This is a genomic window from Massilia sp. Masssp93 (genome assembly GCF_059491295.1).
Genome location: NZ_CP168502.1, coordinates 3,556,380 through 4,017,752 on the forward strand (window position 1 = coordinate 3,556,380; position 461,373 = coordinate 4,017,752).

377 protein-coding genes, 16 tRNA genes, 3 pseudogenes and 1 riboswitch (2 of these 397 running past the window's edge) are annotated in these 461,373 nt (G+C 67.7%); of the genes and pseudogenes, 156 read left to right on the forward strand and 240 right to left on the reverse strand.

Annotated elements, in window-relative coordinates; genetic code table 11:
- Window positions 1-222, reverse strand: the 5' end (the start) of a protein-coding gene (locus tag ACEN9Q_RS14340; RefSeq protein ID WP_056435737.1) for a CoA transferase subunit A. It extends 477 nt beyond the left edge of the window; only the first 222 of its 699 coding nucleotides appear in the window; its start codon is at window positions 220-222; its stop codon lies beyond the left edge, outside the window.
- A 146-nt stretch (window positions 223-368) separates the two neighbouring features.
- On the opposite strand from ACEN9Q_RS14340, the gene ACEN9Q_RS14345 reads away from it, so the two are divergent.
- Entirely contained in the window at window positions 369-932 is a 564-nt protein-coding gene (locus tag ACEN9Q_RS14345; RefSeq protein ID WP_056435740.1) for a PAS and helix-turn-helix domain-containing protein, read from the forward strand.
- A 30-nt stretch (window positions 933-962) separates the two neighbouring features.
- On the opposite strand, the gene ACEN9Q_RS14350 is transcribed toward ACEN9Q_RS14345, so the two are convergent.
- From ACEN9Q_RS14350 to ACEN9Q_RS14360, 3 genes are read right to left on the reverse strand one after another with little or no spacing between them, the layout of a single operon-like run.
- Entirely contained in the window at window positions 963-1,382 is a 420-nt protein-coding gene (locus ACEN9Q_RS14350; protein WP_495625050.1) for an acyl-CoA thioesterase, read from the reverse strand.
- 42 nt (window positions 1,383-1,424) lie between these two features.
- Window positions 1,425-2,195 carry an alpha/beta fold hydrolase gene (locus tag ACEN9Q_RS14355; protein WP_495625051.1) on the reverse strand — a complete coding sequence of 257 codons (771 nt, stop codon included), beginning with the start codon at window positions 2,193-2,195 and terminating at the stop codon, window positions 1,425-1,427.
- A gap of 18 nt (window positions 2,196-2,213) precedes the next feature.
- Window positions 2,214-2,990, reverse strand: a complete 777-nt coding sequence (locus ACEN9Q_RS14360; RefSeq protein ID WP_056135408.1) for an SDR family oxidoreductase — start codon at window positions 2,988-2,990, stop codon at window positions 2,214-2,216.
- Window positions 2,991-3,169: 179 nt separating this feature from the next.
- Here ACEN9Q_RS14360 and ACEN9Q_RS14365 point away from each other — a divergent pair, with 179 nt between their 5' ends.
- The 3 genes from ACEN9Q_RS14365 to ACEN9Q_RS14375 all read left to right on the forward strand — a co-directional run bounded on the left by ACEN9Q_RS14365 (window position 3,170) and on the right by ACEN9Q_RS14375 (window position 5,713).
- The gene (locus ACEN9Q_RS14365) at window positions 3,170-4,846 is read left to right on the forward strand and encodes an electron transfer flavoprotein-ubiquinone oxidoreductase (RefSeq protein ID WP_495625052.1); all 1,677 of its coding nucleotides are present in this window, start codon (window positions 3,170-3,172) and stop codon (window positions 4,844-4,846) included.
- 182 nt (window positions 4,847-5,028) lie between these two features.
- Complete coding sequence (locus tag ACEN9Q_RS14370; RefSeq protein ID WP_495625053.1) at window positions 5,029-5,370, forward strand: YciI family protein; 342 nt, start codon at window positions 5,029-5,031, stop codon at window positions 5,368-5,370.
- Window positions 5,371-5,446: 76 nt separating this feature from the next.
- Window positions 5,447-5,713 carry a hypothetical protein gene (locus tag ACEN9Q_RS14375; RefSeq protein WP_495625054.1) on the forward strand — a complete coding sequence of 89 codons (267 nt, stop codon included), beginning with the start codon at window positions 5,447-5,449 and terminating at the stop codon, window positions 5,711-5,713.
- Between the two features lie 102 nt (window positions 5,714-5,815).
- On the opposite strand, the gene ACEN9Q_RS14380 is transcribed toward ACEN9Q_RS14375, so the two are convergent.
- From ACEN9Q_RS14380 to ACEN9Q_RS14410, 7 genes are all read right to left on the reverse strand, one after another.
- A complete protein-coding gene (locus ACEN9Q_RS14380) occupies window positions 5,816-6,484 on the reverse strand; it encodes an amino acid ABC transporter permease (RefSeq protein ID WP_495625055.1) in 669 nt (222 codons plus the stop codon).
- A 7-nt stretch (window positions 6,485-6,491) separates the two neighbouring features.
- Window positions 6,492-7,304 (reverse strand): transporter substrate-binding domain-containing protein, encoded by an 813-nt coding sequence (locus tag ACEN9Q_RS14385; RefSeq protein WP_495625056.1) that lies wholly within the window; start codon window positions 7,302-7,304, stop codon window positions 6,492-6,494.
- Between the two features lie 83 nt (window positions 7,305-7,387).
- Window positions 7,388-7,819, reverse strand: a complete 432-nt coding sequence (locus tag ACEN9Q_RS14390) for a hypothetical protein (protein WP_495625057.1) — start codon at window positions 7,817-7,819, stop codon at window positions 7,388-7,390.
- A gap of 70 nt (window positions 7,820-7,889) precedes the next feature.
- Window positions 7,890-8,348: a metallophosphoesterase family protein gene (locus ACEN9Q_RS14395; protein WP_495625058.1), complete on the reverse strand. Its 459-nt coding sequence runs from the start codon at window positions 8,346-8,348 to the stop codon at window positions 7,890-7,892.
- A gap of 5 nt (window positions 8,349-8,353) precedes the next feature.
- The gene (locus ACEN9Q_RS14400) at window positions 8,354-8,629 is read right to left on the reverse strand and encodes a DUF378 domain-containing protein (RefSeq protein WP_495625059.1); all 276 of its coding nucleotides are present in this window, start codon (window positions 8,627-8,629) and stop codon (window positions 8,354-8,356) included.
- Between the two features lie 111 nt (window positions 8,630-8,740).
- Window positions 8,741-9,403 carry a YcbK family protein gene (locus tag ACEN9Q_RS14405; RefSeq protein WP_495625060.1) on the reverse strand — a complete coding sequence of 221 codons (663 nt, stop codon included), beginning with the start codon at window positions 9,401-9,403 and terminating at the stop codon, window positions 8,741-8,743.
- A 105-nt stretch (window positions 9,404-9,508) separates the two neighbouring features.
- Window positions 9,509-10,036, reverse strand: a complete 528-nt coding sequence (locus tag ACEN9Q_RS14410; RefSeq protein ID WP_056435772.1) for a GNAT family N-acetyltransferase — start codon at window positions 10,034-10,036, stop codon at window positions 9,509-9,511.
- A gap of 228 nt (window positions 10,037-10,264) precedes the next feature.
- On the opposite strand from ACEN9Q_RS14410, the gene ACEN9Q_RS14415 reads away from it, so the two are divergent.
- The 3 genes from ACEN9Q_RS14415 (at window position 10,265) to ACEN9Q_RS14425 (ending at window position 13,076) form a co-directional block, all read left to right on the forward strand.
- Window positions 10,265-11,281, forward strand: coding sequence for a sulfate ABC transporter substrate-binding protein (locus tag ACEN9Q_RS14415; RefSeq protein ID WP_056435775.1), 1,017 nt, complete (start codon window positions 10,265-10,267; stop codon window positions 11,279-11,281).
- A 236-nt stretch (window positions 11,282-11,517) separates the two neighbouring features.
- The gene (locus ACEN9Q_RS14420; RefSeq protein ID WP_056435778.1) at window positions 11,518-12,447 is read left to right on the forward strand and encodes a serine hydrolase; all 930 of its coding nucleotides are present in this window, start codon (window positions 11,518-11,520) and stop codon (window positions 12,445-12,447) included.
- A gap of 101 nt (window positions 12,448-12,548) precedes the next feature.
- Window positions 12,549-13,076 carry a DUF2939 domain-containing protein gene (locus tag ACEN9Q_RS14425; protein ID WP_495625061.1) on the forward strand — a complete coding sequence of 176 codons (528 nt, stop codon included), beginning with the start codon at window positions 12,549-12,551 and terminating at the stop codon, window positions 13,074-13,076.
- A 6-nt stretch (window positions 13,077-13,082) separates the two neighbouring features.
- On the opposite strand, the gene motA (ACEN9Q_RS14430) is transcribed toward ACEN9Q_RS14425, so the two are convergent.
- Window positions 13,083-13,943, reverse strand: coding sequence for a flagellar motor stator protein MotA (gene motA / locus ACEN9Q_RS14430; protein ID WP_495625062.1), 861 nt, complete (start codon window positions 13,941-13,943; stop codon window positions 13,083-13,085).
- A gap of 211 nt (window positions 13,944-14,154) precedes the next feature.
- Between motA (ACEN9Q_RS14430) and ACEN9Q_RS14435 the strand changes: the two genes are divergently transcribed.
- A complete protein-coding gene (locus ACEN9Q_RS14435; protein WP_056435797.1) occupies window positions 14,155-15,669 on the forward strand; it encodes an ATPase domain-containing protein in 1,515 nt (504 codons plus the stop codon).
- Entirely contained in the window at window positions 15,656-17,332 is a 1,677-nt protein-coding gene (locus ACEN9Q_RS14440) for an ATP-binding protein (RefSeq protein ID WP_495625063.1), read from the forward strand. Before ACEN9Q_RS14435 ends, ACEN9Q_RS14440 begins: the two co-directional genes overlap by 14 nt.
- On the opposite strand, the gene ACEN9Q_RS14445 is transcribed toward ACEN9Q_RS14440, so the two are convergent.
- The 5 genes from ACEN9Q_RS14445 to ACEN9Q_RS14465 all read right to left on the reverse strand — a co-directional run bounded on the left by ACEN9Q_RS14445 (window position 17,319) and on the right by ACEN9Q_RS14465 (window position 30,013).
- Complete coding sequence (locus tag ACEN9Q_RS14445; protein ID WP_495625064.1) at window positions 17,319-17,867, reverse strand: DUF488 domain-containing protein; 549 nt, start codon at window positions 17,865-17,867, stop codon at window positions 17,319-17,321. The two genes, ACEN9Q_RS14440 and ACEN9Q_RS14445, sit on opposite strands and share 14 nt — an antisense overlap.
- An 82-nt stretch (window positions 17,868-17,949) precedes the next feature.
- The gene (gene recD / locus ACEN9Q_RS14450) at window positions 17,950-19,920 is read right to left on the reverse strand and encodes an exodeoxyribonuclease V subunit alpha (RefSeq protein WP_495625065.1); all 1,971 of its coding nucleotides are present in this window, start codon (window positions 19,918-19,920) and stop codon (window positions 17,950-17,952) included.
- Window positions 19,910-23,542 carry an exodeoxyribonuclease V subunit beta gene (recB, locus tag ACEN9Q_RS14455; RefSeq protein ID WP_495625066.1) on the reverse strand — a complete coding sequence of 1,211 codons (3,633 nt, stop codon included), beginning with the start codon at window positions 23,540-23,542 and terminating at the stop codon, window positions 19,910-19,912. Before recB ends, recD begins: the two co-directional genes overlap by 11 nt.
- Window positions 23,539-26,940: an exodeoxyribonuclease V subunit gamma gene (recC, locus tag ACEN9Q_RS14460; RefSeq protein ID WP_495625067.1), complete on the reverse strand. Its 3,402-nt coding sequence runs from the start codon at window positions 26,938-26,940 to the stop codon at window positions 23,539-23,541. Before recC ends, recB begins: the two co-directional genes overlap by 4 nt.
- A gap of 70 nt (window positions 26,941-27,010) precedes the next feature.
- Window positions 27,011-30,013 (reverse strand): CHASE domain-containing protein, encoded by a 3,003-nt coding sequence (locus ACEN9Q_RS14465; RefSeq protein WP_495625068.1) that lies wholly within the window; start codon window positions 30,011-30,013, stop codon window positions 27,011-27,013.
- A gap of 110 nt (window positions 30,014-30,123) precedes the next feature.
- On the opposite strand from ACEN9Q_RS14465, the gene ACEN9Q_RS14470 reads away from it, so the two are divergent.
- Together ACEN9Q_RS14470 and ACEN9Q_RS14475 are read left to right on the forward strand one after the other, a co-directional pair.
- Window positions 30,124-32,163 (forward strand): prolyl oligopeptidase family serine peptidase, encoded by a 2,040-nt coding sequence (locus ACEN9Q_RS14470; RefSeq protein ID WP_495625069.1) that lies wholly within the window; start codon window positions 30,124-30,126, stop codon window positions 32,161-32,163.
- Window positions 32,164-32,328: 165 nt separating this feature from the next.
- The gene (locus ACEN9Q_RS14475; protein ID WP_056435822.1) at window positions 32,329-32,601 is read left to right on the forward strand and encodes a helix-turn-helix domain-containing protein; all 273 of its coding nucleotides are present in this window, start codon (window positions 32,329-32,331) and stop codon (window positions 32,599-32,601) included.
- On the opposite strand, the gene ACEN9Q_RS14480 is transcribed toward ACEN9Q_RS14475, so the two are convergent.
- Entirely contained in the window at window positions 32,576-33,307 is a 732-nt protein-coding gene (locus ACEN9Q_RS14480; RefSeq protein ID WP_082547690.1) for a helix-turn-helix transcriptional regulator, read from the reverse strand. The genes ACEN9Q_RS14475 and ACEN9Q_RS14480 overlap by 26 nt on opposite strands.
- A gap of 458 nt (window positions 33,308-33,765) precedes the next feature.
- Here ACEN9Q_RS14480 and ACEN9Q_RS14485 point away from each other — a divergent pair, with 458 nt between their 5' ends.
- Both ACEN9Q_RS14485 and ACEN9Q_RS14490 read left to right on the forward strand, forming a co-directional pair.
- Window positions 33,766-38,694, forward strand: a complete 4,929-nt coding sequence (locus tag ACEN9Q_RS14485; protein WP_495625070.1) for a response regulator — start codon at window positions 33,766-33,768, stop codon at window positions 38,692-38,694.
- Entirely contained in the window at window positions 38,694-39,557 is an 864-nt protein-coding gene (locus ACEN9Q_RS14490) for a CheR family methyltransferase (RefSeq protein WP_495625071.1), read from the forward strand. The genes ACEN9Q_RS14485 and ACEN9Q_RS14490 overlap by 1 nt, the downstream gene beginning before the upstream one ends.
- A gap of 637 nt (window positions 39,558-40,194) precedes the next feature.
- On the opposite strand, the gene ACEN9Q_RS14495 is transcribed toward ACEN9Q_RS14490, so the two are convergent.
- Window positions 40,195-40,818, reverse strand: a complete 624-nt coding sequence (locus ACEN9Q_RS14495; protein WP_495625072.1) for a glutathione S-transferase family protein — start codon at window positions 40,816-40,818, stop codon at window positions 40,195-40,197.
- 171 nt (window positions 40,819-40,989) lie between these two features.
- Between ACEN9Q_RS14495 and ACEN9Q_RS14500 the strand changes: the two genes are divergently transcribed.
- Window positions 40,990-43,677 carry a M1 family metallopeptidase gene (locus ACEN9Q_RS14500; protein ID WP_495625073.1) on the forward strand — a complete coding sequence of 896 codons (2,688 nt, stop codon included), beginning with the start codon at window positions 40,990-40,992 and terminating at the stop codon, window positions 43,675-43,677.
- A gap of 9 nt (window positions 43,678-43,686) precedes the next feature.
- Here the strand turns inward: ACEN9Q_RS14500 and glpD are convergent, their stop codons facing one another.
- Window positions 43,687-45,243 (reverse strand): glycerol-3-phosphate dehydrogenase, encoded by a 1,557-nt coding sequence (glpD, locus tag ACEN9Q_RS14505; protein WP_495625074.1) that lies wholly within the window; start codon window positions 45,241-45,243, stop codon window positions 43,687-43,689.
- A gap of 154 nt (window positions 45,244-45,397) precedes the next feature.
- On the opposite strand from glpD, the gene ACEN9Q_RS14510 reads away from it, so the two are divergent.
- Window positions 45,398-46,036 (forward strand): phosphohydrolase, encoded by a 639-nt coding sequence (locus ACEN9Q_RS14510; RefSeq protein WP_495625075.1) that lies wholly within the window; start codon window positions 45,398-45,400, stop codon window positions 46,034-46,036.
- A 62-nt stretch (window positions 46,037-46,098) separates the two neighbouring features.
- Window positions 46,099-46,857, forward strand: a complete 759-nt coding sequence (locus ACEN9Q_RS14515) for an SIR2 family NAD-dependent protein deacylase (RefSeq protein ID WP_495628953.1) — start codon at window positions 46,099-46,101, stop codon at window positions 46,855-46,857.
- 380 nt (window positions 46,858-47,237) lie between these two features.
- Here the strand turns inward: ACEN9Q_RS14515 and ACEN9Q_RS14520 are convergent, their stop codons facing one another.
- The gene (locus ACEN9Q_RS14520; protein WP_495625076.1) at window positions 47,238-49,358 is read right to left on the reverse strand and encodes an ATP-dependent helicase; all 2,121 of its coding nucleotides are present in this window, start codon (window positions 49,356-49,358) and stop codon (window positions 47,238-47,240) included.
- Between the two features lie 383 nt (window positions 49,359-49,741).
- A complete protein-coding gene (locus ACEN9Q_RS14525; protein WP_056435843.1) occupies window positions 49,742-49,960 on the reverse strand; it encodes a hypothetical protein in 219 nt (72 codons plus the stop codon).
- A 177-nt stretch (window positions 49,961-50,137) separates the two neighbouring features.
- Here ACEN9Q_RS14525 and ACEN9Q_RS14530 point away from each other — a divergent pair, with 177 nt between their 5' ends.
- From ACEN9Q_RS14530 to ACEN9Q_RS14570, 9 genes are all read left to right on the forward strand, one after another.
- Entirely contained in the window at window positions 50,138-50,314 is a 177-nt protein-coding gene (locus tag ACEN9Q_RS14530) for a hypothetical protein (RefSeq protein ID WP_200958253.1), read from the forward strand.
- Window positions 50,315-50,554: 240 nt separating this feature from the next.
- A complete protein-coding gene (locus ACEN9Q_RS14535) occupies window positions 50,555-51,079 on the forward strand; it encodes a chromate transporter (protein ID WP_495628954.1) in 525 nt (174 codons plus the stop codon).
- Window positions 51,076-51,717: a chromate transporter gene (locus ACEN9Q_RS14540; RefSeq protein WP_495625077.1), complete on the forward strand. Its 642-nt coding sequence runs from the start codon at window positions 51,076-51,078 to the stop codon at window positions 51,715-51,717. Before ACEN9Q_RS14535 ends, ACEN9Q_RS14540 begins: the two co-directional genes overlap by 4 nt.
- Before the next feature lie 74 nt (window positions 51,718-51,791).
- The gene (gene fghA / locus ACEN9Q_RS14545) at window positions 51,792-52,634 is read left to right on the forward strand and encodes an S-formylglutathione hydrolase (RefSeq protein WP_495625078.1); all 843 of its coding nucleotides are present in this window, start codon (window positions 51,792-51,794) and stop codon (window positions 52,632-52,634) included.
- Between the two features lie 257 nt (window positions 52,635-52,891).
- Entirely contained in the window at window positions 52,892-53,359 is a 468-nt protein-coding gene (locus tag ACEN9Q_RS14550; RefSeq protein ID WP_082547693.1) for an Hsp20/alpha crystallin family protein, read from the forward strand.
- A 102-nt stretch (window positions 53,360-53,461) separates the two neighbouring features.
- The gene (locus tag ACEN9Q_RS14555; RefSeq protein ID WP_495625079.1) at window positions 53,462-54,181 is read left to right on the forward strand and encodes a phosphoribosyltransferase; all 720 of its coding nucleotides are present in this window, start codon (window positions 53,462-53,464) and stop codon (window positions 54,179-54,181) included.
- Window positions 54,153-55,319 carry an SRPBCC family protein gene (locus ACEN9Q_RS14560; RefSeq protein ID WP_495625080.1) on the forward strand — a complete coding sequence of 389 codons (1,167 nt, stop codon included), beginning with the start codon at window positions 54,153-54,155 and terminating at the stop codon, window positions 55,317-55,319. Before ACEN9Q_RS14555 ends, ACEN9Q_RS14560 begins: the two co-directional genes overlap by 29 nt.
- A 7-nt stretch (window positions 55,320-55,326) precedes the next feature.
- Window positions 55,327-56,658 (forward strand): erythromycin esterase family protein, encoded by a 1,332-nt coding sequence (locus tag ACEN9Q_RS14565; RefSeq protein ID WP_056435862.1) that lies wholly within the window; start codon window positions 55,327-55,329, stop codon window positions 56,656-56,658.
- 180 nt (window positions 56,659-56,838) lie between these two features.
- The gene (locus tag ACEN9Q_RS14570; protein WP_056435865.1) at window positions 56,839-57,822 is read left to right on the forward strand and encodes a CsgG/HfaB family protein; all 984 of its coding nucleotides are present in this window, start codon (window positions 56,839-56,841) and stop codon (window positions 57,820-57,822) included.
- Window positions 57,823-57,831: 9 nt separating this feature from the next.
- Here the strand turns inward: ACEN9Q_RS14570 and ACEN9Q_RS14575 are convergent, their stop codons facing one another.
- Complete coding sequence (locus tag ACEN9Q_RS14575) at window positions 57,832-60,225, reverse strand: sensor domain-containing diguanylate cyclase (RefSeq protein WP_495625081.1); 2,394 nt, start codon at window positions 60,223-60,225, stop codon at window positions 57,832-57,834.
- 159 nt (window positions 60,226-60,384) lie between these two features.
- On the opposite strand from ACEN9Q_RS14575, the gene ACEN9Q_RS14580 reads away from it, so the two are divergent.
- From ACEN9Q_RS14580 to ACEN9Q_RS14590, 3 genes are read left to right on the forward strand one after another with little or no spacing between them, the layout of a single operon-like run.
- Entirely contained in the window at window positions 60,385-60,864 is a 480-nt protein-coding gene (locus tag ACEN9Q_RS14580) for a (2Fe-2S)-binding protein (RefSeq protein ID WP_495625082.1), read from the forward strand.
- Complete coding sequence (locus ACEN9Q_RS14585; RefSeq protein WP_495625083.1) at window positions 60,861-63,122, forward strand: xanthine dehydrogenase family protein molybdopterin-binding subunit; 2,262 nt, start codon at window positions 60,861-60,863, stop codon at window positions 63,120-63,122. The genes ACEN9Q_RS14580 and ACEN9Q_RS14585 overlap by 4 nt, the downstream gene beginning before the upstream one ends.
- Before the next feature lie 4 nt (window positions 63,123-63,126).
- Entirely contained in the window at window positions 63,127-64,629 is a 1,503-nt protein-coding gene (locus tag ACEN9Q_RS14590) for a tetratricopeptide repeat protein (protein ID WP_495625084.1), read from the forward strand.
- Between the two features lie 127 nt (window positions 64,630-64,756).
- Here ACEN9Q_RS14590 and ACEN9Q_RS14595 read toward each other — a convergent pair whose 3' ends face one another.
- Window positions 64,757-65,362, reverse strand: a complete 606-nt coding sequence (locus tag ACEN9Q_RS14595; RefSeq protein ID WP_495625085.1) for an isochorismatase family protein — start codon at window positions 65,360-65,362, stop codon at window positions 64,757-64,759.
- A 53-nt stretch (window positions 65,363-65,415) separates the two neighbouring features.
- Window positions 65,416-65,775 carry a hypothetical protein gene (locus ACEN9Q_RS14600; protein WP_157201704.1) on the reverse strand — a complete coding sequence of 120 codons (360 nt, stop codon included), beginning with the start codon at window positions 65,773-65,775 and terminating at the stop codon, window positions 65,416-65,418.
- A 228-nt stretch (window positions 65,776-66,003) separates the two neighbouring features.
- Here ACEN9Q_RS14600 and ACEN9Q_RS14605 point away from each other — a divergent pair, with 228 nt between their 5' ends.
- Both ACEN9Q_RS14605 and ACEN9Q_RS14610 read left to right on the forward strand, forming a co-directional pair.
- Entirely contained in the window at window positions 66,004-67,173 is a 1,170-nt protein-coding gene (locus tag ACEN9Q_RS14605) for a pyridoxal phosphate-dependent aminotransferase (protein ID WP_056435891.1), read from the forward strand.
- Between the two features lie 5 nt (window positions 67,174-67,178).
- Window positions 67,179-69,419 carry a hybrid sensor histidine kinase/response regulator gene (locus tag ACEN9Q_RS14610; RefSeq protein WP_495625086.1) on the forward strand — a complete coding sequence of 747 codons (2,241 nt, stop codon included), beginning with the start codon at window positions 67,179-67,181 and terminating at the stop codon, window positions 69,417-69,419.
- Between the two features lie 84 nt (window positions 69,420-69,503).
- Here ACEN9Q_RS14610 and ACEN9Q_RS14615 read toward each other — a convergent pair whose 3' ends face one another.
- Window positions 69,504-69,989 carry a DUF3016 domain-containing protein gene (locus ACEN9Q_RS14615; RefSeq protein WP_495625087.1) on the reverse strand — a complete coding sequence of 162 codons (486 nt, stop codon included), beginning with the start codon at window positions 69,987-69,989 and terminating at the stop codon, window positions 69,504-69,506.
- 120 nt (window positions 69,990-70,109) lie between these two features.
- Here ACEN9Q_RS14615 and ACEN9Q_RS14620 point away from each other — a divergent pair, with 120 nt between their 5' ends.
- Together ACEN9Q_RS14620 and ACEN9Q_RS14625 are read left to right on the forward strand one after the other, a co-directional pair.
- Window positions 70,110-71,750 (forward strand): Na+/H+ antiporter, encoded by a 1,641-nt coding sequence (locus ACEN9Q_RS14620; RefSeq protein WP_495625088.1) that lies wholly within the window; start codon window positions 70,110-70,112, stop codon window positions 71,748-71,750.
- A 191-nt stretch (window positions 71,751-71,941) separates the two neighbouring features.
- Window positions 71,942-74,098, forward strand: coding sequence for a PEP-CTERM sorting domain-containing protein (locus ACEN9Q_RS14625; protein WP_495625089.1), 2,157 nt, complete (start codon window positions 71,942-71,944; stop codon window positions 74,096-74,098).
- A gap of 4 nt (window positions 74,099-74,102) precedes the next feature.
- Here the strand turns inward: ACEN9Q_RS14625 and ACEN9Q_RS14630 are convergent, their stop codons facing one another.
- Window positions 74,103-74,417 carry a hypothetical protein gene (locus ACEN9Q_RS14630; protein WP_322399935.1) on the reverse strand — a complete coding sequence of 105 codons (315 nt, stop codon included), beginning with the start codon at window positions 74,415-74,417 and terminating at the stop codon, window positions 74,103-74,105.
- A gap of 103 nt (window positions 74,418-74,520) precedes the next feature.
- Here ACEN9Q_RS14630 and ACEN9Q_RS14635 point away from each other — a divergent pair, with 103 nt between their 5' ends.
- Window positions 74,521-75,648, forward strand: a complete 1,128-nt coding sequence (locus ACEN9Q_RS14635; protein ID WP_495625090.1) for a DNA topoisomerase IB — start codon at window positions 74,521-74,523, stop codon at window positions 75,646-75,648.
- Here the strand turns inward: ACEN9Q_RS14635 and ACEN9Q_RS14640 are convergent, their stop codons facing one another.
- Both ACEN9Q_RS14640 and ACEN9Q_RS14645 read right to left on the reverse strand, forming a co-directional pair.
- Window positions 75,649-76,554 carry a pyridoxamine 5'-phosphate oxidase family protein gene (locus tag ACEN9Q_RS14640; protein ID WP_495625091.1) on the reverse strand — a complete coding sequence of 302 codons (906 nt, stop codon included), beginning with the start codon at window positions 76,552-76,554 and terminating at the stop codon, window positions 75,649-75,651.
- A gap of 7 nt (window positions 76,555-76,561) precedes the next feature.
- The gene (locus ACEN9Q_RS14645; RefSeq protein ID WP_495625092.1) at window positions 76,562-77,167 is read right to left on the reverse strand and encodes a glutathione S-transferase family protein; all 606 of its coding nucleotides are present in this window, start codon (window positions 77,165-77,167) and stop codon (window positions 76,562-76,564) included.
- A 103-nt stretch (window positions 77,168-77,270) separates the two neighbouring features.
- Between ACEN9Q_RS14645 and ACEN9Q_RS14650 the strand changes: the two genes are divergently transcribed.
- Both ACEN9Q_RS14650 and ACEN9Q_RS14655 read left to right on the forward strand, forming a co-directional pair.
- A complete protein-coding gene (locus ACEN9Q_RS14650) occupies window positions 77,271-78,164 on the forward strand; it encodes a LysR family transcriptional regulator (RefSeq protein WP_495625093.1) in 894 nt (297 codons plus the stop codon).
- Window positions 78,165-78,208: 44 nt separating this feature from the next.
- Window positions 78,209-78,907, forward strand: a complete 699-nt coding sequence (locus tag ACEN9Q_RS14655; RefSeq protein ID WP_495625094.1) for an aspartate/glutamate racemase family protein — start codon at window positions 78,209-78,211, stop codon at window positions 78,905-78,907.
- Between the two features lie 43 nt (window positions 78,908-78,950).
- Here the strand turns inward: ACEN9Q_RS14655 and ACEN9Q_RS14660 are convergent, their stop codons facing one another.
- A complete protein-coding gene (locus tag ACEN9Q_RS14660; protein ID WP_495625095.1) occupies window positions 78,951-90,137 on the reverse strand; it encodes an Ig-like domain-containing protein in 11,187 nt (3,728 codons plus the stop codon).
- Between the two features lie 229 nt (window positions 90,138-90,366).
- On the opposite strand from ACEN9Q_RS14660, the gene ACEN9Q_RS14665 reads away from it, so the two are divergent.
- Genes ACEN9Q_RS14665 through ACEN9Q_RS14680 form a run of 4 tightly spaced genes read left to right on the forward strand, consistent with a single transcriptional unit; the run spans window position 90,367 to window position 92,386 of the window.
- Entirely contained in the window at window positions 90,367-90,840 is a 474-nt protein-coding gene (locus ACEN9Q_RS14665) for a phage tail protein (RefSeq protein WP_495625096.1), read from the forward strand.
- Window positions 90,841-90,851: 11 nt separating this feature from the next.
- Window positions 90,852-91,346 carry a phage tail protein gene (locus ACEN9Q_RS14670; protein ID WP_495625097.1) on the forward strand — a complete coding sequence of 165 codons (495 nt, stop codon included), beginning with the start codon at window positions 90,852-90,854 and terminating at the stop codon, window positions 91,344-91,346.
- Between the two features lie 9 nt (window positions 91,347-91,355).
- Complete coding sequence (locus ACEN9Q_RS14675; RefSeq protein WP_495625098.1) at window positions 91,356-91,895, forward strand: phage tail protein; 540 nt, start codon at window positions 91,356-91,358, stop codon at window positions 91,893-91,895.
- Window positions 91,895-92,386 carry a GNAT family N-acetyltransferase gene (locus ACEN9Q_RS14680; protein ID WP_495628955.1) on the forward strand — a complete coding sequence of 164 codons (492 nt, stop codon included), beginning with the start codon at window positions 91,895-91,897 and terminating at the stop codon, window positions 92,384-92,386. Before ACEN9Q_RS14675 ends, ACEN9Q_RS14680 begins: the two co-directional genes overlap by 1 nt.
- Before the next feature lie 12 nt (window positions 92,387-92,398).
- On the opposite strand, the gene ACEN9Q_RS14685 is transcribed toward ACEN9Q_RS14680, so the two are convergent.
- Window positions 92,399-93,787, reverse strand: coding sequence for an FAD-binding oxidoreductase (locus tag ACEN9Q_RS14685; protein WP_495628956.1), 1,389 nt, complete (start codon window positions 93,785-93,787; stop codon window positions 92,399-92,401).
- Window positions 93,788-93,945: 158 nt separating this feature from the next.
- On the opposite strand from ACEN9Q_RS14685, the gene ACEN9Q_RS14690 reads away from it, so the two are divergent.
- Window positions 93,946-96,180, forward strand: coding sequence for a hybrid sensor histidine kinase/response regulator (locus ACEN9Q_RS14690; RefSeq protein WP_495625099.1), 2,235 nt, complete (start codon window positions 93,946-93,948; stop codon window positions 96,178-96,180).
- A 10-nt stretch (window positions 96,181-96,190) separates the two neighbouring features.
- Here ACEN9Q_RS14690 and ACEN9Q_RS14695 read toward each other — a convergent pair whose 3' ends face one another.
- From ACEN9Q_RS14695 to ACEN9Q_RS14780, 18 genes are all read right to left on the reverse strand, one after another.
- Window positions 96,191-98,371, reverse strand: a complete 2,181-nt coding sequence (locus ACEN9Q_RS14695) for an EAL domain-containing protein (RefSeq protein ID WP_495625100.1) — start codon at window positions 98,369-98,371, stop codon at window positions 96,191-96,193.
- On the reverse strand, window positions 98,368-100,410 hold the full coding sequence (locus ACEN9Q_RS14700; protein WP_495625101.1) for a sensor histidine kinase, YfiR-like protein-associated: 2,043 nt from the start codon (window positions 100,408-100,410) through the stop codon (window positions 98,368-98,370). The genes ACEN9Q_RS14695 and ACEN9Q_RS14700 overlap by 4 nt, the downstream gene beginning before the upstream one ends.
- On the reverse strand, window positions 100,407-100,997 hold the full coding sequence (locus ACEN9Q_RS14705) for a TOL_0243 family YfiR-like periplasmic protein (protein WP_495625102.1): 591 nt from the start codon (window positions 100,995-100,997) through the stop codon (window positions 100,407-100,409). Before ACEN9Q_RS14705 ends, ACEN9Q_RS14700 begins: the two co-directional genes overlap by 4 nt.
- 21 nt (window positions 100,998-101,018) lie before the next feature.
- Window positions 101,019-102,911, reverse strand: a complete 1,893-nt coding sequence (locus ACEN9Q_RS14710; RefSeq protein ID WP_495625103.1) for a TOL_0244 family TonB-dependent receptor — start codon at window positions 102,909-102,911, stop codon at window positions 101,019-101,021.
- A 289-nt stretch (window positions 102,912-103,200) separates the two neighbouring features.
- Window positions 103,201-104,388 carry a nicotinate phosphoribosyltransferase gene (gene pncB / locus ACEN9Q_RS14715; protein WP_495625104.1) on the reverse strand — a complete coding sequence of 396 codons (1,188 nt, stop codon included), beginning with the start codon at window positions 104,386-104,388 and terminating at the stop codon, window positions 103,201-103,203.
- A 173-nt stretch (window positions 104,389-104,561) separates the two neighbouring features.
- Window positions 104,562-105,128: an SET domain-containing protein gene (locus tag ACEN9Q_RS14720; protein ID WP_056435940.1), complete on the reverse strand. Its 567-nt coding sequence runs from the start codon at window positions 105,126-105,128 to the stop codon at window positions 104,562-104,564.
- A gap of 263 nt (window positions 105,129-105,391) precedes the next feature.
- Window positions 105,392-107,062 carry an AMP-binding protein gene (locus ACEN9Q_RS14725; protein WP_495625105.1) on the reverse strand — a complete coding sequence of 557 codons (1,671 nt, stop codon included), beginning with the start codon at window positions 107,060-107,062 and terminating at the stop codon, window positions 105,392-105,394.
- Between the two features lie 93 nt (window positions 107,063-107,155).
- A complete protein-coding gene (locus ACEN9Q_RS14730; RefSeq protein WP_495625106.1) occupies window positions 107,156-108,841 on the reverse strand; it encodes a 4Fe-4S binding protein in 1,686 nt (561 codons plus the stop codon).
- 12 nt (window positions 108,842-108,853) lie between these two features.
- Window positions 108,854-109,369, reverse strand: a complete 516-nt coding sequence (locus ACEN9Q_RS14735; RefSeq protein ID WP_495625107.1) for a DUF3306 domain-containing protein — start codon at window positions 109,367-109,369, stop codon at window positions 108,854-108,856.
- A 7-nt stretch (window positions 109,370-109,376) separates the two neighbouring features.
- Entirely contained in the window at window positions 109,377-109,817 is a 441-nt protein-coding gene (locus ACEN9Q_RS14740) for a DUF3305 domain-containing protein (protein ID WP_056435962.1), read from the reverse strand.
- Window positions 109,814-110,284 carry a hypothetical protein gene (locus ACEN9Q_RS14745; protein ID WP_495625108.1) on the reverse strand — a complete coding sequence of 157 codons (471 nt, stop codon included), beginning with the start codon at window positions 110,282-110,284 and terminating at the stop codon, window positions 109,814-109,816. Before ACEN9Q_RS14745 ends, ACEN9Q_RS14740 begins: the two co-directional genes overlap by 4 nt.
- Window position 110,285: 1 nt before the next feature.
- Complete coding sequence (locus tag ACEN9Q_RS14750; RefSeq protein WP_495625109.1) at window positions 110,286-110,717, reverse strand: hypothetical protein; 432 nt, start codon at window positions 110,715-110,717, stop codon at window positions 110,286-110,288.
- Window positions 110,718-110,727: 10 nt separating this feature from the next.
- On the reverse strand, window positions 110,728-111,822 hold the full coding sequence (locus ACEN9Q_RS14755; RefSeq protein ID WP_495625110.1) for a formate dehydrogenase subunit gamma: 1,095 nt from the start codon (window positions 111,820-111,822) through the stop codon (window positions 110,728-110,730).
- A gap of 12 nt (window positions 111,823-111,834) precedes the next feature.
- Window positions 111,835-112,047, reverse strand: coding sequence for a hypothetical protein (locus ACEN9Q_RS14760; protein ID WP_056435973.1), 213 nt, complete (start codon window positions 112,045-112,047; stop codon window positions 111,835-111,837).
- Complete coding sequence (fdh3B, locus tag ACEN9Q_RS14765; protein ID WP_056435976.1) at window positions 112,044-112,724, reverse strand: formate dehydrogenase FDH3 subunit beta; 681 nt, start codon at window positions 112,722-112,724, stop codon at window positions 112,044-112,046. Before fdh3B ends, ACEN9Q_RS14760 begins: the two co-directional genes overlap by 4 nt.
- A gap of 295 nt (window positions 112,725-113,019) precedes the next feature.
- Window positions 113,020-115,839: a formate dehydrogenase subunit alpha gene (locus ACEN9Q_RS14770; protein ID WP_056435978.1), complete on the reverse strand. Its 2,820-nt coding sequence runs from the start codon at window positions 115,837-115,839 to the stop codon at window positions 113,020-113,022.
- A gap of 52 nt (window positions 115,840-115,891) precedes the next feature.
- Complete coding sequence (locus ACEN9Q_RS14775; protein WP_229412563.1) at window positions 115,892-116,116, reverse strand: formate dehydrogenase; 225 nt, start codon at window positions 116,114-116,116, stop codon at window positions 115,892-115,894.
- Window positions 116,113-116,739, reverse strand: coding sequence for a TorD/DmsD family molecular chaperone (locus tag ACEN9Q_RS14780; RefSeq protein WP_495625111.1), 627 nt, complete (start codon window positions 116,737-116,739; stop codon window positions 116,113-116,115). Before ACEN9Q_RS14780 ends, ACEN9Q_RS14775 begins: the two co-directional genes overlap by 4 nt.
- A gap of 262 nt (window positions 116,740-117,001) precedes the next feature.
- Here ACEN9Q_RS14780 and ACEN9Q_RS14785 point away from each other — a divergent pair, with 262 nt between their 5' ends.
- The 4 genes from ACEN9Q_RS14785 (at window position 117,002) to ACEN9Q_RS14800 (ending at window position 123,659) form a co-directional block, all read left to right on the forward strand.
- Window positions 117,002-117,400 (forward strand): TraR/DksA family transcriptional regulator, encoded by a 399-nt coding sequence (locus tag ACEN9Q_RS14785; RefSeq protein ID WP_495625112.1) that lies wholly within the window; start codon window positions 117,002-117,004, stop codon window positions 117,398-117,400.
- Window positions 117,401-117,751: 351 nt separating this feature from the next.
- Window positions 117,752-121,777: a Pls/PosA family non-ribosomal peptide synthetase gene (locus tag ACEN9Q_RS14790; protein WP_495625113.1), complete on the forward strand. Its 4,026-nt coding sequence runs from the start codon at window positions 117,752-117,754 to the stop codon at window positions 121,775-121,777.
- Complete coding sequence (locus ACEN9Q_RS14795; RefSeq protein ID WP_495625114.1) at window positions 121,777-122,367, forward strand: 4'-phosphopantetheinyl transferase superfamily protein; 591 nt, start codon at window positions 121,777-121,779, stop codon at window positions 122,365-122,367. Before ACEN9Q_RS14790 ends, ACEN9Q_RS14795 begins: the two co-directional genes overlap by 1 nt.
- Window positions 122,368-122,417: 50 nt before the next feature.
- Window positions 122,418-123,659, forward strand: coding sequence for a metal-dependent hydrolase (locus tag ACEN9Q_RS14800; protein ID WP_495625115.1), 1,242 nt, complete (start codon window positions 122,418-122,420; stop codon window positions 123,657-123,659).
- Between the two features lie 155 nt (window positions 123,660-123,814).
- Here the strand turns inward: ACEN9Q_RS14800 and ACEN9Q_RS14805 are convergent, their stop codons facing one another.
- A complete protein-coding gene (locus tag ACEN9Q_RS14805; protein ID WP_495625116.1) occupies window positions 123,815-125,458 on the reverse strand; it encodes a rhamnogalacturonidase in 1,644 nt (547 codons plus the stop codon).
- Window positions 125,459-125,545: 87 nt separating this feature from the next.
- A complete protein-coding gene (locus tag ACEN9Q_RS14810) occupies window positions 125,546-127,150 on the reverse strand; it encodes an alpha-L-fucosidase (protein ID WP_495625117.1) in 1,605 nt (534 codons plus the stop codon).
- Window positions 127,151-127,541: 391 nt separating this feature from the next.
- On the opposite strand from ACEN9Q_RS14810, the gene ACEN9Q_RS14815 reads away from it, so the two are divergent.
- The 5 genes from ACEN9Q_RS14815 (at window position 127,542) to ACEN9Q_RS14835 (ending at window position 136,497) form a co-directional block, all read left to right on the forward strand.
- Window positions 127,542-129,797 carry a TonB-dependent receptor gene (locus ACEN9Q_RS14815; protein WP_495625118.1) on the forward strand — a complete coding sequence of 752 codons (2,256 nt, stop codon included), beginning with the start codon at window positions 127,542-127,544 and terminating at the stop codon, window positions 129,795-129,797.
- A gap of 65 nt (window positions 129,798-129,862) precedes the next feature.
- Window positions 129,863-130,729 (forward strand): carotenoid biosynthesis protein, encoded by an 867-nt coding sequence (locus ACEN9Q_RS14820; RefSeq protein ID WP_495625119.1) that lies wholly within the window; start codon window positions 129,863-129,865, stop codon window positions 130,727-130,729.
- Window positions 130,726-132,096 carry an oxygenase MpaB family protein gene (locus tag ACEN9Q_RS14825; protein WP_495625120.1) on the forward strand — a complete coding sequence of 457 codons (1,371 nt, stop codon included), beginning with the start codon at window positions 130,726-130,728 and terminating at the stop codon, window positions 132,094-132,096. The genes ACEN9Q_RS14820 and ACEN9Q_RS14825 overlap by 4 nt, the downstream gene beginning before the upstream one ends.
- A gap of 4 nt (window positions 132,097-132,100) precedes the next feature.
- A complete protein-coding gene (locus tag ACEN9Q_RS14830; protein ID WP_495625121.1) occupies window positions 132,101-135,580 on the forward strand; it encodes a hybrid sensor histidine kinase/response regulator in 3,480 nt (1,159 codons plus the stop codon).
- Window positions 135,577-136,497: a diguanylate cyclase gene (locus ACEN9Q_RS14835; protein WP_056436014.1), complete on the forward strand. Its 921-nt coding sequence runs from the start codon at window positions 135,577-135,579 to the stop codon at window positions 136,495-136,497. The genes ACEN9Q_RS14830 and ACEN9Q_RS14835 overlap by 4 nt, the downstream gene beginning before the upstream one ends.
- Window positions 136,498-136,910: 413 nt before the next feature.
- Here ACEN9Q_RS14835 and ACEN9Q_RS14840 read toward each other — a convergent pair whose 3' ends face one another.
- From ACEN9Q_RS14840 to ACEN9Q_RS14860, 5 genes and pseudogenes are all read right to left on the reverse strand, one after another.
- A complete protein-coding gene (locus ACEN9Q_RS14840; RefSeq protein WP_495625122.1) occupies window positions 136,911-137,348 on the reverse strand; it encodes a DoxX family protein in 438 nt (145 codons plus the stop codon).
- 98 nt (window positions 137,349-137,446) lie between these two features.
- Window positions 137,447-137,656 (reverse strand): tautomerase family protein, encoded by a 210-nt coding sequence (locus ACEN9Q_RS14845; protein WP_056436019.1) that lies wholly within the window; start codon window positions 137,654-137,656, stop codon window positions 137,447-137,449.
- 25 nt (window positions 137,657-137,681) lie between these two features.
- On the reverse strand, window positions 137,682-138,434 hold the full coding sequence (locus tag ACEN9Q_RS14850; RefSeq protein WP_495625123.1) for an SDR family NAD(P)-dependent oxidoreductase: 753 nt from the start codon (window positions 138,432-138,434) through the stop codon (window positions 137,682-137,684).
- Between the two features lie 109 nt (window positions 138,435-138,543).
- A pseudogene (locus tag ACEN9Q_RS14855) lies at window positions 138,544-139,485 on the reverse strand (substrate binding domain-containing protein).
- An 18-nt stretch (window positions 139,486-139,503) separates the two neighbouring features.
- Complete coding sequence (locus tag ACEN9Q_RS14860; RefSeq protein WP_495625124.1) at window positions 139,504-139,890, reverse strand: hypothetical protein; 387 nt, start codon at window positions 139,888-139,890, stop codon at window positions 139,504-139,506.
- A gap of 109 nt (window positions 139,891-139,999) precedes the next feature.
- Here ACEN9Q_RS14860 and ACEN9Q_RS14865 point away from each other — a divergent pair, with 109 nt between their 5' ends.
- Window positions 140,000-141,580 carry an isocitrate lyase gene (locus ACEN9Q_RS14865; RefSeq protein WP_495625125.1) on the forward strand — a complete coding sequence of 527 codons (1,581 nt, stop codon included), beginning with the start codon at window positions 140,000-140,002 and terminating at the stop codon, window positions 141,578-141,580.
- A gap of 66 nt (window positions 141,581-141,646) precedes the next feature.
- Here the strand turns inward: ACEN9Q_RS14865 and ACEN9Q_RS14870 are convergent, their stop codons facing one another.
- The 3 genes from ACEN9Q_RS14870 to ACEN9Q_RS14880 all read right to left on the reverse strand — a co-directional run bounded on the left by ACEN9Q_RS14870 (window position 141,647) and on the right by ACEN9Q_RS14880 (window position 146,547).
- Entirely contained in the window at window positions 141,647-144,733 is a 3,087-nt protein-coding gene (locus ACEN9Q_RS14870; RefSeq protein WP_495625126.1) for an efflux RND transporter permease subunit, read from the reverse strand.
- Window positions 144,730-145,857, reverse strand: a complete 1,128-nt coding sequence (locus ACEN9Q_RS14875; protein WP_495625127.1) for an efflux RND transporter periplasmic adaptor subunit — start codon at window positions 145,855-145,857, stop codon at window positions 144,730-144,732. The genes ACEN9Q_RS14870 and ACEN9Q_RS14875 overlap by 4 nt, the downstream gene beginning before the upstream one ends.
- Window positions 145,858-145,929: 72 nt before the next feature.
- A complete protein-coding gene (locus ACEN9Q_RS14880; RefSeq protein ID WP_495625128.1) occupies window positions 145,930-146,547 on the reverse strand; it encodes a TetR/AcrR family transcriptional regulator in 618 nt (205 codons plus the stop codon).
- Between the two features lie 90 nt (window positions 146,548-146,637).
- Between ACEN9Q_RS14880 and ACEN9Q_RS14885 the strand changes: the two genes are divergently transcribed.
- Window positions 146,638-148,119, forward strand: a complete 1,482-nt coding sequence (locus tag ACEN9Q_RS14885; RefSeq protein WP_495625129.1) for an efflux transporter outer membrane subunit — start codon at window positions 146,638-146,640, stop codon at window positions 148,117-148,119.
- 12 nt (window positions 148,120-148,131) lie between these two features.
- On the opposite strand, the gene ACEN9Q_RS14890 is transcribed toward ACEN9Q_RS14885, so the two are convergent.
- Window positions 148,132-148,554 (reverse strand): DoxX family protein, encoded by a 423-nt coding sequence (locus ACEN9Q_RS14890; RefSeq protein WP_082547699.1) that lies wholly within the window; start codon window positions 148,552-148,554, stop codon window positions 148,132-148,134.
- A 261-nt stretch (window positions 148,555-148,815) separates the two neighbouring features.
- On the opposite strand from ACEN9Q_RS14890, the gene ACEN9Q_RS14895 reads away from it, so the two are divergent.
- Genes ACEN9Q_RS14895 through ACEN9Q_RS14905 form a run of 3 tightly spaced genes read left to right on the forward strand, consistent with a single transcriptional unit; the run spans window position 148,816 to window position 153,946 of the window.
- A complete protein-coding gene (locus ACEN9Q_RS14895; protein ID WP_495625130.1) occupies window positions 148,816-150,585 on the forward strand; it encodes an alpha-amylase family glycosyl hydrolase in 1,770 nt (589 codons plus the stop codon).
- Window positions 150,586-150,611: 26 nt separating this feature from the next.
- Window positions 150,612-151,568 carry a PfkB family carbohydrate kinase gene (locus ACEN9Q_RS14900; protein WP_495625131.1) on the forward strand — a complete coding sequence of 319 codons (957 nt, stop codon included), beginning with the start codon at window positions 150,612-150,614 and terminating at the stop codon, window positions 151,566-151,568.
- Window positions 151,569-151,582: 14 nt separating this feature from the next.
- Window positions 151,583-153,946, forward strand: coding sequence for an alpha-galactosidase (locus tag ACEN9Q_RS14905; RefSeq protein WP_495625132.1), 2,364 nt, complete (start codon window positions 151,583-151,585; stop codon window positions 153,944-153,946).
- 101 nt (window positions 153,947-154,047) lie between these two features.
- Here ACEN9Q_RS14905 and ACEN9Q_RS14910 read toward each other — a convergent pair whose 3' ends face one another.
- From ACEN9Q_RS14910 to ACEN9Q_RS14925, 4 genes are all read right to left on the reverse strand, one after another.
- The gene (locus tag ACEN9Q_RS14910; protein ID WP_495625133.1) at window positions 154,048-155,562 is read right to left on the reverse strand and encodes a tryptophan halogenase family protein; all 1,515 of its coding nucleotides are present in this window, start codon (window positions 155,560-155,562) and stop codon (window positions 154,048-154,050) included.
- The gene (locus tag ACEN9Q_RS14915; protein ID WP_495625134.1) at window positions 155,549-157,723 is read right to left on the reverse strand and encodes an alpha-galactosidase; all 2,175 of its coding nucleotides are present in this window, start codon (window positions 157,721-157,723) and stop codon (window positions 155,549-155,551) included. The genes ACEN9Q_RS14910 and ACEN9Q_RS14915 overlap by 14 nt, the downstream gene beginning before the upstream one ends.
- Window positions 157,724-157,872: 149 nt before the next feature.
- Complete coding sequence (locus tag ACEN9Q_RS14920; RefSeq protein ID WP_495625135.1) at window positions 157,873-160,449, reverse strand: TonB-dependent receptor domain-containing protein; 2,577 nt, start codon at window positions 160,447-160,449, stop codon at window positions 157,873-157,875.
- Window positions 160,450-160,467: 18 nt separating this feature from the next.
- Window positions 160,468-160,737 (reverse strand): hypothetical protein, encoded by a 270-nt coding sequence (locus ACEN9Q_RS14925; protein WP_495625136.1) that lies wholly within the window; start codon window positions 160,735-160,737, stop codon window positions 160,468-160,470.
- A 53-nt stretch (window positions 160,738-160,790) separates the two neighbouring features.
- On the opposite strand from ACEN9Q_RS14925, the gene ACEN9Q_RS14930 reads away from it, so the two are divergent.
- On the forward strand, window positions 160,791-162,218 hold the full coding sequence (locus tag ACEN9Q_RS14930; protein ID WP_495625137.1) for a glycoside hydrolase family 32 protein: 1,428 nt from the start codon (window positions 160,791-160,793) through the stop codon (window positions 162,216-162,218).
- Complete coding sequence (locus ACEN9Q_RS14935; protein WP_056436051.1) at window positions 162,215-163,570, forward strand: MFS transporter; 1,356 nt, start codon at window positions 162,215-162,217, stop codon at window positions 163,568-163,570. Before ACEN9Q_RS14930 ends, ACEN9Q_RS14935 begins: the two co-directional genes overlap by 4 nt.
- A gap of 7 nt (window positions 163,571-163,577) precedes the next feature.
- Here ACEN9Q_RS14935 and ACEN9Q_RS14940 read toward each other — a convergent pair whose 3' ends face one another.
- The 3 genes from ACEN9Q_RS14940 to ACEN9Q_RS14950 all read right to left on the reverse strand — a co-directional run bounded on the left by ACEN9Q_RS14940 (window position 163,578) and on the right by ACEN9Q_RS14950 (window position 167,436).
- Window positions 163,578-164,663 (reverse strand): LacI family DNA-binding transcriptional regulator, encoded by a 1,086-nt coding sequence (locus ACEN9Q_RS14940; RefSeq protein ID WP_495625138.1) that lies wholly within the window; start codon window positions 164,661-164,663, stop codon window positions 163,578-163,580.
- A gap of 69 nt (window positions 164,664-164,732) precedes the next feature.
- Window positions 164,733-166,085 (reverse strand): oligogalacturonate lyase family protein, encoded by a 1,353-nt coding sequence (locus ACEN9Q_RS14945; RefSeq protein WP_495625139.1) that lies wholly within the window; start codon window positions 166,083-166,085, stop codon window positions 164,733-164,735.
- A gap of 124 nt (window positions 166,086-166,209) precedes the next feature.
- Window positions 166,210-167,436, reverse strand: a complete 1,227-nt coding sequence (locus tag ACEN9Q_RS14950; protein WP_495625140.1) for a DUF4861 family protein — start codon at window positions 167,434-167,436, stop codon at window positions 166,210-166,212.
- Between the two features lie 482 nt (window positions 167,437-167,918).
- On the opposite strand from ACEN9Q_RS14950, the gene ACEN9Q_RS14955 reads away from it, so the two are divergent.
- The 6 genes from ACEN9Q_RS14955 (at window position 167,919) to ACEN9Q_RS14980 (ending at window position 175,715) form a co-directional block, all read left to right on the forward strand.
- Window positions 167,919-170,864: a TonB-dependent receptor gene (locus ACEN9Q_RS14955; RefSeq protein ID WP_495625141.1), complete on the forward strand. Its 2,946-nt coding sequence runs from the start codon at window positions 167,919-167,921 to the stop codon at window positions 170,862-170,864.
- A gap of 5 nt (window positions 170,865-170,869) precedes the next feature.
- A complete protein-coding gene (locus ACEN9Q_RS14960) occupies window positions 170,870-172,198 on the forward strand; it encodes a hypothetical protein (protein ID WP_495625142.1) in 1,329 nt (442 codons plus the stop codon).
- Window positions 172,199-172,217: 19 nt separating this feature from the next.
- The gene (locus ACEN9Q_RS14965; protein WP_495625143.1) at window positions 172,218-173,555 is read left to right on the forward strand and encodes a BNR repeat-containing protein; all 1,338 of its coding nucleotides are present in this window, start codon (window positions 172,218-172,220) and stop codon (window positions 173,553-173,555) included.
- A 192-nt stretch (window positions 173,556-173,747) separates the two neighbouring features.
- On the forward strand, window positions 173,748-174,356 hold the full coding sequence (locus tag ACEN9Q_RS14970) for a DUF2589 domain-containing protein (protein ID WP_495625144.1): 609 nt from the start codon (window positions 173,748-173,750) through the stop codon (window positions 174,354-174,356).
- Window positions 174,357-174,426: 70 nt separating this feature from the next.
- Entirely contained in the window at window positions 174,427-175,080 is a 654-nt protein-coding gene (locus ACEN9Q_RS14975; RefSeq protein WP_056436068.1) for a glycoside hydrolase family 19 protein, read from the forward strand.
- Window positions 175,081-175,109: 29 nt separating this feature from the next.
- Window positions 175,110-175,715, forward strand: coding sequence for a ribosome-inactivating family protein (locus tag ACEN9Q_RS14980; protein WP_495625145.1), 606 nt, complete (start codon window positions 175,110-175,112; stop codon window positions 175,713-175,715).
- Window positions 175,716-175,778: 63 nt separating this feature from the next.
- Here the strand turns inward: ACEN9Q_RS14980 and ACEN9Q_RS14985 are convergent, their stop codons facing one another.
- The 3 genes from ACEN9Q_RS14985 to ACEN9Q_RS14995 all read right to left on the reverse strand — a co-directional run bounded on the left by ACEN9Q_RS14985 (window position 175,779) and on the right by ACEN9Q_RS14995 (window position 179,357).
- Window positions 175,779-177,056, reverse strand: a complete 1,278-nt coding sequence (locus tag ACEN9Q_RS14985; RefSeq protein ID WP_056436074.1) for a hypothetical protein — start codon at window positions 177,054-177,056, stop codon at window positions 175,779-175,781.
- 107 nt (window positions 177,057-177,163) lie between these two features.
- Complete coding sequence (locus tag ACEN9Q_RS14990) at window positions 177,164-178,195, reverse strand: LacI family DNA-binding transcriptional regulator (protein WP_229412568.1); 1,032 nt, start codon at window positions 178,193-178,195, stop codon at window positions 177,164-177,166.
- Complete coding sequence (locus ACEN9Q_RS14995) at window positions 178,179-179,357, reverse strand: glycoside hydrolase family 43 protein (protein WP_495625146.1); 1,179 nt, start codon at window positions 179,355-179,357, stop codon at window positions 178,179-178,181. The genes ACEN9Q_RS14990 and ACEN9Q_RS14995 overlap by 17 nt, the downstream gene beginning before the upstream one ends.
- Before the next feature lie 417 nt (window positions 179,358-179,774).
- Here ACEN9Q_RS14995 and ACEN9Q_RS15000 point away from each other — a divergent pair, with 417 nt between their 5' ends.
- Genes ACEN9Q_RS15000 through ACEN9Q_RS15015 form a run of 4 tightly spaced genes read left to right on the forward strand, consistent with a single transcriptional unit; the run spans window position 179,775 to window position 183,922 of the window.
- Window positions 179,775-181,286: a DUF4331 domain-containing protein gene (locus tag ACEN9Q_RS15000; protein WP_495625147.1), complete on the forward strand. Its 1,512-nt coding sequence runs from the start codon at window positions 179,775-179,777 to the stop codon at window positions 181,284-181,286.
- Between the two features lie 19 nt (window positions 181,287-181,305).
- Complete coding sequence (locus tag ACEN9Q_RS15005) at window positions 181,306-181,563, forward strand: hypothetical protein (protein WP_495625148.1); 258 nt, start codon at window positions 181,306-181,308, stop codon at window positions 181,561-181,563.
- Window positions 181,560-182,786, forward strand: a complete 1,227-nt coding sequence (locus ACEN9Q_RS15010) for a hypothetical protein (protein WP_495625149.1) — start codon at window positions 181,560-181,562, stop codon at window positions 182,784-182,786. Before ACEN9Q_RS15005 ends, ACEN9Q_RS15010 begins: the two co-directional genes overlap by 4 nt.
- Window positions 182,783-183,922 (forward strand): HupE/UreJ family protein, encoded by a 1,140-nt coding sequence (locus ACEN9Q_RS15015; RefSeq protein ID WP_495625150.1) that lies wholly within the window; start codon window positions 182,783-182,785, stop codon window positions 183,920-183,922. Before ACEN9Q_RS15010 ends, ACEN9Q_RS15015 begins: the two co-directional genes overlap by 4 nt.
- Window positions 183,923-184,020: 98 nt before the next feature.
- On the opposite strand, the gene ACEN9Q_RS15020 is transcribed toward ACEN9Q_RS15015, so the two are convergent.
- Window positions 184,021-185,187: a mandelate racemase/muconate lactonizing enzyme family protein gene (locus ACEN9Q_RS15020; RefSeq protein WP_495625151.1), complete on the reverse strand. Its 1,167-nt coding sequence runs from the start codon at window positions 185,185-185,187 to the stop codon at window positions 184,021-184,023.
- A 102-nt stretch (window positions 185,188-185,289) separates the two neighbouring features.
- Between ACEN9Q_RS15020 and ACEN9Q_RS15025 the strand changes: the two genes are divergently transcribed.
- Window positions 185,290-186,255 (forward strand): LysR substrate-binding domain-containing protein, encoded by a 966-nt coding sequence (locus ACEN9Q_RS15025; RefSeq protein ID WP_495625152.1) that lies wholly within the window; start codon window positions 185,290-185,292, stop codon window positions 186,253-186,255.
- An 84-nt stretch (window positions 186,256-186,339) separates the two neighbouring features.
- On the opposite strand, the gene ACEN9Q_RS15030 is transcribed toward ACEN9Q_RS15025, so the two are convergent.
- The 16 genes and pseudogenes from ACEN9Q_RS15030 to lepA all read right to left on the reverse strand — a co-directional run bounded on the left by ACEN9Q_RS15030 (window position 186,340) and on the right by lepA (window position 196,849).
- A tRNA-Cys gene (locus ACEN9Q_RS15030) sits at window positions 186,340-186,413 on the reverse strand.
- A gap of 73 nt (window positions 186,414-186,486) precedes the next feature.
- Window positions 186,487-186,562: transfer RNA gene (locus tag ACEN9Q_RS15035), tRNA-Gly, on the reverse strand.
- A gap of 25 nt (window positions 186,563-186,587) precedes the next feature.
- Window positions 186,588-186,663: transfer RNA gene (locus ACEN9Q_RS15040), tRNA-Gly, on the reverse strand.
- Between the two features lie 32 nt (window positions 186,664-186,695).
- Window positions 186,696-186,771, reverse strand: a tRNA-Gly gene (locus tag ACEN9Q_RS15045).
- A 46-nt stretch (window positions 186,772-186,817) separates the two neighbouring features.
- A tRNA-Gly gene (locus ACEN9Q_RS15050) sits at window positions 186,818-186,893 on the reverse strand.
- Window positions 186,894-186,978: 85 nt separating this feature from the next.
- Window positions 186,979-187,054 (reverse strand) — tRNA-Gly (locus ACEN9Q_RS15055).
- 85 nt (window positions 187,055-187,139) lie between these two features.
- Window positions 187,140-187,724: a CDP-diacylglycerol--glycerol-3-phosphate 3-phosphatidyltransferase gene (gene pgsA / locus ACEN9Q_RS15060; protein ID WP_056436094.1), complete on the reverse strand. Its 585-nt coding sequence runs from the start codon at window positions 187,722-187,724 to the stop codon at window positions 187,140-187,142.
- A 124-nt stretch (window positions 187,725-187,848) separates the two neighbouring features.
- Window positions 187,849-189,717 carry an excinuclease ABC subunit UvrC gene (gene uvrC / locus ACEN9Q_RS15065; RefSeq protein ID WP_495628957.1) on the reverse strand — a complete coding sequence of 623 codons (1,869 nt, stop codon included), beginning with the start codon at window positions 189,715-189,717 and terminating at the stop codon, window positions 187,849-187,851.
- A gap of 143 nt (window positions 189,718-189,860) precedes the next feature.
- Window positions 189,861-190,271, reverse strand: coding sequence for a holo-ACP synthase (acpS, locus tag ACEN9Q_RS15070; RefSeq protein ID WP_056436894.1), 411 nt, complete (start codon window positions 190,269-190,271; stop codon window positions 189,861-189,863).
- A gap of 2 nt (window positions 190,272-190,273) precedes the next feature.
- Window positions 190,274-191,059, reverse strand: coding sequence for a pyridoxine 5'-phosphate synthase (gene pdxJ, locus ACEN9Q_RS15075; RefSeq protein ID WP_495625153.1), 786 nt, complete (start codon window positions 191,057-191,059; stop codon window positions 190,274-190,276).
- A 22-nt stretch (window positions 191,060-191,081) separates the two neighbouring features.
- A complete protein-coding gene (recO, locus tag ACEN9Q_RS15080) occupies window positions 191,082-191,879 on the reverse strand; it encodes a DNA repair protein RecO (RefSeq protein WP_495625154.1) in 798 nt (265 codons plus the stop codon).
- A 21-nt stretch (window positions 191,880-191,900) separates the two neighbouring features.
- Window positions 191,901-192,572 (reverse strand): annotated as a pseudogene (gene era / locus ACEN9Q_RS15085) (GTPase Era); the annotation flags it as partial.
- A gap of 350 nt (window positions 192,573-192,922) precedes the next feature.
- Window positions 192,923-193,633: a ribonuclease III family protein gene (locus tag ACEN9Q_RS15090; RefSeq protein ID WP_495625155.1), complete on the reverse strand. Its 711-nt coding sequence runs from the start codon at window positions 193,631-193,633 to the stop codon at window positions 192,923-192,925.
- 63 nt (window positions 193,634-193,696) lie between these two features.
- Window positions 193,697-194,104 carry a DUF4845 domain-containing protein gene (locus tag ACEN9Q_RS15095; RefSeq protein WP_056436106.1) on the reverse strand — a complete coding sequence of 136 codons (408 nt, stop codon included), beginning with the start codon at window positions 194,102-194,104 and terminating at the stop codon, window positions 193,697-193,699.
- A 19-nt stretch (window positions 194,105-194,123) separates the two neighbouring features.
- The gene (gene lepB / locus ACEN9Q_RS15100) at window positions 194,124-195,038 is read right to left on the reverse strand and encodes a signal peptidase I (protein ID WP_056436109.1); all 915 of its coding nucleotides are present in this window, start codon (window positions 195,036-195,038) and stop codon (window positions 194,124-194,126) included.
- Between the two features lie 17 nt (window positions 195,039-195,055).
- Complete coding sequence (gene lepA, locus ACEN9Q_RS15105) at window positions 195,056-196,849, reverse strand: translation elongation factor 4 (protein ID WP_495625156.1); 1,794 nt, start codon at window positions 196,847-196,849, stop codon at window positions 195,056-195,058.
- A gap of 410 nt (window positions 196,850-197,259) precedes the next feature.
- Between lepA and ACEN9Q_RS15110 the strand changes: the two genes are divergently transcribed.
- A complete protein-coding gene (locus ACEN9Q_RS15110) occupies window positions 197,260-198,231 on the forward strand; it encodes a hypothetical protein (protein WP_495625157.1) in 972 nt (323 codons plus the stop codon).
- A gap of 87 nt (window positions 198,232-198,318) precedes the next feature.
- Here ACEN9Q_RS15110 and ACEN9Q_RS15115 read toward each other — a convergent pair whose 3' ends face one another.
- From ACEN9Q_RS15115 to ACEN9Q_RS15185, 15 genes are all read right to left on the reverse strand, one after another.
- A complete protein-coding gene (locus tag ACEN9Q_RS15115; protein ID WP_495625158.1) occupies window positions 198,319-199,569 on the reverse strand; it encodes an ATP-grasp domain-containing protein in 1,251 nt (416 codons plus the stop codon).
- The gene (locus ACEN9Q_RS15120) at window positions 199,566-201,023 is read right to left on the reverse strand and encodes a pyridoxal phosphate-dependent decarboxylase family protein (protein ID WP_495625159.1); all 1,458 of its coding nucleotides are present in this window, start codon (window positions 201,021-201,023) and stop codon (window positions 199,566-199,568) included. Before ACEN9Q_RS15120 ends, ACEN9Q_RS15115 begins: the two co-directional genes overlap by 4 nt.
- Window positions 201,024-201,110: 87 nt before the next feature.
- On the reverse strand, window positions 201,111-201,386 hold the full coding sequence (locus tag ACEN9Q_RS15125) for a glutaredoxin family protein (RefSeq protein WP_495625160.1): 276 nt from the start codon (window positions 201,384-201,386) through the stop codon (window positions 201,111-201,113).
- Window positions 201,383-202,837 (reverse strand): DegQ family serine endoprotease, encoded by a 1,455-nt coding sequence (locus ACEN9Q_RS15130; protein ID WP_056436126.1) that lies wholly within the window; start codon window positions 202,835-202,837, stop codon window positions 201,383-201,385. Before ACEN9Q_RS15130 ends, ACEN9Q_RS15125 begins: the two co-directional genes overlap by 4 nt.
- A gap of 182 nt (window positions 202,838-203,019) precedes the next feature.
- Window positions 203,020-203,325, reverse strand: coding sequence for a sigma-E factor negative regulatory protein (locus ACEN9Q_RS15135; protein ID WP_495625161.1), 306 nt, complete (start codon window positions 203,323-203,325; stop codon window positions 203,020-203,022).
- Between the two features lie 112 nt (window positions 203,326-203,437).
- A complete protein-coding gene (rpoE, locus tag ACEN9Q_RS15140; protein ID WP_056436132.1) occupies window positions 203,438-204,040 on the reverse strand; it encodes an RNA polymerase sigma factor RpoE in 603 nt (200 codons plus the stop codon).
- A 98-nt stretch (window positions 204,041-204,138) separates the two neighbouring features.
- On the reverse strand, window positions 204,139-204,639 hold the full coding sequence (locus ACEN9Q_RS15145; RefSeq protein ID WP_495625162.1) for a hypothetical protein: 501 nt from the start codon (window positions 204,637-204,639) through the stop codon (window positions 204,139-204,141).
- 104 nt (window positions 204,640-204,743) lie between these two features.
- Window positions 204,744-205,988, reverse strand: a complete 1,245-nt coding sequence (gene fabF, locus ACEN9Q_RS15150) for a beta-ketoacyl-ACP synthase II (protein WP_056436137.1) — start codon at window positions 205,986-205,988, stop codon at window positions 204,744-204,746.
- Between the two features lie 25 nt (window positions 205,989-206,013).
- Window positions 206,014-206,253: an acyl carrier protein gene (acpP, locus tag ACEN9Q_RS15155; protein ID WP_036168404.1), complete on the reverse strand. Its 240-nt coding sequence runs from the start codon at window positions 206,251-206,253 to the stop codon at window positions 206,014-206,016.
- Window positions 206,254-206,431: 178 nt separating this feature from the next.
- A complete protein-coding gene (gene fabG, locus ACEN9Q_RS15160; protein WP_056436140.1) occupies window positions 206,432-207,169 on the reverse strand; it encodes a 3-oxoacyl-ACP reductase FabG in 738 nt (245 codons plus the stop codon).
- 36 nt (window positions 207,170-207,205) lie between these two features.
- Entirely contained in the window at window positions 207,206-208,141 is a 936-nt protein-coding gene (gene fabD / locus ACEN9Q_RS15165) for an ACP S-malonyltransferase (protein WP_495625163.1), read from the reverse strand.
- An 83-nt stretch (window positions 208,142-208,224) separates the two neighbouring features.
- On the reverse strand, window positions 208,225-209,205 hold the full coding sequence (locus ACEN9Q_RS15170) for a beta-ketoacyl-ACP synthase III (RefSeq protein ID WP_495625164.1): 981 nt from the start codon (window positions 209,203-209,205) through the stop codon (window positions 208,225-208,227).
- A gap of 2 nt (window positions 209,206-209,207) precedes the next feature.
- Window positions 209,208-210,248, reverse strand: a complete 1,041-nt coding sequence (gene plsX / locus ACEN9Q_RS15175) for a phosphate acyltransferase PlsX (RefSeq protein WP_056436149.1) — start codon at window positions 210,246-210,248, stop codon at window positions 209,208-209,210.
- A gap of 176 nt (window positions 210,249-210,424) precedes the next feature.
- Window positions 210,425-210,607 carry a 50S ribosomal protein L32 gene (rpmF, locus tag ACEN9Q_RS15180; protein WP_005666806.1) on the reverse strand — a complete coding sequence of 61 codons (183 nt, stop codon included), beginning with the start codon at window positions 210,605-210,607 and terminating at the stop codon, window positions 210,425-210,427.
- Window positions 210,608-210,817: 210 nt separating this feature from the next.
- Window positions 210,818-211,315 carry a YceD family protein gene (locus tag ACEN9Q_RS15185; protein ID WP_082547735.1) on the reverse strand — a complete coding sequence of 166 codons (498 nt, stop codon included), beginning with the start codon at window positions 211,313-211,315 and terminating at the stop codon, window positions 210,818-210,820.
- Window positions 211,316-211,421: 106 nt separating this feature from the next.
- On the opposite strand from ACEN9Q_RS15185, the gene ACEN9Q_RS15190 reads away from it, so the two are divergent.
- Window positions 211,422-212,045, forward strand: coding sequence for a Maf-like protein (locus ACEN9Q_RS15190; RefSeq protein WP_495625165.1), 624 nt, complete (start codon window positions 211,422-211,424; stop codon window positions 212,043-212,045).
- 5 nt (window positions 212,046-212,050) lie between these two features.
- A complete protein-coding gene (locus ACEN9Q_RS15195) occupies window positions 212,051-212,800 on the forward strand; it encodes an SAM-dependent methyltransferase (protein WP_495625166.1) in 750 nt (249 codons plus the stop codon).
- Window positions 212,801-212,803: 3 nt separating this feature from the next.
- Here ACEN9Q_RS15195 and ACEN9Q_RS15200 read toward each other — a convergent pair whose 3' ends face one another.
- The 3 genes from ACEN9Q_RS15200 to aceA all read right to left on the reverse strand — a co-directional run bounded on the left by ACEN9Q_RS15200 (window position 212,804) and on the right by aceA (window position 217,032).
- Window positions 212,804-214,078 carry an EAL and HDOD domain-containing protein gene (locus tag ACEN9Q_RS15200; protein WP_056436902.1) on the reverse strand — a complete coding sequence of 425 codons (1,275 nt, stop codon included), beginning with the start codon at window positions 214,076-214,078 and terminating at the stop codon, window positions 212,804-212,806.
- Window positions 214,079-214,241: 163 nt separating this feature from the next.
- Window positions 214,242-215,405 carry a 23S rRNA (adenine(2030)-N(6))-methyltransferase RlmJ gene (locus tag ACEN9Q_RS15205; RefSeq protein WP_495625167.1) on the reverse strand — a complete coding sequence of 388 codons (1,164 nt, stop codon included), beginning with the start codon at window positions 215,403-215,405 and terminating at the stop codon, window positions 214,242-214,244.
- A 328-nt stretch (window positions 215,406-215,733) separates the two neighbouring features.
- Window positions 215,734-217,032 (reverse strand): isocitrate lyase, encoded by a 1,299-nt coding sequence (aceA, locus tag ACEN9Q_RS15210; protein ID WP_056436161.1) that lies wholly within the window; start codon window positions 217,030-217,032, stop codon window positions 215,734-215,736.
- 529 nt (window positions 217,033-217,561) lie between these two features.
- On the opposite strand from aceA, the gene ACEN9Q_RS15215 reads away from it, so the two are divergent.
- Window positions 217,562-218,140 (forward strand): FxDxF family PEP-CTERM protein, encoded by a 579-nt coding sequence (locus ACEN9Q_RS15215; protein ID WP_495625168.1) that lies wholly within the window; start codon window positions 217,562-217,564, stop codon window positions 218,138-218,140.
- Window positions 218,141-218,217: 77 nt separating this feature from the next.
- On the opposite strand, the gene clpB is transcribed toward ACEN9Q_RS15215, so the two are convergent.
- On the reverse strand, window positions 218,218-220,830 hold the full coding sequence (clpB, locus tag ACEN9Q_RS15220) for an ATP-dependent chaperone ClpB (protein ID WP_056436166.1): 2,613 nt from the start codon (window positions 220,828-220,830) through the stop codon (window positions 218,218-218,220).
- A 127-nt stretch (window positions 220,831-220,957) separates the two neighbouring features.
- Here clpB and ACEN9Q_RS15225 point away from each other — a divergent pair, with 127 nt between their 5' ends.
- Window positions 220,958-222,283 (forward strand): voltage-gated chloride channel family protein, encoded by a 1,326-nt coding sequence (locus ACEN9Q_RS15225; protein WP_495625169.1) that lies wholly within the window; start codon window positions 220,958-220,960, stop codon window positions 222,281-222,283.
- A gap of 22 nt (window positions 222,284-222,305) precedes the next feature.
- Here the strand turns inward: ACEN9Q_RS15225 and yiaA are convergent, their stop codons facing one another.
- The 6 genes from yiaA to ACEN9Q_RS15255 all read right to left on the reverse strand — a co-directional run bounded on the left by yiaA (window position 222,306) and on the right by ACEN9Q_RS15255 (window position 228,551).
- Window positions 222,306-222,731, reverse strand: coding sequence for an inner membrane protein YiaA (yiaA, locus tag ACEN9Q_RS15230; RefSeq protein ID WP_056436168.1), 426 nt, complete (start codon window positions 222,729-222,731; stop codon window positions 222,306-222,308).
- Window positions 222,732-222,813: 82 nt separating this feature from the next.
- Entirely contained in the window at window positions 222,814-223,197 is a 384-nt protein-coding gene (gene crcB, locus ACEN9Q_RS15235) for a fluoride efflux transporter CrcB (RefSeq protein ID WP_229412571.1), read from the reverse strand.
- The gene (moaE, locus tag ACEN9Q_RS15240) at window positions 223,182-223,649 is read right to left on the reverse strand and encodes a molybdopterin synthase catalytic subunit MoaE (protein ID WP_495625170.1); all 468 of its coding nucleotides are present in this window, start codon (window positions 223,647-223,649) and stop codon (window positions 223,182-223,184) included. The genes crcB and moaE overlap by 16 nt, the downstream gene beginning before the upstream one ends.
- A 20-nt stretch (window positions 223,650-223,669) precedes the next feature.
- Window positions 223,670-226,333, reverse strand: a complete 2,664-nt coding sequence (locus ACEN9Q_RS15245) for a DUF349 domain-containing protein (RefSeq protein ID WP_495625171.1) — start codon at window positions 226,331-226,333, stop codon at window positions 223,670-223,672.
- Between the two features lie 105 nt (window positions 226,334-226,438).
- A complete protein-coding gene (locus ACEN9Q_RS15250; protein WP_495625172.1) occupies window positions 226,439-227,062 on the reverse strand; it encodes a hemerythrin domain-containing protein in 624 nt (207 codons plus the stop codon).
- 244 nt (window positions 227,063-227,306) lie between these two features.
- Window positions 227,307-228,551 carry a winged helix-turn-helix domain-containing protein gene (locus ACEN9Q_RS15255; protein WP_495625173.1) on the reverse strand — a complete coding sequence of 415 codons (1,245 nt, stop codon included), beginning with the start codon at window positions 228,549-228,551 and terminating at the stop codon, window positions 227,307-227,309.
- Between the two features lie 135 nt (window positions 228,552-228,686).
- On the opposite strand from ACEN9Q_RS15255, the gene ACEN9Q_RS15260 reads away from it, so the two are divergent.
- From ACEN9Q_RS15260 to ACEN9Q_RS15305, 10 genes are all read left to right on the forward strand, one after another.
- Window positions 228,687-229,955 carry an exonuclease SbcCD subunit D C-terminal domain-containing protein gene (locus tag ACEN9Q_RS15260; protein WP_495625174.1) on the forward strand — a complete coding sequence of 423 codons (1,269 nt, stop codon included), beginning with the start codon at window positions 228,687-228,689 and terminating at the stop codon, window positions 229,953-229,955.
- A complete protein-coding gene (locus tag ACEN9Q_RS15265; RefSeq protein WP_495625175.1) occupies window positions 229,952-233,854 on the forward strand; it encodes an AAA family ATPase in 3,903 nt (1,300 codons plus the stop codon). The genes ACEN9Q_RS15260 and ACEN9Q_RS15265 overlap by 4 nt, the downstream gene beginning before the upstream one ends.
- A gap of 38 nt (window positions 233,855-233,892) precedes the next feature.
- Window positions 233,893-234,105 carry a hypothetical protein gene (locus ACEN9Q_RS15270; protein ID WP_495625176.1) on the forward strand — a complete coding sequence of 71 codons (213 nt, stop codon included), beginning with the start codon at window positions 233,893-233,895 and terminating at the stop codon, window positions 234,103-234,105.
- An 11-nt stretch (window positions 234,106-234,116) separates the two neighbouring features.
- Window positions 234,117-235,274 carry a methyltransferase gene (locus tag ACEN9Q_RS15275; protein WP_495625177.1) on the forward strand — a complete coding sequence of 386 codons (1,158 nt, stop codon included), beginning with the start codon at window positions 234,117-234,119 and terminating at the stop codon, window positions 235,272-235,274.
- Window positions 235,275-235,458: 184 nt separating this feature from the next.
- A tRNA-Met gene (locus ACEN9Q_RS15280) sits at window positions 235,459-235,535 on the forward strand.
- 63 nt (window positions 235,536-235,598) lie between these two features.
- Entirely contained in the window at window positions 235,599-235,874 is a 276-nt protein-coding gene (locus ACEN9Q_RS15285; protein WP_056436190.1) for a hypothetical protein, read from the forward strand.
- Between the two features lie 62 nt (window positions 235,875-235,936).
- The gene (gene dbpA / locus ACEN9Q_RS15290) at window positions 235,937-237,349 is read left to right on the forward strand and encodes an ATP-dependent RNA helicase DbpA (protein ID WP_495625178.1); all 1,413 of its coding nucleotides are present in this window, start codon (window positions 235,937-235,939) and stop codon (window positions 237,347-237,349) included.
- 124 nt (window positions 237,350-237,473) lie between these two features.
- Complete coding sequence (locus ACEN9Q_RS15295) at window positions 237,474-238,703, forward strand: serine/threonine-protein kinase (RefSeq protein WP_495625179.1); 1,230 nt, start codon at window positions 237,474-237,476, stop codon at window positions 238,701-238,703.
- 14 nt (window positions 238,704-238,717) lie between these two features.
- Window positions 238,718-239,242, forward strand: coding sequence for a TssQ family T6SS-associated lipoprotein (locus ACEN9Q_RS15300; protein ID WP_056436199.1), 525 nt, complete (start codon window positions 238,718-238,720; stop codon window positions 239,240-239,242).
- Between the two features lie 28 nt (window positions 239,243-239,270).
- A complete protein-coding gene (locus ACEN9Q_RS15305; RefSeq protein WP_495625180.1) occupies window positions 239,271-240,695 on the forward strand; it encodes an MFS transporter in 1,425 nt (474 codons plus the stop codon).
- Here ACEN9Q_RS15305 and ACEN9Q_RS15310 read toward each other — a convergent pair.
- The 12 genes from ACEN9Q_RS15310 to gltX all read right to left on the reverse strand — a co-directional run bounded on the left by ACEN9Q_RS15310 (window position 240,679) and on the right by gltX (window position 246,685).
- Window positions 240,679-242,262 (reverse strand): amidase, encoded by a 1,584-nt coding sequence (locus tag ACEN9Q_RS15310; protein ID WP_495625181.1) that lies wholly within the window; start codon window positions 242,260-242,262, stop codon window positions 240,679-240,681. The two genes, ACEN9Q_RS15305 and ACEN9Q_RS15310, sit on opposite strands and share 17 nt — an antisense overlap.
- Before the next feature lie 102 nt (window positions 242,263-242,364).
- Window positions 242,365-242,940: an elongation factor P gene (locus tag ACEN9Q_RS15315; RefSeq protein ID WP_056436208.1), complete on the reverse strand. Its 576-nt coding sequence runs from the start codon at window positions 242,938-242,940 to the stop codon at window positions 242,365-242,367.
- Window positions 242,941-243,007: 67 nt separating this feature from the next.
- Complete coding sequence (gene earP, locus ACEN9Q_RS15320) at window positions 243,008-244,168, reverse strand: elongation factor P maturation arginine rhamnosyltransferase EarP (protein WP_495625182.1); 1,161 nt, start codon at window positions 244,166-244,168, stop codon at window positions 243,008-243,010.
- 71 nt (window positions 244,169-244,239) lie between these two features.
- Window positions 244,240-244,315, reverse strand: a tRNA-Glu gene (locus tag ACEN9Q_RS15325).
- Between the two features lie 33 nt (window positions 244,316-244,348).
- Window positions 244,349-244,424: transfer RNA gene (locus tag ACEN9Q_RS15330), tRNA-Glu, on the reverse strand.
- A gap of 60 nt (window positions 244,425-244,484) precedes the next feature.
- A tRNA-Glu gene (locus ACEN9Q_RS15335) sits at window positions 244,485-244,560 on the reverse strand.
- 24 nt (window positions 244,561-244,584) lie between these two features.
- Window positions 244,585-244,660 (reverse strand) — tRNA-Ala (locus ACEN9Q_RS15340).
- A gap of 134 nt (window positions 244,661-244,794) precedes the next feature.
- Window positions 244,795-244,870 (reverse strand) — tRNA-Glu (locus tag ACEN9Q_RS15345).
- A gap of 35 nt (window positions 244,871-244,905) precedes the next feature.
- Window positions 244,906-244,981 (reverse strand) — tRNA-Ala (locus tag ACEN9Q_RS15350).
- Window positions 244,982-245,052: 71 nt separating this feature from the next.
- A tRNA-Glu gene (locus ACEN9Q_RS15355) sits at window positions 245,053-245,128 on the reverse strand.
- Window positions 245,129-245,155: 27 nt separating this feature from the next.
- Window positions 245,156-245,231 (reverse strand) — tRNA-Ala (locus ACEN9Q_RS15360).
- A gap of 62 nt (window positions 245,232-245,293) precedes the next feature.
- Window positions 245,294-246,685 (reverse strand): glutamate--tRNA ligase, encoded by a 1,392-nt coding sequence (gltX, locus tag ACEN9Q_RS15365; RefSeq protein WP_495625183.1) that lies wholly within the window; start codon window positions 246,683-246,685, stop codon window positions 245,294-245,296.
- A 177-nt stretch (window positions 246,686-246,862) separates the two neighbouring features.
- On the opposite strand from gltX, the gene ACEN9Q_RS15370 reads away from it, so the two are divergent.
- Window positions 246,863-247,930, forward strand: coding sequence for a GGDEF domain-containing protein (locus ACEN9Q_RS15370; RefSeq protein WP_495625184.1), 1,068 nt, complete (start codon window positions 246,863-246,865; stop codon window positions 247,928-247,930).
- 126 nt (window positions 247,931-248,056) lie between these two features.
- Complete coding sequence (locus tag ACEN9Q_RS15375) at window positions 248,057-248,764, forward strand: 2'-5' RNA ligase family protein (RefSeq protein WP_495625185.1); 708 nt, start codon at window positions 248,057-248,059, stop codon at window positions 248,762-248,764.
- Here the strand turns inward: ACEN9Q_RS15375 and ACEN9Q_RS15380 are convergent.
- Window positions 248,744-249,775 carry an RNA methyltransferase gene (locus ACEN9Q_RS15380; protein WP_495625186.1) on the reverse strand — a complete coding sequence of 344 codons (1,032 nt, stop codon included), beginning with the start codon at window positions 249,773-249,775 and terminating at the stop codon, window positions 248,744-248,746. The genes ACEN9Q_RS15375 and ACEN9Q_RS15380 overlap by 21 nt on opposite strands.
- Window positions 249,776-249,884: 109 nt before the next feature.
- Complete coding sequence (gene apbC / locus ACEN9Q_RS15385; protein WP_056436226.1) at window positions 249,885-250,973, reverse strand: iron-sulfur cluster carrier protein ApbC; 1,089 nt, start codon at window positions 250,971-250,973, stop codon at window positions 249,885-249,887.
- A 145-nt stretch (window positions 250,974-251,118) separates the two neighbouring features.
- On the opposite strand from apbC, the gene metG reads away from it, so the two are divergent.
- From metG to ACEN9Q_RS15420, 7 genes are all read left to right on the forward strand, one after another.
- On the forward strand, window positions 251,119-253,266 hold the full coding sequence (gene metG / locus ACEN9Q_RS15390; protein WP_495625187.1) for a methionine--tRNA ligase: 2,148 nt from the start codon (window positions 251,119-251,121) through the stop codon (window positions 253,264-253,266).
- 316 nt (window positions 253,267-253,582) lie between these two features.
- Window positions 253,583-254,899, forward strand: coding sequence for an enoyl ACP reductase FabMG family protein (locus ACEN9Q_RS15395; RefSeq protein WP_056436232.1), 1,317 nt, complete (start codon window positions 253,583-253,585; stop codon window positions 254,897-254,899).
- 90 nt (window positions 254,900-254,989) lie between these two features.
- Window positions 254,990-255,187 carry a DUF3460 family protein gene (locus ACEN9Q_RS15400; protein ID WP_056436235.1) on the forward strand — a complete coding sequence of 66 codons (198 nt, stop codon included), beginning with the start codon at window positions 254,990-254,992 and terminating at the stop codon, window positions 255,185-255,187.
- Window positions 255,188-255,219: 32 nt separating this feature from the next.
- Entirely contained in the window at window positions 255,220-256,098 is an 879-nt protein-coding gene (locus ACEN9Q_RS15405; RefSeq protein WP_056436238.1) for a segregation and condensation protein A, read from the forward strand.
- A gap of 21 nt (window positions 256,099-256,119) precedes the next feature.
- Window positions 256,120-256,959 (forward strand): pantoate--beta-alanine ligase, encoded by an 840-nt coding sequence (panC, locus tag ACEN9Q_RS15410; protein WP_495625188.1) that lies wholly within the window; start codon window positions 256,120-256,122, stop codon window positions 256,957-256,959.
- 108 nt (window positions 256,960-257,067) lie between these two features.
- A complete protein-coding gene (locus ACEN9Q_RS15415) occupies window positions 257,068-257,823 on the forward strand; it encodes a PilZ domain-containing protein (protein ID WP_495625189.1) in 756 nt (251 codons plus the stop codon).
- A 125-nt stretch (window positions 257,824-257,948) separates the two neighbouring features.
- Entirely contained in the window at window positions 257,949-258,998 is a 1,050-nt protein-coding gene (locus tag ACEN9Q_RS15420) for a cellulase family glycosylhydrolase (RefSeq protein ID WP_495625190.1), read from the forward strand.
- Between the two features lie 52 nt (window positions 258,999-259,050).
- Here ACEN9Q_RS15420 and ACEN9Q_RS15425 read toward each other — a convergent pair whose 3' ends face one another.
- The 15 genes from ACEN9Q_RS15425 to flhD form a co-directional block, all read right to left on the reverse strand.
- Window positions 259,051-260,259, reverse strand: coding sequence for an EAL and HDOD domain-containing protein (locus ACEN9Q_RS15425; RefSeq protein ID WP_495625191.1), 1,209 nt, complete (start codon window positions 260,257-260,259; stop codon window positions 259,051-259,053).
- Window positions 260,260-260,317: 58 nt separating this feature from the next.
- On the reverse strand, window positions 260,318-260,947 hold the full coding sequence (gene cheZ, locus ACEN9Q_RS15430; protein ID WP_056436248.1) for a protein phosphatase CheZ: 630 nt from the start codon (window positions 260,945-260,947) through the stop codon (window positions 260,318-260,320).
- Entirely contained in the window at window positions 260,948-261,343 is a 396-nt protein-coding gene (cheY, locus tag ACEN9Q_RS15435) for a chemotaxis response regulator CheY (RefSeq protein ID WP_036230336.1), read from the reverse strand.
- Between the two features lie 166 nt (window positions 261,344-261,509).
- Window positions 261,510-262,598, reverse strand: coding sequence for a protein-glutamate methylesterase/protein-glutamine glutaminase (locus tag ACEN9Q_RS15440; RefSeq protein WP_495625192.1), 1,089 nt, complete (start codon window positions 262,596-262,598; stop codon window positions 261,510-261,512).
- Between the two features lie 15 nt (window positions 262,599-262,613).
- Window positions 262,614-263,213 carry a chemoreceptor glutamine deamidase CheD gene (gene cheD / locus ACEN9Q_RS15445; protein WP_056436255.1) on the reverse strand — a complete coding sequence of 200 codons (600 nt, stop codon included), beginning with the start codon at window positions 263,211-263,213 and terminating at the stop codon, window positions 262,614-262,616.
- A gap of 17 nt (window positions 263,214-263,230) precedes the next feature.
- Window positions 263,231-264,097 carry a CheR family methyltransferase gene (locus ACEN9Q_RS15450; protein ID WP_056436258.1) on the reverse strand — a complete coding sequence of 289 codons (867 nt, stop codon included), beginning with the start codon at window positions 264,095-264,097 and terminating at the stop codon, window positions 263,231-263,233.
- A 64-nt stretch (window positions 264,098-264,161) separates the two neighbouring features.
- On the reverse strand, window positions 264,162-264,659 hold the full coding sequence (locus ACEN9Q_RS15455) for a chemotaxis protein CheW (protein ID WP_056436261.1): 498 nt from the start codon (window positions 264,657-264,659) through the stop codon (window positions 264,162-264,164).
- Between the two features lie 40 nt (window positions 264,660-264,699).
- Window positions 264,700-266,862, reverse strand: a complete 2,163-nt coding sequence (gene cheA / locus ACEN9Q_RS15460; RefSeq protein ID WP_495625193.1) for a chemotaxis protein CheA — start codon at window positions 266,860-266,862, stop codon at window positions 264,700-264,702.
- Window positions 266,863-266,908: 46 nt separating this feature from the next.
- The gene (locus tag ACEN9Q_RS15465; RefSeq protein ID WP_036230353.1) at window positions 266,909-267,274 is read right to left on the reverse strand and encodes a response regulator; all 366 of its coding nucleotides are present in this window, start codon (window positions 267,272-267,274) and stop codon (window positions 266,909-266,911) included.
- 106 nt (window positions 267,275-267,380) lie between these two features.
- Window positions 267,381-267,932 carry a chemotaxis protein gene (locus tag ACEN9Q_RS15470; protein ID WP_495625194.1) on the reverse strand — a complete coding sequence of 184 codons (552 nt, stop codon included), beginning with the start codon at window positions 267,930-267,932 and terminating at the stop codon, window positions 267,381-267,383.
- Between the two features lie 25 nt (window positions 267,933-267,957).
- A complete protein-coding gene (motB, locus tag ACEN9Q_RS15475) occupies window positions 267,958-268,959 on the reverse strand; it encodes a flagellar motor protein MotB (protein ID WP_056436270.1) in 1,002 nt (333 codons plus the stop codon).
- A 36-nt stretch (window positions 268,960-268,995) separates the two neighbouring features.
- The gene (gene motA / locus ACEN9Q_RS15480) at window positions 268,996-269,856 is read right to left on the reverse strand and encodes a flagellar motor stator protein MotA (RefSeq protein WP_495625195.1); all 861 of its coding nucleotides are present in this window, start codon (window positions 269,854-269,856) and stop codon (window positions 268,996-268,998) included.
- A gap of 134 nt (window positions 269,857-269,990) precedes the next feature.
- A complete protein-coding gene (locus tag ACEN9Q_RS15485) occupies window positions 269,991-270,764 on the reverse strand; it encodes a class I SAM-dependent methyltransferase (protein ID WP_495625196.1) in 774 nt (257 codons plus the stop codon).
- 64 nt (window positions 270,765-270,828) lie between these two features.
- A complete protein-coding gene (gene flhC / locus ACEN9Q_RS15490; protein ID WP_056436279.1) occupies window positions 270,829-271,374 on the reverse strand; it encodes a flagellar transcriptional regulator FlhC in 546 nt (181 codons plus the stop codon).
- Window positions 271,375-271,426: 52 nt separating this feature from the next.
- Entirely contained in the window at window positions 271,427-271,744 is a 318-nt protein-coding gene (gene flhD, locus ACEN9Q_RS15495; RefSeq protein ID WP_056436282.1) for a flagellar transcriptional regulator FlhD, read from the reverse strand.
- A 676-nt stretch (window positions 271,745-272,420) separates the two neighbouring features.
- On the opposite strand from flhD, the gene kynU reads away from it, so the two are divergent.
- From kynU to ACEN9Q_RS15515, 4 genes are read left to right on the forward strand one after another with little or no spacing between them, the layout of a single operon-like run.
- A complete protein-coding gene (gene kynU, locus ACEN9Q_RS15500) occupies window positions 272,421-273,695 on the forward strand; it encodes a kynureninase (protein WP_495625197.1) in 1,275 nt (424 codons plus the stop codon).
- Window positions 273,696-273,704: 9 nt separating this feature from the next.
- Window positions 273,705-274,544 (forward strand): tryptophan 2,3-dioxygenase, encoded by an 840-nt coding sequence (kynA, locus tag ACEN9Q_RS15505; RefSeq protein ID WP_056436289.1) that lies wholly within the window; start codon window positions 273,705-273,707, stop codon window positions 274,542-274,544.
- 46 nt (window positions 274,545-274,590) lie between these two features.
- On the forward strand, window positions 274,591-275,136 hold the full coding sequence (locus ACEN9Q_RS15510; RefSeq protein ID WP_495625198.1) for an RBBP9/YdeN family alpha/beta hydrolase: 546 nt from the start codon (window positions 274,591-274,593) through the stop codon (window positions 275,134-275,136).
- 16 nt (window positions 275,137-275,152) lie between these two features.
- Complete coding sequence (locus ACEN9Q_RS15515) at window positions 275,153-276,262, forward strand: acyltransferase family protein (RefSeq protein WP_495625199.1); 1,110 nt, start codon at window positions 275,153-275,155, stop codon at window positions 276,260-276,262.
- Here the strand turns inward: ACEN9Q_RS15515 and ACEN9Q_RS15520 are convergent.
- The 4 genes from ACEN9Q_RS15520 to htpG all read right to left on the reverse strand — a co-directional run bounded on the left by ACEN9Q_RS15520 (window position 276,259) and on the right by htpG (window position 281,849).
- On the reverse strand, window positions 276,259-277,440 hold the full coding sequence (locus ACEN9Q_RS15520) for a hypothetical protein (protein WP_495625200.1): 1,182 nt from the start codon (window positions 277,438-277,440) through the stop codon (window positions 276,259-276,261). The genes ACEN9Q_RS15515 and ACEN9Q_RS15520 overlap by 4 nt on opposite strands.
- Before the next feature lie 13 nt (window positions 277,441-277,453).
- Window positions 277,454-278,146 carry a hypothetical protein gene (locus ACEN9Q_RS15525; protein ID WP_495625201.1) on the reverse strand — a complete coding sequence of 231 codons (693 nt, stop codon included), beginning with the start codon at window positions 278,144-278,146 and terminating at the stop codon, window positions 277,454-277,456.
- Complete coding sequence (locus ACEN9Q_RS15530) at window positions 278,143-279,687, reverse strand: hypothetical protein (protein ID WP_495625202.1); 1,545 nt, start codon at window positions 279,685-279,687, stop codon at window positions 278,143-278,145. The genes ACEN9Q_RS15525 and ACEN9Q_RS15530 overlap by 4 nt, the downstream gene beginning before the upstream one ends.
- Window positions 279,688-279,926: 239 nt before the next feature.
- The gene (gene htpG / locus ACEN9Q_RS15535; RefSeq protein WP_495625203.1) at window positions 279,927-281,849 is read right to left on the reverse strand and encodes a molecular chaperone HtpG; all 1,923 of its coding nucleotides are present in this window, start codon (window positions 281,847-281,849) and stop codon (window positions 279,927-279,929) included.
- A gap of 273 nt (window positions 281,850-282,122) precedes the next feature.
- On the opposite strand from htpG, the gene ACEN9Q_RS15540 reads away from it, so the two are divergent.
- The 5 genes from ACEN9Q_RS15540 to ACEN9Q_RS15560 are packed head-to-tail and all read left to right on the forward strand — an operon-like array spanning window position 282,123 to window position 285,884.
- Window positions 282,123-282,611, forward strand: a complete 489-nt coding sequence (locus ACEN9Q_RS15540; RefSeq protein ID WP_495625204.1) for a VOC family protein — start codon at window positions 282,123-282,125, stop codon at window positions 282,609-282,611.
- Window positions 282,608-283,033 carry a YciI family protein gene (locus ACEN9Q_RS15545; RefSeq protein WP_056436310.1) on the forward strand — a complete coding sequence of 142 codons (426 nt, stop codon included), beginning with the start codon at window positions 282,608-282,610 and terminating at the stop codon, window positions 283,031-283,033. The genes ACEN9Q_RS15540 and ACEN9Q_RS15545 overlap by 4 nt, the downstream gene beginning before the upstream one ends.
- 11 nt (window positions 283,034-283,044) lie before the next feature.
- Entirely contained in the window at window positions 283,045-283,926 is an 882-nt protein-coding gene (locus tag ACEN9Q_RS15550) for a YciI family protein (RefSeq protein ID WP_495625205.1), read from the forward strand.
- A gap of 25 nt (window positions 283,927-283,951) precedes the next feature.
- Entirely contained in the window at window positions 283,952-285,256 is a 1,305-nt protein-coding gene (locus tag ACEN9Q_RS15555) for an RNA polymerase sigma factor (protein WP_495625206.1), read from the forward strand.
- A 19-nt stretch (window positions 285,257-285,275) separates the two neighbouring features.
- Window positions 285,276-285,884, forward strand: a complete 609-nt coding sequence (locus ACEN9Q_RS15560) for a GyrI-like domain-containing protein (RefSeq protein WP_495625207.1) — start codon at window positions 285,276-285,278, stop codon at window positions 285,882-285,884.
- A 9-nt stretch (window positions 285,885-285,893) separates the two neighbouring features.
- Here the strand turns inward: ACEN9Q_RS15560 and aroQ are convergent, their stop codons facing one another.
- From aroQ to ACEN9Q_RS15575, 3 genes and pseudogenes are all read right to left on the reverse strand, one after another.
- On the reverse strand, window positions 285,894-286,352 hold the full coding sequence (gene aroQ / locus ACEN9Q_RS15565) for a gamma subclass chorismate mutase AroQ (protein ID WP_495628958.1): 459 nt from the start codon (window positions 286,350-286,352) through the stop codon (window positions 285,894-285,896).
- 12 nt (window positions 286,353-286,364) lie between these two features.
- Window positions 286,365-287,156, reverse strand: a pseudogene (locus ACEN9Q_RS15570) (transporter substrate-binding domain-containing protein); the annotation flags it as partial.
- Between the two features lie 103 nt (window positions 287,157-287,259).
- Complete coding sequence (locus ACEN9Q_RS15575; RefSeq protein ID WP_495625208.1) at window positions 287,260-288,693, reverse strand: aminotransferase-like domain-containing protein; 1,434 nt, start codon at window positions 288,691-288,693, stop codon at window positions 287,260-287,262.
- A 111-nt stretch (window positions 288,694-288,804) separates the two neighbouring features.
- On the opposite strand from ACEN9Q_RS15575, the gene ACEN9Q_RS15580 reads away from it, so the two are divergent.
- The 4 genes from ACEN9Q_RS15580 to ACEN9Q_RS15595 all read left to right on the forward strand — a co-directional run bounded on the left by ACEN9Q_RS15580 (window position 288,805) and on the right by ACEN9Q_RS15595 (window position 293,108).
- Entirely contained in the window at window positions 288,805-289,725 is a 921-nt protein-coding gene (locus ACEN9Q_RS15580; RefSeq protein WP_495625209.1) for a DMT family transporter, read from the forward strand.
- Between the two features lie 81 nt (window positions 289,726-289,806).
- Complete coding sequence (locus tag ACEN9Q_RS15585; RefSeq protein ID WP_056436327.1) at window positions 289,807-290,268, forward strand: RidA family protein; 462 nt, start codon at window positions 289,807-289,809, stop codon at window positions 290,266-290,268.
- A 127-nt stretch (window positions 290,269-290,395) separates the two neighbouring features.
- Entirely contained in the window at window positions 290,396-291,589 is a 1,194-nt protein-coding gene (locus ACEN9Q_RS15590; RefSeq protein WP_056436330.1) for an aminotransferase-like domain-containing protein, read from the forward strand.
- Window positions 291,590-291,776: 187 nt separating this feature from the next.
- On the forward strand, window positions 291,777-293,108 hold the full coding sequence (locus tag ACEN9Q_RS15595) for a diguanylate cyclase (protein ID WP_495625210.1): 1,332 nt from the start codon (window positions 291,777-291,779) through the stop codon (window positions 293,106-293,108).
- 219 nt (window positions 293,109-293,327) lie between these two features.
- On the opposite strand, the gene ACEN9Q_RS15600 is transcribed toward ACEN9Q_RS15595, so the two are convergent.
- From ACEN9Q_RS15600 to ACEN9Q_RS15615, 4 genes are all read right to left on the reverse strand, one after another.
- Window positions 293,328-294,494, reverse strand: a complete 1,167-nt coding sequence (locus ACEN9Q_RS15600; protein ID WP_495625211.1) for an IS4 family transposase — start codon at window positions 294,492-294,494, stop codon at window positions 293,328-293,330.
- 186 nt (window positions 294,495-294,680) lie between these two features.
- Window positions 294,681-296,243 carry an FGGY-family carbohydrate kinase gene (locus ACEN9Q_RS15605; RefSeq protein ID WP_495625212.1) on the reverse strand — a complete coding sequence of 521 codons (1,563 nt, stop codon included), beginning with the start codon at window positions 296,241-296,243 and terminating at the stop codon, window positions 294,681-294,683.
- On the reverse strand, window positions 296,233-297,819 hold the full coding sequence (locus ACEN9Q_RS15610) for a glycerol-3-phosphate dehydrogenase/oxidase (protein WP_495625213.1): 1,587 nt from the start codon (window positions 297,817-297,819) through the stop codon (window positions 296,233-296,235). The genes ACEN9Q_RS15605 and ACEN9Q_RS15610 overlap by 11 nt, the downstream gene beginning before the upstream one ends.
- Window positions 297,816-299,408: an FAD-binding oxidoreductase gene (locus ACEN9Q_RS15615; protein ID WP_495625214.1), complete on the reverse strand. Its 1,593-nt coding sequence runs from the start codon at window positions 299,406-299,408 to the stop codon at window positions 297,816-297,818. Before ACEN9Q_RS15615 ends, ACEN9Q_RS15610 begins: the two co-directional genes overlap by 4 nt.
- 105 nt (window positions 299,409-299,513) lie before the next feature.
- On the opposite strand from ACEN9Q_RS15615, the gene ACEN9Q_RS15620 reads away from it, so the two are divergent.
- Together ACEN9Q_RS15620 and ACEN9Q_RS15625 are read left to right on the forward strand one after the other, a co-directional pair.
- Window positions 299,514-300,539: an AraC family transcriptional regulator gene (locus ACEN9Q_RS15620; RefSeq protein ID WP_495625215.1), complete on the forward strand. Its 1,026-nt coding sequence runs from the start codon at window positions 299,514-299,516 to the stop codon at window positions 300,537-300,539.
- A gap of 132 nt (window positions 300,540-300,671) precedes the next feature.
- On the forward strand, window positions 300,672-302,933 hold the full coding sequence (locus tag ACEN9Q_RS15625; protein WP_495625216.1) for a glycoside hydrolase family 31 protein: 2,262 nt from the start codon (window positions 300,672-300,674) through the stop codon (window positions 302,931-302,933).
- Window positions 302,934-302,939: 6 nt separating this feature from the next.
- Here the strand turns inward: ACEN9Q_RS15625 and ACEN9Q_RS15630 are convergent, their stop codons facing one another.
- Complete coding sequence (locus ACEN9Q_RS15630) at window positions 302,940-303,695, reverse strand: YoaK family protein (RefSeq protein ID WP_495625217.1); 756 nt, start codon at window positions 303,693-303,695, stop codon at window positions 302,940-302,942.
- 132 nt (window positions 303,696-303,827) lie between these two features.
- On the opposite strand from ACEN9Q_RS15630, the gene dapC reads away from it, so the two are divergent.
- The 7 genes from dapC (at window position 303,828) to ACEN9Q_RS15665 (ending at window position 311,882) form a co-directional block, all read left to right on the forward strand.
- Window positions 303,828-305,051, forward strand: a complete 1,224-nt coding sequence (gene dapC, locus ACEN9Q_RS15635; protein WP_495625218.1) for a succinyldiaminopimelate transaminase — start codon at window positions 303,828-303,830, stop codon at window positions 305,049-305,051.
- Window positions 305,052-305,080: 29 nt separating this feature from the next.
- Complete coding sequence (gene dapD, locus ACEN9Q_RS15640; protein ID WP_495625219.1) at window positions 305,081-305,905, forward strand: 2,3,4,5-tetrahydropyridine-2,6-dicarboxylate N-succinyltransferase; 825 nt, start codon at window positions 305,081-305,083, stop codon at window positions 305,903-305,905.
- A 236-nt stretch (window positions 305,906-306,141) separates the two neighbouring features.
- Window positions 306,142-307,284, forward strand: a complete 1,143-nt coding sequence (locus ACEN9Q_RS15645) for a PilT/PilU family type 4a pilus ATPase (protein ID WP_056436360.1) — start codon at window positions 306,142-306,144, stop codon at window positions 307,282-307,284.
- A gap of 108 nt (window positions 307,285-307,392) precedes the next feature.
- Window positions 307,393-307,755 carry an ArsC family reductase gene (locus ACEN9Q_RS15650; RefSeq protein WP_056436363.1) on the forward strand — a complete coding sequence of 121 codons (363 nt, stop codon included), beginning with the start codon at window positions 307,393-307,395 and terminating at the stop codon, window positions 307,753-307,755.
- Window positions 307,752-308,903, forward strand: a complete 1,152-nt coding sequence (gene dapE / locus ACEN9Q_RS15655) for a succinyl-diaminopimelate desuccinylase (RefSeq protein ID WP_495625220.1) — start codon at window positions 307,752-307,754, stop codon at window positions 308,901-308,903. The genes ACEN9Q_RS15650 and dapE overlap by 4 nt, the downstream gene beginning before the upstream one ends.
- A 12-nt stretch (window positions 308,904-308,915) precedes the next feature.
- Window positions 308,916-309,803 (forward strand): 50S ribosomal protein L3 N(5)-glutamine methyltransferase, encoded by an 888-nt coding sequence (prmB, locus tag ACEN9Q_RS15660; protein ID WP_056436368.1) that lies wholly within the window; start codon window positions 308,916-308,918, stop codon window positions 309,801-309,803.
- A 111-nt stretch (window positions 309,804-309,914) separates the two neighbouring features.
- Entirely contained in the window at window positions 309,915-311,882 is a 1,968-nt protein-coding gene (locus ACEN9Q_RS15665; protein ID WP_495625221.1) for an ATP-binding cassette domain-containing protein, read from the forward strand.
- Here the strand turns inward: ACEN9Q_RS15665 and ACEN9Q_RS15670 are convergent, their stop codons facing one another.
- Entirely contained in the window at window positions 311,883-312,341 is a 459-nt protein-coding gene (locus tag ACEN9Q_RS15670; RefSeq protein ID WP_229412576.1) for a chemotaxis protein CheW, read from the reverse strand.
- A gap of 151 nt (window positions 312,342-312,492) precedes the next feature.
- On the opposite strand from ACEN9Q_RS15670, the gene ACEN9Q_RS15675 reads away from it, so the two are divergent.
- Window positions 312,493-313,593, forward strand: a complete 1,101-nt coding sequence (locus ACEN9Q_RS15675; RefSeq protein WP_495625222.1) for an HDOD domain-containing protein — start codon at window positions 312,493-312,495, stop codon at window positions 313,591-313,593.
- Between the two features lie 303 nt (window positions 313,594-313,896).
- Here the strand turns inward: ACEN9Q_RS15675 and ACEN9Q_RS15680 are convergent, their stop codons facing one another.
- The 3 genes from ACEN9Q_RS15680 to ACEN9Q_RS15690 form a co-directional block, all read right to left on the reverse strand.
- On the reverse strand, window positions 313,897-315,765 hold the full coding sequence (locus tag ACEN9Q_RS15680) for a M2 family metallopeptidase (protein ID WP_495628959.1): 1,869 nt from the start codon (window positions 315,763-315,765) through the stop codon (window positions 313,897-313,899).
- A 100-nt stretch (window positions 315,766-315,865) separates the two neighbouring features.
- Entirely contained in the window at window positions 315,866-317,776 is a 1,911-nt protein-coding gene (locus ACEN9Q_RS15685) for a flagellar assembly protein A (protein ID WP_495625223.1), read from the reverse strand.
- Between the two features lie 131 nt (window positions 317,777-317,907).
- Complete coding sequence (locus ACEN9Q_RS15690) at window positions 317,908-318,279, reverse strand: hypothetical protein (protein WP_495625224.1); 372 nt, start codon at window positions 318,277-318,279, stop codon at window positions 317,908-317,910.
- A gap of 215 nt (window positions 318,280-318,494) precedes the next feature.
- Here ACEN9Q_RS15690 and ompR point away from each other — a divergent pair, with 215 nt between their 5' ends.
- The 7 genes from ompR to ACEN9Q_RS15725 all read left to right on the forward strand — a co-directional run bounded on the left by ompR (window position 318,495) and on the right by ACEN9Q_RS15725 (window position 324,151).
- Window positions 318,495-319,259, forward strand: a complete 765-nt coding sequence (gene ompR, locus ACEN9Q_RS15695) for an osmolarity response regulator transcription factor OmpR (protein ID WP_495625225.1) — start codon at window positions 318,495-318,497, stop codon at window positions 319,257-319,259.
- Between the two features lie 50 nt (window positions 319,260-319,309).
- A complete protein-coding gene (locus ACEN9Q_RS15700) occupies window positions 319,310-320,635 on the forward strand; it encodes a sensor histidine kinase family protein (protein ID WP_056436390.1) in 1,326 nt (441 codons plus the stop codon).
- 108 nt (window positions 320,636-320,743) lie between these two features.
- A complete protein-coding gene (locus ACEN9Q_RS15705; RefSeq protein ID WP_056436393.1) occupies window positions 320,744-321,103 on the forward strand; it encodes a YXWGXW repeat-containing protein in 360 nt (119 codons plus the stop codon).
- A gap of 413 nt (window positions 321,104-321,516) precedes the next feature.
- Entirely contained in the window at window positions 321,517-322,263 is a 747-nt protein-coding gene (locus tag ACEN9Q_RS15710) for a helix-turn-helix transcriptional regulator (protein ID WP_495625226.1), read from the forward strand.
- A gap of 382 nt (window positions 322,264-322,645) precedes the next feature.
- The gene (locus ACEN9Q_RS15715) at window positions 322,646-323,251 is read left to right on the forward strand and encodes a PEP-CTERM sorting domain-containing protein (RefSeq protein WP_495625227.1); all 606 of its coding nucleotides are present in this window, start codon (window positions 322,646-322,648) and stop codon (window positions 323,249-323,251) included.
- Between the two features lie 192 nt (window positions 323,252-323,443).
- Entirely contained in the window at window positions 323,444-323,617 is a 174-nt protein-coding gene (locus ACEN9Q_RS15720) for a glycine zipper domain-containing protein (protein ID WP_200958255.1), read from the forward strand.
- A gap of 165 nt (window positions 323,618-323,782) precedes the next feature.
- Window positions 323,783-324,151 (forward strand): hypothetical protein, encoded by a 369-nt coding sequence (locus tag ACEN9Q_RS15725; RefSeq protein ID WP_495625228.1) that lies wholly within the window; start codon window positions 323,783-323,785, stop codon window positions 324,149-324,151.
- Between the two features lie 53 nt (window positions 324,152-324,204).
- Here ACEN9Q_RS15725 and ACEN9Q_RS15730 read toward each other — a convergent pair whose 3' ends face one another.
- Together ACEN9Q_RS15730 and ACEN9Q_RS15735 are read right to left on the reverse strand one after the other, a co-directional pair.
- A complete protein-coding gene (locus tag ACEN9Q_RS15730; RefSeq protein WP_056436405.1) occupies window positions 324,205-324,402 on the reverse strand; it encodes a hypothetical protein in 198 nt (65 codons plus the stop codon).
- A 96-nt stretch (window positions 324,403-324,498) separates the two neighbouring features.
- Window positions 324,499-324,834: a hypothetical protein gene (locus ACEN9Q_RS15735; protein ID WP_495625229.1), complete on the reverse strand. Its 336-nt coding sequence runs from the start codon at window positions 324,832-324,834 to the stop codon at window positions 324,499-324,501.
- Between the two features lie 179 nt (window positions 324,835-325,013).
- On the opposite strand from ACEN9Q_RS15735, the gene ACEN9Q_RS15740 reads away from it, so the two are divergent.
- The gene (locus ACEN9Q_RS15740) at window positions 325,014-325,973 is read left to right on the forward strand and encodes a DMT family transporter (RefSeq protein WP_495625230.1); all 960 of its coding nucleotides are present in this window, start codon (window positions 325,014-325,016) and stop codon (window positions 325,971-325,973) included.
- A 251-nt stretch (window positions 325,974-326,224) separates the two neighbouring features.
- Window positions 326,225-327,340, forward strand: coding sequence for a TraB/GumN family protein (locus ACEN9Q_RS15745; RefSeq protein WP_495625231.1), 1,116 nt, complete (start codon window positions 326,225-326,227; stop codon window positions 327,338-327,340).
- A 151-nt stretch (window positions 327,341-327,491) separates the two neighbouring features.
- On the opposite strand, the gene ACEN9Q_RS15750 is transcribed toward ACEN9Q_RS15745, so the two are convergent.
- From ACEN9Q_RS15750 to ACEN9Q_RS15760, 3 genes are read right to left on the reverse strand one after another with little or no spacing between them, the layout of a single operon-like run.
- The gene (locus tag ACEN9Q_RS15750) at window positions 327,492-328,595 is read right to left on the reverse strand and encodes a c-type cytochrome (RefSeq protein WP_495625232.1); all 1,104 of its coding nucleotides are present in this window, start codon (window positions 328,593-328,595) and stop codon (window positions 327,492-327,494) included.
- Window positions 328,592-330,364 (reverse strand): GMC family oxidoreductase, encoded by a 1,773-nt coding sequence (locus ACEN9Q_RS15755; protein WP_495625233.1) that lies wholly within the window; start codon window positions 330,362-330,364, stop codon window positions 328,592-328,594. Before ACEN9Q_RS15755 ends, ACEN9Q_RS15750 begins: the two co-directional genes overlap by 4 nt.
- On the reverse strand, window positions 330,364-331,167 hold the full coding sequence (locus ACEN9Q_RS15760) for a gluconate 2-dehydrogenase subunit 3 family protein (RefSeq protein WP_056436421.1): 804 nt from the start codon (window positions 331,165-331,167) through the stop codon (window positions 330,364-330,366). Before ACEN9Q_RS15760 ends, ACEN9Q_RS15755 begins: the two co-directional genes overlap by 1 nt.
- 176 nt (window positions 331,168-331,343) lie before the next feature.
- On the opposite strand from ACEN9Q_RS15760, the gene ACEN9Q_RS15765 reads away from it, so the two are divergent.
- Window positions 331,344-331,685 (forward strand): DUF4124 domain-containing protein, encoded by a 342-nt coding sequence (locus tag ACEN9Q_RS15765; protein ID WP_495625234.1) that lies wholly within the window; start codon window positions 331,344-331,346, stop codon window positions 331,683-331,685.
- Window positions 331,686-331,822: 137 nt separating this feature from the next.
- Here the strand turns inward: ACEN9Q_RS15765 and ACEN9Q_RS15770 are convergent, their stop codons facing one another.
- The 4 genes from ACEN9Q_RS15770 to ACEN9Q_RS15785 form a co-directional block, all read right to left on the reverse strand.
- The gene (locus ACEN9Q_RS15770; protein WP_495625235.1) at window positions 331,823-334,783 is read right to left on the reverse strand and encodes a putative bifunctional diguanylate cyclase/phosphodiesterase; all 2,961 of its coding nucleotides are present in this window, start codon (window positions 334,781-334,783) and stop codon (window positions 331,823-331,825) included.
- Between the two features lie 100 nt (window positions 334,784-334,883).
- Window positions 334,884-335,654: a hypothetical protein gene (locus ACEN9Q_RS15775; RefSeq protein WP_200958256.1), complete on the reverse strand. Its 771-nt coding sequence runs from the start codon at window positions 335,652-335,654 to the stop codon at window positions 334,884-334,886.
- A gap of 125 nt (window positions 335,655-335,779) precedes the next feature.
- Window positions 335,780-336,643: a PhzF family phenazine biosynthesis protein gene (locus ACEN9Q_RS15780; RefSeq protein WP_495625236.1), complete on the reverse strand. Its 864-nt coding sequence runs from the start codon at window positions 336,641-336,643 to the stop codon at window positions 335,780-335,782.
- A gap of 31 nt (window positions 336,644-336,674) precedes the next feature.
- A complete protein-coding gene (locus ACEN9Q_RS15785; protein WP_056436430.1) occupies window positions 336,675-337,571 on the reverse strand; it encodes a LysR family transcriptional regulator in 897 nt (298 codons plus the stop codon).
- A gap of 108 nt (window positions 337,572-337,679) precedes the next feature.
- Here ACEN9Q_RS15785 and ACEN9Q_RS15790 point away from each other — a divergent pair, with 108 nt between their 5' ends.
- Complete coding sequence (locus ACEN9Q_RS15790) at window positions 337,680-338,894, forward strand: MFS transporter (protein WP_495625237.1); 1,215 nt, start codon at window positions 337,680-337,682, stop codon at window positions 338,892-338,894.
- A gap of 29 nt (window positions 338,895-338,923) precedes the next feature.
- Window positions 338,924-339,727 (forward strand): 2,5-didehydrogluconate reductase DkgB, encoded by an 804-nt coding sequence (dkgB, locus tag ACEN9Q_RS15795; protein ID WP_495625238.1) that lies wholly within the window; start codon window positions 338,924-338,926, stop codon window positions 339,725-339,727.
- Window positions 339,728-339,748: 21 nt separating this feature from the next.
- On the opposite strand, the gene ACEN9Q_RS15800 is transcribed toward dkgB, so the two are convergent.
- The 4 genes from ACEN9Q_RS15800 to ACEN9Q_RS15815 all read right to left on the reverse strand — a co-directional run bounded on the left by ACEN9Q_RS15800 (window position 339,749) and on the right by ACEN9Q_RS15815 (window position 342,032).
- Complete coding sequence (locus ACEN9Q_RS15800) at window positions 339,749-340,462, reverse strand: glutathione S-transferase (protein WP_495625239.1); 714 nt, start codon at window positions 340,460-340,462, stop codon at window positions 339,749-339,751.
- Window positions 340,463-340,575: 113 nt separating this feature from the next.
- Window positions 340,576-341,031: a hypothetical protein gene (locus tag ACEN9Q_RS15805; RefSeq protein WP_495625240.1), complete on the reverse strand. Its 456-nt coding sequence runs from the start codon at window positions 341,029-341,031 to the stop codon at window positions 340,576-340,578.
- Window positions 341,028-341,498 (reverse strand): BPSL0067 family protein, encoded by a 471-nt coding sequence (locus ACEN9Q_RS15810; protein ID WP_495625241.1) that lies wholly within the window; start codon window positions 341,496-341,498, stop codon window positions 341,028-341,030. The genes ACEN9Q_RS15805 and ACEN9Q_RS15810 overlap by 4 nt, the downstream gene beginning before the upstream one ends.
- Window positions 341,499-341,540: 42 nt before the next feature.
- Window positions 341,541-342,032, reverse strand: a complete 492-nt coding sequence (locus tag ACEN9Q_RS15815; RefSeq protein WP_495625242.1) for an Hcp family type VI secretion system effector — start codon at window positions 342,030-342,032, stop codon at window positions 341,541-341,543.
- A 478-nt stretch (window positions 342,033-342,510) separates the two neighbouring features.
- On the opposite strand from ACEN9Q_RS15815, the gene ACEN9Q_RS15820 reads away from it, so the two are divergent.
- Entirely contained in the window at window positions 342,511-343,467 is a 957-nt protein-coding gene (locus ACEN9Q_RS15820; protein ID WP_082547711.1) for a DUF535 family protein, read from the forward strand.
- Window positions 343,468-343,517: 50 nt separating this feature from the next.
- Window positions 343,518-343,617: riboswitch (TPP riboswitch) on the forward strand.
- An 85-nt stretch (window positions 343,618-343,702) separates the two neighbouring features.
- Window positions 343,703-345,835, forward strand: a complete 2,133-nt coding sequence (locus ACEN9Q_RS15825) for a TonB-dependent siderophore receptor (protein ID WP_495625243.1) — start codon at window positions 343,703-343,705, stop codon at window positions 345,833-345,835.
- 207 nt (window positions 345,836-346,042) lie between these two features.
- On the opposite strand, the gene ACEN9Q_RS15830 is transcribed toward ACEN9Q_RS15825, so the two are convergent.
- Complete coding sequence (locus ACEN9Q_RS15830; protein ID WP_495628960.1) at window positions 346,043-346,591, reverse strand: AAA family ATPase; 549 nt, start codon at window positions 346,589-346,591, stop codon at window positions 346,043-346,045.
- Window positions 346,591-347,220, reverse strand: a complete 630-nt coding sequence (pnuC, locus tag ACEN9Q_RS15835; protein WP_495625244.1) for a nicotinamide riboside transporter PnuC — start codon at window positions 347,218-347,220, stop codon at window positions 346,591-346,593. Before pnuC ends, ACEN9Q_RS15830 begins: the two co-directional genes overlap by 1 nt.
- Before the next feature lie 196 nt (window positions 347,221-347,416).
- On the opposite strand from pnuC, the gene ACEN9Q_RS15840 reads away from it, so the two are divergent.
- Genes ACEN9Q_RS15840 through ACEN9Q_RS15865 form a run of 6 tightly spaced genes read left to right on the forward strand, consistent with a single transcriptional unit; the run spans window position 347,417 to window position 354,573 of the window.
- Window positions 347,417-348,664: an efflux RND transporter periplasmic adaptor subunit gene (locus tag ACEN9Q_RS15840; RefSeq protein ID WP_495625245.1), complete on the forward strand. Its 1,248-nt coding sequence runs from the start codon at window positions 347,417-347,419 to the stop codon at window positions 348,662-348,664.
- A gap of 27 nt (window positions 348,665-348,691) precedes the next feature.
- Window positions 348,692-349,375 (forward strand): ABC transporter ATP-binding protein, encoded by a 684-nt coding sequence (locus ACEN9Q_RS15845; protein ID WP_056436461.1) that lies wholly within the window; start codon window positions 348,692-348,694, stop codon window positions 349,373-349,375.
- The gene (locus ACEN9Q_RS15850; RefSeq protein WP_495625246.1) at window positions 349,365-350,606 is read left to right on the forward strand and encodes an ABC transporter permease; all 1,242 of its coding nucleotides are present in this window, start codon (window positions 349,365-349,367) and stop codon (window positions 350,604-350,606) included. The genes ACEN9Q_RS15845 and ACEN9Q_RS15850 overlap by 11 nt, the downstream gene beginning before the upstream one ends.
- Window positions 350,606-351,802: an ABC transporter permease gene (locus ACEN9Q_RS15855; protein WP_056436467.1), complete on the forward strand. Its 1,197-nt coding sequence runs from the start codon at window positions 350,606-350,608 to the stop codon at window positions 351,800-351,802. Before ACEN9Q_RS15850 ends, ACEN9Q_RS15855 begins: the two co-directional genes overlap by 1 nt.
- A 9-nt stretch (window positions 351,803-351,811) precedes the next feature.
- Window positions 351,812-353,206, forward strand: a complete 1,395-nt coding sequence (locus ACEN9Q_RS15860) for a sigma-54-dependent transcriptional regulator (protein ID WP_495625247.1) — start codon at window positions 351,812-351,814, stop codon at window positions 353,204-353,206.
- Window positions 353,203-354,573, forward strand: a complete 1,371-nt coding sequence (locus ACEN9Q_RS15865) for a sensor histidine kinase (protein WP_495625248.1) — start codon at window positions 353,203-353,205, stop codon at window positions 354,571-354,573. The genes ACEN9Q_RS15860 and ACEN9Q_RS15865 overlap by 4 nt, the downstream gene beginning before the upstream one ends.
- A 75-nt stretch (window positions 354,574-354,648) precedes the next feature.
- On the opposite strand, the gene ACEN9Q_RS15870 is transcribed toward ACEN9Q_RS15865, so the two are convergent.
- The 3 genes from ACEN9Q_RS15870 to ACEN9Q_RS15880 form a co-directional block, all read right to left on the reverse strand.
- On the reverse strand, window positions 354,649-356,787 hold the full coding sequence (locus ACEN9Q_RS15870; protein ID WP_056436474.1) for a S46 family peptidase: 2,139 nt from the start codon (window positions 356,785-356,787) through the stop codon (window positions 354,649-354,651).
- Window positions 356,788-356,935: 148 nt separating this feature from the next.
- A complete protein-coding gene (locus tag ACEN9Q_RS15875) occupies window positions 356,936-357,601 on the reverse strand; it encodes a PEP-CTERM sorting domain-containing protein (protein WP_495625249.1) in 666 nt (221 codons plus the stop codon).
- A gap of 11 nt (window positions 357,602-357,612) precedes the next feature.
- A complete protein-coding gene (locus tag ACEN9Q_RS15880) occupies window positions 357,613-359,346 on the reverse strand; it encodes a rhamnogalacturonan lyase B N-terminal domain-containing protein (RefSeq protein ID WP_495625250.1) in 1,734 nt (577 codons plus the stop codon).
- Between the two features lie 214 nt (window positions 359,347-359,560).
- On the opposite strand from ACEN9Q_RS15880, the gene ACEN9Q_RS15885 reads away from it, so the two are divergent.
- Window positions 359,561-360,547, forward strand: coding sequence for a bile acid:sodium symporter family protein (locus ACEN9Q_RS15885; RefSeq protein WP_495625251.1), 987 nt, complete (start codon window positions 359,561-359,563; stop codon window positions 360,545-360,547).
- A gap of 71 nt (window positions 360,548-360,618) precedes the next feature.
- Here the strand turns inward: ACEN9Q_RS15885 and ACEN9Q_RS15890 are convergent, their stop codons facing one another.
- From ACEN9Q_RS15890 to ACEN9Q_RS15940, 11 genes are all read right to left on the reverse strand, one after another.
- Window positions 360,619-361,008 (reverse strand): hypothetical protein, encoded by a 390-nt coding sequence (locus ACEN9Q_RS15890; RefSeq protein ID WP_495625252.1) that lies wholly within the window; start codon window positions 361,006-361,008, stop codon window positions 360,619-360,621.
- Window positions 361,009-361,013: 5 nt separating this feature from the next.
- Window positions 361,014-362,474 (reverse strand): efflux transporter outer membrane subunit, encoded by a 1,461-nt coding sequence (locus ACEN9Q_RS15895; protein WP_495625253.1) that lies wholly within the window; start codon window positions 362,472-362,474, stop codon window positions 361,014-361,016.
- Window positions 362,475-362,482: 8 nt separating this feature from the next.
- Window positions 362,483-365,710, reverse strand: coding sequence for an efflux RND transporter permease subunit (locus tag ACEN9Q_RS15900; protein ID WP_495625254.1), 3,228 nt, complete (start codon window positions 365,708-365,710; stop codon window positions 362,483-362,485).
- On the reverse strand, window positions 365,707-368,823 hold the full coding sequence (locus ACEN9Q_RS15905; protein ID WP_495625255.1) for an efflux RND transporter permease subunit: 3,117 nt from the start codon (window positions 368,821-368,823) through the stop codon (window positions 365,707-365,709). Before ACEN9Q_RS15905 ends, ACEN9Q_RS15900 begins: the two co-directional genes overlap by 4 nt.
- Before the next feature lie 142 nt (window positions 368,824-368,965).
- On the reverse strand, window positions 368,966-370,408 hold the full coding sequence (locus tag ACEN9Q_RS15910; RefSeq protein ID WP_495625256.1) for an efflux RND transporter periplasmic adaptor subunit: 1,443 nt from the start codon (window positions 370,406-370,408) through the stop codon (window positions 368,966-368,968).
- A gap of 310 nt (window positions 370,409-370,718) precedes the next feature.
- Entirely contained in the window at window positions 370,719-372,590 is a 1,872-nt protein-coding gene (gene sppA / locus ACEN9Q_RS15915; protein WP_495625257.1) for a signal peptide peptidase SppA, read from the reverse strand.
- Window positions 372,591-372,601: 11 nt separating this feature from the next.
- Entirely contained in the window at window positions 372,602-374,077 is a 1,476-nt protein-coding gene (locus ACEN9Q_RS15920) for a sodium:solute symporter (protein WP_495625258.1), read from the reverse strand.
- Window positions 374,078-374,135: 58 nt separating this feature from the next.
- Complete coding sequence (locus ACEN9Q_RS15925; protein ID WP_495625259.1) at window positions 374,136-374,564, reverse strand: hypothetical protein; 429 nt, start codon at window positions 374,562-374,564, stop codon at window positions 374,136-374,138.
- A gap of 289 nt (window positions 374,565-374,853) precedes the next feature.
- Window positions 374,854-375,459 (reverse strand): hypothetical protein, encoded by a 606-nt coding sequence (locus tag ACEN9Q_RS15930; protein ID WP_495625260.1) that lies wholly within the window; start codon window positions 375,457-375,459, stop codon window positions 374,854-374,856.
- The gene (locus tag ACEN9Q_RS15935; protein WP_495625261.1) at window positions 375,440-375,826 is read right to left on the reverse strand and encodes a CHAP domain-containing protein; all 387 of its coding nucleotides are present in this window, start codon (window positions 375,824-375,826) and stop codon (window positions 375,440-375,442) included. Before ACEN9Q_RS15935 ends, ACEN9Q_RS15930 begins: the two co-directional genes overlap by 20 nt.
- Before the next feature lie 8 nt (window positions 375,827-375,834).
- Window positions 375,835-376,329: an Hcp family type VI secretion system effector gene (locus tag ACEN9Q_RS15940; protein ID WP_495625262.1), complete on the reverse strand. Its 495-nt coding sequence runs from the start codon at window positions 376,327-376,329 to the stop codon at window positions 375,835-375,837.
- A 110-nt stretch (window positions 376,330-376,439) separates the two neighbouring features.
- Here ACEN9Q_RS15940 and ACEN9Q_RS15945 point away from each other — a divergent pair, with 110 nt between their 5' ends.
- Window positions 376,440-376,685 (forward strand): hypothetical protein, encoded by a 246-nt coding sequence (locus ACEN9Q_RS15945; protein ID WP_495625263.1) that lies wholly within the window; start codon window positions 376,440-376,442, stop codon window positions 376,683-376,685.
- A gap of 106 nt (window positions 376,686-376,791) precedes the next feature.
- Here the strand turns inward: ACEN9Q_RS15945 and ACEN9Q_RS15950 are convergent, their stop codons facing one another.
- Both ACEN9Q_RS15950 and ACEN9Q_RS15955 read right to left on the reverse strand, forming a co-directional pair.
- Window positions 376,792-378,321, reverse strand: a complete 1,530-nt coding sequence (locus ACEN9Q_RS15950) for an NYN domain-containing protein (protein WP_495625264.1) — start codon at window positions 378,319-378,321, stop codon at window positions 376,792-376,794.
- Between the two features lie 92 nt (window positions 378,322-378,413).
- Window positions 378,414-378,836: a DUF1810 domain-containing protein gene (locus ACEN9Q_RS15955; protein WP_056436517.1), complete on the reverse strand. Its 423-nt coding sequence runs from the start codon at window positions 378,834-378,836 to the stop codon at window positions 378,414-378,416.
- A 61-nt stretch (window positions 378,837-378,897) separates the two neighbouring features.
- Here ACEN9Q_RS15955 and ACEN9Q_RS15960 point away from each other — a divergent pair, with 61 nt between their 5' ends.
- The 3 genes from ACEN9Q_RS15960 (at window position 378,898) to ACEN9Q_RS15970 (ending at window position 380,379) form a co-directional block, all read left to right on the forward strand.
- Complete coding sequence (locus tag ACEN9Q_RS15960; RefSeq protein ID WP_056436519.1) at window positions 378,898-379,119, forward strand: DUF3820 family protein; 222 nt, start codon at window positions 378,898-378,900, stop codon at window positions 379,117-379,119.
- A 101-nt stretch (window positions 379,120-379,220) separates the two neighbouring features.
- Complete coding sequence (locus ACEN9Q_RS15965) at window positions 379,221-379,922, forward strand: pirin family protein (RefSeq protein WP_495625265.1); 702 nt, start codon at window positions 379,221-379,223, stop codon at window positions 379,920-379,922.
- Between the two features lie 76 nt (window positions 379,923-379,998).
- On the forward strand, window positions 379,999-380,379 hold the full coding sequence (locus ACEN9Q_RS15970; protein ID WP_495625266.1) for a response regulator transcription factor: 381 nt from the start codon (window positions 379,999-380,001) through the stop codon (window positions 380,377-380,379).
- 7 nt (window positions 380,380-380,386) lie between these two features.
- On the opposite strand, the gene ACEN9Q_RS15975 is transcribed toward ACEN9Q_RS15970, so the two are convergent.
- Window positions 380,387-382,447, reverse strand: coding sequence for a beta-galactosidase (locus ACEN9Q_RS15975; protein ID WP_495625267.1), 2,061 nt, complete (start codon window positions 382,445-382,447; stop codon window positions 380,387-380,389).
- Window positions 382,448-382,643: 196 nt separating this feature from the next.
- On the opposite strand from ACEN9Q_RS15975, the gene ACEN9Q_RS15980 reads away from it, so the two are divergent.
- Together ACEN9Q_RS15980 and ACEN9Q_RS15985 are read left to right on the forward strand one after the other, a co-directional pair.
- Window positions 382,644-384,272, forward strand: coding sequence for a family 43 glycosylhydrolase (locus ACEN9Q_RS15980; RefSeq protein ID WP_495625268.1), 1,629 nt, complete (start codon window positions 382,644-382,646; stop codon window positions 384,270-384,272).
- 69 nt (window positions 384,273-384,341) lie between these two features.
- Window positions 384,342-386,519 (forward strand): putative bifunctional diguanylate cyclase/phosphodiesterase, encoded by a 2,178-nt coding sequence (locus ACEN9Q_RS15985; protein ID WP_495625269.1) that lies wholly within the window; start codon window positions 384,342-384,344, stop codon window positions 386,517-386,519.
- Here the strand turns inward: ACEN9Q_RS15985 and ACEN9Q_RS15990 are convergent.
- Entirely contained in the window at window positions 386,492-388,777 is a 2,286-nt protein-coding gene (locus tag ACEN9Q_RS15990) for an ATP-binding protein (protein ID WP_495625270.1), read from the reverse strand. The two genes, ACEN9Q_RS15985 and ACEN9Q_RS15990, sit on opposite strands and share 28 nt — an antisense overlap.
- 246 nt (window positions 388,778-389,023) lie before the next feature.
- On the opposite strand from ACEN9Q_RS15990, the gene ribA reads away from it, so the two are divergent.
- The 4 genes from ribA to ACEN9Q_RS16010 all read left to right on the forward strand — a co-directional run bounded on the left by ribA (window position 389,024) and on the right by ACEN9Q_RS16010 (window position 392,844).
- Window positions 389,024-389,671, forward strand: a complete 648-nt coding sequence (ribA, locus tag ACEN9Q_RS15995) for a GTP cyclohydrolase II (RefSeq protein WP_056436540.1) — start codon at window positions 389,024-389,026, stop codon at window positions 389,669-389,671.
- Between the two features lie 60 nt (window positions 389,672-389,731).
- The gene (locus ACEN9Q_RS16000; protein WP_056436543.1) at window positions 389,732-391,162 is read left to right on the forward strand and encodes a S1 family peptidase; all 1,431 of its coding nucleotides are present in this window, start codon (window positions 389,732-389,734) and stop codon (window positions 391,160-391,162) included.
- Window positions 391,159-392,127 carry an FHA domain-containing protein gene (locus tag ACEN9Q_RS16005; protein ID WP_495625271.1) on the forward strand — a complete coding sequence of 323 codons (969 nt, stop codon included), beginning with the start codon at window positions 391,159-391,161 and terminating at the stop codon, window positions 392,125-392,127. The genes ACEN9Q_RS16000 and ACEN9Q_RS16005 overlap by 4 nt, the downstream gene beginning before the upstream one ends.
- Window positions 392,128-392,196: 69 nt before the next feature.
- Window positions 392,197-392,844: a dihydrofolate reductase family protein gene (locus ACEN9Q_RS16010; RefSeq protein ID WP_495625272.1), complete on the forward strand. Its 648-nt coding sequence runs from the start codon at window positions 392,197-392,199 to the stop codon at window positions 392,842-392,844.
- Between the two features lie 3 nt (window positions 392,845-392,847).
- On the opposite strand, the gene ACEN9Q_RS16015 is transcribed toward ACEN9Q_RS16010, so the two are convergent.
- A complete protein-coding gene (locus ACEN9Q_RS16015; protein ID WP_056436552.1) occupies window positions 392,848-393,159 on the reverse strand; it encodes a YciI family protein in 312 nt (103 codons plus the stop codon).
- A 90-nt stretch (window positions 393,160-393,249) separates the two neighbouring features.
- On the opposite strand from ACEN9Q_RS16015, the gene ACEN9Q_RS16020 reads away from it, so the two are divergent.
- Window positions 393,250-394,329: a sensor histidine kinase gene (locus ACEN9Q_RS16020; protein WP_495625273.1), complete on the forward strand. Its 1,080-nt coding sequence runs from the start codon at window positions 393,250-393,252 to the stop codon at window positions 394,327-394,329.
- Window positions 394,317-395,027, forward strand: coding sequence for a LytR/AlgR family response regulator transcription factor (locus ACEN9Q_RS16025; protein ID WP_495625274.1), 711 nt, complete (start codon window positions 394,317-394,319; stop codon window positions 395,025-395,027). The genes ACEN9Q_RS16020 and ACEN9Q_RS16025 overlap by 13 nt, the downstream gene beginning before the upstream one ends.
- 12 nt (window positions 395,028-395,039) lie before the next feature.
- Here ACEN9Q_RS16025 and ACEN9Q_RS16030 read toward each other — a convergent pair whose 3' ends face one another.
- Complete coding sequence (locus tag ACEN9Q_RS16030; protein ID WP_056436564.1) at window positions 395,040-396,647, reverse strand: S53 family peptidase; 1,608 nt, start codon at window positions 396,645-396,647, stop codon at window positions 395,040-395,042.
- A gap of 188 nt (window positions 396,648-396,835) precedes the next feature.
- On the opposite strand from ACEN9Q_RS16030, the gene ACEN9Q_RS16035 reads away from it, so the two are divergent.
- Window positions 396,836-397,945, forward strand: coding sequence for a Gfo/Idh/MocA family protein (locus ACEN9Q_RS16035; RefSeq protein ID WP_056436952.1), 1,110 nt, complete (start codon window positions 396,836-396,838; stop codon window positions 397,943-397,945).
- Window positions 397,946-397,951: 6 nt separating this feature from the next.
- On the opposite strand, the gene ACEN9Q_RS16040 is transcribed toward ACEN9Q_RS16035, so the two are convergent.
- The 3 genes from ACEN9Q_RS16040 to ACEN9Q_RS16050 all read right to left on the reverse strand — a co-directional run bounded on the left by ACEN9Q_RS16040 (window position 397,952) and on the right by ACEN9Q_RS16050 (window position 402,838).
- Window positions 397,952-398,887 (reverse strand): SMP-30/gluconolactonase/LRE family protein, encoded by a 936-nt coding sequence (locus tag ACEN9Q_RS16040; protein WP_495625275.1) that lies wholly within the window; start codon window positions 398,885-398,887, stop codon window positions 397,952-397,954.
- A gap of 63 nt (window positions 398,888-398,950) precedes the next feature.
- Window positions 398,951-401,101, reverse strand: coding sequence for a hypothetical protein (locus tag ACEN9Q_RS16045; protein WP_495625276.1), 2,151 nt, complete (start codon window positions 401,099-401,101; stop codon window positions 398,951-398,953).
- 300 nt (window positions 401,102-401,401) lie between these two features.
- The gene (locus tag ACEN9Q_RS16050; protein WP_495625277.1) at window positions 401,402-402,838 is read right to left on the reverse strand and encodes a DUF4214 domain-containing protein; all 1,437 of its coding nucleotides are present in this window, start codon (window positions 402,836-402,838) and stop codon (window positions 401,402-401,404) included.
- A gap of 267 nt (window positions 402,839-403,105) precedes the next feature.
- Between ACEN9Q_RS16050 and ACEN9Q_RS16055 the strand changes: the two genes are divergently transcribed.
- Window positions 403,106-404,335: an acyltransferase family protein gene (locus ACEN9Q_RS16055; protein WP_495625278.1), complete on the forward strand. Its 1,230-nt coding sequence runs from the start codon at window positions 403,106-403,108 to the stop codon at window positions 404,333-404,335.
- 21 nt (window positions 404,336-404,356) lie between these two features.
- Here ACEN9Q_RS16055 and ACEN9Q_RS16060 read toward each other — a convergent pair whose 3' ends face one another.
- Window positions 404,357-404,923, reverse strand: a complete 567-nt coding sequence (locus ACEN9Q_RS16060; RefSeq protein ID WP_056436577.1) for a phasin family protein — start codon at window positions 404,921-404,923, stop codon at window positions 404,357-404,359.
- A 226-nt stretch (window positions 404,924-405,149) separates the two neighbouring features.
- Between ACEN9Q_RS16060 and ACEN9Q_RS16065 the strand changes: the two genes are divergently transcribed.
- Together ACEN9Q_RS16065 and ACEN9Q_RS16070 are read left to right on the forward strand one after the other, a co-directional pair.
- Window positions 405,150-407,888: a TonB-dependent receptor gene (locus ACEN9Q_RS16065; RefSeq protein WP_495625279.1), complete on the forward strand. Its 2,739-nt coding sequence runs from the start codon at window positions 405,150-405,152 to the stop codon at window positions 407,886-407,888.
- A 14-nt stretch (window positions 407,889-407,902) separates the two neighbouring features.
- Window positions 407,903-411,907: a two-component regulator propeller domain-containing protein gene (locus tag ACEN9Q_RS16070; protein WP_495625280.1), complete on the forward strand. Its 4,005-nt coding sequence runs from the start codon at window positions 407,903-407,905 to the stop codon at window positions 411,905-411,907.
- A gap of 8 nt (window positions 411,908-411,915) precedes the next feature.
- Here the strand turns inward: ACEN9Q_RS16070 and ACEN9Q_RS16075 are convergent, their stop codons facing one another.
- The 29 genes from ACEN9Q_RS16075 to ACEN9Q_RS16215 all read right to left on the reverse strand — a co-directional run bounded on the left by ACEN9Q_RS16075 (window position 411,916) and on the right by ACEN9Q_RS16215 (window position 438,057).
- On the reverse strand, window positions 411,916-413,865 hold the full coding sequence (locus ACEN9Q_RS16075) for a putative bifunctional diguanylate cyclase/phosphodiesterase (protein ID WP_495625281.1): 1,950 nt from the start codon (window positions 413,863-413,865) through the stop codon (window positions 411,916-411,918).
- 90 nt (window positions 413,866-413,955) lie between these two features.
- The gene (locus ACEN9Q_RS16080; RefSeq protein ID WP_495625282.1) at window positions 413,956-414,849 is read right to left on the reverse strand and encodes an ion transporter; all 894 of its coding nucleotides are present in this window, start codon (window positions 414,847-414,849) and stop codon (window positions 413,956-413,958) included.
- A complete protein-coding gene (locus tag ACEN9Q_RS16085; protein WP_495625283.1) occupies window positions 414,846-415,289 on the reverse strand; it encodes a VOC family protein in 444 nt (147 codons plus the stop codon). The genes ACEN9Q_RS16080 and ACEN9Q_RS16085 overlap by 4 nt, the downstream gene beginning before the upstream one ends.
- Complete coding sequence (locus ACEN9Q_RS16090) at window positions 415,279-415,833, reverse strand: NADPH-dependent FMN reductase (RefSeq protein ID WP_056436595.1); 555 nt, start codon at window positions 415,831-415,833, stop codon at window positions 415,279-415,281. The genes ACEN9Q_RS16085 and ACEN9Q_RS16090 overlap by 11 nt, the downstream gene beginning before the upstream one ends.
- Before the next feature lie 79 nt (window positions 415,834-415,912).
- Window positions 415,913-416,221: a hypothetical protein gene (locus ACEN9Q_RS16095; RefSeq protein WP_056436599.1), complete on the reverse strand. Its 309-nt coding sequence runs from the start codon at window positions 416,219-416,221 to the stop codon at window positions 415,913-415,915.
- A 5-nt stretch (window positions 416,222-416,226) separates the two neighbouring features.
- Window positions 416,227-417,450, reverse strand: coding sequence for an MFS transporter (locus tag ACEN9Q_RS16100; protein ID WP_495625284.1), 1,224 nt, complete (start codon window positions 417,448-417,450; stop codon window positions 416,227-416,229).
- A 118-nt stretch (window positions 417,451-417,568) separates the two neighbouring features.
- A complete protein-coding gene (ispF, locus tag ACEN9Q_RS16105; RefSeq protein WP_056436605.1) occupies window positions 417,569-418,081 on the reverse strand; it encodes a 2-C-methyl-D-erythritol 2,4-cyclodiphosphate synthase in 513 nt (170 codons plus the stop codon).
- A 31-nt stretch (window positions 418,082-418,112) separates the two neighbouring features.
- Window positions 418,113-418,817, reverse strand: coding sequence for a 2-C-methyl-D-erythritol 4-phosphate cytidylyltransferase (gene ispD / locus ACEN9Q_RS16110; RefSeq protein WP_495625285.1), 705 nt, complete (start codon window positions 418,815-418,817; stop codon window positions 418,113-418,115).
- A gap of 326 nt (window positions 418,818-419,143) precedes the next feature.
- A complete protein-coding gene (locus ACEN9Q_RS16115) occupies window positions 419,144-419,701 on the reverse strand; it encodes an NUDIX domain-containing protein (protein ID WP_056436611.1) in 558 nt (185 codons plus the stop codon).
- 64 nt (window positions 419,702-419,765) lie between these two features.
- The gene (locus ACEN9Q_RS16120) at window positions 419,766-419,939 is read right to left on the reverse strand and encodes a hypothetical protein (protein WP_495625286.1); all 174 of its coding nucleotides are present in this window, start codon (window positions 419,937-419,939) and stop codon (window positions 419,766-419,768) included.
- 22 nt (window positions 419,940-419,961) lie between these two features.
- The gene (locus ACEN9Q_RS16125) at window positions 419,962-420,282 is read right to left on the reverse strand and encodes a DUF2818 family protein (RefSeq protein WP_495625287.1); all 321 of its coding nucleotides are present in this window, start codon (window positions 420,280-420,282) and stop codon (window positions 419,962-419,964) included.
- A 7-nt stretch (window positions 420,283-420,289) separates the two neighbouring features.
- Complete coding sequence (gene nuoN, locus ACEN9Q_RS16130; RefSeq protein ID WP_495625288.1) at window positions 420,290-421,816, reverse strand: NADH-quinone oxidoreductase subunit NuoN; 1,527 nt, start codon at window positions 421,814-421,816, stop codon at window positions 420,290-420,292.
- Between the two features lie 24 nt (window positions 421,817-421,840).
- The gene (locus tag ACEN9Q_RS16135) at window positions 421,841-423,367 is read right to left on the reverse strand and encodes an NADH-quinone oxidoreductase subunit M (RefSeq protein ID WP_056436620.1); all 1,527 of its coding nucleotides are present in this window, start codon (window positions 423,365-423,367) and stop codon (window positions 421,841-421,843) included.
- Between the two features lie 16 nt (window positions 423,368-423,383).
- Window positions 423,384-425,519 (reverse strand): NADH-quinone oxidoreductase subunit L, encoded by a 2,136-nt coding sequence (gene nuoL / locus ACEN9Q_RS16140; RefSeq protein ID WP_495625289.1) that lies wholly within the window; start codon window positions 425,517-425,519, stop codon window positions 423,384-423,386.
- A 45-nt stretch (window positions 425,520-425,564) separates the two neighbouring features.
- A complete protein-coding gene (gene nuoK / locus ACEN9Q_RS16145) occupies window positions 425,565-425,873 on the reverse strand; it encodes an NADH-quinone oxidoreductase subunit NuoK (RefSeq protein ID WP_029757428.1) in 309 nt (102 codons plus the stop codon).
- On the reverse strand, window positions 425,870-426,520 hold the full coding sequence (locus tag ACEN9Q_RS16150; RefSeq protein ID WP_056436626.1) for an NADH-quinone oxidoreductase subunit J: 651 nt from the start codon (window positions 426,518-426,520) through the stop codon (window positions 425,870-425,872). Before ACEN9Q_RS16150 ends, nuoK begins: the two co-directional genes overlap by 4 nt.
- Window positions 426,521-426,545: 25 nt before the next feature.
- Window positions 426,546-427,034, reverse strand: coding sequence for an NADH-quinone oxidoreductase subunit NuoI (nuoI, locus tag ACEN9Q_RS16155; protein WP_322399683.1), 489 nt, complete (start codon window positions 427,032-427,034; stop codon window positions 426,546-426,548).
- A 13-nt stretch (window positions 427,035-427,047) separates the two neighbouring features.
- Window positions 427,048-428,118 carry an NADH-quinone oxidoreductase subunit NuoH gene (gene nuoH / locus ACEN9Q_RS16160; RefSeq protein WP_425259807.1) on the reverse strand — a complete coding sequence of 357 codons (1,071 nt, stop codon included), beginning with the start codon at window positions 428,116-428,118 and terminating at the stop codon, window positions 427,048-427,050.
- A gap of 35 nt (window positions 428,119-428,153) precedes the next feature.
- On the reverse strand, window positions 428,154-430,484 hold the full coding sequence (gene nuoG / locus ACEN9Q_RS16165; RefSeq protein WP_495625290.1) for an NADH-quinone oxidoreductase subunit NuoG: 2,331 nt from the start codon (window positions 430,482-430,484) through the stop codon (window positions 428,154-428,156).
- Between the two features lie 21 nt (window positions 430,485-430,505).
- Complete coding sequence (gene nuoF, locus ACEN9Q_RS16170) at window positions 430,506-431,801, reverse strand: NADH-quinone oxidoreductase subunit NuoF (RefSeq protein WP_056436635.1); 1,296 nt, start codon at window positions 431,799-431,801, stop codon at window positions 430,506-430,508.
- Window positions 431,798-432,274: an NADH-quinone oxidoreductase subunit NuoE gene (gene nuoE / locus ACEN9Q_RS16175; protein ID WP_056436638.1), complete on the reverse strand. Its 477-nt coding sequence runs from the start codon at window positions 432,272-432,274 to the stop codon at window positions 431,798-431,800. The genes nuoF and nuoE overlap by 4 nt, the downstream gene beginning before the upstream one ends.
- Window positions 432,275-432,292: 18 nt before the next feature.
- Window positions 432,293-433,546 (reverse strand): NADH-quinone oxidoreductase subunit D, encoded by a 1,254-nt coding sequence (locus ACEN9Q_RS16180; protein WP_495625291.1) that lies wholly within the window; start codon window positions 433,544-433,546, stop codon window positions 432,293-432,295.
- Window positions 433,546-434,139 (reverse strand): NADH-quinone oxidoreductase subunit C, encoded by a 594-nt coding sequence (locus tag ACEN9Q_RS16185; RefSeq protein ID WP_056436644.1) that lies wholly within the window; start codon window positions 434,137-434,139, stop codon window positions 433,546-433,548. The genes ACEN9Q_RS16180 and ACEN9Q_RS16185 overlap by 1 nt, the downstream gene beginning before the upstream one ends.
- Window positions 434,140-434,157: 18 nt before the next feature.
- Complete coding sequence (locus ACEN9Q_RS16190; protein WP_036230641.1) at window positions 434,158-434,634, reverse strand: NuoB/complex I 20 kDa subunit family protein; 477 nt, start codon at window positions 434,632-434,634, stop codon at window positions 434,158-434,160.
- Between the two features lie 3 nt (window positions 434,635-434,637).
- Window positions 434,638-434,997: an NADH-quinone oxidoreductase subunit A gene (locus tag ACEN9Q_RS16195; RefSeq protein WP_056436645.1), complete on the reverse strand. Its 360-nt coding sequence runs from the start codon at window positions 434,995-434,997 to the stop codon at window positions 434,638-434,640.
- Window positions 434,998-435,293: 296 nt separating this feature from the next.
- Window positions 435,294-435,378, reverse strand: a tRNA-Leu gene (locus tag ACEN9Q_RS16200).
- 210 nt (window positions 435,379-435,588) lie between these two features.
- Window positions 435,589-436,035, reverse strand: coding sequence for a preprotein translocase subunit SecG (gene secG, locus ACEN9Q_RS16205; RefSeq protein WP_495625292.1), 447 nt, complete (start codon window positions 436,033-436,035; stop codon window positions 435,589-435,591).
- Window positions 436,036-436,221: 186 nt separating this feature from the next.
- Complete coding sequence (tpiA, locus tag ACEN9Q_RS16210; RefSeq protein WP_495625293.1) at window positions 436,222-436,968, reverse strand: triose-phosphate isomerase; 747 nt, start codon at window positions 436,966-436,968, stop codon at window positions 436,222-436,224.
- A gap of 102 nt (window positions 436,969-437,070) precedes the next feature.
- Entirely contained in the window at window positions 437,071-438,057 is a 987-nt protein-coding gene (locus ACEN9Q_RS16215; protein WP_495625294.1) for an NAD(P)H-quinone oxidoreductase, read from the reverse strand.
- 293 nt (window positions 438,058-438,350) lie between these two features.
- Between ACEN9Q_RS16215 and ACEN9Q_RS16220 the strand changes: the two genes are divergently transcribed.
- Window positions 438,351-438,881, forward strand: coding sequence for a hypothetical protein (locus tag ACEN9Q_RS16220; RefSeq protein ID WP_495625295.1), 531 nt, complete (start codon window positions 438,351-438,353; stop codon window positions 438,879-438,881).
- Window positions 438,882-439,036: 155 nt separating this feature from the next.
- Here the strand turns inward: ACEN9Q_RS16220 and ACEN9Q_RS16225 are convergent, their stop codons facing one another.
- The 3 genes from ACEN9Q_RS16225 to ACEN9Q_RS16235 form a co-directional block, all read right to left on the reverse strand.
- Complete coding sequence (locus ACEN9Q_RS16225; RefSeq protein ID WP_495625296.1) at window positions 439,037-439,363, reverse strand: KGG domain-containing protein; 327 nt, start codon at window positions 439,361-439,363, stop codon at window positions 439,037-439,039.
- 170 nt (window positions 439,364-439,533) lie between these two features.
- Complete coding sequence (locus ACEN9Q_RS16230; RefSeq protein WP_495625297.1) at window positions 439,534-440,148, reverse strand: tetratricopeptide repeat protein; 615 nt, start codon at window positions 440,146-440,148, stop codon at window positions 439,534-439,536.
- Between the two features lie 44 nt (window positions 440,149-440,192).
- The gene (locus ACEN9Q_RS16235; RefSeq protein WP_495625298.1) at window positions 440,193-440,954 is read right to left on the reverse strand and encodes a GIN domain-containing protein; all 762 of its coding nucleotides are present in this window, start codon (window positions 440,952-440,954) and stop codon (window positions 440,193-440,195) included.
- Between the two features lie 315 nt (window positions 440,955-441,269).
- On the opposite strand from ACEN9Q_RS16235, the gene ACEN9Q_RS16240 reads away from it, so the two are divergent.
- On the forward strand, window positions 441,270-441,458 hold the full coding sequence (locus ACEN9Q_RS16240) for an insulinase family protein (protein ID WP_056436665.1): 189 nt from the start codon (window positions 441,270-441,272) through the stop codon (window positions 441,456-441,458).
- 75 nt (window positions 441,459-441,533) lie between these two features.
- Here ACEN9Q_RS16240 and ACEN9Q_RS16245 read toward each other — a convergent pair whose 3' ends face one another.
- The 7 genes from ACEN9Q_RS16245 to ACEN9Q_RS16275 all read right to left on the reverse strand — a co-directional run bounded on the left by ACEN9Q_RS16245 (window position 441,534) and on the right by ACEN9Q_RS16275 (window position 447,836).
- Window positions 441,534-441,722: a hypothetical protein gene (locus tag ACEN9Q_RS16245; protein ID WP_056436957.1), complete on the reverse strand. Its 189-nt coding sequence runs from the start codon at window positions 441,720-441,722 to the stop codon at window positions 441,534-441,536.
- Window positions 441,723-441,883: 161 nt separating this feature from the next.
- Complete coding sequence (locus ACEN9Q_RS16250) at window positions 441,884-443,785, reverse strand: hybrid sensor histidine kinase/response regulator (RefSeq protein ID WP_495625299.1); 1,902 nt, start codon at window positions 443,783-443,785, stop codon at window positions 441,884-441,886.
- A gap of 10 nt (window positions 443,786-443,795) precedes the next feature.
- A complete protein-coding gene (locus ACEN9Q_RS16255; RefSeq protein WP_495625300.1) occupies window positions 443,796-445,121 on the reverse strand; it encodes an ATP-binding protein in 1,326 nt (441 codons plus the stop codon).
- A complete protein-coding gene (locus ACEN9Q_RS16260) occupies window positions 445,118-446,146 on the reverse strand; it encodes a SpoIIE family protein phosphatase (RefSeq protein WP_495625301.1) in 1,029 nt (342 codons plus the stop codon). The genes ACEN9Q_RS16255 and ACEN9Q_RS16260 overlap by 4 nt, the downstream gene beginning before the upstream one ends.
- The gene (locus ACEN9Q_RS16265; protein WP_082547715.1) at window positions 446,134-446,601 is read right to left on the reverse strand and encodes an anti-sigma regulatory factor; all 468 of its coding nucleotides are present in this window, start codon (window positions 446,599-446,601) and stop codon (window positions 446,134-446,136) included. The genes ACEN9Q_RS16260 and ACEN9Q_RS16265 overlap by 13 nt, the downstream gene beginning before the upstream one ends.
- On the reverse strand, window positions 446,601-446,957 hold the full coding sequence (locus ACEN9Q_RS16270; protein ID WP_036230674.1) for an STAS domain-containing protein: 357 nt from the start codon (window positions 446,955-446,957) through the stop codon (window positions 446,601-446,603). The genes ACEN9Q_RS16265 and ACEN9Q_RS16270 overlap by 1 nt, the downstream gene beginning before the upstream one ends.
- 9 nt (window positions 446,958-446,966) lie before the next feature.
- Entirely contained in the window at window positions 446,967-447,836 is an 870-nt protein-coding gene (locus ACEN9Q_RS16275; RefSeq protein ID WP_056436676.1) for an STAS domain-containing protein, read from the reverse strand.
- Between the two features lie 255 nt (window positions 447,837-448,091).
- On the opposite strand from ACEN9Q_RS16275, the gene ACEN9Q_RS16280 reads away from it, so the two are divergent.
- Entirely contained in the window at window positions 448,092-448,829 is a 738-nt protein-coding gene (locus ACEN9Q_RS16280) for a response regulator transcription factor (RefSeq protein ID WP_056436679.1), read from the forward strand.
- Window positions 448,830-448,844: 15 nt separating this feature from the next.
- Here ACEN9Q_RS16280 and ACEN9Q_RS16285 read toward each other — a convergent pair whose 3' ends face one another.
- The 4 genes from ACEN9Q_RS16285 to ACEN9Q_RS16300 all read right to left on the reverse strand — a co-directional run bounded on the left by ACEN9Q_RS16285 (window position 448,845) and on the right by ACEN9Q_RS16300 (window position 456,027).
- A complete protein-coding gene (locus ACEN9Q_RS16285; RefSeq protein WP_495625302.1) occupies window positions 448,845-449,378 on the reverse strand; it encodes an RNA polymerase sigma factor in 534 nt (177 codons plus the stop codon).
- A 107-nt stretch (window positions 449,379-449,485) separates the two neighbouring features.
- Window positions 449,486-449,944: a toxin co-regulated pilus biosynthesis Q family protein gene (locus tag ACEN9Q_RS16290; RefSeq protein WP_495625303.1), complete on the reverse strand. Its 459-nt coding sequence runs from the start codon at window positions 449,942-449,944 to the stop codon at window positions 449,486-449,488.
- Window positions 449,945-450,024: 80 nt separating this feature from the next.
- Window positions 450,025-454,179, reverse strand: a complete 4,155-nt coding sequence (locus ACEN9Q_RS16295; RefSeq protein WP_495625304.1) for a hypothetical protein — start codon at window positions 454,177-454,179, stop codon at window positions 450,025-450,027.
- Between the two features lie 51 nt (window positions 454,180-454,230).
- On the reverse strand, window positions 454,231-456,027 hold the full coding sequence (locus ACEN9Q_RS16300) for an amidohydrolase family protein (RefSeq protein ID WP_056436690.1): 1,797 nt from the start codon (window positions 456,025-456,027) through the stop codon (window positions 454,231-454,233).
- Between the two features lie 252 nt (window positions 456,028-456,279).
- On the opposite strand from ACEN9Q_RS16300, the gene ACEN9Q_RS16305 reads away from it, so the two are divergent.
- Window positions 456,280-459,468: a hypothetical protein gene (locus ACEN9Q_RS16305; RefSeq protein WP_495625305.1), complete on the forward strand. Its 3,189-nt coding sequence runs from the start codon at window positions 456,280-456,282 to the stop codon at window positions 459,466-459,468.
- Window positions 459,465-460,775, forward strand: a complete 1,311-nt coding sequence (locus tag ACEN9Q_RS16310) for a diguanylate cyclase (protein WP_056436696.1) — start codon at window positions 459,465-459,467, stop codon at window positions 460,773-460,775. Before ACEN9Q_RS16305 ends, ACEN9Q_RS16310 begins: the two co-directional genes overlap by 4 nt.
- Here the strand turns inward: ACEN9Q_RS16310 and ACEN9Q_RS16315 are convergent.
- A protein-coding gene (locus tag ACEN9Q_RS16315) for a type IV pilus twitching motility protein PilT (protein WP_056436699.1) crosses the window boundary here: on the reverse strand, window positions 460,772-461,373 show its 3' portion. It continues 493 nt past the right edge of the window; 602 of the gene's 1,095 nt are visible here — the last part of the coding sequence; its start codon lies off the right edge, out of view; its stop codon occupies window positions 460,772-460,774. The genes ACEN9Q_RS16310 and ACEN9Q_RS16315 overlap by 4 nt on opposite strands.

A 461,373-nucleotide genomic window follows, 5' to 3' on the forward strand; every position in this document is an offset into this window, starting at 1 on the left:
CATCTTCTTGATCTGGCGCGTCGTGAGCAGTTGGCCGAGACCGAAGTCGTCGACGCCGGCGTTGTTCGAGATCGCCGTCAGGTTCTTGACGCCGGAATCGCGCAGCGCGAGGATCAGCGCCTCAGGAATGCCGCACAGGCCGAAACCGCCCACGGCAATGGTCTGGCCGCTTGCGACGACCCCTTCCAGCGCGGCGCGCGCATCAGGATACACTTTGTTCATACCCGTCCCTTTGGTTATTGAGCTTCAAGCGTGGTTATGCTGCTCTACAGCAGAGTAGAATTCGAGAATAGAATACGCCCCTCCAAAGCACAATACCGTAGAAATACCGGCAAGCGTTTCCTGCGGGGACACTCGACTACCATCAAATGAACGCATCATACGCCATCGATTACGAGATGATTTTCCAGCACGCGCCGGTCGGCATGTGCATCTCGGTGAACCGCGTGATCCAGTCCTGCAACCACGCCCTCGCGGCGATGTTCGGCTATCCACGCACGCATCTGGACGGCCAGTCGTTCTCGGTACTCTACCCGACCATGGACGAGTTCCTGCGCACGGGCGACCGCATCATTCCGATCATGAACGCGAAGGGCCGCTACTCGGACGAGCGCATCATGCGGCGGGGCAATGGGGAATTGTTCTGGTGCCACGTGACGGGCCGCGCGCTCGACCCGGCCGAGCCGCTGGGCGCCGGCGTGTGGACGTTCGAGGACGTCAGCGAAAAGCGTCCCGTGACGGCCGAGCTGACCCCGCGCGAGCGCGAGATCGCGGCCCTGCTCGTCGAAGGCAAGACGAGCAAGGTGATCGCGCGCGAGACCGACCTGTCGCCGCGCACGGTGGAGATGCACCGCGCCAAGCTGATGCGCAAGTTCTCGGCGTCGACGTCGTCGGAACTCGTGCACAAGCTGGTGGGCATGTCACGAGAATGAACGGTGGGCGCGGGTGCCCGCCGGGCTCTGCTAGTCCGCGGGCAGCATCGCGCGCAACTGCGCCGGCAGCGGCACCGATTTCTCGGCCGCGAAATCGATCCACACGACCTTGCCCCCGCCCTCCGCCGCCACCACGTCGGCATTGCCGTGCTCGTCGACCATGCGGATCTCGTGCGTCACCTCGAAGCTGGACCGGCCGGCCGGACCGGCGAACGTCCGGATCTCGATCTCGCCCGGGTACTTCAGCTGCTTGATGAAGGTGCAGTAGGCGGTGACGAGCACCGGGCCTTCGTGCTGGACGTCGAGGCCGCCCGCCGCCTGTTCGAGGAAGGCGATGCGCCCGCTCTCCATGTACCGGAAATACACCGTGTTGTTCACGTGTCCGAATGCATCCATGTCGCCCCAGCGGATGGCCTGGCGCATGGCGTGAACTTGCTTCTTGTCGCTCATTATTGCGTCTGTGTCGTTGCCAAAAGGCGCAATGATACGGCGTCAGGCGCCGGAACGGCAGTCCCCGTCGTAGAGGATGCCCTCGACGATGCCGCAGAATGTCGCCGGGTCTTCCAGCATCATCATGTGCCCCGCCCTGGGCTGGACGCACACGCGGCGTGCCTGCGACAGCACCCAGTCGGGCACGTCCCAGCCGGCGGCCGACTGTTCGCCGCCGACGAGGTACAAAGGCGTGGCGCGCGCCAGCACGCGGCCGACGCAGCCCAGGTAGTCCGGCGCGCCCGTCGTGTCGAGCACGGACTGCGCCATCTTCTGCACCGTCGTGTACGGTTGATTGGCGAGGATCTCGCGCGCCCACGCGACGCGCTCGTCGCTCGCCTCGATGCCGCTCTGTTCCAGCCAGGCGGCCGGCGCCCCTTCCATCGCGCCATATTCGGCGGCCCAATCGGCGTCCGTCAGCGCGGCGATGCGGCCCGTCCAGAACGCATCCTTCAGCGTGAAGTTGCCCTCCACGCAGATCAGGCCGAGCACGCGATCGGGGACCATGTCCGCCAGCAGCATCGCAATGGCGCCGCCCACGCTGTGGCCCAGCACCCAAGCGGGGCCGCCGGCATCGTCGCGCAGGAAGCGCGCGAGCGTTGCCGCCTGATCGGGTAATGCGAGACCGGTGTCGTCGCTGCGGCGCCGGCCGTAGCCGGCCAGGTCGGGCGCGACGACGTCGACGCCGGGCAGGTAGCGCTGCGGCTCGAAATAGCTCAACGAGCCCAGCAGGCCGTGGACCAGCAGCAGCCGCGGCCGCGCATGCGCTGTCATCGCGCTGTCATCGCAACGTTATTGCGCCGTCATGCCGTCGTCGGCCGTGATGATGGCGCCGTTGATGAAATGGGCTTCCTCGGCCGCGAGCAGCAGCAGCAGGCCGTCGAGGTCTTCCGGCTTGCCGGTGCGGCGGCGCGGCAGCATCTCGATCAGCTTTTTCCCCTGCTCCGTGTCGAAATAATCCTCGTTCATCTCGGTGGCGATATAGCCCGGGCAGATGGCGTTCACGTTGATGCCGTAGCGGCCCCATTCGACGGCCATCGCCTTCGTCATCTGCACGACGCCGGCCTTGCTCATGCAGTACACGCCGATCTGCGGCAGCACGCGCAGCCCGGCGACGGACGCGATGTTGACGATGCGGTGCTGCTTCTTCGGGTCGCCCTTGGCGCGCTGGATCATGCGCTTGGCCGTCTGCTGGGCCATGAAGAAGGCGCCGCGCAGATTCGTGTCCATCACGTAGCCGTAGTCTTCCTCGCTGACGTCGAGCAGGCGCTGTGTCGTCGACACGCCGGAGTTGTTGACGAGGATGTCGATCGGCCCCGCTTCCGTCTCGGCGTGGGCGATCGCGGCCTTGATGCTGGCCAGGTCCGTCACGTCCAGCGCCACGACGTGGGCCGCGCCGCCGTCCGCCTCGATCTCGGCGCGCAACTCCTTCAGGCGTTCGATGCGGCGCGACGCCAGCACGACCTGGGCACCGGCACCGGCGAGGGCCTTGGCGAACCGCGCGCCCAGTCCGCTGGATGCGCCCGTGACCATCGCGATTTTTCCTTCGAAATTGACTTCAATCCCCACGTTACGCCCCCTGTCCCCGAACTAAATTCTGTTGCGAAGTCATAATGATTACACACTTCACCTATTTCACACCGATTAGATTGCCGCGTCTAATAGTTGCCCTACAATGGCGCTCGACGTTGCCAACGAGCGCAAAAAAGTGCACACTCGTGCTTAAATTTTTTTAACTACTATAAGACATGACTCAGCCCAACTCCCTCCTCGAAGAATACGGCCCCCGCGAAGCAATGGAATACGACGTGGTCATCGTCGGCGGCGGCCCGGCCGGGTTGTCCGCAGCGATCCGCCTGAAGCAGCTGGCTGCCGAAAAGGGCCAGGACGTGTCGGTCTGCGTGCTGGAAAAAGGCGGCGAACTGGGCGCGCACATCCTGTCGGGCGCCGTGATGGATCCGCGCGCGCTGGACGAGCTGTTCCCGAACTGGAAGGAGCTGGGCGCACCGCTGAACACGGCCGTCACGGAAGACCGCGTGCTGTTCCTCACCGAGACCAGGTCGTACGCGACGCCGTCGTTCATGGTGCCGAAAGCGCTGACGAACCACGGCAACTACGTGATCTCGCTGGCCAACGTCGTGCGCTGGCTGGGCCAGCAGGCGGAAGCGCTGGGCGTCGAGATCTTCCCGGGCTTCCCCGCCGCCGAGATCCTGTACAACGACGACGGCTCCGTGAAGGGCGTCGCGACCGGCAACATGGGCGTCAACCGCCACGGCCAGCCGACCGACGCATTCCAGCTGGGCATGGAACTGCATGCGAAATACACGCTGTTCGCGGAAGGCTCGCGCGGCCACCTCGGCAAGCAGCTGATGGCGAAATATGACCTGAACAAGGGCAAGGACCCGCAGACGTACGGCATCGGCATCAAGGAGCTGTGGGAAATCGATCCGGCCAAGCACCAGCCCGGCCTCGTGATCCACACGGCCGGCTGGCCGCTGGACAACGACACGTACGGCGGTTCGTTCCTGTACCACCTGGAAAACAACCAGGTCGCGGTCGGCTTCGTCGTCGGCCTGTCGTACCAGAACCCGTACCTGTCGCCGTACGAGGAATTCCAGCGTTATAAGACGCACCCGGCCATCCGCCACTTCTTCGAAGGCGGCAAGCGCATCTCGTACGGCGCGCGCGCGATCACGGCCGGCGGCCTGCAGTCGCTGCCGAAGACGGTGTTCCCGGGCGGCGCGCTGATCGGCTGCGACGCGGGCTTCCTCAACACGAGCCGCATCAAGGGCAGCCACGCGGCCATCAAGACGGGCATGCTGGCCGCCGACGCCGCCCATGCCGCGCTGGGCGCAGGCCGCCAGCACGACGAACTGGCGAGCTACCCGGCCGCGTTCGAACAGTCGTGGCTGCACGAGGAACTGCACGTCGCGCGCAATTTCAAGCCATGGATGAGCAAGGGCCTGATCACTGGCACCATCATGGTCGGCATCGACCAGATCGTGTTCAAGGGCAAGGCCCCGTGGACCCTGCACCACAAGCACGCGGACCACGAATGCCTGCGTCCGGCATCGGACTTCAAGCCCATCGCCTATCCGAAGCCGGACGGCAAGCTGACGTTCGACCGCCTGTCGTCCGTGTTCATCTCGAACACGAACCACGCGGAAGACCAGCCCGTGCACCTGACGCTGAAGAATCCGAATATCCCCGTCGAGGTCAACCTGGCCAAGTTCGCGGGTCCGGAACAGCGCTACTGCCCGGCCGGCGTGTACGAGTTCGTGAAGACGGACGAGGGCCGTGACCGCCTGCAGATCAACGCGCAGAACTGCGTGCACTGCAAGACGTGCGACATCAAGGACCCGACGCAGAACATCGTCTGGGTCACGCCGGAAGGCGGCGGCGGGCCGAACTACCCGAACATGTGATGATCAAAACGGCGGAGCAATCCGCCGTTTTCACAGGATTGCCGCCGGTCCCGATCCGCTCGCGGATCGAGATGCGATTGACGGCGGCATCCGATCGCCGCTTTGGGGCGAGAACTACCGTACACTGAACGCCCTGGCCCGGCCGGCAAAGGTTGCGGGGCCCCCATCTCGAGCATCGCATCATGACGAAATTTCTTATCTCCTTCCCCGCGAGTGCGATGGATGTGCCTGCCGAGGACATGCCGGCCGTCGGCGATGCGGCGCGTGCAGTGATCCGCGAGGCAAAGGCCGCCGGGGTCTATGTGTTTGGCGGCGGCATCAACGACGAAGTCGAACCGGTCATGGTTGCGGCGGACGGGCGCTGCACGACCGGGACCTACCGCCAGACCAGAGAGTTCGACGGGGGCTTTTGTGTGCTCGAGCTTCCGTCCCGGGCGGTTGCCGTTGAATGGGCGGCCAGGATCGCTGCGGCCTGCCGCTGTGCACAAGAACTCCGCGAGTTCTACTACGACCCTGAAAGCTGACCTGGCGCCGGCCCGTTATTCGATATGCGGTCCCGATGTTCCTTTTTAGTCCAGTTAAATAACACAAGAGCAGACAATGAAAAAGACCGACCTGGCCAAGAGCGATGCAAAGAAATTGATGAACCAGATGGGTGCGAAGGGCGCCGCCTTCGGCGCAACGGCCGCCGCCGCCGCGCCTGACCGGCGCCAGCAGCGTGAGCGTGACCGCGCGCTGGGACTGGTGCCGTTTGCCGTGAAGCTCAACGGCGACCTGGTGAAGCAATTGCAGGCGCTGAGCAAGGAGCGCGGCGTCGAGTTGGGCGAGTTGGTGGCGGAGTTGCTGCAAAAAGGCCTGGCCGTTTGAACGCATGAGGTAAGACTTCGCGAACGGCCGGCAGGACGTCCGGAACCCGCGCGTCCTCTGCCCCGCGCGTACCGTCTCATCGCCAACGCCTACACCGCCTTTTCAGCGATGCGCGCGGTTGAAATGGCGCTCGGCGCGGCGCTGCACGGCCTCGAAGAACAGGCTCAGCAGCCAGTACACGGCGGCCGCCGCCGCGTACAGCGGCAACGGCTTGAACGTCACCGAGATCAGTTCCTTGGTCACGAGCATCAGTTCGCTGACGGTAATGACGGACACGAGCGCCGTGTCCTTGATCAGGCTGATCAGCGTATTGCTCATCGCCGGCACGGCCATGCGCAGCGCCTGCGGCAGGATCACGAGGGCCAGCGTCTGCGGATAGGTCAGCCCGAGGCTGAAGCCGGCATTCCACTGCCCCTGTCCGACGCCGAGAATGGCCCCACGCAAGCTCTCGGACAGGTACGCGCCCGCATTCAGCGACAGCGCCAGGATGCCGGCCGTGACGGGCGTGAATTCGATGCCGATGCCTGGCAGGCCGTAATAGATGACGAACAACTGCACCAGCAGTGGCGTGCCGCGGAACGCGCTCACGTACAGCGCGGCCGGCCAGCGCAGGGGCGCCCAGGGCGCGACGCGCAGCACGGCCGTGGGAAAGCCCAGCACGAGTCCGCCCACCATCGATGCCAGCGCGAATGCGAGCGTGGTGCCGGCGCCCTTCGCCATCACGGGCGCCGCTTCGCGCAGCAGCTCGACGAGTTCGGTCAGCGCGGCCATGACGCCGTCATGGCGCGTGGGTAGCGTCGGTGCCGAACCACTTGACCGACACCTGCTTCAGGCTGCCGTCGGCACGTGCCTCGTCCAGGGCCTTGTCGATGGCCGCGTGGAATTTCGGATTACCCTTGCGGAAGGCGATGCCCATGCGCTCGACCTGGCCCACGCGCGCGCCGGCGCGGATCGGCAGCTGCGAGTTCTTCAGCAGGTATGCGACCATCAGGCTGTCGTTGAGGGCGGCGTCGATGCGGCCGAACGCGAGGTCCTGCAGGTTTTCCGGCGCGGCCGGATAACTCTTGACTTCGATGCCCGGCACGGCGCGGACCTGCTGCTCGAACACGCTGCCCTGCCCCACGCCGACCGTCCGTCCCTTGAGGTCAGCCAGGCTCTTGTACGCGGCGCCTTCGTTGCGCCGCACGATCAGCTGCGGCGTGGAATAGGTATAAGGCTGGGAGAAATCGAACGCCTGCAGGCGCCGCGGCGTGATGCCCACCTGGCTGACGATGACGTCGTACTTGCGGGCGCCGAGGCCCGCGAGGATCGCCGCCCATTCGGTCGTGACGAATTCCGGCTTCACGCCCAGGCGGGCGCAGACGAGTTTCGCGACGTCGACGTCGTAGCCGGCCAACTGGCCCGTCTTCCCATCCTTGAAATTGAATGGGGGATATGTGCCTTCCAGTGCGATGCGGAGCTGGCCGCGCGCCTTGACGGTGTCGAGCAGGTCGGCCGCGCGGGCCGACGCGGACACGGCCGCGAGACCCAGGGTCAGCGCCGCGGCGGACAGCAGCGCGCGCCGCGTGGTATTCGGGAATCCAGTGTGCATCGGCTCAGCTCTTCGTTCGGGACAGTGCTGATTTAACACCGAATCATGACTATGCGCAAAGGAAATATTGTCGTAAATATATGCTAAAAGTTTCTACGAGCGTGTTTGCCGAAATTGTGGCCCGTGACGATCAGCGAGTGCTCGACGAGCGTGGACAGGCCCAGCAGCAACTGCACGAGCTTGTCGTCCGGCAGCACCCAGATGGTGCCGGCGGGCTGTTCGGCGCCCGTCGCGGCCATGATGAGGGGCGCGATCCAGCCCGCGTCCGGCTCAACGTCGAGGATCACGGCATCCGCCGTCGTCTGCATATAGACGTCGCCGCCGGGCGCGAGGCGGAAACGCACGCCGACGCCTGTTTCCTGCGGTTTGACGAGCTCCTGCATGGTGCGGTTGTGCTCGTCGATCCACAGCTCGACGTCTTGCGGCGTCTCCAGCGGCGTCCACGGGACGGGGCGGAAACGGGGACGTTCGGCGCTGTCGGCCGCGCGGTCGTTGGTGTTCTGGTCAGACGTCATGGATGGGATCGATCAAGCTTGAGGACGGCGCGTATGCTACGGCATTTCCGGCGCCGCGGCCAGAACGCGCTTACGGGACGAGCGTCACGAGCCGCGCACGGACGGCGTCGCCGTCAATGAAGAGCTCGGCGGCCGCGATCGGCAGCGTGAAGCGGCGGCGCCCGGCGCTGCCCGGATTCACGTACAGCACGCCGTCCCGTTCGACGCATGCGGGCCGGTGCGAGTGGCCGGACACGACGATCCGCACGCCGGCCGCGCGCGGGTCGATGGCGAGCAGCTTGAGGTCGTGGATCGCATACAGCGCCACCGGCCCGAAGTCGACGCGGGCCGTCTCCGGGATCGCATGCGCCCACGGCGCCGTGTCGTTGTTGCCGCGCACTACCGTCAGCGGCGCGATGGCCGCCAGGCGCTCGAGGATCGCGGGACTGCCGATGTCGCCGCCGTGGATGATGTGGTCGGCCCCGTCGATGAAATCGAGCGCCTCGAGGCGCAGCAGGCCGTGCGTGTCGGAAATGAGGCCGACGCGCATGAGGCTCAATGCCTGTGGCGACCCATCTTGACCGCGGTATAGATCGAATACAGGGCCGCGAGGCCGACGATGACGTACACGACGCGGCTGGCCGGGCTGCCCGGACCGAACAGCGTGGCGACGACGTCGACGTCGAGCAGGCCGACCATCGCCCAGTTCAGGCCGCCGATAATCAGGAGCACCATCGCGGTGTAATCGAGCGCGGACAGCGCCGTCGCGCCCTCGCGCACGGCGGCGCGCCGTTCGGGCAGGTGCCGGCGTTCCATCGTGGGTGCATTCATGGTTGCCATCATGTCCTCCTTCGTGAAAAGGTTGGTGTGCTCACGATAGCAAAAACGCGGGAATGCGCGCGCCGCCTATCCGCCCGGGAATCCGGCGGCGCCAGAGCGTGCTCAGCCCTTCCAGGTACGGTTGAGGCCCGTGTCCGTATGAATCCAGCCGCCTTTCGGGCCGCCGCGGTAATAGAAACCGACGCCGCCCTTGCGGAAGCTCTTCACGAGCCCGCCCAGCACTTCCTCGGTGAGGCCGGCGATGCGGACGTCGGCCGCCTTGCCGGACATGTGCAGCGACTGGCGCGCGGCCGGCACGCCCTGCTCGATCAAGCGGTTGTTGGACGCGGGCGTGCGGTAGCCGGACAGGATCTCCAGCGGCCGGTCGAGGCCGTAACGCGCGACGAACGCCTGCGAGGCCCACAGCGTCTCGATCAGCTTCGGGTCGATGGCAATCGACGCCTTGCCGTTGACGTCGCGCAACAGATGGCACAATTCCTGGTAGGCCGAGTCGATCACCTCGCCATCCTTCCAGTACATGACGCTGGCGCGTTCGCCGCTGGCCGGACGGACCACGGACAGCGTACGCGGCTTGACCCAGAAGTCGATGTCGAGGAGCTGGGCATCGAACAGGTCCGGGGGCGGTTCCAGGTCCGTGCCGGGGGCGTCAAGCTGGTCGCGGCCGGACGCGGCGCGGGCCGCATGGGCGTCGATGGCCGGGACGGCGACGAGCCCCAGTGCGGTCAGGCGCAAGCCTTGGTGAAGAAAATCTCTGCGGGAAGCCATAACGAACTCATCATTGCAACCCGCCTACTATAGCGCAAGCGCACGCGGGAAAAAAGATGAGTTCACGTTATGTAATGTTAAACAACGATCGAAGCATGACGCAGCTCATTGGCTGCAATTGCAAAAACGCTTGCGCGCCGGCACCGTTTCGGCGTCGAGGTGCTTCCACAGGAAGTCACATTCGAGGCCATAGCAGGCCTTGTCCTTGCCCGCGTTGACATAGCCGAGGCGCTCGAAGAAGCCGCTGGCCGAGCCGGGGCTCTGCATGTACACCTTGCTGATGTTCCAGGCGCGCGCCTGCGCTTCCAGCGCGACCAGCAGCGCCCGCCCGACGCCGTTGCGCAACAGGTCCGGCCGGACATAGCACAGGGGCACCTTGCCGGCCTGGTTCAGCAATGCGAACCCGACCACGTCACGCGCACCGGCCGCGCCGCCCTCCGCCACAAGGGCGAAATTGCTGGACGACGACAGCCAGCCGAGCACGTTCTGGGTCGTCTTGTTGCCGAGCCATGCCTGCAATATCTCGGGACGGCCGCCGTGGTCGAGCACGCAGCCCTCCTCGATCGAACGGCGCAGCAGCTCGCAGACCGCCGGCGCGTCATCGGGTGTTGCGTGGCGAATTTCGATACCCATTGTTTTTCAGCATCAACCTGGAACGAACGATGATTCAGCGGACCGGAAGCCGGCCCGAACAGCAAAGGCCGGACTATAACCCAAACGCGATTTACCTGCTTTGCGCTGGCTCCAAACGTATGCATGCTTCATACGGCGTCTAAGCATATGATAAAAATGTACTTTTGTTTTGCTATTTTTTAACGGATCATCCATCACCCCAAGAGAGTCTTTACAAGGAAAAACAATATGGCGATCCCATCCGTTTCCTCGCTGCGCCGCGCATTGCTGGCGCTGGCACTCGGCAGTGCCGTGCTGCCGTTCACCGCCCAGGCCGCCGACGTCGAACTGCTGAACGTGTCGTACGACGTGGCACGCGAGTTGTACAAGGACATCAATCCCGCCTTCGTCGCCGAGTGGAAAAAGACGACCGGCGCAAACATCACGATCAAGCAATCGCACGGCGGCTCCAGCAAACAGGCGCGCGCCGTCGCCGACGGCCTGGAAGCGTCCGTCGTCACGATGAACCAGGCCAACGACATCGACATGCTGGCCGACCGCGGCCTCGTCGCGAAGGACTGGGCGAAGAAATTCCCGGACAATGCCGCGCCCTACTACTCGACCATGGTGTTCCTGGTCCGCAAGGGCAATCCCAAGGGCATCCACGACTGGGCCGACCTGGCCAAGCCGGGCGTGAAAGTCGTCATCCCGAATCCCAAGACCGCCGGCAACGGCCGCTATACCTACCTGGCCGCATGGGGCTCCGTGATCAAGAAGGGCGGCAACGAAGCGCAGGCGCGCGATCTCGTCGGCAAGATCTTCAGGAACGTGCCCGTGCTGGATGCCGGCGGCCGCGCCGCCACCACCACGTTCACGCAACGCCAGATCGGCGACGCGCTCGTCACGTTCGAGAACGAGGTGAACCTCGTCCGCGCCGAATTCGGCAACGACTTCGAAGTCGTGTACCCGTCGATCTCCGTGCTGGCCGAGTCGCCCGTGGCCGTCGTCGACAAGGTCGTCGACCGCAAGGGCATCCGCAAGGAGGCCACGGCCTACCTCAACTTCCTGTACTCGGAAACGGGCCAGGCCATCGGCGCGAAGCATTATCTGCGCGTGCGCAACGAAAAAGTCATGAAGCAGTTCGCCGCGAACTACAAGCCGATCAAGTTGTTCACCGTGGATGAGGTGTTCGGCGGATGGCGTGCCGCGCAGAAACGACATTTCGACGATGGTGGTGAATTCGACAAAATCTACCAGTCAAAATAAGACACATTAGAAAATTCCGTTCAAAAAGAAGGCCCTGCGGCAACGCGGGGCTTTTTTTTCTTGTAGAATCTTTCCGTTGGACTCGATATTTCACTAAGGGACATGGACATATGTCAATCTTTAGTGCTATCTTCCAACTTTATTTGTTGCTGTATAGCTAGACGCTATCTGCCAACCCGACGCTGATGTTCCGTCGCCGTCCGGCGCCCGACCATTAACCGTACAAGACACCATCCATGATCAAAAAATTTCTCGCTGCCGTAGTGATGACGATCTCCAGCGCAGCGGCCCTCGCCGTGCCGTTCGGATCGCAATCCGTGCTCGTCGTCGAAGACGACACCGGCAAAGTGCTGTTCGAAAAGAACGCCGGTACCGTCGCGCCGATCGCTTCGCTGACCAAGCTCATGACCGCCATGGTCGTGCTCGATGCCCACCAGGACATGAACGAGCCGATCGAGATCGAGAAGGAAGACGTCGACATGCTGAAGCACAGCTCGTCGCGCGTCCCCGTCGGCGCGACCATTCCGCGCCGCGACGTGCTGCAGCTGGCGCTGATGTCCTCGGACAACCGCGCCGCCGCCGCCCTGGCGCGCACCTACCCGGGCGGCATCGAGGCCTTCCACGGCGCGGTCAATCGCAAGATCGCGGCGCTGGGCATGACCCAGACGGTCCTCGAGGAGCCGACCGGCCTGAGCCCGCACAACCGTTCGACGGCCGCCGACCTCGTCAAGATGGCCACGGCCGCCTCGAACTATCCGGAAATCACCCGCATCACGACGTCGCCCAAGGACTTGATCAACATCAAGGGCCGTGAAGTCGAGTACCACAACACGAACCGCCTCGTCGGCGCGAAGGGCTGGGACATCGGCCTGTCGAAGACCGGCTACACGCAGGAAGCGGGCCGCTGCCTGATCATGCGCATCAAGGCCGCCGGCAAGAACGCGACCATGGTGCTGCTGAATGCGGGCGCCTCGTCCGTGCGCTTCCTGGATGCCCTGAACATCCGCCGTCACGTGCTGGGCGACGCCGGCCCCGTGTCGACGAGCGCCGAATCCCCGCGCGTGCGCGCTTCCGCCGGCGGCCCGCGCATCCGCGCGTCGGTCGGCGGCAGCACCCGCCACGGCCGCAGGCACGTGACGGTGACGCGGCATCGCCGGCATCACTGAGCCAGGCGGCTGACGGAGCATGCGAGGCCGGGACGGGCAACCGTTCCGGCCTCGTCGTTTGTGTCCGCTATCATGGCGCTTTTCCAGAAAGCAAAGATTTCATGATGAACCGCACCCGAGCCCTCGCCGCCGGCGCCCTCCTCGTCGTCCTCGCCACCAGCGCCGCCAGCCCGTGGTGGACGCTGCACCGCCTGCAGTCAGCCGTCGCCCGCCGCGATGCCGAGGCCGTGTCCGCGCAAGTCGACTTTCCCGCCCTGCGCGCCAGCGTGAAAGGCCAGTTGCTCGCCGCGATGGGCCGGGATGCCGGGGAGGTTAAGGACGCCAATCCGTTTGCCACGATCGGCTCGGCGTTCGCGCTGGCCCTCGTCAATCCCGTCATCGACGCGGTCGTGTCGCCGGCCGGCGTCGGCGCCATGGTCGAACATGGCCGGATCGAGATCGCGCAGCCGCAGCGGTCCCCGGAAGCCGCCGCCACCGAACCGGTGCGCGAGACGCCGCGCTATCGGCTGGCCTACCGCGGCTTGAATCGCTTTGCCGTCACCGCGCAGGACGGCGGCAGCTTCGTCTTCCGCCGCGCCGGCCTGTGGAGCTGGAAACTGGCCGGCATCGAGATGGCGCCGCGCCGCTGACGCCGGTCAGCGCGACTTCAGCTGCCGCACATGGCCTTCCAGCTGGGCGAAGGTCGGGCGCTCGGTGGCCGAGATGACCTTGCGGCCGAATTCCACGGCGATCGCGGGCGCATAGCCGTTCATCGACGCCAGCAGCGTCACCTTCACGCACTGCAGCGCCTTGGCGGCTTCCTGGTGGCGCCGGTGCAGCAGGCTCGCGAGCGGCGCGACGAGGCCGTACGACAACAGGATGCCGAGGAAGGTGCCGACGAGCGCGGCCGCGATCAGCGCGCCCAGCTCGGCCGGCGGACGGCCGATGGCGCCCATCGTGTGCACGACGCCCATCACGGCCGCCACGATGCCGAACGCGGGCATGCCGTCCGCCAGTTTGTGGATGGCCTGCACGGGAATGTCGGCGTCTTCCTGGTACGTCTCGATCTCGTTGTCCATCAGGTTTTCCAGCTGGTAGCCGTTCATCGTCCCGGATACCATCAGGCGCAGGTAGTCCGTGATGAATTCCAGCAGATGGTCGTCGAGCAGGATGGCGCGGTATTTCGTGAAGATCGCGCTTTCGTAGGGCGCGTCGATCTCGTTCTCGAGCGCCATCAACCCTTCGCGGCGGACCTTCGTCAACAGGTCGAACATGAGCGCCATCAACGACATGTACAGCTCGCGCGTGTAACGCGAGCCGTGGAACAGCATCGGCAGGCTCCGCCACGTGAGACCGATGGCCTTGCGGTCGTTGGCGATGACGAACGCGCCCAGCGCGCCGCCGAAGATCATCAGCAGTTCGTAAGGCTGGAACAACGCGGCCAGGTGTCCGTCCTGCAGCACGAAACCGCCGAACACGGCCAGCAGCACGATCACGAAACCCACGACAATCAGCATGATACCGCTCCGATAACTTTTTCCAGATCGCAACTTTAACATTGTTGCTGCGGGGAAAGCAAAGCCGGGCGCAAAAGTCGGGCCGAATCGTGTGCATTCCTTGTTCGCGCCGGCGGCCGGCGGGTTGGTCTTATAATCGAACTGTCGTGTCAATTGCGACCGTCATCGCGCCCGGCCGGGCGCGCTCTACCGCCTTTTTCGGATGTCCCGTATGCTTGAACCGTCGCCCACGCCCGCAACACCGCACAAGCCCGCCCGCCGCATATCGACCGGCATTTCCGGCCTGGACGATATCCTGGGCGGCGGCCTGACGGCCGAACGGGTGTACCTGGTCGAAGGAACGCCGGGCACCGGCAAGACGACGCTCGGCATGCAGTTCCTGCTCGACGGCGCCGCCAAGGGCGAAGCCGGGCTCTACATCACGTTGTCGGAAACGGCGGACGAGTTGCGGGCCGTCGCCGACAGCCATGGCTGGTCGCTCGACAAGCTCGCCATTTTCGAGCTCGCCAGCGACGAGGCGCTCGACCCGGACACGCAGCAGTCGATCTTGCATCCCGCCGAGATCGAACTCGGCGAGACGGCGCGGGGCGTCATGGAGCAGGTCGACAAGGTCAAGCCGGCGCGGGTCGTGTTCGACAGCCTGTCCGAAATGCGCCTGCTGGCCCAGAACCCCTTGCGTTATCGCCGCCAGATCTTGGCGCTCAAGCAATTCTTTGCGTCGCGCGCCTGTACCGTGCTCATGCTCGACGACAAGACGAGCCAGTCCGACCAGCACTTGCACAGCATCGCCCACGGCGTCGTCTGCCTGGAACAACTGGCCAAGGAATTCGGCAAGGAGCGGCGCCGCGTGAACGTGATGAAAATGCGCGGCATCGCCTTCCGCGGCGGCTACCACGACTACATCCTGGACACCGGCGGCATCCGCATATTTCCCAGGCTGATCGCGGCCGAGCACAGCGCGGAGTTCCGGCCGATCACGCGCTCGACGGGTTCGCGCGGGCTCGACACCCTGCTCGGCGGCGGCCTCGTGTCCGGCACCAATACGCTGTTCGTCGGGCCGTCCGGCGTCGGCAAGACGACGGTGGTCGTGCGCTGCATGCTGTCGGCCTTGAACCGCGGCGAGCGCGCGTCCTATTACCTGTTCGACGAGGGCCTGGGCACCTTCTTTGCCCGAGCCACCGCGCTCGGGCTGGACCTGCGGCCGCACCTGGCGACGGGGCTGCTGACCGTACGCCATATCGATCCGGCAGAGCTGGCGCCGGGCCAGTTCGCCCAGATGCTGCGCGATTCCGTCGAGATCGACGGCGCCGTCTTCATCGCCATCGACAGCCTGAATGCCTATCTGCAAGCCATGCCCGGCGAACAATTCCTGATTCTCCAGATGCATGAATTGCTCGCCTACCTCAACCAGAAAGGCGTCACCACCGCGCTGATCCTGGGCGAGCACGGCATCATCGGCGAGGTCGTCCGCGACGTCGATCTCAGCTACCTGAGCGACTCGACGATGCTGCTCCGCTACTTCGAGGCGGGCGGCAAGCTGCGCCGCGCGATTACCGTGTCCAAGAGCAGGACGACGAGCCACGCGCTGACGATCCACGAACTGTTGCTCGGCGCCGGCGGCATCGAAGTCGGCGCCGCGCTGGAAGGTTTCGAGGGCGTGCTGACGGGCCTTCCGACCTATCGCGGGGCGACCCCAATGATGGTCGCAATCGATGCCAACAGCTGACCGCCGCGAACAGCGTGTCCTCATTGTCGCCCCGCACGGACGCGACGCCGAAGTCATCGCGGGCGTCGTCGCGCGCGACGGCGTCGATTGCGCGATCGTCGCCAATGCCGACGACCTCGTCGATGCGGTCGGCCAGGGCGCGGCGGCGGCCATCGTCTCCGAAGAGGCGCTGTCGCCGCATGCGTTGACGCGCATCGCGGAATGGCTGGGCAAACAGGACGCCTGGTCGGATTTTCCGTTCGTCGTCCTGCTGGCCAAGCGCTTCGGCGCGGCGCCCGCGCAGTTGAAGACGACGCTGGCCGCGCTCGGGAACGTGATCCTGCTCGAACGCCCGCTGAGCGCGGACACCCTGGCCACGGCGGCGGGTTCGGCCCTGCGGGCGCGCCGGCGCCAGTACCAGGCGCGCGAGGTGCTGGCGCAGCGCGAAACCGTCGCCGACGAGCTGGCGTCGCTGAACGCGAACCTGGAAGCGCGCGTCGACGAGCGCACCTGGGCGCTGGCGCGCGCCAACGACCGGCTCACGGCGGAGATCATGGAGCGCGAGCGCGCGCAGCAGGCCATGGCGCAGGCGCAAAAGCTCGAGTTCCTCGGCCGCTTTACCGGCGGCATCGCGCATGACTTCAACAATCTGTTGAACGTCATCCAAGGCAATATGGAACTCATCAACATGTTTTCGCGCGAAGACTCGACGCGGGCACGCGCGAAGACGGCGCAAGCCGCGTGCCGGCGCGGCGCCAAGCTCACCAGCCAGCTCCTGTCGTTTGCGCGCAACCAGTTGCTCGACCTGCGGCCGCTGGCAGTCAGGACACTGTTCGAGAACGTCGAGGAACTCGCGAAACCGATCCTGGGCGCGGGCATCGAACTCACGGTCGCGGCCGGCGACGACGTCGACGCCGTGCTCGCGGACACGAGCCAGCTGGAGATGGCGTTGCTGAACCTGGTCATCAATGCGCGCGACGCGATGGCCGGCCACGGCCGCATCGACGTGCGCGCCGCGCGCGCGCAGCCGCCCGCCGGCGTGCTGCCGGCGGGCACTTATGTGTGCGTGACGGTGTCCGACAACGGCCCCGGCATGTCGCCGGAAATCGCTGCCAAGGTCTTCGAACCGTTCTTCACGACCAAGGGCGTCGGCAAAGGCACGGGACTGGGCCTGAGCCAGGTCTACGGCATGGCCCAGCAATCGCGCGGCGGCGCCTTCATCCACAGCGCCCCGGGGAAAGGCACGACCGTGGAGGTCTGGCTGCAGGCCGCCCACGGCGACGCCGCCGGCGACGGCGCGGCCGCCATCGACCGCCAGGGCCTGGCCGGTCTCAAGGTGCTCGTGGTCGAGGACGACGGCGACGTGCGCGCGGGCATCGTCGATGCGCTGCTGGCCCTCGGGTGCAACGTGTCGCAGGCAGGCGGCGGCACGCAAGGCCTCGCCGTGCTCGCGTCCGGCGAGCCGGGACTCCTGCTGACCGATTACCTGATGCCCGACATGACGGGCGTCGAACTCGCCGTCCGCGCGCGTCAACTGTTCCCGCGCCTGCCGGTGCTGGTGGCGACGGGCTATGCCGACATGGGCGCCATCGAAAACGCGATCGGCACCCATGCCGTGCTGCGCAAGCCGTTCCAGCTCGCGGAATTGAGCGCGGCCGTCGCCCGCGTGGTCAATCCAGGCTGAGCTGCCCCTGCGCGTCCGGCTCCGGCGGATACGTGATGCGCAGGCCCTCGACGTGGGCGAACGGCGTCAGCTTGTGGGGACGGCGCTGGCGCGCATCGATGATGTCGTCGACCGGCACGCCGCGCACCAGCAACGCGTCGGCCACGAGCGAACGGTGGCACCGCCACGGCACCGCTTCCGCGCACATCAGCACGCACGATGTGGCGCGGCCCAGTTCGATGACGGCATCGACGTTGGCCGCGAATTCCTCCGTCTGCATGTAGTCGGCGTAGCCGCGGAACGATTCGTTGCGCCAGCCGGCGTTCGGCGAATCCTTGTGCGGCCGGCGCAGGCCGCCGAGGCCTTTCATGTACCGGTATTCGATGCCGGCGGCGGCCAGCGAGGCCGCGAGCTGGTCCTGGCCGAACTGCGGATTGTGGCGCGATTTCGGCACCGTGCGGATGTCGAGCAGGCAGGCGATCCCGTTCTGGCGCAAGAGGCCGATGAAGTCGGCTATCGTACGGTTCGAATGGCCGATGGTGCAGACGGGTTCCATGCGCATCCCTCGCGGTCGTTGTGCCTCCATTTTCGCATGGACGCGCGGCGCACAGCGCACCGTCCGGCGCCGCACGCGGGGCCTACCGCTCCACCATCCCCCGCAGCCCGCTGGCCCGGTGCGTGCGCCGCGAAATCGCCTCGCCCAGCACGGCCGGCGCCGGCGTCGTCAGGGTGAATTGCCGGCTCGCGCGCGTGATGCCCGTGTAGACCAGTTCTCGTGCGAGCACGGCGCCGCCTTCTTTCGGCAAGGCCAGCACCGTGTGCGCGAATTCCGAGCCCTGGGATTTGTGGACCGTCATCGCGTATGCCGTCTCGACGTGGCGCAGCCGCGTCGCCAGCACGCTGCGCACGTTGTCGCCTTCCAGGAACCACACGCGCAGCGAGCCGGGACGGGCCGGGTCGGTCAGCGCGAGGCCGATGTCGCCGTTGAAGGTCTTCGTCGGGTAGTCGTTGCGCGTGACCATGACGGGGCGCCCGACGTACCAGTCGCCGCGCGCGATCAGGCCCGCGTGCGCGAGGCGCTGTTCGATGGCGTCGTTCAGGCCTCCGACGCCCCACTCGCCCTCGCGCACGGCGCACAGCACGCGGAAGGCTTCGAAGCGCTGCAGCACGGCGCGCACCCAGTCTTCGTGGCCGCCCTGGCCGTCGCTGCCGTCGCTGCCGGCGCGCAGCAGTTCCAGGTACGGACGGTAGCCGTCGACGGCCAGCTGGATCACGTGGTGCTGGTGGGCGTGGTCGATCCAGCGCAGCACGCCGGCCGCTTCCGGGGCGCGCAGCGCGGCGGCCGCGCCGTCGACGTCGCCCGCGTTGACGGCCAGCGCCAGCCTGCCGATCGGGCCGCCGAAGCGGCGGCTGTGGCGCAGCATCACGGTCTGCTGGGCGAGCGGGCCGCCCGCGCCCGCGTAGTGGTCCGGAATCGCCTCGCCGCTGGCCGCCCGCACGTAGTCGAGCGTGGCGGCGTCGTAGCGGCCGGCCTGCGCGTCGTGGCACAGGTCTCCAAGCACGGCGCCCGCTTCCACCGACGCCAGCTGGTCCTTGTCGCCCAGCAGGATCAGCGTGCTCCCTTCCGGCAGCGCATCCAGCAGCGACGCCATCATCTCCAGGTGCACCATCGACGCCTCGTCGACGATCAGCACGTCGACGTCGAGCGGATTGCCGCGGTGGTGGGCGAAGCTGCGCGTGTCCGGCCGCGCGCCCAGGAGGCTGTGCAGGGTGCGCGCGGCGCCCATCCTGCCTGTGAGTTCGCGCAGCGGCAGCGCGCCGCCCACGCGCTCGGCCAGTTCGCCCAGCGCCTTGTCGATGGCCTGCTTCAGGCGCGCCGCGGCCTTGCCGGTCGGCGCGGCGAGCGCGATGCGCTGGCGCGCGGCGTCCGGTGCCGTCGCGAACAACAGCGCCAGCAGGCGCGCTACCGTGTACGTCTTGCCGGTACCCGGTCCGCCCGTGATGACGGCGAACGAACCCCGCAGCGCGACGGCGCAGGCGATGCGCTGCCAGTCCGGCGATTCACCCGCGCGCTGGGCGCCGAACAGCGCCTCCAGCCACGTGCGCGCCTGGTCGATGTCGACGGCGCGGCGCTCCTGCGCACGCGCACGCACGCACGTGGCGACCAGCGTTTCGTCGCGCCAGTAACGGCGCAGGTACAGGCGGCTGTCGTCCAGCACGAGCGGCTGGTCGTAATCGAGGTCGCCCACGCGCCACACCTGCTCGCACGCGGCCAGTTGCGTCATCCATCCCTTGACGCCGCGCGGCAGCGGTTTCGCCGCGCGCGCCAGCGCCTTCCAGTCCTCGTCCGCCCAGCCGAGCAGCCCGGCCGGATCGGCCGCCAGGTCGTCCAGCAGCAGGCAGCTGTGGCCGCGCCCTTCCAGCTCGGACAGCACGAGGGCCGCGAGCTGCAGCGGGACCGAACGGGCGCATGCAGCCGTGCCCAGGGTGGCGACGAAGCGAGCGAACACGCCGGACAGGCGGCGCAGCTCGCCCGCCTCGGTCAGGCGTTCGACCTCGGTCCAGAACGCGGACGCGTCGACGTCGTTGGCGTTGGCATCAGGCTTCATGCGCGTCCTTTCCCAGCAGGCGATCGAGGCCGTCCAGCAGTTCCAGGTCGGGCTCGATCAAATAGCAGCCGTGCGTGGCCGGATTGCCGACCCCGCGCAGGAACAGGAATACGGCGCCGCCCAGGTGCTCGCGCGGCGAGTAATCGCTGCCCAGGCGCGCGCGCAGCAGGCGGTGCACGGCCAGCATGTAGATGGCGCCCTGGACATCGTAGCGGTGCGCCGCCATGCCGGCCGCCATCGCGGCCTGCGTGTACGACAGATCGCCCGGTCCGAGCGCGTTCGATTTGTAGTCGAGCACCCAATAGCGGCCATCGCATTCGAACACGAGGTCCGTGAAGCCCTTCAACATGCCGTGCAGCTGGCGCTCAGGCAGCGTCGGACGCGGCGTGTTCCCCAGCATGCGGCGGCGGCACAGGCGGTCGAGCGCGGCGACGTCCAGCTGGCGGCTGGGGAACCAGAATTCCATCTCGGCCAGCGGCGCATCGATGTCGGCCAGCGCGCAGCCGATGGGCGGCAGCGGCGTGACGGCGATCATGCGCAGCCAGGCCAGCGCATCGTCCAGGCGGTTGCCCCAGCCGGCGCGCTGGATGCGCTGCGCGAGGCGCGCGCGGAACTGTTCGTCGTCGACCTGGCCGAAGCCCTCGTGGGCCATCCATTCCAGTTGCTCGTGCAGGAAGTTGCCGGGGCCGGCGCCGCGCGGGAAGCGGTGCCACGGCGCGTCCTCGCTGTGCGTGACGGCCACGACGCCCGGGTCGTCCTCTTCCAGCAGGTTCTCTTCCTGCGGCCGCGTCGGCGGCGCCACCGTGTTTTTCGTCAGCGACGTGAACGAACCGACGGCCCAGTTGCGCTCGAAGCGCGCCTCGAAGCGCGGCGGGTCCACGAGTTCCGGCCGCACGTCGGCGCGGCGCAGCACCGTGCAGCCGTCCGGGCTTGCCAGCGCATGCAGCTCGATGCCGTCGGCGTCGCCGCGCAAGGCCTCCCAGCGCTCGCGCACGGCGCCGGCGGGCACCGGCGTCCCGCCGGTCAGCAGATAGCCCAGCGCGGATTCGTGCAGCTGGTTCTCGCCCTTCTTGCGCGCCGCCACGGCCGCGACGCCGAGCCACAGGAAATGGCGCGCCCGCGTCAGCGCCACGTACAACAGGCGCAGGTCCTCTTCCAGGCGCGCACGGTCGACGGCGGCCAGGGCCGCGTCGGACAGCGCGAGATCGATGCGGCGCTCGCCGTCGTCCTCCGCGTAGTCGAAGAAGGCGCGGTTGCGGCGGTCCGTCTTGCGCGCGGTGACGGCGAACGGCAGGTACACGAGCGGATACTCGAGGCCCTTCGACTTGTGCACGGTGACGACCTTGACCAGTTCCGCGTCGGACTCCAGCCGCAGCACGCGTTCGTCGCCGCCCTCGCCCATGCCCTCGGTCTGCTCGGCGAACCAGCGGATTAGCGCCTGTTCGCCATCCAGCTCCCGGCTCGCTTCCTGCAGCAGCTCGGCCAGGTGCAGCAGGTTCGTCAGGCGGCGCTCGCCGCCCGCCGCGCCGAGCAGCTTGGCGGGCAGGCCCAGTTCGTGGATGAAGCGGCGCAGCATCGCCAGCACGCCCTGGCGCTGCCACGCCTGGTGCAGGGTCTTCAACTGCTCGACGCGCGCTTCCCACGCCAGTTCGTCGCTCGCCAGTTGCGCCAGTTCGGCCAGCGGCAACGCGCACGTCGCGGTCGCGAATGCGGCGCGCGCGAGCGTGACGTCGAGCGGATTCGCCACGGCCTGCAGCCAGCGCAAGACGTCGCGCGCCTCGTCGCTTTCCACGACCGAGTCCTGGTCGGACAGGTAGACGCTGGCGACTTGCCGCTGCACGAGCGCGCGGCGGACCGCCGCCGCCTCGCGCCGGTCGCGCACGAGGATCGCGATATCGGCCGGCATCAGGCGCGCGAAGCGGCCGGCATCGTCTTCGAACCCGGCGCGCGGATCGTTCAGCAGGCGCACGATGTGCTCGGCGCAGTGCTGGGCGAAGAATTCGCGGTAGTCGTCCGCGCGCATGTCCTCGATCTCCGCGATACCGACGGCCAGCGCCTGGAACGGACCGTCCACGCCGACCAGGCGCTGCTTGCGTCCGGCCGCGTCGACGGCGTCGAACGGCAGCGGATTTTCCGCGCCCTTGCGGAAGCGGAACGCGCCGGCCGCATAGGTGCCTTCCGCGTGGACGAACAGCCGGTTCACGGCGCCCACGAGCTGGCGCGTCGAGCGGTAGTTCGTGCCGAGTTGATAGTGGCGGCCGTGCGTGGCCCGCCGCGCCGACAGATAGCTGTGGATGTCGGCGCCGCGGAAGCCGTAGATCGACTGTTTCGGGTCGCCGATGAGGAACAGGCCGCGTGCCGGGTCATTGTCGGCCACGCGGTACAGCAGGTCGAAGATGCGGTACTGGTCGGGCGACGTATCCTGGAATTCGTCGACCATCGCCACCGGATATTGGTCGAGGATGCGCCGGCGCAGCGCGTCGCCGTTGGCGCCCTCGAGCGCAGCCTTCAGGCGCGCCAGCATGTCGGCGAACCCGAACTGGCGGTTGCGGCGCTTGAGCTCCGCCATGCGCCGCGCGATGGCGCACGCGGCGTGGCGCAGCAGCGCATGGGCCACGGGCGCGACGGCATCCAGTCCTTCCTTCAACGTATCGGTGTGCCCGAAGCACTCGGGCACGGGCGCGCTGTAGTCCTTGCTGAACGCGTCCGCGATGCCGCCAGGCGTCAGCCGCTGCCACATGGCGTCGCTCAGCTGCGGATAGTGCGCTTGCGGGTCGACGGCCCAGCGGCGCAGCGCGTCGAAGGCTTTCGCCAGCGAGTCCGGGCGCATCTTGGTGCCGTTGAACGCCTTGGCATTCACGCCGCGCTGCGCGGCGATCCACGCTTCCATCGCATCGGCGCGCGCCTGCCAGCCGTCCTTCAGCCGCGCCAGCGCCTCGCGTTGCGTGCGTTCCGCATCGAGGATGACGTCGCCCAGCGGCCGCTCGCTGCCGCCGTCGAGGCGGCCGGCGCGCTGCACCAGTTCGCGCACGGACTGTTTCAGGGCTTCGACGTCGCTCCAGCACGATAACAGGCTACCCAATGCCGCACCGGACAGCGGGTACACGTGCTGGCGCCAGTAATCGTGCGCGGCATCCTCGAACAGCGCGCGCTCGTCGCTGACGAGTTCTTCGTCGAACAGGCTGCCGCTGTCGAACGCGTGCTCGCGCAGCATGCGCTGGCACCAGGCGTCGATGGTGAAGATGGCCGCTTCGTCCATCGTCTCGGCCGCCAGCACGAGGCGGTGCGCGGCCACGAGGCGGGACGCTTCATCGCCGTACGCGGCGGCCAGCGCCGCCAGGTAGGGATCGTCGGCTTCGGCCTCGCCGCGGAAGCACGCCGCCGCCTGCACGAGCCGTTCGCGCACGCGGTTCGACAGCTCGCGCGTGGCGGCGCGCGTAAAAGTCATCACGAGGATCTCGGGCGGCATCAACGGACGCGCGAAGCCGTCCTCGCCGCCGTGGCCCAGCACGAGGCGCAGGTACAGCGCGGCGATGGTCCACGTCTTGCCGGTGCCGGCGCTGGCCTCGATGAGGCGCGAGCCGTGCAGCGGGAAGCGCAAGGCGTCGAGCAGCTGGCTCATGGCTCGCCTCCGTCGAAGCGCGTGACCGTCACGCTGTCCTTCAGCCAGGCGACCAACGGTCCGTACAACGCCTCGGCCACGAGCGGCCAGCCGCCGGCGGCGCGCAGCAGCGCGAATTCGGGCCACAGGCGCGCGAGGCACGGATCGATCACTTCGCCGTCGATCTCGAAGCCGCCGTCGTACGTCTCGCGCGCGTCGCCGCCGGCGAAATGCGCGAGCGCCGTCTTGCACGCGACGGGCAACGGCCGGTCGAGGTTCGAGCGCCACAGCGTCACCAGCGTCTCCAGCTGCGCGAGCGCTTCGGCGCGGGCCAAAGGCGCCATCGCCAGGCTGGCGTCGCGCGCGACGAGCACGCCGCCCACCCGCTCGCCCATCGCGGCGGCGGCCAGCTGGCGCAGCCACGGGCCCATCAACTTGTCGCCGCGCGGCTCGCCCTTGCGGTCCAGGACTTTCGACGATATCTGCAGCAGCCATACGGTATCGTCGTCGTTGCTGCGCAGGCGGTCGATCCAGTCTTCGAGGCGCCAGCCGCCGACTTCCACGCTGACGACGAGCTTGGGCGCCGGGCGCGGATAGCGGCTGCCCAGCGCCAGCCAGGCACTGCGCACGGGGACGAGATCGTCGACGAGCTGCTGCTGCCACTGCCGGCCCACGAGGCCGATCGGCAGCACGCCTTCGCGCGCCAGCCGCGCCGCGCGCGATTCCAGCACCTGGCGCACCTCGTGCTGCGCTTCCGGCGTGCCGCTGTCGTCGAGCAGCGTGTCTTCCAGGAAGTAGCGGTCGAGCGCATCGAGCGAGAACGGTTCCTCGTCCTCGCCGACGACTTCCAGGTCGTTGAACGTCACGCCCAGGCGGCGCCGGAAGAAGAAGCGCGCCGGCTGGCGCAGGAAGCTCGCCAGTTCACCGAGCGTGAGACGGTAGTCCGCGTCCAGTTCGAACGGCGGCAAGGGATCGGCATCGAGCGCCGCGCCGGCGCCCACCGCGTCGGCCCCGTGCGCCGAACGCCATTCGCCCGCGTACGTGAGCAGGCCGCCGCGCTCGAAATAACGGCGCGAGAACGGCTGCAGCGCGTGCACGGTCGTGCGCTCGGCGAGGTCGAGGTTCCAGCCGGCGGCCAGGTAATCGCGCAGCTGCGACACGAGCACGGACGCCGGCTGCTCGGTGTTGTCGCGCACGTTGCGGCCGACCCAGCTGACGTACAGTTTTTCGCGCGCGGCCAGCACCGCTTCCAGCATCAGGTAGCGGTCGTCGTCGCGGCGCGAGCGGTCGCCGGGGCGGGCCAGGCCGGGCAGCGCCAGCAGGTCGAAGTCCGATTGATGGCCGCGGCGCGGGAAATCGCCGTCGTTCATGCCGAGCAGGCAGACGACGCGGAACGGCACGGCGCGCATCGGCATCAGCGTGCAGAACGTGACGCCGCCGGACACGAACTGGTGCGAGAGCGCCGGCTGGTCCAGCTGGCCGAGCCACGCCTCGCGCATCACGGCCAGCGACACGGGTTCGTCGAACAGCGCGTTCTCGCAGATCTCCAGCCAGCATTGCAGCCCTTCTTCCAGCTGCTGCAGCGTCAGGCGGTCTTCCTCGTTCGCCGCGCGGAAGAAGCGCGCCAGCAGCGCGCGCGCGCAACTGCCCCATTCCATCGGACGCAACGTGCGGTCGAGGTCCTCGCGCCACGCCAGCAGCGCTTCCACCAGCTCGGTCAGCGAGCCGGCCAGCGCGGCATCGAGCCCGCCCACTTCCGGATACGGTTCGATGTCGCGGAAGCTGGCCCCGTGGCCGGTCGCATAGCCGAGCAGCATGCGGCGCACGCCGAACAGCCAGGAATTCTGCTCGCCGGCGGACCCGAGGCCCAGCCCGGCGCGGTGGTGCTGGTCCAGGCCCCAGCGCACGCTGGCGCCCTCGATCCAGTGGCCGAGGATGGGCAGGTCCGCGTCAAGCAGGCCGAAGCGGCCCGCCAGCGCCGGCACGTCGAGCAGGTCGCGCACCTCGCTCTGGCGGCAGCGCTGCTGCGGCAGCCGCAGCAGCCATTCCAGCGCCACGAGCAGCGGATTCGTGCGCCGGTCCTTGACGTCGCCGATCTCGAACGGGATGTAGCGCGGGTCGCTGCGCTTGTGCTGGCCGAACACGGCGTGCACGGCCGCGGAGAACGTCTCGATGTCGGGCACCATCACGACGACGTCGCGCGGGCGCAGCGGATCGTCGCGCTCCTCGGCGAACCACGACAGCAGCTGGTCGTGCAGCACCTCCACTTCGCGCTGGGCGCTGTGGGTGATGTGGAATTCGATCGAGCGGTCGGCGGCCGGCGGCGGCGTGTGCGGATGCTCGGACAGCGGCAGCAGGTCGCGCACGGCCGCCTGCGCCTGGCCGAGCAGCGTATCGCCCGGCTCGTCCGAGAACAGGTCGATGCGCATATTGCCGAATTGCGCGCCCTCGCCGTTGTCGAATTCGTCGAGCATGCGCACGAAGTCGCGGCCTTGCCGTCCCCAGCTCGCGAGCAGCGGATGGCTGTGCGCATGCAGCTGTTCGACGGGGATGTCGGCCAGGTCGCTGCCGTTGCGGTGCTGCTGGCGCTTGTAGGCGGCGCGCAGGAGCTCGCGGCCTTCGATGATGTCGCCCCAGTAGAACTGGCAGGGGTTCGGCACCGCGAGCAGCACCTGCGTGTGGCGCGACAGCCCCGCCATCGCCTGGATCGTCTGGTACGGCAGGGTCGACATGCCGAACAGGATCACGCGGCGCGGCAGGCGCAGCACCGGTTCGCGGTCTTCCAGCACGGCGGCCATGAATTGCGCGTGGATCGTCGCGCGCCCGGACCAGCGCCGCTCGGGCGGCAGGCTCGCGTGGATCTCGCGCCAGAGCTGCGCCTGCCAGCACTGGTCGGGCATCAGCGGCACAGGTTCGCCGCCGGGACGGCGCAGCTGGTCGATGCCGTCGGCCCAGTCGGTGAGCCAGTCGGCGCGGTACACCTGGTACTGGTCGTACAGGTCGGCCAGGCGCTCGGCCAGTTGCAGGCGGCGCTCGGCGTCGCCATCGTTCAAGAAGTGGCGCAGCGGTTCGAAGGTGGCCTTGTCCAGCACCTCGGGTAGCAGGCGCATGAGGCGCCATGTCAGCGCGTCCTTGTCGAACGGCGAGCGGCGCGGCACGCGTTCCGGGCCCAGCATGCCGCGGTAGGCTTCCCACTGGAAGCGCGCCGGCAGCGCCACGCGCGTGGCCGCGCACACGCCCAGTTCTTCCGCCAGCGCGATCTTGAGCCACTCGGCCACGCCGTTGGACTGGACGAGCATGATTTCTTCCTCCAGCGGCCCGAGCGGATTGGCGCGCAGCCAGTCGAAGACGGCGGCGCGCAGCAATTCCATCTGGTTGCCGTGCAGGATGAGGAGGCCGGGGCGGATCGGGGATGGCATGGCGCGACGTGACGGGAAGACTCGCGCAGCATACTACTTCCGGCCCCCGGGCGGTAGAGCTGGCGAGTCGTTACGCCTGGTGATCCTGCTGGCGCGCGCCCAGTTCGGCGTGGATGTGGCGTTCCAGCCGCGCCAGCAAGCCGCGCAACCGGGCCGCCAGCGTGCGCGCCTGGCCCGGCGCGCCCGGCTCGAGCTGGCGTTCCAGCTCGGCGCACATGTCCCCGAAGCCGAGGGCGCCGACCGTCCGCGCCGCCTTTTTGAGAAGGTGCGCCACCGCGGCCGCCCGCGCCGGTTCGTGCGCCGCCAGCCCGCGCTCGATCTCCTGCGTGCCGTCGCGCGCGGCGTCCAGGAACAGGAATGCGTATTTGCGCATCTGGTCCGGCTGGCCGCCAAACGCGTCGGACAGCACGCCGACGTCGAGCAAGGCATCGGCCGCCCGGGGACCACCGTTGTCCGGCCGCCGCACGTTGCGGCCGAGCGCGCGGGCAACCGTCGCGATCAGCGTCTCGGGCGCGGCCGGCTTCGTCAGGAATTCGTCCATGCCGGCCGCGAGGCAGCGCGCCTGGTCGTCCGGGCCCGCGTTCGCCGTCATCGCGATCACCTTGAGGTCGGCGAGCGCCGGGTCGCGCCGGATGCGGCGCGTGGCATCGAGACCGTCCATCACCGGCATCCGCACGTCCATCAGCACGCAGTCGACGGGACGCTCCGCCAGCCGGTCCAGCGCGTCGGCGCCGTTGCCGGCGACGGTCACGTGCGCGCCGGCGTCTTCGAGCAGGTCGCGCGCCACCAGCTGGTTGAACGCATTGTCCTCGACGAGCAGGATCGCGATGCCGTCCAGCGCCCCGGGCCCCGCCGGTTGCGGCTCGGCGGCGGCATGCGCCACCGGCACCGGCTGCAGGCGCGCCGTGAACCAGAACGTGCTGCCCTGCCCCGGCGTGCTCGTCGCGCCGACCGTGCCTTGCAACAGCTCGACCAGCTGCCTGCCGATGACGAGGCCCAGGCCGGCGCCGTGGCGCCGCGGCGGCGCCGGGTCAGCCTCGTGGCTGGGCGCGAACAGCTGCGCCAGGTCGTCGTGCGCGATCCCGATGCCGTGGTCCTCGACCTCGAAGCGCACGAGCAGGTCGGCGCCCACCGTGCGCTCGACGCGGGCGCGCACGTGCACGGTGCCCTGTTCGGAAAACCGGATGGCGTTGCCGATCAAATTCAGCAGCACCTGTTCCAGCCGCAGCGGATCGCCGCGCAAGGGCCGCCGCAGCTCGGGCGCCACGTCGAATTCGAGCACGAGGCCGCGCGCCGCCGCCTGCGCGCCCAACTGGCCGGCAACATCGTGCGCGAGCGCGTCCAGCGTGAAGTCGAGCCGTTCCAGTTCCACCTTGCCGGCCTCGGTCCGGGGACGGTCGAGGACGCGGTTGAGGACGCCCAGCAGGTGCTGCGCCGCGTGGTGGATCTTGTCCAGGTAGTCGCGCTGCTTCGGCTCGTCCGCATGCTTGCGCGCCAGGTACGCCATGCCGAGGATGCTGTTCATCGGCGTGCGGATCTCGTGGCTCATGGTCGACAGGAAGTCGTTCCCGGCGCGGCCGGCCGCGTCGGCCCGGGCCTTCAGCGCGTGCAGCTCGGTGACGTCGGTCGATACGCACAGGACGGCATCGACGCCACCGTCGGCGTCGCCGTCGAAGCGCACCGGCACCTTCACGCTCCATAACTGGCGCACGACGCCGTCGGCGCCGGCGAACGGGTTCTGCACGGCGCGTTTCTCGCCCAGTTCGAAGACGGGACGGTCCAGCGCCCACAACGCGTCGGCCTGCGCGGGCGGCATCACATCGTGGTCGCGCCGGCCCACGACGTCCTGTGCCGCGCGGCCGCAGGCGGCCGCCATCTTCGCGTTGACGTAGCGGTAGCGGCGGTCGCGGTCCTTCAGGTAGACGTAGGCGTCGACGTTGTCCAGCACGAGACCGAGCAGCCGGCGCTGTTCCACCGCCGCCCGGCGCGACCGGGCCAGGTTGAGGAACAGCGCGTAGACCAGCAGCGTGGCGCCGAAGCCGCCCGCCCCCGCCAGCCACGGGACGATGCGCCCGAAGCCGCCGGCCAGGTCGGCGCGGCGGGCGACGAAGCGCGCTTTCCACAGATTGTCGTCGAAGCGCACGGGCAGCACGGTTTCCAGCAGGTCGGCGCCGGCCAGCGCCGGCGGCGCGCCGTCATACAACACGGCGTCCGCCCCGTTCACGCGCAGCGGTCCGGGCGCGCCGGCGTCGGCCGCCGCGGCATCGGCCGCCGCGTACAACTGCAGCGCGATGGCGCGGGCATCCACGCCCCGCATGGCGCCTTGCAGAGCGCCCTGCACGAAGACCGGGATGGAAAAGCCGATGCCGACCGAGCCCGCATAGGCCGCGCGCCGTCCTTCCACGTCGCGCGGCGCGGCGCCGCCGGCCGGGATGCGGTAGACGGGCACGCGCAGGCCGAGGGCCGGGTGGCGCACGGGGTGCTCCACGACGATGGGCTTGCCCGACGCCGCCATGCGGCCGCTGTCGCGCGCCCGGTCCATCGTCTGCGCGACGGCAGGCGCGCCGCCCGTGAGGTCGACGCCGAATTTTTCGGGCAGGTGCGGCTCCAGGTAGGACAGCACGGTATAGGACGGACGGTGCCCGGCCGGGCGGATCGCGAAGTCCGGATAGCCGGCCGGCGCGACGCCGCGGTCGGCGCGGACCGCAGCCACGAAGGCGTCGCGCGCGCCGTCGTCCACGTATTGCGCATAGTTGATCGACTCGATCGCCGGGTAGTGTCGTGCCACGCCGAGCGTCTCGACATAGCGGTGGAATTGCAGCCGCGAGACGGTGCCGCCGTTGGCCTGGAACAGGGCCGCCAGTCCGCGCACGACGTCCGCGTACTCGTGCACGGCGCCGTCCAGTTGCTGGCGCCCGGTGCGCGCGAGGTGGTCGAAGCGCGCCTGCGCGTCGACCGCGACCGCGCGGGCCGCGCCCAGGTACAGGCCGACACCGGCCAGCAGGGCGAGCGTCACGCCGCCCACCCACGGCGCGGCCGTCCTTCCCGTGTTGCGCATTGCGATGTCAGCCATGTCCACCGGTCCGATAAATGACAATGAGTATTGTCGTACGGCAATTTTTAGATGTTTGCTAGTATGTCCGAATCGGAACAAAATGGCGAGCTTAACAATAAGGAATGCGTATGCGCGAAACACATCATGACAATCCGGACCCCTGGCTGTGGCTGGAAGACGTCGATTCGGATCGCGCACTGGCCTGGGTGCGCGAACGCAACGGGGAAAGCGAACGCGAACTGACCGCCCTGCGCGGCTACACCGGCCTGCGCGCGCGCCTCAAGACGATCCTGGATTCGCGCGACCGCATTCCCTACGTCGGCCACCACGACGGCCGCTTCTATAATTTCTGGCGCGACGCCGACCACGAACGGGGCGTCTGGCGCCGCACGACGCTCGCCGAATACCGCAAGCCCCTGCCTGCCTGGGAAACGGTGCTGGACCTGGACGCGCTCGCGCGGGACGAGGCGGAGAACTGGGTCTGGGCGGGCGTGGCGTTCCTGGAACCGCACGGCACCCGCTGCCTCGTCTCGCTGTCGCGCGGCGGCGGCGACGCCCACGTCGTGCGCGAATTCGACGTGGCGGCGCGCGCCTTCGTCGCCGGCGGTTTCACGCTGCCGGAAGCGAAGACGAGCGCCGGCTGGATCGAGCAGGACCTGCTCTTCGTCGCGACCGACTTCGGCCCCGATTCGATGACGACGTCCGGCTATCCCCGCATCGTCAAGGCCTGGCGCCGCGGCACGCCGCTGGACGAGGCGACGCTCGTGTACGAAGCGCAGCCCGACGATCTGTCGGTCTCCGCCTGGCACGACCCGACGCCCGGCTACGCGCGCCAGTTCGTCCAGCGCCAGATCGATTTCTATACCAGCGACCTGTTCTTGCGCGATCCCGCCGACGGCCGGCTCGAACGCATCGACAAGCCGCAGGACGCCAATGCGTTCGCGCTGCGCGACCAGTTGATCGTCGAACTGCGCTCGGACTGGACGCTCGGCACAAACACGTGGCCGCAGGGCGCCCTGCTCGCCATCGGATTCGACCGCTTCATGGAAGGCAGCCGCGACTTCGATATCCTGTTCGAACCGTCGCCGACGACGTCGCTGGACGGCATCGCGGCCACGCGCACGGCGCTGTTCCTCACCATCCTCGACAACGTCAAGAACCGCATCGTCGAGTGGTGCCGCGCGGACGGGCGCTGGCAGCGCCGCGACGTGCAGGCCCCCGCCATGGGCGCGCTGCACGTGTCGGGCGTCGACGACTACGCGTCGGACCAGGTGTTCCTGACCGTCACCGACTTCCTCACGCCGAGCAGCCTGTATCTGATGGAAGCCGGCAGCGACGGGCTGGAGCCCCTGAAATCCATGCCGGCGTTCTTCGACGCGGCGCCGTATGCCGTCAGCCAGTTCGCGGCGCGCTCGCCCGACGGCACCGACGTCCCCTATTTCGTCGTGATGCGCAAGGACGCGCCGCTGGACGGCTCGAACCCCACGCTGTTGTACGGCTACGGCGGGTTCGAAGTGTCGCTGACGCCTTTCTACAGCGGCGTCACGGGTACGGCGTGGCTCGACCAGGGCGGCGCGTACGTGCTGGCGAACATCCGCGGCGGCGGCGAGTTCGGCCCGCGCTGGCACCAGGCCGCGCTCAAGGAAAACCGCCAGAAGGCATTCGACGACTTCCTGGCCGTCGCCGAAGACCTCGTCCGGCGCGGCGTCACGCGTCCGCGCCACCTCGGCATCATGGGCGGCAGCAACGGCGGGCTGCTGGTCGGCGCGGCGCTCACGCAACGGCCGGACCTGTTCGGGGCCGTCGCCTGCCAGGTGCCGCTGCTGGACATGCGCCGCTATCACGAATTGCTGGCCGGCGCCTCGTGGATCGGCGAGTACGGCGACCCCGACGAGCCGGACGAATGGGACTACATCGCGCGCTACTCGCCTTACCAGAACGTGGTCGCGGACAAACGCTATCCGCCCGTGCTGTTCACGACGTCCACGCGCGACGACCGCGTCCACCCCGGCCATGCGCGCAAGATGGCGGCGCGGATGCGGGAACAGGGCCATGCCGTGCTGTATTGGGAAAACATGGAGGGCGGCCATGCCGGCGCGGCCAACAACGAACAGACGGCGACCATGTGGGCCATGACGTATGCGTTCCTGTTGAGCCAGCTCAAGTAAACCGCAAGGATTGCCATGGCCGGTGGCGCATTTCGACAGTAACCACCGGTTATCGCACGACCGTTACCGAAAGATAGGATAGGGAACTAGCAGGGTTGCTAGGACGCTAAATGAATGTTGCATGGAATACTTGTTTCTCACACATCTTTCCATGGAGGAGCTGCGATGGCTAATGATTTCGTTACCGAAGCAAGCCTGCGTGAACCGTTGGCAGGCACCCTGGTGAAGCCGCCCGCTTCACTGTCGCCCTCCATCGGCGATCTGAAGAAATATCGGATCAGCAAACGCGAGAGTCAGGAAAAATTCTGGGGCCGTTTCGGCGTCACCCAGTCCAGCGGCAGCCGCTTCGAAACGGGTCTGGCCATACCGGCCCCGGTCGCCCTGCTGTTGAAGCTGTATGTCAACGGCAAGCTCAACGATGGTGATCTTCTGGGGTGATCAAACCCAAGGAAATTGCACGCACGACCGCCTGTTGCCGGGTGTTGACGTTGAACTTCTGCCGGATATTACCCATATGGAAGTTTACCGTCGCCTCGGAGCAGCCGGTGATTTTTGAAATCTCCCACGACGATTTGCCCACCATGACCCAGTTGAGCACTTCCAGCTCGCGCGGGGTCAGGCGCGGCGCCGCCTCCTGCGTCGGCGGCGGGCAGAAACGCACGCCCGACGCAAACGCATAATCCCGCACCAGCGCCAGATCCGGCAGCATGCTCGCCACGTCGCGCACGAACGCGCCGTCGGCCGCCGCGTCGACGGCAAAGCTCAGCAGGCCAAACTCCCCGTTCGGACCGTGGATGGGAAACGTCACGCCGGCCCGGATGCCATGGGTGCACGCTTCCTCGTACAAGGCGCGCTGGGCCGGGCTGCGGAAGAGCTCGGGCTGCCACACCAGCGGCAGCGTGGTGGCCATGCAATGGCTGACGACCGGATCGACATAGGCGAACCGCTCGGCGTCGTAGCGCTCCCGCCATTTCGTCGGATAATTGCTCTGAATAAATGCATTTTCGAGGCGCGCATGCCGCGAGCCGGACATGCCGAACAAGACCTTGTCGAATCCATACTGCCGGCCCAGGGCGAACAGCGCTTCGCCCCAACTGGACGCGGTGTCGGTATGTAACAACTCGTCCAAATCGACGGTCTTCATGGCTGCCTCGCGCTATTGATGTGGGATGTAACGACACCCGGTATGCTAGATGAGTTGTAACCAAAAAGCACGAAAAATTAGTCTTTTATTCATTATGGCAGAGCACTGGCTTTTGCTCAGTTGTCGTTCCGATACACGCCGAACGCGGCCCGCCATCGAATCGTGCGCCAGCCTCTACGCTTTTCGATTATCCTCGCGCGAATTGTCCGTTTAAAATTTCAAAAATGCAAGTTTTTCTATGGAATCCGTAACAATCTCGCCGAGCGGTCGCCGCCCATGCTTGACTTGACTGGACACCGGAGTATCTTTGCATTTTCTAGACATTTAACAATACGCGCTCGTCCAAAATCTTGTTCGCGATACCCATCCGGATTACAGCGGCCCCCGCGGCCGCGCGCTACCGGCGCCCGCCGGCGCCCTGCCCTTCCCTTCTTTCCCTACTCGAGGATCTTTAGTCAATGAATAATATGACCGACATGGCTGAACAGCTCGACGTCAAGCTGCTGCTGTCCACGCTGATGGCGCTGAAAAAGGGGGATTTCTCCGTGCGCATGCCGTCCGACTGGACCGGCGTGTCCGGCAAGATCGCCGATACCCTGAACGACATCATCGAGACCAAGGAAAAGATGGTCGAAGCGGTCACCGAGGTGTCGCGCGTCGTCGGCCGCGAGGGCCACCTGACGCAGCGCGCCTCCGTGCCGGGCGCGGCGGGCGGCTGGTCGACCATCATCAGCTCGGTCAATACGCTGATCGACGACCTCGTGCGCCCGACGACGGAAATGGCGCGCGTCATCGGCGCCGTCGCGAAGGGCGACCTGTCGCAGACGATGGCGCTGGAAGTCGACGGCCACCCGCTCAAGGGCCAGTACCTGCGCGCGGCGACCACCGCGAACACGATGGTGGAACAGCTGTCGTCGTTCTCGTCCGAGGTGACGCGCGTCGCGCGCGAGGTCGGTACGGAGGGCAAGCTGGGCGGCCAGGCGTATGTGCCGGGCGTCGCGGGCACGTGGAAGGACTTGACCGACTCCGTGAACTCGATGGCGGGTAACCTCACGTCGCAGGTGCGTAACATCGCGGAGGTGACCACCGCCGTGGCGAACGGCGACTTGTCGAAGAAGATCACGGTGGACGTGCGCGGCGAGATCCTGCAGCTGAAGGACACCATCAACGTGATGGTGGACCAGCTGCGTTCCTTCGCGTCCGAGGTGACGCGCGTGGCAAGGGAGGTCGGTACGGAAGGCAAGCTCGGGGGCCAGGCGTACGTGCCGGGCGTCGCGGGCACGTGGAAGGACTTGACCGACAACGTGAACTTCATGGCGTCCAACCTCACGGGCCAGGTGCGCAACATCGCGGCGGTGACGACCGCGGTGGCGAACGGCGACCTGTCGAAGAAGATCACGGTGGACGTGAAGGGCGAGATCCTCGAACTGAAGAACACCATCAACGTGATGGTGGACCAGCTGTCGTCGTTCGCATCGGAGGTGACGCGCGTCGCAAGGGAGGTCGGTACGGAAGGTAAGCTCGGCGGCCAGGCGGTGGTGAAAGGCGTCGCGGGCACATGGAAGGACTTGACCGACTCGGTGAACTCGATGGCGGGCAACCTCACGGGCCAGGTGCGCAACATCGCGGACGTGACGACCGCCGTCGCGAACGGCGACCTGTCGAAGAAGATCACGGTGGACGTGAAGGGCGAGATCCTCGAACTGAAGAACACGATCAACGTGATGGTGGACCAGTTGAACTCCTTCGCGTCCGAGGTGACCCGCGTGGCGCGGGAGGTCGGTACCGAAGGCAAGCTGGGTGGCCAGGCGAACGTGCCGGGCGTCGCCGGTACGTGGAAAGACCTGACGGACGGCGTGAACTCGATGGCGGGCAACCTGACGGCGCAGGTGCGTAACATCGCGGAGGTGACGACGGCCGTGGCGAACGGCGACCTGTCCAAGAAGATCACGGTGGACGTGAAGGGCGAGATTCTCGAACTGAAGAACACCATCAACGTGATGGTGGACCAGTTGTCCTCGTTCGCATCCGAGGTGACCCGCGTCGCGCGCGAGGTCGGCACGGAAGGCAAGCTGGGTGGCCAGGCGTACGTGCCGGGCGTTGGCGGTACGTGGAAGGACTTGACCGACAACGTGAACTTCATGGCGTCGAACCTGACGGGCCAGGTGCGTAACATCGCGGCGGTGACCACCGCCGTGGCGCGCGGCGACCTGTCGAAGAAGATCACGGTGGACGTGAAGGGCGAGATTCTCGAACTGAAGGACACCATCAACGTGATGGTCGACCAGCTGTCGTCGTTCGCATCGGAAGTGACGCGTGTGGCCCGCGAAGTGGGTACGGAAGGCAAGCTGGGCGGCCAGGCGAACGTGTCCGGCGTGGCCGGCACGTGGAAGGACTTGACGGAGAACGTCAACCAGCTCGCGGCGAACCTGACCAACCAGATGCGCGCGATCGGCGAAGTGGCGACGGCGGTGACGCGCGGCGACCTGTCCCGTTCCATCCAGGTGGAAGCGCGCGGCGAGGTGTCCTACCTGAAGGACAACATCAACGAGATGATCCGCAACCTGAAAGAGACGACGCAGAAGAACGCCCAGCAGGACTGGCTGAAGACCAACCTGGCGCGCTTCACGCGACTGTTGCAGGGCCAGCGCGACCTGCAGGCCGTGACGAAGCTGATCCTGTCCGAACTGGCGCCGCTGGTGTCGGCGCACCACGGCGTGTTCTACATGATGGATTCGCAGGAAGCCGACGCGCGCCTGCGCATGATCGCGTCGTACGGCTACCGCTCCAGCCGCAAGCTGCCGACGTCGTTCCTGCCGGGCGAAGGCCTCGTGGGCCAGTGCGCGCTGGAGAAGACCCGCATCTGGCTGACGGACGTCCCGCGCGACTACATCGTCGTGTCGTCCGGCCTCGGCTCGGCGCCGCCGACCAACATCGTCGTCCTGCCGATCCTGTTCGAACAGCAGGTGAAGGCCGTCATCGAGATCGCGTCGCTGGACCGCTTCACGGAAACGCACCTGTCGTTCCTCGACCAGCTGATGGAATCGATCGGCGTCGTGCTGAACACCATCGAGGCGAACAGCCGCACGGAATCGCTGCTGACCCAGTCGCAATCGCTGGCGCAGGAACTGCAGCAGACCAACCAGGAACTGGCGGAAAAGGCGCGCCTGCTGTCCGAGCAGAACATCGAGGTGGAGCGCAAGAACCGCGAGGTGGAACAGGCCAAGCTGGCGCTGGAAGAAAAGGCCACGCAGCTGGCGCTGTCGTCGAAATACAAGTCCGAGTTCCTGGCCAATATGTCGCACGAGCTGAGGACGCCGCTGAACTCCCTCCTGATCCTCGCGCAGCAGCTGTCCGATAACCCGGAGGGCAACCTGTCGTCCAAGCAGGTGGAATTCGCGAAGACGATCCACGGCTCCGGCTCCGACCTCCTGACGCTCATTAACGACATCCTCGACCTGTCGAAGATCGAGTCCGGCACCGTCACGCTGGACGTCTCGGAATACCGCTTCTCGAACCTGCGCAACTACGTCGACCGCACGTTCCGCCACATGGCCGAGGCGAAGCACCTGGGCTTCACGGTGGAGCTGGCGGACAACCTGCCGACCGCCGTGATGACCGACACGACGCGCCTGCAGCAGGTGCTGAAAAACCTGCTGTCGAACGCGTTCAAGTTCACCAGCCACGGCAACGTGTCGCTGATGATCAGCCTCGTGACGAGCGGCTGGACGGCCGACCACCCGCACCTCCTGCATGCGGACGCCGTGCTGGCGTTCTCGGTACGCGACACGGGCGTCGGCATCCCGTCCGACAAGCTGCAGCTGATCTTCGAGGCCTTCCAGCAGGCCGACGGTTCCACCGCCCGCAAATACGGCGGCACGGGCCTGGGCCTGTCGATCTCGCGCGAACTGGCGCGCTTGCTGGGCGGCGAAATCAGGGTAGAGTCGACAGTCAACATCGGCTCCACGTTCACGCTGTACCTGCCGTACAACCGCGCCGGCTTCATCAACTACGAGCAGACCCGCCAGCCGCAACCGGCGCGCCTGGCGCCGCCGCCGTCGCAATCGTCCGTCGTCCCTGCGCGCACCTTGCTGCTCGAGGCCGAGACGGATACCGATGCCGGCAATGCCGTCACGAGCCTTGCGCTGTCCGATCCGTCCGGCAGCCTCGTCGAATATGCGACCATGCTGGACGACCGCGGCCTGATCGTGCCGGGCGACCCGTCCGTGCTGATCGTCGAGGACGACGAGCGCTTCGCCAAGACCCTGCTCGAATTCGCCCGCGAAAAGAACTTCAAGGGCATCGTCACGCACCGCGGCGATTCCGCGCTGTCGCTGGCGCGCGACTACCTGCCGTCGGCGATCCTGCTCGACATCGACCTGCCCGACATCGACGGCTTCACGGTGCTCGACCGCCTGAAACGCGATCCGAGCACGCGCCACATCCCGGTGCACGTGATGTCGTCGCTGCGCGAGCGCGAGCGCGCGCTGCGCCAGGGCGCCATCTCGTACATCAACAAGCCCGTGAGCCGCGAGATGCTGCAGGAGGAATTCAAGCGCATCCAGAAATTCCTCATGGGCGGCAAGCGTTCGCTGCTCGTCGTCGAGGACGACATGGCGCAGCGCGAATCGATCGTGGGCCTGATCGGCGACTCCGACGTGCGCATCGTGACGGCGGAAGACGGCAAGGCCGCGCTGGACGCGCTGGCCCAGCAGCACTTCGACTGCATGGTGCTGGACCTGACGCTGCCCGACATCTCGGGCTTCGACCTGCTCGACCAGATCGGCAAGCAGCAGGCCTTGCGCGACCTGCCGATCGTGATCTACACGGCGCAGGAACTGTCGCGCAAGGAGGTCACGAAACTCAAGCGCTACGCCAAGACCATCGTCGTCAAGGACGCGCGCTCGCCCGAACGCCTGCTCGACGAGACGGCGCTGTTCCTGCACCGCTCGCAGGCCAGCCTGCCGGAGACGCAGCGCAAGATGCTGGAAGAGATCCACGCGCTCGATTCCGGCCTCGCGGGACGCAAGGTGCTGATCGTCGACGACGACCTGCGCAACATCTTCGCGCTGTCCTCGCTGCTGGAGCGCCAGCAGATGCAGGTGCTGTTCGCCGAGAACGGCCGCGACGGCATCGAGGTGCTGGAAAAGGACCCGAGCATCGAGATCGTCCTGATGGACATCATGATGCCGGAGATGGACGGCTACGACACGATGCGCGCCATCCGCCGTATCCCGAAGTTCAAGTCGCTGCCGATCATCACGCTGACCGCCAAGGCGATGAAGGGCGACCGCGACAAGTGCATCGCCGCCGGCGCGTCCGACTACATCACCAAGCCGGTCGACGTGGCCCAGCTGCTGTCGATGATGCGGGTGTGGTTGCATTGATGGCTGCGGTAATCGGCACATCGAATGCGTGGACCGGCCTGGCGGCCGGGCTGGCGATCGAGGAACTGGAAACGCAGCTGCTGCTGGAAGCCTTGTTCCAGCGCTTCGGCCACGATTTCCGCGCCTACGACCGCCACGTCCTGCGCATGTGGCTGGCGGACGCCATGCGCGCGCAGGGCGCCGCCACGCTGTCCGGCCTGCAGGAAAAGGTGCTGCACGATCCGGCCGCGTCGGCCGCACTGCTGCGCATGCTGTCGCCGCAGCCTGCCGCCCTGTTCGACGATCCGGACCACACGCAGCGCCTGCGCACCGTGCTGGCGCCGTCGCTGCGCGCCTCGCCCCTGCCCCGGGTGTGGATCGCGGAATGCGCGGGCGTGGGCGAAGCGTGGACGCTCGCCGTCGTGCTGGCGGAAGAAGGCGTGCTGGGCAAGCTGGACATCCACGCGACGCTCGCCAACGAGGATCTGGTGGCGCAGCACCAGGACGCATGGCTGCCCGTGGCCGACCTCGACGCCGCGCAGTCGCGTTACGCGGCCGGCGGCGGCCAGGCGGCGCTGCCGTCGTACTTCGACGTGCGCGACGGCCGCGCGCGCCTGCAGCCGCACCTGCGCCGGCGCATCACGTGGTCGCAGTACAGCCTCGTGACGGATGCCTCGTTCAATGAGTTCCAGGCGATCCTGTGCGGCAGCGCGCTGTCCGACTTCGGGCCCGTGCTGCGCCAGCGCGTGCTGCGGCTGTTCCACGACAGCCTGGCGCGCTTCGGCGTGCTGTGCCTGGACCGGCCGCTGTCCGTGTCGGATGCCTATGCGGGGACGTACCAGGCGATCGAGGGCGACCGGCCGTGGTACAAGCGGGTCGGATAAGCGCGATGTACGTCAGCGCATAACCGTCGCCCCCGCGCAGGCGGGGGCCCAATTTCGCACGCGCATCGGCAACACACTTCGCACGCGCATCGGCAACGCGTGCTACTTGGGTTCCCGCCAAGGCGGACGGCCAGTCCGGGAACGACGGTCAAAGGAACGTCGCGCGCTCGCGCGCTCCGCGAACGTTGGCTCAAAAACGTCGCCCCCGCGAAGGCGGGGGCCCAATTTCGCACGCGCATCGGCAACGCGTGCTACTTGGGTTCCTGCCAAGCGGACGGCCAGTCCGGGAACGGCGGTCAAAGGATCGTCGCGCGCTGGGGCGCTCCGTGAACGTTGGCTCAAAAACGTCGCCCCCGCGAAGGCGGGGGCCCAATTTCGCACGCATATCGGCAACACGTGCTACTTAGGTTCCCGCCTTCGCGGGAACGACGGTCAAAGGATCGTCGCGCGCTCGGGCGCTCGGGCGCTCGGGCGCTCGCACGCTCGCACGCTCCGCGAACGTTGGCTCAAAAACGTCGCCCCCGCGAAGGCGGGGGCCCAATTTCGCACGCGCATCGGCAACACACTTTGCACGCACACCGGCAACGCACGCAACCCGGGTTCTCTCCAAACCGGACTGCCAGTCCCGGAACGACGGTCAGTACACCTTCGCGCCCGGCCGCTCCGCAATCCGGTCGCGCCACCCCTGCAAATTCGCCAACCCCTCATCCGAGGGCCGGAACCGCATCAGCCCGCGCGCGAATTCCAGCGCGCAGAATGCCGTGATGTCGGCGATCGTGAAGCTGTCGCCGGCCACGTAGTCGCGGTCCGCCAGCACGCCGTCCAGCCAGCGCGCCGACTCGCGCACCCTGGCGCCCTGCGCGGCGCCGAAGTCGCCGAACTGCGGCTGCTCCAGCGCGGCCAGGCCGGGGTGCGTGTGGCGCACGCAGTTGGCGATGCGCAGGAACAGCTGCAGCTCGCAGCGGCGGTCCATCATCTCGATGAAGGCGCGTTCCTCGAAGCCCTCGCCCATCAGGTTCGGATGCGGGAACATCCCCTCCAGGTAAGTACAGATGGCGCGCGTCTCCGCCAGCGTGCGGCCGTCGTCCAGTTCCAGCACGGGCACCTGGGCCATCGGATTGAGGGCCATGAACGCCGCGCCGCGGTGCTCGCCCTTGCCCAGGTCGATCTGTATGGTGTGGATGCCGGCAATGCCCTTCTCGGCCATGAACATCAGGACGCGGCGCGGGTTCGGCGCCCGGCTGCTCGTGTACAGTTTCATGCGTCTGCTCCTCGTCTCGTCATGCGTCGCCGATCATACTCCACGCCGCGGCCCCTTCTGTCCACTTGTTCATTTGACAGGCCGCGCCGTTTGACCGTAGATTGCCAGACTGGCCGCGCGCACTACCCCAACCATCGCGCGCGTTCGACGTACATACTCGATAGGAATCCCATGCAACGCAGCCTGCTCTCCGCCGCCGTCATCCTCGCCCTGGCGGCCCTGCCCACCGTCCACGCCAGCGCCGCGCCTACCCGCGCCCACGCCGGCGCGGCGGCCACCGTCGACACCACGACGCAATTGCCGCGCAACGTCGTCCCCACCCACTACCAGATCTCGCTCACGCCCGATGCGGCCGCCGCGTCGTTCGGGGCCCGCGCCGTCGTCACGATCAACGTCACCAAGGCCACCGACAGCATCACGCTGAACGCGGCCGACCTGAAGTTCGCGCACGTGACGCTGGCGCCGGCCGCCGGCGGCGCCGCGCGCGATGCGACGGTGGCCGTCGACGCCGCCGCGCAGACCGCGACGTTCACCTTCGCGCAGCCCGTCGCGCCGGGCATGTACCACCTGGCGATGGATTACACGGGCGTGATCGGCACCCAGGCCGTGGGCCTGTTTTCGCTGGACTACCCGGGCGCCGACGGCAAGAAGCAGCGCGCGCTGTACACGCAGTTCGAGAACTCGGATGCGCGCCGCATGATCCCCTCGTGGGACGAGCCGGCGTACAAGGCGAGTTTCGCGCTGGACGTCGTCGTGCCGGCCGGCCAGATGGCCGTCAGCAACATGCCGGCGACGGCCACGGCGACGCTGCCGGACGGCCGCCGCCACATCAGCTTCGCGACGACGCCGAAGATGTCGACCTACCTGCTGTTCTTCGCCCTCGGCGACTTCGAACGGGCGGCCGCGAAGGTCGAGGGCACGGAGGTCGGCGTCGTCACCCGCCGCGGCGCGCTGCCGCAGGCGCGGTTCGCGCTCGACGCCCAGCAGTCGATCCTGCGCGAATACAACGATTACTTCGGCGTGCGCTACCCGCTGCCCAAGCTGGACAACGTGGCCGGCGCCGGCCGCAGCCAGTTCTTCGGCGCGATGGAAAACTGGGGCGCGATCTTCACGTTCGAATACGCGCTGCTGCTCGACCCGGCCATCGCGACCCAGCACGACCGCGAAGAGATCTTCGAGACCGCCGCGCATGAGATGGCGCACCAGTGGTTCGGCGACCTCGTGACGATGCGCTGGTGGGACGACCTGTGGCTGAACGAGGGCTTCGCCTCGTGGATGGAGAGCCGCACGACCGCCCGCCTGCATCCCGAATGGAACACCCACCTGGGCGCCGTCGCCACGCGCGAGCGCGCCATGCGCCGCGATTCCGTCGCCGGCACGCACCCGGTCGTGCAGCACGTGGAGACCGTCGAGCAGGCCAACCAGGCGTTCGACGAGATCACGTATTCGAAGGGCGAATCGGTGATCCGCATGCTCGAAGCCTATGTGGGCGAGAACGCCTGGAAGAGCGGCGTGCGCGCGTACATGAAGGCGCATGCGTACGGCAACACGGTGTCGGACGACCTGTGGAAGCAGATCGAGAAGGCGGCCGGCAAGCCCGTGACGGCCATCGCCCACGATTTCACCCTGCAGCCCGGCATCCCGCTGATCAAGGTGGGCGAGCCGGTGTGCCGCAACGGCGCGACGACCGTGGCGCTGACGCAGGCGGAATTCACGCGCGACCGGGCCGGCAAGGCGCCGCTCGCGTGGCGCGTGCCCGTCATCGCGCAGATCGCCGGCAACGCGAAGCAGGCGACGACGCTCGTCACCGGCGGCAAGGGCACGATCACCGTGCCGGGCTGCGGCGCCGTCATCGTCAACGCCGGCCAGACCGGCTACTACCGCACGCTGTACACCTCCGCCGACTTCGCGCAACTGGCGCAGCGGTTCGCGAGCCTGGCCCCGATCGACCAGATCGGCCTGCTGGCCGACAGCGGCGCGCTCGGCCTGGCGGGCCAGCAACCGGCGTCCGACGTGATGGACCTCGTGAAAGCGACGCCGGCCGGCGCCGATCCGGCCGTGTGGTCGCGCATCGGCGGCATGCTGGCCGACCTCCACACGCGCTACCGCGACCAGGCCGCCGGCGGCGACACCACGCGCATGCGGCGCTTCGACACCTTTGCGGTCGCGCGCCTGGCCCCGCTGATGGCGCAGGTCGGCTGGACGGCGCGGCCGGGCGAACCGTCGGCCGTGGCGAATCTGCGCGGCCAGCTGATCGTCGTGCTGGGCGACCTGGGCGACGCTACCATCATCGCCGAAGCGCGCCGCCGTTACGCCGCGCTGGCGACGAATGCCAACGCCGTGCCGGGACCGCTGCGCAAGACCGTCATGGGCGTCGTCGCCCAGCACGCCGACGCCGCCATGTGGGACCAGCTGCACGCGGCCGCCCGCAGCGAGACCAACCCGCTCGTGCGCGACCAGCGCTACACCTTGCTGGCCGCGGCGGACGACCGCGCGCTCGCCATGCGCGCCCTGCAACTCGCGCTCACGGACGAGCCGGGCCTGACGATCAGCGCGACGATGATCTCGGAAGTCGCACGGCGCTATCCGGACATGGCGTTCGACTTCGCCCTCGCCAACCTCGCCCGGATCAACGAGCGCGTGGACGCCAGCTCGCGCAGCCGCTACCTGGCGCGCCTCGCGATGGGCTCGTCGGATCCGGCGATGGTCGGCAAGCTGGAGGCCTATGCGCAGGCGAACCTGGCGCCGAGCTCGCGCGGCGACGTCGAGGCGGCCGTCGCCTCCATCAAGGACCGCATCCAGGTGAATGCGGCGCGCCTGCCGGAGATCGATGCGTGGCTGGCGAAGAACGCCGAATGACGCCAGGCTTCAGGGCACGGTGACCGTGCCGCGGCGTCGCGCGGCCAGCCACGCATCGAGGCGCCGGGCCGCACCCGGCGCCGCGTGCAGGCCGAGCTTCGTGCGCCGCCACAGGATGTCGTCGGCGTACGTGGCCCATTCCTGGCGCACGAGGTAGTCGGCCTCGACCTCGTACAGCCCGGTCACGATTTCCGCACCCAGGTCGGCGCGCGTGCGGCAATGGGCCAGCAGCGCGGACAGCCGCGTGCCGTAGCTGCGGGCATAACGCGTCAACAGGCCTTCCGGCAGCCAGGCGAATTGCTGGCGGCGCGTGCGCACCCACGCGTCGTATTCGAGCACCGCGCGCGCGATCGGCACCTTGCCGTACAAGTCGCCGCCCGGCAGGCAGGCGTGCGCGGTCCACGCTTCTACCCGCCGGCCGAGGACGGGGCCGATCCAGTCGACGGCCTGCTCGGCCAGTTTGCGGAACGTGGTGACCTTGCCGCCGAACACGGACAGCAGCGGCGCGCCGCCGGCCGTGTCCTGTTCGAACCGGTAGTCGCGGCTGGCCGACGAGGCGCAGCCGCCTTCGTCGCCGATCAGCGGCCGCACGCCCGCATAACTCCACACCACGTCGTCCGGTCCGATGCGGCGCTCGAAGCAGCGGTTCACGGCATCGCACAGATAGGCTGTCTCGGCGGGGCTGATCGCGACCCGGTCGAGGTCCTTCGCATCGTGGTCGACGTCGGTCGTGCCGACCAGCGTGAACGCGCCCTCGTACGGCAGCGCGAACACGATGCGGCCGTCGGGCTGCTGCAGCAGGTAGGCGTGGTCGCCGTCGAACAGGCGCGGCACGACGATGTGGCTGCCTTTCACGAGACGCATGGCCCGGGCCGGGCCCGCGCCGGCCGCCTGCAGGAAGCTGGCCGCCCACGGCCCGGCCGCGTTCACGAGGCAGCGCGCGTGCACGTGGACGTCGCCGCCCGGCCCCTGGAGGTCGGCCTCCCAGCGTTTTGTTTCGCGCCGCACCCGCACGCAGCGCGTGCGCGTGAGGATGGTGGCGCCGCGCTCGCGCGCGTCGAGCGCCGCCAGCACGACGAGGCGCGCGTCGTCGACCCAGGCGTCGGAATACGCGTACGCTTTCACGAACTGGCGCTGCAGCGTGGCCCCGGCCGGGCTCCCGTGCAGGGAGACGGTGCCGGACGGCGGCAGGAAATCGCGCGGCGCCAGGTGGTCGTAGAGAAACAGGCCGGCGCGGATCATCCAGCCCGGACGCTGCCCCGGCGCGCCGGCCGCCTGCGGCATCAGGAAACGCAGCGGGCGGATGATGTGCGGCGCGCTCTTGAGCAACACTTCGCGCTCGGCCAGCGCCTTGCGCACGAGCCCGAAGTGATACTGCTCGAGATAGCGCAGCCCGCCGTGGATCAGTTTGCTGGAAGCGGACGACGTGTGCTGCGCGAGGTCGTCCTTTTCGCACAGGACGACGCGCAGGCCGCGCCCGGCCGCGTCGCGCGCGATCCCGGCGCCGTTGATGCCGCCGCCCACGACGAGGACGTCGCAATCGATACGTTTGGCAAGTTCTCCCATGTCCACCACACTCCTGTTCGCCCGGACCCGCGTCCGGCCGCAGCCTACTATAATCCGCGAACGGGGCCCTGTGTTCGGCCACGTCAATCCGGCCGGGATCGGCCGGTGGGCCGTGTAGAATCGGACCATGACGACTGTTTCCCGAGATCCTTGAATGGCGCCCGATATGCGCGCCTGGGTACGCATGCCGTCCGGTAAACGGCTCGACCTGTTGAATCCGACCCCGTTCGACTGGGACGACAGCGACCTTGCCCTCGGCCTGGCCCGCACCTACCGCTGGGGCGGACATTCGGCCTGGCCGCTGCCGCTGTCCGTCGCCCAGCACTCGATCGCCGTCATGCTGTTGCGCCGCGCGGCGGCGCCGGCCCCGCTGGCCCCCGTCGTCGAACTGCGGGAACTGCTGCACGACGCCGAGGAAGGCCTGCTCGGCTTCGATGCCGTCTCGCCCATCAAACCCTTCCTCGGCGACGGTTTCCGCGCCCTCACCCGCCGGCTGGAACAGGCCGTCTTCCTGCGCTACCGCCTGCCCGCCTGGACGCCGGCCGAACACCAGTTGCACAAACGGGCCGACCGCCTGGCCGCCGCCAGCGAGGCCGTGCACGTGGCCGGCTGGTCGGAGCAGGAAGTGCGCACGACGCTCAAGATCCGCTCGCCCGTGCTGGAACGCGATCCGCTGGTCGACGCCTACGGCTGCCCGCCCTGGGAACCGTGGCCGCCGGGCCTGGCCGCGGAACGCTTCCTGGGCGAACTGGAACATCTGCAACGGCGGATCGACGAAGGCGACGCCGCGTGAATCCGGACCATGATGCCACCCTCGCCCGGGCGGCCGCGCTGCTGCGCGCCGCGGACGGGCTGATGATCGGCGCGGGCGCCGGCATCGGCGTCGATTCCGGCCTGCCCGATTTCCGCGGCGACCACGGCTTCTGGCGCGCCTATCCGCCGCTCGCCGCCGCCGGCATCCGCTTCGTCGAGATCGCGAATCCGCACAGCTTCGACACGCATCCCGCGCTGGCCTGGGGCTTCTACGGCCACCGGCTCGCCCTGTACCGGAACACGGTGCCGCACGCGGGCTTCGCGGTCCTGCGGGAGATCGGCGCGCGTTTGCCGCACGGCGCATTCGTCTTCACGAGCAACGTCGACGGCCAGTTCCAGCGCGCGGGCTTCGGCGACGGGGAGATCGTCGAATGCCACGGGTCCATTCATCACCTGCAATGCACGCGCCCGTGCGGCGACGCCATCTGGCCGGCCGGCGCCGTCGATCCCATCGTCGATCCGGCGTCCTGCCTGATGGCCCCGCCGCTGCCGCGCTGCCCCCGCTGCGGCGCGTTGGCGCGACCGAACATCCTGATGTTCGGCGACGGCCGCTGGCTGGACGCGCGCACGGAAGACCAGTACGCCCGCTTCGGGCGCTGGCGCGCGCGGGTGCGCAAGCCCGTCGTCATCGAACTGGGCGCCGGCACCGATGTGCCTTCCGTCAGGCGCATGTGCGAGGGACAGGGCGCGCCGCTGATCCGCATCAATCCGCGCGCGCCGCACGTCGCGCCGGGCCAGGGCGCCGGCATCGCGCTGGGCGCGCTGGAGGCCTTGCTCACCCTTCGTGCATTGCTGGACTGACGCACCCGCCGGGCAATATTTACCTGCGCAAACCGGCCCTGCGCGGCGCGAAAATACTCGACGACGTATCAACTCAATGACCTAAGATATTGATTCGACGGGATTAATTTTAATATCCACAAGAAATGTGGATAACTGTGTGGACAAGCGCCTCTTGACAAGCCGGAAGCGCAGTATTGGTGCGGGTTTCAACAAACTGCCCGTTGAACAGGCAAAAACGAATGCCCTTAAAATCAAGGACTTACAGTTGCTCGTGTTTTAAGCAGGAACTGGAAACGGGGCTAATTCCTACAAAACCGCCGTGGCGGGGATAACTTTGCCCCGCTGTTCCGCTTCTGTCCACTTTTCCTGTCATCTTGCCGTCATTTTCGCGCGGTGCGTCATTTCCAGGCATTGCGCGCGCGGTCGCGCACGAGCATCCGCACGCTGTCCGGCATCGGCTTACGGGTTTGCAACGTATCGGCATTCGTCCAGACACATTCCTCGAAATGCTTGAGCATGACGGGCGTCACGAAGCGCGTCCGCTGTGCGTACACGTGGCGGTCGCCCATCTGCGCCTGCTGCTTGATGAAGAAGCGGTTCGGGACGACGAGGTGCAGGTGTTCCTTGGCCCGCGTCATGGCGACATACAGCAGGCGGCGCTCTTCCTCGATGTCCTCGGCACTCCCCGTCGCCATGTCGGACGGAATGCAGCCGTCGACGACGTTCAGCACGTGCACGGCCTTCCACTCCTGGCCCTTGGCCGAGTGGATCGTCGACAGGATCAGGTAATCCTCGTCCAGCAGCGGCGGGCCGGCGCGGTCGCTCGTCGCTTCCGGCGGGTCGAGCGTCAGTTCGGTCAAGAAGTTTTCGCGTGAGCCATAGCCGGCGGCCAGTTGTACGAGCTGGTCGAGGTCGGCGGCACGGACGGGCGCGTCGTCGTGCAGGCGTTCGAGATGCGGCGCATACCAGTCGCGCACGAGTTCCACGTCCAGCGGCCAGCGCAGGCCGGTCGTGCGCAGGGTGCGGAACAGCGCCGTGAACTGGTCCCACTCGCCTTGCGCGCGCGCCGGCGCGGGAAACGCGTCGACGGCCGCGACGGGCTCGGCCGCCTGCGCCACCGCGTCCAGGAAACGGGCGGCCGTCGCGGGACCGATACCGGGAATCAGCTGGACGACCCGGAAGCCCGCCACGCGCCCCGCGGGATTCTGGGCGAAGCGCAGCATGGCGAGCACGTCCTTGATATGGGCCGCTTCCAGGAATTTGAGGCCGCCGAATTTGACGAACGGGACGTTGCGCCGCACCAGTTCCAGCTCCAGCGCCGCGCTGTGGCTGGCGGCGCGAAACAGCACGGCCTGCTGCGTGAGCTTGATGCCGGCCTCGCGCTGCTCCAGCACGCGGTTGCAGACCCAGCGCGCCTGCTCGGCCTCGTCCGGGATCAGCACCAGTTGCGGCTTGGCGGTCGCGACCTTGTCCGTCCACAGCGTCTTCGCGTGGCGCTCCAGCGCGGCGCCAATGACGGCATTCGACGCGTCGAGGATGGGCTGCGTGGACCGGTAGTTGCGGTCCAGCGTGATGATGCGGGCGGGCTGCGCGAACTGCTGCGGGAAATCGAGGATGTTGCGCACCGTCGCGCCGCGGAACGAATAAATCGACTGCGCATCGTCGCCGACGACCATCACGCCCCGTCCGTCCGGCTTCATGCCCTGCAGGATCGCGGCCTGCAGCCGGTTCGTGTCCTGGTATTCGTCGACGAGCACGTGATCGAACAGCGCGCCCAGTTCCGGCCCAAGCTCCGGGTCGGACGCCATCTCGGCCCAGAACAGCAGCAGGTCGTCGTAGTCGAGCACGTTCTGCTCCTGCTTGGCGTCGACGTAGGCGCCGAACAGGCGCTTGAGCTGCTCTTCCCATTCGCTGCACCATGGAAAGGTCGACTGCAGCACGTCGGCGAGCGGCTCGCGGCTGTTGACGACGCGCGAGTAGACCGCCAGGCACGTGCCCTTGAGCGGAAAACGCTTCTGGCCGGACGCGGCACCGAGGCCGACTTCTTGCCGCACGAGGCCCATCAGGTCTTCGGAATCCGCGCGGTCGTGGATCGTGAACGAGGCTTCCAGGCCGATCCGCCCGGCGTACTCGCGCAGCAGGCGCGCGCCGATGCCGTGGAAGGTGCCGGCCCACGGCAGGCTGCCCACGGCCGCCGACGACGTGCCCAGCACGCGCTGCAGCACGCCGGCCGCGCGCTGGCCCATCTCGCCGGCGGCGCGGCGCGAAAAGGTCAGCAGCAGGATGCGCTGCGGATCGCCGCCCGCCAGGATCAGCTTCGCGACCCGGTGCGCCAGCGTATTCGTCTTGCCCGAGCCGGCGCCCGCGACCACGAGCAGCGGCCGCACGGGGTCCACGCCCATGTCGTGCTCGACGGCAGCCAATTGCTCGGGGTTCAGACCGGCGAACGGATCGGCGGGCGCGGATGGCCTCGACATGGGGGTGGCGGCGGCGGGGATGGCGGTGGCGGCGTTGGACATGGCGGTTGAGCGTTGATGCTCAACTGTACATTTGTCCAGTATCTAAATGCAAGCGGGATGATGTCGATGTAGCAAAACCACGTCAATGTCGCCGGCAAAAAGAAAGCGGGCCGACGGCACGGCGACCGCGCCCGCTTGACTTGCCTGATTATCAAAGCTTGCTCAGATATCCACAAAATCTGTGTATAAGGTTGTGGAAAAACACCCTCTTGACATGTCAAAACCAAGCTGGAATGCGGGTTTCAACAATTTGCCCGTTGCGTGGGCAGAACTCAACCTTCGCAAAATCAATGGCTTACGAGGTCAAGCGGAACATAAATCGACACAATATGCAAGATGAAAAGAAAGAAAATATCGTGCATAAGTGTCCTGCGTCTCCTCCCTTACCTGCACCACGAACGCCTGCGGCCCGGCTCCGTCAGCACGCGTTCGATGACGTCGTTGCCGACGTTTTGCGAACGCATGTATTCCACGGCCGACATCGTATTGCTGCGCTGCTGGAGCGCAATACCCAGGTCGACGATGTCCGTCTGTTGGGCATCGCGCCGCTGATAGGGGACGGTCGCCTGACCGTCTTCGAGCTCGGGGGAGTCTTGGTTCATCGCAGTTCCTGACTTTGATGGATTGAAAGGGATTGCCGCCTAACGAGTATTTCCCACCTTTGGCCAAAGTCAAGTTTATTTTTAATCTTCATGGTATACCAACTGTCCCGCGCCGTGCGCCACCCGCTTGCCGCTGCGCCTAGAATGGCCCCGTCATCCAACCGTCACGAGGAATCCATGAGCGCCATGCCCGATCCCGACCTGAAACCCGGCGACGAAGCCGAACCCGGCACGCCCGGCGCAGGCGAAGACCTGTGCGAAACCTGCGGCGGCAGCGGCAAGCTGGCCGACGGCAAGACCTGTCCCGAATGCGAAGGGACGGGACGCGTGGTGCGGGGTATCGGCGGCGGCTGATGCCGTCCGCCATCGCGCCCGCCCGCGCGGCGCCCGTCCAGCATGGACAGACCCGGGCGCCGGCGCGATAATCGGGAGATGAACACGCTCCGCTCCAATAGTTCCAGTAGTTCCAATAGTTCCAATAGTTCCAATAGTTCCAATAGTTCCAATAGTTCCAATAGTTTCAATAGTCCCGATACCCCCAGTTCCGCCAGCGCCGCCCTGCCCGACCGCCCCCGTCCCCGCTCGCTCACCGACCTGTTCGTGTCCTTCACCCTGCTGGCCCTGCAGGGCTTCGGCGGCGTGCTGGCCATCGTCCAGCGCGAAGTCGTCGACCGCAAGGGCTGGCTGACCCAGGAGGAATTCATCGAAGACTGGGCCGTCGCCCAGATCATGCCCGGGCCGAACGTCGTCAACCTGTCCCTGATGATCGGCGGCCGCTATTTCGGCATCGCCGGCGCCCTGGCCGCGCTGGCCGGACTGCTGGCCGTGCCACTCGTGCTCGTTCTCGGGCTGGTGGTACTGCACGACCGCTTCGCCGCCAGCCCCGTCGTGGCGGGCGCGCTGCACGGCATGGCCGCCGTCTGTGCCGGCCTGATCGGCGCGGCGGGCCTGCGCCTGGTGAGCGCGCTGAAGAAGAGCCCGATGCCGCTGTCCTGGTGCGTGGCCATCAGCGCGGCCGGCTTCGTGCTCGTGGCGCTGCTGAAGTGTCCGCTCGCCTGGGTGCTGTTCGGCCTCGGCGGCCTGGGCTGTGTTCTCACCTACCGCCGCCTGAAAGCATGAGCGCGCCCCTGCACCTCACGCTGGCCTGGGCCGACTGGCTCAACCTGTTCGGCCATTTCCTCACCCTGTCGATGATGTCGGTCGGCGGAGCCATCTCGACGACGTCCGAGATGCACCGCTTCCTCGTCGAACAACACCATTGGCTGACCCAGGAACAGTTCAACCAGTCCATCGCGCTGGCGCAAGCCGCCCCCGGGCCGAACGTCCTGTTCGTCGCCCTGATGGGGTGGCACGTCGGCATGAACGCCGGCAGCACGGGCGCCGCCCTGTTCGGCGTCCTCGTGACGATGGTCGGCATCATGACGCCCTCCACGATCATCACGTACACGGCGGCCCGCTGGGGCCACCGCAACCGCGACCTGCGCGCCGTCCGCGCCTTCAAGCAGGGCATGGCGCCCATCGTCATCGCGCTGCTGCTGTCGACGGCCTGGATCATGGCCAGTTCCGCCAGCGCCGTGGCGCCACCCGCCGCGGCCAGCGGCGTCGAAGCCGTTGCGGGTGCCGCGCGCGAGCTCCTGGCGCACTGGCCCCTGTGGCTCACGGTCATCGTCAGCGGACTGGTCATCTGGCGCACGCGCATCCACCTGCTGTGGCTGCTGGCGGCGGGCGCCGTGCTGGGGGCCCTCGGCCTGATCTGAAGCGCATTGGCAACCCGGCCTCGGACCGGGCATACTTGCGTTTTTGATCATCCATACTTCCGACGGACCGAGCCATGCCCGAACTCCTCAGCGAACACATTTGTTTCGACGGCGTCCAGCGCTTCTACAAATACGATTCCGCCGCCATCGGATTGCCGATGCGTTTTTCCGTGTACCTCCCGCCCGGTGCGCACGGCAAGCGCCTGCCCGTGCTGTTCTACCTCGCCGGCCTGACCTGCACCGAAGAGACCTTCATGACCAAGGCCGGCGCCCAGCGCGTGGCCGCGCAGGAAGGCCTGATCCTGGTCGCGCCGGACACGAGCCCGCGCGGCGCCGGCGTGCCGGGCGAGACGGACAGCTGGGACTTCGGCGCCGGCGCCGGCTTCTACGTGGACGCCACGCGCGAACCGTGGTCCACCCACTACCGCATGTACAGCCACATCCTCGAACTGCGCGACCTGGTGCTGGCCGAACTGCCGGCCGATCCGGCGCGCGTGGGCATCTTCGGCCACTCGATGGGCGGCCACGGCGCCCTGATGCTGGCGCTGCGCAATCCCGCCCTGTTCCGGTCCGTGTCGGCCTTCGCGCCCATCGCCGCGCCGTCCTGCTGCCCGTGGGGCGAAAAGGCGTTCGGCGGCTACCTCGGCCCCGATCGCGACGCGTGGCGCGCCTACGATGCGACCGAGCTGATGGCGTGCGCCGACGCGCCTCCGTTCCCGAAAGGCATCCTGATCGACCAGGGCCTGGACGACAAATTCCTGGCCGAGCAGCTGTACCCGGACGCCTTCGCGCAAGCCTGCCGCGCCGTCGGCCAGCCCCTCGAACTGCGCCGCCATCCGGGCTACGACCACGGCTATTACTTCATCTCGACCTTCGTCGACGACCACCTGCGCTTCCACCGCCGCAACCTCGGCTGACGCCGCCCCGGTCCACGTCCCGTCGCGTCATGCGAAACGACGTGGGCCACACTGTCATGGACCCGGGCGGTTCCGTAAAATTCCCCGTTTTCCCGCGCGTGCTGGCCCGGATCAAACGTCCCGTCCGGCCACCCGCGCACGTATCGGGACGCCCCTTGCAAACCCGTTTCGCCCGCCCTATAAATGGGATTGGCGGCGTCCGGTGCGTCGCCGAACGCCATTCCTGAACGTCAGTCTTGTTAAAAGGGAGGTCCATCATGAACCTGATCAGAAGAGGCGCGACGCCGCTCTCCACCTACCGTCCCGGCGCCATGGAAGACCAGTTCGGACGCATGGTCGAGAACATGTTCCAGGATTTCTTCGCCCCGCTCGCCCAGGGCCGCTGGTCCGGCGACGACGTCGGCATGCCGCGCCTGGACGTCAGCGAGACGGAAAAAACCTTCGAGGTGCGGGCCGAGCTGCCGGGCGTCAAGAAGGACGACGTGCACGTCTCGATCGACGGCCAGCGCGTCACCATCGAGGGCGAGTGTCAGCAGGCAAACGAACAGCGCCAGGGCGAACAGGTGGTGTATTCTGAGCGCTCGACGCGCAAGTACCAGCGCAGCTTCACGCTGCCCGCCGAGGTCGACGATGCCAGTGCCCAGGCCCGCCTCGAGGACGGCGTGCTGGTGCTCTCGCTACCCAAGAAACAGGGCGGCACGGCGCGCCAGCTGACGATCCAGTAAGCCGCAGCGCGCGCGGCACGCGTACGTGGCCCGGCGGCCCGCTGGCCGCCCGTGGCCGCGCTCGCGCCGCCGCCACGCGGCGAACCTCAGGAACCGTGCATCATGGCCGACATCCGTCATTTCAAGGACCGCACCGAGGCGGGCCGCCTGCTGGCCAGGCGGCTCGGCGAGTACGCCCGGCGCCCGGATGCCGTCGTGCTGGCGCTGCCGCGCGGCGGCGTGCCGGTGGGGTTCGCGATCGCACAGCGGCTCGGGATCGCCCTCGACATCCTCATCGTCCGCAAGCTCGGCATGCCGGGCCACGAGGAATTCGCGATGGGCGCGGTGGGCAGCGGCGGCGTGCGCGTGCTCCAGTCCGGCGTGCCCGGCCTGATGGGCGTCAGCGCGCACGACGTCGACCTCGTGACGGCGCGCGAACTGGCCGAGCTGCAGCGGCGCGAGCGCGCCTACCGCGGCGGCCGGGCGCCGCTCGACCTCGCGGGGCGCAGCGCGATCCTCGTCGACGACGGCGTCGCGACGGGCTCCACGATGCTGGCCGCGATCGAAGTGGCGCGCAGGCTCGGGCCGCGCACGCTGGTGCTGGCGGTCCCCGTCGCGCCGCCCGACACGGCGGCCGCGCTCGCGGCGCGCGTCGACGATCTCGTCTGCCTGTCGACCCCGCCGCAATTCCGCTCGGTCGGCCAGTGGTACGACACGTTCGGCCAGACCAGCGACGAGGAAGTGCAGGATTTGCTGGCCACCGCCTGGCACGACGAGGCGATGGCCGGGGCCAGACCAACCGGAGGAGCGAATCATGAGACAAACGACCGACACAGGCTTTGAAATCGCGAAATGGCTGGGCGGCGCCGCCGCCGGCGCCCTGCTGATGTACATGCTCGACCCCGACCGCGGCGGCGCGCGGCGCGCCCAATCGGCCGCGGCGGTGCGCAACGCCGGGTCGCGCACGTCCAGTGCGCTGGGCAATGTGTGGCACGGCGCCGGCGCGCGCATCGGCGCTGCCGCCGACACCCTGCGCGACGGCGCGGCCGGCCTGGCGGACGATCTCCGGACGGACGGCGCGGCGTCCGCGACGGGCTCGGCGATCGAGCGCATGGGCCGCGCCGCCAGCGACGCGCTCGACGCCGGCCTCGACAAGGCGAAAGACGGCATGGACAAGGCCAGGAGTGCACTGAGCCGCGGCGGCCAAGGCATCGGGAACGGCCTCGACAAGGCCGGCGATGCGATCGAGGAATCGTATGGCGCGCGCAGCCTGCGCGCGCGCATGCGCGACGCCCTGCAGGCGGGACCGGACGGCGAATGGACGCCGGCCGCGCGCAATTCGGCCCTGGCCGGCGGCGGCCTGCTGGCGCTGTATGCCCTGACGCGGCGCTCGCCGCTGGGCCTGTTGCTCGGCCTGGCCGGCGCCGCGCTGCTGGCGCGGGGCGCCGCCAACCAGCCCCTGACGGGCATGCTGCGCGGGCGCGGCATGGGCCTGGACCAGACCATCGACTTCAGCAAGTCCATCGTCATCGACGCCGCGCCGGACGACGTGTACGACGTCTGGGCCAATTACGAGAACTTCCCGCACTTCATGTCCCACGTCGTCGAGGTGCGCGACCTCGGGCGCGGGCGCTCGCACTGGATCGTGCGCGGACCGGGCGGCAGCGAGTTCGAATGGAATTCCGTGCTCACCGAGCAGAGCCGGCCGCACCGCCTGGCCTGGCGCAGCGAGGCCGGCGCCGAGATCCCGCAAAGCGGCTCGATCCAGTTCGAACCGCAGCGCGGCGGCACGCTCGTCACCGTCCACATGTCGTACACGCCGCCGGCGGGCGTCCTCGGCCACGGCCTCGCGACGCTGCTCGGCTCCGATCCCAAGGCCCAGATGGACGACGACCTGGCGCGCATGAAGGCCTTCATCGAACGGGGCGCCGTGCCGCGCGACGCCGCGCGCACGCGCGCCGGCAGCCGCTGGCTGCACTGAGGCCGTCATGGCAACCCCGCATGCCGTTTCCGCGATCCGCGCCGCCGCCCGCCCGCTGACGGGCGGCAAACGCGATTACGACGCCCTGCTCGACCTCGTCGGCGACGCGCGCTTCGTCCTGCTGGGCGAAGCGACGCACGGCACGCACGAGTTTTACGAGGAACGCGCGCGCATCACCCGGCGCCTGATCGAGGACAAGGGCTTTCACGCCGTGGCGGTCGAGGCCGACTGGCCGGACGCCTACCGCGTCAACCGCTACGTGCGCGGCCGCGGCGCCGACCGCGACGCCAACGATGCGTTGTCCGGCTTCAAGCGGTTCCCGAACTGGATGTGGCGGAACACCGACGTCGCCGGCTTCGTCGAGTGGCTGCGCCACCACAATGCGCGCGCGGCGGGCCAGCAGGTCGGCTTCTACGGACTCGACCTGTACAGCATGTTCTCGTCGATCGAGGAAGTGCTGCGCTACCTCGACGAGGTCGACCCGAACGCGGCGCGCCAGGCCCGCGAACGCTATGCCTGCTTCGACCATTACCACGAGGACAGCCAGCACTACGGCTACACGGCGAGCCTCGACCTGTCCGCGTCGTGCGAGCAAGGCGTCCTCGAACAATTGAAGCAGCTGCAGCAACGCGCCGCCGACTATATGTACCGCGACGGCGACGAGGAAGCGTTCTTCTATGCCGAGCAGAACGCGCGGCTCGTCAAGAATGCCGAGGAATACTACCGGACCATGTTCCGGGGTCGTGTGTCGTCCTGGAACTTGCGCGACAGCCATATGGCAGAGACCCTGGACGCGCTGGCGCGCCACTTGTCGAAGGATGACGAACCGCCCAGCAAAATCATCGTCTGGGAACATAATTCCCACATCGGCGACGCGCGCGCGACGGAGATGGGCGAGATGGGCGAGTGGAACGTCGGCGAACTGGCGCGCAAGGAATATGACGGGCAGACGCGTCTGATCGGCTTTTCCACCTACGACGGCTTCGTTACGGCCGCATCCGAATGGGACGCGCCGGCCGAGCACAAGCGCGTCAGGCCGGGCATGCCGGGCAGCTACGAAGAGCTGCTGCACGCGACGGGCATCCCCCGCTTCCTGCTGCCGCTGCGCGACGGCGACGATCAAGTGCGCGACACGATGCTGGAACGCAAGCTGGAACGCGCCATCGGCGTCATCTACCTGCCGCGCACGGAACGCCACAGCCATTATTTTGCGGCCGAAATGGCGCGCCAGTTCGATGCCGTGATCCACATCGACCACACGACGGCAGTGCAGCCGCTCGATCCGGGTGGCGGCTGGCATTCGGACGAGCCGCCGGAGACTTATCCGACCGGTATCTAAGCCCCCCGGTCATGTATCGACAATTGTGTATCCCAGGCGCGTCAATGTGAAAATTGGCGAGAATGCAACGGCCTGCACAATTGTAAAATGAACAAATGTCTTGCGAGTGTTGCGCGCCGTCATGAGTCGGTCGCGCAACCGTGCAATCGTCAACAGTCATTTGTTCACTCATCGAGGGCTATGAAACCAATCCGGGTATCCATTCTTGCTGCCCTGCTCGCGGGCAGCGCCGGCCTGCACGCGCAGGAAACCAATTCCAACGTGGAACATTGCGACCGTCCGCTCGGCACACTCGCGGTGACCGAAGCCCAGAGCGAGAGCGCGCACGCGCTGCAGAGCTATGGACTGGGCTCGCCGGTTGCGCTGCTGCGCATCATGGTGCAGCAATCGAACTGCTTCCAGGTCGTCGAGCGCGGTGCCGCGATGGCCAACCTGCAGCAGGAGCGCGCACTGGCCGCGAATGGCGAGACGCTGGCCGGCAGCAATGTCGGCAAGGGCCAGTTGCAGGCGGCGGACTTCGTGATGACGCCGAACGTCCAATTCGCCGCCAACAACACGGGCGGCATCGGCGGCGCGATCTCGGACTACGGCGGACGGCTGCTCGGCGGGCTGGGCCGGATCGCGGGCGGCATCGCCGGCAACCTGAAGTTCAAGGAAGCGCAGACCAGCCTGCTGATCGCGGATGTCCGTTCCGGCATCCAGGTCGCGGCGGAAGAAGGCGTAGCGACGAAGACCGACTTCGGCATTTCCGGCTGGAGCTGGGGCGGCGGCGATTACTCGCGCCTGGGCGGCTATACGAATACGCCGGAAGGCAAGATGGTCGCGGCCAGCCTGCTCGACAACTACAACCGCATCGTGCTCAAGATCCGCAACGAGCCCAGCCTCGTGCGCACGGCCAGTGCGGCCGGCAAGGCGAATGCGCAGGCATCCACGCGCGAGGGCGTGCCGGTGTCGGCCGGCGCCAGCGTGTATGCGCGCCTCGCGACCGTCAAGGTGTACACGGAACCACGCGCCGGCAGCAAGGTGATGGGGACGCTGAAGCGCGCGGAAGAAGCGATCGCCACCGGCGAAGAACGCGACGGCTTCGTCAAGATCGACGGCGAAAACGTGTCGGGCGGCTGGGTCCAGCGCACGCTGGTGGCGACGCAGCCGGCACCGCGGTAAGCCAGCGTCTCAGCGGACCTGCGCGTCGGCCCGCGGCGCGGGGACGGCGGGCGCATCGCCCGCCGCCCGCACGACGCAGCGGTCGCGCCCGCCGTGCTTGGCCGCATACAGCGCGCCGTCGGCCCAGCCCAGCACCTGGTCCTGCGTGGGCAGCGGGCCATCCGTGCCGCGCACGAGCGCGATGCCGACGCTGGCCGTCACGGCCAGCTCGCCCGCCCCCGTCGCGAAGGGCCGCCGGATGGTGGCCACGATCTTGGCGCCGATCCGCTCGGCTTCGTCCAGGCCCTTGACGTCTTCCAGCAGCACGACGAATTCGTCGCCGGCCAGCCGGGCCGGCGTGTCGGTCACGCGCACGCAGGCGGCCAGGCGCTGGGCGAACTCCTTCAGGACCTCGTCGCCGACGCCGTGGCCCCAGGTGTCGTTGATGGTCTTGAAGTGGTCGATATCCATATAGGCCACGCCCAGCACCTGGCGCTGGCGGCGCACGCGCTCCAGGGCCAGGCCCAGCAGCTCGCCGAACAGGCGGCGGTTGGCGATGCCCGTCAGGCTGTCGAAGCGGGCCATCTGCACGAGCCGGCTTTCCGCCTCCTTCACGCGGGTCATGTCGTGCGCCAGCGCATACACGCCCGCGACGGCGACCGTCACCCGGCCCTGCGCCTGCACGTCCGGGACGAACGTCCATTCGAGGATGCGGTGCCGGCCCTGCGCCTGCAACGGCATCTCGAACGTGGCGCCGACGCCTTCGAACGCCTGCTTCAGGCGCGGACGCGCCGCGTCGTAGGCCGGCTTGCCGAGGACCTCGGCCAGGTGCATGCCGGGCAGGCGGACCGGTTCCAGCCCCAGCCAGGCCTGGAACGTCGCGTTGCCGAAGCCCATGCGGTGGTTGCGGTCGATGTAGCAGATCAGCACGGGCAGGTTGTCGGCGATCAGGCGCAGGCGCTGCTCGCTCGCGGCCTGGGCCAGCTCCGCTTCCTTGCGCTCGCTGATGTCCATCGCCATGACGGTGAAGCCGACGACGCGGCCCTCCTGGTCGACGTCCGGGATCGTGTCGATCATCTGGTGGCGCGACGCGTCGTCGCTGCGCACGTCCTCGATGTGGCCGCGCTCGCCGCACAGGGCCGCGCGGATCAGCGGTTCCAGGCGGGTGTAGCCGGCCTCGCCCAGCGCCTCGCGCACCGTGCGCCCGAGCGCCCAGTCCGGCGGCGTGCCGATCATGCGGTCGAAGCCGGCGTTGGTGAATTCGAAACGCTCGTCGCGGTCGACGTAGGCGATCACGGCCGGGACATTGTCGGCGATCGCGCGCATGCGGGCGCTGGCGCGCTCGCGCGCGTGCACGAGGTCGTGGAAGGCGCGGCCCAGTTCGCCGACCTCGTCATGCCGGGCGAGCGCCAGCACGTCGATGTCGACGCCCTCGTGGCGGACCGCGGCGACGTTGCGGCGCAGCGCGTCCAGCGGGCGCAGGCCGCGCCGCACGAGCCACCACGCCAGGATGCCCGCCACCAGCGCGAGCACCGCCGCGACGACGAGCACCGTGCGGCGCACGCGCGCCAGTGGCGCGAACGCCGCGGCCTCCGGGTTGCGCGCGCCGAGGATCCAGCCCGTCGTGGCCAGGCGCCGGTAGGTGACGATGGCGGGGCCTTCACGGTCGTCGCCGTACAGCCAGCCCTCGAACCCGTGCAGCGCGCGCGCCAGGCCGGGCTGGGTGCCGGGGCTCTCGTCCAGGCGCTCCGGCGCACGCGCCTTCGGGGGCGCGTCGATCAGCACGCCGTCGGCCGACATCAGGAACAGGTAGCCGCCGCCCGGCCGCAGGGCGTCGACCTGGCGCAAAAACCGCGCATGCTGCAGGTCGATGCGGCCGGCCAGCACGTACAGGATCTCGCCGTGGTCGTCGAACACGGGGGCCGTCACCACCACCACTTTCGCGCCGGACAGGCGGCTCTGGAACGGGTCGGAGACGATGCCGCGCCCGCGCAGCAGGGTTTCTTCGAAATACGGGCGGCCGGCCGCCGTCAGCGGCTGGGCGCTCGGCATGGTCGCGCCCGACGCGACCAGTTCGCCGTTGCGCGTGAAGGCGGCGATGTTGACGAAGTCCTCGCTGGCGTCGGCCGTGCGCTCGGCCAGCCAGGCCTGCAGGCGGCGCGGGTCGTGGCGGGCGTCCACCGGCAACGCGGCGGCCAGCGCGGCCATCTGGCGCAGGCGCGCTTCCAGCTGGTCGTCGAGGAAGGCGGCGGCGCCGGACAGCAGCGCATACTGCTGCCCGCCCAGGACCGCGCGCAGGTCGTGTTCGGCCACGTCCACGGCCAGCGGGCCTGCCAGCAGCGTGGCGCCCAGCACCAGCACGCCGACGGCGCCGGCCAGGCGGCTGCGCAGGGTGGTCGGAAAAGAGATGGGTCGTCGCATCATGGGTGAGTGCACCGCTACGCATCGGGCCGTACCAGTATGTCATACCGCTTGAATTTCTACTAATACGAAGCAAAACATCAATTCCCTTGCTCTTGACCGGGCGGATTGGTTTAGCATTGCACTTTAGGCCCGGCAACTTGATAACGATCCCGCGAGGACATGAGTAAATACACACTGCACGTCAACGGCAAGGCCCAGGCCGTCGACGTCGAGGCGGATACCCCGCTGCTGTGGGCGCTGCGCGATACCCTCGGTCTCGTCGGCACGAGATACGGCTGCGGCGTCGGCGCCTGCGGGGCCTGCACCGTGCACGTGGACGGCCAGCCGGCGCGCGCCTGTCAGTTGCCGGTGAGCAGCGTCGGCAAGCGCCGCATCACCACCATCGAAGGGCTGGACGCGCGCGCCATGCATCCGCTGCAGCAGGCCTGGACCGAACTGGACGTGCCGCAGTGCGGCTATTGCCAGGCCGGCCAGATCATGACGGCGTGCGCCCTGCTGAAACAGCATCCGCGTCCGACCGACGCCCAGATCGACGACGCGATGGCGGGCAACCTGTGCCGCTGCGCGACCTATGTGCGCATCCGTGCCGGCATCCACCGGGCGGCGGACATCGCCGGCGCCGGCAAGGGCAAGGCATGAGCCGGCCCGCCTCCCCCGCGCGCCGCCGCTTCCTCGGCCGCTCGGCCGGCGCCGGCGTGGCCCTGCTGCTCGGCGTGCAGGCCGACGGCGCCGTCGCCGCGCTGTCCGACGACGGCCAGGCCGGCGCCGCGGCCGGCGACTTCATGCCGAACGCCTTCATCCGCATCGGCACGGACGGGCGCGTCACGCTCGTCTCCAAGCAGCCGGAAATCGGCCAGGGCATCAAGACGTCGCTGCCGATGGTGCTGGCCGAGGAACTCGAGGTCGACTGGAAAGCGGTCCGCGTCGTGCAGGGCGACCTGAATCCGATCTACGGGTCGCAGGGCGCCGGCGGGTCGACGTCGACGCCGGCCAACTACGACAACTTCCACCGCCTGGGCGCCACCGCGCGCACGCTGCTGGTACGCGCGGCCGCGCAGACGTGGAACGTGGCGGAGGCCGAGTGCCGCGCGGAGAACGGGGCCGTCGTGCACGGCGCCAGCGGCCGCACGCTGGGGTACGGCGCGCTCGTGCGCACCGCGTCCGCCCTGCCCGTGCCGCTCGCAGCCGGCGTCGTGCTGAAGGATCCGGCCACGTACCGCCTGCTCGGCACGCGCGTGGGCGGCGTCGACAACGCGCTCGTCGTCAGCGGCCGGCCGCTGTTCGGCATCGATACGCGCCTGCCCGGCATGCTGTATGCGACGTACGTGAAATGCCCCGTGCCGGGCGGCCGTCCCGTCGACGCCAACCTCGCCGCCGTCAAGGCCATGCCCGGCGTGAAGGCGGCGTTCATCGTCGAGGGCACGGAAAACCTGAACGGGCTGCGGCCCGGCGTCGCCATCGTCGCCGACTCGACGTGGAACGCCTTCCGCGCCCGCAAAAAACTGCAGGTGACGTGGGACGAAGGCGAAGGCGCGCGCCACAGCTGGGCGGGTTTCGTCGCCCAGGCGCAGGCCGCCAGCGGCCAGCCCGGCGCCGCCGTGCTGCGCAAGGACGGCGACGTCGATGCCGCCCTCGCCGGCGCCGCGCGCACCGTCGAGGCGAACTACGTCTATCCGTTCATCTCGCACGCGAGCATGGAACCGCAGAACTGCACGGCGTGGTTCAAGCCGGCCGACGGCACGCTCGAGCTGTGGGCGCCGACTCAGAACCCGGGCGCGGGCCAGGCCCTCGCGGCCGCCACCTTCAACATCCCGAAGGACAAGATCACCCTCCACATCACGCGCAGCGGCGGCGGATTCGGGCGCCGGCTGTCGTCCGACTTCATCGTCGAGGCGGCGGCGATCGCGCAACGGGTCAAGGCGCCCGTCAAGCTGACGTGGATGCGCGAGGACGACCTGCAGCACGACCACTTCCGCGCCGGCGGCTTCCACTTCCTGCGCGGCGGCGTCGATGCGCAGGGCAAGGTCGTCGCCTGGCACGACCATTTCGTCACGTTCGCCAACCGCGTCGACAGGAAGGAAAGCGACGGCGGCACGGCCAGCGTGCTGCTTGCGGGCAGCGGCGCCAACCTGTCCGGCGACGAATTCCCCGGCCGCTGGCTCGCCAACTGCCTGATCGAACAGACGCCGCTCGAATGCCGCATCCCGATGGGACCGTGGCGCGCGCCGGGCAGCAATGTGTTCGCGTGGGTGTTCCACAGCTTCATCGACGAGCTGGCGCATGCGGCCGGACGCGATCCCGTAGCGTTCCGCCTCGACCTGCTGGGCGACAAGGACCTCGTGGCCGGCACCGGCGAACGCGGCGTGCCGTACAACGTGGGGCGCATGCGCGCCGTGCTGCAAGCCGTCGCGGAGAAATCCGGCTGGGGCCAGCGCACGTTCGCGCGCGGCCAGGGCGCCGGCGTCGCGTTCCACTTCAGCCACCGCGGCTACGTGGCCGAAGTGGCCGAGGTGACGGTGTCGAAGGAAGGCCGGCTGCGCGTGGACCGCGTCGTCGTGGTCGCCGACATCGGCGCACAGGTCGTCAACCTGTCCGGCGCCGAGAACCAGGTGCAGGGGGCCGTGATCGACGGCCTGTCGACACTGATGTATCCGGCGCTCGACATCGACAAGGGCCGCGTCGTGCAGAGCAACTTCCACGACTATCCGCTGCTGCGCATGCCGGACACGCCAACGAAGGTCGAGGCGCACTTCCTCAAGACGGCCTATCCCGTCACGGGCCTGGGCGAACCCGCGTTCCCGCCGCTCGCGCCGGCCGTCTGCAACGCGATCTTCGCCGCCACCGGCAAGCGCGTGCGCGAACTGCCGCTCGCGAAGGCGGACCTGTCCTGGAGCTGACGGCGTGACGACGGGCGACGTGTCCGACCTGCTGGGCCAGGCCGTCCGGCTGCACCAGCAGGGCCGGCTCGAGGACGCGCAGGCCTTGTACCGGCGCGTGCTGGCGGCGGCCCCTCGCCAGTTCGATGCGCTGCACCTGCTGGGCGTGATCGAGCGCCAGCGCGGCCAGCCAGCGCGCGCGGTCGAATTCATCCAGGAAGCGCTGCGCGCCGATCCGCACCAGGCGCGCGCCCACTGCAACCTGGGGGCCGCGCTGCAGGACCTCGGCCGCGTCGACGCGGCGCTGGCCAGCTACGAGGCCGCGCTGCGCATCGATCCGGGCTATGCGCTCGCGTGGGACAACCGCGGCAACACGCTGCGCCGGCTCGGCCGCCTGCCGGAAGCGCTGGACAGTTACGAGCGCGCCCTCGGCATCAGCCCGGCGATGGCGGATGCGTGGTGCCACCGGGCCATCGTGCTGCACGACCTGGGCCGCCACGCCGACGCGGCGGCGAGCGCCGAACAGGCGCGGGCGGCGCGGCCCGCGCACGCGGACGCCCTCGTCGCGCTCGGCCATGCGCTGCAGGCGCTGGACCACCACGCGGCCAGCGTCGAGGCCTACGACCGCGCGCTCGCGCTGGCCCCGCAGGCGGCGGAAACGTGGTGCGCGCGCGGCACGGCGTTGAAAAAATCAGGCGACCTCGCCGGCGCGCTGCACAGCTACGAGCGGGCGCTGGCCGCGCGTCCCGATTATGCGCTGGCCGAGCAGTACCGCGCGAACACGCTGCGCGCGCTGGGCCAGCGCGACGCGGCCGTCGACGCGTACCGCCGCGCCCTCGCGCTCGGTGCGAACGCGAACGAGGTCCGCTTCGCGCTGGCCGCGCTGGGCGAGGCCGACCAGCCGGACGCCGCGCCCGCCGATTACGTGAAAAGCCTGTTCGACCAGTATGCCGGACGGTTCGACCGCCACCTCGTCGACGTGCTCGCCTACCGCACGCCGGCGCTGCTGGAGGCGCTGCTGCGTCCGCGCCTGGCGGCGCCGCCGCTGGCATCGGTACTGGACCTCGGCTGCGGCACGGGCCTGTGCGCGCCGTTCCTGCGGCCGCTGGCGCGGCATCTCGCCGGGATCGACCTGTCGCAGCGCATGCTGGACAAGGCCGCGGACCTGGGCCTGTACGATGAACTGGCGTGCGCCGACATCGTCGACTGGCTCGCGGAGCGGCCCGCGTCGTGCGACCTCGCCGTCGCGGCCGACGTGCTGGTGTACATCGGGGACCTGGCGCCGCTGTTCGCGCGCGTGCGGCGCGTGCTGCGCGCGGGCGGGCTGTTCGCATTTTCCTGCGAGGCGCTGGACGGCGGCGGCGGTCGTGGTTATGCGCTCCAGCCCTCGAACCGGTTCGCGCATGCGCCGGATTACGTGCGGCGCACCGCGCGGGCGGCCGGGTTCGACGTCATTGCGACCGAAGCGGCGACGCTGCGCCGCGACCATGGACGCGACGTTCCCGGTTACCTGATCTTGCTGTCGTAGGGTGGGCACGCCGTGCCCACGCGTTCAGCGTCCGCCGGCACGGACACGACGTATCTTTACCCTCCGGCCGGCACGGACACGATATATCGCGCCTCGCGTATCACCGCGTGGGCACAGGGTGCCCACCCTACGCGACGGACAAGGCCACCATCCCGAACTCGCCGAGCCGCACCGGCACGGCGCCGCGCGCGACCATGCGGTCGCGCGCGCGGCTGCCGTCGCCCGGCCGCACGTCCACGGCGCGCATGGCTTCCGGCACGACCAGCGTCGTGAAATCCTCTTCGAGCGCATCCGTGACGGTGTTCAGCACGCAGTAGTCGGTGGCCAGGCCCACCACCGTGACGCGCTCCACGCCGCGCTCGCGCAATTGCGCGGCCAGGTCGGTGCCGCCGAACGCGGAATAGGCGTCGGCCGCCGCCGTGGCGGCCTTGGAGATGACGACGGCGTCGTCCGGCAGCGCGAGTTCGGCCGCGAATGCGGCCCCCGGCGTGTCCGCCACGCAGTGCGGTGGCCACGGTCCGCCCTGGGCCTGGAACGAGCAGTGGTCGCCCGGGTGCCAGTCGCGCGACGCGAAAATGGGCAGTTGCTGCGCGCGATACAGCTCGATCAGGTGGTTGATGGGCGCGACGACTTCGTGGCCGCCCGCCACCCCGAGCGCGCCGCCGGGCAGGAAATCGGCCTGCATGTCGATCACGAGCAAGGCGTCACGCTTGTCGAGGTGGATCGCACTCATGCTGTTCTCCAGATAAAGCGGGCGAGCCGCGATGCCCTATTGTCGCGCAAACTTCAGTGCCGCGTCTCCCGCGCGGCGATGGCGGCGGCGGCGGCCGGGTCGGGATCGTGCCCGCCGAGCCGGTCGAGGATGGCCGCGGCCCGTTCGGCCAGCGCGGCGTCGGCTGCGTTCACCGTGACCTGGCAGTCGCGCACGTCGTCCTGCGCGACGGGCGCGTAGGTGTGCGAATAGGCGGTCTTGCCCGTCACCGAGGGCGCGTCGCCGACCGTGAAATTGCCTTGGACAGGTCCGCTTTCGTCGACGCGGACGTCGATCGCGACATCGTCCGCCGCGATGCCGGCGGCCAGCAGCTCGATGCGCGCCGCCTCGGCGACGGTGACGTGCTTGAACGTGCGGATGATGGCTTGCTGCATGGTGTCCTCCTGCATGATATGCGCTTGCAATCACCGTACCAGAATCCCGTGGCGCACGGCGCCCGCCGCGACCGGCCCGGATGTCGTACCCTGTTCCAATCGTAGGTTCTCCCGCGCTATTTTCCACACGTGCGGCATGATTCCGCCAATTTAGTACAATCTGGCAACACCCCAGCCGTAGCACCGCGCTTCATGACTTTTCAATAACATCACTCCCAAGAGAATAAAATGAAAATTTCAGCCCGGATTGCTTCATCCCGCCCCCTCGCCACCACCGCCATGCACGGGCGCGTGGAAACGCTGCGCAGCGAGGGCCAGTCAGTGATCGATTTTTCGATTGCGATCTCGCACTTCCCGGCGCCCCGGCCGGTGCTGGACGCGGTGGCCGCGGCGATCGAGCGCCGCCGCATCATGCCGTACACGAGCGTGGTCGGCGCCCTCGACGTGCGCGTCAGCCTGGCGGACAAGTTGCGCAAGGAAAACGGCCTCGAGGTCCACACGGACGAGATCATCGTCACCAATGGCGCCAAGCAGGGGTTGTACGAAGCGCTGTATGCATTGAGCGACCCCGGCGACACCGTGCTCGTGTTCAAGCCGCACTGGCCGGCCTATGTTGCTACGTCACAACTGCTGGGCCTGCGCCCCATCCTCGTCGACCTCCCCGAGGAAATCACGCCCGCGCTGCTGGACGGGCTGGGCAAGCCCGACATCGTCATCATCAATAACCCGCACAATCCCACCGGCAAGGTGTACACTCGCCGGGAACTGGAACACCTTCGTGCATGGGTGGAGCGCATCGGGGCCCGGGTGATCGTGGATGAAAGCTACGAACACCTGATCTTCGACGGCGGACACACCAGCCTGGCGGCATTGTGCGACTGGCGGAAGATCGGCGTGGTGACGCTGTTTTCGGCCTCGCAAAGCTATGCCATGATGGGCTGGCGGGTCGGCTTTGCGCTGGCGCCCGCCGAAGTGGTCAACGCGATGCAGACGCTGCAAGGTCCGATCACGGCTGCCGCCCCCCATTTGTCGCAGGTCGCTCTCGAGGTCGCATTCGCGACCGGTGCGCCGCGCGCGATGATGGCGGATTACCGTGAACGGCGCGACCTGGTGGTGCGGCTGTTTGCCGAGGTCCCCTGGATCGTCATGCACGCGCCGGCCTCCGGTCCGTACCTGTGGGGAGACGTGCGCAGCCTGACGCTGGACACCGTCGGCTTTGCCGATGCGCTGCTGGAGGAACATAAAGTGGCCGTCATGCCGGGCGAGGCGCTGGGCGTGCCGGGCCATATCCGGCTCGGCTATATTTCCGACGACGTGGCGACATTGCGCGAAGGCATCCGCAGGATAATCGAATTTGGTGATGCGTTTGCTGCCCACAAGGCGGCAGATAGAAGATAGATAAGATGACATCTGGCTTGAGCCGCTTCCGGCTGAACAGCCTGCGCAGCCGGCTCATGTTGCTGGTTGCGCTGGCGATCACGCCGCTGGCGGTGATGACGATCCTGTCCGGGATCCGCGAACGCGAACATGCCATCAAGGCATCGGAAGAAAACCTGCGCCGCCTGACGGGCATGGCGGCCGCCAACGAAGCCCAGTCGATCGAGGGCGCGCGCCAGATCCTCGTGGACCTGGCCAGCGTCCCCGACCTGATGGGCGACACGGCCAAGTGCACGTCGCTGCTGTCCGACGTCCTCGACCGCAACGAGGGCTTCGTCAACTTCGGCCTCATCCAGCTGAACGGCGACGTCACCTGCAGCGCCGTGCCGCTGCTGCACCCCGTCAACCTGGGCGACCGCAGCCACTTCCGCCGCGCCATCTCGGAACGCCGCTTCATTGCCGGCGACTACGTGTTCGGGCGCGTCATCAAGAAGCACACGATCAACCTCACCTACCCCGTCATCGACCGCAGCGGCAAGGTGCTGGCCGTCGTGTTCGCGGCGATGGACCTCGAAGGCCTGGACACCTTCATCAACGACATCAACCTGCCGCCCGGCTCCGTGCTGGCGACGGCGGACGCGCGCGGCACCATCATCTCGCGCCGCCCCGATCCCGAACGCTTCTTCGGCACCAGGCTGTCGCCCGCCACGCTGGACGCGCTGAACACGGCCGGCCAGCGCGCCGTGACGATCCGCGGCGACGACGGCGTCGAGCGCCTGCACACCTTCGCCCGCGTGGGCGCGCCCGCGCTGACCGACTACACGGTCACGATCGGCATCCCCACCGAGACGATCCTCTCGGCCGCGCGCCATGACCAGATCATGTCCCTGCTCGGCCTCGCGGCGACCACGCTGCTCGCGATGCTGGCCGCGTGGCTCGTGGGCGACGTCCTGATCGTCCAGCGCGTGCGCAAGCTGATGGGCACCGCCGAGCGCATCGCCGCCGGCGACCTGGAAGCGCGCTCCGGCATCGCCTACGGCCACGAGGAGATCGGCAACCTGGCCCAGGCGCTGGACCGCATGGCCGCCGCGCTGCAGAAGAAGGAGACGGCCCGTTCGCTGGCCGAGCGCGAACTGCGCGCCGCCGACCAGCGCAAGGACGAATTCCTCGCCATGCTCGCGCACGAGCTCCGCAACCCGCTGGCGCCGATCAGCACGGGCGCCCACCTGCTCAAGCTCCTGCACTCGGACAATGCGCAGATCACGCAGACGTGTTCCATCATCGTGCGCCAGGTCGACCACATGACGAGTCTCGTCGACGACCTGCTGGACGTGTCGCGGGTCACGCGCGGCCTCGTCTCGCTGTCGACCCAGGTGCTGGATTTCAAGCGCGTCGTCGACGACGCGGCCGAGCAGATCCGCCCGCTGATCGCGGCGCGGCGCCACCGCGTCGTGATCGAACTGCCGCCCATGCCGGCCTACGTCAAGGGCGACCACAAGCGCCTCGTGCAGGTGTGCGCGAACCTGCTCAACAACGCGACCAAGTACACGCCCGAAGGCGGCACCATCCAGCTGCGCGTGGAAGCCGACGGCAACGACTACGTGCTGACGGTGGCCGACGACGGCATCGGCATGGAGCCGGCGCTCGTCGAGCGCGTGTTCGACCTGTTCACCCAGGCCGAGCGCACGCCGGACCGTTCGCAGGGCGGCCTCGGGCTCGGCCTGGCCCTCGTGAAAAGCCTCGTCGAGCTGCATGGCGGCGAAGTGAGGGCGTACAGTCCCGGCCTGGGCAAGGGGTCCACGTTCACCGTGCGCCTGCCCCGCTACACGCAGGACGTCGTGCTGGCGGCGGCGCCCATCGTCGGCGGACCGCATGGCGACGGCGCCGTACCGCTGCGCATCCTGCTCGTGGACGACAACGTGGACGCCGTGCACACGCTGCAGCTGTTCCTCCGTTCCGGCGGCCACCGCGTGGAAGTCGCGTATTCCGCCACGGACGCGCTGGAACTGGCGAAGTCGTTCGTGCCGGAAGTCTGCCTGCTCGACATCGGCCTGCCCGACTTCGACGGCAACGAACTGGCACGCCGCCTGCGCCTGCTGCCGCAGGCGGCCGGCGCCACCCTGATCGCGATGACCGGCTACGGCCGCCAGCAGGACCGCGACGCGTCGATGGCGGCCGGCTTCGACCACTACCTCGTCAAACCGGTGAATACGACGCAGCTGGCGGACATCCTGGCCGCCGCCGCGGAGGCGAACATCCGGCGCTAGGTGCGCGGGATGCCGGCGTCATGTGGGCACGGGGTGCCCACCCTACGGTTACGTAAATCGCGCAGGGTGGGCGGCCTCCGCACGTCACCGCCGCGGCGCCCCGAACGTCTTCTTCCACCATTCGTCGATCATCTGCATCTCGTACGGCCAGCGCGCGTCGCGGGGATACGTGTTGATGTGGTCCGCGTACCCCTTGTCGCTGAGCTGCGCGGTGCCGCTCGCGACGACCTTGCCGCCCTCGCTGAGCGTGTAGCGCAGGCGCATGGCCGGCCAGTCGGCGCCGCCGCGCATGATGCGCAGCTCGTCGCTGCCCAGGCCATTTGGCTGCTCGCGCCCGGCCAGGTCGATGTCGAGCACGTCGATGGCGAGGTCCTGCCCGGGCGGCAGAGCCGCGCCCAGCGTCTCGAAATGCTTCCTGAAATCGTCGAGCGCCTGCGTGCGCTGCCACGGCGCGCGCGGCAGGTCGGTGAAGCGTTCGGGCTGGACGTAGTGGACGGTGACGGCGGCCGATGCGGCGCCTGCGCCGGCCACGAGGCCCATGCCCAGCAATGCGGCGATGCGGATGTCCATGGTCGTTCTCCGGTCGGTTGATCCGACAACGATACCGGCAACTATACGCCGGTTCGCCGGCCTGCCGTGCCGCGCTCATCCGCCCCATCCCTTATCATCGGTCCTGACCGAGGAGATGATATGGAGACCGTCGAAGTCGTCCTGGCGATGCTCGTCGCCGTGATCGCCAGCGGCTACGTGGCGCGCGTGCTGCCCGTGGCCCTGCCCCTGCCGCTGATCCAGATCGTGCTGGGCGCCGTGATCGCGGGCGTCTTCGGCCACGGCGTCGCGCTCGACCCGGACATCTTCTTCCTCCTGTTCCTGCCCCCGCTGCTGTTCGTGGACGGCTGGCGCATCCCCAAGATCGGCCTGTTCCGCGACAAGGCCACGATCCTGGAGCTGGCCCTCGGCCTCGTCGTGTTCACCGTCGTCGGCGCCGGCTACCTGCTGCACTGGATGATCCCCGCGATGCCGCTCGCGGTGGCGTTCGCGCTGGCCGCCATCGTGGCGCCGACCGACCCCGTGGCCGTCGCGTCGATCACGGCGCGCGTGCCCATGCCGCCGCGCCTGCAGCACATCATCGAGGGCGAGAGCCTGCTCAACGATGCGAGTGGCCTCGTCTGCTTCCGCTTCGCCGTCGCCGCCGCCGTGACGGGGCACTTCTCGCTGGCGCGGGCGGGCCTGTCGTTCCTGTGGATCGCGCTGGCCGGCATCGCGGCCGGGGTGGCGATCACGTTCGCCATCACGCGCGCGCACGGCATCCTGCAGCGCCGCTTCGGCGAAGAGGACGGCGTGCCGGTGCTGATCAACCTCCTGACGCCGTTCGGCGCCTATCTCGTGGCCGAGCGCCTGAACGCGTCCGGCATCCTGGCGGCCGTCGCGGCCGGCGTCACGATGAGCTACCTGGAACTGTCGGGCGGCGCCACGCCCGGCACGCGCATCCGCCGCAACGTCATCTGGGACGCCCTGCAATTCACCCTGAACGGCACCATGTTCGTGCTGCTGGGCGAACAACTGCCGGACATCGCGCGCGGCGCCCTCCACCCGGACGGCGGCCAGCCGTTCGACCCGTGGTGGCTCGCCGGCCGCGCCCTCGCGTTCAGCCTGGGCCTCCTGCTGCTGCGCTTCGCGTGGGTGTGGATCTCGCTGCAGCTGACCCTCCTGAACCGGCGCCGCCTCGGCCGCCAGGCGTTTGCGCCGAAGCTGCGCGTGATGCTGGCGACGTCCGTGTCCGGCGTGCGCGGCGCGCTGACGATGGCCGGCGTGATGACCTTGCCGCTCGCCCTGCCGGACGGCGCCCCGTTCCCCGCGCGCCAGCTGGCGATCTTCCTCGCCGCCAGCGTGATCGTCGTCTCGCTGCTGGTCGCCGGTGCCGCGCTGCCCGCCCTGCTGCGCGGCCTCGGGATGCCGGACGAACCGGACGCGCCGTGCAGCGAGGACGACGCCCGCCGCGCGGCCACGCTGGCCGCCGTCGCCGCGCTGGAACAGGCGCAAAAGGCCGACGGCCGGACCGGCGCGGATGCCGCTCCCGCTGCGCGCGACCAGGCCGTCGGCCACGTGCTGCGGCTGTACCGGCACCGCCTGGACGCGGCCGGCGCGGCGGGCGGCAACGGCGATGCCCAGGCCCAGCTGCGCACGGAACGCGCCTACCGGCTGCTCGCGCTGAACGCCGAGCGCGACACCGTGCTGCGCCTCGCGCGCCGCATGGACATCTCGGACGAGACGGCGCGCAAGCTGCTGCGCCAGATCGACTTGCTGGAAGCGCGCTACCAGCTGGACTGAACCGCCCCGGCCTCGCTGCGACCCTGCCCGCATGGCGCACTGTCGACTGTCTTTACAACGCACATTCCCGATATTTGTAAGACGCTGATTACATTCAGTTATCCAACATGGTGTGAATCTTGCTCAATAATTAACCGCAGGACCGTACCAAGTCTTTGATTTCGCTCATACCAATAAATAGGGAGATCACTATGTTTGGGAAACTCAGTCTCAGCGTCAGATGGCTGGGCGCGCTCGTCGTGCTCTTGTTCTCGCAGTGGGCCGCGGCCGGCCCCATCGCAATCGGTTATATGTCGTTCGACGTCACCTCGGGCACCACGGCCCAGTTCGACATCGCCAACCTCACCGGTCCCAACGCGCTCGCCCCGGACTTCCCGGTCGCCACGCCGCTCGCTTTCAACGCACTGAACCTGCTCGTCACCTTCTCGGACGGCACCACCCACACGTTCGGCCTGTCCGACTTCACGCTCAGCGTGGACGGCATGTCGCTCGACGGTCCGACGGTCGCGATCGGCGGTACGACGCTGCCCGTGGCGGCGACGCTGTCGGGGCTGGTCGGTCCGACCTCGATCGATCCCGGCACCGGCACCATGATGGACATCGACGCCGCCTTCAGCCCCGTGATGCTCGGCGACATCCACGGTCCGGCGCTGGACGACGGCGCGCTCGGCGTCATCTACGTCCACGAACCGGGCACCGTGACCGTGCCGGAACCGTCGTCGGCCTGGCTCGTCCTGATCGGCGCCGCCGCGTTCGGCCTGCGCCGGCGCGCCCGCTCGGCCGCGCTGGTCGCCCTGCTCGCCGGCGCGGGCACCGCGTCGGCCGCGATTCCCGTCAAGCTCGCGGCCGCGTCGATTCCCAGCAGCGGCGTCGTCGGCGTGTCGTTCGTGAAGGTCACGGCGATGGGCCTGCCCGCCGTGGCGCCGGCCGGCGTGATGGTGACGATCGCCCCCACCTGTGCCGTCGGCGGCCCGGTGGCGGGCCAGGCGATCACGCCGGCGTCGTCCATCATTCCCGTGATCGGCAGCACGTCCCAGGTCCGCTTCCAGATCCCGGCCGCGCTCAACCAGGGCACGTATTACGTCTCGCTGTCCGGCGGCAGCGGCGCCGGGGCGTTCGCCAGCACCAACTGCTCCGTGCTGAACGTGACGACGTCGAACACGACGCTCAACTCGTGCCTGCCGACCAGCTCACTGGCCGTCGCGCTCGGCCCGACGGTCACCGCCTACGTGCCGAACGGCTGGTGGGGCGGCGGCGCGACCGGCATCCAGGTCGTACCGATCGAAGGCGCCGGCGCACCCACGTCGATTTCCACGGCCGGCATCGTGAATTCCTGCTCGTCCAACCCGAGCACCGGCCAGGCCGTGTGCACCGCCAACACGAACGACGTGTACCTGATCAACGGCCACACGCTGACCAATACCCTGCTCAGCAGCGCCACCGGCAACGCGTTCTTCTCCGGCGGCGGCTGCCGCAATTGCGGCGTGGCCGTGAACGGCCTGACGAACACCGCCTACATCACGGTGGGCCTGTCCGACAGCGCGTCCGGCTCCGGCATCCAGGCGCTGAACCTGGCCACCAACGCGTTCGGCACGCCGCTGCGCCTGCGCCACATCGTGTCCGAAAACATCTCGGTCGACGCCGGCCGCAACCTGCTGCTGACCCCGGGCGAGGACAACAGCTATGGCCTCGTGCGGCTCTCCAGCGCGGGCGACCTGCTGACGGAATTCGAGAACAGCACGATCGGCGGCGGCGGCGAATATGACTCGAGCGCATCGGACTGCACGACCGGCATCGCGCTCGCGTCGAACGAGTTCACGTCGAACGTGTCGATGGCCGACCTGAACCAGGCCAGCTTCATACCCGGTTCCGGCAGCGGGATCGGCAGCTGGACGTCGCCGCACAACGTCGTGACGCTCGACGGCTCCTTCGCGGCCGGCATCTCCGGCATCTCGGTGGCGCCGGGCGGCCAGCACATGGGGATCCTGACCGGCGAGTTCGGCGGCCAGAGCTTCGCCGTGTTCCAGCTGCCGGCCACGCCGGCCACCGGCGGCACGGTCCCGGCCCTCGTCGACTACGCGGTCGTCAACAACCTGCCGAACACGCCGGACGGCGCGTCCTTCACGGCCGGTTTCGACCCGCACACCATCACGGCCTACACGAGCCCCAACGACGGCCGCGCCTACGGCGTGATCGCCGACTGGGCGACCGGCACGCCGAGCTGGCTCGCCGTCATCGACCTCAAGAAGATCCAGGGCGCGCCCCGCATTGCGGGCACGCACACGGTCGATACGTCGGTGTACGACGTCCTTGCCAGCGGCGCCGTCCGCTACGTCGCCGTGCACTGACGGCTCAACGGGCAGCCTGGTCCCCCAGGCTGCTGCGCAGCCAGTCGCGCCCGCGCGCATCGAGCGCCTTGTCGATGACGTGGGCCGGCAGGCTGTACACCGTGGCCCACGTCGCGCGCCCGTCCGCGGCGTTCGACGGGAAACTCGTCGTCTCGATGGGCCAGTGATATTTACGCTTGAGGGCGCGGACGATGGCCGCCAGGGTCACGCGGCCGCGCAACGGTTCGGCGCCCGCCTGGTCGGCATTCGACAGCAGGACGGCGAGCACGATGCCGCGCGCGGTGCGCGGTCCGGGGAAGATGGGTGATTTGCCGGGCATGCCGCCATTGTAACGGGCGCGGCCTGCGTTAGTTCCCGAACGGTGCGCGCCGGGCGCCGGCGTAGACTGGCGCCAGCCCACCCTTGCGAACGACGAGCACCCGATGAAGAGCGAAGACCCCGCGCCGGCGAGTCCGGTGCCGAACACCGATCCGCCCGCCGCCGCGAAGGCCGCGGGCCTGCGCTACGTCCACGACGACCGTCCCGGCATCCGCCGCGAGGCGGCCGGCGACAGTGTCCGCTACCTCGACGCCGGCGGCGCGCCCGTCGACGACGACGCCACGCTCAAGCGCATCAAGTCGCTCGCTATTCCGACCGCGTGGACCGACGTCTGGATCTGCCCGCAGGCCAACGGCCACCTGCAGGCGACCGGCCGCGACGCGCGCGGCCGCAAGCAATACCGCTACCACCCCAAGTGGCGCGAAGTGCGCGACGAGGTGAAGTACGAGCGCATGATCAACTTCGGCAAGGCGCTGCCCAGGATCCGCAAGGAAGTCGACCGCGCCCTCGCCCTCCCCGGCCTGCCGCGCGACAAGGTGCTGGCGACGATCGTCTACCTGCTGGAAGCGACCATGATGCGCATCGGGAACGACGAATACGCCCGCGAGAACAAGTCCTACGGCCTGACGACGCTGCGCAACCGTCATGTGAAGATCGACGGCAGCGACGTCGAGTTCCGCTTCCGCGGCAAGAGCGGCGTGTACCACGACGTCAAGGTGCACGACCGGCGCCTGGCGCGCATCATCCAGCGCACGCGCGACCTGCCCGGCCAGGACCTGTTCCAGTACCTCGACGAGGCCGGCGAACGGCACACGGTCGGGTCGAGCGACGTCAACGACTACCTCCGCACGATCACGGGCGAGGATTACACCGCGAAGGATTTCCGCACGTGGTCCGGCACGGTGCTGGCGGCGATGGCGCTGCAGGAATTCGAAGCCGTCGATTCGGACGCCCAGGCCAAGAAGAACATCGTGCGCGCCATCGAGTCCGTCGCGCAGCGGCTCGGCAACACGCCGTCCGTCTGCCGCAAGTGCTACGTGCACCCGGCCGTGCTGGACGCCTACCTGGACGGCACGATGCTCGAAGGCTTGCGCGCCCGCGCCGAGGAAAGCCTCGTCGAAGACCTGCGCGAGCTCGAACCCGAGGAAGCGGCCGTGCTCGCGATGCTGGAGCGGCGCCTCGCGCAGGAGACGGCGCACGCCGACCTCGCGGTCAAGCGGCGCGCCGCCTGACTACGCGGCGCGCTCCGCCAGCCCGAACGCGCCCGGACGCAGCCAGCCGCGCACGATCCGGAAGCGCCACATGCGCTCCACCGGCGGCACGCGGTCCGGGTCCGCGGCCGTCCAATCGATGTCGACGATGCCCTGCAGCTGCAGCACGTCGCCCGTCGCCACGTCGGCCAGCACGATGGCCGCGCGCGGCTCCGCGACGAAGTTGCCCAGCGTGTTGAAGTAGCGGTTGCCCGCGTAGTCCGGCACGCACAGGACGTCGCCGTCCAGCCGCGCGAAGCCGGCCGGCCCGCCGCGGTGCGAGATGTCCAGGCCGGCCGCGGCGTCGGGCGCGTCCGCGCCGCTCGCGCTGGCCACGAACAGCGTCGTCGCCGCCGCCAGCAGCGCGCGCGCCCGCGCCGGCAGGTCGGCGCCGAACGCCGTCGCCGGTCCCGGCGTGCGCGCCACCGGCGCCAGGGAGCGCACGTGGATGTAGCGCGGGCAGTTGCCGAACGATTGCGCGACGTCGACGCCGAACCCGGTAGCGCCAACTTGCGCGAGGACGCCGTTCAGGCGGTTGCGCCGGCGCGTGCCGAGGTCGATGCCGAGCAAGCCGACCGCTGCACCGGTCGCCATGCCGTGGACGATGCGCGCGCGCACCGGGTCGTCGGCGGGCGGCAGCGCCGCGACGTCCAGGCGCGCCGGATCGGGCGAGCTGGCGAAGCCCGGCGGGCCTTGCACGACGGTCGCCAGCGGCCAGCCGTCGGCATCCGCGACGGCCACGCAGACGAACGGCAGCAGCGGGAAGAAGGTGCGGTGCTGGTCCGGCATGCGGTTGCGGATCGGCGCGTTGAACGGCTCGATGCCCGCCAGTTCCTGCGCCCGCAGCTCGCCCGCGTGGAACGGCATGGGAATGCGGTCTCCGTCCATGATCGCCTCACTCGGCGGGCATTGCGACGAAACCCGGTAGCGCCTGCACGCGGCCGATCCAGGCCCGCACGCGCGGATACGGATCGAGCGCGATGCCGCCTTCCGGCGCGTGGGCGACGTAGCTGTAGCAGGCGACGTCCGCGATGGTGGGCGTCGCCGCCGCCAGCCAGTCGCGCGCGGCCAGCTCGCCTTCCATCAGGCCCAGCACCCGCGCGGCCAGCGCCTGCGACAGCCCCGCCGGCACGCCGGTATCGTAGAACCGGGCGGAGACGCGCGCGGCGGCCGGCCCGAACATGATCTCGCCCGCCGCCTGCGACAGCCAGCGCTGCACGAGGGCCGCGCCGACGGGGTCTTCCGGCAGCCAGGCCGCGCCGGCCGGATAGCGCTTCGCGAGGTAGACGAGGATGGCGTTGCTGTCGGCCAGCACGACGTCGCCGTCCTGCAGCACGGGAATCTGGCCCAGCGGATTGAGCGCCCGGAACGCCGGCGCGCGGCGCACGTCGGCCGGGCTGTCGGCGAAGTCGTACGGCAGGTCGAGCAGGTGCAGGAACAGCATCACGCGGTGCGTGTGGCCGGACAGGCGGGTGCCGTGGAGGATGCGGGTCTGGGGCATGGTCGTCTCGTGGTGGGTGGGGATTGCTTGCATCGTAATGCGATTCCATTCACACCGGAATCCGGCATAATGGCAATTCAGCATTTCAGTTTCCGAAATAATCATGGACCGACTCGACGAGCTGCACGTGTTCATCGCCATCCTCGACGCGGGCAGCATGGCCGCCGCCGCGCGCAAGCTGGGGCGCTCGCCGGCCGCCGTCACGCGCATCCTCGCCCTGCTCGAAACCCGCGCCGGCGCGCGCCTGTTCGAGCGCAGCACGCGCCGCCTGACCCCGACGGAGACGGGCCTGCGCCTGGCGGAACAGGCGCGCCGCCTGCTGGCCGACTACGACGCCGCGCTTCAGCCGCCGGGCGCCGGCGCGCCGCGCGGCCTGCTGCGGCTCACGGCGCCGACCGTGTTCGGCCGCCGCCACGTGGCGCCCGTGGTCACGCGCTTTCTCGCGCTCCACCCGGACATCCAGGTCGACCTGGCGCTCTCGGACCGCAACGTCGACCTGATCGAGGAAGGCATCGACGCCGGCCTGCGCATCGGCGCCCTGTCCAACATGAGCCTCGTCGCGCGCCGGCTGGGCGAGGTGCGCCAGGTGACGGTCGCGAGCCCCGCCTACCTCGACCGGCGCGGCACGCCGCACGTGCCCGCCGACCTCGCGGGGCATGAGCTGATCATGTCGACGTCCGTGCGCACCATGGCCGAGTGGCGCTTCCGCGCGGACGGCCGCGAGCACGTCGTGCGCTACGGTCCGCGCCTGCGCATGAACGACGTCGAGGCCGTGCTGGCGGCCGCGCGCGACGGCTTCGGCATCGCCCGCGCGATGTCGTACCAGGTCGAGCCGGACCTGCGGGCCGGCCTGCTGCGCCGCCTGCTCGTCGACTACGAACCGGAACCGGCGCCCGTGCACCTCGTGCTGCCGAGCAGCCGCCACATGGCGCCGCGGCTGCGCGCGTTCGTCGATTTCGCGGTGGCGGAATTCGCGGCGCTGACGGTGATCCGCTGACATTCTGGCTATACTGGACGGCTCGACATCGACAGGAGGCGTGCATGACGCAGAAGATCATCGGTATGCTGGGCGGGATGAGCTGGGCCAGCTCGGCCGAATACTATCGCCTCATCAACGAGGGTGTGCGCGACCGCCTCGGCGGGCTGCATTCGGCGCGCTGCCTCATGTGGTCGTTCGACTTCGACGACATCGCGGTGCTGCAGCGCAGCGACCGCTGGGACGCCGCCGCCGCGCTGATGATCGAGGCGGCGCAGCGGCTGGAACGGGGCGGCGCCGACTTCCTCATCATCTGCACGAACACGATGCACAAGGCCTACGGGCAGCTGCAGGCCGCCGTCGATTTGCCGCTGCTGCACATCGCCGACCCGACGGCCGAACGCATCAAGGCGGCAGGCTTGAGGCGCGTCGGCCTGCTCGGCACCGCGTTCACGATGGAGCAGGCGTTCTACAAGGGACGGCTGGCGGACGAGCACGGCCTCGACGTGCTCGTGCCCGACGCCGAGGACCGCGCCACGGTCCACCGCATCATCTACGACGAGCTGGTAAAAGGCCGCATCGAGGCGGCGTCGCGCGCGGCCTGCCGCGGCGTGATCGAACGGCTCGTCGCCGCCGGCGCCGAGGCTGTCATCCTCGGCTGCACCGAACTCGTACTGCTCGTGACGCCGGCAGACAGCCCCGTGCCGCTGTTCGACACGACGGGCCTGCACGCGGCGGCGGCCGTCGACCTGGCGCTCATCTGACGCTCATCCGACGCTCACCCGGCCGGCGCATGCAGCGACGTCGTTACATCAGCCACAGCCCGTTCGCGTCGAACTGCGCATGCATCACGTCGTCCTGGCCGATCCAGGCGGCGATGAGTTGCGCGCGTGTGTGCTGGCCGAGGTAGTCCTGCCACGCTTGCTCGCCGCCGGCCGCGCTCGCATCCAGGCCTGAATTCGCATACAACGCCTGCACGAAGCCGGCATCGCTCATGCCTGCATAGTGCGCCTGGTACTCGGCCGTCGTGGTAAAGGCCTGCGCCAGCTGGGTTGCGTCCAGCTTCAGCGAGGTCCACCACTTCAGGCCTGCCCCGTCGGCCGCGCGGTCGAGCACCGCCTCGAACATCAGGCCGACCCGTTCGAGCTGCGCCGGATCCGTGTTCAGGAAGCTGACGTCGATGGTGCCGTCCTGGAACTGCGCGGCCTCGATGCCGGACATGGTGTCCACATCGCCGTTGGCCGTGTCGAGCACGTGCAGCGCGTTGTCCGCGCCGATCAGGATGTGGTACTGCGACCGGTTGCCGCTGTAGACCGCCGTGTCGGTGCCGTCGCCGCCCACCAGCAGGTCGTTGCCGGCGCCGCCGTTCAGGACGTCGTCGCCGCTGCCGCTGAACCATGCCGTGTCGTGCTGCACGCTGCCCTTGGCGATCGTGATGCCGTCGGCCGTCGTCGCGGCGGCCTTGTGCTCGTCGCTCAGCGCCACCGCGATCAGCACGTCGGCGCGGCTGGCCGCGGGCTTGCCGTCGCTGCCGGCCAGGCGGCCGGTCCAGTAATCGAGCGCCGCCTGTTCCGGGGCGCGTCCCAGCACGTGCTGATACATCCCGGTGACGAACGACGCGGCGTCGGTCTGGTCCAGCGCGGAACCGCCGAATTCGGCCGACGCCAGCACGTCGGCCGCGATGTCGTGCAGGCTGGCGCCGCTGGTGGCCCAGAACGACAGGCCGGCCAGGTCCGGCGCGCGGTCCAGCGCAGCGTACAGCAAGGCGATCCCTTGCACGTTCTGCGGCTCCGCCTGCAGGAAACGCAGGTCGGCCTGCGTGGCATCCAGTTCGGCGCCCTGCACGGTTTCGGTGCCGTTCGCCGTGAACACCGCGTTGTCGTGGATCGCGCTGATCGTGCCGTTGGCCGCGATGTGGAAGTTCCAGTCGCCGACCGTGCTGCGCCCGCCGTTGACCATGTCGTCGCCGGCGTCGCCCGCGACGGTGTCGTTGCCGATGCCGCCCGCGACCAGATCGTTGCCGTCGCCGCCATTGAGGCGGTCGTTGCCGCCCGCGCTGCCGACGAAGTCATTGCCGCCGCCGCCATTCAGCACGTCGTCGTCCGGACCGAGATAAATCGTCTGCGACGCGCCGTCGCCGACGACGTAGTTGCGTCCCAGGCCGCCGATCAGGCGCACATCGCCAACCACCGCCGCGAAATCGACGTTGTCCAGTTGGAGCGTGGTGCCGCTCGGGAGCGAGGTGCCGTCGATGACCAGCCCGACGACCGGCGCGTCCGCCCCGGCGCTGCCGGGCTGCGCGCCCGCAATCACGATCGGCTGGCCGTGCGCCGTGTCCGCGGCCACCAGCGGAACGATCGTCTGCGATTCCACGGTCGCGCCGCTGCCCAGGCTCGCGAGGAATTCCTGCGCGTGGCTGGTCAGGTCGGCCTGGCTGGTCGCGTCGTGCGCCGTGTTGTCCACGACGCGGCCCACGAGATCCGTGGTCGCGGCGCCGACGCCGAGCGGCGCGGCCGAACCGGTCGCCTGCAGGCTGGCGCCCGCCGGCAGGCTGGCAGTGAGGATCGGCGCGGCGCCGCCGGCCGGGTTGGCCGCGATCGGGATATCGGCCAGGCCGTGGTTGGGCGTCGACGGATCGTCCACGCGGCTGTCCATCACTTCGGAAATCGTGATGACCTGCTGCGCCGTGCCATCCGTGCCGGTGATGGCCTGCGTGATCACGGACGCGCCGTCGACACTGCCGACCGTCGCATGGCCGGGCACGACCACGAACTGCGCGCCGACCTTGCCCTGGCCGGTGTTGCCGGCCGCGTCATGCACGCCGCCCAGGTCGACCGTGATCGCGCCCGGTTCCGCGAACGTGGCACCCGCGTCCGCGGTCAGGGTCGCGGTCCAGGTGACGCCGCCGTCGGCCGACGACAGATTGGACAACGCGGCATGGGTGACCGCGACGTCCGCGCTGTCGAAACCGCTCACCGCTTCCGAGAACTTGATGGTGACCGCGGTGCGCGCGCCCGGCACGACGAGATGGTCCGCGATGGAGAGTCCGGCCGTCGGGCGGATCGTTTCGACGCTGTAGTTGGCCGACGTCGACACACCGTCGCCATGCTGGCCGCTTGCGCCGGTCACCCCGCTGTTGGCGAGCGTGATGACGTTGGTGGCGTCGTTGACGCCCGCGGTCGGGGTCAGGGTGGCCGCCCAGGTCTGCCCGCCGTCGCTGCTCGACAAGTCGGACAGCCGCCCGTTCTGGACGCCGAGATCGCCCAGCGTGAGGCCGCGCACCGGCTCGCTGAAGTGAATCGTCACCACGGCCTTTTCGCCGGCAGTCAGGCTCGTGTCGGACAGGGCGATGCTGGCGCCCAGGCCGCTGGTCACGACGCTGTAATCGGGCGAGCTGCTGGAACCGGCGCCGGCGTTGCCGGCCCGGTCCATCACGCCTGTGTTGTCCACGCTGATCACGTTCGAGGTCGAGACGGTGCCGTCCTTCGGCGTCACGGCCGCGGTCCAGGTACGGCCACCATCGGCCGTGGCCAGGTTCGACAGGGTCGCGTCGGATGCGTGCAGGTCTGACAGGTCGAAGCCGGTCACCGCCTCGCTGAACGTCACGGTGACGGTCGCGGTCTCGCCCCTGGTCAGCGTCGTGTCGTTGAGCGTGACAGCGGACGTCGGACCGGACTGGTCGAGCGTGAACCTGATGTCGCCGCTGGTTGCGCCGATGTTCCCCGCCGTGTCGATCTGGCGTGCGATCGCCGTGTAGCTTCGGTCGCCGCTGACCACGAATTTGTCGCCGCTGCCGTCCTGCCAGTGCGCGCCGCCGTCCAGGCTGTACTGCCACGCCGCGCCGCTGGTCAGGTTCAGGACCTTGACGGTGCCGTCGTTGACCACGCTGCCGCTGCTGCCTCCGTGCGCCAGCGCCAGCGCCGGCGTGCCGGGCGCGGTGCGGTCGATGGTGACGGCCAGCGGACCGGACACCGTGCCGGCGTTGCCCGCGGCGTCCGTGGCATACGCGGCGACGCCGGCCTGGCCGTCGGGCAGCGCGCCGACCGCGATCGACCAGTTCCCGCCGGTTGCGGTACCGGTTCCCAGCACGGCGCCGGTGCCGCTGTCGATCAGCGTGACGGTGGCGCCATCCTCCGCGGTGCCGGTGAAGGTCAGGGTCTGGGCATTGGTGACATGGTCCGAGCTGGAGACGCCGCTGTCGTTGCCCGCATCGAGCACCGGCGCGGACGGCGCCGCGGGCGCGAGCGTGTCGAACACCAGGCTCGTGGTCGTCCCCGCATGGCCCGCGTTGCCGGCGGCGTCGGTATAGGTGCCGGCGGCGATGGCGATGCTGGCCGTACCGCCGTTGGTGGCGGCGTCCGGCGTGAAGACCGCGGTGCGGGTCGTGCCCGTGCCCGAGATGGCGCCCAGGGTGCCGCCGCTGACGGCGACATCGGCGCTGCCGAACGTGCTGCCCGGGTCTTCGCTGAACGTGAACGTGACGTTCGCGGTCTGGCCGGCCTTCAGCGCGGCCGTGTCGCTGCCGATCGTGACCGTCGGCGCGAGCGTGTCGACGGCGATGAGCGTGGGATGATCGTTCTCGGGCCCCGTCGTGGTACCCGAGCCGGGGTTGCCGGCGGCGTCCGTGTACGGGAAAAATCTGACGTCGATGATGGCCGTTTCCGCGTTGACGTCGGCCTGCGGCGTGAACACGGCGGTGCGCGTGAGTCCCGTTCCCGAAATCGCGGACAGCGTGCCGCCGCCGACGGTCACATCGCCGGCCGTGCCATCCCAGCTGAAGGTCGTTCCCGGATCTTCGCTGAAAGTGAAGGTGACGGTTGCCGTCTCGCCGGCGTGAAGCGCGGTCTTGTCGCTCGTGATCGTCATCGTCGGCGCGGTCGTGTCGACCACGAAGGAGATCGGGGCGGACAGGGGGGATTCGTTTCCGGCGGCATCGGTCACCTTGACCGTGACGGTGTGGGCCCCTTCCGTGAACGGGTGGCCGACCACCCAATTACCGTCAAAAGTTACCGGCGCCGTGCCGAGCACGGTGACGCCGTCCGCGTCGAACATTGTCACGGTCGAAGCGCCCTCGGTGGTGCCTTCCAGTTGCACCGCCGAAGAGCCGACCAGGTGATCGCTTGATGAGAAGCCCATATTGTCGATCAGGGCGGGCACCGGCCTGGCGGGGGCCAGGGTGTCGGCCCTGAACGTGACGCTGTTTGCGAGGCCATAGTTGCCGGCGGCGTCCGTATAGGGGGAAGCCATCACGTCCGCGACAAAGTTGTCGGCATTGGCGTCCGGCGTAAACACCGCGGTGCGGGTCAGCCCCGTTCCCGTGACCGCCGACACCGTGCCGCCGGTGACGAACAAACTGCCGCTCGTGCCATCCCAGGCAAAGCTCGTACCCGGATCTTCGCTGAACGTAAAGGTGAGCTGCGCCGTTTCGCCGACCTTGAGCGCGGTCTTATCGCTGGTAATCGCCACCGTCGGGTGCAGCGTATCGAAGTGGATGGCCGGTGTGATGCCGGCGCCGCCGGCGTTGCCGGCGGCATCGGTGTAGGCGCCGGCGGCGACCGTGATGCCGGCCGTGCCGGCGTTCGTGTCGGCGCTCGGCGTGAACACGGCGGTGCGCGTGTTGCCGGTGCCCGAGATCGCCGAGAGCGTGCCGCCGCTGACGGCAACGTCGCCGCTCGTGCCGTCCCAGCTGAACGTGCTGCCCGGATCCTCGCTGAACGTGAAGGTGATGTTCGCGGCCTGGCTGTCGTACAGCGCGGCCTTGTCGCTGCTGATCGTCAGGGATGGAGCCAGCGTGTCGAAGACCACGCCAGGCGTCGTGCCCGCGTGGCCCGCGTTGCCGGCGGCGTCGGTATAGGTGCCGGCGGCGATGGTGATGCTGGCCGTGCCGCCATTGGTGTTCGCATCCGGCGTGAAGGTGGCGGTGCGCGTCGTGCCCGTGCCCGATATCGCGCCCAGGATGCCGCCGCTGACCGCGACATCGCCGCTGGTGAACGTGCTGCCCGGGTCTTCGCTGAACGTGAACGTGACGTTCGCGGTCTGGCCGATCTTCAGTGCGGCCATGTCGCTGCCGATCGTCACGGTCGGCGCCAGCGTATCGAAGTGGATGGTCGGCGTCGTTCCGGCCTCGCCACCGTTGCCGGCGGCGTCGGTGTAGGCGCCGCTTGCGACCGTGATGCCGGCCGTGCCGGCGTTGATACCGGTGCTCGGCGTGAACACGGCGGTGCGCGTGTTGCCGGTGCCGGAAATCGCCGACAGCGTGCCGCCGCTGACGTTCACGTCGCCGCTGGTGCCGTCCCAGCCGAACGTGCTGCCCGGGTCTTCGCTGAACGTGAACGTGACCGTCGCGGTCTGGCCCGCCGTGAGCGCGGCCTTGTTGCTGCTGATCGTGAGCGTCGGTGCCGTCTGGTCGATCGAGACCGTCAGCGGGGCCGAGGCGGCGCCCGTGTTCCCGGCGGCGTCGGTTGCGATGGCCGTGAGCGCATGATTGCCTTCCGCGAGCGTACTGGAGACGATCGACCAGGCGCCCCCGCTGTCCGCCGTGCCGGTGCCGACCAGCGTCGCGCCGTCGTACAGCTTGACCGTGGCACCGGCTTCGGCCTGGCCGGACAGCGTAGGCGTGCCGTACCTGGTCAGGTTGTCAGCATGCGAGACGCCGCTGTCGCTGCCGGCATCGAGTACCGGCGCGGACGGCGCCGCGGGCGCCAGCGTGTCGAAGACCACGCCAGGCGTCGTGCCCGCGTGGCCCGCGTTGCCGGCGGCGTCGGTATAGGTGCCGGCGGCGATGGTGATGCTGGCCGTGCCGCCGTTGGTGTTCGCATCCGGCGTGAAGATCGCGGTGCGCGTCGTGCCCGTGCCCGATATCGCGCCCAGGGTGCCGCCGCTGACCGCGACATCGCCGCTGGTGAACGTGCTGCCCGGGTCTTCGCTGAACGTGAACGTGACGTTCGCGGTCTGGCCGATCTTCAGTGCGGCCATGTCGCTGCCGATCGTCACGGTCGGCGCCAGCGTATCGAAGTGGATGGTCGGCGTCGTTCCGGCCTCGCCACCGTTGCCGGCGGCGTCGGTGTAGGCGCCGCTTGCGACCGTGATGCCGGCCGTGCCGGCGTCGGTGCCGGCGCTCGGCGTGAACACGGCGGTGCGCGTGTTGCCGGTGCCGGAAATCGCCGACAGCGTGCCGCCGCTGACGGTGACGTCGCCGCTGGTGCCGTCCCAGCCGAACGTGCTGCCCGGGTCTTCGCTGAACGTGAACGTGACCGTCGCGGTCTGGCCCGCCGTGAGCGCGGCCTTGTCGCTGCTGATCGTGAGCGTCGGTGCCGTCTGGTCGATCGAGATCGTCAGCGGCACCGAGGCGGCGCCCGTGTTCCCGGCGGCGTCGGTTGCGATGGCCGTGAGCGCATGATTGCCTTCCGCGAGCGTACTGGAGACGATCGACCAGGCGCCCCCGCTGTCCGCCGTGCCGGTGCCGACCAGCGTCGCGCCGTCGTACAGCTTGACCGTGGCACCGGCTTCGGCCTGGCCGGACAGCGTAGGCGTGCCGTACCTGGTCAGGTTGTCAGCATGCGAGACGCCGCTGTCGCTGGCCGTATCGAGCACCGGCGCGGACGGCGCCGCGGGCGCCAGCGTGTCGAAGGCCACGCCAGGCGTCGTGCCCGCGTGGCCCGCGTTGCCGGCGGCGTCGGTATAGGTGCCGGCGGCGATGGTGATGCTGGCCGTGCCGCCGTTGGTGTTCGCATCCGGCGTGAAGATCGCGGTGCGCGTCGTGCCCGTGCCCGATATCGCGCCCAGGGTGCCGCCGCTGACCGCGACATCGCCGCTGGTGAACGTGCTGCCCGGGTCTTCGCTGAACGTGAAGGTGACGTTCGCGGTCTGGCCGATCTTCAGTGCGGCCATGTCACTGCCGATCGTTACGGTCGGCGCCAGCGTATCGAAGTGGATGGTCGGCGTCGTTCCGGCCTCGCCACCGTTGCCCGCGGCGTTGGTGTAGCTGCCGCTTGCGACCGTGATGCTGGCCGTGCCGGCGTTGATGCCGGCGCTCGGCGTGAACACGGCGGTGCGCGTGTTGCCGGTGCCGGAAATCGCCGACAGCGTGCCGCCGCTGACGGTGACGTCGCCGCTGGTGCCGTCCCAGCTGAACGTGCTGCCCGGGTCTTCGCTGAAAATGAACGTAATGGCCGCGGTCTCGCCGGCCTTGAGAACGGGCGTGTCGCTGATGATCAACATCGACGGCGCGACCGTGTCGAACGCGATGTCGACGCTGGCTGCATTGTCGCCCGTATTGCCCGCGGCGTCGTGGTATTGGCTCGGGTCGACCGCGATCGTGGCCGTGCCGGTGGTATTCGCGTCGGGCGTGAACACCGCGCTGCGCGTGACCCCGGTGCCGGACAGACTGTTCAGCGTGCCGCCGCTGACGGTGACGCTGCCGAGGGTGAAGTCGACACCCGGATCTTCGCTGAACGTGAACGTGACGGTCGCGGCCTCGCCGGCCTTGAGCGTCGCGTGGTCGCTGCTGACGGCGAGGGTCGGCGCCAGCGTGTCGAAGACCAGGCTCGGCGTCGTTCCGGCCGCGCCGGTGTTGCCGGCGGCATCGGCATAACTGTCGTGGGTGACCGTGATGCTGGCGGTGCCGCCGTTGGTATTCGCGGCCGGCGTGAAGACGGCGGTGCGGGTCGTACCGGTGCCGGACAGGGACGACAGCGTACCGCCGCCGACCGTCACGTCGCCCAGGGTGAACGTCGCCCCGGGGTCTTCGCTGAAGGCAAAGGTGATGGTCGCGGTCTGGCCGGCGGTGAGCGCGGCATGGTCGCTGGTGATCGTCACCGCCGGCGCGAGCGTATCGAATCCGATGCTGGTCGAGGCGGCGCCGGCGCCGTTGTTGCCGGCGGCATCGGTGTAGGCGCTGGCCGCGACCGAAATCACGGCGGTGGAGGCGTCGGTGTGGGCCGTCGGCGTGAACACGGCGGTGCGCGTGGTCCCGGTGCCCGTGATCGCACTCAACGTGCCGCCGCTGACGACGATGCCGCCGCCGGTGAAGGTCGAGCCGGGATCCTCGCTGAACGTGAACGTGATCGTGGACGTTTCGCCGACCTTGAGCGCGCCGCTGTCGCTGACGATGGACAGGGTCGGCCGGGTCGTGTCGACGGTCAGGCCGAACTGGCCGGACGCCGGGCCGACGTTGTTGGCGGCGTCGGTGGCGACGGCCACGATGGTATGGGCACCCTCCGCCAGCGTCGTGGACGTGATCGACCAGTTCCCGGCACCGTCGGCGCTGCCGCTCCCGATGTGGGTCGCGCCGTCGTACAGGTCGACGGTCGCCCCGGCTTCCGCGGTGCCCTTCAGGACCGGCGTCGCGAACTTCGTCACGTCATGGCCCGACCCGGTGCCGGTGTCGCTGGCGGGCGCCAGCGCGGGCGCGGACGGCGCGGCCGGCGGCGTGGTGTCGAGCGCTATCGTCGTCGAGGCGCTGCCCCCATTGGCATTGCCCGCGGCGTCGGAATAAGTGCCGGCACCGACCGTGATGGTGGCGCTGCCGCCGCTGCCCGCAGTGAAGACGGCCGTTCGCGTCGTGCCGGTGCCCGAGATCGCCGACAGCGTGCCGCCGCTGACGCTCACGTCGCCGCTGCTGCCGTCCCAGCTGAAGGTTGCACCCGGATCTTCGCTGAACGTGAAGGTGACGGTGGCGGTCTGGCCGATGGCCAGCGCCGAGTGGTCGCTGCTGATGGTGAGCGCCGGCGCCTTGGTGTCGAAGCTGATGGCTGGGGTCGAGCCCGCGCCGCCGCTGTTCCCGGCCGCGTCGGTATAGGCCGCGGCCGCGATGGAGATGCTGGCCGTGCCGCCGTCCGTATTCGCGGTCGGCGTGAAGACGGCGGTGCGCGTGGTGCCGGAACCCGAAATGGCCGACAGCGTCCCCCCGCTCACCGCGACGTCGCCGCTGCTGCCGTTCCAGCTGAAGGTCGAACCCGGGTCTTCGCTGAACGTGAAGGTGACGGTGGCGGTCTGGCCGGCGGTCAGCGCCGAGTGGTCGCTGGTGATGGTGACCGTCGGCGCCTGGGTATCGAAGACCAGGCTGGGCGTCGTCCCGGCACCGCCGTTGTTGCCGGCGGCATCGGTGTAGGCGCCGGCGGCGACGGTGATGCTGGCGGTGCCGCCATTCGTGTTCGCGGTCGGCGTGAAGACGGCGGTGCGGGTGGTGCCGGACCCCGAAATGGCCGACAGCGTCCCCCCGCTCACGACCACGTCGCCGCTGCTGCCGTTCCAGCTGAAGGTCGAACCCGGGTCTTCGCTGAACGTGAAGGTGACGGTGGCGGTCTGGCCGATGGCCAGCGCCGAGTGATCGCTGGTGATGGCGACCGTGGGCGCCCTGGTATCGAAGACCAGGCTGGGCGTGGTCCCGGCGCCGCCATTGTTGCCGGCGGCATCGGTGTAGGCGCCGGCGGCGACGGTGATGCTGGCGGTACCGCCATTCGTGTTCGCGGTCGGCGTGAAGACGGCGGTGCGCGTGGTGCCGGCACCCGAAATGGCCGACAGCGTCCCCCCGCTCACCGCGACGTCGCCGCTGCTGCCGTTCCAGCTGAAGGTCGAACCCGGGTCTTCGCTGAACGTGAAGGTGACCGTGGCGGTCTGGCCGGCGGTCAGCGCCGAGTGGTCGCTGGTGATCGCGACCGTCGGCGCGGTGTGGTCGACCGTCATGTTCAGCGGCGAGCTGAGCGGGCTCGATCCGCCGCCGTTGCTGAGTTGCGCATACACCTTGTAGACGCCCGACAGCCCGACCGTCGACAGGCCGCTGACCGTCCAGCTGCCACCGCTCAACGTGGCCGTGCCGCTGACGTCGGTGCCGGCGTCGTACGCGCCATTGTTGTTCGTGTCGATGAACACCAGCGCCGTGCTGCTGTTGTCACCCGCCGGCCCCAGGCCTGTGAACGCGACCGAGTTCGCGCTGGTGAGGTTGTCGCTGTTGCTCGTGCCGGTATCGCTGGCTCCCGTCAGGTCCGGCGTGGTCGGCGCCGGCGGGACGATATTGTCGACCGTGAAGGCATCCAGCGTCAGGTCGGCCGGCGTCGAGCCTGCCCCCGCATCGGTGGCGGTGCCGGTGATGGTGACGTCGAAGCTGGTCAGGCCCGTCATGTCGCTGAAGCTGTCGGTGACGGAGAACGTGGCCGCATTCTGCGCCGTGTAGATCACCGCCGTGGCGGTCGATCCTCCCACCTTGTGCCCGGTGACCGTGAGCGTGAATTCACCGAATGTGAATGCCTTCACCCACGTCATGCCGGTCAGGTCGAACGCTCCGACCGACGTGCCGTCCGCGGTGACGGTGAAGGTCTCGCTTTGACTCAGGGTGTCGAAGTAGATCCCGCCGTTCACGCCGTTGTCGGGATCGCCGTAGACGTTCTGGGCAGTGGTCAGCGTAAAGCCCGGAACGAAGTTGCCTGCTCCCGTGCTCATGGTCGCCGTCACGTCTTCGTTCGTCGCCAGCAGCGTGTCGAGGCCGTGCACCGCCGCGGCATCGAACGCGTTGTCGGCCGTCACCGCGCCGGTGCGGTATTCGAGCGTCCAGTTGCCGCCGAGCTGGGCGCCGCCGGTCAGGTCGGTGGACGCGGCCACATCCGCTCCGGTCAGCTGCGCGAGCTGGCCCACGAACTGCGCGCCGGCCGCACTGGCGCCGACATCGCAACCGTACAGCAGGATATCGCCGCCCGGCGCCAGCGCGCTGCCGATCTCCGCCAGCACCTGGCCGTGGCTACCGATGGTGCCGCTGTCGAGCGTCACGCTGCCCATGTTCAGTGCGCCTTCCGAGCCGTGCCCGATCACGTGCAGCGCCGCCAGGCCGGTGCGCCCCTGGAGAATCGCTTCCATCTGCGCGAGGCCATCCTGTCCCGCATCCAGCACATGCACCTCGACGTCCGGGCGGAACGCCGCCACCAGGTCCTGGTAGTCCGCAACGTTATTGAAGACGAACGCGACTTGGGAACCGGCTTGTTGCGCAGCTTGGATGTCCATGAGATATGTCACCTAAATAAAAGAGTTCGCTGTAGGATACGGCCTACAAAACTATCACTACCGTAACTTTTTAAATAGTGAAATGCAACGTCGAATGTGAAGAATTTTTTCTCGAGTGAAACAATTGGTGAGAATCCGCTCAATATCTGTCTGAAATAATCAACAGCCGCCACGTGGCGCGGAAACATGGAGGAAGGGAATGTCAGAAGCTTATCTCGGAGAGGTCCGAATGTTTGCGGGGAACTTTGCCCCGGTCGGCTGGGCGCAATGCGACGGGAGTCTCGTCCCGATTGCGGAGAACGAGGCCCTGTACACGCTGATCGGAACGACGTATGGCGGTGACGGACAAAACACGTTCGCGCTGCCCGACCTGCGCGGCCGGGCGCCGCTCCACAAGTCCACCAGCTACCCGATCGGCAGCAAGGGAGGTGTCGAGTCCGTCACGCTGACGTCGACTCAACTGGCGGCGCACTCCCATACCGCGATGGCGAGCACGGCAGCCGGCGTCACCCCCACGCCGACGGGCGGCGTCTGGGCCACGTCCACCTACCCGTCCTTTTCCACGGCGCAGGCGCCGGCAGCGAGGATGAACGCGCAGGCGGTTGCCGCAGTGGGCGGCAGCCAGCCGCACGACAACATGATGCCGTTCGTGGCCCTCAGCTACATCATTTGCACGGCCGGGATCTACCCGTCCTTCAACTAAAGGAGCGAAGCATGGATCCTTATATCGGAGAAATTCGACTGTTTTCTTTCAACGGCATCCCGAGGGGCTGGGTGCCATGCGAGGGGCAGTTGCTGCCGATCCAGCAGAATCAGGCATTATTCTCCCTGCTCGGCACCACGTACGGCGGCAACGGCGTCAATACCTTCGGTCTTCCGGACCTGCGCGGACGGGTGCCGGTGCACTTCGACGCCACCCTTCCTCTGGGCACGGCGACCGGCACGCCGACGCATACCCTGACCACCAGCGAAATCCCGGCGCATACGCACACCGTCGGCGCATCGACCGCGACTGCATCCAGCGCAAACCTGAGCGGCAACGTGTGGGCACAGGAAACCAATGCGTTCGGCCCGGCGGCATCGCTCGTCGCGATGTCCCCCGCCGCGATCTCGACAACCGGCGGCAGCCAGCCCCACGAAAACATGCAGCCCTATCTGGCGATGAGCTTCTACATCGCCACGCAGGGCCTCTTCCCATCGCGCAGTTAAGGAGACAATATGGCTGACCCGTTTCTCGGAGAAATCCGCATATTTGCAGGCAATTACGCGCCTGCAGACTGGATGTTTTGCAATGGCCAACTTCTTCCGATCTCGCAGTACGCGGCGTTATTTTCGCTCCTTGGCGTACAGTACGGCGGGAACGGCACCACGAACTTCGCTTTGCCGAACCTGCAGGGCGCCGTGCCGATCGGCCAGGGCACCGGCCCCGGGCTGACGACGCGCATGGTCGGCGACACCGGAGGGAGCGCGACCGTCACGCTGAACACGAACGAGATCCCCGCGCATAACCATTTCCCGATGGGTTACCCAACCGATGGCACGACGAGCGCGCCGGCCAGCAATGTGTGGGCGCAGGCAAGCGTGGAGAGCCGGCACGGCAAGACACCGATCAGCCTGTTCGACCCGACGCCGAACACGCCGATGTCGCCAGTCGCGCTGGCCCCCAGCGGTTCGAGCCAGCCGCACAACAACATGCAGCCCTGCCTCAGCCTGAACTTCATCATCTGCCTGAACGGTGAATTTCCGCAGCGCCCTTGATGGACGACGTCTGGACCTTGCGCCCGGCGGCGCCTGACGACGCCGCCTTTTTGGCCAGCCTGTTCCGCAGCACCCGGCCCGAGCTGGCGATGTTGCCGGACGGGCTGGCCGACATGCTCATCGCGCAGCAGCAACAGTTGCAGGAGATGGGCTACCGCCGCGCTTTTCCCGACGCACGCACGCTGGTCATCGAGGCCGGCGGCGCGCCGGCCGGCAGGCTGGTGCTGGACGAGCAGAGCCTTCATGTGCGCCTCGTCGATATCGCGGTAGCACCGCCGTATCGCGGACGCGGCATCGCGGGCGCCGTGCTCAGGCAACTGCAACAACAGGCGCGCGAATGCGGCCGCGACGTGGTCCTCAGCGTAGCGCACGACAATACGCAGGCGCTCGGATTGTACCGCTCCCTCGGCTTCAGGGAAGAAGCGCGCGACGACGTGCGGGCATCGATGCGCTGGCCCGCGCCAACCGGCGGCCCGGCGCCGTCCGCCTGAGCGCAGCATTGCTCACCCGGCCGGCGCGATGTTGTGGTTGAAGCGGAACAGGTTGTCCGGGTCGTAGCGCTGCTTGACCTGCACGAGCCGGTCCCAGTTCGGCCCGTATGCCTCGCGGATGCGCGACGTCTCGTCCTGGGTGAGGAAGTTGATGTACACGCTGCCCGCCGCGTACGGCGTCACGGCCGCGAAGAATTCGCGCGCCCAGGCCACGCAGCGGGCGTCGTCGGCCGCTTCGAGCCAGCGCCCGTGCACGTTCATCGCATACGTCACGTTGCGGTGCGGGTAGGCCGTCGCATCGGCGGCCGGTTCGTTGGCGCGGCCGCCGATCAGGCCCATGAAGATCTCGCACTGCGGCGTCGGCACGCCGGCGGCATAGCGCAGCACGAGGTCGATCGCATCGTCGGACAGGGTCGTGAAGTTGTGCGACTTCCAGTAATTGCGCGCGCCCGGGGCCAGCAGCGGGTCGAAGATCTTTTGCCACGCCGCGTACGGCATGGCGCCGACGTGTTCGCCCAGCACGTGCCCGAACGCGCGCACGGGGGCGATCACGGAGGCCGCGTCTTCCGGTGTGCGCGGCGAGCACACGGCCAGCGCGACGATGTCCTGGCCGTGCACGGGCGCCGGCAGGAACGGCAGCGGCGGCGCCTGGCGCAGCACGGCCCAGATCGACACGTCGGCCGGCAGCGTGTCGACGTAATCGCGGTACTGGCGCAAAACATCCCGGCCCTGCGCCGCCGGAAACACGAGCAGCCCGGCCGTCACCTGCGGCCCGACGGCGTGCAGCGCGAACTCGAAGCGCGTGACGACGCCGAAGTTGCCGCCGCCGCCGCGGATCGCCCAGAACAGGTCCGGTTCCTGGCGCGGCCCGATGTGGCGGCGGCGGGCGTCGGCCGTGACGATTTCCGCGCCGACGAGGCTGTCCACCGTCAGCCCCAGCATGCGCGACAGCCAGCCGAAGCCGCCGCCCAGCGTGAGGCCGGCCGCGCCCGTCGTCGAATTGATGCCGAGGGGGACGGCCAGTCCGCACGCCTGCGTCTCGTGGTCGACGTCGGACAGCAGCGCGCCGCCGTCGACGTACGCGAGGCGCGCGTCCGGATCGACGTGCACGCCGCGCATGCCGGAGAGGTCGATCACGAGGCCGTCGTCGCAGACGGCGTTGCCGGCGATATTGTGGCCGCCGCCGCGCACGGCCAGCGGCAGGCCGTGGTCGCGCGCGAACGCGACGGCCGTGCACACGTCGGCCGTGCCGGCGCAGCGCACGATCAGCGCCGGCCGGCGATCGATCATCGCATTCCAGATCCGGCGCGCGGCGTCGTAGTCCGGGTCGCCCGGCTGCAGCACCGGTCCCCGCAGGGCGGCCGCGAGGCCGTCCAGCACTTCAGGTTTCAACTGCATCATCGCGGCCTCCGACCGGCGCGCCCGGCGGATGGCGGCCGCCATCCGGCCCGCGCCTTCTTGCAGCATAGGCCGCGGCGCGGGATGTGCAAGCGGCGGCGGCCGTCCGGCCGGACGCTGCCGCACGTATAATGGATCACTTGGTATTGACGGACACCCCCATGCGCGCTCACCACGGGCCCACGCTGTCGCTGCGCCACCTGCTGATCCTGCTGACCGCGATCGGCCTGCTGCCGCTGGCCGCGCTCGGCGCCTGGAGCGTGCACCTGGCCGCGGAATACCACGAGAGCGAACAGGAACGCGCGCTGCTGGACCTGGCGCGGGCGCTGTCGAGCGCCGTCGACGCGGAACTGGACGGCACCGTCGCCACGCTCGCCAGCATGGCGCGCACCCCGGCGCTCGACACCGGCGACGTGCGCGCGTTCTACCCCATCGCGCGCGACCAGGCCCTGGCGCAGCAGGAATGGCTGGGCGTGATCCTGGCCGACGGCACCGGCCGCATGCTGTTCCGCACGACGGCGCCGTTCGACGCGCCGGCGCAACCCATCGCCGATCCCTCCAGCCTGCACCTGGCGCTCGCGCTGCGCCGTCCCGTGATCGGGCACGTCGCGCGCGGCAAGGGCGGCCGTCCCGCCGTGCCCGTGCGCTATCCGGTGAGCGACGCGGCCGGCCATTCCTACGTGCTGACGGCCGTCGTCCGGCCCGACCGCATCATGCGCGTGGTCGAGCGGCAGCGGGTGCCCGCCGGCTCGATGATCACGGTGCTGGACAGCGACGGCACGCTCGTCGCCCGCTCGCGCGGCCAGGACGACGTCGGCGCCGCGCCGGCCCCGACGCTGGCGCGGCTGGCCCGGTTGAACGGCCCGGAAGGCGTCGGGCCCACCGTCACCATCGAGGGCGACGCGCTGACGACGGCCTATACCCGGCTGTCGCGCTACGGCTGGACGGTCGCCGTCGGCGCGCCGCCCGCGGGCTGGGCCGGCGCCGCCGCGCAGGGATTCATCTGGTACGCGGCCGGCATCGTGCTGTCGCTGGCGCTGAGCATCGGCCTCGCGTCCGTGCTGGCGCGGCGCATCGTGCGCCGCATCGCCGCCCTCGAGACGGGCGCCGCCGCGCTCGGCGCCGGTGCCGATCTCGCCGTACCCCATTCGCGCATCCGCGAAATCGACGCGATGGGCGCCGCGTTGCGGGCGGCGGCCGGGCACCGCGCCGCGCACGAACAGGAACGCGGCCGCCTGATGGACACGCTGGCCCAGGCCCTCGCCACGCGCGAGCAAGCGCTGGAGCAGGCGCGCCGGGCCGGCCGCGCCAAGGATGAATTCCTCGCCGTGCTGGGCCACGAACTGCGCAATCCGCTGGCCCCGATCGCCGGCGCGCTCGACCTGATGGACCTGCGCAACGACGAGGGCAGCCGGCGCGAGCGCGGCATCATGCGGCGCCAGGTCGCGCACCTCAAGCACCTTGTCGACGACCTGCTCGACGTCTCCCGCATCGCGTCAGGCAAGCTGCGCATCGACCTCGCGCCGGTGGACCTCGCGGCCGTCGCGCGCCACGCCGTCGCCGCCCTGCCCGACCAGCCCATCCGGCTGCAGGCGCCGGAGGCGCTGTGGGTCGACGGCGACGAACACCGGCTCGCGCAGGTGCTCGGCAACCTGCTGTCGAACGCGGCCCGCTTCGGCAGCACGGACACGCACGTCGTCCTCGACGGCGCCGACGGCACGGCGCGCCTCGTCGTCAGCGACAACGGCGTCGGCATGCAGGCCGGGCTCGCCGGGCGCGTGTTCGAACCGTTTTACCAGGCGCCGCAGCCGCTGGCGCGCCATGGCGGCCTCGGACTCGGCCTCGCCATCGTGCACCGCATCGTCGAGCTGCACGGCGGCCGCGTGAGCGCGCACAGCGACGGTCCCGGCATGGGCAGCCGCTTCGAGATCCGGCTGCCGCTGGGCACGCCCGCGGCCGCCCCCGCGCCGGCCGCCGTGCGCGCCGAAACCCGGCCGCTGCGCGTGCTCGTGGTGGACGACAACGAGGACGCGGCCACGCTCACGGCCGCCGTCCTGCGCCAGCTCGGCCACGACGTCAGGACCGCGCACACGGCGCTGGCCGCGCTCGACGTGCAGGCCGCGTGGCCGCCGGACGCGGCGATCCTGGACATCGGCCTGCCCGACCTGGACGGCTACGCCCTCGCCGCCGCCATGCGGCGCGCGGCGCACCGGCCGCTGCGGCTGGCGGCCCTCACCGGCTACGGCCGCCAGGCCGGCGTCGTCGCCCACTCGCCGGACGACGCGGCCGCGTTCGACCTGCACCTGACCAAGCCGGCCAGCGTGGACGACTTGCGGCGGGCGCTGGCGGCCGACGCGGACGAGTCCGCGGGCCGGCCCGGCGCGGCGCCCGCCTGAGGCGACGCCGTCAGGGCGGGCCCGCGAGTTCCGGGGCCGGGATCGCCGCAGCGTCGTCCGGCACCATGCCATGCAGTTGCCAGTAGTGCCGGAACGCGGCGCGTATGCTTTCGCGCAGCACCTCGTTGTCCCATGGCTTGGTAAAGAAGCGATACAGCGCCCCGAGATTGATCGCCTCCATGATCGTGTCGAGGTCGGTGTAGCCCGACAGCACGATCCGGAACGTGTCGGGATACATCTCCTTCACCTTGCCCAGGAATTCGGTGCCGCTCGTCCCCTGCATGCGCTGGTCGCACAGGATCACGTGCACGGGATGCAGCGCCAGCAGCTCGAACCCCTGGGCCGCGCCCGACGCCGTCAGGATGTGATAGCCGTCGCGGCGCAGCAGGCGGTTGAGCGCGGCGAGCACGCTCGACTCGTCGTCGATGATGAGCAGGGTGCGCCGCGGCACCGCGGCCAGCAGGTCCGGCGGCAGCGCCAGGCCGGCGCCCTGGCGCAGCATCGCCTCGAACTGCGGCGCCGGCAGCGGCCGGCTGAAGTAGAAGCCCTGGATCTGATCGCAGCGATAGCGCCTGAGCAGGGACAACTGGGCCACGGTTTCCACGCCCTCGGCGATGACGTCGAGCTTCAGGCTGTGCGCCATCCCGATGATCGCTTCGGTGATGGCGGCGTCGTCGGGATTGGTCGTGACGTCGCGGATGAAGGTGATATCGATTTTCAGCGTATCGAGCGGCAGCCGTTTCAGGTAGGCCAGGCTGGAGTAGCCGGTGCCGAAGTCGTCGATCGACACGCGCACGCCCCGCGCCCGCAGGCGGTGCAGGGTGGCGATCGCACATTCCACGTTGTCCACCAGCGCGCTTTCGGTCACTTCGAGCTCCAGCATCCCGGCGTCGATGCCATGCGCGTCGATCGCATCCAGCACGGCCTTGTCCAGGCCGCCGCCCGCGAACTGGCGGCCCGAGACGTTGACGGCGATATGCATCGGCGCCGACATGATGCCGGCCCACGCGGCGATCTGGCGGCATGCGGCGTCGATCACCCAGTTGCCGACGTCGACGATCAGGCCGGTCTCCTCGAGCACGGGAATGAACTCCCCCGGCGATATCAGGCCCTGCCCCGGGCGGTTCCAGCGCAGCAGGGCCTCCGCGCCCGTGATGCGGCCGGTGTTGATCTCGGCCTTGGGCTGGTAGTGGAGGACGAACTCCCGGTTGCCGATCGCCTCGTGCAATGCGTTCTCGAGCGTCAGCCGGTGCCGCGCCTGGGCATTCATTTCATCCGTGAAGAAGTGGCATCGTCCCCGTTCCTCGGCCCTCGCCTGGTGCAGGGCGATATCGGCATACTTGAGCAGGGTCGCCGCGTCGGTGGCATCGGCCGGATAGAGCGCGACGCCGATGCTGGCCGTCATCGTGAAGTGCTGCGTCTCGAGGGCGAAGGGCCGCTGCAGCGCCGTCCTGATGCGATTGTCGATCTGCAGCACCTCATGCTGCAACTGCTGTCCCGTCAGTACCAGTTCGAACTGGTTCCCGCCGACGCGGCCCAGGGCGGTGCGCACGGGTACGCAGTCGCTCAGGCGCTGCGCGAACTGGCACAGCAACTCGTCGCCGCCGACGTGGCCGAGCGTATCGTTGACGTATTTGAAGCGGTCCAGGTCGATCGCCATCACGGCGACCGCCTCGCCCGCGCACTGCGCCTGCGCGAGCGCCTGGTCGAGCGAGGCGTGCAGCAGCATGCGGTTCGGCAGGCCGGTGACGGTGTCGAAGCGGGCCAGGCGCAGGCCGTATTCGCGCGTCTCGGTGTACAGCAGCCGCACCTCGAGCATATTGCGGATGCGCGTGAGCACCTCGACCTGGTCGAACGGCTTGCTGACGAAATCCTTGGCCCCCGCTTCCAGCGCGCGCAGCTTGTGCGCGGGCTCGGCGGTGACCACCAGCACCGGCAGATAGCCCTCGCTTTCCAGCGGCCGCAGGCCTTCGAGGATCTGGAACCCGTTTATATACGGCATGTTCAGGTCGAGCACGATGATGTCGTAGCGGTTGGCGCGATGCAGGTCGAGCACGGTGCGCGCGTCGGTCACGAGCGTGACGCAGGTGTAGCCGGCGTCTTCGAGCATGTAGCCGAGCAGCTTGACGTTCGCTTCCTGGTCGTCGACGATCAGGATGCGGGCCCGGTGAATGTCGGATAAGGAAATCATGGCACCTCTTTTCGGTCCGCTGTGGCTTGACCGCGAACGGCGCCGTTGGCCTCCAGCGCACTGTCGATCGCGGCGGAAAATTCTGCGATATCGATCGGTTTGGCTACATATCGGAAAAAACCGTTGCTCATGGCCAGCGCGATGTCATGCGACATCGCGCTGGCGCTGACGGCGATCACCGGGATGCCCGCCGTCGAAGGATCGGCACGCAGGACCTTGAGCGCGTCGATGCCGCTCATGCCGGGCAGGTGGACGTCCATCAGGATCAGGTCGGGCGCATGGGTGCGCGCCAGCGCAATGCCGAGGTGGGCATCCGGCGCCGACAGCAGGCGCAGGTCGGGAGTCAGGGCGATGATCGATTCGACCAGCTTCAGGTTGGCGGGATTGTCTTCCACGTACAATAACGTGTAACCGTTGCCGCCGCCGCGCGGTGCCGGCACCGCCGCCGCGGCGGTGGGCAACGCCGCGGCGGCAACGTCGCCGGTGCCGGTGCCAGGCAAGGCCGGGGCCACGCTGTCGAGCTCGATCCAGAACACGCTGCCGATCCCCACCGTGCTCGTCACGCCGATGCCGCCGTTCATCAGCTCGACCAGCCGCTTCGTGACGACCAGGCCGATACCGGTTCCCTCCTCGGCGCCCGCTTCCTGTCCCAGGCGATTGAAGGGCTGGAACAGCTCCTTCATCTGCGCCGCGCTCAGGCCGGGCCCGGAATCGCGCACGGCAATGCGCACCCGCCCCGCCGCGTCCAGCACGCAGTCGAGCGCCACGACGCCGCCGGCCCGGTTGTATTTGATCGCGTTCGACAGCAGGTTCAACAGGATCTGCTTCAGGCGCGTCCGGTCGGCCAGCACGGTGATGCCCGGCGCGGCGGGGAACGTCATGCGCAACCCGCGCTGCTCGCCCAGCGGTTCGAGCATGGCCCGGCATTCCTGCACGATCTCGTCGAGGGCGACCGCCTCGAGCGACAGCGTGACGGCGCCGGACTCGACTTTGGCCAGGTCGAGCACCTCGTTAATGAGGGTCAGCAGGTGTCGGCCCGCCTTCAGGATGTAGCCCGTGAATTCCTTCTTGCGCTCGACATTGTTCGGCTGGGCGTCGTTGGCGAGCAGTTGCGTGAAGCCGAGGATGGCGTTGAGCGGCGTGCGCAATTCGTGGCTCATGCTCGACAGGAACGATGACTTTGCCTGGTTCGCCTCTTCCGCCGCCGCCTTGGCCAGCGCCAGCTCCGACGTGCGCTCCGCCACGCGCTGCTCGAGGTCGACGTTCAGGCGCATGACTTCCCGCTGGGCGCGCTCGCGCTGTTCGACCTCGCGCATGATCGCCAGGTTCGACGACTCCAGTTCGCCGGTGCGCCGTTCCATCTCGCCGAGCATGTCGTTGAACGCGCCCACCATCATGCCGACTTCGTCGCCGCTGCTGGCTTCGACACGGCGCGAATAGTCGCGCTGCGCCACCACGTCGCGCGCCGTCTCCGCGACCGCCGAGATCGGACGGCTCACGAGCGCCTCCATGCGCACGACCATCAGCAGCGCGATCGCCATCGCGACCAGCCAGACGGCCACGGCGATGCCGACGTCGACCAGGATCGTCCTCGTCGGATCGTAGGTGGCGCGCAGGTACACGGTGCCGAGGGTGCCGTTCTCGCCGGCGATCCGGCGGAACACGTTCAGGCGCGCACCGTCGATCCGTGCGCCGTCCACCTCCGGCTGGACGGGGAAGTCCTTGACGAGGCCGGGACGCACGTACGACGCGAACAGCTTGCCCTGGTCGTCGTAGATCGCCGCGGCCTCGATGTTCGGCCAGGCGTCGAACAAGTGCAGGTTGTTGGTCGCCAGTTTCGGGTCGTCGAACGCCAGCGCCGGCGCGGTCATGCGCCCGAGCAGCGTGGACTGGGTCGTCATCTCGGCCACCAGCCCGCGGTGGAAGGTCCAGACGTCGCCGGCGACGTTGCCGACCAGCGCGATGGCGAGCGCCACCAGCGTGGTCGACAGCACGATGATGAACAACTTGTTCCGGATGGAGTGCGAGCGCCGCATCATGGAATCCCCTTCTCCACTTTATATGCCGCACTGAGCATCAGCGCGCTGACCTTCAGGCGGCTCGGCTTGATCGGACTGAGCGCGACTTCGAAGCGCAGGCGGTCGTCGACGACGGCGAAGCTGATCATGCTGCCGAAGCCGCCGCCCGCGCCCGGTTCGGCGATGGTCAGCACCGGCCGCTCCTTGGTGGCCGCATACAGCTCGCGCGCCCAGCGGGCGTCGAGATCGCCGACGACCAGCATCTGCACGTCGGCCGCCGGGTCGCCGCGCCGCAGCCGGCGTACGACCACTTTACGCCCGTTCACGGTGCGCCCGGCCAGGCTCGCCTCGAGGTCGTCGGCCAAGGCGTCCGCGCCGGCCAGGCCGATCGTGAAGTTGCTGTCCGGTCCGGCAAACGCCTCGGGCGGCCATTCGACGTAGCTGGCAAACTTGTACAGATAGGCGGCCTCGATCTGGCGCAGCATCTGGTCGCTGCGCCCGTTCGCCGGGGTGTCGGCGCGCGCGGCGCCGGCCGCGAGGGCGAGGACACACGCCAGTCCCGCCAGCCAGCACCGCCGCCCCTTACGCTCTAGCCAGGAAATCAGCATCGTCGTCTTGGCCCGGACGGCTCAAAAGCGGTGGACGGCTTTGGCGTAGACGCCGCGGCCGAAGTCGCTGCGCGTCGCCGCCGCGGTAAATTCCGCATGTCCGCCCCCGTTCAGGTGCTGCGCGGCGATCGACAATTCCCAGTCCGGCCGCGGCCGCCAGCCATAACGCACGTCCACGCTGGTGTAGGCCGGCACCTCCGGGTTGGACAGCGCGGCCACGCGGCTCAGCGTGCAATCGAGCGAGCTCTGCCCGTCCAGGTCCAGCGACGAGCGCAGCAGCCATTTGTGCGCGGGGTCCAGGCCGGCCGTCGCGGGGGACCCGGCGTCGTTGCTGCCGGGTTTCAATCGGAGTCCCTCGTGCAGCGCGTTCATCCCCGCGTTCAGGCGCAGGTGCGGCATGGCCTGCCAGGTGCCCCACATCTCGATGCCGTTGGTGCTGCCCTCCATCTTGTTGGCGTAATAAACATAGGTGCGGCTGGCCGCGACTTCCTGCGTGCGCAGGTCGTCGTAGCGGGCATGGAAGGCCGTGACCGAATACGACAGCGTCGCGGTGGGCTGGCCGCGATAGCCGAGTTCCGCGACCCGGGCCGACTCGGACTTCACGGTCGATCCGCCGTCGAGCAGGAACGGCGGCGCGCCCGGCACGTAGATGTCGCGATCGAAGCGCGACGGCGCGCGCACGGTGCGCGACAGCGCGCCCCAGAATGCGTGGCCGGGCGCCGGCGTCCAGGCCAGCCGGGCGTTGGGCAACACTTCCATGCCGGTGTAGCCGTTGCGTTCGAGGCGGGTGCCGACGGTCAGGCGCAGGTCGGAACGCAGCGCCAGCTCGTCCTGGGCGAACAGGCTGACCCAGTTCTGGTTCAGGTCCGCCGGCAGGAAGGCGACGTAGCGGCTGTTGCGGACCCGATCGATGCTGTAACGATACCCCGCGCCCCACACCAGCGCATGCATGCCGATCGGCGCCAGGTTGTGCTGGAACTGGACATCGACGATATCGAGCACCTCGCCGAAGGTCGGCGGCACGGTGCGTTCGGTGTGGTCCTCGACCACATGCAGGCCGAGGTGGCCGCCGCCGTCCAGCTGGCGCTCCCAGCGGGCGTTGAGATTGGCGCCGGCCAGCGTGATCGGACCCAGCGCGAACTGGATGCCGGAGATCGCGATCATGCCCGGCAGGGGCTGGTTCTCGGTGCCGTGGTAGGCGTCGCCTTGCACGGTGAACTGGTCGGCGCCCCGCCGCCAGTCGGCCCGGAAACCCGCCTGCGCATGGTAGGCGGCGTCGTCGATGGGGCCGCCCGTCGCCAGCGACGTGTGCTTGAGGTCGGCGTATTTCGCGTAGATGCGGTAAGTCAGTCCGTTGTCCAGCCTCGTGCCGTAACGCACGGCGGCATCGGACCGGCGGTTGCCGGCGCCGGCGACGGCGACGCCGCCCTGTGTGTCCCCGGAAGCACGGGTGATGATGTTGATGACGCCGTTGACCGCATTCGTTCCCCACAGCGTCCCGCCCGGCCCGCTGATCACTTCGATGCGCTCGACATCTTCCAGCATCACATCCTGCGCGTCCCAGAACACGCCCGAGAACAGCGGCGTATATACGGACCTGCCATCGATCAGCACCAGCAATTTGTTGGCCGCGCTGCTGTTGAAACCGCGCGCGCTGATCGTGTAGCCATAGGCGCTCGCTTCGACCACCTGCAGGTTCGGCGCCAGGCGCAACGCTTCCGGCAGGCTGGCGACACCGCTGCGGCGCAGGTCGTCGCTGGTGATCACGAACACGGAGGCGGCCGCCTCCGCCAGGCGCTCGCTGTTCTTGGACACGGAGGTGATGCGGATGTCGGCCAGCTGGTCGAAACTGAGGTCCAGCAGCTGGGCGCCTTGCGGTAACGCACGGCACGGCAGCGCGGCTATTGCCAACAACAGGCCGGTCAGCCCGGAAACGCATGCGCCGGGCCGTGTTGCGTTGGCGCGCGACCACCCCGCCCGCCATGCATGTAGTTGCCAGAACATCTTCAAACGAGCGCTCCAGGTATATGTGGCTGTCAGGGCCGCGCGATGCCCTGATAAATTGTTAAAACTGTGAGCAATGTCAAAACAATAGTAGACCGGATGCAATAAAAATGCACGCGATTCTTTGTCGCGAAACAACCGACAGAGAGGCCGTGGCAGCGATGCGACAACGTGAGCGCCGGCAGCCGGCGGAAACCGTTCAGATGCGCTGGTCGAACACCTGGCGCAGGTAGGCGATGAAGGTCTCGTCCGTGCTGAACCCCTTGCCGGGGCTGTCGGACAGCTTGGCCACGGGTTGGCCGTTGCAGCGCGTGAGCTTCATGACGATGTTCAGCGGCTCGAATTGCGTGTCGTTGGTCAGCTTGGTGCCGATGCCGAAGCCCGTCATGACGCGGTCGGCGAAGTGGCGGTACAGGCTGAGCGCCTTCGGCACGGTGAGCGCGTCCGAGAACACGAGCCGCTTGGTGCGGGCGTCGATGCGCAGCTTGGCGTAGTGGGCGATGGCTTTTTCGCCCCACTCGACCGGATCGCCGGAATCGTGGCGCAGGCCGTCGAACAGCTTGGCGAAATACAGGTCGAAGTCGCGCAGGAAGGCGTCCATGCCGACGACGTCCGTCAGCGCCGTGCCCAGGTCGCCGCGGTATTCCTGCACCCAGTCTTCCAGCGCCTTTTTCTGGAAATCGCGCAGGCGCACGTCGAAGGACTGGAACGCCTGCATGTATTCATGCGCCATCGTGCCGATCGGCACCAGGTTGAACTTCTTCGCGAGGTAGACGTTCGACGTGCCCTTGAAGAATTGCGGCAGCTCGCGCGCCAGCGTGGCGACGACTTCCTCATGCCAGTCGCCCGAGAAGCGGCGGCGTACGCCGAAATCGAAGAACTCGAACGGATTGGCGCGCTTCGGTTCCTGCTCGAAGGCGCGGAACTCGGCGATTTTCTGCGCGAGCCGCTCGCGCGCCACGACCAGCGCGGCCTGCCGGTTGAAGCGGCGGAAATACAGTTCGTTGACGATGTACAGCACGAAAATTTCGAAGCCCATCACGTGCACGATCGGTCCGCTCGCGCGGATGCGCAGGTGCGGACCGTCCGTTTCGACGTGGATGAATTTGCGCTGGAAACGGAACAGCGTGAGGAAGTCGGCGAAGTCGCTTTTGATGAACCGCAGGGACCTCATGTATTCGATGTCGTCCTCGCTGAACATCAGCGTGCACAGATGGTCCAACTCGCGTTCGACTTCTTCTTTCAGTTCGGCCAGCGGATAGGCCGGGGTATTGCGGCACTTGAACTCGTATTCGCCGGTGGCGTTCGGGTGCATGTGCAGCAGGGCCTGCCACATGGTGAATTTATAGAGATCGGTTTCGAGCAGGCTTTGGACGACTGGTTTCATGGGCGGTTCGGCGGGTCGCGATTGTCGGTGTCGTTGATGTTGTCGGTATTCGGTATTCGGTATTCGGTGGCGGCGTCGGCGTCGGCGTCCGAGTCGGCGGCGGCATCGGTGGCGTCGATGTTATCGGTGTTGTCGGTGGTGTCGGGTTCGTCCGTAGGGTTGCGGCGGTTGCCTCAGGTCGTAGCGCCGGCGGCCTTGCGGCTGCGCTTCTTCGGCGCCAGCATCGTGCCCGTGCAGGCCGGCGTGCCGCAGCGGCAGGCGAACAGGCGTTTCAGCGCCGGCGTATGGCGCTCGTCGTAGACCAGCGCATAGTTGTAGTTCAGTTCCTCGCCCGCGGCGATGTCGTGCAGCGCGTGGATGTACACGCGGCCGTCTTCTTCGTAGGCTTCGCAGTTGGGATCGCAGGCGTGGTTGATCCAGCGGGCGTCGTTGCCGCGCCGGCCGCCGTCGATCACGTTGCCGTCGGCGAGGCTGAAATAGAACGTGTGATTGACCGGGCCGCCCCGTTCGGCGGCGCGGCGCGTCGCTTCGTCCCACGTGATGCGTTCGCCGCGGTACTCGATGATGCGCTCGCCGGCGCCGATCGGACGCAGCGCGAACACGCCGTTGCCGTGCACGGGCGATTTTCGGACCTCGCAGATGGCCGGCCGGGCCGGCTTCGTCTTGCCGGGCTGCACGGCCTTGTCGGCCGCCTTGCTTGTGGTCTGCTTCGAGGGGGACGGTCGGACGGAGGTGCTCATTGGCTCGGCGTTTCGGTTGGGGGACACGGACTTATTATTGATCGGATCGCGGCAGGGCTGCCGCACGCCACCATCTTACCGTGTTGTCGGGTCCGTGTCGGCGCCGCCGGGTCGGTCGCGGGCTCGCATTGAGGCCCGTGGGCTCGCATTGAGCGCCCCGGGCTCGCATTGAGCCCGCCAGGCCCGCATTGAGCGCCGCGGGCTCGCATTGAGCGCCGCGGGCTCGCATTGAGGCCCGCGGGCTCGCATTGAGCCCCCCGGGCTCAATGCTCCTCGCGGAACTCGGTGGCGGCGTGGTCGCCGCGCGCCTCGGCCTTGCGCAGCTCGACGCGGCGGATCTTGCCGGAGATGGTCTTCGGGAGTTCCGTGAACGCGATGCGGCGGATGCGCTGGTACGGCGCCAGCCGGTCGCGCGCGAAGGCGAAGATGGCGGCGGCCAGTTCGGGCGTCGGTTCCACGCCCGGACGCAGCGCGATGAACGCCTTCGGCACGGCCAGCCGCACCGGGTCCGGACTCGGGACGATGGCCGCTTCCAGCACGTCCGGGTGCTCGATCAGCACGCTCTCCAGCTCGAATGGACTGATGCGGTAGTCGGACGACTTGAACACATCGTCGTTGCGGCCCACGTAAAAATAATAGCCGTCTTCGTCCACGCGCGCCGTGTCGCCCGTGTGATAGCGCCCGCCGCGCATCACGTCGCGCGTTTTCGCCTCGTCGTTCTCGTAGCACAGCATCAGGCCCAGCGGGGCCGGGTCGAGGTCCAGCGCGATCTCGCCTTCCGCGGCAGGCTCATCGTCGATGTCGAGCAGCGCCACGCGGTAGCCGGGCAGCGGCCGGCCCATCGATCCCGGCTTGACGGGCTGGCCCGGCGAATTGCCGATCTGGCACGTGGTCTCGGACTGGCCGAAGCCGTCGCGGATGCGGATACCCCACGCGCGCTCGACCTGCTCGATGACTTCCGGATTCAGCGGCTCGCCCGCCCCGACCAGTTCGCGCAGCGGCGGCCGCCATTGCGCGAGGTCTTCCTTGATCATCATGCGCCACACGGTCGGCGGCGCGCACAGCGACGTCACGCCGCAGCGCACGATCGTGTCCAGGCAGGCGCGCGTGGAAAAGCGCTCGTAGTTGTAGACGAACACGGTGGCGCCCGCGTTCCACGGCGCGAAGAAGCAGCTCCACGCGTGCTTCGCCCAGCCGGGCGAGCTGATGTTCCAGTGGACGTCGCCGGGACGCAGGCCGATCCAGTACATCGTCGACAGATGGCCCACCGGATAACTCTGCTGGCTGTGCAGCACCAGCTTGGGTTTCGCCGTCGTGCCGGACGTGAAGTACAGCAGCAGCGGATCGGTGGCGCGCGTGACGCCGTCCGGCGCGAACGCCGCGGGGGCCGCCGCGCTGTCCGCATAGTCGCGCCAGCCGGCGACGCCCGCGCCGGGGCCGACGCCGATGCGCGTGTAATCGCCGGGCAGGTCCGCGAACTTGTGCGTTTCCGACGCCTGGGCGATCACGTGGCGCACGCGGCCCCGCTGCAGGCGGTCCTGCAGATCGGTGCTGGACACGAGCATCGTCGTGGGCACGAGCACGGCCCCGAGCTTGATCCCCGCCAGCATGATCTCCCACAGCTCGACACGGTTCGGCAGCATCAGGAGCACGCGGTCGCCGCGCCGCACGCCGCAGGCGCGCAGCCAGTTCGCGACCTGGCTGGAGCGCGCCGCCATCTCGGCGTAGCCGATCTTGCGCTCGCTGCCGTCTTCGTCCACGACCCACAGCGCGGGCGTGGCGTTGTCCCTGGCCTGCGCGTCGAAATAGTCGAGGGCCCAGTTGAATTCGTCGAGCTCGGGCTGGCGGTAATCGCGGTAGGCCGTCGCGTAATCGGTGCGATGCCGTTGCAGGAAGTCGCGCGCGCGGATGAAGCGCTCGTACGGGGATGCCATCGGTCGTCTCCTTTGTCGTGGTTGCGGCACGGGCGCCTCGTGAGCACCCGCGCCCATTCTGCCACGCCCGAGCCGCAAAGGGACGACGCGCCGTCAGCGCCGGCGCAGCTCGTGCGCCTGGTCGATGGTCTGCTCGTCGCTGGGCGTCATCATGTTGATCACGCGGCAGTCGCCGCACATGCGCATGCGGTCGAGGTGGCCCGCGAAGGCCGGGTGGCCCGCAAGGCGCGCCAGCATGCTCTCGACCATGCGCACCGTGCCGAACGGCTTCTGGCAGCGGATGCAGTGGAACGGCTGCGTTTCGTTCAGCACGACGGGCTGCTTGCGCGATTCGCGCAGCGACAGCCGCGGCACGAGCCGGATCGCGTCTTCCGGACACGTCGTGGCACAGAGCCCGCACTGCACGCAGTTCTTTTCGATGAAGCGCAGCTGCGGCGCGTTCTGCCCGTCCTGCAGGGCGGACGCCGGACACGCGCCCACGCACGCCATGCACAGGCTGCATTTGGACGCATCGACATCCAGCGCGCCGAACGGACTGCCGGCGGCCAGCGCGATCTCGTCGGCCGGCCGCGGCGCCTCGCGCAGCAGGTGCTCGAGCGCGTAGTCGAGCGTGTTGCGCTTGTCCGCCGCGACGTTGAAGCCGGCACGCCGCGCCGGCACCTCGCCGCGCGGCGCGTGTCGCAAGGCGAGCGCCAGTTCGTCCGCACCGGTCACGCGCAGCAGCTGCAGGTGCGACCCCGCATAGCCGAGGCCCGTCATGATCGCCTGCGCGACGGCCGCCTGCTCGTCGAGCGCCGCCGCGTACTGCGGCGCCTCGGCATCCGTCGTCAAGACGGTAACGCCGGCCGCGCCCCAGGCCAGCGCCGCGAGCCACAGATCGATGCCCGCCGACGCCGTGTGATGCACGCCCAGCGGCAGCACGCGTCCCGGCACGGCATCGCATTGCGCGAGCAGCGCCGCGCCCTCCGCACCGTGCACGAGCAGCACCGGCTCGCGCCCGCCCGCCTGCGCGAAGGCGGCGAGCAGCGCCTTGATGCGCATGCCCGTGTGCGCCGCGCTCGGGTAGGCATAGCCCAGCGCCCCGGTCGGGCAGACGGTCGTGCACGCGCCGCATCCGGCGCACAGGTAGGGGTTCACGGCGACCAGGTCGCCCGCGCCGGCGATGGCGCCGGCCGAGCAGATCTCGATGCAGGCATTGCAGCCGCTCTTGCGGTTGCGGCCATGGGCGCACAGGCGCTCCTTGTAGGCGAAGTATTTCGGCTTCTCGAACTCGCCCACCATGTCGGCCAGTTCGGCGGCGGCGGCCTGGCGCGCGGCCGCGTCCGGGCCCGGCGCGTAATAGCCGTGCGGTCGCTGGTGCGTCGCGATCCGCGGCGTCGCGCCCAGGTCGAGCACGAGGTCGAAGAGCGCGTGTTCCGGCGTGCTGCCGCCTGTCTGCCACGTCGCGTCGAACGCGCCGAGCCAGCCCGTCACGACGAGCGCGCGCGCTGCGAACACGGGGAACAGGCGCGGCGCCCAGTCGCCGCCGTCGCCGTCTTCGTCAAGCAACACGACGGTCACGGGCAGCACGGCCGCGACGCGCTCCGCCCACGGCAGCGCGTCCGCGCGCGTGCCGACGACGAGCGTGCGCCCGGCCGACCGGTAGCCGACCGTGTCCAACGGTTCAGGGGACGGGATGCCGGCCAGCGCATCGAGTGCGGCGCGGCGGGCGACGCGGTCGCGTTCGTCCTGGACGGGGTCGAGGGGGACGCCCTGCCCTTCGATCAAGCGGATATTCATCGTGTCTCGGTTTCAGGTGGTGTTGTCGGTGTTATCGGTGTGGTCCGCCACGGCCGGGAGGTCGGCGCCGGGATCGTCGGCGCCGGCCGCGTCATTGTCGGCGTCATCGTCCGCATCGACGGCGCGCCGGAACAGCCGCTTCGCATGCTCGAGCGACGCGAGCATCGTTTCGGACACGGGACTCGGCTTCGTGTAATCGTCGATGTAGACGTCGAGCCGGTCCATCGTATTGAAGTGCGGGTCGGCGAACAATTTCTTGAGCGCCGTGCGGCGCACGGCCGCGTCGACGCCGCGCGCGACGAAGGCGGAGAAATCGGAGTCGCCGGTCAGGCGGGCGACGTCGTCCATCGTCGGCAGCGGCACGGGCGCGGAGGCGATATCGGCCGCCGGCGCTGCGGCCACGCCGGCTGCCGCGGGCAACGCGGCCGCCCCGCTGGCCGCGACCGGCGCCGGTTCCCCCCGCGCTTCGGTCTTGCGGCGCGCCCAGCGGCGCAGGAAGCCTTCGTCCGGCACGGCACGTTCCGTCATGGTCCCGTCATCCGTGCTGGCGGCCGCGGCGCGGCCTGGGCTGGTAGTGCTCGCGCAGGTAGCCCGCGAGCCAGGCGTAGACCTCGGCCGGCATCGTCACGCCGTCCGCGTGCTCGCCCGAGTCGAACATGCGCGTGCCCTCGACGTAGCTGACCGACGCCCGCACCGGCATCGCGCGGCCGTCCTGCATGCGCCACAGCACGAATACCTTCGATTCGGGCGCGACGCAGTTCTCGTAATAGCCCTCGTTCTCGTCCGGATAGAGTTCCAGTTCGAGACCGGAGACGAGGTAGTAGTCGCGCTCGGGCGACTCGCTCAGCACGCGCAGGGGCGGCAGGTCGCCGCGGTCGGGCACGACGCCGACGGCTTCCCACGCTTCGTCGGCCCAGCGGTGCTGGACGGTGCGCCGCTGCATCAGCACGGCGATCGGCATGGATCCCATCTTCATTGGTTGTGCACCTTCGGCGTGCCTTTCTGGACGGTGGGCGGCGTGCCGGCCGGTTCGGCCTTCGTCGGGCCGGCCTTGACATCCGTGCTGGGCGGCGCCGTGCCCAGTTTCTCGCTCTTGATCGGGGCCGCGGCGCCGGCGGGCGTCAGCTTGCCGTCCGGTTGTCCGGCCGGGGCCGCGGGGGCGGCGGCCGGCGCGGCGGCGGCAATCGCGACCGGCGCATGCGCCTTCCAGCCCTGCGCCGCGGCGCGGGTGCGCCAGCGGGCCGCGACGGCGTCCATCGACGCGGCGAGCGCCTGCTTGGCCCGCGCGGCCTGGGCGTCCGCCTTTGCCTTCTTGGCGGCGGCGGCCTGCTGCTGCGCGGGCGTCGGCGCCGGCAGCGCGGCGTGGGCCGTGGTGGCGGCGAGAACGAGCGCCAGCGCGGCAGCGATCCTGTTCATCCGGTTCATGGGGTTCATCGTGTCCATGTCATCGCCCCGGCGCCGCGGAATGGTTGGGATCGCGGTTGACGGCCCCCGGCTGCGGCCCCACCTCGGCCGGCGTCGGCGCGGCCGGCCTGCCGTTGTCTCCCGGCTGCGTCTGCGTCGTGCCCTGGGTGCCGGCGCCGCCTGGCGGGGTCACGCCCTGGCTGGGGCCCTGGCCCGTCTCGCGCACGGAACCGCCCATCGCCGCGCCGGCCGTGTTGCCGCCGCTGCCGCCCGCGATGCCCGGCGTGCCGCCCGCATAGCCGGCGTCCGTCTTGGGGCCGGCATGCGCGGCCATCACCTGGCCGCTGGTGCCGCCGTCGGCCGTCACCATGCCGGGGAATTTCGTCTTGCGCTGGGCGTTGTCGCCGTGCTGCTTGCAGGCCGTCGCGGCCAGCAGCACGGCCAGCGCCACGATCGTCGTCGTCGGCTTCATCGCTGTCCCCTCAGTGCGCCGGCCGCGGCGGCGGATTGCCGGTGGGCGGGCGCTGGTCCGGCGGCAGGCGGTCGTCGAACGTGCCCGGCGCGACGCCGGCCTGCACTTCCTCGTACCACACGGCATGGTGCGCCTTGGCCCACGATTCGTCGACGGTCCCGTGCCGCATCGCCTCGTACGCGCCCGGCGTGCCCCACGTGCCGATGTAGATGTGGCCCATGGCCGCGGCGATGTAGAACGTGGCGCCGGCGATGTGCAGATAGTTCGCCACCTGCAGCACGTAGCGGGTCTGGCCGAAATCGACGAAGTCCAGTACGAGGCCGCTGATCGACATCACGAGGCCCAGCAGGGTCACGCCCAGCCAGAACCACGCCTTCTCGCCGGCGTTGAAGAACCCCGCCGGCACGTGCGTGTGCGCCACGATCCCGCCGCCCTGCCTGACCCAGCGCCAGTCGATGCGGCGGAAGAAGTTCCGGTGCAGGAAGGTGAAGAACATCAGCACGGAACACACGATGAACAGCGGCCCCGTGAAGTTGTGCAGGTATTTGAAGACGTAGGCGATGGCGGCGAACACGTCGTGCCCGACGAGCGGCAGCAGGATCTTCTTGCCGAACATGATGACGAGGCCCGTCACGGCGAGGACGATGAAGCTGATCGCCGTGGCCCAGTGCACGCCGCGCTCCCAGCTCGTGAAGCGGCGGATGCGCCGGCCCGTCTCGGGCGCCTCGACGCGCGCCGGGCCGACGGCACGGTAGAACAGGAAGATCGCGACCAGCACGACGACGAGGACCGTCCCCATCGCCGTGGCGAACGGCCCGTTGCGCCACGTGCGCCACTGGTTGCCGCCGCGCTGGACGATGACGGTGCCTTCCCTGGAGCCGTACTGGCCGAGGTAGTGGCGGTCGATGTGCACGCGCCCGGAGCTCGACGACGCCAGTCCCGGCTCGGGCGCACGCGTATCCTGCTCGGCCTGCAGGATGGTCTGTTCCTCGGCGTACGCCGGTTCGGCGCGGTTGTTCGGGACGGCGGCGTGGGCGGCGCCGATCAGCCACAGCCCGAGGAACAAGCCCCACAGCGTCCGCGCTGATGGAAGGGTGAAGGACATGGTCGGCTCCTGTTACGGGTTGGCCCGGTTGTATTCGTTCTGCTTCATGTTGCGGTTGCCGATCGCGCCCCACCACGACAGCTTGTCGTCGTGGAAGAGCCGGTGCATCGGGCGGTCGTCCTTCTTCCCGGCGTACATGCCGTGCACCCAGTCCGGATGCTGGTCGACTTCCAGGCAGCCCGTCAGCAGCAGCAAGGGCAGGCACAAGGCGAGGAGGCGTCTCATGTCGGCAGCCTCCCCGGGTCGTTCTGCGTATCCTTGAGATTCTGGTTCTCGCGCGGGCCGTCGCCCGTCGCCTTGATGTCGCCGCCCCGCTTCGGCTTGCCGTAGGCGATCTTCCAGCCCCACAGCTCCGGGCCGTAGCCGCGCGTCTCGACGCGCTGGCGGTAGATGTCCGCGATGACGGTCGCGTCGCCGCCGATCAGCGCCTTCGTGCCGCACATCTCCGCGCACGCGGGCAGCTTGCCTTCGGCGATGCGGTTGCGGCCGTACTTCTTGAATTCGGCCTCGGACGTGTCGGGCTCCGGCCCGCCGGCACAGAACGTGCACTTGTCCATCTTGCCGCGGTGGTTGAACAGGCCGGTGGACGGGAACTGCGGCGCGCCGAACGGGCACGCGTAATAGCAGTAGCCGCAGCCGATGCACTGGTCCTTGTCGTGCAGGACAATGCCGTCTTCCGTGTGGTAGATGCAGTTGACCGGGCAGACGGCCAGGCACGGCGCGTCGCTGCAATGCATGCACGCGACCGAGATCGAGCGCTCGCCCGGCACGCCGTCGTTGATGGTGACGACGCGGCGCCGGTTGACGCCCCACGGGGTCTCGTTCTCGTTCTTGCAGGCGGTCACGCAGCCGTTGCAGTCGATGCAGCGCTCGGTGTCGCAGATGAACTTCATTCTTGCCATATCACTCTCCTCGTCGCTCCCGCGCTCTCCCACGTCGCCGCGCGCGCTCCCGTCGCCCCCGCGCTCTCCCGTCGCCCCGGCGCTCTCCCGTCGCCCCGGCGCTCTCCCGTCGCCCCCGCGCAGGCGGGGGCCCAATTTTGCAAGCGTTCCGTTGCGCCCGAACTTGGGTTCCCGCCTGCGCGGGAACGACGTTGTTTGCGCGGGAACGACGGTATTTATGTGTTCGTCGTTGATGCATTCGTTGTCAGACGTTCGCGGTATGTTGGCGCCGCGCGTGGGCGGAGGGCCGCCCACCCTACGCGCGTACCAAGCGACATAAAGACACCTTCGTCTCCTGCATCATCGTCACCGCGTCATACCCGTACGTCCACCCGGTGTTCACGGCCTCGCCGCGCACGGCGGGCGCGCCGCCCTCCGGATAATGCTTTTCCAGGTCCTCGCCCATCCACCAGCCGCCGAAGTGGAACGGCATCCACACGAGGCCCTCCGGCACGCGCGGCGTGACCATCGCCATCAGCCTGAGGCGCGCGCCGGTCGGCGTCTCGACCCACATGAAGTCGCCCACCTTCACGCCGATCTGCGCGGCGTCCGCCGGGTTCACTTCGCAGAACATGTTCTGCTGCAGTTCGGCCAGCCACGGGTTCGAGCGCGTCTCGTCGCCGCCGCCCTCGAATTCGACGAGGCGGCCGGACGTCATGATCAGCGGGTAGTCCTTCGCAAAATCGACTTCCTGCACCGACTTGTACAAGGTCGGCAGGCGCCAGAACGCGGCCTTGTCGTCGTAGGTCGGGTACTTCGCGACCAGGTCGCGCCGCGGCGTGACGATCGGCTCGCGGTGCACGGGCACGGGGTCCGGGAAATTCCACACGTTGCAGCGCGCGCGCGCATTGCCGTACGGCGCGCAGCCGTGCGCGATGACGACGCGGATGATCCCGCCCGACAGGTCCGTCTTCCAGTTCTTGCCCTCGGCCTGCGCCTGTTCTTCCGGCGTCAGCTCGGCCCACCAGCCCAGCTTTTTCAGGAACACGTGGTCGAATTCCGGATAACCCGTGTCGATCTCGCTGTCCTTCGTGAACGAGCCGTCGGCCGCCAGCAAAGGCTCGCCGTTGTGCTCCACGCCCCAGTTGGCGCGGAACGGCAGGCCGCCCTCCGCCACCGATTTGTGCAGGTCGTACAGGATCGGCGTGCCGGGATGCTTCATCTCCGGCGTGCCCCAGCACGGCCACGGCAGGCCGTAGTAATCGCCCTTGCACGGACCGGTTTCGGCGAGCAGCGTCGTCGGATTGAAGTCGCGCTTGTGCTCCATGTGCAGCTTGAGGCGCTCGGGCGAACATCCCGTGTAGCCGATGGTCCAGCACGAGCGGTTGATCTCGCGGAGGATGTCTTCGATGACGGGTTCGTTGTTGACGACCTTGATGTTCTTGACGAGCTGCTCGCCGAAGCCCAGCTTGCGCGCGAACAGGTACATGATCTCGTGGTCGGTCTTGCACTCGAACAGCGGCTGGATCACGCGCTCGCGCCACTGGATCGACCGGTTCGACGCCGTCACCGAGCCCTGCGTCTCGAACTGCGACGCGGCCGGCAGCAGGTAGACGCCGTCCGAGCGGCCGTGCATCGCGGCCGTCATGCTCGGATACGGATCGATGACGACCATGAAGTCGAGCTTCTGCATCGCCGCCTTCATGTCGGGCAGGCGCGTCTGGCTGTTCGGCGCGTGGCCCCAGTAGAACACGGCGCGCAGGTTGGTCGGCTGGTCGACGTACTGGTTATCCTCGAGCACCGCGTCGAACCAGCGCGACACCGTGATGCCCGGCTTTTCCATCAGCTCCTTCGAGCCGAAGCGCGACTTGATCCAGTCGTAATCGACGCCCCACACGGTGGCGAAGTGCTTCCACGCGCCTTCCGCGATGCCGTAGTAGCCGGGCAGCGAATCGCCGTTCGGGCCGATGTCGGTGGCGCCCTGCACGTTGTCGTGGCCGCGATAGATGTTGGCGCCGCCGCCCTGCACGCCGATATTGCCCAGCGCGAGCTGCAGGATCGACAGCGCGCGCACGTTCGCCGTGCCCACGTGGTGCTGCGTGATGCCCATGCACCAGACGACGGACGACGGCCGGTTCGTCGCCAGCATCTCGGCCGCCATGCGCACCGACGCTTCCGGGATACCGGTCACGTCGGTCACCTTGTCCGGCGTCCACTTGGCGACCTCCTTGCGCACGTCGTCCATGCCGTGGGTGCGCGCGGCGATGAATGCCTTGTCTTCCCAGCCGTTGCTGAAGATGTGCCACAGCAGGCCCCACACGAACGCGATGTCGGTGCCGGGCCGGATACGCACGTAGTGATGGGCGAAGCGCGCCGTGCGCGTGAAACGCGGGTCGACGACGATCATCTTCGCGCCCAGTTCCTTCGCGTGCAGGAAGTGCAGCATCGAGATCGGGTGCGCCTCCGCCGGGTTCGAGCCGATGAACAGCACGGCCTTGCTGTAATGGAGGTCGTTGAACGAATTCGTCATCGCGCCGTAGCCATAGGTCTGGGCGACGCCGGCCACGGTCGTCGAGTGGCAGATGCGGGCCTGGTGGTCGCAGTTGTTACTGCCCCACATCGACACCCATTTGCGCAGCAGGTACGATTGCTCGTTGTTGTGCTTCGAGCTGCCGATCACCATCAGCGCATCCGGCCCGGACTGCGCGCGCAGCTTCAGCAGCCGGTCGCCGATCTCGCCCACGGCCTGGTCCCACGTGATGCGCTCGTACTTGCCGTTCACGAGCTTCATCGGATAGCGCAGGCGGTGCTCGCCGAAGCCGTGCTCGCGCACCGACGCCCCCTTGGCGCAGTGCGCGCCCATGTTGAGCGGCGAATCGAACGCCGGTTCCTGGCGGACCCACACGCCGTTGCTGACGACGGCCTCCACCGAGCAGCCCACGGAACAGTGGCTGCACACGGTGTGCCTGACCTCCGTGTGCGCTTGCGCCGGCACGGGGTCCGCCGCCGTCGCGGGTCGGATCACGTTCAGCGGCAGATGGCGCGCGAGGGCGCCGGCGCCGGCCGTCACGCCCGCGCCGACGAGGAAGCGGCGCCGTTTCAGTCCGCCGTCGCGCGATTGTCTCACCAGGGTCATGCCTGTCTCCTCTCGTCTGCCGGTTCGTCTGCCGGTTCGTCCACCGGTTCGTCTACCAATACGCCGCGGTGCGGTAGTAGCGCCGGATATGTTCGGTCTCGTGATAGCCCTGCGATTGCCGCGGCGCCGCCGGCGCGGCCGGTGCCGCAGGTGCGTCGGGCGCACGCGCACGCGCGGCGGCGGCGATCGCCAGCGCACCCAGCGGGGCCGCCCTCAGGAAGCTGCGGCGGGCCGGATCGGGGTGCGGGTCGGTGTCCTTGTCCATGGTCGTCCTCATGCGGCGATCGGGTCGGCGGCGTCGAGCACGGCGAAGGCCTGGGCTTCGATCGACAGGAAGGCGTCGACGACGCCCGCCACGACCCGGTAGAAATTCGCATCCGGGCTGGCGGCGACGTCGGCCAGGCAGGCCGCGTACCAGGGCCGCAGATGCGCTTCGAAAAAGGCCTTCTGCGCGTCGAGCCCGCGCGCCGGCATGCCGGGGCCGCCCTGGATCAGCACGCGCATCGTCTCGCACAGGGCGCCCAGGTGGTCCTCGGATTCGCCCACGCCGCGCGCACGCGCCAGGCCGAGGCGCGCCAGATCGTGGCGCAGGCCGGCCAGCGGCGCGTCGTTCAGGTGGCCCGTCAGGTAGACGGAGGCGTACGGATTCAGCGGCGGCGTGCCGGTGCTGATGAACATGGCCGCGAATTCGTCGTGGGCGGCGGCCGCATCGACGGCGGCGGCGGCCTGCGTGAGCTTGAGCCACGCGTCCTCGAGGGCGAACTCGCCCGCGGCCGCGATCGGCTCGGCGGCGGCCAGCGCCGCCAGCAGCGCCGCATTGGGCGGAGCCAGCAGCAGATGCGCGAACAGGCCGTAGAAGTCGGCGCGGGCCTGGTCTTCGCCGGCCAGCGGCGGAGGCACGGGAACACCGTCGGGGACGTCGCCGTCATGCAATCCGGATAACGCTGAATCCTGCTCGGCCGACATAATTCTCCCGTTAGCAAATTTTCATGGGAAGTGTAGTCCTTGACAACGCGAGGGCGCGCACGCTTGACGGCTGCCAGGACGGCGCAGCGAATCCGATGGCGTGAACGCCCGGCGCGGCGGCCGGCAAGCCGGCGCGCGGTCCCGTCGTTATGGATTAGAGTGCGGAAGCATCCAGACAACGAACAGGACGATGACCATGCCGCCAATCTCACCCCAACTCCATGAGGAACTCGGCAAGCGCCTGCGCAAGAGCCGCGCGGACGTGCAGGCCGCCGTGCGTGCGCGCACGGATGGCGACACGGACGACCGCCCGGCGATCTCGCCCACCGCCCACATGGGGCAGAACGACGACGCCCCGACCGCCGAGATGCTCAGCCATAACGAGGAGCACCGGGCCGAGCACGATTCCGATCTGCTGCACGAGATCGACGCCGCCATCGGGCGCCTGGAATCGGGCGCGATCGGCGTGTGCGTGTCGTGCGGCCGCGAGATCCCGGAAGCGCGCCTGCTCGCCACGCCGACGGTGCAGACATGCGTCGCATGCCAGGAGCGGATCGAACACGAACGCCGCACGGGACGCGGGCCAAGCATGTAAGCGATATGCGCGGCCGGCCGGCGGCCGGGCCCGGACACCGCTGACAGCTGTCCCGCCTGCATGGGGACTGCATTCCGTGGAAATCGCCGTTCTTGCGGCGATTTTTTGATGCGTCCTGTCCACCGATCGCCGGCCTGCCGCGTTTGCCACAGGTCAGCGAACGCCGCCGCCGGTATATCCGGGCGGCGGACGATGTCGTGAGCCCTGCCGACCGGTTCTTCAGCAGAACTTCAGCAGAAAAACAGACGCGCCGCCCGACCGTTAAAATGCGGTACGCTGCGCGCACGTGACCGCCAGAACCGCCGTTTTTGCCTTGATAATAAACCTCTCGAAATCCCAAAGTCGCCGTTGATGAACGATATCTCTCCTCTGACACGGCATCCCGATGTCCTCTACGGTCCGCACCAACCCGAACTGTTGCGCGACGAAATCCTGGCCGACCTGCTGGAGGCCAGCGCACGCCGCACGCCCGACCACCCCGCCCTCATCGCGGGCGACCGCCGCCTGACGTATCGCGAGCTCGACGAGCAAGCCAGCCTGGCCGCGTCGCGCCTGATCGACGCCGGCATCCAGCCCGGCGCCATCGTCGGCTTGTGGATGCCGCGCGGCATCGACCTGCTCGTGATGCAGGCCGCCATCGCCAAGGCCGGCGCCGCCTGGCTGCCCGTCGACGAGGACACGCCCGTCGAACGCCTCCTCGTGTGCATGGACGACGCCGGCTCGCCGGCCCTCGTCAGCAGCGAGCGGATGCGCGACCGCCTCGGTGCCGTCACCCAGCCCATCCACACGGCGGAGGCGCTGCTCGCGCCCGCGCCCGACGGTTACCAGCTGCGCCGGCGCGGTGCCGTGCCGGGCGACGCGCCGGCCTACGTCATCTACACGTCGGGCTCGACGGGCAAGCCGAAAGGCATCCTGATCGACCAGCGCAGCATCTGCCACTTCCTGCGCAGCGAAAACGAAGTGCTGGGCGTGACGGCCGCCGACCGCGTGTATCAGGGCTTTTCCGTCGCGTTCGACATGTCGTTCGAGGAAATCTGGATTTCCTACCTCGTCGGCGCCACCTTGTTCCTCGGTCCCAAGGAAACGGCCGGCGACCCGGAAGCCCTGCCGCGCCTGCTGGCGGAGAACGGCGTCACCGTGCTGCACGCCGTGCCGACCTTGCTCGCGCTGTTCGCCGACGACGTGCCGAGCCTGCGCATCATCAACCTGGGCGGAGAAATGTGCCCGGAGACCGTGGTCGAGCGCTTTTCCAGGCCGGGCCGGCAGATGTTCAACACCTACGGCCCCACCGAGGCGACCGTGTCGGCCAGCCTCGCGCGGCTGGAACCGGGACGGCTGATCACGATCGGCAAGCCGCTGCCGAACTATGGCCTGCTCGTCATCCACACCGAGACGGACAAGGGCTTGCAACTGCTGCCGCGCGGCGACACGGGCGAGCTGTGCATCATCGGCCCGGGCCTGTCGGCCGGCTACCTCGGCCGCCCCGACCTGACGGCCGAGAAATTCCTCGCGAACCCGTGGAGCGCGGGCCCGGACGACCCGCGCCTGTACCGCACGGGCGACCTCGCCCGCATCGAACCGGACGGCCAGGTCGTGTGCCTGGGCCGCACGGACGACCAGGTCAAGATCCGCGGCTTCCGCGTGGAACTGGGCGAAATCGAGGTCCAGCTTGCCCAGCAGGCAGGTGTCGGCACGACGGCCGTGCTGCTGCGCAAGGATGACGGCATCGACCGCCTCGTCGCCTACCTCGTGCCGGCCGCCGGCGCGACGGACGAACAATTGGCGCCGGCGACCCTGCGCCGCGCGCTGTCCGGCAAGCTGCCGCCGTACATGGTGCCGAGCCGGTTCGAGACACTGTCCGTGATGCCGCGCCTGACGTCCGGCAAGATCGACCGCAAGGCGCTGAAGGCGATGGCCCTGTCGGCGCCGCTGCCGAGCGATCCGGCCGAATCCGACGTCGCGGAGACGCCGGGCGAGGAAGCGCTGTTCGCGGCGCTGGGCAAGCTGTTCCCGGGCCAGCCGATCCGGCGCGAGCTGGATTTCTTCAGCGACCTCGGCGGCCACTCGTTCTTCGCCGCCCGCCTGGCGACGGCGCTGCGGGCCGATCCGCGCTTTGCCCACGTGACGGTGCGCGACATTTATTCGCAGCGCCAGGTCGGCGCCATCGCGTCAAGCCTCGACCAGGCCGCCGGCACTACGGCCGCCCTCCCCGACTGGACGCCGCCCGCCAGCGCACGCCGCTGGCTGTGCGGCGCGGCCCAGCTGGCGACCGTCCCCGTACTGATCACGCTGCGGATGGCCCAGTGGCTGGCACCGTTCTTCACCTACCACTTCTTCACGGGCGACCCGGGCGATTCGGTGCCGCGCGCCATCGCCCTGTCGATCGTCGTGTTCCTGCTCGCGACCTTGCTCGAATTCGCCGTCGCGGTCGCCGGCAAATGGCTCGTCGCGGGCCGCCTCAAGCCGGGCAACTATCCGTTATGGGGCACGACCTATTTCCGCTGGTGGCTGGCCGACCGTCTCGTCGAGGCCGCCCCGACCTATCTGCTGGCCGGCTCGTCGCTGTACGGCTGGTATCTGCGCATGCTCGGCGCGAAGGTCGGGCACGATGTCGTGATCGGCTCGCTGACGATCCGCGCGCCGGACCTGCTCGCCATCGGCGACAACGTCAGCATCGGCAATGCCGTCAACTTCGAGAACGCGCGCGTGGAACGGGGCCGCCTGCTGCTCGGCGCGATCGCCCTCGACGACGACGCCTGCGTGTCGTCGTACGCGATCCTGGAAGGCAATACCCGCGTGGGCCGGCGCGGCCACCTGGAAGGCCAGTCCGCGCTGCCGGACGGCGCCGCCGTGCCCGACGGGCGCGTGTGGAGCGGCTCGCCCGCGCGCGACGCCGGCGCGTTCGATCCGTCCACGCTGCCGCCGCGCCCGTCCGTCAGCCGCGCCCGCCTGATGGGCGAAGGCCTGTTCTTCGTGTTCGGCATGCTGCTCGTCGCCACGCTGTTCTTCATGCCCGTCTTTCCGAGCTTCGTGCTGATCGACTGGTTCGACGAACGGGGCACGCTGCCCGTGCTGGCGCAGAATTCGATCCAGGGCCAGCTGTTGCGCTATTTCGTGCTGGCCTTGCCGGCCTCCGCCGTGCTGATCGCGTTGACGATGCTCGTGTCGGCCGCCATCCGCTGGGGCTTCCTGCCGCGCATGATGCCGGGCCGCTCGGCCGTGCACAGCAACGCGTATTGCAAGAAATGGCTCGTGAGCCATATCCAGGAATCGAGTCTGAACGTCCTGCACGGCATCTACGCGACCGTGTTCGCGCCGTTCTGGTACCGCCTGCTGGGCGCCAAGGTCGGCCGCGACGCCGAGATCTCGACGGCGCTGGGCGTCGTGCCCGACATGCTGACCCTGGGCGACGAGACGTTCATCGCCGACGCCGTCATGCTGGGCGACGAGCAGATCGACGGCGGCTGGATGACGATGGAGGCGACGGTCGTCTCCAATCGCAGCTTCGTGGGCAACGGCAGCTACATCCCGGACGGCACCGTGCTGCCGGAGGGCGTGCTCGTGGGCGTGCACACGCACGCGCCGGCGAACGAACGCATGACGGGCGGCGACACGTGGCTCGGTTCGCCGCCGATCCACCTGCCGGCGCGCGAACAGGTCAGCGGCTATCCGGAACACCTGACCTACCGCCCGTCCGCGACGCGCCGCCTCGGCCGCGCGCTCGTCGAAGCCTTCCGCATCGTCGCGCCGCACGCCGTCGTCATCGCCGTCGGCTACACGGTCGTGCTGGACCTGATGCCGATCGCCGGCGCGGGCCGCTGGAGCGAAGTGATCTGGGACCTGGCCCTCGTCGGCCTCGCCTACGGCATCGGCAACTACGTCTTCGTGCTCGCCTTCAAATGGCTGCTGCTGGGCCGCTATGAAAAGCGCGCGGAACCGATGTGGACGCCGTTCGTGTGGCTGTCCGAAGGCGTGACGAATATGTACGAAGGCATCGCCGTGCCCAATTTCATGCGCTACCTGCGCGGCACGCCGTGGCTGCCCATCGCGTTCAACCTGCTCGGCTGCCGCATCGGCCGCGGCGTCTACATGGACACGACGGACATCACGGAATTCGATTGCGTGACGATCGGCGACCACAGCGAACTGAACGCGCTGTCCTGCCCGCAGACGCACCTGTTCGAGGACCGGGTGATGAAGATCGACCACGTCGACATCGGCAGCAAGGTCTACATGGGACCGCGCAGCGCCGTGCTGTACAGCGCGAAGGTGGGCGACAATGCCCGCCTCGGCCCGCTGACCCTCGTCATGAAGGGCGAGCACATCCCGGCCGCGACCGCCTGGGACGGCTTGCCGGCGGCGCCGCAGCGGGTGTGATGGACGTTCTGCCCGTGCGCTGGTGGGCGGATGGCGGGTTCGGCGAGGCGCCTGCTGGCATCGGGCCCGTGCACGTCGTCGGCGTGCGCGGCCAGCCGGACCGCGCCACGGCGCGCCGGACGATCCGCGCCGCCGTGCTGGCGGCGCTGGCGGCAGCGGGCGCGCTGCCGCCGGATCGCGTCCGGCTGTGCGGCGCGCCGGGCGAAGCGCCGTATGCGCTGCTCGGCGACGGCCGGCGCGTCGCGCTGTCGATCAGCCACGACGGCGACCTCTCGGTGGCGGCCGTGCGCCTTGGCGGGGGCGCCGTCGGCATCGACCTGATGTGCGTGACGGACGTCCCGGACTGGCAAGCCGTCGCCCGCGACTACCTCGGCCCCGCGTGCGCGGCGGCGCTCGCCCGCATGCCCGCGCCCGCGCGCGCCGCCGCGTTCGCGCGCGCGTGGAGCGTGCGCGAGGCGCGCCTCAAGTGCCGCGGCCTGGCGCTGGCGGAATGGCGCGCCGACGACGATGCACGCCTGGCCGCATGCGCCTGTTGGCCGCTGGCGGTGCCGGACGGTTACGTGGGCAGCGTGGCGCTGCCACCGGACTGATCCGCCTCCACGCGCCCGCTTCCGGCTTGCGATTTGGGTAAGATTGCAGCATGGACAATCTTACCCACTCCCTCGTCGGTCTCGGCATCGGCGCGCTGGTCGACCGCAGCGTGGCGCCAGAGCCCCTGCCCGACGCCCAGCGCGTACGCACGCGCATGTTGTTGACCATCGGCTGCCTCGCCAGCAATTTCCCCGACCTGGATCTCGTGCTGACGCGCCTGCTCGAAGCGCCGCTGGGCTATCTGCTGCACCACCGCGGCCATACGCACACCTTGGTGGGCGCGCTCGCTGAAGCCGCGCTGCTGCTGGGCCTCGTCTGGCTGCTGTGGCCGGCCGCGCGCGGCCTGCTGCGCACCAGCCGCGGCGCGCGCCTGGCGGCCCTCGTCGCGACCGGCGCCGGGCTGCTGCTGCACATCGCGATGGACGGGCTCAACGTCTACGGCGTGCATCCGTTCTGGCCGTTCGATGCGCGCTGGTATTACGGCGACCTCATCTTCATCGTCGAGCCCGTGTTCTGGATCGCGTTCGGCATCCCGCTCGCCCTGATGGTGCGCGCACGCGTGCCGCGCGGCCTGCTGCTGGCGCTGCTGGTGGCCGTGCCCGCCGGCGTGACGTTCGCCGGTTTCCTGCAGTGGGGTTCGCTTGCGGGCCTGCTGGCACTGGCGGGCGTGCTCGCGTGGATCGCGCGCGGGCAGGCGCGGCGGCCCGGCGGCGCACGCGCGCGCGCGGCGCTCGCCGCCGGGCTGGTCGCGTCGCTCGCCTTCGTCGCCGTCCAGGCCGTCGCCATGCACACGGCGCGTGACACCATCGCGACGGCGATTGCGCGCCTGGACCCGGGCGAGCGCCTGCTCGACACCGCCCTGTCCGCCTATCCCGCCAATCCGCTGTGCTGGTCGTTCGTGACGGTGGCGACCGATGCCGCGCACGCCAGTTACCACCTGCGCCGCGGCCTGCTCAGCATCGCCCCGGGCGTCAGCCGGGCCGCGGCCTGCCCCGCGCCGATCGCCGGCCGGGCCATGGGTCGCGACCCCGGGCTGGCCTGGCAAAGCGACGAGCGCGACAGCCTGGCGCACCTGCGCTGGCTGCAACAGGCCAACTGCCACTTCGACGCCTGGATGCGTTTCGCGCGCGCGCCGTCGGTCGCGGAAACGACGGCCACGGATGCGCGCTGGAGCCCGCCTGGCAGTCCCAATTTCTCGACGATCGACTATGCCGGGCTCGCGTCGGCGCCCTGTCCGCATGCCGTGCCGGGCTGGGGGTATCCCCGTGGCGACCTGTTGCGGCAGCCTTGAGCTGCGCATCGTGCAAGCGCCGGGCGATCATGCCGTCCGGCCGCTCGTTACCGGCCCGAACCAGACGTTAGCCATAGGTGGACGCGGTACTGGCGCGAGAACCGGGAACAAACACAGCGACCGGCCGGCCGCGAGTCCCTCTGTCGTCCCGGTATCTACAATGTCAGCGCATTCACATGCCCCGTGACCTCGCGGTCCGGCATGCCGCGCACGTCCTTGGCGGAGAACTGGCTGACGTCGCGCAGCGCGAACAGCGCCGCCCCGCCTTGCCCGCGCTGCAGATTGACGGCATGGAAGCTGGCATCGCTGACATCGTCCAGCACGACCGCGGTTCGCCCCTCGGGCTGGACGTAGCCGACCTTGACGTGATGAACCTCGATTGCCTTCACGTGACGCAGGTAGAACGCATACGCCGGCGCCTTGCCGAACATGCCCGGCTCCGGATACCCACCGGGAAGTTCGGGCGGCACCAGCGCGCTCCAGGCCGCATCCCCGCCACCCTGCGTTTCTATCTGCACATTACTGATGCGAATGTCCTCGATCGGATGCCCCGGCAGCCCGGCAATGGTGCTGGCGTGATTGCGGTACGCACCGGAGACGACAATATTGCTGATATTGATGCGCTTGATGGTGCCCACCGCCGGCTTGTTCGGTCCGCGCAGGCGCGCGCCCAAGCGTATGAAGATCGGATCGTTCACCACGTTGCGCATCGTGATGTTGGAAATCGACACGTCCTCGATGTGCGAACCGTCCACGCTCTCGATCGCCAGGCCGCGGCACGTGTCGAAAATGCAGTTGGTGATCGTGATGTTCTTGAAGTCGCCATTCGATTCGGTGCCCAGCTTGATGCGGCCGTATAGCCCCGAGCGGTAATCCGGCGTGCTGCGCTTGAACGTGCCATCGAGCAGGCTGCCCTCGTCGAAATTTCCCGATACCATGCAATCGGAGATCGTGATGTTTTCGCAGTGCTGGATGCGGCCCAGGCCGTAGCTGGCCTTGAGGCAAATCGCATCGTCCCAGGGCGTATTCAGGCTGCAATTCGTGACGCGCACATTGCTGCACGCGTCGATGTCCATGCCGTCGCGGTTGGTGTCGATGGTCAGGTGGTCGATCAGCATATTGGAGCAACCGGTCGCCAGTATGCCGAAATGGCCGCCATGCAAGATCGAAAAATCGCGCAAGGTCACGTTCCGGCACTCGCGCAGCGCGATCGCCTTGTCGCCTTCGCCGGGCTGGTCCGGCTTGTCGGTGTAGTTGCCGGTGTACTTGTCGTGACCGCTATTCAGGCCTTTGCCATGGATTAAGCCGCCGCCCACGATGGCCACGTGGTCCAGGCCGATACCCCAGATCAGGCTGTTTTGCCAGTGGCTGTGGCCGTAGTCCTGATAGTTGCCGCCGGCCTCGTTCGGCTCGGGCGGATCGTAGCGCGCCACGCTCGCGTCGACCGCTTCGATCACCGCGCCCGCCTCCAGGTAGAGCGTGATGTTGCTCTTGAGCCTGATCGACGCCGACAGGTAGCGCCCCGGCGGGAAATACACCGTGCCCCCGCCCGCGGCCGCGGCGGCAGCGATGGCAGCATTGACCGCCGGCGAGTCGAGCGTGCGGCCATCACCCTTGGCGCCGAAGCGCTTGACGTCGAACAGCGAGCTCGTTGGTATGGGCGGCGCCGCCAGCGCGCACGCCGGGAGTACGGAAGCGAGCGCAACGGCCCGTGTCAGGAAATTTCTGCGTGCAGGTAACATGTCTAATCCTTTGGTTTTTCGGGGCCGCACGGTCAAAACGTCGCCGCGCCGCAGCACGGCATGGCCGGCGCCGCCGGCTGCGCCAGCACCGGGGTTGCCATCGATGCGGCAAGCACGCAGGCCGCGGTGTTCATGCCGTTTTCCTCAAGAAATTTTCAAGGCGTTGGCGTAAGCCAGGGCGGGGATGTCGGCCGGCAGCGTGACCTGCAAACCCTGTGCGGTTTGTTCGAACGCCAGCGCACCCTTGGCGCCGAGCAGCTCGACCCGCCGGATGCGCCCGGCCAGGTGCGCGCTGGCGCTGCCCAGGGCCGCGATCGACACCTTGCCCGATGCCGGCCAGCCCATGATGAAGGCGAACACGGTCTTGCCCTTGGCGGTGAAGCGCACATCGTCCGCCGAGAACGGCTTGCCCTTACCCTCGTTGAAGCTGGCGCCCGTCTTCGACGTGGCCCCCTCCAGCGCCACCGGCCCTTCGCCGTACATGGCCCAGGGGCGGGTGTCGTAGATGGCCTCGCCGTTGACCGCCATCCAGCGCCCGATTTCCTCGACGATGGCGCGCTCCTGCTCGTCGATGGTGCCGTTGCCGCGCACCGGTACGCTCAGCAGCAGGTTGCCGTTCTTGCTGACCACGTCGATCAGCGTATGCACCACCGTCTGCGCACTCTTGTAGCCCTTGCGCTCGTACAGCCGCCGGTCGTAGTGCCAGTTGCCGATGCAGGTGCAGGTCTGCCATGGCAGCGGCTCGATCTGGTGGCTCTGGCCGCGCTCGATGTCCCACACCATGCTGCGGCGCTGCTGTTCATTGAGGATTTTGCCGTTGACCACGGCCTCGTTCCGGCCCTTCTTGGCGATGCTGCGGTTATACATGTGTGCCGTCAGGCGCAAGCCGGCGTCGCTAAACGGGAACAAGGGCAGCACGGCATCGTCGTAATACACGATGTCCGGATCATAGTTGTCGATCAGGTCGCGCGTACGGTTGAAGAATTTCTCGCAGTATGCCTGGTCCGGAATGGGGACGCCCCGAACATGGTTTTGCGCGTACAGCGCCTGCGGATCCATCCCTTCCCACCACGTGCCCTTGCCGTCGGCGCGGGTCGACTTGCCGTCATAGGCGATGCCGGCGTAGGGACCGCTCTTGTCGGCGCCCTGCGCATCCTCGAACCAGGTCCAGGTGCGCGCCGCATGCACGCTCACGCCGAAACGCATGCCGTTGGCGCGCGCCGCGCGGCTCCAGCCGCCGATCAAGTCCTTGCCCGGACCGACCCTGGTGGAATTCCACTCGGGCTGGTAGCGGCTGTTGTACAGGTCGAGGTTGTCGTGATGGTTGGCCAGCGCCATGAAATATTTTGCCCCGGCCTTCTTGTAAAGGGCCAGCAGGGCGTCCGGATCCCAGCGCTCCCCCTTCCACAGGTGGATCACATCCTTGAAGCCGAATTTGGACGGGTGGCCGTACTTCTGCACATGGTAGCGATAGTGATCGCTGCCTTCCACGTACATGCCGCGCGCATACCAGTCGCCATGTTCCGGTTCGCACTGCGGGCCCCAGTGGGCCCAGATGCCGAACTTGGCGTCGCGGAACCAGTCCGGCGTCTGGTAGGTCGACAACGAATCCCAGGTCGGCGCGAACGGGCCGGCCGCGATCGTGCCCGTACCGGTTTGCGTCAGGGCGTCGGCGGCGCGCGCATAAGGCGACAGGGCGACGGCGGGAACCGCCGCGCCCAAATGCTTCAGTAATTGTCGTCGTTTCAAACTCGCTCCCGTGTGTGTATCGGCGCTTCGAAATCAAGTTCAGACCGCTGGCGGCGGCTCGCGCACTGTGTAGTATATATTAAATACAATCAAGGCGTAAACCGGGCCCAGGCGTGCAGTTCATCGGGCACGCCTGACTCAACTCAGCAGAATATTCACACTGGCGCGTCAGGGCTTCGAGGACGACCGTCCCAGCAGTGGCTTAAAAGATACGGTCCGTGAACATTCTTGCATCACTTTGTGGTAACTCAACACTATTGCCCGTTCGCACTACCTGTTAGACTCTTCCGTTTCACCCGCCTGCAATACAATCTCACGAAAATTCACGCAGGCGGCGACCGTGCCCGGTGCACGGCGAACCAAGCTTACGCATATAAAACTGGGGTAGTTCATGAAGAAACAGCAGGGTCGGTTGACCCCTAGCCTGCTCGCCATGTCGATCGCGGCGATCGCATGGGGCACGACGGTTGCGCCCGCGTGCGCGCAGACGGCCGGCGCACAGGCCGGCGGCATCCAGGAAGTCATCGTCACGGCGCAGCGCACGGCCGCGCCGGCATCGAAGACGCCGGTGGCGCTGAGCGTGCTCACGGCCGACGATCTGGACAAGATCGGCGCCGACCAGCCGGGCGCGCTCGCCGCCCGGCTGCCCAACACTTATCTGGAAAACTCGTACGACGGGCTGCGCATCACGATCCGCGGCGTGTCGAATGCGGACGTCACGGAAAAAGGCGATCCGTCGGCCGCGTTCATGGTCGACGGCGTGTACGTCGCACGGCCGCAGAGCCAGAACGTGGCACTGTACGACGTCGACCGCGTGGAAGTCCTGCGCGGTCCGCAGGGCACGCTGTACGGGCGCAACACGACGGCCGGCGTCGTCAACGTCATCACGAAGGCGCCCGTGAACCGCTTCGAAGGCGACGTCAACGCCACCCTCGGCAACTGGGGCGAGCGCAAGGTCGGCGCCATGGTCAACGTGCCCGTGAACGCCATGCTCGCGCTGCGCGCCGCGGCCACCTGGAACGAACACGATTCCTACCTGAAGAACGGCGCCGGCACGCCGCGCGGCCTGGGTCTCGATCGCGACGACCGCGCCGCGCGCCTGTCCGCGAAGCTGGCGCTGGGCGACAAGGCGTCCCTGCTCGTGCGCTACGAAGCGAGCCGCGACGACAGCAACAACGACGGCACGGTCCCCGATTCGAACTTCTACGACGGCATCGCGACCGGCAACCCCGTGTGGAAAGGCGATTCGACCAACCGCCAGCTGACCTACCGCTTCAATCCCCCCAACACGCGCTTCGAACAGGGCCATTCGCACAAGACGACGTCCGCCCTGACGGCGGAACTGAACTGGAATCTCGGACCGGCGACGCTGTCGTGGCTCGGTGCGCACCGCAGCTTCGACCACGACTACCTGTACAACTTCTACTACCGCGTCGCGCCGACGTTCGCGCTCGGCGTGCGCCAGCCGTTCGACGGCAGCTACAACCAGGACTCGCACGAACTGCGCCTCGCCACCAACGGCGCCGGACCGTTCAGCGCCCAGGGCGGGGTGTACTGGTTCCGCGAACGCGCGCGCGACGTCTATTATTTCCGCGATCTGCAAGCGGTCGGCCTGCCGCCCTACTATGTGTTCGGCAACGACCCGGTCCAGTCGCGCAGCAAGGCGGTGTTCGGGCAGGCGACCTACCGCCTCGCGGACGGCCTGCGCGCCACGGCCGGCGCCCGCTACACGGAGGACGACAAGTCGCGCACCGGCTACATCGGCTACCAGGGCACCCCGACGTTCAACGCGGCCACCGACCTGCGCGAGCTGAACGCCGGCAGCATTTCGACCGACAAGACGACGTGGCGCCTGGGCCTCGACTACGATCTCGCACCGGCCACCCTCGTCTACGGCTCGATCGCGACCGGCTACAAGGCCGGCGGCTTCAACGACGGCTGCGCGGCAGGCGACAACCGCGGCGGCATCGGCTGTCCCGCGGCCAGCGCGCTGCCGGCCGCCAGCCTCACGTACCGGCCCGAGACCGTGCGCGCCTACGAGGCCGGCGTCAAGACCCGCTTCTGGGACCGCCGGGCGAGCCTGAACGTGGCCGTGTTCCACTACGACTACCGCAACCTGCAGCTGTCCAACGAAGTCGTCGTGAACGGCCGGCCGCGCTACGAGACGACCAATGCCGGCCAGGCCAGCATCCGCGGCCTGGAAGCGGACGGCCAGGTGCTCGCGACGAGCGCCGACCGCTTCACGTACGCGCTCACGCTGCTCGACGCGCACTACGCCAGCTACGCGCCGGACGGCGTGCATTCCTGGGCCGGGGTCAAGCTCGATCGCACGCCGGCGCGCACCCTGTCGCTCGGCTGGGAACACAGCCTGCATCTCGCCGGCGGCCTGCTGTCGGGCGGCGTCGGCACCCGCGCCAGCGCGAGCTATCTGCTCGCCGTGCCGCAGGCGGGGCTGAAGTACCGCGTCCCCGGCCACACGGAATCCGACCTGCACCTCGGTTGGGAACCGGACGGCGCCCGCTGGCGCGTGCTGGCGCGCGTGCGCAACCTCGAAAACGAGGTGCGCCCGATGACGATCAGTTCCTCCGGCCTGGCCGTGCCGACCGAACCGCGCACGGCCGACGTCCGCCTCGATTACCGTTTCTGATCCTGCCGCGGCCGCCGCACCCCGGCGGCCGCATTTATCGTTACGTCGTGCCCCTGGAGCCTACTATGCCCCCGTTGCTGCACCGTCGTCTGCCTGTCGTTTCCGCCATCCTTCTCGCGATCTTCCTCCTCGTCCTCGCCAGACGCATCGGCGGCGAGAGCACCATGCTGCTCGTCGCCAGCTCGCTCGTGATGTTCGGCTGCTGCTGGGCCAGCGCCGCGCACCTGCTCGGCGCCGGGGCCGCGCTGCGCCTCGTCGCCATCGCCACGGGCTTCGGCTGGCTGGCGGAACAGCTGGGGTCCTCGTACGGCTGGTTCTTCGGCAGCTACGCGTACACGCCCGTGCTCGGACCGCGCCTGGGCGACGTGCCCGTCGTGATCCCGATGATGTGGTTCGCGCTCGCGTATATCGGCTATGTGGTGTCCAACCTGATCGTGTGGCAGGACCCCGTCGACGCGCCCGCGTCGCCCGGCCACGACGCCATCCTGGCGCTGGTGGGCGCGACGGTCGTCACGTGCTATGACCTGGGCGTCGATCCGTACATGGTGTATGTGCTCAAGGCCTGGATCATGGCGAAGACGGACGGCTGGTGGTTCGGCGAGACCGTGCAGGGCTTCGCCGGCTGGATGACCGTGTCGTTCGCGATCCTGTTCGCCTTCCGCCGCCTCGCGCGCGTGCGCCCGGCCGCCGCCGTTCCGCCGACCGCGCGCCACGTGCTCGTGCCGCTCGGCGTGTATGCCGGGCTGATGGTGTTCCAGGTGCTGCTCGGCTATCCCGTCGAAGCGCGCACGATCGCCCTGTTCGCGATGGGCTTCCCGCTGCTGGCGGCGGTCGCCGGCCTGCTGCGCTGGCAAGGCGTCCTGGCCCGTCCGGCCGCCGACGTCCAACCCGCCGCCGCGCTGCCGGCCGCTGCACTGAAGGAGGCAGCATGAAACGCGACGACCTCGAACCCGGCCTGGCCGACAATCCGACCCTGCGCGCCGATCCGCTGGCCGACGCCACCATCGGGCGCATCCTCGGCCCCGGCCAGAGCGGCGGTCCGGACATGGCGACGATCGGTGTCCTGAACAAGGAGATCGCACGCTGGCAGCTGAACGGGGACCTGGACGGCTGGCGCGCCAGCCCCGGCCTGCCCCCGGAGATGGCCGCCGCGCTGGAAGATTACGTCGAACAGGCGCGCGTGCTGCCTGACTGGGCCATCGCTTCGAAAATCGCGCGGGCCGAAGTCCTGTTCATGGAAATGAGCATGGCCTCGTGCACGCTGCTGTTCTGCGCCAGCCTGCCGCAATGCTATGTGATGCCCGACCTGGCCGCCGTGCTGCACGCGGCCGGCGAACTGGAACAGCACACGGACTACCGCGTGCGCGCCACCGCCGCCATGATCTTCCCCGTCATGATGCACGGCGGCCTCACGGCCCCCGCCGGCGGCGGCGTCGCCCAGGCCATCAAGGTGCGCCTGATCCACGCCATGATCCGCTACCTGGTGCTGCGCGGCCACGTGGCCGACGCGCTCGTCGCGCCGCGCCGCCTGCCCCGCCTCCTGGCGCTCGGCGGCACGATGCCGCAGGTGCTGTATGCGCACGGCTGGGACGTCGACCGCCTCGGCCTGCCCTGCAACCAGGAAGAACTGGCGTACACGCTGCTGACCTTCAACTACGTGTTCCTGCAAGGCCTGCGCCGCCTCGGCCTCGGCCTCTCCAAAGGCGACGAGGAAGCGTACATGCACACGTGGAACGTGCTGGGCTGGGTGCTGGGCATCGAGCCCGGCCTGATGACGGACACGATGACCGATGCGGCCCGCATGTTCGACGACCTGCAGGCAAGCGCGCGCCGCCAGGTTCGCAAATCCGACCCGCGCCCGGCGCTGGCCGGCGCGCTCGTCGCGACGATGCAGCGCTATATTCCGCCGCGCGTGCTGAAACCCTTCCCCGTGCTGCTGACGCGCCACCTGGTCGGCAAGAAGGCGTCGTGCGACCTGGGCCTGGACGGCCGTGTGTCGCTGCTGTCGCGCGGCCTGTTCGTGCTGGGCTTTGCCTTCGTGCGCGGCATCGACGCCATCGGGCGCCTCGTGTTCCCCGGCTTCTCGATCTCGCGCCTCGTCACGCGCATCCTCGGCTACCAGCTCACCGCCAAGCTGCTGATGGACGAAACCCGCCCGCTGAAACTGCCGGCCACGCTGCGCAAGGAAGTCAGCGACGCCGTCCAGTCGTGGCACAACGACGCCAGGGCGCCGCGCTGGGTGAACGCCCTCGAGCGCCGCCTCACCGGGCGCGGCGCGCCCGCCGCCCGTCAAGGATAAAACGATGTTCGCACTGCCTTTATCGACCCCATCGCGCGGCCCGCGCCGGTTCGCGCTCGCGCTGCTGCTTGCGCTGCTCTCCGTGCTGGGCATCGCGCATGCCGTACAGGCGCCGCTCGTGCTGGACGACGCCGCGGCCCACGTCGAAGCCTGGCCCGCCGTCACGCTGCTGCGCGATCCGGAAGGCCGCTTCGACGCCGCCGATCTCATCGCGGCGCCCGGGCGCTTCACGGCGCCGAATGCGGCCTATGCCACGCTGGGCATGGAAAAAGGCGTCGTGTGGGTGCGCGTTCCCGTGCAGGCGACGGCGGGCACCGACGGCGCATGGGCGCTCAAGGTCGACTTCGGCCTGCTCAACCGCGTCGACGTCTGGCTCGTGCGCGCCGGCCACGTCGAACGCCATGCGCAGGGCGGCTCCGAACGCACGGGCGAGCGCGGCACGATCGCGCGCGGGGGCCCGGTGCCGGCATTCCTCCTGCACCTGGACCCTGGCGTGACCTACGACGTGCTGCTGCGCGTGGACACGAACGGCCCCAAGATCCTGCCGATCAGCTTCGACAAGCCGGGCACGTTCTACGAGGACGCGCTGCACGACCGGCTCGTGCAGGGCATCCTCACGGGCCTGTTCCTGTGCCTGCTGCTGTACAGCCTTGCCCAATGGGTCAACCTGCGCGAGATCCTGTTCGCCAAGTACGCGCTGCTGATCGGCGGCCTGGCCATGTACAACATCGCCTGGTGGGGCCTCGGCGCCGAATACCTGTGGGGCACCAGCCGGTGGGCGACGGTGCACGCCACCGGCATCATCTCGCTGATGACGGCCTGCGGCGGCTACCTGTTCGTGGGCGAAGCCCTGACGCGCCCCGGCGTCGACCGCATCTTCCCGCGCCTGATGCAGACCGGCGCCGTGCTGTGCGTGATCGCCGCCACCGCCTTCGGCTTCGGCCTGATCGAGGACGGGGCGCTGGTCGCCATCATCGGCTCGCTGGGCATCATGCCGATGCTGCTGGGCCTCCCCGGCGCCTTCAACCGCGCGCGCCGCGGCGACACGGTCGGCATCTACTTCCTCGTCGGCTGGGCCGCGAGCTTCGTCAGCTCCGCGATCCAGGCGCAAGTCATCAAGGGCGGCCTGGACGCGACCTACTGGACGCTGAACTCCACCCAGTTCGGCGGCACGTTCGACATGCTCGTGTTCATGCGCATCCTGGGCCTGCGCACGAAGAGCATCCAGGACGCCATGCTGCGCGCCGAGGCGGCGACCCGCATGAAATCGGAATTCCTGGCCAATATGAGCCACGAGATCCGCACGCCGATGAACGCGATCATCGGCATGAGCCGCCTCGCGCTGATGGCCGATCCGACGCCGAAGCAGCGCAACTACCTCGGGAAGATCCTCGGCGCGGGCGAGCACCTGCTGGGCATCATCAACGACATCCTCGACTTTTCCAAGATCGAGGCCGGCCGCATGACGCTCGACGCCGTGCCGTTCGACCTCGACGACATGCTCGAACACCTGTCCAGCATCGCCGCCATCAAGACCGACGCCAGGCGCGTTGAACTCGTGTTCTGCGTGCCGCGCGGCGTGCCGGCCCGTCTCGTGGGCGACCCGCTGCGCCTGGGCCAGGTGCTGATCAACCTGACCAACAACGCCGTCAAGTTCACCGAGGAAGGCGAGATCGTCGTCGCCGTCGACGTGGTCGAGCGCGAGGCCGGCCGCATCGTGCTGTGCTTCTCCGTCAGCGACACCGGCATCGGCATGGACGCCGACCAGCTGGCGCGCCTGTTCCAATCCTTCACCCAGGCCGACAATTCGATCACCCGCAAATACGGCGGCACGGGCCTGGGCCTGTCGATCTCGAAGCAGCTCGTCGAACTGATGGGCGGCACGATCGCCGTCACGAGCACGCCGGGCGTGGGCAGCCGCTTTTCCTTCACGGTCCCGCTGAGCATCGCGGACGCCGACAGCACGGCCGCGCCGGCACCCGGCGCCGCGCTGCAGCGCATGCGCGTGATGGTCGTCGACGACAGCCCCGGCGCGCGCGACGCCCTCGTCGAGATGCTGGACGGCTTCGGCATCCAGGCCGACGCCGTCGCGTCCGGCGAGGAATCGCTGGCCCGGCTGGCGCAGGCCGTGCAGGAAGAGGCTCCGTACCAGGTGGTGCTGATGGACTACATGATGCCGGGCTGGGACGGCGTCGAGACGATCCGCCGCATCCGCGCCGACGCGCGCTTCGCGGCGCCGCCCGCGATCCTGATGGTCAGCGCCTGCACCCGCGAAGGCGTGCTGCAGCAGGAAGGCGACCTGCCGCTGTCCGGCTTCCTCACCAAGCCCGTCGGTCCGGCGCTGCTGTACGACAGCCTGCTGCAGGTGCTGCGTCCCGACCTGGCCGCGCCGGCCGGCGGCGCGGCCGCGCAACCCGCCTTCGGCAAGCGGCCCGACGCCGACCGCCTGGCCGGCGCGCGCGTCCTGCTGGTGGACGACAACGCCAACAACCGCGAGGTGGCGCTCGACTTCCTGGCCGTGGCGCGCATGCGGGTCGACGCCGCCACCAGCGGCCCGGAGGCCATCCGCATGGCGCAGGACGGCGACTACGATCTCGTGCTGATGGACATCCAGATGCACGGGATGGACGGCTTCACCGCGACCCGCGCCATCCGCGCCCTGCCCGGCTGCGCCGCCCTGCCGATCGTCGCCATGACGGCGCACGCGATGGCCGGCGACCGCGAAAAGAGCCTGGCCGCGGGCATGATCGACCACGTCGTCAAGCCGATCGACCCGGACCTGCTGCTGCGCACCCTGGTGAAATGGATCGATCCGGCCCGCCTGGCCGGCCGCGTGCCGGCGCAAGCGGCGCGCGCCGAACCGGCGCCGGCCGGCGCGGCGGCGGCAAGCCTGCCGGCCGTGCGCGGCGTCGACTGGCACCGCGCGCTGGCGGCCGCCGGCGGCCAGCAGCAGCGCCTGCGCCGCCGCATCGCCGGCTTCCTGCAGGAATACGTGAACGCGCCGCAGTCGATGCGCGACGCGCTGGCGCACGGCGACTACGCGCCGCTGCAGGCGCTGGCGCACAACCTGAAATCGGGCGCCGCCTACATCGGCGCGGCGCCGCTGGCGCTGCTGGCCGGCACGCTCGAGGAAGACCTGCGCTCGGGCCGCGCCGAACGCGTGTCGGTGCTGGCGCCGGACCTGATCGTGGCGCTGGACAGCGTGCTGCTGGGCCTCTCCCGCATCGGCGCCGCCCAGGCGCCTGCCGTCAGCGGCCTCGATGCCGGCGCCCTGCTGGCGCGCCTGCGCGGCTTCCTGGAAACGGACGACGCGCGCGCCGAGGATGCGCTGGCCGAACTGCAGGGCGTGCTGACCGACGCGCGCCACGCGGCGCCGCTTTGCGCCATCCGCGCCGCGGTCGACGAGATCGAGTACGAGCGCGCACTGGTCCACCTCGACGCGCTGGAGCGCGCCGTCGACACCCAGATGGAGGCCGCATCGTGAACCACGTCGAACCGCAGAAAGTCCTGATCGCCGACGACGACCCGATCAACCGCCAGGTGCTGGCCGAGCTGCTCAAGCCGGAATACACGGTGCTGCTGGCGAAGAACGGCGAACAGGCGCTGGAACGGGCCGCGCGCCACGCGCCGGACCTGATCCTGCTCGACGTGATGATGCCGGACCTGGACGGCTACGAAGTGCTGCGCCGGCTGCGCGCCGACCCGCAGCTGGAGCAGATCGCCGTCATCTTCATCTCGGGCCTGGGCCGCCCGGAAGACGAGGCGAACGGCCTCAAGCTGGGTGCCGCGGACTACATCGCCAAGCCGTTCAACGCCACCGTCGTGATGGCGCGCGTGGCGCTGCACCTGCAGCTCGTGCGCCAGCGCCGCATGCTGGAACGCCTGGCGCACGTGGACGGCCTGACGGAGCTGGCCAACCGGCGCCGCTTCGACGAGCTGTACGCGCAGGAGTGGCAGCGCGCCCAGCGCAACGGCTGGCCGCTGTCGCTGGCCCTGCTCGACATCGATGCGTTCAAGCAGTACAACGACTACTACGGCCACCCGGCCGGCGACCGCGCCCTGCGCGCCGTCGCGCGCACGACGGCCGCGGGCCTGCGCCGCCCGGCCGACCTGGCGGCGCGCTACGGCGGCGAGGAATTCGTGCTGCTGCTGCCGGACACGGACGCCGTCCAGGCGCGCCACGTGGTGGACGAGGTGTGCGCGACGATCGCCGCCCTGGAATTGCCGCACGCGGCGTCGCAGGTGGCGTCGGTGCTCACGGTCAGCGTGGGCGGCGTGACGCTCGGCGGACACGGCCCGGAAAGCGCGGCCGAATTGTTCGAGGCGGCGGACGAGCACCTGTACCGCGCCAAGCAGGAAGGCCGCAACCGGGTGGTGTGGCGGACGGCGCTGGCCGATTGAATCGGCGGGCACGGGGTGCCCGCCCTACCGCATGCGGCGTCGTTGCGGGCCGCGTCGGCGGTTGCATCGCGTGGGCACGGGGTGCCCACCCTACCGCATGCGGCGTCGTTGCGCGCCGCGTCGGCGGTTGCATCGCGTGGGCACGGGGTACCCACCCTACCGCATGCGGCGTCGTTGCGGGCCGCGTCGGCGGTTGCATCGCGTGGGCACGGGGTGCCCACCCTACCGCATGCGGCGTCGTTGCGGCCGCGTCGGCGGTTGCATCGCGTGGGCACGGAGTGCCCACCCTACGGGATGCGGCATATTGGGTAGGGTGGGCGGCCTCCGCCCACGCGGTGATACGTGCCGTGGAATGAATCGCGTCCGCGCCGGCGGACGTCGGACGCGTGGACGGCAAGCGGTCGACGCAATGGTCAGCCGCGCCGGGTCTCCAACGTCGACACCACCAGCAACCCGCCCACGATGCACACGTGCTCCATGAACGGAATCAGCTCCGCGTGCCGCGCCGCGCCGGCCGCGTGCCAGAAGCCGTGATACAGCACCGTCGCCAGCGCCGTGAACCCGGCCAGCGCCCAGCAGCCCGGCCGCAGCCAGCGTCCCGCGACGATCGCCGCGCCGCCCGCCACCTGCAGCAGGATCGTCAGCGCCAGCATCGAGGTGGGCGCCGGCAGCCCGCCCGCCACCACTTCCTGCAGCGCGCCCTGCCAGCCCGTCACCTTGTCGATGCCGGCCCACAGGAACAGCACGCCGACGAGCATCCGCCCGGCCGTGCGCACCGTGTGGTCGAAGGCCGGCGCGGATGCGGCGCGCGCGGCGGGGGCGCGGGTGAGGTCGAGTTCGGGAGTCGTCATGGATATTCCTTTGCGGTGGATTCGGATCGCCCGAATCTACACCCGCGCCCCCGATTGCGGCTCCGTCTTTCGATGGATACGTCTGCGCGGGCAACGTGCTAGCCGGCCGCCGCGCGCCGGCGGCGCCTGCTCACGGCCTCGCCGCCGTGCCCCCAGTTGTCCGGGTTCACTTCGTCGATGACGACGAACGTGGCTTCCGGGTCCTTGTTCAAGACGTTCACCATGAGGTCGGTCGCGCCGGCGATCAGGGCGTCCTTTTGTTCCTTCGTGACGCCGTCGTCGGTCACCTGGATGAGGATGTAGGGCATGCTCGTCTCCTTGTCGCTGCGCCGGTCACCACGTGCCCGCGGTCGCGCCGCCGTCCACGCCCAGCACGACGCCGCTCGTGAAGCGGGCGTCCGTCAAATACAGCACGGCGTCGACGACGTCGTCCGTCGTGCCGGTCGTGCCGCTCGGCGCCAGCGTGTTGTAGAAGGCGCGCGTGCCTTCGTAGTCGGCGTACAGCGGGGTCTCGATGATGCCCGGCGCGACGGCGGACACCTTGACGCCGTGCGCCGCCAGTTCCAGCGCCAGCGCGCGGGTCGCGCTGTTCAGGCCACCTTTCACGAGCACCGGCAGCAGGGCCGGCACCCTGGCGTTCGGCTGCACGGCGATGCTGGCCGTGATCGTCACGATATGGCCGTCGCCACGGGCCGCCATGTGCGCCGCGGCCTGTTGCGACGGGTAGAAGAAGCCTTTCAGGTTCGTGTCGACGAGGCGGTCGACTTCTTCCGGCGTGTAGGTGTGGAACGGTTTCGCCGTGAAGATGCCGGCGTTGTTGATCAGGATGTCGACCTGGCCGAAGCGGGCGACCGCCGTCGCGAACAGGGCCGCTGCGGTGGCCGGGTCGGCGATGTCGCCGGCGACGCCGACGAAGTTGGCCGGGTTGCCCAGTTGGGCCGCGGCGGCGTCCAGGCGCGCCGCGCCGCGGGCATTGCCGACGACGTTGTCGCCCCGCTCCAGGTAGGCGCGGGCCAGCGCGAGGCCGATGCCGCTCGAGGCGCCCGTGATGACGACCGTACGACGTCGATGTGCTGCTGCGTTCATGCTCTTCTCCTTGGTTGTCCGGGCGGCGCCGGTTGCGCCGTCCATGGAGACAACTATAGGAACAAGCCGAACGTGGAAAAAGATGGGTTCAAGAAAGACAATCGATACATCATGTAATGAATCGCTTGCCGGCAAGGCGGGGGCCGCGCAGGTGCTCGACGAGGAAATCGACGAAGGCGCGCACGCGCAGCGGCGCGTGGCGGTTGTGCGGATAGATGAGGCAGAACGGACGCGTGCGGCCGCCGTGGGCCGGCAGCAGTTCCACGAGATCGCCCGCCCGGATGTCGGCGTCGACGATGAAGCGGTAGGTCTGGAAGATGCCGCCGCCCGCGCGCGCGAGGGTCACGGCGCCCAGGATGTCCTCGGCGCAGCCGTACAGGCCGTTGGTCGGCAGTTCGACGTCCTCGCCGTCCGACTTGAACAGCCAGGGGATGTTGCGGCCCGTGCTGGGCAGCGCGAACTGGATGCAGTTATGGTCGCGCAGCGCGTCCGGCGTCGCGGGCGTGCCCGCGCGCTTCAGGTACGTGGGCGCCGCGACGACGACCAGCTCCGCGTCTTCCAGCGCGCGCGCGATCATCGTCGAATCGGCCGGCGCGCGGCCGCGGATCGCGAGATCGAAGCCTTCGTCGCCGAAATCGATGTTGCGGTTGCTGAGGTGGAAATCGACCTTCACGTCCGGATAGCGGCGCGTGAACGCCGGCAGCAGCGGCAGCACGCGGTAGTGGCCATAGGGCGTGGGCATGCTGATGCGCAGCAGGCCGGACGGCGCGCTCTGGCGCCCGGTGACGGCCCGCTCGGCCTCGACCAGCTGGGCCAGCGCCTGGCGGCACTGGTCGAAGTACTCGCGGCCCGCTTCGGTCAGGTTCAGGGTTCGCGTCGTGCGCACGAACAGCCGCACGCCGAGGCGCGCTTCGAGCCGCTACACGGCCCGGCTGACGGCGGCCGGCGTGACCGCGGCCGCCGTCGCCGCGGCCGTGAAGCTGCCCAGTTCCGCGGCGGAGCAGAACAGCTCGATGCTGCCGAGCAGGATGTCGTCGAATTGGCGGCTCACCGGTGCGCTCCCGATTCATTACATGGTGTATCGATACGGGGGCATCATACCAGCCGGGCTGATCGCATCATCATTCCCTGCGGCATCGGGGAGACATGCGCCATCCGGATGACTGCTATCACCACTCATCATTGGACGGAAATGACGCAATGCAGCATCATGCTTCCTGTCTCCTCTATCTTCCTCCAAGAAAATAGATTCAAGCCCGCCAAACAGCGGGCTTTTTTTTCGCCCATCCATTTCGCCCTGCATGTCGCGCAGGCCGATCCCGGCATTTTTCACTCGGCTGAATACCGTTCCACGATGTGGGATTTCGACCATCCAAAAGATCGTTCCAATATTCCAGTCAGCAAAATTGCTTGCCGCATTGCGGAACGATAGTCTTAACCCATTGAATTCACTCATGTATTTTTAGTTCTATGTCTTATATAAGACAGAAGATCTATGCACACAGATCTCTTATGATGAACCCATGCGATTCACCCACTTCGATTCACTTTTCATGGAGTTCGACATGTCCGAGTACCAAAACGATATCCAGGCCATCGCCACCCTCAAGCAGCGCTACGGCAGCGGCTGGGATGCCATCAATCCCGAATCCGCGGCCCGCATGCGCACCCAGAACCGCTTCAAGACGGGCCTCGACATCGCCCGCTACACGGCGGCCATCATGCGCCGCGACATGGCGAACTACGACGCCGATCCGTCCCAGTACACGCAGTCGCTGGGCTGCTGGCACGGTTTCATCGGCCAGCAGAAGCTCATCTCGATCAAGAAGCACTTCAACAACACCGACCGCCGCTACCTGTACCTGTCGGGCTGGATGATCGCCGCCCTGCGCTCGGAATTCGGCCCGCTGCCGGACCAGTCGATGCACGAAAAGACCGCGGTCCCGGCCCTGATCAAGGAGCTGTACACCTTCCTGCGCCAGGCCGACGCGCGTGAACTGGGCGGCCTGTTCCGCCAGCTGGACAACGCCGAAGGCGCCGCCCGCGCCGCCATCCAGGACAAGATCGACAACTTCGTGACCCACGTCGTGCCCATCATCGCCGACATCGACGCCGGCTTCGGCAACGCGGAAGCGACGTACCTGCTGGCCAAGCAGATGATCGAAGCGGGCGCCTGCTGCATCCAGCTCGAGAACCAGGTGTCGGACGAAAAGCAGTGCGGCCACCAGGACGGCAAGGTCACGGTCCCGCACGAGGACTTCCTGGCCAAGATCCGCGCCGTGCGCTACGCCTTCCTCGAACTGGGCGTGGACGACGGCGTCATCGTGGCCCGTACCGACTCGCTGGGCGCCGGCCTGACCAAGCAGATCGCCGTGACCCGCGAGCCGGGCGACCTGGGCGACCAGTACAACAGCTTCCTGGACGTGGAAGAAGTGGCACCGACGGCGCTGGCGAACGGCGACGTCGTGATCCAGCGCGGCGGCAAGCTGCTGCGTCCGAAGCGCCTGCCCAGCAACCTGTTCCAGTTCCGCGAAGGGACCGGCGAAGCGCGCTGCGTGCTCGACTGCATCACCTCGCTGCAGAACGGCGCCGACCTGCTGTGGATCGAAACCGAGAAGCCGCACATCGGCCAGATCGGCGGCATGGTGAAGGAAATCCGCAAGGTCGTCCCGAACGCGAAGCTCGTGTACAACAACAGCCCGTCGTTCAACTGGACCCTGAACTTCCGCCAGCAGGTGTACGACGGCATGAAGGACCGCGGCGAAGACGTCTCGGCCTACGACCGCGCGCACCTGATGAGCGCCGAGTACGACGACTCGATCCTCGCGAAGGTCGCCGATGAGCGTATCCGCACCTTCCAGGCCGACGCGGCACGCGATGCGGGCATCTTCCACCACCTGATCACGCTGCCGACGTACCACACGGCCGCCCTGTCGACCGACAACCTGGCCAAGGACTACTTCGGCAACCAGGGCATGCTGGGCTACGTGGCCGGCGTGCAGCGCAAGGAAATCCGCCAGGGCATCGCCTGCGTCAAGCACCAGAACATGTCCGGTTCGGACATCGGCGACGACCACAAGGACTACTTCAGCGGCGACGCCGCGCTGAAGGCCGGCGGCAAGCACAACACCATGAACCAGTTCTGACCGGTTCTCGCTGCAAACAGCCCGGGCGCGGCCTTCCGGCCCTCCCGGGCTTTTTTTTTACCGCCCTCAGGCCGCGGCAGCCGCCAGTTCGGGCGTCCGCTCGGCGGCCGGCACGATCCGGAACCAGATCGCGTACATGGCCGGCAGGAACACGAGCGTCATGATCGTGCCCGCGAACGTGCCGCCGATCAGCGTGTAGGCCAGCGTGCCCCAGAACACGGAATGGGTCAGCGGAATGAAGGCGAGCATCGCCGCCAGCGCCGTCAGGATGACGGGTCGCGCCCGCTGTACCGTCGCCTCGACGACGGCGTCGAACGGGCCGAGTCCTTCCGCCCGGTTGTGGTCGATCTGCCCGATCAGGATCAGCGTGTTGCGCATCAGGATGCCGGACAGCGCCACGAGGCCGACGAGCGCATTGATGCCGAACGGCTGGCGGAACAGCAGCAAGGTCGGCACGACGCCGATCAGGCCGAGCGGGCTGGTCGCGAACACCATCACCATCGACGCGATCGAACGCACCTGGAAGATGATGATCAGCAGGGTGAACGCGAGCATGACCGGAAACAGCGGCAACAGGGCGGCGTTCGCCTTGCCGGCCTCCTCGATCGACCCCGCCATCGTCAGGTGGTAGCCGGCGGGCAGCGCGGCGGCGACGGGCTGCAGCGCCTTCTCCATCGCCACCGACACGTCCGGCGGCTGCAGGCCTTCCGCGATGTCGCCGCGGATCGTGATCGTCGGTACGCGGTCGCGGCGGCGCAGCACCGGCGCTTCCGGACGGACGTCGACGACGCCGACCTGCGCCAGCGGAATGCGCTGCCCGGCCGCGCCCACGAGCGTGAAGGCATTGATCCGGGCCGGGTCCAGGCGCACGGCGCCGGCCGCGCGCGCGACCACCTGCACCGACCGGATGTCCTCGCGCACCGTCGTGACGGGAATCCCGCTCAACAGGAATTGCAGCTGCTGCGCCACGCTGGCCGACGTCAGGCCGACGGCTTGCAGGCGGTCCTGGTCGAGGGTGAAATGCAAGGTCGGCACGCGGGTGCCCCAGTCGGTGTTCACGGTGCGCATCTGCGGGCTGGCGCGCAGCACGGCTTCGACCTTGTCCGCGATGGCGCGCAGCGTGTCCGGATCGGGGCCGGACAGGCGGAACGCCACCGGATACGGCGAGTACGGGCCGAACACGAGCTGGGTGACGCGCACCCGCGCGGCCGGCGCCAGGCCATCGGCGACGGCCGCGCGCAGGCGCAGCTTGAGCGCCTCGCGCTCCGCTTCGCCGTCGGTGCGGATCACGATCTTGGCGAACGACGGGTCGGGCAGCTCGGGCGCCATCGCCAGGTAGAAACGCGGCGCGCCCTGTCCGACGTAGGCCGTGACGGTGCGCGCTTCCTTCTGCCGGGCGAGCCACGCCTCGACCTGCGCCGTCGCCGCCGACGTCCGCTCGATCGACGTCCCATAGGGCATCTGGACCTCGACCAGCACTTCGGGACGGTCGGACGTCGGGAAGAACTGCTTTTTCACGACGGCCATGCCGGCGCCGGCCAGCACGAACGTGCCGATCACGATCAGCGCGACCAGCCATTTGCGCCGGATCACGGTGCCCAGCAGGCGCCGGAACCGGTTGTAATTGGGCGTGTCATAGATGGCATGATGACCTCCTTCGACCTTCGGTATCGCCGGCAGCAGCTTCACGCCCAGGTAGGGCGTGAACACGACGGCGACGATCCACGACGTCACCAGCGCGATGCCCACGATCCAGAACATATTGCTCGTGTATTCGCCCGCCGTGGATTTCGCGAAGCCGTTCGGCATGAAGCCGATGGCCGTGACGAGGGTGCCGGACAGCATCGGCGCCGCCGTGTGGCTCCACGCATACGCCGATGCCTGCACGCGGTCGTAGCCCTCTTCCATCTTCACGACCATCATTTCGATGGCGATGATGGCGTCGTCGACGAGCAGGCCCAGTGCGAGGATCAGGGAGCCGAGCGTGATGCGGTCGAAGTTCTTGCCCGTCGCCGCCATGACGACGAACACGGCGGCCAGCGTCAGCGGCACGGCCGTCGCGACGACGAGCCCCACGCGCCAGCCCATGCTGAGGAAACAGACGACCATCACGACGAGGAGCGCGACGAAGAACTTGACCATGAATTCATCGACGGCGCCGCTGATGTTCACGGCCTGGTCGGTCACTTTCGTCAGGCTCATGCCCAGCGGGACGTCCCTGTTGATGGACGCGACCTCGGCATCCAGCGCCTTGCCCAGGTCCAGCCCGTTCCAGCCGTCGCGCATGACCACGCCCAGCAGCAGCGCCGGCTCGCCGTTGTTCCGGATGAGGAACGTGGCCGGGTCCTCGTAGCCGCGCTCCACCGTCGCGATGTCGGACAGCTTCAAGGTACGGCCCTGGCTCGCGACGGGCGTGTCGCGGATCTTCTGCAGTTCGTCGTAGGCGCCGTCCACGCGCACGAAGACCTGCGCACCCTTCGTCTCGATCGAACCGGCCGGCGTCAGCACGTTGCGCGCGTTCAGCGCCGCGAAGATCTCCTGCGGGGCGATGCCGAGCGTGGCGAGGCGGTCGTGCGAGAACGACACGAAGATGCGCTCCGCCTGCTCGCCGATGATGTTGACCTTCTTGACGCCGGCCACGTGCAGCAGCCGCTGGCGCAAGGTCTCGGCATCGCGCGCGAGCAGGCGCGCGGGCTTGCCCCGCGCCTTCAGCGCGTACAGCGCGAACGTGACGTCGGCGAATTCATCGTTCACCATCGGGCCGATGACGCCGCCCGGCAGCGTCCCCTGCACATCCTGCAGCTTCTTGCGGGCCTGGTAGAACTGGTCCGGCACGGCGGACGGCGGCGTGCTGTCGAGCAGCGTGACCGTCGTGAACGCGAGGCCCGGACGGGTATAGGTTTCCGCGCGGTCGTAGTAGCGCAATTCCTGCATGCGCTTTTCGAGCGGCTCCGCCACCTGGTCCTGCATCTCCTGGGCGGTGGCCCCGGGCCAGGCCGTAATCACCGTCAGCTGCTTCACCGTGAAAGGCGGATCTTCCGCGCGGCCCAGCTTCAAAAAGGCCAGCACGCCCGCCAGCGAGACGAGCAGGATGAGAAACAGCGTGACGGACCGTTCGCGCACGGCCAGCGCCGACAGGTTGAAGCGGCTCATCGCACGCCTCCCGGCGCGGCGGCGGCCACCTGCTGCGGCGCGCGGTCGACGTCCGCCCTGGCGCGCACCTTCTCACCCTCGTGCAGCAGATGGGCACCCAGCGCGACCACGCGCTCGCCGGCCTTCAGGTCGCCCCGCACGCGGGCCATGTCGTCGCCGATCGCGAGCACGTCGACGCGGCGCCACGTCACCTGCGCCGGATTGCCCGCCACGGCCCAGACCCCGCTGCCCTTGCCGGCGTCCAGGACCGCCGCAGCCGGGACCTGCAGCGCCTTGGCCGTGTCCGCGCCGTTCCCGTCCAGGCGCAGGGTCACGGTCGCCCCGAGCGGCGCGTCGGCCAGCGGTCCGTCCAGCACGTATTTCGCCTCGTATGTGCGCGTGACGCGGTCGGCCGCGTCGGCAAGCTGCCTGAGCCTGGCCAGGCCACCGCCCTGCCCGCCATACAGCGTGGCCTGCGCCTGCGTGCCGATGCGGGGGCGCACCGTCTCGGGCAGATGGATGACCGCCTCGCGCGGGCCGGCGTGGGCGAGGCGCACGACGGTCTGTCCGGCACCGACGACCTGGCCCGGTTCCGCCAGCGTGTCGACGACGACGCCATCCGCGTCCGCCACGAGCAGCGCATAGCCGGCCGCGTTGCGGGCGACGTCGTACTGGGCCTCGGCCGCGCGCAACGCCGCCTTGGCCGAGTCGGCCGCGGCCTTGAGCTGCTCGTATGCCGACGCCGACACGGCGCCTTCCGCCACCAGGTCGCGGTAGCGGGCTTCGTCGTCGCCCGCCTGGCGCGCGCGGGCGCGGGCGGCCGCGACGGACTCGGCCTGGGCCCGGGCCTGCAGGCCGAGGTCGATCGGGTCGATGCGCATCAGGGGCTGGCCGCGGCGGACGGTCTGGCCGACGTCGACGAGGCGTTGCACGACCTTGCCGGGCACGCGAAAGCCCAGATCGCTCTGGACGCGCGCGCCGACGATGCCGGAGAACGACAGCGCGGTGGACGATGCGCCCTGGACGACTACGGTCTCGACCAGCGGCGCCGCCGTGCGCGGATCGGCAGGCGGCTTGTCGCCGCACGCCGCCAGGATGAGCGGTAACGCATACATCAGATGCGTACCCCGTGGGCGAATGGACATGGGAGCTCCTTTGGCAAGAAAGCCCCCATTTTTATACCAGTGACCAAATAAGTCAATGGTCACATCGATGAATTATGGCGCGAGACTCCTGAGGACGAGGTTGGACAGGTGCACGGTCGCGTCCTGGGCGCCGTCCAGGTTGTATTGCAGCAGCAAGGGACTGATATAGGGCTTCATGACGAGGCAGATGGCGTTCGCCGTCTCGTCCAGCGGCGTCTTGCGTTCGAATTCGCCGGACTCGCGCCCTTCCCTGACGATCCGCACGACGAGTTCCTCGACGTAGCGCTCGTAGGCGCGCACGGACGGCCAGGGCTCGAGGGCGGCCGTTGCCGCGATGTCGTACAGCTTGCGGTCGCCGAAGAAAAGCTGCGTCCCGGCGTCGACGAACGCCCGGAACATGCGGCGGAAGCGGTCCGAGGCGCTGGCGGCGTCCACGATGGCGGCGTCGACGGCGCGTCGCATGTCGTCGAGGCGGTTGCTGCAGATGACTTCGCCGATCGCCTGCTTCGAGTCGAAAAATTTATAGATGTACGCCTTCGAGAAGCCGATCTCCTTGGCGAGGTCCGACACGGTCGTCTTTTCATAGCCGTAGCGGGCGAAGTACTCGGTGGCGGCCGCGACGATCTGGGTACGGACATCGTGATCGGACGGGCCCCGGGTCGGGGGTGCGGTGTGGGCAGGTTTGTTCATGGCGATAGCTTAACGCGTAGCTCGGGAGTTTGACAAAATGTGACTAATGCGTATTATGGTCACTAGTCACCATATTTCGAAGGATACTCCATGTTCCCGATCCGCTTGCTCACGGCAGCCGCGATTGCCACCGCGGCGACAGGCTGCGCCGTCGGCCCCGACTACCGGCGTCCGGAGGCGCCCCTCCCGGACCACTACCTCGGCCAGGCCGGTGTCCCGCAGAGGCCGGCAACGGAACTGGCGGCGTGGTGGCATGCATTCGGCGACCCGCAACTGGCGGATTTCGTTGCCCAGGCGCTGGCGCGGAACCTCGACCTGGCCCAGGCCGCGGACCGGGTGGCCCAGGCACGGGCCGGACTGGGCGCGGCCAACGCGGCGCTGCTGCCGTCCGGGACCGTCACCGGCTCCGCCGCGCGCGCGTACCAGTCCGCCGAGACTCCGCTCGGGCGTGTCCTCGCCGCGACGCCCGGCACTGACCGGTGGGGCAACGCCTACGACGCGAACGTCGCGGCAAGCTGGGAAATCGATCTGTCCGGCGGCCTGCGCCGCGGCCGCGAGGCGGCGCTGGCCGACTACCAGGCATCGAAGGCAGATGCCGTCGCCGCCCGGCTCGCCGTCGCGGCGCAGACGGCGGACATCTATATCAGCATCCGCGGCCTGCAGGCCCGCCTCGACATCGCGCAGCGCCAGGTGCGGACGCGCCGCGATCTGCTCGCCAAGGTCGGGCTGTTGCACGACAAGGGCGTGGCGCCCGAATACCAGGTGCGCCAGTCGGAAGGCGAGCTGGCGCAGGCCGAGGCCGGCGTGCCCGCGCTCCAGGCCGGCCTCGATGCGGCGCTGAACGCGCTGGACGTCATGCTCGGCACGCCGCCCGGCCCGCATCGCGACGCGTTGCGGGCGCCGGCCGCCATCCCGTCGGTGCCGGCCATCGGTGCGATGGGCTCGCCCGCCGACCTGCTGCAGCGCCGGCCCGACCTGATCGCCGCCGAGCGCCGCGTGGCCGCCGGGAATGCGCGCATCGGCGCGGCGATGGCGGAATACTATCCGCACGTGTCGCTCGGGACATTGCTCGGCAGCGCGACGACCCTGTCGAGCGGCAACCTGTTCAGCGGCGGCGCCAGCCAGGGCGCGGCCGCGCTCGGCGTGCGGTGGCGGCTGTTCGACTTCGGCCGGATCGACGCGCAAATCGCCCAGGCCAGAGGCCGCGAAGCGGAGTCGCTCGCCGCCTACCGCCTCGCCGTGCTGCATGCGACGGAAGACGTCGAGAATGCCTTCTCGGCCCTGGCCAACCGCACGCGGCAGACGGCCGTCCTCGTGCGCGGCGAGGATGCGCTCGCGCGTTCGCGCGCGTCGTCGTTCGCGGCCTACCGGCGGGGTGCCGCGAGCCTGATCGACGTATTGCGCGCCGACGAGACCCTGCTGCAAACGGCCGACGCCCGCGCCGAGGCGCAGACGAATGCGGCACGCGCCGCGGTGGCGGCCTACAAGGCGCTCGGCGGCGGCTGGGAGCCGGATCTCACGCCGACCGGCATGGACAACGTGGCGGCCCTGCAGCCGGCCCGTGCCCGCTGAACCGCCAGGCCGTCAATTCCAGCGCCCGCCCGCCCCGCCGATGCTGTAGCGCCCCGCCCCGAGCAGGGCCAGCGCCACCGCGCTGCCCAGGTACATCCCCTGCAGCTCGAGCGCCCATCCGCCCGTGTCCGACAGCGAGAAGAACTGGCCCGTGTGGACCAGCAGCAGCGCCACGATCATGTTGACGACGACGATCAGCGCGGCGGCCCGCGTGAACAGGCCGACCAGGATCAGCGCCGGCGCGACCACCTCGCCGATATAGACCAGGTAGCCCAGGCCGGCCGGCAGGCCCACCTTCGCGAGCATGCCGGTGACGAAACCGACGCCGCCGATGACCTTCGACACGCCGTGAAACAGCAGCAGGACCGCCAGCACCACGCGCAGGACCAGCCTGCCCGCGTCGCCCGTCGCGGGAATGCGCTTCGTCGTTTCCATGGCAACTCCTCGTAAGTAGACGCTCGTACGTACCGTCGGGTGGATTGTACGCCGGACCGTGCATCGCACGATATCAACCCGGCAATTTCGCCGGTGCCGCATGCAATCGTTTGCATTAAAAATGCCACATAGCACGCTAGCTTACATAATTCTTCGTGCAATTCGCATTGCAATCGATTGTAATTATTTCTTTTTTAGGAAATAATTGCCACACCGTCGATGCGCGCCCCTCTTGCCCATCCAATTCTTGATGCGAGTTCCATGACCACGATGTCCGATCCGTTTTCCGCCATGCTGGACGCACTGCCTGCCGGGCTCCACGACACCCTGCAACGGCGGCTCGATCGCCACGAAGGCATCCTGCGCGAACGCCTGCAGCGCCTGTACGGCCACCTGCCCGGCCACGACGCGTGGTATGCCGCGCTGCTGGCCGACGTCGGGCGCCTGATGGCCGCGCGTCCCGCGGCGCTGCAGGCGCTCGACGCCACGCGCGAACGGCAGCCCGACTGGTTCTGCGCCCCGGCCATGCTGGGCTACAGCGCGTACGTCGACCGTTTCGGCGGCGACCTGCGCGGCGTCGCGGCCCGCATCCCGCATTTGCGCGAGCTGGGCGTGACGTATCTGCACCTGCTGCCTTTCCTGAAGCCGCGCACCGGCGAGAGCGACGGCGGCTTCGCCGTGGCCAGCTTCGACGACGTCGATCCGCGCCTGGGCACCATGGACGACCTGGAGGATCTCGCGGCCCGCCTGCGCGCGGCCGGCATCTCGCTGTGCTCGGACCTGATCCTGAACCACGTCGCCGACGACCACCCATGGGCCGCCGGTGCCCGCGCCGGCGACGCGCGCCTGCGCGGCTTCTTCCACGTGCTGCCGGAACGGGAACAGGCCGACGCCTACGAGCGCACGCTGGGCCAGGTGTTCCCCGAGGCCGCCCCCGGCAACTTCACGTTCGATGCGGAGATGGGCGGCTGGGTCTGGACGACGTTCTATCCGTTCCAGTGGGACCTGAACTACGCCAACCCGGCGCTGTTCGCGGCGGTGGCCTTGGCGCTGCTGCGGCTCGCGAATCGCGGCATCGAAGTCTTCCGGCTCGATTCCACGGCGTTCCTGTGGAAGCGCCTCGGCACCGACTGCATGAACCAGCCCGAGGCCCACACGTTGCTGCAGGCGCTGCGCGCCCTCGTCGCCATCGCGGCGCCCGGCGTGCTGTTGAAGGCGGAAGCGATCGTACCGACGCGCGCACTCCCCGCCTACTTCGGCACGGCCGACGCGCCCGAGTGCCACCTCGCCTACCACAGCACGTTGATGACGGCCGGATGGGCCGCGCTGGCCGAGCAGGACGCGCAGCTCGTGCGCGCCGTCGTCGACGGCACGCCGGCGCTGCCGCCGCATACCAGCTGGCTCACCTATGTGCGCTGCCACGACGACATCGGCTGGAAGCACCTGCTGCCCGAGGCGGGCGACATCGGCCGGCTGGCGGCCGTCGCCGATTTCTACAACGGCGCGCGCGGCTTCGCCGACGGCGTCGCGTTCCAGGGCAGCCTGGCGACGAACGGCACCGCGGCCTCGCTGTGCGGATTGCGGCATGGCGACCCCGAGGCCGCCGTCCGCCGCGTACTGCTGCTGCACGCGCTGGCGCTGGCCTTCGGCGGCCTGCCGATGCTGTACATGGGGGATGAACTGGGCATGGTCAACGACCACGGCTACCTCCTCGATCCCGCCCGCGCGCACGACAGCCGCTGGGTGCAGCGCGCCGCGTTTCCCACCGACGCCGCCGCCGCCGCCGGGCCGATCTACCACGGCCTGCGGCGCCTGATCGCGTTGCGCAGCCGGCATCCGGATCTCGCCGCCGGCGTGCCGTGCACGGCGCTGGAGACGTCCGATCCGGCCCTGCTCGCGCTGGCCCGCGGCACGCGCTTCCTGGGCCTGTTCAACTTTTCGGACCGCGCCGTGGCGGCGCCGGGCGGCCATGTCCTGCGCCCGTGGGAGTGCGTCTGGCTGGACCGCGAGAGCGGCGAACCCTTGATCTGACAACGACAACGAGGATGGAGATAAAGATGGGGATGGAGATGGAGCACTCGAGACGAACGATCGCCGTGTTCGGCGAAGCGCTGGTCGACGATTTCGGCGACCACCAGGTGCTGGGCGGCGCCCCGTTCAACGTGGCGCGGCACCTGGCGGCCTTCGGCCAGGCCGTGCTGATGCTGACCCGGGTCGGCGACGATGCGAACGGCGGCCGCGTGCGCGCCGACTGCGCGCGCTTCGGCATGGACCTCGCCGGCGTGCAGGCCGACGCGGAACGGCCGACCGGCCGCGTGCTCGTCGAGCGCAGCGCGGACGGCGGCAGCCACCGCTTCACGATCCTGGAAGACCAGGCGTATGACGCGATCGAGGCCGGTCCCGCGCTGGCCGCCGTCGCCGCGGCCGCGCCGGGCATGCTGTATTTCGGCACGCTGGCGCAGCGCGCGCCGCAATCGCAGCGCACCCTCGCCCGGCTGCTGGAAACCGACACCGCGCTGCGCTACCTCGACCTGAACGTGCGCGCGGGCCACGTCACGGAACGCTGCGTGTACCGCTCGCTGCACGCGGCCGACGTCGTCAAGGTCAACGAAGAGGAATTGCAGGACCTGTTCGGCTGGTACACCCACCTGCGCCCGTCCACGGACGACATGCGCGACGCCGAAGCGCAGAGCGCCTGCGCCACGCTGCTGCGGATCTTCAACCTGCAAGGGCTGATCGTCACGCTGGGCGCGCGCGGCGCCGTGTTCTTCGGCGCGGACGGCGCCTTCGTCGAGGCGCCGCCGGCGCGCATGCCCGGCGCCCTGGTCGACACGGTCGGCGCGGGCGACGCGTTTTCCGCCGTGTTCCTGGTCGGCCGCGCGCGCGGCTGGCCGCTGGGCGAGACGCTCGTGCGCGCCAACGAATTCGCCGGCGCCGCGTGCTGCATCGCAGGTGCGGTACCATCCGGCCTGGACTTCTATCGCCCCTTCATCGAGCGCTGGCTCGCCGCCTGACACGAGGACACTGCATGGACCAGATCACAACGACGACTCCCCCCACCGGACCCGCGCGGCCCCGCCGCCGCACCGTCCTGCAAGCGATGCTCGCGGGCCTCGGCGCGGTCAACGCGCGCGCTGCGCTGGCGAATACGGGCCAGCCCGCGCCCGCCGGCGGCGCGGCCGGCGCATCCGACGCATCCGACGCGGCAACGATCACGTACGATGCGCAGCAGCGGACCTTCCACCTGCGCACGCCGTCCACCAGCTACATCCTGCAGGTGCTCGCGGGCGGCATGCCGGTCCACGTGTACTGGGGCCGCCGCCTGCATTCGGCATCCTGGCCCGGCATGCGCAACGGCCACGAGGACGCCGTCGCGCCGGCCCATGCGGACCTCGGCGACCGCGATTTTTCGCCGAATACGCAGCCGCAGGAATTCCCCGGCTACGGCACCGGCGACTTCCGCCATCCGGCCTACCAGGCCAGGCTCGCCAACGGCACGACGGTCACCGATCTGCGTTATGTGAGCCACCGCATCGTCGCCGGCAAGCCCCGGCTGGAAGGGCTGCCCGCCACCTACGTCGAAGGCGATGGCGAAGCGGCGACGCTGGAAATCACGCTCCGCGACGCGCCGTCCGGCCTCGTGGCGATCCTGAGCTACACCGCATTCGCCGGCCACGACGCCATCGCGCGCTCGGTGCGCTTCACGAACGACGGCCACGCGCCGCTGCGGCTGGCGCGCGCCTGCAGCGCCGCCGTCGACTTCCCGCACGCGAACTTCGAACTGCTGCACCTGTCCGGCGACTGGGCGCGCGAGCGTGAATTGATCCGGCGCCGGCTGGAGCCGGGCATGCAAGGGATCGAGAGCCGGCGCGGTGCCAGCGGCCTGGAACACAATCCGTTCATCGCGCTGCTCGCGCCGGGCGCCGGCGAAGACCACGGCGACGTCTACGGCTTTTCGCTCGTCTACAGCGGCAGCTTCGCGGCCCGCGTCGAGGTCGGCCAGTACCGCACGGCGCGCGTCTCGATGGGCATCAACGACTTCGATTTCGAATGGCTGCTCGAACCGGGCCAATCGTTCCAGGCGCCGGAGCTGGTGATGGTCTACAGCGCCGCGGGCCTCGGCACGATGTCGCGCACCTATCACGGGCTGTACCGCAGCCGGCTGGCGCGCGGCACCTTCCGCGACAAGACCCGCCCGGTCCTGATCAACAACTGGGAGGCGACCTACTTCAATTTCGACGCGGCCAAGCTGGAAGCCATCGCCAGGGCGGGCAGCGACCTCGGGATCGAATTGTTCGTGCTGGACGACGGCTGGTTCGGCAAGCGCGACGACGACCACTCTTCGCTCGGCGACTGGGTCGTCGACAAGCGCAAGCTGCCGGCCGGCCTCGCCGACCTCGCGGGGCGCGTCAACAGGCTGGGGATGCAGTTCGGGCTGTGGTTCGAGCCCGAGATGATTTCCGTGAACAGCGACCTGTATCGCGCCCACCCCGACTGGTGCCTGCACGTGCCCGGCCACGACCGCACCGAGCAGCGCCACCAGCTCGTGCTGGACCTGAGCCGCAAGGACGTGTGCGCCCATGTGCTGGAAGCCGTCAGCGCCGTGCTGCGCTCGGCGCCGGTCGCCTACGTGAAGTGGGACATGAACCGCAACATGAGCGAGATCGGTTCCAGCCTGCTGCCGCCCGCGCGCCAGCGCGAGACGGCGCACCGCTACATGCTCGGCCTGTACGGCATCCTCGAAACGCTGACGAGCCGCTTCCCGAACGTGCTGTTCGAAAGCTGCGCGTCAGGCGGCGGCCGCTTCGATCCGGGCATGCTGTACTACATGCCGCAGACCTGGACCAGCGACAATTCGGACGCCGTCAGCCGCCTGCGCATCCAGTACGCGACGAGCCTCGTGTACCCGCTCAGTGCCATGGGCAGCCACGTGTCGGCCGTGCCGAACCACCAGGTCGGCCGCGTCACGCCGCTGCGCACGCGCGGCAACGTGGCGATGTCGGGCAATTTCGGCTATGAGCTCGACCTGACCAGGATGGGGTCCGAGGACAAGGCCGAGATCAAGCGCCAGGTGGCGCAGTACAAGGCGTTGCGGGGCCTGATCCAGTTCGGCGATTTCTATCGCTTGCGCAGCCCGTTCGAAGGCAACGACACGGCGTGGATGGTCGTCGCGAAGGACAAGTCGGAAGCGTTCGTCGTGTACGTGCACGTGCTGGCGGAAGCGAACGCGCCGCTGGACTGGCTGCGCCTGCGCGGGCTCGATCCGGCCGCGCGCTACGTCTGCGCGGCGGACGGCAAGGCATACGGCGGCGACCAGCTGATGTACGCCGGCCTGATCCTCCCCGCCATGAACGCGGACTTCCTCAGCACGGCCTGGCACCTGCGCCGGTAGGGTGGGCGTTTGAGGCCGGGGGCCTCAAACGAAACGTGCCCACGCGTGACGCCAACACGGCGCAAACGTCACGCGTGGGCGGAGGGCCGCCCACCCTACGGCTATGGCCGGCGCGGCGCGGCGCAGTAGCGCGCGATGAAATCCGCGTGCGTCGGCATCGCGTCCGCCGCACGCACCATCGCCTCGCGCTGGCGCGCCAGCATCGCGGCGCCGTCCACGCCGCGCAGGTCGGCCAGCGGATCGTGGCGCTGCGGCCAGTTGAGCTGCCCCGCGTGCACCGCGAGCCAGCTGGCGTTCCCGAACAGCTCCAGTCCCTCGCTCACGAGGCGCCCGTAGCGCCTGAAGTGCTCGATCTTGCGCGCCAGCGTGTCAGGGATGTCCATCGCGGCGCAGGCGCGCCACAGCGGCGTGTCCGCGCGTTCCGTCAGCTTGTAGTGCAGGATCAGGAAATCGCGGATGCGCTCGTACTCGTTGACGCCGATCCGGTTGTACTCGTCGATGACGAACGGGTCGAAGTCGCGGTCGGGGAACAGCGCGAGCAGGCGCGATATCCCCGATTGCACGAGGTGCAGGCTGGTCGACTCCAGCGGTTCCATGAAGCCGCTCGCCAGGCCCAGCGCCACGACGTTGCGGTTCCAGAAGCGTTTGCGGCGCCCCGTCACGAAGCGCAGCGCGCGCGGTTCCGCGAGCGCCGGACCATCCAGGTTCGCGAGGAGCGTGGCCGCCGCCTCGTCGTCCGACAGGTATTTGCCGGCATAGACGTAGCCGTTGCCGACCCGGTGCTGCAACGGGATCTTCCATTGCCAGCCGGCCGCGCGCGCCGTCGAGCGCGTGTACGGCGCGGGGTCGCCATCCGGCGCGCTGGGCACGGCCATGGCGCGGTCGCACGGCAGAAAATCGCTCCAGTCCTCGTAGCCCGTGTGCAGGGCCCCTTCGATCAGCAGGCCGCGAAAGCCCGAGCAGTCGATGAACAGGTCGCCCGCGACGGCCCGGCCGTCCGCGAGCAGCACCGCCTCGACGAAGCCGTCGGCGCCGCGCAGGTCGACGCCGACGATCCTGCCTTCCAGCCGCCGCACACCGCGTCCTTGCGCGACCTCGCGCAGATAGGCCGCGTACAGGCCGGCGTCGAAGTGGTAGGCGTAGTCGAACGTGGACGCGATGTGGCGCGGGTCGCGCGACGGTTTGTCGAACCGTCCGCGGCTGGCCGCGGCCCACGCCATCGCATACTCGTCCAGCGCCGGCGCGCCGGGCGCCGTGCGGCCGCGCAGCCAGTACTGGTGCAGCGGCACGGCGTCGAACTGCATGCCGTGCGGGCCGAACGGGTGGAAGTAGCGCCGCCCCACCCTGGCCCAGTCGACGAACTCGATGCCCAGCTTGAACGTGCCCTGCGTGCGGCGCAGGAATTCCGCTTCGTCCAGGCCCAGCGTCTGGTTGAAGACCTTGATGGGCGGGATGGTCGCCTCGCCGACGCCCACGGTCCCGATCTCTTCCGACTCGATCAGCGTGACCGTGCAACCGTCGTTGACCACCGCCGACAGGGCGGCCGCCGCCATCCAGCCCGCCGAGCCGCCGCCGACGATGACGATGCCGCGCAGCCTCCGGTCATTGGCCGTCATGGCGATCCTCCTTTTGCAGGCGCACGATCCACGCCGTTTCCGCCTGGCCGCGCGGCACGGGCAGGCCGGCGTGGGCGAGCCAGGCGCCGCTGAACGAGGCGCGGTCCGCGCCGCCGATCGCATCCAGCAGGGGCGCGCGGTGGCCCGTCTCCGGAACGCCGTCGGGCCGGATCTCCGTCACGCGGTACCGCGCGCCGGCGTCCAGCATGGCCAGGCGCAGCGGCGGCGTGTAGCGGTGCGTGCCCGGCTCGCGCCGGACCACGAACAGCAGCAGGTCGCCGGCATCGCCGTGCGCCTGCCACAGCAGGCCGTCCTGCCCCTCGCCCAGCCAGACGCGCCCCGTGTGCAGCCGGTCGCGCAGCCGCTTGTACAGCGCGATCCAGGCCGCCAGTTCGCCCTGCTCCGCCGCGCCCAGCGCGCGCACGTCGAGCTCCACGCCCAGGTGGCCCGGCAGGGCGACGGCCGCGCGGAAGGCCATCGCCTGGCTACGGCCCGTCGTGTGCGCGGGCGCCGTCCCCACGTGCGCCCCCATGATCTCGGGCGGGAAGAATTGCAGGAAGCCGCGCTGGATGCTTGTCCTCGACACGGCATCGATGCAATCGCTCGTCCACACGCGGTGCGCGTGGCGCAGCACGGCGAAGTCGATGCGCCCGCCGCCGCCGGAACAGCTTTCGATTTCCACGTCCGGATGCGCGGCCCGCAGGCGCGCCAGCAGCGCGTAGAACGCCAGCACCTGCGCGCGGTAGCCCGGCCGGCCGTCGTGCAGTCCGGCCGTCGTGAGGTCGCGGTTGTGGTCCCACTTGATGTAGCGGATCGGATGCGCGGCCAGCAGCCCCGATATCTTGTCGAACAGGTAGTCGGCCACCTCGGGCCGCGCGATGTCCAGCACGAGCTGGTTGCGCGCCGTGAGCATCGGCCGGCCCGCGAGCCGCAGCGGCCAGTCGGGATGGGCGCGATGCAGGTCGCTGTCCGGATTGATCATCTCCGGTTCGAACCACAGGCCGAATTCCATGCCGAGCCGATTCACGTGCGCGACGAGATCGCCCAGGCCGTCGGGGAATTTGGTTTCGTCGGGCCACCAGTCGCCCAGGGCGGCACGATCGTGGTGGCGGCCGTGGAACCAGCCGTCGTCGAGCACGAAGCGTTCGATGCCGACCTGCGCCGCGGCGCTGGCCAGCGCCTTGACGGGTTCCGGATGCACGTCGAAATAAAAGCCTTCCCACGTGTTCAGGTGCACGGGACGGGGACGCATGCGGCCGCCCGGCCAGTCCAGGCGCGCGCGCAGCTCGGCGTGGAAGTTCGCGGCCAGGCCGTTCAAACCCGCGTTCGAAAACGAGGCCACGACCTCCGGCGTCTGCAAGGTGCGGCCCGGTTCCAGCCAGCCTTCGCCGGGCGCCAGCCATTCGCCCAGCTGCCACTGGTACTGGCCGTCGTGCAGCCATTCGATGGTCTGCTGGTGGTTGCCCGACCAGGCGAGATGGGCGCCGTAGACCGCGCCGCTGTCGGCCCCCGCGCCCGGCGCGCACACGACGGCGCCGGGAAAGCAGTCGTGCGACGTGCGGCCGCGCCGGTTCTCGCGCCGCCACAGGCTGCGCGACAGCGGGTCGACCTGCAGCATGAATTCGTGCAGGTGCTGGCCCGCGTACGACCGCACCGCCGCGCAATCGCCGGGCAGCGGCAGGGTCAGCGCCGCCAGCCACTGCACGTCCAGCGGCGTCGTGCCGAGATTCGTCAGCGCCGTGCGCGCGACCAGCACGTCGCTGGCGGCATCCAGGCGCAGGGTGATGTCGGCGCACAGCTGCGCCGCGTCGTCCGTCAGGCGCAGCACGACGGCGCGCCCAGGCTCGATCCACGCCACCGTGCAGGCCGTGAACGCCTGCGCGAACGCCGTGCCGGCGCGGTGCGCGAGCAGCGCGCTCTGCCCGAACCAGCCGACGCCGAACGTCGGCAGCACGGTCAACGGCTGGTCGAAGTCGAGCATGAAGCTGGGCAGCGGCCGGCCCGCGCGCAGCGGGGCGCCGGGGACGACATCGTCGGGCAGGCGCGGGCCCCAGTAGCGCCACAGCGGCGCTTCGTCCGCATGCAGTTCCAGCACGAGCGAGCTGTGGGTGCCGTGCAGGACGAGGTAATCGGCGGGTGAATCGGGTGTGTTCGCGTACATGTTCGACCAGTCCGGAAATGGAAATGCCGCCCGCTGTCCGGGCTGTGGATGCCGCCTGTCCCCGTAGGGTGGGCACCCCGTGCCCACGCGTGACGCATGCGGTATGGTGGCATTACGCGTGGGCACGGTGGTGCCCACCCTACCAACGTTCAGAAAGCGTAGCGTATCGACACGCTGGCCGTGCGTCCCGCTTCCGGCCGCGACGACACGACGCCCTGCGCGCCGATCGCGGCACCCAGCGCACGGATCTGCGCGAGCGAACCCTGGTCGACGCCGCCCGAGAATGCGACCTTGTTGAACAGGTTGTTCACGTTCAGGCTCACCGTCGTATTCGGCGCCACGTTGTAGTTGGCGAACGCGTTGACGAGGCTGCGGCCTTCCACTTGCAGCGTGTCCGCGTCATCCGACCATACCTTGGTCTGGCCGACGACCGTGAAGCCGACCTGCGCGACGCCGAAATCGTAGCGCGGCGAGATCGAGAACAGCCAGTGCGGCGTGCCGTGCGGCGTGTTGCCGACGGTGCTGTTGCCGGTCGCCTGGCCGACCAGGTCGGACGTGATCTTGAGGTCCGTGTACGTGGCGTTGGCGTTCAGCGCGAACCCGCCGATGCGCAGCACCGATTCCAGTTCGACGCCATTCGAGCGGTAGCCCGTCTGGTTCAGTTTCGGGCCGATGGTGCGGGTCTGGTCGTAATCGAATTCGCTGACCGTCGTGTGGTACAAGGTCGAGAACAGGCCGAACGAACCCCAGTCGCGGTGGCCGCGGTATTTCAGGCCGATCTCCATCTGCTTGACCTGGGCGACGGCCGCGGCATCCGCGCCGGCCGCCAGCGCGCCCGTGTTCGGGTCGATGTTACTCGAGAACAGCAGGCGGTCCGCGATGGCGCGGCCGCCGCGGCTGACGCGGGCGAACGAGCTGACGTCCTTGTCGAACTGGTAGTTGGCGCCCAGCGAGTACGAGTTGTAGCCGACCTTGTAGTTGATCGGGTGCGGATGCGCCGTGTCGATCACGTACACGTTGCGCTCGGCGCCCGTGATGGCGCCGTTGCCGTCCACGTCGACGCCGCCCGCCACCTGCATCGGTCCCGTGTAGCTGCCGCTCGCCTTCACGCTGTCGCGGCGCACGCTGGCGTCGACGTCGAGCGGGCCGTTGGCATAGGTCAGGCCCAGGTAAGGCGCGTCCGTCATGTAGTGGGCGTCGTAGTTGCGCGCGCAGCAGCCGCCCCACTGGTCGTTGTAGCCGGTCAGGCCCATCGTCGTCAGCGCCGCACCGCCGGCATCGCGGATGTCGATCAGCGCGCCGTCGCGGCCCACTTCCATCAGGCGGCCGCTGATCGACCACTGCTCGACGATGTTCTGGCTCGCGTGGTAATAGCCCGCCTTGCCGCCCACGGTGGCTCCGCCCACTTTCCAGTTGCGGCCGACGGAGAGATCGTTCGCGTAGTGGCCGATGTCCGGCGTGTGCACGTCGATGGCGGCGCCGTTCGAGATATAGCCGGTGGCGAGGTTCGCCTGCGTCACCGCCTGGCCGGCCTTCGCGCCGTTCGCGTAGACGGCCGTGGCGCCCGTGCCGAAACCGGCCAGGGTGCCGGCCAGCGTGTCGAGGCCCCAGAACTGGCTCTGGAACGCGCCGCTCTGCGACGTGTAGCGGAACTTGTCGTCGACCGTGTAGCCGCCGTCGAACTGGTTGTGGAACTCGAAGCCGATCGCGTTGGACTTGACCGAGATGCCCTTCGTCAGGTCGGCCACGCCTGCCGCCGTGCCGGCCGGACCGACTTTCGGCGCGCTCGTGTTGTAGATCGAGTTTTGCGAATCGCGCAGCACGTCGACGCCGGGGATCGTGGAAAAGCCCGACAGCGTGTTGCCGCTGATGTCGGCGCGGGCCGGCATGCTCGTATAGGTCGGCGCGTGGTCGTCCAGGGCCTTGAAGTTGACGCGGAACCAGCCCTTGTCGTTATTGAAGGTCTTGGTGATGTTGCCCTTGATCTGGTAGCCGCGCTCCGTGTTGTACGAGCTGGCGCGCGGGCCTTCGCCGTCGCGGTAGAAGCCGCCGATGTGGAACCGCAGGTCCGGGCGGATATGGCCACCGTATTCGAGGTCGGTGCGGTTTTCCGCGTAGTTCAGGCCATGCGACAGGGCGACGGTGCCGCCGTCTTCGTCGCCCGTCTTGCTGATGAAGTTGATGATGGCACCCGGCGCGTGCGATGCGAACGTGGACGCGGAGCCGCCGCGCACCGTCTCGACGTGATCGACGTTGGCGTCGTAGCGCAGCCAGTAGTCGTTGTTGGCGAAGTTCATGTCGCCGAATTCGACCACCGGCAGGCCGTCTTCCTGCAGCTGCACGTACTTCGAACCGCCGGACGCGATCGGCAGGCCGCGCACCGTGATGTTGGAATTGCCGCCCGGGCCGGCCGAGCTTTCGGCGCGGATGCCGGGGATCAGGTGCAGCACCTCGGCTTCGGAACGCGGCGCGAAGTCGGCGATCTGCTGCGCGTCGACGTCGGTGACGGATATCGAACTGCGCATCTTGCTCTTGCCGCCGGAGACGCCGGTGACCACCACCGTGTTCAGGCCCAGCGCGTCGCCCTGCTTTGCCGGCGGCGCGCTGGCCGGCACCGCTGCCGCTTCCTGTGCCTGCGCCACCGGGGCCGTCAGTGCCGCCACGGCGGACGCGGCGAAGATGGATTGGACGGCGGCGCACAGCGCACGCTTGTTGTAGTGCTTCATGAGGTCTCCTTCGTTCTCTTATTCGGATGTGAACGCCTGCGATGCTTCAGCGCTAAAACCATGGTAATCAAGACCGCAAGCAATTGCAATCGATTGTAATAAAACTTTTTTAGCTACCCATCGCGGGGAAAATGTTTTCGTTGAGGCAAACGCCAGCTCTGCAATATAGAGAGGCCATCCAATGATAGCGGCACCATCGTGCGGCGCGACCCGCTGCGGTTGCGACAAAATTACAACAACGCGCCGCATGCGCTCGCGACCATGGGAAACGATTGCAAACGTTTGCAATCGACGCTATCCTGATCGATATAAAAAAGCGCGACACGCCAAGGAGACACCCCATGCACGACACCACGCCGGCCTTTCGCCCCGGCTACCATTTCACGCCCCGGCGCAACTGGATCAACGATCCGAACGGCCTGCTCTGGTTCGACGGCGAATACCACCTGTTCTACCAGTACAACCCGAACGGCGACGTCTGGGGCGACATCGGCTGGGGCCATGCCGTCAGCACCGACCTGCAGCACTGGGACGAGCTCCCCGTCGCGCTGCATGCGGACGAGCACACGCTGATCTTTTCCGGCAGCGCGGTGGTCGACACGCACAACACGAGCGGCTTCGCCGGCCCGGGCGAGACGGCGCTCGTCGCGATCTACACGGCCGCCCGGCGCAACCCCGGCGGCCTGCAGAACCAGCACCTCGCGTACAGCACGGACCGCGGCCGCACGTGGACGAAGTACGCGCGCAATCCCGTGCTCGACCTGGGCATCGCCGAATTCCGCGACCCGAAAGTCCAGTGGTACGCGCCAGGCGGGTTCTGGCTGATGGCGGTGGTGCTGCCCGAGCTGCACCGCGTCGCGTTCTACGCGTCCGCCGACCTCAAGTCGTGGCGCCACCTGAGCGACTTCGGCCCCGCCGGCGAAGTCAAGGGCATCTGGGAATGCCCGGACCTGTTCCCGGTAGAATGGGAAGGCGGCACGGCCTGGGTGCTGAAGGTCGACGTGTTCGACGGCCACGTGAGCGGCAGCACGGGTGGCCAGTACTTCGTCGGCCGGTTCGACGGCGAGCGCTTCACGCCGCGCCCCGGCCAGCCGGCGCGCTGGAGCGATTTTGGCGCCGACTTTTACGCGGCGCTGTCGTGGAACGGCCTGCCCGATCACGCGGCGGGCCCTGTCTGGATCGGATGGATGAACAATCACCGCTATGCGCAAACGACGCCCACGCAGCCGTGGCGCGGCGCGCTGTCGCAGCCGCGCCGGCTGTCGCTGCGCGAGGACGCGCGCGGCCTGCTGCTCGTGCAGGAACCGGTGGCGCAGCTGGCCGCGCGCCGCGCGGGCCACGTCCGCCACGCCGGCATGCGGCTCGACAACGCCGCGCACGCGTGGCCGCTCACGGGCATGCAGTGCGAAATCGACGCCCGCTTCGCCCTGCGCGACGCCCGTGAATTCGGCCTGCGGCTGGGCGACGCCGACGGCGACCACACGCTGATCGGCTACGAGGCCGGCACCGTGTTCGTCGACCGCTCGCGTTCCGGCCTCATGACGGAGCACCCGGATTTCCCGGGCCGCCGCCGGGCCCCGGCCGGGCCGTCGTCCGAACTGCGCCTGCGCATCCTCGTCGACAACTGTTCGGTGGAGGTGTTCGTGAACGACGGCGCGGCCGTCATCACGGAACTCGTCTTCCCGGCCACGCCCGCCGCCGCGCTGGCGCTGTACGCCGCCGGCGGCGGCGTCGACCTCCTGTCCCTCGATCTCTGGCAGCTCGCATGAACATCCCCTACACCAAACCGCGCCTCACCCTGCGCCAGATCCTCGAAATGAACCTGGGCTTCTTCGGCCTGCAATTCAGCTTCGGCCTCCAGCAAAGCAACGTCAGCGCCATCTACAGCTACCTCGGCGCCGACGAAGCCAGCATGCCGCTGCTGTGGCTCGCCGGACCGATCACGGGCCTGCTCGTGCAGCCGCTGATCGGCGCCATGAGCGACCGCACGCATTCGCGCCTGGGCCGGCGCACGCCCTACTTCCTCATCGGCGCGATCATCTGCAGCCTGGGCCTGTTGTTGATGCCGTACAGCCCCACGCTGTGGGCCGCTGCGGCGCTGCTGTGGATGCTCGACGCCGGCAACAACGTCACGATGGAGCCGTACCGCGCCTACGTCAGCGACCGCCTCGACAGCCGCCAGCACTCGCTCGGCTTCCTCACGCAGAGCGCGTTCACGGGCCTGGCGCAGATGCTGTCCTATCTCACGCCGTCGATCATGGTGTACTTCGGGATGAGCCAGTACGCGGTCGACGGCAACCACATCCCCGTCATCACGCGCATCACGTTCCTGATCGGCGCCGTGCTGTCGCTGACGACCATCGCGTGGTCGATCCTGCGTGTACCGGAACTGCCGCTGACGACGGAGCAGCGCGCGGAGCTCGAGGCGAAGCCGATGTCGCTGCGCGCCAGCCTGCGCGAGGTGTGGGACGCCATCGTCGAGATGCCGCGCGCGATGCGCCAGCTCGCGCTGATGAAGCTCCTGCAGTGGTATGGCATGGCCTGCTACTGGCAATTCCTCACCCTGATGATCGGCCGCACCCTGTTCCACACGGCGAACCCGAACTCGGACGGCTTCCGCGACGCGGTCCTCGTCAACGGCCAGATCGGCGGCTTCTCGAACACGGTCGCCTTCCTCGGCGCGTTCGCCATGATCCCGCTGACCCGGCGCGTCGGCCCGAAGATCGTGCACTGCGTGTGCCTGTGCGCGGCCGGCGCGGCGATGCTGGCGCTGCCCGCCATCACGACGAAGGCCATGCTGTTCCTGCCGATGATCGGCGTGGGGCTGGGTTGGGCCAGCATCATGGGCAATCCGTACGTGATGCTGGCGGGTTCGATTCCGCCGGAGCGCACCGGCGTCTACATGGGGATCTTCAATATGTTCATCGTGATCCCGATGCTGATCCAGGGCGTGACGCTGCCCTTCATCTATCACGGCTGGCTGAAAGGCGACCCGGGCCACGTCGTGGCGCTGGCCGGCGTGCTGCTGCTCGGCGCGGCCGTGGCGACGCTGTTCGTGGGCGTGCCGGCCAAGGCGCCGGCATCGAGCGCCGGCGCGCTGGCCGGCGACGAGGTGTCCTGACGGGCGTTCAGCCGGCGGCGCTGCTGCCGCGCACGATCAGGCGCGTCGCCAGCAGGCGGGGCGGCGCCGCCTCGCCCGCGATCTGCGCCAGCAGCGATTCCACCATCGCCGAACCGGCATCCTCGATGCTCTGGTGGACCGTCGTCAGCGGCGGGTGGAAGTACGAGGCGAGCGCGATGTCGTCGAAGCCGACCACCGGCACGTCGCCCGGCACGTCGCGGCCGCATTCGCGCAAGGTGTTAATGACCGTCATGGCCAGCAGGTCGCTGACGACGAAGATGGCGTCGAAGTCGAGGCCCGCGTCGACCATCTGCTGGACGGCGCGCCGGCAGTCCTCGGCGTTGAACGGCACCGCCACCTGCAGCGCCGGGTCGTACGCGATGCCGGCCCGCGCCAGGGCCGCGCGGTAGCCGTCGCAGCGCTGCGCCACTTCGGGGAACTTGACGTCGCCGAGGAATGCGATGCGGCGCCGGCCGAGGGCCACCAGGTGGCTCACGGCCACGTCGCCGCCGTGCACGTTGTCGCTGCCGACCGTGCAATACAGCTGCTGCTCCATCTTCGCGCCCCACACGACGAGCGGCACGCGCCGCGCGGCCAGCTGGTTCAGCTGGTCGTGATGGCGCCACTGGCCGATCAGGATGATGCCCAGCGCCAGCCCGGTCTCGTAGTAATGCGCCGCCGCGTCCAGGTGCTGCGAGCTCACGCGCGCGACGAGCATGTCGAACCCGCGGTCCGTCAGCGCGTCGGCCAGCGTGCCCAGCATGCTGAGGAAGAACGGGTCCGACAGGTGCTGGCGGCTTTCCTCGTCATACGGAATCACGACCGCGATCGTGCGGATATTCCCCTGCCTCAGGTTCTTCGCGCCGACGTTGATCGTGTAGTTGAGCGAGCGCGCGAGTTCGAGGATGCGTTCGCGGGTCTCCTCGTTGACCAGCGGACTGCCGTTGAGCGCGCGCGACACGGTGGATGTCGCGACCCCGGCCAGCCGCGCCACGTCGGCCATTTGCAGGCGGCGCTGCGAAGCGTTCGACGGGGTCGACGGGGTCGATGCCGGCGCGTTGGCGGACTCGGGACGGGCGTCTTTTTTTGGCATGGCTCTTTCAGGGAAAACGGCCGCCGGTTGGCGGCGGCCGGGTTGAAAGATTGTACCATCGGCAAGGGACTACTTCGCCGGTTCCACGTTCGTGGCGACGGGTTGGTCCGGCTTGAATCTGCGCGCCAGCTCCGGCGTCGACATCACGTCGGCCGCGCCGGCGGCGGCCTTCTCCACCTCGACGCCCAGCACATAGGTCGGACCGAACATATTGGTGCGGAAGACCACCATCTTCTTGTCGGGCGTGAAGCGGATGTTCGGCTCCAGGTGATAATCGTGGTGCGCCATGTTCACCAGCCGTTCCGGCTTGAACACGCCCGGCTGCCAGAAGTCCTTGCCGTTCATGGCGCCCTTTCCGAGGACCGACTGTGGCCGCAGCAGCACGATCCACTCGCCGTCCGGCGCATGCGCCACCTGGCCCGGATCGCCGCCGTCGCCCGCGAACAGGCTGCCGTCATTGGACACGTTGAAATGGATCGACCAGTCGTTGCGCTCGAGATGATAGGCGGTGCGCTGGCCGGTCGCGAGGTTGTAGCCGGCCACATAGAAGCTCGCGCCTTTCGGATACTGCCAGTCGTACCAGACCGTCTTGCCGTCCTGCCCCCAGAACTCGTGCCCCGCGATTTCCATGGCCATCGTCCGGTGATGGATCAGCGTGTTCGCCGAGCCGTCCGTGCGGATCGTCCAGATGCGGTCGACCTTTTGCCACGGCCCTTCGTGGCAATACATCAGCAGCGTCGGATCGGTCGGCGAGAACAGCAGGTGATTGATCCAGTCGGTCGACCGCAGCAGCGTGGTCTCCTTGCCGCTCTTGAGGTCGAGCGCGAACAGCACCAGCGGAATGCGCGCGGCCAGGCGCCGCTCCATCATCTCGCCCTTGTTGCGGGGCTGGTTGAGCGGACCGCCCGGCGCATCCTGGCGCGCCCGCGGCGCGCGCTGCGGCTCGTAGGTGCCGGCCGCCAGCGTCTCGTCGGCGTTGATGCTGTCGATCTTGTAGCCGGCCGGGACGTCGACCAGCTTGTGCCGCGCGCCGGTATCGAAGTCGACCCGGTTGATCGAGGTGAGCTTCGTCGCCGGGTCGTCGCTCAGGTAGAACACGGAATTCGTCTTGCGGCCCACCGCGATCGTGCGCGCCGCCATGCGGTCGCCGCCGTTCGGCACCAGCAGCTTCGTCTTGCGGGTGGCCAGGTCCAGGCCGTGGATGCCGTCGGGGGCGTTGTACACCATCCACCTGCCGTCCGGGCTGATCGCGGTGTAATTGAAATAGAGCGAAGCGGAATCCGGTTCCGGCGTCAGGCGCCAGACGCGGTGTCCCGTGTCCTTGTCGACCCAGGTGGACGGGATCGAAGCGGCGCACGCCTGACTTCCGATACCGGCAACGGCCAGAAACACCAACGCGCGCAACGTGCGGGACCTGAACATAAATACTCCATGCGATGTCGTCGAAAAGAAAACTGCCGACATCGATTATGGGGCGCCGCGCCGCGTCGAAGTGCTCAGAAACGTGATTGCGATGGCGTGTATGGACGCCATCCGGAATCGCGCCTCACTGCGTGCCGCCCGACAGGACGATGCGCAGCGGCGCCGCCAGCCGTGCTGCTTCGGCCGTCACCATGCGCTGCCAGTCGCGCCGGTCGTGCACGTCGGCCGACCAGCCGGCCGCCGCGCCCAGGTAGTAGCGCAGCGGCTGGCCGGACTTCGCCTGCGCGTAGACGAGCGCATTCTGCGCATCCTCGGCATAGGCTTGCGCGCCCGCCGCAGGCAGGATGATCGCCGCGCCGAAGTCGCCGTTGCTGCGCTGCGTGACCCACTGCGCCAGCGCATGCGCGGCCGGCAGGCGTTCCGTCTTCACGACCGGATGCTGCTCGTCGTAGGCCGGCGTCTTGTTCAAGCCGACGGCAACCTGCAGTTGCGCCGGGCCGGCGAACGAAAACGTGCTGTCGACCGTGTCGAATGCGTGGCCGGCATCGACCGTGAAGCGCTTCACTTCCGACACCTGCACGCCGTTCGCGTCCCACGGCGCGTACGTCAGTTCGAAGATGGCCCGGATCGGCCCGTTGGCGATGACCTTCCAGCCCACGTAGTTGCGGCTGACGTACAGGCGCTTGCCGTCCCAGATGCCGGTCCCGCCGGCGCCGCGCGTCGTGCCGACGCCGTACATGTCGAGGCCTTCGCCTTCGTCCTTGTGGTAATGGTTGTGGCCCTTGTTGTACCAGCGGTCGACGATGGGATAGCTCACGCGCTTGAACCAGATATCGAGGCCGCTGGTCACCAGCACCTCCTTGTCGCTGCCCGGCGCCGCGGGCGCGGCCAGGGCCTGGCCGTAGGTCCGGTGGGCGATCCTGTCGTTCTCCCACGCGAAGTCGTCCAGGCGCTCGGGCACGTAGCGGGCGAACGCGCGCGTCTCGAACGGTGGACTGAGTGCGGCGGACTTTTCGACGGTGAAGCGGGCATGGTGCTCGCCCGCGGCGAAGTCGTGCTGGAAGATCAGCTCACCGTAGGCGACGCCCTTGTTGTCCGGGTCCTTGGCCTCGGGATTCACGTTCGTCACCTGGTAAGGCAGCACATGCCCCGCCGCGTCCTTGACGACGATGTGCTGCAGCAGCGCGCCGGGCAAGGCCTTGTTCACGTCGGCCCACGGGACGGCGATGGTCTCGGCGGGACGGGCCGCGTCCAGGTCGTGGGCGACGTCGACGACGAGACGGTCGGCGGCAAGCGCCAGGGCGTGGCTCGCGGCGAGCGCGCCGGCAAACAGCAGATATTGGATTTTCATCGTGGTCTCATGGGCAGTTTTGCGGTTACGTTACCACATGCGTAAACACTCATCAACTTGATCGCTCCTTGCCGGGGTCCACGGACGGCGGCGACTCGTCGCGCCGCGGCGCCCGTGAAGATCGGCGGTGTCGCCTTCGCCGCGCAAACACGCGTTCACGCAAAATATTTAGACGATGAGCGATCTTCGATGACGTTCGCGGAAATAATCGCTGCATCCGTCTGACCTCCGCAGGCTGTGGCGCACGCCGTATTGGTCATGCCAATTTCGGTTGCGGCCGCGATGATAAGGCTGCGTTCCCTCAACCGGTCCGGCCACTTTCGCCTTTTTCTTTATACGTCGGCAATTTTCGGCCCGCCCGGAGGGTGACTGCGCAAATACGGACGCAGTAATATCGCGCCGCTGAGACAACGTTGTCTCGCACAAAGGCCACGCATATCCACCCGGTTTGAAGCGCAATACTTTGATAAGGCGATAAAAAGATGGAGACACTGAAAAAGATGAGCCGCACCCGGCGGCTCGGCTGCATGGTCATACCCGCCATGTGCGTGCCGGCGTTCGCGCATGCGCAGGACACCAGCGGCGACGCGCCGGCGGCGGCCAGCCAGGTGGTGGTGACCGGCTACAAGAAGAGCTATACCGACGCCCTCGTCATGAAGCGCCAGAACATCGGCGTGTCGGACAGCATTTCGGCCGAAGGCGACCGCTTCCCCGACCTCAACGTGGGCGAGGCCCTGCAGCGCATTCCCGGCATCCAGGTCAATCGCGAGGAGGACGGCCGCAGCGCCTCCGTCAACCTGCGCGGCCTGCCCAGCGCCTTCGCCAAGGTCACGATGAACGGCATGGACTTCGCCGCGCCCGTGCTGGGCGGCGCCACGCCGATGGGCGCCTTCGATTCCGATATCTTCAGCGCTTTCACCGTCATCAAATCGGTCTCCGCGGCGGAACAGAGCGGCGGCATCGCCGGGAATATCGACATGGTCATCGCGCCCGCGCTGTCGCGCAAGGAAGGCGCGTCCGTCAAGGTCACGGCGGAGCACGACACGCTCGGCAACTACACCTCGCCCAAGCTGTCGCTGAACGTCGCGAAAAAATACCTGGACGGCAGGCTGGGCGTGTTCGCCATCCTGTCGCGCAAGAAGGAACAGTTCCGCCGCGACTCGCTGTACATCAACCAGTTCACCCAGCTGAGTCCCGCCACGACGCCGGACTTCGCGAACCGCTACAAGGATTACTACGCCGCGAACTGCACGGGCCAGGCGTCCCCGTGCGTGGCCGCTCCCGGCGGCACGGGCGCCCTCTCCAACGCCGGCGTCACGGCGCCCACCGACATCCGCCAGGCGGCGCAGGTCAACGACGGCACGCTGACGTCGGGCGCGTTCGGCGCCGAATTCAAGGTGTCCCCGCACGTCAAGGTGGGCGGCAACTACTTCTTCACTGACCGCGAGATGAAGGGCACCGCGCTCGACATCCTGGACATCGACTACCGCGACGCCAACACCATCCTCGATCCGACCTCGGCCCCGGTCAAGCTGTCCGACGGGCGCTATTACGCGATGGACTACAAGTTCACGAACCCGCGCGTGTACGGCTCGATGCGCAAGCAGCCGTTCCAGCAGAAGGCGGACGGCCTGAACCTGAAGGGATCGTTCACCAACGACGACTGGCGCATCGAGGCGGCCGGCGTGCTGTCCAAGGCCACCAACTACGGCTACCAGGGCCAGCTCGACGTGCGCAACACCGCCAAGGCCCTTGGCGCCGGCGGCACGGGCAACGGCATCACCGGCCAGGTCGGCCTGTCGGGTGGACTCGACCACTTCACGATGGGCTTCAACCAGAGCGCGCCGGCACTGGGCGCCGCGCAGCTGACGGGCCCCTGGACCTGGGGCGGCACCGGCAACACCCCGACCGTCACCAATGCCGCCGGCGACGTGTTCATCGTGGCCGGCTCGGACAACTACGCCGACAACCGCGTCAAGGCATTGCGCCTGGACGCCGAGCGCTTCCTCGACCTGGCGTGGCTCGAGTCGGTCCAGGGCGGCGCCCAGTACAACAAGAACACGTACGACTCGCGCGCCTACCGCTCCAGCGCCGCGGGCATCGACTACGGCAGGATCGGCACGAACTTCGTCGCGCCGAGCGCGTTCGCGAACGACTTCTTCGGCGGGAACGCCGGCAACTACCTGACCAACTGGCAGACGGTGAACTACGACCTGGCCAGCTCGACCCTGCAGCCGACCATCGCCGCCAACCTGCTGCGCACGGCCAGCGGCTGGGTCAACGATCCGGCCGACGGCGGCTTCACCAGCAACAACTTCAGCGTGGACGACGACATCAAGGCGCTCTACCTGATGGGCAAGCTGGACGGCAAGATCGCCGGCATCCGCGTGCGCGGCCACATCGGCGTGCGCCACGAGGAAACGAAGCAGACCGTCGTCTCGATGGACCGCACCGGCACCGGCGCCACGGCCACGTTCCACACCAATACCAGGGAGACGACCTACAAGAACAACCTGCCCTCGATGCTGCTGGCGGCCGACCTGACCAGCAAGCTGGTGCTCCGCTACGGCAACTACAAGACGTTCATCCGGCCGAACCCGCGCGACATCTCGCCGATCTCGACGACCGTCGTGGAAGACGCGGTGAACGGCGGCTTCACCGTCAGCCTGGGACGCGTGAACATCACGCCGTACACGTCCGATTCGCAGGACCTGGCGCTCGAATACTACAACCGCCCGAACGGCCTGATCGGCCTGGCCGTGTACCGCAAGAAGATCCACGGCATGATCGTCGGCGAGAACCGCGATGCGCTGCTGTGCCCTGCCGACGGCTACAACCTGGGCCTCGGCACCTGGAGCGTGGCGGGCGACCGCTGCGTCAGCGACATCGCGGCACCGGCCGGCAAGGGCCTGAACGGCAAGTACACGATCGACGTCAACGGCGCCGTCAACTCGCCGAACGACCTGATCGCCGAGGGCGCCGAACTGACGGTCCAGCAGACCTTCGATTTCCTGCCGGCGCCGTTCAACGGCATGGGCGGCGTCTTCAATTATTCGTACACCCGCACCAAGGGCAAGTCGCCGGACGGCTCGCCGGCCTTCCTGAACAACGTCTCGCCCCGCTCGGCCAACCTGATCCTGTACTACGAGACGCCGGTGTGGGGCGTGCGCGGCGTCTACAACTACCGCGACGACTACAACCTGCCCAGCGGCGGCACGTTCAGCGGCGCGGCGCGCTCGGTCAAGGCGCGCGGCCAGTTCGACCTGTCGGCGTCGTACAAGCTGACGGAGAACCTGTCGCTGGCCGTGGACGGTTTCAACCTGAGCGACACGTTCCGCCAGGAGTACGAAGGCACGATGGCCAAGCTGCGCCGCGCCGACTACGACGGCCGCACGTTCCAGGCCTCGCTGCGCTACACGTTCTTCTGAACGGCATGCCGAGGATCGCGATCGCCGGGCTGGATCGGCACGATGCGGCCGCCGCAGCGGCCACCGGCCCGCGGACGGCGGCTGCGGCCCTGCTGGCGCGGTTCGAAGCCACGGCCGTCGCGGCGGCATCCGCCGGGGCCGCGGGCCCGGCGGATTTCGCCCGCCGCGCCGCACCCTGCCTGCGGCGCGGCGACGTCGACGGCGTCATCCTGTGCGTCGAATCGACCGCGCATCCCCATCAGGTGCGCGCCGCCCTGCGCCTGGTGGACAAGCCCGCGCTGCTGCTGTCGCTTGCGGCGGAAGGCACGGAACCGGACGATGACACGGCCGCCGGCGGCGCCGCCACCGTGCGGCGCGCACGCACGCTGGTCGCGGAACTGGCCTTCACGCTGCGTGCGGAACGCGCGAACGTCGACGTCGTCGCCGGCCGCGGCGACTGCGCGGCCACGCTGGCGCGCATCCTGCATTGGACCGATACGCTGGGCGCGAGCAGGCGCCTGGCCGGCACGGACGTCGGCATCCTGCACGCGGCCGCCGACGGGATGCCGCGCGCGGCGGCTCGGCTGCCCGTGCTGTCGAACGCCCTGGGCCTGCGCTTCGTTGCGCTGGACAGCACCGACCTCGCGCGGCGCCGCGGCGCGGTCTCGCGGTTCCGCCTGCGCCGCAAGCTGGCCGACTTCGACGGCGCGATCGACATCGGCTGCGCGCCCGCCGCCATCGACGCCGTCCTGCGCACCGCCTGCGCGCTGGACGACATGGTCTGGGCCCACCGCTGCGGCGCCATCGTCCACTGCCCCGGCACGCACGCCGGCGCCGGGCACGCGCTGATCGAACGGACGCTCCCCGCCGGCGCCGCGCTGCTGAACGGCCGCGGGCTGCCGGTCGCCGGACGGGGCGGCGTGAACGCGGTCGCGGCGCGCTGCGTGCTGGAAGCGCTGGGCGCGCCGGCCGCCTGCGCGGAACCGGTCGGCACGCACGCCCGGCGCGGGACCACGGCATGGGCCGTGGACGTCCCGCACCGGCACCTGGCAGGCGCGCGCCGCGCCCGGATCGACGGGGAACTGCGGGTGACGCAGGCCATCGCCGCCGGCCCCGTCACGGCGCTGGCGCTGGTCGAGCCGGCGCCCGGCACGCTCGTCCTGCAGTTCGCCGAAGGCGTGATCGTCGACGGGCCGGACGGCCGCTGCGACATCGCCCTCGACGCGCCGCCGGGCGGCTTCACCGGCGCGCGCTGCGCGCTCGGGCGCGGGCACGCGGGCCTCGCCATCGAGCGGCTGGCCCGCTATCTGAACCTGGACGCGCTGCGGGCCGGCCACGCACCTACAATACGGTAACACCACCCTCCACGACACCATGCACACTCCCGCTCCAACCCGTTATGCACGACTGCTCGCCGCCACCGTATCCGCGCTCGCCTTCGCCGGCTGCGCCCAGTTGCCGACCGCGCCGGCGCATTTCAGCGACGTCGGGCCGGCGTGGGCCGACAACTCGGTGAATACGGTCGTATTCCGCAAGAACTCGCTGGTCACGGCCGGCGACACGCAATACGTCGCGTTCTACGACAGCGACCGCTACGTCGTACTGGGCCGGCGCAAGCTGGGCACCCGCGACTGGACGCTGCACCGCACCCAATACCAGGGCAATGCGGCCGATGCGCACAACACGATCAGCATCATGGTCGACGGCGCCGGCTACCTGCACGTCGCCTGGGACCACCACAACAACCGGCTGCACTATGCGAAGAGCGTCCGTCCGGGCGCCCTGGATCTGGGCGAGAAGCAGCCGATGACGGGGCACGACGAGGACGCCGTCACGTATCCGGAATTTCACCGCATGCCGGACGGGAACCTGCTGTTCCTGTTCCGTAACGGCGCGTCCGGCGAAGGCAATCTCGTGGTGAACCGCTACGATGTCCGGACGGGCAGCTGGCAACGCCTGTTCAGCAACCTGATCAGCGGCGAGGGAGAGCGCAGCGCGTACTGGCAGGCGTTCGTCGACCGGCGCGGCACGATCCACCTGTCCTGGGTCTGGCGCGAATCGCCCGACGTGAGCAGCAACCACGACCTCGCCTATGCCCGTTCGCGCGACGGCGGCCTGACCTGGGAAAAATCGGACGGCGCGCGCTACGATCTGCCGATCACCGCCGCGAGCGCGGAATACGCCGCGCGCATCCCGACCGGCAGCGAATTGATCAACCAGACCTCGATGGCGGCCGACCGCGACGGCCGGCCCTACATCGCCACGTACTGGCGCGACCGCGACAGCCACGTGCCCCAGTACCGGATCGTGCGGCGCACGGCCGCCGGCTGGCAGGTGACCACGCTCGGCTTCCGGCACCTGCCGTTCAGCCTCGCCGGCGGCGGCACCAAGGCGATTCCGATCGCGCGCCCCCAGATCATGATCGACGAGACCCGGCCGCGGCCCGCAGGCGTGCTCGTGTTCCGCGACGCGGAGCGCGGGAACAAGGTGTCGGTCGTGACGATCACGGACTTCGACCGCCCCAGCTGGTCGATCCGCGACCTGGACGATGCGTCCGTCGGCGCCTGGGAACCGACGTTCGACACGGAACTGTGGCGCGACAAGGCCGAGCTCCACCTGTTCGTGCAGGACACGTCCCAGGTCGACGGCGAAGGCCAGGCGGTGCGCCCGCCCAGCCTCGTCCGCGTGCTGGAGTGGAAGCCGTCGTTCTGAAGCGCGCGACCGGCGGCCGCGCCCGGCGCGCCCCGGAAACCGGCGCCAGAAACCGCCACGAAATGCGTTTTTCCAGGCCGTAATCTACTTCCATCGCCGCCGCGCAACCGGCGCGGCGGCGATGTCCTCCACGGCATCCCGTGGTCCCAATCCATTTCAAGGGAGTAGATTATGTCTGGTGAACTGATTGACATGGCATCTCAATTCAAGGGTCTGCCGATGGGCGACCTGATCGGCGGTCCGCTGACGGCCGCCTGCGACGCGCAGGTGCGCCTGGCGAATGCCACCGCGGACTTCATCAAGTACGTCGGTTTCCTGCCGCCCGGCGCGAACGATCCGAAAGGGATCGGCGCGACCCGCGTGGCGAGCTTCGGCTTCAAGCGCCTGGCCCCCGATCCGTCGGACGCCAGCAAGACCGTCGAGCAGCACGTGGAACTGGACGTGCCGCTGCTGGCCATCGTCAAGGTGCCGAGCCTGTCGATCACGAAGGTCGACATCACGTTCGACATGGAGGTGAAATCGTCGTTCGCCTCGAAGGAATCGACCGACGCGTCCGCGAAGATGTCGGCCGACATGAAGTTCGGCTGGGGCCCGTTCAGCGCGACCGTTCACCTCGAAGGTTCCGTCGCCAGCCACAAGGAAAACACGCGCAGCTCCGACAATTCGGCCAAGTACCACGTGCAGGTGCTGGCCGAGGACACCGGCATGCCCGAAGGCCTGGCCCGCGTGCTGGACATCCTGCATTCCGCGATCCAGCCGTCCGTCACGCCGGCCCCTGCCGCCGGCGGTAACGCGTCGTAACGCGTCCGCGCCGCGGACGGGCGGCACCGCCTTCCGTCCGCGCCTTCCCTTCCCTCCGAGGAGCTTGATCATGAACGAAATCACGCAGCAGCAGTTGCGGTCGATAATGATCGCACCCGACGCCGACACGCGCGCGGGCCACTGGGTCGCCGCACTGAACGACTGCATGCGCGCCGGTGCGATCGCCGGCGCCGCGCGCCAGGCCGCCTTCCTGGCGCAGGTGATGGTGGAATCGTCCGAACTGCGCCGTGTCGACGAGGCGCTCAGCTACACGGCGGAGCGGCTGCGCCAGGTGTGGCCGCCGCGCTTTCCGAGCGACGAAGTGGCCGAGCGCTATGCCCGCAACCCGCGCGCGCTGGCCAACTACGTCTACGCCGGCCGGATGGGCAACGGCGACGAGGCGAGCGGCGACGGCTGGCGCTTCCACGGTCGCGGCCTGATCCAGCTGACCGGGCGCGACAACTACGCGGCGTTCGCACGGGCCATGCAGGTCGATGCCGTCGCCAATCCCGACCTGCTGCTCGAGCCGGCCGGCGCCGCGCTGTCGGCAGCCTGGTTCTGGCAGTCGAAGGGCTTGAACGAGCTGGCCGACCAGCTGGATGGCGCCCAGGCCGACCAGCGCTTCGAACAGATCACCCGGCGCATCAACGGCGGCACGCTCGGCCTGGACGTACGCCGCGCCTACTGGCTGCGGGCGCGCAACGCGCTCGGCGCCGGCGCCTAGATCCGCCTCGCGCCGCCCGGAGTTCCACCATGTCCATCCGTCTGCGCCGCGGCGGCGCCTACCTGGCCGACCTGAACACGCTGCGCCGTCTCGTCGAGGCCAACGGGCCGCGCACGACCATCCTGCCCGTCACGATCACCCATCCGGCCAGCGCCGGCCATGTCGACGTCTACCTGAACCTGGCGCACGAACCGGACGCCGCGCGGCCGCGCCCCGCGGCCTCGCTGTGCGTGCTGGGCTGGCGCAACGAGCACGGCGCCTGGCATTTCCACGTCCCGGGCGTGGCCAGCCTGCCGGACGCGCTGATCCCGGGCGGCTGCACCGGCACCTACGCCGGCCTCGGTCATCCGCACGAACTGCCTGCCCTGACCAACGCCGACCTGGGCCACGACGTCGCCGCCCTCGCCGCCTACGCCGGCCGCCCGCTCGACCAGGCATTGCGCGACAGCCTGGCGCGCCTGATCATCGTCGTCAGCGAAGCCCTGCGCTTCGACAGCGTGGCGGCCGGCGTCAACGCCGTCCTCGTCATGGACGGCAGCTTCCGCCCCAACCACGTCACCCTGCGCGCCTGGGACGGTCACGCGCTCGGCACGGGCGACGTCTCGCCCTGGCACCAACGCCCGCTCCCCCGCTGACACAAAACCCGCTGCCGGCATGCCGGCAGCGGGTCGTCGTCACGATTCCGGTCGAAGTGCGCGCTACGCGGCGGGCCTGAGCGTGCGGCCCAGGCGCTCGGTCTCGTTCTGGCCGAGCGTCACCGCGTCGAGGATCAGGTTGGCGAAGTCCATCGGCTGGCGCCCGCTCACGTAAGCCTTCAGCTTGTCGAAGCTGGACTTGTGATCGTCGCCGACGAGGTTCTTTTCGATCAGCGGGATGCCGGCCTTGATGATCGTGGCGCAGTACGTGGCCCACGCGCTGTTGGCCGTCGCGCGGGCCTTGTTCTGCGCCGTCGCCATGTCCGGCGCGCCGCCGGTCGGGCTCTCGGGATACAGCGGCGCCCAGCAATCGGCCCGGCCCAGGTGCGTGCATGACGCCGGGAAGCCGGTGGCCTCCATGAACACGGCGCAGCAGATGCACGAGGCCAGCTTGGTCGTCTTCGCGGGCGGCGGGCCGTCGACCTGGCCGACGGCGATCTCGTACGGCTTGCCCGCCGGCTGGCCGGGCGCCGCGATCTCGTGCATCTTGACGTCGTAGATGGCCTGGATCATGCCGTGCGTGTAGCCGACCAGCGCATTCCCGTCCAGCGCGACCGGGTTGCGCCGCTTGTCCGCGTCCTGGAAGTACATGCCCTGCGCCGCGAGCGTCGCCTGGAACTCGTTGGTCCCGATCATGCCCCAGATCTTCTGCTTCGCGTCCTTGCCGACGGCGACGCCGTCCACCGGCGCGCTCGGGACCCAGCGCCGCGACGCCGGATCGTTCGGGATCACGTGCCGATACGTGCAGAACAGGTTCGACTGCCCGCCGGCCCGGCCGTCGACGAAGCCGGTGTACGCGCCGGCGCCCTGGTAGCCGATCTCCAGCGGCCGGTCGGCACCGTTCGGCGTCAGCTGGCGCAGCGCCAGCGCCAGCAGGTCCTTCGCCGCCTGCGTGGCCGGCGCCGGCGGGTCGTAGCGCAGCGGCGAGTCGGGCGGCAGGTCGCCGCTGCCGCCGATGATGCGCACGTTGCCGTTCTTGTCGTAGGTCGGCGTGATCCGCGCTTCCACCTTGCGGCCCGTGGGCTTGCCGAAATCGGCGCCGGCGTTCTGCAGCGCCAGGTTGATGGCGCCGACGACCGCGGCGAGCTTCCTGATTTCCGGCGTCTCCTGGATGCGCTGCGGCGGAATGTTCAGCGGCGCCTCCGTCTCGAACGAGCAGTTCAGGTTCTTCGACAGGCGCGTGTAGGCGTGGCCCACGATCGCGGCCGCCATGATGACGTCGCCGTCGGCGTGCGGACTGCTCTTGCTGTCCAGGATACCTTGCTGGTGTACGAATGCCATATTGCCTCCTTGGTCAATGAAACAGCGGGGAATTGCCGTTTCATTGTCCGCAGCGGGCGGCGATGCGGCCTGTCGAAACCTGACGGCCGCGTCGCGCGGCGGTGCGGTCACCCGGTCCCGGCGGTGGAGTCGCGCACGACCAGCGCATACGGCATCAGCCGGTGCCGCGGCGCGCAGGCGCGGCCCCGGCGCTGCGAGCGGATGTGCTCGATCAGCAGCGCGACGGCGCCGCGCGCCATGTCGGTGATCGGCTGGCGGATGGTGGTCAGTTCCGGCCACACGGCGGTGGCGAGGGGCGTGTCGTCGAAGCCGCAGACGGCGACGTCGCCCGGGACATGCAGGCGCATGCCGTGCGCGACGGCGACCACGGCCGCCGCCATGTCGTCGTTGCTGGCGAAGATGGCGGTGGGACGGGTCGGCCGCGCCAGCAGCTCGCGCGCCGCCAGCAGCCCGGAACGGTAGGTGAACATGCCCTGGGCGATGCGTTCGGCCCGGACCTCGTGGCCGGCGTGGCGCATGGTGTCGATGAAGGCCTGGTAACGCAGCTGGGCCGGCGTGTGCTCGGGGTCGCCCTTGATGAAGCCGATGTCCACGTGGCCCAGCGACAGCAGGTAGTTCGTCAGCGTCCGCGCGCCTTCGTAGTCGTCGATGCGCACGGCCGACATCCGCGGCGACGGCCGGGCCGTCGCCACGGCCAGCGTGGGCATGCCAAGCGCCGACAGCTGCCGCATCGCCGCCTTCGAGTCGCACAGGGGCGGCGGCACGAGGATGCCGTCGGCGCCGTTCGCGATCAGGCGGTCGATGGCGACGCGCTGGCCGCGCAGGTCACCGCAGTTCTCCAGGATCAGGTGGGCGCCGCTGCGTCCGCACTCGCCCAGCGCGCCGACGAGAAAGGCGCTGAGGAAGGCCTCGCTGGGGTTGCTGTACAGGAGGCCCACGCGCAAGGTGCCGATGCGCGCGGCGCGCGCCGCCACGTTGACCCGATAATGCAGCTCCTCGATGGCGCGCATGACTTTTTCACGGTTCCCGGCGCTGACGGTGGGCGTGCCGTTGATGACGCGCGAAACCGTCATCGCCGACACCCCGGCCCGTTGCGCGACGTCCCATACCGTCGCGCGTGCGTCAGGCGCCGTCGCCACGATTCGCTCGTTGTGCGGAGCGCTGCCCGGGATGCCCGTCGCCGGGGCCGTCGCACGGCAGCTTGTCCAGGTCGTCCAGCGTCCAGCTGTCGCGCCAGCGCACGACGGGCCGGTCGCCCTCCCATTCCACGGGCAGCCACACGTAGCGGCCATCGATGGCGTCCTTCGGGCGCCAGACGTCGAACATCAGGATGTGCCGCGCGCAGCCGTTGCGATGCAACGTCAGTGCATAGGTCGACTGGCCGCCGAACGTGGTGTTGCGCTGCGCCGGCGTGCCGCGCACGGGATTCCCGAGCGCCTGCCACGGACCGAAGACGTTGTCCGCCACGTACGACCTGGCCGCGTTCGGCTTCCAGCCCGACAGGCCCGACGTCACGAGGTAGTACCTGCCGCCATGCCTGAACATGGCCGGCGCCTCGTCGTCGCCGCCGGGCACCACGCGCGCATACTGCCCGCTGCTGCGCAGGTAGTCCCCGCTCAGGCGCGACACGTGCATCGTATGGTTTTCCTCGGACGCGTAGATGTCGTAGGCGCTGCCGTCGTCGTCCACGAACAACGTCATGTCGCGCGCCATCTGGCCGCCGGCGTGGTCGCGCGCGAGGAAGGACGCCGCGGGATCCTTGTCCGCCGGCGCCACGTCCACCGGCCAGGCGCCGGCGTCCGGGCGGAACGAACCCTGGTAGACATACGGTCCGGCCGCGCGGTCGGCCACGGCGACGCCCGCGCGCGCCGCATCGTAGCGCTGTCCCTTGAGTTCGAGGTGGAACCACATCACGAACTTGCCGGTCTTCGCGTTGCGGACCACCTTCGGCCGTTCGATGATCGCGCCCCTGGCGATGTCGCTGGCCGGATCGCTGCTCACTGCCAGCGCGATGCCTTCGTCATGCCAGTCGGTCAGGTTGCGCGAACTGTACACGTGCACGCCGACCTGGGCGCGGTTGCCGGCCTCGCCCGCGACCTTGTGCTCGCCGAACCAGTAATACACGCCCCGGTCTTCGAGAATGCCGCCGCCGTGCGCATTGATGTGCACGCCCTCGTCGTCGGGCCAGAGCTCGCCCGGCCGGAACGCATCCGCCGCCCGCGCATGGGCCGCCATGCACAGGAGGACCGAGGCCATGGCGACGATCGCCATGCGCGGCCCGATGCTGTGTTTCCGATTCATCTTCTTCTCCAAGTAATACGCATGGCCTCGTTATACGTCCGATGCGTTGCTCCGCGGTGTGCGCGGATGCCGGCCGCCGTTTTAGATATCGATAACAAACCGCCTCGATTATAGGTCGGACCCAATTCTTAAAATGGCCAATACCGTTTATCATTTTTGTGGCGGGCATGGGCCGCAGGCGCGGACTTCCCATGTCGCAACGACTCTTCCCACGTGGTCCCGTCCGCGGTCGCGCTGGCCGACATATCGCGCGGACGCAAACGCCGCGGCACAAATTGCCCGACTGCAACATCAACGCGCCGGTTCGCGCGACACGCCGACTATTTTTTCGAAACCCTGAATCCACCCGCCTCCCGGCTCCGTATAAGGAATGCATTCGTGCTCAATCATCAACCTTGACCAGGCAGAGGGGGAATCATGTTGCAAGAAAAGATATCAAAAACCGCCGGCGGCGTCACGCTGCGCGTATTGGTGGCGGCCATCTGTGCCGGCGCCGCGATCCAGGTGCCCGTGCAGGCGTCCAGCCACCGGGAAGCACCGTTCATCACCAGGCAGCCGAAAGTCGACGCCACCGACTTCTACATGTTCCGCAGTTACGAACCGGGCCGCGCGGGCTTCGTGACGCTGATCGCGAACTACGTGCCGCTGCAGGATGCGTATGGCGGCCCGAACTACTTCATGATGGACCCGGACGCGCTGTACGAGATCCACATCGACAATAACGGCGACGCCAGGGAAGACATCACCTTCCAGTTCAGGTTCCAGAACGCGAACAAGGATGCCCAGTTGACCGTCGGCGGCAAGAAGGTGTCGATCCCGCTCGTGATCAACGGCGGCGCCATCGCCGACCCGAACGCGCCCGGCGCCAACGTGCGCGAGACCTATACCGTCAACGTGGTGCGCGGCGACCGCCGTACCGGACAGCGCAGTCCGGTGACCAATGCGACCGGCGGCGGCGCGGCCTTCGACAAACCCCTCGACAACATCGGCAACAAGTCGATCCCGAACTACGCGGCCTACGCGGCCAGGCACGTCTACACGGTCAACGTGCCCGGCTGCTCGACGCCGGCGCGCATGTTCGTCGGCCAGCGCAAGGACCCGTTCGTCGTGAACCTGGGCGAGACTTTCGACCTCATCAACATCAAGGCGCCGGCCACCGAGTTCGCGGCCAACGCCGAAAAGGCGGCGAAGGATGACCTGGCCGACAAGAACGTGACCAGCATCGAGCTCGAAGTCGCCGCCGCCTGCCTCATGGCCGGCGGCGACCCGGTGATCGGCGGCTGGACCACGGCCAGCATGCGCCAGGCGCGCCTGCTGAATCCGGTCCCGGCCGGCGCCGGCGCGTCGAAGGAAGGCGGCGCCTGGACCCAGGTGTCGCGCCTGGGCATGCCGCTCGTGAACGAAGTCGTGATCGGCCTGAAGGACAAGGACCGCTTCAATGCCAGCAAGCCGATGAACGATGCCCAGTTTGCCGACTACGTCACGAATCCGACCTTGCCCGCCCTGGTCGAGATCCTGTACGGGAATGCCGGTGCCAAGGCCCCGACCAACTTCCCGCGCAACGACCTCGTGACCGCGTTCCTGACCGGGGTGAAGGGCCTGAACCAGCCCATCAAGGTGACGCCGGCCGAGATGCTGCGCCTGAACACGTCGATTGCCCCGGCCGCGATGGGTTCGCAGAAACGCCTGGGCGTGATCGACGGCGACAACGCCGGCTTCCCGAACGGACGCCGTCCGGGCGATGACGTGGTCGACATCGCGCTGCGCGTCGTGATGGGCAAGCTGTGCACGCTGAACCTGGGTTGCGCCCCGTCCGATGCGCCGGCCGGCGGCCTGCATTTCACCGATGGCGCGTACCTGGACGACAGCTTCTTCACGAACGGCTTCCCGTACCTGAAGACCCCGCTGCCGGGTTCGCCGCAACAATAAGCCCGCGAAGGAGACGATCATGAGGAAACTCTTGCCATGCATGATGCTGGCCGGCGGGCTGCTGGCCGCGTGCGGCGGCAGCGACCACGACGACGGCGCCGCCATGTCCCCGCTGCCGCCGCCGCCCGCGTCCGGTGGCGGCACGCCGGCCGCGGACAAGTTCACGGTCCAGGTCGCCAGCCTGGTCGCGGGCGCGCCGGACGACGCCGAACCGGCGGCGCTCGACGACGCGGCGCCGGCCATGCCCGACGACACCGAGCCGCAGGCGGTGCAATGAAGCCCGGCGCCGCCATCCGCACCCTGGCTGCGGCGCTGCTGGCCTGCGCCGGCGCCGGGGCCGCCGCCGCCCCGCGCCTGCCGGCCAGCGGCGCCGAGGTGCTCGAGGTCCTGCCCTGGCGCGCCGACCCGCAGCAGCGCGAACTGCGTGCGCTGCGCGCGCGCCTGCGGGAAGCGCCGCGCGACCAGGCGCGCGCGGTCGACGTCGCACGCCGCTACATCGAAGCCGGGCGGCGCGAAGCCGACCCGCGCTACTACGGCTATGCGCAAGCCGCGCTGGGACCGTGGTGGCGCCTGGCCGCGCCGCCGCCGCCAGTGCGCCTGCTGCGCGCCACGCTGCTGCAGAGCGAACACCGGTTTCCCGAGGCGCTGGCCGACCTCGCGGGATTGACGGCCCGGCAGCCGGACAACGCCCAGGCCTGGCTGACCCGCGCCACCATCGAAACCGTGCGCGCCGACTACGCCGCGGCCACGCGGAGCTGCGCGCGCCTGTCCAGCCTCGCCGACGAACTGGTGACCACGGCCTGCATCGCCAACGTGGGGGCCGTGAACGGGCGGCTGGCGGCCAGCGAACGCCTGCTCGCGGCGGTGCGCGCGCGCGCCGGCGCCGGCGTGGAGGCGCCCGCCGTCGACGCCTGGGTGCTCACGATGCTGGCCGAAATGGCGCAGCGCCGCGGTGCCGCGGCCATCGCCGACGCGCGCTTCGGCGCCGCGCTGCGCGAGGCGCCGCGCGACACCTATCTGCTGGGCGCCTATGCCGACTTCCTGCTGGACGCCGGCCGTCATGCCGAGGCGGCCACGCTGCTGGCGCCGCACGCGCGCGTGGACGGCCTGCTGCTGCGCCACGCGCTCGCACTGCGCGGGGCCGGCCGCGCACGCGACCTGGCACCCGAACTGGCGGAGCTGGCGGCGCGCTTCGACGCGGGCGAACGGCGCGGCGACGGCGTCCACCTGCGCGAGCAGGCCCGCTTCGAGCTGGCCCTGCGCGGCGACACCAGCCGCGCGCTGGCGATCGCGCGGCGCAACTGGGGCGTGCAGAAGGAGACGGCCGACGCCCGCATCCTGCTGGAGGCGGCGCTCGCCGCCCATGACGCCGCGAGCGCCCGTCCGGTACTCGACTGGATGCGCAGCGCGCGCGTGGAAGACGTCCGGCTCGCGCGCCTCGCCGCGCAGTTCGACACGCAATTCAACCCGCAGTCCAACCGGCGCGGAGGCAAGGCATGAAACGCCTGTGGGTCCTGTTTTGCATCTTCCTCGCCGGCGCGGCGTGGTCGCTGCCCGCCGCCGCGCACAAGCCGAGCGACGCCTACCTGCGCCTGACGACGGAAAAGGCCGGTGCCGACGTGCGCGGCGAGTGGGACATCGCGCTGCGCGACCTGGACTACGCCATCGGCCTCGACGCCGACAACGACGGCCAGCTGACCTGGGACGAAGTCCGCAACCGCCACGCCGCGATCGCCGCGTACGCGCTGGCGCGCCTGCACCTGGCGCGCGGCGGCGCCGCCTGCGCACTCGTGCCGGGCACGCAGCTGGTCGACACCCACACGGACGGCACCTACACGGTGCTGGCCTTCGCCGCCCGTTGCCCGCGGGCCGGTCCGCTCACGGTCGAATATCGCCTGTTCGCCGACGTCGACCCGCAGCACAAGGGCCTGGCCAGCGTGCGCGACGGCGACAGCGTACGCACCCTGGTGCTCGGCAGCGACCATCCGCGCGCCACGGTCGACGAGGGCGCGGGCGGCGCGGCCAGCGGTTTCCTGGCCTACGTCCGGCACGGCATCGTGCACATCTGGGTCGGCTACGACCATATCCTGTTCCTGGTGTCGCTGCTGCTGCCGGCGGTGCTGGTGCGCGACGGGCGCGGCTGGCGCGCCGTGTGCGGCATGCGCGCGGCGTTGACCGACGTGCTGAAGATCGTGACGGCGTTCACCGTCGCGCACTCGATCACGCTGAGCCTCGCCGCCTTGGGCATCGTGGCGCTGCCCTCGCGCTGGGTCGAGTCGGCGATCGCCCTGTCGGTGCTGCTGGCGGCGCTGAACAACGTGCTGCCCGTCGCACGCGGGCGGCGCTGGGCCGCGGCCTTCCTGTTCGGCCTCGTGCACGGCTTCGGCTTCGCCAGCGTCCTGGCCGACCTCGGGCTGCAGCCGGGGGCGCTGGCGGCGTCCCTGGTCGGCTTCAACCTGGGCGTCGAGATCGGCCAGCTGGCGATCGTCGCCGCGTTCCTCCCCCTCGCCTACCTGATGCGCAGCACCTGGTTCTACCGGCGCGTCGTCCTGGTGGGCGGGTCGGGGATGATCATGCTGGTGGCCGCCGTGTGGCTGGGGGAGCGCTTGTTCGACCTGAAGCTGCTGCCGGTGTAGGCTTGATGCCGGGGTGTCAACCGGCGATGGCCGCTGCCCTGCCGATCGAATGGCGTCGACAGCGCGTCTTTTGCCGGCCACCGATGGTCACGCGACGACTACGCCGACAGCTTCCGCATCTCGGCGTACAGGTCGGCCTTGCCTTCGAAGCCGATACCCGGCAGGTCCGGCATCGTGATGTGGCCGTCGTCGACCCTGACGCCGTCCGGGAAGCCGCCGTACGGCTGGAACAGGTCGGGGTAGGACTCGTTGCCGCCCAGGCCCAGGCCGGCCGCGATGTTCAGCGACATCTGGTGGCCGCCGTGCGGGATGCAGCGGCTCGGCGACCAGCCGTGCTCGCGCAGCATGTCGAGGGTGCGCAGGTACTCGACCAGGCCGTACGACAGCGCGCAGTCGAACTGCAGCCAGTCGCGGTCGGCGCGCATGCCGCCGTAGCGGATCAGGTTGCGCGCGTCCTGCATCGAGAACAGGTCCTCGCCGGTCGCCATCGGGTTCTTGTAGTAGTTGCGCAGGGTCGCCTGCAGTTCGAAGTCGAGCGGGTCGCCCGGTTCCTCGTACCAGAACAGGTCGTACTGCGACAGCGCTTTTGCGTACTCGATCGCGGTATCGAGGTCGAAGCGGCCGTTGGCGTCCACCGCCAGCTTCTGGCCATCTTTCAGCACCGACAGGATGCTGTCGATCCGGCGCAGGTCTTCGTCCAGCGACGCGCCGCCGATCTTCTTCTTCACGACCGTGTAACCGCGGTCGATGTAGCTGCGCATTTCATCCTTCAGCTTGTCGTGGTCCTGGCCCGGGTAATAGTAACCACCGGCTGCGTACACGAAGATCTTGCGGTCCGGCTTGCCGTTACCGTAGCGGTCGGCCAGCAGCTGGAACAGCGGCTTGCCTTCGATCTTGGCGACCGCATCCCACACGGCCATGTCGATGGTGCCGATGGCCACCGAACGCTCGCCGTGGCCTCCCGGCTTCTCGTTGGTGAACATGCAGTTCCAGATCTTGTGCGGATCGAGGTTGGTGCCGGCGTCGTCGACCAGCGAAGCCGGGTCGGCTTCCAGGATGCGGGGGATGAAGCGCTCGCGCATCAGCTTGCCCTGGCCGTAGCGGCCGTTCGAGTTGAAGCCGTAGCCGATGACCGGCTTGCCGTCGCGGATCACGTCGGTGACCACGGCGACAAGGCTCAGCGTCATCTTGCTGAAGTCGATGTATGCGTTCCGGATCGGCGAGCTGATGGGAACGGTCTTTTCACGGATTTCTACGATTCTCACGGGAGTCTCCTGAGGACAATCGCATGTCGTGGATGCGATCAGGTGTCGGAAAACCGTAGATTAAGGTGCCTGGAAGCGCCTATAATTCTCCCGGATTCAATTATGAAATGCGTTCAAGTGAAGAATGATCCGACCTCCGACATGCAGTTTTTCGTGCTCGTGGCCAAGCACGGCAGTCTTGCTGCGGCGGCGCGGGCCATCGACCTGACGCCGCCGGCGGCCACCAAGCGGCTGGCCACGCTCGAGAGCCGGCTGGGTGTCCGGCTCCTCAACCGGACCACGCGCACGCTCAGCCTGACAACTGAAGGCGAGACCTATCTGCAGCATGCGACGCGCATCCTGGCCGACATCACGGAAATGGAGGACGCGGTGGCGCAAGCGCGGTCCACGCCGCGTGGATTGCTGCGTGTGAACGCGACCCTGGGTTTCGGGCGCACGACGATCGCACCGCTGGTGTCCGCGTTCGGTGCGCGCTATCCGGAAGTGGAAGTCCAGATGGAAGTCACCGACAAGCCCATCGACCTCGTCGAGAGCGGCTTCGACCTGGCGATCCGGTTTGGCGCCTTACCGGACAAACGGCTCAATGCCCGCAAGATCATGTCGAACCGGCGCTTCCTGTGCGCCTCTCCAGGCTACCTGGAGCGCCATGGCACGCCGATGAACCTGGCGGACCTCGCCAACCATCGCTGCATCATCCACCGGCAGAACGACGACGCCTATGGCATCTGGCGCTTCATGCACCACGACCATAGCGAAGTGGTCAAGGTGCACGGCATGCTGTCGAGTAACGACGGCGACATCGTGCTCGGCTGGGCGCTGGATGGCCACGGTATCCTGATCCGATCGGAATGGGACCTTGCGAAATACCTCGACAGCGGACGGCTGAAAATCGTGCTGCCCGAGTTCGACCTGCCTGCCGCAGACCTGTTTGTCTATTATCCCAGCAAGCGCAATCAGACGATCCGCGCACGGGCGTTCATCGACTTTCTCGTCGAGCACCTGCGGGAGCCGCAGGATCATCAGGGCGCCCGGCCTGTTGCCGGCCGCACCGGCACAAGGTTCAGGTGAGTGGGCACGCGAAGCGGCACGGTCCAGCGACTTGTGACTCGACCTGATACTGGCCAGCACGGGAGCGCAAATCTGGAGATGGGATGGAGGCGAGGATGGGAGTCGAACCCATCTACACGGCTTTGCAGGCCGCTGCATAACCGCTTTGCTACCTCGCCGGAGGAAGACTTTGACTATCGAAGCGACCGGTTAGCTGTCGCAACGACACGAGAAGGCTGGCTTCTCTGTAACTGGAGCGGGAGAAGAGTCTCGAACTCTCGACCTCAACCTTGGCAAGGTTGCGCTCTACCAACTGAGCTACTCCCGCATCGGTACTACGTTTCGTGAATCGCTGGAGCGGGAGAAGAGTCTCGAACTCTCGACCTCAACCTTGGCAAGGTTGCGCTCTACCAACTGAGCTACTCCCGCTTAGGAGTTCATCACGCACTGCCGTAAAACACTGGAGCGGGAGAAGAGTCTCGAACTCTCGACCTCAACCTTGGCAAGGTTGCGCTCTACCAACTGAGCTACTCCCGCATGGAGTCTTACTTGTACTGCTGCCCCAGCATCATCTGCCGATGAGTGGAGCGGGAGAAGAGTCTCGAACTCTCGACCTCAACCTTGGCAAGGTTGCGCTCTACCAACTGAGCTACTCCCGCGTCGCTGGAACTTGCGATTATCTCAGATTTTTTACTGATTTCCAAGACAACCTTTTCGTTACGACCATCAATCACCTGCAAACTCTGGAGCGGGAGAAGAGTCTCGAACTCTCGACCTCAACCTTGGCAAGGTTGCGCTCTACCAACTGAGCTACTCCCGCTTCGTTCCGTTTGCCGCGATGTCGTTCGCAACAGGCAGGCATTATAGAGATGCTGAGCTATGTGTCAAGGATGAATGTCGTAAAGCTATACGGCGCCGGACTTTTCCTTGATGAGCGGCCAGGCGCGGCGCAGGTAATAAAACATCGACCAGACCGTCAGCACGGCCGCGACCCACAGCAGCAGTTCGCCGCAGCGGTGGATATCGAGCGTGCCGTCGAACAGCGGGTCGTGGAACAGCAGCATGGGGATGGCGACCATCTGCGCGGCCGTCTTGATCTTGCCGAGCGAGCTCACCGCGACCGACTTGCGCGCCCCGATCTCGGCCATCCATTCGCGCAGCGCCGAAATCGTGATCTCGCGGCCGATGATGATGAAGGCGATGATGGCGCTCACGCGGTCCAGCTGCACCAGCACGAGCAGCGCACCCGCCACCATCAGCTTGTCCGCCACGGGATCGAGGAAGGCGCCGAAGGCCGACGTCTCGTTCCAGCGCCGGGCCAGGTAACCATCGAACCAGTCGGTGATCGCGGCGACGATGAACACCAGCGTGGAGGCGAGGTTGCGGTCGGCCACGTGCAGCCAGTGATCGGGGAGGTAGTAGACACCGACGACCAGCGGAATCAGTGCGACGCGTAGCCAGGTCAGGAGAATCGGAATATTGAAAGGCATGGGGTGAGGCTGATCGGTGCTGGACTTGTTGAGTTTCGTGCGCGCTAGTCTACATGGCTCTTGCCGTTTAAACCAGTTGAGCCCAGCCGTGGCGCGCCCCGGTCAATACAAACGAGTGTGACGTTCAGTGCAGCTGGCGATAGATTTCCTCGGCCAGCGTGCTCGAAATCCCGTCCACCGACATCAGGTCCTCGACGCTCGCATCGACCACGCCGCGCAGCCCGCCAAAGCGCGCCAGGAGCTTCTGGCGGCGTTTGGCGCCGATGCCCTCGATCTCTTCCAGGCGCGACGCCTGGCGCGTCTTGGCGCGTTTGGCACGCATGCCCGTGATGGCGAAGCGGTGCGCCTCGTCGCGGATCATCGCCACGAGCATCAGCGCGGCCGATTCCTTGCCCAGTTCCTGCGGGCCGCGGCCGTCCGCGAAGATCAGCGTCTCCAGGCCGACGCGGCGCCCCTCCCCTTTCGCCACGCCGACGATGGACGCGATGTCCAGCCCCAGTTCCGTGAACACCTGGCGCGCCATCTCGACCTGCCCACGGCCGCCGTCGATCAGCGCGATGTCTGGCATCACGCCGTCGCCGTTCGCCACCTTTTCGTAGCGCCGCATCAAGACCTGGCGCATGGCGGCGTAGTCGTCGCCCGGCGTGATGCCGGTGATGTTGTAGCGCCGGTATTCGCCGTTCTGCATCTGGTGGTGGTGGAACACGACGCACGACGCCTGGGTCGCTTCGCCGGCCGTATGGCTGATGTCGAAGCATTCGATGCGCAGCGCGTCGAGATCCTCGCTGTCCAGGCCGAGCACGTCGGCCAGCGCGCGCGTGCGCGACTGCTGCGAACCCTGTTCGGACAGCAGCCGGGCCAGCGAGATCTCCGCGCCCTTCTGCGCCAGCTCCAGCCACTGGCGGCGCTGGCCCTGCGGCTGGAACACGAGGTTGATGCGGTGGCCGCACTGCTCCGTCAGCGCCATCATCAGCTCGGGCTGGTCGAACTCGATGTTGAGGATGAACGTGCCCGGCACGAACTTGTCGCCGTAGTGCTGGGCCAGGAATGCGGCCAGCACCTCCACTTCGATGGGACATTCATCCATCGCCTCGCCCACCTGCGTCGGGAAGTAGGCGCGGTCGCCGAGATGGCGGCCGCCGCGCACCATCGCCAGGTTGACGCAGGCGCGGCCGCCCTGCACGACGACGGCGATGATGTCGACGTCGGCGTCGCCCGTCGTCTCCATGCTCTGCTGGTGCAGCACGCGCGACAGCGCCTGGATCTGGTTGCGCACGCTGGCCGCCTGCTCGAATTTCAGGTCCTCGGCATAGGCGAGCATCTTCTTCTCGAGTTCTTCCAGCACCTCGGTCTGGCGCCCGCGCAGGAATTTCGCCGCGTTGTCGACGTCGCGCTGGTAGTCCTCGGGCGCGATCAGCTCCACGCACGGGCCGCTGCAGCGCCCGATCTGGTGCAGCAGGCACGGCCGCGTGCGATTGGCGAAGACGCTGTCCTCGCACGTGCGCAGCATGAACACCTTTTGCAGCAGCTGCATGGATTCCTTGACGGCCCATGCGCTGGGGAACGGTCCGAAGTACTGGTTCTTCTTGTCCAGCGCGCCGCGATAATAGGCCATGCGCGGAAAGGCGCCGCCCGTAAGTTTCAGGTACGGGTACGATTTGTCGTCGCGGAACAGGATGTTGTAGCGCGGCTTGAGGCTCTTGATCAGGTTGTTTTCCAGGATCAGGGCCTCGGCCTCGCTGTGCGTCACCGTCGTCTCGAGGCGCGCGATCTGCGACACCATCATCGCGATGCGCGGGCTCGACAACGTCTTCTGGAAATAGCTCGACACGCGCTTCTTGAGGTTGCGCGCCTTGCCCACGTACAGGACCTTGTCCTCGCCGTCGAAATAGCGATAGACGCCCGGCAGGTCGGGCAGCCTGGCCACCGTCGCCAGGACTTGTTCGCGCGCTTCCTCGCTGGGGCGCACGGGAGATTCCGCATCCTTCGTCATCGTCGCGATCAATTCCTCTTTCATGGCTTGCCACGCGTCCGGGCGGGCGCGCGGCATGTTCGGCGGGGCCGGCCGCGGCGTGCGCCGCGGCGTCTTCGGCCTGGCCGGTACTACGACTTCGTCTTTCACTTCCGCTGCACCTGCTACGTCGCGGACGCTCCTTCCGGGGCCTGGGTGACGATCACGAACGCGACGCCGTAGTCGGCCTCGTCGCTGATCGTCACCTGGGCCGTGAGGCGGTGCGTCCGCATGAATTCGTCGAGCGCCCCGCTGCACACGATCACCGGCTTGCCGCTGGGCGCGTTGAGCATCTGGGCCGAGCGCCACGTCATGGGCATGCGCATGCCCAGGCCGATCGCTTTCGAGAACGCCTCCTTGGCCGAGAACCGCGTGGCCAGGAAGCGCAGCCCCCGCACCTCGTTCTTGGCGCGGCGGGCGTGGTATTTGACGAGTTCCTCGGGGCCGAGGATTTTTTCGGCGAAGCGTGGCCCGCTGCGCGCGAGGGCCGCCTCGACGCGCGAGATCTGGACGATGTCCGTGCCGATCCCGTAGATCGTCACTGCCCGGCTCCATGCGCGGCGTAGGACACGCCCAGGCGCGCGGCGACCATGATCGCCTTCATCTCGCGCACGGCGTTTTCGAAACCCGCGAACAGCGCGTGCGCGACGATCGCATGGCCGATGTTCAGTTCGTGGATCCCGGGAATCGCCGCAATCGGCTGCACGTTGGTGTAGTGCAGGCCGTGGCCGGCGTTCACGCGCAGGCCGTGCTTCACGCCGGCGCGCACGCCCAGCTTGATGCGTTCCAGTTCGCGCGCCAGTTCGGCGGCGTTGCCGGCCTCGGCGTAGCGGCCCGTGTGCAGTTCGATGACGGTGGCGCCCACCTGCGCGGCGGCGGCGATCTGCGCGTCGTCCGCATCGATGAACAGCGAGACGCGGATGCCCTCGCCTTGCAGCTGGCGCACCGCGGCTTCCACCTCTTTCTGGTAGCGGATGACGTCCAGGCCGCCCTCCGTCGTCACTTCCTCGCGGCGCTCGGGCACGAGGCACACGTCCTGCGGCTTCACCTTGCAGGCGAAGTCGATCATCTCCTGCGTGACGGCCGCTTCCAGGTTCATGCGCGTCGCCAGCTGCGGGCGGATGGCGAGGACGTCGGCGTCCTTGATGTGGCGGCGGTCTTCGCGCAGGTGCAGGGTGATCAGGTCGGCGCCCGCCTGCTCGGCGATCAGCGCGGCGCGCAGCGGGTCGGGATAGACGGTGCCGCGCGCATTGCGGACGGTGGCGATGTGGTCGATGTTCACGCCCAGGTCGATCACCTGGCCGGCGGGTTGCAGGAAGCTCATGGTCGTATTCTCGTATTCTTTGTCAAAGCTGCATCAGGTCGATCAAAATCTGGCGCGTGTTCAGCGGCGCGCCGCCCAGGTGATAGGCCAGCAGGAAGCGCATCAGCTGTTTGCTCTGCGCCTGCGTCTGCGGGTCGGCGTAGTGTTCGCGTTCCATGTCGACCAGCGTCTTGCCGGACACGATCGGCCACGATTCCACGGCCGCCGCCGTGCGCGCGCCGCGCTCGGGATCGACGACGTACAGGCCGTCCGGCTCGACGGCCGCGCGCGTCGTCGTGCAGCGCGTGAGGTCGGCGGCGACGCCGGTCTCTTTAAGCAGGGCCCGTTCGAATTTTCGCAAGGCGATCGGGGCCGGTTCGCCGTGCGCCAGTTCGTTGAGGGTCGAGACGTAATGGTTGAACAGCGCCGGATGCGGATCGTCGCGCGCCAGCAGTTTCACCAGCAATTCATTGAGATAGAAGCCGCACAGCAGCGCCGCTTTTTCCAGCGGCAGCATGCCGCCGACCCATTCGGCGTCGATCAGCGTGCGCAGCTCGGACTTGCCGGAAAACGACACGGACAGCGGCTGAAAGGTCTGCAGCACGCCGCGCAGTTTCGACGTCGGCCGTTTCGCGCCCTTCGCCACGACGCCGATGCGGCCGTGGTCGCGCGTGAACATGTCGACGATGAGGCTCGTTTCCTTGTACGGATAGCTGTGCAGCACGAACCCCGGCTGGCCGTTGACGCGGCTTTCGCGCACGGGCGCGCGACGCTTGCTCACCGTCGCCGGGGAATGCGCGTCCTGGTCGTTGTCGATGAGTTCGTCGTCGCGGCTGGGCATGCGGGCTATCTTACCCCGGCTTCACTCGTAGCCGTAAGCGCGCAGGCCCGCTTCGTTGTCGGCCCAGCCGGATTTCACCTTGACCCAGATCTCCAGGTAGACCGGACCGCCGAACAGTTTTTCCATGTCGAGGCGGGACTGCGTGGAGATCTCTTTCAGGCGCGCGCCCTTGTTACCGATGATCATGGACTTGTGCGTGTCGCGCTCGACGAGGATGGCGGCGAACACGCGGCGCAGATTGCCTTCCTGCTGGAATTGCTCGATCAGCACGGTGCTCGTGTACGGCAGCTCGTCACCCAGCAGGCGGAACACTTTTTCGCGCACGATCTCGGCCGCGAGGAATTTCTCGCTGCGGTCGGTGATGTCGTCCGGGCCGAAGATCGGCGCATTTTCCGGCAGGTGGCGCTTGATCTCGCCTTCCAGCGCGTCGACCTGGAAGCGCAGCTTCGCGGACACCGGCACGACCGCCGTGAAATCGCGCAGGCCGGCCACCTTGGCCGCGAACGGCATCAGCTCGGCCTTGTCCTTCATGCGGTCGGACTTGTTGATGACGAGGATGACGGGCACGTTCTTCGGCAACAGGTCGAGCACTTGCTGGTCGGCCGGGCCGAACGTGCCGGCCTCGACGAGGAACAGGATCACGTCGGATGCCGTCAGCGTGTTCGACACGGTCTTGTTCAGCGTCTTGTTCAGCGTTCATGTAGGAATTGAACTCAAGTAATTGACGGGATACAGACCAAGGCTGTCAGTGGTCCCATCAGAGGTATGTCGTCAGCTGAACACGTGATCACACCTTAAGCTGATCACAATGCTCAAGATGCTGACTGGCTGATGAATGGACGGCTGATGATATGATGGGAAGGTAGCAGGCCTCCAAGGCAGCCTTCTGCAGCTGCTGGGGAGGTCAAACCATGCCAAGTGCTTCCTGACTTCTGGCCAGATGGAGCCACAGGACAGGAGCCTCACGCTGTCACAGCCAACAGCCCAGGAGAAGATCCTGCCAGCTGGCCATGAATAAATGTGATCAGTGCTGGATGGGCTCTTCAAATGAGCTGCTGGACAGCCTTAGTTAGAGTGCTGTGCCTGCCTGTTATGCAAGGGCTGCCAGGCTGAATGACTTGATGCTGAGCTGGGGCTGAGGGGACGGATCTGAATTGGCTGTGCAGGCTGTGCAGACCATGCTGTATGCCAGGTGAGATCTGCCTGCAGCTCCCTGCAACAGGGTCTGAGACTGCCATGTGTGCGTGGGTCGATGAACGAGGTGAACAGAGTCTTTTTTTTTTTTTTTTTTTTTTTTTTTTTTTTTTTTTTTTTTTTTTTTTTTTTTTTTTTTTTGGTTTTGTGTTGTTTTTTTTTTTTTTTTTTTTTCTATTTTTTATTTGTTGTGGCTGTGTTGCTGAGGAAGATACTGCAGGCTGCTGGATGGCCAGGATCGACGGCCGGCGGAAGCCGCCGGATTTCAGCTCGCCCTCGCCCAGGCGCAGGAATTGCGACAGTTCCAGCTTCTGGGCGATCTCGAACAGCGACTGCTGCTTGACGAGGTTGGCGCGCAGGCGCGACAGGTCGCCTTCCGCCAGGTTGTTGAAGCGGTCGTACAGGATCGAGGCGACGACGCAGTTCAGGATCGAGTCGCCCAGGAATTCGAGGCGCTCGTTATGCACACTGCTGTGGCTACGGTGGGTCAGCGCCTGTTGCAGCAGGCCGGGGTCCCGGAACGTATAGCCTAGGCGGGTTTGCAATAACTGAAGATTCATTGTCGTACCAATCTAATGGGCCGGCGCCGCGCGCCGATCCCATCGCGCGCCCTCCCGGCTGTGTTACTTCGTATCGGCCTTGGCGGCGACGACGCCGCTCGGGTCCGTGGTGCCGGCAAAGTCGAGCAGCAGGCTGACGTTGCCCGTCAGCGGGATCCGCTTCTCGTAGGAAAAGCTGATTTCGGTATCGCCGCCGTCGCGCGTGATCACCAGGTCGTGCCCGGAGATGGCGTCGACGTCGTTGACGCCGGCATTCTTGTCGAAGGCTTGCTGGATGTCGCGCACCGTACCGCTGCCGGCTTCCGCCTTCGCCTTGACGATCGAATCCTTCACGGCCCGGTACTCGAAGAACGCCGGGGCCACCTTGATGGCCACCAGCGCCAGCGCGCCCAGCACGATCAACACGACGATCAGGCCGGACAGCGACACACCGCTCTCCGCGCCGATCCGATACTGCTTGCTGCTCTTCATCTCACCCTCCGCGTCCGGCTCAGTGGATACCGCCGATGCGCTTCAGGTTGCCGAAGTTCATCCAAACAAACACAGCCTTGCCGACGATGTTCTTGTCCGGCACGAAGCCCCAGTAGCGGCTGTCTGCGCTGTTGTCGCGGTTATCGCCCATCATGAAATAATTGCCCTCCGGTACGATACAGGTAAATCCATCGTAGGAATAGGTGCAATTTTCGTGATGCGGGAACTCTTCCACGGCACTCAGGTTGATCGTGCGCGCACCGTCCATGTTCAGGATGCGGTGCGGCGCGGCCGGCAGCTTTTCCAGGAACTGCTTGTGGTAAACCGGGCGCTCGTCGTCCAGGTAATCGTCCAGCGGCTGGTACTCGACCGGCTGGCCGTTGACGGTCAGGCGCTTGTTCTCGTAAGTGATTTTATCACCCGGCACGCCGATCACGCGCTTGATGTAGTCCTGGCTCGGATCCTTGGGGTACTTGAACACCATGACGTCGCCCCGCTGCGGGTTGCCGATCTGGACGATCTTCTTGTTGATCACCGGGAGGCGGATGCCGTAGTCGAACTTGTTCACGAGGATCAGGTCGCCCACGAGCAGGGTCGGCACCATCGACGACGACGGGATCTTGAACGGCTCGAACAGGAAGGACCGCAGCACGAACACGAGCGCGATCACGGGGAAGAAGCTGCCGGAATACTCGACCCACGTCGGCTGGCGCAGGATCGACGCTTCCAGCACGGCGCGGTTGCCGTTGTCCAGCTTGATGCCGTCGGCGGTCAGCTTGGCGAGGCGCGCGTCGTACTCGGCCAGGGCCGCATCCGCTTTCGCGCGGCGTTGCTTGGCCAGCACGAACACGTCCAGGCACCAGATGACGCCCGTGACGACCATGGCCACGAACAGGATTAAGGCAAAGTTGCCAAGGATCGGTTGCAGGTTCATCGCTTGTTATTCTTTCCTTACTTTTCTTCCACTTGGAGGATGGCCAGGAAGGCCTCTTGCGGAATCTCCACGGAGCCGACCTGCTTCATGCGCTTCTTGCCGGCCTTTTGCTTTTCCAGCAGCTTCTTCTTGCGGCTGACGTCGCCGCCGTAGCACTTGGCCAGCACGTTCTTGCGCAGCGCCTTGACGTTCTCGCGCGAGATGATCGTCGCGCCGATCGCGGCCTGGATCGCCACGTCGAACATCTGGCGCGGGATCAGTTCGCGCATCTTCGCGGCCACCTGGCGGCCGCGGTAAGGCGCGTTGGCGCGGTGCACGATGATCGCCAGCGCATCGACCTTCTCGCTGTTGATCAGCATGTCGACCTTGACGACGTCGGCCGCGCGGTTTTCCTTGAACTCGTAGTCCATCGAGGCATAGCCGCGCGACGTCGACTTCAGGCGGTCGAAGAAGTCCAGCACGATCTCGGCCATCGGGATTTCGTAGTGCAGCTTGACCTGGCGGCCGTGGTAGGCCATGTCCATCTGGATGCCGCGCTTGCCGTTACACAGGGTCATCACCGCGCCCACGTATTCCTGCGGCATGTAGAGATTGACGTCGACGATCGGTTCGCGCACCTCGTTGATCTTGGACGGCTCCGGCATCTTCGATGGATTGTCGACGCGGACGATGGAACCGTCGCGCATCTCGACCTCGTACACCACGGTCGGCGCCGTCGTGATCAGGTCCATGTCGAATTCGCGTTCCAGGCGCTCCTGCACGATTTCCATGTGCAAGAGGCCCAGGAAGCCGCAGCGGAAGCCGAAGCCCAGCGCCTGCGACACTTCCGGCTCGTACATCAGGGCGGCGTCGTTCAGCTTCAGCTTTTCCAGCGAGTCGCGCAGCGCGTCGTACTGGTTCGCTTCCACCGGGAACAGGCCGGCGAACACCTGCGGCTGGACTTCCTTGAAGCCCGGCAGCGGCGCCGGCGCCGGACGGTTGGCCAGGGTCACGGTATCGCCCACCTTGGCGGCGGTCAGTTCCTTGATGCCGGCGATGACGAAGCCCACCTGGCCGGCCGACAGTTCCGGCAGCGAGACCGAGCGCGGCGTAAAGACGCCGATGTTCTCGACCAGGTTCACCGAGTCCGTCGCCATCAGCAGGATCTTGTCCTTCGGGCGCAGCGTGCCGTTGACCACGCGCACCAGCATGACGACGCCGACGTAGGAGTCGTACCAGGAGTCGACGATCAGCGCCTGCAGCGGCGCGTCCGGGTCGCCTTCCGGCGGCGGGACCTTGGCGATCAGGGTCTCGAGCACGTCTTCCACGCCGAGGCCGGTCTTGGCCGAGCAGGTGGTGGCGTCGGACGCGTCGATGCCGATCACGTCCTCGATTTCTTTCTTGGCGTTGTCCGGATCGGCGTGCGGCAGGTCGATCTTGTTCAGGATCGGCACGACTTCCACGCCCAGGTCGAGCGCCGTGTAGCAGTTGGCGACGGTCTGCGCTTCCACGCCCTGCGACGCGTCGACGACCAGCAGCGCGCCTTCGCAGGCGGACAGCGAGCGCGAGACTTCGTAGGAAAAGTCGACGTGGCCCGGCGTATCGATCAGGTTCAGGTTGTAGGTCTGGCCGTCGCGCGCCTTGTATTGCAGCGCCGCGGTCTGCGCCTTGATGGTGATGCCGCGCTCGCGCTCCAGGTCCATCGAGTCGAGGACCTGCGCATCCATTTCACGTTCCGACAAGCCGCCGCACAGCTGGATGATGCGGTCGGCCAGCGTCGATTTACCGTGATCGATGTGGGCGATGATGGAAAAGTTACGTATGTTTTTCATTAACAAACTCAAAACCAAAAAGAGCGGCACGCGGCCAGGCCGGTGCGGACGGATAACAGCCGAGGGCCCGCCGGCGCAATACGAAAAAAGCGCCGCGTCTGGGGGACGGGACGTTCCCCGGGCGAGCGCCTTATCGAGCGAAACGGGCGCCCAAGCGCCGCAGGTTCACCCGTAAGCTGCCCATTTTACCGGATTTCGAGCCAGAAAGCCCGGTTTCCGGGGGGCGCCTCCCGGGAACCCGCACGATGGCGCGGATCGATGCGGTGCGAAACACGGGCCGCAAGGGCGCGCGTGCGGTCTTGTCGTGCTGTCAACGGCTCTCGGAAATTAATTTCCAACCGTCAAGTTGGCGATGGAAGCGCCGTTAATGGGACATCGGCGGCCCGCCGCCATCCCGATACGTCGACACCATGATCTACACGTCCGATCCGCAGCAATGGAGCGCCCTGCTGGGCCAGCCCATCGAGACCCGTATCCTGCCCCTGCCCGACGAAGTGCGCGAATTCGTGCATCAGGTGAACATGGCCTCCGGCATGGATGCCGTGCCCGCCCCGTGCACGCCGGACGGCGCGCTGCAGGCGGACCTGCGCGCCGCGCTGGCCGGCATGCCGGCCGCCGTGCGCGACATGGTGAGCCCGCTGCTGCTGGGCGTCTGCGTGGGCCGCGGGCTCGGCTCGTCGGGCGTGACGGACATCGTCGCGGATGCCGTCGACGGCCGCATCCTCGGCTGCATCGTGCTGCTCGACATCGATCTGCTGGAAACCCACACCGCCAATTCCTGGGCGACGTGGAAGGAAAACCTGCCGTTCGGCGGCCCCGGCTTTTCGCTGGCCGCGACGATCGCGGACCCGCACGACGACACCCGCGCGCACGCCCTGCAATTCCTGCTGCTGCACGAATTCGGCCACGTCGTGACGGCGGGCGGGACGTTCCTGCCGCGCTGGTGGGAACCGGTGCCGGCCGCATCCTTCCCCTTCCTCGACCTGAGCTGGGGCGTCAATGCGCAAGGACGCTTCGTGCCGTGGGACGGCTCGGATTTCGAACTGCGCGGCGTCGTCGATTTCTACGGCACCAACAAGCTGGACAGCGACGCCATCCTGACAGCGTACTCGGGCCTGGAAGGCAGCGACTTTCCCAGCCTGTACGGCGCGACGAATCCCTACGACGATTTCGCCGAATGCTTTGCGAGCTATGTCCACAGCGAACTGCTGGGCCGGCCGTACCTGCTGCGCGTCGACTACGACGGCGTGCCGCAGGCGACCCTCGACAGCTTCTGGGCCAGCCCGCGCAGCGCGGCGAAGCGGGCGTTCATGCGCGCGCTGCTGGCGCCGGCGGCCGTACTGCCCGTCGCCAACGATGCGCGCGCACTCGCCGTAGCGTAAATGCCGTCGTTCCCGCGCAGGCGGGAACCCAATTACGTTGCGTAGATGTGAAATAAACCTGGGCCCCCGCCTGCGCGGGGGCGACGGTTAGTCGGGGGCCGCGTTTGGCGCCGCGCCTGCCGCCCGGTGCAGCATCGCCTCGAACGCGCGAAACACCTTCTCCATCGCGGGTCCCTTGTACGGGTACTTGCCCGGGTCGTCCATCGCGTGCACGACCATGGCATTGTCCACTTCGAAGATCAACAGCCGGCCGTCCCGCGTTTCCGCGCAATCGATGCCGAGGTAGGGCAAGCCGATGCGCGCATCGATGTCCGCCAGCGCCCCCGCGTGGCGCCGCGCGAAGCCGGCGTCGAAACCGGCCATGCCGGCCGCCTCCTCCGCCCGTTTTGCGGCGCTGTCGTCCATGCCCGCGTTCAGGTAGTGCACCATCCAGTGCGACGAGATCGCCAGGTGGCAGATGAACGGCTGGCCGTCGATCAGCACGATGCGGTATTTGCGGAACTGGCCGTCCGGCCCCGAATAATCGACGAACGGCGCGAGATAAAACTCGCCCGACGGCTGCGCCGCCAGGTAGTCGCGCAGCGCGGCCGCATCGGCCACCTTCTGCAAATCGGTGCCGGCGTGCGAATCGAGCGGCCGCACGATCAGGGGAAACGCGGCGCCCGGCAACAGCGTCTGCACGTCGAGCACACCGTCCGCCAGTTGCGCCGCCGTCGCGCGCGCCACGCGCACCGTGCGCGGCATCAGCACGCCCGCCGCACCGTCGAGCTTAGCATGGGCGCCGTCGCGCGACAGGTGCGCGATCTGCTCCGGCCGGTTGACGACGGGCCGCGGCCAGCCGTCCAGCATCTGCGCCACGTCGCGCAACAGCGGCACGTTGGCGTCCGATTGCGCGAGCGCCACGAACAGCACGTCGTGGTCGGGCACCTGTTCCGGCAGCGGCAGGTCGAGCGTCACGTATTGCACGTGCGCGGCGATGTCCGACGTCTGCAGCAGGAATTCGATCGGCGTGTTGGCCATGAAGTCGCCCGGACCCATCAACACGAGCAGGTTCAGGGTCGGCGTGCGCGCCGGCGCCGGCAACGCGTACAGCGACCGGGTGGCGAGCGCGTGGGCCTGCACGTCCAGGCCCGCCGCGCGCTGACCCAGCAATTGCAGGACGAAGCTGGCATCGAGCCAGGCGTTCGCATCGTCCGGATTCGCCTGGGCGCGCGCCAGCAACAGTTCGCCGATCGGGCGCAGGTCGGCGCGATAGAAGGCGCAGCGCATCAGCGCGGCGGCACCGATCAGGGGGGCGTGCGGTGTGGCGGCGGCGTCGACGAGTTCAGGAGTGATCATGCTGTGGGAGGTAAGGATAGACGGCGGCCGGCCCGCAGCACGGCGTCGACGAGCGCGTCGATGTCGGCGGGGCCGGTGCGGTGGTTGACGATCGCGGCGCGGATCGCATAGCGGCCGTCGAGCGTCGTCGCCGACGGCGCCACGCGGCCTTCGTCGTACAGCGCCAGCACGATCTCGCGGTTGACGCGTTCGGGGTCAATGCAGACATAGCGGAAGCAGACGATGTTCAGGGTGACGGGCGCGGCCAGCTCAAGCTCCGGCTCGGCCGCGACGCGTTCGGCCAGCAGGCGCGCCAGCGCGCACGTGGCCGAGATCGAACGGCCGATGGCATCGGCGCCGTAGACCTGGAACGTCAGCCACGTCTTGAGCGCGCGAAAGCCGCGCGACAGGTCGGGGCCGACGTCGCACGGCCAGGCCGTCCCCGCCGCGAGGCCGCGTCCCGCGCGCTGCAGGTAAGCGGCCGGCGCCGCGAAGGCGTCCAGCAGGCGTTCGCCGTCGCGCGCGAGAAAATAGCCGGCGTCATACGGCACCTGGCCCCATTTGTGGAAATCGAAGGCGATCGAATCGGCCCGCGCGATGCCGTCGAGCAGCGGCGCGACGTCCGGCGCCAGCATGCCCAGTGCCGCGTAGGCGCCGTCGACGTGCAGCCACATCGAATGCGCGCGCGCAAAATCGGCCAGCGCGGGAAGCGGATCGATGGCGCCCGTGTTCACCGTCCCGACGCTGGCGACGACGAGGAACGGACGCAGCCCTGCGCTGCGGTCGGCCTCGACCTGCGCGGCGAGGTCGGCGAGGTCCATGCGGCCGGCGGCGTCCACGCGCACGCTGCGCAGCGCGTCGGTGCCGAAGCCGGCCATGTCCATCGCCTTGGCGATGCAGCCGTGCGCCTCGGTCGACGCGTACGCGCGCAGGCCGGCGTGGGCGGCGAGCCCTTCCGCGCGCACGTCGCGGCCGAGCGCGCTCGTACGCGCGACGACGACGCCCATGAAGTTGGCGATCGACGTGCCGGTGACGAACACGCCGCGTGCGCTCGCCGGAAAGCCGAACAGGGACGCCATCCAGCCCGACACCTGGTGCTCGACCTCGACGGGCGCCTGGTTGCGTCCGCCCACATTGGCGTTCAGCGCCCCGGCGATCATCTCGGCCAGCATGCCGACCGGCGTGCCGGCCCCGTGCACCCAGCCCATGAAGCCCGGATGCGGATTGCCGACGGTATAGGGAATCACATTGTCCTGCAGGGTCCGGTAGGCGTCCGCCAGCGAACCGGGGCCGCGCGGCAGCGGCGCATGCAGGCTCGCGCGCGCTTCCGGCGGCATCTGCTGCCACACGGGACGCGCGCGGATGCCTTCCAGGTGGTCGAACATATCGTCCAGCATCCGGTGCCCGAGGGCACGGATGTCCTTCCAGTCCTCGGGGTCGAGCGTAGTGTCGGGGCCGTCAGCCATATGCGTCATTCAGGAATCGATGACGCCGATTATCGCAGTTCGCCGCCGAATCGATCCGGGGACACGATAGGAATGTTATGGCAATTGCCATGGATATCAGAGCGCGGCCACCGGTTGCAGGCCGAGATGGCGCCGCAGCGCCGCCTCGTCGAGGAAATAGTGGCATATCTCGGTGCCGGCCGGGTCGCCGGCCAGCACGGGCACCAGCTCGTCGAAGCGGCTGACCAGGGCCGGGTCGGCGTCGACGTCGACCACGTCCACCGTGTAGGCCTGCCCCTGGCGCGCCATGAAGGCCTGCAGCGCCGCCAGCATGTCGTCGCACAGGTGGCAGTACGACCTCGAATACAGCGTGAAGCGCGGTGCGCCGTTCATGGGCGCGGTCGAATGACGAGGTAGCGTGAGACATTGTCGCGCCGCACCAGCAGGGCCACCGGCTTCTTGGCGTCGAGCTTGGCGACGAGCCCGTTGAACTGGGCGGCGCCCGTGATCTCGACATTGTTCATCTGCTGGATCACGTCGCCCTGGCGGATGCCGGCCGACGCCGCGCGCCCTTCGGCGAACTCGACCAGCACACCCGCTTCCGTCTTGAGCTCGCGCTTCTGGACGGCCGACAGGTCCGAGACATGCAAGCCCAGCGCGTTCGGGGCCTGGTCCGGCGCCGGTTTCTTGGGCGTCGCGCGTGCCGTGGGCGATTTTTCCTCCTGCAGTTCGACGATGGTCACGGGCAGGTCGAGCTGGCTGCCGCGGCGCCACACGGTGACGGTGGCACGGCTGCCGACGGCGCTGCCGCCGACGAGGCGCGGCAGGTCGGACGACCGGTCGATGTCCTTGCCGTTGAACTTCAGGATGATGTCGCCGACCTTGACGCCGGCCTTGTCCGCCGGCCCGCCCGGCTCGACCATCGCGACCTCGGCACCGCGTGCGCGGCCCAGGCCCAGCGATTCGGCCACGTCGGTCGTGACTTCGCTGATCTGCACGCCGAGGCGCCCGCGCGTGACCTTGCCCGTCTTGCGGATCTGGTCGGACACGCGCATGACCTCGTCGATCGGCACGGCGAACGAGATGCCGTTGTAGCCGCCGGACAAGGTCGCGATCTGCGAGTTGATGCCGATGACTTCGCCACGCATATTGATCAGGGGCCCGCCCGAGTTGCCGGGGTTGACGGCCACGTCGCTCTGGATCAGCGGCAAATACTCTCCCGTATCGCGCGCCTTGGCCGAGATGATGCCGGCCGTCACCGTGTTCTCCAGGTTGAACGGCGAGCCGATGGCGATCACCCACTCGCCCACGCGGATCCGGCTGGAATCGCCGATGCGCACGCTGGGCAGGTTGCGCCCGTCGACCTTGAGCAGCGCGACGTCGCTGCGGGCGTCCGAGCCGAGCACCTTGGCCTTGAATTCGCGCCGGTCGGTCAGGGTCACGACGACCTCGTCCGCACCCTCCACGACGTGGGCATTGGTCAGCACGAACCCGTCGTCCGAAATGATGAAGCCGGAGCCGACGCCGCGCTGCACACGTTCTTCCTGCGGCTGCTCCACGGGCCCGCCGCGGCGTCCGCGCGGCGTCATCTGGCCGCCGAAGAAGCGGCGCAGGAATTCCTGCATCTCCTCGTCGCCCCCGCCCTGGTCGAGGCGGACGCGTTCCGTGGTGCGGATGTTGACGACGGCTGGACCGACCTTGTCGACGAGGTCGGCAAAGTCCGGCAGGCCGGTGACAGCCGGGACGGCAACGGGCGCGGCCGCGTGGGCCGCCGGGGAGAACATCAGACTCGCGCCCGCAAATACGAGGGCGGACAGGATCGCGCTTCCGGTTTTGCTTGTCATAGGATCGATAAGGTCTGTGCTTGAATGAATGGTATGGTAAGACAAAAGTGCATTGTTGTCGCGTTGGCACGTCCGTGGCGGACGGGGCGGAGGTGACGGCGCGCCGGCGCTCCGGCGATCCGGCGATCCGGCATGGGACGGCGTGGCCGGTGCATGGCCGCGCCGGGGAATGCGCCGGCGGCTCAGGTGGGACCGGCCACGGTCTGGTCGAACTGCGCCGCCGGACCGGCCGCATCGCTTGCGACGGCCGCGCGCTTGCCCGGCAGCGGCTCGGCCGCGAGGCGTGCCGCCAGCCGTTCCGCGAAGCCGGGCGACAGGTCGGGCGCGGGCGCCGCGCGCAGCACGTCGCCGATCTGGTGAAAGAGCACCCAGGCCTGCTGGCCATCCGGACCGTCCAGGGCGGCGAGCGCCAGTTCCTGGTCGGCATCCGGGATCTCGCCGTCGCTCAGCGCCGAGATGAGTTCGCGGTTTTTCTTGTTCGTGTCCATCGTCGTTCCATCACGCCGGTATGTGATCCCTGGTCTCCAACATCGGGAACCTCGATCCGGCCGGCCGCCAGCCGCCTCCGGTCGTGCGAGATTCCTTCACGATCATCGCTACCTACCGACGCTTGTCCGCCGAGATATCGAGCAGGGGCCGCAATTTCTCGGCGATGACTTCGCGCGCCCGAAAAATCCGGCTCCGCACCGTACCGATTGGACACGCCATCACTTCGGAGATTTCCTCGTAGCTTAAACCTTCTATTTCGCGCAGGACAATCGCTGTCCGTAATTCCAGCGGCAGGGCTTCCATGGCCGCATTCACGGTATAGGCGATCTGCTTGCTGGCCAACACCGATTCCGGTGTATTAATGTCTCGCAAGCTATCCGCGTCGTCAAATCCTTCCGCACGTTCGGCATCGGTTTCCGTCGAGGTCGGCGCCCGCCTGCCTTGCGTAACAAGAAAATTCTTTGCCGTATTGATTCCTATCCTGTACAACCACGTATAAAACGCGGAATCGCCGCGGAAATGGCGTAGTGCACGGAACGCCTTGATGAAGGTTTCCTGCACGACGTCTTCCGCCTCGGCCGGATCGTGCACGAGACGCGACACGAGCCGCATCAGGCGCCGCTGGTATTTCGCCACCAGCAGGTCGAACGCCCGGCGATCGCCCGCCTGGACGCGCTCAACCAGCAGTTGATCACATTCGCGTTCGGTCGTCACTGCAATGCCCCGTTGGCTGCGGCGGCGTCCCTGTTATACGGAAACGTGGACACCCCGCCGAGCGTTGCCGACACGCGCGACGGGACGACGTTTCTTTTTTAAGAGTTGGTCCGCTGCAATAAGTTCGTCGATTCTTCGCATCCTTCGTCTGCATCTCCGCGCCGGCCGACCACTACCAGCGCGACGGCCAGCGCGCGCCACGAAGCGGCGTCGACGCTGTCGCGCCACACGGCCAGTACCCGCGGCCCCGTGCCCGGCGCGGCATACCGCAACAACATCAGCATCGGCCAGATGACCGAGCCGGGCAGCAAGACCGCGTTGCCGTCCTGCGGGCCGCCCACGTCCTGTTGTACCGTCACGCGTAAGGCGCCGGTTCCAGAAATATCAATCTGGTGCATCTTTGGACGGCGGGCCGCGGCGCCCAGCACGGCCGCGCCGGCGCCGGCCAGCGCGAACGCCACGACGGGCGTCAGCAGGAAACGTCCGGGCGCCAACAGCCCGACGGCCAGCGCCGATGCGCATTGCGCCACGCCGCAACCGCCCCACAGGAAACGCTGGATGCGTGACGGCCTGACGAGCGCGGAAACCGCGATCGACATGGGAATACTCGTTGGGTTAACGTGACCGCTCGGCCAGAAAAGACAAACGCCCATTCCTTGGACAGGAATGGGCGTCTGAAAGTTCGACTATCTTCGGAAATCGATTAAATTTTCGCGAAGACGAGCGTACCGTTGGTACCGCCGAAACCGAAGGAGTTTTTCACCGCGTAATCGATCTTCATGTCACGCGCCGTGTTGGCGCAGAAGTCCAGGTCGCACTCCGGGTCCTGGTTGAAGATGTTGATCGTCGGCGGCGACACCTGGTTGTGGATCGCGAGCACGGTGAACACCGACTCCAGGCCGCCCGCGCCACCCAGCAGGTGACCCGTCATCGACTTGGTGGAGTTGACGACCAGCTTGCCGGCATGGTCGCCGAAGGTGCGCTTGATGCCCTTCACTTCCGCCACGTCGCCCACCGGGGTCGACGTGCCGTGCGCGTTCACGTAGTGCACCTGGTCCGGGTTGATGCCCGCGTACTGCATCGCGGCGACCATGCAGCGCGATGCGCCGCTGCCGTCCTCGAGGGGTGCCGTGATGTGGTTGGCGTCCGCGCTCATGCCGAAGCCGACGACTTCCGCATAGATCCTGGCGCCGCGCGCCTTCGCGTGTTCGTACTCTTCGAGCACCATGACGCCGGCGCCCTCGCCCAGCACGAAGCCGTCGCGGTCGCGGTCCCACGGACGCGATGCCGTCGCCGGATCGTCATTGCGCGACGACAGCGCGCGCGCCGCGGCGAAACCGCCGAGGCCCAGCGGCGACATGGTCGATTCGGCACCGCCGGCGATCATCACGTCGGCGTCGCCGTATTCGATCAGGCGCGCGGCCTGGCCGATGCAGTGCAGGCCGGTCGTGCAGGCGGTCACGATGGCCAGGTTCGGGCCGCGCAGGCCGAACTTGATCGACAGGTCGCCCGAGATCATGTTGATGATCGACGCGGGGACGAAGAACGGCGAAATACGGCGCGGACCGCGCGTGTCGTACTCGGCCTTGGTCTCCTCGATCATCGGCAGGCCGCCGATGCCGGAGCCCACGAGCACGCCGATGCGGTCGGCATTGTCCTCGGTGACGACGAGGCCCGAATCCTGTATCGCCTGGATGCCGGCGGCCATGCCGAAATGGATGAACGTATCCATATGGCGGCCTTCCTTGCCCGGCAAGTAGTCCTCGACGTTAAAGTTCTTCACTTCGCCCGCGAAGCGGGTCGAAAATGGCGCTGCGTCAAACTTGGTGATGTTGGCAATGCCCGATTTGCCCGCCAGTGCTGCCTCCCACGCCTCGGCAATGGTGTTGCCGATCGGAGAGATGCAACCCAGGCCGGTAACGACGACACGGCGGTTGCGTGAACTCAAGCGCTTCTCCTGAAATCCTGAAAGCTTAGGCCTTGACGTGTGCCTGTGCGTACTCGATAGCCTGACGAACGGTCGTGATCTTCTCGGCCTGCTCGTCCGGGATTTCCATTTCGAATTCGTCTTCCAGGGCCATCACCAGTTCCACGGTGTCCAGCGAGTCAGCGCCGAGGTCGTCAACGAACGAGGAATCGATTTTGATGTCTGCTTCGGCAACGCCCAGTTGCTCAGCGACGATTTTTTTAACGCGTTGTTCGATATCCGACATGTTATGGCTCCATTAGGTATGTGTTGCGGAAAGTGCGCGCATTTTATCAGGGTTTGCGCGTTGAAAAACTATTTTCGGCGTCTGACGCTAAATCGGCTGAAACTACCGCCAACTGCCGAGATTTCTTTGCAAAACGTGCCGGCTGCGCCATTCGACGCCCTGCCGGCACGTCGGGCCATCAGCCCATGTACATGCCGCCGTTGACGTGCAGCTCGGTACCCGTGATGTAGGCGGCCTGCGGACCGGCCAGGAAGGCGACCGCATGCGCGATGTCTTCCGGCTGGCCCAGGCGGCCCAGCGGGATCTGCGTCAGCAGCGCCTCGTGCTGGCCTTCGCCCAGCGCCTTCGTCATGTCGGTGTCGATGAAGCCCGGCGCCACGCAGTTGACGGTGATGTTGCGGCTGCCGATCTCGCGCGCCAGCGCGCGGGTCATGCCGGCCACGCCGGCCTTCGCGGCCGCGTAATTCATCTGCCCCGGATTGCCGGACGCGCCCACGACGGACGTGATGTTGATGATACGCCCCTGCTTCGCCTTCATCATCCCGCGCAGCACGGCGCGCGACAAGCGGCCGACGGCGGTGAGGTTGGTGGCGATCACGTTGTCCCACTCCTCGTCCTTCATGCGCATCGCCAGTTGATCCTGGGTGATGCCGGCATTGTTGACGAGGATGCCGATGGCGCCCACGTTCTTGCTGACGTCGTCGATGACGGCGGCGCATTGCGCGGCGTCGGTAACGTTCAGCACGACGCCCTTGCCGCCGAATTCGGCGAGGTAGGCGCTGATGGCTTCGGCGCCGGCGCCGGTGGTGGCGGTGCCGACCACCTTCGCGCCCTGGCGGGCCAGTTCGAGCGCGATGGCCTTGCCGATGCCGCGCGAGGCGCCGGTGACGAGGGCGACTTGGTTTTGCAGATTCATTTGGTCCTCTTTTTTTCTAACGGGATTTTGCTGCGCTCAGCCTTTGACGGCGGCGAGCACGCGCTCCAGCGCAGCCTGGTCGACCAGGGCTTCGCCCACCAGCACCGGGTCGATCCGCTTGGCCATGCCGATCAGGGTCTTGCTCGGCGCGCATTCGATGACTTGCGTCACGCCGTCGGCCGCCATCTTCTGCATCGTCTCGACCCAGCGCACGGGACCGGCAGCCTGGCGCACCAGCGCGTCCTTGATCGCGGCCGGATCGTTCAGGATAGCCACGTCGACGTTGTTGATCAAGTCAATCTGCGGTGCGGCAAAATTCAGGTTCGCCATGTACTCGCGCAGGCGGTCCGACGCCGGCTTCAGCAGCGACGAGTGGAACGGCGCCGACACGGCCAGCTTCATGGCGCGCTTGGCGCCTTTCGCCTTGGCGATGTCGCAGGCGCGCTCGACTGCCGCGGTGTGGCCCGCGATCACGATCTGCGTCGGTTCGTTGAAGTTGACGGCTTCCACGACGTCGCCCTGGGCTGCCTCGGCGCACACGGCGCGCACGTCGTCGGCCGCGAGGCCGAGGATCACGGCCATGCCGCCCTGCCCGACCGGCACGGCATCCTGCATGGACTGGGCACGGAAGCGTACCAGCGGCACGGCATCCTTGAAGTCGATCACGCCGGCGGCGACGAGGGCCGAGTATTCACCCAGGCTGTGGCCGGCCACGACGGCCGGCTTGGGGCCGCCCGCGGCGATCCACGCGCGGTACACGGCGACGGCGGCCGTCAGCATCACGGGCTGCGTGTTGGTGGTCAGGTCCAGGTCTTCCTTCGGGCCTTCGGCGATCAGCTTACCGATGTCCTGGCCCAGCGCGTCCGACGCCTCGGCGACGGTCTGTGCGACGACCGGGTTGCCGGCGAAGCCGTTCAGCATGCCGACGGCCTGCGCGCCCTGGCCGGTGAAAAGAAATGCGAATTTGCTCATCAAGTTCTCCTTGATTGTTGTTCGTTGCCGGGCGCCGGCTCGGCCAGGCGCCCGGTGGATTGTTCAGTCGAGCTTGACTGTAATCACATGCGCGCCAGCACGGCGCCCCATGTGAAGCCGCCGCCCACGCCTTCCATCATGACGTTCTGGCCGGGCTTGATACGGCCGTCGCGCACGGCCACGTCGAGCGCCAGCGGGATCGATGCGGCCGACGTGTTGCCGTGTTCGTTGACGGTGACGATCATCCTGTCGGTCGGCAGGCCCAGCTTTTTCGCCGTGCCCGTCATGATGCGCAGGTTGGCCTGGTGCGGAATCAACCAGTCGATGCTGCTGGCCGGCATTTGCGCATGGACCAGCGCTTCATTGGCGACCTTTTCCAGCACGGTGACGGCCAACTTGAAGACGGCCGGGCCGTCCATGTACAGGAATTTCTGGTTGACGGCCAGGTTCGACGGGTTCGACGGGCCGCACAGGATGTCGCCGTGGCTGCCGTCGGCATGCAGCTTGACGGCCAGCACGCCCGGTTCCTCGGATGCCGCCAGCACGATGGCGCCGGCGCCGTCGCCGAACAGCACGCAGGTGCTGCGGTCGTCGAAGTCGAGGATGCGCGAGAACACTTCCGTGCCGATCACCAGCACGTTCTTCGCGTTGCCGGCCTTGATGAAGGCGTCGGCCGTCGCCATGGCGTAGACGAAGCCGCTGCACACGGCGCCCATGTCGAACGCGGCGCTGTTGTTGCGCATGCCGAGCTTGTTCTGGACGATGCAGGCGGTGCTGGGGAAGCTGCCGAAAAAGTCCGGAGTCGACGTGGCGACGATGATCAGGTCGATCTGCTCGGCTTCGAGGCCGGCCGCTTCGAGCGCCTTGCGCGCCGCATTCACGGCGAGGTCCGACGCGTTTTCCTCGGGTGCGGCGTAGTGGCGGGCGGAGATGCCGCTGCGCGACACGATCCACTCGTCCGACGTCTCGATGCCCTTGACGGCCAGTTGGGCCGCCAGGTCGTCGTTCGTGACACGCTGCTCGGGCAGATAGCTGCCGGTGCCGATAATTTTGCTGTAAGTCATTACTAACCCTGCTGAATAGTTGAGCCTGGCGCTTCCGGGTCGGGAGCTTGCGGCAACATTTCGGCGATCAAGGTCGAGAGTTGCGCCTGCACATTATATTTCGCCGCGTCAAAAGCGCGTCGCAGTGCCCACTCGTAGGCGTAGGCATTGGCGCCGCCATGGCTCTTGAATACCAGGCCCTTGAGACCCAGCAGACCGGCGCCGTTATAACTTTCGGGGTTCAGCTTCTTGAGCGACTTGCGCGCGAACAGGGCGCCGATCTTCGACATCGTCGTTTCGAGGAACACCGATTTGACGAAGCGGGACAGGCCTTCGATCGCCTTCAGGGTCACGTTGCCGACGAAACCGTCGCACACGACGACGTCCACGGTACCCTTGAAGATGTCGTTGCCTTCGACGTTGCCGTGAAAATTCAGCACGCCGCGTTCGTGGTCGGCCCGCAGCAGGGGTGCGGTGGCCTTGACCACTTCGTTGCCCTTGATCTCTTCCGTGCCCACATTGAGCAGGCCGATGCTCGGGCGGCGCTTTTCCATCGCCTCGAACAGCACGGCGCCCATGATGGCGAACTGGTGCAGGTGGTGGGGCTCGCAGTCGACGTTCGCGCCCAGGTCGAGCATGTACGTCGGACCGCCCTTCTGGTTTGGCAGGATCGAGCAGATGGCCGGCCGATCCACGTCGGCCATGGTTTTCAGCACATAGCGCGAAATGGCCATCAGCGCACCGGTATTGCCGGCGGAGACGCAGACGGCGGCGCTGCCGTCCTTGACGAGCTCGATCGCCACGCGCATCGACGAATCCTTCTTGCGGCGCAGGGCGACTTCGATCGGGTCGTCCATGGCGACCACTTCGGACGCATGGCGGACGGTCAGGCGCGGATTGTCGCCCGCGTGATGTTTCTTGAGTTCAGCACGGATCTGCTCTTCCTGGCCAACGAGGATCAGTTCGGCATCGGATTCGCGCTTGAGGAATGCGAGGGCTGCCGGGATGGTCACGGTGGGGCCGTGGTCGCCGCCCATGCAGTCGATGGAAATTTTGATTGTCATTTGTCGGGATGGACCGCTGGCTCAAGGTCGGCCGACGGCGGCGTGTTCTCGGCGGGGTACACAACGGACCGAGTCAGCAGGATGGTAAATGACGGAGTTACCGCGAAAGAAAAAGCGGCGCCACGCATTCGACATACGTTGCACCGCTTTCATGGAACAAAACAGCAAGACGTCGATTACTCGTCGTTCTTGGTCTTGAGCACTTTACGGCCACGGTAGAAACCGTTCGGGCTGATGTGGTGACGCAGGTGCGTTTCGCCGGTGGTCGGCTCGACTGCCAGGTTCGGGGCGGTCAGGAAATCGTGCGAACGGTGCATGCCGCGCTTCGACGGGGACTTCTTATTCTGTTGAACTGCCATGATGACTCCTAAACATAAGTTCTAAAATTCTAACACATTCGACTTGCAAGTACATGCGCATCGAGTATCCCAGCGGCAATAACTTTGGGAACGCCATTGCCGACATGCTTAACGCTGCCTTACAACGATGACTCAATACTCGAGCTGCACGCGTTTGACACGTTTTGACGCTGCGAATGCTACCTGTACGTAGCACCCACCGCAATTCTTTTATTCAGATTTGAGGCTCTTCAATGCCGCGAACGGCGACACCTTCTCGGACTTGATCGAGTCCAGCAGCTTGGTATCGGGGCACACCTCATGTTTCGGTGCCTGCGGCAAGGCCAGCAGGGCTTCATCTTCCAGCAGATCGCGGATGTCGCAGGTATGGCTGCCGACGATCACGTCGATACTCTCGTCGTCGAGGATTTCCTCGATCTCGTCCGCTTCCGCGTCGTCCTTGCCCAGCACCAGCACGGTCGACGAATCGAGCGGATAGCCGAACGGGGTCAGGCAACGCTGGCAGACCAGCTGCACGGTACCGGAGACGGACAGCGTCAACATCGGATACCCCTGCCGGGTCTGGCCGCCCTGGATGGACCAGGCGATCTCACCGGACCGGTCGGCGCATTCGGTCGCCAGGCGGGTCATTTCCGCCACCGGCGTGACGCCTTCACGATAGCCGTTGTTCCGACAAAATTCAAAAGCGTCGATGACAAAAGCGCTCATTTGGAAAAACATCCCCGGAAAACCTGCGATAATAACAGGCTTCGCCCCGCGCAGTCAAAGACTCCGTCGCAAAAGCGCTATCTTCCTGTTTTATTTACAAAAATCGATGCCGAGTTCCACCCTCCCGCGTCTCATCCTGGCCTCCGGTTCCGCCTACCGGCGCGAGCTGCTGGGTCGCCTGCACCTGCCGTTCGACGCCGTCGCGCCCGACATCGACGAGACCCCGCGTCCCGGCGAAGCCCCGGAAGCGACGGCGCTGCGGCTGGCGCGCGAGAAGGCGGCGGCCGTCGCCCGCACCCATCCGGACGCCCTCGTGATCGGCTCGGACCAGGTCGCGACGCTGGACGGCGTCCAGATCGGCAAGCCCGGCGACCACGCCCGCGCCCTCGCCCAGCTACAAATGATGCGCGGCCGCCGCGTCGTGTTCCACACGGCCTTGTGCCTGTGGGACGGCCGCCTGCCCTTCGACGCCGCGGCGCAGGCCGCGCAACTGGATAATGTGCAGGTGTTCGTCACGTTCCGCGACCTGCCGGATGCCGAGCTCGACGCCTACCTGCGCATCGAGCAGCCGTACGACTGCGCCGGCAGCGCCAAGAACGAGGGGCTCGGCATCGCCCTGCTCGAACGCATCGACAGCAGCGACCCGACCGCCCTCACGGGCCTCCCGCTGATCGCCCTGACGGGCATGCTGCGCCGTGCCGGCATGCCGTTCTTTACTACCCAACAATAAACAATATGCCCGGTACGCTCTACCTGATTCCAAACACCCTTGGCCCGACCGAAGCGGCGCCGCACGCGCTGTCCCACATCCTGCCAGAACACGTGCAGGACATCGCCAGCAAGCTCGATTATTTCGTGGCCGAGAACGCCAAGACGGCGCGCGCGTTCCTGAAACTGGTCGCCATCGACCATCCGCTCGCGCGCCCATTGCAGGACATCCAGATCGCCGAGCTGAACGTGAACACGCCCGCGCAGGCGCTGGCCGCGCTGCTGGCGCCGCTGCTCGAAGGACGCGACGCCGGCCTCGTGTCGGAAGCGGGCGTACCGGCCGTCGCCGACCCGGGCGCCGACCTCGTCCGGCTGGCGCACCAGCACGGCGTCAACGTGCGCCCGCTCGTGGGCCCCTCGTCGCTGCTGCTGGCCGTCATGGCGAGCGGCCTGAACGGCCAGAGCTTCGCGTTCAACGGCTATCTCCCGACGGATGCCGCCCAGCGCACGAAGCGCATCCAGCAGCTGGAACAGCGCTCGCGCAGCGACAAGCAGACGCAATTGCTGATCGAGACGCCCTACCGCAACGGCGCGATGCTGGAAGCGCTCGTTGCCGGCTGCCAGCCGGGTACGCTCGTGTGCGTGGCGACCGACCTGTCGCTGGCGACGGAAACCGTGCGCACGCAGACGGCCGCCAAGTGGAAGGCCCAGCTGGCTGCCGGCAAGGCGCCGGATTTCCACAAGAAACCGACCGTCTTCCTGTTCCTGGCCCAATAAGAATCAGTGCACCTCGGCGCCGAGTTCGCGCACCCAGCCGAACGCGGCCAGTTCGATCTCGCGCACCTGCTTCACGGACAGCCCCAGCCGGCCCAGCGCCGCCCCCAGCTCACGGCCCGGCTCCGCGTGCTCCAGCGATTCCGCCACGCTCAGCATGGCCGCGTAGTCGCCGTCGCGCTCGAGCAGGGCCGCGCGCACGTCGCGCGAGATGTCGACCTTGTCGAGGATCTCGCGCATCGGCACGCCGAACAGCGCATCCATCAGCGACATGATGCCGACCGTGAACGCCGTGTTGGCGCCGGCGACGTCGCCCGGACGCAGCGTCAATGTCATCAGCTCGAGCAGGCGGCCGCGCGTCGTGGCCATCTGCAGCAGCGGCGAATTCAGTTCCACTTGCCCTTCCGGGCCGCTGTACAGCAGGATCTGCACCCAGCGCTGCAGCTGGCTGCGGCCGAGCTGGACGAGGGCCTGCGAGATCGATTCCACGCGCGGCGCGCCCGCGCCCGTCAGGTGGCCGTTGACGAGGCGCAGCAGGTTCAGGCTGAGCAGCGCGTCGCGCTTGACGGCGGCTTCGATGGCCTCGTTGTCGGCGTCCGAGTGGATCAGGTCCGTCAGGCGCAGCAGCACGAGCTCCGACGGCGAGATCTTCTTGCCGGACAGGATGGCCGGACGGGCAAAGTAATAGCCCTGAAAATATTCGAAGCCGAGTTCCAGGCACAGCTGGAATTCCTCGACCGTCTCGACCTTTTCCGCCAGCAACTTCTGGTGCGGCCCGCGCAATGCGTGCACGAGCCCGGCAAGCTCGTCGCGGCCGACGCCCTGCAAGTCGATCTTGATGACGTCGACGAGGTTCCTGAGCTTGCTTACCTGCTCGGAATGGCCTATAACATCGTCGAGAGCGAACTTGAAACCGAGCTCTTTCAACTCCCTGATGCGCGCCAGCAATTGCGTCGTGGGACGGACGGTTTCCAGGATTTCCAGGATGACCTGATCGGGAGGCAGGAAGCGGACGAAATCGCTCATCAACACGACCTCGTCGACATTGACGAAGGCGATCTGTTCGCCCACCACCTGCTTCATGCCCAGCTGCGACGCATGGGAAATCACGGCGGCGGTGGCGGCGGCATAATCGGTCAGCTGCGCGTCCTCATGCTCCGGGGCGGCGCGGAACAGCAACTCGAACGCCACCAGTTTCTGGTCGCGTCCGAGGATGGGCTGGCGCGCCAAAAAGAATTCGTCGGACGGCGTGGACGTGGCTGCCGTTGCTACCGCATGCATGTAAAAACTCCTGAAACGCACGGCGCGCACCATGCGCACCGCGCCCGGTCTGGCCGGTATATCGGTCCGACTATACTACAGACGGGAAGTCTTTACATTTCGACATCGTATCAAATCGTTTCAGACCAGAGGTTCCAGCCCGAAACGATCCATGCAAACGGGGTCAGGAACGGCCCGATCCGCCGCGTTTGGATGGCCCGCGCGGCACGGCGGCCGTCTCCGTACGCGGGCCGCGCGCCTGGGTCCGGCTGCCCGTGCCGGAGCCACGCGGCGCGGCGGCAGCGCGTTCGCCGCGCCCCGTTTCCTCGTTGCGCGGACCACGCTGGCCCGCCGCCTGGGCGCGCGGCGCGCGTCCCGCGGTGCCGCCCTGCTCGCCTTCGCGGTCTGCGGGCGGGCGCGCGCCGTCGCCGAACGCCTGGCCCGGCAGGCGCAGGCTGCCGCCGCCGGACAGCGGACTCGCGCGGCGCGCATTGCCCACGGGCTGGCGCGGCGCGCCGGCGATGCCGCCGCGTGCCGCCACGGCGCCCGTGACCGGCGTGCCCTTCTCGATGCGGAACGTCGCGCCGGCATCCTGGCCCAGCACCTGCACAAGGTAGGGCATCGTCTCGCGCAAGGTCGCTTCCAGCGTGTACGGCGGGTTCAGGATGAACATGCCGCTGCTGTGCAGCCCGTTGCCGTCGGCACGCGGGCCCGCCACGCTCAATGTCACGTGCAGCCATTCCTTGGCCGGCAGGCGCTTCAGGCGGTCGGGGAACTGGCGCGATTCCATGCGCTGCAGCGCCGGATACCAGACGGCGTACGTGCCCGCCGGGAAGCGCTTGATCGCCTCCTCGAGCGCGTCGCGCACGTGCTTGTAGTCGAGCTTGACTTCGTACGGCGGATCGACGAGCACCAGCGCCCGGCGCGACGGCGGCGGCAGCAGTGCCTTGAGGCCGTGGAAGCCGTCCGCGTGGTCGACGAGGATGCGGCGCCCGCGCGCCCGCGCGCCCTGCTCCGCACGGTGCGCTTCGAGCTTGCGGACGTTCTCCGCCAGCACCCGGATGTCGGCCGGATGCAGCTCGAACAGGCGCAGGCGATCCTCCAGCCGCGTCTCGGCATCCGCGACCCACGGCGAGCCGGGATACCAGCGCAGCTTGCCGCTCGGGTTCAGCTTGCGCACGACGTCCACGTACTCGGCCAGCGCCGGCGGCAAGTCGTCGCGCCCCCACAGGCGCGCGATGCCGTCGACGTATTCGCCGCTCTTGACCGCCTGCGCACTGTCGAGCGCGTACACGCCGGCACCGGCATGGGTGTCGATATACGTGTAGGCCGTGTCTTTCTGGTTCATGTATTTGTGCAACTGAACCTGAATAAAATGCTTCAGGACATCGGCGTGGTTACCCGCGTGAAAGGCGTGGCGGTAGCTGAACATAGAGGATTCCAATCTGATTGATGCGGTGCCCGCGGTGCGATCGCGAATGCGGGCCAACCGTCATTATCCACCAGATAGGGCCGCCGCCCAACAGCGCCCCGGCGCAGAACCACATTCGGCTCAGCAATTGCCCAAAAAAGGGCTCTGACCCCGAATTGACGAGTAAAAAAAAGCCGCAGCGGCTTGTGGCCACTGCGGCTGACCATCGCGAGGATGGGTGGAGGAAAACGTTGATTGGCGGGCGTCAGGCGACTTTCTTTTCGTCGAAGAACTGTTCGTCCTCCGTCGAGCCGTGCAGCGCCGTCGTCGAGCTCTGGTGCTGCTGGATGGTCTGGGTAACGGCGTCGAAATAGCCGGTGCCCACTTCGCGCTGGTGCTTGACGGCCGTGAAGCCCTTGTCGGCGGCGGAGAATTCCGCTTCCTGCAGCTCGACGAAGGCCGACATGCCGCGGCGCGCATAGCCGTGGGCGAGGTTGAACATGCTGTAGTTCAGCGCATGGAAGCCGGCCAGCGTGATGAACTGGAATTTGTAGCCCATCGCGCCCAGCTCTTTCTGGAACTTGGCGATCGTGGCGTCGTCCAGGTTCTTCTTCCAGTTGAACGACGGCGAGCAGTTATAAGCGAGCATCTTGCCCGGGAATTTCGCATGGATGGCGTCGGCGAAGCGCTTGGCGAATTCCAGGTCCGGCTTGCCCGTCTCGCACCACACGAGGTCGGCAAACGGCGCATAGGCCAGGCCGCGCGCGATCGCCTGGTCGACGCCCGGCTTGACGCGGAAAAAGCCCTCGACCGTGCGCTCGCCCGTGCAGAACGGCTGGTCGTTGGCGTCGACGTCGGCCGTCAGCAGATCGGCCGCTTCGGCATCCGTACGGGCGACGAGGATCGTCGGCGTACCCATCACGTCGGCCGCGAGGCGGGCCGCCGTCAGCTTCTCGACGGCTTCGCGCGTCGGCACGAGCACCTTGCCGCCCATGTGGCCGCATTTCTTGACGGCGGCCAGCTGGTCTTCGAAGTGCACGCCGGCCGCGCCCGCTTCGATCATGGCCTTCATCAGCTCGAACGCGTTCAGCACGCCGCCGAAGCCGGCCTCCGCGTCGGCCACGATCGGCGCGAAATAATCGACGTCATCCTTGCCTTCCGACCATTGGATCTGGTCGGCGCGCTGGAACGTGTTGTTGATCCGCTTAACGACCATCGGCACCGAGTTGGCCGGATACAGCGACTGGTCCGGATACATCTCGCCGGCCAGGTTGGCGTCGCCGGCGACTTGCCAGCCCGACAGGTAGATGGCTTTCAGGCCGGCCTTGACCTGCTGCATGGCCTGGTTGCCCGTCAGCGCGCCGAGGGCGTTCACATACGGTTCGTTGTTGACCAGGTCCCACAGCTTCTCGGCGCCGCGCCGCGCGAGCGTATGTTCGATCTGGACGGAGCCCCGCAGCCGTACGACGTCTTCCGCGGTGTAATTGCGGACGACACCTTTCCAGCGGGGGTTGGACTCCCAATCCTGTTGCAGGGCGGCGATTTGCTGTTCACGAGTTGCCATGGCGTTCTCCTGATTGAATAGCTGGGTTGGACAGTGATTCCGTTAAAAATATGATAGCGCCGGTTGTGCGCAGCACCAATACTCTTATATAAGACATAGGACAGTTTTTATCCCCTTGAAAATCATATGCTTATAATCTTGTTTTCATGATACGAAAACATATTTCTCAAAATGGAAACCGTCGGGTGCGGCGCTCTTGTGCGCTTTTCACATCTGCGAACAGATTTTCATGATGTGGAATGTCGAGTGATATTTCCGCGAGGCACGTCGCCTATGCTGCCGCAAATGCCGCAGTTTTCCTTGACGGGGCAGTGCGCCGATGCCGAAGAGAATCATTAACGACGACATGCATCAAACGGCCCAGGCATTTGCCCGGCTCAGCCGTTGTTACCGGTGATGCGTTAGTCGGCTAACAGAGCCATATCGCACCACCTCCTACCCTTGCGGCACGGATCTCATCCGTATGTACCCGGCGGTCTCGCAGGACGCGAGCCGTCGGGTCCTTGTTGGTTCGTGAGAAGGAGAACACATGAAATCGCTTATCCGCAGTACCCTGCTGGGCGCGCTGCTGGGCGCCGGCACGCTCGTGTCGGCCCAGGCCGGCACGCTGGCATACCAGGGCGTCGACTTCACGTCGTCCTGGTCCGGCAACGTGCTGACCCTGGCCATCGACGCGTCGAACCCGACCGGCAGCTGGGCCGACGCCACCACCCTTGGGGCGCTGCAGCTGAAGGACCTCGGCAACTTCGACAGCGTGGCGCTCACGTCGGCGCCGCAGGGCGCGACGCACTGGACGCTGTCGAGCAATGAATTGAACGCGAACGGCTGCACCGGCGGCAGCCACACCGGCACCGGGCTGTGCTTCTCGGGCGCGCACGTCGCGCTGACGGACGATATGGTGTTCCAGTTCACCTTTTCCGGCGGCAATCCCAACCCCATCGCGCCCCAGCTCAAAGTGAATATGTTCGGCGCGGACGGCGACCGCAAGGTCGGCAGCCTCATGGGCGCGCAGCTCCCGGTCGCGGCCGTGCCCGAGCCGCAGACCTATGCGATGCTGCTCGGCGGCCTCGGCCTGATGGGCTTGATGGCGCGGCGCCGCAAGCGCTGACGCGCGGCGCGCACGAACAAAAACGCCCTGCCGGCACTTGCCGACAGGGCGTTTCCATTCCACGCAGCCGCGCGGGCTTACTTCGCCAGCTCGACGGCAGGTTCCTCGCCGAACACCAGCTGGCCGCCGCGCACGCCGACCCGGATCGTATCCTTGGGCCCGAAACGGCCGGCCAGGATGTCCTTCGACAGCGGATTCTCGATCTGCTGCTGGATCGCACGCTTGAGCGGCCGGGCGCCGTACACCGGGTCGAAGCCCGCTTCCGCGATCTTCTGCAAGGCCTCCTCGCTGATGTCGAGCGACATCTCCATCTTCCCGAGGCGCTGCTCGAGGCCCTGCAGCTGGATCTTCGCGATCGCGCCGATGTTCTTTTCGTCGAGCGCATGGAACACGACGATCTCGTCGATGCGGTTGATGAACTCGGGGCGGAAGTGTCCGCGCACCTCGGCCATCACGGCCATCTTGACGACGGCCGGCTCGTCGCTGTCCATCGACTGGATCTTGTGCGAACCCAGGTTCGACGTCATCACGATCACGGTGTTCTTGAAGTCCACCGTGCGGCCCTGGCCATCCGTCATGCGGCCGTCGTCGAGCACCTGCAGCAGCACGTTGAACACGTCCGGATGCGCCTTCTCGATCTCGTCCAGCAGGATCACGCTGTACGGCTTGCGGCGCACGGCTTCCGTCAGGTAGCCGCCTTCCTCGTAGCCGACATAGCCCGGCGGCGCGCCGATCAGGCGGGCCACGGAATGTTTCTCCATGAACTCGCTCATGTCGATGCGGATCAGGGCGTCCTCGGTATCGAACAGGAAGTTCGCCAGCGCCTTGCACAGCTCGGTCTTGCCGACGCCCGTCGGGCCCAGGAACATGAACGAGCCGTACGGCCGGTTCGGGTCCGCGAGACCGGCGCGCGAACGGCGGATCGCATCGGACACGGCCTCGATCGCCTCGTCCTGGCCCACGACGCGCTCATGCAGCTTCTCCTCGATGTGCAGCAGCTTGTCGCGTTCGCCCTGCATCATGCGGGCGACGGGGATGCCGGTCGCGCGCGACACGACTTCCGCGATTTCCTCGGCCCCCACCTGCGTGCGCAGCAGGCGCGGCTTGCCGTTCGCGTCTTCCGGCTGCTCGCCGGCGGCCTCCGCGTCCTTCAGCTGCTTTTCCAGCTCGGGCAGGCGGCCATACTGCAGTTCCGACACCTTCTGCCAATTGCTCTGGCGCTTCGCTTCGTCCATCTGCAGGCGGATGCGCTCGATCTCTTCCTTGATGTGCGTCGTGCCCTGCACGGCCGCCTTCTCCGACTTGAGGATTTCCTCGTAGTCGGCGTACTCGCGCTCCAGGCGGGCGATCTCGTCGTTGATCAGTTCGAGACGGCGCTGCGAGGCCTCGTCCGTTTCCTTCTTGACGGCTTCGCGCTCGATCTTCAACTGGATCAGCCGGCGGTCGAGCTTGTCCATGACTTCCGGCTTGGAGTCGATCTCGATCTTGATCTTCGACGCGGCCTCGTCGATCAGGTCGATGGCCTTGTCCGGCAGGAAGCGATCCGTGATGTACCGGTGCGACAGTTCGGCCGCGGCGATGATCGCCGGGTCCGTGATCTCGACCTTGTGGTGCAGCTCGTACTTTTCCTGCAGGCCACGCAGGATGGCGATCGTCGCCTCCACGCTCGGCTCGTCGACCAGGATCTTCTGGAAGCGGCGCTCCAGCGCGGCATCCTTCTCGACGTATTTGCGGTACTCGTCCAGCGTGGTCGCGCCGATGCAGTGCAGCTCGCCGCGCGCCAGCGCCGGTTTCAGCATATTGCCCGCGTCCATCGCGCCTTCGGCCTTGCCGGCGCCGACCATCGTGTGGATCTCGTCGATGAAGACGATCGTCATGCCTTCGTCGTGCGACAGTTCCTTGAGCACGGCTTTCAGGCGTTCCTCGAACTCGCCGCGGAACTTGGCGCCGGCCAGCAGCGCGGCCATGTCGAGCGACAGCACGCGCTTGCCCTTGAGCGAATCCGGCACCTCGCCGTTGACGATGCGCTGCGCGAGGCCTTCCACGATCGCGGTCTTGCCGACGCCCGGCTCGCCGATCAGCACCGGATTGTTCTTGGTGCGGCGCTGCAAGACCTGGATGGCGCGGCGGATCTCGTCGTCGCGGCCGATCACCGGGTCGAGCTTGCCATTGCGGGCACGTTCGGTAAGGTCGAGCGTATATTTCTTCAGGGCCTCGCGTTGCCCTTCCGCATCCTGCGAATTCACGGATTCGCCGCCGCGCACGGCGGAAATCGCGGACTCCAGCGCCTTGCGGGCAAGACCGTTCTCACGCGCGAGGCGGCCGGCATCGGACTTGTCTTCCGTAAAGGCCAGCAAGACCATCTCGCTCGACAGGAACTGGTCGCCGCGCCGCTGCGATTCGCGATCGGCCAGGTTCAGCAGGGAGACGAGCTCGCGGCCGACCTGCACGTCGCCGCCCGTGCCGGACACTTTCGGCAGGCGGTCGAACGCCGAGCGCAGCGCCGTCTGCAGGCCGCCGACGTTGACGCCGGCCCGCTGCAGCAGCGAGCGCGCGCCGCCGTCGCTCTGGCTCAGCAGGGCGGACAGCAGGTGGACGGGTTCGATGTATTGGTTGTCGTTGCCGACCGCCAGGCTCTGCGCGTCGGAGAGCGCTTCCTGGAGCTTGGTCGTCAATTTATCTTGTCGCATATTCAGTACCCCTGTGTGTTCGGGTTGGATTTCGGATTGACACCCAGTTAGGGATGCCATAGCGACTTTTCAAGATGTGAACACGCGGCCACGGGTCGTTTAATGTTGCTGCGATAAAATGTTCGACATGCCCCCCTCCTTCTTATCCAGACATGTCGACGAACCGCTGCGCCTGCTGCCATACATGGCGAAGTGGCTGCTGCTCGCCCTTGCCGTCGGGCTGCTGTCCGGCTCCGCGTCCGCCTTCTTCCTGTTCGCGCTCGACTGGGCGACCGGCACGCGCATCGCCCACCGCTGGCTGATCGCCCTGCTGCCGCTGGCCGGGTTCGGCGTCGCCTGGCTGTACCTGCGCTTCGGCAGCGCCGTCGAGGCCGGCAACAACCTGCTGATCGACGAGATCCATGATCCGAAAAAAGTGATTCCGCTGCGCATGGCGCCGCTCGTACTGGGCGGCACCGTCGTCTCGCATCTGTTCGGCGCCTCCGTGGGGCGCGAGGGCACGGCCGTGCAGATGGGCGGCGCGCTGGCGGACCAGCTCACGCATGTGTTCAGGCTGAAACACGAGGACCGGCGCATCGTCCTGATGGCCGGCATCAGCGCCGGCTTCGCCTCCGTGTTCGGCACGCCGCTGGCGGGCGCCATCTTCGGCCTGGAAGTGCTGGCCATCGGACGGCTGCGCTACGACGCCCTGCTCGCCTGCCTCGTGGCCGCCGTCGCCGGCGACCAGGTCTGCCTGCTGTGGAGCCAGCCGCTGGGCATCCACCACACGCATTACGCGATTGCCACCGTGCCGGTGCTCGCGGCCTGGCCGCTGGCGGCCGTCGCCAGCGCGGGCGCCCTGTTCGGGCTTGCGGGCAAGCTGTTCGCGGATTGCACCCACGCATTGTCGGGCTGGATGAAGCGGCGCATATCGTATGGCCCGCTACGTGCGCTGCTGGGCGGCATCGTCGTCGCGGCCTGTGCGTTGACGCTGGGCGCGGACCGCTACATCGGCCTCGGCATCCCGACCATCCAGGCCGCGTTCACGCAACCGCTGGCCCCCTGGGATTTCGCGGGCAAGATGGTCTTCACGGTCGCGTCGCTGGGCAGCGGCTTCAAGGGCGGCGAAGTGACGCCGCTGTTCTACATCGGCGCCACGCTCGGCAATGCACTGGCGCCGCTGCTGCACCTGCCGATCGCGCTGCTGGCCGGCGTCGGCTTCGTGGCCGTGTTCGCCGGCGCGGCCAACACGCCGATCGCGTCGACCCTGATGGCGATCGAGCTGTTCGGCGCGGACGTGGGCGTGTATGCGGCCGTCGGGTGCGTGCTGGCCTATCTGTTTTCCGGCCACACGGGCATTTACCGGGCCCAGCGCATCGGCCAGGCAAAGCATCGGTGGCGGGCGGCGCCGCCGCCGGCGGACACGCGCCTCGCCGACCTGGCCGCGCACCGTCAGCCGCCGGGCACGTCCTGACCGCGCATCACGCTCGACCCGGTCAGGCCTGCTGCGCCAGCGGGGCCTCGCCCGCCGCGGCGAGATCGCGCACGTTCTTCTGCACGGCGACGATGGCGAACAGGGTCAGCACGAACGACATCGCATAAAACCCTTTCTCGCTCGGCATCAGCGTGGCATTCCACAGGCCGACCGTCAGCAACCCCACAGCCGCGATCAGCGAGACCCAGCACAGCCCGACGTACATACCCGTCACCGGCAGGCTCTCGGCGCGGTCGCGCAAGGTCTTTTGCAGCGACACGGCGGCAAAGCAGCCGTACAGCAGGATGGTCAGGTAATACCCTTTTTCGTTGAGCTGCATCTGTGCATTCCACAGACCGGCAAGATAAGCGAGGATGCCGACGATCATGGCGCACCAGGATGCGCCGACGAAGGCGGGGCTCGGACGTGCGGACGGATGCTGGTTCATGGCGTTCTCCTTTTAAATGAAAATAGGACTTTGCCAGATTGCAACGCCAGCACCTTGCGCGCAAGCCAACACGCACGAGGTATCAGGCGATGGCACGCCAGGTAGCATATCCCGCTATGCAGAACCCGATCGACCCCAGCAGGTGCAGTGCCGAATGCGTCAATGCCCAGCTGTAATGGCCCCGTTGCAGCAACACCATCGCTTCGCCGGAAAAGCTGGAAAACGTCGTCAGGCCGCCGAGGAAGCCCGTGATGACGAACAGGCGCCACGCCGGGGACAATGCGGGCAGCGTATCGAAGAACCCGAGCGCCAGCCCGATCAGGTAGCCGCCGACGAGGTTGGCGACGAGCGTCCCCAGCTGGATGTGGGCGTGCAGTTGCCCGAGCAGGATGGTGAGGCCCCAGCGCAGCCAGGCGCCGAGGGCCGCCCCGACGGCGACCGCGATCCAGCTCAGCGGCTGGCCCACTTGGCCCGGGCCGTATCGTCCGTCACGCGCGCATCGACCCAGCGCGCGCCGTTCGGCGTCTGCTCCTTCTTCCAGAACGGCGCGTCCGTCTTGAGGTAATCCATGATGAATTCGCAGGCCGCGAACGCTTCGCCACGGTGCGCGGCCGTGCAGGCGACGAGGACGATCTGGTCCAGCGGCCGCATCGGGCCGATGCGGTGGACGACGACGACGCCGTACAGCGGCCAGCGGCCGCGCGCCTGCTCGACGATGTCGTGCAGGGCCCGTTCCGTCATGCCGGGATAATGCTCCAGCTCGAGCTCGGCCACGCTGTCGCCGTCGTTCATGTCGCGCACCGTGCCGACGAAGCTGACGACGGCTCCCACGCGCGCGTCGCCGGCGCGCAGGCGCGCGAGCTCGGTACTCACGTCGAAGTCGGCGCTCTCGACGCGGATCTCGGTGGCGTCCCGCATTTGCCCGCTCATTTGCGCGTTCACTTGCCCTCCTTGGCCAGGCGCAGCGCCAGCTGCTCGATGCGCGACGCCGTGCGCGCGTCGACGAGGGCCGGCAGCGCGTACAGGTCGCGCAGGCGGGTCCCCGCGCCGCCCTGGGCGCCGCGGCCCGCGCCGTGTCCGGCCTTGAGCGAGGATTGCAGCACCTCGACCTGCAATTTCAGGCGCTCGCGCGCGAATTCCGGACCGCTGTCGATGCCGGCGCCGATCTCCAGGCGCAGCAGGTCATGCAACAGCGTGGCGCGGTTGTCTTCCAGCTCGCGCGCATAGGCGGCCTTTGCTTCCGGACTACCGAGCAGCGCGGCCAGGGCGGCGTCGAAACGGGTCCGGAGCACGCGTTCCATCTCGGCGTCGAGCGCCGGCAACGCGGTCCAGCGGGCCTCCCAGTCGGTGTCGAAGGCGGCGGCCGACGCGACGGCATTCTCGACCTCCTGCACGAGGCGCAGCTTGTCGCGCAACATTCCCGCCTGGGCGACGCCGGCGGCGCGGCGGGCCTGGTCGACATGCTGCTGAACGTGCGCCACGGCCGCGTGAAAGCGTTTTTCGACACGGGCCTCGTGGGCGCGCGGCACCGGGCCGATCGCCTGCCACTCCGCCTGCGCCTCGCGCAGCAGCTTCGCGGCCGCGGCCGGGGTGGTGTCGGCGGCGGCCGCTTCCAGCCGCGCGCTGATCGCTTCCTTGGCGGCCTCGTGGGCGCGGCGCTCGATGTCCGCTTCGTGCATCGTCTCCTTGCGGCGCTGGAACACGTCGTCGCACACGGCGCGGAAACGCTGCCACAGCGCCTGCTCGCTCTTGCGCTCGAGCGGCAGCGCGCGCGCATGCTCCTGCCAGCGCTGCTGCAGCGCGCGCATCGCGTCGATCGCATGGCGGTCGTGCGGATCGATGGCGGCCGCTTCCTCGATGATGGCTTCGCGCTCGGCCATTTCCGCCTTGCGCTGCTCTTCGAGCGGTCCCTGCAGCACGTTCAGCGCATCCGTGAACTGGGCATCCAGGCGTTTCTTTTCCTTGCGGTCGATGGCGCCCAGGTGGCTCCACGCGAGGCGCAGCCGCTGGACGGTGCCGGCCACGTGCTTCCATTCGGCGCTGCCGTCGCGCAGGCGCGCGATCTCGGCCTGCGCTTCGTCGACGAGCGCCTGGCCGCGCGCCGCGTTCGCATGACGCTCGTCGGCCAGGTGGCGGAAGTGGGCCGCGGCCGGCGCATAGGCGGCCGTGCAGGCGGCGTCGAAACGCTCCCACAAGCTCTTGGGCGCGGCGCCGGACAGGCTGTCGAGCGCCTTCCAGCGGTCGCGCATGCTGCCGACCTTCTTGGCCAGCTCGCTCATCGCCAGGTTTTGCGTGGACAGGGATTCGACCGTCTTGATGAGTTCTTCACGCGACACGTTGCCGCCCCAGCGCGCCCAGTCGGACAGGCGCTTGAGCTCGGCACGCAGATGGGTCAGGCGGTCGGACTGGGCCGGACTCAGGCGCATGCCCTTTTCGCGCGCGTCCTTCAACGTCTTGTCATGGTCGGCGGCGGCGCCCAGCGAACCCTGCTGCAAGGCCGCTTCCATCGCATCCATCGTATCGATGAAGTGCTGGTCGGCGCCGCGCGGCTTGTTGTCCTTGTTGTCCTTGTTGTCTTTATTGTCCTTGTTGCCTTCCTTGCCGATCGCCTTGCCGCCGGCGTGACCGCCTTCCGGCGCTGGCGCGCGCGCTTCCTTCGGCTTGCGCGGCTCGGGCTGCGGCAGCGTGGCCAGCAAGGCGTCGAAGCGACGCTGCAGCTCGGCGGCCTCGTCCACCTGGGGCGGCGGCGGGAGGGCCTTCCATTCGCGCCGCAACGCCTCCGCGTTCAGTTCGGCTACCGGCCTGGCCTGCTGGGCGTCGAGGAACGCGCCGCGTGCCGCCAGCGCGGCCTGCCCCGCTTCCTGCACCTGCAAGCCGGCCCGCAGCTTCTGCATCTCGGTCGTGACCTCGGCCACGAGGGTGCGCGGCAGCGACGGATGCTCGGGCGAGCGCATGGCGGCGTCCTGTTCCTGCGCCAGCGCGTCGAGGCGCCGGGCCAGTTCGGCCGCGGACAGTCCGGCCGCGCCCAGCTGGCGCAACGCGGCCACGCGGTCGATCATGGCGCGCTGCAGGGCCACCTGCGCTTCCAGGCGCCGGGCCAGCGCGGCGCGCGCGGCCTGGAAGGCGGCATCGAGCTCGGGCGCGGAAATCACGGACCATTTGCGGTCCAGGTCGGCCACGTGGTTCGGCGTCAGCAAGGTATCCTTGAGGAGCGACTCGGCGTGCTCGACGGCGCCCTGGGCGCGCCGGTGCTCGGCCTCGCGGTGACGGTGCGCATCGAGGCGCGACTGCATCAGCTTGGCGACGCGGCGATCGGTATTGCGCATCGCGGTATGGACACGCTCGAGCTGCGCCGGGCTATGGACGAACTCGGCGGCGGAAAGCCGCAGTTCGGAAAATTCGCATTGGAGGATGAATTCCACCGCGGCGGCTTCGTCATCGCCGAGGCGGCTCAGCTTTTCAGCCTGGGCCGTTCGTTGATGATTGGACGCCTGCGTGGAGGCGGATGCGGACGGTTCCGCTTGCGCCCCCGCTTGTGCTCCCTGCCCGGCCGGCTTGTCGCCGGGCTTGTCGCCCGGCCGCTTGAATAGGAACTCGAACATGATGAAATCGCACTTCCAAAATCGCCATCATAGCAAAGAACCCTGATGGCCCCGTAACGCCAGCCCTGGGCGTGCGAGCAACATGTTCGCCATCGCCTCTCGATCTCAGTGAGCGGCGGTCAGTATCTCGTGCCGGCGGCCGAATTCGGGCTGCAGCGGATCGCGCCCGTGGGCCGCCTGGCCGGCATGCCCGACCAGCTCGCGGCGCGGGCGGCGCGGGTCGCCGCGGTGTTCCTGCGCATACGCATCGTGGGCCAGCATCTGGTTGGCGACCGCAAACCAGGCGTCGCCGCCGACCGCCGCCCGCGCCAGCGGGAACAGCTCGTGTTCCTCGCGCTCCAGCCGGCTGCGCAGCGCCGCGACGCAGCACTCGACGGCGTCGCAGAACACGTCGCGCGGCACCGGATGGTCAGCCGCGCCGACACAGGCTTCGGCCGCGCCCATCGCGGCGGCCGCCTGGCCGCTGAGCCGTTCGAGCTCCGCCAGCAAGCCGTCGGCTGCCGCCGTGCTGCGGCGCAGGGCCGGCACGAGGAATTTGTCGAGCTTGCGCCAATGACAGTTGTCATAGGCCTGGCGCAGGGTGGCGCACAGCTGCGCCGCCCGGCCGGCGGCCAGCGTGCTGAAGTCACCCGGCAGCGCGCTCAGTTCGTCGAGCAGCGACTGCAGGGCCGCGCGCACGGTCGTCTGTTCGACGGACAGGGCGACGAGGGTATAAGTCGATGTCAGCATTCGGTCTCCACCTTTTTCTCACGAGTGAGTTCCGCCCCATCAAAAACCGTCCGTCCGCCTGGCAAGCGCGGCGCGATGCAGAGTCCGTGGGAGCGTTGTTGACAGGCCTGTGGTGCTCTTGGGCATCGGCGTGCCCTATCGTTGTCATCGGCCTGAAGGAAGGTCTAGTGTAAGGAGGCCGGACGGGCACCTGTTTGATCTATGACAAATGGAGCTCTGCCCATTTTGCATGCCGACAGCGCCGCTAGGCTGCGGCCAGCGGGGCCGCGAGCGTCGGGTCCAGCGCGGCGGCCAGCGGCGCGGCAACCTCGGCCGGTTCCGCCTGCGTGAGCACGACCTGCGGGCAGCCATGCCAGCGCGCGCACCGGCCCAACGCGGCGGCCAGGTCGCGCACGAAGCGCTCGCTGACGCGCACGCCGGGCTCCAGCACGAGCGATTTCAGCTCGAACACGCCGGCCTTGCGATGCGCCTTGGCGTCGACGCGGCCGACGAGCGCCCCGCGCCGCAGCAGCGGCAACGTGAAATAGCCGTAGCGCCGCTTTGCGGCCGGCGTATAGCACTCCAGCCGGTAGTCGAAGCCGAACAGGTCGAGCGCCCGGCGGCGGTCCCAGACGATGGGATCGAACGGCGACAAGACGCTGGTGAGCGTCGCCTGCACGGCGCCGTGCGCCGCCTGTTCGAGCAATCCGGCGTGGTCCGGGTGGACGTACACGGGCTCCTTCCACCCCTCGACGCGGGCGCGCAGCAGCAGGCCTTCGTCGGCCAGCGCCTGCGGATCGAGGTGCGGCGGCTTCGTCCGGTGGTAGTCCGGGATCCAGGCCGCCTTCGCGACGCCCAGGGCGCGCACGGCCCGCAGCACGAACTCGCGCCGCGTCGCCTCGACCGGCGGCATGCGGGCATCAATCCACCCCGGCAGCACGCGCTCGGCCAGGTCGTACACGCGATGAAACTGCTGGCGGCGGGCGATCATCAGCCGGCCCGTCGTGAACAGGACTTCCAGCGCGCGCTTTTCCGGCTTCCATTCCCACCAGCCGCCGGCCTTGCCGTCGGTGCGCTCGAAGTCGGCCGAGCGCGCCGGACCGCTCGCGCGGATGTGGGCCAGCACGCGCTCGACCTCGTCCCGGTGCGACGCCAGCCACGTCCCCGCGTACTTCCACCCGAGCGAGCCGGGATCGACCATCCGGTGCCGGTACAGGCCATAATCCTCGATCGGAATGAAGCACGCCTCGTGCGCCCAGTACTCGAACAGCCGGCCCTCGGCCAGCAACTGGTCGAGCCAGTAGGGATCGTAGTCGCCCAGGCGGCTCCACAGCACCAGATAGGGACTGCGCGCGACGACGCTGATGGTGTCGATCTGCAACACGCCCATGCGCCGGATCGCGGCCAGCACGTCGTCCTTCGTGGCACGGGCGCGCTTCGCCTGCAACATGCCCTGGGCCGCCAGGTGCAGGGATCGGGCGACAGCGGGAGTCAAAATTGGTTCGCTCATCCGCACATTCTAGTGACATCCCATCAACATTTGTACGGGTCGCCGAGAAAAAGTACTGGTTTTTTTTACAGTATCCCGCCGTCTGCGCTATAGTTGGCGCCCTGGCTCAACCCTGTTGCGGATTTCCTAACGATCATGCGGCTGCTGCACACATCAGACTGGCACCTCGGCCAGACCCTGCACAATTTCGACCGGACCTACGAGCACCAGTGCTTCCTCGACTGGCTGCTCGACACGATCGTCGCCGAGGAAGCGGACGTCCTCCTGATCGCCGGCGACGTGTTCGACAACGCGAACCCGTCCGCCGCGTCGCAGCGCCAGCTGTACCGCTTCCTGCAGCAGGCGCGGGCGCGCTCGCCCCGGCTGGACATCGTCGTCATCGCCGGCAACCACGATTCGCCGGGCCGGCTTGAAGCGCCCGGGCCGCTGCTGGAAGCGCACGGTACGCGCGTCGTCGGCCACGTCACGCGCGACGCCGAAGGCAGCATCGACCTCGAACGTTTCATCGTGCCGCTGACCGGCGCGGACGGCCAGGTGCGGGCCTGGTGCGTGGCGATCCCGTTTCTGCGTCCCGGCGACGTGCCCCGCGTCGCTGCGCCGGCAACGGACGACGCGTTCGACGCCTACCTGGCCGGCATCCGGCTGCTCTACCAGCAGGCCTGCGAACTGGCGCGCGCGCGCGCCGGCGAGGGGCAGGCGATCCTGGCGATGGGCCATTGCCACATGGTCGGCGGCGACGCGTCGCCCGACTCCGAGCGGCGCATCGTCATCGGCGGCACCGAGGCCCTGCCCGCATCCATGTTCGGCCCGGACATCGCCTACGCGGCGCTGGGCCACCTGCACCTGGCCCAGCGCGTCGGACAGCAGGATCACCTGCGCTATTGCGGCAGTCCGCTCCCCCTGTCGTTCGCCGAAGTCGGCTACAAGCACCAGGTGCTGCGCATCGACCTCGACGGCACGCGCGCCGCCGCCATCGCGCCCCTGCACGTGCCGCGCGCCGTCGAGCTGCTGCGCGTGCCGGCCAGCCCGGCGCCCGTCAAGCAGGCGATCGCGGAACTGGTCGCCCTCGACCTGCCGGACCTGCCGCGCGAGGCCTGGCCATATCTGGAAGTGCGCGTGCTGCTCGACGCGCCCGAGCCGGGCCTGCGTGCCCAGGTCGAGGCCGCGCTGGAAGGCAAGCCGGTGCGCCTGGCGAAGATCGAACCGACGCGCCGCGTCGCGACGACGGCCGGCGTGGAGCCGGCACTGAGCCTGGACCAGCTCGCGCAGCTGCAGCCGGACGATATCTTCCGCCGCCTGTGGCAGCAGCGCTTCGGCGACGATGCCCCGGACGATCAGTTGGCCGCGTTCACCGAGCTGCTGCTGCCGGCGGACGGCACCGCCAGGAACCGGGAGGCAGCATGAAGATCCTGCGCATCGGCGGCAAGAACCTGGCCTCGCTGGCGGGCGAGTTCGAGGTGGACTTCGAGAGCGAACCGCTGGCGACCGCCGGCCTGTTCGCCATCAGCGGCCCGACCGGCGCCGGCAAGAGCACCCTGCTGGACGCCTTGTGCCTGGCCCTGTACGACGCGACCCCGCGCCTCATCAAGGGGCCGCGCGTGGGCAATTACCTGCCCGACGTCGGCGACGAAACGCTGTCCGTGGCCGACCGCCGCACCCTGATGCGGCGCGGCACGGCGGACGCCTTCGCCGAGGTCGATTTCGTCGGCAACGACGAGCAGCGCTACCGCGCGCGCTGGAGCGTGCGGCGCTCGCGCAACCGCGCCGCCGGCGCCCTGCAGCCGTCCACGATGAGCCTGCAGCAACTGCCCGGCCTGCAGCCGCTGGGCGGCACCAAGACCGAGGTGCTGGCCGAGGTCGAGCGCCGCATCGGCCTGTCGTTCGAACAGTTCACCCGCTCCGTGCTGCTGGCGCAGAACGAGTTTTCCGCGTTCCTGCGCACCGACGACAACGAACGCGGCGAACTGCTCGAGACGCTGACGGGCAGCGCCGTCTACAGCGACATCTCGCGCCGCGCCTACGAGCGCTGGCGGCTGGAGCAGGAAGCCATGCGCCGCCTCACCGCGCGCCTGCAGGACCATGCACCGCTGAGCCCGGACGCACGGGCCGAACTCGACGCCGGGCACGCCGCCGCGCAAGCCACGCTGGCGGCTGCCGAAACGCGCCGGGCCGGTCTCGAGCGGCAACTGCGCTGGCACCAGGAGCTGGACCGCCTGCGTACTGCCGAAGCCCAGGCGGACGGCGCGCTCGCGCACGCCCGCGCCGCGGTCGATGCGGCCTCCGAGCGCCGGCGCCGCCTGGCCACGCTGGACGCCGTGCAGCCGGCGCGCGCCCTCGTGGCCGACCTGAACCGCCTCGCCGGCGAACAGCGCCAGGTGCAGGCGCAACTGGCCGCCAGCGAACACGACCTGGCACGCGCCCTCGACGCCCAGCAGCAGGCCGCGCGCGGCCTGATGGACGCGGAGCGCAAGCTGGAAGCGGCCGAGGATGCGCAGCGCGCCGCCGCCCCGCAACTGGACCGCGCGAAAGCCCTCGACGCCACGCTGGACACGCTGGCGCCGGCCCACGCCAAGGCCCGCGCGGCGCTGGACGGCATGCGCACGGAATCGACCCGGGCCCAGGCCGCCCTGCAGGCCAAGGCGGCCGAACTGGAGGCAAGCCGGCGCGCCCTGCACGACACGGGCGCCTGGCTCGCCGCGCACGGCAGTCGCGCGTCGCAGGCCACGCAATGGACGCGCTGGGACCAGCGCCTGGCCCAGGCCGAGCAGGCCGCGCGCCAGGACGGCGCCAGCGCCCGGGCACTGGATGACGCCAGGGCCGGCGCCGAGCAGGCCGCGGCCATGGCCCAGCGCACCGCGCACGCACTGGCCGCGTCGATAGAACTGCTCAACGTGCGCGAGGCCGCGCGCCGCCATGCGACCGAGGCCCTGGACGGCATCGACGCCGACGCCCTGCGCGCGGAACGCCGCACGCTCGACAAGCGGCGCGAACACCTCGCTTCGCTCGACCACACGTGGCAGGCGCTGCGTACCAACCGCGGCCGCCTGGCCGACCTCGATGCGCAGGCGGCCCAGGCCTCGCAGGCGCGTACGGGCGCGCACGAGGGCCTCGACGCGGCACGCGGCGCCGGCATCGCGCTGGACGCGGCCGTGGCCCAGGCCGAACGCATGCTCAAGGCGGCCCAGCTGGCCTGCGCCGACGGCGTCGAAAAACTCCGCGCCACGCTCGTGGACGGCGACGCCTGTCCCGTGTGCGGTGGCACCGAACATCCTTACCGCCACCAGGACGACCGGCTGCACGCCGTCCTCGACAACCTGTCCGCCGAGCTGGCCGGGCGCCGCGCCGAGCAGCGCGCCAACGTCGACCGGCAGGCCGGCCAGCGCGCGGCGTTCGACGCAGCCGGCGAACGGCTGGCGACGCTGGCGCGCGAGCGCGACGGGCTGTGCGCCGCGCTCGCCCAGCTGGATGCCGAATGGGCCGACAATCCGCTCGCGGCCGAAGCCCCGGACGACGACGGCCTCGACGCCCGCGGGCGCTGGCTGGCGGCCAAACTGGCCGCGCTGCGCACGTCCTACGAAAGCCTGGAAACGCGCGACGCCGACCTGCGCCGCGCCGTGCTGACGCGCGATGCCGCGCAGCAGGCCTGGGACCATGCCAACCGTGAACACGCGCGCCTGCTCGACGCGGCCCAGACGGCCCAGGGCACGCTGGCCCGGCTGGATGCCGAGATCGGGGCGCTGGCCGCGCGGCGCGAAGCTGCCGCCGCCGCGCTGGCCGAGCTGCTGGCCGAACTCGATCCGGTCCTGGCCGAGGCTTGCGGCGACGGCTGGCAAGACCATTGGCAGCGCGATCCGGCCGGCTGGCGCGAGGCCCGCGCCCAGGAAGCCCGCGAGTGGAACGACCAGGCCGCGCGCCAGGCCCGGCTGCAGGGCGCCATCGGCACCCTCGAGGCCGAACACGCGGCGCTGGCAACGCGCGTGCAGCACGCCGCCGAACGCCTCGCGGAAGCGGACGGCGAATTCGCCCGCCTTGACGCGGAACTGGCCGCGCGCCGCACGGAGCGCGGAGAACTGTTCGAAGGCCGTGCCGCGCGCGACGTCGAACAGTTGCACGCCGCCGCGGTGAGCGCCGCGCGCAACGCATTGAACGCATGCCAGGCGGCGAGCCTGCAGGCGGCCCAGGCGGAAGCGCGGGTGCGCGCGGCGCAAACCCAGGCCGCCGCGCGCATCACCGACCTGCAAGGCGAACTGGCCGATGCCGGCGAGCGCCTGGCGCTGTGGATCCAGGAATTCGACGGCAGCGATCCGGCGCTGGAGAGCGTATCCAACGAACAGCAACTGGCCGCCCTGCTCCAGGTCGGCGCCGGCTGGATTGCCCAGGAGCGCGCCGTCCTGCAGGAACTGGACACGGCCGTGCGCCAGGCGACGGCCGTGCTGGCCGAACGCCGCACACAGCGCGAGCAGCACGAGAGCCTGCGCGAGGTGGTGGCGCCGGCGGATGCGGATGCGAACGCGGATACGAACACCGATATGCACGCGGCCAATGCAGAACCAGACGCGGGGGGAGATCACGACGCGTCCGCGCCGGCGCAGGCGCTCGGGCAGACGCTCAGGGAGGCGCCGCCACACGACGTCGACACGGTCGCGGCCGCGCTGCGCCGTGCCCAGGCCGAACGCGACGCGGCGCACGAGTCGGCCGCCGGCCTGTCCATGCGCATCCGCGAGGACGAGCAGCGGCGCGAACGGGCACGCTCGATGATGGCCGAGATCGAACGCCAGCGAGCCGTCGAAGACCGGTGGGCGAAGCTGGCGGAGCTGATCGGCTCGGCCGACGGCAGGAAATTCCGCAACTACGCCCAGCAATTCACGCTCGACGTACTGCTCGGCTATGCCAACACCCACCTCGCGCAACTGGCGCGGCGCTACCGGCTGGAGCGCGTCGTCAACATGGCCGGTCCGTCGCTCGCGCTGATGGTGCGCGACCAGGACATGGGCGGCGAAGTGCGCTCCGTGAATTCGCTGTCGGGCGGCGAATCGTTCCTCGTCTCGCTGGCGCTCGCGCTGGGCCTGGCGTCGCTGTCGTCGAATCGCGTGAAGGTGGAGTCCCTGTTCATCGACGAGGGGTTCGGCAGCCTGGACAGCGACACGCTGGGCGTGGCGATGGATGCGCTGGACGCGCTGCAATCGCTGGGCCGCAAGGTCGGCGTGATCTCGCACGTGCAGGAAATGACGGAGCGGATCGCCACCAAGGTACTCGTGCGCCCGGCGGGTGGCGGCAGCAGCGCCGTGACGGTGCAATGCTAAAATGCGCGCCTTCCATTGACCCGTTGTTCTTACTCATCATGTCCAAACCCGCCCGCTTCCTGACCTTCAAGTGCGCCAAATGCGCCAAGCCGGTCAAGCTCACCCTGCAGAAAGTGTCCGCCTGCTCGCACATCCAGCCCTACCAGGGCATTTGCGAATGCGGCGAGATCAAGCGCCACGCGACCGGCAACCCCGATGCGGTGAAATCCTTCGTCGAGTCGAACGAACTCCACTGGCATCACCACCACTGATCGGAACGGCGATGACGACTCACGACGGCGCGGCGCGCATCCACTGGATCGAACACGGCGAGGAACGCTCGGCGCACTGGCGCTCGGAAAGCGGCTGGCCGGCGCCCCGCAAGGTCGTGCTCGCCGACGACACGATGAATGCCGACACGGCCTGGCGTCTCGCGCTGGACGGCACCGCGCTGCTGTGGCGCGGCGACTTCCAGAACGCGCGCCAGTTGCTGCAGGCGCTCGTGCGCCGCGTCGACCACAAAGGCCCGCGGGCCCGGCGCGCCAAGCCCGGCAAGGCCGCCACGTCGCTCACCGAACAATTCCACCGCCACCGCCTCGCGCAACTGCAGCGCGCACGCACGCTGGCGATGCTCCTGATCCCGTTCGATGCCGGCCACGCGATTCCGCTGCGCCGGGCGCCCGACGTGCACGAGGCGTGCACGGAAGCGTATGGGCCGGCGGCCGAGCCGTACGTGGCGTCGCTGCGCGAACTGCTGGGCGTGATCGGCGCGCACGAATGGCGCCGCAAGGGCGTGCTCATCCCGGCCCTCGACGAGCGTATCCACCCCTGGTACGGCGTGTTCTCGCCCGTGCGCGGCGAATACGTCGAGCTCGTCGCGCAGGCGCCGCTGCCGGCGGACGCCAAGCTCGCGTTCGACATCGGCGCCGGCACCGGCGTGCTGTCGGCCGTGCTGGCGCACCGCGGCCTGCAAGGCGTGCTCGCCACCGACATGGACGAGCGCGCACTCGGCTGCGCCCGCGCCAACGTCGAGCGCCTCGGCCTCGCCGGGCAGGTGGAAGTCGTGCGGGCCGACCTGTATCCGGAGGGCAGCGCCGACCTCGTCGTCTGCAATCCGCCCTGGCTGCCGGGCAAGCCGAGTTCCGCCATCGAATACGCCGTCTACGATCCGGACAGCCGCATGCTCAGGGGCTTCCTTGCCGGACTGAAGGCGCATCTGCGCGCCAATGGCGAAGGCTGGCTCATCCTGTCCGACCTGGCCGAGCACCTGGGCCTGCGTTCGCGCGATCAATTGCTCGGGTGGATAAGCGATGCGGGCCTGGACGTCACCGGCCGCCACGACATCCGTCCCACGCATGCCAAGGCCAGCGATCCCGACGATCCCCTGGCGGCGGCGCGCATGGCCGAGGTGACGTCGCTGTGGCGCCTGCGCGCGGCATGAATGCAGTAGGGGCGTGGCCGGAGCGCCGCGTGCACAGGTGCCGGATGACGGGCGTGGCCGAAGCGCCATGCGCAAACGCAGGATGACGCGCGCGGCCGAACGCCGTGCACGCACGCGCCGAATGGGCAACTGTGCAACCCGATTTGCGCTTCGGCGCCGAACCGGTTAGAATAGCGTTCTCAGACGCGGGGTGGAGCAGTCTGGCAGCTCGTCGGGCTCATAACCCGAAGGTCACAGGTTCAAATCCTGTCCCCGCAACCAAATACCGTAACAACAAGCCCGACTCTTGCAGCCGGGCTTTTGTTTTCTGGGCCAGTGCAGCGCATGAGAGACAAGAAAGACAACGCGACCTTCGACCTGCCCGGCTTCGAGCCGGCGCCGCACGACGATACCGCCGCTGTCTCTGCCGCTGCGCCGTTCGATCCTTCCGCCGACCCTGCGCCGGCACCCAAACGCACCCGCGCGCGGCGCACGTTGCCGAAGCAGGAACAACTGATGCTGGTCGACCTGGCGCACACGGATGCGACCGGTCTGCCGGTCTGGAAACACGATCCCGATCTCGACCTGACCGGCTTGCCTGTCTGGAAGCCGGCGGCCTGAGCGGCAACCAAACGCCGCCCGACGCGGCAAACCAACCGCCGCGCTCGGGCGCGGCCGACGACATGTCCGACACCGCCTTTTCCTCGCTGCTGCTGGCAGCCCCCTTCCTGGCCAACCTGGACCAGCTCGGCTATAAACAGATGACGCCCGTGCAGGCGGCCACGCTCCCGCTGGCCCTCGAAGGCCGCGACCTGATCGCGCAGGCAAAGACGGGCAGCGGCAAGACGGCCGCGTTCGGCATCGGCATGCTGCTGAAACTGAATCCGACCCTGTTCGCAGTGCAGGGCCTCGTCATGTGCCCGACGCGCGAGCTGGCCGACCAGGTCGCGAACGAGCTGCGCCGGCTGGCGCGCGGCATCGGCAACGTCAAGGTCGTCGTGCTGACGGGCGGCATCCCGATGCGTCCGCAGATCGCCAGCCTGGAATTCGGCGCGCACATCGTCGTCGGCACGCCAGGGCGCATCCGCGATCACCTGCAGCGCGGCACGCTCGACCTCGCGCGCCTGCGCACCCTCGTGCTGGACGAAGCCGACCGGATGACCGACATGGGGTTCTACGACGAGATCGCCGCGATCGTGCACGCCTGCCCCGCGCATCGCCAGACCTTGCTGTTCTCCGCGACCTATCCCGACGACATCCGCGTCGCCACCGCACGCTTCCTGCGCGATCCGCTCGACGTGGCGGTCGACATCGCGCACGCGCCGGCCCGCATCGAGCAACGCTTCTACGAGATCGGCTTCGACGGGCGCGTGGATGCCGTGGCGCAGCTGCTGCGGCATCACCGGCCCGAGTCCGCGATCGCGTTCTGCAACACGAAGGCGCGCTGCCGCGAGGTGGCCGACGCGCTGCGCGAGCGCGGCTTTTCCGCGCTCGCCCTGTACGGCGAAATGGAACAGCGCGAGCGCGACGAGACGCTCGTGCGCTTCGCCAACCGCAGTTGCGCGGTGCTCGTCGCCACCGACGTCGCGGCGCGCGGCATCGATATCGCCGGGCTGGCGGCGGTCATCAACGTGGACGTCTCCAAGGACCCGGAAGTGCACGTGCACCGTGTCGGCAGGACGGGACGCGCGGGCGCGGCCGGCCTGGCGCTGTCGCTGTGCGCGCCGAACGAAAAGCGCTGGGTCCGGCTGATCGAGGACGCGCAGGGCTTCACGGCCGAGTGGCACGCCCTCGCCGAGCTCGGCGACGATGCCGACGCTGTGGTCGATCCGGCGCCGATGGTGACGCTGTGCGTGTCGGGCGGCAAGAAGGACAAGCTGCGGCCCGGCGACCTGCTGGGCGCGCTGACCGGCGATGCGGGCTTGCTGAAGGAACAGGTCGGCAAGATCAATATCTTCGAATTCGTCAGCTACGTCGCGCTCGACCGCCGCATCGCGCACCAGGCATTCGACCGGCTGAACGACGGCAATCCGCTGGGCCCGGATTTCGGCGTCATCAAGGGCCGCAACTTCAAGATGCGCTTCATCGAAGACTGAGCCGGGGCCGCCTGCGCGGCCGGCCACTTTGTAACATTTGTAACAGGCGCGCACGGTTGAGCAGAGCGCGGGGCATGGGACCTCCAAATCTGGCATGATTTTGCCAAGCCCATGCCTTAGCAAAATGACCAGCCTAACTACCATCGGACCGGAGCAGCATCACCTCGAAGGCCGCACCGTCAGGGACATCGTCGAATACAGTCCCGAGCAGGTCAACGAGGTCTGGTGCCGCAAGATCTTCCGCCAGATCCTGCAGTCGCTCGAATTGCAGTACGCGATGCACATGCCGCATCGCGCCATCACGCCCGACACGATCGTGTTCCACGAAAATGGCGAGCCCCTGCTCATCCCCACCGACGTCGGCCCGCCGGACGCGCAGGAGAGCGACGACCTGAACGCGCTGGCGCGCATCGTCCATTACGCGATCACGCACGAGCTCGCGCCCGCCGGACCGCTGGCAGGCCGGGCGGAGGGCTATAGCGACTCCCTCGTCACGGCCGTGGACCGCTGCATGGATCCCGACCCGGCGCGCCGTCCGCGCAGCATCGGCGAATTGCGCGACCTGCTCGGCATCGTCCCGCTCGGGCCGGCCGTGGGCGCCGCGGCGGTACCGCACATGCACGCGGCACCGGACGCCGTCGCGCCGCAGCCGGGCCCCGCAGATCCACATGCCGTCGCGCCTGACGCCGGCACCCTGCGTGCGGCGGCGTCCGGCGGCGCCGGCCTGCCCGCCTTCATGCAGGGCGCCGAACGGCCGCGCCGGGCATTCAGCCTGAGCCGCTGGCAACGCTGGGCCGTGGCGGCGGGCGGCGGCGCGGTCCTCGTCGCGCTCGTCGTCACCATGTTCGCCGAAATGCGCGACACGGGCTCCTTCGACCACATCGTGCTGACCCTGCCGCAGCAAGGCGACGGGACACGCGCCGCAGACAATGGTCCCAATCCGGCACGCAACGCGACGGAAAGCAGCGCGGACTATCCCGCGCCGGCGCCCCAGGCATCGGTGGCGCCCGACGCGAACGCGGCCGGCCCCACCGCCGACGGCGCCGCCGCGGCGCCGGCAGCCGCCCTGGCAGCTGCCGGCGCGCCAGACCACCCGCTGCCTGCGAGCCGCCTGCCGGGTGTCGTCGTGACGCCGAACGGCAATCTGTACAGGCTGCAAATCCAGCCTTGGGGCATCGTCTACGTGGATGGCGTCGACCGCGGCGTCAGCCCGCCCGTCAAACGCCTCGTGCTGACGCCCGGCCGCCACGCGATCCGCGTCACGAACCCGAATTTCCACGACCGCGTGCTCGAGGTCGACACGGCGAGCGGCGATGGCCTGATCGGCGTCGACTTCAACGACGAGTCCCGATGACCGCCCGGAGACCCATGACTATCCAGCGCCCCGCCCGTCCCCTCGTCCACGCCGTGCTGCTGGCCGTCACGGCCGCCCTGCTCGGCGGGTGCGCCGACTTTCCCGGCTTCGACAGGAAACCGGCGCGCACGCCCAGCCATCCGAAGGCGGTCGCGCCGGTGGAACGGGAGGCGCCGCCGCCGCGCGAACCGCCGTCGCGTCCCAGGGAAAGGCCGCGCGACCGCGACCGCGACGAGACGCCGGCCCCAAGCGCCGGCTTGCAGGAAGGCATCCGCCTGTACAACGACGGCGATTACAACGGCGCGATCCGGCGCCTGTCCGCGCGCGACGTCAACAACGGCCCGCTCGCCACGCGCCTCACGGCCCTGAAATACATGGCCTTCAGCTATTGCGTGACGTCGCGGCCGGGCCCGTGCCGGCAGGCGTTCGACCGCGCGTTGCGGCTCGATCCGTCGTTCGACCTGGCGCCGGGCGAGCACGGCCATCCGCTGTGGGGGCCCGTGTTCACCAAGGCCAAACAGGCGGCCACGCCGCGCTGACCGCGCCCGGCCCCGGACCGCGCGCCACATGAGCACCGTGCCCGCCCACTGCGACCGCCCGCTGGCCGACAGCACCCCGGCCAGCGGCCATGCCGCGCATCCGAACCTCGTGCTGGCCACGTCGATCCTGGCCAGCAGCCTCGCGTTCATCGACGGCTCGGTCGTCAACGTGGGCCTGTCCGCCATCGGCCACGACCTGGGCGGTGCGGGCGCGAACCTGTCGTGGGTGGTCAGCGGCTATCTCTTGCCGCTGAGTTCCCTGTTACTGCTGGGCGGCGCCGCCGGCGACCGCTACGGCCGGCGCCGCATCCTGCTTGCCGGCATCGCGGCGTTCGCGCTCGCCTCGCTGCTGTGCGCGTGGGCGCCACGCCTGTGGCTGCTCGTCGGCGGGCGCGTGCTGCAGGGCGTCGGCGCCGCCCTGCTGCTGCCGAACAGCCTCGCCATCCTCGGCGCCACATTCGAAGGCAAGGCGCGCGGCCGCGCGATCGGGATCTGGGCCGCGGCCGGCGCCGCCGCGGGCGCCATCGGGCCGCTGCTCGGCGGCTGGCTGATCGACACGGTCGGCTGGCGCGCCGTCTTTTACATCAACCTGCCCATCGCGGCGCTGGCGATGCTGCTCGGCTGGCGCTACGTGCGCGTGCCGCGCGGCGACAAGCCGGTCGCGCTCGATCCGGCCGGCGCCCTGCTGGCCAGCGCCGGCCTCGGCTGCCTGACGTGGGGACTGGCCGCCGCCTCGGCCGACAAGGGCGTGACGACGACGTCCAGCCTGGCGGTGGCGGCCGGCGTCGTCGTCCTGCTCGCGTTCCTGTGGGTCGAGCGGCGCGCCGGCGACAAGGCCATGCTGCCGCTGAAACTGTTCGGGTCGCACGGTTTCTCCGGCCTGAACCTGATGACGTTCCTGCTGTACGGCGCGCTGGGCGCGCTGATGCTGCTCGTGCCCTATGTGCTGATCCAGGCCCTGCACTACACGGCCAAGCAGGCGGGCGCGGCGCTGCTGCCGTTCCCGATCGTCCTGGCGATCGGCTCGCCGCTGATGGGCCGCGTGGCCGGCAGCCACGGGTCGCGCCTGCCGCTGTCGATCGGCGCGCTGCTCGTCGCCGGCGGATTCCTGCTGGGCACGCGCATCGGTCCCGGCCATTATGCGGCGACCGTACTGCCCGCGATCCTCGTCATCGCCGTCGGCATGGCGTGCGTGGCGGCGCCGCTGACGACGGCCGTGCTGTCGTCCGTCGACGGCAGCCACACGGGCATCGCGTCCGGTTTCAACAGCGCCGTCGCGCGCGGCGGCGGGCTCATCGCGACGGCGCTGCTGGGCGTCGTGCTGACGGCGCAGGGCCGCGCGCTGCTGGCGCCGTTCCACGCGGCGATGGTCGTGTGCGCGGCCAGCGCGCTGGCCTCGTCCGTCTGCGCCTTCCTCTGGGTCAGGAGCGACGGCGTCAAGCCTTCACATTGACCGAGGCGGGAAACGTGGGCGGACGGCGGCGCCGGCTGGCCTGCTCGTAGGCATAGGCCATCGCGATCAAGGCCGCCTCGCTCCAGGCGCCGCCGACGAACGACAAGCCGACGGGCAGGCCGTGCACCTGGCCGGCCGGCACCGTCACGTGCGGATAGCCGGCCACGGCCGCGGGCGACGAAAAGCCGGGGCCGTCGTGGTCGCCGTTGATGTAGTCGGTGAGCCAGGCCGTGCCGCCGGTCGGCGCGACGAACGCATCCAGCTTTTCCTCGCGCAGGATCCGGTCGATGCCCTCGGCACGGCTGTAGCGGCGGTTGTTGGCGAGGGCGTCGCGGTAGGCCCTGGCGTCGAGGCCCGGCCTGGCCTGGGCGGCGATCAAGTGTTCCTGGCCGAAGTGGCGCAATTCCTGCGCGGCGTGCCGGTCATTGAAGGCGATCAGGTCGGTCATCGTCCTGATCGGCGCATGCGCCGCGTAGCGCGCCAGGTACGCCTCCAGGTCGGGCCGGAATTCGGACAGCAGCACTTCCAGTTCGGTGTCGCCGTACTTGTCGGCGTTCGGCAGTTGCACGTCGACGAGCGTCGCGCCCTGGCCCTGCAGGACGGCCAGCTCGGCGGTAATGACGGCATCGACCGCCGGATGGTTCCCGAAGAAATTACGCGCCACGCCCAGGCGCTTGCCCTGCAGACCGTCCGTACGCAGGGCCGCGGCATAATCGCCCGGCTTGTCCTCGCCTGTCTGCGTCGCAGCATCGTCCGGATCGGCGCCGGCGATGGCGGCGAGCAGCAGCGCGGCGTCGGCGACGGTGCGCGTCATCGGGCCGGCCGTGTCCTGGGAATGGGCGATGGGAATGATGCCGCTGCGGCTGACGAGTCCCAGCGTGGGCTTGATGCCGACGATGCCGCAGATCGACGCCGGCGACACGATCGAGCCGTCCGTCTCGGTGCCGATCGCGAGCGTCGCGAGCCCGGCCGCCATCGCGGCGCCGGCGCCCGAACTGGAACCACTCGTGTTGCGGTCCAGTGCATACGGATTGCGCGTCTGGCCGCCGCGTCCGCTCCAGCCGCTGACGGAATGCGTCGACCGCATGTTCGCCCATTCGGACAGATTGGTCTTGCCGAGGATGACGGCGCCGGCCGCGCGCAGGCGTGCCGCGACGAACGCGTCGCGCGTGGCGCGCACGCCGTCCAGCGCGAGCGAGCCGGCGCTCGTGCTCATCCTGTCGCCCGTCGCGATATTGTCCTTGAGCAGGACGGGGATGCCGTGCAACGGCCCACGCACCTTGCCCGCGCGGCGCTCGCCGTCGAGGTCGGCGGCGATGTTCAGGGCGTCGGGATTCAGTTCGATGATGGCGTTGAGGCGCGGCCCCGCCTTGTCGAGGGCGGCGATGCGTGCCAGGTAGCGCTGCACGAGCGTCTTCGACGTCAGCTTGCCCCGTTCCATCAACGCCTGCTGCGCGCGCACGTCGGCGTCGAGCACGGCGTCGAGGGCCTTGCCCCCGGCCGCGGTCGGCATGCCGGCCGCGGCGCCGGCCGCCAGTCCCAGTCGAACGAAATCCCTGCGATCCATGTGACCTCCCCCGAGAATGCCCCAGCATAACAGCCGAGCCGGACGCACGGACGAAAAAAAACGCTGCCCGGCGGACAGCGTTTTTTTCGGGAGCGGGTCGGCTTAGTTGCGGACGACGCGCTTGTATTCGGCGGTACGGGTATCGATCTCGATCGTGTCGTCCTGGTTGACGAACAGCGGCACCTGGATGGTGAACTGCTTGGCTTCGATGGCGTTCTCGATCTTGGCTTCCTTCAGGACGTTGCCCGAGGTATTGCCCTTGACGGCCGGTTCCGTGTAGATGATCTGGCGTGCGATGGTGATCGGCAGTTCGACCGAGATGGCCTTGCCGTCGTAGAACACGGCTTCGCATTCCATACCGTCTTTCAGGTAGTTGATGGCGTCGCCCATGTTTTCTTCTTCGATTTCGTACTGGTTGTACTCTTCATCCATGAAGACGTACAGCGGGTCGGCGAAGTACGAGTAGGTCACCGGCTTCTTGTCCAGGACGACGACGTCGAACTTGTCGTCGCCGCGGAACACGTTTTCCAGCGGCGCGTTGGTGAGAAGATTCTTCATCTTCCACTTGTACGTGAAGCCCGTGCGGCTCGAGCCATTGACGTCGGAGCGCAGCACGATGAAAGGCTTGGCATCAACCATGATGATGTTGCCGACACGGATTTCTTTTGCGGGTTTCATAGGGAGGGTTTTAACCTAAAAATGAGTTGCAGTAATCAAGCATGATACCATGTTCCTCGCCCGTCGCCTACCGCAGCGACCGGGCGAAATCCAGCAGATTGCTCACCAAGTCGCCATTCGCCAACATCAGCGTTTGCCATTCGATATTGCGTTCGGCAATTGCGGGCAATCCGGCTTGCAAGGACGTCCACAGGGCCGGCCAATCGGTCGGCACATCCTCTTCCACGCCATTCCAGCGCAGGGAAAAATCGATCAGGCCAGGCAGGTTCGTCGCGTACTTGTGCAGGAACGCGCGGAGTTTAACATGATGCAAGTTTTCATCTTGCGGATAAATGTGCCAAATAAATGGCCGTCCCGCCCATTGCGCGCGCACCCAGGAATCCTCGCCCCGGACGAAGTTCAGGTCGCATGACCACAGCAGGCGATCGTAGTCTTCCTGCGACAGGAACGGGATCACGCGGACGCTCAGGCTGCCGCGCGTGGCGTGTGCGCCCGGCACCGGTTCGGCACCGAGGAAATCGCCCACCTGCGCGCGCGCGACGCCCTGCGGCACGAGGCATGTGAGCGGCCGTCCGCCGTCGCGCCAGACCGCGAACAGGTCCGCCAGCGGCGCCTGCGGATAGCAGAACAGGCTGACCGTCGGCGCCGCCTGCTCGTCCGCCGTGACGCCGAGCCGCGCGAGGAAACCGGCGCGCGCCGCCGGGTCCGCCTGGAACCGGTCGCGCGCAGCGAGCAGGTTGCGCTCGCGCAGCAGGCCGCCCGTCTGCGGCGTAAATCCGGGAAAGAAGAAATGCTTGGTCAGCTTGAGGCGCGGGTGCATCGACGGCAGCGTGTGGCAACCTTCGACCCACGCCTCGGCGCTGAGCCCTTCGTAATTGATCCACACGGGACGCGGCTCGCACTGCGCCATCGCGGCGATATAGCCCGGCGGGATGTCGACGCCGAAGAACTCGATCACGATGTCGGCCACGTCGGCCGGCGCGAACGCATCGTCCTGGCCGCGCCAGTGGACGACGCGCACGCCGTCCACGATCTGCGTATCGGCATCGATGGCGACGGACGGCCAGATGCGCCGGAAGCTGGCGAGATCGTCGACCCACAGGGTCACCGCGATGCCATGTTCGCCATGCAGCTGCCGCGCGAGGCGCCAGCAGATGCCGATGTCGCCGAAGTTGTCGACCACCTTGCAGAAGATGGCGAGTGTCGTGGAGCGTTGATCGAGATGCATGGTTAGCGGACCCAAAAGAAAAACCGGAGCACCTGTCCGCGCATGCGCGTTGGTCTGCTCCGGCTTTTGACTGGCGTCCCCACGGGGATTCGAACCCCGGTACTCACCGTGAAAGGGTGATGTCCTAGGCCTCTAGACGATGGGGACCTAAAACTGTGTGCTGCTGTGTTGCCGAATTCTTGGCGTCCCCACGGGGATTCGAACCCCGGTACTCACCGTGAAAGGGTGATGTCCTAGGCCTCTAGACGATGGGGACCTCGGAACTTCCTGCTGCTATGCCTGATCGCGGCATCATACACCAAAATACACCAAAACCTGGCGTCCCCACGGGGATTCGAACCCCGGTACTCACCGTGAAAGGGTGATGTCCTAGGCCTCTAGACGATGGGGACCCGAACTTCGCTACTACCTAAACGTGGTGGAGGTAAGCGGGATCGAACCGCTGACCTCTTGCATGCCATGCAAGCGCTCTCCCAGCTGAGCTATACCCCCCAATTTTTACTTCCGGGGTCAGAGACCGGATTTCCCGGTTGGGCTCTGACCTCGTCTGAATACGGATGCTGGTGTCCGCACTCAATAAAAAAGCCGCTTCAAGGCGGCTTCCTTGCAATTCAAAACCAAATTCTTGGCGTCCCCACGGGGATTCGAACCCCGGTACTCACCGTGAAAGGGTGATGTCCTAGGCCTCTAGACGATGGGGACCCTGGACTGCAATGCGTTACTCTGTTTTTCCTGCTTGGTGGAGGTAAGCGGGATCGAACCGCTGACCTCTTGCATGCCATGCAAGCGCTCTCCCAGCTGAGCTATACCCCCGGCGGAAAAACAGCACTATAACACACTACAACTACTGCTTACGTCGTTTTTCAACGCCGCGATCGCGAATCTGGCGTCCCCACGGGGATTCGAACCCCGGTACTCACCGTGAAAGGGTGATGTCCTAGGCCTCTAGACGATGGGGACCTGAACTTCGCAATCTACTTCAGAACGTGGTGGAGGTAAGCGGGATCGAACCGCTGACCTCTTGCATGCCATGCAAGCGCTCTCCCAGCTGAGCTATACCCCCGCAGTGCTGAAGTGCGAGCATTATAGCGGACGCACTTGCATTTCGCAAATACCCAGAGGGAATCACAAACCTTTGTTCACGCGGGCCAATACGGTGTCGCGGCCGAACAATTCCAGCACGGCGTCGATGGCCGGCGTCTGCAGCTGGCCCGTGACCAGCAGGCGCAGCGGCATGGCCAGTTGCGGCATCTTGAGGCCGTGCGCCGCCAGCACTTCCTTCATCATGGCGGACAGCGCGGGCTTGGTCCACTCGACGTCGCGCAGGCGCTCGGCGAACTGGGCCAGGGCCGGACGCACGGCGTCGGTCAGGTGCTGGGCCAGCAGCGCCGCATCCGGCTTCGGCGCGCGATAGAACAGCATGGCGGCGTCGGCCAGTTCGTTGATCGTGTTGGTGCGCTCCTTCATCAGGCCCAGCACGGCGGCGAGCGGCGGCGCGGCGTCGAACGCGGCGCCCTCGCGCTCCATCTTCGGACGCGCCAGACCGGCCAGGCGCTCGTTGTCGGCCAGCTTGATGTAATGGTTGTTCAGCCAGCCCAGCTTTTCCGGATTGAACTGCGCGGCCGACGCGGTCAGGTGCTCCAGGTTGAACCACTCGGTGAACTGCTGCATCGAGAAGATTTCGTCGTCGCCGTGGCTCCAGCCGAGGCGCGCGAGGTAGTTCAGCATCGCTTCCGGCAGATAGCCCTGCTCCGGATAGTCCATCACGCTGACGGCGCCATGGCGCTTGGACAGTTTCTGGCCGTCCGCGCCGAGGATCATCGGCAAGTGGCCGTATTGCGGCAGCTCGGCGCCCAGCGCGCGCAGGATATTAATCTGGCGGGGCGTGTTGTTGACGTGATCGTCGCCGCGCAGCACGTGGGTGATCTTCATGTCCCAGTCGTCGACGGCGACGCAGAAGTTATACGTCGGCGTGCCGTCCGGGCGGGCGATCACGAGGTCGTCCATTTCCTTGTTGGCGATGGTGATCGGGCCCTTGACCACATCGTGCCACGTGACTTCGCCGTCCAGCGGATTCTTGAAGCGCACGACCGGCTTCACGCCTTCCGGCACGGGCGGCAGCGTCTTGCCGGGCTCCGGGCGCCAAGTGCCGTCGTAACGCGGCTTCTCGCCGGCGGCGCGCATCCGCTCGCGCATCGCTTCCACTTCTTCCGGCGAGCAGTAGCACAGGTACGCCGTGCCGGCTTCCAGCATGCCTTTGACCACCTCGCGGTAACGGTCCATGCGCTGCATCTGGTAGAACGGACCTTCGTCGTGGGCGAGCCCCAGCCACTGCATGCCTTCCAGGATCGCCTGCACGGCTTCCGGCGTCGAACGCTCCAGGTCGGTATCTTCGATGCGCAGGACGAAGGTGCCGCCGAAGTGGCGGGCAAAGGCCCACGAATACAGCGCGGTGCGTGCGCCGCCGAGGTGGAGGTAGCCGGTCGGGCTGGGGGCGAAACGGGTACGGACGGTCATGGTCGGATACTGCCTGGATGTTGGTCAAGCAGCTATTTTACAGCCTGCCCCGCCAACGGGCGAGACGCGCAAGCCCCCGCCATCGCTACCCCGGACGGCCGTAAATTACTTTACAGAAATTAAGTTTTTGGCTAGAGTCTCGCGCTGGTCTTCCCACCCCGCGCCCCTCCCCTGTCCATGCCCACCGATCCGAGCACCGCTGCCATCGCGCGTTTGCGCGGGGAATTCGTCTGCGCGGCGACGGAAGCCGGCTTCCTGCACGCGCAGGCCAGGACGATCCTGCGCGACCTGCGCCGCGCCCTGATCCTGTGCTCGCTGTTCTACATGATGTTCAGCGTGAGCGACGTGCTCGCCCTCGGCCTGGCGGGCGCCATGCCGTCCCTGCTGGCCCGCTGCGCCGTACCCGTGCTGGCATACGCCGGCCTGCGCCACGCATGGCAAGCGGCGGCGCCCGTCGCGGCCGCGTACCGGGTGGCGAGCACGTTCACGCTGCTGGGGATGCTCACCTATATGGTCGTCGTCTGGCGGCGTCCGGCCGACACCCTGCTGCACGGCACCTCCGTCGGCCTGATGGCGGTCGTGATCCTGATCTTCATTCCGAACCGCCTGCGCACGGCTGCCGCCATCGCACTGGGCTCCAGCCTCGTCTTCATTGCGCTGGCCTGGTGCCGGCACCTCGAATCGACGCGCCACCTCGTGTCGATGACGATGCTGATCCTGTTCGCCAACGCGTTCGGCGCCGTCGCCGCGAACCGCCATGCCCGCCTGTGGCGCGAGCAATATCGTACGCAACAGGTGCTGACGAACCTGTCCGTGCGCGATCCGCTGACGGGTTGCTACAACCGGCGCCACCTGAACGCCGCGCTGCTCGACGGCGAGATCGCGCGGGCCCGGCGCTACCGGCTCAGCCTGTCGCTGATCATGTGTGACCTGGACGGTTTCAAGGCGATCAACGACACCTACGGCCACCACGCCGGCGACGCGCTGCTGCGCGGCTTCGCGCACCTGCTGCAGGCGATGACGCGCGAGGCGGTCGACACGGTGGTGCGCTACGGCGGCGAGGAATTCCTGATCCTGCTGCCGGAAACCCGGCTGGACGGCGCCGTCGAACTGGCCGAACGCATCCGCGCGGCCTTCGCCGCCCGGCGCGTCGAACACGGCGACGCCGTGCTGGCCACGACCGCCAGCTCGGCGTCGTCGGCGCGGATTTCGGCGCCGGCGAGGCCATCACGCCGCAGGGCCTGATTGCCGTCGCGGACGAACTGATGTACGACGCCAAGCGCGGCGGCCGCAACCGGGTGCGCGCGCGCCACCTGGACCCTTGCCTCGCGCGGGTGGCGTAGACGCGACGCGCGGGCGATAATCGCAGCGATGAGCGACCTTCCCGACCTGCACACCCACTACGACGCCATGTGGCACCGCGCCTGGCCTGCGGTGTCGAGCGGCGACGTCGACTGCGACACCCACCTGGCCGGCGGTCTCGACCCGCGCCGCGGCCTGACCCTGGCCGCGCGCCCCGGACCGGCCCTGGCCGCCCGCTTCGGCGCGCTGCAGGAGCGCCTGCTCGACGCCGACCCGCGCCAGTACCGCCAGCCCGGCGCCGACCTGCATGTGACGATCCTGTCCCTGTTCACGGTGACCGCGGACTACGCCCCGCACCTGGCGCGCCGCGCGGACTACGCCGCGGCCGTGCGCGCCGCGGTGGCGGGCCTGCCCGCGTTCGACATCGATTTCGACGGCATCACGATCTCGCGCGGCGCCGTGCTGGCCCGCGGTTTTCCGCGCGACGGTACGCTGGAACTGCTGCGCGCGCGCCTGCGCGACGCGTTGCGCGCGAGCGGACTGGATGGCTCGCTGGACCAGCGCTACCGGCTCGTCACGGCGCATTCGACGCTGCTGCGCTTCGTCGCGCCGCCGCCCGACCCGGCGCGCCTGGCCGCGGTGCTGGCCGGGCTGCGCGCGCTGCCGCTCGGGACGATGCGGGTGGACACGCTGCAGCTCGTCGTGAACGACTGGTATATGTCGAACGCGGCCGTGGAAACCGTCGAGACGTGGACGTTATCCGGCCGCGCGCCGTAACGTGACAGGCTGCTCCCCCGCCGCCCGCGCCCGCAACTGGCCGCAGCCGCCGTCGACATCCTGCCCGGCCGAATCGCGCAATTTGGTCAGCACGCCGCGCTCGAACAGCCACGCCGCGATCGTCCGCGCCTTGTCCCAGCTGGGACGGCGGAAGTCCAGGCCCGGGTTCGTATTGTAGGGAATCATGTTCAGCACGGCATATTTGCCGCGCAAGAGGGCCACGAGGGCCTCGAGCTCGTCCGGCCCGTCGTTGACGCCGTCCAGCAACGTCCACTGGTACTGGATCGGATAGCCGGTCAGGCGTGCGTAGCGCTCGCCCTCCTCGACCAGTTCGGCGGCGGAAAACCGCGGCGCGCGCGGCAGCAGGCGCGCGCGCAGGTCGGCCCTGGTCGTATGCAGCGACAGCGCCAGCGCCGGCTTCACGCGCCCGACGGGCAGGCGCTCGAACACGCGCGGATCGCCCACCGTCGAGAACACGAGGTTCTTGTGCGCGATATTGCCCTCGATGCCGAGCAGGTCGATGGCTTCCAGGACATTGTCCAGGTTGTGGGCGGGCTCGCCCATGCCCATGAACACGACTTTCTTCACGGGACGCAGGCGCCGCGCCAGCACGACTTGGGCGACGATCTCGCCGCTCGTCACCTGCCGGATCAGGCCATCGCGCCCCGTCATGCAGAACTGGCAGCCGACCGCGCAGCCGACCTGGCTCGACACGCACACGCCGTCGCGCGGCAGCAGCACGGATTCCACGGTCTGGCCATCCGCGAGGCCCACCAGCAGCCGGGCCGAGCCGTCGTCGGCGGGGTGCTCGCTGACGACCCGCGCGAGCGCATCCAGTTCGGCGTCCAGCTGCGGCAGCGCTTCACGGACAGGCTTCGGGAGAAAATCGTCGGGGCGGCGGCGGCCGCGGTCGTGGTCCATCACGCGGACCCAGTCGCGCAGCACGCGGTCTGCGTGCAGGGGTCGAGCGCCCAGCGCACGGAGGCGGCTGCGGATTGCTTCAATTCTCATAGTTTGCCCAAAAACGTCGCCCCCGCACAGGCGGGGGCCCAAGTGTTGCATGCGTCGCTGCAATGCGCGCAACTTGGGTCCCCGCCTCCGCGGGGACGACGGTCGCTGCTCAGTCGTTCTTGACGACGATCGTCGGAAACTTCGCCGTCATATCCTTCGCCTGCTCCGCCACCTTGACGGCCACCTTGCGCGCGATGTCCTTATAGATCGCGGCGACCGGGCCATCCGGTTCGGCGACGACGGTCGGCGTGCCGGAATCCGTCTGCTCGCGGATCGACAGCTGCAGCGGCAGCTTGCCGAGGAATTCCACGTGGAAGTCGGCGCACATCTTTTCGCCGCCGCCCGCGCCGAAGATCGCTTCGACGTGACCGCAGTTCGAGCAGATGTGGGTGCTCATGTTTTCCACGACGCCGAGGATCGGGATACCGACCTTCTCGAACATCTTGAGGCCCTTGCGCGCGTCCAGCAGGGCGATGTCCTGCGGCGTCGTGACGATCACGGCGCCCGTGACGGGCACTTTCTGCGACAGGGTCAGCTGGATGTCGCCGGTGCCCGGGGGCATGTCGACGACGAGGTAGTCGAGGTCCTTCCAGTTGGTCTGTTCCAGCAGTTGCTGCAGGGCCTGGGTGACCATCGGGCCGCGCCACACCATCGGTTCGTCCGGATCGATCATGAAGCCGATCGACGACACCTGCACGCCATGGTTTTCCAGCGGCTCCATCGTCTTGCCGTCCAGGCTTTGCGGACGGCCGTTCACGCCCAGCATCATCGGCTGCGACGGGCCGTAGATGTCGGCGTCCAGCAGGCCGACCGCGGCGCCCTCGGCGGCCAGCGCCAGCGCGAGGTTGACGGCCGTCGTCGACTTGCCCACGCCGCCCTTGCCGGAGGCGACGGCGATGATGTTCTTCACGTTCGGCATCACCTTCAAGCCGCGCTGGACCGCGTGCGACAGCACCTTGGTCGTGACGTTGACGCTGGCGTTCTCCACGCCGGGCAGCTTGCGCAGCGCGTCGACGACGGCCGCGCGGATACCTGCCGCCTGGCTCTTCGCCGGATAGCCGAGTTCGATGTCGAGGGCGACGCTGCCGCCGTCGATCTGGATGTTCTTGACTGCCTTGGACGAGACGAAATCTTTATTGGTATTGGGATCGACGACAGCGGCCAGGGCCGACTTGACGTCTTCAGGCGTGATGCTCATTGGGTTCTCCGGATGTGATGCGCAAGTTTAGCGCAAAACGGGGGTTCGACTGTTGCCAGGCTGGCAAATGCGCGGATTGTCCGCTGCGCGTCGAGGTGATCCGCTGGTAAAATGCCTTTTTTTACATCCCACGCAACCACCGACCATGACACGCAAGCTGTTCGTCACCACTGCCCTGCCCTACGCCAACGCTGCCTTCCACATCGGCCACATGATGGAGTACATCCAGGCCGACATCTGGGTCCGCTTCCAGCGAATGCAGCGCGACGCCGGCGAACAGCGGACCGTGCACTTCGTCGGCGCCGACGACACGCACGGCACGCCGATCATGATCGCCGCGGAGAAGGAAGGCGTGACGCCGCAGGAATTCGTGGCGAAGATCGCGGCCGGCCGCGCGCAATACCTGGACGGCTTCCACATCGCCTTCGACAACTGGCATTCGACGGATTCGCCGGAAAACGTCGACCTGTCGCAGAGCATCTACCGCCGCCTGCGCGACAACGGCCTCATCTACACGAAGACCGTCGACCGCTTCTACGACACGGCGAAAGGCATGTTCCTGGCCGACCGCAACATCAAGGGCGAATGCCCGGTCTGCCACGCGAAGGACCAGTACGGCGACAACTGCGAGGTCTGCGGCGCCGCCTACCAGCCGACCGAGCTGATCAATCCATACTCCGTGTTCACCGGGTCGACGCCGATCCTGAAGCCGTCCGAACAGTACTTCTTCAAGCTGTCCGACCCGCGCTGCTTCCAATTCCTCAAGGAGTGGCTGAACACGCCGGGCCGCCTGCAGCCGGAGATGGTCAACAAAGTGTCGGAATGGCTGGGCGAAAACGGCGAGAAGCTGGCCGACTGGGACATCTCACGCGACGCGCCCTATTTCGGCATCCCGATTCCCGACGCGCCGGGCAAGTTCTTCTATGTGTGGCTGGACGCGCCGGTCGGCTACCTGGCCAGCCTCAAGAATTACTTCGAAAAGAAAGGCCTCGATTACGAAGCCTTCCTGAAAGATCCGGCCGCCGAGCAAGTGCACTTCATCGGCAAGGACATCGTCTCGTTCCACCTGCTGTTCTGGCCGGCGATGCTGAATTTCTCGGGCCACCCGATCATCGACAAGCTGAAGGTCAATGTCCACGGCCACCTGACCGTGAACAACGAAAAGATGTCGAAGTCGCGCGGCACCGGCATTTCGCCGCTGCGCTACCTGGATCTGAAAATGAATCCGGAATGGCTGCGCTACTACCTCGCGTTCAAGCTGAACGCGCGCGTCGAAGACCTGGACTTCACGGGCGACGACTTCGTCGCGCGCGTGAACAGCGACCTGATCGGCAAGTACGTGAACATCGCCAGCCGCTGCGCCGGCTTCATCGCCAAGCGCTTCGACGGCAAGCTGGCGTCCGCGCTGTCGGATGACGCCAAACAATGGATCGCTCGTGCCCTGAACGGCGAAGTTAATGGCAACGTCGGCGAGCGCCAGGCGTCCATCGCCGCGAACTTCGAGTCGCGCGAGTTCGGCAAGGCGCTGCGCGAGATCATGGAAGTGGCCGACGTCGCCAACCGCTACGTCGACGAGAACAAGCCGTGGCTCCTGGCCAAGGACGAGACGAAGACGGCCGAGCTGCACGACGTGTGCACCGCCGCGCTGATCCTGTTCCGCCAGCTGACGATCCTGCTGTCGCCGGTGCTGCCGCACGTGGCCGCGCGCGTGCGCGAATTCCTCGGCGACGACGCCTATTCGTGGGACGACACCCAGGGTGAGCGCGTCTACGCGCCGCTGCTGGGCCGCACCATCAACGCCTACAGCCACCTGATGCAGCGCGTGGATGCCAAGATGGTCGAGGACCTGTTCGACAAGCCGGCCGCTGCCGACCCGGCGGCCGCTGCGGCCGCTGCGGACGCCGCGGACGCGGTGACGACCGCCGCACCTTCCGACATCGAGGCACTGGCGCCGGAAATCTCGATCGACGACTTCACCAAAATCGACCTGCGCGTCGCGAAGATCGTCAATTGTGAGCACGTCGAAGGTTCGAACAAGCTGCTGCGCCTCACGCTGGACGTGGGCGAAGGCCGCTATCGTAATGTGTTCTCGGGTATCAAGTCGGCTTACCAGCCGGAGCAATTGATCGGCAAGCTGACCGTGCTGGTTGCGAACCTGGCGCCGCGCAAGATGAAGTTCGGCGTGTCGGAAGGCATGGTGCTGTGCGCATCGGCGCAGGATGAAAAGACGAATCCGGGCCTGTACCTGCTCGAGCCGGCGAGCGGTGCCCAGCCGGGCATGCGGATTCGCTGAGCGTCCGGTTGCTCCGCAGGGCGACGGCAACGCGCTCTTGTTGCCCTCGTAATCCTGGCCGCCGATCCCGGCGGCCGCGTCCGGCCCGGCGATTGAAACGGCAACGGGAAGCGCAGCGCAATGCAGGCGGTTTTCATGGATCGCCTGCCGTGGGCCGGCATGGAAAGAGCGTCGATACCTTGCCAGAATGCCATCAGTTTCCGCGCGCCAGTGGCAGTATAATGCGCTGTTTTTTAATTAGATACGGCCGGAGCAGTCACGGAAAATCCGTACGCCGACCCATCAATAAATTCACTTTTAAGTGGTAGCGAAAAATATGACCGAATACAAAGCCCTGAGGCACATCCCGCAAGCGACCCTGTACCGCCAAGGTGACGTCTTCGTCCTGTTCGGCGAACTGTTCGGCCGCGGCTATGTGAACGGCCTGATCGACGAGGCGCGCGCCGCCGGCATGACGATCCTCGGCATCACCGTCGGCCGCCGCAACGACGACGGCACCCTGCGCGCGCTGACGCCGGAAGAGCATGCCGAAGCGGAAGAAAAACTCGGCGGCCGTATCGTCAACGTGCCGCTGATGGCCGGTTTCGACATGGATGCGCCCCCGGGCGAGCAGAATCCGACCGAGATGCTGTCCGGCGTTACCCTCAAGGGCTGGCAGGAAGACAAGCTCGACTGGACCAAGATCGAAGCCTGCCGCGCCGCCGGCGTGCAGCGCTTCACCCAGTCCGCCCAGGCCGTCATGGCCGAGATCGACAAGCTGATCCCGGACGGCGCCAACGTGTTCTTCGCGCACACGATGGCCGGCGGCATCCCCAAGATCAAGGCCTTCCTGGCCATCGCCAACCGCATCTACAAGGGCCGCGGCGACCGATTCATGTCCTCGCGCGCCCTGCTGGACAGCGATCTGGGCAAGCTGATCCTGATGAACTTCGACGAAGTCACGGCGAACACGCTGAAATACCTGATCGACGCCTCCGCCGCGATCCGCGCCCGCGTGGAGTCTAAAGGCGGCCAGGTGCGCTACACGGCGTACGGCTACCACGGCACCGAGATCCTGATCGGCGACGAATACCTGTGGCAGACCTACACGAACTACACGCAGGGCTATGCCAAGATGCGCCTGGAGTCGATCGCCGAAGCCGCCTGGGCCAGGGGCGTCAGCGCCACCGTGTTCAACTGCCCGGAAATCCGCACGAACTCGTCCGACATCTTCGTCGGCGTGGAACTGTCGCTGTTCCCCCTGCTTCTCGCCCTCAAGAAAGAGGGTGGCGGCGCCTGGGCTCAGGAGCAATGGGACATCTGCCAGGGCCTGCTGGCCGACGGCGTCTCGCTGCAATCGATCCTGGACAAGCTGGAAACCTATCTGCAGACCGCTACCAGCGCGTCGTTCCGCAACTTCGACGCCTGGCCGATGGACAACACGCCGGAACTGGCCGACCTGATGATCGGCACGTCGGAAGAAATCACCTCCCTGCACAAGGACAAGAAGGCGCTGATCACGGACCACCTGTCGTCCCTCGTGCTGGAAAGCGCCGGACCGCTGATGTTCCACGGCGCGGCCGAAAAGATCGCACCGGTGCTGTGGCTCAACCACGACATCATCGCGCGCCAGCTCAATGCGCTGCACCAATAAGCGCTGACACGCAGTATCATTCCTTGTTTTTATGATGCGGCGGCCCTCCATAAATGAGGCCGCCGCTTTTTGGACTCGCCTAGAAAAGCCATGAAACACTCCCAGTACGAATCCGAGCACACCAAGTTCATCAAGCAACTGAAAGACAAGACCCCGGGCATGGAAGAGCGCCAGCAAGCCGGCCGCGCCCTGCTGTGGGACAAGGCCCCGCTCTCGCTGGACGAGCAGCGCCGCATCGAAGAATCGCGCCTGCGCCAGCAGGCCTATCCGTACCAGACCAAGATCTGAGCGCAACCTGAGCTTATCCGAGGCCGACGACGATGGCGCCCGAGCAGGCGACGCCCGGTGGGCGCGCCGATCCCGACACGGGCGACGGCACCGCGGCGGGCGCTGACCTCGATGCCGCCGCGGCCCACGCCGAGAGCGCCATCGCGCGCCTGTACGGCGAACCGCTGCTGCACCTGCCCACCGACCTGTACATCCCGCCCGATGCGCTCGAGATCTTCCTGGACGCCTTCGAAGGTCCGCTCGACCTGCTGCTGTACCTGATCCGCAAGCAGAACTTCAACATCCTCGACATCCCGATGGCCCAGGTCACCTTGCAGTACCTGGAATACGTCGAGCAGATCCGCAAGAGCAACCTGGAGCTGGCGGCGGAATACCTGCTGATGGCGGCCATGCTGATCGAGATCAAGTCGCGTATGCTGCTGCCCAAGCGCGTCGATACGCTCGTCGAGGAAGCGGACGACCCGCGCGCGGAGCTGGTGCGGCGCCTGCTGGACTACGAGCAGATCAAGCTCGCGGCCCAGCAACTGGGCGCCCTGCCCCAGGAAGGCCGCGACTTCACGCGGCCGCAGCTGCACATCGAGCAGGCGCTGGGGCCGATCTGGCCGGACGTCGACCCGCACGACCTGCAGCGCGCCTGGATGGACGTGCTGCGCCGCGCGAAGCTGACCCAGCATCACCGCATCGGCCGCGAGGAATTGTCCGTGCGCGAGCACATGTCGGCCATCCTGCGCACCTTGCAGTCGGCCCGCTTCGTCGAGTTCGCGGACCTGTTCGGCGGCCATGCCAGCGTGCCCGTCGTCGTCGTGCACTTCGTCGCCATGCTCGAACTGGCGAAAGAAACGTTAATCGAAATCACCCAGGCCGAACCTTTCGCCCCCATCTATGTGCGGCTCGCCTATTCACCGGCATGACGCCTCCACGCATCCGATACCATGAAAATCATCTCCACCATTGACGAACTGCGCGACCAACTGCGCGGACAACTGCGCACCGCCTTCGTGCCGACGATGGGCAATCTGCACGAGGGCCACCTGTCGCTGATGCGCCTGGCGCGGCGCCACGGCGACCCGGTCGTCGCCTCGATCTTCGTCAACCGCCTGCAATTCGGTCCGAACGAGGACTTCGACAAATACCCGCGCACATTCGAAGCGGACGTCGCCAAGCTGGAGAAGGAAGGCGTGTACGTACTGTTCGCGCCGACCGAGAAAGACCTGTATCCGGAGCCGCAGGAATACCGCGTGCAGCCGCCGGACGACCTGGGCAATATCCTGGAAGGCGAGTTCCGCCCCGGCTTCTTCAACGGCGTGTGCACCGTCGTGACGAAGCTGTTCTCTTGCGTGCAGCCGCGCGTGGCCGTATTCGGCAAGAAGGATTACCAGCAGCTAATGATCGTGCGCAACATGGCGCGCCAGTTCGCCCTGCCGACGGAAATCATCGGCGCCGAAACCTTCCGCGCCGAGGATGGCCTGGCGCTGTCGTCGCGCAACGGCTACCTGAGCGCCGTGGAGCGGGCCGAGGCGCCGTTCCTGTACCAGACCCTGCAGTACGTGGCCGAACGCACCCGCGCCGGCCACGCCGACCTGATGGCGCTGGAACGCGACGCGATGGCGCGCCTGGCCGCGCACGGCTGGCAGCCGGACTATGTGTCGATCCGCAAGCGCATGAACCTGCAGGCGCCGAGCCGCGAGGAATACGAAGCGGGCGCACCGCTCGTCGTCCTGACCGCCGCCAAGCTTGGCGCGACGCGTCTGATCGATAATCTTGAGATCTGACTCTAAACGTTCCATTGTTGCAAATGTGCTGTAGGAATTGTCAACACTTCTTGCTAGACTCGGGGTTTGGCTTTTTACCCAACCCACGTAAAAAGAAGGAGTAGCGCCTTGACTGACCTTTCAATGCCGCTCATGCGTAAGGGTCCGCCCAAACTGGCGGACGCCGTCGACCGGATTACCCAGAACCCGGCCGCTCATGAAATGCGCGATCCGTTCGATATCGGCGACGCGCTGACGACACTCGCCCTGACCGGCGAGCCCGTCACCGTGTATCCGTTCGGCCAGGACTTCGCCATGGCGCGCATCGACAGCGTCGATCCGGAGGGCAAGGTTTTCACGCTCGACCTCGCGGAACACGGTACTTTACCGAAGGGCAAGACGGTGTTCGTCGCGGCGCTCGGCAGCAATGCCAAGGTCCAGTTCGAGCTCGACGCGGCGCCCGGCGCCGTCGCCGACCGCCCGGACCTGGTGCAATTCCCCCTGCCGGCCGCCTGCCTCGTGCTGAACCGGCGCGCCGAGCCCCGCCTCGAATCGCCGCTGGGCATGAACTACGGCGCCCGCTTCTCGATGATGGGCAAGGTGTTCGAGATGCCGCTGTACGATTTCTCGCGCGGCGGCGTCGGCCTGCGGGCAACGCCGGAGCAGGCGCTCGAACTGTACGTGGGCAAGAAGCTGGAAGGCGTGCTGCTGGAACTGGGCTCGTCGCTCATCGTGTCGGCCGACCTCGAAGTCCGCCTGCTGCGGCCATTCCGCACCTTCCTGCTGGGCCCGCAGGTCCAGGTCGGGTGCCGGATCTCGAACATCACCATGCAGATGCGCCAGACGCTGGAGCGGGCGGTGGGCAAGATGCAGAAGCGCAGGTAAGCCGGCGCGTTTATCGCGCCGGGCACTAAACTGCGTGGAAAAAAGACCCGCCAAAAAAATCCGCGTGACCGCATTCCTATAATCATTTCAGGGAATTCCCCCTGAAAATGATTAAGGAGACAGTCATGAACAGCGATATGAGGCGGCTGCTGGTCGTGGGCGCGATCCTGTCGATGTCGGCAGGGAAAGCGCTGGCCTGGGCCGATTGCGCGAACGCCGCGTCCGATCCGGATGGCGACGGCTGGGGCTGGGAAAACAACGCGTCGTGCAAGGTCGTGTTCAAGGGATTCCGGGTGGACGGCGCCGTGCTGAAAGACGCCAACGGCAATGCCTTCATCGCGCGCGGCGTGAATAACCCGCACGCGTGGTACGACACCCAGGCGTACGACGTCCTCGGCAACCTCGCCGCGCGCAAGACCAATCTCATTCGGGTCGTGTGGACCACCAGCGGCACCGCGGCGCGCCTGGACCAGATATTGACGGCCATCGAAGCCCGGAAAATGGTGTCCATCGTCGAACTGCACGACGGCACGGGCAGCAACGACGCCGCACTGCTGCAGACCATGGCCAACTACTGGGCACGCAGCGACGTCGTCGCCGTCCTCAAGAAACACGAACGCACCACGATGGTCAACATCGCCAACGAATGGGGCGATGCCGGCAAGACGCCGTTGCAATGGCGCGAGGATTACAAAGGGCCGATCACGACGATCCGCAACACGGGCCTGACCACCACGCTCGTGATCGACAACCCGAACTATGGCGGCAATGCCAACGGCGGGCTCTGGTACGGCTGGGACCTGGTCAACTACGATCCCCGGCACAATCTGCTGTTCTCGGTCCACGCCTACAGCACGTTCAACAACGCGAACGACATCTATAACGCGATGTACAACTACCGGAACAACAACCTGGCGTTGCTGATCGGCGAGTTCGGCTATGACTACGACAACGGCAACAACAACCTCGGTTGCAAGGTCGACGCGTCGCTGTTGATGCAATGGGCCCAGCAGTTCGGGGTCGGCTACGTGGCCTGGTCGACGGCCGGCAACGATACGCCCAATGCCTGGCTCGACCTGATGACTGACTGGTCGGGTACGACAACGTGGGGCAACACCGTGTGGTACGGCCAGTACGGCATCGCCAATACGGCCACCAGGGCGTCGATCTATTGACCGGAACGGCGCGCGCTTCCCGGCGCGCCCTCCACCCGCGGCGACGCCGGGATCACGCCGCCACGTTCTGCGCCCACGCCAGCGCCGACAGATGCGCCTTGTTGACGTCGTGCGGGCTGATGTCCAGCGATGCCGCCAGCGACGCCACCAGGTCCGAATCCAGCTCGCACGCTTCGGCCAGCGCCAGGTAGGGCCCGTAGGTGCCTTCGCGTCCCAGCAGTGCCTGCACGACCTGTTCCGGCAGCTGGATCGTCTCCAGCACCTCCTTCATCGACAGTCCCAGCAGGCGGTCCAGCAGCGAGAACATGCCGGCGACGAACAGGTGCTCGCCCTCGCTGCGCGGCAGGGCCGTCTGGCCGAGCAGCTCGCACAGGCGCGCGCGCACGACGGCGGTTTCCATCAGCACGGGCGAATACCCGCTCGCGCTGGCGGTGGCCAGCAGCAGGACGAGCCAGCGGTACAGCGGCGCATAGCCGAGCATGGCGATCGCCTGGCGCAGCGACTGGATGTCGCGCCCGCTGCCGAAGCCGGCCGAATTGATGAAGCGCAGCAGTTTATAGATGAGCGCGGGGTCGCGCTTGAGCACGGCCTCGATCTTGGGCACGTCCTCGTTGTTCTGCACCATCTGCATCAGTTGCAGGATGATGGTCTGGGCCGGGTTCATGCCCTTGACGGGGTTGCCCGGCCGCGGCGTCAGGTGCAGCTTGCCGACGAAGGCGTCCAGGCCCAGCGCGGCGCAGGCGTCGAAATCCTGCCACGTCGTGACCGGCCGCCCGACCAGGCGCAGCGCCGACTGCCTGGCGGCCGCGTACGCGCGCGCCTGGGCCGCCACGTCGGCGCCGGTGAAGCGCACTTCGGCGTAGGAAGCGTAGGGCGACAGGTTCTTGCCGAGCAGGGCCAGGTCGGCGTCGCGGATCGAGATGCCGACGCCGCCGGCGCGCAGCGCCTGCACGGCGGCGCGGGTGTCGGCGTTCGCGAGGTCGCGCACGCGCAGCGACAGCACGGTGCGTTCCGGCGGCAGCACGTGCAAGGCGTCCAGCGACAGCATGGCCGGCACGGCGTCGAGGAACAGGATCTTGTCGCGCAGCAGCCAGCCCTGCTCGTCGTCGACCACGTGCCCGGCCACGAAGGCGACGAGGCTTTCGAGGTCGGCGTCGACGACTGCCTGGCCGTCCCGCCGTTGCCAGCAGAGCTCGTATCCAATCACGCGCTGCTTGGGATCGAGCAGCGGTTCACGGACGATAAAATTAGTCTGGTGCATGTGTGTAACGATCCCGGGATGAAACGAAATCGCGCGGCGCAACGGCCGCCGCGCGGGATCAGAAACCGAGGCTGTCCAGCAGGTCGTCGACCTGGCCCTGGTCGGCCACGACTTCGCTATTGCCGTCCGGATTGATCTGCGGACCGTTCAGCAAGCCATTGTCGAGCTCGCGCTTGATCTCGCTGGGGGCGAAATCGACGAGCACCTGCACCAGCTGCTTTTCCAGGTTCTGGGCAATGCCCGTGATGCGCGAGATCACCTGGCCGGTCAGGTCCTGGAAGTCCTGGGCCATCATGATGTCCATCAGATGGCCTTTGGTGGCGTTGGCGGCAGTGCGCGACTCCGCCAGGCTGGCCACCGTGCGCTCGGCCAACGCACGCCAGGCGCCGTCGCCCGGCGCGGCCAGCAGGGCCTCCCAGGAACGGCTCAGTTCGGCGGCACGGTCATCGATACCGTCCTGCAGGGGATTGGCGGCATCGGTCGCATCGAGCACACGCTTGGCCGATTGTTCGGACAGCCGGACCACGTAATCGAGGCGGTCGCGCGCATCGGGGATGTCGCTGGCCGCCTTTTCGATCAGTTTGTCCAGGCCGAGCCCGCGCAGGCTTTCGTGCAGCGCGCGGGTCATATGCCCGATCCGGCTCAGGACCTCGTCAGGCGAGGTCGAGTCGGCAGTGTACTCGGTCATTTACGCGGCCTTTTCCATCTTTTCGAAAATCTTGTTCAGCTTTTCGTCCAGCGTGGCCGCGGTGAACGGCTTCACGACGTAGCCGTTGGCGCCGGCCTGCGCCGCCGCGATGATGTTTTCCTTCTTGGCTTCGGCGGTGACCATCAGCACCGGCAGCTTGGCCAGTGCGGGATCGGCACGGATGTTCTGCAGCATGGTCAGGCCGTCCATGTTCGGCATGTTCCAGTCCGATACGACGAAATCGAACTGTTCGCTGCGCAGCTTGGCCAGTGCCTGGACACCATCTTCCGCCTCGTCGACATTGCCGTAACCCAGTTCTTTCAACAGATTCTTGACGATGCGTCGCATCGTCGAGAAATCGTCAACCACCAGGAAACGCATCTTTGGATCAGCCATGAATTACTCCGTTGTTTCTCTAATTCTGATTATGAGGCTTTGTTCAACCTTTTGCCGGTCGCACGCCTCACTGTGTTGGTTGGGTTCGGCACTACGATACAAACTGAAGCATAGCATTTTTGTTGCTCTACGGCGATAAAACCGCGGTGAACGCACCATATGCGGATCAAACGCGCAACGCCCGGCCCCCGTGTGTGGCCAGATGGCCAAGCACGAGGCCCGGCAGTGCCGTCAGCGGGGCCACCTCGTGGGCGGCACCGATGGCGATCGCTTCGCGCGGCATGCCGAACACGACGCACGACGCTTCATCCTGGGCGAAATTGTAGGCGCCCGCGGTCTTCATCTCCAGCATACCTTGTGCGCCGTCCTTGCCCATGCCCGTCAGGATCACGCCGACCGCGTTCTTGCCGGCCGCCTGGGCCGCTGAACGGAACAGCACGTCCACGGACGGGCGATGGCGGTTGACCGGTTCGGACTGCTCGATCCTGGTCATGTAGTTGGCGCCGGAGCGGGTCAGCAGCAGATGCGAGTGGCCGGGCGCGATGTAGGCGTGGCCCGGCAGGACGCGTTCGTTGCCGGCGGACTCGAGGACGCTGATCTTGCACAGCGAATCGAGGCGGCGCGCAAAGGAACTCGTGAAGCCTTCCGGCATGTGCTGGGCGATCAGGATGCCGGGACAGTCGGACGGCATCTGCATCAGGAATTCGCGGATGGCTTCCGTGCCGCCCGTCGAGGCGCCGATGATGATCAGCTTTTCCGACGACGTCAGCGGGCTCCTCAGCTGCGGCAGCGGGACGGTGCCGCCGCCGGCAGGCGCCTGCAGCGTGCGCGCCTTGACGCGGGCGCGCGCCGTGGCGCGGATCTTGTCGGCGATCAGCTCGGTGTACTCGCGCATGCCGCTCTGGATCGAGATCTTGGGCTTGGTGACGAAATCGACGGCGCCCAGTTCCAGCGCGCGCATCGTGATCTCGGAGCCGCGCTCCGTCAGCGACGACACCATCAGCACCGGCATCGGGCGCAGGCGCATGAGTTTTTCGAGGAAGTCGAGGCCGTCCATTTTCGGCATCTCGACGTCGAGCGTGAGCACGTCCGGGTTCGTGCGCTTGATCAGATCGCGCGCGACGAGCGGATCGGGGGCGACGCCGACGACTTCCATGTCGGGCTGCGAATTGACGATCTCGGTCATCACGCTGCGGATCAGTGCGGAGTCGTCCACGATCACCACTTTGATCTTTGTAATCGGGTTTAAGGTCATCCTTTGCCTTTCTGGTCAGAACAGGTCGACGGCGCCCGAGACGGGGGTGACCTTGAGGCGGCTGGCGTAGTCGAGTTCGCGTTTCGCCAGCGTATCGTTATGGGTCTGCATCAGTTTCTTGACGAGCACCTTGCCAGTGCGCGGGAAGAAATACACCTTGCGCGGGTAGATATCGTTCAGGTCCTCGGCCAGCACGGGAATCCGCTCGGTCTTGAGGAAGTTGATGACGAACGCGGCATTGCGTTCGCCCACGTTCATCGCGGAAAAACCGCGCAGCACGGCACCGCCGCCGAAGACCTTCGCTTCGAGATGCTCGCGGCGGGCGCCGGCCTTCAGCAGGTCGTTGATCAGCACTTCCATCGCATACGTTCCGTAGCGCATCGAGGCCGAGACCGGGTTGGCCGGATCGCCGCCGTCCGGCAGCATGAAGTGGTTCATGCCGCCCAGGCCCTTGGTGCGGTCGCGGATGCAGGCCGACACGCACGAGCCGAGCACCGTCACGATCAGCATGTCGCGGCCCGTGTAGTAATACTCGCCGGGCAGGATCTTGGCCGCGTCGCAGTCGAAGGTGCGGTCGTAATAGACGTTGGTGGCGAAATGGCTGTTCGTATCCATGATCGGGTGCGTGGGCGTCAGCCGTGGTTCAGTTCGTAGACCGTCTTGCCGCGCAGGCGCAGCGCATCGGAGACGTACAGGAAGTTCTCGGAATGGCCGGCGAACAGCAGGGCCTCCGGCTTCATCAGCGGGACGAAGCGCGCGAGGATCTTGCGCTGCGTGGCCTTGTCGAAATAGATCATCACGTTGCGGCAGAAAATGGCGTCGAACGGGCCCTTGAGGTCCCAGCCGTCGGCCAGCAGGTTCAGCTGGCGGAACGTGATCAGCTGGCGCAATTCGGGCCGCACCCGCACGAGCCCCTCCTGGGCGCCCTTCCCCTTCAGGAAAAAGCGGCGCAGGCGCGCCTGCTCCATCTTGTCGACCCGCTCGATCGGGTAGACGCCGGCGCCGGCCGTGGCCAGCACGTTCGTGTCGATGTCGGTGGCGATGATCTGGACGGGCGGCGTGAGCGTGTCGAACGCCTCGCACACGGTCATGGCGATCGAATACGGCTCTTCGCCGGTGGAGCTGGCCGAGCACCAGATCGTGAGCGGTCCGCCGTGCCCCGCGCGTCGTTTGAGCGCGTGTTCGGCCAGCAGCGGGAAGTGATGGGCTTCGCGGAAGAACGACGTGAGGTTCGTCGTCAGCGCGTTCGTGAACGATTCCCACTCGGCCGGCATGCGGCCCGCTTCAAGCGCGTCGAGGTAGGACGCGAACGTGGCGATGCCGTTGGCGCGCAGGCGGCGCGCGAGCCGGCTGTAGACCATCTCCTGCTTGCTGTCGGCCAGCGAGATGCCGGCGCGCTGGTAGATCAGGCCGCGCACGCGCTCGAAATCGGCGCGCGTGAAGTCGAACTCCTTGCCGGTTTCCTGTTTGGTCGTATTGGGCGGCACGTTGTTAGCCATGGGTTGTGTTAGTTCTGCGGACCGCGTGCGGTCCGGGTTGCCCCTTGCGCCGCGCTGCGTTTTTTTAAGCTGCCAACCGGTCCATCAGGCCCATCTCGCTGGACGACATCAGCTTGTCGATGTCGATCAGGATGAGCATGCGCTCGTCGACGGTCCCGAGCCCGGTGAGGTAGTCGGAGTTGAAGGCGCTGCCCATCTCCGGCGCCGGCTTGATCTGGTCCGGGGTCAGCGTGGTCACGTCCGACACGCTGTCCACCACCATGCCCATGATGCGGCCGCCGATGTTCAGGATGATCACGACGGTGAACTGGTCGTAGGTCGGCGTGCCCAGGTTGAACTTGATGCGCATGTCGACCACCGGGATGATGATGCCGCGCAGGTTGATGACGCCCTTGATGAATTCGGGCGCGTTGGCGATGCGGGTCACGGCCTCGTAGCCGCGGATCTCCTGCACCTTGAGGATGTCGATGCCGTATTCCTCGGACCCGAGGGTGAAGGCGAGGTATTCGCTGCCGCTGCCGTCGTGGGCATCGTTCGGCTTGTTCGTCGGTTGGGTGGACATGTCGGTTCCTTATCGGAGCAAAAGTAACGGGTTAAATCAATCAGAAGACGACGGATTCGTCGGACAGCTGGCGCGACGAGCGCAGCAGCGCGGCCACGTCCAGGATCAGCGCCACGCCGCCATCGCCGAGGATGGTGGCGCCGGAGATCCCGGTCACCTTGCGGTAGTTCGCTTCCAGGTTCTTCACGACGACCTGCTGCTGGCCGACCAGTTCGTCGACGAACAGCGCGGCCTTGCGCCCTTCCGTCTCGAGGATCACGAGGATGCCCTCGCACGGATCGGTGATGCGCGGTTCGATGTTGAACATCTGGTACAGCGGGACCAGCGGCAGGTATTCGCCCCGCACCTTGACGACGCGGCCCTGCCCCGCGATTTCCTTGACGTCGGCGCGCGCGGGCTGCAGCGATTCGACGACGAAGCCGAGCGGCAGGATGTAGATCTCGTCGCCGCAGCGGATCGACATGCCGTCCAGGATCGCCAGCGTCAGCGGCAGCGAGATCAGGATCGTCGTGCCGAAGCCGCGCGCCGAGCGGATGTCGATGGTGCCGCCCAGCGCCTGGATGTTGCGCTTGACGACGTCCATGCCGACGCCGCGGCCCGACACGTCGGTGACGATTTCCGCCGTCGAGAAGCCCGGTGCGAAGATCAGCTGCCAGACGTCGGCGTCGCTCATGGTGTCCGATACCGGCAGGCCGTTCTGCTTCGCCTTGGCCAGGATCCGGTCGCGATTCAGGCCGCCGCCGTCGTCGGCGACTTCGATCACGATGTTGCCGCCCTGGTGCGCGGCGGACAGGAACAGGCGTCCCGATTCCGATTTGCCCGCGGCCATGCGCGCGGCGGGCAGCTCGATGCCGTGGTCGATCGAGTTGCGGACCAGGTGCGTGAGCGGGTCGACGATGCGCTCGATCAGGCCCTTGTCCAGTTCCGTCGCGGCGCCGTTCGTGATGAAGTCGACCTTCTTGCCGAGTTTGCCGGCCAGGTCGCGCACCATGCGCGGGAAGCGCGAGAACACGAAGTCCATCGGCATCATGCGGATCGACATGACGGCTTCCTGCAGGTCGCGCGTGTTGCGCGTCAGCTGAGACACCGACGCCAGCAGGCGCTGGTGCAGCATCGGATCGAGGCCGGAGCTGCGCTGCTCGATCATGGCCTGCGTGATCACGAGTTCACCGACGAGGTTGATCAGCTGGTCGACCTTTTCGATCGACACGCGGATCGACGACGATTCGCCGCCCTGCGCGTGGGCGCCTTCACCGGCCTTCTTGGCCGCCTTCTTTTCCGCCGCCACTTCGGTGACCTCGAGCGGCTCCGGCCGCACCGGCGCCGGCGGCGGCGCCTCGGCCACGATGCCGGCCTCGCGGCGGATCTGTTCGATCGGCTGGAAGAAGCCGTAGCCGATTTCGTCCTCGGACGCCTCGTCCGCGGCCGCGTCGAGCGGGTCGGCCGGGTCGAAGAAGCCGTAGCCCTGCTCCTCCTCGATGCGGGCGCGTTCCGCCGCCTCGCGCGCGCGCTGCTCGGGCGTGAGCGGGGGCGCCTCGAAGATCTTGAGATCGGTCGGGTCGAGCACGAAGGAGCAGATGGCGATGATGTCGTCCAGGCTCTCGTGCGTCATGATGATCAGCGCCGTGCGCCCCGCCGCGAGCGGCACGACGGACACGCGGCCCAGGAGGCCGAGCTCGTCCACGAGCGCGTCGACGTCGCGCTTGGCGAGGTCGGGCAGCTCGATCTTGTAGCGGTGCGCGCCGTCGGTGATCTGCTGTTTCTGTTCGGCGTGCAGGAACGAGGGCACGGTCGGCTGGTGCGTCGGCACGATCACGCCTTCGGACAGGTCGTGCAGCATCATGCGCACGTTGGCGACGGCTTCCTGGTCGACGTCCGCACCGTTGCGGTGGCCGTCGAGCTGCATCTTGAGGATGTCCTTGGCGGCCAGGAAGGCGTCCACGTGCTGGGCCGTCAGTGCCATCTCGCCCTTGCGGATGCGGTCAAGCAGGGACTCGAGCACGTGCGTCACTTCGCTCATGTCGGTCAGGCCGAAGGTCGACGCCCCGCCCTTGATCGAATGGGCGGTGCGGAAGATCGCGTTCAGGTCTTCCGGGTCCGGCGAATCGATATCGACGGCCAGCAGCAGACGCTCCTTTTCGGCGAGCAGCTCTTCCGCTTCGTCGAAAAAGACCTTGTAAAACTGGCTGATGTCGATGGTCATGTTGAATATCCGTCTGGTACGAACGGCGCGGCGGCCCGGGGGCCGCTCAGCCGATGACTTTCTTGACCACCTCGATCAGGCGCTGCGGGTCGAACGGCTTCACCAGCCAGCCATTGGCGCCGGCCGCGCGGCCCTTCGTCTTCATGTCTTCGGACGATTCGGTCGTGAGCATGAGGATCGGCGTCTTCTGGTAGCCCGGCAGGCCGCGCAGCGACTTGATCAGGGTGAGCCCGTCCATCTTGGGCATGTTCTGGTCGGTCAGGACCAGGTCGACGGTCTGCAGCTTCGCCTTCTCCAGGCCATCCTGTCCGTCGACGGCTTCCACCACCTGGTAGCCGGCGGCCTTCAGGCTGAAAGCCACCATCTGGCGCAGGGAACTGGAATCGTCGACTGCGAGAATAGTTTTTGCCATCTTTATGCTCCTGCTGTTTTTTCCGTTTGCCGTTGTACCGGCTACTCGTATATCTGGTCAGACGGGGTCGGAGCCCACCTGGAACACCCGGCTCCGACCCCATGAATTAAAACAATTCGACGTCGCCGCTTTCAAGGTGGCGCTGCTCGACCGACTTGCGCAACATGCTGCGCAGCTCCAGCGACTGGATCGCCAGCGCCATGCTGACCTTGCCGAGGCGTTCGACGATCTCCTCGCCGTCGCTCTCCGGCAGGATATCGTCACCGTGCTCGGACAGCGTGGTCAGGAAATCGCGCAGGCCGGTCACCCGGCGCAGCGTGCGATCGAGCAGCTGGCTCGTCATGTCCTGGAACTGCATGCTCGTCACCGCCGCGTTCACATGGCCGGCGATCTCGCCCGACATGCCGGTCAGGCAGGCACTCTCCTCCGCCGTCGGCGCCTGGCCGGCCAGCAGGCGGTTGATCGCCTCCTGGCGCGAATCGACCACGTGGTGGATCGCCATGAAGCTGCTCGTCAGCTTCTCGACGGCTTCCTCCAGCAACAACGTCGTCTGCACCAGGTCGGTCTCGACTTCGGACAGGTGGCGCCGGCCATGGTCGGACACGCCCGACAAGAGGCGCTTGACGTGTGACCCGAGAATCTTTTTTCTTGTCGTCATGGAATCCTCCAGAACATCCCGCCCGTTATTTTTTTCCCGCCGGCGTCGCCGCCGGCTGCGCCAAACCACCACCCTTTTCGACGGGTGCCGCCACCCCGGCACCCGTCGCCTCGGCGACCGCTTTCACCGCCGCGTCCGCGCTCTCGCCCGGCACATCCAGGGGCGTGCCGTCGTGCAGCACGGCGTTCTCGGTACGTTTATTCATGACCAGGATACTGATGCGTCGGTTGATCGGGTTGAACGGGTCGTCGCGGTCGAGGTGGACGGCCGAGCCGAGGCCCACCACGCGCAGGATCTTCGCATCGCCCAGCCCGCCGTGCACCAGTTCGCGGCGCGAGGCATTGGCGCGGTCGGCCGACAGTTCCCAGTTCGTATAACCCTCGGGCGTCGAATATGGCGTGGAATCCGTATGCCCCGACAGGCCGATGCGGTTCGGCACGTCGTTCAGCACGAGGCCCAGCACGTCGAGGATGTCGCGCGTGTATGGCTGCAGCTGGGCGCTCGCGGACGCGAACATCGGCCGGTTCTTTTCGTCGACGATCTGGATGCGCAGGCCTTCGCTCGTCACGTCGAGCAGCAGCTGGTTCTTGTACTTGCGCAGCAGCGGATTGGCGTCGATCGTCTGTTCGATGCGTTGCTTGAGCTCTTCCAGGCGCGCCGCTTCCTCTTTCTCGAGGGCTTCGCGCGCGGATTTCAGGTCGATCGATTTCTTGTTGCGCTCGATGTCGCCGTTCTTGACCTGGCCGTTGCGGCGCGTCAGGTCCTTGCCGCCGCCCTGCAGGATCGAATTGGTGCTGCCGGCGCCCGTGCCGCCCTGCATGGCGACCTTGAGGGGCGTCTTGAAATAGTTGGCGATGCCTTCCATGTCGCCCTTGGTCGTCGAGCCGAGCAGCCACATGAGCAGGAAGAATGCCATCATCGCCGTCACGAAGTCGGCGTACGCGATCTTCCAGGCGCCGCCATGGTGTCCATGGCCGCCCTTCCTGACGCGCTTGACGATGATCGGCCGCTGGCCTTCGTCAGCCATGCCGCACTCCCGCGCTGATGTGGATATTACGCACCATTACTTGTTCTTGGCTTTCTTGATATGGTCCTCGAGTTCGGCGAAGGTCGGACGTTCGGTCGAGTACAGCACCTTGCGGCCGAATTCGACGGCCAGCGCCGGCGCATAACCGTTCAGGCTGGCCAGCAGCGTCACTTTCACGGTCTGGAACATCTTCGTCGACTCCTCCAGCTTCTGTTCGAGCAGGCTGGACAGCGGGCCGATGAAGCCGTAGGCCAGCAGGATGCCGAGGAACGTGCCGACCAGCGCGTGCGCGATCAGGATGCCCAGCTCGGCCGGCGGCAGGCCCACGGATTCCATGGTGTGCACGACGCCCATCACGGCCGCCACGATACCGAACGCCGGCAGGCCGTCGCCCAGCTTGGCAATGCAATGTGCCGGGACCGCACCCTCATGATGGTGGGTCTCGATCTCATTGTCCATCAGGTTCTCGATCTGGAACGCGTCCATGTTGCCCGAAACCATCAAGCGCAGGTAATCGGTAATGAATTCGACAATGTGATGGTCCGCCAGCACCGCCGGGTACTTCGAAAACACGGGGCTCTGCTCGGGCGCCTCGATGTCGCCTTCGATCGACATCAGGCCCTCTTTCCTCACCTTCGACAGCACGTCGAACAGCAGCGACATCAGTTCCATGTACATCTCGCGCGTGTACTTGGAACCCTTGAACAGCGTGGGCAGCGCGCCCAGCGTCGCCTTCACGGCCTTCGGGTTGTTACCGACGAAGAATGCGCCCAGTGCGGCACCGCCGATCATGACGAGCTCGAGCGGCTGCCACAGCGCCGCCAGGTGACCGCCGTTCATCGCGAAGCCGCCGAACACGGCGGCGAGCACTACAACGTAACCAACAATGACAAACACGGGACTCCCGATGCGTGAATCCGGGACTGGCCCGGTTTGGATCCAAGTTGATGAATCCAAAGAGAAATATTTACGTAGGGAACTAGATTAGCTTGAGAATGGCCCACGGGCAAGTAAAAGTGCCCCGATGACCGTCAAAATTGCCAAAGATAGAGAATTTTCTTACTGTTAGTCGTCACAATGCGACGGTCGGGCATTCTCCCGGGAATGTCGAATTCATAACTCAACAGGATGCCGCCGGGCCGCATTTCACTCTCGGCCTTGCGCCAGAGCGCGGCCATCGCGGCCGGCGACAGATAGGCGAACACGACGTCATAGTGACCAAAATTCAACGATTCGTAGTCGCCGCGCACGAAGCGCGCGCGGCTGCCGGACAGTGTCGCGCGCAGCCGGCTGACGAACCACGGCAGCGGCGCCAGTTCGATGCCGTCCACCCGGCAATCGGGCCGGCGCCGCGCCAGGTCGAGCACAAGGCCGCCCAGGCCGCTGCCCACGTCGGCGACGGCGCACGCACGGTCGGCCGGCAACACGTCCGCCACGGCATCCCAGGCACCACGCCCGGACGGGTAATACGGCACCTGGGTGCGGAACGTGGACCAGTACACGAGCAGGAACAGCACGAACAGCGCAAGAAACAGGGTCGGGGGCAGGTCGAGCCCGCGCGCGAGCAGCACGCCGGAGGGAAACGCGAGTTCGATGGCGCGCCACCAGACGGCGAGTCCGAGGCGCCAGGCCAGCAGCGCGGCCAATGCCCCCTGGATCAGCGCGACGGCTTCCCACGACATGGGCATGCCCACGCGGGCCAGCAGCCAGACGCAGATCAGGGTGAGTGGAAAGGCGCCGGCCTGGGCCAGCAGCGCACGCACGGACGGCGCGCCGAAAACAGAACGCGGGGCGGGCGCATTCATGGCCTGCCCCGCGCGGGAACGAAACGGGAGATCACGGAGGAGCGAAACGGCCCGGCCGAAAAACTCAGGCGGCGGCGAGCGCGGCGTCCTTGGCCTTGCGGGTCTTGCCGGCGCGCGAAGGCATGTGGCACAGGCCGCACTGGTAATCGTTGTTCAGGTCGAGCGCGTTGACGACGTACTTGCCCTGGCATTTGCCGCACGGCGCCAGCACGAGCATATTGCCCTGGAAGAAGCGCACGAGGGTCCAGGCACGGGTCAGCGACAGCAGCGGCTCTTCGCCGGGCGCCGGCGGCATCTGTTCGAGATACAGCTTGTAGGCCTTCATCACGGCCTGGACGCCCGTGGCGCCGGCGTATTCGACCAGGAATTTATAGATGTTGATGTACAGCGAAGCGTGGATGTTCGGTTGCCAGGTCAGGAACCAGTCGGTCGAGAACGGCAGCATGCCCTTCGGCGGCGACACGCCCTTGAGTTCCTTGTACAGCTTGATCAGGCGCTCGCGCGACAGGGAGACTTCGCTTTCCAGCAGCTGGAGACGGGCGCCGAGCTGGATCAGTTCGATGGCCAGCTGGATTTCCTGTGCTTCCGAGACGACGCTTTTCTTGGTCATGCTGCTCTCCGTGACTTGCGATTGACTTGACGGGCTGAGAACCGGGGTTCTCTTACGCGATTTCTTCGGCGGGCTGGCCGGCCATCAGGATCGCGGCGTGCGACTGGGCCAGGGCGCGGTCCTTGGTGTGGCTCGTCAGCATGCCGAGGATGGCGGCGTCGTCGAAGCGGAAGCGGGCCAGCATCATGTTGCCGCCGGCGAGTTTCAGGATCTGGGCGTTGCTCATGCCTTCGATCAGGTCGGCGATGTCGGCCGAGATGCCGAGGCGGAAAATTGCGGTGACCTTGTCTGCGCGGATCATCTGCTGTGCCAGCATCAGGTAGCTCAGGTTCGCATCACGAATTTCAGCCATCATGTCGTTCGCAGTCATTTCCATCTCTCCGGTTGATCGTATCTGTGAGGCGTTGTGTGTTGCCGTTGAGATAGATTCTGACCGTGAGGAAACTTTTAGTGTATTGGAGAGTGTCTGTATTTTTCGTCCGGCAAAGACGAGAGCGACCCGTAGGAGTTTGTCTGACAAACCCTGCCGGATCGTGGTCGCGCCCCTATGAAAAGGGGCGGAAGGCGAGATGTAACTACGGGGCGTTTTGCAGCCCGGTGACGCAACGAACTACTTATTGCTGTGTTGGTTTACGTCAACAATTTCGGGAACTTTAGGGTGCCGCAAGAAAATTTTTTTGTTTTCCAGCATCCCCTTCAGACTCGTTATCGGTCGGTCTTTGCCGAACTTTAGGGTTTCGACAAACTTTTTTTCGATCCGATTCCGGTCGTCTGTATGGGTTATCGGATGCCTTTTGCGAAACTTTAGGGTTCCTGCAAAAAAAAATTTCAAGACCCGATCCCGGTCATCTGGTCAGGTTATCGGACGGCTTTTGGAGAACTTTAGGGTGCCCCGACAATTTTTTGAAAATTTTTCGGCCGCCGCAGTTCGATGCAATTTTGCTACACTTCCCGCTCCTCTACCCTTCAGGAAACCACATGCCCGCTCCAACCCCCTGGGACATCAGCCCGACGATCTCGGCTGCCGGCCCCACCAAGGTGGCCGCATGAACACTGCCACGTACGACATCGCCGGCGCCGCCACGCGCGCCGCCTGCCTCGCCCTGGACGCGTCCGATCCGCTCGCCCCGCTGCGCGAACGCTTCGACCTGCCCGAAGGCGTCATCTACCTGGACGGCAATTCGCTGGGCGCCCGCCCGCGCGCGGCGCTCGAGCGCGCGCGCGACGTCGTCGCCCAGGAATGGGGACAGGGACTGATCCGCAGCTGGAACACGGCCGGCTGGTTCGCGCTGCCCGGCCGGCTGGGCGACCGCATCGCCCCGCTCATCGGCGCCGGGGCCGGCGAAGTGGTCGTCACGGACACGACGTCGCTGAACCTGTTCAAGGCGCTCGCCGCCGCGCTGGCGATCCAGGCCGGGCGCGACCCCGTCCGCAAGGTTCTTGTCACGGAGCGCAGCAACTTCCCCACCGATATCTATATGGCGGACGGTCTCGCCCGCTGGCTGGACCGCGGCTACCGCGTGCGCCTGGTCGATTCGCCGGAAGAGCTGGATGCCGCCATCGACGCCGACTGCGCCGTGCTGATGCTCACGCACGTGAACTACCGCACCGGCCGCCAGCACGACATGGCGGCGCTGACCGCCCTCGCGCATGCGCGCGGCGCGCTGGCCGTGTGGGACCTCGCCCATTCCGCCGGCGCCGTCCCGCTGGACCTGAACGGCGCCGATGCCGACTTCGCCGTCGGTTGCACCTATAAATACCTGAACGGCGGCCCCGGCGCCCCGGCCTTCATCTGGGTGCCGCGGCGGCACCAGGCCGCGTTCCGCCATCCGCTCACCGGCTGGTGGAGCCACGCGGCGCCGTTCGCGATGGCGCACGGCTTCGAGGCCGCCGAGGGCATCGGGCGCGCGCTGTGCGGCACGCAGCCGGTGGTGTCGCTGGCGCTCGTCGAATGCGGGCTGGAGATCTTCGAAGCGACGAACATGACGGCCCTGCGCGCCAAGTCGCTCGCCCTCACCGACCTGTTCATCGCGCTTGCGGAGTCGCGCTGCGCCGCGCATCCGCTGGGCCTCGTCACGCCGCGCGCGCATGCGCAGCGCGGCAGCCAGGTGAGCTTCACGCATCCGCACGGCTATGCGGTGGTGCAGGCGCTGATCGCGCGCGGCGTCATCGGCGACTATCGCGAACCGGCGATCATGCGCTTCGGCTTCACGCCGCTGTACACGCGCTTCGCGGACGTGTGGGACGCCGTGGAAATACTGCGCGACATCCTCGACGCCGAGGCCTACGACACCCGCGCCGCGCGCACCGCCGTGACCTGAGGAGGGCATATGGACGACGACAAGACCGACCCGAAGTGGCACGGGGCGCAGATGGATTTCAGCCGCAGCATGAGCTACGGCGACTACCTGGGGCTGGACCGGATCCTGTCGGCCCAGCACCCGCTCTCGCCGAACCACAACGAGATGCTGTTCATCATCCAGCACCAGACGAGCGAGTTGTGGATCAAGCTGATGCTGCACGAACTGCAGGCCGTGCGCGCCCACGTCCGCGCCGACGACCTGCCGCCCGCCTTCAAGATGCTGGCGCGGGTGGCGCGCATCATGGACCAACTGGTGCACGCGTGGGACGTGCTGGCCACGATGACGCCGCCGGAATACAGCGCGATCCGCCCTTACCTGGCGTCGTCGTCGGGCTTCCAGTCGTTCCAGTACCGCGAACTCGAATTCATCCTCGGGAACAAGAACGCCGCCATGCTGGCCGTGCACAAGACGTCGCCCGAGCACCATGACCTCCTCGAACGCGAGCTGCGGGCGCCGTCGATCTACGACGAAGCCGTGCGCCTGCTGGCGCGCTCGGGCCTGGCCATCGCGCAGGGCCGGCTGGACGCCGATCCGACGCAGCCGACCGCCCACGACGATTCCGTGATGGCCGCGTGGCTCGAGGTGTACCGCGACCCCGAGCACCACTGGGCCCTGTACGAACTGGCCGAGAAGCTCGTCGACCTGGAGACGGCCTTCCGCTTCTGGCGCTTCCGCCACGTGTCGACGGTGGAGCGCATCATCGGCTTCAAGACCGGCACGGGCGGTACGGCCGGCGTCAGCTACCTGCGCAAGATGCTGGACGTCGTGCTGTTCCCGGAGCTGTTTGCGCTGCGCACGGCGCTGTAACGCCGCGCCATCGTACAATCGGCGGCACGAGCATACTGGAGCGACCATGAACTGTGACATCCTGACCCTCGCCGGCCTGTGGAACTCCGGCCCGCAGCACTGGCAGACCCACTGGGAACAGCGGCACCCGTGCTGGACCCGCGTGCCGCACCGCGACTGGAACGATCCGGATTGCGCCGAGTGGGTGGCCGAACTGGATGCCGCCATCGCCGACTGCGAGGGCCGGCCGATCCTCGTGGCGCACAGCCTCGCGTGCATGCTCGTGGCGCAGTGGGCGCATTCCGGGTCGAAGCTGAAAGTGGCCGGCGCCTTCCTCGTCGCGCCCAGCGACGTCGAAGCGCCGTCCTACCCGATCGCCGCCAACGGCTTCCAGCCCATCCCGCTCGCACCGCTGCCGTTCCCGTCGCTCGTCGTCGCCAGCAGCAACGACGAATACGTGGCGCCGGAACGCGCCCGCGCGTTCGCCCGGGCGTGGGGCAGCAAGCTGGTGGAGATCGGTCCGGCGGGCCACATCAACGGCGGCAGCGGCTACGGCCCGTGGCCGGAGGGCCTGGCGCTGCTCGACGAATTCTGCCGCGACCTGAACCCCTGAACGCCCGGACGGCACGATGACGCCGCCCCGCGCGCTCGACGCGCGCTTTTCCCTCTACCTCGACCTCGCGCGCGCCTGCGCCGCGCTGGCCGTCGTGGTGGCGCACTTCGGCTACTTCCGCATCTTCGACGACGTTCAAATCGCCCGCATTCCCGATTTCGGGCGCGAGGCCGTGATCACGTTCTTCGTGCTGTCCGGCTTCGTCATCGCCTACAGCGCGGAACACAAGAACCTCACGGCGCGCAGCTACTTCATCGCCCGTGCGGCGCGCCTGTTTTCCGTCGTGCTGCCGGTGCTGGCGCTGTCGTTCATCCTCGCGACATGCGTGCACGACATGCTGCACATGCCGGTCGAAGACGGCTATGAACTGCGCCGCCCCTGGCTGTACATCCCGTTCCACCTGGCCTTCCTGGGCGACGTCTGGCACTTCGTCGAACGTCCGCCCTGGCTGATCCCGTACTGGTCGCTCGATTACGAAGCGTGGTACTACGTGCTGTTCGGCGTCGTTCACTTCGTCCCCGGCCGGCGCCGCTGGCTCGCGGCCGGCGCCGTCCTCGCCCTCGTCGGCCCGCGGCTGTGGCTCCTGTTGCCCGTGTGGCTGGCCGGCGTCGCGCTGTACCGCCTGCAGGGCCGGCTGACGTTCGGTCCGGGCCCCGCGCGGGCGGGCTGGGCGCTGAGCATGGTCCTCATCGGGCTGTGGGGCTGGCTTGATCCGGAGCCCTGGCTGCGCGGCGTCGCACAGGGCCTGTGGCCGTTCGCGCACATCCGCATGGGCAGCGCCGACCGGGTGCTGGCCGACTACGCCGTGATGGGGCTCGTGCTGCTGAATTTCGCGTGCGCGCGCCAGGCCCGGTTCGACGTCGTGCTGCGCCTGGCGCGGCCCATCCGCTTCCTGGCCGGGCACACGTTCACGCTGTATCTGTCGCACGGCATCGTGATCGGGCTGTGGCAGTCGGTGCTGCCGATCGAGCGCGGGGCGGCGCATGAGATCGTCGCCATCGGTATCGCGATCGCCGTGGTGGCGCTGGCGTTGAATCCGGTCACCGAAGCGCTGCAGCGCGGGTTGCGGCGCGCCCTGGAGGCCGGGCTCGCGCTCGGGACGCGGATGGGCATGAAGCCGAACTAAGCGTCGACGCCCAGTCCCTGCAGAAGCGCGGTCGTCACCTGCCCCGTCCTGGCGAATCCCCGCGCGGCCTGTTCGCGCACGATGGCGCCGCGCGTGTCCACGTCGAACTCGCCGGTCTGCCCGACGCCGAGCGCCTGCTGCAGCGCCTTGACCTTTCCGTTCGCGACGATCCGCTCCTCGACGAAGTTCAGGGGCCCCTGGCGGACATTGGCGACGACCTGCGGCGCCTGGGCCGCCGGTGCGCCAGGGTAGGCCGGGGCCGCGGGCGCGACGGGCGTGACGCGATCGGGCACGGGTCCCGCCAGCCTGAGGGGCAACAAGGTGCCCAACAGCTGGAACCACAGCGGCGCCCCGACGAGGCAGGCGCAAGCCATCACGAGGAAGCCGATGGCTGTCCACATCATTTCGGCGGCGAGGTCAAGGCCCGTGGGGTGGACCATGTTCCGGTACCAGCGCGCCGGCCAGCCGATCGGGAGCTCGGCGGCGAGCCCGTGACCGACGGCGGACACGGCCCGGTCGGGCGGCGTTCCCGGCGGCTGGTTCGGTTGATAGCTGACGAGGACGCGCTGCCCGTCGCCGGCGACCTGTTCCGCCAGGTGCGGCTCGTTCCACAGGGCGCGCGCCACGTGCACGGCGTCGATGTTGAGGACGACGGCGCACAGGAGTCCGGCAAGGAAGCAGCGCCGCTGCGCACCGCGCTTGTACCAGCCCGACACCCGGTCCATCAACTGGTCGAAATAGGCCGCCAGGTTGCGCTCGAACGCGGCGGCATCGCCATTCGCCTGGCGCCACAGGAAGCGCAGCACGCCGCCGATACGCTCCGTACCCGGGAGCGCGGCGATGGCCTCGCCGATGCCGTACGGCGACTGCGTCACCCTGGATTTCATCATGCCGATCAACACGTCGACCAGGGCGGACGCGAATACCGGCGACGGCAAGTAGGACGCCTTGTCGGCGTCGTTGCTCGCCAACGACGCGATGGCCGGGTGCGCGCGCAACAGCCGCGCCAGTTCGAGGCCGATCTCCTCCGTCCCCAGCAGCCTGTCGATGCCGGCCCACAGGCATTTCCCGCGACGGTTATGGGCGGTGTTGAAGACTTCGGTCACGGTACTGACGAGAACGGAGAACACGAAGAACACCAGGACCATGCTGCAGATAAAGTTCAAGGCGCTTGGCATCGTTTTCCTTTCATCATGCGATCGGTCGCCCCGCCGGCCACAGCGTGGCATTGAACTCGTGCAGGATCTTGTCCAACGGCGAGAAATAGCAGTAATTGCGGACGATGTCCGTACCGACGAGGATACCGACCGCGCGGTCGTCGCCGTCGCGCAGCAGGGAACCGCTGTCACCGCCGATCACCTGGGTGGTGAGGTCGGTCTGGATCAGCCCGCGCAGCGAGACGTCCACCGACGTCATGGCGGCGCCGCGCCCCAGGTCGTACAGAAAATAGCTGACGTCCGCCCGCGCGTCCGTATCGTGCACGACGGTCGTATGCCTCAAGCCGCTGGACGCACCGGTGAAATGGACCGTTTCCTGCAACGCCAGGGGTGCGGTACGCAATGCGCTGGGGAGAAAATCCGGCAGATTGCCCAGCAGTTGCGCGGTACGGACACTGACGCCTGCGACCGCGGCGTCGAGCGAGGGGCCGTACGGGACGCCGCTGCTGCTGACAGGCATGTCCCAGTTGCGCAGCAAACCCACCTCCGAGGACTGCCCGACGTCGCATGCGACGACCGGCTGCATCGAAGGATCGACGCCCAGCAGCGGCGGCGCCAGCACGTGCGCGACGCACAGCACCGCGTACTCGCCGTTCCGGTGCACCAGGCAGCTGAGCGTACCGAAGTCGTCCGGCACGGCCAGGTTACGGATCCTGACCGCGGTCATTTGGCGGCGCACTCGGGCGGCGGCGGCTTGGCGGCATCCTTGACCTGCTGGATGAACGCCTTGCCGGTCAACTGCTCCGGCGTGGGCGCGGCGCCCGGCGGCTTGAGATTATTCCACTGCACGCGCAACATGTGATCGAGCTGGACCGCATCCGTGGGGTACGGCTGCATCGACTTCATCAGGCACTTGTCCGTCGCCGCGAGGGCCACGATCCTGGGATCGATACTGCCGCCGGGCGCCGCGGCCGCGGCGGCGGTGCCGTCCTGGTCCTTCCCCGGCGCGTCCGGCTTCAACGTGATCGTGAGCGGCAGCGCATTGCCGGCGACACCGATCGTGTACAGGCTCAACGTGATGGGCGTTTCCTTGGCGACGGCCTTCGCGTAGTTGAGCGTGACCTGCGACTGGGTCGGCGTCAGCGTCACGATCTGCGGACGGCCCAGGGCGGCGTTGGCGGCACCGGGATCGCCGCCGTAGTCGGCCCACGGCGTGCCGCTGGGTGCGCTGGTCACCGTGAACGTCTTGCTGGCGCCGGGGGACATGTCGAACTGGTTGCCCGCCAGCGACGTCGTGATCGTCGGCAGGGCCGGCGCCGCGGGGGAATACGTGACGCAACCGTCGAACGGGGCCGGCGACTGGGGTTGCGGCCGCACGCACGCTTCGGCGAAGTCCGTCAACTTGTCGCTGAGGTCGTTCAATTCCTTGGCCACGGTCGGATACGGCGTCTCGCCCGCCCCGGTCGCAACGACCACCTTCCCCGCATCGAGCTTCGTCACCGGTTGAAACAGCGACATTTCCGATTTCATCAGGGCGGTCGCCGTGGCCGGCGACACGCTGGCCGTCCTGATCTGGGCGTTGGTGTTCACGAGAATCGCGCGCGCCGCCGACTGCATATGGTCGGCGGCCGTGGAAATCCTCTGCTCGCGCTGCAGGTATTGCGCGATCGCACCCTCGGCTTTCGCGACGTCGTCGTCGCGTTTGGTGCGCAGGTCGGCCGCGGGATTGAGTCCCCGGACGACGGCGAGCTGTTGGGTTACCGCTTGCAGCTTGCCCGTGCAGGCAGGAGCGGCGGGCTGGAGGTTGTATTTGGCCGCCTCATCGACCACGCACGCCAGCCGCGCCTCGGCCAGCAGATACGTGCTTTCGGGCGACCCGGACATCAACGCATTGCGCGTCTCGTAAGCCGAGCCCATCAGCAGTCCACCGCCCAGGATGCCCTTGCGCGCCCCTTCGGACGACCGGGTCGCCGCGCCGTACAGCAACAGGCCGCTCAGCGGGAACGCCAGCGCCGACGACCAGGAATTGAGTTTCGCCCGCTCGACGTAAGCCGTGCGCGGCCCTTCCTGTGCCGTGACGACGGCATCGCGGATGCCGATGAAGCGCTGGGTCGCGCTGCACGCCTGGGTCTGCGCGCACGCCGGTCCCTTGTTCATGGCACTCGTATCGAGATAGGGATTCATCAGGGTCGAGCAGGCAGACGTCGCGAAGGCGGTGACGCAGGCGAGCAGCCGCATGCGTCCGCCATGCCGAGGCAGATGGTTCATCAGGACTCCCATAGGGTGGTTATCGTCTAATGCTTGTGGTTGCTCAACACAGCTTTAGCGTTTTCTGAACTTCACTGTACTCGAACGATATTTACGACGACAGCCCCCGCGCCTTAACTATCGGTTGCGCATGAAAAGAGATGAACTAGAGTTGTTTTTTTGATACAGCACAAAGAAAAAGAGCCGGGCAGTGCCCGGCTCCTTGCTGTTGCGATCGCGCCGCGCTGCGGCGCTTGTGCTTACTTCGCCGCCGTCGCCAGCAGCATCTCGTTCAAGCGCTTCACGAACGCCGCCGGGTCCGCCAAGCTGCCGCCCTCGGCCAGCATGGCCTGGTCGAACAGGATGTGCGACCAGTCGGCGAAGCGCGGGTTCGCCGCGTCTTCGTATTTCAGGCGCGTGACGAGCGGGTGGTTCGGGTTGATCTCGAGGATGGGCTTGGTTTCCGGCGCGTCCTGGCCGGCCGCCTTCAGCATGCGCACGAGGTTCGCGGACAGCTCATGTTCGTCCGCCACGAGGCAGGCCGGCGAGTCGGTCAGGCGGTGCGTCACGCGCACGTCCTTGGCCTTGTCGCTCAGGGCGCCCTTCATCTTCTCGACGAGGTCCTTGTACTGCGACTCGGTCTCTTCGTGTTCCTTCTTCTCGGCCTCGTCCTCGAGCTTGCCCAGGTCCAGGCCGCCCTTGGCGACGGACACCAGTTCCTTGCCGTCGAAGTCGTTCAGGAACGACAGCATCCACTCGTCGACGCGGTCCGTCAGCAGCAGCACTTCCACGCCCTTCTTGCGGAAGATTTCCAGGTGCGGGCTGTTCTTCGCGGCGTTGTAGTTGTCCGCGGTAACATAGTAAATCTTGTCCTGGCCTTCCTTCATGCGACCGATGTAGTCGGCGAACGACACGGTCTGGTCGGCGGAATCGGTGTGCGTGGACGCGAAGCGCAGCAGCTTGGCGATGCGGTCCTTGTTGGTGGCATCCTCGCCGATGCCTTCCTTGAGCACCTGCCCGAATTCCTTCCAGAAGGTCACGTATTTGTCGCGGCCTTCCTGCTCGTCGCTGTTCGCCATTTCTTCCAGCATGCCCAGCACGCGCTTGGTCGAACCTTCGCGGATCACGCGCACGTCGCGCGACTCCTGCAGGATCTCGCGCGAGACGTTCAGCGGCAGGTCGTTCGAATCGATCACGCCCTTCACGAAGCGCAGGTAGACCGGCATCAGCTGCTCGGCGTCGTCCATGATGAAGACGCGCTTCACGTACAGCTTGATGCCGCCGCGCTTGTTGCGGTCCCACAGGTCGAACGGCGCGTGGCCCGGCACGTACAGCAGTTGCGTGTATTCGCTGCGGCCTTCGACGCGGTTGTGCGTGTACGCGAGCGGCGGCTGGAAGTCGTGCGACACGTGCTTGTAGAACTCTTCGTACTGCTCCGGCGTGATGTCGGACTTCGAACGGGCCCACAGCGCGGACGCCTGGTTGACGGTCTCGAATTCATCGCGGACGACGGTTTCCTTCTTCTCCTCGTCCCACTCTTCCTTCTTCATCTCGATCGGCAGCGAGATGTGGTCGGAATATTTGCGGATGATGGACTTCAGCTTCCACGACGACAGCAGCTCGTCCTCGCCTTCGCGCAGGTGCAGGATGATGTCCGTGCCGCGATTGGTCTTCTCGATCTGCTCGACGGTGTAGTCGCCCTCGCCCGTCGATTCCCAGCGGATGCCGTCGGCAGCGGCGGCGCCGGCGCGGCGGGTCTCGACGGTGACGCGGTCGGCCACGATGAAGGCCGAGTAGAAGCCCACGCCGAACTGGCCGATCAGCGCGGCATCGGCCTGCTGGTCGCCCGACAGCTTGCTGAAGAATTCCTTCGTGCCCGACTTGGCGATCGTGCCCAGGTGCGAGATCACCTCGTCGCGGCTCATGCCGATGCCGTTGTCGGAAATGGTGACGGTTTTCGCATCCTTGTCGAACAGGACCTTGATCTTCAGCTCATGGTCGTTGCCGTACAGGCTGTCGTTGTTGATCGCCTCGAAGCGCAGCTTGTCGGCCGCGTCGGACGCGTTGGAAATAAGTTCCCGCAGGAAAATCTCCTTGTTGGAATACAAGGAGTGAATCATCAGTTGCAGCAGCTGTTTGACTTCTGCTTGGAACCCAAGGGTTTCTTTTTCGGCTACAGCCATCTTATATCCTCGTTCGTATCAGGGTTGGACAGACCGGTTCGATATTGGGATACCAACAAGGATTTCAAGAGTTATTTTTTCCCGGTCGCACTTCTTATGCATACGACAAGGTTCTCGACTTTTTGACCGAGTCGGCATACCGTGTCGATCCATCGAAATTTTTTTGCGCGGGCGTGTCGAAAACGTGGAAGCCCGATCGTCGTACGGACAGCGGCACCGGTTCGGCACCTCCATGCCGGCCGCCGCAGACCATTCACTGAACAGGAGATCATCATGACCGAACAAGTGCGTCCCATCCCCGAAGGCTTCCACACGATCACCCCGCACCTCGTCTGCAGCGGCGCGGCCGACGCGCTGACGTTCTACAAGCAGGCCTTCGGCGCCGTCGAGAACAGCCGCATGCCGGGCCCGGGCGGCAAGATCATGCATGCCCAGATGCGCATCGGCGACTCGCTGATCATGCTCGCCGACGACTTTCCGGATTCCGGCTGCGTCGGCCCGCTCGCGCTCAAGAACACGCCCGTCTACATCCACCTGTACGTCGAGGACGCCGACGCCGTCTTTGCCCGCGCCGTGGAAGCGGGCGCGAAACCGGTCATGCCGATGGCCGACATGTTCTGGGGCGACCGCTACGGCCAGATCGAGGACCCGTTCGGCCACCGCTGGTCGATCGCCACCCGCAAGCGCGACATGACGCCCGAGCAGATGCGGGAAGCGATGGGCAACTCGATGGATCAAACCTGCGCGGGAGCACAACAATGAAATTCATGGTCATCGTGAAGGCCAGCGCGGCCTCGGAAGCCGGCATCATGCCGAGCGAAAAACTGTTCGTCGACATGGGCAACTTCAACGAGGAACTCGTCAAGGCCGGCATCCTGCTGGCCGCCGACGGCCTCATGCCCAGCTCGAAGGGCGCCCGCATCCGCTTCGACGGCGACCGGCGCACCGTCATCGACGGTCCGTTCGCGGAAACGAAGGAACTCATCGCCGGGTTCTGGATGATCGAAGTCGGCTCGAAGGAAGAAGCCATCGAGTGGTTCAAGCGCTGCCCGAACCCGCACGAGGACATGGCGAGCGAGATCGAGATCCGCCAGCTGTTCGGCCCCGACGACTTCGGCACGGACCTGCCCTCCGAGGTGCGCGCGCAGGAAGACCGCATGCGCGAACAACTCGCGGCACGCTGAGGAGGCCGGCCATGCAGTTCATGCTCATTCGCACCGACAACGACGACCGCGCCGCGACGGCCGACCCGCAGGCGGTACTGGACGATCTGCTGCGCCGGCTGCCGGGCGGCGCCGGGGCCGGCGCGGACGCTCCCCGCGCGCCCGCGCTGGCGCTGGCATTCGCGCCGGACGCGGAAGCGCTGCGCCTCACGCTGTGGCCCGGCGGCGAGGCCGTGACGGCCGGACCGTTCCCGTCCGACGAACGCCTGCCGGCCGGCTTCGCCGTGTTCGAGGCCCGATCGCACGCCGCCGCGCTGGCATGGCTGCGCGACCACATGCCCAGACACGCCGCCGGCACCGCCACGCTGGAACTGCTCGAGACGGGCTGCCCGGGCGGCTGCGCCGGCGTCCCGCCCGGCGCGGCCGGCGGCGACGCCTGCTACGCGATCCTGCTGCGTTCCGACGCCGGCACGGAGCGCGACGCCATCCCGCCGCAGGAAAAGCTCGACCGCCTGAACGCCTTCAATGCCATCCATGCGGCGGCAGGCACGCTGCTGGCCGGCGACGGCCTCAAGTCGACCGCGCGCGGCGCCCGCGTGCGCGTGGCGAACGGCGGCGCCAGCGTGATCGACGGACCGTTCGCGGAAGCCAAGGAATTGATCGCCGGCTTCTGGATGATCCGCGCGCCGTCGATCGAAGCGGCCCTCGACTGGGCGCGTACGCTGCCCTACCCGACGGGGCCCGAGGTCGACGTCGAGATCCGGCGCGTGGCCCTGATCGCGCCGCCCGGCGCGTCCGCGGTGGCGGCCGATGCGCCGGACCGGCTGCGCGAGGATGCCAGCGTGCGCGCCGAACAGCTCGACGCCGCCCTGCGCGCCGAGCTGGCGCCGCAACCGGCGTGGGACCGGCCGTGACGCCTGTCCGGGCGGGACGGCACGCATGACGGGCGGCGCCGACACGGGCCGCGTCGTCGAGGCGGTGTGGCGCATGGAATCGGCGCGCATCGTCGGCGCGCTGACGCGCATGCTGCGCGACCTGGGACGGGCCGAGGAACTCGCCCAGGACGCGCTGCTGGAAGCGCTGGAGCGCTGGCCGGCGGACGGTGTGCCCGACCGTCCCGGCGCCTGGCTGATGCAGGTGGCCAAGCGGCGCGCGCTCGACCACCTGCGCCACCATGCCATGCACGCCAGCAAGGAAGGCGAGCTGAGCTGGGAGTTCGACAATATGCTGGCCGACGGCGGCAGCTTCCGCGATCCCGCCGAGCTGGCCGCGCTGGCGCAGGAGACGGCCGGCGAGATCGACGACGACGTGCTGCGCCTGATCTTCGTCTGCTGCCACCCGGTGCTGTCGGCCGAGGCGCGCGCGGCGCTGGCGCTGAAACTGCTGGGCGGCCTCGCCACGGGCGAGATCGCGCGGGCCTTCCTCGTGCCGGAAGCGACGGTGGCCCAGCGCATCGTGCGCGCCAAACGGACGCTGGCCGAAGCGCGCGTGCCGTTCGAGGTGCCGGGCGGCGACGAACTCAAGCCGCGCCTCGCGTCCGTGCTGCAGGTGATCTACCTGATCTACAACGAAGGCTATTCCGCGAGCGCCGGCAACGAGTGGCTGCGGCCCACGCTGTGCCGCGAGGCAGTGCGCCTGGGCCGCGTGCTGGCGGAACTGATGCCCGACGAAGGCGAGGTCCACGGCCTCGTCGCGCTGATGGAAATCCAGTCCTCGCGCGAGCGCGCCCGCACGGGGCCGGACGGCGCACCGATCCTGCTGATGGACCAGGACCGTTCCCGCTGGGACCGCCTGCTGATCGGCCGCGGCCTGGCGGCGCTGGACCGCGCCGGCCGCCTGGGCGCCCTCGGACCGTACGCGCTGCAGGCCGCCATCGCCGCCTGCCACGCCCGCGCGCTCAAGCCCGACGCGACGGACTGGGCCCGCATCGCCGCCCTGTACGACGCGCTGTCCCAGCTGATGCCCTCGCCCGTCGTCGAGCTGAACCGCGCGGTGGCGCTGGGCATGGCCTATGGCCCCGCCGCCGGCCTCGCCCTCGCCGACGCGCTGCGGGACGTGCCGGCGCTGCGCAACTACCACCTGCTGCCCAGCGTGCGGGGCGACCTGCTGGCGAAGCTCGGGCGCCACGACGAGGCGGCGGCGGAATTCGAGCGCGCGGCGGGCATGACGCAGAACGAGCGGGAACGCGAACTGCTGCTGGTGCGGGCCGGGACGAGCAAGACCCGGCTCGCGCGCGGCGAGTGAACATTCATCGGGAGCACGCGTGCCGAAAATCGACCTCAAGAAAGAGCTGAAGCATCTTTACCAGGCGCCCGCGCGGGAAGTCGTGCAGGTCGACGTCCCCGCCCTGCGCTTCCTCATGATCGACGGCGCGGGCGATCCCAATACGTCGCCGCTGTATGCCCGGGCCGTGGAAGCCCTGTTCTCCGTGTCCTATACGGCGAAGTTCATCGTGAAAAAGGGACCGTCGGGCATCGATTACGCGGTGATGCCGCTGGAAGGCCTGTGGTGGTCGGACGACCTGTCGTCATTCGTGGCCAACGACAGGTCGAAGTGGCAATGGACGATGATGATCCATCAGCCGCCGTACGCCGACGAGTCGGTGCTGCGCGACGCGATGGCGGAAGTGAAGCGCAAGAAAGGCCTGGCCGCCGTCGAGGCGCTGCGGCTGGAATCGTTCACGGAAGGCCCGTGCGCGCAGACGCTGCACGTCGGACCGTTCACCGCGGAAGGACCGACGATCCGGCGCGTGCACGATTTCATCGAGACCCGCGCCGCCCTCGCCGGCAAGCACCACGAAATCTATCTGAGCGACATCCGGCGCGCCGATGCCAGCCGGTGGAAGACGATCATCCGCCAACCGATGGCGTGACAACTGGCGTCAGTCGGGGGACAGGAACGGCGCCAGTGCCTGGTCGGCCGCGGCCGGATTGATGGCGCGTGCCTGCAGCCCATGCATGGCGACGGCGACGTCGGCTGTACGGCCGCCGTCGTGCAACAGGGCCTGGTTGTCGGCCATGGAACGGAGCAGCTGGGCGGTGAGGCGGTCCAGCTCGGGGCGGATGGTGTTGGCGAGGTCGGGCGCGTCGTCGAAGCGGCCGGCGTCCTCTGCCCGCCAGCGGCGGTACAGTTCGCGCTGCACCGTCTTGGATGCTTCGATCTGCGCCCGGAACACGCTGCGTATCCATGCCTCCGGCAGTCCCAGCTCACGCCCCTGACGCACCGCGGCGGCGATGACCTGTTCTTCGCGCGGCCGGTCTTCGATGGCAGCCTTCGCGTTCCACTTGGCGCGCGCCACGTCCCGCGCCAGCAGCAGGCGTTGGTCGATGGCCTGGCGCAATGGCTCCAGTCCCCAAGGAAACGCCAGCCACCGATCCAGGCTCTTCGACACGTCGCCGTTGTCCAGCCGGTGCTGCAGCCAGCGGTCGACATACGCCTTCAGCGCCGTATCGCGCGGCAGCAGGATGGCCTTCTCCGCCTGGTCGAACGGCGCGTCCGGATGCACCGCGCACAGCTGCGGATGCAGGCGCTGCTGCAAACGGGTTTCGACGGCGTCGGTTATCATCAGATCGGCCGCACCACTGACGATCCGGCCGAAGATGGTCACATTGTCCGGGTACACGGTCAGCTGGGCGCGCGGCGCCCAGGCGCGGGCGAAGCGTTCGTTCGTGCCGCCCGGATTGACGATCAGCCGCACTTCCGGCTGGTTGATCTGCGCCAGCGTCTGGAACCGGGCGACGTTTTCGCAGCGTGCGATCGGCGTCTTGCCATCGTGTAGATAGGGCACCGAAAACAGCGCGCGCCGTTGCCGCTCGGCCGTCACCGACACGCCGCTCATTGCGAGATCGAACTTGTCCGCATCCAGGTCGGCCATCAGCGTCGGCCAACCGGTCGGAACCAGTTGCAGCCGCACGCCGAGCGCCTGCGCCAGCGCGCCCGCCAGCGCCACATCCATGCCGATGAACTCGCCACCAGGCTGCAGGTAGCTGAAGGGCTTGTAGTCGCCGGTACTGCCCACGCGCAGCACGCCGCGCGCGGCGATGTCGTCCAGCCGGCCGGCCTGTGCCGGCGCCAGTACCGCCGTCAGCAGGCCCGCCAAGACGACGGGTCGCATGCAAACCCTGCAAAACGCTGCCGCGCGCATGAATCTCCTTCATCTGTCCGTAGTGGCCGGAGCCTGGTGCCGCGCAGCGTAGGGTAAGGGCGCATGCCTGTCAAGCCGGCCACGGCGCCAGCCCGGGCGACCGTCACCCCAGCACCCGCTCCAGCCCCCGCCACGCCTCGTCGTCCTCCAGCGCCGCCACGTTCAGCCGCAGCTTGGTGGACGGCAGCTGGTCCGGCGAGAACAGGCTGCCCGGCGCCAGCAGCAGGCCCTCGTCCATCGCGCGCGCGGCCAGCACGTTGGTGTCGCGGCCGCAGTCGGCCCACGCGAACATCCCGGCCGTCGGCGCGGGTTCCAGCGTCATGCCGAGGGATTCCGCGCGGCGCAGCACCTGCGGCCGCACGGCGTCCAGCCGGGCGCGGATGCGGTCCAGGTGCTTGCGGTACACGCCTTCGCACAGGATCTTGTAGACGATCCGCTCGCCCAGGTCGCTCGTGCTCAGCGTGGCCAGCATCTTGCGGTCGGCCAGGCGCTGCACGACGTCCGCGGAGGCCGCGATGAAACCGACCCGCAAGTTGGCCGCGAGCGATTTCGAGAAGCCGCTCAGGTAGATCACGCGCTGCAGCTGGTCCAGCGCCGCCAGCCGGGTCACGCTCTGGGCGCCGCCCGGGTGCAGGTCGCAATAGATATCGTCCTCGACGACCGTGATGTCGTGGCGCTCGGCGATGCGCAGGATCTGGAAGGCCTTGGCGGCCGACAGCGACGTGGAACTGGGGTTGTGCAGCACCGAATTGATGATGTACAGGCGCGGCTGGTGCAGCGCCGCCAGCGCCTCGAGCTGGGCCAGGTCCGGACCGTCGGCCAGGCGGCGGATGCCGACCACCTTCAGGCCCATCGCGGCGAACGAGCCGAACATCAGGAACCACGCCGGATCGTCGACGAACACGGTGTCGCCGGGGCGGCAGAATTCGCGCGCGACGAGGTCCAGGCCCTGCGTCACGCCGAGCGTCGTCACGAATTGTTCGGGCGCGGCCGCGATTTCCAGCTCGGCCAGCTTGCGCTGCAGTTGTTCGCGGAGCGGCGCATAGCCCTGCGGGGCGGCGTAGTTGAGCAGCACGCTGCTGTTCTGGCGGCTGACGGCGCGCAGAGCGTTGGACACGCCGGGGCCATCGAGCCAGGCCGTCGGCAGGACGCCCGCGGCGCTCGACGGCTGGCCCGGCATCTGCCGGAACATGTGGCGGATCAGCCAGACGACGTCCAGCGCGCGCGCTTCCAGGGCCGGGTCGGCATGCGGTTCGGCGCGCCGCAATGCCGTGTTCAGGGGCGCGCGCTCGCGCACGAAGAAGCCGGCGCCGCGGCGCGATTCCAGGTAGCCCTGCGCGACGAGGCGGTCGTAGCTGGCCACGACGGTGAACGGCGACACGCCGTGGTCGGCGGCGAAACGGCGGATCGAGGGCATGCGGCTGCCCGCGCGCAGCTGCCTGTCGTCGATGCGCGCGGTGACGGCGCGGACGATCTGGTCGGCCAGCGGTTCGCCGGAATCGCGCGACAGCAGCGTCGGCATGATTGTATCGGTCATTTTTGCAACACAGTACGCAAAAGGATATCGGTAAGTGTATAGGGACTGTACTGCTCGTCCGGTCTAGCATACCTCTGACCAAGGCGTGCTGCAACGATAACCGGAGAACCCATGCGTCCCACCACCCTCACCCCGGCCGGCGTCCCCGCGGCGGCATCCGACGAAGCGCGGGGCATGCTGCTCGGCCTGACCGGCGTCGCCGTCTTCAGCCTCACCCTGCCGTTCACGCGGCTGGCGGTGCGCGAGCTCGATCCGCTGTTCCTCACGCTGGGCCGCGCGCTCGGCGCCGCCGTGCTGGCGGCCGGCTGGCTGCGCATGCGCCGCGCCGCCTTGCCGGGACGCGCCGCGCTGTGGCCGCTGGCCGTGGTGGCGCTTGGTTGCGTGCTCGGGTTTCCGTTGCTCAGTTCGATTGCGATGCGCAGCGTGCCGGCGTCGCACGGCGCCGTGCTGGGCGGCGTCCTGCCGCTCGCGACGGCCCTGTACGCGGCGCTGCGGGGCTACGAGCGGCCCTCGACAGGGTTCTGGCTGGTCGCCCTGCTGGGCACAAGCCTCGTGCTCGCGTTCGCGCTGGGCCAGGGCGGCGGGACGCTGCAAAAGGCCGACCTGCTGATGTTCGGCGCGATCGCCGCCGCGGCGGCCGGCTATGCGGAAGGCGGGCGGCTGGCGCGCACGCTGGGCGGCCAGGAAACGATCTGCTGGGCGCTCGTGCTGGCGGCCGTCCCCGCCGCAATCCTGCTGGCGGCGTTCGAAAGCGACCAGTTCGGCCGGCTGGGCGCCGTCGGCCCGGCCAGCTGGCTCGGGTTCGCGTACGTCACGACGTTCTCGATGTTCATCGGCTTCTTTTTCTGGTATCGCGGCCTGGCGCTGGGCGGCGTGGCGCGCGTGGGCCAGGTGCAATTATTGCAACCTTTCCTGTCGCTGGCCGGCGCGGCCGTCCTGCTGGGCGAGGCGCTGACGGCGGCCAATGTCGGCTTCGCGCTGGCCGTGATCGCGACCGTGGCGCTGGGCCGCCGCATGCAGGTGAGGCGATAATGGGTATGCACCCTGCGATGGGCACGCCCGCCGGCAAGGCTTACAATAGCGGCTTTCTTTTCACACAACCCTGGGGAATTCATGTCCGTCTACGACAAACTCAAAGCACTGAACATCACCCTGGCCGCACCGGCGACGCCGGCGGCCGCCTACGTCATGTATGCGCAGACCGGCAACACGGTCTTCCTGTCCGGCCATATCGCCAAGAATGCGGACGGTACGGTCAATGCGGGCCTGCTGGGCAGGGAAAAGACGACGGAACAGGGCAAGGCGGCGGCGCGCGCCGTGGCCGTCGACCTGATGGGCACGCTGCAGGCGGCCGTCGGCGGCGACCTGAACCGCGTAAAACGCATCGTCAAGGTAATGAGCCTGGTCGCCTCGACGCCGGACTATACCGAGCAACACCTCGTCACGAACGGCTGCTCGGAACTGCTGGGCGAAGTGTTCGGCGACGCGGGCAAGCACGCGCGCTCGGCGTTCGGTGTGGCATCCCTGCCCCTCGGCGCCTGCGTCGAGATCGAACTCATCGCCGAAGTCGCGTAAGCTATCGCTCCGCAGCACTTATTTAACCGGAGCATGCCCAACAGGCGTGCTCCTCTTGAGAGAGCAGCCTACCCGGCGTGCTTTATAATGACCGGCGCACCATCGTGGCCCTTCCTGTGAGACCAGTATGAAAATCGAAAATCCCAATCCCATCCAGTGGCAGTTCTCGGAGCGCGCACAGCAGCTGCAAAGCTCGGCGATCCGCGAGATCCTGAAGATCACCCAGCGTCCGGAAATCATTTCCTTCGCCGGCGGCCTGCCTTCGCCCGCCACCTTCCCCGTCGAACGCATGAAGGCGGCCTACGACAAGGTGCTCAGCGAAAACGGCAAGCAGGCGCTGCAGTACGGCCCGACGGACGGCTACGCACCGCTGCGCGAATGGGTGGCGAATTACCTGTCCACGGAAGGTTCGACAATTGTGCCGGAGCAGATCCTGATGGTGTCCGGCTCGCAGCAGGCCCTCGACCTGCTGGGCAAGGTGCTGATCGACGAAGGTTCGCGCGTGCTGGTGGAAACCCCCAGCTACCTCGGCGCGCTGCAGGCCTTCTCGGTCTACCGTCCGGAATTCCGGTCGGTCGAGACGGACGACCACGGCCTCGTGCCGTCGTCGATCGAACCGCTGGCCAAGGGTGCGCGCCTGCTGTACTCGCTGCCGAACTTCCAGAACCCGACGGGCCGCTCGCTGTCCATCGAGCGCCGCCGCGAGCTGGTCGAAACCTGCGCCCGCCTGGGCCTGCCGCTGATCGAGGACGATCCGTACGGCGCGCTGTCGTACAAGGGCGAGCCGATGCCGCGCATGCTGTCGATGAACCCGGACGGCGTGATCTACATGGGGTCGTTCTCGAAAGTGCTGACGCCGGGCATCCGCCTGGGCTATGTCGTCGCCCCGCTGCCGCTCGTGCGCCGCCTTGAACTGGCCAAGCAGGCCGCCGACCTGCACACCGCGACGCTGACGCAGATGGTCGTGCACGAAGTCGTCAAGGACGGCTTCCTGAACGAGCACATCCCGACCATCCGCAACCTGTACGCGAACCAGTGCCAGGCGATGCTGGACGCAATGGACGCCGAGTTCCCGGAAGGCGTGACGTGGACCCGTCCGGAAGGCGGCATGTTCATCTGGGTCACGCTGCCCAAGCACATCGACGCCATGAAGCTGCTCGACCAGGCGATCGCCGCCCGCGTCGCGTTCGTCCCGGGCGCGCCGTTCTACGCCAACGAACCGGTCACGAACACGCTGCGCCTGTCGTTCGTGACGGTGCCGCCGGAACGCATCCGCGAAGGCATCGCCACCCTCGGCAAGCTGATCAAGGACCAGATGTAAGACGGGTCCGCGTCCGGCGGCACGCGTTGCCGCCGGACTCAAACAATTGTTGAACAAGCCAAACACTTGTCAGTTGCGCAAAAGTTACAGATTTTTCCATCGGTAAAAGAAGTTATTGCCCAGGCCAGTGCTGCGGGGTGTATGATTTTGCACGCAATCTAAACGTGCAGTCCCCGCCAAGCACCGTATGACCAACCCTGCGACCGTGCCGCTTGCCGACCCACGCAAGCCCGCCATTCTCATCGTCGACGACGCGCCCGACAACCTCGGGGTGCTGCGTTCGATGATGCTGCGCCAAGGCTACCAGACGTTCGTCGCCACTTCCGGCGACCGCGCGCTGGAGATCGCCCTGCGCGTAAAACCCGACCTGATCCTGCTCGACGTCGTGATGCCCGGCATCGACGGCCTGGAGACGTGCCGCCGCCTCAAGGCGCATCCGGCCACCATGCGCATTCCCGTGATCTTCATGAGCGCGCGCGGCGACACGGAAGACATCGTCGCCGGCTTCGACACCGGCGCCGCCGACTACATCCCCAAGCCGCTGCGCCTGGAAGAAGTCTGCGCGCGCGTGCGCGCCCAGCTGCGCCTGCGCACCAGCACGGACACGCAGTCGGAACAGGCCGACCGCCTGCGCATGATCGTCAACAGCATGGACCAGGGCCTTCTGATCGTCGAGCGCTGCGGCCGCGTGCAGTACGCCAACCCGGCCTGCGACCGCTACCTGGGCTATGCGCCCGAGGACCTGGTCGGCCGGTCGCTGAAGGATCTGCTGGATTGCAAGGAGCCCGGCTGCTGCGAGGGCCTGGACGCCATCAGCTACGGCACGCGGGAGGTCAAGATCCGCCACCGCGACGGCGGCCTGCGCGCGATGGACCTGACGATGACGCCGATGCACGCCGCGGACGGCCTGTTCGTCGCGCTGCTGCACGACATCACCCACCACAAGCAGTCGGAGGACGCGCTGCAGCGCGCCGCGATGCTCGACCCGCTGACCCAGATCGCCAACCGCCGCCACTTCGACGCCTTCCTCGACAAGGAATGGCAGCGCGCGATCCGCAGCGCCCAGCCGCTGTCGCTGGTCGTGCTCGACGTCGACCACTTCAAGCTGTACAACGACACGCTGGGCCACGCGGCGGGCGACGTCTGCCTGCAAAAGGTCGCGCAGGCGCTGCGCGACCACGCCGCGCGCCCGACCGACCTCGCGGCCCGCTACGGCGGCGAGGAATTCGTGCTGCTGTTCGCCGAGACCCCGGCGGAAAACGCGGCGCACGTCGCGGAAACGATCCGCGCCGCCGTCGAAGCCCTGCAGATGCCGAACCCGCGCTCGACGACGTCGACCTGGCTCACGGTGTCCGTGGGCGTCGCGACGATCGTGCCGACGCAGCTGGACGCCATCGAAAACCTGTTCGTGTGCGCCGACCGCGCCATGTATGCCGCCAAGGCCGGGGGCCGCAACCGGGTCGAGTCGACCATCGTCGGCGCGGCGTGGGATGTGGTGCGGGACGCGGCGGTGTATTGAGCGGGGCGGGCGGCGCCAGCCGACCCGACAACATAGGATGCGTCGTCGTCTCCGCGACGGCGGGGCCCCGAACTCGCCGGCGCTGCCGCAGTGCGTAACACCCGGGTGCCCTCGCGCGCCGTAAACTTGGGTTCCCGCCTGCGCGGGAACGACGGGTCATATCCACGTCGTCCCCGCGAAGGCGCACTGCTGTCCGGAATAAAATTCTTGACAGTTTCATCAGATGAGGCTCAGCTGGAGCTCTGCCATTTCTTGCTGAAGTCGCCGTCGTTGTCGATAGCGGGAAGCTTCGATCTCGGGGCGCTGAAACAAGGTGGCGCGTATCAGCACGAGGCAGTCCCAGAGACTGATCTTGAGCGAGTGCCGCTGCTTGTAGAGCGCCACGAGCAAATAGCTGATCAACGCTGTAAGCACTTGGATGCGCACTGCGTTTTCGCTCCGCCCGAGGAATTTTTTGATTTTCAGGTGCTGCTTGATCCACTTGAAAAACAGTTCGATTCCCCAGCGCTCCTTGTAACGCTGGGCGATCTCGAACGCGGCGCTGTCCAGATCGTTGGTGGCCAGGACAAGCGGCGTGTCCTTTTCCGGGCGAGCGATCGTGATACGCCGTAGCGATGCCAGATATGGGTTGTCTCGTCCTCCGGGACGCTTATGTTTGAGCCGGACGATTTCATCATTGAGCACGACCCCGGCGGCTTCGGCGGGAATGCTTCTTTCTTCGATTATCTGTAGGCCGGCATTGCGTTTGAACCGGGTAACGAACTGCGCCCCAGCCTGACTGATGGCGTTCCACCAGGCGTAGTCGCAGTAGCCTTTGTCGAAGACGTAAAGGGCGCCCCGAACCAGCGGTACGCTCCAGGCTTTCTCTACGTCGTTGACGTTGGCCGCGCTGAACGAAATCCAGTCTGGCGTCCGGGTCTCGGCATCGAGCAGGACATGGACCTTGATACCCTGGGTGTTGCGGGTGCGGTTTTCTTGTGTCCAGCGCTCGAATTCCCGTCCCTTGAGCGTCAACGACGTCGAGTCGAGCAGATACATCAATTCAGCACTATCGCTGCGCAACTGACGCGACACCTGTCCCATCAGCCAATTGGCGACATCACTGAACACGGTATCGGAGCGCCTGGCGTTCGCATCGGCCAGCGTCGTACGTTTGATCATCCCGGCGCCCAAATGGTAATGGTGAGAGCGGTGATGATTAAAGCCCGTCTCCAGCGCCCGCAAGCCCGGCGCTTCACTGAGCTGCCCGTACATCATTGCGATCAGGTGCTGCCAGTGCCCGAATTTTTTAGAGTACTTGTCGGCCTTGTGTCTTTTTACCAGCCGATCGAACTCCGAGCGGGGCAGGCCCTTTAATAATTCCTGAAAGGTAGCTATGCTGAACATGTTGCGGGGTTTTGGTTTTTTGAGTTTGGCGACTCGGGTATACGCCCGTAAACCAGTCCCTGCAACACCTTCAGCGATTTCCCCTCAAATTATTCCGGACAGCAGTGCGCGAAGGCGGGGACCCAATCTCGCCGGCGCTGCCGCGATGCGTAACACCTGGATGCCAGCGTGCACGGGCGCGACGCATTATCTCTTCGGGTAGCCCGTAATCTCCGCGATCTCCCGATACAGCGGCGCCAGCTGCCGGTACATCTTCAGGTAGACCTGCCGGTACAGCCGCTCGTACACGTCGCGGTGCGCCGGCACCGGCTCGAACACCCTTCCCACCCGCGTCATCGCGGCCATCGCCGCCGCGAAATCGCGGTGCAGGCCCAGGCCCACGGCCGCATCGATGGCGGCGCCCAGGCCCGACGTCTCGTACACGTGCGGCCGCGCCGTCGGCAGGCCGAAGATGTCGGCCGTCAGCTGCATCGCGCAATCGCTCTGCGAGCCGCCGCCCGACACGCGCAGCTCGGTGATCGCCACGCCGCTGCGCTTTTCGATGCGCTCCTTCCCTTCGCGCAGCGCATACGCGAGGCCTTCCAGGATCGCGCGGTAGACGTGCGCCCGCGTGTGCACGTCGCCGAAGCCGACGATCGCGCCCTTCGCCTCGCGGCCCGGCACGCGGATGCCTGGCGTCCAGTAGGGCTGCAGCATCAGGCCCATCGATCCGGGCGGGACGGAACTGGCCAGCTGGTCGAACAGCTTCTCGGGCGCCACGTCTTCCGCGAGCGCGCGCTGCTGTTCGCGGTGGCCGAACTGCTCCTTGAACCAGTTGACCATCCAGTAGCCGCGGAACACCTGGACCTCGCTGCTGTAGGCGCCCGGGATCGCGGCCGGATACGGCGGTAAAAAGGGCGTCACTTCGACGTAGCGCGTGCCCGTCGTGTTGATGGTGGCCGTCGTGCCGTAGCTGAGGCACCCGACATGCGGCTCGCGGCAGCCGGCGCCGATCACCTCGCACGCCTTGTCGGCGGCGGCGGCCAGCAGCGGCGTGCCGGCCGGGATGCCGGTGGCGTCAGCGGCGGCGCGCCCGATCTCGCCGAGACGGTCGCCGGGATCGACGAGTTCCGGCAGCATGTGCGGTTCGACGGCCAGCGCCTGCCACTTCCAGTCGCGCGGCCCGGCCCAGCGCCGGCGCCGGTAGTCGAACGGCAGATACGCGACCTGCGAGCCCGATGAATCCGCGAAACGTCCGCTCAGCCGCCAGTTCAGGTAGCCGGACAGCAGCAGGAATTTGTCGGTCGCGGCCCACACGTCGGGTTCGTGCGCGCGGATCCAGTTGATCTCGGCCTCGCCGCGAAAATAATCGATGGTGCCGTCCACGCGCGCCAGCCTGAACGCGGCGCGCCACCACCACGCCAGCGGCGGCACCGTGTCCGTGTGGCGCTGGTCGAGCCACGTGATCGCGGGCCGCAGCGGCCGTCCTGCGCGATCGAGGTTGATGACGGTGCCGCGCTGCGTCGTCACGGCCACGCCGGCGATGGAGTCGCGGCGCACGCCGGGCTGCGTCCACAGGCCCTGGCATGCGCGGCACAGCGATTGCCAGTAGTCCTCCGGGTCGTGCTCGGCCCAGCCGGGCTGCGTGGAAAAATACGGGTCCAGCATCACCTGCGATTTGGCGACGATGTTCCCGGCGAGGTCGAACAGGATCGCGCGCACGCTCTGGGTGCCGTTGTCGATGGCGAGGATGGTCGTATCAGTCTTCATGAGGCAGGCCGTGTTGAAGAGTCCATGATGCGCGATACGCCGCTTCTTCATGCGCCCAGTGCGCGGCGCCCCAGCCGAGTTCCGGCTGGCAGATGGCGCGGATGCGCTCCAGGTGTGCCGCGCCGCCGTCGCGCAGCAGCAGGCCCAGGCGGGTGCGGCGCAGCAGCAGGTCGTCCAGGTGCTGCACGGCTTCGCAGCGCGCGGCCCAGCGCAACTCGGCCCACGCCGTTTCCGTGCCGGGAATCCGTTCCAGTTCGCCCGGCTGCGCCGCGTCCAGCAGGGCCGCGGTACAGGCGCCGTGGCGGCCATGCAGGCGGCGCAGCAGACTCGCATCGAGGTGCGGCGCCTGCGGCGGCGGGACGGGCGCGAACACGGCGCAGGCGTCGAGCGGGTCATTCCAGCCGGGCAGCTGCGCCTTCGCGACGCGCAACGCATCGAGGGCGATGGCGCGGAACGTCGTCAGCTTGCCGCCGGCGATGGCGACGAGGCCGGCGCTGCTCCACACGACGTGCTCGCGCCCTTCCTGCGACGGCGCGCTGCCGTCCTTGCCCGCGATGACGGGCCGCACGCCCGCGTAAGTCGACATGATGTCCTTGTCGGTTAGTTGCAGATTGGGGAACTGCGCCTGCAGCGCCGCCATCAGGTAATCGACCTCCGCGCGGGTGATGCGGGCCGCGCGGTCCATGCCCTCGTCGTGGTCGAGGTCCGTCGTGCCGACCAGGGTCGCGCCCTCCCACGGAAAGGCGAACACGGGCCGCCCGTCGTGCGGATGCATCAGGCTCACGGCGCGCGCCAGCGGCAGGCGCCACGCGGGCAGGATCAGGTGGCTGCCGCGCAGCGGGCGCAGGCGCGGGCCCAGGCCGTGCAAAGGCCCCGACCATGCGCCCGTCGCATCGATGACGACCTTCGCCCGCACGGCGTGTTCCGTACCGTCGACGGCGCAGGCAAGCGTCGCGCCGCAGACCCGGCCCCCTTCGCGCAGCAGTGCGCGCGCGCCGAGCCGGTTGACGGCCGCCGCGCCGTGGTCGAGCGCCTCGCGCAGCACGCGCAGCACGAGCCTGGCGTCGTCCGTGCGCGCGTCCGTGTAGACGATGCCGCCCGCGAGGCCGTCCCGTTTGACGTTCGGCGCCGCCATCAGGAAGTCGTCGGCAGCCAGCCAGTGGCGCTCGCGCCGGCCCGCCATCACGTCGTAGATCGCGAGGCCCGCCAGGAAACTGCGGCGGCCACGCGCGCCCTCGTACTGCGCGAACGCGAAGCCCTGCGGCTCGACGAGGCCCGGCGCACAGCGCAGCAGCATCTCGCGCTCGCGCACGGATTCCGCCGTCAGCCGCACGTGGCCGCCCTTCAGGTAGCGCAGGCCGCCGTGCACGAGTTTCGACGAGCGGCTCGACGTGCCCCATGCGAAGTCGTGGCGATCGACCAGCAGCGCCTTCAATCCGCGCCGCGCCGCTTCCAGCAGCACGCCGGCGCCGCTGATGCCGCCGCCGATCACGAGCACGTCCCACTCGCGCGCCAGCACGTCGGGCAGGGCCGCGCGCCCGCCGCGCTGCCACAGCGCGGAAAATTGTCCGCTCATGGCGTCACCAGCTTGCCCGGGTTCATGCGCCCGTCCGGATCGAAATGCGTGAACAGCGTGCGCAGCGCGGCCATCCCCAGCTCGCCCTTTTCGTGCGCCAGCCACGGCGCGTGGTCGCGGCCCACGCCGTGCTGGTGGGTGATGGTGCCGCCGCTCGCGACGATCGCCTCCGACACGGCCGTCTTGAGCATGCGCCAGCGCGCCAGGTCGGCGTCGTAATCGCCGGCGAGGCGCCAGATGAACGTCGAGTAGACGCTGGCGCCCTGCGGATACAGGTGCGACAGATGCGTGTAGGCGTGCGCGCGTTCGCCGTCCCGCGCGAGCGCGTCGTGGGCGGCGCGTTCGATGGCGCGCATCGCGGGCGTGACGCGCGGCCAGTCGAGCGCCGTCTCCACCGTGTCGATCGCATAGCCGTGCGCCCACGCGCTGTTGCGCAGGTAGACGTTGCGGAAGCGGTTGCGGCGCCAAGCGTCGCCCAGCGCGCGGCCCGCGTGCACGCCGCCGTCGCGCCGCGCCAGCGCCAGCGCGGCCTTCAGCGCGGCGCGCGCCTGCGCCTTTTCTCCGCTGGCGCCCACGAGCAGCATGCATTTGCCGGCGCCCGCGCCGCGCAGCTTCAGCCAGGTTTCCAGCAGTGCCACCTGGCGGCCATGGCCGCCCAGCGTGAGCATCGTCGCCGTCTCCTCCGCGTTCGACAGCCGCAGCATCGACAGGCCAAGTCGCGCCTGCACGATGGTGCGCACGGCCTGCTCGGCGCGAGTCCAGTCGGGGAAGAACACGGCGTGGAACGCCTCGAACGGCGGCAGGTGCGTGATGCGCACGGCCGCTTCCGTCAGGATGCCGAGCCGCCCTTCCGACCCGAGCACCAGTTCGCGCAGGTCGGGACCGGCGGCGGACGCGGGAAAGGTCGGGATGACGAGCGGCCCGGCCGGCGTCTCCACGCGGCCGCCGGCGAACAGCTGCTCGATGCGGCCGTAACGCAGCGATTGCTGGCCGGACGAGCGGGTGACGACCCAGCCGCCCAGGGTCGAGTAATCGAACGATTGCGGGAAGTGGCCCAGCGTGTAGCCGTGCGCGCGCAGCTGCGCTTCCAGGTCGGGCCCCGCCACGCCGGCTTCGAACACGGCCAGCTGCGCTTCGCGGTCGATGGCGACGAGGGCCCGCATGCGCGCCATGTCGACGCACACGGTCGGCCGCGCGCCGACGGCGTCCAGGTGGCCGGCGACGCTCGTGCCCCCGCCGTACGGCACGACGGCCGCATCGACCGTGCGCGCCCAGCGCAGCAGCTCGCGCACGTCGTCCGCGCTCTCCGGAAAGGCGACGGCGTCCGGCGCCGCGCCGATGCGGCCGTGGCGCAGGCGCAGCCAGTCGTGCAGGCTCTGGCCCGTCGCATGCGTCAGGCGCGCCTGCGCGCTGGCGTCGGCGAGGCGGTGCGCCGGCAGCCGGCCGGGCGGCAGCGCCGCGCACGACGCCTCGAATGCCGCGTCGCGCGGGGGCGTGCCCGCGCCGATGCGCCCGCGCAGGAATGCCAGCGCGGGCTCGCCCAGCGCCACGTCGACCGCATCGTCTCCCCAACCGTTCCAGCGTCGCATCGTTCCGTTCTCCCCAGTGTGTTATGCGGCTATACTCGTTTGCTGCCACTTTAAGAAAAACGACGACCCGAGTATTGCGGATTCATGCCAAGCGCTTGTTCGAACATGCCAGCCTCGCCGCCGCGCGTCACCGCGGCCTATCTGCAGCCGCTGCTGGAGGCGGCCGCCGCACGGGGCATCGCGCCGGCCGCGCTGGCGCAGGCGGCCGGGCTCGCGCCGGTGCTGCTCGACCCGCTGCCGGACGCGCTGGCGGCATGCGACTACATCGCCCTGCTGGACGCCGGCAGCCGCCTCGCGGGCGATCCGCATTTCGGCCTGCACGTGGGCGAGCGCGTGCGGCCCGGCACGTACAGCGTGTACGGCCTCGTGCTGCTGGCCTGCCGCGACATCGGCCAGGCGCTGGAACAGACGCAACGCTACGAACAGCTGGCGCACGACCTCGGACGCTCGCGCCTCGAACCCGAAGGCAGCCTGGCGCGCTACACGTGGGCCAGCCATTATCCGGCGGCGAGCCGCCACCTGGCGGAAAGCGTCTTCGCCGGCATCCGCACGTTCGGCTGCTGGCTCGCGGGCCGGCCGCTGGCGCCGCGCGCCCTCGCCTTCGCGCATGCGCGCCCGCCCGACGCCGATCCGGCCGAATACGCGCGCGTGCTCGGCATGGTCCCGGACTTCGATGCGCCCGCGCACACCGTCGACTTCGATGCCGCCCTCCTCGCCCTGCCGCTGCCCGCCGCGGACACCGCCATGTATCCGCTGCTGCAGCAGCACGCCGAGCGCCTGCTGCGCGAACGGGCGCAGGCGCCAGGGGGCATCGTCGCGCAGGTCCACGCGGCCATCGCGGGCAGGCTCGCGACCGGACCCGTGCGGCTGGCCGGCATCGCCGCCGCGCTGGACCTGTCGCCGCGCACCCTGCAGCGCAAGCTGGCCGACGCCGGCGCGACCTTCCAGCAAGTGCTCGACGCGGCCCGCTACGCGCTGGCGATGGACTATCTGCGCCAGGACGGGCTGTCGCTCGTCGACATCGCCTTCCTGCTCGGCTTCCAGGAACAGAGCGCGTTCACGCACGCGTTCCGCGAGTGGTCCGGCATGAATCCGGGCGCCTGGCGCGAGCGGGCGCTGGCTGCGCCATGACGGCCATCATTTCTGAATGTTCGCGATAACATTTCATGTTAGACTTTGAAAGAACGTCAACATGACGTTGCAACGCGCTTGCCAATCAGGGGACAACCGGCAGGTTCAATAACACGAACAGGAAAAACAACAATGTGGAAGTCGTTATTCATCGCGGGGGCGTCCGTGTGGGCGCTGACGGGCCATGCGGCCACACTGACCATGCAGCGCGTGGGCACAGGCATGCAGGTGCGCACGGACACGGGCGTGCTGACCATCGAACCGGTGGCGCCGCGCGTCGTCCACGTGCGCTTCGGTCCGGCCGGCTTTGCGGGCAATTACAACCCGGCCGTCATCGCGCAGCCGGAGAAGATCGCATTCAAGATCGGCGAGGCGGCTGACGCCTGGACGCTGTCGACGGCGGACCTGCGGGTGCGCGTGGCGCGCCCCGGCGGCGAGATCACGTTCCAGACGGCCGACGGTCACGACATCCTGCGCGAGGGCGGCCGCGACGTGGCGCACGGCGTCACGCAGCGCTTCCAGACGGAGACCATCCTGTACGGCCTGGGCCAGCACCAGAACGGCCTGCTCGACTACAACGGCACCATCACGCGGCTGCAGCAGGCCAACCGCGACGTGGCCGTGCCGATGCTCGTGTCGCCCAAGGGGTTCGGCATCCTGTGGAACAACGCGGCCGTCACCGACGTGGAAGCCGGCCTGGCCTCGGGACCGGCGATCCTGATCCGTTCGGAAGCGGGCGGCGTCGATTACCACTTCATGTACGGTCCGGAACTCGACGACGTGATCAAGGGCTACCGCCGGCTGACCGGCACGGCGCCGATGATGGCGCGCTGGACGTGGGGCCTGTGGCAATCGAAGGAACGCTACGCGACGCAGGACGAGCTGCTCGGCGTCGCGGCGAAGTACCGGGCGATGCACGTCCCGCTCGATGCCGTCATCCAGGACTGGCAGTACTGGACGCCGGGCCAGTGGGGCAGCCACCAGTTCGACAAGGCCCGCTACCCCGATCCGGCGGCGATGGTGAAAAAACTGCATGACGAGAACATCCACGCCATCATTTCCGTGTGGGCCCGCCTCGACCCGGACACGGAAAACACGCGCGCGCTGGACGCCATCGGCGGCCTGTATCCGGCCACGTATCCGAACGTCTACCCGGCCGGCAAGGGACGCTGGTACGACGCGTACAACCCGCGCGCCCGCGACCTGTACTGGCGCCAGGTCATGCGCAACCTGGGCACGCTCGGCTTCGACGGCTGGTGGCTGGACGCGTCGGAAGCGGAGCTGGGCGGGTGGTGGGGCCAGATGCGCGACGTCAAGACGGCCGCCGGCCAGGGCAGCGTCGTCTACAACGCCTACCCGCTGCTGCACACGACGGCCGTGCATGACGGGATGGTGCGCGACCAGCCCGAGAAGCGCGCGTTCATCCTGACCCGCTCGGCCTACGCCGGCCAGCAGCGCAACGCGGCCATCACGTGGTCGGGCGACACGATGGGCAACTGGGACACGTTCCGCCGCCAGGTGCCGGCCGCGCTGAACTTCACCCTCACCGGCATCCCGTACTGGTCGGCCGACATCGGCGGCTTCTTCGGCGGCAAGCCGAAAGACCCGGCGTATGCGGAACTGTTCACGCGCTGGTTCCAGTTCGGCGTCTTCAACCCGATGTTCCGCGTGCACGGCACCGGCGACGGCAAGGAGATCTGGCAGTTCGACGCCGCCACGCAGAAGATCATGCGTGACTACATCGACCTGCGCTACCGCCTGCTCCCGTACATCTATTCGGCCTCGTGGGACGTCACGCACAACGACGGCACGATGATGCGCGCCCTCGCCTTCGACTTCCGCGACGATGACCAGGCGCTCCACATCCCGGACGAGTACATGTTCGGCAAGGCCCTGCTCGTGGCGCCCGTCGTGCAGGCGCATGCGCAGGCGCGCGAGGTCTACCTGCCCGGCAAGGACGCGTGGTTCGACTTCTGGACCGGTACTCGCCTCGACGCGGGCCAGGTGGTGACGGCGAAGGCCGACATCGCGACGATCCCCGTCTACGTCCGTGCCGGCAGCATCCTGCCGCTGGGTCCAGTAAAACAGTTCGCGGACGAGAAGTCGGACGCGCCGATGGACCTCGTCGTCTATCCGGGCAAGGACGGCGCCTACGCGCTGTACGACGACGGCGGCGACGGCTACGCCTACCAGAAAGGCGCGCATGCGCTGGTGCGGATGACGTGGCACGACGGCGCGAAACGCCTCGACATCGCGCCGCGCGAGGGCCGCTACGACGGCATGCCGGCACGCCAGGCGTTCGCCGTGCGCTGCGGTCCGCAGGCCGGCGACGTCGTCAAGGTCGACTACGACGGCCGTGCCGCCTCCGTCGCGCTGCCGCACTGCGGCGGCTGAACGGGGTCAAGACCTGCGCGCGCGTGCGCGCAGGTCGTCCAGCGCCGGCACGATGGCGAGGCTGCACAACAGCAGCGCCAGCGGCACCGTCGCCGCATAGCCGAGGACCTTGAACCCGAGCGCGCCGGCCACGCCGCCGCCGAAAAAACTGCCCAGCAGGCCGCACAGCACCGCGAGGCGCGCGTGGTTGGACGCCACGCGCGGACGCGCGGTCTCGTCGGCATTCCAGTACAACATCCTGCCCAGTTCGATGCCGATGTCGGTGACGATGCCCGTCATGTGCGTCGTGCGGATCTCGGCGTGCGACAGCTTCGTCACCAGGGCGTTCTGCAGGCCCATCGTATAGCACAGCAGCATCACGGTGGCCGGCACGAACAGGCCCCGGACGCTGGACAGGCGCGCGCCCAGCACCCCGAACGCCAGCAGCAGCACGGCTTCGAACATCAGCGGCAGCGCGTATTCGCTGGCCAGGCTGCGGCGCCGTCCGTAGTTGACGAGCAGCGCCGTGCTGGCCGCGCCCAGCAGGAACGAGAGGATGGCGCCGAGCGCGTCCAGCACGAGATCGCCGGCGCCCAGCGCGAGATTGTCGGCGGCCGAGGACACGATGCCCGTCATGTGCGACGTGTACTGGTGCACGGCCAGGAAGCCGCCGGCATTCGTCGCCCCGGCCACGCCGGCCAGCGCGAAGCCGAGGTGGCGGTTGGCGCGCGCGCTGCGGGCCTGGGCGGTCAGGGTACGGACGTAGTCGACGGAGCGCTGCATGATCGGTGGGCCTGTAAGGATTCCTGTCGTCAATACTACGCCGACCCGGGGCGTCCGGAAAGGTCGCCGCGGCACCGGATCTGGCTATAATTGTCCTTCTCACACCGCATATCGCCAAGAAAACACATCGCCGTGAATCCACATCTCGACCGCCTGCACCCTTATCCGTTCGAAAAGCTGCGCCAGTTGTTCGCCGGCGTCACGCCGAATCCCGACTACAAACCCATCAGCCTGGGTATCGGCGAACCCAAGCACCCGACGCCCGCCTTCATCCAGAAGGCCCTGACGCACGCGATGGCCGGCCTGGCCACGTATCCGACCACGCACGGCAGCGAGCCGCTGCGCGCCGCGATCGCCGGCTGGCTGGAGCGCCGCTATGCGATCCCGCCGCTCGACCCGGCCACGATGGTGCTGCCCGTGAACGGCTCGCGCGAGGCGCTGTTCGCGATCGCGCACAGCGTGGTCGATGCGTCGAAGCCGGGCGCCCTCGTCGTCAGCCCGAATCCGTTCTACCAGATCTACGAAGGCGCGGCCTATCTCGCGGGCGCCGAGCCGTATTTCGTGAATTCCCAGCCGGCCCGCAACTTCGCCTGCGATTACTCCAGCGTGCCAGCCGCCGTGTGGCAGCGCGTGCAGCTGCTGTACCTGTGCTCCCCCGGCAATCCGACCGGCGCCGTGCTGTCGCTGGACGACTGGCGCGAACTGTTCGCGCTGTCCGACCGCCACGGCTTCGTCATCGCGGCCGACGAGTGCTATTCCGAGATCTATTTCGGCGCCACGCCCCCGCTGGGCGCGCTGGAAGCGGCGCACCAGCTGGGCCGGAGCGGCGGCGCGCGTCCGTACGCCAACCTGATCGTGTTCTCGAGCCTCTCCAAGCGTTCGAACGTGCCGGGCATGCGCTCGGGCTTCGTCGCCGGCGATCCGGAACTGATGAAGAAATTCCTGCTGTACCGCACCTACTGCGGCGGCGCGATGTCGCCGCCGGTGCAGGCCGCGTCCTGCGCGGCGTGGAACGACGAACACCACGTGCAGGAGAACCGCAACCTGTACAAGGAAAAGTTCCACCTCATCACCCCGCTGCTCAAGCAGGCGATGGACGTGGAACTGCCCGACGCCGGCTTCTACCTGTGGGCCGACGTGCGCCGCACGGGCCTGTCGGACACGGAGTTCGCACGGGGCCTGTACGCCGAATATAATGTAACGGTTTTGCCCGGCAGTTACCTGGCGCGCGACGCGCACGGCAGCAATCCGGGCCGCAACCGCATCCGCATGGCGCTCGTCGCCGAAGTGGACGAAGGACTGGAAGCGGCGAACCGCATCGTCCAGTTCTGCAAAGACCTCAAGGCTTCGTCCTGAATCAGACACCAACCCAACGATAGACCATCATGACCCAACAACTCCAGACCATCATCGACACCGCGTGGGAACAGCGCGCGGACATCAGCCCGGCGGGCGCCAGCGCGGAAGTGCGCGACGCCGTCGCCCACGTCCTGGCCGGCCTTGACGACGGCAGCCTGCGCGTCGCCCAGAAAGACAGCGGCAGCTGGGTCGTGAACCAGTGGATCAAGAAGGCCGTCCTGCTGTCGTTCCGCCTGGAAAACAACGTACCCGTCGAAGGCGGCGGCATGCAGTTCTACGACAAGGTCCCGACCAAGTTCGCCAACTACACCGCCGACGATTTCGCCAAGGGCGGCTTCCGCGTCGTGCCGCCGGCCGTCGCCCGCCGCGGCTCGTTCATCGGCAAGAACGTCGTCTTGATGCCGTCGTACGTGAACATCGGCGCCTACGTCGACGAAGGCGCGATGGTCGACACGTGGGCCACCGTCGGCTCCTGCGCCCAGATCGGCAAGAACGTCCACCTGTCGGGCGGCGTCGGCATCGGCGGCGTGCTGGAACCGATGCAGGCCAACCCGACCATCATCGAAGACAACTGCTTCATCGGCGCCCGCTCGGAAGTCGTGGAAGGCGTGATCGTCGAAGAAAACTCGGTGATCTCGATGGGCGTGTACATCGGCCAGTCGACCAAGATCTACAACCGCGAGACCGGCGAAGTGACGTATGGCCGCATCCCGGCCGGTTCCGTCGTCGTGTCGGGCAACCTGCCCTCGGCCGACGGCAAGTACAGCCTGTACTGCGCCGTGATCGTCAAGCAGGTCGATGCCAAGACGCGCGCGAAGACCGGCATCAACGAGCTGCTGCGCGGGATCTGATCCGGCATTTGGTGGGCACGCGCCCACGCTGCGGCCTGAAAACCGTCGTTCCCGCGCAGGCGGGAACCCAAGTACGTTTGCATACCGCGCACTCAATTGGGTCCCCGCCTCCGCGGGGACGACGTGCCATGGCTGACCATCTCCACAGCATTTTCCGCACCGCGCTGCCCAACCTCCCCCCCTCAGGTTAGAATCCCTTAAACGCGAAAAATTACCGCGAAGCAAGGGAGAGCACCATGATGATGGAACGCCTGTTCCAGTTGATGAAGGAAAAGAACGCGTCCGACATGTTCTTCGCGGTCAATTCACCCGTCCACATCAAGATCAACGGGAACCTCATCCCGATCAACCAGAACAAGCTCGAGCCCGAGAACATCCGCGTCCTGCTGTCGGAAATCGCGAGCCCCGAGCAGATGGAAGAGCTGGAACGCGACAACGAGCTCAATATGGGCATCTCGGTCGCGAACCTGGGCCGCTTCCGCCTGTCCGCCTTCCGCCAGCGCGGCAGCATTTCCGCCGTGTTCCGTTTCGTCCCCGCGACGATCCCGCCGCTGGCCGAGCTGGGCCTGCCCCCGGTGCTGTCCGAGCTGATCATGGAAAAGCGGGGCCTGCTGCTCATCGTCGGTGCGACCGGATCGGGCAAGTCGACGACGATCGCCTCGATGCTCGACCACCGCAACGAGCAGCGCCACGGCCACATCCTCACGCTGGAAGACCCCATCGAATACCTGTTCAAGAACAAGAAATCGATCATCAACCAGCGCGAGATCGGCAGCGACGCGAAGAGCTTCGACGTCGCGCTGCGCAATTCGATGCGCCAGGCGCCCGACTGCATCCTGATCGGCGAGATCCGCGACAAGGACACGATGGCCGCCGCCCTCGCCTACGCGCAGTCCGGCCACCTGGTGCTCGCGACCCTGCACGCGAACAACAGCTACAACGCGCTGAACCGCATCATCAGCTTCTACCCGATCGAAAACCGCCCCGCCCTGCTGCAGGACCTGTCGTCCGCCGTCAAGGCCATCGTGTCGCAGCGCCTCGTGCGCGCGAAGGCGGGCGGGCGGCGCCAGGCCGCGGTCGAGATCATGGTCAACACGCGCTACGTCGCCGACCTGATCGAAAAGGGCGACATCGGCCAGATCAAGGAAGCGATGGACAAGAGCCTGTCGCCGGGTTCGCAGTCGTTCGAAACCGCGCTGCTGGAACTCGTGCAGGCCGACCTCATCACGCAGGAAGAAGCGCTGGCCAATGCCGACTCGGCCACCAACCTGCTCTGGCTGATCAACAACGGACCGGACAGCAAGGCGCGGGAGCAAGAAGCGCCCAAACCGGCCGAGCCGGACGGGGCGTCGTTCACGGAATTTACGCTGGATAACTGAGCGGCCGCGCCCGCGCGCTGCTCCTGCCCCGCCATTGCTAAACTATCTGCCGGATAGCCGGCCTGTGCTATCCTTCGCGCCTTCCCGAACGGCAAGACCCATCCCGCCATGAAAAATATCCTCTACGGTATTCCCAACTGCGACACCGTCAAGAAAGCCCGCACCTGGCTCGCCGACAACGGCCAGGAGTTCGAATTCCATGACTTCAAGAAGCAAGGCCTGGAGCGCGCCACCGTCGCGCACTGGCTCGAGCAGATCGATTGGGAAACGCTCGTGAACCGCAAGGGCACGACGTGGCGCAAGCTGTCCGACGAGCGCCGCGCGCAGGTCGTCGACAAGGCCAGCGCCCTCGACCTGATGCTGGAGAATCCGTCCGTCATCAAGCGTCCCGTGCTGGAAGGCGCCGGTAAATTGTCCGTCGGTTTTTCCGCCGAGCAGTACGAAGACCTGTTCGGCGACTGGCCCGCATGAAGCCCTCGCGCACCCACAAGCTGACGGAAGCGCTGATCGCGCTCGATTCCGTCACGCCGCAGGACAAGGGCTGCCAGCAGAAACTGAAGGATCTGCTGGCGCCCCTCGGTTTTCGGTGCGAAACGATCGAATCGAACGGCGTGACCAATCTGTGGGCGCGCCGCGGCGACGCGGCGCCGGTGTTCGTGTTCGCCGGCCACACGGACGTCGTGCCGACCGGCCCCGCCGGCCAGTGGGCGTCGCAACCGTTCACGCCGACCATCCGCGACGGCAGGCTGTACGGCCGCGGCGCGTCGGACATGAAGACGTCGATCGCCGCCATGGTCGTCGCCGTCGAGGAATTCGTGGCAATGCACCCGGAACACATCGGCTCGATCGCCTTTTTGATCACGTCGGACGAGGAAGGCCCCGCCACGGACGGCACCGTCATCGTGTGCGAGCTGCTGGAAGACCGGGGCGAGACGATCGACTATTGCCTCGTGGGCGAGCCCACGTCCAGCCACGTGCTGGGCGACATGATCAAGAACGGCCGCCGTGGTTCGCTGTCGGGCTGCCTCGTCGTCAAGGGCGTGCAGGGCCATATCGCTTACCCGCACCTGGCGCGCAACCCGATCCACCTGGCCGCGCCGGCCCTGGCCGAGCTCGCGGCCGAGCAATGGGATGAAGGCAACGAGTACTTTCCGCCGACGAGCTGGCAGATGTCGAACATCGCGGCCGGCACGGGCGCGACGAACGTGATCCCGGGCGAACTGAAGGTCGATTTCAATTTCCGCTTTTCCACCGCGAGCACGGCCGAGAGCCTGCAGGCGCGCGTGCACGCGATCCTCGACCGCCACGGCCTCGACTACGACCTCAAGTGGACGCTGTCCGGCCACCCGTTCCTCACGCCCAAGGGCACGCTGTCGGACGCGATCTGCGGCTCGATCAAGCAGGAACTGGGCGTGACGACCGAATTGTCGACGACGGGCGGCACCTCCGACGGGCGCTTCATCGCGCGCATCTGCCCCCAGGTGATAGAATTCGGGCCACCCAACGACAGCATCCACAAGATCGACGAGCACATCGAAGTGCGATACATCGATCCGCTCAAGAACATCTACCGGCGCACGCTGGAACGATTGCTGACCATCCCGCCGTCCGCGGCATAACGAGACCTGGCCATGACCACGACCAATTTCTGCACGCCGCGCGACCTGCTGCGCTACGCCGTCACCCGCTTCAACGGTGCCAAGCTGTTCTTCGGCCACGGCAGCGCCGAAGCCTTCGACGAGGCCGCCTACCTGATCCTGCACACCCTGAAACTGCCGCTGGACAAGCTCGAGCCCTTCCTCGACGCCCGCCTGCTGCCGGAAGAAGTGCTGCAGGTAATGGCCGTCATCGAGCGCCGCGTCACCGAACGCGTGCCGGCCGCCTACATCACGAACGAAGCGTGGCTGGGCAGCTACAACTTCTACGTCGACGAACGCGTGCTCGTGCCGCGCTCGTTCATCGCCGAGCTGATTCCGAACATGTTCAGCCCGTGGGTGGCCGATCCGGACGGCGTCGAGAACGTGCTGGAACTGTGCACCGGCTCCGGCTGCCTGGCGATCATGCTGGCGGACGCGTTCCCGAACGCCGTCGTCGACGCCGTCGACATCTCGCAGGACGCGCTGGCCGTGGCCGAGCGCAACATCCGCGACTACAAGCTCGAAGGCCGCGTGAACCCGATCGAGTCCGACCTGTACCAGCACGTGCCGTTCAAGAAGTACGACCTGATCGTCACGAATCCGCCATACGTGAACAGCGATTCGATGGGCAAGCTGCCGCCGGAATACCTGCGCGAACCTAGAATCGCCCTGGCCGGCGGCGAGGACGGCATGGACCTCGTGCGCAAGATCGTCGACGGCGCCGCCGAGCGCCTGAGCCCGGAAGGCGTGCTGATCGTCGAGATCGGCAACGAGCGCGAGTATGCGGAAGCGGCGTTCGGCCATCTGGGGCTGACGTGGCTGACCACCAGCCAGGGTGACGATGCGGTATTTCTGCTGACGGCCGAGCAGCTGGCCAAATAAAAAAACACCGTCGTTCCCGCGCAGGCGGGAACCCAAGTCTGCGCAAGCCGCCACGAACTTGGGCCCCTGCCTTCGCAGGGGCGACGTTGGATACGATAACTTAGTTCCCACATGATCCGATTCTCCAACGTCAGCCTGATGCGCGGCACGAAGCCGCTGCTGGAAGACGCCGACCTCACCCTCAATCCCGGCGACAAGATCGGCCTGATCGGCGCGAACGGCGCCGGCAAATCCAGCCTGTTCGCGATGCTGCGCAACGAGCTCCACCCGGACCAGGGCGAGATCGACTTTCCCGCGCGCTGGCGCATGGCCTATGTGGCGCAGGAGACCCCGGCGCTGGACCGCCCCGCGATCGAGTACGCCATCGACGGCGACGCCCACCTGCGCACCTTGCAGGGCGAGCTGGAACGCCTCGAACACCTGCCGCACACGACGGAGAACGGCCTCGCCATCGGCCACGTGCACGCGGCGCTGGCCGATGCCGACGCCTACACGGTGCAGTCGCGCGGCGAGCAGTTGCTGCTCGGCCTGGGCTTCTCGCTGGAGCAGATGCGCCAGCCCGTCGCCAGCTTCTCGGGCGGCTGGCGCATGCGCCTGAACCTCGCGCAGGCGCTGATGTGTCCTTCCGACCTGCTGCTGCTGGACGAGCCGACCAACCACCTGGACCTGGACGCCATCATCTGGCTCGAGGACTGGCTCAAGCGCTATCCCGGCACCCTGATCATCATCTCGCACGACCGCGACTTCCTCGACGAAATCGTGAACGTCGTCGTGCACATCCACGAGCGTAGCTTGACACGCTACTCGGGCAACTACTCCGCGTTCGAGCGCCAGCGCGCCGCGCACCTGGTCCTCGCCGCGGCCGCGTACGAAAAACAGCAGCGCACGCGCGCCCACCTGCAATCGTTCGTCGACCGCTTCAAGGCCAAGGCCACCAAGGCGCGCCAGGCCCAGAGCCGCATGAAGGCGCTGGCGAAGATGGAAGAACTGGCCCCGCTGCGCGCCGCGGCCGAGTTCTCGTTCGAATTCCGCGATCCGCTGTCGGCACCGAACCCGCTGCTCGTGATGGAAGACGTCGACGCCGGCTATCCGCTGCTCGACGCGCATGGCGACAAGGTCGGCGGCAAGACCATCGTCCACAAGGTGACCTTCTCGCTGCAGACGGGCCAGCGCATCGGCCTGCTGGGCGTGAACGGCGCCGGCAAATCCACCTTGATCAAGACGATCGCGGGCGACCTCGCGCCGCTGGCCGGCACGGCGACCCTGGGCAAGGGCCTCGTCATCGGCTACTTCGCCCAGCACCAGGTCGAGATGCTGCGCCACGACGAATCGCCGCTGTGGCACCTGCAAAAGATCGCGCCGACGACGCGCGAGCAGGAGCTGCGCAACTTCCTCGGCGGCTTCAACTTCCCGGGCGATATGGTGACGAGTTCCATCGCCCCGTTCTCCGGCGGCGAGAAGGCCCGCCTGGCGCTCGCGCTGATCGTGTGGCAGCGCCCCAACCTGCTGCTGCTGGACGAACCGACGAACCACCTGGACCTGGAAACGCGCGAGGCGCTCACGCTGGCGCTGGCGCAGTTCGAGGGCACGCTCGTCGTCGTCTCGCACGACCGCCACCTGCTGCGCGCGACGACCGACCAGTTCATCATCGTGGCCGACGGCCGCCTGCAGCCGTTCGACGGCGACCTGGACGACTACAAGGACTGGCTGTTCCAGACCAAGCTGAAAGGCGACGCCGGCGCGAGCGCCCTGCTGCCCGCGTCCGCCGCCGCGGCGCCCGTCGCAGCCGTCGACCGCAAGGAACAGAAGCGCCTCGAAGCGGAAGAACGCCAGCGCGTGGCGGCGCTGAAGAAGCCGATCGAAAACCGCATCAAGCGGCTCGAAGAGCAGATGGCCAAGCTGAACGCGAAGAGGGCCGACGTCGACGCCCGGCTGCTGGAGCCGGGCATCTACGAGGCCGACAAGAAGGAAGAGCTCAAGAACCTCGTGGCCGACCAGGCGTTTCTCACGCGCGACCTGGGCAACCTGGAGAACGAGTGGCTGGAGCTGCAGGAGCAGCTGGAAAGCCTCGTCGCCTGATCAGGCCACCTGCCGCGCTCCATCCTTCTTCGGCCTGCGCACCGACATCAGCCGGTCGATGTCGACGAGGATCAGGCGGCGCGTCCCCGCCTGCCCCAGGCCGATCAGGTAATCGACCTGGGCCCGGTCCGCGCCCGGCACGGGCGACACCTGCTCGGGCGCCAGCGACACGACACCCGTGACGCCGTCCACCACCATCCCCATCACGCAGCTCGACAGCCTGAGGATGATCACGTCCGTCATCGGGTCGGGCGCGCCGGGTGCCCGGCCGCAGGCGGCGCGCATGTCCACGAGCGGCATGATCACGCCGCGCGAGACGGCCACGCCCTTGACCATCTCGCCGTCCGCGGCGAACCGCTCGAGGGCCTTGAGGACGCGCAGTTCCTGCACCTTGGCGACATCGAGCCCGTATTCGAGGCCGCCGAGGGTAAAGCTCAGGAACTGGGTGGTCGTAGTCATGTGCATGGCGGATCCTTTCTCAAGATCGCCATGCTACGGCGATGACGCCTGGAAATTGTTGAGTACAGTCAACAAATTATGAGACATTTCCTACCTTGCGTTCGGCACCTGCGCCCGTACAATGTTCGGAATTGACCTAGAGGGGATGACGATGTTCCGGTGGCTGCAACGCCTTTTTTCCGGCCCGGCCGCCGCGCAACCGCAGCCGGCCGCCATGCCTGTCGCCGATCTGGCGCCCGTGCCCGATGCAGCGGCGCCTGCTCGCGCCCCCGCGGCTCCAGCGGCTCCGGCGGCTCCTGCTGCTCCCGCTGCTCCGGCCGAGCCGGCGCGGCGGCTGGCGGCCACGGCGGCCGTGTCGTTCGAACAGCTGGAACGGATCAACGGCGCGTGGAACGGCTGGCTGTTCGATCACGCCGGCGGCGGCCTGGAACTCACCGGCACCGAAACCCGCGTGCTGGACGCGCTGGCCGCGATCGTCGCGTCGCAGCAGTCCGGCGCGGCGCTGGTGCGGCGCATGCCGGGGCTCGTCCCGCAACTGCTGCAAAGCCTGCGCAGCGAAACCTTCTCGGGCAGCGCGCTGTCGCGCACGATCGCGTCCGATCCCGTGCTAGTGGCCGCCGTCGTCCGCCTCGCCAACAGCTGCTACCAGGGGACCGGGAACGCCATCACGAGCGTCGAGCACGCGGTGATCCTGATCGGCCAGGAAGGCCTGCGCCAGTTGATCACGACGGTCGCGTTCCGTCCCATCATCGACATGCATTCGGGGTTTTATACGCGCCGGCTGGCGCCGCACCTGTGGGCGCATTCGGAGCGCTGCGCGCTGGCCGCGCGCCGGACGGCCGGCGACGGCATCGCGCCGTTCGACGCCTTCCTGGCGGGGCTGCTGCAGAACGTGGGCCTGATCGTCAGCCTGCGCATCATGGACCAGATGGCGCAGGAAGGCGAACGGCTCGGCTCCGACGTGTTCCTGGCCCAGCTGGCGCGCGACACGCGCCGCCTGTGCGCGAGCATCGCGCGCGAATGGAATTTTCCGGACTCGGTGGCCCAGGCGCTGCTGGAACAGGGCGCGTTGCGGCGCGGTGCGGCGGTATCGCCGCTGGGGCGCCTGCTCAAGCTGACGGATTATCTGGGCAAGGTGCGCATGCTCGTCGAGCAGGGGCTGCTCGACGAGGCGGATGAGGCCTTGTTCGCGGGACTGCCGCCCGAAGCCGCGCCGTGTTATGCGGCGCTGGCGGCGACCGGGGATGGTTGACGTCTGGCGGGCTCGGGGAGCCCACCCTACGGCTGCGGAAGCCGCGTAGGATGGGCACCCCGTGCCCATGATGCGTGACCGCGCCGCATGCATCCGGCGGGCTCGGGGAGCCCACCCTACGGCTGCGGAAGCCACGTAGGATGGGCACCCCGTGCCCATGATGCGTGACCGCGCCGCATGCATCCGGCGGGCTCGGGGAACCCGCCCTACGGCTGCGGAAGCCGCGTAGGATGGGCACCCCGTGCCCATGATGCGTGACCGCGCCGCATGCATCCGGCGGGCTCGGGGAGCCCGCCAGACGGTTCAACGCTTCGTCAGCTTCGCGTCTTCGATCGCCAGCTGCTTGTTCTGCTCATCCAGCCAGGTCTTGAGCGGCGCGAAGTATTCCAGCATCGCCGTCGCATCCATCTTCTCCGACCCCGTGATGGCCTTCAGCGCTTCCGGCCACGGCTTGCTGGTGCCCATCGCCAGCATCTGCTGGAACTTGGCGCCGGCCTTCTTGTTGCCGTAGATCGAGCAGCGGTACAGCGGTCCCGTGTCGCCCGCCTCCTTGCACAGCGCGCGGTGGAACTGGAACTGCAGCACGTGGGCCAGGAAGTAGCGTGCGTACGGGGTGTCGCTGGCGACGTGGAACTTGGCGCCGGCATCGAAGCCGCCGTCGACGATCGGGGCCGGACGCGCCACGCCCTGGTACTGCTCCGTCAGCGCCCACCAGGCCTTGTCGTAGTCGGCCGGCTTGACCTGGCCGCCGTACACCTGCCAGCGCCATTTGTCGACCTTGTACGCGAACGGCAGGAACGCGACCTTCTGCAACGCCGTGTACAGCAGCGGACCGATTTCCTGTTTCGGGTCCGGGTCGGTGTTCATCAGGCCGATCTTCTTGAGGTAGGCCGGCGTGATCGACAGCGCGACGGTGTCGCCGATGGCTTCGTGGAAGCCGTCGTTGGCGCCGTTCTTGAACATCGGCGACTGCACGCTGTACGCGAGGTCGTAGTACAGGTGGCCCAGTTCGTGGTGGATCGTGCGGAAATCCTCGGCCGTCGGCGTGATGCACATCTTGACGCGCACGTCGTCCTTGCCGTCCAGGTCCCAGGCGGACGCGTGGCACACGACTTCGCGGTCGCGCGGCTTGGTCAGCAGCGAGCGCTCCCAGAACGTGGCCGGCAGTTTCCGCATGCCCAGCGACGTGTAGAAGCCTTCGGCATAGCGCGTCATCTCGGCGGCGCTGGCCTTGCGCGCTTCCAGCAGCGCCGTCAGGTCTTCGCCCTTTTCCAGGCCGGCCGGCTTGAGGATCGGGTACAGGTTGTCCCAGCTCTGCGCCCACATATTGCCCAGCAGCTGGGCGGGAATCGGACCGTCGGCCGGAACGAGGTCCGGACCGTAGGCCTGGCGCAGCTTGTAGCGCGTGTAGGTGTGCAGCGATTCGTACAGCGGCTTCACCTGCTGCCACAGGCGTTCCATCTCGGCCGCGAAGGCATCGGGCGCCATGTCGTAGCGCGAGCGCCACAAGGCGCCGGTATCGGCATAGCCCATCGCGCGGGCGCCCTTGTTCGACAGGTCGACGTACCGCGCGTAATCCTGCTTGTAGGCCGGCGACTGGGCGTGCCAGCCGAGCCAGACTTCCTTCAGGCGCGCCGGATCGTGGCTCGTGGCCAGCACTTTTTCCAGTTCGCCCAGCGGCATGCAATCCGGCTTCGCGGCGCCGGCGGCGGCCGCGGGGCAGTACTTCGCCTTGCCGTACGCGCCCGTCATGCTCGCGGCCAGGCGCGCGTAGTCGGCACGGTCGTCGGCGTTTTCCAGCATCAGCGACTGCTGCATCAGCATCAGCTTGCGCGCGCTGGCGTCGGACACCTTCAGGCCGTTGTAGCGGCGCGCCTTGAGGGCGATGTCGCCGCTCACGGTCAGGTATTGTTCGTTGGCCCGGGCGGTCAGGGTCTCGGTGTCGAGCGTGATGAAGTTCTCGGCTACCCACTCGGCGCGGCCGGCGTCGAGGCCCAGCTGGTCGAGTTTCTGTTCGGCGTCGGCGACGAAGCGCTCTGCCTCCGCCACGGTCGGCTTGCCTTTGGTGTTCGCGGCCTTGGTTGCTGCGCTTGCCGGGTTGGCGAGCAGCGCACCGGCGCACATGGCGGCAACCAGCGCGCCGATCGGGCGGCGCTGGTGGATGGGACGCATGTTGTTCAAGGTTTCCCCTCTGGTCTTGTGGTTGGATGCTGTCGAATGCGGCCTCGCGGCCGCCCACAAGTATATGCGCTCGCGCCGGCGCCGGGGGGCTTTACGCGGCCGCGGGCACCGCGTCGCTGCTCCATGCGAAGTCGCCGGCCGCGCCCATGAACAGCAGCTCGCCCGCCTGCGGACCGCGCAGGCGCGTGCGGATGTCGCGCGGCGTCCAGCGATGCGGCGGCCCGTCCGCCGGGCTGTAGCCGAGGATGCGCACCTGCGTCTCGCCCTGCACCGACTGGATCGCCACGCCGGAGATGGTGGCGGCGTCGCTGCGCTGCGCCTCCAGGTTCGCGAGCATGCCCGTGCCGGCCTGCTGCTCGGCCTCGGCCACCTTGATCTTCGCGGAGATGTCGGCGATCGTCTTGAGCGCGGGCCCGATGTCCTGCGCCATCTTCTGGAACTGGCGCGCCTGCTCGGGCGACAGCGTGATGTCGCCCTTGCGCACGCGCGTGGCCAGCATCAGGTAGCGGCGCACGTCCGGCTTGCCCGTCATGGCGTCCATCGCGGCCCGGAGTTGCGCGGCCAGCGCTTCGAACCTGGCGACGCGCTCGCCGACGGCCGCGATGACCTCGTGGATCTGCCGGTCTTCCGCGCGCAGCACGGCCACCAGCATCTCGCTCTGCTTGCGCGGCACGGTGCACTCCACCGTCACGCGCCGGCCCGCCAGCGCGCAGCCCTCGGCCATCTTGACGACGACTTCGTCCCCGACGATCTCGCAGTTCACGGCATGCGCGACCTCGACCCGCACGCCCGCGATGACGCAGTTCTCGGCGCGCTCCAGGACGATGCTGCCGTCCTCCGCGCTCAGCACTGCCGCGGACGCGACGCCGCGCACGTGGATGTCGCCGCGCGCGTTGTGGGCGCTGCCGCTCACGAGGTTCGCACGCACGACGATCGTGCCGCCGCGCGACACGAGGCTGCCGAACACGTCGCCGTGCACGGTGATGCTGTCGGCCTCGATCACGCGTTTTTCCTGGACTTCGCCGAACTCCTCGTAATCGCCCGCCAGGCTCAGGTTGCCCGTCGTCTTGGCGCTGACGCCGTCGCGGCTGACGACTTTCTCGTCGATGGAAATCCGGCTCGTCTTCGCATCGACCATCAGGAAGCCGGCCTGGCTGGAGACGAGGAATTCGCCGTCGGGCATGCGCTCGACCTTCGTGCCCGTGCCCGCGTACGCCGCGAGGTCGGCGTCGCTCCCCGGCGTGGGGTGCAGCGGCGTGCCGGACATCTCGAAGCCCATCGTGCCTGGCGTGGCGGGCTGTTTCTTGAGCAGGCGGACGCCGGGCTGGATCTGCGGGAAGCGGTTCTGGAAGCTGTTCAGGTCGAGGCGGCCGTTGGCCAGCTCGAGCGGCGCGTCGTTGCGGTGGATGTCGTCGGAGATCTCGACGATGTGGGCATCCTCGCCCGGCACCGGATCGGCCTGGCGCGCGAACGTGATGCGGTCGGCCTTGTTCGAGGCCATCGCGGCGCGGATGGCGTCCAGGTCGAGGCCGAAGCGGATTCCCTTCCCCCACATGTCGGCGATGAATTCGTCGACGTCGAGGCGGGTCGGCAGGCCTTCGCCTTCCGGATCGGCCGGGTCGGGCAGCCGGACGGGCTCGAAATAGTATTCGGCATAACCGCGGCCGACCTTGGCGGCGCGGTACAGCGCGCGCCGGTCCGCGTCGAACGGCCGGATGTCGGCGGCGATGCGCACGACCGCGATGCCGTCCGGTCCGCGCGGCAGGTCCGGCCCGTGGCCGAACAAGGCTTTCATCAGTACGGGGTAGTCGACGCCGACGAGGTAGTTGCCCGCGCGGTAGACGTTGTCGACGGCGGCGAGCAGCGTGGTGCCGAGCACGGTAGGATCGGCATACACCCCGTCGTCGCGCTGCGCGATGCAATGCTCGGGACCGGTCGCGGCGATCCGGGTCGCCGAAGCCTGCGCCGGCGCCTGCGGTGCTGCGGGAGAGTCTGTAGTCACGATACGCGCTCCGTGCGGTTGATGCCACGGCAAGGGCTGGGCCGGGGCGAATCCGGCTAGCGTATCATGTTGTCAGCGGAAAATAAACAACAAGCAACAAAGTTGATGTCGGGAAACTCGCGACATCCCGGTCAGCGGCGCTGCGGGTACAGGTCCATGCCCGCTTCGTTGATCTGGCGGCGCAGGTCGCGCCGTTCGTCAGGCGTCATGCGCCCGCTGCGGCGCTCGTGCTGGGGCTCGCGCTGTTCACGCTGCTCCTGCCGCGGGGCACGGCGCTGATCGTCGTAGGCGGCACGCATGTCGTCGCGCTGGTCGCGGTCCTGCTGCGGGGGCAAGCGGAAGCGCGACGATTGCGGCATGTCGTCGCGGTCGTCCCGGCGGTCACCGTGTTGCTGGGCAAACGCGCTGCCGGCCCCCAGCACCAGGGCGCACGCCAGCACAGCAAAGCGGGCCAGGCGGCCTGCCTTTTTCGCTGCGTGGTGGTGTGTGAGCGCACTGTTCATGGTGTTCCTCTTTCGCTTTGCCTTGTTAGGAGTAAGCTGTAGCGTGAGCTGAGATTCAACTGCGATTCGATGAGGCCAGTGTATGAGGAATCAGCTCCAGGCATAAGGCGAAATGGGTAAAGTTTGTAACACAATGTAATGGCTCAACGATACCCCCTTGGCGTCGAGCGATAAGACGTTACCATAGCGACATTAATCTGACAAATTACAGAACGATGAATGCAACAAGCTCGAATACCGGCACGTCCGGCGCGAATGGTGGCCACGCCGCCCGGATCATGGTCGTCGACGACGACGTGCGCCTGCGCGACCTGCTGCGCCGCTACCTGACCGAACAGGGCTTCCAGGTCGTGACGGCGGAAAGCGCACCCGCGATGAACAAGCTGTGGCTGCGCGAGCGCTACGACCTGCTCGTACTGGACCTGATGCTGCCCGGCGAGGACGGCCTGTCGATCTGCCGCCGCCTGCGCGGCGCCGGCGACCAGACCCCGATCATCATGCTCACCGCGAAAGGCGAGGACGTCGACCGCATCGTCGGCCTCGAGATGGGCGCGGACGACTACCTGCCGAAGCCGTTCAACCCGCGCGAACTGGTGGCCCGCATCAACGCGGTCCTGCGCCGCAAGGGCCCGGACGAAATCCCCGGCGCGCCCAGCGAGACGCCGCAGACCTTCGAGTTCGGCGACTTCGTGCTGGACCTCGGCACCCGCACCCTCAAGAAGAACGGCGAGACCGTGCCGCTGACGACGGGCGAATTCTCGGTACTCAAGGTGTTCGCGCGCCATGCGCGCCAGCCGCTGTCGCGCGAAAAGCTGATGGAACTGGCGCGCGGCCGCGAATACGAAGTGTTCGACCGCTCGCTGGACGTGCAGATCTCGCGCCTGCGCAAGCTGATCGAGCCCGATCCTTCGAGCCCGCTGTACATCCAGACCGTATGGGGCCTGGGCTACGTATTCATTCCTGAAGGCCAGCCGCGCTAGTGTTCGCACCGACCCCGAAGGAACAGGCCGCGCCGCGTCTCCTCGGCAGGATGAAGAGCGGCCTGTTCTGGCGCACCTTCTTCCTGCTGTCCGTGCTCACGGGGCTGTCGATGGCCTCGTGGATCGGCATGCTCAACGTGTTCCAGCGCGGCCCGCAGGTCGAGCAGACCGCCGAGCTGCTCGTCTCCGTCGTCACCATCACGAAGGCCGCGCTGACGCACTCCGCGCCCGACCTGCGGCGCGAACTCCTGTTCGAACTCGTGTCGAACGAAGGCATCCGCATCTACGACGTGAAGCCGACGGACACCGTGGAGCCGCCGCCGCCGAATTCGCTGATGCCGGAAGTGGCCGCCATCGTGCGCGACAAGCTCGGGCCGGACACGCGCTTCTCGCGCCAGGTGAACGACATCCCCGGCTTCTGGGTCAGCTTCGACATCGACGGCGACAAGTACTGGCTGATGCTCGAACGCGACAAGCTGCCCGGCCTCACGCGCGTGCAGTGGCTCGGCTGGGCGACCGTCGTCGGCGCGCTGTCGCTGCTGGGCGCCGCGCTGATCTCGGGCCTCGTCAACCTGCCGCTGGCGCGCCTGACGGCGGCCGCGCGCGCGATCGCCCAGGGCAAGCGCCCCGCCCCGCTGCCGGAAAAGGGCTCGCGCGAGATCATCGAAGCGAACCGCAGCTTCAACCAGATGATCGAAGACCTGCAGCAGCTGGAAAAGGACCGCGCCGTGATCCTGGCCGGCATCTCGCACGACCTGCGCACGCCGCTCGCGCGCATGCAGCTGGAAGTGGAAATGGCGCCGCTGTCGGACGAAGCGCGCACCGGCATGCAGTCCGACATCGCCCAGATGGACGCCATCATCGGCCAGTTCCTCGACTTCGCCCGTCCCACCGAAAGCGCGACGTTCGTGCCGGTCGACCTGTCCGACCTGCTGGAAGACTGCGCCCGCGAGGCCGGCCGCCTGGCGGACGTGCGCACGACGACGGACATCGATCCGGACATCCACGTGATGGGCAACACGACGGACCTGCGCCGCGTGATCAACAACATCATCGAGAATGCGCGGCGCTACGGCAAGACCCCGGGCGCGGACGTGACCGAAATCGACATCGCCCTGCACGTGAAGATGACGGGCCACGGCCGCCGCGCCGTCGTCGAGATCAACGACCACGGCAGCGGCGTGCCGGACGACCAGATCCAGCAACTGCTGCGGCCGTTCACGCGCCTGGACAGCGCCCGCGGCCAGGCCAACGGCGCCGGCCTGGGCCTGGCGATCGTCGAGCGCGTGATCAGCCGCCACAACGCCGAGCTGAACGTGCGCAACCGCGACGGCGGCGGCCTGGTGCTGCAATTCGCCCTGCCGCTGGCCAACTAAATCTTTTCTCCACGGCACGTCAAATTGCGCCGCTAAGCGCGCCGCCGCACGGTCGCGCCCGTGACGTGGCGGTACAGTCGGCCTACAACCACTTTCGAGGAGGCCAAGATGAAAAAACTGCTCATTGCTGCCCTGATCGCCGGCTCGTTCGGCGGCGTCGCGCTGCCGGCCAGCGCCGACGTCATCGTCCGCACCGCGCCGCCGCCGCCGCGCGAAGAACGCGTGCCGGAGGCACGCCACGGTTATGTGTGGGCACCGGGTCACTGGGAGTGGCGCCACCACCATCACGTCTGGGTGAGCGGCAAATGGCTGCGCGAGCGCCGCGGCTATGTCTACCATGCGCCGACCTGGGTCGAGCGCGACGGCCACTGGGTGATGGAGCCGGGCCGCTGGCGCCGCGGCGACCGCGACGGCGACGGCATCCCGAACCGCGAGGACGCCCATCCGAACAATCCGAACCGCGGCTGATCGCCGCGGCGCGCCCGGCACAGGCTGACCGGGCACCGCATCCGAAGCGCCGTCCGTGCCGGTTTTACTGGCGCGGACGGCGCTTTGCTTATGTACGCGACAGCGCGCCGCATGGCGCCCCCGTGTCCACCGTGCCTGCCCAACGATACGCCGTAGGGTGGGCACCCCGTGCCCACGTTGCCCCGCCAACCGCACGGCACAAAAAGAAACCGCCTGCGCATCGCTGCATCAGGCGGTAAATCCAAGTTCGCACTTGGAGGAGACAGAGGAGACCAGCGCCGGAGCGCTGTAACAGGATGGCAAATTGGGACGGCGGCCGCGTCTGCAAGGGGGGCGGCGACTTTATTTTTTCCCGTCGACGTGTAGGCCTGGTCGGACGATCACCCGGCAGCATCGATGCTAGACTGGCGCCCATGGACGCTTGTTCCCTCCACGTGCGCAGCTACGGCGCCGACCTCGGCGCCGACCGCCACGATTTCGCCCAGCTCGTGCTGCCCCTCGGCGGCGCCGTGCTGCTCGACATCGACGGCCGGCAGGACCGGCTGGACCCGCTGCGCGGCGCCTGCGTCGCGCCGGGCGCCTGGCATGCGCAGACCGGCGTCGGCCCCAACGAATCGCTGATCCTCGACGTCGCCACCACGGCCATGTCGCATCCGGCCTGGGAACGCCTGCTGGAACGGCCGTTCATGCCGCTCGGCCCGGGCGCGCGCAAGCTCGTCGAGTTCATGGGCGCGATGCGCGCGCAGCCGGTCCTGCTGCGCGGCTGGATGCCGCTGCTGCTCGACACCCTCGCGCTGGACGCGCCCCGGCCCGCCTCGCGCCTCGCCGCCCTGCTGGCCCGCATCGAGGCCGAGCCCGGTCTTCCATGGTCGACGGATTCGATGGCCCGCAGCGCCGGCCTGAGCGTCAGCCGCCTGCACGCCCTGTTTCGCGCCGAGCTGGACACGAGCCCGCACGCGTGGCTGCGCGGCGTCCGCCTGTCCCGCGCCCGCGCCTGGCTGGTCGACACGACGCGCCCGATCGCCGACATCGCGCTGGCGGCCGGATTTTCCGACCAGAGCGCGTTGACGCGGGCGTTGCGGGATGTGACGGGGATGACGCCGGGGGCGTACCGGCGAAAAGGCCGGGAAACATTGCCGTCAGCTGCGGCGCGCGAATAAAGTTCGCCACAAACCAATGAAGTCCGCCACGACAACCGAGAGCGACTGCGCCCGGCGACTTATCCTGTTAGCAACAAGCTCGTACGCTGAGCTATATTGACCGTCTGCTATGCATTCAAGGCAAATCGAATCGTCTTTCTTTCATCCGTAAAAAATGAAATGATCAGAAGTGAAGTGGGCGCGATTGTCCACTGCCGGTGGACGAATAAAAAGATGTGGCAATAGGGCGCCGGCGCAGCTGTCATGCAATAGGAATGTCGGCGGTTTTTACAGTTATCTGCATCCGCAACCGTTTTTGCCGATTAGGTGGTTGATTCTTGGTGGAATTTTTTTTCGGCACGGTTCTTGCATCGTTCCCGGCTCCCCAACCACGGAGTCAACCATGCTCAAAAAATTACTCGTGCTCGCGTTCGCAGGCTGCGTCTCGATGTCGGCGTCGGCCGCCTTTATCCAGTACGATTTCAAGAACGCGACGTTCGATGACGGCATGCCGCTGACCGGCTGGTTCGTCCAGAACACGACCAACCAGGCCATCGCGTTCTACGACTTTCAAACCGGCTACCAAAACTATATCCCCGCCTTCGACTCGAACGTGACGACGGCTTTGATCACGACCAATAGCGGCCCGACCAGCTTTGACGCCTGGTCCGAGAACATCGGCGACTACCATGGGGATATCTACCTGGATTTCCGTTTCGACCCGGGCTCGGCCAGCTATACCGTGTCGGGCCGCGAGTTCAGCACGTATTTGTTTGCGCAGCCGGGCGAACTGCCGCGAACCCACGCCATCCAGTCGGGCAGCGTCGAACTGGGCCAGATCGATCCGGGCCTGCTGGCGCTGCTCGAATCGGGCAACTCGGGCTTTCAGGAAGTCGTGCCAGCCCCCGTGCCAGGGAGCGTGCCGGAACCGGCCAGCCTGGCGCTGGTGGCGGCCGGCCTGGGCCTGATGGGCCGCCTGCGCAAGCGTACGAAGCCCCGCGCCGTCTGAAATGAAACGCCCGCAATGCGGGCGATGTTCGTCCACTGGCGGGCTTGACCAATATGGAGGTGTCCCAGTGCGTACGCTGGACTCAGTCCACTTCTGAGCGCATCGGGATACTCAGCCTGTCAGCTTCTCGCCTCAGGCGCTGAACGAGTAGAAAAGTTCCATTCTGCGATACATGCGGAAATAAAGGGTTTTATGAGCGATTCACCCGACAGAAAAGACAGCAAATTCATCGGCGTTGGCATGTGTTTTGGCGTAGCGATTGGATGCGGAATTGGCATCGCAATCGGCAACCTTGCTCTTGGCATTGGTCCGGGGGTGGCAATTGGCGTGGTTATGGGCGCCCTGATGTCGAAGTTCCGGCGCTAACTTTACATTTGACCGTCAAAAGAACTCTGTTGTTCAGCAAGGACCCGACGGGCCGTTTTGGGTTGGTTGTGGACGTTCGGCAGCGTCCGCTTTTGGTCAAAACGCCCTGTTGTGACCGGCCCAACGCATTTCACTTATGGTTCACACATGCATAAGATCTTGCTCATGCTTTTCACCGCCCTCGCTCTTTTATCGGCGCCCGCAAGATCGACCGAAATTCGCGATGTCTCCATGATTCAGCTCATCGCCAACCCTGACCGGTATGACGGTTCGCCCATACGGCTGATTGCCTTCTTGAACCTGGAGTTTGAAGGAAATGCGCTGTACCTCCACCGCGAAGACTATGAAAAGTCGCTCTCCTCGAACGCGATGTGGATATCGCTCACAGACCAGCAGGAAAAATCGTCAAGGAAGCTCAGCGGGGGATACGTTTTGGTGGAAGGGACCTTTCGGGCAAACGAACGAGGTCATTCAGCCCACCGCACGGGCCGTTCAACGCCCAGTTGCCCGGCGCCCGGCGCCCGGTCATTCTGATCCGATAATGCTGACGCCCAGGCCGCAGCGGCGTCCGACAGTGCCGACGCTTGTCAGGCCAGCGCTGCCTTGGCGGCCTCCTCCGGCGTCAGGTCGTCGTAATACTGATCGGTAAACCATTCGACCTGCTCTTCGATATGGTCCTGCGCCTGTTGGACGGTGGCGCCGCCGGCGACGAGAAACTTTTCCACCTCAATACACCAGTGGATGAATGCCAGCGTTTCTTCGTCGAGTTCTTCTTTCTTGGCCATGTCGTTTCCTCTGCTATCACGTAATTGGACGAATCGCGCGATCCATCCTGCGCCGATTTTACCGCAGCGGCCCGCGGGCCCGCATGCCGGGTTTTTCTAGTCGGATTCGCGCAACCAGGACGACTTCTTCGCCCCACCGCCCGACGGCGCCTGTTCCGGCGCCTCATACGTGGCCGGCTTGAACTTGCGATCGACGTCTTGCGGCGGCGGTGCCGGCGTGGGAGGCCGGCTCGTCACGAATGACCCGAGGCTCACCGAACAGCGGTAGAGCACCGCGCAGATTGCCACGATGATGGCGGTTAATGTAATGGCAAGCCCGTCCGGACGACCCGCAATCACGAGGATGCAGGCCACGACCACGATGTCGAGGCAGACGAGATAGTTGAAGCGTGCCTTTGTATCGGAACCGGCTGGTTTGACTTGCATATTCATTGTAAAAGCTGATGGCAATGTGGGGGGCGATGCGGAATCTTAACATTTCCACGTGGAAATATTCTACACCTTCGGCGAGCATGCGACGCGAGTCCCGGTCAACATTCCAGGAGTCCGCGCCAAGACGAGCCGCCGCCCCATCCCGGACAATGGCGGCTTTCCGCACTGGAGCAGCACCCGTGTCCGTCAACAAAACCCACCTCGGCATCGCGTCCGGCATCGTCGCCGGCGCCTTCTGGGGACTCGTCTTCCTCGCGCCCAGGCTGGCCGCCGGATTCCCGCCGCTGCAATTGTCCGCCGGACGCTACCTCGCCTACGGACTCGTCGCCACCGTGCTCGTCGCGCCGTCCTGGCGCCGGCTCAAGGGCGCGCTCGGCTGGCGCGCATGGCGCGCCCTCGCCTGCCTCAGCTTCATCGGCAACATCCTGTATTACGTGCTGCTCGCGAAAGCCGTGCAGACGGGCGGCGTCGCGATGACGGCCTTCGTGATCGGCCTGCTGCCGCTCGCCGTCACCATCGTCGGCAGCCGCACGCGCCATGCGCCGTCGCTGCGCGCGCTGCTGCCCTCGCTGGCCTGCAGCGCGGCGGGACTCGTGTGCATCAGCTGGCAATCGCTGGCCGCGTCCGGTCCGGGTTCGTTGACGGGGTTACTGTGCGCGGCCGGCGCCCTCGTCTCGTGGACGGCCTATGCGGTCAGCAACAGCCGCTGGCTGGCACGGCTCGACCACGTGTCGGCGCAGGACTGGAGCCTGCTGACGGGCGCGGTCACGGGCCTGGAAGCCATCGTGCTGGCCGTGCCCGCCTTTTGCGGCGAAACGCTCGTCCACAGCGGCGCGGACTGGCTCCGCTTCGCCGGGCTCATCGGCGCCATGGCCGTGTTCTGCTCCGTGCTGGGCAATGGTTTGTGGAATATCGCCAGTCGCGCGCTTCCGCTCGCGCTCACGGGGCAGATGATCGTGTTCGAAACCATTTTCGCATCGCTGTACGGCTACCTGTGGGAAGGCCGCTGGCCGACGCCGCTCGAAGGGCTCGCGCTGACGTTGTTGGTCGCGGGCGTCGTGATGTGCGCGCGGGCGCATCGCGAGGAGACAGGGGCCGCGCGCATGCCAGTAGAAGCGGTGGCGGAGGCGCGGACGTGAACCGGACGTACGGCGCCCGAATAACATCTACGGCCGGATTGACGATCAAGGACGCAAATTGATTGCGGCCAAATCCTCAAGATCAGCTCAGCATGCCACTCGGACAGGACTTGACCAGCCAGGCGGCGACCGTATTTCCATCTGAACGATAATCGAAATTCCCATCAGTCAACACGACCACGATCGGCGTCCCCTACACTGGATCGCGTGGTCCCTTGACCTGATTCCTGAAGCGATTATGCGTAGCGCCTATGACCGAACCCGCAACCATGATGATCTCTTGCATTCGACGCTATGTGGTGTATGCCGCCGTGTTCGCCACGTTACTCTCAACTGCCGCCGCGGCTGCTGCCACTACGCCGCGTGCATGGCTAGTCAGCAAAGGCAATGCACAGGCCGTGCTGGTCGGTGAGTCTCACACCAGCACGCCGGTCGAGAACGACCGTTACTTTGAGACCGTCGTCAAACCGGGTTACGCGGTGGCTGAGGTGGCCGTCATGGAGACCTACTTCGGCCCGGACCAGCTCCAGAACGGCGCGTTCGCGGTCGGCGCGCCATGCTTTGACGATCCGAAGGGTTTGCACACGCAGCGCTTGCATCTTGCCATTGACGCCCTGATCAGGACGACACGGGATAGCCATCTTGACGTACCGAACTGGCTCGAAAGCTGGGAACTCGTGCCGCAATACCTGGCTTCGACCTTGTTGGACACTTTTACGACAGAGTCCCTCGGGCCGGCATACGGCGTCGCCTTCGCAACAGGCGTTTCCTTCCGCCTGCGCGGCAAGGGCGCGGTATCGAAAAAGACGATTGGCCTCGATAAGCTCATCGACCGGCGAACGCATTTCTGCAGTGCAAGTGCCGCCGACAGAGCGGATTTCGTTGCCGATAAAGCCCTGCAGGTTTCGCGCCTGCTGCGCCTGAAGCAATCGGACCCGTCGTTTACCTCCCTCGGCAAACTGGCAGTCGTCGTCGGTGACGTTACTGACGAGATGATCCACTGTGTCGACCAGGCGGTGCCCTGTGCCATTGATCAAGTTTCTCCTGAGGAGCAGATCTTGCAGGACAAGGGATGGACGATGCACTATAGCTCGGGCACTTTTGAGATCATGATCAAACAACGCACCCGTGCCTGGGTTCCGCTCATCGCCAAAACCGTTTCAGAACACCGCAGGAGCTTCGTCATCGTCGGTGCGCTGCACCTTCCCGACCTGCGAGTTGGCAAACGGGTCGAGCCTGGTTTGATCAGCCTGCTGCGCCAGCAGGGCTTTTCGGTCACCCGCATCGACGGGGCAGGTGACATCAGCGCAACGTTCCTGTCGCCTTCCTGGTTCGACCGCGTGCGCTCCGCGCTGGGTAGCTTATGAAGACCATATTACAGACCGAAGCGAGCGAGTGCGGCTTGGCCTGCCTTGCCATGGTGGCGATCACTTCGGCTACCCTGTTCAACGAAAAGGCTCACGCAGCGGCAGGAGCCGTGTGCACCACACACGCGGCTCCTGCGTGACCCTCGCCGTATCAGCGGCGTACCGGCGGCTGCGTCCCCTGCTGCGGCTGCGTCCCCCCGCCCGCGCCCCCACCCTGGCTGCCGCCGGTGGTCGGTGCGCCCTGCTCCGTGCCGGTCGCGCGCACTGGCGATCCGCCCGCGCCGCGCGGTCCCGGCGCACCGGCGGCAGCCGCGACGGCCGGGCGCTGGCTGGAACCGGCCGGAATGTTGATCCACTTGGCCGCCGACGGCGGCACCGGCTGGGCGCTGAAATATGCCGACAGGGCCGCCACGTCGGCGTCGGGCAGCGACTGGGCGATGTGGGTCATCTGGCCGCTGCTGTCCGTCTTGCGCGCGCCGTTCTTCCATGCCGCCATCGCCGCCGTCAGGTAGTTCGCGTGCTGGCCGGCGAGGTACGGATACACGGGCGGGTTGCCCACGCCGCCCGGACCATGGCAATTGGCGCACGCCTGCACGCCCCGCGCGTCGTCGCCGATGGCCGACAGCGTGGCGCCGCGGTCCATCCCTGCGGCATACGGTTTGGCGGCCGCCGCCGTCGCTCCCGCGGGCGCATCGCCGAGCGACGCATAATAGGCGCTGACGTCGCGGATCTGCTCCGCGTTCATCGCCTTCGCGATCGGCTGCATGATCGGGTTCACGCGCGCGCCGTTGGCATACGCCCCCAGCTGCTTGCCAAGGTAGGCGGCGGACTGGCCGGCGATGCGCGGGAAGCCGCCGGCCGCATTGCCCTCGCCCTGCGCGCCGTGGCAACCGGCGCAGGCCGTGATGCCGTTCGGCGCGCCGCTCATGGCCAGTTGCTGGCCCGCCTGCAGGCTGGCCTGGCCCTGGGCGGGCGCCGCCGACGCGCCGGGCAAGCCGAGCGCATTGGCCACGCCGCCGCCGGCGTTCTGCTGGGCCAGGGTGCCGGCGCCGCCCTGGGCGCCCGGTTGCGCCGCGGCCGGATTTGCGGCCGGATTTGCGGCCGGACTCGCGGGCGGATTCGAGGACGGATTCGCGGCCGCCTGCGCGGGCTCGACCTTCGGCGCGGGCGCATCGTTGCCGCCGCGGTGGCAGCCCGCGAGGAGCGCGAGCGCCGCCACGGCGGGGCCGTACCGGTACAGGGTCGTCGTCTTCATGCTTGCACCAACGCCTGCCCGGGCGCCTTGAGATAGCGGCTGACGATCGCCTCGGCCGCCATGTACGCCAGCGCGCCCACGGTATCGGTGGGGTTGTACGTGGCGTTCTGCGGGAAGTTCGAGGCGCCGATGACGAACAGGTTCGGCACGTCCCAGCTTTGCAGGTAGCGGTTGACGACGCTGGTCCCGGGGTCGAGCCCCATCACGGTGCCGCCCGTGTTGTGCGTCGTCTGGTACTGGGTGACGGTGTACGGGCCCTTGCGCGGCGAGGCCACGACCTGCCGTCCGCCCATCGCGCGGCCGATCGCGGCGGCCTTGTCCGTGATAAAGGCCGACATGCGCAGGTCGTTGGCCGGAAAGTCGAACGTGATGCGCAGCAGCGGCTGGCCCCACGCATCCTTGTACGTGGGGTCGAGGTCGAGGTAGTTGCTGCGGCTCGACATCGAGGTGCCGTGCACGGTCAGCACGGCGGTGTGGTTGTAGTGGCGGACGACGGCTTCCTTCCACTTCGCGCCCCAGGCCGGCGTGCCGGGCGGGGTCGGGTGGAATTCGATCGGGCGCCCGTGCGACATGACCTCGCCCATGTAGGCGCCGCCGATGAATTTGTGGGGGCCGTGGTCGAAGTTGTCGCCGACGAAGTCCGCGATCACGGTGCCGCTCGCGCCCGAGCGCATGAACGGGTTGATGTTGACGGATTCGTCGAAGAACACCTGCGCCGCGCCCATCGTCTGGTACGCATAATTGCGCCCCACGACGCCCTGCCCGGTCTTGGGATCGTAAGGCTGGCCGATGCCGGACAACAGCAGCATGCGCACGTTGTTGAGCGCGAACGAACAGAGGATGACGAGTTTGGCCGGCTGCTCGAATTCGCGCCCGGCCGCGTCGACATAGGTGACGCCCGTCGCCGTCTTCTTGTCCTTGGCGAGGTTGATGCGCAATACCTGCGACTGCGTGCGCAGCGTGAAGTTCTTGTCCTTGAGGAGCACCGGCAGCAGGATCGTCTGCGGCGACGATTTGGCATAGTGCTCGCAGCCGTAGCGCTCGCAGTAGCCGCAGAACATGCAGCTCTGCAGCGTCATGCCCTCGGGGTTCGTGTACGGCTGGCTGAGATTCGAGGACGGCTGCGGGAACGGATGGTAGCCGAGGCTCGCGGCCGCCTTGCGGAAGATGGCGGAGCCGTACGGTTCCTTCATGGGCGGCGTCGGATACGGGCGCGAGCGGGGATTCTCGAACGGGTTGCCGCCCGCGATCTTCTGGCCCTTGACGTTGCCGGCCAGGCCGCTCGTGCCCAGCAGGTATTCGAAGCGGTCGTAGTACGGCTCCATGTCGGCCGCCGTCACGCCCCAGTCCTGCACGTTCAGTTCGGCGTCGATGAAGCCCTCGCCGTAGCGCTGCTCGTTGTGGCTGCGCATCTTGAACTCGTCGTCCTGGAAGCGGTACGTCTGCCCGTTCCAGTGCACGGCCGCACCGCCCAGGCCGGTGCCGGGCAGGAAGCCTTCCCAGCGCCGGATCGGCAGCGCGACCTGGTTCACGTTGTTACGGAAGGTCATCGCTTCCTTCGTGTTGTCCTGCATGAGGGCCTTGCGCACCGAATAGCGCAGTTCGTCGTGCATGTGCGGGCCCTGGAAATCGGGCACCGTGGCTTGCGCGTTGCCGCGCTCCAGGCCGACGACCTTGAGGCCCGCCCTGGTCAGCTCGCGGCCGAGCATCGTGCCGACGAGGCCCACGCCGACCAGCACCGCATCCACTTCCTTGAGGCGGGTCGCCATCACTTGCCTCCTTTCTTGACGGGATTCGGACCGACGGCCTTCGGCTGGTCCGCCACGGGCTGGATGTGGATCATGCGCCGGTTGTCCTCGCCCATGCTCATCGGCGCCCGCGTGAACAGGATGCCGTGCTGGTCGACGAGGTGGTAGAAGCTCGCGTACGCGCCGGGGAAACCGATCATCTTCCACGCCGCCATGTCCTTGTTGCCGCCGTAGATCGGGTCGGAAAAGAAGCCTTCGATCGTCAGCGCCAGCAGCGATTCGAAGAAGGTGTGCGCGGGCACGCCGTTCAGGTCCTGGCTGCCGGTCTGCAAGCTTTCCAGGTAGGCGTCCTGGTCGGCGCCGGGCAGCTTGTCGAACGTCGTGTTGCGGCGTTTTTTCACGTCGCCGTCGATGGCGCGCAGGGCATTGCGGAACAGCTCGGCCGGCGTGAACGGCAGCTGGTAGCCCTGGCCCGGCACGCCCGCCTGCCACGGGCCGCTGCGGTACAGGCGCTCGCCGGCGCCCCACGCGCCGCCCAGCTGGCGGTCGATGTAGTTCGGCACGCCGGCCTCGAGCGCGCCGGGACCGTTGGCGTCGAGCGGGATCAGGCGCGCCACGGCCGCTTCGACGAAGCGCGCCTCGTCGGGGCGGAAGAACAGATAGGCCGTGTGCGCGGCCGCGCCGGTGGTGGTCGTGGTGGTAGCGGGGGCGGCGCCGTGGCCGTGTTGCGCCGCGTCGGGCGCGAGGGCATGGGCCTTCGCCGTGAGCGCGGCGGCCGTGGCGCCCGCGGCCTTGAAGAAGGTGCGCCGGGTAAGTTTCTCCATCGTCGGTCCTTTCCGGATTATTCGAACGTGCGAGACAGAATGGCCCAACGCTTGGAACCGCACACTGGCCAAAGGTTCGGCCGGGCCCGTCGATGTTTGCTGCGGACAGGGTGAGGCAACGAACAGATGGAACCAGTCGCGACGGGCACCATTCGAGCCTAGCACAGGAGAACATCATGAAGCGCCCAGTTAGACTGCTGAGCATCGTTGCCGCCGCGGTACTGGCGGCACCGGCACTGGCCGGCGAGATCGTCAAATGCGTGGACAGCAATGGCCACATCACCCTGACCGACCAGCCCTGCGCATCCGGCTCGGCCACCGTGCCGGTGTCGCGCCACACCGGGGCGGCGCCGCCCCAGCGCCACGTGCTGCCCGCGGCGGACCTGCCCCACGCGGCCTGGAAACGCCCGAACCTCGCGGCGCCCGTGCGGCTCGCGCGCGACGTCGCGACGCTGAAGGAAGCGCGGCGGATGCTGATGCTGCAGGACGCGCGGCCGCGCCTGGCGGGGCTGAATTAAGCGTACGTTCGCATCACGCAAACGGCTGGCAGGCACGAAGCGCCCACCTACGGACCGAATCAGGTAGGGTGGGCTCCCCGAGCCCACGCGTAACGTATGCGGTTTGCAAACGTCCGCGTCGGCACACGGTGCCCACCCTACAGCAGGTGGTCGTCGAGCGACGCGAAGCCCAGCAGCTCGGGCTCGTTGGCGGACGAACCCAGCGTGCGCACCAGCTGCAGCACGTCGTCGCCCTGGATGAAGCTGGCCGACGAGCTCGCGGCCAGCAGTTTTTCGGGCGGCTGCGAACGCGCCACGGCATAGCCCTGCACGTAGTCGACGCCGATCTCGGCCAGGGTGCGGATCGTGGCCGCGTCCTCGGCCCATTCGGCGATCGTGCGCATGCCCAGGTTGGCGGCCAGGTTGACGATCGCTTCCACGATCGCCACGTTGGCCGGGTGGGCGTTGATGTTGACGATGAAGTTGCCGTCGATCTTGAGCACGTCGGCCGGCAATTCCTTGAGATACGAGAACGACGTGTAGCCGGCGCCGAAGTCGTCCAGCGCCACCTTCACGCCGAACGCGCGCACCTGGTCGATGAAGCGGCGCGTGTTGTCCAGGTCGTGCAGCGCCACGCTTTCCGTGATCTCCATGCACAGCCGGCTCGCCACGTGCGTGTAGCGCGACAGGATTTCCAGCGTGTCCTGCACGAAGCGCTCGTCGTTGAGCGACGCGCCGGACAGGTTCATGCACACGAAGCGCGTGTTGACCAGCGATTCCAGGTGGTTCTCGATCCACGACAGCGTTGTCGACAGCACCCAGCGGTCGATCACGCCCGCGCGCCCGCTCTTCTCGGCGGCGGCGATCAGCGGACCGGCCGGGGACACGCGGCCATCCGCCTCGCGCATGCGCAGCAGCACCTCGAAGTTCAGCGATTCGTACGGCGCGGTGAGCGACATGATCGGCTGCATCTCGAGGAACATGCCCTCGGTGGCGTCCGGACCGGACAGGCGCGCAACCAGGTTCAGTTCGTTGGCGCGCTCCTGGAACGCGTTCGATCCGCGCTCGTAGACGACGAGGCCGTCGCTGTGGCCGCCCTTCGCTTCGCGGCAGGCGCGGTCCGCGGTCGATACGGCGTCCTTCATCGGCATGCCCGGCGACACCTCGATCAGGCCGACCGAACCGCGCACGTGGAACGCCTTGTCGCCCACGCGGTACGGCGTACCGCCGATGCGGTCGACGATGCCGCGGCAGATCAGCGACGCCAGCGGCACCGCGGTGTCGGGCATCACGATCACGAATTCGTCGCCGCCCACGCGGCCGATCTTCTGGCCGCCGGCCAGCGTCAGCTCCATGCGTTCGCACACCTGCTTCAGGACTTCGTCGCCGGCCGCGTGGCCGAACAGGTCGTTGATCAGCTTGAAGCGGTCGAGGTCGATGTAGGCCAGCGCCAGCGGCTTGCCCGCGTTCAGCAGCTGGGACGCGCCCTCGAACACCTTTTCGATGCCGCGCCGGTTGAAGACCTTCGTCAGCGGGTCGTTGTTGGCCATGAAGCGCAGCTGCTCCGTGGCGCGGTATTGTTCGGTCACGTCCTGCAGCACGGCCTCCACGCGGCCGCGCGCGAGCGTGGCGTTGACCATGAAGCGCTGGGCGCCGTCGCGGCTGACGATCTGCATCTCGGCCTCGCTGCGCACGTGCACCTGTTCCAGCAGTTCCGTCCACATGCTGTCGGCGAAGAACTGCTTCCATGCCGTGCGGCCCGGGGCGATCTCGGTAATGCCCAGCATCTTGCGCATGGCCGGGTTGGCGCTCACGATCGTGCCGTACATGTCGAGCGTGAACAGGCCGACGGGCATCGCCTCGTAGGCATGCTCCAGCTTGTCCTGGGCTTCCCTGCGCTTCTGCGTTTCCATGCGCATCTGCTCGGCCACGGCCAGCGCGGCGAGCAGGCTCGACGCGAGGGCCGCCGTGACGCTGTTGATCACGTTCAGCACCTGGTGCATGCCGAGCGCCGCCGACACGACCTCCGCCAGCGACGCCACATAAGTCAGCGCGAACGAGGCCGCGAACCAGCCCGCCACGCGGTTGCGCGAACGCAGGATGATCGTGAGGAGGCCCAGCGTCATCAGCGAGAACCCGAAGGCCATGATCACCCACAGCATCGGCAGGAACGTGCCGTACGGCAGGGTCACGGCGCCGATGAGCAGCGGGATGCAGGCCCATTGCGTGATGCGCAGCGGGATCGCCCAGCGCGTCTTGACGAGTTCTTCGCGGAACAGCGCCTGGTACAGCGTGAGCGTGGACACGCCGTACAGCGCGATGGTCAGCGAGCGGCCCAGCAGCATCCATTGCGGCGGCACGGTCATGCCCAGCCACTGGATGTCCCAGCCGGCCGACAGTCCGGCGATGCGCAGGTTCAGGATCAGCCAACCGGAAAACAACACATACAGCGGCTGGCGGTTGATGAGGGCCGTGATCAGGACGAACAGCGCCAGCACGATCATGCCGCCGTCGAGCAGGCCCGACTTGCGGTGGAACGCCTCGACGGACTGGTCGAACTGGGTTTCCAGCCATTGCACGACGTTCACGCGCGCGGGACCGGCGAAGCGGCCGCGGCACAGGATCTCGCGCGGCAGCTCGGCCAGTTGCAGGGCGAAGCCGGCCTTGGCCGTGTGCAGCGACGGCGTGTCCACCTCGCGCGTGGCCGCGCCGAGGGGCTGCAGCGTGGTGGCGTCCCAGCAACTGACGTCGACCGCGTGGCGCGACGGGAACTCGATGACGTCGCCGGCGATGCTGCCGGGCGTGCGCGGGCGCGTGCTGAAACGGAACCACACGGGCGCCTCGGACAAATGCGTGTCGAAGTACGAGACCGGGATGGCGTCGCGCAGGCGCGCGTTGGCCGCGGCCAGGGTCAGCGGCGCCGTTTCGCGCACGACGCGGATGTCGCGCGCATCGCCGTTGCCGGACATGTACTGGCTGTCCCAGCACAGCAGCGCCAGGATGGAGACGACGCCGATCGCGATCGGAATCAGGTAGTAAGCGAACGTCCGGAACGTGAGGTCCAGCGCGAACTGCGCGAGGCCCGGGAGTTTCCAGCGGCCGGATGATGTGAATTGCATGAGTATCTGCGAAGCTGGTATCGCGGCCCGGCGGCGCGGGCGGCCGTTATCGTCTCGCAAGGATACAGCTTTACAGTAGTGCCGTCATGCAATTATTGAATCAAGCAACCAGTTCGTACATTTCCGATGCATGCTGCGCAACATTTGCCCCCTTCGCACTCGGCTGTGGCGGCCGCACGCCCGTCCGGCCGCCGACGTCGATGTCCGGGTGGTGGATGTGACAAAAGAAGTTCAGCAGCGGGTGTTGCGCAGCCGTCCAGCGCGCTTCGATCGTCGTGATGTCGAAGGCCATCACGCGGTGCGGGATATTGCCCACGTGGCGCAGCGGCACGAAACCCAGATCCGGGAACACGTCGACGAAGGTCAGTTGTTCGTACTGGCGGTCGACCGGCGCGCGGCCGGTCGCCAGGGCCCAGTCGATGTCGTTTTCCTGGCAATACATCACGCCGGCCTTGAGCAGCGCCGTCTTGACCATGCGGCCGATCCGGCCATTGTCCACGCCCAGGCGGCTCATCTCCGCCAGCGGCTGGCCGCGCAGCCAGTCCGGCAGCGCGACGGATTCCTCGACGTGCAGCGGTTCGTGCAGATTCGTCTGCATCCGGGCGGTCCCCAGGGGGGCGCCGTCCAGCTTGGATTCGGCCAGGAAAACGATTGCGTCGTCGCCGTAATCGCAGGCCTCGGGCCGGACGAGCTGGCGCGCGAAGTCCGGGACGTGGCGCGCATAGGCCGCATGGCGCACGCGGACGGCCTTCCACAGGTCGGCCTCGTTGCTCACGCGCCGGATCGTGAAGGGCAGGCGTTCGGTCGGCTTGCCCGGAACCCCATAGGGGACGTGGGTGGGGCGCAGGACGCCGGGGTAGCGCATTTCCATGTTGACTCCTGAGTTGATGTTCAGAAATGTAAATTCCGTATTGAACTTTATCAACGTTGCAGGGGTGTACTAATTGTCGAAAAGGCGTGCCTTTTGCCCCTAATTCAATTTTCATTAAAACATCATCATAAACCTTTATCTTCTGACAACGTTCGCGCGGTGCCGCTGACGCGGATCGAACCGCCCGCTTCCGCGCCGATGTCGGCGTGCAACAGCGAGCGCATGCCCATGTCCTCGCCCTGCACGACGTCGATGGCGCCGCCGTGCGGCCAGCCGAGGTCGCGCAGGTAGCCGGCCAGTGCCGCCGTGCCCGCCCCGGTGGCCGGGTCTTCGTAGACGCCGCCGCTGGCGAACGGATTGCGGGTGTGGAACTTGCGCGCATGTTCGGCCCAGGCCAGCACGATCGTCGTCAGGCCGTGCCGTTGCATCAGCGCGCGGCCCGCTTCCAGGTCGTAGCGCATCGCGCCCAGCAGGTCGCGGCTGGCCAGCGCCAGCACGAGGTGGTTCGCGCCTGCATGCGCGAGGGCGGGCGGGATGCGCGGATCGAGGTCGGCATCGTGGTAACCGAACAACGCCAGCGCGTCCGCCACGAGGTCGGTCGCGGCCGGCCGGCTCCAGGTGGGCGGCGACTGCAGCGCGGCGGCCACGCGCGCACCGTCGCGCCGGCCTTCGACCGTGATGGCGGCCCCGTTCAGGGACAGCGCGAACACGCCGTCGCCCTCCCGCCGCGCCAGCGCCGCGCCCAGCGCGATCGTCGCGTGGCCGCAGAACGGCACTTCGGACGCCGGCGAAAAATAGCGCACGCGCCAGCCCTCCCCCTGCCTTGCCGCGAACGCCGTTTCCGAATAGCCGACGGCGTGGGCCAGGCGCTGCATGGCGTCCGCCGGCGGCAGCGCGGCGCCGATCCAGACGCCGGCCGGATTGCCGCCGGCGTCGCCGTCCGAGAACGCGGCGATGCGCAAAATGTCGTTTGTCGTTACGGTCGTCATCGTTGTCCTGTGCGAAGTGGGTGGAAAAGCGTCAGGGTTGCAATACGCCGGCCAGGCGGGCGGCGAGAAAGTCGACCAGCGCCTGCACGCGCGGCGCCAGCGCGCCCTGCTTGTAGAACACGGCCCACACGGGCTGGGTCCAGGGCAGCGCGGCGTCTTCCAGCAGCGGCACGAGGCGGCCCGCGGCCACGTCGGCGCGCGTGAGGAAGTCCGACAGGCTGACGATGCCGGCGCCCGCGAGCGCGAGATGCCGGATTGTCTCGCCGCTCGTCGCCGTCACGTGCGGCGCGCCGCGCCAGCCGTCCTCGCCGCCCGCGCGCAGCGGCCACGTGTTCAACGACGCCGGCGCGACGAAGCCGACCAGCCGGTGCCGCGCCAGGTCCCCGACCTGCGCCGGCGTGCCGTGGCGTTCGAGGTAGCCCGGCGCGGCCAGCACGCGGATGCGGCTCGACCCGAGACGGCGCGCGTTCAGCGTGGAGTCGGGCAGCTGGCCGATGCGGATCGCGACGTCGGCCTTTTCCTCGATCAGGTCGACGACGGTTTCGCCGCTGGTGAGCTCCAGCTGCACTTGCGGATAGGCGTCGAGGAAGTCCGGCAGCAGCGGCGCGATCAGGTGGTCCAGCGCGGGCGTGGCGGCATTGACGCGCACCAGGCCCGCGGGCAGTGCGCGCGCGAGGGCGGCCTGGCGCTCGGTCTCTTCCAGTTCGGCGAGGATGCGGCGCGCGCGGCCCAGCAGCCAGGCGCCTTCCTCCGTCAGGTCGAGGCGGCGCGTCGTGCGGTGGATGAGGGTCATGCCGAGCTGCTGCTCCAGGCGCGCGATGGTACGCGACACGCCGGACGGCGTCTGCCCGAGCTGCTGCGCGGCGCCCGAAAACGAGCCGGTGTCGATCACGGCCACGAACGCGATCAACGCTCCCACGTCCAGCATTTTTGCTCCCAGGTCAAAAGTCTATTGTACGGCGGCGGGTTTTTCTTTGCGGGCCAGGCGTCCAGAATGCGCCATCGATCAACCACGACGGTCTTCAAGGAGCAAAACATGCCACTCGCCTTATGGGCACTCACATTGAGCGCATTCGCCATCGGCACGACGGAATTCGTGATCGTCGGCCTGATTCCCACCATCGCCGGCAGCCTGCACGTGTCGGTGCCGTCGGCCGGCCTGCTCGTCAGCCTGTACGCGCTGGGCGTCGCCGTCGGCGCGCCCGTGCTGACGGCGCTCACCGGCCGCGTGCCGCGCAAGACGCTGCTGCTCGGCCTCATGCTGCTGTTCACGGCCGGTAACCTGACCGCGTGGATGGCTCCCGGCTACGCCGCGCTGATGGCCGCGCGCGTGCTCACCGGCCTCGCGCACGGCGTCTTCTTCTCGATCGGCTCGACGATCGCGACGAGCCTCGTGCCCAAGGAAAAGGCGGCCAGCGCCATCGCCCTGATGTTCAGCGGCCTGACCGTGGCGCTCGTGACGGGCGTGCCGCTCGGGACGTTCATCGGCCAGCGTCTCGGCTGGCAGATGACGTTCCTGGCCGTCGCGCTGCTCGGTGTGATCGCCTTCGCCGGCATCGCCCTGCTCGTCCCGCGCGGCATTGCCGGCAGCGCGCCCGCGGGCCTGCTCACGCAATTGTCGGTGCTGAAGAAACCGCGTCTGCTACTCGTGTACGCCATGACGACCCTGGGCTACGGCGGCTCGTTCATCGCCTTCACCTATCTGGCGCCGATCCTCGAACAGGTCGCCGGCTTCACGCCGGGCAGCGTCGGCCTCGTGATGCTCGTGTACGGCGTGTCGGTCGCCTTCGGCAATATCTGGGGCGGCAGGCTGGCGGACCGCAAGGGCCCCGTGCGCGCCCTGCAGATCGTGTTCGCGCTGCTGGCCGCCGTGCTGTTCGTCCTCGACGTCACGGCCGCGAACAAGGTCGCCGTCCTCGTCACCGTGCTGGCCTGGGGCGCCGTCGCCTTCGGCAACGTGCCGGGCCTGCAGGTCTACGTCGTGCGCCGCGCCGAGATCGACGCGCCGCGCGCCGTGGACGTGGCGTCCGGCCTGAACATCGCCGCGTTCAACGTCGGCATCGCCCTCGGCGCCTGGGGCGGCGGCCTGATCGTCGCGCACCTCGGCCTGATGCACACGACGTGGATCGGCGGCCTGATCGTCGTCGGCGCGCTGGCCCTCACCACGCTGGCGGGCTGGCTGGACCGGCGCGACCCGGTGCCGCGTCCGGACCACGCGGCATGCGGCGAACGCGCCGTCGCCATGCACTGAATTCGTCAAGCTTTTAACAAGGAGTCACCATGAACACCCTCCCGCGCCTGGGCCTCGGCACGTTCCGCCTGCAGGACCGCGCCGCCATCGATTCGGTCGCAAACGGCCTCGAACTGGGCTACCGGCACATCGACACCGCGCAGATCTACGGCAACGAGGCCGAGGTCGGCCAGGCGCTCGCGGCATCCGGCGTTACCCGCGGCGACGTCTTCGTCACCACCAAGATCTGGACGGAGAACCTGTCCGCGTGCCGCCTGCGCGCCAGCCTCGAACAAAGCCTGGACAAGCTGCGCACGGACCACGTCGACCTCACGCTGATCCACTGGCCGTCGCCGGGCGGCGCGGTCGCCGTGGCCGAATCGATGGACGCGCTGCTGGCGGCGCGCGAGGCGGGCCTGACGCGCGCCGTCGGCGTGTCGAACTTCCCCATTGCGCGGCTGCGCGAGGCCATCGCCGCCGTCGGCGCGGACAATATCGCGACGAACCAGGTCGAGCTGCATCCGTTCCTGCAGAACCGGCCGCTGGCCGCGTTCATGGCCGACGCCGGCATCCGCCTGACGGCCTACATGCCGCTCGCCCACGGCAAGGTGACGGACGACGCGACGATCGTCCGCATCGCACGGGAACACGGCGCGACGCCGGCCCAGGTGGCGCTGGCGTGGTCGATGGCGAAGGGCCATGCCGTGATCCCGTCGTCGACGCAGCGCGCGAACCTGGAGAGCAACCTGCGCGCGCGCGACCTGGTCCTGTCGAGCCGGGATATCGCCGCCATCGATGCGCTGGACCGAGGCGAACGCCTCGTCGACCCGGACTTCGCGCCGCGCTGGGATTAGAACCGTTCCCGCCAGCTCCGCTTACTTGTCCAGCTCCGCGTAATGGCGGAAGATCCCTTCCTCGTTGAAGGGCAGCCGCCGCTTCGATTTCAGATAGGCCGCGATGCGCGGCCGCGCGGCCACCCTGTCGTGCAGGGCCATCAACAGCGGATAGCCCGCGTCGATGCGCGCCAGCGCCTTCGGAAACGCGTAGCGCAGGCCGGCGACGAGCTGGAACAGCGACAGGTCGGCATACGTGACCGCGGCGCCCAGCAGATAGTCTTTCGGCTCCGGCCGGGCCAGGATGTTCTCGAACCAGTCGAAGAACTTGGGGATGCGCGTGTCGATGAAGTCGGCCGCGCGCCGCTTCGCTTCCGGGCGCTGGTCCTCGAAATACAGCGACGTGGCGATCGGATGATGGGTGTCGTGCGCTTCGGCCACGATGTCGGCGATCGTCAGCTGGATCTGGCTCACCCAGTATCTACCCTGCGCGTCCTGCTGCGCCAGCCCGTGGCGCTCGCCCAGGAACATCAGGATGTTGGCGGTCTGCCCGATTGTCACGTCGCCCGCCTTCAGGAACGGCGGCGCGAACGACGGATGGTCGGCACCGTCCATCGCAGCCATCATGCGCGCCATGCCGCCGGGCTCGCGCGCCACGTCCACGTATTGCACGCCCGCTTCTTCCAGCGCCAGACGGACGAATTCGCCGCGGCCCTGGATGCTCGGCCAGTAAAAAAGTTCGTAAGGTTGCACCATGATGATTTTCCCGTGTCTGTCGGACGACATAGTAGACCGTACAGCCATTTTGGGAGGCACGAAACGACGTTTTTATCCTGCTCTCTTGTATTTCCAAACTTGACACCGGTGTATCACAGGCAAGTGGCCGTCACGGTCCACGTGCTCTTGCCGGGATCGCAGCCCTTGATTTCCCGGATACGCACCACACAGCGTGTATCGTTGGGGGAGACTTTGATAAACCACGGCTGTTCTCCGAGCGGTGCCATGTGTTGCCCCCATTCGTGCCCGCCATGGAACCGGCCTTTGATCCGCTTGCGGGAGCCATATTCGCAGATGAACCAGCCCTCCTCGTTCGCTGGAAGCTCGTAACGCAGGTCTGTGCCTTCTGCCGCCGCCCGCTCGTCGGGATGGTCCCAGCCGGAGGGGAACGGCGGGCCGCTGCTGGGCCGCTTTCCCCACATCATGTAGGCGTTGGTCAGCGGGTCTGCCGGTGCATCCTTGCCGGGGTAGGTCGGAGGACAGCGATAGTCTCCCGCACGGGCAACGGAGCACGACAGGATAAGCGCCGCGATGAGAGTTCGCTTCATGGAACGAGCACCACGTAGAACTCTTCCGCACGATCGCACGGTTTCTTCAGCGATGACGCAGGCCAGACATTGACATGACGAGGCCCGGGCGGCTTCGGTCTGCCGGTATGCCACTGATCGAACATCGAAATGCCCCCGGCCTTGCCTGTTGACGTGCTGAATGTATCCCCACTTATGAATAGAGCGGCATGGTATCCGTGCACGTTGACTCCCGGCCCGTGCGGATACTGCCAATTCCCATCAATGAGTTTGAAGTTCGCGATAACTGTGCCCGGCTTGAGCGTTTTTGCCACGTCGATAACACGATCGCCACGCTGCCATCGTCCGGTCCAGCCCACATTAGTGAGTTCCTGTGGGAGCCGGGCGCACTCTCCGTTGGCGATCATCAAAGCGTCCAGGCCTGCCTGTCTGTTCTCTTTCCAAGCCTGTTTGTATTTCTCGTCCCATTCCTTGATCAGCGCGTTCATGTTGCCGCTGTAGACGACTGCATGTGGCATCCCGGCCTCCCGTCAGGCCGGCTTCTTCGACGCAGCATCCCACCCGCCCGAAGAATTGCCGCTTGTACCGCCGACGATCTTTTGCTGTGTGTAGGTGAGCTTGATCTTCGAGTAAGTCAGGTGAATTTGCTCTGTCAGTATGCCTCCGTTACCGCTGCTCGGGTGTACGTTGGACAACATGACGTTATCCAGCTCTATCCGATAGTACGTGATCGGCTTGCCGTCCCCGTCAGCGCGCATGAACTCCAGCTTCGCCCTGGGCAGTGTCTTGCCCATCGCGCAGTGCTGGAACAGCACCGGGGACGAGATGTCAGCAAGCTTGGTGAAGCTGACTTCGGACAGATCGGCGGCGCCGCTGGTATGGCCCCCTGCTGTGGACACAGACATGGCTCGGGGCTGATTTACACCGAAAGCGACGTCGGAAATCTCGATCCAATCCTTATGGGCAGAGTCGGCCGACTCGCCTTTAATGCCCTCGATTTGCAGATATGCGTCGACCGCCATTTTCGCCTCCGTTCCAGTTGAGCAAATGAACGATTGTTGCCCGGCAGCTTACGGCCAACGTTGGCGAGAGTCAGGCAGGCAAAAGAAACAGATCAACGCGACCGGAAGACGGAGCTGCCGGCCAATATCATCGACTAACAATAATGACCCGGGTGTGATGTGCCTTGTCTCGATTGCCCAGCTTCAAGGTGAATGATTCTGACCGGCGGAAAAAAGTTCATACACCATGCCACGCTCCTCAACTTGTTCGGTCTGACTCAATTATTGAGCAGCTTTTCGATGTTCGGCGCGGCAATCGTGCTAGTCTTGCGTCTGGCACTTGCCTGACAAAAGATCAACAAAGAGAGACATGAAGACAATAAGAAATACGGGGAGAATGCGTAATCGATGGCATCGATCTTAATCTGCCGAAAGATCAATTACCGTTTAGCAAAAAACTAACGAGATAAATCCACCGATACCGTACCCGGAGCGCACCATGATTTTCGCTCACCTGACCAAACACTGGATGGCCCGCCGGCGCCAGTACAGCCTGTCGTCGTGGGTCCTGTGCATCGCGCGCAGCCTGCGCGTGCTGGCCTATTACCGCGACCACCGCGCGCTGTGCCGGCTCGGCGTCTACCGCAAGCACGTCGCGGGACCGGCCAACGACGACCTGTTCCACCACCTCAGCCACCGTGACTACCTGATCAAGGGCTTGACGCCGCGCCAGCGCGTGCAGGCCGTGCTGAGCCACTACCGCTTCGAGGAAACGACGTTCAACGAAGGCTATCTGGAAGCCGTCTACGGCCAGCGCTGCCTGCCCCTGTGGCAGCACGAGGCCGAAGGCAGCAGCTTCATGATCCAGCTGGAAATGGCGTCGCGCAGCAATGCCGAGGGCGACCTCACCGTCGCGCTGGTCGCGGACGGCAAATGCCTGCACCGCCTGTCCTTCAGCTGGCTCGAAGGCGAGATGGTGGGCGTCGACATGCCCGTCGTCCCCTTCATCGCGCGCAACCAGGGCCGCTGGGTCGATTCCGGCACTGCGTTCGAGGCGTTCGAGCGCATCTTCCCGAACAATTCGCCCAGCTTCTTCTGCTTCGCGGCCATGCAGGGCATCGCACTGGCGCTCGGCATGGACAAGGTCGTCGCCATCCGCAGCGAAGCGCATGTCGCCTACGATCCCGACCCCGACAAACACTTCGCCAACGCCTACGACGGCTTCTGGAAGATCCTCGGCGGCGAAGAGATGCCGGGCCGCGACGGCTACCTGATCGCGCTGCCCTTCTACGTCAAGCCGCTGTCCGAGATGCCGTCCAAGCACCGCAAGCGCGCGGCCCTGCGGCGCGAGCACTGGCGCCTGATCGGCGAATCGTCCCGCGCCATCGTGCAGCGCCACCTGCTGCACGCGCGGGCCCATGTGGCGCATCCGGCGGCGATTCCCGAGCCGGCCTGAACGAGGCCATTGACAGACGCACCACATTAGGGCGCGGTGTGCTACACTCGCGCCTTCGCTAGGGGTCCTGGGAGTTCGCTTCCCGGGTGAGAGATACCCTTCGTACCTGATCTGGATAATGCCAGCGAAGGAAAGCGCAACGCAGTTCCCATCCTTGTTTGCCCTTCCCCCCGTTGGCTCCGGCTTTTAAGAAAAAGCAGCGCGCCGAGCGTCGGCGCGCGAAAACGAGCAAACCATGAACCGTCATTTGAAGTACACCATCCTGGCCGGCGCCATCGCGCAAGCCTTCATCGCGAACGCGCAGGCGCAGGACACCACCCACCCGGTCGCCGAAGTCGTCGTCACGGGCAACCGCTTCATCGTGGTCGACCGCGCCAGCGTCGGCGGCTTCGGCGAGGCGTCGCTGTTCGACACCCCGGCCTCCATCACCGCCATCGGCCGCACGCAGATGCAGGACCTGTCGATCCGCTCCACGACCGAGGCGATGCGCTTCGACGCGTCCGTGGCCGACGCCTACAACGCCGTCGGCTATGCCGAGCAATTCTCGATCCGCGGCTTCGCGCTGGACAACAACTACAGCTACCGCAAGGACGGCTTCGCGATCCCGGGCGACACCCAGATCCCGCTCGAGAACAAGGAACGCTTCGAAGTGCTGAAAGGCCTCGCGGGCCTGACGTCCGGCGTCGCGACGCCGGGCGGCATCGTCAACTACGTGACCAAGCGTCCGACGGCCGCGCCGCTGCGCTCGGCCACCGTGGAAGTCTCCGAACGCGGCACGCTGTACGGCACGGTCGATCTCGGCGGCCGCTTCGAGGATCGCCGCTTCGGCTACCGCATCAACGCGGCCGCCGCCGACATCCACCCCTACGTGCGCGGCGCCAACGGCGACCGCCAGTTCGTATCGGCCGCCTTCGACTGGCAGATCACGCCGGATGCGCTGCTCCAGCTGGACATGGATTACCAGCGCAAGGCCCAGATCACGGCGCCCGGCTTCCAGCTGATCCGCAACGAAGTGCTCCCGACCGGCGTATCGCCCAGGATGCTGCTGAACGACCAGCCGTGGACGCGTCCCGTCACGACCAGGGACAGCAACCTGGGTCTGCGTTTCGAATACAAGCTCGCCCCCGGCTGGCTCGCGACCGTGGCCGGCAACAAGCACTGGTTCAAGCGCGACGACTTCACCGCGTTCCCTTACGGCTGCAGCAACGAGGGCGCGGGCTTCTATCCGGGCTACTGCTCGAATGGCGATTACGACGTCTACGATTACCAGAGCACGGGCGAGCGCAAGTCGCCGTGGGGCGTGCAGGCGCAGGTGCAGGGCAAGTTCGCGACCGGCACGATCCGCCATGCGCTGACCGTCGGCACGTCGTATTCCGAGCGCCACGACAGCTTCGGCGACTACGTGTACGACTACGTCGGCTACAGCAATCTGTGGAACCCGCTCGTGACGCCGCACGTCGCGGCCGACCGCGTGACGGGCCCCGTGTTCGAGCGCCGCAGCGACGAGGAACGCGCCCTGTTCGCGCAGGACATCGTGAGCCTGACGAACCAGCTGACCTTGCACGCGGGCCTGCGCCATGTGCAGATCAAGCGCAGCGAATTCATCGACGAGGCGACCGGCTACGTGCACAGCGACGATTCGTTCCTGCTGCCGAGCGTGGCCCTCGTGTTCAGCCCCGCGCGCGACTGGAACGTGTACGGCACCATCAGCCACGGCCTGCAGCACGGCGGCGTCGCGCCGATGCAGACGACGAACGAGAACCAGGTGCTGGCGCCGCAGCGTTCGCACCAGGTCGAGATCGGCGCCAAGGCCGCACTGGCGAACGGCCTCGATCTGTCGGCCGCGCTGTTCCAGATCCGCCAGGGCCTGGAGTACACCGATGCGGGCAACACCTTCGTGCGCAACGGCCGCGAAACCCATCGCGGCATCGAACTGACGGCGCAGGGCCGGGCCACGCCGGCGCTGGACTGGAGCCTGTCGCTCATGGCGCTGAACACGCGCCAGGAAGGCACGGGCCAGGCGGGCATCGACGGCAAGCGCGTGACGGACGTCCCCGCGTTCAAGTCGATGGCATGGGTGCAGTACGCGGTGGCGGCAGTCCCGGGCCTGAAGCTGGACGGCACGTGGCAGTACTCGGGCAAGAAGGCGTTCGACCCCGAGAACACGGTGTTCGTGCCGGACTACCACGTGTTCGGCGTGGGCGCGTCGTATGGCGTGAAATGGGGCGCGACGAACGTCACGCTGCGCGCGCGGGCCGAGAACCTGTTCGACAAGTTCTACTGGCGCGACGTGACGCCGGAACTGGGCGGCTACCTGCTGCCGGGCGCACCGCGCACGTTCCGCGTGTCGGCGCAGTTCGATTTCTAATCACCGTCGCCCCCGCGCAGGCGGGGGGCCAAGTGTCGGTACGAAGTCGCGGAAGCCGGCGCAGTTCGATTCTCAACCACCGTCGCCCCCGCGCAGGCGGGGGCCCAAGTGTCGGTACGAAGTCGCGGAAGCCGGCGCAGTTCGATTCTCAACCACCGTCGCCCCCGCGCAGGCGGGGGGCCAAGTTTGTATCCAGGTCGGCAGAAATCAGGTTCCCGCCTGCGCCGGAACGACGGGTGGGCCGCCGATCAACGCTTCCACCTGCCGCAACCGCTCCTCCAGCTCCCCCGTCAACAACGTGAACGGAATGCGGCGCTCGTCGAGCACGGCCAGCAACTGCGCATGCACGCGCTGGCGCACTTGTTCCGATTCGCGCTGCAGCCCGTCCGGCACCCACGGCAGGTCGGGCGCCGCGACGAGCGTCCACGCATAATCGTGCGCCGCTTCCAGGGCCAGCAGGTCGGGCGGCACGCGGCCCCAGTAGATGCGGCTGTACACGGCCGTCATCAGCGGCGTCGTGTCGACGAACAGGAAGTCGCGCACGCGCGCGTCGCGCGCGAGCAGCAGCTCGCGTTCGCGCTGCGTGCGGGCGATGCCGCCCTGGTCGTCCTCGCGCGGCACGCGCGCGTTGACCTCGACGAATTCGCGCAGGTATTCCGGCACCCATAACGTGCCGTAGCGGCGCGCCAGCGCGGCCGCCAATGTCGACTTGCCGGTCGATTCCGCGCCCAGCAGGGCGATCCGCCGCGGCGCCATCACGCGCCCTCGGCCAGCGGCACGCCGCCGTGCGGCGCCGCATCCGCGCGCGCGGCCGCCGTCCAGGCGCGCAGGCCCAGCACGGCCAGCACGACGAACACGGCGTACAGGATCGCCGTCAGGTGCAGGCCCTTGTACACGTACAGGCCCACATACAGCACGTCGACGACGATCCACGTGTGCCAGTTCTCGATCTTCTTTTTTGCCGTCAGCAGCTGGCCCAGCAGGCTGCCGGACGTGAGGAAGCCGTCCATGTGCGGCACGTCGGTGTCCGTGTACGCCTTCAGGAACGCCGACAGCACGACGAAGCCGAGCGCCCAGCCGGCGAGCGCCGCGATCCAGCCCGCGCGCGCAAGGCGCGTCACGGGCAGCGGCTTGCCCTCGGCCCCGCGCAGCCACTGCCACCAGCCCCAGATCGAGGCCGCGATGAACACGCCCTGCAGGCCGGCGTCGCCGTACAGGCGCGCATCGAAGAACACGACGCCGTACGTGGCCGACGACACGATGGCGAAGAACCAGCCCCAGTGGTTGCGCAGGATCGTGAGCACGACCGTCGCGACCGACAGGACGAAGCCGAGCAGTTCGAGCGGCGTGGTGGTAAAGCCAAGCAGGGCCAGGGAATCGTTCATGGAAGAAGAGATGCGGGCGAGTCGGCGATTATGGAAGGTGCGGCCCGTTTATGCAACCTGCGGACGAGTGTCCGTTTCCGGACACCGTTGCCCGCCAGCGGGCAGCGCCGCGCGTCCATGCGCCCTTCTCCGCCCGGGAAAGCATGCTGGCACGCGGCTTGCAATACAGGCAGCATCGCAATTATCGCCGTCAATCATGGACCAGGCCCTCAGTCTCGACATCATCCGCCGCCGCACCCGCCTGCGCGCCGCCACCACGCTCCTGCTGCTCGCCGGCCTGTGCGCCGGTGCGTGGGGCCTGAACCGCGTGCTGCGTCCCAGCGTGTCCGCCGACGACGTCGTCATCGCGCAGGTCCGGCGCGGGAACGTCGACAACACGATCAACGCGTCCGGCATCGTCATCCCCGTGCGCGAGGAAGTGGTGGCGAGTCCGGGTGCGAGCCGGGTCGCGAGGGTGCACGCCAAGCCCGGACAGCGGGTCGCGGCGGGCGACCTGCTGCTGGAACTGGACGACCGCGAGATCCGCCTCGCACTGGAAGCGTTGAAGGAACAACTGGCGCAACAGGACAACCGCATCGCGACCCTGGCGCAGGAACTGCAGCAGAAACGCACGCAGATCGCTAGCAGCATCGAGCTGCTGGAAATCGACCTGCAGGCCGCGCGCGCCACGCTGGAACGCAGCCAGAAACTGCGCAGCAGCGGCCTCGTGTCGGGCGAAAACCTGCTGACGGCGGAACTGAACGTCAAGCGCACCGAGATCCAGCTGCGCCAGCAGCGCGCGCTGCTCGAGGACACGCGCCGCGGCACCGCCAGCAACGTCGCCGCGGCCGACCTGCAGAAAGCGATCCTGCAAAAGCAGATCGCACAGCAGGAACAGCTGCTCGACCGCACCCGCGTGCGCGCACCGTTCGCGGGCATGCTGACCTGGCTGGTCGAGGACGAAGGCGCCAGCGTGGCGGCGGGCCAGCTCGTGGCGCGCGTCTCCGAATCGAACAACTACCGCGTCGAAGCCACGCTGTCCGACTTCCACGCACGCCAGCTCGCGCCCGGCCAGGCCGTGCGCGTGGCGCAGAACGGCGAGATCCTGGCCGGCACCGTCCACACGATCCTGCCCGAAATCCAGAACGGCACGATCAAGCTGCTCGTCGACCTGGCCCAGCCCCGCAACGCGCATCTGCGCAACAAGATGCGCGTCGACGTCGACGTGATCACCGAACGGCGCGCGCACGTGCTCGTGGTCGACAACGGCGCCGCCTTCAACGGCCGCGGGCCGCAGCCGGCGTTCGTCGTGGACGGCGGCGTGGCGCGCAAGCGGACGATCACGCTGGGCGCCAGCGACGGCAAGGTGGTCGAAGTCGTCGCGGGCGCGCGCGCGGGCGAACGCGTGCTCGTCTCGGATACGCACGCATTCAAGGACCTGGACACCATCCGCATTTCGAATTGACGCATTATCCAACCCTACGAGGACGCCATGATCAGACTGCATAACGTCAGCAAGACCTACCGCACGGACAAGGTCGAGACGCTGGCCTTGAAAGACATCGACCTGTCCATCGACCGCGGCGAGTTCGTCGCCATGATGGGCCCCAGCGGCTGCGGCAAGAGCACCCTGCTGAACCTCATCGGCCTGCTCGACCGGCCGGGCCGGGGCAGCGTGGAGATCGACGGCGCGGCGATCGCCTCGTACCGCGACAAGGACGTGGCGCGGCTGCGCAACCGCACGTTCGGCTTCGTGTTCCAGAGCTTCCACCTGATCCCCGACCTGCGCGTGATCGACAACGTCGAGCTGCCCCTGCTCTACCGCAGCGTGTCCGGCGGCGAACGGCGCCGGCTCGCGCGCGCGGCGCTGGAGCGCGTGGGCCTCGGCGCGCGCATGGACCATTATCCGAACCAGCTGTCCGGCGGCCAGCAGCAGCGCGTGGCGATCGCGCGCGCCATCGTCGGCGAGCCGCTGGTCCTGCTCGCGGACGAACCGACGGGGAACCTGGACAGCAAGATGGGCGCGGAGGTCATCGACATCCTCCTCAGGCTGAACGCCGAGGGCACGACGGTCGTGATGGTCACGCACGACGAGATTGACGCCCGCCGCGTCGGCCGCATCGTGCGCGTGTTCGACGGCCAGCTGGTGGAACCGGAGCGTCTCCATGCTGCGTAACTACCTGCTGACCGCCTACAAGGTGTTCATGCGCCGCAAGCTGTTCACGGCGATCAACCTGGCGTGCATCGTGCTGACGCTCGTCGTGCTGATGGTGATCACCGCACTGCTGCAGACGACGTTCTGGCCGCGCGGCGTGGAAGGCAGGAGCGACCGCTTCCTGCAGGTGTACGGCATCCGCAGCGAGGACCGGGACGGCAAGAACACGCGCACCACCCTGCTCGGCTACAAGACCGTCGACAAATACCTGAAGCCGATGACGGGCGTCGAACGCGTGTCGGCGTTCACCGTGCCGGGCACGGTGTCCGTCTACCAGGGCGACCGCGTGAGCCAGCTGGACCTGCGCCGCGTCGACGCCGACTACTGGAAGATCCTCGACTTCCACCTGCTGGCCGGCCGCCTGCCGGACGAAGACGACGACCGCCTCGGGCGCCTCGTCGCCGTCGTCAACGCGTCGACCGCGCGCCGCCTGTTTCCCGGCGCCGCCGCGGTGGGGCAGCGCATCAGCGTGAGCGGACAGACGTTCGAGATCATCGGCGTCGTCGCGGACGTCATCCACATCAACGCCTACGCCGACATCTGGGCGCCGCTGACGACGTTCCCGTCGACCGACTACCAGCAGGACCTCACGGGGAGTTTCGCCGCCCTGCTGCTGGCGCGCTCGAAGGACGATCTGCCGCGCATCCGGCGCGAGGTCGCGCGCATCGCGACGACCTTCGTCAGCGACGACCCCCGCACCTACCCGACCACGCGGTTCTGGGCCGACAGCAAGCTGGACGTGTTCGCACGTGTGCTCCTGAGCCGGCAGAGCGAGGCCGATTCCGGCGCCGCCCGGCTGCTGCTGATGATAGGCGGCGGCATGCTGCTGTTCATGCTGCTGCCCGCGCTGAACCTCGTCAACCTGAACATGGGGCGCATCCTCGAACGCAGCGCCGAGATCGGCGTGCGCAAGGCGTTCGGCGCCACCAGCCTGCAACTGGCGGGCCAGCTGGTCGTCGAGAATGTGCTGCTGTGCCTCGCGGGCGGCCTGCTGGGCCTTGCCTGCGCGCGCCTCGTGCTGTGGTGGCTCGAAGCGTCGCAGCTGATCCCCTACCTCGACGTCGACATCAACCTTGCGGTGTTCGGTTGCGGCATGCTGCTGTCCCTCGTCTTCGGCCTGCTGTCCGGCGCGCTGCCCGCGTGGAAGATGTCGCGCCTCGATCCCGTCCATGCCCTGAAAGGAGCCGCGTGATGCTGCGCCACCTGCTGCAACTCACCTGGAAGCGCAAGTCCAGGAATCTGATGCTGAGCCTCGAGATCCTGCTGGCGTTCGCCATCGTGTTCGGCATCGCCGCGTTCGGGCTCCGCTTTTGGCAGCTGTATCGCGAACCGATCGGTTTCGACGGCACCGACGCATGGTCGGCCGCCATGCAGTTCTCCGACGTGCCGGCCGATGCGATTTCGCCGGACACCTACGACCTGCTGCGCCGCAGCCTGCTCGAGTTGCCGGAGGTGCGGGCCGTCGGCTTTGCCACGCACTCGCCGTACACCTTGTCGACCTGGACCACCAGCTTCAAGTCGCCGCAGACCGGCGCCAGGGTGGACACGGACACCATCGAAGTGAGCGACGACGTCGCCGCCGCGCTGGGCGTGCACCTCGTGGCCGGGCGCTGGTTCGACGCCACCGACGAAGGCCGCAGCGAGCTTCCCGCGGTGCTGAACCGGCGCATGGCGGCCGCGCTGTTCCCCGGCCGGCCGGCGCTGGGCCAGCGCTTCACGAGCGCGGAAGACGGCCCGCCCCGCACGTACCGGGTCGTGGGCCTGGTCGACGCCTTCCGCAACAAGGGCCCGTTCATGACGCCGACGAACTTCGTCATCGCCCGCTTCGCGCCGCACACGAGCCAGTCGCGCGTGCGTACCATCCTGCTCAAGGTCGCGCCGGGCACGCCGCGCGCGTTCGAGGCGAAGCTGAACCAGCGGCTCAAGGCGGTCCGCAACGACTGGTCGTACGAGATCGCGCCGCTGGCCTCGATGCGGGCCTCGCTGCTGAAGGAGCAACTGGTGCCGCTGGCCGTCGTCGCCGTCATCGCCGCGTTCATGCTGGTCATGGTCGCCTTCGGCCTGTTCGGTGTGCTGTGGCAGAACACGACGCACCGGATTCCCGAAATCGGCCTGCGCCGCGCGCTCGGCGCCAGCGCCGCCAGCATCTACCGGCAGATCGTGTTCGAACAGCTGCTGCTGTGTTCATTGGCCATCGCCGCCGCGCTCGTGCTGCTCGTGCAGCTGCCCCTGACCGGCGCGCTGGGCGAGACCCTGAACTGGCAGGTGTTCGCCGGTGCCGTCCTCCTTTCGATGGCCGTTATCTATCTGCTATCCTTGGCGTGCTCGCTCTACCCGGGCTGGCGTGCGAGCCGGCTCGCTCCGGCGGCGGCGCTGCATTACGAATAAAAGGCATCCATGGAATCACAACGCAGGCGGCGCGTGCTCGTCGTCGACGACGATCACGCCGTCCAGGTCTCGCTGGCCCTGCTCCTCAAGCAGGCCGGCTTCGACGCCGCATGCGCGGACGGTCCGCGCGAGGCGCTGGCGCAGCTCGAATCGGGCGCCTTCGATCTCGTTTTACAGGACATGAACTTCTCGCTGCAGACGAGCGGCGCGGAAGGCCTCGCCCTGCTCGCGCAGATCAAGGCGATGCATCCGGCGCTGCCCGTCCTGCTGATGACGGCCTGGGGCTCGATCGCGCTGGCCGTGCGCGGCGTGAAAGCGGGTGCCGCCAACTTCTTCACGAAGCCCTGGGACAACGCCCAGCTGGTCGACCTGATCGGCGCGACGCTGGACCTGGGCGCGCCCGCCGCGCCGGCCTGCCGCACGCGCGCCGCGCTCGATGCGAAGTACGACTTCGCGGGCATCGTCGGCGAGCATCCGAAACTGTTGAAGGTGCTGGAGACGATCGCGCAGGTCGCGGCCACGCGCGCGCCCGTGCTGGTGCTGGGCGAGAGCGGCACGGGCAAGGAACTGATCGCGGACGCCATCCACCGCAACAGCCCGCGCGGGCTTGCTCCCATCGTCAAGATCAATATGGGGGCCATCGCCACGTCGCTGTTCGAGAGCGAGATGTTCGGCCACGTGCGCGGCGCGTTCACCGATGCCAAGGCCGACCGCAAGGGCCATGTGGCGAGCGCCGACGGCGGCACCTTGTTCCTCGACGAGATCGGGGAGCTGAGCCGCGGCGACCAGGTCAAGCTCCTGCGCGTGCTGCAGGACCAGCGCTACCAGCCCGTGGGCGCGAGCCGCGCGGAACAGGCCGACGTGCGCGTCGTCTCGGCCACCAATCGCGAACTGGCGGAACTGGTGGCCAGCGGCGACTTCCGCGAAGACCTGTTCTACCGGCTGAACCTGATCACGATCCGCCTGCCGCCGCTGCGCGAACGGCGCAGCGACATCCCGCTGCTCGCGCGCCACATCGTGGCCGCCGTGGCCGACGGCTACGGCCTGGGCACCGTCGGCCTCGCGCCGCAGGCGCTGGACTGGCTCGCCGCGCAGCCGTGGCCCGGCAACATCCGCCAGCTGAAACAGACGCTGGAACGCACGCTTCTGCTGGCCGGCAAGGACGTGCTCACGCAGGCGGATTTCCAGGCCACGAGCGCCGTCGACGACAACGTGCCCGGCACGCGGCTCGGCGTCGACGGCATGACGCTGGAGCAGGTCGAGCGCCTGATGATCGAGCAGGCGCTGCGCCAGCATGCGGGCAATATCTCGCGCGTCGCCAAGGCGCTCGGCCTGTCGCGCACCGCGCTGTACCGCCGGCTGGAACGCCACGGCCTCGGCGACGGCGCGCCGCCGGTCGAATGATGCGCATCCGGCTCGGCACCTACGTCGTGGCGCTGCACCTGCCTCTGTTCGGCTGCGCCGCCCTGCTGCTGCCGGCGCGGCCGCTGTGGTTCGTCGGCGCGGAAGGCCTGCTGCTGGCCAGCCTCGCGCTGGGCTGGTGGCTCGTGCGCCAGGCGCTGGAGCCGCTCGGCTACACGCGCCGGTTCCACGACCTGCTGCAGGACCAGCAGTACGCCAACCGCCTGGCCGCCCCCGCGTCGTCCGAACTGGACGACCTCGTGGGGACGTTCAACACGATGCTCGCCGCCCTGCACCGCGAGCGCCTGGCCATCGGCGAGCAGCAGGGGTTTCTCGACCGCCTGCTGGAAGCGACGCCGGCCGCCGTCCTCGTGTTCGACTTCGACGGCGCGATCAGCCTCGCGAATGCGAGCGCGGGCGCGCTCCTCGGCCTGGACCACCCGCAGGGCAAGCCCTTGTCCGCATGGGCCGGCGCCGACGCCGGCTTCGCGCCAGGCCTCGATGCGCGCGGCCGCGCGCGCGGCCGCGAACTCGTCGCCCAGCTGGTTGCGCTGCCGCTGGGCGAGTCGCGGCTGCTGACGGACCTCGACGGCCGCCGCTACCGCGCCCAGCGCGGCCAGTTCTACGACCGCGGTTTCGCGCGCCACTTCCTGATGGTCGAGGAACTGACGGCCGAACTGGAAGATTCCGAGCGCGCCACCTACGAGCGCCTGATCCGCGTGCTCGCGCACGAAGTCAACAACACGGTGGCGGCGACGGGGTCGGTGCTCGATTCGCTGCTGTTCTACCGCGGCCAGCTGGCGGAGCCGGACGCCGGCGACTTCGCCACGGCCATCGTCGCCGTCAAACGCCGCAATGCGAGCCTGGGCGAATTCATCGACCGCTTCACGAAGGTCGTCAAGATGCCGCCGCCGGAGCCGCGCCCGACTGACCTCAAAGCCGTCGTCGACGACATCCTGTGGCTGAACCGGGAACAGTGCAACAGCCGCGGCATCGCACTGGGCTGGCACCGCTGCGACACGGTCGCGCCGCTGGCGCTGGATGCGCAGCTGATCGAGCAGGCGCTCATGAACATCGTCAAGAATGCGATGGAAGCCATCGAGGCGGCCGGCCAGGCGCACGGTACGGTCAGGCTGGAGCTCGCGGACGAAGGGCGGCGCGTGCGGCTGTCCGTCGTCGATTCCGGCAACCTGCTGGCGACCGGGCCGGCGCGGCCCTTGTTCACGCCGTTCTTCACGACGAGGAAAGGCGGCCAGGGGATCGGTCTGATGTTCGTGCGCGAGGTGCTGCAGCGGCACGGGTGCACGTATTCATTGGCGCCGGGCGCGCCGGGAGAGACGCGGTTCGATATCTGGTTCCCGGCCGGATGATGCCGGCGATCGCGCGTAGAACACGAATCGATCCGACCGCGTAGGGTGGGCACCCCGTGCCCACCATGCACGCCATCAGCTCTTCGGATATTTGATCGTCATCTCGCGCAGCAGGTTGTCCGCATGGTCCACTTCCTTCATCACCCACAGCATGTAGCGGATGTCGACGTGAATGGCACGCGTGATCACCGGATCGAAATACCAGTCCTTCGTGATCGACTCATAGGTCGAATCGAAGTTCAGGCCCACGAGCTCCCCGCGCCCGTTCATCACGGCGGACCCTGAGTTGCCGCCCGTCGTATCGGCGCTCGACAAAAAGTTCACGGGCACCGTGCCCAGCACCGGGTCCCTGAACTGGCCATAGCGCTTGTCGCGGATCGCCTGCAGCAGCGCCGGCGGCGCGTCGAACGGCGCCTTGCCGGTCTGCTTCTCGAGGATGCCTTCGACCGTCGTGAACGGCCCCTTGAGGATGCCGTCGCGCGGGCTGTACGGGGCGACCGTGCCGTAGGTGACGCGCAGCGTGCCGTTGGCGTCCGGGTAGACCGGCTTGCCCTGCGACTTCTTCCACGCGATGACCGCGTCCATGTACTGCGGCACGACCCGCTCCAGGTTGCCGTCGACTTCCTTGCGGCGCTCTTCCAGCGCCATGCCGACGTCGTGCAGGCGCACGGCCAGCTGGATGAACGTGTCGTTCGACTTGCGGAACGCGTCCGCATCGCGGCCGATCCACGCGAGACGCTTCGCCGTGTCGCACAGCTCCGTCCCCTTGTACAACGGCGCCAGCGCGTTCTGCGAAGGCAGCAGCGCGTCGAGGCCGTGCGGGCGGACCTTCGGATCGATCTTGCCGTAGCGGACCAGCGCGGACTGCCAGCGGGCCTGGTCGACGCTCGGCACGAACGATTGCTCGAGGCGGGTCAGGCGCGCCTTGATGAACGCCACGTCGCGGTCCTGGTAGCCGGCGTCGCGCTGGGCGTCCGGCTTCTGGTGTTCGAGCGCGAGGCGGTACAGCGTGCGCGCGCTGGTCAACAGGTCGCTGTGCGTGGCTTCGTGCCAGGCCGTTTCCTGCGTCGTCGTCGCCATGTCGGCGGCGATGGCGGCGTCGAGGTCGGCCATCAGGTTCTTCGGCCCCGTGCCGTGATGCTTGTACCAGGCGCGGAATTCGGCGTCCTGGGCATCCTTGATGGCGGCGATGTCCTTGCGCGCGAAGCCGTCCAGCAGGCCGCGCGTCTTCTTCAACACATTGTTCAGGCTTTTCGCCACGCTGGCATAGCGCACCGTGTAGTCCGGGTTGCCCATCGTGGCGGCCGCGATCACGGACAGGTCGGCCGTGATCGACGCCACCTTCGCCGGATAGTCGACGTCGCGCGCGAAGCGGATCTCGGCGGGCAGCTTGTAGCGGCTCGTGCGGCCCGGGTAGCCGGCCAGCAGGATCGGGTCGCCCGCCTTCAGCCCCTCGGCGGAGACGACGAGGAAGCTCTTCGATTTGTACGGCACGTTGTCCGGCGACGGATCGGCCGGGCGGCCGTCGCGGCCAACGTAGGCGCGCAGGAAGGAAAAGTCGCCGACGTGGCGCGGGAATTCGTAGTTGTCGATGTCGCCGCCGAAGTCGCCGACGCTGTTGGCCGGCGCGTAGACGAGGCGCACGTCGCGGATCAGCAGCTGCTTGACGCGGTAGTACGCGCCGCCGCGGTTGAACGCGGGGACCGAGCAGCGGAACGCCTTGTCGCTCTCGCATTCGGCGATCAGGTGCTTGATGCGCGCCTCGACCTGTTCATGGCGCTCGCGGCCGGACAGGCTGGGCGCCAGGCCTTTCAGCACACGGTCCGTCACGTTCTCGACCTTCTCGGTCACGTAGACCATCGTGTTCGGGCCGCCCGGCAGTTCGTCGGCGCGCGTCCTGGCGAGGAAGCCGCTGGCAATGTAGTTGTGCTCGGGGGTCGAATTGCGCTGGATCGCGCCGTAGCCGCAGTGGTGGTTCGTCACGACCAGGCCGTCCGGCGACACGAACGATGCGGAGCAGCCCGGCGTCGCGACGATGGCGCTCATCGGGTGTTTCGACAGGTCGGCGAGACGCTCGGCCGGGATCGTGATGCCGATGCGTTTGAGCTCGGATTTCAGTTGCGGCAGCTGGTGCGGCTGCCACTGGCCCTCGTCGGCGAACGCACAGGCGCTGGCCCCCAGCAGGGCGACGGGAAGGACGACGGATTTGAACAAGACAAACCTCAGATGCAAAAAAAACAAACATCAGTATATCGTCTGTCCGTCTTGTTACGGAAACAAAATTGTCACCATCCGCCGTGCGGGAGTATGTACAGCCCGTATATTGACGTCGCACGGACACCACATCCCGCAAATTCCGCAATCAGGCGTATTTACGTTTGCGCCGCCGCAGCACCGCCATGCCCATCAGGGCAGCCGCGCACAGCGCCGGCGACGCCGGTTCGGGCAGGCCGACGCGTACCTCGTCCAGCGCCGGCGCGCTGTAGCCCGCCTGCCGGTTCGGCGCCGAAAAGGCGAAGTAGCGCACCTCGTCGAAGCCGGCGCCGTCGCCCAGGCCGAGCACCGTCCCGCGCGCCATGCTGAAGTTGCCGCTGCCCGTGCGCAGGCCGTCGTCGTATGTGGCCCAGTACCCGTTCAGGGCCTGGTAGCCGCTGCCGGCCGCGAACTCGATCCGGTAAAAGTCGGCGCCGTCCGCCTTGCGCACGCTGATGTACGCGTTCATGCCGGACGTCGCCATGTAGTTGCCGGCAAACGCGGGACTCAGGTCCGACACGGCGTCGTAGCAATCCACGCCGGCATAGCCGCAACCGTTGTTGGCGCCGTACCCGCTGAAGTGGAACAGCAGGCCGTCTTCGACCCAGTCGTTGGCGAGCGTCGTGTTCAGGTCGAAATGGGCGGTGTTGGTCGCGACGCCCACGGCCGTGCCGGTGCCGAAGGTCTGCAGCACGGCGGCGCCGGCGGCGTGGCAGGCCAGCGCCAGCGCGGCGGCGGCGGCGGCCGCGGACATGAGTCGGATCTTGCGTTGCATCGTTGTCTCCATCATGGGGTCGGGATCAGGTCGAGCGCGTCGTAGCTGTAGCCGGGGCTCAGGAAGCGGGTGCCGCTGGTGCCGCTGATGGCCGTCAGCGTCAGCACGTTCTGGCCCACCACCAGCTCACTGGCCGGGATGTCGAACGTGTACATCGTGTTGTTGCCGCGGTAGGTGCCGACCGTCAGCGTGCGCGATTTCGGCTGTGTGGACGCCGGCGGATTCGCCGACACCCAGCCGTTCACCTGCGCCTTCGGCCGCCCGCCCGCGAATGCGTCCGTGATGCCGACCCGCAGCGTGAGCGGCACGATCTGGCTCTGGCGCAGGTTGAAGCGCACGGTCAGCGCCCCGTTCACGTCCTTCCACTGGTAGGCGGGGAAGCCGGTCGCCGGCGCCGACGTGCCGACCACGTAGTCGCCCGGCGTCCACGACGCCATGCGCACGTCGGACGGGTGCATCGTCGTCACCTTGCCGCCGTTGATGAATTCCGCCGGCGAGCCGTCCCAGTCGCCGATGCGCCACAATGCCGCCGCGCTGCCCGGATCGCCCGTCACGGCGACGGTGCCGGCGTTGGTCGTGGCGCCCGCGCCCACCGTCACCGTGCGCGTGTCCACCGCCAGCTCGTTCTTGTAGACCTTCATCGTGTAGGTGCCGGGGATCATGCCGGCGCTCGTGAAGTGGCCGTCGAGGGCGTCCGCCGTCGTCCAGTACTGCGCCGCCGCATTGGAAAAGCCCACCGTGTAGGCGAAGCGCGCGTCGCGGCCCGTGATGGCGGCGCCGCTGACGGCACCGCGCGCTTCCGGCGCCACCCAGCCGGTGAGGCCGAGGGTGCCGAGCCAGGACGTGTCCACCGGTCCCGGCGCCGAGCCGTCATTGAACACCATCGTGTACGTGTTGAGGATGTTCGTGCGCAGCGCCTCCGTCTGGCCCTCGCCGTAGTTGATGATGTACGTGATCTCCTGGTCCGTGCTCGTCCCCTGGTTCAGCAGGCTGCGGTAGAACGGGCCGCCGGAATTGCCCTCGTTGTTGTCGCGGACGATCCACAGGCCGGCGTTGGTCCCCGTCGCGCCGATGTACTGCCAGTCCTTCAGGCGCATGTTCGAGTAGTGCTTGGAACGCGTCTCGCCGTTCGCCATGCCGAACACGTCGCCGGATTCGATCGCGCCCGTGTTCCCGCGCAGGTCGGACGGCGCCGGTCCGTTGGGCAGCCGCGCGATCGGCACGCGCACGATGAAGCGCGCGAGGTTCAGCGTGTCCGGCTCGCTCGTGAAATACGTCCCCATGTAGATCTTCGCCTCGCCGCGGCGGGCGATGTAGTAATGGGTCAGGTTGCCCGCCCTGACGGTCACCTTGACGACGTCGCTGCCGACCGTCTGCGCGGCCACGTCCACCGCCGAGATGCCCTTGTACAGGTAGTCGAAGCCGGAATTGACCTGCGTGCCGCGCGCCTGGTCCTGGTACTCGGCGCCGTTGTAGACCATCGAGGCGATGTCCCCGGCCGACTGCGTGCTGACGCCGTTGTCCAGCCGGCGAATCTTGAAGACGAGGCCCGCGCCGGTGTCGATCGTATAAAAATTCGCGTCTTGCGCGAGGCCGAACGAGGATACCGTGGCGGTGCCCGCCAGCATCCGGGTGCCCCCGCCGGTGGCGGTTGCGGTGCCGCCGCCATCGCCGCCGCAGCCGGCGGCCAGTACACATAACGTCGTCGCCAGCGCGAACGGGGTCCTGCGCAAGAACATGTGCATCGTCTGTCTCCTGATTGTTGGGTAGGCCGGGGACGTCCGGCCCGATCGTCGAGTCCATCGTTGCCGTATCAGCACACAAGTATTGACGGCCTGCGCGCGCCGGGTCAACCGGGCGCACGGCGCCGGCAGCAAAGAATCACGCGCTTGAGCGGAGGGCGTGGATGCAGATAGAATGACGGGTCCGGCGCCGCCCGGAGACTCCGCCGAATCCATCATGCCCAGCTTCCTCGCCCCCGTTTCCGCCACCCTGCGCCGCCTGTCGATCGACACCTTCACCATCCTGCTGCTGTGCACCGTCGCCCTCGCGAGCGTGCTGCCGTGCGGCGGCCCGACGGCCGTCGTCCTCGGCAAGGTCACCACGGCCGCCATCGGCCTGCTGTTCTTCCTGCACGGCGCCAAGCTGTCGCGCGAGGCGATCGTCGCCGGCTTCACGCACTGGCGCCTGCACCTGCTGGTGCTCGCGTCGACCTTCGTCATGTTTCCGCTGCTGGGCCTCGCCCTGAAGCCGCTGGCGGGCGGCATCGTCACGCCCGAGCTGTACGTCGGCATCCTGTTCCTGTGCACCCTGCCCTCGACCGTGCAATCGTCGATCGCCTTCACGTCGATGGCGCGCGGGAACGTGGCCGCGGCCGTGTGCAGCGCGTCGGCGTCGAACTTCGTCGGCATCTTCGTCACGCCGCTGCTCGTGTCGACGCTGATCGTGCGCGGCGCGGCGGGCGGCTCGTCGCTGGATGCCGTGGTCGCCATCGTCGAACAGCTGCTGCTGCCCTTCCTCGCCGGCCAGTTCCTGCGTCCGTGGATCGGCCGCTGGGTGGACCGCCACAAGCCGATGCTCAAGATCGTGGACCAGGGCTCGATCCTGCTGGTCGTCTACACGGCGTTTTCCGAATCCGTCAACGAGGGCCTGTGGCACAAGCTGTCGGGGCAATCGCTCGCGGGCCTCGTCGTCATCAATTGCGCGATGCTGGCGATCGCGCTGGGCCTCGCCACGTGGACGAGCCGGCGCCTGGGCTTCAACCGCGAGGACAGGATCACCATCGTGTTCTGCGGCTCGAAGAAGAGCCTCGCGAGCGGCGTGCCGATGGCCAAGGTGCTGTTCGCGCCGGGCGCGCTGGGCATGGTCATCCTGCCCGTGATGCTGTTCCACCAGATCCAGCTGATGGTCTGCGCCGTGCTGGCGCAAAAATGGGGCCGCGAATAACACCGGGGTCAGAGCCCGATTTTTGGAAATTTCTTTGAGGACGTTGCCAAAATCGGGGCTCTGACCCCGGTTTATCTGGCCAGCGCGAGGCCGCCCCACCACACTTCGGGAAGCGCGGCCGCCAGCATCATGCCCGGCCCCAGGGCCGTGATGAGCCAGCGCCGCCGCGGCGGCAGCCATGCGGTGCGCGGGTCGGCCAGGCTCGCGCGGACGTCGCGCCAGCCAAAGCATCCCAGCGCCAGCAGGCCGAGCGCGAACAAGGACCACCGCGCCGCATCGTCCAGCAGCGCAGCGAAGTCCGTGTCGAGGTAGGCCAGCGCCGGCAGCGCGAGGCACACGCTGCCCAGCAGTTCGGCCGTCGCGATGACGGCGGCGCGGCCGCGGCGGCGGAAGTCGCGGCGCAGCATCCAGGCCGACAGCGCGACGTCGCCGGCCAGGTACAGCGCGGTCCATCCGGGCATGGCCGCTACTCCTGCGCGGTGAGCCGGTCGGCGTGCCAGCCGCCGCCCAGCGCCTGGATCAGCGCCACGGCCGTCGTCTGGCGGTTGCCCTGCGTCTGCACGAGCGCGCGGCGCGCGTTCAGCGCCGTGACCTGCGCCTGCACCACTTCCGAATAACTCACCTGGCCGGCCTTGTAGCGGTTCAGCACCTGCTCCTCGACCTTGTCCGCCGCCTGCGACGCCTGGCGTTGCAGGTCCTGCTGCTGCGCCAGCACGCGCGTGGCGGCCAGCTGGTCCTCGACGTCGGCGAACGCGGTCAGCACGGTCTGGCGGTAGCGCGCGACGGCCTGCTCGCGCGCCGCGTCCGCGCCCTGCACCGCGGCGCGGTTGGCGCCGCCGTTGAAGATGGTCTCGGTGGCCGACAGGCCCAGCGCCCACGCCACGCTCGATGCCTTGAACAGGTCGCCGATGGCGCTGGCCGACGGACCGTACGACGCCGTGAGGCCGATCTGCGGGAAGTACGCCGCGCGCACGATGCCGATCTGCGCATTGGCCGCGGCCACGGCGCGCTCGGACGCGGCGATGTCGGGCCGGCGCTCCAGCAGCGTGGACGGCACGCCGACCGGCACCTCCGGCACCGTCACGTTCCACGGCACGCCCGCCAGCGTGAAGTCGGCCGGCGCCTTGCCGATCAGGACGGCGATCGCATGCTCGAACTGCGCGCGCTGGCGCGCCAGCGTCAGGTCGTCGCTCTGGGCGCTGGCGAGCTGGGTCTGGGCCTGGTAGACGTCCGAGTGCGGCACGATGCCGACGTCGAAGCGGTTCTGCGTGATCTTGAGCACGCGCTGGTAGCCTTCGATCGTCGTGGCCAGCAGCGCGCGCTGGGCGTCGACCGAGCGCAGCGAAAAGTAATCCGTCGCCAGCTCGCCCTGCGCGGACAGGCGCGCGGACGCGAGGTCGGCCGCGCTGGCCTGTGCATTGGCCCGGGCCACGCTGACGCCCGCGCGCAGGCGGCCCCACACGTCCGGCTCCCAGCTGGAGCCGATGTTCAGGCGATAGCTGTTCGACGTGCGCCCGCCGCCGTTGTTGTCGTTGCCGTTGTTGTTGCTGTTGTTGCCGGAACCGCCGCCGCTGCCGTTGCGGTTGGCGCCCGCGCCCAGGGTCACGGTCGGGAACAGCGCGGCGCGCTGCCCGGCCACGATGGCGCGCGCCTGGCCGTACGCGGCGACGGCGGCCGCCACGTTCTGGTTGCTGACCTCGACCTGGCGCACCAGGCCGTCGAGCACCGGATCGCCGAACAGGTTCCACCACGGGCCGCGTTCGAGCGCGTCGGCCGGCGCGGCGGGCGCCCAACCCTGCAGCTCCTTGAAGGCCGCCGGATTCGGCGTCGCCGGGCGCTCGTACGTGGGCGTGAAGGCGCAGCCGGACAGCATGGCGGCGCCGAACAACGCGGCGTTCAGGGAACGAAAGATGACGGTGGTTCGCATGGTTCTGTTCATGGCTGGGAAGTCGAAGGCTGGTCGTCCAGCGGATGGCGGACCAGGTGGTGCTCGTCGGCGTTGCGGCGGCGGAGTTTGTCGAGGTAGACGTAGACGACCGGCGTGGTGAGCAGGGTCAGGAGCTGGCTGGCGACCAGGCCGCCGATGATGGCGATGCCCAGCGGCTGGCGCAGCTCGGACCCTTCGCCGAAGCCGATCGCCAGCGGCAGCGCGCCCAGCGCCGCGGCCAGCGTCGTCATCAGGATCGGGCGGAAGCGCAGCAGGCACGCCTCGCGCACGGCTTCGGTGGCCGACAGGCCGCGCGCGCGCTCCGCTTCGAGCGCGAAGTCGATGATCAGGATCGCGTTCTTCTTGACGATGCCGATCAGGAGGAACACGCCGATCAGGGCGATGATGGAAAACTCCATGTGGAACAGGAGCAGCGCCAGCACGGCGCCCACGCCGGCCGACGGCAACGTCGACAGCACGGTGATCGGGTGCACGAGGCTTTCGTACAGGATGCCCAGCACGATGTAGATGACGACGATGGCCGCGAGGATCAACAGCGGCTGCTGCTTGTTCGAGTCCTGCGCCTGCTTGGCCTGGCCCTGGAAGCTGCCGCGCACGTTGACGGGCATGCCGATGTCGGCCTCCGCCTGCATCACGGCCTGCTGCGCTTCCGACAGCGAATAGCCCTGTGCGAGGTTGAACGAGATCGTCGTCGCCAGCTCGCCGTCCTGGTGGTTGACGGAGCTCGGCGTCGAGCGTTCGGCGAAATGCGCGATGGCGGACAGCGGCACCATCGTCGTGGCCCCGGTCGACAGCGCGGCGCCGCTGGCCGGGTCGCGCGCGGCCGTCAGGTTGGCCGGCGCGGCCGCCGTGACGCTGGCCTTCTTGGCCGGCACGTAGACGTCGTCCAGCGCGGCCGGCGAGCGCGCGTACTTCTGCGCGACGCCCATGATCACGTGGTACTGGTTCAATTCGTCGTAGATGTTCGCGACCTGGCGCTGGCCGAAGGCGTCATACAGCGCGTTGTCGACATCCTTGGCGCTGATGCCCAGGCGCGCGGCCGTCTGCTTGTCGATGTCGACGTAGGTCTCGACGCCGTTGTCCGCCTGGTCGGTGTCGACGTCCGTCAGCGCCTTCTGGCCCTTCATCGCGTCGGCCAGCTTCGTCGCCCACGTCTTGAGGTCGGCGCGGTTGTCGCTCTTGAGGGTGTACTGGTAGGTGGAATTGGACTGGCGCCCGCCCATGCGCAGGTCCTGCACGGGATTCAGGAACAGCTGCACGCCCGTCACGCGCGCGAGCCTGGGCCGCAGCCGCGCGATCACGGCCTGGCCGCTCTCGCCCTCGGCGCGCTGGCTCACGGGTTTCAGGTTCATGAACATGAAGCCGCCGCCCGCGCGCGAACCGCCCGTGAAGCCGACGACCGTGTCCACGGCGGGATCGCTCTTGATGATGTTCACCAGCTGGTGCAGCTTGCCCTGCATGGCCTGGAACGAGATACTCTGGTCGGCGCGCATGCCGCCGTTGATCTGGCCCGTGTCCTGCTGCGGGAAGAAGCCCTTGGGCGCGGCGGAGAACAGGAAGACGTTCAGGGCGACGACGAAGGCGAGGATCAGCATGACGAGCGGCTTCATGTCCAGCGCCCAGTCGAGCGCGTGCTCGTACGATTTCAGCACGGCGTCAAAGCCGCGCTCGGCCCAGCGCGCGAGCCGGCCCTGCTTGCGCTGTACGTGTCCGTGCAGCTTCTGGCCGGGCTTCAGCAGCATCGCGCACAGCATCGGCGTCGTCGTCAGCGAGATCACCAGCGAGATCATCACGGCGGCCGACAGCGTGACGGCGAATTCGCGGAACAGCCGTCCCACCTGGCCGCCCATGAACAGCAGCGGGATGAACACGGCCACGAGCGAGAGGCTGATCGACAGCACCGTGAAACCCACTTCCTGCGCGCCCAGCAGCGCCGCCTTCATGCGGTCCATGCCCTGCTCGACGTGGCGGCTGGTGTTTTCCAGCACGACGATGGCGTCGTCGACGACGAAGCCGGTGGCAACCGTGAGCGCCATCAGCGACAGGTTGTTGAGCGAGAAGCCCAGCAGGTACATCACGCCGAAGGTGCCCAGCAGCGAGACGACGGTGGCGACGGCCGGCACGACGGTGGCGCGCACGCTGCGCAGGAACAGGCTCACCACGAGCACGACGAGCAGGATCGAGATCATCAAGGTCAACTCGATCTCGTGCAGCGAGGCGCGGATCGAATTGGTGCGGTCCGACGCGACCTGCATGCTCACGTCCTGCGGCAGCTGGGCCTGCAGCTGCGGCAGCAGCGCGCGCACGCCGTCCACGGTCTCGATGACGTTGGCGCCCGGCTGGCTGGTCACCAGCACGATCACGGCGGGCTGGCCGTTGAACAGGCCCAGCGTGTTGATGTTCTCGACGCCGTCCGTGACGTCGGCCACGTCCTGCAGGCGGATCGCCGAGCCGTCGCGCCAGGCGACGACGAGGCCCTTGTAGTCGGCCGCCGTGCGTCCGTTCGTCGGCGTGTTCGCCTGCGAATAGATCTGCAGGCGCATGCCCTGCCCCTCCAGCGCGCCTTTCGGCCGGTTGGCATTGGTGGCCTGGATCGCGGCGCGCACGTCCTCGGCCGCCAGGCCGTACTGGTTCAGCTGGTAAGGGTTCAGGTCGACGCGCACGGCCGGCAGCGAGCCGCCGCCGATCTCCACGTCGCCCACGCCCTTCACCTGCGCGAGCTTCTGCTGCACGATGTTCGACACCTCGTCGTAGATCTGGCCGGGGCTGCGCGTCTTCGACGTCAGCGCGAGGATCAGGACGGGCGCGTCGGCGGGATTGGCCTTGCGGTAGGTCGGGTTGCTGCGCAGCGTCGCGGGCAGGTCGGCGCGCGACGCGTTGATCGCGGCCTGCACTTCGCGCGCGGCGGAATCGATCTGGCGGTTGAGGTCGAACTGCAGGTTGATGCGGGTGGAGCCGTTGCCGCTGTTCGACGTGATCTCGTTGACGCCCGCGATGACCGCGAGCCGCCGTTCGAGCGGCGTCGCCACCGACGTCGCCATCGTGTCCGGACTGCCGCCCGGCAGGTTGGCGGACACGGAGATCGTCGGAAAGTCGACCTGCGGCAGCGGCGACACCGGCAGCACGAAGAACGCGCCGATGCCCGCCAGCGCGATCCCGATGGTCAAGAGGACCGTCGCGATGGGCCGCCGGATGAACGGTTGCGAAAGGCTCATGCGCCGGCTCCGCCGGGTTTCGGTTCCGTGCGCGGCTGCGCGGGTTCCGCACGGCCCCGGCGCCGCGCCAGGCGGTCGAAGGCGAGGTAGATGACGGGCGTCGTGAACAGCGTGAGCAGCTGGCTGACGATCAGGCCGCCGAAGATGGCGAGGCCCAGCGGCCGGCGCAGCTCGGCGCCCTCGCCCCAGCCGAACATCAGCGGGACGGCGGCGAACAGCGCGGCCAGGGTCGTCATGATGATCGGGCGGAAGCGCAGCATCGCGGCCTGGTGGATCGCGGTGCGCGGGTCCTTGCCCTCGTCGCGCTCGGCCTCGATGGCGAAGTCGATCATCATGATCGCATTCTTCTTGACGATGCCGATCAGGAGAATGATGCCGATGATGCCGATCACGCCGAGGCCCTGGCCCGTGACACCCAGCGCCAGCAGCGCGCCCACGCCGGCCGACGGCAGGGTCGACAGGATCGTCAGCGGGTGGATGTAGCTCTCGTACAGCACGCCCAGCACGATGTACACGCAGATGACGGCCGCCAGGATCAGCCACAGCTGGTTCGACAGCGACGCCTGGTACGCGCCGGACGCGCCGAGGAAGGTCATGCTGACGGAGGCCGGCAGGCCGATCTCCCTGGCGACGTCCTTAATCGCCGCGACCGCGGTGCCCAGCTTGACGCCGGATGCCGTGTCGAAGCCGATCGTCGTGGCCGGGTACTGCGCCACGTGCGTGATCTGCAGCGGCGCGGCCTGCTCGGTGATGGAGGCGATGGCGGACAGCGGCGTCGGCGCGCCGGACCCCGTGCGCAGCTGCAGGTTCTGCAATGCGTCCAGCGACATCGCGTCGTCCTGCCGCGCTTCCAGGATCACGCGGTACTGGTTGGTCTCGGTGAAGATGGTCGACACGATGCGCTGGCCGAACGCGCTGTACAGGGCGTCGTCGACGTTCGACGCCGTCACGGACAGGCGCGACGCGCTGTCGCGGTCGATGTTGACGTATGCGGCCGCGCCGGTGGCGCCGGCGTCCGTGACGGCGTTCGCCAGCTCCTTGCGGCGCGCCATGGCCTCGACCATCTTGTTCGCCCACGTCGTCACCGTCTTCGTGTCCGCGCCCTCGATCGACAGGCGGTATTGCGTCGGCCCGGTCTCGGCATCGATGGTGAGGTCCTGCGTCGGCTGCAGGTACAAGGTCACGCCGGCCACGTTGCGCGCCACCCGGTCGCGCAGGCGCGCCATGATGGCACGCTGGTCGTCGTGCGATTTCTTCAGGTTGATCAGCATCGTGCCCGTGTGGAGCATCGTGTTGTTGGCGGCGTCCACGCCCACGGTCGACGCGAGCGATTCGACGTCGGGATCACTCAGGATCTCGCGCGCGGCGGCCTGCTGCATGTCGGCCATCGCGCCGTACGAGATCGCCTGGCGCGCTTCCACGCGCGCCTGCAGCTGGCCCGTGTCCTGCGTGGGAAACAGGCTTTTCGGGATGAACACCCACATCAGCGCCGTGAGCACGAGGGTCCCCAGCGCGACGAGCAGGGTCAGGCCCTGGCGCTCGAGCACCCAGTTCAGGCCGCGGTCGTAATGGCCGACGGTCCAGTCGAAGAAGGACTGGAACTTGCGCGCGAACCTGGTTTCATGGGCCTTGTCGTGGTGCTTGAGCCAGCGGCCCGACATCATCGGCACGAGCGTCAGCGAGACGACGGCCGAGATCAGGATCGTGATCGCCAGCGACACCGCGAATTCGCGGAACAGCCGGCCCACGACGTCGCCCATGAACAGCAGCGGGATCAGCACGGCGATCAGCGACACCGTCAGCGAGATGATGGTGAAGCCGATCTGCGTGGCGCCTTTCAGCGCCGCCTCCATCGGCGGTTCGCCTTCCTCGATGTAGCGCGAAATGTTCTCGATCATGACGATGGCGTCGTCGACGACGAAACCGGTGGCGATCGTCAGCGCCATCAGCGACAGGTTGTTCAGGCTGTACCCCAGCAGATACATGACGCCGAACGTGCCGACGAGCGAGATCGGCACCGCGAGGCTGGCGATGACGGTCGCGCGCACGCTGTGCAGGAACGCGAAGATCACGAGCACGACGAGCACGACGGCCAGCACCAGCTCGATCTGCACGTGTTCGACCGACGCGCGGATGCCGTTGGTGCGGTCCGACAGCACGGCCATGTGGATGCTCTGCGGGAGGCTGGCCTGCAGGTCGGGCAGGCGCTGCTTGATGGCGTCCACGGTCGCGATCACGTTGGCGCCCGGCTGGCGCTGCACGTTCAGGATGATCGCCGGCTTCATGTTGGCCCAGGCGCCCAGCTTGACGTTTTCCGCGCTGTCGACGACCTTCGCCACGTCGCCCAGGCGCACCGGCGCGCCGTTCTTGTAGGAGACGATCAGGTTGGTGTAGTCGGGCACCGTCACCAGCTGGTCGTTGGCGTTGATCGTGTAGGCGCGCGAGGGGCCGTCGAAGCTGCCCTTGGCGCTGTTGGCGTTGGCGCTCGTGATCGCGGTGCGCAGCGTGTCGAGACCGAGGCCGTTGGCGGCGAGCGCCTTCGTGTCGGCCTGGATGCGCACGGCCGGACGCTGGCCGCCTTGCAGCGTGACGAGGCCGACACCCGACACCTGGCTGATCTTCAGCGCGAGGCGCGTGTTGACGAGGTTCTGCACCTCCGTCAGCGGCATCGAGTCGGACGTGATGGCGAGCGTCAGTACCGGTGCATCGGCCGGGTTGACCTTCGCATAGACCGGCGGCGCCGGCAGGTCGGTCGGCAGCAGCGAGCCGCCCGCGTTGATCGCGGCCTGCACTTCCTGCTCGGCCACGTCGAGCGTCTGGCCGAGCGTGAACTGCAGGGTAATCACGGAGACGCCGGCCGCGCTGTTGGAACTCATGCGCGCCAGGCCCGCCATCTGGCCGAACTGGCGTTCCAGCGGCGCCGTCACGGTGCGCGCCATCACTTCCGGGCTCGCGCCCGGGTACAGCGTCTGTACCTGGATCGTCGGGAAGTCGACCTGCGGCAGCGCCGACAGCGGCAGGAATTTATAGCCGACGAGGCCCGCCAGCACGATCGCCAGCATCAGGAGGGACGTGGCGACGGGGCGGCGGATGAAGGGGGCGGATGGACTCATGAAGCACCTCCGCGAAGCATGCACTCGTCGCCCCGGCGAAGGCCGGGGCCCAATTTCGTCGCGCCGACGCGGCGCGTGCAGGACTTGGGTTCCCGCCTGCGCGGGAACGACGGGCTGTTGCCGCGTGCCGTGGCGAACGCCCTCATTGCGCGGCCCCTTCCTGCTGCTGGCGGCGGCGGTGCTGGCGCTGCGCGCCGTCCTGCGCGGGCTGGGCGCCGGGCTGCGCGGCTTGCGTGGCCGGTGCGGCCGCGCCGGCCGCTGGCGCGGCCCCGCCCTGCCCGCCGTGGCGGCCCTTCCAGTTGCCCTGGCCGCCCGCCGCGCCGGCGCCGGCGCCTGCACCGGCACCGCGTGCCGGATGGTCGCCCGGCAGCGTCACCTTGGCGCCATCCTTGAGGCGGTCGGCGCCTTCGGTGATGACCGTTTCGCCGCCCGACAGGCCGCTCGTGATCTCGACGCGCTCGGCATTCTCCTCGCCGCGCTTCACGTTCGTCTGCACCACGGTGCGGGTCTGCGGATCGAGCACGTAGACGTAGTCGCCGCTGACGCCGTGGCGCAGCGCCGTCACCGGCACGGTGATCGCGTTCTTGATGACGTCGACCTGCAGGCGGATGTTCACGAACTGGCTCGGGAACAGCTGCGCGCCCTCGTTGCCGAAGCGGGCCTTGGCCTTGACGGTGCCCGTTTGCGTGTCGACCTGGTTGTCGAGGGCCATGAAGCGGCCCTGCGCCAGCTCGCGCGTGCGGGTGCGGTCCAGCGCCGTCGCCGGCAGGCTCGCGTTGCCGTTGATGCGCTGCTGGATCGCGGGCAGGCGGTCCTGCGGCACGGCGAATTCGACGTCGATGGGCGACTGCTGCGTGATCACGGCGATCCCGTTCGCGTCGCTGCTGCCCACGAGGTTGCCGATGTCGACCGTGCGCAGGCCCACGCGGCCGGCGATCGGCGCGCGCACCTGGGTGTAGCCGAGGTTGATGCGGGCGATGCCTTCGGCCGCCTTGTCGGTCGTGACGGTGCCCTGCAATTGCTTGACGAGGGCGGCCTGGGTGTCGACGTCCTGGCGCGCGATCGAGTCCTGCTGGAGCAGCGTCTGGTAGCGGCCCAGCGTGACCTTGGCCGTCTCGAGCTGGGCTTCGTCGCGCTGGCGCTGGCCGGTCGCCTGCAGCAGCGCCATCTGGGAGGGCCGCGGATCGATCGTCGCCAGCACCTGGCCCTGCTTGACGAGCTGCCCTTCCGTGAACAGGATCTTCTGCAGCACGCCGCCGGTCTGCGGGCGCACGGTCGCGACCGCGGCCGGGGTCACGGTGCCGAGGGCGTCCAGCAGGATCGGGATATCCGCCCGCTCGGCCTTGCCGACGCCGACCGTCGTCGCCGGCATGCCGCGGCCGCCGCCCGGGCCGCCGCGCCCGCCCCCACCCGGCCTGCCCGCGCCGGGGCCGCCCTGCGGCTGCTGGTGGACGAGGTGCCAGGCCAATGCGCCCAGGCCGGCCATCGCGAGCACGGCGACGACGGTGCCGATGACGCGGGTGCGGCGCGAACGCCTGGGTTGGGTCGGGGTTTTGTTCTTGTCGGGTGTGACGGTCGAATCCATGCTAGTCCTTGGCGGCCGGGTAATCAAAAGCACAATAAAAGTTCCCTGGCAATGTAGCACGTCACCCCATCGCTTTATGTTTCGTAACGTACAGACGAGAAATTCCTCAGCCGCATGAGCGGGCGTCCCGCCGGGCAACCGGATTTTCTTCTTTACGCGGATTTACACAGAAGCCTTCCACTTCCCGGGAGATCGAAACAAAAACGGGCGTGGGAGAGGCCCCACGCCCGTATTTCATCGCTGCCGCCATGTTTCGGCGTATGGATGCGCAACTACAAGCTGTTACAAACCTTAACGGCCCGGAAAGGTTTCAGGGCACCGCGCACAGGCAGTGCGTGACCGCCGCGAACGGTTGCCGGCGGTCGGCGACGCCGGCCAGCCAGCCCAGGTCCTTGCCGATCGGCGCCAGCGTGGTGCCGCCGAGGGCCGCCGCGCCGATGTCGGCCGGCAACAGGCCCAGCTTCACCTGCACCGTCAGCGCCTGCGCATCCGACAAGCCGATGCGTTCCAGCAGGCGCTCGGCCAGCGTGGTCGGCGGCTCGGCGTACGTGACGCGGAAGTCGTCGCCCAGGTTCGCCCGCTTGGCCGCCGAGCGCAGCGCGTCGCCGTAGCTGCCCAGGCGGTCGACGAGGCCCCGCTCCTTCGCCTGCGTGCCGGTCCACACGCGGCCCTGGCCCACCTCGTCGATCTTCGCCGGCGTCGTCCTGCGCGCGATGGCGGCCTTGGTCGTGAACTCGTCGTAGATGTGGTTGATGGTGGACTGGATCAGCTGGCCGAAGCGCGGATCGAGCGGGCGCAGCGGATTGTAGGCGTCGGCCAGCCAGGTCGTCGTCACGCCGGCCGTGTGGATGCCGAGTTTATCGCCGACCTTGTCGGCCGTCGGCAGGATGGCGAACACGCCGATCGAACCGGTGACGGTATCCGGGTCGGCGATGACTTCGTCGGCCGCAAGCGAGATCCAGTAGCCGCCCGACGCGGCCACGTCGCCCATCGACACGACGACCGGCTTGCCGGCGGCGCGCGTCAGTTCCAGCTCGCGCCGGATCAGTTCCGATCCGTACGCGCTGCCGCCCGGCGAATTGATGCGCAGGACGACGGCCTTCACCGACTTGTCTTCGCGCACGCTGCGGATCAGGTTCGCCGTCGAGATGCCGCCCACCATGCCGGGGCCGCCGGTGCCCTCGGTGATGTCGCCGGCCGCGACGACGACGGCCACCGCGTCGCCGAACGGCTTGTCCGGATGGCGCGACACATAGTCGGCAAAGCCCACCTGGCGGAAGCTCTTGATATGGTCGTCGTAGGCGCCGCGCTTGATGAACATGGCGCGCACTTCGTCGAGGGTCTTGATGCCGTCGATCAGCTTCCAGTCCAGCGCCACCTTGGCCGCGTTGCCGTGCGCCGCGTCGAGGCGCTGCGGCAGTTCGTCGATGCCCTTGGCGATGGCGCCCGCCGGCAGCTTGCGCGCCTTCTCGACTTCGGCCGTGTAGCTGCTCCACAGGCCGTTGTACAGGAAGGCGTCCGCCTCCTGCGCGGCCTGCGACGGGCCGTTGCCGATGAACGGCTCGGCAAAGCTCTTGTACGTGCCGACCTTGATCACGTTGACGGTGACGCCGACCTTGTCGAGCGCATCGCGATAATAATTGCGGTGGCGGCCGAAGCCTTCGATCAGCACCATGCCCATCGGGTGCAGGTAGATTTCGCTGGCGTGCGCGGCGATCAGGTAGCGCTTCTGGTCGAAGCTGCCGCCCCAGACGACGACGCGCTTGCCGGCCGCCTTCACGCGCTCGACCGCGGCGCCGATCTCGCGCACCGAAGCGAGGCCGCCGCCGCTCATCTCGTCCAGCAGCAGCAGGACCTCGCTCACGTTGGCGTCCTTGGCGGCGCCGTCCAGCGCCTTGAGCACGTCCGGCAGGCGCACGAGCCGGCGGCCGTTGCCCGAGAGGCCGGCGACGACGGAGTCGCGCACGCTGCCGGCGCGCTCCTCGACCAGCTCGCCCTTGAGATCCAGCACGAGGGCCGTCTTGGGCAACAGCGGCTTGAGGCCACCGCCGAACATGCTCCACACGAGGGCGACCAGGATGAGCAGGAAGATCAGGTTCAGCACGAAGCGGCGGGTGGCGTCGAGGCCGCGCCAGAGCGCGCCGGCGCCGCGGCGCATGGATGACAGGGGCTTGAATGGCATTAGGGCTCCGGCTAGTTGAAATTCGGTTCGGTGAGAGGCATGGCCCCGGCGCGGCGCGAGATCGCGAACAGGCCGGCGAACACGAGGGCGCCGTTCACGATCAGGAGTTCGAAGCCGAGGCGGTAACTGCCCAGCAGCGCGTGCTGGTGGTATTCCAGCAGTGCGCACAGGAGGGGCGCGCCGACCGTCACCCACGGCACGAGCCGGTCGCACAATGTGCGCGTCGTCAGCATGCCGAAGGCGAACAGGCCGAGCAAGGGCCCATAGGTATAGCTGGCCAGCTTCAGGATCACGACGATCATGCTGGGATTGTCCACCCATTTGAACACCAGCACCATCGCCAGGAACAGCAGGGCGAACGCGAGGTGCACGTGGCGGCGCACGCGCACGCGCGCGGCTTCGGTGAGGTCGTCGCGGCGGCGGATGCCGAGGATGTCGATGCAGAACGTGGACGTCAGCGCCGTGATGGCGCCGTCCGCGCTCGGGAACAGCGCCGAGATCAGCGCGATCAGGAACACGATCTGGACCACGGCCGGCAGGTGGCCCATGACGACGGCCGGGAAGATCTTGTCGCCCGTCGCCGTGACGCCGGCCGCCGGCGCGTACAGGTACAGCAGGCCGCCGAGGAACAGGAAGGCGCACAGCACGACGACGAGCACGGCCGTCAGGCTCAACAGGTTCTTCTGCGAATCCCGCAAGGTCTTCACGGAGATGGTCTTCTGCATCATTTCCTGGTCCATGCCGGTCATCGTCAGCACGATGAAGACGCCGGCCACGACCTGCTTGAGCCAGAAGCCGGGGCTGTCGACGTCGTGCGTGAACACGCGCGCGAGGCCTTGTTGCTGCATCCGCTGCAAGGCCTGCGGGATCGTCAGGTCGAGCTGGCCCAGCATGAAGATTACGCAGGCGAACAGGCCGGCGAGCATGCACGTCGTCTGCAGGGTGTCGGTCCAGACGATGGTCTTCACGCCGCCCTGGTAGGTGTACAGCAGGATCATGCCGAGGACGATGAAGGTCGTGAGCCAGAACGGGATGCCGAGGCCGTCGAGGATGATGTCCTGCAGGACCGCGACGACGAGGTACAGGCGGGCCGTGGCGCCGAACAGGCGCGACAGGATGAAGAACCCGGCCCCGCTCTGGTAGGCGCGCCGGCCCAGGCGCACGTCGAGGTAGTGGTAGATCGACGTCAGGCGCAGGCGGTAGTACAGCGGCAGCAGCAGGTAGACGACGGCGATGTAGCCGATCACGTAGCCGATGAGGATTTGCGCATAGCCGAAGCCGTCCGTCCCGACGGCGCCCGGCACGCTGATGAAGGTGGCGCCGGACAGGGTCGTGCCGACCATGCCGAAGGCGACGAGCATCCAGTTGCTGCTCTTGTTGCCGATGAAAAAGCTGTCGTTGTTGGCGCCCCGCGACGTGACCCAGGCGACGCCCAGCAGCAGCGCGAAATAGGCGATGAGGATGCAGAAAAGTAAAGCCGGGGACATTGAAAATCCAGAATGTTGTCTGATCGCCCAGCAATATACACCCAAGGAAGCGCGGGAGTCAGATCCCCTGCCCCGGCGCCCGTTCGAACGGGCCGATGCACGCCTCCATCGTCTCGTTGCGGCACATCACGAAGCGGGCGCCGGACGGGTGGAAGCGGATGTAGTTGGTGGCGCGCGTGCCCGGCTTCATGATCTCGCCGGAGCAATCCTGCTTGCCGTTGTCCTTCACGATCTTGTCGTCGAGCTTGTAGAAGCCCTTGGCGCTGGGCTGCTCCGCGACCGTGAACTCGCTTTCCGACACTTCGTCCGCGCTCTTCACGAGCGTCGTGCCGTCGCCGCGGAAGTGGTACGTCTCGGAACAGCCGAGTTGCGGGATGGTGAGGATCCAGATGCCCAGCAGCGGATGCGCGGCGGACGGCGCGGCGGCGTGTGCCGACAGGGAGGCTGCAACAGACAGGCAGGCGAACAGTCCGGTAAGCGTGCGCATGATGGGCCTTTGCATGACGGTGCGGGAAGCGCGGGGGCTTGTCATTATTGCACAGGCAAATGCGGGATGCGCGCGCGGAACAGCGTCGTTCCCGGACGGGTTGTCCGCCTCGGCGGGAGCCCGATTACGCCGCGTGGATGCGGGCTGGACTTGGGCCCCCGCCTGCGCGGGGGCGACGGTTCAAGGGTTTGAGGCCGTCAATCCCCGCAATGCCGGGATTGACGGATTATCAGCCGTTTTCCGGCGGCGTCTTCGCCTTGGCCGGCCTGCGCGGCGCCCGTGTCGCCCGCTACTTTGCGGGCCCGAAGTACGGCTTGAACGCCTCCTGCACGTCCGACGGCAGCTGGTTGAAGTCGATGCGCTGGTTCCTGATTTCGGCACGGAGCCGGTCGGGGCCACCGAACGCCCGAACGGTTCGCGCGGCAAGATCGCGGGCCAGCGCGTGCAGGATCGGGTCGGGCACGTTGCCGTCGTTCTCGGCATTCGGGTCGTGCACGTCGAAGGTCTCCGCCGCATCGTCACCACCGCATTTGCCGTCCTTCGCGGTAAGAACTAGGCCGTTATCCCAACTCTCATAAAGCCGTCTTTCTCCTGCCGGGTCAGGACTGCGCCGCTTGAAAATCCCGGTCACGATGTAATAAGCCGACGCTGCATCGTTTACCCTGCCGAAAATCCACACCTGACCGGTGTACATCTCGTCATCGGCGATTTGGTCGCACGTCGCCCGTATGCCTTCCGGGAACTTCTCGACGTTGATCCGATCGAGCGGCAAGCGCAGGCCCAATACCGGAACGGTCAAGGACCGGGGCGGCTGGTCGCTGCTCGATGCCGCAGCAGTCGCGCCGAGCGCCAGCAAGGCGGCTGCGGCGAATGTGTTAATAACGGTAGACGGCATAATGCGGCTTTTCCTTTCGATACGCTTTGCCTGCCCAAAAGTCACGCTGGACAAAATCCGACACCCAGTGCTTTCCGTCATAGCCGGCAACATGACCCGCCGTGCTGTCCGTATGCGGCTGCATGACCATCACATCGCCCTTGATGAAGTTGAACTTGTCCGGGTCCTTGACGGTGATCTCATGGAAACCCAACATCTCGAGGGCCGGGCCAAACTCCTTTCCGGTAGGCGGATAAACGCCGTGAAAGTTCGCACCGCCGGCTTGCAGCGCCTTTCTCACGTACTCGCCGCATTTCCTGTGGCTATGCATGTGCTTGTCGGCTGCGTCATAGAGATGCTTGGTGAACTTGTCGATGTCAACCGGCATCGCGCACCTCACGCGATCTTGTTGGCGGCAAGATCCCAGCCGCCGGCAGTATTCCCGCCGCTACCCCCGCCGATCTTTTGCTGGGTGTACTTCCACTTGATCTTCGAATACTTGAGGTTGACGTTCTCGGTCAGGAAGGACTCGTCTCCCCCCATGTGCGGCTTGACCATGCCGATGAGGACGTTTTCCATGTCGACCTCGAAGTACTTTACCCGGTCGCCGTTGCCGTCTGCGCGGAAGAACTCGAATTTCGCCTTTGGAATCGTTTTGCCCATCGCACATGTCTGGGCAAGGATGGGACTGGAGAGGTCCGTGAGCTTGGAAAACGAGATGTCCGACATGTCGACACGCTCCGCGGTGTGGCCGCCGCCGGTCGACGCCGTGGCGCTGCGCGGCTGGTGGATGCCCCAGTGGACACCGGTGACCTCGATCCAGTCCTTGTGCTTGTCGTCCTGGGATTCGCCCTTGATGCCGTCAATTTGCAGGTACACGTCGATTGCCATTGATTGTCTCCGGTTGAAGATGAGTGGCGCCGACTCATTGGCACTGGCGTTTCCGATGCGGAATGCCCTGCCGCGGTCTGGCCCGGCGAGCACGCCGACGGTGGAGCCCCGTGGATGCCACGACGGCCAAAACGACCGACGTTGGCTTCCCGTTCGTGCGCAAGGCGGCTCCAATAAGGTCGGCAGGCTCGATCGAGGATTGTTGCGCCGAACCGAGCCACAAGAGTTGGGCCCTATCAATCGGCGTGTTCGGACATGTCGACCAGGCTGCGGGAGCGAAACGACAGGCGTCGACCGGCCAGACGATCCGTCACAAGATGTGGCATATCGTCCGGCAGGTCGAGCGGATTGGCTGATTACGACACAGCTTGCGACGCAAACTGTGGTGCTTCATCGCGCCTGGGGTGCCCCAGCCGCTTCCGGATTCGGCCCGAGCGCGCCGTACCGGCGCGCAACGGGCTGTCAGCCGTTTTCCGGCGGCGTCTTCGGCTTGGCCGGCCTGCGCGGCGCGCGCGTGGCCGGCTTGCGCGACGGGGCCTTGTGCGCCGGGCGGCTGGATTTCTTGCGGGCCGGTTTCGCGCCGTCGCCCTCGTCCTCGCCTTCCGGTGCGGCACCGTCGCCGGCCGGCATCGCCGCCTGCTCCGCGACGGCGTCCTGCGCGTCGGCCGCCGCGGCGTTGCCTTCCTGCGCCGCCTGGTCCGGCGTCACGGCCGTGCCGGATGCCGGCGCCTCCGCGGCGGGTGCCGCGTCCTTGCGCGCGGCCGGCTTGCGCGGCGCGCGCGCGGGGCGGCGGCGTTCCTTCACGGGCGCGGGTACCTCTTCGGCGGCCGGCACGACCGCGGCCACATCGTCGGCCTCGGCCGCGGCCACCGGTTCGATCGCCTCGGCCAGGTCCGGCGTCGGTGCGGGCCAGGTCGCCATGGCGGCATCTTCGGATGCCGGTGCGGCGGCGTCGGCGCTTCCTGCCTGGGCGTCGCGGCCCTTGCGTCCACGGCCCCCGCGGCGGCGCGATTCGCGTGCCGCCGCCGGCACTTCCGTCGGCTGCTCGCCCTGGGTTTCGGCGGCCAGCTCGTCGCCGGCCTCGGACGCGGGCTGTGCCGGCTCGAGGTCGGCGACGCCCGCCGCTTCCACCGGGGCGGCATCGACCGCCTGCAGGTCCGCCTGCGCGTTCGCGCCGCGGTAGACATAGGTGCCGGATTTTTCGTCGCGGCCGAATTCGAACAGGCCGCGCGTCTGCGCTTCTTCCAGCAGGTTGCCGAAGGTACGGAAGCCGTAATAGGTCTCGGAGAAATCCGGGCGACGGCGCTTCAGCGTGTCCTTCAGCAGCGACGCCCAGATCTTGCCCGTGTCGCCCCGTTCGGAGACGAGCGCGTCGAAGGTCTCGACGACCATCTCCAGCGCCTGCAGCTTGCGCGCTTCCATCTCTTCGCGCTTGCGGTTGTTCTCGTCGGACGGACGGCGGCCCGGCGCGGGCTGGGCCTTGCGCTCGTCGCGCTTGGCGGCGGCGCGGCGCTGCTCGCGTACGAGGTCGTCGTAGAAGATGAATTCGTCGCAGTTCGCGACCAGCAGGTCGGACGTCGACTGCTTCACGCCCACGCCGATCACCCGCTTCGCATTCTCGCGCAGCTTGGAGACGAGCGGCGAAAAGTCCGAGTCGCCCGACACGATGACGAAGGTGTTCACGTGCGACTTCGTGTAGCACAGGTCGAGCGCGTCCACGACCATGCGGATGTCCGCCGAATTCTTGCCGGACTGGCGCACGTGGGGGATTTCGATCAGTTCGAAGTTCGCTTCATGCATCGTCGCCTTGAAGCCCTTGTAGCGATCCCAGTCGCAATAGGATTTCTTGACCACGATGCTGCCCTTGAGCAGCAGGCGTTCGAGGACGGGCTTGATGTCGAACTTCTCGTAATTCGCATCGCGCACGCCGAGCGCGACGTTTTCGAAGTCGCAGAACACCGCCATGCTGATATTGTCTGAAGATGAAGCCATGTGTGTTGTTGTGTGGTTGTGGACAAGCTGACCAGCGATTATACGCAACAACGTTGACAACGCCGCCGCGGACGCGTCCGGCGCGAAAACGCTCAGCCCAGCCGCTCGAGCGTGGCCGGGTCGGCGCGGCCGTCGAAGAACTGGTCGAGGCAGGCCTGGAAGATCGCTTCATGGGGCGCGATGTCGGCGAACAGGGTCATCGACGACTGGAATTTCAGGTTGTCGGGGTGGCCGAAGATCTCGTCGACGCCGCGGTCGTGATGGCCCGCGACGGCCGTCGCGCAGGCGCGCAGGCGCGGGCCCAGCACGGGATGCGCGAGGTAGGCGGCGGCCTCGTCGGCGGACCGGATCGCGTAGCGCTGCGCCATCGCGCTGTGCCCCAGGCCCTCGACCTGGGGGAAGATGAACCACATCCAGTGGGTGCGCTTGTGGCCGGCGCGCAGCTCGGCCAGTGCCGTGTCGTAGACGCCGTTCTGCGCTTCGATGAAGCGTTCCAGGTTGAAGTCGGATGCCATGGTCTCTCTCCTCTCCGGCGCATGCTACGCCGATCGCGGGATTTGCTAAAGTGGCGCCACGATGAAACCCGAACACCTCACGCTCCTCCTCACCCGCGAAATGCCCTACGGCAAGTACAAGGGCCGCACGATCGCCGAACTGCCCGGCCACTACCTGGGCTGGTTCGCCCGCGAAGGCTTTCCGAAGGGCGAACTGGGCGAGTTGCTGGCCCTCATGTACGAGCTCGACCATAACAATCTGCGCAGCCTGCTGGACCCGCTGCGGGGCCGCCCGATGCGATGATCGATTTTTTCGATCCCAGGCCGTAAAACTACTCGTTTTTCATTGCCGCCCGGCGTCCCTATACTGGCTTCCATCGACAGGCAAACAACAAGGAGCACATCATGATGGAAGTCCGCAGGAGCGAAGAACGGGGCGCCGCCGACCACGGCTGGCTGAGGTCGAAACACAGCTTTTCGTTCGCCGATTACTACGACCCGCGCCACAGCGGCTTCGGCCCGCTGCTCGTGATCAACGAAGACCGCGTCGCGCCCGGCGCCGGTTTCGGCACGCACGGCCACCGCGACATGGAGATCATCTCCTACGTGCTGGACGGCGCGCTGGAGCACAAGGACAGCATGGGCACCGGCTCCGTCCTGCACTACGGCGACGTGCAGCGCATGAGCGCCGGCAGCGGCGTGCGCCACAGCGAGTTCAACGGTTCGAAGACGGCACCCGTGCACTTCCTGCAGATCTGGATCCAGCCGGACACGACAGGCATCCCGCCCAGCTACGAGGAAAAGCATTTTTCGCCGGACAGCAAGAAGGGCAAGCTGCGCCTGATCGCCTCGCGCGACGGCCGCCAGGAATCCGTGCTGATCCACCAGGACGCATCGATCTACGCCGCCATCCTGGACGAAGGCGACACCGTCGAACACGCCCTCGACCGTGAACGGCTGGCGTATGTGCACGTGATCCGCGGCGACGTCAGCGTCAACGGCGTGCCGCTGAAGGATGGCGACGCGCTCAAGATCAGCGGCGAGGAGAGGATCGTGTTCGACAAGGCCGAGGCGGCGGAACTGCTGTTCTTCGACCTGCCCGCCTGACCGGCAACAACCGCGCGTCGCATGCCGGATCGCCTCGATATAATGAAGCCCAAAAGCAACTCACGGGCTTGCCGGCATGCGTGCACAACCCAGCGTCCTCGTCGTCGAGGACGACGTCCACATCGCCCACGTGCTCGGCTTCATGCTCGAGCGCCAGGGGTATCGCGTGATCCACGTGGCGGACGGCCGCGCGGCCGTGCAGCACGTCGTGTCGCAGCCGGCGCCGGATCTCGTGCTGCTGGACGTGATGCTGCCCTACGTGGACGGGTTCGAGATCATCGGCCTGATCCGCGCGCAGGCCGGCTGGGACGGCGTTCCCGTGCTCATGCTGACCGCCAAGAACACGGAACGCGACACCGTGCGCGCCCTCGACGCCGGCGCCAACGATTTCATCATCAAGCCGTTCCAGCCGCAGGAATTGCTCGCGCGCCTGCGCCGCTACCTCGTCGTTTCCTGACGGCGGGTCACTTCTCGAGCAGATCGACGCCCAACGGTTCCAGGCGCAGCACGCCCGACCAGCGTTTGCCGGAGAGCACGCCGTTCATCGTGCCGTCGAGCGCCACGTCGCGGGGTTCCGCGGTCGTGTTGACGTAGAGCGTACGGCCGTCGACGACGCGCGCATAGACCCCGTCGGGCGTCTTCGGCCCCGGCGCGAGCCCCAGGCTCGCGTACAGCTGGCGGTACAACGGCCCCATGATCTGCGGCTGCGCGGCCGTGGCGACGTAGATCGCGCGCCCCTTGCCGAAGCGGTTGACCGTGATGGCGGGCACCTTGCCGTCGACGTTCGCAAAGCGCGCCAGCACCTCGGCGGTGGACGGCTCCAGCACCTCGTAGGGGCCGAGGTCGGCCTTGATGCCGACGCCGCCGATCGTGGTCTGCAGCGCGCCGGCGCTGTAGAACGCATTGGTGCGCAGGCCGAATACGTCGGTCAGGCCGCCGGGCAGCGGCGTGTCGAACCACTGGTTGTCGTCGTTCACCTTGTCCGACTGCGCGGTCATGATCACCGTGCCGCCGTCCGCGACGAATTTGCGCAGGTTGGCCCGCGACGCCGCGTCGAGCAGGTACAGGCCCGGCACGATCACCAGCTTGTAGCGGCCCAGGTCTTCGTGGCCGACGTGGATCACGGCCACGTCGATGTTGTCCTTGAACAGCGGCTCGTACGCGCCGTGCGCCTGCTTCATGGAGCCCGGGTTGATGTAGGGCCGCACCGTGTTGTTCACGCCCTCCTTGGGCAGGTTGGTGGCGATCATGTTGTCGAACGCGTAGGCGATGGCCACCTTCGGCTGCTGCAGGCGCGGGAAGCCCAGTTTTTCCAGTGTGGCGAATTCCCTGGCGATCGTCGCGAATTCGTCGAGCTTCCACGAGGCGCGGTCGTCGTGGTCGATCAGGCCGAACAGCGCCTGTTCCTCGCCGCCGTGGTGGCTGTGCCAGGTCCACGGCATCACCGCCTGCGCGCCCATCAGCAGGCCGAAGTACGCCCACATGCGCGAGCGGCCGGGCGTGCCGTAGTAGCCGGGGCCGCCGGCGGTGAACTCGTTGAACCAGATCGGCGCGTTCATCCCGGCGCGCATCATCGTCGACTCGAACGCGGCGCCGAGCGGATCGCCCGGGTAGAAACCCATCGCGCCATAGCTCACGTAATGGCGGTAGGTGGCCAGGTAATCGAAGCCCTTGCGCCCGGCGCTGTCCCACAGGTTCGAGATGGCCGGCTTGTCCGGCACGTTCTTCGCGCGCACCGCCTCGAGCAGTTCGAGCACCTGGATGGTCTGCTCCGACCAGAAGCGGCGCATGTCGAGGTAGCGCTCATAGGGGCCGACGCCTTCGATGTACGGCAGGCGCACCTCGTCCCAGCTGTCGAGGCGGCGCGACCAGCGCTGCGTGGCCCAGGCCTTGTTCAGCGCCGCCACGGTGCCGTACTTGTGCTTGAGCCAGGCGATGAAGCGCTGGCGGTCGGCCTCGGAGTACGACACCATGCCGTTGCCGCTCTCGTTGTTGTAGCCGATGGCGAACAGCGCCGGATGCTTCGCGTAGCGCCGGGTCATCGTGTCCGCCAGGCGCACCAGCAGCCGCCGGTAATCGGGATCGCTGGTGTCGTCCATATAGCGTTCGGCCGGATCGAGGCGCACGCCGTGCTGGTCGACGATGTCCACGCCCGGGTACTTCTTGTGCAGCCAGATCGGCGCGGGCTGGCCCGGGATGTCCATGAGGACCTTCAGGCCGGCGGCCTGCATCCGGTCCATGATCCAGTCGAACAGGCTGAAGTCGAACTTGCCGTCGGCGGGCTCGAACGAATCCCACGACAGGTCGCCCATGCGCACGACCTTGAAGCCGGCCTGCTTCATGCGCTGGATGTCGTGCTCGATCTGCGCGCGCGTGCGGTCGAAGGGCTGGTAATTGGTGCCGACGAAAAGCTGGCCGGCGCCGGGCCACCCGGGATGGCCATCGGCGCTTTGCGCCCGGGAAACGGCAGGAGCGAGCGCCGCGAGTGCCAGCGTGCAGGCGGCGGCGATATTCGAGATGGTCATGGAATCGTTCGAGAGGTCGGATGGCAATCGTCATCGATTCTGAAAGCCGCCGCCGCGCGCCGCAATTACGAAAACCGCCAACGCCGCCCATGAAATTCACCATGCGGCGCCCGTGGACATGCCCCTTCGCCTTGCTCGTGAAATCGTTTTCATATACGCTTGGAATCGCCCATCACGCACGACACTGGAGACCCGCTTGACCAACCAATCCCGCCGCACCGCGTTCAAGACCCTGCTGGCCGGCGCCGGCGCCGCATCCCTTCCCATCGCCCCGGCCGCCGCCGCGCCGACGGCCGCCGCCTGCCCGCCCGCCGCCCCGCGCTGGGGCCGCGGCATCGAAGGCCAGCGCAAGGCCGACCGCGGCGACGGCACGTACATCAATCCGATCATCGCCGGCGACCACCCGGACCCGACGATCCTCAAGGACGGCAAGGACTATTACATGACCTTCTCGTCCTTCTTTTCGTATCCGGGCATCGTGATCTGGCATTCCACCGATCTCGTGAACTGGGCGCCGGTGGGCCCCGCCCTGAAAAAACCGCTGGGCACCATCTGGGCGCTCGACCTGTGCAAGCACGACGGCCGCTACTTCATCTACATCCCGGCCGCGCCGGACGGCAACGCGTGGTCGATCTACGCCATCTGGGCCGACCATATCGAGGGACCGTGGAGCGATCCGGTCGACCTCAAGATCTCCGGCTGCATCGACCCCGGCCACGTCGTCGGCGAGGACGGCAAGCGCTACCTGTTCGTCAACGGCATCCGCCGCGTGCGCCTCGCCGACGACGGCCTGGCGGCGGCCGGCCCCGTCGAACCCGCGTACCAGCCGTGGCGCTATCCGGACGACTGGGTCGTCGAGAACTTCGCGCCCGAAGGCCCCAAGCTGCTGCGCCACGGCGACTACTTCTACCTGATCACGGCGGTGGGCGGCACGGCCGGTCCGGTGACGGGGCACATGGTGATCGCGGCCCGGTCGAAATCGATCCACGGACCGTGGGAACACTGCCCGCACAATCCGCTCGTGCGCACCACGGGCACCGGGGAGCCGTGGTGGTCGCGCGGCCACGCGTCGCTCGTCGAGGGCCCGGGCGGCGACTGGTGGATGGTCTACCACGGCTACGAGAACGGCTTCCGCACGCTGGGCCGCCAGACCTTGCTGGAGCCGATGGAGTGGACGGCCGACGGCTGGTTCCGCGCCAAAGGCGGCGATTTATCGAAGGCATTGCCCAAGCCGCGCGGCGGCAAGGCCGGACCGAGCGGATTCGCGTTGTCCGACGATTTCACCCGGGACCGTTTCGGCGTGCAGTGGGCGTTCCACGACCCGGCGCCGGATGAAATGACGCGCGTGCGCTTTGCCGGCGGCGGCCTGGAAATCAGGGGCAAGGGCACGTCGCCCGCCGACTGCGCCCCGCTCACGTGCGGCGTCGGCGACCGGTCGTACGAGGCCGAGATCACGCTCGATCTCGTCGGCGCGGCCGAAGGCGGCCTGCTGCTGTTCTACAACCCGAAGGCGTTCGTCGGCCTCGGCTTCACGCCCGACACCGTCAAGACCTGGCAGTACGCCGAGGAACAGCCGTGGGCGCGCCGTCCGCAAGCCATCTCCAGCGTGCGCGTGCGCCTGACCAACGCTGACAACGTCATCACGTTCCATTACTCGTTCGACGGCGGCAGGACATGGACGCTGCACGGCACGCGCATGGAAGTGTCGGGGATCCACCACAACGTGTTCGGCGGCTTCCTGAGCCTGAAAGTGGGCGTGTACGCGGCGGGCGCCGGCACCGTGCGGCTGCGCGATTTCCGCTACCGTGCACTGACGGCGACATGACCGCCTGAGCGCGCGCCACGGCCGTTCGGGAACTGCTAGCATGCGGGAAGATCGTAACCAAAAGTCTACATGCACGCGAACCCGCCATGCATCAACGCCGCCGGCGCCGTCCTGGACGACGCCCAGCGCCGCTTCGACGAACTGCTTGCCCACCTGCCGGCCGGCGTCGTGATGCACGATGCGGCCGGCCGGGTCGTGGCCGCCAATCGCCAGGCACTGGCGCTGCTCGGGCGCAGCGACCATCAGCTGCAGGGTACGCAGGGCGGCGACGCGGCGTGGCATTTCGTGCGCGCCGACGGCACCCGCATGCCGCCGGCGGAATATCCCGCGAACGCGGTGCTGCGCACGGGGGCCAAGGTGTCGGACCTCGTCGTCGGCGTGCCCCGTCCCGACGAGGGCGACGTGCGTTGGGCGATCTGCAACGCGTATCCGGAACGCGACGAGCGCGGCGACGTGCGCAGCATCGTCGTCTGCTTCACGGACTGCACGGCCCTCAAGTACGCCGAACAGTCCCTGCACAAGTCCGAGGAGCGCATGCGCCTCGCGCTGCAGGGTTCGACCGACGCGCCGTGGGACTGGGACCTCGCCACCGGCGAAATCTATTATTCGGCGCGCTGGTGGGAGATGCTCGGCTACGTGCCGGACGAACAGCAGGCCGACGTGGACGCGTGGGTGCGCCTCACCCACCCCGAGGACCGGCTGCGGGTGCTCGCCTTGCTCGACGAACTGCTGCCCGGGCCGCGCCAGGCCTACAGCATGGAACTGCGCCTGCGCCACCACGACGGCCACTACGTCCCGATCCTGAGCCGCGGCTTCATCCTGCGCGACGGCGCCGGCAAGGCCGTGCGCCTGTCCGGCACCAACACCGACCTCACCGAGCGCAAGCAGGTCGAGCACCGCATCCACGAGCTGGCGTACTTCGACCAGCTCACGGGCCTGCCGAACCGGCGCTTCCTGCTCGACGAGCTGGGCCAGATTCTCGCGCGCAACGGCCGCGCCGGCCGCCACGGCGCCCTGCTGTTCCTCGACCTCGACAATTTCAAGCTGCTGAACGACACGATGGGCCACGACGTGGGCGACCTGCTGCTGCGCGAGGTGGCGCGGCGGCTGCGCCGGACGTTGCGCGAAGGCGACCACCTGGCGCGCCTGGGCGGCGACGAATTCGTGATCGTGCTGGAAAACCTCGGCCAGTCGCCGGCCGAGGCGACGACCGAGGTCCATGCCGTGGGCCGCAAGCTGCTGGACGTGCTGGCCGAGCCGTTCGAGCTGGCCGGGCGCCAGTGCGCCAGCAGCCCGAGCATCGGCGCCACGCTGTTCGACGGCGCCCCCACCAGCATCGACGCCCTGCTGCGCCAGGCCGACCTCGCGATGTACCGCGCCAAGGAAGAAGGCCGCAACACGCTGCGCTTCTTCGATCCCGGCATGCAGGCGGCGGTCGACCGCCAGGCCGCGCTGGCGGCCGCGCTGCGCACGGGCATCGCGGACCGCCAGTTCGTGCTGTACTGCCAGCCGCAGTTCGGGCATGACGGCAGCCTGGTGGGCGGCGAGGCGCTCGTGCGCTGGCAGCGCGGCGCGAACGACCTGGTCGCGCCCGGCGAATTCATCGGCGCCGCCGAATCGGGCGGCCTGATCGCGGCACTCGGCATGGACGTGCTGGAACAGGGCTGCCACGCGCTGGCGCGCTGGGCCCGCGCGCCGTGCCTGCGCGCGCTGAAGCTGGCCGTGAACATCAGCGTGCACCAGCTGCGCGACCCCGATTTCCCGCACGCCGTCGCCGCCTTGCTGGCCGCGACCGGCGCCCCCGCCGACCGCCTCACGCTCGAACTGACGGAGAGCGTGTTCGCGCGCAACCCGGCCGACCTGGTCGAGCGCATGCAGCAGTTGCGCGGGCTGGGCGTGCACTTCGCGCTGGACGATTTCGGCACCGGCTATTCGTCGCTGGCGTACCTGGCGCGGTTTCCGCTCGCGGCGCTCAAGATCGACCGCTCGTTCGTGCAGGACGTCGACAACGATCCGAACGCGTCGTCGATCGTCGAAGCCATCATCGCGCTGGCGCGCAAGCTCCACCTGGCGACGATCGCCGAGGGCGTGGAACTGGATGCGCAACAGGCGTTCCTGACGGCGCACGGCTGCGACGTGATGCAGGGCTACCTGCTCGGGCGGCCGGTGGCGCTGGACGAATTCGAGCGCCACTACGGCCGCCCGAACGCGGGCGCGTATCAGGCGGCGAGCGGCAGCTCGACGTAGAACGTGGTGCCGATGCCCTCGGCACTGTCGAACCAGATGCTGCCGCCCAGCTCCTCGACGATCGTCCGGCAGATCGAGAGCCCGAGGCCGGTGCCGCCGCGGCGGCGCGAATCGGCGCCGTCGGCCTGGGCAAAGCGCTGGAACACGCGCTCGCGGAACGCTTCCGGAATGCCCGTGCCCTCGTCGGCCACGGCCAGCCGCGCGCTATCGCCGCGCGCCTCGACCCGCGCGCGCACCGTCGATCCGGGCCCGGAAAACTTGATCGCGTTCGACAGCAGATTGGTCAGCACCTGGGCCAGGCGGTCGCCGTCGACGTCCACCCGCGCCCCTTCGGCGCCGGGCGTGGCCACGCACGACAACGCGATCCCGGAGCGGGCCGCGAAGCTCTGCATCGCCGCGACGGCGTCTTCCGCCAGCGGCAGCAGCGGCTGCACCGCCCGTTCGAACGCCATGCCGCCGGCGTCCATCTTCTGGATGTCGAGCACGTCGCCGACCAGGCGCACGAGCCGCTCCGAACTGGCGTTGGCGACGTCGACGAGGCCTTGCGCGTCGGGCGGCAGCTCGCCCGCCATGCCGTCCGCCAGCAGCGCCAGCGACGCCGAGATCGCCGTCAGCGGCGTGCGCAGCTCGTGCGACACGGTCGCCACGAATTCGTCCTTCATGCGCTCGACCTCCTTGCGCGCCGAGATGTCGTGCACGAAGGCGGAAAAGAACAGGTCGTCGCCGGTACCGGCCAGGCCCAGGGTCAGCTCGACGGGGATCTCGATGCCGTCGCGCGTCAGCAGCAGGCGTTCGACGCGCCGGCCCAGGAGCTCCAGCGTGCCCGTGGCGCGGAAGTCGGCGAGCAACGCGCGCACACGGGCGCGGAAGCGTTCCGGGATCACGAGGTCCGACGCGGCGCGGCCGAGGGCTTCGTCGCGCGACCAGCCGAGCATCCGTTCGGCCGCGGAGTTCCAGTCGCAGATGCGGCCGCGCATGTCGATCCCGATGAAGGCATCGTGCGCCGTCTCGATGATGGTGGCGATGCGCTGCTCGTTGGTGCGCACGCTGGCCAGCGCCTGTTCCAGCTCGTGCGTGCGGCGCGCGACGCGCTGCTCGAGGGTCGCATTCAACTCCTCCAGCGCGCGCCGCCGGCGCACCAGGTTCGCCACCAGCGCGTTCAGGGTCGTGCCCAGGGCGCGCACCTCGGCATAGCCGCCCCGCCTCACTTCGATGCGGACGGTTTCGCCGGCCCGGATCCGTTGCGCGGCATCGGCGAGATCGCCCAGCGGCCGCGTGATGCGGCGCGCCAGCATCACGCCGGCCAGCGAGAACAGCAGGGCCAGCAGCACGCCGCTGGCCAGGCCGTATTCGCGCAGGCGGCGCACGGGTGCGAACGCGTCGTCCGCGTTCTGGCGCACCAGCACGGTCCAGCCCAGGCCCGGGTAGTCGCCGTAGCCGTGGCCGAGCTGGTAGCCGACCAGGTAGGCGCGGCCGTCCGGCCACGTCTCGACGACATAGCCGCCGCGACGCTGCGCGTGCGCCGCCTTGAGGCTCGGCAGGGTCAGGCGCGTGCCGACGACGTCGTGCGGCCCGAGCAGCACGTTGCCGTCGGTATCGACGATGAGGGCCTCGACCTGGCGCCGGGCGGCGATCCCGGCCATCACGGAGCGCTCGACGTCGCGCGCCCATTGCCAGGACAGGTGCGCGCCCAGCACGCCGCGCGTGACGCCGTGCTCGTCGACGTAGGGGAAGGCGACGTCGACGAAGCGCCAGGGTTCCTTCTGCCTGGGCAGGTAGCGCGCCAGCAGCATGGCCTCGTGCACGTCGCCCGCGTGGACGCCGCGCTGCGCGTTGCGGAACCAGGGGCGCTGCGATACGTCCGCCCCTTCGAGCACGCCCTGCGCCGCGACCTGCACCTTGCCGTCCAGGCCGGCCAGTCCGATCCAGCTGTAGTAGCCGAGGCTCTTCTGGATGCCGTCCAGCGTCGCGCGGCGGCGCGCGGGCGGCTGGTCCTCGCCCAGCAGCGGGCGCCGGGCCAGCAGGCCGACCTCGCGGTAGCGTTCGAACATGCCGCGCTCCAGCTTGTCCGAGGTCTGCATGGCCAGTTCGGCCAGGCCGTGGCCGATGCTCGTCTCGACCTGCTCGGACGACTTGCGTTCGATGAGGGACGTGAGGACCAGCGTGAGGACGATGGACAGCGCGACGAAGGCCAGCGCAAGCCAGGCGCCAAGGGCGCGCGGCAGCAGGCGGCGCAAGAGTTTCAGGGGATTCGGCATGGCAAACGGACAAGAACGCGCGTCGTATGGACACTGGTGCCAGCCTAGCACAGGTCACATTCCGCGCGGGAAAAGTGTTGCTTCAAGTGAACATTGTGCCGGCTTTCGGCCAGGCTGTTGTATTTCTGGCCAGCAGTACCCATATCGAATGGGCCGGCGCCGAGGCCTAACGCACGGCCATGCCCGATTTCCGGTAAACTCGCCTGTTACTTGATCAGTTTTTACGCCATCGCACCAGGAAAAGCCATGCAAGACAATGCCCCCGCGCCTTCCAACCTCGTCGACTACGTCACGTCGTGCAGCCTGCCGACCCCGTGGGCGCAGTTCACCCTGCATGCGTTCGTGGAGCATGCGACCGGCAAGGAGCATCTGGCGATGACGCTGGGCGACCTGGCGACGGGCGACGCCCCGCTGGCGCGCATCCACTCGGAATGCCTGACGGGCGACGTCATGTTCTCGCAGCGCTGCGACTGCGGCGCCCAGCTGGAATCGGCGCTGCGCCGCATCGCCGACGAGGGCCGCGGCATCCTGCTGTACCTTCGCCAGGAAGGCCGCGGCATCGGCCTCGTCAACAAGATCCGCGCCTACCGCCTGCAGGAAGCGGGGGCCGACACGGTCGAAGCCAACCTGCAGCTGGGCTTCCATGCCGACGCCCGCAACTATGAACTGGTGCTGCCGATGCTGGAACAGTTCGGCATCGAATCCGTGCGCCTGATGACGAACAACCCGCGCAAGATCGACGCCCTCGGCAAGCTGGGCATCAAGGTCGCCGAGCGCGTGCCGCTGCTCGTCAACCGCAACGTCTACAACGACAACTACCTGAACACCAAGCAGGCCAAGCTGGGCCACATGATGAACCCGGTCACCGAAGCCGCGCTCGACAGCGAAGCGTAAGCGCCTGCCGCGCGCGGTTCTGGCAAGATGGTGCCAACCTCTTGCCAGCCCGAGGATGCCATGCGCTTCCCGTCCGCCGTCCGCGCCTTCGCCGTCACCGCCGTCATCCTCGGCGCCGCCGCATCGCTTGCCGTTGCCGCGGGCAAGGCCGGCACCGCCGCCCAGCGCGCGAAACCGGCGCCGCAGCCGCCCCTCGTGATCCCGCCCGCCACGCCGCCCGCCACGACGCCGCCCGCGCCCGGCCCGGGCGAGACGGACGAGACGGCCGCGCTGCCCACGCCGTCCAGCGCCGCGCAAACCCTGTATTCCGCCGCCAGGGCCGACCTGCTGCAGATCCGCATGCTGCTCAGGAACGGTCGCAGCCAGTCCAGCGTCGGCTCCGGCTTCCTCGTCGGGACCGGCAACCTCGTGCTGACCAATTACCACGTCGTGTCGCAGATGGCCCTCGATCCGGACGTCTACGTCGGCGCATACGTCGACACCGACGGCAAGAGCGGCCCCGTCGAACTGCTGGCCGTCGACGTGCTGCACGACCTGGCCGTGGTGCGCGTCGACCGCGACGGCACGGGCTTTTTCAAGGTGCCGGACAAGCCCGTGAAACTCGCGCAGGGCCAGTACCTGTATTCGCTCGGCAACCCGCTCGACCTCGGCTTCGCCATCTCGGAAGGGGCGTACAACGGCATCGTCACGCGCAGCTTTTATGAGCAGCTGATCTTCACGGGGCCCATCAATTCGGGCATGAGCGGCGGTCCCACGGTCACGGCGGCGGGCGTCGTGGCGGGCGTGAACGTCTCCAAGCGGCGCGACGGCGAACTGGTCAGCTTCCTCGTTCCCGTCAGGTATGCCCAGGAATTGCTGCGCAAGGCGGAACAGCAGCCGCATCCGCCCAAGGATTTCAACCCGCTCATCGGCCAGCAATTGCTGGCGCACCAGCGCGCGCTGATCGACCGCCTGCTGGCGGAACCGCTCTCGATGCGCGCGATGGGGCCGTACCAGGTGCCCGTGCGCGAATCGCAGCAGTTGCGCTGCTGGGGCCGCTCGAACTTCCGCGCCGAGGCCGAGTACACGCTCGACGCCGTCAGTTGCGCGATGGAAGCGGCCGTGTATGTGTCGGACAGCCAGCAGACGGGCCACGTGTCGATGACGCACCAGGTGCTCCGCTCGAGCGCCCTGCATCCGCTGCAGTTCGCCGTGCTGGCCAGCAGCCGCTTCCGCGTGGACAGCATCGGCGCCGGCCGCGACACCCGCCTCACGCGCCCGGCCTGCACCGAGATGTTCGTGCACACGGCCACCCTGCCCGTGCGCGCGGTGACGTGCGTGCGCGCCTACCGCAAGTTCGCGGGCCTGTACAACTTCACCCTGCTGGCCGCCAGCACGGACGATCCGCACGCCAGCCTGCAGAGCCGCCTCGACCTGGCCGGCGTCTCGTACGACAACGGCCTGCGCGCCACGCGCGCCTTCCTGTCCGCGCTCGGGCGCAGCCGCCGATGAACGGGCCCTGGTTCGTCGAGCTGCTGGCCCGCAACGGCGACGTGCTGCAGCGCCAGTGCGTGGCCGGCCTGCCCATCCGCATCGGGCGCGGCTACGACAACGACGTGATCCTGGACGACGACTACGCGGCCGCCGCGCATGCCGTCGTCGACCTGGATGCGGCCGGCCGCCTGCTGCTGCGCGACCTCGGCAGCCGCAACGGCATCGTCGTCGCTGGCCGTCGCCTGCACGAGGCCGCGCTGTCCGGCGACACGGTCGTACGCATCGGCCACACCCCGCTGCGGGTGCGCGCGGCCGACTTTCCGGTCGCGCCGGAACTCCTCGACCGCACCTTCCACGGCTGGGAAGGCGTGCTGCCGGGCAGCGTCGGCCTGGTGCTCGCCGGTGCCGTCGCGCTGCTGGCGCGCTGGCTCGGCGACACCGACTATTTCGCGTGGGCGCGCTACGCCGAGGCGCTCGCGGGCGGCCTGGCCGCGGCGCTGCTGTGGGGCGGCGTGTGGGCGTTCGCGAACCGCCTGTTCGGCCGCCACGCGCGCCTCGGGCGCCACCTGTTCGTGTCCGGCTGCGGTGCGGCGGCCATCGCCGGCTATGCGCTGCTGGGCAGCACGCTCGGTTACGCGTTCTCGGCCGAAGGGTTCACGCATTACGCGTCGCACGTGGCGACGCTGCTGCTGGCCGGGATGATTTATTTTCACTTGTGCACGATCCGCCCGCAAAACCGCGTCCGCTACCGCTGGATCTGCGCCGGCCTCGCCGTGCTCAGCTCCAGCCTGATCCTGGCCGGCAACGTGCAGCGCACGGGACGCTGGTCGGACGAACTGTACATGCCGGTGCTGCTGCCGCCGGCCGTCCGGCTGAGTCCCGATCATGGCGTGGACGAGTTCATGCGCGAGGTGGAGGCGATGAAGGGGCCGCTCGATCGCAGCCGGGGGCGCAAGCCGGGCGACGACGACATCGAAAATTAATGTGGCATATTGTCGAAATCGGCCGCACGGTTCGTCGTATCAACAGACCTTCACCCACCAGGAGACGAGATGTCCAGACTCAAAGTCCACTGCTTTTCCATGTCCCTCGACGGCTTCGGCGCCGGCCCGAACCAGAGCTTGCAGAACCCGCTGGGCGAACGTGGCGGCGAACTGCACCAGTGGTTCCGCGGCACGCGCACCTTCCAGCGCATGCTGGGCGACGAAACGAAGGGGACCGACGGCCCGGACGAGGACTTCGCCGCGCGCGGCTTCGAGAACATCGGCGCCTGGATCCTGGGCCGCAACATGTTCGGCCCGGTCCGCGGGCCGTGGCCCGACGACGAGTGGAAAGGCTGGTGGGGCGACGAACCGCCCTACCACTGCGACGTGTTCGTCCTGACGCACCACGCGCGCGCGCCGCTCGCGATGAAGGGCGGCACGACGTTTTACTTCGTCACCGACGGCATCGAGGCCGCGCTCGGGCGCGCACGGGAAGCCGCGGGCGGCAAGGATGTGCGCCTGGGCGGCGGCGTGTCCACCATCCGCCAGTACCTGCAGGCCGGGCTCGTCGACGAGATGCACCTGGCCGTCGCGCCCGTGCTGCTGGGCGCCGGCGAGGCGCTGCTGGCCGGGATCGACCTGCCCGCGCTCGGCTTCAAATGCACCGAACACGTGCCCACCCGGGCGGCCACGCACGTGGTATTGAGCCGCGGCTGACGCTTACGTGAGCGGGATCGTCAGCCGCGCGATCTCGACCGACCCGTCCTCGTCGAAGATGGGACAGCGCTCGCCGATCGCGACGGCCTCGTTGAAATCCGTCGCCTCGACGATGGAGTAGCCGCACAGCGAGCTGGCGGATTCCTTCGGCCCCAGCAGCCGGCGCGGCACCTCGACAGCGCTGTGCGTGAGGCTGCCGCGGTCGACGACGCGCGAGCCGAGTCCGTCGAACCAGGCGGACCAGCGCGACCGGTCGTGGCGCGTGGCCGCATCGGGGCCGGGCGTGCCGTGGTACACGAACAGGAAACGTTCCATGACTTCCTCCTGTGATTGGTGGCTTCGGCTCGACGTTAGCAGAAGCGCGGCGCGGATGCCGCCGCCGTGCCTTTTGACAATCGCACAAGGATGACCGATCATCGCCGCATGACCTTCCTGCGCCGCAATGCCGTCTTCGTCTCCGCCTGGGTCCTGTTCTGGATCCTGATGATGCTCGTCGCCGTGCAGGACTTCATGCGCAACGAGCAAAGCCATGCGATCTGGAAACCGCTCCTGTGGGAAGGCTCGTCGGCGCTGGTCATCAGCGTGCTCGCCTTCATGCAGCTGCGCTGGTCGCACGGGGACGAGGCGCTGCTCGGCATGCCGCGGCGCTGGTTCGCGCACCAGGCGCGCTGGCTGCTGATGTACTGGATCGCCTTCGTGCCCCTGGCCTTCGGCATCCGCGACGCCGTGTACGCGTTGGTCGGCCAGACGTATCGCCACGATCCCGTGCCGCAGCTGTTCCTGTACGAATCGATGAAGATCACGATCTTCTTCTGGCTGTTCATGGCGATCCGCTTCGGCGTCCTCTCGTACCGCGCCCTGCTCGACGCGCGGCTGCGGGCGGAACGGTCGAACACCCTGCTGCGCCAGGCCCAGCTGCAACGCCTGGGCCAGCAGATGCAGCCGCACTTCCTGTTCAACGCGCTGAACACGGTGTCGGCGCTGATCTGGACGGACCCCGCGCGCGCCGACGCCACGCTGACGCAGCTCGCCGACGTGCTGCGCGAAACGCTGGCCCTCGGCGACCGCCACGCCGCGCCGCTCGCGACCGAGCTGCGCCTCGCGCGCGGCTACGCGGACGTGATGGCCGAGCGCTTCGCCGACCGCGTCGACATCGCCTGGCAGGTCGACGACACGCTGCTCGACCGCGACGTTCCGGTGATGAGCCTGCAGCCGCTGCTGGAAAACGTGTTCAAGCACACGGTCGAACGGCGCCGCGGCCAGACCCATATCGACGTCTACGCCCGCCGCGACGGCAACGCGCTGGTGCTGGGCGTCGAGGACGATGCCGGCAAGCTGACGGCGTCGGAGCGGCCCGGCGGCATCGGCCTGTCGAACCTGCGCGCCCGCATCCAGGCGCTGTACGGCGACGCGGGCCGGCTCGACATCACGGCGCGGCCGCAGGGCGGCGTGCGCGCGGAGCTGAGAGTGCCGTGCGCCTCCTGATCGTCGACGACGAGCGCCCCGCGCGCGCCAAGCTGCGCCACCTGCTCGCGCAGCAGGACGGCATTGCCGCCGTCGACGAAGCGGCCGACGGCATCGAAGCGCTGGAGCGCATCGCCGCCTTCCGCCCGGACGCGCTGCTGCTCGACATCGAGATGCCCGAGCTGTCCGGCATCGAACTGGCCGCCTCGCTGCCGGAACCGGCGCCGCTCGTCGTGTTCGTCACGGCGTACGAGCGCTATGCGTGCCAGGCATTCGACGCCGACGCGATCGACTACCTGCTCAAGCCCTACGATGGCGAACGCCTGGGCCGCGCACTGGCCCGATTACGAAAAAAACTGCAGGCGCGGCCGGACGGACAGGCCGCCCTGCCGCCCGCGCCGCTGGAACAATTGCTGGTGAGCGAACGCGGCGTCACGCGCATCGTGCGCGTCGCCGACATCCAGTGGATCGAGACGGCCGACAACTACGTCGTGCTGCACACGGCCGAAGGCGCTCCGCTGCTGCGCCAGACCCTCGCCGGCCTCGTCGAACGGCTGGGTGCCGGCTTCGTGCGCTGCCACCGGCGCGCAGCCGTGGCGGTGGGCTGGATCGAGCGGATCGTCGCCCTGGACAAGGGCGACGGAGAATTGCAGCTGCGCGGCGGCGCACGGGTGCCGTGCAGCCGCCAGTACCGCGCCGACGTGATGGCGCGGCTATAGGACGGCCGCGGCTCAGCTTTCCAGCGCGGCCAGCAGCTTCGATCCGACCGGCGCACCCCAGCCCGTGCACGCATCCCAGCCGGCCTTGGCCGGATAAGCGCCGTTGTCGCCGCTCGTGATGTCGCGCATGGCGCCGCTGCCCGCCAGCGGACCGTACAGCAGCGGATTGAGCCAGCCCACCGGCTGCGCCAGCTTCTGGTTCAGCAGCGCGACGAGGCCCGCCCACAGCGGCGACACGGCGCTCGTGCCGCCGATCGTGTACGTCATGAAGTCGACGCGCACCCGGTAGCCCGTCGCGGGCGACGCATTGCCGGCCACGTCGGGCACGCCGCGCCCGACCCGTCCGCCCGGATTGACCGACGCCGGCACGCCCGCATCCGCCTGCCAGGCCGGCAGGTCGAACACGTCGCTGACGCCGCCGCCCGTGGCGCTGCTGGTGGGATCGTCGTTCCACACGGTTTCGCTCTCGATCGTGCTGCCGCCGACGGTCAGGCGCGTGCCGCCGCAGCCCAGCACGTACGGGCTGGACGCGGGGAAGTCGGCATGCGCGAGGCCGTCCGGCGTGCCGTTGTCCGGGTTCTGGTCGCCGCTGCCGGCGTCGCCCGCCGCGCAGCACACCGTCACGCCCAGCGCGGCCGCGGACTCGAACGCCTGGTTCATCGCCGCGAGGCCCTGCTCGGTCCACTCCGATTCCGGCGCGCCCCAGCTGATCGAGATCACGGACGGCTTGTGGACGTCGTCGTGGACGGCGGCCGCGATCGCGTCGACGAAGCCCTGCTCGCTGTTCGGCGCAAAATACACGGCGATGTGCGCCTTGGGCGCGACGGCGCCGGCGACCTCGATGTCGAGCATCACTTCGGCATCCGCGCTCCACGGCAGCGACGGGCTGTTCTTGCCGCCGTCGACGGAGACGGTCGTCACGCTGGGCGTCGCCAGGTTCAGGCTCTTGAAGTAGGCCTTGAGATCCTTGCTGCGATAGCCGCCGCCCAGCTCGACGATGGCGATGCACTGGCCGCTGCCGTCCAGGCCGGCCGGAAAGTCGTACAGCTTCGCCAGGTCGACGCCGGTGTAGCCCGACGTCGCCTGCGCGTCGGATGGCGCCGCGCCGGAAGGCATCGACGCCAGCTGCGCCGCCTGCGCCGAATCTTTCGAGAACTTGAAATGCGGCCGCGCGATGGGCACGTCCTCGATGCCGAACACGCCTTCGACGATGCCGTCCAGCTCGGGCGGCAGGTGCACGGGCGCCGTGCGGCGGCGCGAGATGCCGGCCGCGTGCTCGACGTGTTCGATGGTCGTGCCGAACGCGGCGCTGACCTGGCCGGCCGTGCCGGACAGCACGATGCTGCGCGCCGCCGGCCGGCGCTCGACGACGACGAGGCCGGCCTGCTGCGCGAAGGCGGCGACGGCATCGAGATCGGCGTCGCTGGCGCCGTGCCGTGCGGCGAACTCGGCGCGCGTCAGGTAGTTGCGCTGGCCGGGTTTCGTATCGAGCGGATGCGCCGCCAGAGGTGCACGCCGGCGCACGAGGACGGTGATCTCGAAGCGTTCGTTGGCCGGTGCCGGTCCGAGGGACCGCAAGTCGGCGATGGTTGCGGGCACGCTGCCCTGGAGTTTGACCATGATTCACCTCGTTGAAAGACGGCCCGGCGGGTCCGGGCACCATCTGCCAGTGTGCGCGCGGGCCGGATCTGCTTATTGATTGGCGATAATTCCGAATGCTGACGTGCGATGACATCACCGCACGAGCTTGCATTCGTATTAAAATAATCGCGCGACTGTGAGCGCTAACATATCAATAAGGAGACATGATGATCGACAGGAATCGGCGTGATCTGATCCTTGCCGCCGGCGGCGCGCTGGCGGCGGGTGCGGTGGGCAACATGGCATGGGCGGCCCCGCCCGATCGCAAGCTGGGCTACGCGATCGTCGGCCTCGGCTCGTACGGCCTGGGCATCATCATCCCGCAATTCAAGAACTGCCAGAACAGCCGCCTCGTCGCCCTGGTCAGCGGCGATCCGGCCAAGGCGAAGCGCGTGGCGCAGGAATACGGCGTCCCGGAAAAGAACATCTATAACTACCAGAACTACGACGACATCCGCAACAATCCCGACATCGACGTCGTCTACGTCTGCTTGCCCGTGGGCATGCACGCCGAGTACACGATCCGCGCGGCCAAGGCCGGCAAGCACGTGCTGTGCGAAAAGCCGATGGCCGTGTCGTCGGCCGAATGCGAGGCGATGATCGCGGCCTGCCGCCAGGCCGGCAAGAAGCTCATGATCGGCTACCGCTGCCACTTCGAGCCGTACAACCTGGAAGCCGTGCGCCGCGCGCGCGCGGGCGAGATCGGCAAGCTGCGCTACTTCCGCTCCGAGCACGGCTACACGTTCCGCGACCCGAACGCGTGGCGCCTGAAAAAGGCGCTGGCGGGCGGCGGGTCGATGATGGACATCGGCATCTACGCCCTCAACGCGGCGCGCTACATGACGGGCGAGGAGCCAACCGCCGTCTACGCCCAGGAAACGACGGACCGCAAGGACCCGCGCTTTCGCGAAGTGGAAGACATGATCGGCTTCCAGCTCGAATTCCCGTCCGGCGTGGTCGGCTCGTGCATGTCGATGTACAGCGCCAACCAGAACCACATCCTGCTGATGGGCGACAAGGGACGCATCGAAATGGAACCGGCCACCGGCTACCACGGCAACCGGCTGTGGGTGGGCAACGGCCGCGAGAACGAGATCACCCCGCGGCCCGGCCCCGGCGCCACGCAATGGGCCGGCCAGCTCGACCACATGTCGCAATGCGTGCTGCAGGACCGCGAGCCGATCGTCGCGGGCGAGGAAGGCTTGCGCGACCTGCGCATCATCGAAGCGATCTACCGCTCGGCGCGCGAGCAGAAGCGCGTGGTGCTCAAGGCCTGAACGGCATCAATATGGCGATCCGGTGACGTCCAGCCGGATCCGCCAGATCGCGCCGGCGCCCGTCAGGAACAGCGTCTTGCCGTCGGCGCCGCCGAACGCGGCGTTCGTGACGTTGGCGTCCGTGCGGATCGTCGCCAGCTCTTTTCCCTCCGGCGAGAACACGCGCACGCGCCTGGCCGGGTGCTCGCTCACGTAGAGATTGCCGTGGCAGTCGACGGCCATGCCGTCCGGGACGTCGAGTCCCTTCACGATGTCGCGCCCCTGCCCCGGCACGCCGTTCACGATCGGGTAGGCGCGCAGGAAGCCGTCGCCCGCGTTCACGTACAGCACATCGCCGGCGGGCGACAGCGAGACGCCGTTCGGATTCGGCCGGCTGCCGTCGACGAGCGTCACCTTGCCGTCCGTGCCGACCCGGTACACGCCCGTGACGGGCTGGCCGCCGGGTGCCGCCGCCTTCTGGAAATCCGGGTCCGTGAAATAGATCGTGCCGTCCCTGGCGATGGCGATGTCGTTCGGCGAATCGAACACCTGGCCTTTGTAGTTGCCGGCGATGGTCGTGCGCTTGCCGTCCGCGAGCGCATAGCGCGACAAGGCCTTGTACTTGTGCGTGGCCGCGACGATGTCGCCATGCGCATCGACGGCCAGGCCATTGCTGCCGCTGTCCTCGACGACCGTGCTCACGGTGCCGTCCAGCGCCAGCTTGCGGATGCGCGACGGGAAGCCGGGCGCGAAGCTGAAATCGGAAAAATACAGGGCGTCCTTGATCCACACGGGTCCCTCGTACAGGCCGGCCTCGCTGCGCGACGGCCGCACGGCCACGATGCGCTCGGCGCGCAGTTCGCCGGACGGCGCCGGGCCGCAGGCCGGCGCGGCGTGGGCGCCGGCGGCGCAGGCCAGCGCCAGCAGGGGGCCGGAAAGTGCGAGGACGGTGCGGAGCTGCATGGGATGCCTTTCGTTCGATGGTCGGAGAAATTCATTGTAGCGCTTGTCCGACCCGCGATGTAGTCAGTCGTCCTCCGCGTCCTCGGCAACCCGGCGATCGTCCTTGTAGCGGCATGGTTCGATCTTCGGCGACGCCGCCGCATGGCACCAGCCCATGCCGTGGCGCCGGCCGTCCGCATCGATGCCGCCGGTGAACACGACGTTGTCCGCTGCCGGCCATTGATAGTCGCCGTACAGCCATTTCCCGCGAATCGGTGCGCTGCCGCCAGCCGGCACGAAGGTGCCCTCGCCATGCGCCTCGCCGCGCAGGAACGTCGTCTCCAGCCGGCCCTCCTTCGTCACGAGGACGCCGGCCCCGGCGGGCAGCGCGTCGTCGACGCCGCCTTCATACGAGACCATCTTGCTGTCGGCCGGGAAGGTGATGCGACCTTTTCCGTGCGCCATGCCCTCCACGAATTCGCCTTCGTACGCGACGCCCCGCTCGCTCACCAGCTTGCCGTGGCCCGACGGCAGGCCGTGCACGAAATCGCCTTCGTAGTAGCTGCCGTTCAGGCGCGTCCATTTGCCCTTGCCGTGCGGCTTGCCATCGGCCAGCGCGCCTTCGTACACGGCCTCGCTCTTGTAGCGCAATCCCGCGCCCGCCGGGGTCGCGCTGCTCTCCATGTCGGCCAGGATTTCCAGGTTTTCCATCCACAGCGCGTCGAGCGGATGGTCGCCCGCGGCGCCGAACGCGACGGCGCTGCGCATGCTCTTGAGCGCTTCCGGCAACACATGGTTCCGGAGGTAGAGTTGCGCCAGCGCGCGGAAACTGCCCGGCGCCGGTTCATAGATGACCACGGTGTCCAGGACAGCGATGCCTTCCTGCGCCGGCCCGCTGTCGGGCGCCAGCGTGTACAGGTAACCGAGGCCATAGTAGGCCAGCGAATTGCCCGGGTCCGCCTGGATGGCGCGGCGATACAGCGGGCGCGCCTCCTCCAGCAAGGCTTCCCAGCCCGGCGTTCCGGTGTCGCGCATGGCGACCGCCGTCATGCGCAGGCTTTCGGCGCGTGCGGCCAGCAGCACGGGATCGTTCGGGTAGCGTTGCAGCAGCGTCGCCAGACGCGCCATGCCATCGTCGACGACGCCGCGATTGACGGCGATCGCGTTGGCCTTCGCATCGTCCGGATGGAGCTTGAGATTGGTCTCGATCAGCTCCTTCGCCACCTTGCGATCGCCCTTCGCGAAGCGCGGCACCACGTCCGCCAGCACGGCATAGGTGGCGGCACGATCGAGTTTGGTGACCTTCACCGGCACTTGCGGCAGATCGAGCCCGTCCTTGCCGGTCGAAAAACCGCGCGCCGTCAGGTGGCGCTGCACATAATTCCGCATGTCGCTGTCGAGTTCAGCATAAGACTTCTTGAATGCGAAACGGACGGCCTGGTCCTCGGACAACCCCATATTATGCAAGCGCAGATAATGGGCGAGTTGCCGGCGCAGCTCGGGGCTCGAATTGAAGTAATGGATCGCGTATTTCGCACGGGCGTAGAAGCGCGCCGTATCGGCGGTGCCGCTCCTTGTCTCGTCGAATTTCAGCCTGGTCGTATTGAACAGCCATTTCGTGTCGAGATCGACCCTGCCCATCCGGTCGACCAGCCACGCTTCGCGCCCGCTGCCTTCCACCGGATGGCCGAACCACGCCATGCCGTCCTGGATCACCAGCGACGACCAGTATTCGGACATCCCTTCGTCATACCACCGCGGATAAGACGTCGTTTCGGGCGAATAATGCATCAGGAAATGGTGATACTCATGCAGGATCGTCGCGCGCGCCCAATCGCTCGTATCGGCCGACGTGGCGTAATCTTCGATCCTGGCCAGTGCCGCGTAACCGTAGCGCGACAGGCTGAATACGCCGGCCAGGTTTTTGTGCAGGCCCAGTGTCGAGAAGCTGCTCCTGCCCATCGCCACGATCGTCAGCGGCGGCCCGTCCAGCGACTGCGCGCCGCGCACGCGATTCGAGATATACCGCAGGTTTTCCAGGTCGACGATCATCCGGCGCGCGACGGCTTCCGGCTGTTCCGTGACGACCCGGAAATTCGGACTGTCGATTTCGATCCAGTCCTTGTCGACGAGATCGCTCGCATCGCTGGCGTGCGCCAGCGGTATCACCATGAACAGGATGGACAGCGCGCGGGTGAGGTGGCGCAAGGGGAATGTGGCAAAAGGATTATTCATGCCGCCATTCTAGATCGCATGCATATCCGAAATAGTCACCAATTATTGCGACGGCTGCGGCAGCTCAGCCGCATCATTTGCGATTTATATAATCGATATGTGAAATCCCAATTGGATTTATTTCCGCCATCCCCGGATAATCCGAACCGTCTCCTCTATCTTCCTCCAAGAAAATAGATTCAGCCCGCCCCGTGCGGGCTTTTTTTTGCCCGTCCGGATGAGCGCCGTGCAGGGCCGGCGGCGCAATGACCGTCCGGCCCTCGTCATGCCAGGATCAGTTGGTTTTGCCCGTTGCGTTCACTAGGAACGTCTGGCCGTTTCCTTGACCGCGAATGCATACGTCAGATTGACGGTGCGGCCTCCGGTGAGCGGCGTCCGCAACGAAAACGATACCGTGGCACCATCCTTGATGACCTGTCCATTCGCCAGACCGGAGATCGTCGGCGTGACGGCGCCCGTGCTGTCCTTCGCGGTCAGATTCACGATCGTGAAATTGCCCCCCTGGGCCGCGAGCTTGTAGTCACCGATCGATGCATCCGTCACACCCACGATCATCTGATTGAAAGACATCGTGCTGGAATACGGGAAAGCGTCGCGCGTGTCTCCGAACAGCGAATTTTCGATCAGGGACAGCGAACCGGCCCCCGCACTGGCAGTCGTGATCGGGAAGGTCCACTTCAGGGAGTCGGCCATGGGCGTGGTGCGGGAGAAGTTGTCGGCATCGTACTCGAGGACGGACGGGGTACTCGCGGCCGGTGCCGTGAACGTATAGCTGCGGTGTACCGGCACGCCCGGATAGACCTTGTCGAAGAAGCCGTACTGGGGCACTGCCGCGTCGTTGGCGAAATACATCTTGAAAGTCGCCTCGTCGATCGCCGCAGTCGTGTTATTGGTCTGCGTGTAGTTCACCTTGTAGTTCTTGTATTGTGTTCCCTGGTCGCTCGTTTCGATGGAGTCGAGTGTCACGAACAGCCCGTTGCGTGCCTGGTAGGCCTGGCCGAGGTACGTCTGCACGGGCGCGGCGCCGAGGAGACGTTGCTTCATCCGCTCGACCGTCGTCGCGAACGCGGTCGCATCCGTGGAGTACGAAACATCGCCCAGCATGGCGCGAATGGTCGCATTGGCATCCAGTCCGGAATAGGCGTCGGACAGTTGTTTGGAATCGAGTCCCGTCGTATAGGCTGTGGCCACCGAGATCTTGTTATCGACCGATTTCCGGTCCGTGCCCATCGCACCGTTCATGATCTGGAGCGCCGCGTTCGCGCGCGTGATCGCGCCTTTGTCGAGCATGCCCGCCCAGTACGTGACGCCCGCAGACTCCGCCGCCCTGTTGAACAGGTTCTTGTAGATCGCGCTGATGAACGTCGCGTTATCGCCAGGATAAAGTGCTTGCGATTCGGCGCTCGTGGCGAAACTGTCGATCAACGCCTTGAGTGCGGTGTTACCGTCGTAGGCCTGCGTGATGCCGTCGATCGTCGTCGGCGCTCCCGCTGCCTTGTACAGCTGAGCAAAGTAGGCCAGTCCGGCGGGATCGGCCGGTCGGCCGAAGTAACCCACGTAGATCCGCTGCAACACATCCGTGTAGTCGGCCGCAGTCGTTGCACTCCCGGTCGCGGCCAGAAGGCGCGTACCGCTCATCTGCGCATTGCCGTTCGACCCGCCGCCACCGCAACCGGCCAGCAAGCCGATGACGGTGGCACCGCATATGAATTTACTCCTCGACCATTTATGTTGCATTCTTTTCCCCAAATTTTCCATTTTGCAATTTTAGATTGTTATTATTTCTAGTGCAATATGGAAATTGAACGGGAATGCTCCGTCGTGCGACGGCCGCCCCTGAACGGGACCGCCCGTGGTCCCGTCCGAACCGGTCGGGGCGCGCAGGCATCGATTTTTCCGACTCGCCCCGTCCCGCTCCCGCCTCGCCACATTCCGCTCGCCCGTGCGAACGCGGGCCACTAGTCTGACGTCGTCATCTCCACAACCAACCACGGACGATCCATCATGACGACTACCCGCCCGCTGCCGCGCTATCACTTCCTCGACTGGGTGCGCATCATCGCCTTCTTCCTGCTGATCCTTTACCACGTCGGCATGTATTACGTGACGTGGGACTGGCACGTGAAGAGCCCCCATGCGAGCGAATTCCTCGAACCGTACATGGCGCTGTCGTCGCCGTGGCGCCTGTCGCTGCTGTTCCTCGTGTCCGGCGTCGCGTCCAGCTGCATGCTGGCGAAGCTGAAACCCCTCGTGTTCCTGCGCAAGCGCAGCTGGCGCCTGTTGATACCGCTGGCGTTCGGCATGCTCGTCATCGTGCCGCCGCAGTCGTATTGCGAAGTCATCGAAAAGCTCGGCTATGCGGGCAGCTACGGCGACTTCATGCGTTTATACGTGCACGGCTACCACGGCTTCTGCAAGGACGGCTGCCTGATCCTGCCGACCTGGAACCACCTGTGGTTCGTCGCCTACCTGTGGGCGTACACGGTCGTGCTCGCACTGCTCATGCTGGTGCTGGGGCCGCGCTTCGACCGCCTCGCCGCCCGCCTCGGCCATGCGCTGACGGGCTGGAAACTCGTCGTGCTGCCGGCCGCCGTGCTCGCGCTGGCGCGCATGGTCATGCTGGACCGCTTTCCGATCACCCATGCGCTCATCGACGACTGGTACAACCATGCGCACTACCTGACCGTCTTCCTGCTCGGCGCCCTGATGGCGCGCGTGCCGGGCATCTGGCCGCGTGTCGCGGGGGTGCGCTGGCCGGGCCTGGCGCTCGCCCTGGCCGGCTGGGCAGCCATCATCATCTGGTACGCGCTGGACCACGGCGCCATCGCGGGCACGCGCTGGGAGCTGCTCGTCTATCCGATGCGCGCCGTGTATGTGCTGATGGCGTGGAGCGCGATCCTGGCCGCGTGCGGCTTCGCACAGCGCCACCTGGACCGCGACGGCCCGGCCCGGCGTTACCTGACCGAGGCCGTGTTCCCCGTCTACATCCTGCACCAGACCCTGATCGTCGTGCTGGCCCATGCGCTGAAAGCCCTGCACCGCGCGCCCGGCCTGGAAGCCATGCTGCTGGTCGTGCTCGTGACGGTGCTCAGCTTCACCGGCTTCGAGCTCGTGCGCCGGGTGCCGCTGCTGCGGCCCCTGTTCGGCCTCGGGCCGCGTGCCCCGACGGCATCCCCGGCCGAGGCAGCAGGCACGGCAGTCGGCACCGCAGCAGGCGCGACCACGCCGGCCTGACCGCCGCGCCGCAATGCGGTGTCAGTGCGTGGTGGCGGAACGCTGTTGCTGGCCACCCTGCTGGCCGGCCTGCTGGGCGCCCGCCGGCACGTGTTGCTGGGATGTGGATTGCGGCTGGGCGGCACCGTTACCCGGCCGCATGAACGGATCGCTGAACTGGCGCGCGGCTTCCTGCTGGGCACGCAGGCCGCGCTCGGTCTGCTCGGTGGCGTCGCGGGCCACCTCGTCGGCCAGGGCGCGGGCGGTGCGGGTCGTGTTCTGGACGTGCTGTTCGGTGACGCGGGCCATCTCGACCTGGGCATCGGCCGCCAGGCGCGCAATGTGCTGCTGGTAGGCGCGCAGCTTGTCGGCCGCGGGCTGGGTGCGCGCGGCGGCGGCGCTCAGCAGCTCGGACTGGCGATCCGTGCTCAGCACGTGCTTGCTGGCCAGCGTCGTTTCCTCCAGCATCGTCTGCACCAGCTGGATGTTCAGGTCGCACATCTGCTGGAATGACCTGAACAGCGACTTCGACATGTCGTTCAGGAATGCGGTCTGGGCATCGATATGGGTTCGCACCGCCGGCGCGATCGTTTGTGGAAATGGATACATGGTGTGCCTCGCAAAAAGAGTCGGTTGAACGGGCCGCAGCATCCGCCGCGGCACGAAGCTCACAGACTAAGGTCGCGAGGCAGACTTCATTTGATCTGGACTAATCGCGCGGGCTTGCATGCGTCCAGGCGGCGGCGATCGCGGACCCCAAAGCGCGTATTGACGAACGCGGACTATAATGATCTGCATCGCGCCGTCATCGGTATCGTTCAACGACGAGGGGCACATGTTGAAGCATCAACTGACTCTCCGGAACATTGCCGCATTCACACTCGCAACGAGCCTGGTGTCATGGGCCGCGCTTGCGTGTGCCCAGGCGGACCAGGCACAGGCCGGCGGTGCGCGCGACACGGCGGTCGTCGAGGTCACCGGCACCCGCCTGATGCGCACCGATGCCGCAACCCCGTCGCCGGTGGACATCATCACGCGCGCGGACATCGCGCAGTCGGGCAAGACGAACCTGTCCGACGTGGTGCGCGCCCTCACGGTCGACAACAACGGGTCGATCGGCCTCGGCAACGTCAGCGGATTCGCCATGGGATCGAGCGGCGTCGCCTTGCGCGGGCTGGCGGTCAATGCCACGCTGGTCCTGGTCAACGGCCGCCGGATGGTGCACTACGGCCTGGCCGACGACGTGCAGCGCACGTTCGTCAACCTGAGCGCGATTCCCCTCGATGTCGTCGACCGCATCGAAGTGCTGAAAGACGGCGCCTCGGCGATCTACGGTTCCGATGCGATCGCCGGCGTCGTCAACATTATTTTGCGCAAGCAGTACCAGGGCGCGTCGGCCGACGTCAGCTATGGGTGGACGGAAGGCGGCGGCGGCGCCATGCCGCGCGCCAGCCTGACGGGCGGCACCGGCAACCTGGACACCGACGGCTACAACGTGTTCGCCAACGTCGAAGCCTCGCGCCGGAACGGCGTGCCCAGCGGAGACAGGACCGGCCGCGCATGGATCGGCAACGGCGACCTGCGGCCGTACGGCTATGGCTTCACGGCGGGCGGCATCGGCCCGAATATCGGCGGCTGGTTCGACAATGCGAGCGGGACGGCGAACCCGAACCGCTTCGGCGCGGTCAGCCCGGCGACGGGGCCCCTCGCGTGGCGGCAATTGCCGGGCTGTACGTCGACCATCGCCCTGCCCGCCGGCCTGGGCGGCTGTCCCTACGACCGCGTCAGGGAATACGGCGCCGTCCTGCCCGAGGAAAGGAAGCTGAATCTTTACCTGCGCGGGACGATGCGGCTGGCGGGCAATGTCGAGCCTTATGTCGAGCTCGGCAGGTTTGCATCCGATACGAGGTCGACGTGGGTCTTCGGTCCGACCGGCGTCAACGAATTGTGGATCGATCCCGCCACCGATGCGGTGAAGGACAATACCCGGCTGCCGCTGCCGGCTGCGCACCCGGACAACCCGCTGGGCGCCGACGCCTTGCTCAGCTACCTGACCGCCGATGCGGGGCCGCGCAGCTTCGAGCATGACAGCACGGTCTGGCGCGCGCTGGTCGGTGTCGGGGGCGAGTGGGCCGGCTGGCGCTACGACACGGGCCTGCTGTATGGCCGCACCACGACCACGCGGGTCCTGCGCGGGTTCATCCGCGACAGCGTGTTGCGGGCGGGGCTGGCCGGCACGGGGCCGTTCGGCTACTACCGTCTCGGCGCCAATGCCGGCCTCAACCCGCCCGCGTTCTATCAAGCCTTGTCGCCCGAGATCTCGACCGACAACGTGTCGACGCTGACGATGCTCGATTTCAAGGCTTCGCGCGCATTGATGGCGCTGGCGGGCGGCCCGCTGGCGCTGTCGGTCGGCGCGGAATACCGGCACGAAACGCTGGACGCGCCCGCCCCGCCGTACACCGATACCGGCGACATCGTCGGCTGGCCCTACTATGTCTACAGCGGCAAGCAGACGGTGGCCTCGGCGTTCGCCGAAGCCCTGGCACCGGTGTCCAGGCAGCTGGAACTCGACGGCGCGGTGCGCGTCGACAAGGTGCGCGATTCGGAGACATCGGTCACACCCAAGTTCGGCGTCAAGTGGACCCCATGGCGCCAGTTGGTGTTGCGTGGCACCTATGCCGCCGGATTCCGCGCGCCCAACGAAGTCGAGCAGGGCGCCGCCAATACGAACGCCGCGGCGCTCGACCTGGCCGGGCACGGTTTCCTGAGCGTCGTCAGGACGATCGGCAATCCCGACCTGAAACCCGAAACGTCGAGGATGGTGACCCTCGGCGCCATCTACGAGCCACGGCGCGCGACGACCGTGGGCGCGACGTACTGGTGGCTCGAACGCAGCGACGAGATCAACGGCGCCGATCCGTACGCCATCCTGGCCGACAGCGCGGCGTTCAAGGGCGCGTCCGTCGTGCGCGATGCCCAGGGCAATGTGCTCGAGGTGAGCGCGCCCTTCCAGAACAACTCGCGCTCGCGGCTGCAGGGGATCGATGTCGACGTCAGCCACCGCCGGCCGATCGGCCGCTTCGGCACGCTGGGTGCCAGGCTCACGTGGACCTACCTCGATTATTACAAGAAGCAGTTTGCCGGGGGACCGACGGTCGACTATGCGGGCACCCATGGGCCGATGGTCGTCAGCGGCAACACGGGCACGCCGAAAAACCGGGTGAATGCCGTGCTGAGCTGGGAACGGGCGGCCAACCGCCTGTCCGCGTCCGTGTCGTACATCGGCAGCTACCTCAACAAGGACAACCTCGCCGCCCCCTGCTTCAACCAGTTCGCCGACGGCGCGCCGGCGCCGGCCGGCTGCCGGGTCGCGTCGTTCACCGCCGTCGACCTCCACGGCAGCCACCGGTTCGGCAAGCACACCGAGATGTACGTTTCCATCGGTAACGTGTTCGACCGTATCGCGCCGCTGGACCCGAGTGCCTACATCAACCTGAATTTCAATCCGTCCTTTCACCTGAGCGGTGCGATCGGCCGAACCTTCAACGTCGGTCTGAAACACGATTTCTGAACACCGGAGCCCCTATGCATGCAGACCGCGACAAGCACCCGACCGGATACGGATGGGTCATCGTGGCGATGCTGACGGCCCTGCCGGCGTGGGGTGCCGGGGGCACGACGCGCTATACCGAAGCGTTCCAGCGCTTCGGCGTCAGCGACGGCCTGGCAAACAACGTGGCCTTCGACGTCGCGCAGGACAAGTACGGCTTCATCTGGGTGACCACCCGCAACGGCATCGCGAAATTCGACGGCTCGGACTTCACCGTCTACCGCCCGGTGCCGCCCGACGCCAAGCGGCGCGTCGCCCAGTTCTACCAGACCATCGCCCATTCGCGGGACGGCAACCTGTGGTTCTGCTCGTGGGGGAACGGGCTGCTGAAACTCGACCTCGCCACCGAGCGATTCACGTTCTTCCGGCACGACGACCGCAAGCCGGATACCATCGCCGGCAACAACGTCTGGTTCGCGTTCGAGGACCGGGACGGCATGATGTGGGTGTCGAGCCAGGGCGGGCTGTCCCGCCTCGATCCGAAGACGGGCGTGGCGACGGTCTACCGGCACGACCCGCTGCGGCCCGACAGCCTGGCGAATCCGATCCCGACCCAGGTCGTGCAGGACAAGGACGGCATGCTGTGGGTCGGCACCTATGGCGGCGGACTCGACCGGCTGAATCCGGCCACCGGCAAGTTCAGCCATTACCGCCACGACGACAGCAACCCCAACTCGCTGGCCAACGATTCGGTCGAGGGACTGTTCCTCGATGCCGACGGCACGCTGTGGATCGCTACCGATGGCGGTCTCGACCATTTCGATCCGCGGGCGGGCACCTTCACGTTGTTCCGGCACGATCCCAACGACCCGGGCAGCCTGGCCAACAATGCGGTGCTGAAGGTGATGCGCGACAGCCGCGGCCAGCTCTGGACGTCGCACTGGGGCGGCGGCATCCACCGCATGGACCCGCGCACCGGCAAATTCATCCACTACCGCTACGATCCGGGCGACCCGTTGAGCGTGGCGTCGAACATGACGGAATACATGACGGAGTCGCGCGATCACGCGCTGTGGATCGCCACCTTCAACGGCCTGGTCCGCTTCGACGAGGAATCCGGGCGCTTCCACTCCATGTTCCAGCAGACGGGATTGTCCTCGACGTCCGGGCGCATGCTGGTGTCGGGCATGGCGACCGACCGCCACGGGCGCCTGTGGACCGTCAGCGAGGACGCGGGCGCCGTGCGCTACGACCCGGCCACCCGTACGTCGCGCCATTACCTGCCGGAGCCCGGCAACCCGCGCAGCCTGTCGGAAGTGGCGATCACCGCCATCGCCGTCGACGCCGACGGCACGGTCTGGCTGACGACCCGGGCCGGCCTCGACCGCTATGACGAGCGCACCGACAGTTTCGAGCGGGTCGCGCTGAGCCGGTACGCACCGCAGGGGGCCACGTCGGACAGCACCATCAGCGACCTGGCGATCGACCGCAACGGCATCCTCTGGATGTCGGTCTATGGCGTCGGGCTGCAGCGCTTCGACCCGAAGCGCAAGGTGCTGACCATCTATACCCACGACCCGGCCGCGCCGGCCAGCCTGGCCAGCAACCTGACGAATGCGGTGCTGGCGGCCCGGGACGGGTCGATCTGGGTGGCGGCCGATGCGGGCCTGAGCCGCTTCGATCCCGCCAGCGGCAAGTTCACCAATTTTACGGAACGGGACGGTCTCAGCACCCAGATCGCCAATGACCTGGCCGAGCTGCCCGACGGCACGATCCTCGTCGCGACCGACGTCGGAGTCAACCGCTACGCTGCGCACAGCGGCAGGTTCACCGCCTACACGGTGCAGCAAGGGATGCCGAGCAATTATGTGATGTCGCTCGAACCGGACGACCAGGGCAATATCTGGGCCGGCACGGACAAGGGCCTGGTGCGCATCGCGCCGTCTTCCGGCAAGATCCGGGTCTACGATGCGCGCGACGGCCTGCCCAGCAATCAGTTCTGGAACCATTCGGCCTACCGCGCCGCGGACGGCACCATGTATTTCGGCACCACCGACGGCCTGACCAGCTTCCATCCCGATTCCTTCAGGGACAATCCGGATGCGCCGCCGGTGTACATCACCGAGTTATCGCTGTTCAAGCACAAGGTCGTTGCCGGCCCCGACTCCCCGCTCGCCACCAGCGTCCACCTCGCCAAGGCCGTCACGCTCGATTACCGCCAGTCGAGCATCGGATTCCGGTTTGCCGCCCTCAATTACCGCTGGCCCGCCAAGAACCGGTACGCCTACCAGCTCGAAGGCTTCGACCGGGGCTGGACCTATGTCGACAGCGCGCATCGCGAGGCGGCCTACACCAACCTGTCTCCCGGCAATTACGTCTTCCGCGTCAAGGCGTCCAATAACGATGGGGTCTGGAACGACACCGGCGCGGCGCTCGCCATCACCATCACCCCGCCGTGGTGGCAGACGTGGACGTTCCGCGTGCTGATGGCGGTCCTGGCGCTGACGCTGACCTACGCGCTCTACCGGATGCGCGTGCGCCAGTTGCAGGCGCAGGCGCGCAAGCTGCAACGCATCGTCGACGAGCGCACGCACGACCTGCAGATCGCCAAGGAAAAGGCGGAAATCGCCAATCAGGTCAAGAGCACCTTCCTGGCCAATATGAGCCACGAACTGCGCACGCCGCTGAACGCGATCCTCGGCTATGCACAGATCCTGCGGCGCGACTCCCAGCAGCTGAGCGGGCGCCAGGCCGCCGGCCTGGCGACCATCCAGCAGAGCGGCCAGCACCTGCTCAACCTCATCAACGACATCCTGGACCTGGCGCGGATCGAGGCCGGCAAACTGAGCCTGTATCCGACCGACTGCGACCTCGCCGCGTTGCTCGATCTGGTGACGCAGATGATCCGCGTGAAGGCCAAGGAGAAGCACCTGTCGTTCAGGTGCGTGGCGCCGGACGTGCCGGCCGCCGTGACGGTCGACGAGAAACGCTTGCGCCAGGTCTTGCTGAACCTGCTGGGCAATGCCGTCAAGTTCACCGACCACGGCGAGGTCAGCCTGCGTGTGCTGAAGGTTGCCGCCCCCGCCGGCATGGTGCGCCTGCGCTTCGAAGTGGCCGACAGCGGCATCGGCATGACCGGCGAACAGATGGCGGGCATCTTCGAGCGCTTCGAACAGGCCGGCGACATGCGGCGGCGCGAAGGCGGGTCCGGGCTGGGCCTCGCCATCAGCCAGCAACTGATTCGCATGATGGGCGGGAATATCGAGGTCGCGAGCCAGCCGGGCAAGGGCAGCCTGTTCCGGTTCGAGCTGGACCTGCCGGCCGTCCCGGCGGCGCGCGCCGTCCTGCCCGCCCCGCAGATCGTCGGGTATCAAGGCCCGCGCAAGCGGGTACTCGTGGTGGACGACCTGGCGCAGAACCGCGTCCTCCTGATCGATGCGCTGCGGCCGCTGGGGTTCGAGGTGCTCGAGGCCGGGAACGGCCAGGAATGCCTCGATCTGCTCGACGCCGTCGACCCCGACCTCATCGTGATGGACGTGATGATGCCGGTGATGGATGGGCGGGAAGCGACGCGCAGGATCCGGCAGCGCCCGCAGCGTGCCGGGATACCCGTCATCGTGTCCAGCGCCAGCGCCACCCGCGAGGACGAAGCGCAATGCTACGCGGCGGGCGCCGACGCCTTCCTGCCCAAGCCGATCGACAACGATCTGCTGCTGAAGACCATGGGCGACCTGTTGTCCCTGGCGTGGATCACCGCCCCGGAACGGGCGCCGGAAGCCCGGGAGCCCGGACAGGCGGCCGACGTCATCGTGCCCCCGCCGGACGAGATCGAGACGCTGTACCAGCTCGCGCGGGCGGGCAATATGCAAAGCCTGTGCGCACGGGCCGACTACCTGAACGACCTGGACGCACGCTATGCCCCCTTTGCCCAGCAGTTGCGCGCGCTGGCGGAAAGCTACCAGTCGAAAGCCATTCTCGCCCTTGTCGAGCGGTGTCGCGCGGCGCACGGCGCGCTGCGGACCGGGAATCCGCAGCAATGACGCGCCGCTTATTTCGACAGGCTCCGGCGCATCGTCGCGTTTCCCTTGCCGTCCGCCGTCGGCGTCAAACTACTTTGGTCCAACAGTGCGGTCAAGGCTTCGGCCGGCACCGCCTGGCTGTAATAAAACCCCTGCGCGGCCAGGCAGCCGTGCGCCGTCAGGAAGGAGACGTGCTCGGCACTGTCGACCCCTTCCGCAATGAGGTTCAGGTGCAGGCTGTGCGCCATCGCGATGATGGCGGCGACGATCGCGGCATCGTGCGTTTCCTCGTTGATGCCGATGACGAACGAGCGGTCGATCTTGAGCGCGTGAATGGGAAAGTTCTGCAGATAGGCGAGGCTCGAATAGCCGGTGCCGAAGTCGTCGATGGACAACTGCACGCCCATATTGCTCAGCTGGTGCAGGACCGCGATATTGTCGTCGCTGGGCTGCATCGTCACGCTTTCGGTGATTTCGAGCTCGAGCGCGTCGGCCGGGATGCCCGTTTCCTCGAGCACCTGCGCCACGAAGTTCGTCAGATTGGCCTGGGCAAATTGCCGGGCCGAGAGGTTGACCGCGATCCGCATTTCGGGATGCCCCCCGTCGCGCCAGCGCCTGAGCTGCGCGCAAGCCTGGCGCAACACCCATTCGCCGATCGGCACGATGATGCCGGTCTCTTCCGCAATGGCGATGAACTCCACGCAGGAGCGCGGCGCCTTGCCCGGCGGCGTCCAGCGCAGCAGCGCTTCGGCCGAAAAGATCCGCCCGCTTTCCATGTCCACCTGGGGCTGGTAGTACACGGAGAACTCGTCGTGGGCGAGCGCCTGGCGCAACTGGTTGGTCGCCGCCATGCGCCGCCTGGCCGCTTCGTGCAGGGCCGCCGTGAAGAACTGGTAGTTCCCGCGCCCCTTTTGCTTGGCCTTGTACATGGCCGCATGGGCCGCGTGCAGCAGCGCGGAGGCGTCGCCGCCATCGGACGGAAAGAGGCTGACGCCGATGCTGGCACTGACGTGCAGCTCGTGGCCGTCGACGGCAAACGGCCGGCTGAGGGAATCCAGGATCTTGCTGGCCACCAGCGCGGCGTCGTTACTGGTCGGCAGGGCGGACAGGCAGACCCCGAACGCATTGCCGCCCAGGCAGCCGAGGCTGTCGCCTTCACGCGTACATTGCTGGAGCCGGGTGGCGACCGCTTGCAGCATGCGATCGCCGATCTGGTTGCCGAGGGAATCGTTGATGGTCTTGAAGTGGTCCAGGTCGATGTGCAGCTGCGCGACCATTTCATGCTGGTGGCGGCGCGCCTGCGCGATCGCCTGGTTGATCCGGTCTTCCAGCAGCAGGCGGTTGGGCAGCCCGGTCAGGGCGTCGTGGTGCGCCATGTAGTCGATCCGCCGCTCCGCCTGGTTGTACTCGGCGATCTTCTGCTCCAGGCTGGCATTGGTGCGGACCAGCTCGGCGGTGCGTTCGGCCACCCGCGCTTCGAGCGCATCGTTCGCGGCCTGCAAGTCCGCTTCCGCGCGCCGGCGCATGGCAATTTCTTGCTGCAGCTGCGTATTTTGCTGGGCCAGGCGCTTTTGCGCACTGCGCAGGGCAAGGTGCGTCGTGACGCGCGCCCACACTTCGTCGAGCTGGAACGGTTTCGTGATGTAGTCGACGCCGCCGGCCGAAAAGCCCGAGAGCTTGTCGTGGGTCTCGGACAGCGAGGTCATGAAAATGACTGGAATGTCGCGTGTGCCGGTGGCGGCCTTCAGGCGGCGGCAGGTCTCGAAACCGTCCATGCCGGGCATCATCACATCGAGCAGGATCAGGTCGGGCTGGACGAATTCGGCACGCGCCAATCCCTCCTCGCCTTCCTGCGCGACCGCCACCCGAACCCGGCGACCTTCGAGATACTCCACCAGGATGCCGACATTGGCGGGCGTATCGTCGACGATCAGGACGGTTGGGGTGTCCACATCCGGTGGCACGACAGAGATCGCCATAATCGAATCCGTCCACTGACAACAACACTCGCAGGGACACACGCTTGCAACTAGATTCTAACAAATTCTGACATCGAGACAACGAAGACTTCAGGACAGTGCCGCCCCGCAATCCTTGCAGAACCTGGCATCGGCCTCGTGGCCCTTGCTGCCGCAGGCGGCGCAGGCGCGCGCGGGCCGCGCCGCGCCGCGGCGGCGATCGTTGCGGTGCGCCGAGAGTTCGGCGGTCACGATCCCGGTCGGCACGGCGAGGATGCCCCAGCCGAGCAGCATCATGAACGACGCGATGGCCTTCCCCAGGTTCGTGTGCGGCGTGATGTCGCCATAGCCCACCGTCGTCATCGTCACGGTCGCCCAGTACATCGCGACCGGGATGCTCGTGTAGCCGTTCTTCGGTCCCTCGACGACGTACATGATCGTGCCGAGGATCAGGATCGCCATCAGCACGACGGACAGGAACACGAGGATCTTGCGCCGGCTGGCGGACAGCGCTTCGCCGAGGCGCGTGTATTCCTCGATGTAGAGCGTGAGCTTGAAGATGCGGAAGACGCGCAGCAGGCGCAGGATGCGGATGTCGAGCAGCAGTTCCGTGCCCGGCATCAGGAGCGAGAAATACGAAGGCAGCACGGCCAGCAGGTCGATCACGCCGTAGAACCCGGTGGCGTAGCGCCACGGTCGCTGCACACACGCGAGCCGCGCCGCGTATTCGGCCGTGAACAGCGCCGTGAAGCCCCATTCGAGGCCGTTCAGCAGCGCGGCGTGGTCGCGGTGCAGCCACGGCACGCTGTCCAGCACGACGACGAGGATGCTGAGCAGGATCGCGAGCACGAGGGCGATGTCGAAGCGGCGGCCGGCCGGCGTGTCGGCCTCGAAGATGACGTCGTACATTCGCCGCCGCAGCCCGGCCGGCGGCTTCCCGTACTCGGCGGGCGACTGCGGCACGTATGCCCGCGCGCCGTCGCCGTCGTCGCCCTCGTGCGTCATGATCCGTGCGGCGAGGTGGGCGGCCCTTTCAGCTCGATCGTATTGCCTTCCGGGTCCTGCAGGTAGATCGACGGTCCTTCGCCCTCGGCGCCGAAACGCGATGCCGCCGGCCCGGCCTCGATGCCGTGCGCGGCCAGGTGGGTACGGATCGTGGCTTCGTCGAACGGCTCGACGCGGAAACAGAAATGGTCGACGTTGCGCCCTTCCGGCCCCGGCGCGGCGCCGCCCGCCGCACCCAGCTTGCCGTCGACGGGGATCAGGTCGACCATCGAGCTGCCGGCGCGCAGCTGCACGAGGCCGATCTCGTCCTGGCGCCGCACTTCGCGGCAGCCGAGCACGTCGCCATAGAATTTCAGCATGCGCGCGAGGTCGACGACGCGCAGCACGATGTGATCGATCTCGCGGATCGCGATGGGCGTGCGGACGAAGTCAGTCGGCATGGCGCTCCACCCACGTCGCAAAGCATTCCATGAACTGCTGCAGGAAGGTTTTCAAACCCTCGTCGGTCAGGTTGTCGCCGTCGAACTTGGCACCGACGCCGCCGATATACGCTTCGGGCGACTGCATGCACGGCATGTTGAGGAAGACGAGGCACTGGCGCACGGCGTGGTTGGCGCCGAAGCCGCCCAGGGCGCCCGGCGAGTTGCTGACGACGGCGCACGGCTTGGCCGTCCACGCGGCCTGGCCATACGGGCGCGAACCGACGTCGATGGCGTTCTTCAGGACGCCCGGCAGCGAACGGTTGTATTCCGGGGTGCAGAACAGGACGCCGTCGGCTTCGCGGATGCGGTTGCGGAATTCGGTCCACGTGGCGGGCGGGGTCTCGGTCTCGTCATCCTGGTTGTACAGCGGCAGCTGGGAGATGTCGACGATCTCCAGTTCGAGCGTGGGCGGCGCCACCAGCATCAGGCTCCTGGCCAGCTTGCGGGTGAACGAGTCCTTGCGCAGGCTGCCGACGAGTACTGCGATCTTGCGAGTTGCCATGACGGTCCTTTCGTTCTTGATGGGTCGTACGGAGTCCAAAGTGTAACGACTTTCCGCCCGGACCGTGCGGACGCGCCGTTCAGATGCGCCGGCGCCGGTATTCGTCGAGGAAGGTGCGCGCCGCGCGCGGCGTCAGCACCCGCACGGGGTCCCCGTGCCACGCATACAGGAACGGCGGCCCGCCCGCGCGGTCCGTCAATCTGGCGCGGATGAGGAAGCGGGTGCCGGCCGGATAGCGCTCCGGGTCGGACAGCGCGCGCGCGCACTGCACGCGCATGGACGTGGCGTACGCCTGCCCCGCCATCGGCTTGATGCGCAGCCGGCCCGTGCGCGCGTCCGGCACGGATTCGACGGCCACGTCGCGGTAGGCCCACGGATCGCGCGCCATCGGCGCTACGCGGCCGCGGCCGCGGCGTGCGGCTTCGCTTCACGGATCGGCAGGTTGACCAGGCTCGCGGCCAGCGCCAGCGCGATGTCCGCGTACCACATCCACGTGTAGTCGCCGAAGCGCACGAACGCGAGGCCGCCCAGCCAGGCGCCGAAGAAGCCGCCGATCTGGTGCGACAGCAGCGTGAGGCCGAACAGGGTCGCCAGGTAGCGGGTGCCGAACAGCTTGCCGACGAGGCCCGCCGTCGGCGGCACCGTCGCGAGCCACGTGAAGCCGAGGGCCGCCGCGAACACATAAAAGGTCCACGCCGATTTCGGCGCCAGCAGGTAGGCGGCGATGATCACGGCGCGGCTGCCGTACATCAGCGCGAGCAGCCATTTCATGCGCCAGCGCTGCGCGAGCGCGCCGGCCGTCAGCGAGCCGGCGATGTTGAAGAGGCCAATGAGGCCCAGCGCCGTCGCGGAGACGCCCGCCGGCAGGCCGCACAGCGCGACTTCGCCCGGCAGGTGCGTGACGAGGAAGGCGATGTGGAAGCCGCAGGTGAAGAAGCCGGCGTGCAGGCACAGGTAGCTGCGGTCGCGCAGCGCCGCGCGCACCTGGCGTCCCAGCGTCGGCTCGGACGACGGCGCGCCGTGGCCGGCGCCGGTGTGCGCCGGCGGCCTGCCGCGCAGCGGCCACGCGAGCGGGATGGTGAACAAGGTGGTCGCGGCCAGCGCCAGCATCGCCGTGATCCAGCCGGCCGTCGCGATCAGCACCTGCACGAGCGGCGCGAACACGAACTGGCCGAACGAGCCGCCCGCGTTGATGAAGCCGGACGCGAACGCGCGCCGCTCGGGCGGCAGGCGCTGCGCCGTGGCGCCGATCAGGATCGAAAAGCTGCCGGCGCCGGCACCGCTGGCCGACAGGATGCCGAGCGTGACCAGCAGGCCCCATTCGGTCGACACGAACGGCGTGGCCGCGAGGCCGCCGGCCAGCAGCACGGCGCCCAGCACGATGACGCGCGCCGCGCCGTATTTGTCGGCGACGGCGCCGAAGATGGGTTGCGACGCGCCCCACATGAACTGGCCGATGGCCATCGCGAAGCTGATCGACGCGACGCCGAGGCCCGTCGCCGTGTTCAGCGGCGACAGGAACAGGCCCGTCGTCAGGCGCGCGGCCATCGTGATCATCAGGATCGCGCTGGCGGTGAGGATCAGGCCCCAGGCGGCGCGCGGCGTGGTCGTTGTCATGTCGTCCCCGTTGGTTGGTCAGAACCAACGATGTTACAACGGAAACGATCGTAGGGTGGGCGCCCCGCGCCCACGCGACTGCATGCGGACCGCGAACGTCCGCCACCCGACCGTGATATCAGCCCGCCGCGCGGATCAGCAGCACGGTCGCCTGCGCCGCCATGCCCTCCTCGCGGCCGAGGAAGCCGAGCTTTTCGTTCGTCTTGGCCTTGATGTTCACCTGCTGCGGCGACACGCCGACGTCCTCGGCGATGCGCGACACCATCTGCGGGATGTGCGGCGCCATCTTCGGCTGCTGGGCGATGATGGTCGCGTCGATGTTGCCGATGGTGTAGCCGGTGCCCAGCACGCGGTTGGCCGCTTCGCGCAGCAGCACGCGCGAATCGGCGCCGGCGAACATCGGGTCGGTGTCCGGGAAGTGCTTGCCGATGTCGCCGAGGCCGGCGGCACCCAGCATGGCGTCGACGATGGCGTGCAGCAGCACGTCGGCGTCCGAGTGGCCGAGCAGGCCCAGGCGGTGCGGGATGGTGACGCCGCCCACGATCAGTTTGCGGCCCTCGACGAGGGCGTGGCAGTCATAGCCGGTACCGATGCGGAACGGCGGGGTCGGGTTGTACGATGCGAGAGCCATGATGTTCTTTACACGCTTTATACGTTATACGTCAGACGAATTCGGGTTGGGACACTGCCAGGTACATCTCGGCGATCCGGATGTCGTCCGGCAGCGTCACTTTGAGATTGCGGGGATGCCCTTCCACCAATCTTGGGCTCAATCCGAGGGCTTCAACCGCACTGGCGTCATCGGTAATCGAATCGGGGTCGGTGGCCGCGGACAGCGCCTCGCGCAGCAGTTCGTAGCGGAACATCTGCGGGGTCTGGGCCAGCCACAGCCCGCTGCGGGGTACGGTCCCGCACGCTTCACCGTCGATGCCGCGCTTGACCGTGTCGACGACCGGCAGCGCCAGCAGGCCGCCGGCCGGGTGGTCGCCCGTGTCCTTGATCAGCTTTTCGATCAGTTCGGCCGTGAGGCCGGGACGGGCCGCGTCGTGCACGAGCACCAGGTCCGGGCCGGACAGCGTGTTCGCGAGCACCGCGAGGCCGTTGCGCACGGATTCCATGCGGCTGGCGCCGCCGCAGCGCAGGACCGTCACGCCGTGATGGGGCGCGACGGCGTCGATATAGGGATCGTCCGGACTCACGACGACGAAGGTGTGCGCGACGAGCTCGCTGGACAGGAACGCGTCGAGCGTATGCCTGAGCATCGGTTTGCCGCCGATTTTCAGGTACTGCTTGGGGCTCGTGGCCCCCATCCTGGCGCCGACGCCGGCGGCGGGAATCAGGGCGAAATAACGTGGTGCTTGAGTCATGTAAATTTTACGCTACGATCGGAAACGTCTTGTCGATCCAATAATAGACTGTACCTCACCTTGGCAAACTTTGCTGGGACGCGCGTATTCCCGCGGACAGTCGATCGCGGCCTGTCTCGGCCTTGCCTTCTCGGCCTTACCCTAATGTACGGCATCCGGCCGCGGTCGACGTCGCGCTGCAGCAGTATCCGCGACTCGGCGGCGCGCGCATACAACGGTTTGCCGGCGAAGCGCCCGCCCTTCCACTTTCGGCAGATCGTCCGGGCAGGACTTGAGATGGCGCATTTCGTGCGCAAGTATCTCGTCGCACACGCACGCGGCGAGCGTTACGCCGGCGTCCAGGTGCCGGCGGCGAACTTCTCCAGCCAGAACGTGCCGATCACGGTCTTCACGTCCGTGATGTCGCCTTTCCTGACCATGTCGAGCATCTCGGGAATGGTCGCGGTGAAGGTCTCGAGGAATTCGCCGTCGTCCAGCTTCGCCTCACCTGCATTGAGGCCGCGCGCGAGGAACAGGTCGAGGTGCTCGTCGGAATACGCGATGGCGTTGTGGATGGTGCAGACGAAGTGCCAGTCGGTGGCCGTGTAGCCCGTCTCTTCTTCCAGTTCGCGCTTGGCGCAGGCGAGCGAGGCTTCGCCCGGATCGATCTTCCCGGCCGGGAATTCGATGAACACCTGCTCGTTCGGATAGCGGAACTGGCGTTCGAGCAGCACGCGGCCGTCGTCGAACAAGGCCAGGATCACGACGGCGCCGGGGTGGCGGATGAACTCGCGCTGCGTGATCTTGCCGTCAGGGAGCTTGACGCGGTCGCGCGAGACTTTGAGGAAGTGACCGTCGTAGGCGAGTTCGCCGTCGACTCTGGTTTCTTTGAGATGATCGTCCATGGGCGGTCCGGTTGGGTCGTGAGCCCGCAGTATAAGGCAAACGACCCGGACCGGTGCCCGCGCGCTACGGCACGATGCGCAGCACCGCGTTCTCGCTGATCACGTAGATGTTGTCGTCCATGCCCACCGTCAGCGCATCGATGGCGCCGAGGCTGCCCGGGGCACCCAGGCGCACGCCGTACGCGCGCGGCGCGCCGGCGATCACGCTGTCGACGCCGGAAGGCGTGATCTTGTGCACCGAGTACCAGTCGCGCGCGGCGTCAGCCGCGGCGCTTGCGGAGGTAGCGCAGGACGAAACCCGGAAAGGCCAGCACGAGGAACATGCAGGCGGTGATCGCGTAGAACTCCCAGGTCTGGGGGAACGCGGTACCGATGCGGGATTCGAGGGCGTGGGCCAGCGCGCCGACGATAAAGTATAAAACAATCAACTCGAGCAGGCGCACGACGAAGTATTTCGCGTGCGCCTTGTTCTGTGCCGGCTTCACGGGAATGAAGCCGAGCACGCTCTCGTTGAGGAACGGCAGGTTGGCGAACGCGAGTGCGACCGCGATCACCAACCAGCTGGCCAGGGAGACGTCCACCGCGGCCTTAGGATTTCAGGGTCAGGGTCATGGCCGACAGGCAAGCCGCCAGCAGCGGGCCCGGCAGGATGCCCAGGATCACGACCAGGATGCCGTTCAGCGACAGCACGACGCGCATGTCCAGCGGGGTCGAGATCGGCGACGCATCGGCCACCTCGTCGAACCACATGACTTTCACGACGCGCAGGTAGTAGAACGCACCCACCAGCGACGCGGCGACGGCGACGACCGCGAGCCACAGCTGGCCCGAACCGACGACGGCGTCCAGCACGGCCCACTTGGCCATGAAGCCCATCATCGGCGGCACGCCGGCCAGCGAGAACATCAGCGCGGTCATGACGAGCGCGTACCACGGGCTGCGCTTGGCCAGGCCCTTGAAGTCGGCCAGTTGTTCCGCTTCGTGGCCCGAGCGCGCCAGCATCATGATGACGCCGAAGCTGCCCAGCGTGGTCAGGACGTAGGTGATCGTGTAGTACATCGAGGCGCTGTAGGCGGTGGCGATGTTCGCGGCATTCGCGGCGTCGCGGCTGCCGACCACGCCGGCCATCATGCCCAGCAGGACGAAGCCCAGCTGCGCGATGGTCGAGTACGCGAGCATGCGCTTCAGGTTGGCTTGCGCGATCGCGGTCAGGTTACCGATCACGAGCGACAGCACGGCCAGCGCCAGCAGCATCTGCTGCCAGTCGATCGCCAGCGGCAGCAGGCCTTCGACGAGGATGCGGATCATCATCGCGAACGAGGCCAGCTTCGGCGCGGCGCCCAGCAGCAGGGTGACGGCGGTCGGCGAACCCTGGTACACGTCCGGGACCCACATGTGGAACGGCACGGCGCCCAGTTTGAAGGCCATGCCGGCCACGACGAACACGAGGCCGAACACGAGGATCGTGTGGTTGGCGGCGTTGCTCGACACCAGCTTGGCGATCGTCGTGATGTCCAGCGAACCGGTGGCGCCGTAGATCATCGAAATACCGTACAGCATGAAGCCCGACGCGAGCGAACCCAGGATGAAGTATTTCATCGCGGCTTCGGTCGAGATCGCGTGGTCGCGGCGCAGGGCCACCAGCGCGTACAGCGACAGCGACATCAGTTCCAGGCCCAGGTAGATCGGCAGCATGTTGTTACCGGAGATCATGACCATCTGGCCCAGCATCGTGAACAGCGCGAGCACGTAGAACTCGCCGCCCAGATTGCCGGACATCATGCCGCGCTCGGCCGTGTACTGGCGCGAGTACACGAGCGTGACGCCCACGGCCAGGTAGGTGAACAGCTTGAGCAGGTTCGCCATCGGGTCCGACACGAACATGTTGTAGAACGTGTAGGTCGTCGTGCCGGCCTTGAAGTCGGCATAGGTGATCACCGCGCAGCCCACCAGGGTGAGCAGCGACAGGATGTAGGTCAGCGTACGCTTGCCGTCCTTCTGGAACATGTCGATCAGAAGGATGGCGCAGGACGCGATGACCAGGAAGATTTCTGCAGAGACCGGCCCCAGGTTGTTGGCGGCCAGCACGGCTTGGGTGTTAATCATCGGATTCATATCGTTGTTGTAGCCTCTATCGACTCAGTGCGCGGCGACCGCAGCCACTGCCGTCGGCAGCTTGCTGACCGAGACGTGCTGCAACAGGTCCGCCACCGACACTTGCATCGAATCGGTGAACGGTGCCGGATACAGCCCCATGTAGATCGTCAGGATCGCGAGCACGCCCAGCATGAAGAACTCGCGGCCGTTCAGGTCGACCAGCTCGGCCACGTGCTTGTTGCCGATCTTGCCGAACACGACGCGCTTGACCATCCACAACGAGTACGCCGCGCCCAGGATCAGGGCGGTGGCGGCCAGCAGGCCCGTCCAGAAGTTGAACTTGACGGCGCCCAGGATGACCATGAACTCGCCCACGAAGCCCGACGTGGCCGGCAGGCCGCAGTTGGCCATCGCGAACAGTACCGAGAACGCGGCGAACTTCGGCATCACGTTGACGACCCCGCCGTAGTCGGCGATCTGGCGCGAGTGCATGCGGTCGTACAGCACGCCGATGCACAGGAACATGGCGCCCGACACGAAGCCGTGCGAGATCATCTGCACGATACCGCCCTGCACGCCGATCTCGTTGAAGATGAAGAAGCCGAGCGTGACGAAGCCCATGTGGGCGATCGACGAGTACGCGACCAGTTTCTTCATGTCGACCTGCACCATCGCGACCAGGCCGATGTAGATCACGGCAATCAAGGAAAGCACGATGATCAGCGGTGCCAGGTAGTGCGACGCGTCAGGCGCGATCGGCAGCGAGAACCGCAGGAAGCCGTAACCGCCCAGCTTCAGCATGATCGCGGCCAGCACGACGGAGCCGCCGGTCGGCGCTTCCACGTGGGCGTCCGGCAGCCATGTGTGCACCGGCCACATCGGGACCTTGACGGCGAACGCCATCAGGAAGGCCACGAAGATCAGGACCTGTTCCTTCATCGTCAGCGGCAGGTTGTGCCAGGCCAGGATGTCGAAGCTGCCGTTCGATTTGTTGTACAGGTAGATGATCGCGATCAGCGTCAGCAGCGAGCCCATGAACGTGTACAGGAAGAACTTGAACGACGCGTACACGCGATTCGGGCCGCCGAACACGCCGATGATGATGAACATCGGGATCAGGGTGGCTTCGAAGAAGAAGTAGAACAGCAGGCCGTCCAGCGCGACGAACACGCCGATCATCAGGCCCGACATCAGCAGGAACGAACCCATGTACTGGGCCACGCGTTCCTGGATCACTTCCCAGGCCGAGATCACGACGATGATCGTGATGAATGCGGTCAGCGGCACGAACCACAGCGAGAGGCCGTCGATGCCCAGGTAGTACTGGATGTTGAAACGTTCGATCCAGGCGGCCTTCTCCACGAACTGCGGTCCGTGGGCCGTGTTGCTGAACTGCGTCATCAGCGGGATGGTCGGCAGGAAGCTGACCACCGCGCCCGCCAGCGCCAGCAGGCGGGTGAAGCCCGCTTTGCTGTCGCGACCGACTGCCAGCACGATGATGCCGCACAGGATCGGCAACCAGACCGACAGGCTCAGGTAAGGAGGAAAGGTAGAAATCGTAGACTGCATCTTGTTTTTCTCTCTTTTAAGCGTGCCAGAACGGGAAGAAGTACAGCAGCGTACCCAGCACGCCCAGGATCATCACGAACGCATAGTGGTAGATGTAACCAGTCTGGAACGTACGGACGATGGTCGAGAACCAGCCCACCAGCTTCGCGGAGCCGTTGACGACGAGGCCGTCGATCAGCGCGCGGTCGCCCACTTGCCACAGGCCCTTGCCCAGCAGGCGTGCGCCGCCGGCGAAGACGATCTCGTTGAACTTGTCCATGTAGTACTTGTTGTCCAGCAGCGTGTGGATCGGACGCAGCGCCTTGTAGAAGGCCGCCGGCACGCGCGGATTGATCATGTAGCAGTAGAACGCAGCGACGACGCCGGCCAGCGCGATCCAGAACGGCAGCGACGTGAACGCGTGCACGCCCATCGCGACCGGGCCGCTGAACTCGTGCGCCAGCTCTTCCATCGCCGGATGGCGCTCGGCATTGATGGTGATGACGTTGTTGAAGAAGCCGCCGTACAGCATCGGCTTGATCGCGAAGAAACCGATGATGACGGACGGGATCGCCAGCAGGATCAGCGGCAGCGTGACGACCAGCGGCGACTCGTGCGGCTTCTGGCCCGGGGCCAGGCCGTGGTGGCCATGGTCGTCGTGCTCTTCTTCGTGGTGCGCGTCCGAATCGTGCTCGGCGTGGGCGTCGTGGCCGTGGGCCGCGACAGCCTGGTCATGTGCGTCGTGGCGGTGCGACGCGTCGCCATGGGCGTGGTCGTCGTGCGCATGCGCTTTGCCGAAACGCTCCTCGCCGTGGAACACGAGGAAGTACATGCGGAACGAGTAGAACGCGGTCACGAACACGCCGGCAACGACGGCGAAATACGCGAAGCCCGTGCCCCACAGGTGCGAGGCGTGGACGGCTTCGATGATCGAATCCTTCGAGTAGAAGCCGGCGAAGAACGGGGTGCCGATCAGTGCCAGCGAACCCACCAGCGACGTGATCCAGGTGATCGGCATGTACTTGCGCAGGCCGCCCATGTTGCGCATGTCCTGGTCGTGGTGCATGCCGATGATGACGGAGCCGGCGCCGAGGAACAGCAGCGCCTTGAAGAACGCGTGGGTCATCAGGTGGAACACGGCGACGTTGTACGCCGACACGCCCAGCGCGACCGTCATATAGCCCAGCTGCGACAGCGTGGAGTACGCGACGACGCGCTTGATGTCGTTCTGGATGATGCCCAGGAAGCCCATGAACAGCGCGGTGATCGAACCGATGACGACGATGAACGACAGCGCGGTGTCCGACAGCTCGAACAGCGGCGACATGCGGGTCACCATGAAGATGCCGGCGGTAACCATCGTCGCGGCGTGGATCAGTGCCGAGATCGGGGTCGGGCCTTCCATCGAGTCAGGCAGCCACACGTGCAGCGGGAACTGCGCCGATTTGCCCATCGCGCCGATGAACAGGCAGATGCAGGCGGCGGTCAGCAGCGGCCAGGTCGTGCCGGGCACGAACATGGCCGACAGCGCGCCGGCCTTGGCGAACGTCTCGTCGTAGTTCATCGTGCCGGTGGCGGCCAGCAGCAGGCCGATGCCGAGGATGAAGCCGAAGTCGCCGACGCGGTTCACGAGGAACGCCTTCATGTTCGCGAAGATCGCGGTCGGACGCGTGTACCAGAAGCCGATCAGCAGGTACGAGACCAGGCCCACCGCTTCCCAGCCGAAGAACAGCTGCAGGAAGTTGTTGGCCATGACCAGCATCAGCATCGAGAACGTGAACAGCGAGATGTACGAGAAGAAGCGGTTGTAGCCTTCGTCTTCGGCCATGTAGCCGATCGTGTAGATGTGGACCATCAGCGAGACGAAGGTCACGACGCACATCATCATCGCGGACAGCGCGTCGATCTTGAAGCCGACCGACATTTTCATGGTGCCGATGGTCATCCAGGTGTAGATGTCGCCGTTGTACGTGGCGCCGTCGATGACCTGGTTCAGCGTCATGATCGAGATGACCATGGCGATGAAGACGCCCAGGATGGTCGCGGAATGCGACACGACCCGGCCGACCACGTTGCCGAAGAACTTGGTGCCGAGCAGGCCGGCGATCGCCGAGCCCGCGAGCGGCGCGAGTGGCACCGCCAGCAAGAGGTTAGGGTTAATTTGCCCCGCCATATTGAACCTTTTGTTTATTTATCAGGAGGTTGACAGACAAACCGCTTAGCCCTTCAGGCTGTCGAGGTCTTCCACGTTGATCGTGTCCAGGTTACGGAACAGGACCACCAGGATCGCCAGGCCGATCGCCGATTCGGCGGCCGCGACAGTCAGGATGAAGAACACGAAGATCTGCCCTGCCGCGTCGCCCAGATAATGCGAGAACGCCACAAAGTTCAGGTTCACCGCCAGCAGCATCAGTTCGATGGCCATCAGCAGGATGATGATGTTCTTCCGGTTCAGGAAAATGCCGATCACGGAGATCGCGAACAGGATCGCGCCCAGGATCAGGTAATGAGCGAGCGATAAAGTCATTGCGTCTCCTTGTTCGCGGCGGCGGCAACGGCAGCGTCGTCGATCGCCTTCTGGTTCACCGTCTGCATCTTGACGATCTTCAGACGGTCGTTACGCTTGACGCGGACGGCGAGGCCCGGGTCGATGGCTTTGGTGTCCTTGCGCTTGCGCAGGGTCAGCGCCACGGCGGCGATGATGGCGACCAGCAGGATCAGGCCGGCGATCTCGAAACCGTAGATGTACTGGGTATAGATCAGGCGGCCCAGTTCGCGCGTGCCGCCGATGTGGCCCACGGCGCTTTCCGCCGGCGCATCGCCCTGGCCCAGGAAGCCGCGCCACAGGACGGCGGCCATCTCCAGCACGATCAGCGCGCCGACGCCCGACGCCACCGGCAGGTAGCCCCAGAAGCCTTCGCGCATGCGGTCGATGTTAATGTCGAGCATCATCACGACGAACAGGAACAGCACCATGACGGCGCCGACGTAGACCAGTACCAGCACGATGGCCAGGAACTCGGCCTTGAGCAGCATCCAGATACCGGCAGCGTTGAAGAACGCGAGCACCAGGAACAGCGCGGCGTGCACCGGGTTCTTGGCGGTAATGACGCGCAACCCGGCCAGCACCATCACGGCCGCGAACACGTAGAACAGAACAGTTGTGAAATCCATGACTTACGCAGGAGCCCTTTTATTGTTAGCGGTACTTGGCATCGGCTTCGCGCGCGGCGGCGATGTCGTTCTCGTAGCGATCGCCCACGGCCAGCAGCATTTCCTTGGTGTAGTACAGGTCGCCGCGTTTTTCGCCGTGGTACTCCAGCACTTGCGTCTCGACGATCGAATCGACCGGGCACGATTCTTCGCAGAAGCCGCAGAAGATGCACTTGGTCAGGTCGATGTCGTAGCGCGTGGTGCGGCGGGTGCCGTCCTCGCGCTGCGCCGACTCGATCGTGATGGCCATCGCCGGGCACACGGCTTCGCACAGCTTGCACGCGATGCAGCGCTCTTCCCCGTTCGGGTAGCGGCGCAGCGCATGCAGGCCGCGGAAGCGCGGCGAGATGGGGGTCTTTTCTTCCGGGTACTGGACCGTGATCTTGCGCTTGAACGCATACTTGCCGGTCAGGGCCAGGCCCTTGATGAGCTCGGACAGCATCAGGCTGCCGAGGATCTCTTTAACTCGTGTCATTTTGTGTGCTTCCTTACTTCCAGATGTTCCACGGCGTCTGCATCCAGCCGGCGACCAGCACCAGCCAGATCAGGGTCAGCGGAATGAACACTTTCCAGCCGAGACGCATGATCTGGTCGTAGCGGTAGCGCGGGAACGTGCCGCGGACCCAGATGAACAGCGAGACGATCAGGAACATCTTGGCGAACAGCCAGAAGAAGCCGCCGAAACCGCCGCCGAATTCGAGGAACGAGAACGGTGCGGCCCAGCCGCCCAGGAACATGATCGATGCCAGCGTGGCGACGAGGATCATGTTGGCGTACTCGGCCAGCATGAACATCGCGTACGACATGCCGGAATATTCCACCATGTGGCCGGCCACGATTTCCGATTCGCCTTCCACCACGTCGAACGGGTGGCGGTTGCATTCCGCGAGGCCGGACGTGATGTAGATGACGAACAGCGGCAGCAGCGGCAGCCAGTTCCACGACAGCAGGTTGATACCGTGGTCGACGGCCCAGCCGCGGGCCTGTGCGCCGACGATGTCCGAGAAGTTCAGCGAGCCCGACACCATCAGCACGACGACCATCACGAAGCCCATCGGGATTTCGTACGAGATCATCTGCGCCGATGCGCGCATGGCACCCATGAACGAGTACTTCGAGTTGGCGGACCAGCCGGCGATGATGATGCCGTACACCTCCATCGACGTGATCGCCAGCAGCAGCAGCAGGCCGGCATTCACGTTGGCGAGCGCGGCTTGCGGGCCGAACGGGATGACGGACCACGCGGCCAGCGCCGGCATGATGGTCATCAGCGGGCCGATCACGAACAGGCTCGGCGTGGCTTTCGCCGGAATCACGATTTCCTTGAGCAGCAGCTTCAGGGCATCGGAAATCGGCTGCAGCAGGCCGCCGGGGCCCACGCGGTTCGGGCCGATACGGATGTGGATCCAGCCGATCAGCTTGCGCTCCCACAGCACGAGATAGGCGACGAGGCCCATCAGCGGCAGCAGGACGACGACGATTTTCAGCAGCGTCCACACGAGGGGCCAGGCCGCAGGGCCCAGCAGGCTCGCGCCGCCGCTGTTCAGGTTGTTGATCATGTCAGGTACCGACATTTTGCTTGGGCTCCCCTGCTTTATGCTTTAGCTACGTTGATCGGACCGAACATGTCGCCCAGTACCGAAGTCGATTCGTGGGCGGCCGCGACCCGCACGACGTTCGCCGGCAGGCGCGCGTCGATATTGGCGGTCAAGACCACACTGCCCTGCCCTTGCGATACCGTGACCTTGTCGCCGGCATTGACGCCCAGCTTGTCGGCCAGCTTGGCCGACAAGGTCGCCAGCGGCGCCTGGCCGTCGGCCGTGCGCAGCAGCGGTTCGGAACGGCGCGCGACGGCGTCGGCGAAGTGGATCGGCACGTCGGCCAGGCGTTCCACCTGCTCTCCGTTGCCGAACGAGGCCGCCGCCGGCGCGAGCTTCGCCACGTTGTTCAGCTTCGCGGACAGGTCCGTGTTGCCTTTGCCGAGGGCTTCGTCGCGGATCGTTTCCGAATTCTCGTAATCGAAACCTTGCAGGCCCAGCAGGTTGCCCAGCACACGCAGCACTTTCCAGGCCGGACGGGTCTCGCCCAGCGGCTTGACGGTGCCGTTGAAGCTCTGTGCGCGGCCTTCGCAGTTCACGAAGGTGCCGGCGGTCTCGCTGAACGGCGAGATCGGCAGCAGCACGTCGGCGTAGTCCATGCCGTGCTTGAACGCGGACATCGCGACGACCATTTCGGCGCCGTTCAGTGCCTTCACGGCTTGCTGCGGGTTGGCGGCATCCAGTTCCGGCTCGGCGTTCAGCAGCACGTACGCTTTCTTCGGCTGCGCGAACAGGTTGGCGGCATTCTTCGACGTGGCGTTGACCAGGTAGCCGCCGACCGTGTTGGCGGCGTCGACGAAGTAGCCGAACTTGGCGCCGGTCTGTTCCGCGATCCACTGCGCGACGGCGTGCAGCTTCGATGCCTGCGGGTGGTACATCGCGGCATTGCCCAGCAGGACGGCGCCCGGCAGGTCAGCGGCGTGCTCGACGGCCAGCGTGGCGGCGATGCCCTTGGCGACGTCGCCGGCGGTGACGTTCTCGAAGCCGGCCGGGGCTGCGATACCTTTTGCGGCGGCGATGGCGACGGCGATTTCCGACAGGGCAGCCAGCCAGTCGCTCGGTGCGGCGATCAGGCGGTTCGCGGTCGGGATCAGGTTGTCATCAAAGGAACCGTGCACGATGGACAGCTTGGCGCCCGACTTGACGGCGGCGCGCAGGCGCGTCGCGGCCAGCGGGTGGTCCTTGCGCAGGAACGAGCCGACGACCAGCACGCGTTTCAGGTTCGACAGTTCGGCGACCGGCATGCCCAGGTGCGGCACGACGGCACCATCCAGCGCGAAGTCGGTCTGGCGCAGGCGGAAGTCGACGTTCTCGACGCCGAAGCCGCGCATGGCTTTCTGCAGCAGGAACAGTTCTTCGACGGTCGAGTGCGGCGTGGCGACGGCGGCGATGCTGTCGGCGCCGTGCTCGTGGCGGATGTTGCGCAGGCCGTGGGCGACGTATTCCAGCGCCGTCTGCCAGTCGGTCTCGATCCACTTGCCGTCCTGCTTGAGCATCGGCACGGTCAGGCGCGAGGCGTTATCGAGGGCTTCGTACGAGAAGCGGTCCTTGTCGGAAATCCAGCACTCGTTGATGTTCTCGTTTTCCAGCGGCAGCACGCGCATGACCTTGCCGCCCTTGACCTGGACGATCAGGTTCGAACCGAGCGAGTCGTGCGGCGACACCGAACGGCGGCGCTGCAGTTCCCACGGACGGGCCGAGTAGCGGAACGGCTTGCTGGTCAGCGCGCCGACCGGGCACAGGTCGATCATGTTGCCCGACACTTCCGAGTCGACCGACTTGCCGACGAACGTCGTGATTTCCGAGTGCTCGCCGCGGCCGACCATGCCGAATTCCATCACGCCGGCGACTTCCTGGCCGAAGCGCACGCAGCGGGTGCACTGGATGCAGCGGCTCATCTCTTCCATCGAGATCAGCGGACCGGCTTCCTTCGGTGCCACGACGCGCTTTTCTTCTTCGTAGCGCGAGCCGCTCTTGCCGTAGCCGACGGCCAGATCCTGCAGTTGGCATTCGCCGCCCTGGTCGCAGATCGGGCAATCCAGCGGGTGGTTAATCAGCAGGAATTCCATGACGGACTTCTGCGCCTGCACGGCCTTGTCGCTGTGCGTGCGCACGATCATGCCCGGCGAGACCGGCGTGGCGCAGGCAGGCAGCGGCTTCGGTGCTTTTTCCACTTCCACGAGGCACATGCGGCAGTTCGCCGCGATGGACAGCTTCTTGTGGTAGCAGAAGTGCGGGATGTACGTTCCCAGTTTGTTTGCGGCGTCCATCACCATCGAACCTGGTGGGACTTCGACTTTCTTGCCGTCTAATTCGATTTCAACCATTTGATCGTTACCTGACCTGGTTTAGAGGTAAGTCGGCACCAGACAGTGCTTGTGCTCGACGTGATATTCAAATTCTTCGCGGAAGTTCTTGATCATGGCGCGAACCGGCATCGCGGCGGCATCACCCAGCGCGCAGATGGTGCGGCCCTGGATGTTGTCGGCGATCGAATTCAGCATATCCATGTCTTCCGGACGACCCTGGCCATGTTCGATGCGGTGGACCATGCGGTACATCCAGCCGGTGCCTTCGCGGCACGGCGTGCACTGGCCGCACGATTCCTCGTAATAGAAGTACGACAGGCGCAGCAGCGACTTGACCATGCAGCGGGTCTCGTCCATGACGATCACGGCGCCCGAACCCAGCATCGAACCGGCCTTGGCGATCGAGTCGTAGTCCAGGTCGGTCTGCATCATGACGTCGCCGCGCACGACCGGCGCCGACGAACCGCCCGGGATGACGGCCTTGATCTTCTTGCCGCCGCGCATGCCGCCCGCGAGTTCCATCAGCTTGGCGAACGGCGTGCCCAGCGGGACTTCGTAGTTGCCCGGACGCTCGACGTCGCCGGAGATCGAGAAGATCTTCGTGCCGCCGTTGTTCGGCTTGCCCAGGCCCAGGTAGTTCTCGGCGCCGATGTTCAGGATGAACGGGACGGCCGCGAACGTTTCCGTGTTGTTGATCGTGGTCGGCTTGCCGTACAGGCCGAACGAGGCCGGGAACGGCGGCTTGAAGCGCGGCTGGCCCTTCTTGCCTTCCAGCGATTCCAGCAGCGCGGTTTCTTCGCCGCAGATGTAGGCGCCGTAGCCGTGGTGGGCGTGCAGCTGGAACGAGAATTCCGAACCCATGATCCTGTCGCCCAGGAAGCCGGCGGCACGCGCCTCTTCCAGCGCTTCTTCGAACAGCAGGTAGTCCTCGAAGATCTCGCCGTGGATATAGTTGTAGCCCACGGTGATGCCCATCGCGTACGCGCCGATGGCCATGCCTTCGATCAGCGAGTGCGGGTTGTAGCGGATGATGTCGCGGTCCTTGAACGTACCCGGCTCGCCTTCGTCGGTGTTGCAGACGAGGTATTTCTGGCCCGGGAACTGGCGCGGCATGAAGCTCCACTTCAGGCCGGTCGGGAAACCCGCGCCGCCGCGGCCGCGCAGGCCGGACGTCTTGAGGTCGGCGATGATCTGCTCGGGCGTGATCTTCTCTTCCAGGATGCGGCGCAGCGCGGAATAGCCGCCGCGCTTGACGTAGTCTTCCAGGTGCCAGTTGGCGCCGTTCAGATCCTTCAGGATCAGCGGATTGATGTGGCGGTCGTGCAGGCTGGTCATTTGTTCAGTTCCTCCAGCAGGGCGTCGATCTTCTCGTCCGACATGAACGAGCACATGCGGTGGTTATTCACCAGCATGACCGGCGCGTCGCCGCAGGCGCCCATGCATTCGCCTTCCTGCAGCGTGAACTGGCCGTCGGCGGTGGTTTCGCGCCAGTCGATGCCGAGGGCATCCTTGATGCGCTTGCCGGCGCGCTCGCCGCCCGACAGGGCGCACGGCAGGTTGGTGCACACGGTGATCTTGTGCTTGCCGACCGGCTTCAGGTTGTACATGTTGTAGAAGGTGGCCACTTCCTGCACGGCGATGGCGGGCATGCCGATGTAGTCGGCCACTTCGTGCATCGTTTCCGGCGACAGCCAGCCCAGTTCGACCTGCGCGTGGGCCAGCGCGGCCATCACGGCCGACTGGCGCTGGTCGGCCGGATACTTGGCCAGCTCGCGGTCGATTTTTTTCAAGCACTGCTCAGATAACATAATCTTTTTCTACCCTTCTTATCGGTCGATCGAGCCGAACACGATGTCCTGCGTGCCGATGATGGTGACGGCGTCGGCGATCATGTGGCCGCGCGCCATTTCATCCAGGCTCTGCAGGTGGACATAGTCCGGGGTGCGGATCTTCAGGCGGTACGGCTTGTTGGCGCCGTCCGAGACGATATAAATGCCGAACTCGCCCTTCGGGTGTTCGACGGCCGCGTAGGCCTCGCCCGGCGGGACGTGGAAGCCTTCGGTGAACAGCTTGAAGTGGTGGATCAGCGATTCCATGTTGGTCTTCATGTCCACGCGCGACGGCGGGGCGACCTTGTGGTTGCTCGTCATGACCGGGCCCGGGTTCGCGCGCAGCCAGGTGATGCACTGCTTGATGATGCGGTTGGCCTGGCGCATTTCTTCCACGCGCACGAGGTAGCGGTCGTACGAGTCGCCGTTGGTGCCGACCGGGACGTCGAACTCCACCTTGTCGTAGGCCGCGTACGGCTGCAGCTTGCGCAGGTCCCAGGCGACGCCCGAACCGCGCAGCATCGGGCCCGAGAAGCCCATGCCCATCGCGTCTTCCGGCGTCACGACGCCGATGCCGACGGTACGCTGTTTCCAGATACGGTTGTCGGTCAGCAGCGTCTCGTATTCGTCGACATAGCCGTCGAAGCGCTTCGTGAACGATTCGATGAAGTCCAGCACGGAACCCTGGCGGGTCTCGTTCAGTTCGTCGATGGCCTTCTTGCTGCGCAGCGGCGATTCGCGGTGGCGCGGCATCACGTCCGGCAGGTCGCGGTACACGCCGCCCGGACGGTAGTAGGCCGCGTGCATGCGCGCGCCCGACACGGCCTCGTACACGTCGAACAGGTCTTCGCGGTCGCGGAACGCGTACAGGAACGGGCCCATGGCGCCGATGTCCAGCGCGTGCGCGCCGAGCCACATCAGGTGGTTCAGGATGCGGGTGATCTCGTCGAACATCGTGCGGATGTACTGCGCGCGGACCGGCACCTCGATGCCCAGCAGCTTCTCGATGGCCAGCACGTAGCCGTGCTCGTTGCACATCATCGAGACGTAGTCGAGGCGGTCCATGTACGGCACGGACTGCAGGTAGGTACGGGTCTCGGCCAGTTTCTCGGTGCCGCGGTGCAGCAGGCCGATGTGCGGGTCGGCGCGCTGGATGACTTCACCGTCCAGTTCCAGCACGAGACGCAGCACGCCGTGCGCTGCCGGGTGCTGCGGACCAAAGTTCAGGGTGTAGTTTTTAAGCTCAGCCATTATTTCATCCCGTAGGTTTCTTCGCGGATCACGCGCGGGATGTTCTCGCGCGGCTCGATCGTCACGGGTTGGTAGATCACGCGTTTCTGCTCGGGGTCGTAGCGCATCTCGACATAGCCCGAGATCGGGAAGTCCTTGCGGAACGGATGGCCGATGAAGCCGTAGTCGGTGAGGATGCGGCGCAGGTCGCCGTGGCCCTCGAACAGGATGCCGTACAGGTCGAACGCCTCGCGCTCGAACCAGTTGGCGTTGCGCCAGATGCCGGTGACCGATTCGACCAGCGGCATGTCGTCGTCCGGACAGAACACGCGGACGCGCACGCGCCAGTTGTGCTCGATCGACAGCAGGTGCGACACGACGGCGAAACGCAAACCGTCCCACGTGCCTTCGCCGTAGGACGAGTAGTCGACGCCGCACAGGTCGACGAGTTCCTGGAAACGCAGCGCGGGGTCGTCGCGCAGCTTCCGCATGGAGGCCAGATACTCGGCGGCCTTCACTACTACCGTTACTTCGCCCAGCGCCACGGTAATGGCAGCGCCCTCGCCCAGAGCATTCTTCAGGGCGAGTTCGAGGGCTTCGATTTTTGTCGTCATGGTTGAAACCGGCTTGGATTATCGCGCGATGGTATTGGTGCGCTGGATCTTGTTCTGGAGCTGGATGATGCCGTACAGCAGGGCCTCGGCGGTCGGCGGGCAGCCCGGGACGTAGACGTCGACCGGCACGATGCGGTCGCAGCCGCGCACGACGGAGTACGAGTAGTGGTAGTAACCGCCGCCGTTGGCGCAGGAGCCCATCGAAATGACCCAGCGCGGCTCGGCCATCTGGTCGTAGACCTTGCGCAGTGCCGGGGCCATCTTGTTGCACAGGGTACCGGCCACGATCATCACGTCGGACTGGCGCGGCGACGGGCGGAACACGACGCCGAAACGGTCGAGGTCATAGCGCGCGGCACCCGCGTGCATCATCTCGACCGCACAGCAAGCCAGGCCGAACGTCATGGGCCACATCGACCCGGTACGCGCCCAGTTGATCAGCTTGTCGGCTGTGGTGGTGACAAAACCTTCGTTTAAAACGCCTTCAATAGCCATGGCTTATTCCCAATCAAGGGCACCTTTCTTCCAGATGTACCAGAAGCCGACGACGAATTCGACGATGAACACCATCATCGTGACGAATCCGGTCCAGCCCAGGTCGCGCATCGAAACGCCCCAAGGGAAGAAGAATGCCGTTTCCAGATCAAACAAAATAAACAGGATCGCGACCAGGTAGTACCGGACGTCGAACTTCATGCGCGCGTCTTCGAAGGCCTCGAAGCCGCATTCATACGGGGAAAGTTTTGCCGCATCCGGGCGATGGGGACCGACCACACGGCCGAGGAGTTGCGAGGCGACGCCGACGACGGTGCCGATCACAATGAAGAGCAGGACGGGGAAGTAATTCTCGAGGTTCACGATGAAGCCTTAGTTGAACGATCGGTTGAAAAAAACACTGCAGGGGCTGCAGTACCGCATCGCGCAATCCTGGCTATTTGCCTACACCAGGATCGTACGACTGGAGACACTGAATCATCCGTTTCGCATTGTCGATCCCGACCTTCGAGGCTCGCCGCACGTTCGTACGACCGGGCTTCTCGGGCCAGAAGCGCCGCCGCGGGGACGGTTCTTCAAAGCCTCCGACAGATCCTCGTAAAAAAGCCAGCTAGGCCTCAGAGCGGAAGCTCATGCGCCCTAGCTGGCTTCTTGTATCTTGGTGCCGACGGCGAGACTCGAACTCGCACAGCTTGCGCCACTACCCCCTCAAGATAGCGTGTCTACCAATTTCACCACGTCGGCTGGAGACAAGTATTCTACTCTGACTTAGCAGCATTTTTCAATGCTCAAATTGCGCTAAACCAAGAAAAAATACTCTTTTTCTCAACTTTTCAATAATTCGTGTTTACAGCAACCGAGTCGAGAAGCCGGTCGCCGGCGCTGGCGGACCGAAGCCCGCCGAATACTACACCACCCTGCGTGCGCCTGCAGGAAGTGGCCGCGCCGCAAAAATTACTTGGCGGGCGCGGGGGCCGGTGCTGCAGGCGTGGCGACGCCCGGCACGTCCTGCGTGACGGACGGCGCGGGTGCGGCCGGCGCACCTGCGGCAGGCGCGGGAGCCGGCGTGGTCGCCGGAACGGCGTCGCCGGCGCCGGCCGGTGCCTTGTGCACGGGGACGGTCACGTGTTCCATCACGCCGCCGCCCACGCTCGCGTGCGGACGGTTGCTGCCAAAGTAGGCCAGGGTCAGCGTGGACGCGAAGAAGATCGCGGCCGCGACGGCCGTCGATTTCGACAGGAAGTTCGACGAGCCGCTGGCACCGAACAGGCTGCCGGACGCGCCGGAACCGAAGGCGGCGCCCATGTCGGCACCCTTGCCGTGCTGGACGAGCACGAGACCGATGATGGCCAGCGCGGAGACGACCTGTACGACGACGATCAGATTGAACAACACGTTCATTGTTTATTCCATTCCAAGGTTGACTACTACGTTTGCAAAAATCTTTGCTGCGAACTGCGAAACGTCGCCCCCGCGCAGGCGGGGGCCCAAGTTTGCAAGCGTTACCGCTGCGCCTGAAACCCGGGTTCCCACCTGCGCGGGAACGACGTTCATGTTGCGGCCAACCTGGACAACGAACCAGGCCGATCAGGCCGCGTGAATGATGGCAAGAAAATCTTCCGCATTCAAGGCCGCGCCGCCGATCAGCCCGCCGTCGATATCCGGCTGGGCCAGCAGGTCCTTCGCATTCTCCGGCTTCATGCTGCCGCCGTACAGGATCGGCACGATGTCCGCCGCCTCCGCATTGCGCGCCTTCAGCTGCGCGCGCAGTTGCGCGTGCACGTCCTGCGCCATGGCCGGCGTCGCATTCCTGCCGGTGCCGATGGCCCATACGGGCTCATAGGCCACGACGATTCTTTCCACCGCCGCCGCGTCGAGCGCTTCCAGCACGGCGTCGAGCTGGGCGCCGACCACCTGCGCCGTCTCGCCCGCCTCGCGCTGCTCCAGCGTTTCGCCGACGCAGACGATCGGGGTCATGTCCTCGGCCAGCACCGCCAGCGCCTTCTTTGCCACCAGCGCGCTGTCTTCGCGGTGGTAGGCGCGGCGCTCGGAGTGGCCGACGATCACATAGCGGCAGGCGAACTCCGACAGCATTTTCGCGCACACTTCGCCCGTGTAGGCGCCGAACGCATGGATCGAGACGTCCTGCGCGCCCCATGCGACCGGCGTACCGGCCAGCAGGTCTTCGCACTGCTGCAGGAACGGTGCCGGCACGCACACGGCGCAGGAAGCGCGCGCATTATCCAGTCCGGCAACGATCCCGTTCAACAAAGTCACGTTGGCTGCGCGGCTGCCATTCATCTTCCAGTTGCCTACGATGAGTTTGGCACGCATCACAACCCCACGGTCAAATAACCCGCTATTGTAACGGGCGTTGAAAAACCGGTCAAACCGGGCATGGCATGGTAGGTCGATTGATTATTCATTATATTTTTGTCAGTTCGCGGCGACTTGAAGCATGATCTTGCCCACGTGCGCGCTGCTTTCCATCAGCGTGTGCGCAGCGGCCGCTTCCTCGAGCGGGAAGGTTTTATGGATGACCGGCCTGATCGTGCCCGCTTCCAGCAGCGGCCACACGCGCTCGCGCAATTCGCGCGCGATCTGTGCCTTGAACGCCACCGGGCGCGGACGCAGCGTCGATCCCGTGATCGTCAGGCGGCGGCGCAGCACCTGGCCCAGGTCGACGTTGGCCCTGGCCCCGCCCAGCAGCGCGATGACGACGATGCGGCCGTCGTCGGCCAGGCAGCCGATCTCGCGCGCCACGTAGTCGCCGCCCACCATGTCGAGCACGACGTCGACGCCGTTCCCGTTCGTTAATTCCTTGACGATAGTCGCGAAGTCCTCGGTCTTGTAATCGATCGCCCGCTCGGCGCCCAGGTCTTCGCAGGCGCGGCACTTGTCCGCGCTGCCGGCCGTCGCGAACACGCGGTGGCCGAGCGCCTTCGCCAGCTGGATCGCCGTGGTGCCGATGCCGGAGCTGCCGCCCTGCACCAGCAGCGATTCGCCCGCGGCCAGCGCGGCGCGCTGGAACACGTTGCTCCACACGGTGAAATACGTCTCGGGCAGCGCGGCCGCTTCGAGCGGCGACAGGCCCTTGGGCACCGGCAGGCATTGCGCCAGCGGGGCCGCGCAGTATTCGGCATATCCGCCGCCCGGCACGAGGGCGCAGACGAGGTCGCCCATATGGAATCCGCTGGCGCCGAGGTCGCCGTCGACGATCTCGCCGGCCACTTCGAGGCCCGGCAGATCGGACGCGCCGGGCGGCACGGGATACTGGCCGAGACGTTGGAACACGTCGGGCCGGTTGACGCCGGCCGCGAGGACGCGGATGAGGACTTCGCCCGGCTTCAGCTGCGGCACGGGGCGCTCGCACGGCTGGAGCACCCCGGGCCCGCCGGGCTGGGTGATTTCGATTGCACGCATGGCTTACCCTAGTTAAATAATGAGCAATTGTACGCCAGCGGTCGGGATCGCCCAAGCCGAGTTGCGCTAGAAAATGGCTGGTAACGCTAACAAAGAGCAATGAAATGCTCAGTTGCATGATCATTTCAGTATGTTTAGCGCCACAGCAGGCCATCCCGCTAAACGCCCCGGCCGGGCATGCCGGCGCGCCATGCTTGATCTAGCGCAAAGAACCAATGTTGCCGAAAGTCCAGACTCTCCCCTTGCGGCCTCGATTGCCGTAGCCGCACGCCAATCATGAAAGGTGATTAACCATGCCAATCTGTAGCACGCCTGCGTTGCAGACCATCGTCGACCAGCTGATGCTGGTCGTGGACCCGAAAGTCAGCACGGCGCTCGACGGCCTCCGTTACGTGCTCGTCGAGAACTGCATGGCTTTGACGAATGGGAATCCCGCGATCTATCTCAACAGCCTGGCGGCCCAGGCACGCGTGGTCGGATGGGTCAATCGGGCGAAGATCGGCAATGTCGATGCCGAACAGGGCAACAGCGTCGCGGTCAACAAAAGCAAGATGGACGACGTGCCGCTGCTCTACGGCGTCCTGCTGCACGAGTCCGCGCACGCCTGGGCCGAAAAATGCGGTTTCGCGAACACCGAACGCAACGCCTATCTGTTCGAGATCCAGTGGGTGTGCGCGCTGGCGGCCGCGCCGAATCATCCGCTCGGGCCCGCGATGCGCGCCGGCCTCGGCGGTTATTTCGCCAGCCGCATGTCGCAATTCAAGAAGGCCGAGGGCGTCGAAGATGCGCTGGACTGGTCGCTGAAGCGCCACGGCCTGGCCTGACGCAAAAACGCCAGCCCGAAGGCTGGCGGTGACGGTGGCGGAACGGCACAGGCAGGAATGCGATGTCGCCGGCAATGCCGGTGCACGCGAACTCCGTTGCGGGCGGCCCGGTAGAGCCGCCCCGACGCCTGCCTGCGGCGTTCAGCGCATGCGCGTTACTTCTTGTCGTTCTTGTGGCTTTGCGAGCCTGCCTTGGCGTGCTGCTCCGGCGTGCCGCCGCGGGTGCTGTTGCCGCTCTGCTGGCTGCCGCCGCCCTGGCTTTGCTGGCTGCCGCTGTCGTTCTTGTGGCTCATCGAGCCGGCGCGGCGTGCCTCTTCCGACGTGAACTCGTGGGCGTTGCCCGAAGCGTGGGCGGCCTTGCCGCCTTCCGAGGCGATTTCGCGCTGCTTCTGCGGGTCCATCGATGCGAAACCGCGGTTGCTGGTATCGCCGCTCTGGTTGTTGCCCTTGTTGCCGCCTTGGTTGTTACCCTGGTTTGCCATGATTGCCTCCAATGGTTGAGTTGTCGTACAGCTCATGAAAACTGCTTGAGAGGTCATCATCCTAGTCCCGCCGAGACGACCGGAACACCAAGGATTCGCCATGCGCGCGTAGGACATTGCCTTACGCGGACGTCAGTTTTGCCCTTACAATCACGCGGCAACTTAACTGTTCAGGAACCACCGCCGCCCGTGCGCGACGACGTCGGCAGCGGCGTCCCCGGTTTCCAGTTGCGCGACATCGCCTGCGCTTCGTCGACCTGTTCCTGGGTCATCTGTTTGACGAGCGAGGCGCGCTGCTCGATGGCATTGCGGTGGCCGTTGGCGGCGGCCAGATTCCACAGCATATAGGCAAGGACAAAGTCCTGCGGCATCCCCGCCACGTGGTAGCGGTACATCAGGCCGAGCGCGTGCTGGGCGTCCGGATGGCCCTGCTCGGCGGCCTTGCGGAACCATTGCACGGCCAGTTTCTGGTCCTGGGGGACGGCATTGCCCGTGTAATACATGGCGCCGATGACGTATTGCGCATCGGCCTTGCCCTGCACGGCTGCCTTGTAGTGCCACGAAAATGCCTGCTTGTAGTCGCGCGGCACGCCGCGGCCCATGTAGTACATCAGGCCGAGCAAATGCTCCGCGTCCGCGTTGCCGGCCCTGGCAAGCGGGGTGATTTCCTTCAGGGCCAGCGCGTAATTGCGGGCATTGTAGGCATTGGCGCCTTCCGTGAGGCCCGCCATCGCACTACCGTGCAGGCCGAGCGCGAACAGGATCGCAACGGTCAGTTTTCTCATTGTCTCGTTCAGACTTTATTCTTCTGCTTCTTTTCGAGATACGGCTATTTCCAGCTCACCTTGCCCAACCCGTCGACCGCGACCTTGCGGTTCTGGGGCTTGCCGTACACGGTTACCGAACCCATGCCGGACAGGTTCAGGTTCGCACTCTGGCGCGCCGTCACGCGCGCATTGCCCAGGCCGGACAGGTCGATGTCGACCGAGTCCGCACTGCACTGCTGGGCGTCCAGGTTGCCGAGGCCGCCGAGGTCCGCCTTGAGCCATTTGGCGCGCCCGCTGAGCGAGATGTAGCCGGCGCCCTGCAGGTTCAGTTCGATCCCCTCCCCGTTCAGGCCCTGCATCTGCATGCTGCCGATGCCGCCCAGGCTGGCGCGCACGAGCCGGTAGTTGCTGGATATCTTCATCGAGCCGGCGCCGTCCAGCGTCAGTTCCAGCTCGTCGCCGGTGAAGCCGGACACGTCCGTCGTCCCCAGGCTCTCCGACGTCACCGCGCGCAGCGCCGGCAGCACGAGTTCCGCACGCAGCGACCCGGTGCGCACGTGGCCGCGGATGTCCGTGTCGATGTGCAGCGTGTCGCCGTTCTGCGACGTGACCGTCCGCTCCAGGTAGCGCGATTCCCCGGTGAGGGTCAGCGCCGCCGTGCCGCCCTGGCGGATCTTCAGGTCGACGGCGCCATCCACGTCGACCCGCACGACGCGGGCGTCGACGGGGCGGGTCTCGGTCACGACGTCGGGCGCGGCATGCGCCACCCCGAGGACGGCACACAGGGCGACGCCCACCGGGGCCAGCGCGAAAATCTTGTTCATCCGATTCTCCGAATTCCTGTTTTTGTTTTGTAAAGGTTGGTGCGTGTTGAAAACAGGATAAACGGACTGGCCCTCTCCACCCAGGGGATTGCGACGAACTGCAAGAATGACCACCTGAGCGACACAGGGACGTGGCTGGCATGCATAGTCGAGCCGGTCATTATCGCGCGCCGGATACCCTCCAAATGTCTCCGTTTGTCACGGTTTGTCATCGATGTATGCACCAACAATGCATGCCATCCCTGCGGCTCGAAGCGGACCGCATGAAGACCCTCGACTTCAACCCGGCCACCCTGAAGAACCGGCAACCGGCTCGTGGGCCTGCCGGCCGAGTTCCTGGGCCAGTACGTGCCGCTGATCGAGAAGGTGACGCCGGAACAGGTGCGCGACGTGTCGAAGAAGTATTGCGCGCCGGAGAACCAGTCGATCGTCGTCGGCGGCGATGCGAAGGCCGTCGGGGAGCAGTTGAAGGCGTTCGGGGACTGTACCGTGACCGACAAGTAAGCGCTGGCGCGCAGGCGCGGACGCGCGCGAGCCTCCCGGGTGCGCGCCCGGGAGGCTTGTTTCATTCGGGCGCGCTTATTTTTTGGCCGACTGCTTCGAACCGCCGCTCGACGACTGCTTCGTCTCGCCATGCTCGGCGCGCTGCTTGTTCACGATGCGCGACGCGACTTCTTCCTCGCGGCCGGGATAGCGGTGTTCCTTCTTGAATTCGGTCTCGAGCTTCTTGAACTCGCGCTCGCGTTTCGGGCTGGCTCCCTTGGGCATGATGGCCTCCATCGGTGCATTGATGGCGCCAGATTAGGCCGATCGCGTGCGGATGTTCGTGCGATGACGCACGTTGCGCGGCAAGCGCTTCGTGGGCACGGGGTGCCCACCCTACGTGTCGTTTGCCGTAGGGTGGGCGGCCTCCGCCCACCGAACGGACGTCAACCCTGGAGCGCTTTCTCCAGGTCTTCCAGCTCCGCCGGCTTGACGAGGTGCGCATCGAACCCCGCCTCATGCGCCTTGCGCCGGTCCTCCGGCGAACCGTAGCCCGTGTGCGCCACGAGGCGGATCGCCGAGAGCTGCGGCTGCCGCTTGATCATGCGCGCCAGCTCGTAGCCGTCCACGCCCGGCAGGCCGATGTCGAGCACGATGACGTCCGGGCGCAGGTCCGACGCCATCTGCACGAGGTTGCCCGCGTCCGCCGTCGTATGCGCCTCGTAGCCCATCTCGGCCAGCAGGAACGCCATCATCTCCATCGCGTCCACGTTATCGTCGACGAGCAGTACCTTGCGGCCGCCGGATGCAGGCGCCGGCTGGCCGGCCGCCGCCTGCGCCGCATCCGCGCCCTGCCCCGCCGGGGCCGTCGTGCGCAGCACCGGCAGCTCGACGGTGAACGTGGAACCGAGCCCGATGCCGGGGCTCGTCGCCGCCAGCCGGCCGCCGTGCATCTCGAGCAGGCGCGAGACGAGCGACAGCCCGATGCCGAGGCCTTCCGGCGCGCGGTCGGGCGGGACGGCGGCCTGGGCGAACATGCCGAAGATGCGCGACAGGTTGTCCTCGGCGATGCCGATGCCGTTGTCCTGCACGGCGATCCGCACGACGGCATCGAACAAGGTGACTTCGACCTTGATCCTGCCGCCCTTCGGCGTGAACTTGGCCGCGTTGTGCAGCAGATTGCCCATCGACTGCGCCAGGCGCACCGGGTCGCCCATCAGCCAGATGCGGCGCTCGGGCTGGACCAGTTCCAGCGTGTGTTCGCGCGCCGCGATCAGCGGGCCGGCCGTCTCGAGCGCCTGCGCGATCACGCCACCCAGCTCGACCTCTTCCTGGCGCAGCGCGATCTTGCCCTCCGAAATGCGCGCCACGTCGAGCAGGTCGTCGACGAGGTGCGCCAGATGGTCGACCTGGCGCGTGATGACTTCGCGCGCGCGTGCCTGGCGCTCGATGGCGCCGGTGCCGGACGCGCCCAGCAGCGCAGCCGCATTGCGGATCGGCGACAGCGGATTGCGCAGTTCGTGCGCGAGGGTCGCGAGGAATTCGTTCTTGTTGGCGTCGGCCGCGCGCAGCAGCGCCTCCATCTCCTTGCGGCGCGTGATGTCGCTCGTCACGCGCGCCACGCGATAGACTTCGTCGCGGCTGTCGCGCACCGGGAACAGGCGGTCGCGCACCCAGCGCAGCGAGCCGTCCGGCATCATGATGCGGAACTCGGCTTCGTAATGCGGCGCGGACGGCAACGCGTCCCACAGCGACACGACATACGCGCGGTCGTCCGGATGGACGGCCGCGATCCAGCTGGACGGCTCGCGCTCGAGCGTCTCGACGGGGCGGCCCCAGATCGTCGCATAGGCGGGGCTCACGTATTCGAGCGCGCGCGCCGGCACGGAAAACATCCAGAACACGTCCTCGATGTTGTCGGTCAGCTGGCGGAAACGCTCCTCGCTGTCGCGCAGCGCGCTCTGCGTCTGGCGCATGCGCAGCAGCGCGTTGACGTTGGCAATCAGTTCGTCGGCCTCGATGGGCGCGGCGAGATAGTTGTCGGCGCCGCCCTCCAGGCCGCGGATCTTGTCGGCGCGTCCCGTCAGCGCGGCCGACGTCTGCAGCACGAGCACCATCGCGCTGTCCGGATCGGCCTTGATGCGGCGGCACACCTCGATGCCGTTGATGTCCGGGAGCTTCACGTCGAGCAGCACCAGGGCGACGCCGCCGCGCTTGACGACGTTCAGCGCGTCGGTGCCGTTGCTCGCCTCGACGACCTCGAAGCCGGCGCTCTGCAGGATCCGGGTCTTGGCGTAGCGGGCGCCGTCGTTGTCGTCGACGTTGAGGATCAAAGTCGGGGTAGTCATGATGCGTTCCTCAGATTCCATCGTTGCGCGGCGCAGGGTTGGCCGGGAAGAGGCGCGGCAGCACGAGGCTGAAGGTGGAGCCCACGCCCGGCTGGCTGACCACGTCCACGCGGCCGCCCAGGAGTTCCGCCAGCTTGCGGCACAGGGGCAGGCCGAGGCCCGTGCCCTTGCTGCGCCGTTGCAGCGGATGTTCGATCTGGCTGAACTCTTCGAAGATCAGCTGCAGGTTGTCCGGGCTGATGCCGATCCCGGTATCGGCCACCGTGAAGGTGATGGTGTCGGCGCCGGGGTCGTGGCAGGCCGCCACGGTCACCGCGCCCTGCTCGGTGAATTTCAGGGCGTTCGAAATGAAGTTGCGCAGCACCTGCGAGATCTTGCCCTCGTCCGAATCGAACGGCGCGCCGAAGTCGCCCGGCTCGAAGACCAGCTCCACGCGTCCCTCGTCGACGAGCGGGCGCAGCATCCCCTTGAGCGCGCGGAACAGATTGTCGACGACGACCGGCGCCACGTGCACCTCGACCCGCCCCGCTTCGATCTTGGCCAGGTCGAGCAGGTCGTTGACGAGTTCCGACAGGTCGGCGGCGGCGGCCTCGATGTAGCGCACCTGGCGCTCCTGCTCCGGCGTCAGGTCGCCGTCCATGCGGTCCAGCAGCAGCTTGGCCAGCGCGCGGATCGACGACAGCGGCGTGCGCAGCTCGTGGCTCGTATTCGACAGGAAGCGCGACTTCATCTCGTCGGCGCGGCGCAGCCGCTCGGCCTTGTCCTCGATTTCGGCGTACAGCGCAACGATGCCGCGGTTCGTGTCTTCCAGCTCGCGCGTCAGCGACAGCAGGTCTTCCTGGCGCTCGCGCAGCTCGGCCAGCGTGGTGACCAGTTCGCGGTTCTGCAGCTGCAGCTCGTTGTACGTGTTCGCAACGGGGCTGTCCTTCGCCAGCTGCGCCGCGATCTCGGACAGCCGCCCGCTGCCGACCCAGGCCTGCGGCGGCAGCAGCTTGCGCATCGTGATCATGCCGTCCGCCACCTCGCAGTCGTCCATCAGGCGGTGCGCGGTCACGACGGCGTCGTCCGGCAACTGCCCCTGCGCGCCCGTGCCCGCGCCGATCGTGACTTCGAGGTACTGGCGCCGCTCGACGTCGCGGATCAGGAACCCGGCGCGGCCGCCGAACGCGACCTGGCAGGCGCCGCGCGCGACCTCGGAGACGGCGGTGGCGATGCGCACCTGGTCCTGCTGCGAGAACCCGAGCAGGTGCGACACCTGGCGCGCGCGCTGGCGCACGAGCACGACGTCCTGCTCGTTGCCCAGGCCGATGGCGAGGATGCGCTGCACGTTCTTCACGACATCCTCCGGCGCGCGACCAGCACCATCGCGTCGTCGCGGCGGCGGATGAAGTCGCGCATCAGCACGGCCGCCACGAGCGCCGGCGCGCGCACGTGCAGGCCGGGATAATCGCCCAGGTCCCACTGCGACTGGATGCCGTCCGAATACAGCACGCACAGCGCGCCGGGCGGAAACGGCGCCGCGAATTCCTGCACCTTGCGCATGTTGTGGCCGACGATGCCGTTGTGCGAGACGAGCGCGCGGCGCGCCGTGCCGTCGTAGACGAGACCGCCCACGTTGCCGATGCCGGCGAAGCGCACGTCGCCGCCGCCGTAATCGATGCGCGCCACCGACAGCGCCGCGCCGCGCGTGAGGCGCAGCAGCTCATGCGCCGTGCGCAGCACCTCTTCCGGCGCGGCGGACGGCCGCTTTTCCAGCGCGTGGATCGCGCCCGCGGCGGCCTTCGCGGCTTCCGGACCATGACCGAGGCCGTCCACGCCCAGCACCGTCGCGCCGTCCGGATCGCAACTGACGGCCCAGCCGTCGCCGCAGGCGTCCTCGCCCGCGAGCGGCGTGCACAGCGCCCCGATCTCCATGCCGCACGGCTCGGGCGGCGCCGCGCCCCGCCACACGCGCATGAAGAAGGCGGCGCCGCGGCCGTGCTGCGTCCAGACGTCGAATTCGTCGGCCTGGCGGCGCAGCGCACCGAGGCCGGTGCCGGCGGTGCCGGCCGTCGAAACGCCGTCGCGCAGGGAAAATTCGAGGTCGCCGATGCCGGGCCCGTTGTCGACGGCGACCACGTCCACGCCCGGCATCGCGACGCCGGACTGGGTGCGCATGATCGTGACCGTGCCCTCGCCCGCATGCTTGAGGATGTTGGTGGCCGCTTCGGTGATGATGATCGCGAGGCGGCCGGCCTTGACGTCGTCGAAGCCGAGGGCGTCCGCCAGCTTCTGCCCGGCGCGGCGCGCGGCCGCGACGTCGCTGGCGTGGGTGATCGGGAAGTTAAGCTGCGGATACAGCGAGCTGATCAGCGTTTCCATTTGACGACCGACACCGCAGTGCCCTCTCCCGCACGGGAATCGATGTCGAATTCGTCGACGAGCCGCTTCGAGCCGCCGAGGCCGAGCCCGAGCCCGCCGCCGGTCGTGTAGCCGTCGCGCAGCGCCGTCTCGAGGTCGGGAATGCCCGGTCCGTCATCGACGAAGATCAGGCCGACGCCCTTGCGGAAGCCGTCCGTCAGCGCGTCGAGGTAGACCATGCCGCCGCCGCCGTACTTGAGCGTGTTGCGCGCGAGCTCGCTGGCCGCCGTCACCAGCTTGGTCTGGTCGACGAGCGACAGCGCGATCGCGACGGCACGCTCGCGCACGTGCTTGCGCAAGGCGACGACGTCCTCGTCCGAACGCAGCGGCAACGCGGTGCGTTCGGTGCGATGCTGGCGGTGCCGCTCGAACAGGTCGGACTCGAAGCTCACCGGGTTGTTGAGAGCCGCGCTCATCAAAAATTAGTCTTTCCCAGCAGGGCCATGCCCTTCTCGACGTTGAGCGCGGTCTTCACGCCATGCAGCGTGAGGCCCAGTTCGACCAGCGTGATCGCGACGGCCGGCTGCATGCCGACCACCACGGTCTGCGCATCGAGCACGCGCGCCATGGCGGCCGTGTTGCTGATCATGCGGCCGATGAACGAATCGACCAGGTCGAGGGCCGAGATGTCGATCAGCACGCCCTTGGCGCGGTCGCGCACGATGCGTTCGGTCAGGTCGTCCTGCAGGGTCATCGCCAGGCGGTCGTGCATGTCGACCTGGATCGTCACCAGCAGCAGGTCGCCCATGCGGAGAATCGGGATGCGTTCCATACGCGGTCCTTATGCCGTGGCGTGGCGCTTGACGATCGACGTGCCGGTGCGCTCGAGCGCGACGACGAACGCGTCCGCCAGCGTGGCCTTGGTCATGACGTCCTCGAGGTTCACGCCCAGGTGCACGATGGTCTGCGCGATCTGCGGACGGATGCCGCTGATGATGCAGTCGGCGCCCATCAGGCGCGCGGCCGCGATGGTCTTCATGAGGTGCTGCGCGACGAGCGTGTCGACGGTCGGCACGCCGGTGATGTCGATGATGGCGATCGCGGCGCCGGTGTCGACGATCTTCTGCAGGATGTTTTCCATCACGACCTGGGTACGCGCCGAATCCAGCGTGCCGATCAGCGGCAGCGCGAGGATGCCGTCCCACAGCTTCACGACGGGCGTCGACAGCTCCAGCAATTCCTGCTGCTGGCGCACGATGATCTGGTCGCGGGCGCGCTGGAACACCTCGATGGTGTACAGGCCCAGCTTGTCGAGCAGCGAGCTGATGGTCCACGACGCATTGGCCAGCGCGGCCGGATCGCCGGCGAATTCCTGGTTCAGGCGCACGAACAGCGGCTGCTTCAGCGAGAACACGAACGTCGCCGTCTCGCTCGGGGTCGAGCCGTTCCTGGCGCGGCTCGACGAGATCTCGCTCAGGATGTCGCGCACTTCATCCCACGAACGATGTTCCATGTTCTGCAGCTCGCCGCCGCGCGTGCCGTGGGCGAACGCGGCCAGGAACTGCTGGCAGTGCTTGCGCAACTGGTCTTTCGAGACGACGTTCGACCGCACGGTCAGCGCCTCCAGCTGCTCGCCCCATTCCGCGCCGATGTCGGCCTCGTGATCCTGGATGAGCTGGCTGATGCGGTTGGCGTAGTCCTGAGTCGTCATCTTTCGTCCTTTTTGGGTCGTGAAAGGTTGTGCCCTTTGGAGGTATTTACTCTCCGGGCAATTCTGTCAAATGACCGACTATACCATTCATTTCCTGGATGACAAGGCACGATTGGACAGGGGCCGGCGACTCATTCAACAGGACAAAATAACCGTTTGCAATTATGATAGTCATCATTCACGTCGACCTCGCCATCCGGCACGCATCAAGCGGCGTCGCCCCTACCGAACAATCGGGCTCAGTTAAAGATGCGAATGAATATTGCATGTCTCATAACCAACACAGCCGTTCTGAAAGTGGTCCGTACCGCATTCATGCAAGCCGGTGCCGAATGCGTGCATTTTACGTCCGAGGTCGTCCTGTTCCGTGCCTTGCTGCGGCAAAAATTCGACCTCATCTTCATCGACCTGGACGTCGCGCCGACGCCGGATGACGCGATCGTGTCCTGGCTTAACTGCCGCTCCGGCAACGATACGCCGGTCCTCGCCATGTCGCCCGTACGCGATGCCCACATGGCCGCACTGGTGCTCAATGCCGGGGCCGACGACCTGCTGGTCAGGCCGTTCGAAACGGTCGAATTGCTGGCGCGTGCGCATGCGCTGGTCCGCCGCAGCAATCCGCGCAGCGCACGCCGCCGCATCGAGCTGGCCGGTTTTTCGCTCGACCGCGAGAGCAGCAAGTTTGCCTACCTCGGCACGCCGATCATGTTGACGTCGCGCGAGTTCGGTCTCGCGTGGATGTTTTTTTCTTCGCCCGGCGTCTATATCTCGCGCGAGACGATCGGCACGTCGATCTGGAGTTCGGACAGCGAGGTGGCCGGCCGCACGATCGAGCAACACGTCTACAAATTGCGCAAGAAGCTGCAGCTGGGCGTCGAACGCGGCGTCAGCATCCGTACCGCGTACGGCCAGGGGTATCGACTGGAACTGTCGGGGCAGCAGGCCGGCGCCCTCCCCGCCGGCGCCGAACCCGGACCGGACGTGCCGGCATAGCATGACAATGCCCGGTTAGCGGCCGCATCCCGCGCGCACCGCGGCCCGGACGCGCGACACGCGCGAACGGACAGTACCCACGGGAATCTGCAATTCGCAGGCCGCCGCTTCATAGGTCGAGCCGCCATCGAGCACCGCTTCGAACGTCGCGCGGATCCCGTCGGGCAGCGCGGCGAGCATCCCGTCCACCATGGCGGCCGTCTGGCGCCACTCCAGCGCCAACGCCGGATCCCCGTGGACGTCGGCCACCTGCGCCAGCGCCGCTTCGTCGAGCGCGTCGTGGGCCTGGGCGCAGGTGCGGCGCACCTGGTGCCGCGCGAGGTTCAGGGCGATGCCGAACAACCAGGTCGACGGCTTGGAGAGCCCGGCAAAACGGTCCGCGCAGCGCAGCGCTTCGATGAAGGTCTGCTGGACGACATCTTCCGCGTCCTCGGCATTGCGCATGTAGCGCTGGACGAACCGCAGCAGATGGCGGTGATGCGTGCGGAACAGCTGGTCCATGTCCAGGGCGGGCGGTGCGCCGGCGGCGCCATTCGGATCCATCGTCATGTTCGATCTCCAGTAACGTTGCGATGGATCAAAGATACCCGTCGATTTCGCGCAAAAAGCCGATCCGTGAGGATTGCTGAGACATTGAGAATTGTTGAGCTTTGGCCTTACCTGGCGACGATGCGCAGGACGCGGTTGCCGTCGTAGAAAATCGCCTTCATGGGCGTGTCGGCCGTCGACATGCTGCCGGCGACCGCCTCCACCGCCGCGGTGAAGCTGCCCTTGATCTCGGTGCGCGCCGACACCGCGTAGTCGACCGGCAGCTCCCACACCAGCTGCCAGCCCGCCGCCTCGGCCCAGCGCGTCAGCGCGGCCTTCAGCGTCCTGTCGGCCGGCGTGACGTCCCACGAAGACACCGCCGCCGCAAGCGGCGCGGCGGCGGCGGCGTCGTCGCAATCGTCGTCGTCCAGCGCCTGCGGCCTGACAGGGGTGGTCGAAAAGAACGCGCCGGCGGCCGGCGCGGGACCCGCGGCGCGGGCCCCGGCACCGGCCAGGCACAGCGCGGCGCCCAGTACGACGGCGGACAGCGTGCCGCGGGCGCGCGATGGTTGGGTTACCGGATGCATGATGGACTCCTTGTTCAGTGGTGACGGACTCACGATGAGTTGCGCCACGCCGCATCCGGTTCGCCCGTGCGCCGGCTGTTTCACGCGGCGCCGCCGGTCGTCGCGGCCTGCCCGCGCTCGCGCGCCTGCGCGCGTACCTCCGCCAGGCTTTCGTTGACGATCGCGGCCTGGAGATCCGTCAGCGGGGTGCCGACGTGACGCACGTCGACCAGGCGGTCGGCGGTGGGCTGCAGCGTCGCGGTGCGGGTGTCGGGAATCGGGTCCTCGGTCATGCCCTTGGTTTCCCGGCGCTTGAAGACGAGCGGCGTCTTCCAGTTGAACTGGGTGGCCTTGTTGTTCATGTCCCCGGCCGCGACCAGGTACTTGACCGCCTGGTCGCGCTGCCCTTCGAACATGTCCGCATTGACCGCGCGCATCACGACCGCCATTCCATGGTGTCCCGCCGCCTCGGCATTGGCGATGGCCGCGTCGATGCCGCGGTGGGCCCACTGCTGCTTCGATTCCAGCTTCACCGAGAAGCGGTCGGTCTTGTTTTCCATGAGGGCGCGCACGAAGTTCATCAGCACTTCGCCGCACATCTTGCCGATTTCCTTGTCGACCATCTGTGTCTTCACCTGGTCGACCGTCGTGCCGGCGAGCTTTGCCACGAGGGCGGTGTGCAAGTCCTGCTTGAGCGACAGCTCGGTGGCCAGGGCCGCCGCCGCGGACGCCGGCAACGGTTCTTCCTCGATCTCGGCATGCGGATCGCTGCCGGCGAGCCGGCGTTGCAGCACCGCGATCTCGGCCTGCAACCGGGCGATGTCCTGCTGGCGTTCCGCGAACTTCGCCTGCGCGGGCTCGGCCAGCCGGGCCATGAGCTGGTCGCGGAATCCCTTGTCGACGACTTCCTGGACGCGGTTGCTGACCGACGGCATCGCTTCGAGCAGCACGTCAATCGCCTTGTTCATGTCGCGGCTGTAATCGCCGTATTCCGACTTGTAGGCCTTCAGCTTGTCGGTGCCGACCGGCTTCTTGTCCTTGTATTCGCGGCCGCCGACGTTCGCCGTGAGCGAGCCCGTCGCCCCGGCCTGCACCGGAACGCTGAGCAGCTTCTTGCCGTCCGTGATGCCGGTCTTCTTCTTCGCCTCGGCGGTGGTATGGCGGGTATTGATGCCGAAGAAGGCGTCCGTGATCAAGGTCTTCTTGACGGTGTCGTAGAATTCGCGCGCCTCTTGCTGGTTGCTGGACTCCATCTTGTCTTCGTTCACGGTGAACTTCATGGTCGCACCGACGCCCGTGCGCACCGGGTCGTTCTTCCCCTTGGGCGAGGCGCCGAATTGTTCCTTGTTGTACTTGAGCGCCACGCGGCCGGGCGTGAACGCATTCTCGTTGCTGACGGTCGAGTACTCGCGCACCTCGTCGTCGATCGTGAAGGGCGAATCGAGCTTGTCGCACAAGGCTTCATAGGCCGACCCGTATTGCTGGTATTCCGGCTTTTGGGGGTCCCAGTCGACGAGGATGTCGACGGCCTTCTTGAGCTGCGTGCGCGCTTCGTCGAGGTCGCGCAAGCCCTTGACCGGCTCGATCGAGAACTTCAGCACGACCGCCGGGTCGGTGCGCTGCTTCTCCTCCTTCTTCCAGCTGATGCCGGGGAAGCGTACGTCGAGGCAGGTCTTCTTGAGTGCCTTTTCCGCGTGCGCACTCAGGATCTCCGGCGCCATCGATGCGCCCAGGCTGGTGCTGGCCGCCTTTTCCGACATGCGCCCCAGGGTCAACTGCACGCAGTCGTTATTGGCCTGCACGTTGACGATGGTGCCGGCGCTCTTCGAACTCCCGAAGGTGGCGCTCAGGCTGGCGAACGGGATCGGCAGGACCAGCGGAATGGCCATCTTGAACTGCCTGGCGTTGATGGTATCGGTGCGGTCGCCCAGCGCGGTGCGGTCGATGGCATCGTGCAGGAACGTGCGGATCTGCTCCGGTCCCTCCAGCGCGTGGCCCTCGGCCAGCCGCACCAGGTTGCCCAGCGACGCCAGCCGTTGCATGGTGTCGCCCCGTTCCTCTTCGGGCAGGACGCCCTTCACCGCATCCTGCAACAGCGCCAGCGCGCCGTGCCCCGTCTCCAGGTCGCGCAGCAGCGGCGCGGCGGCGCGCGCCACCGAGACGTCCGTTCCGGCCGCCTCGAGGATGGCTTTCTTTTCCTTGGCCTTCAGCGGATTGGACCAGATTTCGCTGCCCGAATTGAAGGTGCCTTCCTTGCGCGTGAATGCGCGCTTGGCGGTGGTCAGGAGTTTCTCCGACCCGCGGTGCTTGCTCATGTAGTCGCACAGCGCCGCCAGCAACCTGGCATTGCCCTGCTGGGCGAGGGGCGCGCCGGGCCGGGCCAGCGTGGCGTGGGCGAGCCCCTTGAAATCGGCCAGCACCTGGGTGAACTGCGCCCTGGCCTCGTCCGCCACCACGCCGCGCCCCTTGGCGTCGAAATGCTGGTGGACCTGGTCGACCATCGTGCTCGGCAACGCCATCGTCGTCTTGAAGCCTTCGAACGCCTGCACCACGTTCTGCAGGTTGTCGTGGTGCCAGACCGCGCTCTTGACCATGGCCCAGTCGCGCCGCTCGGGCGTGCCGACGGCCGGTTTCGCGCCGGTCGCCAGTTCGTTGCGCATGGAGGTCATCGCCGAGAGCATGCGCGCCTTGTGCGCCGCGTCGCCGCTGGGCTCGGCCGCGAGGCGCTGGTGCTCCCGGGTGCAGCGGAAGAACGTCTGCACGTCGCGCCAGTCGACCCTGGCGGCGCGGTGCTCCGGGTTCGCCGCCAGCAGCGAGTTGACGGCATCGGGCAGCTGGTGCGCGCCCATCTGCCAGATCGCCACGAGATCCTGCTCGCCCTGCGTGGGCGGCGTGCCGGCGGTCCGGCTCGCGACGGTGGCACCGATGATCCGGTGCACGCTGTCGTCGGCCAGCGACTTGTAGACGTCGATGCAGCGGTCCGGATCCCCGCCGGTCACTTTCTCCGCCATGTCGACGATGTGCATCAGCTGCGCCGGCGCCAGTTCCGCATCCTTGTGCAGCGTATCGCCCGCGCTCTGGCGCAGCTTCCCGGCGAGCGTGGCAAGCACCTGGCGGGTTTCCGTGCGCTGCGCCGGATTCATCGCCGTCAGCGCGGGCAGGTGCGCGACCAGGTCGTCCATGCAGGTCTGCTGCATGGTCACGACGCGCGCCTTCAGGGGGGGCACGGTGTCGCCGAGCAGCTTGTCGGCAATCGAGAATTTGTCGCCGAGGTCGCGCAGCTTGACCGCTTCGCCCTGCCAGTGCCGCGCTTCCGACGGCAGCGGCGCCGTGCCGGGGAGCTCGTACGCGCGCCCGGCGGTGAGGTCGCGCACGCGGCGGCCCACCAGCGCATCGCGCACCGCCGCCCGGTTCTCGTCCAGCTCGCCCGGCGCGGACCGGTTCTCCAGCCTGGGCCCGGCGACCTCCATCGCGGCCACGCCCTCCAGGTACTTGGCGGGCAGCTCCAGCTGGCGGGCCAGTGCCGGCATCATCAACGCCATGCCCTTGGCGCGCCCCTGGTCGCTCACGTGATCGTTGAGGGTTCGGTAGCCGTGGAAAAACTTTTGCACGGATGCCCCGATCAGGTCGAGGCGCGCACTCTCGTAAGCCGTCTTCGTCGCCTCGGACGGCGCGTGCGCGAACGCCGCCAGCGCATGGTCGGCCGCCGCACGCACGTCGTCGATGGCGTCGGCGGCGATATCGCGCTGCGCGACGCCGCGCTGGGCCAGGGGCGTTTGCGACTGCTGGCGCAGCTCGGCCACTTGCCCCTTGAGCGTGGCGACGGTCGCATGGATGGGCGAATCGGACGGCGCCGTATCGGCGATCTCGCTGGCCGTTTTCAAGCGCGATTCCAGGACGGCCAGCCGTTCGACGACGGCGTCCGTCTGCGCCACGACCTGGCGCGCCTGGTCCGGCACGCGCGTCCGGTTGCGCTGCTCGGCGCGTGCCAGCATCGTGTCCAGGCTCTTCGTGCCGGACATGCCGGTCCTGGCGGGCGGCAGGTCGTACGTGCGCCAGTTCGAGCTGATCTTTTTCTTGTCGCCGTTGAACTTCCACGTATTCTCCGTGCCCTTCGTCCCCAGGATGTTCAGGCCGATGGTGCCGCCCAGCTTGCTGATCGTGATCTTGTTGCTCGGCTTGATCGTCCGTGCCGACGGCAAGCCGCCCGGCTGGGCGGCAAGGCTCGCCGTGGTTGGGGCCTTAACTTTGGTCATCTGACTCTCCTGATCTGGGACTGCGGGACGAGGGCAACGGCGGCGACGTGCTTACGTGGCGCCGAACATCCGGCGCAGACGGGACGGCCGCGATTTCTTATCGGTGGCGGTCAGCGCCGCCACCCGCGCATCCTGCTGGGCCTTGATCTTCTCCAGATGCGCCTTGACCTGGGCCGGCGTCTCCTTCGGGCGCGGCGCGGCGGCAAGCCGTTTCCCGTTCACGTCCACGCCGGCGCCGGCGTACGCCGCGTCGCGCGCCGCGCGCAAGGCGCCCGGATCGATGTGGGGCCCGGCATTGACACGGCTGTCGCCCGACGCGCGCAGGCGCTGCTCGACGAATTCGGGCGTGAGCACGTGCTGCTCGAACGCGCGCACCTTCGGGCGCGCGTCGACCAGCAGGCGCTCGTAGTTCCCGGTCTTGACGGCGATCCGCGCCTCGGGCGTCAACTTGTCCAGCAGGGGCTGGTAGAGAACCCCGGTCTCTTCCCAGGTCGCCTTTTCCTGCGGATTGAGCGCGTCCGAGCCGAACAGGAAGCGGTCGGGATGATCGTTGATCAGCTGCGCCCAGGCCTGCACCGATTCGTGATCCGGCACTTCCTTGCCCTCGGCGTCGGTCTTGAGCACGATCTGGCGCGCCACGCGCGACCACGAAATGTCGATGTTGATGTGCTTCATTTCCGGGTTCGACAGGATAGCGCGCAGGTTGTTGGCATGGTCGACCGGCTTCTGGACGAAGCGTCCGACCCCGCCGCAGTGCGCCCAGATGATGGTCGTATCGCGCGTTTCGGGCGAGGCGAACAGCTGTTTCAGATTGTCCAGATGCTCCGGCTGGCCAACGCCGTTGGCGCGCTGGTTGGCGGTCGAGTCGACGTCGCAGTGCAGCACCACCGGCATGCCGACCACGCCGGCCGTCGCCACCAGGTTCTTGAACGATTGCACGTTATCGGTCAGGTTCGCCTGGCGCGCGCCTTCGTACTGGCTCTGCACCAGTTCCTTGTGAATCGTCACCTCGCCCACGCCGGTGAACATGCCCGGATGCGTCGCCAGTTTGAACAGCAGCGCCTGCGGGCTCAACGGCGAACCCAGGTGCAGGCCGGTGACCATCGGATCGAGCCGGTCGCGCTCCGCGTGGCTCAGCCTGGAAATATTCATGAACAGCGCGGTGTCCGCATCGACCTGCTGGTTCAGCATCAGGTGCGCGCTGCCCTTGATGGTCTGCTCGACCTCGGCCGTCAATTCCTGCGGCTTGATGTTGGCGAACTGCGCCGGCACATAGTACGACTCGGCCGGGATGTGGTTGTGATCGCCGTGGTCGCCGCACGGCATGACGTCGGTCGGAATCGGCGACATCACGGAGCGGTGGATGCCCACCTGGTCCATCATCTCGAGCATCTGGCGCGGCACCATGCCTTGCTGGGTGTAGTTGGTGGGGTGGAAGTGCGAATCCGACATCCAGTGGCCGGTCGTGAGCCTGTCGGCATGCGCGCCGGGCAGGCGGGATTGCACGTCGCCCTGCTTCATCTTCTCGAGCGTGGTGGTCACGACGCCGACCAGCTCGGCCGACTTGCGCGGGGAGCCCGGGTGCGCGCCCTCGGCCTGCGCCGGCAGCTCGGCCACCTTCACCGATGCGCTCAGGTCGTCGAAAATGCGGGTCGTGGCGATCCGGACCCGGTTGCCCGCACCCGCGGAGGATTTCGGCGCCGAGGTGCCCGGGGCGCCCGGCGCGGCCAGCGCCGAGCCGCCCTTGCTGCGCGAGGCGCGCGGAGGACGCGAGGTGGATGGCTGGTTTCCTGCCGGGTCCAGTGTCGGCAGGGACGAATGCGAGTGTGCTTCGTTAACGCGTGTCATTTGGTTTCCTTAAATAAGAGCCGCACAACGGCTGTGCGGCGCGGGGAAAGCTTAATCAGGCACTGGCGTGCGCGCGGCGCCGCCAGCGAAGCGGGGCCACCGCAAGCGAAGCGCCGGCCAGGCTCGCGCGGCGCTTCGCTGGCGGACACGGGAGTTCGCCGCGCCCCGCCGCCCGCGCGCGGCGCCGCCCCATACTTGGCCTGCCTCGGCAGCCTGCCCCGTGCACGCGCCGCCCACTTTCCAGAGACGCTCATGCCAACCCCGACCCGACTTTCCGGCGCCAGCTCATCCGACATTCACGAGATCGCCCACCCGAACGACACGCCGGTGCAGCCCACGCGCCCCGAGCCGACCCGACCCTCGCCCAGCCGCCGCAACGACGGCTGGATCGCGGCCATGAAGCGCAAGCTCGCCCCGCGCCCGATGACCACGTCGAGCTCCGTGCTCGGCAGTGTCACCAAGGCGCGCCCCATGACAGCGCGCGCCAAGCTCGGCCTCGCGCCCGACGAAGCGCACAAGCCGGACCCGCGCGCCACCACCCAGGCGGTCGCCCTGCGCCACGGGCGCAACGTCGCCCAGACCGTCGGCGGCGCCGCCCAGACCGGTCCGGCGCGGGTGGCACCGGACATGCCCATCGTCGAACCGGGCGGCACCGAGGCCGTGGCCGCTGCCCTGTTCAATCGCGCCGGCGTGGGCGACAGCCATGTGCTGCCGGCCCGGATCGCGGCCGACCTGCGCCTCTACCTGGCGGCGCCGGCGCACGCCGGCGCCGATGTGGCGGCCGAAGCGGCCGGGCGCCAGGAGCTGGTGCTGCGGCGCATGTCCCAGGCCTTCGGCAACGACGCCGCCGCCGCGCGCGCTGCGCTGGACGGACTGGTGGCCGCTCCCGCGCCGCTGGCCGTCGAGGATGGCGCGTTCGAGCTGGCGCGCCGGCTGGCCGCCACGGCGCTCGGCCATTCGACCTTGAACGCCTTGTGCGCGCTGGACCGCCCGCGGCCCGCCGATACCGCGCTCGACGCAGCCATGCGCAACGACGCCCAGCGCCTGGCCTTCACGGCCGCGAACACCCTGATCGATGCCTTGCCCGAGGGCGCGCCGCGCCCGGCCAGCCTGGCCGAGGTCAGCGCGATTGCCGTGGCGGCGCTGGCCCCGCACGACCGGCCGCACGGCACGCCGTCGCAGGCGCCGCCGGCGCCGATGAAGGGCAACGTCAGCCTGGCGGCCAAGGCCTTCCTCGCTGCGCATCAACTGGCGGCCAACCCGGAAGCCGAACCCGAACGCCATCTCAAGAACGCATATTTCTCGTGGCGCTGCGGCTTCACGGAAGAAGGCCCGGGCACCCCGCTGGCGCGGGCCCAGGCGCGCATGTTCAAGTTGTCGCGCTATGCACGGCGCGCCAGCAATCCCGGCATGCTGGGCGCCTTGCGGCGCGCATTCGGCTTCAACAAGTCGCCCATGTCGGCCCTGTCCATGGGGACCGGCGGGGCCAGCCTGCGCCAGCCGGAGGACGACTTCCTCAAGGCCAAGGTGATCCAGGACCTGGGCGACGTGTTGACCGAACGGGCGCAGGCGCGCGGCACCGCCCCGCTCGAAACCCGTATCGGCGATGCGCTCAAGGGCGCCGCGCTCGAACAGTGGTACACGCGCACCGCGCACAAGGGCTGGCGCGACAAGACGACCGTCACGCCCGCCATGCGCAAGGCCATCGCCGCGCGCGCCGCCGAGCTGGCCGGCGTCAGCGTGAGCGAAGTCAAACTCAATCCCACCTATCGGGAGCTCAAGGGGACCCGCTCCGTGCTGCGCCCGCGCGGCGGCGCGCAGCTCGACGTGGCCACCCTGCGCCGGTGGATCGGGCAGTGCGCGCCGGACGTCGCCGATGGCGCCGCGCCCGACGAAGCCGCCGCCCTGCACGCCGGTGCCGACCAGCTGGCCACGCTGGAGCACAACGGCGAAGTGCCGCTCGATGCCTCCACCCCGCAGACCGTGCTCCAGAACTTCAAGCGCGTGATCACCGAGCCGCGCATGACGTATGACGTGCGGCTGACCAACGGCGGCCAGTACGGCATCAACTTCAACGTGGCGGAAATGCTCAACCTCCCGGTGATCAAGCACATCCCGTTCGTTCCCTTCGTGCTGGCGGGTCCGGACGTCAAGCTGATGCACGGCCGCATGGCGATGATCAACGGCGGCTCGTCGGCCAACCACGGCCAATTGTTCATCGGCAGCGACCGGCGGGTCTCGGGCCACCTGGGCGCCAGCGCCACCGCCGGCGTCACCCTGCTGGGCAAGCGTCTCGTGGCCAGCGGCACGCTGCAGGCGCTGCCGCTCATGGTCGACGCCTCCAGCCCGAAAGGGGTGATGGTGCGCTGCCGCTTCCAGCCGATCGGCCCGGCGCCGGCCGGCCATCCCGATCCGTGGCGTGCAAAGCTGCTGTCGGTGGTCGATGCCGCCACCGCAAGCGGACCGGGCGGTGGCTTGCCGACCGACGTCAACGCCATGTGGGATGCGCTGTCGCATACGTTCTACAAGGACCCCGATGTGTCGCTCAACTGGCTCGAGTCGCGCGCCAGCTCGGTATCGAGTTCGATCGGCGCTTCCGCGGGCCCGCGCTTCCAGCATAACGGCTACAAGGTGGGGCCGAATCTCCAGGCCGGCGCCACCAAGACCTGGTCGACGCGGGTGCGCCGGCAGGAAACACCAGGACCGCTGCGCGCCGAATATGCCAGCAGCGCGAGCGCGCGCCAGGTCGGCGTCGCGGCCACCCTGGTCGCCGCCGCCCCGCCGCTGGGCGACTTTTCCGGGGAGACCGGGCATGTCGCCTCGATGTCGCTGCCGAGCGCGTCGGTGATCGGCTTCGGCACCACGATCCTGCAGTCGGAAACCGGCTCGGTATGGCGCATCGCCGAGGAGGACGGGCACATCGATCCGGCCCTGACCTACCGCGACACGACCTTTACCAGCATGAAGGACATGAAGCGCTACGTCGACAGCCGCCGCGCCGGCTGGGATGCGGTCTACCCCAACCAGCCGCCCGACGCGCCCGATCCGGCCGAGCCGATCGACATGTACCTGGCCCGCGTGGAGGGCGATGCGACGGCAGGCAACCAGGTGTTTGCCGAGCGGGTATGGCTGCGCCCGGATGCGGCCCGCCAGGTCAACGTGCTGCGCGAACTGCGCGACGCGCTGGTGGCGCCGCACGCGCAGCCGAGCCAGGACCAGGCGGCGCAGATCGCCATGCGCAATGCGCAGATCAGCGCCCTGCTCGAATCGGACCGGAGCTGGGACAAGCGCTTTTTCTATTCGCTGGAAATCACCGGCCAGTCGCGCGCGGTCGGACCGAACTTCATGGTGACCGGCCAGCAAGTGTCGGAGGTCGCGCATCCGCACCAGTTGAGCGTGCTGCGCGCCGAGCGTCCGGCTCCACCGGCCGAGCTTCCATGACGCATCTTTCCGACGCACCGGCGCTTGCGCCGAAGCCGGCCAGGCGCATCTGCCTGCTCGGCGACAACGCCCTCCTCGCCCGCGACACCGCGCTGCAGCTGCGCGCGGCAGGCTTCGACGTGGCGGTCGCGACGCGGATCGACCAGCTCGCCGCGCAGCAAGGCCTGTGCTGCATCGTCGTCGACCCGGCCGGCCGCGGCGGCCGGTTCAGCGATCCGGCCTGCGCGGCGGCCATCCGCGCGCAGTGCGCGGTGCCGGTGCCGATCCTGTGGCTGGCCCCGCTGAACAAGTTCGAGACGCGGCTCGCCGTGGCCCGCGCCGGCGTGGATGGCTTCCTTGCCAAGCCGCTGGAGATCGACGAACTGAAGGCACGGATCGAGGCGCTGGTGCAGCGCCTGGACCGGCCGCCCTGCCGGGTGCTGGTCGTCGCCAGCGATGCGGCCCGCCTCGACGGCATCGAAGGGGCGCTCGCGCAGGCCGGGATGGAAGCGCTGCGCCTGCACAAGCCGCTCGACCTGGTCGCCACGCTCAGCCGGCATCATCCGGACGCCATCGTGATCGACGTCGACACGCCCGCCTGCAGCGGCATCGACCTGGCCATGCTGATCCGCCAGGACCCCGGCTTCCTCGACCTGCCCGTGCTGGTGCTGTCGGACGACGGCGATCCCGCCGCGCGGCGGCGCGCCGTGGCGGCCGGCGTGGACGACTTCCTGGCGCCCCCCTGCGCGCGGGCGGACCTGGCGCTCGCGGTCATGCTGCGCGTCGAGCGTTCGCGCGCGCTGCGCGACCTGATCATGCGCGACGGCATGACCGGCCTGTACAACCACGTCGCCATCAAGGAACAACTGCTGCGCGAAATGGCGCGCGGCAAACGCGACGGCAGCCCGCTGGCGCTCGCCCTGGTCGACCTGGATTACTTCAAGAAGATCAACGACACCTATGGCCACCCGGTGGGCGACCAGGTCATCCGCGCGATCGCCCACATGCTGCAGCAGCGCCTGCGCCACGGCGACCTGATCGGCCGTTACGGCGGCGAGGAGTTCGCCGTGATCATGCCGGGGACGACCGCGGCGGCGGCGGCCCGCGTGCTCGACGGCATCCGCGAACTGTTCGGCACCCTGTCCCTCAAGGCCGACGAGACGATATTCCACGCCACCTTTTCCGCCGGCGTGGCGGACCTGGACGCCGCCGGCGGCGGCGCCGATCCCGCCGGCCTGTTCCGCCTGGCCGACACGGCCCTGTACGACGCCAAGCACGCGGGCCGCAACCGCGTCGCGCTGGCGCAGGCGGAGGCCGGACTCGGCTAGCGCATGCCGCCCAGCATGTCGTGCAGCTCGAGACGGTTGTAGGCCGCGCGCATGGCGTCCCGCGCCGCGACCGTCTTTTGCGCCACGAGTTGCGCCAGCACGTCGTTCAGGCTGCGCGACATGGTGTCTTCGCGGCGCCGCAGGACGTCCTCGATCTGGTGCACCTTGTCGGGATCGGCGATGAAGCGCGCCAGCTGCTGGTTGTGATTGAAGAGGATTTCGTGGGCCAGCACGACGGCGTCGCCCTGCTCGCTCGGCACCAGGCTCTGGAAAATCACGCCGACCAGCGAGCGTGCCAGGCCGGCGGCGCGCTGGTCGCGCTGCTCGGCCGGGAAGAAGGCGAGCAGCCTGCTGAGCGCGCCGACCGCGCTGTTGGTGTGCATCGTCGCAAGCACCAGATGGCCCGATTCGCCCGCGTGCAGGACCGTCTCGGCCGTGTCCGAATCGCGAATCTCCCCGACCATGAGCACGTCCGGCTTCTGGCGCAACGCTTCGCGCAGGCCCGACGAAAAGGTCGCCGTGTCGGTCGGCACTTCTTTATGCGAAATGATCGACTGCTTGCGCTGCAGCTGGTATTCGATCGGTTCCTCGATGGTGA

Coding starts and splice junctions, on each gene's coding strand:
- ACEN9Q_RS14905 (WP_495625132.1), top strand. CDS start 151,583: ATGGACCAGATCACAACGACGACTCCCCCCACCGGACCCGCGCGGCCC.
- ACEN9Q_RS15935 (WP_495625261.1), bottom strand. CDS start 375,826: ATGCCGGTTGACATCGACAAGTTCACCAAGCATCTCTATGACGCAGCC.
- ACEN9Q_RS14735 (WP_495625107.1), bottom strand. CDS start 109,369: ATGACGGAACGTGCCGTGCCGGACGAAGGCTTCCTGCGCCGCTGGGCG.
- ACEN9Q_RS15920 (WP_495625258.1), bottom strand. CDS start 374,077: ATGTCCCCGGCTTTACTTTTCTGCATCCTCATCGCCTATTTCGCGCTG.
- earP (WP_495625182.1), bottom strand. CDS start 244,168: ATGCATCTCGATCAACGCTCCACGACACTCGCCATCTTCTGCAAGGTG.
- ACEN9Q_RS15670 (WP_229412576.1), bottom strand. CDS start 312,341: ATGACTACGACCACCCAGTTCCTGAGCTTTACCCTCGGCGGCCTCGAA.
- ACEN9Q_RS14685 (WP_495628956.1), bottom strand. CDS start 93,787: ATGATGCAGTTGAAACCTGAAGTGCTGGACGGCCTCGCGGCCGCCCTG.
- recO (WP_495625154.1), bottom strand. CDS start 191,879: ATGCCCAGCCGCGACGACGAACTCATCGACAACGACCAGGACGCGCAT.
- moaE (WP_495625170.1), bottom strand. CDS start 223,649: ATGCGGGACGCCACCGAGATCCGCGTCGAGAGCGCCGACTTCGACGTG.
- ACEN9Q_RS14655 (WP_495625094.1), top strand. CDS start 78,209: ATGACGCAGAAGATCATCGGTATGCTGGGCGGGATGAGCTGGGCCAGC.
- ACEN9Q_RS15650 (WP_056436363.1), top strand. CDS start 307,393: ATGAAAAATATCCTCTACGGTATTCCCAACTGCGACACCGTCAAGAAA.
- ACEN9Q_RS15530 (WP_495625202.1), bottom strand. CDS start 279,687: ATGAACCATCTGCCTCGGCATGGCGGACGCATGCGGCTGCTCGCCTGC.
- ACEN9Q_RS14640 (WP_495625091.1), bottom strand. CDS start 76,554: ATGGACGGAGACCGCATTCCCATGCCGTTCCACGCGGGCGAGCTGCGG.
- nuoL (WP_495625289.1), bottom strand. CDS start 425,519: ATGGCGGGGCAAATTAACCCTAACCTCTTGCTGGCGGTGCCACTCGCG.
- ACEN9Q_RS14660 (WP_495625095.1), bottom strand. CDS start 90,137: ATGGACATCCAAGCTGCGCAACAAGCCGGTTCCCAAGTCGCGTTCGTC.
- ACEN9Q_RS15905 (WP_495625255.1), bottom strand. CDS start 368,823: ATGAGTCCATCCGCCCCCTTCATCCGCCGCCCCGTCGCCACGTCCCTC.
- ACEN9Q_RS14405 (WP_495625060.1), bottom strand. CDS start 9,403: ATGGCTTCCCGCAGAGATTTTCTTCACCAAGGCTTGCGCCTGACCGCA.
- ACEN9Q_RS15260 (WP_495625174.1), top strand. CDS start 228,687: ATGCGGCTGCTGCACACATCAGACTGGCACCTCGGCCAGACCCTGCAC.
- ACEN9Q_RS14740 (WP_056435962.1), bottom strand. CDS start 109,817: ATGAAGATGGGATCCATGCCGATCGCCGTGCTGATGCAGCGGCGCACC.
- ACEN9Q_RS15425 (WP_495625191.1), bottom strand. CDS start 260,259: ATGCACCAGACTAATTTTATCGTCCGTGAACCGCTGCTCGATCCCAAG.
- nuoN (WP_495625288.1), bottom strand. CDS start 421,816: ATGAATCCGATGATTAACACCCAAGCCGTGCTGGCCGCCAACAACCTG.
- ACEN9Q_RS14355 (WP_495625051.1), bottom strand. CDS start 2,195: ATGACAGCGCATGCGCGGCCGCGGCTGCTGCTGGTCCACGGCCTGCTG.
- ACEN9Q_RS14910 (WP_495625133.1), bottom strand. CDS start 155,562: ATGACGGCCAATGACCGGAGGCTGCGCGGCATCGTCATCGTCGGCGGC.
- ACEN9Q_RS14540 (WP_495625077.1), top strand. CDS start 51,076: ATGAGCGCGCCCCTGCACCTCACGCTGGCCTGGGCCGACTGGCTCAAC.
- ACEN9Q_RS15545 (WP_056436310.1), top strand. CDS start 282,608: ATGAAATTCATGGTCATCGTGAAGGCCAGCGCGGCCTCGGAAGCCGGC.
- dapE (WP_495625220.1), top strand. CDS start 307,752: ATGAAGCCCTCGCGCACCCACAAGCTGACGGAAGCGCTGATCGCGCTC.
- ACEN9Q_RS15710 (WP_495625226.1), top strand. CDS start 321,517: ATGGACGCTTGTTCCCTCCACGTGCGCAGCTACGGCGCCGACCTCGGC.
- ACEN9Q_RS15900 (WP_495625254.1), bottom strand. CDS start 365,710: ATGAGCCTTTCGCAACCGTTCATCCGGCGGCCCATCGCGACGGTCCTC.
- ACEN9Q_RS15875 (WP_495625249.1), bottom strand. CDS start 357,601: ATGCAACGCAAGATCCGACTCATGTCCGCGGCCGCCGCCGCCGCCGCG.
- ACEN9Q_RS15125 (WP_495625160.1), bottom strand. CDS start 201,386: ATGAACGGCGCACCGCGCTTCACGCTGTATTCGAGGTCGTACTGCCAC.
- ACEN9Q_RS15940 (WP_495625262.1), bottom strand. CDS start 376,329: ATGGCAATCGACGTGTACCTGCAAATTGACGGCATCAAGGGCGAATCC.
- ACEN9Q_RS15420 (WP_495625190.1), top strand. CDS start 257,949: ATGAACAGCGATATGAGGCGGCTGCTGGTCGTGGGCGCGATCCTGTCG.
- ACEN9Q_RS14375 (WP_495625054.1), top strand. CDS start 5,447: ATGAAAAAGACCGACCTGGCCAAGAGCGATGCAAAGAAATTGATGAAC.
- ACEN9Q_RS15440 (WP_495625192.1), bottom strand. CDS start 262,598: ATGACCTTAAACCCGATTACAAAGATCAAAGTGGTGATCGTGGACGAC.
- ACEN9Q_RS15590 (WP_056436330.1), top strand. CDS start 290,396: ATGAAAATCGAAAATCCCAATCCCATCCAGTGGCAGTTCTCGGAGCGC.
- ACEN9Q_RS15975 (WP_495625267.1), bottom strand. CDS start 382,447: ATGACCATCTCGAATATCGCCGCCGCCTGCACGCTGGCACTCGCGGCG.
- ACEN9Q_RS15625 (WP_495625216.1), top strand. CDS start 300,672: ATGTGGAAGTCGTTATTCATCGCGGGGGCGTCCGTGTGGGCGCTGACG.
- ACEN9Q_RS15465 (WP_036230353.1), bottom strand. CDS start 267,274: ATGGCAAAAACTATTCTCGCAGTCGACGATTCCAGTTCCCTGCGCCAG.
- ACEN9Q_RS15780 (WP_495625236.1), bottom strand. CDS start 336,643: ATGACGACCGTAACGACAAACGACATTTTGCGCATCGCCGCGTTCTCG.
- glpD (WP_495625074.1), bottom strand. CDS start 45,243: ATGGGAGAACTTGCCAAACGTATCGATTGCGACGTCCTCGTCGTGGGC.
- ACEN9Q_RS15790 (WP_495625237.1), top strand. CDS start 337,680: ATGCCACTCGCCTTATGGGCACTCACATTGAGCGCATTCGCCATCGGC.
- ACEN9Q_RS15960 (WP_056436519.1), top strand. CDS start 378,898: ATGAAACCCGAACACCTCACGCTCCTCCTCACCCGCGAAATGCCCTAC.
- motA (WP_495625062.1), bottom strand. CDS start 13,943: ATGCTGATTGTCGTGGGTTTCGTGATCGTGCTGCTGGCCGTGTTCGGC.
- ACEN9Q_RS15860 (WP_495625247.1), top strand. CDS start 351,812: ATGGAATCACAACGCAGGCGGCGCGTGCTCGTCGTCGACGACGATCAC.
- ACEN9Q_RS14995 (WP_495625146.1), bottom strand. CDS start 179,357: ATGAATCGGAAACACAGCATCGGGCCGCGCATGGCGATCGTCGCCATG.
- ACEN9Q_RS14410 (WP_056435772.1), bottom strand. CDS start 10,036: ATGGGTATCGAAATTCGCCACGCAACACCCGATGACGCGCCGGCGGTC.
- acpP (WP_036168404.1), bottom strand. CDS start 206,253: ATGTCGGATATCGAACAACGCGTTAAAAAAATCGTCGCTGAGCAACTG.
- yiaA (WP_056436168.1), bottom strand. CDS start 222,731: ATGAACCAGCATCCGTCCGCACGTCCGAGCCCCGCCTTCGTCGGCGCA.
- ACEN9Q_RS15820 (WP_082547711.1), top strand. CDS start 342,511: ATGATTTTCGCTCACCTGACCAAACACTGGATGGCCCGCCGGCGCCAG.
- metG (WP_495625187.1), top strand. CDS start 251,119: ATGACACGCAAGCTGTTCGTCACCACTGCCCTGCCCTACGCCAACGCT.
- ACEN9Q_RS15110 (WP_495625157.1), top strand. CDS start 197,260: ATGATCTACACGTCCGATCCGCAGCAATGGAGCGCCCTGCTGGGCCAG.
- ACEN9Q_RS14730 (WP_495625106.1), bottom strand. CDS start 108,841: ATGAATATCCGCTTGATCGAAGGGCAGGGCGTCCCCCTCGACCCCGTC.
- ACEN9Q_RS14380 (WP_495625055.1), bottom strand. CDS start 6,484: ATGGCCGCGCTGACCGAACTCGTCGAGCTGCTGCGCGAAGCGGCGCCC.
- ACEN9Q_RS16250 (WP_495625299.1), bottom strand. CDS start 443,785: ATGACTACCCCGACTTTGATCCTCAACGTCGACGACAACGACGGCGCC.
- ispF (WP_056436605.1), bottom strand. CDS start 418,081: ATGGCTCTCGCATCGTACAACCCGACCCCGCCGTTCCGCATCGGTACC.
- ACEN9Q_RS14870 (WP_495625126.1), bottom strand. CDS start 144,733: ATGAGCCGCTTCAACCTGTCGGCGCTGGCCGTGCGCGAACGGTCCGTC.
- ACEN9Q_RS15510 (WP_495625198.1), top strand. CDS start 274,591: ATGAACTGTGACATCCTGACCCTCGCCGGCCTGTGGAACTCCGGCCCG.
- ACEN9Q_RS14700 (WP_495625101.1), bottom strand. CDS start 100,410: ATGATGCGGCGCTCGCACTCCATCCGGAACAAGTTGTTCATCATCGTG.
- ACEN9Q_RS15890 (WP_495625252.1), bottom strand. CDS start 361,008: ATGCCCGGATGGACCGCGCTGTACCTGGCCGGCGACGTCGCGCTGTCG.
- fdh3B (WP_056435976.1), bottom strand. CDS start 112,724: ATGGCAAGAATGAAGTTCATCTGCGACACCGAGCGCTGCATCGACTGC.
- ACEN9Q_RS15985 (WP_495625269.1), top strand. CDS start 384,342: ATGCACGCGAACCCGCCATGCATCAACGCCGCCGGCGCCGTCCTGGAC.
- ACEN9Q_RS14940 (WP_495625138.1), bottom strand. CDS start 164,663: ATGCCAAAAAAAGACGCCCGTCCCGAGTCCGCCAACGCGCCGGCATCG.
- ACEN9Q_RS15880 (WP_495625250.1), bottom strand. CDS start 359,346: ATGCACATGTTCTTGCGCAGGACCCCGTTCGCGCTGGCGACGACGTTA.
- cheY (WP_036230336.1), bottom strand. CDS start 261,343: ATGGCTGATCCAAAGATGCGTTTCCTGGTGGTTGACGATTTCTCGACG.
- ACEN9Q_RS15775 (WP_200958256.1), bottom strand. CDS start 335,654: ATGGAAATGCGCTACCCCGGCGTCCTGCGCCCCACCCACGTCCCCTAT.
- ACEN9Q_RS15720 (WP_200958255.1), top strand. CDS start 323,444: ATGAGCGATTCACCCGACAGAAAAGACAGCAAATTCATCGGCGTTGGC.
- ACEN9Q_RS16060 (WP_056436577.1), bottom strand. CDS start 404,923: ATGTATCCATTTCCACAAACGATCGCGCCGGCGGTGCGAACCCATATC.
- ACEN9Q_RS14570 (WP_056435865.1), top strand. CDS start 56,839: ATGAAACCAATCCGGGTATCCATTCTTGCTGCCCTGCTCGCGGGCAGC.
- ACEN9Q_RS15245 (WP_495625171.1), bottom strand. CDS start 226,333: ATGTTCGAGTTCCTATTCAAGCGGCCGGGCGACAAGCCCGGCGACAAG.
- ACEN9Q_RS14885 (WP_495625129.1), top strand. CDS start 146,638: ATGTTCCCGATCCGCTTGCTCACGGCAGCCGCGATTGCCACCGCGGCG.
- ACEN9Q_RS14895 (WP_495625130.1), top strand. CDS start 148,816: ATGACCACGATGTCCGATCCGTTTTCCGCCATGCTGGACGCACTGCCT.
- flhD (WP_056436282.1), bottom strand. CDS start 271,744: ATGACTGCGAACGACATGATGGCTGAAATTCGTGATGCGAACCTGAGC.
- ACEN9Q_RS14680 (WP_495628955.1), top strand. CDS start 91,895: ATGGACGACGTCTGGACCTTGCGCCCGGCGGCGCCTGACGACGCCGCC.
- ACEN9Q_RS15295 (WP_495625179.1), top strand. CDS start 237,474: ATGACCAGCCTAACTACCATCGGACCGGAGCAGCATCACCTCGAAGGC.
- ACEN9Q_RS15215 (WP_495625168.1), top strand. CDS start 217,562: ATGAAATCGCTTATCCGCAGTACCCTGCTGGGCGCGCTGCTGGGCGCC.
- ACEN9Q_RS15925 (WP_495625259.1), bottom strand. CDS start 374,564: ATGCGCACGCTTACCGGACTGTTCGCCTGCCTGTCTGTTGCAGCCTCC.
- ACEN9Q_RS14705 (WP_495625102.1), bottom strand. CDS start 100,997: ATGCTGATTTCCTGGCTAGAGCGTAAGGGGCGGCGGTGCTGGCTGGCG.
- ACEN9Q_RS16090 (WP_056436595.1), bottom strand. CDS start 415,833: ATGGCAACTCGCAAGATCGCAGTACTCGTCGGCAGCCTGCGCAAGGAC.
- ACEN9Q_RS15715 (WP_495625227.1), top strand. CDS start 322,646: ATGCTCAAAAAATTACTCGTGCTCGCGTTCGCAGGCTGCGTCTCGATG.
- ACEN9Q_RS14650 (WP_495625093.1), top strand. CDS start 77,271: ATGGACCGACTCGACGAGCTGCACGTGTTCATCGCCATCCTCGACGCG.
- ACEN9Q_RS14875 (WP_495625127.1), bottom strand. CDS start 145,857: ATGTCCATTCGCCCACGGGGTACGCATCTGATGTATGCGTTACCGCTC.
- ACEN9Q_RS14515 (WP_495628953.1), top strand. CDS start 46,099: ATGATCGGCGCGGGCGCCGGCATCGGCGTCGATTCCGGCCTGCCCGAT.
- ACEN9Q_RS15785 (WP_056436430.1), bottom strand. CDS start 337,571: ATGCTGGACGTGGGAGCGTTGATCGCGTTCGTGGCCGTGATCGACACC.
- ACEN9Q_RS14935 (WP_056436051.1), top strand. CDS start 162,215: ATGAACATCCCCTACACCAAACCGCGCCTCACCCTGCGCCAGATCCTC.
- ACEN9Q_RS15525 (WP_495625201.1), bottom strand. CDS start 278,146: ATGACCGCGGTCAGGATCCGTAACCTGGCCGTGCCGGACGACTTCGGT.
- ACEN9Q_RS14395 (WP_495625058.1), bottom strand. CDS start 8,348: ATGCGCGTCGGCCTCATTTCCGACACGCACGGCCTGCTGCGCCTCGAG.
- ACEN9Q_RS14755 (WP_495625110.1), bottom strand. CDS start 111,822: ATGTCCTTCACCCTTCCATCAGCGCGGACGCTGTGGGGCTTGTTCCTC.
- dapD (WP_495625219.1), top strand. CDS start 305,081: ATGACCCAACAACTCCAGACCATCATCGACACCGCGTGGGAACAGCGC.
- ACEN9Q_RS14490 (WP_495625071.1), top strand. CDS start 38,694: ATGGCTGCGGTAATCGGCACATCGAATGCGTGGACCGGCCTGGCGGCC.
- ACEN9Q_RS14900 (WP_495625131.1), top strand. CDS start 150,612: ATGGGGATGGAGATGGAGCACTCGAGACGAACGATCGCCGTGTTCGGC.
- ACEN9Q_RS15120 (WP_495625159.1), bottom strand. CDS start 201,023: ATGACGCATATGGCTGACGGCCCCGACACTACGCTCGACCCCGAGGAC.
- ACEN9Q_RS14565 (WP_056435862.1), top strand. CDS start 55,327: ATGGCAACCCCGCATGCCGTTTCCGCGATCCGCGCCGCCGCCCGCCCG.
- ACEN9Q_RS15540 (WP_495625204.1), top strand. CDS start 282,123: ATGACCGAACAAGTGCGTCCCATCCCCGAAGGCTTCCACACGATCACC.
- ACEN9Q_RS14390 (WP_495625057.1), bottom strand. CDS start 7,819: ATGACGTCTGACCAGAACACCAACGACCGCGCGGCCGACAGCGCCGAA.
- ACEN9Q_RS14880 (WP_495625128.1), bottom strand. CDS start 146,547: ATGAACAAACCTGCCCACACCGCACCCCCGACCCGGGGCCCGTCCGAT.
- ACEN9Q_RS15205 (WP_495625167.1), bottom strand. CDS start 215,405: ATGAACCAGAAAGACACGGCCTACACGTATATCGACACCCATGCCGGT.
- ACEN9Q_RS14775 (WP_229412563.1), bottom strand. CDS start 116,116: ATGAGGACGACCATGGACAAGGACACCGACCCGCACCCCGATCCGGCC.
- fghA (WP_495625078.1), top strand. CDS start 51,792: ATGCCCGAACTCCTCAGCGAACACATTTGTTTCGACGGCGTCCAGCGC.
- ACEN9Q_RS15470 (WP_495625194.1), bottom strand. CDS start 267,932: ATGACGACAAGAAAAAAGATTCTCGGGTCACACGTCAAGCGCCTCTTG.
- ACEN9Q_RS15190 (WP_495625165.1), top strand. CDS start 211,422: ATGCCGAGTTCCACCCTCCCGCGTCTCATCCTGGCCTCCGGTTCCGCC.
- ACEN9Q_RS15910 (WP_495625256.1), bottom strand. CDS start 370,408: ATGGATTCGACCGTCACACCCGACAAGAACAAAACCCCGACCCAACCC.
- ACEN9Q_RS16305 (WP_495625305.1), top strand. CDS start 456,280: ATGCCAACCCCGACCCGACTTTCCGGCGCCAGCTCATCCGACATTCAC.
- ACEN9Q_RS16020 (WP_495625273.1), top strand. CDS start 393,250: ATGACCGATCATCGCCGCATGACCTTCCTGCGCCGCAATGCCGTCTTC.
- uvrC (WP_495628957.1), bottom strand. CDS start 189,717: ATGACGAAGGATGCGGAATCTCCCGTGCGCCCCAGCGAGGAAGCGCGC.
- ACEN9Q_RS15225 (WP_495625169.1), top strand. CDS start 220,958: ATGCCCCCCTCCTTCTTATCCAGACATGTCGACGAACCGCTGCGCCTG.
- dbpA (WP_495625178.1), top strand. CDS start 235,937: ATGTCCGACACCGCCTTTTCCTCGCTGCTGCTGGCAGCCCCCTTCCTG.
- ACEN9Q_RS14465 (WP_495625068.1), bottom strand. CDS start 30,013: ATGGCTGACATCGCAATGCGCAACACGGGAAGGACGGCCGCGCCGTGG.
- ACEN9Q_RS14790 (WP_495625113.1), top strand. CDS start 117,752: ATGAACGATATCTCTCCTCTGACACGGCATCCCGATGTCCTCTACGGT.
- ACEN9Q_RS15855 (WP_056436467.1), top strand. CDS start 350,606: ATGCTGCGCCACCTGCTGCAACTCACCTGGAAGCGCAAGTCCAGGAAT.
- ACEN9Q_RS14825 (WP_495625120.1), top strand. CDS start 130,726: ATGAAACGCGACGACCTCGAACCCGGCCTGGCCGACAATCCGACCCTG.
- clpB (WP_056436166.1), bottom strand. CDS start 220,830: ATGCGACAAGATAAATTGACGACCAAGCTCCAGGAAGCGCTCTCCGAC.
- dkgB (WP_495625238.1), top strand. CDS start 338,924: ATGAACACCCTCCCGCGCCTGGGCCTCGGCACGTTCCGCCTGCAGGAC.
- ACEN9Q_RS14850 (WP_495625123.1), bottom strand. CDS start 138,434: ATGAACGCAGCAGCACATCGACGTCGTACGGTCGTCATCACGGGCGCC.
- tpiA (WP_495625293.1), bottom strand. CDS start 436,968: ATGCGTGCCAAACTCATCGTAGGCAACTGGAAGATGAATGGCAGCCGC.
- ACEN9Q_RS16050 (WP_495625277.1), bottom strand. CDS start 402,838: ATGCAACATAAATGGTCGAGGAGTAAATTCATATGCGGTGCCACCGTC.
- ACEN9Q_RS16055 (WP_495625278.1), top strand. CDS start 403,106: ATGACGACTACCCGCCCGCTGCCGCGCTATCACTTCCTCGACTGGGTG.
- ACEN9Q_RS15600 (WP_495625211.1), bottom strand. CDS start 294,494: ATGTTCAGCATAGCTACCTTTCAGGAATTATTAAAGGGCCTGCCCCGC.
- ACEN9Q_RS14615 (WP_495625087.1), bottom strand. CDS start 69,989: ATGGACATCCGCATCGCCGCATTGCTGGGCATGGGCCTCGTGGCCGGC.
- rpmF (WP_005666806.1), bottom strand. CDS start 210,607: ATGGCAGTTCAACAGAATAAGAAGTCCCCGTCGAAGCGCGGCATGCAC.
- pgsA (WP_056436094.1), bottom strand. CDS start 187,724: ATGCCTTTCAATATTCCGATTCTCCTGACCTGGCTACGCGTCGCACTG.
- ACEN9Q_RS16135 (WP_056436620.1), bottom strand. CDS start 423,367: ATGCAGTCTACGATTTCTACCTTTCCTCCTTACCTGAGCCTGTCGGTC.
- ACEN9Q_RS14690 (WP_495625099.1), top strand. CDS start 93,946: ATGCGCGCTCACCACGGGCCCACGCTGTCGCTGCGCCACCTGCTGATC.
- ACEN9Q_RS14720 (WP_056435940.1), bottom strand. CDS start 105,128: ATGAGCACCTCCGTCCGACCGTCCCCCTCGAAGCAGACCACAAGCAAG.
- ACEN9Q_RS14975 (WP_056436068.1), top strand. CDS start 174,427: ATGAACGAAATCACGCAGCAGCAGTTGCGGTCGATAATGATCGCACCC.
- ACEN9Q_RS16045 (WP_495625276.1), bottom strand. CDS start 401,101: ATGAATAATCCTTTTGCCACATTCCCCTTGCGCCACCTCACCCGCGCG.
- ACEN9Q_RS14670 (WP_495625097.1), top strand. CDS start 90,852: ATGGATCCTTATATCGGAGAAATTCGACTGTTTTCTTTCAACGGCATC.
- nuoK (WP_029757428.1), bottom strand. CDS start 425,873: ATGACTTTATCGCTCGCTCATTACCTGATCCTGGGCGCGATCCTGTTC.
- ACEN9Q_RS14555 (WP_495625079.1), top strand. CDS start 53,462: ATGGCCGACATCCGTCATTTCAAGGACCGCACCGAGGCGGGCCGCCTG.
- ACEN9Q_RS16040 (WP_495625275.1), bottom strand. CDS start 398,887: ATGCAGCTCCGCACCGTCCTCGCACTTTCCGGCCCCCTGCTGGCGCTG.
- ACEN9Q_RS15300 (WP_056436199.1), top strand. CDS start 238,718: ATGACTATCCAGCGCCCCGCCCGTCCCCTCGTCCACGCCGTGCTGCTG.
- ACEN9Q_RS15605 (WP_495625212.1), bottom strand. CDS start 296,243: ATGAAGACTGATACGACCATCCTCGCCATCGACAACGGCACCCAGAGC.
- ACEN9Q_RS15575 (WP_495625208.1), bottom strand. CDS start 288,693: ATGACCGATACAATCATGCCGACGCTGCTGTCGCGCGATTCCGGCGAA.
- ACEN9Q_RS14845 (WP_056436019.1), bottom strand. CDS start 137,656: ATGCCCTACATCCTCATCCAGGTGACCGACGACGGCGTCACGAAGGAA.
- ACEN9Q_RS14385 (WP_495625056.1), bottom strand. CDS start 7,304: ATGCACACTGGATTCCCGAATACCACGCGGCGCGCGCTGCTGTCCGCC.
- ACEN9Q_RS14495 (WP_495625072.1), bottom strand. CDS start 40,818: ATGAAACTGTACACGAGCAGCCGGGCGCCGAACCCGCGCCGCGTCCTG.
- ACEN9Q_RS16015 (WP_056436552.1), bottom strand. CDS start 393,159: ATGGAACGTTTCCTGTTCGTGTACCACGGCACGCCCGGCCCCGATGCG.
- ACEN9Q_RS15745 (WP_495625231.1), top strand. CDS start 326,225: ATGACCGAACCCGCAACCATGATGATCTCTTGCATTCGACGCTATGTG.
- ACEN9Q_RS15090 (WP_495625155.1), bottom strand. CDS start 193,633: ATGAATCTTCAGTTATTGCAAACCCGCCTAGGCTATACGTTCCGGGAC.
- ACEN9Q_RS16270 (WP_036230674.1), bottom strand. CDS start 446,957: ATGGAACGCATCCCGATTCTCCGCATGGGCGACCTGCTGCTGGTGACG.
- ACEN9Q_RS16230 (WP_495625297.1), bottom strand. CDS start 440,148: ATGAGAAAACTGACCGTTGCGATCCTGTTCGCGCTCGGCCTGCACGGT.
- ACEN9Q_RS14930 (WP_495625137.1), top strand. CDS start 160,791: ATGCACGACACCACGCCGGCCTTTCGCCCCGGCTACCATTTCACGCCC.
- cheZ (WP_056436248.1), bottom strand. CDS start 260,947: ATGACCGAGTACACTGCCGACTCGACCTCGCCTGACGAGGTCCTGAGC.
- ACEN9Q_RS14350 (WP_495625050.1), bottom strand. CDS start 1,382: ATGAGCGACAAGAAGCAAGTTCACGCCATGCGCCAGGCCATCCGCTGG.
- ACEN9Q_RS14485 (WP_495625070.1), top strand. CDS start 33,766: ATGAATAATATGACCGACATGGCTGAACAGCTCGACGTCAAGCTGCTG.
- ACEN9Q_RS15025 (WP_495625152.1), top strand. CDS start 185,290: ATGAAATGCGTTCAAGTGAAGAATGATCCGACCTCCGACATGCAGTTT.
- ACEN9Q_RS16235 (WP_495625298.1), bottom strand. CDS start 440,954: ATGAACAAGATTTTCGCGCTGGCCCCGGTGGGCGTCGCCCTGTGTGCC.
- ACEN9Q_RS15275 (WP_495625177.1), top strand. CDS start 234,117: ATGACGACTCACGACGGCGCGGCGCGCATCCACTGGATCGAACACGGC.
- ACEN9Q_RS14770 (WP_056435978.1), bottom strand. CDS start 115,839: ATGACCCTGGTGAGACAATCGCGCGACGGCGGACTGAAACGGCGCCGC.
- ACEN9Q_RS15580 (WP_495625209.1), top strand. CDS start 288,805: ATGCGTCCCACCACCCTCACCCCGGCCGGCGTCCCCGCGGCGGCATCC.
- ACEN9Q_RS15370 (WP_495625184.1), top strand. CDS start 246,863: ATGCCCACCGATCCGAGCACCGCTGCCATCGCGCGTTTGCGCGGGGAA.
- ACEN9Q_RS15555 (WP_495625206.1), top strand. CDS start 283,952: ATGACGGGCGGCGCCGACACGGGCCGCGTCGTCGAGGCGGTGTGGCGC.
- ACEN9Q_RS14370 (WP_495625053.1), top strand. CDS start 5,029: ATGACGAAATTTCTTATCTCCTTCCCCGCGAGTGCGATGGATGTGCCT.
- nuoH (WP_425259807.1), bottom strand. CDS start 428,118: ATGATCAACAACCTGAACAGCGGCGGCGCGAGCCTGCTGGGCCCTGCG.
- ACEN9Q_RS15520 (WP_495625200.1), bottom strand. CDS start 277,440: ATGCCAAGCGCCTTGAACTTTATCTGCAGCATGGTCCTGGTGTTCTTC.
- ACEN9Q_RS15885 (WP_495625251.1), top strand. CDS start 359,561: ATGCCCAGCTTCCTCGCCCCCGTTTCCGCCACCCTGCGCCGCCTGTCG.
- ACEN9Q_RS14920 (WP_495625135.1), bottom strand. CDS start 160,449: ATGAAGCACTACAACAAGCGTGCGCTGTGCGCCGCCGTCCAATCCATC.
- ACEN9Q_RS15730 (WP_056436405.1), bottom strand. CDS start 324,402: ATGGCCAAGAAAGAAGAACTCGACGAAGAAACGCTGGCATTCATCCAC.
- ACEN9Q_RS15455 (WP_056436261.1), bottom strand. CDS start 264,659: ATGTCCACCCAACCGACGAACAAGCCGAACGATGCCCACGACGGCAGC.
- ACEN9Q_RS14785 (WP_495625112.1), top strand. CDS start 117,002: ATGCCGCCAATCTCACCCCAACTCCATGAGGAACTCGGCAAGCGCCTG.
- ACEN9Q_RS15395 (WP_056436232.1), top strand. CDS start 253,583: ATGACCGAATACAAAGCCCTGAGGCACATCCCGCAAGCGACCCTGTAC.
- ACEN9Q_RS14760 (WP_056435973.1), bottom strand. CDS start 112,047: ATGAGACGCCTCCTCGCCTTGTGCCTGCCCTTGCTGCTGCTGACGGGC.
- ACEN9Q_RS16035 (WP_056436952.1), top strand. CDS start 396,836: ATGATCGACAGGAATCGGCGTGATCTGATCCTTGCCGCCGGCGGCGCG.
- ACEN9Q_RS15810 (WP_495625241.1), bottom strand. CDS start 341,498: ATGAACGCGCTGATCAAGGAATGGGACGAGAAATACAAACAGGCTTGG.
- ACEN9Q_RS14725 (WP_495625105.1), bottom strand. CDS start 107,062: ATGGCATCCCCGTACGAGCGCTTCATCCGCGCGCGCGACTTCCTGCAA.
- ACEN9Q_RS16095 (WP_056436599.1), bottom strand. CDS start 416,221: ATGGCGCGCGATCCGTGGGCCTACCGCGACGTGGCCGTCGAATCCGTG.
- ACEN9Q_RS15680 (WP_495628959.1), bottom strand. CDS start 315,765: ATGCGTCCCATCCACCAGCGCCGCCCGATCGGCGCGCTGGTTGCCGCC.
- nuoF (WP_056436635.1), bottom strand. CDS start 431,801: ATGACCAGCCTGCACGACCGCCACATCAATCCGCTGATCCTGAAGGAT.
- ACEN9Q_RS16000 (WP_056436543.1), top strand. CDS start 389,732: ATGCGCTTCCCGTCCGCCGTCCGCGCCTTCGCCGTCACCGCCGTCATC.
- ACEN9Q_RS15005 (WP_495625148.1), top strand. CDS start 181,306: ATGAGGAAACTCTTGCCATGCATGATGCTGGCCGGCGGGCTGCTGGCC.
- ACEN9Q_RS15115 (WP_495625158.1), bottom strand. CDS start 199,569: ATGATCACTCCTGAACTCGTCGACGCCGCCGCCACACCGCACGCCCCC.
- pdxJ (WP_495625153.1), bottom strand. CDS start 191,059: ATGAGCTTCCTGCAACCCGCCGGCCAGGTGATCGACCTGGGCGTGAAC.
- plsX (WP_056436149.1), bottom strand. CDS start 210,248: ATGACAATCAAAATTTCCATCGACTGCATGGGCGGCGACCACGGCCCC.
- ACEN9Q_RS14950 (WP_495625140.1), bottom strand. CDS start 167,436: ATGAAAATCCAATATCTGCTGTTTGCCGGCGCGCTCGCCGCGAGCCAC.
- cheA (WP_495625193.1), bottom strand. CDS start 266,862: ATGACCATCGACATCAGCCAGTTTTACAAGGTCTTTTTCGACGAAGCG.
- ACEN9Q_RS15755 (WP_495625233.1), bottom strand. CDS start 330,364: ATGGCGACCCGCCTCAAGGAAGTGGATGCGGTGCTGGTCGGCGTGGGC.
- ACEN9Q_RS15145 (WP_495625162.1), bottom strand. CDS start 204,639: ATGTCGATCGCGGTTTCCGCGCTCGTCAGGCCGTCACGCATCCAGCGT.
- ACEN9Q_RS16295 (WP_495625304.1), bottom strand. CDS start 454,179: ATGACCAAAGTTAAGGCCCCAACCACGGCGAGCCTTGCCGCCCAGCCG.
- ACEN9Q_RS16185 (WP_056436644.1), bottom strand. CDS start 434,139: ATGACGACAAAAATCGAAGCCCTCGAACTCGCCCTGAAGAATGCTCTG.
- ACEN9Q_RS15845 (WP_056436461.1), top strand. CDS start 348,692: ATGATCAGACTGCATAACGTCAGCAAGACCTACCGCACGGACAAGGTC.
- ACEN9Q_RS14520 (WP_495625076.1), bottom strand. CDS start 49,358: ATGTCCAACGCCGCCACCGCCATCCCCGCCGCCGCCACCCCCATGTCG.
- ACEN9Q_RS14475 (WP_056435822.1), top strand. CDS start 32,329: ATGGCTAATGATTTCGTTACCGAAGCAAGCCTGCGTGAACCGTTGGCA.
- ACEN9Q_RS15310 (WP_495625181.1), bottom strand. CDS start 242,262: ATGGATCGCAGGGATTTCGTTCGACTGGGACTGGCGGCCGGCGCCGCG.
- ACEN9Q_RS15450 (WP_056436258.1), bottom strand. CDS start 264,097: ATGGCTAACAACGTGCCGCCCAATACGACCAAACAGGAAACCGGCAAG.
- ACEN9Q_RS14470 (WP_495625069.1), top strand. CDS start 30,124: ATGCGCGAAACACATCATGACAATCCGGACCCCTGGCTGTGGCTGGAA.
- ACEN9Q_RS14820 (WP_495625119.1), top strand. CDS start 129,863: ATGCCCCCGTTGCTGCACCGTCGTCTGCCTGTCGTTTCCGCCATCCTT.
- ACEN9Q_RS16150 (WP_056436626.1), bottom strand. CDS start 426,520: ATGGATTTCACAACTGTTCTGTTCTACGTGTTCGCGGCCGTGATGGTG.
- ACEN9Q_RS16115 (WP_056436611.1), bottom strand. CDS start 419,701: ATGGACGATCATCTCAAAGAAACCAGAGTCGACGGCGAACTCGCCTAC.
- ACEN9Q_RS15765 (WP_495625234.1), top strand. CDS start 331,344: ATGAAGCGCCCAGTTAGACTGCTGAGCATCGTTGCCGCCGCGGTACTG.
- ACEN9Q_RS14795 (WP_495625114.1), top strand. CDS start 121,777: ATGGACGTTCTGCCCGTGCGCTGGTGGGCGGATGGCGGGTTCGGCGAG.
- ACEN9Q_RS14610 (WP_495625086.1), top strand. CDS start 67,179: ATGACATCTGGCTTGAGCCGCTTCCGGCTGAACAGCCTGCGCAGCCGG.
- ACEN9Q_RS15375 (WP_495625185.1), top strand. CDS start 248,057: ATGAGCGACCTTCCCGACCTGCACACCCACTACGACGCCATGTGGCAC.
- ACEN9Q_RS14675 (WP_495625098.1), top strand. CDS start 91,356: ATGGCTGACCCGTTTCTCGGAGAAATCCGCATATTTGCAGGCAATTAC.
- ACEN9Q_RS14980 (WP_495625145.1), top strand. CDS start 175,110: ATGTCCATCCGTCTGCGCCGCGGCGGCGCCTACCTGGCCGACCTGAAC.
- ACEN9Q_RS16100 (WP_495625284.1), bottom strand. CDS start 417,450: ATGACAACGACCACGCCGCGCGCCGCCTGGGGCCTGATCCTCACCGCC.
- ACEN9Q_RS14525 (WP_056435843.1), bottom strand. CDS start 49,960: ATGAACCAAGACTCCCCCGAGCTCGAAGACGGTCAGGCGACCGTCCCC.
- ACEN9Q_RS15705 (WP_056436393.1), top strand. CDS start 320,744: ATGAAAAAACTGCTCATTGCTGCCCTGATCGCCGGCTCGTTCGGCGGC.
- ACEN9Q_RS16080 (WP_495625282.1), bottom strand. CDS start 414,849: ATGACGCACGAGGGCGACGACGGCGACGGCGCGCGGGCATACGTGCCG.
- ACEN9Q_RS15265 (WP_495625175.1), top strand. CDS start 229,952: ATGAAGATCCTGCGCATCGGCGGCAAGAACCTGGCCTCGCTGGCGGGC.
- recC (WP_495625067.1), bottom strand. CDS start 26,940: ATGCCATCCCCGATCCGCCCCGGCCTCCTCATCCTGCACGGCAACCAG.
- ACEN9Q_RS15690 (WP_495625224.1), bottom strand. CDS start 318,279: ATGAACAGTGCGCTCACACACCACCACGCAGCGAAAAAGGCAGGCCGC.
- ACEN9Q_RS15800 (WP_495625239.1), bottom strand. CDS start 340,462: ATGGTGCAACCTTACGAACTTTTTTACTGGCCGAGCATCCAGGGCCGC.
- ACEN9Q_RS15615 (WP_495625214.1), bottom strand. CDS start 299,408: ATGCGACGCTGGAACGGTTGGGGAGACGATGCGGTCGACGTGGCGCTG.
- pnuC (WP_495625244.1), bottom strand. CDS start 347,220: ATGAACGATTCCCTGGCCCTGCTTGGCTTTACCACCACGCCGCTCGAA.
- secG (WP_495625292.1), bottom strand. CDS start 436,035: ATGAACGTGTTGTTCAATCTGATCGTCGTCGTACAGGTCGTCTCCGCG.
- ACEN9Q_RS15645 (WP_056436360.1), top strand. CDS start 306,142: ATGATGATGGAACGCCTGTTCCAGTTGATGAAGGAAAAGAACGCGTCC.
- ACEN9Q_RS16180 (WP_495625291.1), bottom strand. CDS start 433,546: ATGGCTGAGCTTAAAAACTACACCCTGAACTTTGGTCCGCAGCACCCG.
- lepB (WP_056436109.1), bottom strand. CDS start 195,038: ATGAACCTGCAACCGATCCTTGGCAACTTTGCCTTAATCCTGTTCGTG.
- ACEN9Q_RS15010 (WP_495625149.1), top strand. CDS start 181,560: ATGAAGCCCGGCGCCGCCATCCGCACCCTGGCTGCGGCGCTGCTGGCC.
- cheD (WP_056436255.1), bottom strand. CDS start 263,213: ATGGATACGAACAGCCATTTCGCCACCAACGTCTATTACGACCGCACC.
- ACEN9Q_RS14500 (WP_495625073.1), top strand. CDS start 40,990: ATGCAACGCAGCCTGCTCTCCGCCGCCGTCATCCTCGCCCTGGCGGCC.
- lepA (WP_495625156.1), bottom strand. CDS start 196,849: ATGAAAAACATACGTAACTTTTCCATCATCGCCCACATCGATCACGGT.
- ACEN9Q_RS16260 (WP_495625301.1), bottom strand. CDS start 446,146: ATGGAAACGCTGATCAGCTCGCTGTATCCGCAGCTTAACTTCCCGATC.
- ACEN9Q_RS15400 (WP_056436235.1), top strand. CDS start 254,990: ATGAAACACTCCCAGTACGAATCCGAGCACACCAAGTTCATCAAGCAA.
- ACEN9Q_RS15825 (WP_495625243.1), top strand. CDS start 343,703: ATGAACCGTCATTTGAAGTACACCATCCTGGCCGGCGCCATCGCGCAA.
- ACEN9Q_RS15830 (WP_495628960.1), bottom strand. CDS start 346,591: ATGGCGCCGCGGCGGATCGCCCTGCTGGGCGCGGAATCGACCGGCAAG.
- htpG (WP_495625203.1), bottom strand. CDS start 281,849: ATGGCTGTAGCCGAAAAAGAAACCCTTGGGTTCCAAGCAGAAGTCAAA.
- ACEN9Q_RS16280 (WP_056436679.1), top strand. CDS start 448,092: ATGAATATTGCATGTCTCATAACCAACACAGCCGTTCTGAAAGTGGTC.
- ACEN9Q_RS14625 (WP_495625089.1), top strand. CDS start 71,942: ATGTTTGGGAAACTCAGTCTCAGCGTCAGATGGCTGGGCGCGCTCGTC.
- gltX (WP_495625183.1), bottom strand. CDS start 246,685: ATGACCGTCCGTACCCGTTTCGCCCCCAGCCCGACCGGCTACCTCCAC.
- ACEN9Q_RS15850 (WP_495625246.1), top strand. CDS start 349,365: ATGCTGCGTAACTACCTGCTGACCGCCTACAAGGTGTTCATGCGCCGC.
- ACEN9Q_RS16005 (WP_495625271.1), top strand. CDS start 391,159: ATGAACGGGCCCTGGTTCGTCGAGCTGCTGGCCCGCAACGGCGACGTG.
- ACEN9Q_RS16225 (WP_495625296.1), bottom strand. CDS start 439,363: ATGGCAAACCAGGGTAACAACCAAGGCGGCAACAAGGGCAACAACCAG.
- ribA (WP_056436540.1), top strand. CDS start 389,024: ATGCAAGACAATGCCCCCGCGCCTTCCAACCTCGTCGACTACGTCACG.
- ACEN9Q_RS15955 (WP_056436517.1), bottom strand. CDS start 378,836: ATGGCATCCGACTTCAACCTGGAACGCTTCATCGAAGCGCAGAACGGC.
- ACEN9Q_RS14695 (WP_495625100.1), bottom strand. CDS start 98,371: ATGATTTCCTTATCCGACATTCACCGGGCCCGCATCCTGATCGTCGAC.
- ACEN9Q_RS16265 (WP_082547715.1), bottom strand. CDS start 446,601: ATGAGCGCGGCTCTCAACAACCCGGTGAGCTTCGAGTCCGACCTGTTC.
- ACEN9Q_RS15255 (WP_495625173.1), bottom strand. CDS start 228,551: ATGAGCGAACCAATTTTGACTCCCGCTGTCGCCCGATCCCTGCACCTG.
- ACEN9Q_RS14365 (WP_495625052.1), top strand. CDS start 3,170: ATGACTCAGCCCAACTCCCTCCTCGAAGAATACGGCCCCCGCGAAGCA.
- ACEN9Q_RS16085 (WP_495625283.1), bottom strand. CDS start 415,289: ATGCCGACTGACTTCGTCCGCACGCCCATCGCGATCCGCGAGATCGAT.
- ACEN9Q_RS16030 (WP_056436564.1), bottom strand. CDS start 396,647: ATGGTCAAACTCCAGGGCAGCGTGCCCGCAACCATCGCCGACTTGCGG.
- ACEN9Q_RS15305 (WP_495625180.1), top strand. CDS start 239,271: ATGAGCACCGTGCCCGCCCACTGCGACCGCCCGCTGGCCGACAGCACC.
- ACEN9Q_RS15930 (WP_495625260.1), bottom strand. CDS start 375,459: ATGCCGTCTACCGTTATTAACACATTCGCCGCAGCCGCCTTGCTGGCG.
- ACEN9Q_RS14480 (WP_082547690.1), bottom strand. CDS start 33,307: ATGAAGACCGTCGATTTGGACGAGTTGTTACATACCGACACCGCGTCC.
- ACEN9Q_RS14420 (WP_056435778.1), top strand. CDS start 11,518: ATGATCAAAAAATTTCTCGCTGCCGTAGTGATGACGATCTCCAGCGCA.
- ACEN9Q_RS15550 (WP_495625205.1), top strand. CDS start 283,045: ATGCAGTTCATGCTCATTCGCACCGACAACGACGACCGCGCCGCGACG.
- ACEN9Q_RS15195 (WP_495625166.1), top strand. CDS start 212,051: ATGCCCGGTACGCTCTACCTGATTCCAAACACCCTTGGCCCGACCGAA.
- ACEN9Q_RS15805 (WP_495625240.1), bottom strand. CDS start 341,031: ATGAAGCGAACTCTCATCGCGGCGCTTATCCTGTCGTGCTCCGTTGCC.
- ACEN9Q_RS14435 (WP_056435797.1), top strand. CDS start 14,155: ATGCTTGAACCGTCGCCCACGCCCGCAACACCGCACAAGCCCGCCCGC.
- ACEN9Q_RS14915 (WP_495625134.1), bottom strand. CDS start 157,723: ATGTACGCGAACACACCCGATTCACCCGCCGATTACCTCGTCCTGCAC.
- ACEN9Q_RS16010 (WP_495625272.1), top strand. CDS start 392,197: ATGTCCAGACTCAAAGTCCACTGCTTTTCCATGTCCCTCGACGGCTTC.
- ACEN9Q_RS15675 (WP_495625222.1), top strand. CDS start 312,493: ATGTTCCGGTGGCTGCAACGCCTTTTTTCCGGCCCGGCCGCCGCGCAA.
- ACEN9Q_RS16285 (WP_495625302.1), bottom strand. CDS start 449,378: ATGACGATGGATCCGAATGGCGCCGCCGGCGCACCGCCCGCCCTGGAC.
- ACEN9Q_RS14575 (WP_495625081.1), bottom strand. CDS start 60,225: ATGATGCGACGACCCATCTCTTTTCCGACCACCCTGCGCAGCCGCCTG.
- ACEN9Q_RS14550 (WP_082547693.1), top strand. CDS start 52,892: ATGAACCTGATCAGAAGAGGCGCGACGCCGCTCTCCACCTACCGTCCC.
- ACEN9Q_RS15735 (WP_495625229.1), bottom strand. CDS start 324,834: ATGAATATGCAAGTCAAACCAGCCGGTTCCGATACAAAGGCACGCTTC.
- ACEN9Q_RS15585 (WP_056436327.1), top strand. CDS start 289,807: ATGTCCGTCTACGACAAACTCAAAGCACTGAACATCACCCTGGCCGCA.
- ACEN9Q_RS16290 (WP_495625303.1), bottom strand. CDS start 449,944: ATGCATCCGGTAACCCAACCATCGCGCGCCCGCGGCACGCTGTCCGCC.
- apbC (WP_056436226.1), bottom strand. CDS start 250,973: ATGAGCATCACGCCTGAAGACGTCAAGTCGGCCCTGGCCGCTGTCGTC.
- fabG (WP_056436140.1), bottom strand. CDS start 207,169: ATGAATCTGCAAAACCAAGTCGCCCTCGTCACCGGCGCCTCGCGCGGC.
- ACEN9Q_RS14745 (WP_495625108.1), bottom strand. CDS start 110,284: ATGGACACGATGAACCCCATGAACCGGATGAACAGGATCGCTGCCGCG.
- ACEN9Q_RS14860 (WP_495625124.1), bottom strand. CDS start 139,890: ATGAGTGAATTCAATGGGTTAAGACTATCGTTCCGCAATGCGGCAAGC.
- ACEN9Q_RS15610 (WP_495625213.1), bottom strand. CDS start 297,819: ATGAGCGGACAATTTTCCGCGCTGTGGCAGCGCGGCGGGCGCGCGGCC.
- ACEN9Q_RS15270 (WP_495625176.1), top strand. CDS start 233,893: ATGTCCAAACCCGCCCGCTTCCTGACCTTCAAGTGCGCCAAATGCGCC.
- nuoG (WP_495625290.1), bottom strand. CDS start 430,484: ATGGTTGAAATCGAATTAGACGGCAAGAAAGTCGAAGTCCCACCAGGT.
- ACEN9Q_RS15620 (WP_495625215.1), top strand. CDS start 299,514: ATGCCAGCCTCGCCGCCGCGCGTCACCGCGGCCTATCTGCAGCCGCTG.
- ACEN9Q_RS15700 (WP_056436390.1), top strand. CDS start 319,310: ATGAAGAGCGGCCTGTTCTGGCGCACCTTCTTCCTGCTGTCCGTGCTC.
- ACEN9Q_RS16220 (WP_495625295.1), top strand. CDS start 438,351: ATGCCAATCTGTAGCACGCCTGCGTTGCAGACCATCGTCGACCAGCTG.
- ACEN9Q_RS16075 (WP_495625281.1), bottom strand. CDS start 413,865: ATGGCGATCTCTGTCGTGCCACCGGATGTGGACACCCCAACCGTCCTG.
- ACEN9Q_RS15630 (WP_495625217.1), bottom strand. CDS start 303,695: ATGCAGCGCTCCGTCGACTACGTCCGTACCCTGACCGCCCAGGCCCGC.
- ACEN9Q_RS15665 (WP_495625221.1), top strand. CDS start 309,915: ATGATCCGATTCTCCAACGTCAGCCTGATGCGCGGCACGAAGCCGCTG.
- ACEN9Q_RS15840 (WP_495625245.1), top strand. CDS start 347,417: ATGGACCAGGCCCTCAGTCTCGACATCATCCGCCGCCGCACCCGCCTG.
- sppA (WP_495625257.1), bottom strand. CDS start 372,590: ATGCCATTCAAGCCCCTGTCATCCATGCGCCGCGGCGCCGGCGCGCTC.
- recB (WP_495625066.1), bottom strand. CDS start 23,542: ATGAGCCAGCTGCTCGACGCCTTGCGCTTCCCGCTGCACGGCTCGCGC.
- ispD (WP_495625285.1), bottom strand. CDS start 418,817: ATGACTCAAGCACCACGTTATTTCGCCCTGATTCCCGCCGCCGGCGTC.
- prmB (WP_056436368.1), top strand. CDS start 308,916: ATGACCACGACCAATTTCTGCACGCCGCGCGACCTGCTGCGCTACGCC.
- ACEN9Q_RS15770 (WP_495625235.1), bottom strand. CDS start 334,783: ATGCAATTCACATCATCCGGCCGCTGGAAACTCCCGGGCCTCGCGCAG.
- ACEN9Q_RS15990 (WP_495625270.1), bottom strand. CDS start 388,777: ATGCCGAATCCCCTGAAACTCTTGCGCCGCCTGCTGCCGCGCGCCCTT.
- ACEN9Q_RS14585 (WP_495625083.1), top strand. CDS start 60,861: ATGAGCCGGCCCGCCTCCCCCGCGCGCCGCCGCTTCCTCGGCCGCTCG.
- ACEN9Q_RS14440 (WP_495625063.1), top strand. CDS start 15,656: ATGCCAACAGCTGACCGCCGCGAACAGCGTGTCCTCATTGTCGCCCCG.
- ACEN9Q_RS15200 (WP_056436902.1), bottom strand. CDS start 214,078: ATGCATGCGGTAGCAACGGCAGCCACGTCCACGCCGTCCGACGAATTC.
- aceA (WP_056436161.1), bottom strand. CDS start 217,032: ATGGCAACTCGTGAACAGCAAATCGCCGCCCTGCAACAGGATTGGGAG.
- ACEN9Q_RS14830 (WP_495625121.1), top strand. CDS start 132,101: ATGTTCGCACTGCCTTTATCGACCCCATCGCGCGGCCCGCGCCGGTTC.
- ACEN9Q_RS16070 (WP_495625280.1), top strand. CDS start 407,903: ATGCATGCAGACCGCGACAAGCACCCGACCGGATACGGATGGGTCATC.
- ACEN9Q_RS14960 (WP_495625142.1), top strand. CDS start 170,870: ATGCCGAGGATCGCGATCGCCGGGCTGGATCGGCACGATGCGGCCGCC.
- ACEN9Q_RS14415 (WP_056435775.1), top strand. CDS start 10,265: ATGGCGATCCCATCCGTTTCCTCGCTGCGCCGCGCATTGCTGGCGCTG.
- ACEN9Q_RS15015 (WP_495625150.1), top strand. CDS start 182,783: ATGAAACGCCTGTGGGTCCTGTTTTGCATCTTCCTCGCCGGCGCGGCG.
- ACEN9Q_RS14580 (WP_495625082.1), top strand. CDS start 60,385: ATGAGTAAATACACACTGCACGTCAACGGCAAGGCCCAGGCCGTCGAC.
- ACEN9Q_RS14630 (WP_322399935.1), bottom strand. CDS start 74,417: ATGCCCGGCAAATCACCCATCTTCCCCGGACCGCGCACCGCGCGCGGC.
- nuoE (WP_056436638.1), bottom strand. CDS start 432,274: ATGTTATCTGAGCAGTGCTTGAAAAAAATCGACCGCGAGCTGGCCAAG.
- ACEN9Q_RS15285 (WP_056436190.1), top strand. CDS start 235,599: ATGAGAGACAAGAAAGACAACGCGACCTTCGACCTGCCCGGCTTCGAG.
- ACEN9Q_RS14965 (WP_495625143.1), top strand. CDS start 172,218: ATGCACACTCCCGCTCCAACCCGTTATGCACGACTGCTCGCCGCCACC.
- ACEN9Q_RS15000 (WP_495625147.1), top strand. CDS start 179,775: ATGTTGCAAGAAAAGATATCAAAAACCGCCGGCGGCGTCACGCTGCGC.
- ACEN9Q_RS14560 (WP_495625080.1), top strand. CDS start 54,153: ATGAGACAAACGACCGACACAGGCTTTGAAATCGCGAAATGGCTGGGC.
- pncB (WP_495625104.1), bottom strand. CDS start 104,388: ATGAAACCAGTCGTCCAAAGCCTGCTCGAAACCGATCTCTATAAATTC.
- ACEN9Q_RS15185 (WP_082547735.1), bottom strand. CDS start 211,315: ATGAGCGCTTTTGTCATCGACGCTTTTGAATTTTGTCGGAACAACGGC.
- ACEN9Q_RS16310 (WP_056436696.1), top strand. CDS start 459,465: ATGACGCATCTTTCCGACGCACCGGCGCTTGCGCCGAAGCCGGCCAGG.
- ACEN9Q_RS15170 (WP_495625164.1), bottom strand. CDS start 209,205: ATGACTTACAGCAAAATTATCGGCACCGGCAGCTATCTGCCCGAGCAG.
- ACEN9Q_RS16245 (WP_056436957.1), bottom strand. CDS start 441,722: ATGCCCAAGGGAGCCAGCCCGAAACGCGAGCGCGAGTTCAAGAAGCTC.
- flhC (WP_056436279.1), bottom strand. CDS start 271,374: ATGACCAAGAAAAGCGTCGTCTCGGAAGCACAGGAAATCCAGCTGGCC.
- ACEN9Q_RS14530 (WP_200958253.1), top strand. CDS start 50,138: ATGAGCGCCATGCCCGATCCCGACCTGAAACCCGGCGACGAAGCCGAA.
- ACEN9Q_RS15760 (WP_056436421.1), bottom strand. CDS start 331,167: ATGGAGAAACTTACCCGGCGCACCTTCTTCAAGGCCGCGGGCGCCACG.
- ACEN9Q_RS15750 (WP_495625232.1), bottom strand. CDS start 328,595: ATGAAGACGACGACCCTGTACCGGTACGGCCCCGCCGTGGCGGCGCTC.
- ACEN9Q_RS14595 (WP_495625085.1), bottom strand. CDS start 65,362: ATGAGTGCGATCCACCTCGACAAGCGTGACGCCTTGCTCGTGATCGAC.
- ACEN9Q_RS15380 (WP_495625186.1), bottom strand. CDS start 249,775: ATGAGAATTGAAGCAATCCGCAGCCGCCTCCGTGCGCTGGGCGCTCGA.
- ACEN9Q_RS15485 (WP_495625196.1), bottom strand. CDS start 270,764: ATGAATGCGCCCGCCCCGCGTTCTGTTTTCGGCGCGCCGTCCGTGCGT.
- ACEN9Q_RS14865 (WP_495625125.1), top strand. CDS start 140,000: ATGTCCGAGTACCAAAACGATATCCAGGCCATCGCCACCCTCAAGCAG.
- ACEN9Q_RS15725 (WP_495625228.1), top strand. CDS start 323,783: ATGCTTTTCACCGCCCTCGCTCTTTTATCGGCGCCCGCAAGATCGACC.
- ACEN9Q_RS14840 (WP_495625122.1), bottom strand. CDS start 137,348: ATGACGACTCCCGAACTCGACCTCACCCGCGCCCCCGCCGCGCGCGCC.
- ACEN9Q_RS14345 (WP_056435740.1), top strand. CDS start 369: ATGAACGCATCATACGCCATCGATTACGAGATGATTTTCCAGCACGCG.
- ACEN9Q_RS14955 (WP_495625141.1), top strand. CDS start 167,919: ATGGAGACACTGAAAAAGATGAGCCGCACCCGGCGGCTCGGCTGCATG.
- ACEN9Q_RS14620 (WP_495625088.1), top strand. CDS start 70,110: ATGGAGACCGTCGAAGTCGTCCTGGCGATGCTCGTCGCCGTGATCGCC.
- ACEN9Q_RS14945 (WP_495625139.1), bottom strand. CDS start 166,085: ATGTTCAGGTCCCGCACGTTGCGCGCGTTGGTGTTTCTGGCCGTTGCC.
- ACEN9Q_RS15895 (WP_495625253.1), bottom strand. CDS start 362,474: ATGCGAACCACCGTCATCTTTCGTTCCCTGAACGCCGCGTTGTTCGGC.
- ACEN9Q_RS14635 (WP_495625090.1), top strand. CDS start 74,521: ATGAAGAGCGAAGACCCCGCGCCGGCGAGTCCGGTGCCGAACACCGAT.
- ACEN9Q_RS15315 (WP_056436208.1), bottom strand. CDS start 242,940: ATGAAACCCGCAAAAGAAATCCGTGTCGGCAACATCATCATGGTTGAT.
- ACEN9Q_RS14425 (WP_495625061.1), top strand. CDS start 12,549: ATGATGAACCGCACCCGAGCCCTCGCCGCCGGCGCCCTCCTCGTCGTC.
- ACEN9Q_RS16215 (WP_495625294.1), bottom strand. CDS start 438,057: ATGCGTGCAATCGAAATCACCCAGCCCGGCGGGCCCGGGGTGCTCCAG.
- ACEN9Q_RS15815 (WP_495625242.1), bottom strand. CDS start 342,032: ATGGCGGTCGACGCATATCTGCAAATCGAGGGCATTAAAGGCGAGTCG.
- ACEN9Q_RS14750 (WP_495625109.1), bottom strand. CDS start 110,717: ATGAAGCCGACGACGACGATCGTGGCGCTGGCCGTGCTGCTGGCCGCG.
- ACEN9Q_RS14815 (WP_495625118.1), top strand. CDS start 127,542: ATGAAGAAACAGCAGGGTCGGTTGACCCCTAGCCTGCTCGCCATGTCG.
- ACEN9Q_RS15135 (WP_495625161.1), bottom strand. CDS start 203,325: ATGGACACGAACAAGAAAAACCGCGAACTCATCTCGGCGCTGAGCGAC.
- motB (WP_056436270.1), bottom strand. CDS start 268,959: ATGGCTGACGAAGGCCAGCGGCCGATCATCGTCAAGCGCGTCAGGAAG.
- ACEN9Q_RS14985 (WP_056436074.1), bottom strand. CDS start 177,056: ATGGCATTCGTACACCAGCAAGGTATCCTGGACAGCAAGAGCAGTCCG.
- ACEN9Q_RS14970 (WP_495625144.1), top strand. CDS start 173,748: ATGGCATCTCAATTCAAGGGTCTGCCGATGGGCGACCTGATCGGCGGT.
- panC (WP_495625188.1), top strand. CDS start 256,120: ATGAAAATCATCTCCACCATTGACGAACTGCGCGACCAACTGCGCGGA.
- ACEN9Q_RS14600 (WP_157201704.1), bottom strand. CDS start 65,775: ATGCAGCAAGCCATCATCCGCACGTTCAAGCACGTCACCGTCGCCGAG.
- ACEN9Q_RS16190 (WP_036230641.1), bottom strand. CDS start 434,634: ATGGCTATTGAAGGCGTTTTAAACGAAGGTTTTGTCACCACCACAGCC.
- ACEN9Q_RS15130 (WP_056436126.1), bottom strand. CDS start 202,837: ATGACAAGCAAAACCGGAAGCGCGATCCTGTCCGCCCTCGTATTTGCG.
- ACEN9Q_RS14445 (WP_495625064.1), bottom strand. CDS start 17,867: ATGGAACCCGTCTGCACCATCGGCCATTCGAACCGTACGATAGCCGAC.
- ACEN9Q_RS16065 (WP_495625279.1), top strand. CDS start 405,150: ATGTTGAAGCATCAACTGACTCTCCGGAACATTGCCGCATTCACACTC.
- ACEN9Q_RS14400 (WP_495625059.1), bottom strand. CDS start 8,629: ATGAATGCACCCACGATGGAACGCCGGCACCTGCCCGAACGGCGCGCC.
- ACEN9Q_RS14665 (WP_495625096.1), top strand. CDS start 90,367: ATGTTTGCGGGGAACTTTGCCCCGGTCGGCTGGGCGCAATGCGACGGG.
- ACEN9Q_RS14645 (WP_495625092.1), bottom strand. CDS start 77,167: ATGCCCCAGACCCGCATCCTCCACGGCACCCGCCTGTCCGGCCACACG.
- fabD (WP_495625163.1), bottom strand. CDS start 208,141: ATGAGCAAATTCGCATTTCTTTTCACCGGCCAGGGCGCGCAGGCCGTC.
- ACEN9Q_RS15595 (WP_495625210.1), top strand. CDS start 291,777: ATGACCAACCCTGCGACCGTGCCGCTTGCCGACCCACGCAAGCCCGCC.
- ACEN9Q_RS14510 (WP_495625075.1), top strand. CDS start 45,398: ATGGCGCCCGATATGCGCGCCTGGGTACGCATGCCGTCCGGTAAACGG.
- ACEN9Q_RS16300 (WP_056436690.1), bottom strand. CDS start 456,027: ATGACACGCGTTAACGAAGCACACTCGCATTCGTCCCTGCCGACACTG.
- ACEN9Q_RS15865 (WP_495625248.1), top strand. CDS start 353,203: ATGATGCGCATCCGGCTCGGCACCTACGTCGTGGCGCTGCACCTGCCT.
- ACEN9Q_RS14605 (WP_056435891.1), top strand. CDS start 66,004: ATGAAAATTTCAGCCCGGATTGCTTCATCCCGCCCCCTCGCCACCACC.
- kynU (WP_495625197.1), top strand. CDS start 272,421: ATGAACACTGCCACGTACGACATCGCCGGCGCCGCCACGCGCGCCGCC.
- ACEN9Q_RS15965 (WP_495625265.1), top strand. CDS start 379,221: ATGATGGAAGTCCGCAGGAGCGAAGAACGGGGCGCCGCCGACCACGGC.
- ACEN9Q_RS15095 (WP_056436106.1), bottom strand. CDS start 194,104: ATGAAGAGCAGCAAGCAGTATCGGATCGGCGCGGAGAGCGGTGTGTCG.
- ACEN9Q_RS14800 (WP_495625115.1), top strand. CDS start 122,418: ATGGACAATCTTACCCACTCCCTCGTCGGTCTCGGCATCGGCGCGCTG.
- ACEN9Q_RS15515 (WP_495625199.1), top strand. CDS start 275,153: ATGACGCCGCCCCGCGCGCTCGACGCGCGCTTTTCCCTCTACCTCGAC.
- ACEN9Q_RS15950 (WP_495625264.1), bottom strand. CDS start 378,321: ATGGCTTCATCTTCAGACAATATCAGCATGGCGGTGTTCTGCGACTTC.
- recD (WP_495625065.1), bottom strand. CDS start 19,920: ATGAAGCCTGATGCCAACGCCAACGACGTCGACGCGTCCGCGTTCTGG.
- ACEN9Q_RS16275 (WP_056436676.1), bottom strand. CDS start 447,836: ATGACGACTCAGGACTACGCCAACCGCATCAGCCAGCTCATCCAGGAT.
- ACEN9Q_RS15970 (WP_495625266.1), top strand. CDS start 379,999: ATGCGTGCACAACCCAGCGTCCTCGTCGTCGAGGACGACGTCCACATC.
- ACEN9Q_RS15250 (WP_495625172.1), bottom strand. CDS start 227,062: ATGCTGACATCGACTTATACCCTCGTCGCCCTGTCCGTCGAACAGACG.
- ACEN9Q_RS15405 (WP_056436238.1), top strand. CDS start 255,220: ATGGCGCCCGAGCAGGCGACGCCCGGTGGGCGCGCCGATCCCGACACG.
- nuoI (WP_322399683.1), bottom strand. CDS start 427,034: ATGACACGAGTTAAAGAGATCCTCGGCAGCCTGATGCTGTCCGAGCTC.
- kynA (WP_056436289.1), top strand. CDS start 273,705: ATGGACGACGACAAGACCGACCCGAAGTGGCACGGGGCGCAGATGGAT.
- ompR (WP_495625225.1), top strand. CDS start 318,495: ATGAATGCAACAAGCTCGAATACCGGCACGTCCGGCGCGAATGGTGGC.
- ACEN9Q_RS14890 (WP_082547699.1), bottom strand. CDS start 148,554: ATGGAAACGACGAAGCGCATTCCCGCGACGGGCGACGCGGGCAGGCTG.